The sequence below is a fragment of the Nocardia sp. JCM 34519.1 genome (assembly GCF_020361265.1).
GTDB lineage: Bacteria > Actinomycetota > Actinomycetes > Mycobacteriales > Mycobacteriaceae > Nocardia > Nocardia arthritidis_A.
This window is the reverse complement of the sequence record NZ_JAIRBR010000002.1, coordinates 115344-574673: the sequence shown is the minus strand read 5'-3', so window position 1 is coordinate 574673 and position 459330 is coordinate 115344. Positions and strand designations below refer to the sequence as shown.

The 459330-nt window shown below is 66.9% G+C and carries 424 protein-coding genes, 1 tRNA gene, 4 pseudogenes and 2 riboswitches (2 of these 431 running past the window's edge); of the genes and pseudogenes, 212 read left to right on the top strand and 217 right to left on the bottom strand.

Going from position 1 to position 459330, the window contains the following annotated elements; genetic code table 11:
- A protein-coding gene (locus tag LGY53_RS08925; RefSeq protein ID WP_225726144.1) for a PLP-dependent cysteine synthase family protein crosses the window boundary here: on the bottom strand, positions 1-184 show its start. 743 nt of this gene lie to the left of the window's left edge; 184 of the gene's 927 nt are visible here — the first part of the coding sequence; the start codon lies at positions 182-184; its stop codon lies off the left edge, out of view.
- 53 nt (positions 185-237) lie between these two features.
- Between LGY53_RS08925 and LGY53_RS08920 the strand changes: the two genes are divergently transcribed.
- Positions 238-885: a helix-turn-helix domain-containing protein gene (locus LGY53_RS08920; RefSeq protein WP_225726143.1), complete on the top strand. Its 648-nt coding sequence runs from the start codon at positions 238-240 to the stop codon at positions 883-885.
- A 6-nt stretch (positions 886-891) separates the two neighbouring features.
- Here the strand turns inward: LGY53_RS08920 and LGY53_RS08915 are convergent, their stop codons facing one another.
- The 7 genes from LGY53_RS08915 to LGY53_RS08885 form a co-directional block, all read right to left on the bottom strand.
- Positions 892-3123, bottom strand: a complete 2232-nt coding sequence (locus tag LGY53_RS08915) for an AAA family ATPase (RefSeq protein ID WP_225726142.1) — start codon at positions 3121-3123, stop codon at positions 892-894.
- Positions 3124-3175: 52 nt separating this feature from the next.
- Positions 3176-3613: a hypothetical protein gene (locus LGY53_RS08910; RefSeq protein ID WP_225726141.1), complete on the bottom strand. Its 438-nt coding sequence runs from the start codon at positions 3611-3613 to the stop codon at positions 3176-3178.
- Positions 3614-3784: 171 nt separating this feature from the next.
- Positions 3785-5128, bottom strand: coding sequence for a DUF5933 domain-containing protein (locus tag LGY53_RS08905; RefSeq protein WP_374111158.1), 1344 nt, complete (start codon positions 5126-5128; stop codon positions 3785-3787).
- An 83-nt stretch (positions 5129-5211) separates the two neighbouring features.
- A complete protein-coding gene (locus tag LGY53_RS08900) occupies positions 5212-6357 on the bottom strand; it encodes a glutamate--cysteine ligase (protein WP_225726140.1) in 1146 nt (381 codons plus the stop codon).
- Positions 6358-6366: 9 nt separating this feature from the next.
- On the bottom strand, positions 6367-7053 hold the full coding sequence (locus LGY53_RS08895; RefSeq protein WP_225726139.1) for a superoxide dismutase family protein: 687 nt from the start codon (positions 7051-7053) through the stop codon (positions 6367-6369).
- Between the two features lie 131 nt (positions 7054-7184).
- Positions 7185-7772: a LytR C-terminal domain-containing protein gene (locus LGY53_RS08890; RefSeq protein ID WP_225726138.1), complete on the bottom strand. Its 588-nt coding sequence runs from the start codon at positions 7770-7772 to the stop codon at positions 7185-7187.
- Positions 7773-7871: 99 nt separating this feature from the next.
- Positions 7872-8219: a DUF3263 domain-containing protein gene (locus LGY53_RS08885; RefSeq protein ID WP_167478353.1), complete on the bottom strand. Its 348-nt coding sequence runs from the start codon at positions 8217-8219 to the stop codon at positions 7872-7874.
- Positions 8220-8448: 229 nt separating this feature from the next.
- Here LGY53_RS08885 and LGY53_RS08880 point away from each other — a divergent pair, with 229 nt between their 5' ends.
- Genes LGY53_RS08880 through LGY53_RS08870 form a run of 3 tightly spaced genes read left to right on the top strand, consistent with a single transcriptional unit; the run spans position 8449 to position 10868 of the window.
- Positions 8449-9036, top strand: coding sequence for a peptide deformylase (locus LGY53_RS08880; protein WP_225726137.1), 588 nt, complete (start codon positions 8449-8451; stop codon positions 9034-9036).
- Positions 9026-10009 carry a GNAT family N-acetyltransferase gene (locus tag LGY53_RS08875; RefSeq protein WP_225726136.1) on the top strand — a complete coding sequence of 328 codons (984 nt, stop codon included), beginning with the start codon at positions 9026-9028 and terminating at the stop codon, positions 10007-10009. The genes LGY53_RS08880 and LGY53_RS08875 overlap by 11 nt, the downstream gene beginning before the upstream one ends.
- 34 nt (positions 10010-10043) lie before the next feature.
- Entirely contained in the window at positions 10044-10868 is an 825-nt protein-coding gene (locus LGY53_RS08870; RefSeq protein ID WP_225726135.1) for an exodeoxyribonuclease III, read from the top strand.
- A 79-nt stretch (positions 10869-10947) separates the two neighbouring features.
- Here the strand turns inward: LGY53_RS08870 and LGY53_RS08865 are convergent, their stop codons facing one another.
- Positions 10948-12870, bottom strand: coding sequence for an acyl-CoA dehydrogenase family protein (locus LGY53_RS08865; RefSeq protein WP_225726134.1), 1923 nt, complete (start codon positions 12868-12870; stop codon positions 10948-10950).
- Between the two features lie 121 nt (positions 12871-12991).
- Between LGY53_RS08865 and LGY53_RS08860 the strand changes: the two genes are divergently transcribed.
- From LGY53_RS08860 to fahA, 3 genes are all read left to right on the top strand, one after another.
- On the top strand, positions 12992-13654 hold the full coding sequence (locus LGY53_RS08860; protein WP_225726133.1) for a TetR/AcrR family transcriptional regulator: 663 nt from the start codon (positions 12992-12994) through the stop codon (positions 13652-13654).
- A gap of 224 nt (positions 13655-13878) precedes the next feature.
- Positions 13879-15078 carry a homogentisate 1,2-dioxygenase gene (locus LGY53_RS08855; protein WP_225726132.1) on the top strand — a complete coding sequence of 400 codons (1200 nt, stop codon included), beginning with the start codon at positions 13879-13881 and terminating at the stop codon, positions 15076-15078.
- An 8-nt stretch (positions 15079-15086) separates the two neighbouring features.
- Positions 15087-16253, top strand: coding sequence for a fumarylacetoacetase (gene fahA, locus LGY53_RS08850; RefSeq protein WP_225726131.1), 1167 nt, complete (start codon positions 15087-15089; stop codon positions 16251-16253).
- Positions 16254-16256: 3 nt separating this feature from the next.
- Here fahA and LGY53_RS08845 read toward each other — a convergent pair whose 3' ends face one another.
- Positions 16257-16922 carry a TetR/AcrR family transcriptional regulator gene (locus LGY53_RS08845; protein WP_225726130.1) on the bottom strand — a complete coding sequence of 222 codons (666 nt, stop codon included), beginning with the start codon at positions 16920-16922 and terminating at the stop codon, positions 16257-16259.
- 97 nt (positions 16923-17019) lie between these two features.
- On the opposite strand from LGY53_RS08845, the gene LGY53_RS08840 reads away from it, so the two are divergent.
- The gene (locus LGY53_RS08840) at positions 17020-18405 is read left to right on the top strand and encodes a lipase family protein (RefSeq protein WP_225726129.1); all 1386 of its coding nucleotides are present in this window, start codon (positions 17020-17022) and stop codon (positions 18403-18405) included.
- Positions 18406-18461: 56 nt separating this feature from the next.
- On the opposite strand, the gene LGY53_RS08835 is transcribed toward LGY53_RS08840, so the two are convergent.
- The 3 genes from LGY53_RS08835 to LGY53_RS08825 form a co-directional block, all read right to left on the bottom strand.
- Positions 18462-18848 (bottom strand): hypothetical protein, encoded by a 387-nt coding sequence (locus tag LGY53_RS08835; RefSeq protein WP_225726128.1) that lies wholly within the window; start codon positions 18846-18848, stop codon positions 18462-18464.
- 203 nt (positions 18849-19051) lie between these two features.
- Entirely contained in the window at positions 19052-19432 is a 381-nt protein-coding gene (locus tag LGY53_RS08830) for a hypothetical protein (protein ID WP_225726127.1), read from the bottom strand.
- Between the two features lie 175 nt (positions 19433-19607).
- Positions 19608-20180, bottom strand: coding sequence for a TetR/AcrR family transcriptional regulator (locus LGY53_RS08825; RefSeq protein ID WP_225726126.1), 573 nt, complete (start codon positions 20178-20180; stop codon positions 19608-19610).
- 138 nt (positions 20181-20318) lie between these two features.
- Between LGY53_RS08825 and LGY53_RS08820 the strand changes: the two genes are divergently transcribed.
- Positions 20319-21785 carry an MDR family MFS transporter gene (locus tag LGY53_RS08820; RefSeq protein ID WP_225726125.1) on the top strand — a complete coding sequence of 489 codons (1467 nt, stop codon included), beginning with the start codon at positions 20319-20321 and terminating at the stop codon, positions 21783-21785.
- Between the two features lie 55 nt (positions 21786-21840).
- Here LGY53_RS08820 and LGY53_RS08815 read toward each other — a convergent pair whose 3' ends face one another.
- Positions 21841-22302 (bottom strand): GNAT family N-acetyltransferase, encoded by a 462-nt coding sequence (locus LGY53_RS08815; RefSeq protein WP_225726124.1) that lies wholly within the window; start codon positions 22300-22302, stop codon positions 21841-21843.
- A 62-nt stretch (positions 22303-22364) separates the two neighbouring features.
- Entirely contained in the window at positions 22365-22826 is a 462-nt protein-coding gene (locus tag LGY53_RS08810; protein ID WP_225726123.1) for a MarR family winged helix-turn-helix transcriptional regulator, read from the bottom strand.
- Between the two features lie 58 nt (positions 22827-22884).
- Here LGY53_RS08810 and LGY53_RS08805 point away from each other — a divergent pair, with 58 nt between their 5' ends.
- The gene (locus LGY53_RS08805; protein ID WP_225726122.1) at positions 22885-23292 is read left to right on the top strand and encodes a VOC family protein; all 408 of its coding nucleotides are present in this window, start codon (positions 22885-22887) and stop codon (positions 23290-23292) included.
- Between the two features lie 49 nt (positions 23293-23341).
- Here LGY53_RS08805 and thiC read toward each other — a convergent pair whose 3' ends face one another.
- The 4 genes from thiC to LGY53_RS08785 all read right to left on the bottom strand — a co-directional run bounded on the left by thiC (position 23342) and on the right by LGY53_RS08785 (position 27042).
- Entirely contained in the window at positions 23342-24967 is a 1626-nt protein-coding gene (gene thiC, locus LGY53_RS08800) for a phosphomethylpyrimidine synthase ThiC (protein ID WP_167478370.1), read from the bottom strand.
- Positions 24959-25069: riboswitch (TPP riboswitch) on the bottom strand. (Overlaps the previous gene by 9 nt.)
- 113 nt (positions 25070-25182) lie before the next feature.
- Positions 25183-25659: a VOC family protein gene (locus tag LGY53_RS08795; RefSeq protein WP_225726121.1), complete on the bottom strand. Its 477-nt coding sequence runs from the start codon at positions 25657-25659 to the stop codon at positions 25183-25185.
- A 55-nt stretch (positions 25660-25714) separates the two neighbouring features.
- Positions 25715-26590: an NAD(P)H-binding protein gene (locus tag LGY53_RS08790; protein WP_225726120.1), complete on the bottom strand. Its 876-nt coding sequence runs from the start codon at positions 26588-26590 to the stop codon at positions 25715-25717.
- Complete coding sequence (locus LGY53_RS08785) at positions 26587-27042, bottom strand: nuclear transport factor 2 family protein (protein WP_225726119.1); 456 nt, start codon at positions 27040-27042, stop codon at positions 26587-26589. The genes LGY53_RS08790 and LGY53_RS08785 overlap by 4 nt, the downstream gene beginning before the upstream one ends.
- A gap of 102 nt (positions 27043-27144) precedes the next feature.
- Here LGY53_RS08785 and LGY53_RS08780 point away from each other — a divergent pair, with 102 nt between their 5' ends.
- The gene (locus LGY53_RS08780; RefSeq protein ID WP_225726118.1) at positions 27145-27972 is read left to right on the top strand and encodes a helix-turn-helix transcriptional regulator; all 828 of its coding nucleotides are present in this window, start codon (positions 27145-27147) and stop codon (positions 27970-27972) included.
- On the opposite strand, the gene LGY53_RS08775 is transcribed toward LGY53_RS08780, so the two are convergent.
- Together LGY53_RS08775 and LGY53_RS08770 are read right to left on the bottom strand one after the other, a co-directional pair.
- On the bottom strand, positions 27953-29443 hold the full coding sequence (locus LGY53_RS08775) for an MFS transporter (RefSeq protein ID WP_225726117.1): 1491 nt from the start codon (positions 29441-29443) through the stop codon (positions 27953-27955). The two genes, LGY53_RS08780 and LGY53_RS08775, sit on opposite strands and share 20 nt — an antisense overlap.
- Before the next feature lie 104 nt (positions 29444-29547).
- Complete coding sequence (locus tag LGY53_RS08770) at positions 29548-30111, bottom strand: TetR/AcrR family transcriptional regulator (protein ID WP_225726116.1); 564 nt, start codon at positions 30109-30111, stop codon at positions 29548-29550.
- Between the two features lie 39 nt (positions 30112-30150).
- On the opposite strand from LGY53_RS08770, the gene LGY53_RS08765 reads away from it, so the two are divergent.
- Positions 30151-31395 carry a KasA/KasB family beta-ketoacyl-ACP synthase gene (locus LGY53_RS08765; protein WP_225726115.1) on the top strand — a complete coding sequence of 415 codons (1245 nt, stop codon included), beginning with the start codon at positions 30151-30153 and terminating at the stop codon, positions 31393-31395.
- Between the two features lie 76 nt (positions 31396-31471).
- Positions 31472-32260 carry a thioesterase family protein gene (locus tag LGY53_RS08760; protein ID WP_225726114.1) on the top strand — a complete coding sequence of 263 codons (789 nt, stop codon included), beginning with the start codon at positions 31472-31474 and terminating at the stop codon, positions 32258-32260.
- A 2-nt stretch (positions 32261-32262) separates the two neighbouring features.
- Here the strand turns inward: LGY53_RS08760 and LGY53_RS08755 are convergent, their stop codons facing one another.
- Positions 32263-32907, bottom strand: a complete 645-nt coding sequence (locus tag LGY53_RS08755; protein ID WP_225726113.1) for a TetR/AcrR family transcriptional regulator — start codon at positions 32905-32907, stop codon at positions 32263-32265.
- Between the two features lie 86 nt (positions 32908-32993).
- Here LGY53_RS08755 and LGY53_RS08750 point away from each other — a divergent pair, with 86 nt between their 5' ends.
- A complete protein-coding gene (locus LGY53_RS08750; RefSeq protein WP_225726112.1) occupies positions 32994-34079 on the top strand; it encodes an epoxide hydrolase family protein in 1086 nt (361 codons plus the stop codon).
- A gap of 196 nt (positions 34080-34275) precedes the next feature.
- Here the strand turns inward: LGY53_RS08750 and LGY53_RS08745 are convergent, their stop codons facing one another.
- From LGY53_RS08745 to LGY53_RS08725, 5 genes are read right to left on the bottom strand one after another with little or no spacing between them, the layout of a single operon-like run.
- Positions 34276-35424 (bottom strand): GTP-binding protein, encoded by a 1149-nt coding sequence (locus LGY53_RS08745; protein ID WP_225726111.1) that lies wholly within the window; start codon positions 35422-35424, stop codon positions 34276-34278.
- A 42-nt stretch (positions 35425-35466) separates the two neighbouring features.
- Positions 35467-36294 (bottom strand): ABC transporter ATP-binding protein, encoded by an 828-nt coding sequence (locus LGY53_RS08740; RefSeq protein ID WP_225726110.1) that lies wholly within the window; start codon positions 36292-36294, stop codon positions 35467-35469.
- On the bottom strand, positions 36281-37315 hold the full coding sequence (locus tag LGY53_RS08735) for a glycine betaine ABC transporter substrate-binding protein (RefSeq protein ID WP_225726109.1): 1035 nt from the start codon (positions 37313-37315) through the stop codon (positions 36281-36283). Before LGY53_RS08735 ends, LGY53_RS08740 begins: the two co-directional genes overlap by 14 nt.
- On the bottom strand, positions 37312-38160 hold the full coding sequence (locus LGY53_RS08730) for an ABC transporter permease (protein ID WP_225726108.1): 849 nt from the start codon (positions 38158-38160) through the stop codon (positions 37312-37314). Before LGY53_RS08730 ends, LGY53_RS08735 begins: the two co-directional genes overlap by 4 nt.
- A 4-nt stretch (positions 38161-38164) precedes the next feature.
- Positions 38165-39304 (bottom strand): LLM class flavin-dependent oxidoreductase, encoded by a 1140-nt coding sequence (locus tag LGY53_RS08725; protein ID WP_225726107.1) that lies wholly within the window; start codon positions 39302-39304, stop codon positions 38165-38167.
- Here LGY53_RS08725 and LGY53_RS08720 point away from each other — a divergent pair.
- The gene (locus LGY53_RS08720) at positions 39273-40070 is read left to right on the top strand and encodes a DUF4352 domain-containing protein (RefSeq protein WP_225726106.1); all 798 of its coding nucleotides are present in this window, start codon (positions 39273-39275) and stop codon (positions 40068-40070) included. The two genes, LGY53_RS08725 and LGY53_RS08720, sit on opposite strands and share 32 nt — an antisense overlap.
- 69 nt (positions 40071-40139) lie before the next feature.
- On the top strand, positions 40140-40985 hold the full coding sequence (thiD, locus tag LGY53_RS08715; protein ID WP_225726105.1) for a bifunctional hydroxymethylpyrimidine kinase/phosphomethylpyrimidine kinase: 846 nt from the start codon (positions 40140-40142) through the stop codon (positions 40983-40985).
- Positions 40986-41106: 121 nt separating this feature from the next.
- Here the strand turns inward: thiD and LGY53_RS08710 are convergent, their stop codons facing one another.
- Entirely contained in the window at positions 41107-41832 is a 726-nt protein-coding gene (locus LGY53_RS08710; RefSeq protein WP_167479893.1) for a TetR/AcrR family transcriptional regulator, read from the bottom strand.
- Positions 41833-42033: 201 nt separating this feature from the next.
- Between LGY53_RS08710 and LGY53_RS08705 the strand changes: the two genes are divergently transcribed.
- Entirely contained in the window at positions 42034-43596 is a 1563-nt protein-coding gene (locus LGY53_RS08705) for an NAD(P)/FAD-dependent oxidoreductase (protein ID WP_225726104.1), read from the top strand.
- Positions 43597-43606: 10 nt separating this feature from the next.
- On the opposite strand, the gene LGY53_RS08700 is transcribed toward LGY53_RS08705, so the two are convergent.
- Complete coding sequence (locus tag LGY53_RS08700) at positions 43607-44629, bottom strand: Lrp/AsnC family transcriptional regulator (protein ID WP_225726103.1); 1023 nt, start codon at positions 44627-44629, stop codon at positions 43607-43609.
- A 105-nt stretch (positions 44630-44734) separates the two neighbouring features.
- Here LGY53_RS08700 and LGY53_RS08695 point away from each other — a divergent pair, with 105 nt between their 5' ends.
- The 3 genes from LGY53_RS08695 to LGY53_RS08685 all read left to right on the top strand — a co-directional run bounded on the left by LGY53_RS08695 (position 44735) and on the right by LGY53_RS08685 (position 49700).
- Positions 44735-46246, top strand: coding sequence for an MFS transporter (locus tag LGY53_RS08695; RefSeq protein WP_225726102.1), 1512 nt, complete (start codon positions 44735-44737; stop codon positions 46244-46246).
- A gap of 176 nt (positions 46247-46422) precedes the next feature.
- On the top strand, positions 46423-47685 hold the full coding sequence (locus LGY53_RS08690) for a bifunctional glycosyltransferase family 2/GtrA family protein (protein ID WP_225726101.1): 1263 nt from the start codon (positions 46423-46425) through the stop codon (positions 47683-47685).
- A complete protein-coding gene (locus LGY53_RS08685) occupies positions 47682-49700 on the top strand; it encodes a glycosyltransferase family 39 protein (RefSeq protein ID WP_225726100.1) in 2019 nt (672 codons plus the stop codon). Before LGY53_RS08690 ends, LGY53_RS08685 begins: the two co-directional genes overlap by 4 nt.
- A 48-nt stretch (positions 49701-49748) precedes the next feature.
- Here the strand turns inward: LGY53_RS08685 and LGY53_RS08680 are convergent, their stop codons facing one another.
- On the bottom strand, positions 49749-50528 hold the full coding sequence (locus LGY53_RS08680; protein ID WP_225726099.1) for an SDR family oxidoreductase: 780 nt from the start codon (positions 50526-50528) through the stop codon (positions 49749-49751).
- Between the two features lie 191 nt (positions 50529-50719).
- On the opposite strand from LGY53_RS08680, the gene LGY53_RS08675 reads away from it, so the two are divergent.
- Positions 50720-50911 carry a hypothetical protein gene (locus LGY53_RS08675; protein ID WP_225726098.1) on the top strand — a complete coding sequence of 64 codons (192 nt, stop codon included), beginning with the start codon at positions 50720-50722 and terminating at the stop codon, positions 50909-50911.
- Positions 50912-50980: 69 nt separating this feature from the next.
- Here LGY53_RS08675 and LGY53_RS08670 read toward each other — a convergent pair whose 3' ends face one another.
- Positions 50981-52291, bottom strand: a complete 1311-nt coding sequence (locus LGY53_RS08670; RefSeq protein WP_225726097.1) for a family 1 glycosylhydrolase — start codon at positions 52289-52291, stop codon at positions 50981-50983.
- Positions 52292-52430: 139 nt separating this feature from the next.
- Here LGY53_RS08670 and LGY53_RS08665 point away from each other — a divergent pair, with 139 nt between their 5' ends.
- Positions 52431-53492, top strand: a complete 1062-nt coding sequence (locus LGY53_RS08665) for a hypothetical protein (protein ID WP_225726096.1) — start codon at positions 52431-52433, stop codon at positions 53490-53492.
- A 55-nt stretch (positions 53493-53547) separates the two neighbouring features.
- Here the strand turns inward: LGY53_RS08665 and LGY53_RS08660 are convergent, their stop codons facing one another.
- Genes LGY53_RS08660 through LGY53_RS08630 form a run of 7 tightly spaced genes read right to left on the bottom strand, consistent with a single transcriptional unit; the run spans position 53548 to position 62678 of the window.
- Entirely contained in the window at positions 53548-54174 is a 627-nt protein-coding gene (locus LGY53_RS08660) for a TetR/AcrR family transcriptional regulator (protein WP_225726095.1), read from the bottom strand.
- 5 nt (positions 54175-54179) lie between these two features.
- Positions 54180-54980, bottom strand: a complete 801-nt coding sequence (locus LGY53_RS08655; RefSeq protein ID WP_225726094.1) for an enoyl-CoA hydratase family protein — start codon at positions 54978-54980, stop codon at positions 54180-54182.
- Between the two features lie 8 nt (positions 54981-54988).
- The gene (locus LGY53_RS08650) at positions 54989-56149 is read right to left on the bottom strand and encodes an acyl-CoA dehydrogenase family protein (RefSeq protein ID WP_225726093.1); all 1161 of its coding nucleotides are present in this window, start codon (positions 56147-56149) and stop codon (positions 54989-54991) included.
- A gap of 9 nt (positions 56150-56158) precedes the next feature.
- Complete coding sequence (locus LGY53_RS08645; RefSeq protein ID WP_225726092.1) at positions 56159-58213, bottom strand: biotin carboxylase N-terminal domain-containing protein; 2055 nt, start codon at positions 58211-58213, stop codon at positions 56159-56161.
- Positions 58214-58219: 6 nt separating this feature from the next.
- Positions 58220-59818 carry an acyl-CoA carboxylase subunit beta gene (locus LGY53_RS08640; RefSeq protein ID WP_225726091.1) on the bottom strand — a complete coding sequence of 533 codons (1599 nt, stop codon included), beginning with the start codon at positions 59816-59818 and terminating at the stop codon, positions 58220-58222.
- Entirely contained in the window at positions 59815-60966 is a 1152-nt protein-coding gene (locus tag LGY53_RS08635; protein WP_225726090.1) for an acyl-CoA dehydrogenase family protein, read from the bottom strand. Before LGY53_RS08635 ends, LGY53_RS08640 begins: the two co-directional genes overlap by 4 nt.
- Positions 60963-62678, bottom strand: coding sequence for an acyclic terpene utilization AtuA family protein (locus LGY53_RS08630; RefSeq protein WP_225726089.1), 1716 nt, complete (start codon positions 62676-62678; stop codon positions 60963-60965). The genes LGY53_RS08635 and LGY53_RS08630 overlap by 4 nt, the downstream gene beginning before the upstream one ends.
- Before the next feature lie 174 nt (positions 62679-62852).
- Here LGY53_RS08630 and LGY53_RS08625 point away from each other — a divergent pair, with 174 nt between their 5' ends.
- On the top strand, positions 62853-63002 hold the full coding sequence (locus LGY53_RS08625) for a hypothetical protein (RefSeq protein ID WP_167471252.1): 150 nt from the start codon (positions 62853-62855) through the stop codon (positions 63000-63002).
- A gap of 1 nt (position 63003) precedes the next feature.
- Here the strand turns inward: LGY53_RS08625 and LGY53_RS08620 are convergent, their stop codons facing one another.
- The 6 genes from LGY53_RS08620 to thiO form a co-directional block, all read right to left on the bottom strand.
- A complete protein-coding gene (locus tag LGY53_RS08620) occupies positions 63004-63768 on the bottom strand; it encodes an adenylate/guanylate cyclase domain-containing protein (protein ID WP_225726284.1) in 765 nt (254 codons plus the stop codon).
- A 519-nt stretch (positions 63769-64287) separates the two neighbouring features.
- Positions 64288-65088, bottom strand: a complete 801-nt coding sequence (locus LGY53_RS08615; RefSeq protein ID WP_225726088.1) for an ABC transporter permease — start codon at positions 65086-65088, stop codon at positions 64288-64290.
- Positions 65088-66032: an ABC transporter ATP-binding protein gene (locus LGY53_RS08610; protein WP_225726087.1), complete on the bottom strand. Its 945-nt coding sequence runs from the start codon at positions 66030-66032 to the stop codon at positions 65088-65090. Before LGY53_RS08610 ends, LGY53_RS08615 begins: the two co-directional genes overlap by 1 nt.
- Positions 66033-66150: 118 nt before the next feature.
- Positions 66151-66855 (bottom strand): thiazole synthase, encoded by a 705-nt coding sequence (locus LGY53_RS08605; RefSeq protein ID WP_374111157.1) that lies wholly within the window; start codon positions 66853-66855, stop codon positions 66151-66153.
- A gap of 46 nt (positions 66856-66901) precedes the next feature.
- Positions 66902-67120 (bottom strand): sulfur carrier protein ThiS, encoded by a 219-nt coding sequence (gene thiS, locus LGY53_RS08600; RefSeq protein ID WP_225726085.1) that lies wholly within the window; start codon positions 67118-67120, stop codon positions 66902-66904.
- Positions 67117-68190, bottom strand: a complete 1074-nt coding sequence (thiO, locus tag LGY53_RS08595) for a glycine oxidase ThiO (protein WP_225726084.1) — start codon at positions 68188-68190, stop codon at positions 67117-67119. Before thiO ends, thiS begins: the two co-directional genes overlap by 4 nt.
- Before the next feature lie 118 nt (positions 68191-68308).
- Between thiO and thiE the strand changes: the two genes are divergently transcribed.
- Entirely contained in the window at positions 68309-69007 is a 699-nt protein-coding gene (gene thiE / locus LGY53_RS08590) for a thiamine phosphate synthase (protein WP_225726083.1), read from the top strand.
- Here thiE and LGY53_RS08585 read toward each other — a convergent pair.
- Positions 69004-69621, bottom strand: a complete 618-nt coding sequence (locus tag LGY53_RS08585; RefSeq protein ID WP_374111150.1) for an NUDIX domain-containing protein — start codon at positions 69619-69621, stop codon at positions 69004-69006. The genes thiE and LGY53_RS08585 overlap by 4 nt on opposite strands.
- Positions 69622-69783: 162 nt before the next feature.
- Between LGY53_RS08585 and LGY53_RS08580 the strand changes: the two genes are divergently transcribed.
- From LGY53_RS08580 to LGY53_RS08570, 3 genes are read left to right on the top strand one after another with little or no spacing between them, the layout of a single operon-like run.
- The gene (locus tag LGY53_RS08580) at positions 69784-71139 is read left to right on the top strand and encodes a hypothetical protein (RefSeq protein WP_225726283.1); all 1356 of its coding nucleotides are present in this window, start codon (positions 69784-69786) and stop codon (positions 71137-71139) included.
- The gene (locus LGY53_RS08575; protein ID WP_225726082.1) at positions 71136-72098 is read left to right on the top strand and encodes a glutamate ABC transporter substrate-binding protein; all 963 of its coding nucleotides are present in this window, start codon (positions 71136-71138) and stop codon (positions 72096-72098) included. The genes LGY53_RS08580 and LGY53_RS08575 overlap by 4 nt, the downstream gene beginning before the upstream one ends.
- A 5-nt stretch (positions 72099-72103) precedes the next feature.
- The gene (locus tag LGY53_RS08570; protein ID WP_225726081.1) at positions 72104-74521 is read left to right on the top strand and encodes a serine/threonine-protein kinase; all 2418 of its coding nucleotides are present in this window, start codon (positions 72104-72106) and stop codon (positions 74519-74521) included.
- 224 nt (positions 74522-74745) lie between these two features.
- Here the strand turns inward: LGY53_RS08570 and LGY53_RS08565 are convergent, their stop codons facing one another.
- Entirely contained in the window at positions 74746-75951 is a 1206-nt protein-coding gene (locus LGY53_RS08565) for an acetate kinase (protein ID WP_225726080.1), read from the bottom strand.
- 123 nt (positions 75952-76074) lie between these two features.
- A complete protein-coding gene (gene pta / locus LGY53_RS08560; RefSeq protein ID WP_225726079.1) occupies positions 76075-78147 on the bottom strand; it encodes a phosphate acetyltransferase in 2073 nt (690 codons plus the stop codon).
- Between the two features lie 155 nt (positions 78148-78302).
- Between pta and LGY53_RS08555 the strand changes: the two genes are divergently transcribed.
- Positions 78303-78812, top strand: a complete 510-nt coding sequence (locus tag LGY53_RS08555; protein WP_225726078.1) for a nitroreductase/quinone reductase family protein — start codon at positions 78303-78305, stop codon at positions 78810-78812.
- Between the two features lie 7 nt (positions 78813-78819).
- On the opposite strand, the gene LGY53_RS08550 is transcribed toward LGY53_RS08555, so the two are convergent.
- Complete coding sequence (locus LGY53_RS08550) at positions 78820-79305, bottom strand: DUF3761 domain-containing protein (RefSeq protein ID WP_225726077.1); 486 nt, start codon at positions 79303-79305, stop codon at positions 78820-78822.
- A gap of 260 nt (positions 79306-79565) precedes the next feature.
- Positions 79566-80576 (bottom strand): glucose-6-phosphate dehydrogenase (coenzyme-F420), encoded by a 1011-nt coding sequence (fgd, locus tag LGY53_RS08545; protein ID WP_225726076.1) that lies wholly within the window; start codon positions 80574-80576, stop codon positions 79566-79568.
- Positions 80577-80794: 218 nt separating this feature from the next.
- On the opposite strand from fgd, the gene LGY53_RS08540 reads away from it, so the two are divergent.
- Positions 80795-81550 (top strand): HAD-IIA family hydrolase, encoded by a 756-nt coding sequence (locus LGY53_RS08540; RefSeq protein WP_225726282.1) that lies wholly within the window; start codon positions 80795-80797, stop codon positions 81548-81550.
- Between the two features lie 2 nt (positions 81551-81552).
- On the opposite strand, the gene LGY53_RS08535 is transcribed toward LGY53_RS08540, so the two are convergent.
- Both LGY53_RS08535 and LGY53_RS08530 read right to left on the bottom strand, forming a co-directional pair.
- Entirely contained in the window at positions 81553-81996 is a 444-nt protein-coding gene (locus LGY53_RS08535) for a MarR family winged helix-turn-helix transcriptional regulator (protein WP_225726075.1), read from the bottom strand.
- A 29-nt stretch (positions 81997-82025) separates the two neighbouring features.
- Entirely contained in the window at positions 82026-82664 is a 639-nt protein-coding gene (locus LGY53_RS08530) for a DJ-1/PfpI family protein (RefSeq protein WP_225726074.1), read from the bottom strand.
- Positions 82665-82724: 60 nt separating this feature from the next.
- Between LGY53_RS08530 and LGY53_RS08525 the strand changes: the two genes are divergently transcribed.
- Complete coding sequence (locus LGY53_RS08525; protein ID WP_225726073.1) at positions 82725-83168, top strand: RpiB/LacA/LacB family sugar-phosphate isomerase; 444 nt, start codon at positions 82725-82727, stop codon at positions 83166-83168.
- 73 nt (positions 83169-83241) lie between these two features.
- Here LGY53_RS08525 and LGY53_RS08520 read toward each other — a convergent pair whose 3' ends face one another.
- From LGY53_RS08520 to LGY53_RS08510, 3 genes are all read right to left on the bottom strand, one after another.
- Positions 83242-84456, bottom strand: a complete 1215-nt coding sequence (locus LGY53_RS08520) for an O-succinylhomoserine sulfhydrylase (RefSeq protein WP_225726072.1) — start codon at positions 84454-84456, stop codon at positions 83242-83244.
- A 106-nt stretch (positions 84457-84562) separates the two neighbouring features.
- Positions 84563-84979, bottom strand: a complete 417-nt coding sequence (locus tag LGY53_RS08515) for a rhodanese-like domain-containing protein (protein WP_225726071.1) — start codon at positions 84977-84979, stop codon at positions 84563-84565.
- A gap of 14 nt (positions 84980-84993) precedes the next feature.
- Positions 84994-85110, bottom strand: a riboswitch (SAM riboswitch).
- 34 nt (positions 85111-85144) lie between these two features.
- Complete coding sequence (locus LGY53_RS08510; RefSeq protein ID WP_225726070.1) at positions 85145-85591, bottom strand: hypothetical protein; 447 nt, start codon at positions 85589-85591, stop codon at positions 85145-85147.
- A 334-nt stretch (positions 85592-85925) separates the two neighbouring features.
- Here LGY53_RS08510 and LGY53_RS08505 point away from each other — a divergent pair, with 334 nt between their 5' ends.
- Positions 85926-87314, top strand: coding sequence for an FAD-dependent oxidoreductase (locus tag LGY53_RS08505; protein ID WP_225726069.1), 1389 nt, complete (start codon positions 85926-85928; stop codon positions 87312-87314).
- 59 nt (positions 87315-87373) lie between these two features.
- Positions 87374-88246: an amidohydrolase gene (locus tag LGY53_RS08500; RefSeq protein ID WP_225726068.1), complete on the top strand. Its 873-nt coding sequence runs from the start codon at positions 87374-87376 to the stop codon at positions 88244-88246.
- Between the two features lie 5 nt (positions 88247-88251).
- Here the strand turns inward: LGY53_RS08500 and LGY53_RS08495 are convergent, their stop codons facing one another.
- A complete protein-coding gene (locus LGY53_RS08495; protein ID WP_225726067.1) occupies positions 88252-88398 on the bottom strand; it encodes a hypothetical protein in 147 nt (48 codons plus the stop codon).
- Between the two features lie 217 nt (positions 88399-88615).
- Between LGY53_RS08495 and LGY53_RS08490 the strand changes: the two genes are divergently transcribed.
- Complete coding sequence (locus tag LGY53_RS08490; protein ID WP_225726066.1) at positions 88616-89710, top strand: CaiB/BaiF CoA-transferase family protein; 1095 nt, start codon at positions 88616-88618, stop codon at positions 89708-89710.
- Positions 89711-89768: 58 nt separating this feature from the next.
- Here LGY53_RS08490 and LGY53_RS08485 read toward each other — a convergent pair whose 3' ends face one another.
- The gene (locus LGY53_RS08485) at positions 89769-91274 is read right to left on the bottom strand and encodes a PLP-dependent aminotransferase family protein (protein WP_225726065.1); all 1506 of its coding nucleotides are present in this window, start codon (positions 91272-91274) and stop codon (positions 89769-89771) included.
- A 62-nt stretch (positions 91275-91336) separates the two neighbouring features.
- Between LGY53_RS08485 and LGY53_RS08480 the strand changes: the two genes are divergently transcribed.
- Positions 91337-91681, top strand: a complete 345-nt coding sequence (locus tag LGY53_RS08480; protein ID WP_225726064.1) for a hypothetical protein — start codon at positions 91337-91339, stop codon at positions 91679-91681.
- A 78-nt stretch (positions 91682-91759) separates the two neighbouring features.
- Positions 91760-92308 (top strand): methylated-DNA--[protein]-cysteine S-methyltransferase, encoded by a 549-nt coding sequence (locus LGY53_RS08475; RefSeq protein ID WP_225726063.1) that lies wholly within the window; start codon positions 91760-91762, stop codon positions 92306-92308.
- Here the strand turns inward: LGY53_RS08475 and LGY53_RS08470 are convergent.
- Positions 92258-93517, bottom strand: coding sequence for an MFS transporter (locus LGY53_RS08470; protein WP_225726062.1), 1260 nt, complete (start codon positions 93515-93517; stop codon positions 92258-92260). The two genes, LGY53_RS08475 and LGY53_RS08470, sit on opposite strands and share 51 nt — an antisense overlap.
- Before the next feature lie 113 nt (positions 93518-93630).
- Between LGY53_RS08470 and LGY53_RS08465 the strand changes: the two genes are divergently transcribed.
- On the top strand, positions 93631-95001 hold the full coding sequence (locus tag LGY53_RS08465; RefSeq protein WP_225726061.1) for a bifunctional transcriptional activator/DNA repair enzyme AdaA: 1371 nt from the start codon (positions 93631-93633) through the stop codon (positions 94999-95001).
- 49 nt (positions 95002-95050) lie between these two features.
- On the opposite strand, the gene LGY53_RS08460 is transcribed toward LGY53_RS08465, so the two are convergent.
- Positions 95051-95926: a hypothetical protein gene (locus tag LGY53_RS08460; RefSeq protein ID WP_225726060.1), complete on the bottom strand. Its 876-nt coding sequence runs from the start codon at positions 95924-95926 to the stop codon at positions 95051-95053.
- 446 nt (positions 95927-96372) lie between these two features.
- On the opposite strand from LGY53_RS08460, the gene LGY53_RS08455 reads away from it, so the two are divergent.
- Positions 96373-97884 (top strand): glycosyltransferase family 39 protein, encoded by a 1512-nt coding sequence (locus tag LGY53_RS08455; RefSeq protein ID WP_225726059.1) that lies wholly within the window; start codon positions 96373-96375, stop codon positions 97882-97884.
- 9 nt (positions 97885-97893) lie between these two features.
- On the opposite strand, the gene LGY53_RS08450 is transcribed toward LGY53_RS08455, so the two are convergent.
- The gene (locus tag LGY53_RS08450) at positions 97894-100497 is read right to left on the bottom strand and encodes a LuxR family transcriptional regulator (RefSeq protein ID WP_225726058.1); all 2604 of its coding nucleotides are present in this window, start codon (positions 100495-100497) and stop codon (positions 97894-97896) included.
- 397 nt (positions 100498-100894) lie between these two features.
- On the bottom strand, positions 100895-102184 hold the full coding sequence (locus tag LGY53_RS08445; RefSeq protein WP_167478437.1) for an adenylosuccinate synthase: 1290 nt from the start codon (positions 102182-102184) through the stop codon (positions 100895-100897).
- Between the two features lie 289 nt (positions 102185-102473).
- Here LGY53_RS08445 and LGY53_RS08440 point away from each other — a divergent pair, with 289 nt between their 5' ends.
- The 3 genes from LGY53_RS08440 to LGY53_RS08430 all read left to right on the top strand — a co-directional run bounded on the left by LGY53_RS08440 (position 102474) and on the right by LGY53_RS08430 (position 105058).
- Positions 102474-103133 carry a hypothetical protein gene (locus LGY53_RS08440; RefSeq protein ID WP_225726057.1) on the top strand — a complete coding sequence of 220 codons (660 nt, stop codon included), beginning with the start codon at positions 102474-102476 and terminating at the stop codon, positions 103131-103133.
- On the top strand, positions 103130-103915 hold the full coding sequence (locus tag LGY53_RS08435) for a site-2 protease family protein (RefSeq protein ID WP_225726056.1): 786 nt from the start codon (positions 103130-103132) through the stop codon (positions 103913-103915). The genes LGY53_RS08440 and LGY53_RS08435 overlap by 4 nt, the downstream gene beginning before the upstream one ends.
- A 291-nt stretch (positions 103916-104206) precedes the next feature.
- Positions 104207-105058 carry a glycosyltransferase family 2 protein gene (locus LGY53_RS08430; RefSeq protein WP_225726055.1) on the top strand — a complete coding sequence of 284 codons (852 nt, stop codon included), beginning with the start codon at positions 104207-104209 and terminating at the stop codon, positions 105056-105058.
- A gap of 272 nt (positions 105059-105330) precedes the next feature.
- Here LGY53_RS08430 and LGY53_RS08425 read toward each other — a convergent pair whose 3' ends face one another.
- Both LGY53_RS08425 and LGY53_RS08420 read right to left on the bottom strand, forming a co-directional pair.
- Entirely contained in the window at positions 105331-106476 is a 1146-nt protein-coding gene (locus tag LGY53_RS08425) for an aromatic acid exporter family protein (protein ID WP_374111156.1), read from the bottom strand.
- Positions 106477-106537: 61 nt separating this feature from the next.
- On the bottom strand, positions 106538-106981 hold the full coding sequence (locus tag LGY53_RS08420) for a DUF3151 domain-containing protein (protein WP_225726053.1): 444 nt from the start codon (positions 106979-106981) through the stop codon (positions 106538-106540).
- A 2823-nt stretch (positions 106982-109804) separates the two neighbouring features.
- On the opposite strand from LGY53_RS08420, the gene LGY53_RS08415 reads away from it, so the two are divergent.
- Both LGY53_RS08415 and LGY53_RS08410 read left to right on the top strand, forming a co-directional pair.
- Positions 109805-110980 carry a hypothetical protein gene (locus tag LGY53_RS08415; RefSeq protein WP_225726052.1) on the top strand — a complete coding sequence of 392 codons (1176 nt, stop codon included), beginning with the start codon at positions 109805-109807 and terminating at the stop codon, positions 110978-110980.
- Between the two features lie 105 nt (positions 110981-111085).
- On the top strand, positions 111086-112132 hold the full coding sequence (locus LGY53_RS08410) for a fused (3R)-hydroxyacyl-ACP dehydratase subunits HadA/HadB (RefSeq protein WP_225726051.1): 1047 nt from the start codon (positions 111086-111088) through the stop codon (positions 112130-112132).
- Between the two features lie 52 nt (positions 112133-112184).
- Here LGY53_RS08410 and LGY53_RS08405 read toward each other — a convergent pair whose 3' ends face one another.
- Entirely contained in the window at positions 112185-112631 is a 447-nt protein-coding gene (locus LGY53_RS08405) for a hypothetical protein (RefSeq protein WP_225726050.1), read from the bottom strand.
- Positions 112632-112802: 171 nt separating this feature from the next.
- On the opposite strand from LGY53_RS08405, the gene LGY53_RS08400 reads away from it, so the two are divergent.
- A complete protein-coding gene (locus LGY53_RS08400) occupies positions 112803-113093 on the top strand; it encodes a DUF4190 domain-containing protein (RefSeq protein WP_225726049.1) in 291 nt (96 codons plus the stop codon).
- Positions 113094-113113: 20 nt separating this feature from the next.
- On the opposite strand, the gene LGY53_RS08395 is transcribed toward LGY53_RS08400, so the two are convergent.
- On the bottom strand, positions 113114-113776 hold the full coding sequence (locus LGY53_RS08395) for a response regulator transcription factor (RefSeq protein WP_225726048.1): 663 nt from the start codon (positions 113774-113776) through the stop codon (positions 113114-113116).
- Entirely contained in the window at positions 113773-115143 is a 1371-nt protein-coding gene (locus tag LGY53_RS08390; RefSeq protein ID WP_225726047.1) for a sensor domain-containing protein, read from the bottom strand. The genes LGY53_RS08395 and LGY53_RS08390 overlap by 4 nt, the downstream gene beginning before the upstream one ends.
- A 95-nt stretch (positions 115144-115238) precedes the next feature.
- Here LGY53_RS08390 and LGY53_RS08385 point away from each other — a divergent pair, with 95 nt between their 5' ends.
- The 3 genes from LGY53_RS08385 to LGY53_RS08375 all read left to right on the top strand — a co-directional run bounded on the left by LGY53_RS08385 (position 115239) and on the right by LGY53_RS08375 (position 117834).
- Complete coding sequence (locus tag LGY53_RS08385) at positions 115239-115595, top strand: DUF4190 domain-containing protein (RefSeq protein ID WP_225726046.1); 357 nt, start codon at positions 115239-115241, stop codon at positions 115593-115595.
- A 42-nt stretch (positions 115596-115637) separates the two neighbouring features.
- Positions 115638-116357 (top strand): TrmH family RNA methyltransferase, encoded by a 720-nt coding sequence (locus LGY53_RS08380; RefSeq protein WP_225726045.1) that lies wholly within the window; start codon positions 115638-115640, stop codon positions 116355-116357.
- 388 nt (positions 116358-116745) lie between these two features.
- Positions 116746-117834, top strand: coding sequence for a glycoside hydrolase family 76 protein (locus LGY53_RS08375; RefSeq protein ID WP_225726281.1), 1089 nt, complete (start codon positions 116746-116748; stop codon positions 117832-117834).
- Between the two features lie 7 nt (positions 117835-117841).
- Here the strand turns inward: LGY53_RS08375 and LGY53_RS08370 are convergent, their stop codons facing one another.
- Both LGY53_RS08370 and LGY53_RS08365 read right to left on the bottom strand, forming a co-directional pair.
- Positions 117842-118546, bottom strand: a complete 705-nt coding sequence (locus tag LGY53_RS08370) for a DedA family protein (protein ID WP_225726280.1) — start codon at positions 118544-118546, stop codon at positions 117842-117844.
- A 19-nt stretch (positions 118547-118565) separates the two neighbouring features.
- Positions 118566-119258: a DedA family protein gene (locus LGY53_RS08365; protein ID WP_225726279.1), complete on the bottom strand. Its 693-nt coding sequence runs from the start codon at positions 119256-119258 to the stop codon at positions 118566-118568.
- Positions 119259-119455: 197 nt separating this feature from the next.
- Between LGY53_RS08365 and fbaA the strand changes: the two genes are divergently transcribed.
- Together fbaA and LGY53_RS08355 are read left to right on the top strand one after the other, a co-directional pair.
- Positions 119456-120490 carry a class II fructose-bisphosphate aldolase gene (gene fbaA / locus LGY53_RS08360; protein ID WP_167478448.1) on the top strand — a complete coding sequence of 345 codons (1035 nt, stop codon included), beginning with the start codon at positions 119456-119458 and terminating at the stop codon, positions 120488-120490.
- A gap of 30 nt (positions 120491-120520) precedes the next feature.
- A complete protein-coding gene (locus LGY53_RS08355) occupies positions 120521-121639 on the top strand; it encodes a BTAD domain-containing putative transcriptional regulator (protein WP_167478449.1) in 1119 nt (372 codons plus the stop codon).
- A gap of 57 nt (positions 121640-121696) precedes the next feature.
- Here the strand turns inward: LGY53_RS08355 and LGY53_RS44100 are convergent, their stop codons facing one another.
- A complete protein-coding gene (locus tag LGY53_RS44100) occupies positions 121697-122008 on the bottom strand; it encodes an excalibur calcium-binding domain-containing protein (RefSeq protein WP_225726044.1) in 312 nt (103 codons plus the stop codon).
- 176 nt (positions 122009-122184) lie between these two features.
- On the opposite strand from LGY53_RS44100, the gene LGY53_RS08345 reads away from it, so the two are divergent.
- Together LGY53_RS08345 and LGY53_RS08340 are read left to right on the top strand one after the other, a co-directional pair.
- A complete protein-coding gene (locus LGY53_RS08345; protein WP_225726043.1) occupies positions 122185-123621 on the top strand; it encodes a DUF4185 domain-containing protein in 1437 nt (478 codons plus the stop codon).
- Positions 123622-123703: 82 nt separating this feature from the next.
- Positions 123704-124663, top strand: a complete 960-nt coding sequence (locus tag LGY53_RS08340) for an alpha/beta fold hydrolase (protein ID WP_225726042.1) — start codon at positions 123704-123706, stop codon at positions 124661-124663.
- A gap of 95 nt (positions 124664-124758) precedes the next feature.
- On the opposite strand, the gene LGY53_RS08335 is transcribed toward LGY53_RS08340, so the two are convergent.
- From LGY53_RS08335 to clpB, 9 genes are all read right to left on the bottom strand, one after another.
- On the bottom strand, positions 124759-125181 hold the full coding sequence (locus LGY53_RS08335; RefSeq protein ID WP_225726041.1) for a type II toxin-antitoxin system VapC family toxin: 423 nt from the start codon (positions 125179-125181) through the stop codon (positions 124759-124761).
- Positions 125178-125471, bottom strand: a complete 294-nt coding sequence (locus LGY53_RS08330) for a type II toxin-antitoxin system Phd/YefM family antitoxin (RefSeq protein WP_225726040.1) — start codon at positions 125469-125471, stop codon at positions 125178-125180. Before LGY53_RS08330 ends, LGY53_RS08335 begins: the two co-directional genes overlap by 4 nt.
- A 78-nt stretch (positions 125472-125549) precedes the next feature.
- Positions 125550-126242 carry a lysoplasmalogenase gene (locus LGY53_RS08325; RefSeq protein WP_225726039.1) on the bottom strand — a complete coding sequence of 231 codons (693 nt, stop codon included), beginning with the start codon at positions 126240-126242 and terminating at the stop codon, positions 125550-125552.
- A 6-nt stretch (positions 126243-126248) separates the two neighbouring features.
- The gene (locus tag LGY53_RS08320) at positions 126249-127307 is read right to left on the bottom strand and encodes a beta-ketoacyl-ACP synthase 3 (RefSeq protein WP_225726038.1); all 1059 of its coding nucleotides are present in this window, start codon (positions 127305-127307) and stop codon (positions 126249-126251) included.
- Positions 127308-127382: 75 nt separating this feature from the next.
- Complete coding sequence (gene pyrE, locus LGY53_RS08315; RefSeq protein WP_225726037.1) at positions 127383-127964, bottom strand: orotate phosphoribosyltransferase; 582 nt, start codon at positions 127962-127964, stop codon at positions 127383-127385.
- A complete protein-coding gene (locus tag LGY53_RS08310) occupies positions 127961-128782 on the bottom strand; it encodes an SDR family oxidoreductase (RefSeq protein WP_225726036.1) in 822 nt (273 codons plus the stop codon). Before LGY53_RS08310 ends, pyrE begins: the two co-directional genes overlap by 4 nt.
- A gap of 82 nt (positions 128783-128864) precedes the next feature.
- Entirely contained in the window at positions 128865-129848 is a 984-nt protein-coding gene (locus tag LGY53_RS08305; RefSeq protein ID WP_374111148.1) for a hypothetical protein, read from the bottom strand.
- 100 nt (positions 129849-129948) lie between these two features.
- Positions 129949-130698, bottom strand: coding sequence for a DUF5666 domain-containing protein (locus LGY53_RS08300; protein WP_225726035.1), 750 nt, complete (start codon positions 130696-130698; stop codon positions 129949-129951).
- A gap of 79 nt (positions 130699-130777) precedes the next feature.
- Complete coding sequence (clpB, locus tag LGY53_RS08295) at positions 130778-133333, bottom strand: ATP-dependent chaperone ClpB (RefSeq protein WP_225726034.1); 2556 nt, start codon at positions 133331-133333, stop codon at positions 130778-130780.
- Positions 133334-133606: 273 nt separating this feature from the next.
- Here clpB and LGY53_RS08290 point away from each other — a divergent pair, with 273 nt between their 5' ends.
- From LGY53_RS08290 to LGY53_RS08280, 3 genes are all read left to right on the top strand, one after another.
- Complete coding sequence (locus tag LGY53_RS08290) at positions 133607-134542, top strand: NADP-dependent oxidoreductase (protein ID WP_225726033.1); 936 nt, start codon at positions 133607-133609, stop codon at positions 134540-134542.
- Positions 134543-134787: 245 nt separating this feature from the next.
- Complete coding sequence (locus LGY53_RS08285; protein WP_225726032.1) at positions 134788-135945, top strand: FAD-binding oxidoreductase; 1158 nt, start codon at positions 134788-134790, stop codon at positions 135943-135945.
- Between the two features lie 77 nt (positions 135946-136022).
- A complete protein-coding gene (locus LGY53_RS08280) occupies positions 136023-136805 on the top strand; it encodes an FAD-binding oxidoreductase (RefSeq protein ID WP_225726031.1) in 783 nt (260 codons plus the stop codon).
- A gap of 12 nt (positions 136806-136817) precedes the next feature.
- Here LGY53_RS08280 and LGY53_RS08275 read toward each other — a convergent pair whose 3' ends face one another.
- From LGY53_RS08275 to dnaK, 5 genes are all read right to left on the bottom strand, one after another.
- Entirely contained in the window at positions 136818-137987 is a 1170-nt protein-coding gene (locus LGY53_RS08275) for an FAD-binding oxidoreductase (RefSeq protein ID WP_225726030.1), read from the bottom strand.
- 643 nt (positions 137988-138630) lie between these two features.
- Entirely contained in the window at positions 138631-139032 is a 402-nt protein-coding gene (locus LGY53_RS08270) for a heat shock protein transcriptional repressor HspR (protein WP_167478466.1), read from the bottom strand.
- Entirely contained in the window at positions 139032-140189 is a 1158-nt protein-coding gene (dnaJ, locus tag LGY53_RS08265) for a molecular chaperone DnaJ (protein WP_167478467.1), read from the bottom strand. The genes LGY53_RS08270 and dnaJ overlap by 1 nt, the downstream gene beginning before the upstream one ends.
- A 24-nt stretch (positions 140190-140213) precedes the next feature.
- Entirely contained in the window at positions 140214-140831 is a 618-nt protein-coding gene (gene grpE / locus LGY53_RS08260) for a nucleotide exchange factor GrpE (RefSeq protein WP_225726029.1), read from the bottom strand.
- Complete coding sequence (dnaK, locus tag LGY53_RS08255) at positions 140828-142675, bottom strand: molecular chaperone DnaK (protein WP_225726028.1); 1848 nt, start codon at positions 142673-142675, stop codon at positions 140828-140830. The genes grpE and dnaK overlap by 4 nt, the downstream gene beginning before the upstream one ends.
- 346 nt (positions 142676-143021) lie before the next feature.
- Between dnaK and LGY53_RS08250 the strand changes: the two genes are divergently transcribed.
- The 4 genes from LGY53_RS08250 to LGY53_RS08235 all read left to right on the top strand — a co-directional run bounded on the left by LGY53_RS08250 (position 143022) and on the right by LGY53_RS08235 (position 147064).
- The gene (locus tag LGY53_RS08250; protein ID WP_225726027.1) at positions 143022-143600 is read left to right on the top strand and encodes a TetR/AcrR family transcriptional regulator; all 579 of its coding nucleotides are present in this window, start codon (positions 143022-143024) and stop codon (positions 143598-143600) included.
- 56 nt (positions 143601-143656) lie between these two features.
- Positions 143657-144466: an SDR family oxidoreductase gene (locus LGY53_RS08245; RefSeq protein ID WP_225726026.1), complete on the top strand. Its 810-nt coding sequence runs from the start codon at positions 143657-143659 to the stop codon at positions 144464-144466.
- Positions 144467-144549: 83 nt separating this feature from the next.
- Positions 144550-145860, top strand: a complete 1311-nt coding sequence (locus LGY53_RS08240; RefSeq protein WP_225726025.1) for a cytochrome P450 — start codon at positions 144550-144552, stop codon at positions 145858-145860.
- Positions 145861-145906: 46 nt separating this feature from the next.
- Positions 145907-147064, top strand: coding sequence for a zinc-binding dehydrogenase (locus tag LGY53_RS08235; RefSeq protein ID WP_225726024.1), 1158 nt, complete (start codon positions 145907-145909; stop codon positions 147062-147064).
- On the opposite strand, the gene LGY53_RS08230 is transcribed toward LGY53_RS08235, so the two are convergent.
- The 4 genes from LGY53_RS08230 to LGY53_RS08215 form a co-directional block, all read right to left on the bottom strand.
- Complete coding sequence (locus LGY53_RS08230; RefSeq protein WP_225726023.1) at positions 147061-147705, bottom strand: endonuclease; 645 nt, start codon at positions 147703-147705, stop codon at positions 147061-147063. The two genes, LGY53_RS08235 and LGY53_RS08230, sit on opposite strands and share 4 nt — an antisense overlap.
- An 86-nt stretch (positions 147706-147791) precedes the next feature.
- Complete coding sequence (locus LGY53_RS08225; RefSeq protein ID WP_225726022.1) at positions 147792-149333, bottom strand: dynamin family protein; 1542 nt, start codon at positions 149331-149333, stop codon at positions 147792-147794.
- Positions 149334-149386: 53 nt separating this feature from the next.
- Positions 149387-151411, bottom strand: coding sequence for a dynamin family protein (locus tag LGY53_RS08220; RefSeq protein ID WP_225726021.1), 2025 nt, complete (start codon positions 151409-151411; stop codon positions 149387-149389).
- Positions 151412-151480: 69 nt separating this feature from the next.
- The gene (locus tag LGY53_RS08215) at positions 151481-154156 is read right to left on the bottom strand and encodes an IniB N-terminal domain-containing protein (RefSeq protein ID WP_225726020.1); all 2676 of its coding nucleotides are present in this window, start codon (positions 154154-154156) and stop codon (positions 151481-151483) included.
- A gap of 291 nt (positions 154157-154447) precedes the next feature.
- Between LGY53_RS08215 and LGY53_RS08210 the strand changes: the two genes are divergently transcribed.
- The 10 genes from LGY53_RS08210 (at position 154448) to LGY53_RS08165 (ending at position 167392) form a co-directional block, all read left to right on the top strand.
- Positions 154448-156214 (top strand): Hsp70 family protein, encoded by a 1767-nt coding sequence (locus LGY53_RS08210; protein ID WP_225726019.1) that lies wholly within the window; start codon positions 154448-154450, stop codon positions 156212-156214.
- The gene (locus LGY53_RS08205) at positions 156207-158852 is read left to right on the top strand and encodes a LuxR C-terminal-related transcriptional regulator (protein ID WP_225726018.1); all 2646 of its coding nucleotides are present in this window, start codon (positions 156207-156209) and stop codon (positions 158850-158852) included. The genes LGY53_RS08210 and LGY53_RS08205 overlap by 8 nt, the downstream gene beginning before the upstream one ends.
- 39 nt (positions 158853-158891) lie before the next feature.
- A complete protein-coding gene (locus tag LGY53_RS08200) occupies positions 158892-160037 on the top strand; it encodes a hypothetical protein (RefSeq protein WP_225726017.1) in 1146 nt (381 codons plus the stop codon).
- A gap of 171 nt (positions 160038-160208) precedes the next feature.
- Complete coding sequence (locus LGY53_RS08195) at positions 160209-161567, top strand: S1 family peptidase (RefSeq protein ID WP_225726016.1); 1359 nt, start codon at positions 160209-160211, stop codon at positions 161565-161567.
- A gap of 186 nt (positions 161568-161753) precedes the next feature.
- Positions 161754-163010: a S1 family peptidase gene (locus LGY53_RS08190; RefSeq protein WP_225726015.1), complete on the top strand. Its 1257-nt coding sequence runs from the start codon at positions 161754-161756 to the stop codon at positions 163008-163010.
- A 98-nt stretch (positions 163011-163108) separates the two neighbouring features.
- Positions 163109-163963, top strand: coding sequence for an NRDE family protein (locus LGY53_RS08185; protein ID WP_225726014.1), 855 nt, complete (start codon positions 163109-163111; stop codon positions 163961-163963).
- Positions 163964-164160: 197 nt separating this feature from the next.
- A complete protein-coding gene (locus tag LGY53_RS08180) occupies positions 164161-165390 on the top strand; it encodes an acyl-CoA dehydrogenase family protein (RefSeq protein ID WP_225726013.1) in 1230 nt (409 codons plus the stop codon).
- Entirely contained in the window at positions 165390-166529 is a 1140-nt protein-coding gene (locus tag LGY53_RS08175; RefSeq protein ID WP_225726012.1) for an acyl-CoA dehydrogenase family protein, read from the top strand. Before LGY53_RS08180 ends, LGY53_RS08175 begins: the two co-directional genes overlap by 1 nt.
- Before the next feature lie 39 nt (positions 166530-166568).
- On the top strand, positions 166569-167036 hold the full coding sequence (locus tag LGY53_RS08170) for a hypothetical protein (protein WP_225726011.1): 468 nt from the start codon (positions 166569-166571) through the stop codon (positions 167034-167036).
- Positions 167033-167392, top strand: a complete 360-nt coding sequence (locus LGY53_RS08165) for a hypothetical protein (RefSeq protein WP_225726010.1) — start codon at positions 167033-167035, stop codon at positions 167390-167392. The genes LGY53_RS08170 and LGY53_RS08165 overlap by 4 nt, the downstream gene beginning before the upstream one ends.
- 129 nt (positions 167393-167521) lie before the next feature.
- Here LGY53_RS08165 and LGY53_RS08160 read toward each other — a convergent pair whose 3' ends face one another.
- A complete protein-coding gene (locus LGY53_RS08160) occupies positions 167522-170572 on the bottom strand; it encodes a heterodisulfide reductase-related iron-sulfur binding cluster (protein ID WP_225726009.1) in 3051 nt (1016 codons plus the stop codon).
- 499 nt (positions 170573-171071) lie between these two features.
- On the opposite strand from LGY53_RS08160, the gene LGY53_RS08155 reads away from it, so the two are divergent.
- The gene (locus LGY53_RS08155; protein WP_225726008.1) at positions 171072-171737 is read left to right on the top strand and encodes a hypothetical protein; all 666 of its coding nucleotides are present in this window, start codon (positions 171072-171074) and stop codon (positions 171735-171737) included.
- Between the two features lie 59 nt (positions 171738-171796).
- Here LGY53_RS08155 and LGY53_RS08150 read toward each other — a convergent pair whose 3' ends face one another.
- Positions 171797-172333 (bottom strand): YdcF family protein, encoded by a 537-nt coding sequence (locus LGY53_RS08150; protein ID WP_225726007.1) that lies wholly within the window; start codon positions 172331-172333, stop codon positions 171797-171799.
- A gap of 187 nt (positions 172334-172520) precedes the next feature.
- Here LGY53_RS08150 and LGY53_RS08145 point away from each other — a divergent pair, with 187 nt between their 5' ends.
- Both LGY53_RS08145 and LGY53_RS08140 read left to right on the top strand, forming a co-directional pair.
- On the top strand, positions 172521-173843 hold the full coding sequence (locus tag LGY53_RS08145; protein WP_225726006.1) for a UDP-glucose/GDP-mannose dehydrogenase family protein: 1323 nt from the start codon (positions 172521-172523) through the stop codon (positions 173841-173843).
- A 273-nt stretch (positions 173844-174116) separates the two neighbouring features.
- Complete coding sequence (locus LGY53_RS08140; RefSeq protein WP_225726005.1) at positions 174117-175412, top strand: Hsp70 family protein; 1296 nt, start codon at positions 174117-174119, stop codon at positions 175410-175412.
- Between the two features lie 41 nt (positions 175413-175453).
- On the opposite strand, the gene LGY53_RS08135 is transcribed toward LGY53_RS08140, so the two are convergent.
- The 3 genes from LGY53_RS08135 to LGY53_RS08125 all read right to left on the bottom strand — a co-directional run bounded on the left by LGY53_RS08135 (position 175454) and on the right by LGY53_RS08125 (position 179464).
- Complete coding sequence (locus LGY53_RS08135; protein WP_225726004.1) at positions 175454-176728, bottom strand: YibE/F family protein; 1275 nt, start codon at positions 176726-176728, stop codon at positions 175454-175456.
- Positions 176729-177113: 385 nt separating this feature from the next.
- Positions 177114-178370 (bottom strand): pyridoxal phosphate-dependent aminotransferase, encoded by a 1257-nt coding sequence (locus tag LGY53_RS08130; protein WP_174867670.1) that lies wholly within the window; start codon positions 178368-178370, stop codon positions 177114-177116.
- 83 nt (positions 178371-178453) lie between these two features.
- Complete coding sequence (locus LGY53_RS08125; RefSeq protein ID WP_225726003.1) at positions 178454-179464, bottom strand: XRE family transcriptional regulator; 1011 nt, start codon at positions 179462-179464, stop codon at positions 178454-178456.
- A gap of 863 nt (positions 179465-180327) precedes the next feature.
- On the opposite strand from LGY53_RS08125, the gene LGY53_RS08120 reads away from it, so the two are divergent.
- Positions 180328-180777, top strand: coding sequence for a hypothetical protein (locus tag LGY53_RS08120; protein WP_167478509.1), 450 nt, complete (start codon positions 180328-180330; stop codon positions 180775-180777).
- Positions 180778-181213: 436 nt separating this feature from the next.
- On the opposite strand, the gene dcd is transcribed toward LGY53_RS08120, so the two are convergent.
- Both dcd and LGY53_RS08110 read right to left on the bottom strand, forming a co-directional pair.
- Positions 181214-181813, bottom strand: a complete 600-nt coding sequence (dcd, locus tag LGY53_RS08115) for a dCTP deaminase (protein WP_225726002.1) — start codon at positions 181811-181813, stop codon at positions 181214-181216.
- Between the two features lie 111 nt (positions 181814-181924).
- Complete coding sequence (locus tag LGY53_RS08110) at positions 181925-183193, bottom strand: amidohydrolase family protein (protein ID WP_225726001.1); 1269 nt, start codon at positions 183191-183193, stop codon at positions 181925-181927.
- 61 nt (positions 183194-183254) lie between these two features.
- On the opposite strand from LGY53_RS08110, the gene LGY53_RS08105 reads away from it, so the two are divergent.
- The 6 genes from LGY53_RS08105 (at position 183255) to LGY53_RS08080 (ending at position 186828) form a co-directional block, all read left to right on the top strand.
- On the top strand, positions 183255-183797 hold the full coding sequence (locus LGY53_RS08105) for a MarR family winged helix-turn-helix transcriptional regulator (RefSeq protein ID WP_225726000.1): 543 nt from the start codon (positions 183255-183257) through the stop codon (positions 183795-183797).
- Positions 183798-184012: 215 nt separating this feature from the next.
- A complete protein-coding gene (locus LGY53_RS08100) occupies positions 184013-184336 on the top strand; it encodes a type VII secretion target (protein ID WP_225725999.1) in 324 nt (107 codons plus the stop codon).
- The gene (locus LGY53_RS08095; protein WP_225725998.1) at positions 184333-185064 is read left to right on the top strand and encodes a hypothetical protein; all 732 of its coding nucleotides are present in this window, start codon (positions 184333-184335) and stop codon (positions 185062-185064) included. Before LGY53_RS08100 ends, LGY53_RS08095 begins: the two co-directional genes overlap by 4 nt.
- Positions 185061-185534: a hypothetical protein gene (locus LGY53_RS08090; protein ID WP_225725997.1), complete on the top strand. Its 474-nt coding sequence runs from the start codon at positions 185061-185063 to the stop codon at positions 185532-185534. Before LGY53_RS08095 ends, LGY53_RS08090 begins: the two co-directional genes overlap by 4 nt.
- Positions 185531-186139 (top strand): hypothetical protein, encoded by a 609-nt coding sequence (locus LGY53_RS08085; protein WP_225725996.1) that lies wholly within the window; start codon positions 185531-185533, stop codon positions 186137-186139. The genes LGY53_RS08090 and LGY53_RS08085 overlap by 4 nt, the downstream gene beginning before the upstream one ends.
- Before the next feature lie 245 nt (positions 186140-186384).
- A complete protein-coding gene (locus LGY53_RS08080; protein ID WP_225725995.1) occupies positions 186385-186828 on the top strand; it encodes a nuclear transport factor 2 family protein in 444 nt (147 codons plus the stop codon).
- 50 nt (positions 186829-186878) lie between these two features.
- On the opposite strand, the gene LGY53_RS08075 is transcribed toward LGY53_RS08080, so the two are convergent.
- On the bottom strand, positions 186879-187526 hold the full coding sequence (locus tag LGY53_RS08075; protein WP_225725994.1) for a hypothetical protein: 648 nt from the start codon (positions 187524-187526) through the stop codon (positions 186879-186881).
- 336 nt (positions 187527-187862) lie between these two features.
- Between LGY53_RS08075 and LGY53_RS08070 the strand changes: the two genes are divergently transcribed.
- Entirely contained in the window at positions 187863-189365 is a 1503-nt protein-coding gene (locus LGY53_RS08070; protein WP_225726277.1) for an APC family permease, read from the top strand.
- Between the two features lie 64 nt (positions 189366-189429).
- Positions 189430-191130, top strand: coding sequence for a lipase family protein (locus tag LGY53_RS44095; RefSeq protein WP_225725993.1), 1701 nt, complete (start codon positions 189430-189432; stop codon positions 191128-191130).
- Positions 191131-191239: 109 nt separating this feature from the next.
- On the opposite strand, the gene LGY53_RS08060 is transcribed toward LGY53_RS44095, so the two are convergent.
- The gene (locus tag LGY53_RS08060; protein WP_225725992.1) at positions 191240-191680 is read right to left on the bottom strand and encodes a hypothetical protein; all 441 of its coding nucleotides are present in this window, start codon (positions 191678-191680) and stop codon (positions 191240-191242) included.
- Between the two features lie 109 nt (positions 191681-191789).
- Here LGY53_RS08060 and LGY53_RS43500 point away from each other — a divergent pair, with 109 nt between their 5' ends.
- Together LGY53_RS43500 and LGY53_RS08055 are read left to right on the top strand one after the other, a co-directional pair.
- Positions 191790-191924 (top strand): hypothetical protein, encoded by a 135-nt coding sequence (locus tag LGY53_RS43500; protein ID WP_255663677.1) that lies wholly within the window; start codon positions 191790-191792, stop codon positions 191922-191924.
- Positions 191925-192045: 121 nt separating this feature from the next.
- Positions 192046-192116, top strand: a tRNA-Gly gene (locus tag LGY53_RS08055).
- An 82-nt stretch (positions 192117-192198) separates the two neighbouring features.
- On the opposite strand, the gene LGY53_RS08050 is transcribed toward LGY53_RS08055, so the two are convergent.
- The gene (locus LGY53_RS08050) at positions 192199-193374 is read right to left on the bottom strand and encodes an FAD-dependent oxidoreductase (RefSeq protein ID WP_225725991.1); all 1176 of its coding nucleotides are present in this window, start codon (positions 193372-193374) and stop codon (positions 192199-192201) included.
- Positions 193371-194012 (bottom strand): TetR/AcrR family transcriptional regulator, encoded by a 642-nt coding sequence (locus LGY53_RS08045; protein WP_225725990.1) that lies wholly within the window; start codon positions 194010-194012, stop codon positions 193371-193373. Before LGY53_RS08045 ends, LGY53_RS08050 begins: the two co-directional genes overlap by 4 nt.
- A gap of 417 nt (positions 194013-194429) precedes the next feature.
- On the opposite strand from LGY53_RS08045, the gene LGY53_RS08040 reads away from it, so the two are divergent.
- Positions 194430-195284 carry an SGNH/GDSL hydrolase family protein gene (locus LGY53_RS08040; protein ID WP_225725989.1) on the top strand — a complete coding sequence of 285 codons (855 nt, stop codon included), beginning with the start codon at positions 194430-194432 and terminating at the stop codon, positions 195282-195284.
- A gap of 3 nt (positions 195285-195287) precedes the next feature.
- Here LGY53_RS08040 and LGY53_RS08035 read toward each other — a convergent pair whose 3' ends face one another.
- The gene (locus LGY53_RS08035; RefSeq protein WP_225725988.1) at positions 195288-196454 is read right to left on the bottom strand and encodes an ROK family transcriptional regulator; all 1167 of its coding nucleotides are present in this window, start codon (positions 196452-196454) and stop codon (positions 195288-195290) included.
- 127 nt (positions 196455-196581) lie between these two features.
- Here LGY53_RS08035 and LGY53_RS08030 point away from each other — a divergent pair, with 127 nt between their 5' ends.
- Genes LGY53_RS08030 through LGY53_RS08015 form a run of 4 tightly spaced genes read left to right on the top strand, consistent with a single transcriptional unit; the run spans position 196582 to position 199772 of the window.
- The gene (locus LGY53_RS08030) at positions 196582-197628 is read left to right on the top strand and encodes a sugar ABC transporter substrate-binding protein (RefSeq protein ID WP_225725987.1); all 1047 of its coding nucleotides are present in this window, start codon (positions 196582-196584) and stop codon (positions 197626-197628) included.
- Entirely contained in the window at positions 197625-198362 is a 738-nt protein-coding gene (locus LGY53_RS08025) for an ATP-binding cassette domain-containing protein (RefSeq protein WP_225725986.1), read from the top strand. Before LGY53_RS08030 ends, LGY53_RS08025 begins: the two co-directional genes overlap by 4 nt.
- A gap of 41 nt (positions 198363-198403) precedes the next feature.
- On the top strand, positions 198404-199573 hold the full coding sequence (locus tag LGY53_RS08020) for a sugar ABC transporter permease (protein WP_225725985.1): 1170 nt from the start codon (positions 198404-198406) through the stop codon (positions 199571-199573).
- 4 nt (positions 199574-199577) lie between these two features.
- Complete coding sequence (locus LGY53_RS08015; protein ID WP_225725984.1) at positions 199578-199772, top strand: hypothetical protein; 195 nt, start codon at positions 199578-199580, stop codon at positions 199770-199772.
- A 19-nt stretch (positions 199773-199791) separates the two neighbouring features.
- Here LGY53_RS08015 and LGY53_RS08010 read toward each other — a convergent pair whose 3' ends face one another.
- Complete coding sequence (locus tag LGY53_RS08010) at positions 199792-200142, bottom strand: hypothetical protein (protein ID WP_225725983.1); 351 nt, start codon at positions 200140-200142, stop codon at positions 199792-199794.
- 100 nt (positions 200143-200242) lie between these two features.
- Between LGY53_RS08010 and LGY53_RS08005 the strand changes: the two genes are divergently transcribed.
- A complete protein-coding gene (locus LGY53_RS08005; RefSeq protein WP_225725982.1) occupies positions 200243-201682 on the top strand; it encodes an alpha/beta hydrolase in 1440 nt (479 codons plus the stop codon).
- Positions 201683-201688: 6 nt separating this feature from the next.
- Here the strand turns inward: LGY53_RS08005 and LGY53_RS08000 are convergent, their stop codons facing one another.
- From LGY53_RS08000 to LGY53_RS07990, 3 genes are all read right to left on the bottom strand, one after another.
- Positions 201689-202378, bottom strand: a complete 690-nt coding sequence (locus LGY53_RS08000; RefSeq protein WP_225725981.1) for a DUF899 family protein — start codon at positions 202376-202378, stop codon at positions 201689-201691.
- A 108-nt stretch (positions 202379-202486) separates the two neighbouring features.
- The gene (locus LGY53_RS07995; RefSeq protein ID WP_225725980.1) at positions 202487-203974 is read right to left on the bottom strand and encodes an alpha/beta fold hydrolase; all 1488 of its coding nucleotides are present in this window, start codon (positions 203972-203974) and stop codon (positions 202487-202489) included.
- A gap of 228 nt (positions 203975-204202) precedes the next feature.
- Positions 204203-204379, bottom strand: a complete 177-nt coding sequence (locus LGY53_RS07990; RefSeq protein WP_225725979.1) for a hypothetical protein — start codon at positions 204377-204379, stop codon at positions 204203-204205.
- Between the two features lie 126 nt (positions 204380-204505).
- Between LGY53_RS07990 and LGY53_RS07985 the strand changes: the two genes are divergently transcribed.
- From LGY53_RS07985 to LGY53_RS07975, 3 genes are all read left to right on the top strand, one after another.
- Positions 204506-204835 carry a helix-turn-helix transcriptional regulator gene (locus LGY53_RS07985; RefSeq protein WP_225725978.1) on the top strand — a complete coding sequence of 110 codons (330 nt, stop codon included), beginning with the start codon at positions 204506-204508 and terminating at the stop codon, positions 204833-204835.
- Positions 204835-205488 carry a cation transporter gene (locus tag LGY53_RS07980; protein WP_225725977.1) on the top strand — a complete coding sequence of 218 codons (654 nt, stop codon included), beginning with the start codon at positions 204835-204837 and terminating at the stop codon, positions 205486-205488. The genes LGY53_RS07985 and LGY53_RS07980 overlap by 1 nt, the downstream gene beginning before the upstream one ends.
- 216 nt (positions 205489-205704) lie before the next feature.
- Entirely contained in the window at positions 205705-206496 is a 792-nt protein-coding gene (locus LGY53_RS07975; protein ID WP_225725976.1) for an SAM-dependent methyltransferase, read from the top strand.
- On the opposite strand, the gene LGY53_RS07970 is transcribed toward LGY53_RS07975, so the two are convergent.
- The 6 genes from LGY53_RS07970 to LGY53_RS07945 all read right to left on the bottom strand — a co-directional run bounded on the left by LGY53_RS07970 (position 206497) and on the right by LGY53_RS07945 (position 212955).
- The gene (locus LGY53_RS07970; protein WP_225725975.1) at positions 206497-207615 is read right to left on the bottom strand and encodes a class I SAM-dependent methyltransferase; all 1119 of its coding nucleotides are present in this window, start codon (positions 207613-207615) and stop codon (positions 206497-206499) included.
- 393 nt (positions 207616-208008) lie between these two features.
- Positions 208009-208527 (bottom strand): flavin reductase family protein, encoded by a 519-nt coding sequence (locus LGY53_RS07965; protein WP_225725974.1) that lies wholly within the window; start codon positions 208525-208527, stop codon positions 208009-208011.
- The gene (locus tag LGY53_RS07960; RefSeq protein WP_225725973.1) at positions 208520-209035 is read right to left on the bottom strand and encodes an NADPH-dependent FMN reductase; all 516 of its coding nucleotides are present in this window, start codon (positions 209033-209035) and stop codon (positions 208520-208522) included. Before LGY53_RS07960 ends, LGY53_RS07965 begins: the two co-directional genes overlap by 8 nt.
- Positions 209036-209056: 21 nt before the next feature.
- Positions 209057-210349 (bottom strand): acyl-CoA dehydrogenase family protein, encoded by a 1293-nt coding sequence (locus LGY53_RS07955; RefSeq protein WP_225725972.1) that lies wholly within the window; start codon positions 210347-210349, stop codon positions 209057-209059.
- Positions 210349-211464, bottom strand: a complete 1116-nt coding sequence (gene sfnG, locus LGY53_RS07950; protein ID WP_225725971.1) for a dimethylsulfone monooxygenase SfnG — start codon at positions 211462-211464, stop codon at positions 210349-210351. Before sfnG ends, LGY53_RS07955 begins: the two co-directional genes overlap by 1 nt.
- 108 nt (positions 211465-211572) lie before the next feature.
- Positions 211573-212955 (bottom strand): styrene monooxygenase/indole monooxygenase family protein, encoded by a 1383-nt coding sequence (locus tag LGY53_RS07945; RefSeq protein WP_225725970.1) that lies wholly within the window; start codon positions 212953-212955, stop codon positions 211573-211575.
- A 97-nt stretch (positions 212956-213052) separates the two neighbouring features.
- Between LGY53_RS07945 and LGY53_RS07940 the strand changes: the two genes are divergently transcribed.
- Complete coding sequence (locus LGY53_RS07940; protein ID WP_225725969.1) at positions 213053-213535, top strand: GAF domain-containing protein; 483 nt, start codon at positions 213053-213055, stop codon at positions 213533-213535.
- A gap of 34 nt (positions 213536-213569) precedes the next feature.
- On the opposite strand, the gene LGY53_RS07935 is transcribed toward LGY53_RS07940, so the two are convergent.
- Together LGY53_RS07935 and LGY53_RS07930 are read right to left on the bottom strand one after the other, a co-directional pair.
- Entirely contained in the window at positions 213570-215003 is a 1434-nt protein-coding gene (locus LGY53_RS07935; protein ID WP_225725968.1) for an LLM class flavin-dependent oxidoreductase, read from the bottom strand.
- Complete coding sequence (locus tag LGY53_RS07930; protein WP_225725967.1) at positions 215000-216271, bottom strand: acyl-CoA dehydrogenase family protein; 1272 nt, start codon at positions 216269-216271, stop codon at positions 215000-215002. The genes LGY53_RS07935 and LGY53_RS07930 overlap by 4 nt, the downstream gene beginning before the upstream one ends.
- A gap of 104 nt (positions 216272-216375) precedes the next feature.
- On the opposite strand from LGY53_RS07930, the gene LGY53_RS07925 reads away from it, so the two are divergent.
- On the top strand, positions 216376-216675 hold the full coding sequence (locus tag LGY53_RS07925; protein WP_167478602.1) for a DUF1905 domain-containing protein: 300 nt from the start codon (positions 216376-216378) through the stop codon (positions 216673-216675).
- A 10-nt stretch (positions 216676-216685) separates the two neighbouring features.
- Here the strand turns inward: LGY53_RS07925 and LGY53_RS07920 are convergent, their stop codons facing one another.
- The 3 genes from LGY53_RS07920 to LGY53_RS07910 form a co-directional block, all read right to left on the bottom strand.
- Complete coding sequence (locus LGY53_RS07920; protein ID WP_225725966.1) at positions 216686-217021, bottom strand: hypothetical protein; 336 nt, start codon at positions 217019-217021, stop codon at positions 216686-216688.
- Between the two features lie 92 nt (positions 217022-217113).
- Positions 217114-217410 carry a hypothetical protein gene (locus LGY53_RS07915; protein WP_225725965.1) on the bottom strand — a complete coding sequence of 99 codons (297 nt, stop codon included), beginning with the start codon at positions 217408-217410 and terminating at the stop codon, positions 217114-217116.
- Positions 217397-217621, bottom strand: a complete 225-nt coding sequence (locus LGY53_RS07910; RefSeq protein ID WP_167478605.1) for a hypothetical protein — start codon at positions 217619-217621, stop codon at positions 217397-217399. The genes LGY53_RS07915 and LGY53_RS07910 overlap by 14 nt, the downstream gene beginning before the upstream one ends.
- A 132-nt stretch (positions 217622-217753) precedes the next feature.
- On the opposite strand from LGY53_RS07910, the gene LGY53_RS07905 reads away from it, so the two are divergent.
- Positions 217754-218530 (top strand): alpha/beta fold hydrolase, encoded by a 777-nt coding sequence (locus tag LGY53_RS07905; RefSeq protein WP_225725964.1) that lies wholly within the window; start codon positions 217754-217756, stop codon positions 218528-218530.
- Here LGY53_RS07905 and LGY53_RS07900 read toward each other — a convergent pair.
- From LGY53_RS07900 to LGY53_RS07890, 3 genes are all read right to left on the bottom strand, one after another.
- Positions 218518-219165, bottom strand: coding sequence for a TetR/AcrR family transcriptional regulator (locus LGY53_RS07900; RefSeq protein WP_225725963.1), 648 nt, complete (start codon positions 219163-219165; stop codon positions 218518-218520). The two genes, LGY53_RS07905 and LGY53_RS07900, sit on opposite strands and share 13 nt — an antisense overlap.
- A 3-nt stretch (positions 219166-219168) precedes the next feature.
- Positions 219169-219936 carry a crotonase/enoyl-CoA hydratase family protein gene (locus tag LGY53_RS07895; protein ID WP_225725962.1) on the bottom strand — a complete coding sequence of 256 codons (768 nt, stop codon included), beginning with the start codon at positions 219934-219936 and terminating at the stop codon, positions 219169-219171.
- A 93-nt stretch (positions 219937-220029) separates the two neighbouring features.
- Entirely contained in the window at positions 220030-221541 is a 1512-nt protein-coding gene (locus tag LGY53_RS07890; protein WP_225725961.1) for an acetyl-CoA acetyltransferase, read from the bottom strand.
- A gap of 132 nt (positions 221542-221673) precedes the next feature.
- On the opposite strand from LGY53_RS07890, the gene LGY53_RS07885 reads away from it, so the two are divergent.
- The 3 genes from LGY53_RS07885 to LGY53_RS07875 all read left to right on the top strand — a co-directional run bounded on the left by LGY53_RS07885 (position 221674) and on the right by LGY53_RS07875 (position 224978).
- A complete protein-coding gene (locus tag LGY53_RS07885; protein ID WP_308102841.1) occupies positions 221674-222420 on the top strand; it encodes a crotonase/enoyl-CoA hydratase family protein in 747 nt (248 codons plus the stop codon).
- Between the two features lie 159 nt (positions 222421-222579).
- Entirely contained in the window at positions 222580-223689 is a 1110-nt protein-coding gene (locus tag LGY53_RS07880) for a DUF4185 domain-containing protein (protein WP_225725959.1), read from the top strand.
- A gap of 65 nt (positions 223690-223754) precedes the next feature.
- Positions 223755-224978: an erythromycin esterase family protein gene (locus LGY53_RS07875; RefSeq protein ID WP_225725958.1), complete on the top strand. Its 1224-nt coding sequence runs from the start codon at positions 223755-223757 to the stop codon at positions 224976-224978.
- A gap of 9 nt (positions 224979-224987) precedes the next feature.
- Here LGY53_RS07875 and LGY53_RS07870 read toward each other — a convergent pair whose 3' ends face one another.
- Positions 224988-225740, bottom strand: a complete 753-nt coding sequence (locus LGY53_RS07870) for a TetR/AcrR family transcriptional regulator (RefSeq protein WP_225725957.1) — start codon at positions 225738-225740, stop codon at positions 224988-224990.
- An 81-nt stretch (positions 225741-225821) separates the two neighbouring features.
- Between LGY53_RS07870 and LGY53_RS07865 the strand changes: the two genes are divergently transcribed.
- The 3 genes from LGY53_RS07865 to LGY53_RS07855 are packed head-to-tail and all read left to right on the top strand — an operon-like array spanning position 225822 to position 227538.
- The gene (locus tag LGY53_RS07865) at positions 225822-226250 is read left to right on the top strand and encodes a DUF4440 domain-containing protein (protein ID WP_225725956.1); all 429 of its coding nucleotides are present in this window, start codon (positions 225822-225824) and stop codon (positions 226248-226250) included.
- 1 nt (position 226251) lies between these two features.
- Complete coding sequence (locus LGY53_RS07860) at positions 226252-226824, top strand: NADPH-dependent FMN reductase (protein WP_225725955.1); 573 nt, start codon at positions 226252-226254, stop codon at positions 226822-226824.
- Positions 226825-226848: 24 nt separating this feature from the next.
- The gene (locus LGY53_RS07855) at positions 226849-227538 is read left to right on the top strand and encodes a bifunctional 2-polyprenyl-6-hydroxyphenol methylase/3-demethylubiquinol 3-O-methyltransferase UbiG (protein WP_225725954.1); all 690 of its coding nucleotides are present in this window, start codon (positions 226849-226851) and stop codon (positions 227536-227538) included.
- Positions 227539-227700: 162 nt separating this feature from the next.
- Here the strand turns inward: LGY53_RS07855 and LGY53_RS07850 are convergent, their stop codons facing one another.
- Complete coding sequence (locus LGY53_RS07850; protein WP_225725953.1) at positions 227701-229176, bottom strand: S9 family peptidase; 1476 nt, start codon at positions 229174-229176, stop codon at positions 227701-227703.
- A 92-nt stretch (positions 229177-229268) separates the two neighbouring features.
- Positions 229269-229865, bottom strand: a complete 597-nt coding sequence (locus LGY53_RS07845) for an alpha/beta family hydrolase (RefSeq protein ID WP_225725952.1) — start codon at positions 229863-229865, stop codon at positions 229269-229271.
- A gap of 364 nt (positions 229866-230229) precedes the next feature.
- On the opposite strand from LGY53_RS07845, the gene LGY53_RS07840 reads away from it, so the two are divergent.
- The gene (locus LGY53_RS07840) at positions 230230-232056 is read left to right on the top strand and encodes an acyl-CoA dehydrogenase (protein ID WP_225726276.1); all 1827 of its coding nucleotides are present in this window, start codon (positions 230230-230232) and stop codon (positions 232054-232056) included.
- A gap of 13 nt (positions 232057-232069) precedes the next feature.
- Here LGY53_RS07840 and LGY53_RS07835 read toward each other — a convergent pair whose 3' ends face one another.
- On the bottom strand, positions 232070-233230 hold the full coding sequence (locus LGY53_RS07835; protein WP_225725951.1) for a diguanylate cyclase: 1161 nt from the start codon (positions 233228-233230) through the stop codon (positions 232070-232072).
- A gap of 394 nt (positions 233231-233624) precedes the next feature.
- On the opposite strand from LGY53_RS07835, the gene LGY53_RS07830 reads away from it, so the two are divergent.
- On the top strand, positions 233625-234710 hold the full coding sequence (locus LGY53_RS07830) for a DUF4185 domain-containing protein (protein ID WP_225725950.1): 1086 nt from the start codon (positions 233625-233627) through the stop codon (positions 234708-234710).
- Positions 234711-234767: 57 nt separating this feature from the next.
- Here the strand turns inward: LGY53_RS07830 and LGY53_RS07825 are convergent, their stop codons facing one another.
- The 3 genes from LGY53_RS07825 to LGY53_RS07815 all read right to left on the bottom strand — a co-directional run bounded on the left by LGY53_RS07825 (position 234768) and on the right by LGY53_RS07815 (position 238033).
- Positions 234768-235010: a hypothetical protein gene (locus tag LGY53_RS07825; RefSeq protein ID WP_225725949.1), complete on the bottom strand. Its 243-nt coding sequence runs from the start codon at positions 235008-235010 to the stop codon at positions 234768-234770.
- A 542-nt stretch (positions 235011-235552) separates the two neighbouring features.
- Positions 235553-235768: a hypothetical protein gene (locus LGY53_RS07820; protein WP_225725948.1), complete on the bottom strand. Its 216-nt coding sequence runs from the start codon at positions 235766-235768 to the stop codon at positions 235553-235555.
- A gap of 222 nt (positions 235769-235990) precedes the next feature.
- Positions 235991-238033, bottom strand: coding sequence for a VanW family protein (locus LGY53_RS07815; RefSeq protein WP_225725947.1), 2043 nt, complete (start codon positions 238031-238033; stop codon positions 235991-235993).
- 391 nt (positions 238034-238424) lie between these two features.
- Here LGY53_RS07815 and gnd point away from each other — a divergent pair, with 391 nt between their 5' ends.
- The 3 genes from gnd to LGY53_RS07800 all read left to right on the top strand — a co-directional run bounded on the left by gnd (position 238425) and on the right by LGY53_RS07800 (position 241597).
- The gene (gene gnd, locus LGY53_RS07810; protein WP_167478662.1) at positions 238425-239456 is read left to right on the top strand and encodes a phosphogluconate dehydrogenase (NAD(+)-dependent, decarboxylating); all 1032 of its coding nucleotides are present in this window, start codon (positions 238425-238427) and stop codon (positions 239454-239456) included.
- Positions 239457-239629: 173 nt separating this feature from the next.
- Entirely contained in the window at positions 239630-241384 is a 1755-nt protein-coding gene (locus tag LGY53_RS07805) for an SDR family oxidoreductase (protein WP_225725946.1), read from the top strand.
- Between the two features lie 57 nt (positions 241385-241441).
- A complete protein-coding gene (locus LGY53_RS07800) occupies positions 241442-241597 on the top strand; it encodes a hypothetical protein (RefSeq protein ID WP_225725945.1) in 156 nt (51 codons plus the stop codon).
- A gap of 9 nt (positions 241598-241606) precedes the next feature.
- On the opposite strand, the gene LGY53_RS07795 is transcribed toward LGY53_RS07800, so the two are convergent.
- Entirely contained in the window at positions 241607-242941 is a 1335-nt protein-coding gene (locus tag LGY53_RS07795) for an acetyl-CoA C-acetyltransferase (RefSeq protein ID WP_225725944.1), read from the bottom strand.
- A gap of 254 nt (positions 242942-243195) precedes the next feature.
- On the opposite strand from LGY53_RS07795, the gene LGY53_RS07790 reads away from it, so the two are divergent.
- Together LGY53_RS07790 and LGY53_RS07785 are read left to right on the top strand one after the other, a co-directional pair.
- A complete protein-coding gene (locus LGY53_RS07790; RefSeq protein ID WP_225725943.1) occupies positions 243196-244554 on the top strand; it encodes a 3-oxoacyl-ACP reductase in 1359 nt (452 codons plus the stop codon).
- Positions 244554-245420 carry a MaoC/PaaZ C-terminal domain-containing protein gene (locus LGY53_RS07785; RefSeq protein WP_225726275.1) on the top strand — a complete coding sequence of 289 codons (867 nt, stop codon included), beginning with the start codon at positions 244554-244556 and terminating at the stop codon, positions 245418-245420. Before LGY53_RS07790 ends, LGY53_RS07785 begins: the two co-directional genes overlap by 1 nt.
- Before the next feature lie 108 nt (positions 245421-245528).
- On the opposite strand, the gene LGY53_RS07780 is transcribed toward LGY53_RS07785, so the two are convergent.
- From LGY53_RS07780 to LGY53_RS07770, 3 genes are all read right to left on the bottom strand, one after another.
- Positions 245529-246896, bottom strand: coding sequence for a DUF5685 family protein (locus LGY53_RS07780; RefSeq protein WP_225725942.1), 1368 nt, complete (start codon positions 246894-246896; stop codon positions 245529-245531).
- Positions 246897-247033: 137 nt separating this feature from the next.
- Positions 247034-247633 carry a TetR/AcrR family transcriptional regulator gene (locus LGY53_RS07775; protein WP_167478667.1) on the bottom strand — a complete coding sequence of 200 codons (600 nt, stop codon included), beginning with the start codon at positions 247631-247633 and terminating at the stop codon, positions 247034-247036.
- Between the two features lie 250 nt (positions 247634-247883).
- Positions 247884-249035, bottom strand: a complete 1152-nt coding sequence (locus tag LGY53_RS07770; protein WP_225725941.1) for a glycoside hydrolase family 3 N-terminal domain-containing protein — start codon at positions 249033-249035, stop codon at positions 247884-247886.
- A gap of 287 nt (positions 249036-249322) precedes the next feature.
- Between LGY53_RS07770 and LGY53_RS07765 the strand changes: the two genes are divergently transcribed.
- On the top strand, positions 249323-249811 hold the full coding sequence (locus LGY53_RS07765; RefSeq protein ID WP_225725940.1) for a universal stress protein: 489 nt from the start codon (positions 249323-249325) through the stop codon (positions 249809-249811).
- A gap of 99 nt (positions 249812-249910) precedes the next feature.
- Positions 249911-251080, top strand: a complete 1170-nt coding sequence (locus tag LGY53_RS07760) for an isochorismate synthase MenF (protein WP_225725939.1) — start codon at positions 249911-249913, stop codon at positions 251078-251080.
- Here LGY53_RS07760 and LGY53_RS07755 read toward each other — a convergent pair.
- Positions 251000-251224: a hypothetical protein gene (locus tag LGY53_RS07755; protein ID WP_167478671.1), complete on the bottom strand. Its 225-nt coding sequence runs from the start codon at positions 251222-251224 to the stop codon at positions 251000-251002. The two genes, LGY53_RS07760 and LGY53_RS07755, sit on opposite strands and share 81 nt — an antisense overlap.
- 158 nt (positions 251225-251382) lie before the next feature.
- On the opposite strand from LGY53_RS07755, the gene LGY53_RS07750 reads away from it, so the two are divergent.
- From LGY53_RS07750 to LGY53_RS07740, 3 genes and pseudogenes are all read left to right on the top strand, one after another.
- Positions 251383-251553, top strand: coding sequence for a DUF2613 domain-containing protein (locus LGY53_RS07750; RefSeq protein ID WP_167478672.1), 171 nt, complete (start codon positions 251383-251385; stop codon positions 251551-251553).
- Between the two features lie 4 nt (positions 251554-251557).
- Positions 251558-256285: pseudogene (locus LGY53_RS07745) on the top strand (alpha-(1->3)-arabinofuranosyltransferase family protein); the annotation flags it as partial.
- 696 nt (positions 256286-256981) lie between these two features.
- Positions 256982-257725 carry a hypothetical protein gene (locus LGY53_RS07740; RefSeq protein ID WP_225725938.1) on the top strand — a complete coding sequence of 248 codons (744 nt, stop codon included), beginning with the start codon at positions 256982-256984 and terminating at the stop codon, positions 257723-257725.
- Here the strand turns inward: LGY53_RS07740 and LGY53_RS07735 are convergent.
- Positions 257702-258925, bottom strand: coding sequence for an acyltransferase (locus LGY53_RS07735; RefSeq protein ID WP_225725937.1), 1224 nt, complete (start codon positions 258923-258925; stop codon positions 257702-257704). The two genes, LGY53_RS07740 and LGY53_RS07735, sit on opposite strands and share 24 nt — an antisense overlap.
- 248 nt (positions 258926-259173) lie before the next feature.
- Between LGY53_RS07735 and LGY53_RS07730 the strand changes: the two genes are divergently transcribed.
- Positions 259174-260319, top strand: a complete 1146-nt coding sequence (locus LGY53_RS07730; RefSeq protein WP_225725936.1) for a DUF3068 domain-containing protein — start codon at positions 259174-259176, stop codon at positions 260317-260319.
- Positions 260320-260411: 92 nt separating this feature from the next.
- On the opposite strand, the gene LGY53_RS07725 is transcribed toward LGY53_RS07730, so the two are convergent.
- The 4 genes from LGY53_RS07725 to LGY53_RS07710 all read right to left on the bottom strand — a co-directional run bounded on the left by LGY53_RS07725 (position 260412) and on the right by LGY53_RS07710 (position 264373).
- Positions 260412-261611, bottom strand: a complete 1200-nt coding sequence (locus tag LGY53_RS07725; RefSeq protein ID WP_225725935.1) for an ABC transporter permease — start codon at positions 261609-261611, stop codon at positions 260412-260414.
- On the bottom strand, positions 261608-262513 hold the full coding sequence (locus LGY53_RS07720; protein ID WP_374111155.1) for an ABC transporter ATP-binding protein: 906 nt from the start codon (positions 262511-262513) through the stop codon (positions 261608-261610). The genes LGY53_RS07725 and LGY53_RS07720 overlap by 4 nt, the downstream gene beginning before the upstream one ends.
- Positions 262514-262613: 100 nt before the next feature.
- Entirely contained in the window at positions 262614-264071 is a 1458-nt protein-coding gene (locus LGY53_RS07715) for a polysaccharide biosynthesis protein (protein WP_374111147.1), read from the bottom strand.
- A 47-nt stretch (positions 264072-264118) separates the two neighbouring features.
- On the bottom strand, positions 264119-264373 hold the full coding sequence (locus tag LGY53_RS07710; RefSeq protein WP_225725933.1) for a hypothetical protein: 255 nt from the start codon (positions 264371-264373) through the stop codon (positions 264119-264121).
- Positions 264374-264481: 108 nt separating this feature from the next.
- Here LGY53_RS07710 and LGY53_RS07705 point away from each other — a divergent pair, with 108 nt between their 5' ends.
- A complete protein-coding gene (locus LGY53_RS07705; RefSeq protein ID WP_374111146.1) occupies positions 264482-266497 on the top strand; it encodes a hypothetical protein in 2016 nt (671 codons plus the stop codon).
- Positions 266498-266876: 379 nt separating this feature from the next.
- Here the strand turns inward: LGY53_RS07705 and LGY53_RS07700 are convergent, their stop codons facing one another.
- A complete protein-coding gene (locus tag LGY53_RS07700) occupies positions 266877-268043 on the bottom strand; it encodes a glycosyltransferase family 4 protein (RefSeq protein ID WP_225725932.1) in 1167 nt (388 codons plus the stop codon).
- A gap of 178 nt (positions 268044-268221) precedes the next feature.
- Here LGY53_RS07700 and LGY53_RS07695 point away from each other — a divergent pair, with 178 nt between their 5' ends.
- Positions 268222-269007: a bifunctional 2-polyprenyl-6-hydroxyphenol methylase/3-demethylubiquinol 3-O-methyltransferase UbiG gene (locus LGY53_RS07695; RefSeq protein WP_225725931.1), complete on the top strand. Its 786-nt coding sequence runs from the start codon at positions 268222-268224 to the stop codon at positions 269005-269007.
- 1 nt (position 269008) lies between these two features.
- Here the strand turns inward: LGY53_RS07695 and LGY53_RS07690 are convergent, their stop codons facing one another.
- Complete coding sequence (locus LGY53_RS07690; RefSeq protein ID WP_225725930.1) at positions 269009-269311, bottom strand: hypothetical protein; 303 nt, start codon at positions 269309-269311, stop codon at positions 269009-269011.
- A 210-nt stretch (positions 269312-269521) separates the two neighbouring features.
- Between LGY53_RS07690 and LGY53_RS07685 the strand changes: the two genes are divergently transcribed.
- Positions 269522-270967 (top strand): aldehyde dehydrogenase, encoded by a 1446-nt coding sequence (locus LGY53_RS07685; RefSeq protein ID WP_225725929.1) that lies wholly within the window; start codon positions 269522-269524, stop codon positions 270965-270967.
- Here the strand turns inward: LGY53_RS07685 and LGY53_RS07680 are convergent.
- Positions 270964-271185 carry a hypothetical protein gene (locus tag LGY53_RS07680; RefSeq protein WP_225725928.1) on the bottom strand — a complete coding sequence of 74 codons (222 nt, stop codon included), beginning with the start codon at positions 271183-271185 and terminating at the stop codon, positions 270964-270966. The two genes, LGY53_RS07685 and LGY53_RS07680, sit on opposite strands and share 4 nt — an antisense overlap.
- A gap of 332 nt (positions 271186-271517) precedes the next feature.
- Positions 271518-272462, bottom strand: a complete 945-nt coding sequence (locus LGY53_RS07675; protein WP_225725927.1) for a GlxA family transcriptional regulator — start codon at positions 272460-272462, stop codon at positions 271518-271520.
- A 131-nt stretch (positions 272463-272593) separates the two neighbouring features.
- Here LGY53_RS07675 and LGY53_RS07670 point away from each other — a divergent pair, with 131 nt between their 5' ends.
- A complete protein-coding gene (locus tag LGY53_RS07670; protein WP_225726272.1) occupies positions 272594-273319 on the top strand; it encodes a phosphohydrolase in 726 nt (241 codons plus the stop codon).
- Between the two features lie 57 nt (positions 273320-273376).
- Here the strand turns inward: LGY53_RS07670 and LGY53_RS07665 are convergent, their stop codons facing one another.
- From LGY53_RS07665 to LGY53_RS07645, 5 genes are all read right to left on the bottom strand, one after another.
- Positions 273377-273907, bottom strand: a complete 531-nt coding sequence (locus LGY53_RS07665) for a DinB family protein (protein ID WP_225725926.1) — start codon at positions 273905-273907, stop codon at positions 273377-273379.
- 153 nt (positions 273908-274060) lie between these two features.
- On the bottom strand, positions 274061-275893 hold the full coding sequence (locus LGY53_RS07660) for a phosphoenolpyruvate carboxykinase (GTP) (RefSeq protein WP_167478682.1): 1833 nt from the start codon (positions 275891-275893) through the stop codon (positions 274061-274063).
- Between the two features lie 281 nt (positions 275894-276174).
- Positions 276175-277809: a hypothetical protein gene (locus LGY53_RS07655; RefSeq protein ID WP_225725925.1), complete on the bottom strand. Its 1635-nt coding sequence runs from the start codon at positions 277807-277809 to the stop codon at positions 276175-276177.
- A gap of 787 nt (positions 277810-278596) precedes the next feature.
- Positions 278597-279736 (bottom strand): hypothetical protein, encoded by a 1140-nt coding sequence (locus LGY53_RS07650; protein ID WP_225725924.1) that lies wholly within the window; start codon positions 279734-279736, stop codon positions 278597-278599.
- A gap of 51 nt (positions 279737-279787) precedes the next feature.
- A complete protein-coding gene (locus LGY53_RS07645) occupies positions 279788-280570 on the bottom strand; it encodes an SDR family oxidoreductase (RefSeq protein WP_225725923.1) in 783 nt (260 codons plus the stop codon).
- Positions 280571-280590: 20 nt separating this feature from the next.
- Here LGY53_RS07645 and LGY53_RS07640 point away from each other — a divergent pair, with 20 nt between their 5' ends.
- The 4 genes and pseudogenes from LGY53_RS07640 to LGY53_RS07625 form a co-directional block, all read left to right on the top strand.
- On the top strand, positions 280591-282090 hold the full coding sequence (locus tag LGY53_RS07640) for a lipase family protein (protein ID WP_225725922.1): 1500 nt from the start codon (positions 280591-280593) through the stop codon (positions 282088-282090).
- A 59-nt stretch (positions 282091-282149) separates the two neighbouring features.
- Positions 282150-282962, top strand: a complete 813-nt coding sequence (gene trmB, locus LGY53_RS07635; protein ID WP_225726271.1) for a tRNA (guanosine(46)-N7)-methyltransferase TrmB — start codon at positions 282150-282152, stop codon at positions 282960-282962.
- The gene (locus LGY53_RS07630) at positions 282959-283684 is read left to right on the top strand and encodes an NYN domain-containing protein (RefSeq protein WP_174867531.1); all 726 of its coding nucleotides are present in this window, start codon (positions 282959-282961) and stop codon (positions 283682-283684) included. Before trmB ends, LGY53_RS07630 begins: the two co-directional genes overlap by 4 nt.
- Positions 283685-286012: pseudogene (locus LGY53_RS07625) on the top strand (MMPL family transporter); the annotation flags it as partial.
- Between the two features lie 2478 nt (positions 286013-288490).
- On the opposite strand, the gene LGY53_RS07620 reads toward LGY53_RS07625, so the two are convergent.
- Positions 288491-288850, bottom strand: a complete 360-nt coding sequence (locus tag LGY53_RS07620; protein WP_225725921.1) for a hypothetical protein — start codon at positions 288848-288850, stop codon at positions 288491-288493.
- Positions 288851-289190: 340 nt separating this feature from the next.
- On the opposite strand from LGY53_RS07620, the gene LGY53_RS07615 reads away from it, so the two are divergent.
- The gene (locus LGY53_RS07615) at positions 289191-289829 is read left to right on the top strand and encodes a DUF4097 family beta strand repeat-containing protein (RefSeq protein ID WP_225725920.1); all 639 of its coding nucleotides are present in this window, start codon (positions 289191-289193) and stop codon (positions 289827-289829) included.
- A gap of 518 nt (positions 289830-290347) precedes the next feature.
- Here LGY53_RS07615 and LGY53_RS07610 read toward each other — a convergent pair.
- Together LGY53_RS07610 and LGY53_RS07605 are read right to left on the bottom strand one after the other, a co-directional pair.
- Positions 290348-292135, bottom strand: a complete 1788-nt coding sequence (locus LGY53_RS07610; RefSeq protein ID WP_305082703.1) for a DUF2339 domain-containing protein — start codon at positions 292133-292135, stop codon at positions 290348-290350.
- Between the two features lie 694 nt (positions 292136-292829).
- Positions 292830-293276, bottom strand: coding sequence for a hypothetical protein (locus LGY53_RS07605; RefSeq protein ID WP_225725919.1), 447 nt, complete (start codon positions 293274-293276; stop codon positions 292830-292832).
- Positions 293277-293460: 184 nt separating this feature from the next.
- Between LGY53_RS07605 and LGY53_RS07600 the strand changes: the two genes are divergently transcribed.
- Positions 293461-294654: a helix-turn-helix domain-containing protein gene (locus LGY53_RS07600; RefSeq protein WP_225725918.1), complete on the top strand. Its 1194-nt coding sequence runs from the start codon at positions 293461-293463 to the stop codon at positions 294652-294654.
- Between the two features lie 6 nt (positions 294655-294660).
- On the opposite strand, the gene LGY53_RS07595 is transcribed toward LGY53_RS07600, so the two are convergent.
- The 6 genes from LGY53_RS07595 to LGY53_RS07570 form a co-directional block, all read right to left on the bottom strand.
- Positions 294661-295323 carry a DUF1707 domain-containing protein gene (locus tag LGY53_RS07595; RefSeq protein ID WP_225725917.1) on the bottom strand — a complete coding sequence of 221 codons (663 nt, stop codon included), beginning with the start codon at positions 295321-295323 and terminating at the stop codon, positions 294661-294663.
- A gap of 85 nt (positions 295324-295408) precedes the next feature.
- Positions 295409-296041, bottom strand: coding sequence for a response regulator transcription factor (locus tag LGY53_RS07590; RefSeq protein ID WP_225726268.1), 633 nt, complete (start codon positions 296039-296041; stop codon positions 295409-295411).
- Between the two features lie 49 nt (positions 296042-296090).
- Positions 296091-297263, bottom strand: a complete 1173-nt coding sequence (macS, locus tag LGY53_RS07585) for a MacS family sensor histidine kinase (RefSeq protein WP_225725916.1) — start codon at positions 297261-297263, stop codon at positions 296091-296093.
- Positions 297241-298479, bottom strand: a complete 1239-nt coding sequence (locus LGY53_RS07580) for an AI-2E family transporter (RefSeq protein WP_225726267.1) — start codon at positions 298477-298479, stop codon at positions 297241-297243. The genes macS and LGY53_RS07580 overlap by 23 nt, the downstream gene beginning before the upstream one ends.
- Before the next feature lie 199 nt (positions 298480-298678).
- Positions 298679-299911, bottom strand: a complete 1233-nt coding sequence (locus LGY53_RS07575; protein WP_225726266.1) for a carboxylesterase/lipase family protein — start codon at positions 299909-299911, stop codon at positions 298679-298681.
- Between the two features lie 51 nt (positions 299912-299962).
- Entirely contained in the window at positions 299963-300415 is a 453-nt protein-coding gene (locus tag LGY53_RS07570; protein ID WP_225725915.1) for a hypothetical protein, read from the bottom strand.
- Positions 300416-300580: 165 nt separating this feature from the next.
- Here LGY53_RS07570 and LGY53_RS07565 point away from each other — a divergent pair, with 165 nt between their 5' ends.
- Together LGY53_RS07565 and LGY53_RS07560 are read left to right on the top strand one after the other, a co-directional pair.
- Positions 300581-301237: a TetR/AcrR family transcriptional regulator gene (locus tag LGY53_RS07565; RefSeq protein WP_225725914.1), complete on the top strand. Its 657-nt coding sequence runs from the start codon at positions 300581-300583 to the stop codon at positions 301235-301237.
- A gap of 115 nt (positions 301238-301352) precedes the next feature.
- Positions 301353-302351 carry a 4,5-dihydroxyphthalate decarboxylase gene (locus LGY53_RS07560; RefSeq protein ID WP_225725913.1) on the top strand — a complete coding sequence of 333 codons (999 nt, stop codon included), beginning with the start codon at positions 301353-301355 and terminating at the stop codon, positions 302349-302351.
- Positions 302352-302367: 16 nt separating this feature from the next.
- On the opposite strand, the gene LGY53_RS07555 is transcribed toward LGY53_RS07560, so the two are convergent.
- Positions 302368-303558, bottom strand: a complete 1191-nt coding sequence (locus LGY53_RS07555; protein WP_225725912.1) for an NAD(P)/FAD-dependent oxidoreductase — start codon at positions 303556-303558, stop codon at positions 302368-302370.
- A 183-nt stretch (positions 303559-303741) separates the two neighbouring features.
- On the bottom strand, positions 303742-304248 hold the full coding sequence (locus LGY53_RS07550) for a hypothetical protein (RefSeq protein ID WP_225725911.1): 507 nt from the start codon (positions 304246-304248) through the stop codon (positions 303742-303744).
- 126 nt (positions 304249-304374) lie between these two features.
- On the opposite strand from LGY53_RS07550, the gene LGY53_RS07545 reads away from it, so the two are divergent.
- Positions 304375-304923: a TetR/AcrR family transcriptional regulator gene (locus LGY53_RS07545; RefSeq protein ID WP_225725910.1), complete on the top strand. Its 549-nt coding sequence runs from the start codon at positions 304375-304377 to the stop codon at positions 304921-304923.
- Between the two features lie 72 nt (positions 304924-304995).
- On the opposite strand, the gene LGY53_RS07540 is transcribed toward LGY53_RS07545, so the two are convergent.
- Positions 304996-305499: a MarR family winged helix-turn-helix transcriptional regulator gene (locus LGY53_RS07540; RefSeq protein WP_225725909.1), complete on the bottom strand. Its 504-nt coding sequence runs from the start codon at positions 305497-305499 to the stop codon at positions 304996-304998.
- 58 nt (positions 305500-305557) lie between these two features.
- Between LGY53_RS07540 and LGY53_RS07535 the strand changes: the two genes are divergently transcribed.
- The 4 genes from LGY53_RS07535 (at position 305558) to LGY53_RS07520 (ending at position 309385) form a co-directional block, all read left to right on the top strand.
- Positions 305558-306133, top strand: coding sequence for a hypothetical protein (locus tag LGY53_RS07535; protein WP_225725908.1), 576 nt, complete (start codon positions 305558-305560; stop codon positions 306131-306133).
- 100 nt (positions 306134-306233) lie between these two features.
- Positions 306234-307829 carry an adenylate/guanylate cyclase domain-containing protein gene (locus LGY53_RS07530; RefSeq protein WP_374111145.1) on the top strand — a complete coding sequence of 532 codons (1596 nt, stop codon included), beginning with the start codon at positions 306234-306236 and terminating at the stop codon, positions 307827-307829.
- A gap of 57 nt (positions 307830-307886) precedes the next feature.
- Positions 307887-308975 (top strand): YbhN family protein, encoded by a 1089-nt coding sequence (locus tag LGY53_RS07525; protein ID WP_225725907.1) that lies wholly within the window; start codon positions 307887-307889, stop codon positions 308973-308975.
- A 62-nt stretch (positions 308976-309037) separates the two neighbouring features.
- Positions 309038-309385 (top strand): DUF3054 domain-containing protein, encoded by a 348-nt coding sequence (locus LGY53_RS07520; protein WP_167478702.1) that lies wholly within the window; start codon positions 309038-309040, stop codon positions 309383-309385.
- Positions 309386-309391: 6 nt separating this feature from the next.
- Here the strand turns inward: LGY53_RS07520 and LGY53_RS07515 are convergent, their stop codons facing one another.
- Positions 309392-310984: an NTF2-like N-terminal transpeptidase domain-containing protein gene (locus LGY53_RS07515; protein WP_225725906.1), complete on the bottom strand. Its 1593-nt coding sequence runs from the start codon at positions 310982-310984 to the stop codon at positions 309392-309394.
- 446 nt (positions 310985-311430) lie between these two features.
- Here LGY53_RS07515 and LGY53_RS07510 point away from each other — a divergent pair, with 446 nt between their 5' ends.
- Together LGY53_RS07510 and aroQ are read left to right on the top strand one after the other, a co-directional pair.
- Positions 311431-312024, top strand: a complete 594-nt coding sequence (locus tag LGY53_RS07510; protein WP_225725905.1) for a hypothetical protein — start codon at positions 311431-311433, stop codon at positions 312022-312024.
- A gap of 10 nt (positions 312025-312034) precedes the next feature.
- On the top strand, positions 312035-312466 hold the full coding sequence (gene aroQ / locus LGY53_RS07505; RefSeq protein WP_225725904.1) for a type II 3-dehydroquinate dehydratase: 432 nt from the start codon (positions 312035-312037) through the stop codon (positions 312464-312466).
- A 44-nt stretch (positions 312467-312510) separates the two neighbouring features.
- On the opposite strand, the gene LGY53_RS07500 is transcribed toward aroQ, so the two are convergent.
- The 6 genes from LGY53_RS07500 to LGY53_RS07475 form a co-directional block, all read right to left on the bottom strand.
- Positions 312511-313143, bottom strand: coding sequence for a maleylpyruvate isomerase N-terminal domain-containing protein (locus LGY53_RS07500; protein ID WP_225725903.1), 633 nt, complete (start codon positions 313141-313143; stop codon positions 312511-312513).
- A 110-nt stretch (positions 313144-313253) separates the two neighbouring features.
- Positions 313254-313703, bottom strand: coding sequence for a nitroreductase family deazaflavin-dependent oxidoreductase (locus tag LGY53_RS07495; protein WP_225725902.1), 450 nt, complete (start codon positions 313701-313703; stop codon positions 313254-313256).
- Between the two features lie 164 nt (positions 313704-313867).
- Positions 313868-314710, bottom strand: coding sequence for a hypothetical protein (locus tag LGY53_RS07490; protein WP_225725901.1), 843 nt, complete (start codon positions 314708-314710; stop codon positions 313868-313870).
- Between the two features lie 226 nt (positions 314711-314936).
- Positions 314937-315317: a DUF4440 domain-containing protein gene (locus tag LGY53_RS07485; RefSeq protein WP_225725900.1), complete on the bottom strand. Its 381-nt coding sequence runs from the start codon at positions 315315-315317 to the stop codon at positions 314937-314939.
- Between the two features lie 115 nt (positions 315318-315432).
- A complete protein-coding gene (locus LGY53_RS07480; RefSeq protein ID WP_225725899.1) occupies positions 315433-316041 on the bottom strand; it encodes a L,D-transpeptidase in 609 nt (202 codons plus the stop codon).
- Positions 316042-316191: 150 nt separating this feature from the next.
- Positions 316192-316965 carry an SRPBCC domain-containing protein gene (locus LGY53_RS07475; RefSeq protein WP_225725898.1) on the bottom strand — a complete coding sequence of 258 codons (774 nt, stop codon included), beginning with the start codon at positions 316963-316965 and terminating at the stop codon, positions 316192-316194.
- A 62-nt stretch (positions 316966-317027) separates the two neighbouring features.
- Between LGY53_RS07475 and LGY53_RS07470 the strand changes: the two genes are divergently transcribed.
- The 3 genes from LGY53_RS07470 to LGY53_RS07460 are packed head-to-tail and all read left to right on the top strand — an operon-like array spanning position 317028 to position 319034.
- Positions 317028-317954, top strand: a complete 927-nt coding sequence (locus LGY53_RS07470; protein WP_225725897.1) for an ABC transporter ATP-binding protein — start codon at positions 317028-317030, stop codon at positions 317952-317954.
- Positions 317951-318802 (top strand): ABC transporter permease, encoded by an 852-nt coding sequence (locus LGY53_RS07465; RefSeq protein WP_225725896.1) that lies wholly within the window; start codon positions 317951-317953, stop codon positions 318800-318802. Before LGY53_RS07470 ends, LGY53_RS07465 begins: the two co-directional genes overlap by 4 nt.
- Complete coding sequence (locus tag LGY53_RS07460) at positions 318792-319034, top strand: helix-turn-helix transcriptional regulator (RefSeq protein WP_225725895.1); 243 nt, start codon at positions 318792-318794, stop codon at positions 319032-319034. The genes LGY53_RS07465 and LGY53_RS07460 overlap by 11 nt, the downstream gene beginning before the upstream one ends.
- On the opposite strand, the gene LGY53_RS07455 is transcribed toward LGY53_RS07460, so the two are convergent.
- Positions 319022-319963, bottom strand: coding sequence for an NAD(P)-dependent oxidoreductase (locus LGY53_RS07455; protein ID WP_225725894.1), 942 nt, complete (start codon positions 319961-319963; stop codon positions 319022-319024). The genes LGY53_RS07460 and LGY53_RS07455 overlap by 13 nt on opposite strands.
- An 88-nt stretch (positions 319964-320051) precedes the next feature.
- Here LGY53_RS07455 and LGY53_RS07450 point away from each other — a divergent pair, with 88 nt between their 5' ends.
- Positions 320052-320405 (top strand): helix-turn-helix domain-containing protein, encoded by a 354-nt coding sequence (locus LGY53_RS07450; RefSeq protein ID WP_225725893.1) that lies wholly within the window; start codon positions 320052-320054, stop codon positions 320403-320405.
- Here the strand turns inward: LGY53_RS07450 and LGY53_RS07445 are convergent.
- Both LGY53_RS07445 and LGY53_RS07440 read right to left on the bottom strand, forming a co-directional pair.
- Complete coding sequence (locus LGY53_RS07445) at positions 320402-321532, bottom strand: glycerate kinase (protein ID WP_225725892.1); 1131 nt, start codon at positions 321530-321532, stop codon at positions 320402-320404. The two genes, LGY53_RS07450 and LGY53_RS07445, sit on opposite strands and share 4 nt — an antisense overlap.
- Before the next feature lie 26 nt (positions 321533-321558).
- The gene (locus LGY53_RS07440; RefSeq protein ID WP_225725891.1) at positions 321559-323136 is read right to left on the bottom strand and encodes an alpha/beta hydrolase; all 1578 of its coding nucleotides are present in this window, start codon (positions 323134-323136) and stop codon (positions 321559-321561) included.
- 159 nt (positions 323137-323295) lie between these two features.
- Between LGY53_RS07440 and LGY53_RS07435 the strand changes: the two genes are divergently transcribed.
- Entirely contained in the window at positions 323296-323607 is a 312-nt protein-coding gene (locus LGY53_RS07435) for a GNAT family N-acetyltransferase (protein ID WP_167478715.1), read from the top strand.
- Positions 323608-323609: 2 nt separating this feature from the next.
- Here LGY53_RS07435 and LGY53_RS07430 read toward each other — a convergent pair whose 3' ends face one another.
- The gene (locus tag LGY53_RS07430; RefSeq protein WP_225725890.1) at positions 323610-324371 is read right to left on the bottom strand and encodes a 1-acyl-sn-glycerol-3-phosphate acyltransferase; all 762 of its coding nucleotides are present in this window, start codon (positions 324369-324371) and stop codon (positions 323610-323612) included.
- Positions 324372-324608: 237 nt separating this feature from the next.
- On the opposite strand from LGY53_RS07430, the gene LGY53_RS07425 reads away from it, so the two are divergent.
- The 3 genes from LGY53_RS07425 to LGY53_RS07415 are packed head-to-tail and all read left to right on the top strand — an operon-like array spanning position 324609 to position 326535.
- A complete protein-coding gene (locus tag LGY53_RS07425; RefSeq protein ID WP_225725889.1) occupies positions 324609-325253 on the top strand; it encodes a YqgE/AlgH family protein in 645 nt (214 codons plus the stop codon).
- Between the two features lie 59 nt (positions 325254-325312).
- A complete protein-coding gene (locus LGY53_RS07420; protein ID WP_225725888.1) occupies positions 325313-325822 on the top strand; it encodes a sigma-70 family RNA polymerase sigma factor in 510 nt (169 codons plus the stop codon).
- Entirely contained in the window at positions 325819-326535 is a 717-nt protein-coding gene (locus LGY53_RS07415) for an anti-sigma factor (protein WP_225725887.1), read from the top strand. The genes LGY53_RS07420 and LGY53_RS07415 overlap by 4 nt, the downstream gene beginning before the upstream one ends.
- Before the next feature lie 60 nt (positions 326536-326595).
- Here LGY53_RS07415 and LGY53_RS07410 read toward each other — a convergent pair whose 3' ends face one another.
- From LGY53_RS07410 to LGY53_RS07400, 3 genes are all read right to left on the bottom strand, one after another.
- Positions 326596-327360 (bottom strand): ABC transporter permease, encoded by a 765-nt coding sequence (locus LGY53_RS07410; protein ID WP_225725886.1) that lies wholly within the window; start codon positions 327358-327360, stop codon positions 326596-326598.
- Positions 327357-328346, bottom strand: a complete 990-nt coding sequence (locus LGY53_RS07405; RefSeq protein ID WP_225725885.1) for an ATP-binding cassette domain-containing protein — start codon at positions 328344-328346, stop codon at positions 327357-327359. The genes LGY53_RS07410 and LGY53_RS07405 overlap by 4 nt, the downstream gene beginning before the upstream one ends.
- Before the next feature lie 115 nt (positions 328347-328461).
- A complete protein-coding gene (locus LGY53_RS07400) occupies positions 328462-329001 on the bottom strand; it encodes an EXLDI protein (RefSeq protein ID WP_225725884.1) in 540 nt (179 codons plus the stop codon).
- A gap of 215 nt (positions 329002-329216) precedes the next feature.
- On the opposite strand from LGY53_RS07400, the gene LGY53_RS07395 reads away from it, so the two are divergent.
- From LGY53_RS07395 to LGY53_RS07375, 5 genes are all read left to right on the top strand, one after another.
- The gene (locus LGY53_RS07395) at positions 329217-330905 is read left to right on the top strand and encodes a thiamine pyrophosphate-binding protein (RefSeq protein ID WP_225725883.1); all 1689 of its coding nucleotides are present in this window, start codon (positions 329217-329219) and stop codon (positions 330903-330905) included.
- Complete coding sequence (locus LGY53_RS07390) at positions 330902-331567, top strand: SRPBCC family protein (protein ID WP_167478724.1); 666 nt, start codon at positions 330902-330904, stop codon at positions 331565-331567. The genes LGY53_RS07395 and LGY53_RS07390 overlap by 4 nt, the downstream gene beginning before the upstream one ends.
- 24 nt (positions 331568-331591) lie before the next feature.
- The gene (locus tag LGY53_RS07385; RefSeq protein WP_225726264.1) at positions 331592-332602 is read left to right on the top strand and encodes a 3-oxoacyl-ACP synthase III family protein; all 1011 of its coding nucleotides are present in this window, start codon (positions 331592-331594) and stop codon (positions 332600-332602) included.
- Positions 332599-333636, top strand: coding sequence for an aminotransferase class I/II-fold pyridoxal phosphate-dependent enzyme (locus LGY53_RS07380; RefSeq protein WP_225725882.1), 1038 nt, complete (start codon positions 332599-332601; stop codon positions 333634-333636). Before LGY53_RS07385 ends, LGY53_RS07380 begins: the two co-directional genes overlap by 4 nt.
- A gap of 210 nt (positions 333637-333846) precedes the next feature.
- Entirely contained in the window at positions 333847-334635 is a 789-nt protein-coding gene (locus LGY53_RS07375; RefSeq protein ID WP_225725881.1) for a polysaccharide deacetylase family protein, read from the top strand.
- Positions 334636-334684: 49 nt separating this feature from the next.
- Here LGY53_RS07375 and leuS read toward each other — a convergent pair whose 3' ends face one another.
- A complete protein-coding gene (gene leuS / locus LGY53_RS07370) occupies positions 334685-337528 on the bottom strand; it encodes a leucine--tRNA ligase (RefSeq protein WP_225725880.1) in 2844 nt (947 codons plus the stop codon).
- A 362-nt stretch (positions 337529-337890) separates the two neighbouring features.
- Between leuS and LGY53_RS07365 the strand changes: the two genes are divergently transcribed.
- The gene (locus LGY53_RS07365; RefSeq protein WP_225725879.1) at positions 337891-338298 is read left to right on the top strand and encodes an SdpI family protein; all 408 of its coding nucleotides are present in this window, start codon (positions 337891-337893) and stop codon (positions 338296-338298) included.
- 143 nt (positions 338299-338441) lie between these two features.
- Positions 338442-339446, top strand: coding sequence for a bile acid:sodium symporter family protein (locus LGY53_RS07360; RefSeq protein WP_225725878.1), 1005 nt, complete (start codon positions 338442-338444; stop codon positions 339444-339446).
- A gap of 1 nt (position 339447) precedes the next feature.
- Here the strand turns inward: LGY53_RS07360 and LGY53_RS07355 are convergent, their stop codons facing one another.
- Positions 339448-340158: a hypothetical protein gene (locus tag LGY53_RS07355; RefSeq protein WP_225725877.1), complete on the bottom strand. Its 711-nt coding sequence runs from the start codon at positions 340156-340158 to the stop codon at positions 339448-339450.
- A 57-nt stretch (positions 340159-340215) separates the two neighbouring features.
- Positions 340216-340908, bottom strand: coding sequence for an SDR family oxidoreductase (locus tag LGY53_RS07350; RefSeq protein WP_225725876.1), 693 nt, complete (start codon positions 340906-340908; stop codon positions 340216-340218).
- A 168-nt stretch (positions 340909-341076) separates the two neighbouring features.
- Between LGY53_RS07350 and LGY53_RS07345 the strand changes: the two genes are divergently transcribed.
- Both LGY53_RS07345 and LGY53_RS07340 read left to right on the top strand, forming a co-directional pair.
- Positions 341077-342414 (top strand): amylo-alpha-1,6-glucosidase, encoded by a 1338-nt coding sequence (locus tag LGY53_RS07345; protein ID WP_225725875.1) that lies wholly within the window; start codon positions 341077-341079, stop codon positions 342412-342414.
- A 147-nt stretch (positions 342415-342561) separates the two neighbouring features.
- Positions 342562-343236 (top strand): glycoside hydrolase family 25 protein, encoded by a 675-nt coding sequence (locus LGY53_RS07340; RefSeq protein ID WP_167479941.1) that lies wholly within the window; start codon positions 342562-342564, stop codon positions 343234-343236.
- A gap of 53 nt (positions 343237-343289) precedes the next feature.
- Here the strand turns inward: LGY53_RS07340 and LGY53_RS07335 are convergent, their stop codons facing one another.
- Both LGY53_RS07335 and LGY53_RS07330 read right to left on the bottom strand, forming a co-directional pair.
- The gene (locus LGY53_RS07335) at positions 343290-344090 is read right to left on the bottom strand and encodes a hypothetical protein (RefSeq protein ID WP_225725874.1); all 801 of its coding nucleotides are present in this window, start codon (positions 344088-344090) and stop codon (positions 343290-343292) included.
- 80 nt (positions 344091-344170) lie between these two features.
- Complete coding sequence (locus tag LGY53_RS07330) at positions 344171-344722, bottom strand: lipoprotein LpqH (RefSeq protein WP_225725873.1); 552 nt, start codon at positions 344720-344722, stop codon at positions 344171-344173.
- A gap of 143 nt (positions 344723-344865) precedes the next feature.
- Here LGY53_RS07330 and LGY53_RS07325 point away from each other — a divergent pair.
- The 5 genes and pseudogenes from LGY53_RS07325 to LGY53_RS07310 all read left to right on the top strand — a co-directional run.
- Positions 344866-346026: pseudogene (locus LGY53_RS07325) on the top strand (hypothetical protein); the annotation flags it as partial.
- Positions 346027-346860: 834 nt separating this feature from the next.
- A pseudogene (locus tag LGY53_RS44090) lies at positions 346861-347124 on the top strand (hypothetical protein); the annotation flags it as partial.
- Positions 347124-348131 (top strand): hypothetical protein, encoded by a 1008-nt coding sequence (locus LGY53_RS07320; protein ID WP_225725872.1) that lies wholly within the window; start codon positions 347124-347126, stop codon positions 348129-348131. The pseudogene LGY53_RS44090 and the gene LGY53_RS07320, both read left to right, overlap by 1 nt.
- 1 nt (position 348132) lies before the next feature.
- Entirely contained in the window at positions 348133-349674 is a 1542-nt protein-coding gene (locus LGY53_RS07315) for a lipopolysaccharide assembly protein LapB (RefSeq protein ID WP_225725871.1), read from the top strand.
- Positions 349671-350957 (top strand): CHAT domain-containing protein, encoded by a 1287-nt coding sequence (locus LGY53_RS07310; RefSeq protein WP_225725870.1) that lies wholly within the window; start codon positions 349671-349673, stop codon positions 350955-350957. The genes LGY53_RS07315 and LGY53_RS07310 overlap by 4 nt, the downstream gene beginning before the upstream one ends.
- A 50-nt stretch (positions 350958-351007) precedes the next feature.
- Here the strand turns inward: LGY53_RS07310 and LGY53_RS07305 are convergent, their stop codons facing one another.
- The 5 genes from LGY53_RS07305 to LGY53_RS07285 form a co-directional block, all read right to left on the bottom strand.
- Positions 351008-351847 carry an alpha/beta fold hydrolase gene (locus tag LGY53_RS07305; RefSeq protein ID WP_225725869.1) on the bottom strand — a complete coding sequence of 280 codons (840 nt, stop codon included), beginning with the start codon at positions 351845-351847 and terminating at the stop codon, positions 351008-351010.
- A gap of 86 nt (positions 351848-351933) precedes the next feature.
- Entirely contained in the window at positions 351934-352230 is a 297-nt protein-coding gene (locus LGY53_RS07300; protein WP_225725868.1) for a hypothetical protein, read from the bottom strand.
- Between the two features lie 97 nt (positions 352231-352327).
- Positions 352328-353053, bottom strand: a complete 726-nt coding sequence (locus LGY53_RS07295; RefSeq protein WP_225725867.1) for an amino acid ABC transporter ATP-binding protein — start codon at positions 353051-353053, stop codon at positions 352328-352330.
- A 2-nt stretch (positions 353054-353055) separates the two neighbouring features.
- Positions 353056-354867: an ABC transporter substrate-binding protein/permease gene (locus LGY53_RS07290; protein ID WP_225725866.1), complete on the bottom strand. Its 1812-nt coding sequence runs from the start codon at positions 354865-354867 to the stop codon at positions 353056-353058.
- A gap of 139 nt (positions 354868-355006) precedes the next feature.
- Positions 355007-355801 carry an LLM class F420-dependent oxidoreductase gene (locus tag LGY53_RS07285; protein ID WP_225725865.1) on the bottom strand — a complete coding sequence of 265 codons (795 nt, stop codon included), beginning with the start codon at positions 355799-355801 and terminating at the stop codon, positions 355007-355009.
- A 201-nt stretch (positions 355802-356002) separates the two neighbouring features.
- On the opposite strand from LGY53_RS07285, the gene LGY53_RS07280 reads away from it, so the two are divergent.
- Both LGY53_RS07280 and LGY53_RS07275 read left to right on the top strand, forming a co-directional pair.
- Positions 356003-357085 carry an ABC transporter ATP-binding protein gene (locus LGY53_RS07280; protein WP_225725864.1) on the top strand — a complete coding sequence of 361 codons (1083 nt, stop codon included), beginning with the start codon at positions 356003-356005 and terminating at the stop codon, positions 357083-357085.
- 90 nt (positions 357086-357175) lie between these two features.
- Complete coding sequence (locus LGY53_RS07275) at positions 357176-357820, top strand: NADPH-dependent F420 reductase (RefSeq protein WP_225725863.1); 645 nt, start codon at positions 357176-357178, stop codon at positions 357818-357820.
- An 11-nt stretch (positions 357821-357831) separates the two neighbouring features.
- Here LGY53_RS07275 and LGY53_RS07270 read toward each other — a convergent pair whose 3' ends face one another.
- Positions 357832-358362: a winged helix-turn-helix transcriptional regulator gene (locus LGY53_RS07270; RefSeq protein ID WP_374111141.1), complete on the bottom strand. Its 531-nt coding sequence runs from the start codon at positions 358360-358362 to the stop codon at positions 357832-357834.
- Between the two features lie 99 nt (positions 358363-358461).
- Here LGY53_RS07270 and LGY53_RS07265 point away from each other — a divergent pair, with 99 nt between their 5' ends.
- The 4 genes from LGY53_RS07265 (at position 358462) to LGY53_RS07250 (ending at position 362250) form a co-directional block, all read left to right on the top strand.
- Entirely contained in the window at positions 358462-359631 is a 1170-nt protein-coding gene (locus LGY53_RS07265; protein WP_225725861.1) for a thiolase family protein, read from the top strand.
- Positions 359632-359780: 149 nt separating this feature from the next.
- On the top strand, positions 359781-360404 hold the full coding sequence (locus LGY53_RS07260) for a TetR/AcrR family transcriptional regulator (RefSeq protein ID WP_225725860.1): 624 nt from the start codon (positions 359781-359783) through the stop codon (positions 360402-360404).
- On the top strand, positions 360401-361204 hold the full coding sequence (locus LGY53_RS07255) for an SDR family oxidoreductase (RefSeq protein ID WP_225725859.1): 804 nt from the start codon (positions 360401-360403) through the stop codon (positions 361202-361204). The genes LGY53_RS07260 and LGY53_RS07255 overlap by 4 nt, the downstream gene beginning before the upstream one ends.
- Before the next feature lie 59 nt (positions 361205-361263).
- Positions 361264-362250, top strand: coding sequence for an o-succinylbenzoate synthase (locus LGY53_RS07250; RefSeq protein WP_225725858.1), 987 nt, complete (start codon positions 361264-361266; stop codon positions 362248-362250).
- 94 nt (positions 362251-362344) lie between these two features.
- Here LGY53_RS07250 and LGY53_RS07245 read toward each other — a convergent pair whose 3' ends face one another.
- Complete coding sequence (locus LGY53_RS07245; RefSeq protein WP_225725857.1) at positions 362345-362851, bottom strand: TIGR04338 family metallohydrolase; 507 nt, start codon at positions 362849-362851, stop codon at positions 362345-362347.
- Positions 362851-363696: a DUF2786 domain-containing protein gene (locus LGY53_RS07240; protein ID WP_225725856.1), complete on the bottom strand. Its 846-nt coding sequence runs from the start codon at positions 363694-363696 to the stop codon at positions 362851-362853. Before LGY53_RS07240 ends, LGY53_RS07245 begins: the two co-directional genes overlap by 1 nt.
- A gap of 124 nt (positions 363697-363820) precedes the next feature.
- On the opposite strand from LGY53_RS07240, the gene LGY53_RS07235 reads away from it, so the two are divergent.
- From LGY53_RS07235 to LGY53_RS07210, 6 genes are all read left to right on the top strand, one after another.
- Positions 363821-365113, top strand: a complete 1293-nt coding sequence (locus tag LGY53_RS07235) for an ABC transporter substrate-binding protein (RefSeq protein WP_225725855.1) — start codon at positions 363821-363823, stop codon at positions 365111-365113.
- 50 nt (positions 365114-365163) lie between these two features.
- Positions 365164-366147, top strand: a complete 984-nt coding sequence (locus LGY53_RS07230; protein ID WP_374111140.1) for a carbohydrate ABC transporter permease — start codon at positions 365164-365166, stop codon at positions 366145-366147.
- Between the two features lies 1 nt (position 366148).
- Complete coding sequence (locus tag LGY53_RS07225; protein WP_225725854.1) at positions 366149-367027, top strand: carbohydrate ABC transporter permease; 879 nt, start codon at positions 366149-366151, stop codon at positions 367025-367027.
- 308 nt (positions 367028-367335) lie between these two features.
- Complete coding sequence (locus LGY53_RS07220) at positions 367336-369651, top strand: transglycosylase domain-containing protein (protein ID WP_225725853.1); 2316 nt, start codon at positions 367336-367338, stop codon at positions 369649-369651.
- A 230-nt stretch (positions 369652-369881) separates the two neighbouring features.
- Positions 369882-370340, top strand: a complete 459-nt coding sequence (locus LGY53_RS07215) for a GyrI-like domain-containing protein (protein WP_167478749.1) — start codon at positions 369882-369884, stop codon at positions 370338-370340.
- A 9-nt stretch (positions 370341-370349) separates the two neighbouring features.
- Positions 370350-370778 carry a GyrI-like domain-containing protein gene (locus LGY53_RS07210; RefSeq protein ID WP_225725852.1) on the top strand — a complete coding sequence of 143 codons (429 nt, stop codon included), beginning with the start codon at positions 370350-370352 and terminating at the stop codon, positions 370776-370778.
- 52 nt (positions 370779-370830) lie between these two features.
- Here LGY53_RS07210 and LGY53_RS07205 read toward each other — a convergent pair whose 3' ends face one another.
- Positions 370831-371922 carry an inositol-3-phosphate synthase gene (locus LGY53_RS07205; RefSeq protein ID WP_225725851.1) on the bottom strand — a complete coding sequence of 364 codons (1092 nt, stop codon included), beginning with the start codon at positions 371920-371922 and terminating at the stop codon, positions 370831-370833.
- Entirely contained in the window at positions 371919-372473 is a 555-nt protein-coding gene (locus LGY53_RS07200) for a PadR family transcriptional regulator (protein ID WP_167478751.1), read from the bottom strand. Before LGY53_RS07200 ends, LGY53_RS07205 begins: the two co-directional genes overlap by 4 nt.
- 133 nt (positions 372474-372606) lie before the next feature.
- Here LGY53_RS07200 and LGY53_RS07195 point away from each other — a divergent pair, with 133 nt between their 5' ends.
- The 3 genes from LGY53_RS07195 to LGY53_RS07185 all read left to right on the top strand — a co-directional run bounded on the left by LGY53_RS07195 (position 372607) and on the right by LGY53_RS07185 (position 377627).
- A complete protein-coding gene (locus LGY53_RS07195; RefSeq protein WP_167478752.1) occupies positions 372607-373026 on the top strand; it encodes a DUF5318 domain-containing protein in 420 nt (139 codons plus the stop codon).
- A 210-nt stretch (positions 373027-373236) separates the two neighbouring features.
- Positions 373237-375882 (top strand): transglycosylase domain-containing protein, encoded by a 2646-nt coding sequence (locus LGY53_RS07190; protein WP_374111139.1) that lies wholly within the window; start codon positions 373237-373239, stop codon positions 375880-375882.
- Between the two features lie 41 nt (positions 375883-375923).
- Positions 375924-377627: a glycosyltransferase family 87 protein gene (locus LGY53_RS07185; RefSeq protein ID WP_225726261.1), complete on the top strand. Its 1704-nt coding sequence runs from the start codon at positions 375924-375926 to the stop codon at positions 377625-377627.
- A 12-nt stretch (positions 377628-377639) separates the two neighbouring features.
- Here the strand turns inward: LGY53_RS07185 and LGY53_RS07180 are convergent, their stop codons facing one another.
- The gene (locus LGY53_RS07180) at positions 377640-378044 is read right to left on the bottom strand and encodes a PIN domain-containing protein (RefSeq protein WP_225725850.1); all 405 of its coding nucleotides are present in this window, start codon (positions 378042-378044) and stop codon (positions 377640-377642) included.
- On the bottom strand, positions 378029-378283 hold the full coding sequence (locus LGY53_RS07175; protein ID WP_225725849.1) for a type II toxin-antitoxin system Phd/YefM family antitoxin: 255 nt from the start codon (positions 378281-378283) through the stop codon (positions 378029-378031). Before LGY53_RS07175 ends, LGY53_RS07180 begins: the two co-directional genes overlap by 16 nt.
- Positions 378284-378456: 173 nt before the next feature.
- Between LGY53_RS07175 and LGY53_RS07170 the strand changes: the two genes are divergently transcribed.
- The 5 genes from LGY53_RS07170 (at position 378457) to LGY53_RS07150 (ending at position 382763) form a co-directional block, all read left to right on the top strand.
- Entirely contained in the window at positions 378457-378813 is a 357-nt protein-coding gene (locus tag LGY53_RS07170) for a nuclear transport factor 2 family protein (RefSeq protein ID WP_225725848.1), read from the top strand.
- A 96-nt stretch (positions 378814-378909) separates the two neighbouring features.
- Positions 378910-379326: a hypothetical protein gene (locus LGY53_RS07165; RefSeq protein WP_225725847.1), complete on the top strand. Its 417-nt coding sequence runs from the start codon at positions 378910-378912 to the stop codon at positions 379324-379326.
- Between the two features lie 257 nt (positions 379327-379583).
- Positions 379584-380942: a TerD family protein gene (locus LGY53_RS07160; protein WP_225725846.1), complete on the top strand. Its 1359-nt coding sequence runs from the start codon at positions 379584-379586 to the stop codon at positions 380940-380942.
- 33 nt (positions 380943-380975) lie between these two features.
- Positions 380976-382544, top strand: coding sequence for a TerD family protein (locus LGY53_RS07155; RefSeq protein WP_225725845.1), 1569 nt, complete (start codon positions 380976-380978; stop codon positions 382542-382544).
- 54 nt (positions 382545-382598) lie between these two features.
- Positions 382599-382763 (top strand): hypothetical protein, encoded by a 165-nt coding sequence (locus tag LGY53_RS07150; RefSeq protein ID WP_225725844.1) that lies wholly within the window; start codon positions 382599-382601, stop codon positions 382761-382763.
- An 18-nt stretch (positions 382764-382781) separates the two neighbouring features.
- Here the strand turns inward: LGY53_RS07150 and LGY53_RS07145 are convergent, their stop codons facing one another.
- From LGY53_RS07145 to LGY53_RS07130, 4 genes are read right to left on the bottom strand one after another with little or no spacing between them, the layout of a single operon-like run.
- Positions 382782-383630: an HAD family hydrolase gene (locus LGY53_RS07145; RefSeq protein ID WP_225725843.1), complete on the bottom strand. Its 849-nt coding sequence runs from the start codon at positions 383628-383630 to the stop codon at positions 382782-382784.
- Positions 383627-386107, bottom strand: a complete 2481-nt coding sequence (locus LGY53_RS07140) for a phosphoribosyltransferase (protein ID WP_225725842.1) — start codon at positions 386105-386107, stop codon at positions 383627-383629. Before LGY53_RS07140 ends, LGY53_RS07145 begins: the two co-directional genes overlap by 4 nt.
- Complete coding sequence (locus tag LGY53_RS07135) at positions 386104-387315, bottom strand: HpcH/HpaI aldolase/citrate lyase family protein (RefSeq protein WP_374111138.1); 1212 nt, start codon at positions 387313-387315, stop codon at positions 386104-386106. The genes LGY53_RS07140 and LGY53_RS07135 overlap by 4 nt, the downstream gene beginning before the upstream one ends.
- A 10-nt stretch (positions 387316-387325) precedes the next feature.
- Entirely contained in the window at positions 387326-388450 is a 1125-nt protein-coding gene (locus tag LGY53_RS07130) for a hypothetical protein (protein ID WP_225725841.1), read from the bottom strand.
- A gap of 257 nt (positions 388451-388707) precedes the next feature.
- Here LGY53_RS07130 and LGY53_RS07125 point away from each other — a divergent pair, with 257 nt between their 5' ends.
- From LGY53_RS07125 to LGY53_RS07115, 3 genes are all read left to right on the top strand, one after another.
- On the top strand, positions 388708-389283 hold the full coding sequence (locus LGY53_RS07125; RefSeq protein ID WP_225725840.1) for a TerD family protein: 576 nt from the start codon (positions 388708-388710) through the stop codon (positions 389281-389283).
- A gap of 168 nt (positions 389284-389451) precedes the next feature.
- Positions 389452-390531 carry a DUF475 domain-containing protein gene (locus LGY53_RS07120; RefSeq protein ID WP_225725839.1) on the top strand — a complete coding sequence of 360 codons (1080 nt, stop codon included), beginning with the start codon at positions 389452-389454 and terminating at the stop codon, positions 390529-390531.
- 40 nt (positions 390532-390571) lie between these two features.
- The gene (locus LGY53_RS07115; RefSeq protein WP_225725838.1) at positions 390572-391195 is read left to right on the top strand and encodes a Tellurium resistance; all 624 of its coding nucleotides are present in this window, start codon (positions 390572-390574) and stop codon (positions 391193-391195) included.
- A gap of 25 nt (positions 391196-391220) precedes the next feature.
- On the opposite strand, the gene LGY53_RS07110 is transcribed toward LGY53_RS07115, so the two are convergent.
- Positions 391221-392135, bottom strand: coding sequence for a DMT family transporter (locus LGY53_RS07110; protein WP_225725837.1), 915 nt, complete (start codon positions 392133-392135; stop codon positions 391221-391223).
- Between the two features lie 75 nt (positions 392136-392210).
- On the opposite strand from LGY53_RS07110, the gene LGY53_RS07105 reads away from it, so the two are divergent.
- On the top strand, positions 392211-392753 hold the full coding sequence (locus tag LGY53_RS07105) for an ABATE domain-containing protein (RefSeq protein WP_225725836.1): 543 nt from the start codon (positions 392211-392213) through the stop codon (positions 392751-392753).
- Positions 392754-392759: 6 nt separating this feature from the next.
- Here the strand turns inward: LGY53_RS07105 and LGY53_RS07100 are convergent, their stop codons facing one another.
- The 4 genes from LGY53_RS07100 to LGY53_RS07080 all read right to left on the bottom strand — a co-directional run bounded on the left by LGY53_RS07100 (position 392760) and on the right by LGY53_RS07080 (position 396841).
- Complete coding sequence (locus LGY53_RS07100; protein ID WP_225725835.1) at positions 392760-393437, bottom strand: response regulator transcription factor; 678 nt, start codon at positions 393435-393437, stop codon at positions 392760-392762.
- Positions 393438-393689: 252 nt separating this feature from the next.
- Entirely contained in the window at positions 393690-394823 is a 1134-nt protein-coding gene (locus LGY53_RS43940) for a sensor histidine kinase (protein WP_305082704.1), read from the bottom strand.
- A gap of 33 nt (positions 394824-394856) precedes the next feature.
- Positions 394857-395360, bottom strand: coding sequence for a hypothetical protein (locus tag LGY53_RS07085; RefSeq protein ID WP_225725834.1), 504 nt, complete (start codon positions 395358-395360; stop codon positions 394857-394859).
- Between the two features lie 104 nt (positions 395361-395464).
- Positions 395465-396841 carry a hypothetical protein gene (locus tag LGY53_RS07080; protein ID WP_225726259.1) on the bottom strand — a complete coding sequence of 459 codons (1377 nt, stop codon included), beginning with the start codon at positions 396839-396841 and terminating at the stop codon, positions 395465-395467.
- A 214-nt stretch (positions 396842-397055) separates the two neighbouring features.
- On the opposite strand from LGY53_RS07080, the gene rpsF reads away from it, so the two are divergent.
- The 6 genes from rpsF to LGY53_RS07050 all read left to right on the top strand — a co-directional run bounded on the left by rpsF (position 397056) and on the right by LGY53_RS07050 (position 401903).
- Positions 397056-397343, top strand: coding sequence for a 30S ribosomal protein S6 (gene rpsF, locus LGY53_RS07075; protein ID WP_225725833.1), 288 nt, complete (start codon positions 397056-397058; stop codon positions 397341-397343).
- Between the two features lie 126 nt (positions 397344-397469).
- On the top strand, positions 397470-398006 hold the full coding sequence (locus LGY53_RS07070; RefSeq protein WP_167478765.1) for a single-stranded DNA-binding protein: 537 nt from the start codon (positions 397470-397472) through the stop codon (positions 398004-398006).
- A 60-nt stretch (positions 398007-398066) separates the two neighbouring features.
- On the top strand, positions 398067-398318 hold the full coding sequence (gene rpsR / locus LGY53_RS07065) for a 30S ribosomal protein S18 (protein WP_167478766.1): 252 nt from the start codon (positions 398067-398069) through the stop codon (positions 398316-398318).
- 16 nt (positions 398319-398334) lie between these two features.
- A complete protein-coding gene (rplI, locus tag LGY53_RS07060) occupies positions 398335-398790 on the top strand; it encodes a 50S ribosomal protein L9 (RefSeq protein WP_225725832.1) in 456 nt (151 codons plus the stop codon).
- Positions 398791-399410: 620 nt separating this feature from the next.
- Complete coding sequence (gene dnaB / locus LGY53_RS07055) at positions 399411-400793, top strand: replicative DNA helicase (RefSeq protein ID WP_225725831.1); 1383 nt, start codon at positions 399411-399413, stop codon at positions 400791-400793.
- A gap of 192 nt (positions 400794-400985) precedes the next feature.
- Positions 400986-401903 (top strand): cyclase family protein, encoded by a 918-nt coding sequence (locus LGY53_RS07050; RefSeq protein WP_225725830.1) that lies wholly within the window; start codon positions 400986-400988, stop codon positions 401901-401903.
- Positions 401904-401949: 46 nt separating this feature from the next.
- Here LGY53_RS07050 and LGY53_RS07045 read toward each other — a convergent pair whose 3' ends face one another.
- From LGY53_RS07045 to LGY53_RS07025, 5 genes are all read right to left on the bottom strand, one after another.
- Positions 401950-403167, bottom strand: coding sequence for a S9 family peptidase (locus LGY53_RS07045; protein ID WP_225725829.1), 1218 nt, complete (start codon positions 403165-403167; stop codon positions 401950-401952).
- Between the two features lie 166 nt (positions 403168-403333).
- Entirely contained in the window at positions 403334-404695 is a 1362-nt protein-coding gene (locus LGY53_RS07040; protein ID WP_225725828.1) for an aldehyde dehydrogenase, read from the bottom strand.
- A 5-nt stretch (positions 404696-404700) separates the two neighbouring features.
- Positions 404701-404952 (bottom strand): hypothetical protein, encoded by a 252-nt coding sequence (locus LGY53_RS07035; RefSeq protein ID WP_225725827.1) that lies wholly within the window; start codon positions 404950-404952, stop codon positions 404701-404703.
- A 62-nt stretch (positions 404953-405014) separates the two neighbouring features.
- Complete coding sequence (locus tag LGY53_RS07030) at positions 405015-406295, bottom strand: M20 family metallopeptidase (RefSeq protein WP_225725826.1); 1281 nt, start codon at positions 406293-406295, stop codon at positions 405015-405017.
- Positions 406292-407335 (bottom strand): phosphotriesterase, encoded by a 1044-nt coding sequence (locus tag LGY53_RS07025; RefSeq protein WP_225725825.1) that lies wholly within the window; start codon positions 407333-407335, stop codon positions 406292-406294. Before LGY53_RS07025 ends, LGY53_RS07030 begins: the two co-directional genes overlap by 4 nt.
- Before the next feature lie 102 nt (positions 407336-407437).
- On the opposite strand from LGY53_RS07025, the gene LGY53_RS07020 reads away from it, so the two are divergent.
- From LGY53_RS07020 to LGY53_RS07000, 5 genes are all read left to right on the top strand, one after another.
- A complete protein-coding gene (locus LGY53_RS07020) occupies positions 407438-408025 on the top strand; it encodes a TetR/AcrR family transcriptional regulator (protein ID WP_225725824.1) in 588 nt (195 codons plus the stop codon).
- 12 nt (positions 408026-408037) lie between these two features.
- A complete protein-coding gene (locus LGY53_RS07015) occupies positions 408038-409168 on the top strand; it encodes a helix-turn-helix domain-containing protein (RefSeq protein ID WP_225725823.1) in 1131 nt (376 codons plus the stop codon).
- A 153-nt stretch (positions 409169-409321) separates the two neighbouring features.
- On the top strand, positions 409322-409669 hold the full coding sequence (locus tag LGY53_RS07010; protein WP_225725822.1) for a hypothetical protein: 348 nt from the start codon (positions 409322-409324) through the stop codon (positions 409667-409669).
- Between the two features lie 54 nt (positions 409670-409723).
- Positions 409724-410839: a hypothetical protein gene (locus tag LGY53_RS07005; RefSeq protein ID WP_225725821.1), complete on the top strand. Its 1116-nt coding sequence runs from the start codon at positions 409724-409726 to the stop codon at positions 410837-410839.
- A gap of 119 nt (positions 410840-410958) precedes the next feature.
- Positions 410959-411282 carry a cupin domain-containing protein gene (locus LGY53_RS07000; protein WP_225725820.1) on the top strand — a complete coding sequence of 108 codons (324 nt, stop codon included), beginning with the start codon at positions 410959-410961 and terminating at the stop codon, positions 411280-411282.
- Positions 411283-411360: 78 nt separating this feature from the next.
- Here the strand turns inward: LGY53_RS07000 and LGY53_RS06995 are convergent, their stop codons facing one another.
- Both LGY53_RS06995 and LGY53_RS06990 read right to left on the bottom strand, forming a co-directional pair.
- Complete coding sequence (locus LGY53_RS06995; RefSeq protein WP_225725819.1) at positions 411361-412272, bottom strand: MBL fold metallo-hydrolase; 912 nt, start codon at positions 412270-412272, stop codon at positions 411361-411363.
- Between the two features lie 17 nt (positions 412273-412289).
- Positions 412290-412736, bottom strand: a complete 447-nt coding sequence (locus tag LGY53_RS06990) for a hypothetical protein (protein ID WP_225725818.1) — start codon at positions 412734-412736, stop codon at positions 412290-412292.
- Positions 412737-412799: 63 nt separating this feature from the next.
- On the opposite strand from LGY53_RS06990, the gene LGY53_RS06985 reads away from it, so the two are divergent.
- Positions 412800-413678, top strand: a complete 879-nt coding sequence (locus tag LGY53_RS06985; RefSeq protein WP_225725817.1) for a helix-turn-helix domain-containing protein — start codon at positions 412800-412802, stop codon at positions 413676-413678.
- 185 nt (positions 413679-413863) lie between these two features.
- The gene (locus LGY53_RS06980; RefSeq protein ID WP_225725816.1) at positions 413864-415666 is read left to right on the top strand and encodes a cutinase family protein; all 1803 of its coding nucleotides are present in this window, start codon (positions 413864-413866) and stop codon (positions 415664-415666) included.
- A gap of 33 nt (positions 415667-415699) precedes the next feature.
- Here LGY53_RS06980 and LGY53_RS06975 read toward each other — a convergent pair whose 3' ends face one another.
- The 3 genes from LGY53_RS06975 to LGY53_RS06965 form a co-directional block, all read right to left on the bottom strand.
- A complete protein-coding gene (locus LGY53_RS06975; RefSeq protein ID WP_225725815.1) occupies positions 415700-416383 on the bottom strand; it encodes a flavin reductase family protein in 684 nt (227 codons plus the stop codon).
- An 87-nt stretch (positions 416384-416470) separates the two neighbouring features.
- Positions 416471-416722, bottom strand: a complete 252-nt coding sequence (locus LGY53_RS06970; RefSeq protein WP_225725814.1) for a hypothetical protein — start codon at positions 416720-416722, stop codon at positions 416471-416473.
- A gap of 175 nt (positions 416723-416897) precedes the next feature.
- On the bottom strand, positions 416898-418436 hold the full coding sequence (locus tag LGY53_RS06965) for an MFS transporter (protein WP_225725813.1): 1539 nt from the start codon (positions 418434-418436) through the stop codon (positions 416898-416900).
- Between the two features lie 115 nt (positions 418437-418551).
- Here LGY53_RS06965 and LGY53_RS06960 point away from each other — a divergent pair, with 115 nt between their 5' ends.
- Positions 418552-419169 (top strand): TetR/AcrR family transcriptional regulator, encoded by a 618-nt coding sequence (locus tag LGY53_RS06960; RefSeq protein WP_225725812.1) that lies wholly within the window; start codon positions 418552-418554, stop codon positions 419167-419169.
- A 3-nt stretch (positions 419170-419172) separates the two neighbouring features.
- Here LGY53_RS06960 and LGY53_RS06955 read toward each other — a convergent pair whose 3' ends face one another.
- Entirely contained in the window at positions 419173-420420 is a 1248-nt protein-coding gene (locus LGY53_RS06955; protein WP_225725811.1) for a cytochrome P450, read from the bottom strand.
- Positions 420421-420518: 98 nt separating this feature from the next.
- Positions 420519-421739 (bottom strand): hypothetical protein, encoded by a 1221-nt coding sequence (locus LGY53_RS06950; protein WP_225725810.1) that lies wholly within the window; start codon positions 421737-421739, stop codon positions 420519-420521.
- A 301-nt stretch (positions 421740-422040) separates the two neighbouring features.
- Here LGY53_RS06950 and LGY53_RS06945 point away from each other — a divergent pair, with 301 nt between their 5' ends.
- The 3 genes from LGY53_RS06945 to LGY53_RS06935 all read left to right on the top strand — a co-directional run bounded on the left by LGY53_RS06945 (position 422041) and on the right by LGY53_RS06935 (position 425156).
- Entirely contained in the window at positions 422041-422949 is a 909-nt protein-coding gene (locus tag LGY53_RS06945; protein ID WP_225725809.1) for a DMT family transporter, read from the top strand.
- Between the two features lie 63 nt (positions 422950-423012).
- A complete protein-coding gene (locus tag LGY53_RS06940) occupies positions 423013-423666 on the top strand; it encodes a class I SAM-dependent methyltransferase (protein ID WP_225725808.1) in 654 nt (217 codons plus the stop codon).
- A gap of 137 nt (positions 423667-423803) precedes the next feature.
- Complete coding sequence (locus tag LGY53_RS06935) at positions 423804-425156, top strand: wax ester/triacylglycerol synthase family O-acyltransferase (protein WP_225725807.1); 1353 nt, start codon at positions 423804-423806, stop codon at positions 425154-425156.
- Positions 425157-425159: 3 nt separating this feature from the next.
- Here the strand turns inward: LGY53_RS06935 and LGY53_RS06930 are convergent, their stop codons facing one another.
- On the bottom strand, positions 425160-425795 hold the full coding sequence (locus tag LGY53_RS06930) for a class I SAM-dependent methyltransferase (protein ID WP_225725806.1): 636 nt from the start codon (positions 425793-425795) through the stop codon (positions 425160-425162).
- A gap of 256 nt (positions 425796-426051) precedes the next feature.
- Between LGY53_RS06930 and LGY53_RS06925 the strand changes: the two genes are divergently transcribed.
- Both LGY53_RS06925 and LGY53_RS06920 read left to right on the top strand, forming a co-directional pair.
- Entirely contained in the window at positions 426052-427170 is a 1119-nt protein-coding gene (locus LGY53_RS06925) for a nitronate monooxygenase family protein (RefSeq protein WP_225725805.1), read from the top strand.
- Between the two features lie 139 nt (positions 427171-427309).
- Complete coding sequence (locus tag LGY53_RS06920) at positions 427310-427483, top strand: hypothetical protein (protein ID WP_167478785.1); 174 nt, start codon at positions 427310-427312, stop codon at positions 427481-427483.
- A 140-nt stretch (positions 427484-427623) separates the two neighbouring features.
- Here the strand turns inward: LGY53_RS06920 and LGY53_RS06915 are convergent, their stop codons facing one another.
- Positions 427624-428403 carry a GntR family transcriptional regulator gene (locus LGY53_RS06915; protein ID WP_167478786.1) on the bottom strand — a complete coding sequence of 260 codons (780 nt, stop codon included), beginning with the start codon at positions 428401-428403 and terminating at the stop codon, positions 427624-427626.
- Positions 428404-428555: 152 nt separating this feature from the next.
- Between LGY53_RS06915 and LGY53_RS06910 the strand changes: the two genes are divergently transcribed.
- From LGY53_RS06910 to LGY53_RS06895, 4 genes are all read left to right on the top strand, one after another.
- The gene (locus LGY53_RS06910) at positions 428556-429986 is read left to right on the top strand and encodes an AarF/ABC1/UbiB kinase family protein (RefSeq protein WP_225725804.1); all 1431 of its coding nucleotides are present in this window, start codon (positions 428556-428558) and stop codon (positions 429984-429986) included.
- Between the two features lie 38 nt (positions 429987-430024).
- Positions 430025-430660, top strand: coding sequence for a class I SAM-dependent methyltransferase (locus LGY53_RS06905; protein ID WP_225725803.1), 636 nt, complete (start codon positions 430025-430027; stop codon positions 430658-430660).
- 86 nt (positions 430661-430746) lie between these two features.
- Positions 430747-431532: a 2OG-Fe(II) oxygenase gene (locus LGY53_RS06900; RefSeq protein WP_225725802.1), complete on the top strand. Its 786-nt coding sequence runs from the start codon at positions 430747-430749 to the stop codon at positions 431530-431532.
- Positions 431519-432241, top strand: coding sequence for an SDR family NAD(P)-dependent oxidoreductase (locus LGY53_RS06895; RefSeq protein WP_225725801.1), 723 nt, complete (start codon positions 431519-431521; stop codon positions 432239-432241). Before LGY53_RS06900 ends, LGY53_RS06895 begins: the two co-directional genes overlap by 14 nt.
- Here the strand turns inward: LGY53_RS06895 and LGY53_RS06890 are convergent, their stop codons facing one another.
- Positions 432242-433081, bottom strand: a complete 840-nt coding sequence (locus LGY53_RS06890; protein WP_225725800.1) for an SDR family NAD(P)-dependent oxidoreductase — start codon at positions 433079-433081, stop codon at positions 432242-432244.
- Positions 433082-433349: 268 nt separating this feature from the next.
- On the opposite strand from LGY53_RS06890, the gene LGY53_RS06885 reads away from it, so the two are divergent.
- On the top strand, positions 433350-435722 hold the full coding sequence (locus LGY53_RS06885) for a lysylphosphatidylglycerol synthase transmembrane domain-containing protein (RefSeq protein WP_225725799.1): 2373 nt from the start codon (positions 433350-433352) through the stop codon (positions 435720-435722).
- 206 nt (positions 435723-435928) lie between these two features.
- Positions 435929-436480: a TetR/AcrR family transcriptional regulator gene (locus tag LGY53_RS06880; protein ID WP_167478791.1), complete on the top strand. Its 552-nt coding sequence runs from the start codon at positions 435929-435931 to the stop codon at positions 436478-436480.
- Between the two features lie 22 nt (positions 436481-436502).
- Here LGY53_RS06880 and LGY53_RS06875 read toward each other — a convergent pair whose 3' ends face one another.
- On the bottom strand, positions 436503-436841 hold the full coding sequence (locus tag LGY53_RS06875) for a cupin domain-containing protein (protein WP_225725798.1): 339 nt from the start codon (positions 436839-436841) through the stop codon (positions 436503-436505).
- 63 nt (positions 436842-436904) lie between these two features.
- Here LGY53_RS06875 and LGY53_RS06870 point away from each other — a divergent pair, with 63 nt between their 5' ends.
- Positions 436905-438329, top strand: coding sequence for a PLP-dependent aminotransferase family protein (locus LGY53_RS06870; protein ID WP_225725797.1), 1425 nt, complete (start codon positions 436905-436907; stop codon positions 438327-438329).
- A gap of 10 nt (positions 438330-438339) precedes the next feature.
- On the opposite strand, the gene LGY53_RS06865 is transcribed toward LGY53_RS06870, so the two are convergent.
- Both LGY53_RS06865 and fadD5 read right to left on the bottom strand, forming a co-directional pair.
- Entirely contained in the window at positions 438340-438945 is a 606-nt protein-coding gene (locus LGY53_RS06865; RefSeq protein WP_225725796.1) for a cysteine hydrolase, read from the bottom strand.
- Between the two features lie 30 nt (positions 438946-438975).
- Entirely contained in the window at positions 438976-440547 is a 1572-nt protein-coding gene (fadD5, locus tag LGY53_RS06860; protein WP_225725795.1) for a fatty-acid--CoA ligase FadD5, read from the bottom strand.
- A gap of 331 nt (positions 440548-440878) precedes the next feature.
- Here fadD5 and LGY53_RS06855 point away from each other — a divergent pair, with 331 nt between their 5' ends.
- Entirely contained in the window at positions 440879-441856 is a 978-nt protein-coding gene (locus tag LGY53_RS06855) for a nitronate monooxygenase family protein (RefSeq protein WP_225725794.1), read from the top strand.
- A gap of 1 nt (position 441857) precedes the next feature.
- Here the strand turns inward: LGY53_RS06855 and LGY53_RS06850 are convergent, their stop codons facing one another.
- The gene (locus LGY53_RS06850) at positions 441858-442730 is read right to left on the bottom strand and encodes a DMT family transporter (RefSeq protein ID WP_225725793.1); all 873 of its coding nucleotides are present in this window, start codon (positions 442728-442730) and stop codon (positions 441858-441860) included.
- Positions 442731-442968: 238 nt separating this feature from the next.
- Complete coding sequence (locus LGY53_RS06845) at positions 442969-443940, bottom strand: MBL fold metallo-hydrolase (RefSeq protein WP_225725792.1); 972 nt, start codon at positions 443938-443940, stop codon at positions 442969-442971.
- A 295-nt stretch (positions 443941-444235) separates the two neighbouring features.
- Here LGY53_RS06845 and LGY53_RS06840 point away from each other — a divergent pair, with 295 nt between their 5' ends.
- The 3 genes from LGY53_RS06840 (at position 444236) to LGY53_RS06830 (ending at position 451828) form a co-directional block, all read left to right on the top strand.
- Positions 444236-449653: a type I polyketide synthase gene (locus LGY53_RS06840; protein ID WP_225725791.1), complete on the top strand. Its 5418-nt coding sequence runs from the start codon at positions 444236-444238 to the stop codon at positions 449651-449653.
- 640 nt (positions 449654-450293) lie between these two features.
- Positions 450294-450683 carry a hypothetical protein gene (locus LGY53_RS06835; RefSeq protein ID WP_225725790.1) on the top strand — a complete coding sequence of 130 codons (390 nt, stop codon included), beginning with the start codon at positions 450294-450296 and terminating at the stop codon, positions 450681-450683.
- The gene (locus LGY53_RS06830) at positions 450680-451828 is read left to right on the top strand and encodes a cation:proton antiporter (protein ID WP_225725789.1); all 1149 of its coding nucleotides are present in this window, start codon (positions 450680-450682) and stop codon (positions 451826-451828) included. The genes LGY53_RS06835 and LGY53_RS06830 overlap by 4 nt, the downstream gene beginning before the upstream one ends.
- Positions 451829-452000: 172 nt before the next feature.
- On the opposite strand, the gene LGY53_RS06825 is transcribed toward LGY53_RS06830, so the two are convergent.
- From LGY53_RS06825 to LGY53_RS06815, 3 genes are all read right to left on the bottom strand, one after another.
- The gene (locus LGY53_RS06825; protein ID WP_225725788.1) at positions 452001-452387 is read right to left on the bottom strand and encodes an RNA-binding S4 domain-containing protein; all 387 of its coding nucleotides are present in this window, start codon (positions 452385-452387) and stop codon (positions 452001-452003) included.
- 3 nt (positions 452388-452390) lie between these two features.
- Positions 452391-452963 (bottom strand): C40 family peptidase, encoded by a 573-nt coding sequence (locus LGY53_RS06820; RefSeq protein WP_225725787.1) that lies wholly within the window; start codon positions 452961-452963, stop codon positions 452391-452393.
- 448 nt (positions 452964-453411) lie between these two features.
- A complete protein-coding gene (locus LGY53_RS06815; RefSeq protein ID WP_225725786.1) occupies positions 453412-453687 on the bottom strand; it encodes a hypothetical protein in 276 nt (91 codons plus the stop codon).
- A gap of 171 nt (positions 453688-453858) precedes the next feature.
- On the opposite strand from LGY53_RS06815, the gene LGY53_RS06810 reads away from it, so the two are divergent.
- The 5 genes from LGY53_RS06810 to LGY53_RS06790 all read left to right on the top strand — a co-directional run.
- Positions 453859-455043 (top strand): AAA family ATPase, encoded by a 1185-nt coding sequence (locus LGY53_RS06810; RefSeq protein ID WP_225725785.1) that lies wholly within the window; start codon positions 453859-453861, stop codon positions 455041-455043.
- Between the two features lie 127 nt (positions 455044-455170).
- On the top strand, positions 455171-457120 hold the full coding sequence (locus tag LGY53_RS06805; protein ID WP_225725784.1) for an acyl-CoA dehydrogenase family protein: 1950 nt from the start codon (positions 455171-455173) through the stop codon (positions 457118-457120).
- Between the two features lie 379 nt (positions 457121-457499).
- Positions 457500-458459: an alpha/beta fold hydrolase gene (locus tag LGY53_RS06800; RefSeq protein WP_225725783.1), complete on the top strand. Its 960-nt coding sequence runs from the start codon at positions 457500-457502 to the stop codon at positions 458457-458459.
- Between the two features lie 249 nt (positions 458460-458708).
- Entirely contained in the window at positions 458709-458996 is a 288-nt protein-coding gene (locus tag LGY53_RS06795) for a hypothetical protein (protein ID WP_167478806.1), read from the top strand.
- 140 nt (positions 458997-459136) lie between these two features.
- Positions 459137-459330 carry the 5' portion of a hypothetical protein gene (locus tag LGY53_RS06790; protein WP_225725782.1) on the top strand. The gene runs 169 nt beyond the window's last position, so the window shows 194 of its 363 coding nt (coding positions 1-194); it begins with the start codon at positions 459137-459139; its stop codon lies off the right edge, out of view.

The window sequence follows — 459330 nt, the reverse complement described above, 5'->3', positions numbered from 1 at the left end:
CGCCGGGCCGCAGCCGTCCGTTCTCCTCGGCGCCGGCGATCATCGCCCGCGCCATCCGGTCCTTCATGCTGCCGGTCGGATTCTGTCCTTCGACCTTGACGAAGATCTCCGCGCATCCCGCGGGCACTACCCTGTTCAGCCGCACCAGCGGTGTGTTCCCAATTGCTGCCGTCACGTCGTTCATGGGTGTGATCATCGGCTGGACATGGGTCCGATCGGCAGTTCAATATTTGAACCATGGCGGGGTACGGGCAGTTCTGCGCGGTAGCGCGGGCTCTGGACGTGTTGGGTGAACGCTGGACGTTATTGGTCGTGCGGGAGTTGCTGCTGGGCGCGTCCACCTTCACCGAGATCCGCCGCGCTCTGCCGCGCATCCCGCGGGCGACGCTGTCCGCGCGGTTACGAACACTGCGCGCCGCAGGCATCGTGGACGACTCGTACCGGCTGAGCGACGCAGGCCGCGCGCTTGCCCCGGTGGTGCGGGAACTGGCCCGATGGGCGATGGACACGGAGAGCGCCGAGCTGACCGAGGACGACCTGGACACCGCGGCCCTGGCCTGGGACATACAGCGCCGGATCGACGTCGAATCCCTGCCCGAACAGACCGTCGTGGTCGCCCTCGACTTCACCGACCGCCACGAAAAGTACTGGCTGCACCTGTCGCGGACCGGCGTGAACCTGTGCGGACAGGACACCGGGGCGCCCGTCGACATCTGGCTGGCGGCGCCGATCATGGCGGTGACCAGATGGTGGCTGGGCGAGTGGTCCTGGGCACAGCTGCTGCGCCATCCGGATGTACACGTCCACGGCGACCTGGCCCTACAACGCCGGATGCATCGCTGGTTCACGCGTTACGTGTTCACCCAGGAAGCCCTGGGGACATAGCGGCGGCTACCCCCTGGTCTCCGCGTACCGACGCAGCGAATCCACTTGTTCCGCATCGAGCGACGGCCGCACCTTGGCCCGTGCGGCCGCGATATCGGCGGCGGTGACATCGGCCGCGTCCATGTCCCGGCGCATCGCGGCCAGTGCCGCCTCGCGCAGCAGTGCCGCGCAGTCCGCCGCCGAATAGCCGTCGAGGTCGCGCGCCAGTGCGCCCAGGTTCACATCCGCGGCCAGCGGCACCGATTTACCTGCGGTGCGCAGGATTTCGCGGCGGGCGGCGGCGTCGGGCGGCGGCACGAAGATGAGCCGTTCCAGTCGGCCCGGCCGCAGCAGCGCGGAATCGATCAGCTCGGGGCGGTTGGTCGCGCCGAGCACCACCACATCGCGCAGCGGTTCGACGCCGTCGAGTTCGGTGAGCAGCGCGGCCACCACGCGATCGGCGACGCCGGAATCGGCGCTCTGCCCGCGACGCGGCGCCAGCGCGTCGATTTCGTCCAGGAAGATCAGCGACGGCGCGGAATCCCTTGCGCGCTGGAATAATTCGCGTACCGCGCGCTCGGACGAGCCGACCCAACGGTCCAGCAGCTCGGGCCCTTTTACCGTGTGCACGCTGAGATGACCGGTCCCGGCGAGCGCACGCACCAGGAAGGTTTTGCCGCAGCCGGGCGGGCCGTAGAGCAGTACGCCGCGTGGCGGTTCGATACCGAGCCTGGCGAACGAATCCGGATGCCGCAGCGGCCACAGCACCGCTTCGGTCAGCGCCTGCTTGGTCTCGGCCATATCGCCGACATCGTCGAGGCCGAGGCTGCCGATCGCGAGTTCCTCCATGCCCGAACGGGATAGCGGCCGGATCACCTGCAGCGCGCCGAGCAGATCGGCCTGGGTTAGTCGCGGTTCCGAATGTTCCTTGCTGGCACGGGCGGCCGCGCGCAGCGCCGCCTCCCGGCACAGCGCGGCCAGATCGGAAACGACGAAACCCGGTGTCCGCGAGGCTATTTCATCCAGTTTCAGCTCGGCGGTCGGCACCTTGCGCAGCAGCGCCTCCAGCAGCGATCTGCGGATCGGCGCGGTGGGCAGCGAGAGGGCCAGCTCACGATCGCACAGATCCGGTGCGCGCAGCCGCGGATCCACCCCGGCCGGATTGGCCGTTGTCGCCAGAAAGGCGACAGCGGGTTCGGCGACCGCGGCCCGCAACTGATCGATGATCAGTGTCGCCACCGGTTCCGCCGCAACGGGCAGCAGCGCGTCGATATCGGTGACCAGCAGGATTCCGCCTTGGCCGGAACCGATTTCGGCGACCGCGGCCGCCACCCGGCGCAGCCTGGATCCGCTGTCGATCGCGCCGACGGTCGGCCCGTCGAGTTCGACGATGCGGCGGTTACCCGCTCGGCCCGTCGCTGTCCCCGGCCGCGCGGCGACCGCACGGGCCAGGGTGGCCTTGCCGACACCGGCGGGCCCGGTGATCAGCACACCCAAATGTGGTGTGGCCCCGAGTGTTTTGAGTAGTTCGGGTTCGTCGAGGGCCAGGCTCAGCCATTCGGTGAGCTTCGCGGCCTGCACCTGCACGCCCGCCAATTCCTCGACGGCTACGGGAGAAGTCCCCCCGACTGCCACACCGGAATCGTCTGCGCCGTACTGGATTTCGTCGACGACGCGATCGGCCGAATCGCGGGCGGCCACCGCACCCGCGCCCCAGCTCACCGCCGTATTCGGCTGGATGCTCACCGGCCCGCGCCCCGGATCGACCGCGGTGACCGTCAGCAGTTCGGTGGTCCACGCGACGCCGAAGGTGCGCGATAGCGCCTGGCTGGCCGCCGCCGAACTGATATCGGGCCCCAGATCGCGCGGCAGCAGCGACACCGCGTCACCGACCGTCACCACCTTGCCCAGCAACGCCTGCCGCAGCGTATCCGCGGGAATGGTGCGGGTGGCCTGCACCGAACCGCTCACCGAAACCTGTTTCGCGCCGTACACGCGCACCGGTTCGACGACGACGGTCGCGTTCTCGCGCAACCCGGTGTTGGACAACGCGATATCGTCGAGCAGCGCGACCTTGGCCGGTGTTCCCGCGGGCGCGATACCGACCACCGCCGCCGTGCGGCGCGATCCGATCAGCGCGATGCCGTCCCACTCCCGCAGTCCGAGCGCGGCCAGCGCCTCCGGATGCAGCCGCACCAGGCCGCGGCGGGCGTCGGCCGCGGAGGTGTTGAGGCGGACGGTCAGCTCTAGGTGTGCCACCGTGCCATTCTGCCGGTGATCGATGCGCCGCCGCCGCGGGTTGGTCGGATGGTTAGTTGGTCTTGGGGACGATCCGCGCCGCGACCGCGACCGGCGTATCGGCATAGCTCGGCGCCAGGCAGACCAGCTTCGCGGTGCCGAGCGCGACATTCGGGCTGCCCGCGAAGGGGGTGTCCGGATTCTCCGCGAGGATCTGCTCGATCAGCGCCTTCTCCGCCGCCTCATCCAATTTCTTGAATTCGGCGCAGGTGGTCTTCGACGCGGGCCCGGCGGCGGCGGTCGGCTTGGCCGTCGCGGTATCGGACGGGGTGGTGGTCGCGGCGGCCGCGGTGCTCGTCGGCTTGGGTACGCCGGTAGTCGACGTGGCGGTGGGTCCGTTCTTGCGCAGCCCGTTGGCGTCGACGGAATCGTTCTTCTTCGAATCACCACAGCCGACCAGCGACACGGCCAGCGCCCCGGCGGCCAAGGCGATGACGAAATTACGCTTCATGGAATGTATTCCCCGGTGGATCGAGACGCCGGAGCCTCCGGCGCGTTCGCAGCGTACCGGGTGCGAAGAGTCAGTGGTCATGTGAACCTCGGATCGGCTGCCGTGCTGCGCCCACACTCCCTTGTGCCGCTTACGATTCCCCAATCGATAACTGAACGCACACAGTACGACCTAACGGTCGGCGAGCGCGGGTTCCGTTGACGCGGGCAAGGTTTGGTGGGTGAACCAGGTGGCGTGGAAGGCGGCGGCGAGCCCGGCGAGCAGCGCGAGCACGATCGTCCCGGCGACCACCGGATATTCGGCCATCGGGACCGCCAGGTAGCGGTAACAGATCAACAGGGCGGCAAGGATTGTCGCGCCGAGACCGACTATGCGGACACGGAACCAGCCCCAACCGCGCTCCGGTTCGCGCAGCGCGGATTCGACGGTGAGGCACAGCACCGCACCGGCGACCAGATCGACACCGTAGTGGTAACCGAAGCCGAGGGTCGCGGTGAGCGTCGCGATGAGCCAGAACGTGCCGAGGGCACGCAGCCACAGCGGGGCCGGGCCGCCGTCGGTATCGCGGCGGGTGTGCAGGAACACCGACAGCGCCCAGGCGGTGTGCATGGATGGCATGCAGTTGCGCGGGGTGAAGCCGTCGAACGGCATATCGGCCGGGCTGCGGTCGATCGGCGGGACCACATCGGGCCAGTAATTGCCCAGCTGCAAGCCGTGACCGTCGGCGCCCGCGGCGAACATCGGGCCGACGACGGGGAAGACCAGGTACAGCACCGGCCCGACCAGCCCGAGCACCAGGAAGGTGCGCACCAGGTAGTGGCTCGGCCAGATACCGTCGCGCACCACCCGCCGCAGCTGCCAGATCGCGACGACGATGGCGGCCACCGGCAGCTCGATATACACCCAGTGCAGCACCGCGTGCACGGCCGGACCGAGCGCGTCGAGCACCCGGGCCACCACCCAGGACGGATCGCCGAGCGCGTGATCGGCCAGTATTGCGTATTCGTCGAAGACGGCGGGCCGGGTCACCACCGTGATGTGCAACCAGACATCGCCGACCTTGGTGGCCAGGACGAGCAGCGCACCCAGCGCCGCGGCGTGCAGCGCATTGCGCCGGTCGGCCCCGCGCCAGCGGAACCCGGCCACCAGCGCCAGCCCGGCGAGCACCCACACCGGGCCGTTCCCGATCGCGAAATGCCCACCGGCCAGCAGCCGGACGGTGGCCGCGATCACATCGATCGCGACGGCGACGCCGAGCGCGATCAGCCTGCGCCGCATGGAAATTCCGATCAGCGCCAGAATCAGTCCGGCCCACGGCACCGACATGGATTTCGGGGTGCCGAGGTAATCGTTCGAAAGACTGCCGAGCGGTCCCTCGAAATCGTGTCCGATCGAGGCGATCTGCAGCGCGATGAGCAATACCGGAACCGCCGCGATACCGGCGGCGAGCCAGATCCGCGAACGGGGTGCGCGCACTTCTCGGGTGACGTCACCTACCCCTGGTCCCGGATCAATCAGCACCCGACCATAGTAAACGCCGGATTAACGGCACCCCCCTGGCCCGCTGAACTCCGAACGCCGCGTTTACGCCCAGGTCATTACTGGTTCAATTCCTTGACCAGCGCATCCACCACGGCGACCAGATCGCCCTGCGCGGCCGCGGCGACCCGGCGTTGGCGCTGATAGGACGCACCGCGCTTGGGGATATCGGCGACGAGCGCCAGCTCGTTCGCGCATCCGAGACGATCCGCCGTCGGCTCCAGCCGGTTGAGCAGATCGGTCAGGTCGTCGGTGACGAGCCGCTCATTGCTGTCGTCGTCGGTGATGATTATCGCATCGAGACCGTAACGCGCTGCGCGCCACTTGTTTTCCTGCACATGCCAGGGCGGCAGCGTCGGCAGCCGCTCGCCGCTTTCCACCCGCCGCTCCAAATCGACCACCAGGCAATGGATCAGGGCGGCCATCGCGGCCAGCTCGGTCCTGGTGGGCACGCCGTCGCAGATGCGCACCTCGATGGTGCCCCACTTGGGCGCGGGCCGGATATCCCAGTGCATGCCGCCGAGCTGTTCGAACACACCGGTTTTCAGCTGGTCGTGCACGAAATGTTCGAACTGTGCCCAGTTTTCGAATTGGAAGGGCAGGCCCGCGGTGGGCAACTGTTGAAACATCAGCGTCCGGTTGCTCGCGTACCCGGTATCCGAACCCGCCCACATCGGTGAGGACGCGGACAGCGCGAGCAGATGCGGATGCGTGAGCAGCAGCGAGTTCAGGATCGGAAAGACCATGTCCCGGTGCGAGATCCCGATATGCACGTGCACGCCCCAGATCATCATCTGGCGGCCCCACCACTGGGTGCGCTCGATCAACTCGTCATAGTGCGCGGACCGGGTGAGCTGTTGCGCCGACCACTGCGCGAACGGGTGGGTGCCCGCACAGAACAGGTCGACGCCGAGCGGGTCGGCGGCCCGGCGCACCGCGTCCATGGTCCCGCTCAGATCGTCGACGCATTCGGCGACCGTATCGTGCACGCCGGTGACCAGCTCGACCGTGTTGCGCAGCAATTCCTTGGTCACCTGCGGAGTGCCGTCGTAGGCGCGGCGGTCACCGACCTGATCGAACACCGCCGCTGCGGTATTGGACAGATCGCGCGTCACCTTGTCGACGAGCGCGATCTCCCATTCCACACCTATCGTCGGCCGGGGCGAACCTTTGAAGGGAACTGACGCGATTGCTGCCCCGGCCATGGCGACCCTCTACTGGATGACGCCGCAGGCGACGCGGCCACCCGCGTCGCCCGTGGCTAGCGTTGACTCGTCCGGACCCGCGACGCCATCGGCGCGGACGTAGCGACTTGGAATGTTGCCGAAGTTATCCGCATCGGCGTGGATGATGATGGCCTTGCCCTTGATGTCGTCGAGGGTCACCCCGTCGGTGGTGGTGAGGAGCTTGCCCGCGCCGTCGGAGCGAACCTCGAGCGAGGTCAGGTCGCCGCTGGACGGATGCGCGTTCGCGCTGCCGACCTGCAGATGGCCGCCCGCGGAAAGGAAGTCGCCGGACGGGCCGCCGGTCGGCGCCACCGAATTCGGCTCACACTTACCCACCTGGTGGATGTGCAGGCCGTGGAAGCCGGGGCGCAGGCCGTGCGCGTCGACGGTGATCTGCAGGTGGTTCCCGTCCTTGGTGATGTTCGCGGTGGCGACCGCCTGGCCGGCCGCATCCTTCAGGTCCACCTTGTAGCCCGGGTTGGCGTTGGCCGTGCCGGTCTCGGTGCCGAACTGACTGTTCGGCGGGGCGGACGCACCGGTCCACACCGGCGGGGTCGTTCCCTTGACATCGCTGGATTCCTGGCTGTTCGAGCAGGCTGCGAGGCCGAAGACCGCGACCGCAAGCACCGGGGTCACAGTCCGCCAGGACGGGCGACGAGTTGTGGACGGGGCCATCGGGGGAACTCCTTTACGAGTACCGAGTTTACGAGTACAGCGGGGTGGACACGTTCGTTACCGGACAAGATGATGCCACGGTCGCCGTGTCGGACGACGACAAGGGCCGTGTCGCGTACTACAGACTGTAGTCAGTTACCCGTCACTATGACGACAACGCCACTCTGATCGGTGAAACCGCTGCCCTTCGGCTCGGCCGAGGCGCCGAGCTCCTTCGCGATGGCCAGCGCCGCTTCCTTCTCGCCGGGTGAGTTGCCGTAGTACACAGTGGTTTTGGGGATGTTCTCACCCGGGAAGTTGCCGGTGGATACGTTCGTCCAGCCGTCGGCGCCGAGCTCGCTCGCGGTCTTGGCGGCCAGTCCGGCGATCATGCTGTTGTTGAGCACCCGCACCGGCACCGAATGATTCACCGCCGCAGCGGTACTCGTGGTGGTCGGGGGCAACGACGGTGCGGCGGTAGTGGTTACCGGCGCGCTGGTAGGGGTCGCCGCGGCCGGTGTGGTCGGCGGCGCGGGCGCGGCGGGCGCACTCGTTTTGGTCGGCGCCTGCGGGGCGGCGGCCACCGCGGAACTGCTCGTTGAACTCGGTTCCGAGCCGTCGGAATCGGATTTCGACAACGACATCGCGCCGAGACCACCGAAAACGATGGCGAGCGCGATCAACACCATTGCCAGCGCACGCAACGGTGGCCCACCAGAAGTGGTGTTCGGGTAGCTCACGACTGCGCCTCGCTGGCGCTCGGCTCCGTCGTCGCTACAGGCGCTGTGCCTATGGTTCGCTCGCTGCGCTCCCTCACGGAATAAGACCCTAGCCGTTTATCAGACTTGAAAGCCGAGACGGCGCGCGGCTCTTGCCTTCTGCCTGCTCGCGCGCAGCCGCCGCAGCCGCTTCACCAGCATGGGATCGACGGCGAGCGCCTCCGGCCGGTCCACGACCCCGTTGAGTACCTGGTAGTACCTGGTGGGCGACATGCCGAAGAGTTCGCGAATCGCTTCCTCCTTGGCGCCCGCGTACTTCCACCATTTCCGTTCGAAGTCGAGGATTTCGCGCTCGCGCCTGCTCAGGCCGCCGTCGTCGCCGAAATTGTCCGGCTCCGATAGTTCGGCTCCCTGCGCCGGACCTTCCGCTGTGGCATCTTCGAGATTCCGAGCCGCTGCGCCGTCCATCTTGCTCCCTCGCCGAGTCACCACCGGAGGTATTCGATCGGCGGCGTTCGCCTGGCCCTGCGTGGTCACGCTCCGCTACCGCCTCCGGGCCAACACTCATGCCGCAGAAAATGCCTATACGTCGCGGATCATTCAACCACGGACGGGGCGGATTGCCGGGGCGCCCATACGGCGTGTTCGACTACCGACCGGTAGGGGTGTGTCGTGGTGCATCATCCATAATCGTCCTATGGCAATTCTTCCGATCGTGATCGTCGGCGACCCGGTGCTGCACACACCCACTGAGAAAGTCGACCATTCGCCGGAGGAATTGGCCGAGCTCATCGCCGATATGTACGAGACGATGGACGAGGCGCACGGCGTCGGCCTGGCGGCCAATCAGGTGGGGGTTTCGCTCCGGTTGTTCGTGTACGACTGCCCCGATCTGGCCGCGCCGGGGCAGCCGCGCCGCAGGGGCGCGATCATCAACCCGGTGCTGGAGACCTCCGCGATCCCGGAGACCATGCCGGACCCGGACGACGACGAGGAGGGCTGCCTCTCGGTGCCCGGGGAGCAGTTCCCCACCGGGCGGGCCAACTGGGCCAAGGTCACCGGCACCGACGAACACGGCAATCCGGTGACGGTCGAGGGCGAGGGCTTCTTCGCCAGGATGCTGCAGCACGAGGTCGGGCATCTGGACGGCTACCTGTACACCGATGTGCTGGTCGGGCGCAATGCCCGCGCGGCGAAGAAGGCGATCAAGCGAAACGGTTGGGGCACACCGGGACTCAGCTGGATTCCGGGTACCGTTCCCGATCCGTTCGGCCATGACGACTGAACCGGGCATCCCGCTGGGCCGCCGGGTTGTCCTGCGGTACCTGCTGCCCGCAGGCTATCCACAGTCGATGACCGATGTGATCGGCGAGCTGGTCTCGCTCGACCCGCCGACGGTGCGCGCGGCCGACGGATCCGTCGTATCGGTGGCGAACGATCATGTCGTGGCGTTGAAGGCATTGGGGCCGCGCCCGATTCGCATCGGCGAGATCCGGGCGCTGGAGTCCGCCGCGGCGTACGGCTGGCCGGGCGTCGAGCACGCCTGGATCGACGGATGGCTGGCCCGGGCCGGGCACGGATATACCTGGCGAGCTAATTCGGCTGTGCCACTGGGCAATTCGGATGGACCGGCGGCGCTTACCGCCGAGACCGTGCGGCGGATCGGTGAATGGTATGGCGCGCGCGGCCTACCGCCGCAGCTGGCGTTGCCGGACCGACTAGCCCAGACGCCACCCGGTTGGCGGACGGACCGCGAGAGCCACGTACTCGCCATCGATATCGAGAATTTCGTACTCCCCCAAGGGCCGTCGATGGTCCGGGTGGCGCCCGAACCCGACGAGGCCTGGCTGCGGCTGTACCGAAGCCAGGGCGATACTGCTGCGGCACAAGAGATTTCCACACCAATCGAGGTGATCACCGCGGTGCACGACGGCACCGCCGGCTACGCCTCGCTCGGCCTGCCGGAGCCCATCGCGGTGGGGCGCGGCGCGATCACCACCGCGTCGGACGGTCGCCGCTGGGTCGGGCTCAGCTGCGTCGCGGTGGCGGCCGACCATCGCAGGCGCGGGCTCGGCACCCTGATCTGTGCCGAATTGGTCAGATGGGGCAGCAAACACGGCGCGACGCACGCCTATCTTCAGGTGGAGGCGGAGAATACCGGCGCCATCGCGCTGTACCGGGATATGGGCTTCCTGGAACACCACACCTACCGGTACGCAACGCCGGATGGTGCGGCGGCGGCCGCCGAAATTCGGTAGAACAGACTTATACCCCTGTGAAGAAAGGTCTTTCGTGCGCCTCGCGACCTGGAATGTGAATTCGATCCGTTCCCGAATCGACCGGGTCGCCGCATTCCTGGATCGCCAGAACATCGATGTGCTCGCCATCCAGGAAACCAAATGCCGCGACGACCAGTTCCCGTACGAGCGGTTCGACGAACTCGGTTACGAGGTGGCCCATCTCGGCATCAACCAGTGGAACGGGGTGGCCATCGCATCCAGGATCGGCCTGGCCGATGTGGAGTTCGCCTTTCCGAACCAGCCCGGCTTCGACAAGGACGCGGGCGAATCCCTCATCAGCACACCGGTTGTCGAATCCCGCGCGATCGGCGCGACCTGCGGCGGCATCCGGGTGTGGAGCCTGTACGTACCCAACGGCCGCGCCATCGACGACCCGCACTACACCTACAAACTGGAATGGCTTGCCGCCCTGCGGGATAACGCCGCCGACTGGCTCGCCGCCGACCCGGCCGCGAAGATCGCGCTGGTCGGCGACTGGAATATCGCCCCGACCGACGACGATGTCTGGTCGGTCGAATTCTTCACCGGAAAAACGCACACCTCCGGACCGGAACGCGACGCCTTCAACGCCATCCTCGACACCGGCTTCGCCGACATCATGCGGCCATACGCACCAGGCCCCGGCGTCTACACCTACTGGGACTACACCCAGCTGCGCTTCCCCCGCAAAGAGGGCATGCGCATCGATTTCATCCTCGGCTCCCCCGCCCTCGCCGCCACGGCCACCGACGCGGGTGTCGACCGCGAGGAGCGAAAAGGTAAGAGCCCCAGCGACCACGCACCCGTCATCGCCGAGTTCACGGACTTGGTTAGCTGACCCAGTCCTTCAGGGGCTCGGTGTCGAGGGTGACGCCCACCGGGTCGGGGCGATGCGCTGAGCCTGGGCTTTGCGGTGGTCAGGGGTTCATTTCGTAGGCACCGGCGTGTGCGCGTGCTCGACCCAGGACGTTCGCGAAGCGGGCCGAGTCGGCGACGGGTCTGCGGATCAGGTCGAGGGCGCGGTGTTGTTGGGCCGGGGTGGCGGTGGGCTTACTGTGCAGGGTCAGTGCGTGTTTGGCGAATTCGCGGATGAATATGTCGAAGATTTGGTCGATTAGGGCCGGGTCGGTGTGTTCTATCTCGGCTTGTTCGAGGATTAGTTGGGCGTAGGGCAGCATGGTGAACAGTTCGCCGATGACGAAGAGGAAGTCGACGTCGCGCTGTTGTTCCCGCGTCGGTGCTGCGGCGGCGAGCAGGGTTTGGAAGGCGCGGGCCTGTTCCAGGAATACCGCGACATTCGGTATGTGCGCGAACTGTTCGAAGACCGGGCGCCAGTCGGCGAAACGGATCCGGCCGAGGCCACTGCTCGGACCCTGGTGGAACAGGAATTCGTCGTCGGCGGCGTCGCGGCGGGTCGGAATACGGTGGTATTCGGCCCTTTTCAGCTCGGTGGCGAGTTTGGGCACCGCCGCGCCCGCACGCGACGCAAGGCCGCGGCTCGTCCAGCTGAGCGCGCCCGCTGCCGCCCGCACCGCACCCTTGGGCGCGCTGCCCGCGCCGGGAAGGTAACGCAGCGCGGCCAATACGGCGTCGGCGGGATGAAACATGTAGTTGGCCATGAACTTCAGCGAGAGCGCCATATTCACATGCACCGTGCCCTCCAGGCGGGGCAGCCCGAACAGCCCGAGCATGGCCATCGGGAAGTACATATCGTTCTCGAAACCGCGGGCCGCGATCACATCGGCCAGATCCTCGATGATCCGCTGCCCCTGCCTGGTGACGGTCATCTTCTCGATCGCGTTGAACAGCAGGTAGCGCCGGTCTTCGGCATGGGCGGAACGCATGTAGTCGATGGCCCGCTCGCTGTATAACTTCATCGCGACGAGGCGGGCGTACGAATCCGTCAGCAGCGAACGCACCTGCGGGAATTCGGTTACCCGGTGCCCGAACAGGATTCGGTTCTCGGCATGCGTGATCGCCTCGTAGAAGGCGTGCTCACAGGCGCCGACCGCGCCGAATCCGAGGTTGAACTTGCCGACGTTCACCGTATTCATCGCGGCATGGAAGGCCGCCTCACCGCGATGCAGAATGTCGGCCTCGGCAACCGGGTAATTCTCCAGATCGAATGCGGCCACGTACATCTGGCTGTCCACCACATTGCGCAACAGCTTGTAGCCGGGATGTTTGCTGTCCGCGACGAAGAACAGGTATCCGGCGTAATCCTCCGGTGCCGGTTTGCCTTCCAGCGCCTTGGCGCTGTCGATGATCGGCTTGTCGGCGCGACGGCCGAATACCGAGACCAGACCCGCGAGGTTGCCGTTGCCGATGTAATGTTTGCCGCCGGTCGCGTGAAAACCGCCGTCCGCCAACGGTTCCAACACCATATCGGTGGAGTAGACGTCGGCGCCGTGCGCCTTTTCGGACAGGCCGAAGGCGAAGATCTCACCGGAGTCGAGCAGCGCGGCGGCCCGCTGTTTGGCCGCGGCGTTGTCGCTCTGCCAGATCGGCCCGAGCCCGAGGATGCTGACCTGCCATACATACCAGTAGGACATGCCGTAGAAGCCGAGGATCTTGCTCAGCATGGCGATGCGCGCGGTGTCCCAGCGCTTGTTCGGATCGCCGTTGGCCAGCGCGGCCGGGGTGAGGAAGGTGGCGAACACCCGCTCCCGCTTCACGAAGTCGAGGAATTCCGAATACCAGACGCGATCCCGGTCGTCCCGCTTGAGCCGCGCCTTGCCCCGGGCCTCGAACCAGTCGATCACGGCGCGCAATATCCGCCGGGTCTCCGCGTCGAATTCGGCGAAGTCGCAGGTCTTCGGGTTGAACAGGGTTGCGGTCATCTCGGCTCCTCGGGCGGTTTCATGCATGAATGTAGCATTATTGTTCGCGACTGTAGGAAGTTGATCTTCACCCCTCGAGACCAGCAAGAACCTCGATTGCGGCGCTGATATGTTGGACGTCATGGGTAGCGATTCGGCGGTGCGGCCACGACAAGGGGCGGCGCCGCCGAACACGCCCCGACCGCGGCAGCGGGCACAGCACCTCGGCCCGGAACGCAGGCGTCCGCAGGTGCTGGACACCGCGCTGGCCATCGCCGTCGAGGACGGCATCGCCACCGTCACGATGGCGGCCGTCGCCGAACGCATGGGTGTCACCCGGCCGGTGGTGTACGCGTGCTTCGCCGACCGCAGGGAGCTGATCGCGGCGCTGATCCAGCGCGAGGAGACCTACCTGCTCGACGGCGTGCGCGAGGTGCTGCCCGCGCGCACGGTGAACGCCGACGAATCGGTTTTCGTCGAGGGCTTCCGCGCGCTGCTGAAGAAGTGCGCCGCCCGCCCCGACGCGTGGCGGCTGCTGTACGGCAATCCCGATCCGGCCGTCGCCGATTCGTTCGGGCGCGGCCGCGCGCTGGCCCTCACCCGCTGCCGCGAGCTGCTGCGGCCGACGCTGCGCGCCTGGGGCACGGCCGATGCCGAATGCAAACTCCCTGCGCTGGTTGAACTTTGGGTGTCCGCGGGCGAGGGTGCGGTGCGCACGCTGCTCACCGGCGAGGGGGAATGGACACCGGAGGATCTCGGCGCATTCGTCGGCGCCGCGGTGTATCGGGCGATGCGGCACGCGTGAACCGCAGCTGAGCACGCTGCCACGGCCGAACCCCGCCGATCCGCCGCATGGGTAGCACGATGCACAGAAACTGGCCGACACAGTGCGCAAATCGACTGCCACACGGTAGGACGTACTAGTGGGCCCGGGATGCGCGGCAGGCCGAACTCGGCCCGACCAAGATCACCCGGGCCTACCATCGAGTCGGATCAGTATCCGACCATCGACCTGGCGGAGGTGCAGGGATGGCGTTTTATCGGCAGGTGGGTGCGGTGCCGCCCAAGCGGCATACGCAGCACCGCGACGAGAGCGGGCAGCTCTACTACGAGGAGCTGATGGGTGAGGAGGGTTTCTCCGGCGACTCCTCGCTGCTCTACCACCGCGGCTTGCCGCCGGCCATCGTCGACTCACAGGTCTGGGAACTGCCCGACCAGACGACGACACCGAATCATCCACTGCGCCACCGGCATCTGAAGTTGCACGAGCTGTTCCCCGGCGATACGCCGTCGCGCACCGACCCGGTCACCGGGCGGCGCCTGCTGCTCGGCAACGCGGATGTCCGTATCTCGTATGTGGCCGCCACCAATGCGTCCCCGCTGTACCGCAATGCCATCGGCGACGAGCTGGTGTATGTGGAATCCGGTGCGGCCGTGGTGGAAACGGTCTTCGGCGCGCTCGACGTCCGCCAGGGTGATCACGTGCTCATCCCGCGCGCCACCACTCATCGCTGGCTGCCCGGCGGACCGGAACCGTTGCGCGCCTACGCGATCGAGGCGTCCAGCCACATCACCCCGCCCAAGCGCTACCTGTCGAAATTCGGCCAGCTGCTGGAACATTCGCCGTACTGCGAACGAGACCTGCACGGCCCCACCGAATTGCTGAACGAAACCGGCACCGACGTAGAGGTGCTGGTCAAGCACCGGCCCGGCGGTAAGGTGGTCGGCACCAGGCTGACTTACGCGACGCATCCGTTCGACGTGGTGGGCTGGGATGGCTGCCTCTACCCGATCACCTTCAATATCGCCGATTTCGAACCCATCACCGGACGCATCCACCAGCCGCCGCCCGCGCATCAGGCCTTCGAGGGGATCAATTTCGTGGTCTGCAATTTCGTACCGCGCAAGGTGGACTACCACCCGCTGTCGATTCCGGTGCCGTACTACCACTCCAATGTCGACTCCGACGAGATCATGTTCTACTGCGGCGGAAATTACGAGGCGCGCAAGGGATCCGGGATCGCACAGGGGTCGGTGTCGGTGCATCCCGGCGGTTATGCGCACGGCCCGCAGCCGGGTGCGTACGAGCGCAGCATCGGGCTGGAATTCTTCGACGAGTTGGCGGTGATGGTGGATACCTTCCGCCCGCTCGAACTCGGCGAGGGCGCACTGGCCTGTGAGGATCCGGCATACGCCTGGACCTGGTCGGGACGGGGGCGGCAGGCGTGAGAATCCGCATGGAAATTCCCGAGGATTCGCTCTTCGGCGTAGACAACCTGCCGTACGGCGTATTCGCCCCGGCGGGCGACGCGCTCCGGGTCGGCGTGCGGGTCGCCGATAAAGTGATCGATCTGGCTGCGGCACTGGAGGATCCGGTCTTCGCCCAGCCGAACCTGAACGCATTGCTCGCCCAGGGTCCCCGGCGCTGGCGCGAGGTCAGGCATCGGGTGCGCGAGCTGGTCGACGGCGAAATCGATGCCACCGCAATCCATGAGCTCGCCGCGGTGCGGCTGGCGCTGCCGATTCAGGTCGGCGACTATGTCGACTTCTACGCGAGCATCGACCACGCGACCAACCTCGGCAGGCTCTTCCGCCCGGATGCCGAACCGCTGCTGCCCAATTGGCGGCATCTGCCGGTCGGCTACCACGGCCGGGCCGGCACCGTCGTGGTATCGGGCACCGATGTGGTCCGGCCCCGGGGCCAGCGCCGAACCGATTCGGGCGCACCGGATTTCGGCCCGTCTCGGCGGCTCGATATCGAGGCCGAGCTGGGTTTCGTGGTCGGCGTCGGCTCCGCGCTCGGCACCCCGATCGGCGTCGACGAATTCGCCGATCACGTCTTCGGTGTCGCGCTGGTCAACGACTGGTCCGCCCGCGACATCCAGGCCTGGGAGTATCAGCCGCTCGGCCCGTTCCTAGGCAAATCCTTCGCGACATCGCTCTCTGCGTGGGTGACCCCGCTGGCCGCGCTGGAGAAGGCGCGCATACCGATTCCGGAGCAGACACCGGAACCGCTGCCCTACCTGCGCGGTGACGAACCGCGCGGGCTCGACATCGATCTGACGGTGACGTGGAACGGCCAGGACGTCGCGCATCCGCCGTACCGGCGGATGTACTGGTCCCCCGCGCAGATGCTGGCCCACCTGACGGCGAACGGCGCGTCGACCCGAACCGGCGATCTGTTCGCGTCGGGCACCATCTCCGGGCCGGAACCAGATCAGCGTGGTTCGTTCATCGAATTGTCTTGGGGCGGAAGCCAACCGGTGGACGTCAACGGCGAGAAGCGCACCTTCCTCGCCGATGGCGACGAGGTGGTGATCACCGCGACCGCGCCGGGTCCGCACGGTAACCGGATCGGCCTCGGCGAGGTCGCCGGCCGGATCCGGCCCGCAAACGGCGGATAACCGCTACTCCGTCGCAGTGCGCCCGGTGTAGACCACGGTGACGAACCGGGTCAGATCCTCGGTCAACGTGTCGACCGCGTCGGGCGGGCCGCCGTCGTCGTGGTGATGCAACCAGTCCGCGATCAGCTCGAACATGCCGCCGATGGTGGCGAGGGCCAGGGCGATGCCGCGGCGGTCGCCGGTGCCCGCCCACTGCTTGTCGAGGAAGGCCGCCGCCCAGCGTCGATTGCTGCGTCGTTGCCGTTCCACCGCCGGTGAAATACCGCCCGCCTCGCCGAAGGTGACCTTGGCCAGCCGGGGATCGTCGGCGATCGCGTGCACGAAGGCGGCGATGATCGCCTCCACCCGCGGCTGCCACGCCAATTGCACTGTCTGCTCGGCGACTTCGGCGACGCGGCCCCGGATCTGGACGGTCAGCTGCTCCAGCAGCGCGATGTAACAGGCTTCCTTGCTGTCGAAATGGTCGTAGAACCCTTTGGTTCCGACATATGCGCGCTGGCAGATCTGTTCGATCGATGTCCCGGAAAAGCTCTGGGCGGCAAAGAGTTCGGTGGCCGCGTCGAGTAGCTGGCTGCGTCGTTGCGCACTGCGCTGCTCGGCGTCGAGTCCGCGGATCCGGCGCCGCGCCGGAGTCGGGGCAGGCCGCGCGGCGGATTTGCTGCGGGTCATGCCTTCGACCATAGCCCGGGTAATTGAAACAAGAAGTCTTGTTGCTAATACGAGGTCGTGTTGTAATCGCTGTCACCTGATGAAGGAGGGCAGACGAGTGTCCGTGATCAATGGAGATCGCATCCGGCGCGCCATCGCGCTGGCGGTGGCGGGGGTCGTCACCGTGGCGACCGCGTTGGTGATCGGCGGCTTCACCGCGGGGCAGGCGGCCGCGGTGCCGCCGCCGACACAGGACGCGTTCTATCAACCACCCGAGGGTTTCGAATCCCAGGAACTGGGCACGGTATTGCGGTCGCGCGAGGTGCATCTCGCGGCGCTCACCGTATTACCGCTGAACGTGCGGTCCTGGCAGCTGATGTATCGCACCACCGATCTGTTCGGCGCGCCGGACGTCGCGGTGACCACGGTCGTGCTGCCTGCGGGTGCCGACCCGGCCCGCTCCCGGCCGCTGGTCTCGCTGCAGTTCTACTACGACAGCGCGAGCAATGACTGCTCACCGTCGTTCGTGCTGCAGCAGGGCGCTGGGCTACCGGGTTTGGAGGGCATCCACTCGCAGAGCGAACTCATCGCGCTCGCCGCGCTGATCAGCCGCGGTTGGGCCGTCTCCATCCCGGATTACGAAGGGCTGCACGGACATTTGGCCGCGGCGAAGGAGCCCGGATATATGGTGCTCGACGGCATCCGCGCCGCCGAACGCTTCCAGCCGCTCGGTCTCGACGGCGCGAATACGCCGGTGGCAATGTGGGGCTACTCCGGCGGCGGCATGGGTTCGGGCTGGGCCGCCGAGCTGCAGCCGAGCTACGCGCCGGAATTGAATGTCAAGGGCGTCGCGCTCGGCGCGCCGACCTCCGACGTGGTTTCGCTACTGCACGTCAACGGATCGATGTTCTCCAGCCTGATCGGCATCGGCATCGCCTCGCTCTACAACGCCTATCCGAAATTCAAGGAGGCGACCGACCGGGTGATGACCCAGGAGGGCAAGGACCTGCTCGCCCGCACCGATGCGCAATGCCTGCCGCGCAACGCGCTCACCCAGATGTTCGTGGATTATCAACGGTTCCTGACCATTCCGATCTCCGACTATCTGGCGCTACCGGAGATCAAGGAGGTCTTCGACGCGACGGTGCTCGGCAGCGACCATCCGACCGCGCCGATCTTCCTCTACCAGGGCGTATTCGATGAGGCGGTCCCGGTGTGGACGAATGACAGGCTCACCCGGCGGTGGTGCGATCAGGGCGCGTCGGTGCTCTATAAACGCGACCACCTCAGCGAACATCTGACGCTGCCGTCGCTCGGCATGGCCGACACCTTCAACTGGCTGACCGCGCGCCTCGCGCCCGGCGCACCCGATCAGGTCGGCTGCCAAACCCAGGATGTGGTGTCCCAGCTGGCCGATTTCAACGCGCTGCTCACCCAGATCGAGATCAACCTGAACGCCACCTTCGGCGCGCTCGGCTTCCCGATCGGGCCGCGGGAGCGGTAATGCGGATGGCCCCCAATCGGATCGAAATCGGTTGGGGGCCATTATCTTTCACACGGTTACGCGGGGCAGGGCGTACCGTTCCCGCCGGGGCTCACCTCGATACCGATGGTCCGCTCGCCGCCGATCTGCGCGGCGTGCAGCATATGCATACCAGGGGTGTGCGGCGTCCACTTCGCGATGACGTCACCGTTGCCGCCCGCCTGGATCGCGCTCGGCGGATTGAATTCGCCGTCCTGGCTGTCGTAGAAACTGATCCAGCCGCCGGGCTCGGTCGTCGCCGACGCGGTGTAGGCACAGCCGGTGACGAAGACCAGCGGCTCCCCCGGCGTCACGGCGAAAGCGGTGATCGCGGCGGGCGCCGAGGGCGCGGTCAGCACCAGCGCGGCAGCCATCGCGCCCATCGTCGATATCGCGGCCGCGGCGGACTTATGTGATCGGAGCATGTGGAGTTCCTTTCGAGTCACGGCGATTTGCGGCCGCCCGCCGAGCCTATCGATCGAACCCGCTGTGCCGGGAGCGTGATTTGTAGGGTCTGCCATTTCCGGCGCGGATAGGTACTGTCCCGTACACGCTGCCGCGGTTAGGTTTTCGCGACGCCCGGTCAGCCGTACGCGAGTATCGGTTTGAAACAGACTGGTGGTCAGTGTTATTCGTGATCCGTCCGCAGAAAGATGATGCTGGCGCAGTGGCTCTCGAACTCACCAGGGCGCACCTCGAGTTCGATGGTCCGCTCACCGCCGACCTGCACGGCGTGCAGCGTGTGCGAACCAGACGTGCGCGGTGTCCAGGTGGCTACGACCACACCGTTACCGGCCTTGATCCCGCCTGGTGGATGGAACTCGCCGTCCTGGCTGTCGTAAAAACTGATGTCGGTGCCGGATTCGGCCTCCGCTCGCACGACGTAGGCACAGTCCGTCACGAAGGCCGACGGGTTATCCCCCGACTTCACGACGAGAGCGGTAGGTGCGGGCGTGGTCAGCACCGGCGCGACCGTCAGCACCACGGCGAGCATCATCGCGCCCGTCATCGATATCGCAGCCACGACGGACCTGCGCGATCGGAACATGAGGGTCCCCTTCGAGCCACAGCGAATTGCCGCTGCGGCCCGAGCCTAACTATCGGACCGTATTCTTGGGCTCACCATTCGTGGGGATACGGTTCCGATAGTCACCAGAGATCCAGACCGCTTGCGCCGCTATCGGTTACACGTTCGCCCAGCCGTGCTCGAGCAGCGCGAAGATATCCCGCATCGCCGCGGCCGGATCATCGGAATCCGCAACGATTCCCGCGCTCATCAGCGCGAAATGGGCCAGCGCAACGGTTTTCACATCACCGATCGGCAGGCCGGCCTCCTCGGCGATGACGGCGGCGACCGCGCTGGTGTGCCGCAGCATCATCTGCCGCCAATATTCCTGCAGCGCGGGCGTTTCAGCGATGAGCTGGAGAAACCCGCTGGCCTGTAGATCGTCTGTGGAGGCCATTCGAGTATCGAGCAGGTGATCGCGCAGCGCGTCGAGGATCGATTGTCCATCGGCCCGCTCGCGCACTGCGGCGACCAGACCCTCCTCCATGTCCTCGTCCATATCGAACAGCAGCGCTTCCTTGCTGGGGAAGTGCTTGAACAGCGTGCTCAGCGAGACATCGGCCGCCTCGGCGATCTCGCGCACGCCGACCTCGTCGAAGCCGCGCTCCAGGAACAGGCGCAGCGCGGCATCCGCCAGCGCTTGGCGGGTCTGGGCCTTCTTGCGCTCGCGGCGCCCGGTGGGAGCGGTCATGCGATCGATAATACGCCATTAGGCGATCAGCATCAAAAGTAGAGCAGTTGTACTTTTATAGTTGATCTGCTTTCCTGATGAGTGTGGCAGGCCACGAAAGGCGGGGCCGCCCATTCGATTCGGAGGAGGTGAGCGGCCATGACCGCAACCCAGACCGAGACCGCGTCGCCGCGGTCGATCCGGCTGGTCCTGGCCGGAGTCCTGCTGGCGATGCTGTTGGCCATGCTCGACAACGCGATCGTCGGCACGGCGATGCCGACGATCGTGCGCGAGCTCGGCGGCCTCGACAAGGTCGCTTGGGTGGTCACCGCGTACACCCTGCTCTCGGCGATCTCCACGCCGGTGTGGGGCAAACTCGGCGATCAATTCAGCCGGAAAACGATATTTCTCAGTTCGATCGGCATATTTCTGATCGGCTCGGCGCTGGCGGGTGCGGCCTGGTCGATGCCGACATTGATCGCGTTCCGCGCCATCCAAGGGCTTGGGGCGGGCGGCATCTCGGTCTGCGCGCTGGCCCTGATCGGCGCGCTGGTGCCGCCGCTGGAACGCGGCAAATATCAGGGCATGATGGCCTCCGCCATGGCGGTCGGCACCATCGGCGGGCCGCTGCTCGGCGGCGTCATCACCGATCAATTCGATTGGCGCTGGGCGTTCTACATCAATATCCCGCTCGGCCTGTTCGCCCTCGGCTGGCTGGCGTATCAGTTGCGAATTCCGGTGGTGCGCAAGCAGGTTCGTATCGACTACGCGGGCACCGCCCTGCTCTCCGTCTTCATCGCCGCGCTGGTGCTGATCGCGACATGGGGCGATATCGAATACCCGTGGCTCTCGGCGCAGATTCTCGGGCTCGCCGCGGTGGCGGCGGTCGCGCTCGCCGCATTCCTGCTCGTCGAGCGGCGGGCGGCCGACCCGGTGATCCCGCTCGGGCTGTTCCGCAGCCGCAATCTGGCGATCGCCTCGACCATCGCACTGGTCGGCGGGGTGCTGACCTTCGTCGGCGTGCTGTATCTGCCGCTGTTCCAGCAGACGGTGCAGGGTGTTTCGGCGTCGAGTTCGGGATTGCTGTTGCTGCCCATGATGCTTCCGCTGCCCATCGTCTCGCAGATCGTCGGCAAGCGGATGAGCGCCAGCGGCAAGTACAAGCGGTTCATCGTCCTCGGCGGCGCGCTGTGCACGGCGGGCACCGCGCTGTTGGCCTACGTCGATGCCGATACCGGCCGTCTGACAACGGGATTGGCCATGGTGGTGATCGGCACCGGCATGGGCTGCTCGCTCCAGCTCACCACTGCGGTCGCCCAGAACAGCGTCGATATCGCGCATATCGGCGCGACATCCGGACTGATGATGCTGTTCCGCACACTGGGCGGCTCACTCGCCGTCGCCGCGTTCGGCTCGATGTTCACTCGCGCGATGCGGGGACACAGTCCCGCTGAAGGGCACGGCTATCTGTCGGCCTTCGCCTCGGGCACCGGCACGGTATTCCTCGGCGCGACATTGATCTGCGTTGCCGGATTCGTGATTTCACTGCTGCTGAAGGAGGTTCCGTTGCGCGGCAAGGCATCCAGCGGTACCACTGCGGCGGCACAACCGGCGAAGGCGGCCTGAACGTTCGAATTACGTGGGGTGCGGTGTAAACCCTCCACCGCACCCCACCAATTCGTCAGGACCGCTCTATATTTCGTTCGAAGGTCATCATGTGACGCTCGGGACCGTTGTAATCCTGGATGGGACCGGCGACCGTGAAGCCCATCTTGCGATGGAAGTTGATCGATCCGGTATTCACCGGGGAGGTGATCGCCCGCACGATGGTCCGGCCGTCGGCGCGGGCCATATCGAAGAATCGCTCGTAGAGTTCCCGCGCCAGCCCGCCGCCGCGGTGATCGGGGTGGATGCCGATGAATTGGATGTAGGCCGTCGACTTCACGCTCGGTGAGAGAAAGCCGATCAGGAATCCGGCGAGGGCACCATCGGCCTCGGCGATCGTACTCGTGTCGGCGAAGTGATCGAGGAACAGCCGCGGGAGGGATACAGACAGCGGCCGGCCCCACCACTCGTCGACCACTCGGATGACGGTGTCGTAGTCGGCGGGTTCGGCCTTACGGAGAACTATCTCATCGCGCATGAACCAGATTCTGCCGTCGACCAGCTCGTCGCCGCCCGTACCTGGACTGGGGAGATATCTCGTCAGTCGGTCACGGTATCCGGATGGACGTGGTCGAATACCCGGCGGAGCATATCCGCCAGCAATGCGCGCTCGTCCGCATCGAGCGGGGCCAGGATCTCCGCGCCGACCTGCCGAGCCTGTGCATCCAGTGCCCGCAGCGCCGCGCGGCCGGATCTGGTGAGCCGCACGGTGATTCGCCGCCGGTCCGCGGCGTCGCGGGCCCGCTCGACCTGCCCGGCCGCCTCGAGTTCATCCACCGCCTTCGCCACATCGCTCGGATGAATTCCCAAGCGCTGCGCCAGATCTCGTTGCGCATGCGGGCCGAAGTCGGCCAACGCCGCCAGGATTGCCATATGCCACAGGCGCAATCCGCGCGCGGCGAGCCGATCGCCGAAGCCGGCCCGCGCGGCCTTTCCGACGCGCGAGAGCAGGTAGGTGTCGAGCGCGAGCAGGCTCGGCGGCAGCGCACGGCCATTGTCCATCGGCCCATTCTATGGTACTCACCTATCATAGGTTCGCACCTACTATTTGGAGAAGGTTATGGACGCGCTGTATCCGCGCTTACTCGTCGACGATTTCGCCGCCTGCTTCGACTTCTACGCGGCGGTGCTGCCGGAACTGGCCGGCGCGAAACTGATCAAGGGCACCGCCGCGGGCCCATACGCCAACTGGGACGTCGACGACCAGGCGATTCTCGTGCTCTACGACCGCGCGACCATGGCCGCGACGGCGGGCACGACGGAATTGCCGACCCGTCCGGCGCCGGCGCAGGACACCGCGATGCTGGTGCTGCGGGTGGCCGATGTCGACGCGGCATTCGCCCACTGCCTCGCGCACGGCGGCACCGAGGTGGTCGCACCGACCGACCGGCCACAGTGGGGCCCGAACCTGCGGGCCGCGCATCTGCGCGATCCGAACGGCACACTGCTGGAACTACAGTCCTACTGAGGTACTGAAACCGGTGGCGCACAAAGACTTTGCGCCACCGGTCCGGGCGTCAGGAAACCACCGGCAGGTAGACCTTGCCGCCTGCGTCCGCGAATTCCGCGGATTTCTCGGCCATTCCGGCCTCGATGGCGGCGGCATCGGTGAGCCCGTTGCGCTCGGCGTACTCGCGTACGTCGGCCGAGATCCGCATCGAACAGAACTTCGGCCCGCACATCGAGCAGAAATGCGCGGTCTTCGCCGGTTCGGCCGGCAGTGTCTCGTCGTGATATTCCCGGGCGGTGTCCGGATCCAGCGACAGCGCGAACTGGTCGCGCCAGCGGAATTCGAAACGCGCCTTGGACAATTCGTTGTCCCGGTCCTGCGCGTGCGGATGCCCCTTGGCCAGATCGGCGGCGTGTGCGGCGATCTTGTAGGTGATCACGCCGACCTTGACGTCGTCACGGTTGGGCAGGCCGAGATGCTCCTTGGGCGTCACATAGCAGAGCATGGCGGTGCCCGCCTGCGCGATGATCGACGCGCCGATCGCCGAGGTGATGTGATCGTAGGCCGGTGCGATATCGGTGGCGAGCGGGCCGAGGGTGTAGAACGGCGCCTCCTCGCACAGCTCCTCCTCCAGCCGCACGTTCTCCACGATCTTGTGCATCGGGATATGGCCCGGGCCCTCGATCATCACCTGCACGCCATGGGATTTCGCGATCTTCGTCAACTCACCGAGGGTACGCAGCTCGGCGAACTGCGCCTCGTCGTTGGCGTCGGCGATGGAACCGGGACGCAAGCCGTCACCGAGCGAGAAGGTGACGTCATACTTCGCCAGGATCTCGCAGAGCTCGGCAAAATTGGTGTACAGGAACGACTCTCGGTGATGCGCCAGGCACCACGCGGCCATGATGGAACCACCGCGCGAGACGATTCCGGTGACTCGCTTGGCGGTCAACGGGATATAGCGCAGCAGCACGCCCGCGTGCACCGTCATGTAGTCGACGCCCTGCTCGCACTGCTCGATCACGGTGTCGCGGTAGATCTCCCAGGTGAGTTTGGTCGGATCGCCGCCGACCTTCTCCAGCGCCTGATAGATCGGCACGGTGCCCACCGGGACCGGCGAGTTGCGCAGGATCCATTCGCGGGTCTCGTGGATGTTCTTACCGGTCGAGAGGTCCATGATGGTGTCGGCGCCCCAGCGGGTGGCCCACACCATCTTCTCGACCTCCTCGGCGATCGAGGAGGACACGGCCGAATTGCCGATGTTCGCATTGATTTTCACCAGGAACTTCTTGCCGATGATGGTCGGCTCCAGCTCCGGGTGACGGTGGTTCGCCGGGATCACCGCGCGGCCGGCGGCGACCTCCTCGCGCACCAGATCCGGCGAAACCCCTTCGCGCGCGGCGATGAAACGCATTTCGGGGGTGGTGATGCCCTGCCGCGCCCACGCGAGTTGGGTTCGCGGGCCGTCGATCTCGGGCTTCGTCCAGCCGTCGCGCAGCTTCGGCAGTCCGGCCTCGACGTCGATCACCGCGCTGTCGTCGGTGTACGGACCGGAGGTGTCGTAGACGTCGAAGTGCTCGCCGTTGGTCAGGTTGATCCGGCGCACCGGAATGCGCAGATCGTCGACCTCCAGGTAGTGCTTGACACTGCCCTCGATGGGTCCGGTGGTGACGGAATCGACAGGTGTGCCCATGATGATCCTCCCTACGCCGGCATTACCCGGTCAGGTTCATACGGTCGACGGCCCATCAGCCGTCCTCTCAGCCCGCTGGTGCGAGCCCCCGTTGGCTTGTTCAATTGACCCGGCCGACCTTACCCGCCCGCCCGGCGACGCCGCGCGGAGATCGGACGATTCTCCGATCCCGCGCGATCTGCACCGGTGTTCACCTCGGCGATTCCGACAGCGCGTCAGGCCCCCCGGAACGCCTCGCGCATCCCCTCGATCGAAATCTTCTGCATCCCGAACATCGCCTTCGTCGCCCGAGTAGCCGCCGCCTGGTCCGGGCTCATCAGGAGTTCGGTGCATTCGGTCGGCCAGATCTGCCAGGGCACCCCGTACTTGTCGAACAGCCAACCGCATTGGTCCTCGCGCCCGCCGTCGGCGGTCAGCGCCGCCCACAGTCGGTCGACCTCTTCCTGGTTCGCGCAGTTCACCAGCAGCGACATCGCATACGTGTACTGCATCGCGCTCCCACCGTTGATCGCGATGAAGCGCTGCCCGTTCAGCTCGAAATCCACCACCATCACGGTACCCGGCGCTCCCGGACCGGCCTCGGTATGCCGTTGCACCGCAAGCACTTTCGAGTCCTCGAACAGCGAGCAGTAAAACTCCACCGCCTCCTCGGCATTGTCGCCGAACCACAGGCTGGTAACGATCTTCTGCATTGGGTCCTCCCGGATTCGTAGTTCCGTCCGGTAAGACTCCGCCGCGCACCGGAACTCATCGGTCGCGCGGTCCCGGCAGTGCGATTCGGTCGCGGTGGATCGCGATGAATTCGCCGAAGGACCGTGGCATACGGCCGGTGACCTCGGCGACCGTCGTGGTCACCCGGTCCTCGGCGCCCTCGGCGATGAGCCGCTCGGCCCCGGCGAGCACCGTGGCCATCTCCGGCGGCACGCCATGAGCGGTGAGGTGCTCGGCCAGTTCGCCGGGAGTCGTGTCGATATGCCGGACCGGCCGCGACGGGGCGAGCGATCGGTTGAGCAGGCGGGCGATGTCGTCGTAGGACAGGGCCTGCGGTCCCGTGATCACGTACTCCCGGTTCGGCGCGGCATCGTCGAGCAGCGCGCGCACGCCGACGGCGGCGATATCGGCGGCGTCGACGAAGCCGATACCGCGACCCCCGGTGGCGCTGATCAGCTCTGACCGGGTACGCAGCCCGGCGGCCATCGGATGCGTCGGCACGATGAAGTTCTGCATGAACCACGACGGTCGCAGCACCGCCCATTCCGGCATCCGGGATATCGCGCGGCGCGCGTGGTCCAACCCCGGCGCACCGGGCGGGATGACGGCGGAGCTGAGGAACACCACGCGCCGCACGCCCGCCGCACGCGCGACGGTCAGAAAATGATCAATCGGTTCAGCCGGATCCGGCATGCCCACCGGGGCGACGAGGTAGACCCGTTCGACACCGCTCAGCGCCGGTCGGTAGGTCGCGGGATCGGCCCAGTCGAAATACACGTGCTCCCCGCCTGATTCGGCGCGTATCGGGCCGCGCGTAGCCGTGCGAACCGTGACGCCCGCGGCGCGCAGACCCGCAGTGACCGGGCGGCCGGTATTGCCGGTGGCGCCCGTGACGAGGACCGGTCCGGTCATGCCGCACCGCCCGTTTCATCGTTCGAGCGCAGCGCGTCCAGCAGTTCGGGCAGGGTTCCGGTGGCGATGGCACCCGCGACCGGACTCCAGTAATCGCGCCAGCCGATGATCGCGCCGTCGCGGGCCCGGATCACCGCGATGTAGGCGAGTTCGTACCGCTCGCCGGTGCGCACTGTCGTTCCGCTGGCGGTGAATTCCACGATAATCGTTGTCGGATCGGCGGTTTCGTGTACGACGACCGACGGGAACTCGTGGATATCCAGCCGTTCCGGATAGTCGGCCAGATAGTCGTGCAGCTGTGCGCGACCGCGCAACCGTCCGGGTGTGCCCGCGACCGCGAACGGCAATTCCAGCTCCGCGTCCACGGCGAAGAGTTCGACGAATCGTCGCATGTCCTTGGCCAGCAAAAGGTTCAGGCCTCTTTCGAATAACTCACGTGCGCCTTCGGTCATGAATCGAGACTGGCCGAGGCCGACGGTCGCGCGGAACTGCCGGTGTAGCCCCGGATCATTGATCCGTGGCTCGGTTCGGGTGGGTTCGGCAGACTCGACGGTATGGACAAGCACGCGCTCGCCGACTTCCTGCGCCGCCGACGTGCGGGGTTGCGTCCGGATGAGGTCGGGTTGCACCCGGATCCGAAGCGGCGCAGACGAACTCCGGGGCTGCGCCGCGAAGAGGTGGCCTGGTTGGCCGATATCTCGGCCAACTACTACGAGCGGCTGGAGCAGGCACGGGCGCCCCGGCCGTCGCCGCAGGTGCTCACCGCGCTCGCCAGGGTGCTGCGGCTCGGGCCCGATGAACAGCGCTACCTCACCCAGCTCGCCGGTCACGAACCGAGCCGTCCCGGCATACCCGACGACGAGGTACCGGCCGGGGTGCTGCTGATGCTGGAACGGCTCACCGAGGCGCCCGCGTACGTGCAGAACGTCCGCTATGACGTCCTCGCCTGGAATGCATTGGCCGCCGAATTATTCGACGCTTTCGACACAGAGCGCAACCTCTTGCGGATCGCATTCGGCTCCCGAAGGGAGCGGGTGTCGTGCGGCGGCCGGGACGGCGCGGCGCGATTCGTCCGGCAGGCGGTCACCGAATTGCGGGCCGCGGCGGTGCGGTATCCGAACGACCCGCGGATCCCGGAGCTGATCGAGTGGCTGTCCACCCGCGATATCGACTTCCGAAATGGTTGGGCCGCACATGAAGTGGCTCCCTCGGCGACGATCTGGAAACGGTTCGAACATCCGGAGGTCGGCACCATCGAACTCGACGCGCAGACGTTATCCGTGCCCGGCCACGACCATCGGATCGTCATCTATACGGCGGAACCGGGCAGCCCGGCCGCGGATGCACTGCGCGAGCTGCGCCTCAGTGCCCAGCGCCGGTGACGCGAAATCCCTTGGGCACCAGCCGAACCGCAATGACGGCGACCGCGGCGACAATTGCGGCGGAGACGTATGAGGTGGTGGTCAGTGCCGTGTCGAAGGCATGGGTCGCGGCATCGATGACGTGGGTGCCGGTGACATGGTCGAGGCGGGCCGCGACATCGATGGCGCCGCCGACCGAGCCGGTGGCCTCGTCGAAGTCCTTGCCGGACAGCGGTAGTCCGGTCATATTGGCTGTGAAGATGCGGCCGTGCAGACCGCCGAGCAGCGCAACGCCGAGGCCGATGCCGAGTTCGTAATTGGTTTCCGAGACGGCACCGGCCTGACCGGCACGTTCAGGCGGCACCGCGGCGACGAGTACCGCGGCCGCGGCGGTCACGGCGAGGCCGTCGCCCAGGCCGAAGGCCGCGAGGACAAGGGCCACAACGGGATACGTGGTCGGCTCCGGGCTCAGCGCCAGGATCAGGAAGCCGAGCGCGAGCGCGCCGAGCCCGATGGCGAGGACGGCGCGGACGCCGAGGCGATGCATGAGGGCGGGGGTGGCCAGGGATGCGAGCAGCAGGGTGACGGCCGAGGGCAGGGTGCGCAGACCGGCCTGAGATGGGGTGCAGCCGTTGATGTATTGCAGCCACAGCGAGATGAGGAAGAGCGCGGCGCCGATGGCGAGCATGGCGAGCAGGGTGGATACGGCGGCGGCGAGGAAGGGTCCGTTGCGGAACAGGCGCACGTCGAGCAGCGGATCGGCGGCGGTGAGCTGCCTGCGCGCGAACCAGGTGAGCAACGCCAGGGCGAGCCCGAGGACGAGCCAATCGACCGGCTCGGCAACACCTTTCGCAATATGTTTGAGTCCCCATGCGAGACCGACGATTCCGGCGATGGACAGCAGCGCACTGCACCAGTCGAGCGAACCCGATTGCGGCGCACGGTATTCCGGAAGCAGCCAGACGCCGAGACCGACGGTCAGCACGACGACCGGCACGTTGAGCCAGAAGGCCGATGCCCAGCCGAAGGTCTGCACCAGCACGCCGCCGACCACCGGCCCGATGGTTGCGCCCGCCCCGGCGACGGCGGCCCAAATGCCGATGGCGAGGGTCCGCTCCCGCGCACTGGTGAAGATATTGCGAATGAGCGAAAGCGTCGATGGCATGACCATGGCGCCGCCGATGGCGAGCAGCACCCGGCCCGTGATCAACTGGGCCGCGCTGTGCGATGTCGCGGCGACCACCGAGGCGATGCCGAATAGTACGAAACCACACAGGAATAGCAGCCTGCGGCCGATCCGGTCGCCGAGCGCGCCGGTGGTGATCAGCAGGCCGCCGAGCACCAGACCGTATATGTCGATGATCCATAGTTGTTCGAGCGCGCCGATCCGCAGATCGGTGATCAGCGAGGGCAGCGCGACATTGAGAATGGTGGCGTCCATGGCCACGAGCAACAGGCTGGCACACAGCACGGCCAACATCAGCCAACGCATCGAACCGAACGTTGGAGCGGGTTCACTGGTCGCTGACATGCTGCCCCTTCGCTCGGCCGAACCGGACGCAAGTCAGCATTGCCGGGAGTGGGGCGAACTTCAAGTTACCGTGCCGGTATGGTCCGATCGATGAGCAGGCGGCCCGCGCGACTGGTGCGTTCGATGTCGCCGGTGATGAACTGATCCTGTATCACCCCGCGCAGTCCCGAAATAAGAAGGGTGGCAACGGCTTCCGGATCGTCGACGACGCCGGTCCGGCGCAGCGCGTCGGCCAGCGCGCCCACCAGGGCCGCGACGGCGGCGTTGGCGTATTCGGCGTACGGGCTGTGCGGCGCGCAGGCCGCGCCGAGCACCTGCAGCATCACCCGCACGCTGACCGCGTCGGCGCCATCGAGATTCGCGCAGAAGAAGGTGGTCAGCCGGGCGCGCAGGGTGGCGGCATCGGTGACGTCGGCGAAGAGGGCGGCGACGTCGGGCCGCTGCGAGGTCAGCGCCTGTACCAGCAGTTCTTCCTTCGTATTGAAGTAGTAGATGAGCATGCGCGAGCTGGTGCCGAGTGCGGCGGCGAGCGGGCGCAGTGAGAGTCCGGCCAGCCCGTGATCGGCGATATAGCGCACCACCTCGGTGAGCAGTTGGGCGCGTTTTGCGTGGTCGAGTGGGCGGGCCATGGGTTGACTGTAGCGAGTGCTACAGGTATTCATGTCATCGTGACTGTAACAAGTGCTTCAGAAACTCTGGCCTCGGTCGTACTCACCGGCTACGCCGCCACCACCTCGCTGGCCGCGGATATGGATACGACCTGGTCCGAGCTGCTGCTGGGGCACACCGGAATCGGCAGGCTGGACGACGATTTCATCACCGAGTTCGATCTGCCGGTCCGAATCGGCGGCAAGCTGAAATCGCATCCCGGCGAACTACTCACCCGGATCGAGCAGCGCCGGATGTCCTATGTCGAACAGTTGGCGCTGGTGCTCGGCAGGCAGGTCTGGCAGCACGCGGGCACGCCCGAGGTGGAGGGCGAACGGCTCGCGGTGGCCATCGGCACCGGCCTCGGCGGCGCCGACGCGCTGATCGCCGCGGTGGACACGATGCGCACCAGCGGATACCGCAGGGTGTCGCCGCTCGCGGTGCCGATGGTCATGCCGAACGGTCCGGCCGCCACGGTCGGCATCGAAATCGGCGCCAAGGCAGGAGTTTTCGCGCCGGTGTCGGCCTGCTCGTCGGGTGCGGAGGCGATCGCGCAGGCCTGGCGGCTGATCGTATCGGGCGAGGCCGACGTGGTGGTCGCCGGCGGCGTCGAGGGCCATATCCACGAGGTGCCGATCGCGAGCTTCGCCATCATGCGGGCGATGAGCACGCGCAACGACGAACCGGAGCGGGCGTCGCGGCCGTTCGACCGGGACCGCGACGGTTTCGTCTTCGGCGAGGCGGGTGCGCTGCTCGTGCTCGAATCCGAGCGGCATGCGCGGGCCCGCGGCGCCCGCATCCACGGCAGGGTGCTCGGTGCGGGCATCACCTCCGACGCGTATCACATCGTGGCGTCCGAACCGGGCGGCGCGGGCGCGGCGCGTGCCATGCGCAAGGCGATCAGCACTGCGGGACTTCAGGTTTCGGATATCCAGCACGTCAACGCGCACGCCACCTCGACATCGATCGGCGATGCCTCCGAGGCCGAAGCCATCACCGCGGTCGCACCCACCGCCTCGATCTACGCGCCCAAATCCGCGCTCGGCCACTCCATCGGCGCGGTCGGCGCACTGGAATCGATCATCACAATGCTCACCCTGCGCGACCAAATCGTCCCGCCCACACTGAATCTCGACAACCAGGACCTGACCATCGATCTCGACATCGTGTCAGGCGAACCGCGCACCCAACGAATCGACTACGCCCTCAACAACTCCTTCGGCTTCGGCGGCCACAACGTAGCCCTCGCCTTCGGCCGGGCCTGATCTTCCCCACAGCGGTGCGCCGGTAGTGTCGTTTCCGAAGCGAACAATCAGCTCGGATCGTGGAACGGACAATGACGTGACCGACGCCTTCTACCTGCCGGACGCCGCCGACCCCAGCCGATTCCTCTCCACCGAGCTCACCAGGGGACCTTGGTCGGCGGATGCGCAGCATGCCGGGCCGCCTTCGGCGTTGCTCGCGTATGCGCTGGAGCGGTGTGAACCGCGGGCGGGGTTTCAGATCGGGCGGGTCACCATGGAGATTTTCCGGCCGATTCCGTTGGAGCCGCTGACGGTCGATGCCAAGGTGATGCGGCCGGGGCGCAGTGTCGAATTCCTGGAGGCGACCCTGTCTACCGAGCGTGGGCCGGTAATGCGGGGGTCCGCATGGCGTTTCAAGCTCGCCGATCCGGAACTTCCGGTGCCCGAACGGTTCCTGCCATCCGGGAATCGGCCGGGGCCGGAACGTGAGCCGTCGCCGTTCCCGACCGCCAATGCCGTCGGATTCCACAACGGAATCGAATATCGCTTTGTCACAGGGGCTTTCGACGAGCCCGGCCCCGCCGTGTGTTGGATCGGACTACGGAATCCGATCGTCGCGGGCGAGACCCCGAGCCCGCTGGAGCGCACATTGATCGCGGCCGACCACGGCAACGGCGCCAGCTCGATATTCGACTGGGACCGTTACCTTTTCATCAATACCGACCTCACGGTGACGCTGCATCGGATGCCGGTCGGCGAGTGGATCTGCCTGGACGCGGTGACCTATCCGCAGCCGCACGGCATCGCCTTGGCCGAGTCGGCGCTGTTCGACGAGAAGGGTCCGATCGGCCGGAGCACCCAGACCCTGTACCTCGCCGAGCGCTGAGATCAGCGGCGCTGCCAGCGCCAGGCGAATTCACCGGGTTGCGGTGGCGGACCAGGCAATTGGCCCTTCGTTTCCAGTCCCGCGAGCATGAGGTGGAGGATGCGGCGGCGCAGCTGCGCGGTGCGCGCCGGATCGGGCAGCGAGATGGCCGCGCATGCCTCCAGGATCAGGCCGAGGTCCGACGGGTTCACCTCATCGCGCAGCTTGCCGGTCGCTTTCGCGCGCCGGACCAGTTCCGCGTTCGCCTCGGCCGAATGCTTCACCTCGGGCAGGATCGATTCGTCGGGGGTGAAGGTGCCCGCCAGGTGCACGGTCAGCGAATGCACATCGGCGTCGACGACACGTTCCAAGAAGCCGACCAGCGCCGCCCAACCGTCCGAATCCGCGAGCGCCGCATCGGCTTCCGCGTTGTAACGGCGTAATCCCTGATAGCAGAGGGTGCGCAGCAGCACCTCTTTGCTCGAATAGCGGCGATAGAGGGCGCTGATGCCGACACCCGCGCGTTCGGCTACGGCGGCGATCGGGGCGTTGGCATCGGCGAGGAACACCGCGCGAGCGGCCTCGAGAATGAGCCCGTCGTTGCGGGCCGCCTGCGCCTTGCGCCCGGGTAGCGCCTTCTGAGCTGGGGTTTCTACTGACTTCGGCATGAATCGAGAATAGCACTTGAAACGGAATGATCCGTTCTGCTACTGTTCAAACAGAACGAAGCATTCCGTTTCACAAGGAGTCACCGATGAACGCCATCACCCCCTTCCGGATCGACATCGCCCAGGCCGACCTCGACGATCTGCAGAACCGGCTGGCCCGCACCCGGTGGGCCGATCAGATCCCCGGTTCGGGTGATACCTACGGCGTCAGCGTCGACCGGGTGCGCCACCTGGTGAACTACTGGCGCGACGGATTCGATTGGCGCGCCGTGGAGGCGAAGCTCAACACCTACCCGCAATTCACCACCGAGATCGACGGGCAGAACATCCACTTCCTGCACGTGAAGTCCCAGCAGGACAATGGCTTTCCGCTGATCCTGACGCACGGCTGGCCGGGTACGTTCGTCGAATTCCTCGGCGTCATCGAGCCGCTGACCGCGGCGGGCTTCGATCTGGTCATCCCCTCGGTGCCGGGTTACGGCTTCTCCGGCCCGACCACCGAACAGGGCTGGAACGATCAGCGCATCGCCAGGGCCTGGGCGGAGCTGATGCGCAGGCTCGGCTACACCCGGTACGGTGCGGTCGGCAACGACGGCGGTGCGCAGATCTCCCCCGAGCTGGGCCGGGTCGCACCGGAAAGCGCTGTCGGCGTGCAGGTTTCACAGGTGTACTCGTTCCCGTCCGGTGATCCGGCCGAATTCGCCGACCTCAGCGCCGAGGAGCAGCAGGCGCTGGCGACGCTGGACTGGTTCGTCAAGAACAAGATGGGTTTCAACATCCTGCAGTCACAGCAGCCGCAGACCTTGGCCCATGCGATCATGGATTCCCCTGCGGGACTTGTCGGTTGGAACAGCCAACTGCTCGGCCCCGATCTGGACGACGAATTCGTGCTCACCAATATCGCCATCCACTGGTTCACCGGCACCGCGGGCTCGGCGATCCGGCACTACTTCGAGAAGGACAAGGCGGACAAGCCCACCGAGCCGACCACAATTCCGCTCGCGCTGTCCGGATCGATCGGCGATTTCCACGGCATCCGCCGCTTCGCCGAACGCGACCACAAGAACATCGTCTCGTGGCGGACGCACGAGGTATACAGTCACTACCTGCACCACGCCGCGCCGCAGCTGATGGCGAGCGAGATCACCGAATTCTTCGACCGGTTCCGCTGATTCGCACCACCCGAGACGCGGCCTACGCCCCCTCATCGGCGCGCAGGCCGCGTCATCAGGTCACTGCGAAACCTACAGCCACTCGCAACGATTCGCTCGTCGGCCGCGAGCGTCACGGGAGCGGGGACCGGAATAAACAGCCGCACAAACGACATGGACGTGGCAGGAAATGTCACGTCCATGACCGCTGTCGTGCTCAGGCGTGTTCGTGCAACTCCCCCCAGGCCGGGAAAGGGTCGGCATAGGTGGCCCAGATATCCGGGCCCGCCGACCATTCCGCGTCCGTCAGCAGCGCGGCGTCCAGCAGCCCGCGCACCCGGTCGCCGTCCAGCTTCACCCCGATGAAGACGATCTCCTGTCCGGCCGGCACCTCCAGCGACGACCACCAGGCGGCCGGTTCGAAGGTCAGATTCGGCCCGGCCTGCGACCATATCGCGGCCAGCGCCGACCGGTTGGCCAACCAGCAGAAACCCTTGCTGCGCAACACTCCCCGCAACTGTCCGAGCGCCCGCTCCAACCGCTCGGGATGAAATGGCCGCTCCGCGGTGTAGGTAATGCTGCGAATACCGTATTCCTCGGTCTCCGGCGTGTGCCCACCGGCCAATTCCTCGGCCCAGCCCTCGGTTTCGGCGGCCGCGACGGGGTTGTAGCGGCCGGTGGCCAGCACCTCGTCGAGTGCGACGCCGCCCTTGACGGTACGCAGCACCCGGGCACGGGGATTCAGCCTGCGGATGGTGGCTTCGACTGTGCCCGCCGCCTTTTCGCTCACCAGGTCGGTCTTGTTGATCAGCAGCACGTCGGCGAATTCCACCTGATCCACCAGCAGGTCCGCGATGGTGCGGGAATCGCCTTCGCCCGCTTGCATATTCCGCTCGGCCAGGGCTTGGCCGCGGGTGAGCTCGCCGAGGAAGGTGGCGGCGTCGACCACCGTCACCATGGTGTCGAGACGGGCGATATCGCCGAGCTTGGTGCCATCCTCGAACTCCCAGTCGAAGGTGGCGGCCACCGGCATCGGTTCGGAGATGCCGGTGGATTCGATCACCAGCTGATCGAATCGGCCCGCCCGCGCCAGCTTGCCGACCGCCTCGATCAGATCCGCGCGCAGGGTGCAGCAGATGCAACCGTTGGTCAGCTCGACCAACTTCTCCTCGGTGCGGTCCAGGTAGCCCTGGCCCGCGACGAGCGCGGCATCGATATTGACCTCGCTCATGTCGTTGACGATGACCGCGACGCGGCGGCCGTCTCGGTTGGCCAGGATGTGGTTGAGCAGCGTGGTCTTACCGGCCCCGAGGAATCCGGACAGCACGGTGACGGGCAGCAGGTCGGAGCGCGATGAAATGGTCACCAGCTAATGATAACCATTTTCATTAATGCACCCGCAGTCGGGTCATGCGGCGGCGGCCTTCACCGCCTTGGCGATCTCTCGTCGCACGGCCAGGAATTCGGCCGATCCGCGCAGCTCATCCGGATCGATATCGGATCGGGGCAGCTCGACCGGCAGATCGAGCGCGACGCGACCAGGCCGCTTCGTCAGAACGACAACCCGCGAACCGAGGAAGGCCGCCTCGTCCGCACTGTGCGTGACGAATACGGCGGTGCGCCCCGATTCCGCGCCGACCCGACGCAGATCCTCCTGCAGCCGCTCCCTGGTGAGCGCGTCCAGCGCCGCGAACGGCTCGTCGAGCAGTAGCGCACGGGGACGGTGGGTGGGCGACGCATCGGCGGCCAGTGCGCGGGCGATGGCCACCCGCTGCTGTTGCCCACCGGAGATCTCCCAGACGCGACGGCCGCCCAACGCCTCCAGGCCCACCCTCCGCAATAGTTCGTCGCGCCGCTCGGCCCGCCGATCACGCGGCACCCCAGCGTATTTCAGCGCCAACTCGACATTGCCGCCGACGGTCCGCCACGGGAACAGCCGCGGCTGCTGGAACACCATGCCGCAGGTGTGGCCGGGCACCGGCGCGACGCCGGAGACGGTGATCCGGCCCTCGGTCGGCGCGTCGAATCCGGCGATCAATCGCAGCAGCGTGCTCTTGCCGCAGCCGGAAGCGCCTACCAGGACCAGGAATTCGCCCGGCGGCACCGTGAGATCGAGCGGGCCGAGCGCGATCGCCCCGCGACCGTACCGGTGCGCGACTCCTTCGATGGCAATGGCCGACTGATCCGAATCAGGTTCTGCCGCAGTGGAATCTCGTAATACATCAGTCGAGGGCACCGGGCAGCCCCTTGACGTAGATGGATTCGCGAATCTTCGCGATGCCGGGCGCGGCCGGGATCTGCCGTTGGCCCGCGAGGAATTCGGCGGCGCTGGCCAAGCTGGCCGCGATCGCACCGGGCGCGGCCTCGGTGCCCAGCCAGTCCGGCGAGGTGAGCTGATCCTTGGTGAGGAATACGCCCTGCTTCAGCTGCTGCGCGGCATCGTCTGGCGTGGTGCCGATTTCGGCGGCCACCGCCCGCGCGGCGGCGTCGGGCTGGTCCTGGATGGTCCGCAACGCGCGCAGCTCCACCCTGCGCCACACATCGACGACGTCCGGATGGGCATTCGCGAAATCCGTTGCGACAACGGCCAAATCCAGCGTCGGTTTGCCCGCAGTCGCGAGTTCCCGGCTGGTGATCAGCTGTTTGCCGCTCTTGCGCAGCTGATCCAGCGTCGGCAGCCAGGTGTACACGGCATCGATATCGCCGCGCTCCCATGCGGCCAGCGATGCCTGCGGCTGTAGATCGACCAGCTTGACATCGTTGGCGCTCAGGCCGTTTCGCTCCAGCGCCGCGAGCAGGCTGTAGTGGGCCGTAGACGCGAACGCGGTACCGATCCGCTTACCGCGCAGCTCGGCGATGGACTGGATGCCGGTGCCATCGCGCGCGACCAGCGCCTCGTTGTCGCCCGCCACATCGAGCACGAAGGCGACCCGATACGGAATATCGAGCGGGGCCGAAAGTCCGCGTGCCACCGGGCTGGAACCGATCGCGCCGAAGTCGAGTTGCTTGGCGACGAATGCGGTGTTGACGTCGGCGCCGGAGTCGAATTTCGTCCACTTGATGTTGTAACCGGGCAGCTCCTGTTCCAGCCACCGGTTGTGTTTCACGATCAGGTCGCCACTCGGAAACGTCTGGTAGGCAATGCGAATGGTGGGTTTGCTGCTGTCGGCGCCGGAGTGGTCGATGGCGCACCCCGCCGCGGCGACGATCGCCGCGCCCGCGACAACCGCTGCGGTAAAACGCGAAATGCGCTTCATATCTTTCCTCTCCAAGGCACGGCGCGGGCCTCGACCGCGCGCAGTAGTCCGTCGATGATCAGGCCGGATATGCCGATGGCCGCGATGCCGACCAGGACGACGGGGGTGTTGTTGTAGTTGCTGGCGTCCTTCACCACGCCGCCGATGCCGGGCATGCCGTTGAACAGTTCGGCGGCGACCACCGACGAGTACGCCATGCCGACCGCCAGCCGGATTCCGGTCAGCGTTTCGGGCAGGGCCGCCGGGATCACCACATCCCGGATCACCTGCGCGCGTGAGCCACCCAGCGCCCTGGCCGCCTCGACGAATCCGACGGGCGTCGCGGCCACCGCGGTGGTGGTCGCCATCGCGGCGGCGGGCAGCGCGGCCAGCGCCAGCAGCGTCACCTTCGGCGCCTCATCGATGCCGAGCCAGATCACCAGCAGGAAAAAGTAGGCAAGCGGCGGCAGCGTGCGCAGGAAGGTCAGCCACGGCTCGAGGATGCTGCGCAGCCAGCCGACGGTGCCCATGGCGACGCCGAGCGTCACCCCGGCGGCGATGCCGATCACCACGCCGCCGAACACCCGGCGCAGCGTCATATAGAGGTGCTCCCAGAGCAGATAACCCTGATAGCCCCGGACGCCGTCGTGTGTGGTCGATAGTTGAATCGCGGCCCGCCACACGGCAATCGGGCGCGGTACGAAGGTTTCGTTCCAGATACCCGCCGCGGCGACCAGCTGCCAGGCGACCAGGAATACCGCAACGGACAACAGCGGCAATAGCGTTCGCGCCAGGCGGCGGGCCGTTGCACCGGATTCCGCTGCCGCCGAGTCGGTTACGGAGACCTCTTCGATAGCTGAGCTCATCGATTCAGAGCGCCGCGACACCGAGCGGCGCGCGTTCGACCGGCGCGGCCGGATGCCGCCACACTCCGCGCGCGGCCAGCCGGGGCAGCACACCCTCGCCGAACCAGTACGCCTCCTCGAGGTGCGGGTAGCCGGAGAGGACGAACTCGTCGATGCCGAGCGCGTGATACTCCAGGACGCGCTCGGCCACCTCGTCGTGGCTGCCGACCAGCGCCGTGCCCGCGCCGCCGCGCACCAGGCCGATGCCGGCCCACAGGTTCGGGTAGATCTCCAGATCGTCGCTGTTTCCGTTGTGCAGGGCCAACATTCGGCGCTGTCCCTCGGATTCGCTCTTGGCCAGCGACGCCTGGATCTCGGCGACCGCGGCCGGATCGAAGCCCGCGAGCAGCTGGCGCGCCTCACCCCACGCGGCCGCCGAGGTATCCCTGGTGATCACGTGCAGCCGGATGCCGAAGCGCACGCTGCGGCCCTCGCGCGCGGCGAGCTCCCGGATCCAGGCGATCTTGGCGGCCACCTGCGCGGGCGGCTCACCCCAGGTGAGATACACGTCGGAGTATTTGGCCGCGACGGTGCCCGCGATCGGCGACGAACCGCCGAAGTAGATCTGCGGCACCGGATCCGGCACCTGGGCCAGCGCGGCCTGCTCGACCCGCAGATGTTTGCCGGTGAGGTCCACCGTGTCACCCGCCCACAGCCCCCGCACGATCTCCAGGAATTCGCCGGTGCGCTCGTAGCGGGCGTCCTTGTCCAGGAAGTCGCCGTATGCGCGCTGCTCACGGGATTCGCCGCCGGTGACCACATTGAGCAGCAGCCGTCCACCGGTCTGACGCTGGTAGGTGCTCGCCATCTGCGCGCCGAGGGTCGGCGAGATGAAACCGGGCCGAAATGCGACGAGGAACTTCAGCCGCTCGGTGCGCTGGCTGATCATCGCCGTGGTGAGCCATGCGTCCTCGCACCAGGCGCCGGTCGGGGTCAGCGCGGCCTCGAAGCCGACGGCCTCGGCGGCGGCCGCGATCTGGCCGAGGTAGTGCACGCTCGGCGGGCGATCTCCGGCGGAGCTGGTGGCGTTCGCACCGTGACCGCCGCCGACGACATTGCGGCTGTCGCCGTTGGTGGGCAGAAACCAGTGGAAGGTCAACGACATTGGTCCGATACAACCCGGTTCCGGCGACCCTGCCCAGAGATGCGATCGGCCGGATTCGAACCCTTTCAGCGGCGCTCGAACTATATTCCCAGCACTGGGCATTACGCGACACATTTACGTCATTTTCGGATCACGCGACAAAATTGCGTCAGTTCGGAGTAATTATCTTCCCGCGCCGGTTGTTTTGCGGGCAGCCGTCGCTACACTGGCTCCGGTGGTGCCTGATTCAGCACGGAAAAAACTGTCCGCCAATGGGATTGCGACAATAATCGGTGTCGTCATCCTCATCGTCGGCGGTTACTTCGCCGTGCACGCGCTGATCGCGTCGGCCGGGACCAGCGGCGGCCAGAACAACCCGATATCCAACGCGCCGACCGGGACGGCGCAGCCGATCGTCGGAAAACCGGTGCAGGACGGCGTATTCGAGTACATCGTCACCGGGACCGAGACGGGCGCGAAGACGCTCAGCGAGAACGGGATCAGCAAGCAGGCCAGGGGCGTATTCACCGTCATCGTGGTGCGGGTGAAGAACATCAGCAAAGACAAGCATTCGTTCTCGCCGTCGAACCAAGTGGTGTTCGACTCGCAAAACCGGCAGCACGAAGCCGATTTCACCACCTCCTTCTCGAACACCTACGTCGACATCGAGCCGGGCGCCGAAATCACCGCCCGACTGGTGTTCGACATGGCGCCGGATACCGTGGCCAAGCGAATCGAGTTACACGATTCGATGTTTTCGTTCGGAACGAAAGTCGATTTCAACTGATCCACCGTGGGCGGCGGTCCCGTCAGTCGGCGACGGCTGCGCCGGCAGCGCACATTAGGGTCAGATCCTGTGAAACTGCTCCCACTCCCAGCCGACGGCGAGACCCCGGTGCGCGTGCTCACCATCGCGGGCACCGACTCCGGCGGCGGCGCCGGGATACAGGCCGACAGTCGAACCATGGCGCTGTGCGGGGTGCACGCGTGCGTGGCGGTGGCCGCGGTGACCGTGCAGAACTCGCTGGGCGTCAGCGGATTCCACGAGATCCCGCCCCAGGTGGTCGCCGATCAGGTGCGCGTGGTGGCGGGGGATATCGGGATCGGCGCGGCCAAGACCGGCATGCTTGCCTCCACCGCGATCATCGAGGCGGTCGCCGAGGTGTGCCGGGAGGTCGGCATCGGGCGCGACGGCAGCGTACCGCTGGTGGTCGATCCGGTCGCGGCATCGATGCACGGCGATCCGCTGCTGCACGCCGAGGCGCTGGACGCGGTGCGGCAGACGCTGATTCCGCTGGCCACCGTGGTGACGCCGAATCTGGACGAGGTCAGGTTGATCACCGGCATCGATGTGGTCGACGACGCCAGCGGCCGCCGGGCCGCCGAGGCGCTGCACAGGCTCGGCGCGCAATGGGCCGTCGTGAAGGGCGGGCACCTGCGTTCGGCGCCGGTCAGCACCGATCTGCTGTTCGACGGCGATCGGTTCCTCGAATTCAGCGCGCCGCGCATCACCACCCGCAACGACCACGGCGGCGGTGACACCCTGGCCGCGGCCATCGCCTGCGCGCTGGCGCACGGCTATCCGGTGCCCGCCGCGGTCGAATTCGCCAAGGAGTGGACGCGGCGCAGCCTGATCGCGTCCTACGATCTCGGCGCCGGACACGGTCCGGTGTCGCCGCTGTGGCGGCTGCGCGAATCCTGAGGCGGGAGCGGTCCGGTCAGTCGTCCGCGGCCCGAAACCTGTCGGTGGGTGGGGTCATACTTGGGTCGACGCATCGGCCGCAACGGCGCGGCCGGCCGGAACAGCGCGGTTCCGGGTGGGCCTAGTCCATCGAAAAGGCAAGGTGCAGCGGCAAATCGGCATCGACGGTGATGCCGTTGAGCCGGGAGTTGGCGTGCACCAGCGCGGAGATTATCTCGGCGAGATAGGCGACGAAACGTTCGATCGGCATCACATGCGCCTGCGTCCGGTTGACGCCGAGCCACCAGTCGGTGGCCGAGGCGACCGCGCCGAAAATCGAGTAGTTGACGAGTTCGACGCTGTCCACATCGACCGATTCGTCGTCGAGCACCTGGACGACCAGTTCGGCGGCCCGGCGGGCCGATTGGCGCGCCGACTGTAGCGCGCGCTCGGAATCGCTTGCCTGCTGGGCGAAGTGGCTGTGCAGCATGAAGCGGAAGACGTTCGGATGCTCGCTCACGGCGAGCGCGTATTCGGTCGCGCCGCGGCGCACCAGATCGCGCGCCGAATCGTTGGTTAGGTCGATGCTGGCGATGATGCGCTCCCACAGCAGGTCGCGCACCCGGTCGACGATCGCGTTGTACAGGTCGGTCTTATCCTCGAAATGCCGGTACAGCTTGGGTTTCGCGGCGCCCGCCTCCTTGGCGATATCGCCCATGCTCACCTCGGGACCGAACTTGTCGAGCGCCCGGAAGGCGGCGTCGACGAATTCGTCGCGCACTTTGAGCCGGTGCTCGCGCCATCTCTCGGTCCGCGCGTCCACGCGCTTGCGCGGCCCCTCGTCCAGATTCCGGCCGCTGTGCTTCATAACCATGGCATGGTACTCGAGCGCGGGCGCCGCGGGCGGTGCATTAAATACCGAGACGGCCGGTTGACATTGTCTGGGACGGCGAACACACTGGTCAGTGCCGGTGGAACCAGAAGTATTGGATACCAATGGTTCCGGCGGGCCGGACTTCGACATATGGCCTTAGCCCGGCGAGGACATCGATGTCCATGAGGATGCGCTATGGCACCACGGAATTCACCGGCGATCCGGACAACGGTGCTGATCGTCGGCAGCGGCTTCTCCGGACTCGGCATGGGGATCGCGCTGGACCGGGCAGGCATTGCCGATTACCTGATCGTCGAGCAGGCCGGCGACCTCGGCGGCACCTGGCGCGACAACACCTATCCCGGCTGCGCGTGCGACGTTCCGACCCACCTGTATTCGTATTCCTTCGAGCCGCGCACGGACTGGCGGCGGCTGTTCTCCGACCAGGCCGAAATTCAGAACTACTTGAACGAGGTCGCGGACAAATACCGGCTACGCACCCACATCCGGTTCGGGCAGCGGATGGATCACGGCGCATGGGATGAAAAGCGGCAGTGCTGGCGGGTTTTCAGCGCCGACGGGCAGGAGTACGTCGCGCGCTATCTCGTCTCCGCCATCGGCGCGCTGCACGTACCGAGCATTCCGGAATTGCCAGGGCAGGCGGAGTTTCGCGGCCCGGCGTTCCACTCCGCGCGGTGGGATCACTCCGTCGACCTGACCGGTAAGCGCGTCGCGGTGATCGGGACCGGCGCCAGCGCAATCCAATTGGTGCCGGAGATCGTCGACGAGGTCGGCGGGCTCACCGTGTACCAGCGCACCGCGCCATGGGTGCTGCCGCGCGCGGATGTGGTCTTCTCCGACCGATTCCGGCGCGCGCTGCGCCGAATTCCCGGTCTGCGCTTCGGCTTACGCAACGGCATCTACTGGGGCGCGGAACTCGCCGCGTACGCGATGAATTGGCGGCCGGATCTGCTCAAAGGCATCGAGTGGGTCGGTAGACGACATATCGCACGCCAAATCGCCGACCCGGAACTGCGCCGCAAGGTCACCCCGGACTACCGGGCGGGCTGTAAGCGGCTGCTCGGCTCCGACACCTACTATCCGGCGCTGACACAACCGAAAACCGAACTGGTGACGGCGCGGATCGATCACCTCACCGCGGACGGCATCGTCACCGCCGACGGGGTGACCCGGCCCACCGACGTGATCATCTACGGCACCGGATTCCGCGTGCTCGAATCATTCACCAACCTGTCGGTCACCGGGCGCGACGGCGTCGACCTGGCCGAGCGCTGGCGGCGCGAGGGCGTGCAGGCGCACCGCGGCATCACGGTGGCCGATATGCCGAATATGTTCTTCCTGCTCGGCCCCAATACCGGACTCGGGCACAATTCGATCATCTTCATGATCGAGGCGCAGATCCACTACGCGGTGCGGGCGATTCGGCTGGTGCGCAGGCGCGGCGCGGCGGCATTGCTGCCACGGCGCGCGGCACAGGACCGGTTCAACGCCGGGCTGCAGCGCGGGCTCGCGCACTCGGTGTGGAATACCGGCGGCTGCAAGAGCTGGTACCTCGACGAACACGGCAACAACCGCACGCTGTGGTCCGGATTCACCTGGCAGTACTGGCTGCGGACCCGGCGGGTCCGGCCGTCGGAGTACGAGTTGCTGTGGCCCGAATACTCCGTTACGCCGGAATCGCTTCCGCCACAAGTGATTCCGGCGGATCCGCGCCCCGACGGCACCGTTCGCGCCTGACGTTCGAGAATCAGAGACGACGCGGACGCGACGGCGGCGGCGGACTGAGGCGGCCGTCGATGGTGCGCGAGCCCGCCTGCTTCAGCCGCTGCAGGACCGGCGTGAGCTCGAAGTCGTGTACGCCGTCGAGGGCGGCCAATTTCGTTGTGACGTAACGGTAGAAGTCGGCGGCCTGATCCGCGGCCAGCGCGGCGAAGATATTGAACGGGCCGGTGACCGCCGCGGTGTAGGTGCTTTCCGGATGTTCGGCGACGGCCTGGCCGACCTGCTCGAGGCGGGCGGGCGCGACGCGCAGCCAGAGGTATGCCGCGGTGCCGGAACCCATTGCGGCAGGCGCGATATCGAGGTCGAAGTAGAGGATGCCCGCGGCCTGCAGTGCCGCGATCCGGCGGCTCACCCGGCCGATAGTGAGGCCGGTGGCGTGCGCGAGGGTCGAATAGCCGGTGCGACCGTCGCGGGCGAGCGTTTCCAACAGGATTCGGTCCTCCTCGCGCAACCGCAGTTCGGGCTCCGCGTAGTCCGGATCGCCGGGCCGGGCCGCACCGGATGCGAATTGTCTTCCGCGCCAATCCTTCACATCGGCCTCGACGAATCGGTGCAGCACCATCGACGCGCCGATATCGTGCACCGGCGCACTGCGCCGCAACCGCTGGACCAGCAGGTCGTCCCGGGCCTGCTGGGTGCGCGGATGCAGCGAGAAATTCACCTCCGCGCCCGCCGCGGCAATGCTCACCCACGCCGAATCGTCGCGCCGGGCCAGCGCTTCGGCCACCTGTAGGGCGGCATCGGGGCGGCAGCGCACCCGGATGATCCAGTCGTTCTCGCCGAGCGCGAGCGGGTCGACCCCGCCGATCACCCGCACCAGGCCGTCGCGCCGCATGCGTCCGTAGCGGCGGGCCGCGGTCTGCTCGGAAATGCCCAGCTCGGTAGCGATCCGGCGGAACGGAACCCGCGGATCCAGCTGCAGCAGACGCACGATCTGCACATCCGTCGCGTCCAAAAAGGAATTCTCGTGCACCGCCAGGCCGCCCATATGGCGGAAATTTACGCCGATCCGGTGCGCGGGCGACGCCGAGCGCGCCCGATTCGGATACTCGACGCCGCTCGCTAATCCGAATTCCCGGAGAGGACAACGACTTTGCGTAAATGGCTGCCGCTGCTGACGGTCTGCCTCGGCACCTTCATGCTGCTCATCGACGTCACCATCGTGAACGTGGCGCTACCCGATATGCGCAACGATCTCGACGCCACGCTCAGCTCGCTGCAGTGGGTGGTGGACGGTTACGCGCTGGCCACCGCGGCGCTACTGCTCGGCGCGGGCTCGATCGCCGACCTCATCGGGCATCGGCGCACCTATCTCGCCGGGCTCGCGCTATTCGCGATCTCATCGCTGATCTGCGGGCTCGCACCGAATCCCACCGTGCTCATCGTCGCCCGCATCACGCAGGGCATGGGCGGCGCCGCCATGGCGTGCACCACGCTCGCCCTGCTGAACAGCGCTTATCCCGGGTCCGACCGAGCGACCGCATTCGGACTGTGGGGCGCGGTCGCGGGCAGTTCCACCGCCGTCGGACCGATTATCGGCGGCATTCTCACCGATCTGGCGTCATGGCGATGGATCTTCTTCGTCAACCTGCCGGTCAGCGTGGTCGTGGTGGTGCTGTGCCTGAAGGGCGGCGTCACCCAGCCGAGCCGGGATGCGGGCCGCGGCCGAATCGATCTGCCCGGCATGGTGAGCTTCGCGATCTTCGCCGCGGCGGCGACCTACGGGCTCATCCACGCGAACGAGTACGGCTGGTCGAATGCGGTGACCGCGTGTTCGCTCGCGATCGCGGCCGTCGCGCTTGCGGTTTTCGTCGCGGTCGAACGCCGGGTCGCGACGCCGCTGCTGGAGCTCGCGCTGCTGCGGGACCGCTCGTTCACCGGCGTGCTGCTCGCGGCCGGTGCGCTGTTCCTGGCCTCGTTCAGCGGGATCATGTACGCCCAGATCTGGTTGCAGTCGACGCTGGGCATGAGCCCGATCGGCGCGGGTCTGGTCGGGCTGCCGCTTTCGGTGGTGGCATTTCTGGTATCCGGTGGCGCGGGCCGTTATCTGCACGGCGAGCACAGCGGCCGGATCATCTGCGCGGGTCTGCTCATCGCCGGTGTCGGCGGCCTGCTCGGCGCGGCGCTGGTGCGCGGTGAATCCGGTTGGGCCGCATTGGTTCCCGGATCGGTGGTGGTCGGACTCGGGGTCGGCCTGGCGACGACGACGCTGAGTTCGGCCGCGGTGTCGGCGGTTCCGGCGCGGCAGGCCGGAATGGCGGCGGGCGCGCTGAATACCGCGCAGCAGCTCGCCATGGCGGCGGGCATCGCCATCCTCGGCAGCGCTTTCACCACCAGGGCATCGACTGTCCTTGCCGCGCGCGGGGTTCCGAATGCCGACTCGGTCGCGCACGCGGTCGGCGGCGGACAGTCCGGCGTGCTGCTCGCCCAGGCGCCCGACGCGTACCGGCCCGCACTCGATACCGCACTGCACACCGCCGCCGCGGCGGGTGTGCAGGCCACCCTGCTGGTCAGCGGGATTGTCGGGGTGGTCGGCGCCGGGCTGGCGGCGGCGCTGCTACGCGCCGGGAGGAAGGCGGCCGAGCCGGTGCCCGCGCCGCACTGAGCATCCTCCCAGCCAGCCGCCCGGACATCCGGGCGGCTGGCGAATTCCCGTGTAGAACCGGGAAATATCGAATCCCCAAAACGATGACTTCCCAGCTCAGGCCCGGCGCGCGGCCCCCAGCAATCTCACAGCTGGCGCCCAGCCCTGCGACAGCGTCGGTCGCGAGGGTTGATCCCATGACCGAAGCCGCGACCGCCACGCACCGGGCGGAATCAACCAAACCGGTGATCACGCCCGTGCTCGACGTCGTGATCCCCGTCTACAACGAAGAGGCCGACCTGGGAGTTTGCGTTCGTCGGCTGCATGAGTACCTGCGGGACGGCTTCCCATTCCCGGCCAGGATCACCATCGCCGACAACGCGAGCACCGACGCCACCCTCCAGGTGGCGAACCTGCTGGCCGACGAATTCGAGAACGTGCGGGTGGTGCACCTGGATGCCAAGGGGCGGGGCCGAGCGCTGCGCGCGGTGTGGGAACACTCCGACGCGCAGGTGGTCGCCTATATGGACGTCGATCTGTCAACGGATCTGAACGCGCTGCTGCCGCTGGTGGCTCCGCTCATCACCGGACACTCCGACCTGGCCACCGGCACCCGGCTCAGCTCCTCCTCCCGGGTGGTGCGCGGGCCGAAGCGCGAGTTCATTTCCCGCTGCTACAACCTGCTGCTGAAGGCCTCGCTGCAGGCGCGGTTCTCGGATGCGCAATGTGGTTTCAAGGCGATGCGCTCCGAGGTGGCCAGGCAGTTGCTGCCACTGGTGCGCGACGGCGAATGGTTCTTCGACACCGAACTGCTGGTCCTGGCCGAGCGGGCCGGGTTGCGCATCCACGAGGTGCCGGTGGACTGGATCGACGATCCGGACAGCCGGGTCGATATCGTCGACACCGCACGCAAGGATCTGCTCGGCATCGGCAGGCTGCTGCGCGCGCTCTACACCGGTGCGCTGCCGTTGGACGAGCTGCGCCGGGCGGTCGGGCGCGAGCCGCTGGTGCCCGGCGTGCCGCTCGGGATGGTGGGCCAGCTCGTGCGCTTCGCCATCGTCGGCGTGCTGAGCACCCTCGCGTATCTGCTGCTTTACCTTGTGCTGCAACCGTTTACCGGCGCGCAGGCGGCGAACTTCCTAGCGCTGCTCACCACCGCCATCGCCAATACCGCGGCCAATCGGGCATTCACCTTCGGGGTGCGTGGCTCGGCCAATGTGGTGTCGCATCAGTTCCAGGGTCTGCTCATCTTCGGCTTCGGGCTCGCGCTCACCAGCGGCTCACTGTTCGCCCTGCATCACTGGGCGCCCGCGGCCGAGGTGCATCTCGAGCTTTTCGTGCTGGTGCTGGCCAATCTGCTTGCCACACTGCTGCGATTCGTCGGCCTGCGCTGGGTCTTCCGTAACGCGGGCGCCCGCCGTACGCGGATCGTCGAGGTGAACCGCGAGGGCGGCCGATGACGGCCGCGCTGGCCGCGCCGCCCACCGTCTCCGGACCGGAACCCGCACCGCAACGCCGAATCACTTGGGAACTACCGGCTTTGGCCGCGCTGCTGCTCGGCACCGGCATCGCCTACCTGGTCAACCTGAGCGCAAACGGCTGGGCCAACTCGTTCTATTCCGCTGCGGTGCAGGCCGGTTCGGTGTCCTGGAAGGCGTTCTTCTTCGGATCCTCCGATGCGGGCAACTCGATCACCGTCGACAAGCCGCCGGCGTCGCTGTGGCTGATGGAGCTCTCGGTGCGGGCGTTCGGGCTGAACAGCTGGAGCATCCTGGTGCCGGAGGTGCTGCTCGGCGTCGCGACGGTCGCGCTGCTGTGGGCGACGGTGCGGCGGCCGTTCGGCCCAGCGGCCGGACTGCTGGCCGGACTGCTCCTCGCCGTGACTCCCGTTGCGGCGCTGATGTTCCGGTTCAACAACCCGGACGCGCTGCTGGTTTTCCTGATGGTCGCGGCGGCATGGGCGATGGGGCGCGCGGTCGAGGACGGACGCTGGCGCTGGCTGGTGCTCACCGGCGTCTTCGTCGGATTCGGTTTTCTGACAAAGCAATTGCAGGTGCTGCTGGTGGTGCCGGGGCTGGCGCTCACCTACCTGATCGCGGGGCCGCCGAAGCTCGGCAAGCGCGTGGCGCAGCTGTTCGCCGCGGGCGCGGCGCTGGTGGCCGCGGCCGGTTGGTGGCTGCTCGCCGTCGAACTGTGGCCAACCTCGTCCCGACCGTGGATCGGTGGCTCACAACATAATTCGATCCTGGAACTCACCCTCGGCTACAACGGGCTCGGCCGCCTGAACGGCAACGAGCGCGGCAGCGTCGTTCCGGGCGGCGGCGATATGCCGATGCGCGGCGGCGGTATGTGGGGCAGTCCCGGCATCGGCAGGCTGTTCGAACCGGCGCAGGGTGGGCAGATCGCCTGGTTCATCCCGGCCGCGCTGGTGGCGCTGGTGGCCGGAATGGTGTTGTGCGGCAGGGCATCCCGCACAGATCGGCGGCGTGCCGCGCTGATCCTCTGGGGCGGTTGGGGTTTGGTGACCGGCCTGACGTTCAGCTTCATGGCGGGCATCTTCCACCAGTACTACACCGTGGCACTCGCGCCCGCGGTCGCCGCGCTCACCGGCGCCGGTGCGGTGCTGCTCTGGCGGGGACGCGAGCGGCTGTGGGTCCGGCTGACGATCGCGCTCGCGGTGGCGCTGACCACGGCCACCGCCTGGATGCTGTTGAGCCGCAGCAGCGCCTTCGTGCCGTGGCTGCGGTGGGCCGTGCTGGTCGTCGGGGTGCTCGCCACGCTCGCCGTACTGCTGCCCGCGCCGCGCAAGGTGGCGATCGTCTCGGCGTTCGCGGTCGCCTTCGCCGGATTGGGCGGGCCGGTCGCATACGCCGTCGATACCATCGCCACCGCGCACGCGGGCGCCATTCCCAGCGCGGGACCGAATGTGCAGCGGTTCGGCCGGATGCCGTGGATGAACGGCGAAATGTTCGGCAGGCCCGGCGCTTTCGCCGGACCCGGCGGTATGCAGCACGGTCCCAATCCGCGTGGCGGACAGCCGATGCCCGGCGGTCCCGGCGCGATGATGCGCCCCGATGCGGGCGCCATGATGGGCAACCTGCTCGAGGCAGGCAAACCGAGCGATCAGGTGGTGCGGCTGTTGGAACAGAACGGCGGCGCGTACACCTGGGTCGCGGCGACCACCGGCTCGAACAGCGCGGCGGGCTTCCAGCTGGCGACTCGACTGCCGGTGATGCCGATCGGCGGCTTCAACGGCAGCGATCCCTCGCCGACGCTGGAGCAATTCGAACAGTATGTGGCGCAGGGAAAGATCCACTACTACATCGCCAGCGGCAATCGCGGCGGCCCGGAGGGATTCGATTTCGGCTTCGGCGGTTCGTCGACCAGTCGGGCGATCTCGCAGTGGGTAGAACAGCATTTCACCGCGGCGACGGTGGACGGCGTCACGCTTTACGATCTGACCGTCACCAAATAGTTATCCGGAAAGTCCGCACCGGCGCGGGAATTGCGCCGGTGCGGGCTTTCACTCGGCCGAATAGGTGGCCTTAAGCCATTCCGCGAAGGTCGGTCCGGCGAGCACCGCGTGCGGACCGGGCAGCAACCCGCCGTCCTCGTACACCGCGCGGTCCGGGTTGTTTTCGTCGCTCACTTCGCGCACCTCGGCGGGCGCGCCGAGCTCGGCCGCGAGCAGCGCCGCCGCTCCGGCCATGGTTTCCACCTGGGGACCGGCGATTTCGGGGAATACGCCGTCCGGCGTCGTCGGCGCCGGGCCCGTCGCGAGATCCACCAGCGCCTCGGCGACGGTGCGCGCCGCGACCAATTGGGTCCGCTGCTTGGGCAGGTACGCCACATCGCCCTGTGTGCCCCACCGGAGCATCAATTCGACCAATTCGTGGAATTGTGCCGCGCGCAGGATCCGAACCGGCAGCGGGCCTTCCAGCAGTGCCCGTTCGTGCGCCAGTTTGGCGGCGTTGTAACCGCCGACGGTGCCGTCGATTCCGATGATGGATACGGCGACGATCGACTCGACGCCCGCCCGCTGCCCCGCGGCGTGCAGATTACCCGCGGCGGCGGTGAAGAATTCGGTGGCGATGTCCTTGTCCGGGGACGGTGTGCTGGAGGCATCGATCACAACGCGCACCCCGGTAAGAGCCTCGTCCAGGCCCGCGCCGGACTCGATGTCGACCCCGTTGCTCCGGGAGAAGGGCACCACATCGAATCCGCGCTCGCGCAGCACGTCGACCACATGCCTGCCGAGCCGCCCGGTCGCGCCCGCCACCGCAATCTTGTTGTTATCGGCCATGATTCCCACTCCTCGCAGTTATCGCGTTGCGGCCGGTGTGCCGCGCTCATCAAGACGACGACGTGAGTACCGCGTGTGTGACATCCCATGAATATGCAGCTCAACCCGTATACGGCGGGATATCACGGAACGGAATCGACACGCGGGACCGGGATTTGACGTGTCACGCGAGCGGTGTCATGCTCGCGAGAATGAACGATCGCCTGAAGCTCGTCTTCCCGTGGATGGAGTCGTTGCCGGAGTCGGCGCGTGCGGAGTTCGTCGGCGACTTTCTCGAAACCTGGCGCGGCAGTCTGGATGTCAAGCGGATCGAACGTTTGAGTTCGACCGTGGCGACGTGGAAGACCGCCGCGGGCGCCCACACCGGCCGCCAAGCCTCCTGATTCGATACCGCTGCGCCGGACCGGCATTCGGGTCGCCGCCCGGTGAAGCGGGCTGCCTCCGATAGCCTTTCACGGCTGCGGCAGCGTCTCGGCGCAGATGTCGGCGGAATCCAGCCCGGCACAGTCGAGCGACGGGCGGACCGGGCGGTAATCGGCGGGCACGCCGCCGTCGTGAATCAGGCGAGCGTAGGCGGCGACGGCGTCGGTGGGATTTCTGGCCAGGGCCGGGTCGTTCAGCACATCCACCGTGTACAGCCCGAATCGCGGGGCGTAACTGCCCCATTCGTAGTTGTCGGTGAGGCTCCAGTAGTTGTAGCCGATGACGTGCATCCCCTCCGCGACCGCCCGCTGTAGCCAGTACACGGTGTCGCGCAGATGATCCGAGCGGGTGTAGCCGTCGGCGCGCGGCTTTCCGTTCTCGGTGGGCATCCCGTTCTCCACCACGTACAGCGGGCGGCCGGGAAACAGGTGCGCGTAATGCCGCAGCGCGTAGTAGATCCCCTGCGGCTGCAACGGCAGCTCCCACATCGGCACACCGGCGACACCGCCCTGTACCGCGTGATCGGATTCGGATTGCGGCGCGAAGTAGTAGTCGACGCCGATGAAGTCGAGCTTCGCCGAAATCCGGTCTACCAGCGGCTGATTCACCTGCGTCTCGGCCCCGGCCACGTAGCCGATATTGCTCGTCACCATGGCGGCGGGCTGGTTGCTGTGGATGGTGTCGTAGATTTCGTTGTGCGCCTGCGCGATTCGGTCGAGCATCGCGGGCGCCTCATTTCCGGAAATGCCGCCGATGCGCAGTTCGGTGCCGATGTAGGCGACGGGTTCATTGAAGGTGACCCACAGCGGATCGCGAGCGGCGTAGCGGTTCACCACCTTTCGCGCGTTCACCAACCAGTCCTCGACCATGCCCTGATTGCGCCAGCCGCCGCGGTCCCAGGCCCAGCCCGGATACACCCAGTGGTCGAGGGTGAGCATCGGCCGCATCCCGGCCGCGACGATGGCGGCGATCACCTCGTCGTAGAACCGGAAGGCCGCCTCGTCCCAGTCCACCGGATGTGGTTGTACGCGTGCCCATTCCACGCTGATCCGATACACCTGCACGCCGAGCCGGGCCGCCAGATCGATATCGGCCCGGTACCGCGTCATGAAGTCGACGGAGTCGCGGTAGTCGTCGGCAGCGCCGGAGGCGATGTAGCGGGTCCAGTTGCTGTCCGGCGCATGGCCTTCGGTCTGGAATCCGGATGCGGCGACGCCCCACAGGAAGTCCTTGCCGAGCGGTGCGGCCGGCGGAGTCGGCGGGACGGCGCGGGCGATACCCGGCATCGGCAATGCGGCAGCGGCGGCGAGCGCGAGCAGATCGCGTCGACGAATCCGCATCGAACTCCCGTCCTGAGCATTCGGCCGCACTGGTTGCGCCAGCATAGCTGCGAGATAGCTGAATCCCGGCGCGACATGCGGATTTGCCCCATGATCACGTGTCTGGACGACGGCCCGACCGGTCGATAGCGTGCCCTGAATGAGTTTGGGGCAAGACCGCTTTCTGGACGCCATCGCCGAATACGGGCGGGCGATGACGACATTCGGCCCATCCGAAAAGCAGCGGGCACACGAGGAATTGATCGACTCGTATCACGAGGCGAGCCCGGCGACCCGGGCCGAGGGCGGGCCGCGGCTCGCCGCCGTACTGGATACCGTCCCCGAAACCATGCGCGGACATATCGCGGTGCTGGTCGGTGCGTGCGTCGAAGAGGGCGCGGATCCGGTGGCCTGCGCACCGAGGGTGCTCGGCAACCTGGCCAAGGCACTCGACGGGGCACGCACATTCGCCGAGATGTGGCGGACCGCGGAATCCGATGAGGAAGTGTCCGAAGTGGAACTGCCGGATCCCAAGCGAGATCCGTTCGAAGATCCCGAGTCGGTCCTCGCCGAGCTGGGCATGACCGCCCCGTCGCTGTATTGGTGGACGCTCCCGCAGTGGCGGCGGGCCGCCCACACCATGCTCTCGCACGCCGCGGTGCGTAAACTCTGCGGACCATCGATCCGGGAATCGCTGCTGGACCGGAACAACGCGCTGGCCGAGGCCGGCGGCGAATGGGATAAGTGCACGGCCTACGCGCTACAGGTGTTGGACGATGAACCGCTCATAGTGCTGCACCGCGCGACCGGCACCGGATACCGCATGCGGATATCCGGTATGGGCGACAACTTCCAGCTGCACACCCTGGTGGCCGATGCGCTGATCAACGGCGGACACGTCACCGGCGAATACGCACCGTCCGCCGAGGCGGTCGCGGCGTGCCTGGATGCCGAGGGCATGGTGCCGACCATCGGGTCGTTCCTCATGTACTCCCCCGACGGCAACCGCGTCTGGAACGAGGGCACGCCCGCCGATATCCCGCTGACCGATGGCATGCGGGTGCTCGTACTCGATCCCGCGCCCTATCCGCATCACTGGCCCGCCGGGCGGTTCTTCCCCAACATGCTGGGTGAACTGACGCTGACCGAGGTGCTCGATGCCGCCGAAACCGCCCGGTGGTTCGCGCATGTGGGCCCGCCGACCGGTGTCGGCGCGTACTAGGCCCACCCGTCACCCGGCCACCACCCCTCATCGAATCGCTGCGCGATGCTGTGCTTCAGCCGTCCCGCCGATTCGAGGTGTTGAGCGCGGCGTGCAATGTCGCGGCCCACTGCTGGACGATGTCCTTGCGGCGGGTCGAGTCGTCGGTGAGCACATCGGCAAGACCCAGCCCGCGGGCCATATCGAGCGTCGCCTGCACCAGATGGTGGGTCACCGGATCCCGGTCGTCGACGCCGAGCGCCTCCACCGCTCGGCGGTGCGAGATGCGGCCGAACTTGGCCTCCAGCGGCACGATTCGCTCGCGCAGCACCGGATCGGCGGCGGCGTGCGTCCACACCTGCAGCGCCGCCTTGAACAGCGGGCTGGTGTACGACTCGACCAGCCCGGCCACCACCGCCTCCGTGCGCGCGACGCCGTCCGCGCTGGCATTGACCGCCGCGGCCTCCTCCTTCGCCTGGGCCGTCCTGGTGTCGAACATGTACTCCAGCGCGGCGGTGATCAGATCCTCCCTCGTCGGAAAGTGATGCTGCGCCGCACCGCGCGAAACCCCGGCCCGCTCGGCGACCACCGCGACCGTCGCCGCCGCCCAGCCCATTTCGGCCAGGCAGTCGATGGTCGCCTCCAGCAGACGCTGCCGGGTTGCCCGGCTGCGGTCCTGCTTGGGTTCGTGGGGTGTCGCCATGACGGTTATTCTGCCCGGCCCGGTTCGGCCGCCCAGCTCGGCGGACGGCGCTGCAGGAAGGCGAGCATGCCTTCCCGGGTTTCGGGCGTGCCGAAGAAACTGGCCGAGCGACGGGCCAACTCCTCGGCCGAGGTATCGAATTCGGCCAGTATGGCCGCGTTCACCAGCCGTTTCGCCTCGGCCAAGCCCTGCGGCGAACCCTTGCGCAGCTCACCGCACAGCCGGGCCACCTCGGCCGCCGGATCGTCGGCCGCGACGGTCACCATGCCGATCCGCTCGGCCTCCTCGGGACCGAACTTCTCGCCGGTCAGGTAGTAGCGGCTCGCGGCCCTGGCATCCAGCCTCGGCAGCAGCGTGAGGGAAATCATGAAGGGCGCCAAGCCGATTCGCACCTCGGTGAGCGCGAACGAGCTGCCGGGGCCCGCGACCACGATGTCGCAGGCGGCCACGATGCCCATGCCGCCTGCCCGCACATTGCCATCGATCCGCGCGAGCACCGGCTTGGGGATCTCGACCAGCCGCCGCAGCACCCCGATCATCACCCTGGTGCGCTCGTCGGCGGCGACGGCCGGGTCGGCATTGCTCGCCTCGCTCAGATCCGCGCCCGCGCAGAAGGTATTGCCGGTGTGCGCCAACACTATTCCGCGCACGGACGGGTCCGCGGCCGCCCGGTCCAGCCCGGCGATCAGTTCGGCGACGAGCTTCGACGACAACGCGTTGCGATTGTGCGGCGAATCGAAGGTCAGTGTGGCGAAACCTGATTCGACCGCATACCGGATATACGGCGCGGTGCCGTTCTGCGTCATGGCGGCTCCTAGTACGACTTGGGCAGACCGAGTGAATACTGCGCGACGAAGTTGAGCACCATCTCCCGGCTCACCGGCGCGATCCGGCCGATCCTGGCCGCGGCGAGCATGGCCGCCAGGCCGTATTCGCGGGTGAGGCCGGAACCGCCGTGCGTCTGGATGGCCTGATCGAGCGCCTTGATACTGGCCTCGGCCGCAGCGTATTTCGCCATATTCGCGGCCTCGGCGGCGCCCATCTCGTCACCGGCGTCGTAGAGCGTCGCGGCCTTCTGCATCATCAGCTTGGCCAGCTCCACCTCGATCTTCACCTGGGCCAGCGGATGCGAAATGCCTTGGTGCGCACCGATCGGCGTCTTCCACACCTGCCGCTCCCTGGCATATTCGACGGCCCGCTCGATGGCGTAGCGACCCATGCCCACCGCCATCGCCGCGCCCATGATGCGCTCCGGATTCAGACCGGCGAACAGCTGCATCAGCGCGGCATCCTCCTTGCCGACCAAGGCATCCGACGGCAGCCGCACATCGTCGAGGAACAGCGTGAACTGATGGTCCGGCTCGATGATGTCCATTTCCTGCGGCGTCTTGTGGAAGCCCGGAGCATCGGTCGGCACGATGAACAGCGCGGGCTTGAGCTTGCCGGTCTTGTGATCCTCGGTGCGCGAGACGATCAGCACCGCCTCGGCCTGATCGACGCCGGAGATGAAGATCTTGCGGCCGTTGAGGATCCAGTCGTCGCCATCGCGGCGCGCGGTGGTGGTGATCTGATGCGAATTGGAGCCCGCATCGGGTTCGGTGATGCCGAAAACCATCTTGCCGGAACCGTCGGCGAGCTTCGGCAGCCAACGCCGCTTCTGCTCGTCGGTACCGTATTTGGTGATGATGGTGCCGCAGATGGCCGGGGACACCACCATCAGCAGCAGACCCGCGCCGTGGGCCGAGAGCTCCTCCATCACCAGCGACAGCTCGTACATGCCTGCGCCGCCACCGCCGTATTCCTCCGGCAGGTTCACCCCGAGAAAGCCGAGTTTGCCCGCCTCGTCCCATAATTCGGTGAGCGGCTCGTTCTTGCGCGCCTTGGGCAGCACGTAGTCGCGGTAATTGAATTTGGCGGCGAGCGCGGCCACCGCGGCCCGCAGCGCCTTCTGCTCTTCGGTTTCGATGAAGCTCATCGGTATCTCCTAATTTGCGGCGGGTTCGACGGTTTCGGCGGGTTCGACCACCGCGAGTACGGTGCCGACGTCGACCTGCTGGCCGACGGTGACGTTCAATGCGGTCAGCACGCCCGCGGCGGGCGCGGCGATGGTGTGCTCCATCTTCATCGCCTCCAACCACAAAATCGGCTGTCCGGCCGCCACCGGCGCGCCGACCTGCGCGCCGAGCCGGATCACGCTGCCGGGCATCGGCGCGAGCAACGATCCGGTGGCCACCTGATCCGCCGGATCGCTGAAGCGCGGCAGCCTGCGCACGCTCACCGGGCCAAGCGGCGAGTCGACGCACACCAGATCGCCATAGCGGGCAACTTCGAATTGTCTACGGACCGGGCCTCTTTCCCCTGGAACCGCGAAAACCACGGTGTTCGGCGAAGATTCGACGAGTTCGAGCCCGTCGTGCCCATCCACCGCCACCGCGCCGCGGCCGAATCGGTAACCGACCTCGTGCACTCCGCTTGTCCGGCTCTCGTACCGCTTCACCTGCGACTGCGACGGGAGGTTGCGCCAGCCGCTCGGCAGACCAACACCGACGCGGGCGGCACCGCGATTCGCTGCGGCATCGGCGAGCGCGGCCGCGACAATGGACAGCGCCTCATCGCCTTCGGACACCAATGGTGCCGCGAGAGTGGACAATCCGTGCGTCTCGAAGAAGGCGGTATCGGTATCGCCCGCCAGGAAGGCCGGATGACGCAGCACCCGGACCAGCAGATCCCGGTTGGTCACCAGGCCGTGCAGCTTCGCCCGATGTAATGCGTTGGCGAGCAAACGCGCTGCCTCGGTGCGGGTTTCGGCGTAGGAGATGACCTTGGCCAGCATCGGGTCGTAGTGCACGCCGACCGCCGAACCGTCGACGACACCCGAATCCAGGCGCACGCCCGGCCGGTCAAGCAGATCGAATTCCGTTGTCACCGAGGGGATATCGATGCGATGAACGATGCCGCTCTGCGGCTGCCACTCGTGCGCGGGATCCTCGGCGTACAGCCGGACCTCGATCGAATGACCGCGCATGGCAGGCGGTTCGGCGGGTAGCGCGCCGCCGTCGGCGACCGTCAGCTGCAACCGCACCAGATCGAGCCCCGTAGTGCATTCGGTGACCGGATGTTCCACCTGCAGACGGGTATTCATCTCCAGGAAGAAGAAATCGCCCTGCTCGTCGGCCAGGAATTCGACCGTGCCCGCACCGGTGTAGCCGATCGCGCCCGCGGCCAGCCGCGCCGCGTCGAACAACCGCTCGCGCATCGACTCGATACGTTCGACCAGCGGCGAGGGCGCCTCCTCGACCACCTTCTGATGTCTGCGCTGAATCGAGCATTCGCGCTCGCCGACCGCCCAGATGGTGCCGTGCGCGTCGGCCATCACCTGGACCTCGATATGCCGCCCGGTCTCCAGATAGCGCTCGCAGAAGACCGTCGGATCGCCGAACGCGGATTCGGCCTCCCTACGCGCGGCGGCGATCTGGTCGTTCAACTCGGCGAGATCGCGCACCACCCGCATACCGCGCCCGCCGCCACCCGCCGATGCCTTGATCAACACCGGCAGCTGCGCCGCCGTCACCTCGGCCGGATCCAGTTCGGCCAGTACCGGAACACCGGCGGCGTCCATCAGCTTCTTCGAGGCGACCTTGGAACCCATCTGCTCGATCGCCGCCACCGGCGGCCCGATCCACACCAGCCCCGCCGCCTGCACCGACCGCGCGAAATCCGCGTTCTCGGAAAGGAATCCGTATCCGGGGTGGATGGCGTCGGCGCCCGCCGCGAGCGCGGCCTCGATCACCAGATCGCCGCGCAGATAGGTCTCGGCCGGGGTATTGCCCGGAAGTCGAACGGCCGCATCGGCTTCCGTGACATGCGGGGCCGCGGCATCCGCGTCGGAATACACCGCGACGGTGCTCAAGCCCATGCGGCGACAGGTGGCGAATACCCGTCGCGCGATCTCGCCGCGGTTGGCAACCAGAACACTCGTTATCAGCCCACCCGTCACCCGGCCGCCGCCCCCCACCGAATCGCTACGCGATGCTGTCATTTCGCCTCACATCCGGAATACGCCGAAGCCCTCGGCGCCCTTGATCGGGGCATTGTGGATGGCGGACAAGGCCATTCCCAACACCGTCCTGGTATCGCGCGGATCGATCACCCCGTCGTCGTACAGCCGCCCCGACATGAACATCGGCAGCGATTCGGCCTCGATCTGTGCCTCCACCATGGCGCGCATGCCCGCATCGGCCTCCTCGTCGAACGGCAGGCCCCGCGATTCGGCGGCGGCCCGGCTGACGATCGAGATGACACCGGCCAGCTGAGCGCCGCCCATGACGGCGGATTTCGCACTGGGCCAGGCGAAGACGAAGCGCGGATCGTAGGCCCGCCCGCACATGCCGTAGTGGCCCGCGCCGTACGAGGCGCCCATCAGCACCGAAATATGCGGCACCTTCGAATTCGATACTGCGTTGATCATCATCGCGCCGTGCTTGATGATGCCCTTCTGCTCGAACTCCTTGCCGACCATGTAGCCGGTTGTGTTGTGCAGGAACAGCAGTGGCGTATTCGACTGGTTCGCCAGCTGGATGAACTGGGTGGCCTTCTGCGACTCCTCGGAGAACAGCACGCCGCGCGCGTTGGCCAGAATGCCCACCGGATAGCCGTGCAGCTCGGCCCATCCGGTGACCAGGCTGCCGCCGTAGAGCGGTTTGAACTCGTCGAAATCCGAACCGTCGACGATTCTGGCGATCACCTCGCGCGGATCGAACGGGATCCGCAGATCCGACGGCACGATGCCGAGCAGCTCCTCCTGGTCGAAAAGCGGCTCGGCCACCGCACCGCGCGGCGCGCGCCCCTGCTTTTTCCAGTTGAGCCGCTTGATGATCGAGCGCCCGATGCGAATCGCGTCCTGCTCGTCGACGGCCAGGTAATCGGCCAGGCCCGACACTCTGGCATGCATATCCGCGCCGCCCAGCGATTCGTCGTCGGACTCCTCGCCGGTGGCCATCTTCACCAGCGGCGGACCGCCGAGGAATACCTTGGAACGTTCCTTGATCATCACCGTGTAGTCGGACATGCCCGGGATGTACGCCCCGCCCGCGGTCGAATTGCCGAACACCAGCGCGATGGTCGGGACGCCCTCGGCCGAAAGCCGGGTCAGGTCGCGGAACATCCGCCCGCCGGGTACGAAAACCTCCTTCTGCGTAGGCAAGTCGGCGCCGCCGGATTCGACGAGACCGATCACCGGCAGCCGGTTCTCCCTGGCGATATCGTTCATCCGCAGGTTTTTACGCAGCGTCCACGGGTTCGAGGTGCCGCCGCGCACCGTCGGATCCGGTGCGACGATCATGCATTCGACGCCCTCGACGATGCCGATGCCCGCGATAACGCTCGCGCCGACGTGGAATTCGCTGCCCCAGGCGGCAAGTGGGCACAGTTCCAGGAACGGCGAATCCTCATCGATGAGCAGTTCGATGCGCTCACGCGCGGTCAGCTTGCCGCGCTTGCGATGCCGAGCCAGCTTATCCGGGCCGCCGCCCGCGATATTCTTGGCGAATTCCGCCTCCACCTCAAGCAGCTTGGCCGACATCGCCTCCGCGGCCGCGGCGTAGTCCGCCGAGTTCGAGTCCAACGTGCTACGCAAGGCTGTCATGACTGGTACCCCAATCGTTTCGCGGCCAGGCCGGTGAGGATTTCGGTTGTGCCACCGCCGATTCCGAGGATTCGCATATCGCGGTACTGTCGCTCGATCTCGGCCTCGCGCATATAGCCGAGCCCGCCGAAGAGTTGGACAGCCTGATTGGCCACCCACTCACCGGCCTCGACGGCGGTGTTCTTGGCGAAGCACACCTCGGCGATCAGATCGGTTTCGCCCTCGGCGGCGCGCTGCACCACGCTCCGGGTGTATACGCGGGCGACATCGATGCGCCGGGCCATTTCGGTCACCGTGTTCTGCACGGCCTGTCTGGTGATCAGCTTGCGCCCGAAGGTTTCCCGGCTGCGCACCCACTCCAGCGTGAGGTCCAGGCAGCGTTGCGCGCTCGAATACGCCTGTATCGCGAGGCCGACCCGCTCGCTGACGAACGCGCCCGCGATCTGGAGGAACCCCGAATTCTCCGGCCCGACCAGGTTTTCCACCGGCACCCGCACGTCGACGTAGGACAGCTCGGCCGTATCGGAGGCGAGCCAGCCCATCTTCTCCAGCTTGCGGCTGACCGTGAAACCCGGTGTGTCCTTATCGATGATGAGCAGCGAGATGCCACCGGAGCTCGGCCCGCCGGTGCGCACGGCGGTGACGACGAAATCGGCGCGCACGCCGGAGGTGATGTAGGTCTTCGCGCCGTTGACTATGTAATGGTCACCGTCGCGGCGCGCGGTGGTGCGCAGATGCGAAACATCCGATCCGCCATCGGGTTCGGTGATGGCAAGCGATCCGATCCGCTCCCCGGCCAGCGTCGGGCGCACCCACCGCTCGATCTGCGCGGCATTGCCGGAGGCGATGATGTGCGGCACCGAGATGCCGCAGGTGAACAGCGAGGCGAACAGCCCGCCGGAGGCGCCGGCCTGATGGAATTCCTCGCAGACGATCATGGCGTCGACGCCGTCGCCCCCGGAACCGCCCGCCGATTCCGGGAATTGCGCGCCGAGCAGGCCGAGCGCGCCCGCCTTCTTGTGCAGCTCGCGCGGGATCTCTCCGGCCCGCTCCCATTCGTCGAGGTAGGTCAGCACCTCTCGGTCTACGAAACTCCTTACGGTGGACCGTAATTCGCGCCGTTCCGGCGTATCCCACAATTGCGTCATTTCAGCAGCTCCACCGGAATGTCGAGGTGACGGGACCGCAGCCATTCGCCGAGCCCCTTGGCCTGTGGATCGAATCGGGCCTGATACGCGACGCCCTGGCCGAGCAGGTCTTCGACGATGAAGTTCACGGCGCGCAGGTTGGGCAGTACGTGGCGGGTGACGGTGAGCGAAGCCGTCTCGGGCAGTAGCTCTTTCAGCCGGGCGACGGTGAGTGTGTGCACCAGCCAGCGCCACTGGTCGTCGTCGCGCACCCAGACGCCGATATTGGCGTTGCCGCCCTTGTCCCCGCTGCGGGCCAGGGCGACGGCACCCAGCGGTGCGCGCCGGGTTTCGCTCGGCGGCAACGGTTCCGGCAGCGGCGGCGGCGGAACCTCGGTCAGCTCTCGGGTTTGCGCGGCGGGCGCGATATCGATCCGGTCGCCGTTCGGCAGCACCGCGATATGCGGCACCTCGGCCGCGTCGACATAGCCCGGCGTGAACACCCCGTACGGAGATCCGTTGCCGGGCAGGGTGGTAAAGGTGCAGCCGGGGTAGCTGGCCAGGGCCAGTTCCACCGCGACGTTCGAGAACGCCCGGCCCACCCGGTTCGGATCCGGATCGCGCACCACGCAGCGCAGCAGCGCGCTGGCCTGTTCCTCGGTCTCGGCGTCCGGCCGGTCCAGCCGGGCCAGCGTCCAGGTCAGCTCGGCGGGCCGCACCGGCAGCCAGGATTCCAATTGCCGCTGTGCCAGTTCGGCTTTCGCCTCGATATCGAGTCCGGTGAGCACGAATTCCATCTCGTTGCGGAAGCCGCCGAGCGTATTCAGCGAGACCTTCAGCCGCGGCGGCGGCGCCTCGCCGATGACGCCGTCGATCAACACCCGGTCCGGGCCGTCCTGGCCGAGCCGGATGCTGTCCAGCCGCGCGGTGACGTCCGGCCCGGCGTAGCGCGCACCCTGGATCTCGTACATCAGTTGCGCCGCAACGGTATCCACCGTCACCGCACCGCCGGTGCCATCATGTTTGGTGATGACGCTGCTACCGTCCCTACGGATTTCGGCGATCGGGAAGCCGGGCCGCCCGAGATCGGCGATTTCGGTGAAGAAGGCGAAGTTACCGCCGGTGGCCTGGGTGCCGCATTCGATCACATGCCCGGCCACCACCGCACCGGCCAACTGATCGTAATCCGTTGCGCTCCAACCGAAGTGTGCGGCGGCCGGGCCGACGACCACTGAGGCGTCGGTGATCCGTCCGGTGACGACGATATCGGCGCCGGCGTCCAGGCAGGCCGCGATGCCGAACGCTCCGAGGTAGGCATTGGCGGTGAGCGGCGTGCCGAGGCCCAGTTCGCTTGCGCGCCCGGTCAAATCGTCGCCGGTGACGTATGCGATCTTGGCGTCCAGCCCGAGGTCGGCGGCGACCTTGCGCAGTTGTTCGGCCAGCCCCGCCGGATTCAGGCCGCCCGCGTTGGCGACGATCCGCACCTTGCGCTCCAGCGCCAGCCCGAGGCAGTCCTCGATCTGGCGGACGAAGGTCTTCGCGTAGCCGAGGCTCGGATCCTTCATCCGGTCGCGGCCGAGGATCAGCATGGTCAGCTCGGCGAGGTAGTCACCGGTGAGCACATCGAGCCGCCCACCCTCGAGCATCTCGCGCATCGCACCGAATCGGTCACCGTAGAAGCCGGAACAGTTGCCGATCCGGATCAGGTCCGGGTCGGCGGCCAGCGTACTCATCAGCGGGTATGCCTCCTGTACTGGACCGGGGCGAGCGCCGCCACCCCGATGTGGTCCACGTTCCGGAGACCAGCATCACATCGGTCCGAGAAAAAAGCAAGCACGCGTGCTTGTTATCTCAAAAGGCCGCCGGGCCGCGAAAAACCGAGATGAGACGGCATGCAGAATCGAGGGGTGACCGCAGCGGTAATCATCCTGTTCGCCCTGGCCGGATTCCTCATCGGCGGGGCGTACACGACGTGGAAAACCGCGCGTCCGCTGTCGATCGCACTCGGCGTATGCGCGGTTCTCGCCGCTGTCGGCGCCTTCCTCTGGCTGAAGTAGTTCAGTTCTCCGAGAGCCGGAAGATCCGCAGATCCTCCGGCACTCCGCTCAGCGGCGCGGCGAAGAAGCTGCGGCGATACGGTTTGGCCACCAGGCCCAGCTCCGCGAGCGTCTCCGGCTTCAGCGCCTGCAATGTCGATTCGGAGAGCATGGTGTTGCCGTTGCCCGCCGACTCCATCACCCGCGCGGCGATGGTGACGTCGACGCCGAGCCAATCGCCGCCGATCTCCCGGGGCGAGCCGGTGTGCAAACCGATCCGCATCTGCGGCTGATAACCGCGGTAGTCGACGCCGGACAAATTGCTCTTCGCCGCCATCGCGGCGCGCACCGCGCGATCGGCCGACGGGAAGACGGCCATCACGCCGTCGCCCATCCGCTTGACCACCTGACCGCCGCGCTCGGCGATCGGCGGTTCGACAGCCTTGGCCACCCGGCGCAGCAGATCGAGTGTCGCCTCGTCGCCCGCGGAGAGCGACCAGCTGGAGAAGGCCACCAGATCGGTGAACATGACAGTTATTTCTTGGCTACCCTTGCCTCGGCCCATCCGCTCCAGCATCGCCTGCCAGACCTGCAGTGCGCCGAAGCCGATCTCACGCGCCGCACTAGGGGTATCACCGACCAATTTGTCCGCGGCGCGCGCGACCGCGCGGGCGCCGCCGGGCCCGGTCACCGACAGCGGATCGCCGAACGACGGATCGCCGGGCAGTAGCTCACGTCCCTTGCGGAGCACACCGATCAGATCGGGGCGCTGCCCGGCGGCATTCATCAACGCGGAGAGCTGTCCCGGCCGCCTGCCGAACCCGGTCCGGCGACGCGGCTCCGGCGTATCGGCGGGCACCAGCGGGATGACCACCTCGGGCGGCACACCATTTTCGTCCTCCGGCGCGGGGCCGGAATCAGCGCCGCCGGAAGGGGTACGGGTCACGTCCCGAGCGTATCGCAGCCGATCTACGGTCGGCTCGTTACCAATGATCGCCACCTTGCACCTCTCATCGGGCGGAGCGAACACGTCCTTGGGTCCGCCGATGGATAACACGATGGTTGCTGGCAGCCAGGTTAGTGATGGCCATTACCGATTGGAAGCGATCCCGATCACACTCGGCCGGAGTTGTTCTGATGTTTACCTGCCGGGTACACCACCGGCCCGGTGCGAAGGGGATCACACCGGGCCGATAGTTCACACCGCCGCCGGGCAGTGGCTGGCGGTGGCCGGATACCGCACCTCCCGACAAGGTCGGTATCCACAACCCGAGTGGCGAGGGAGGGCTACTCGGGTCAGCTCACCTCATGCGTCGCGCTTGTTCAGTACGAACAGCGCGGCGCCGAAGACAATGGCGACGATGGCCGCGAAATAGATCAGGCTCGCCCACGGACCCCAGTGCCAGTAGCTGGAATCCGGCACCGTGCCGAGGAAGCGGCCCGCGTTCTCGAAGGGCAGGAACACCTGAATGTTCTTGCCGTACTTGCCGAACGCCCGGACGATCGGTTCGATCAGCACCGGCCACACGATCAGCAGCGAGAGCGCGCCCGCCGACTGCCGCAGCAGCGTGCCGACCGCCACCGCCAGGAAGACGGTGAGCGCGACGAAGATCGGGACCTTGTAGAAGATGTCCAACTCACCGTGCACCAGGCTCAGTTCCCGGCCGACCTCGGCCGTGGTCACCGCCTGCAGGATGAAGAAGCTCAGGAAGGTCAGCACCGCCGAGAGCAGCGCGCCGCCCACCGCGATCATGCTCGCCTTGGTCACCAGCACCGGGGTCCGCTTCGGCATCGCCAGGAAGGTGGCTTTGATTGTGCCGAAACGGTATTCGTTGGTGATCGCGAGCGCGGCCAGGATCATGATCAGGATGTAGCCGAAGCCGGGAATGCCGCCCGCGCCGGTGATGCCGATCACGGCAAGGCCGTTCACCGCACGCGGCGGTTCGGTGGCGATCGAGGGATCCTTCTCCCACGCGCTGCGCGAGACGTTCAGCAACAGACCGAACAGCGCCGAAATACCAAGCGCGAACACCACGGTCAGCGCCGTGCACCACCAGGGCGAGCGGGTGGAGGTGAGTTTGATGCGTTCCGCGGCCAATACGCCCATCAGAGGGCACCTCCCATCACCTGATCGAAACCCTCACCGTGGTACTGCACCGCACCACCGGTCATCCGCATGAACGCCTCCTCCAGCGAGGCACGCTGCGGCGCGAGCTCGTAGAGCGTGATGTCGTTGGCGCCGGCCAGTTTTCCGACCGCGTCGCTGGTGACCCCCGCGACGACCAGCGCGGGACCGTCCTGGCCGTCGCCGACCTCGCGAACCGTCATACCGTTGGAGGTGAGCAGGCTGCGCAGCTGATCCAGCTGCGGACTGCGCACGCGCACCGTCGATTCCGAGGCGCGCTCGACGAATTCCTGTGTGGTGGAATCGGAGATCAGCTGCCCGCGGCCGATGACGACGAGATGTTCGGCGGTCAAGGCCATTTCGGAGAGCAGATGGCTGGACACCAACACGGTGCGGCCCTCGGACGCCAGCCGCTGCATGAACCGGCGGATCCACAGGATGCCCTCCGGGTCCAGGCCGTTGACCGGCTCGTCGAACAGCAGCACCTGCGGATCGCCGAGTAGCGCGCCCGCCAAGCCGAGCCGCTGCGACATGCCGAGCGAGAAACCGCCGGCACCCTTGTTCGCCACCTCGGAAAGGCCGACCAGCCGCAGCACCTCTTCCACGCGCGTGGCGGGGATGTCGTTGGACGCGGCCAACCACTGCAGATGCGCCCGCGCCGACCGATTCGGATGCACCCACTTGGCGTCGAGCAGCGCGCCGACTGTGCGCAGCGGATGGTCCAACTCGGCGTACGGCTTGCCCTGGATGAGCGCGGTGCCCGCGGTGGGCTTGTCCAGGCCGAGGATCATCCGCATGGTGGTCGATTTACCAGCGCCGTTCGGCCCCAGGAAGCCAGTCACCTGTCCGGGGTGAACGGTGAAGGACAGATCCTGAACCGCGACGGTCTGGCCATAGTGTTTGGTCAGGCCTCTCAGCTCGATCATGCCGCCAAGCATTCCGCAAAAACGCCGCGCGCGCGTCACTAGAAGGTGTCGAGTTCGGTCATCCTCGAGGATGACCGGACCCCCGAGCTCTCCCCTGAGTCGGTGACCTGCGAACCCGTCAAAGCGACGGCGACGAGGCCTGAGCCCAGAAACGTTTCGGAATGCGTCCGGCGCGGCGGGCGAGTCGGCCCGCGCGCACGCCGTCGGCCATCGCGGCGGCCATCAGCGCCGGTTCCTTGGCCCGAGTCACGGCGGTCGCCAACAGCACCGCCGAGCAACCGAGTTCCATCGCGAGCGCGGCGTCGCTCGCGGTGCCGATACCGGCGTCGAGGATGACCGGGACGCCCGCCGCTGCGACGATCATCTCGATATTGTGCGGATTGCCGATGCCGAGGCCGGTGCCGATCGGCGCGCCGAGCGGCATCACCGCCGCGCAACCCGCGTCCTCCAGGCGGCGGGCCAGCACCGGATCGTCGGTGGTGTACGGCAGCACGATGAAGCCCGCGTCCACCAATTGTTCGGCGGCGCTGAGCAATTCGATCGGGTCCGGCAGCAGGGTTCGCTCGTCGGCGATCACCTCCAGCTTCACCCAGTTGGTGTCGAGCGCCTCGGCGGCCAGCCGCGCGGTGAGCACCGCCTCGGCCGCCGTGCGACAGCCGGCGGTATTCGGCAGCGGCGAAATGCCGAGGCGCTTCAGCAGTTCCAGCACGCCGGTGCCGCCGACGGCATCGACCCGGCGCATCGCGACCGTGGTCAGCTCGGTGCCCGAGGCCAGCAGGGCCTCCTCCAGCACGGCGAGATTGTCCGCGCCGCCGGTGCCCATGATCAGCCGCGAGCCGAATTCCCGGTCGGCGATGCGGAATACGTCCTCAGCCACCCTGCACCGCCGTCAAAACCTCGATCGCCCAACCGCGCCCGACCGGCTCGTCCCAACGCGACTTCGGGAACACCGCGCCGTCCACCGCGACGGCGACACCCTGTGTCGGCAGCTCGAGCCGCGTCAAAAGCTCACGCACCGTCAGCGATTCGGCGAACTCGTGCTCGCGCCCGTTGACGGTGACCCCGATCGGGATGGCCGTGGCACTCATCGAATACCTCCTGTGAATAACGAAAGACGTTGGGTATCGGCCGCTTCCGCCTCCGGCAGCGCCGATCCGGCGAGTACGGCCAGCACCGCGTCGGCGGTGAGCGGGACGGCGAGCATGCCGTTGCGTCCGTGTCCGGTGGCCGCGACGACCCGGTCGGACAGCCGGCCGATCAGCGGCAGATTGTCCTGGCTGCCCGGACGCGAACCCGCGCTCGCCTCGGCCAATTCGTACTCGCCGATGCCGGGCACGATGGCCTCGGCGTCGGCGATCAGGTCGCGCACGCCCGCGACGGTGACGGCGGTGTCGAAGCCCGCCTCGTACTGCGTCGCGCCGACGACGATTCCGTCCGCGCGCGGCACCAGATAGACCGGTCTGCCGTGCACCCTGGCCCGGATCACCCGCGCGGGCGGCGGCGGCGAACCCGGCCTGCGGCGCAGGCGCAGAATCTCCCCCTTCACCGGGCGGACCGGCAGTCCCGGCCACAGCCGGGCCGAGGCCGCACCCGCGGCGAGAATGACCTGATCGTGCGGCAGGTGGTCGAGCGATTCGACCGTTTCGGCCCGGAACTCGACACCGGCCTGTTCCGCCGCCTGCCGCAGCGCGGTGACCAGCTTCCGATTGTCGATGGCCGGTTCGGCGGGGGCGAGCAGTCCGGCGCGGACGGTGCGGGCCAGCGACGGCTCCAGCGCACGCACCCCGGCCCGGTCGAGCAGCCGCAGCTCGTGGCCGCGGGCGCCGACCCAGTCGGCGATCGTGTGCAGGTCGGCGGCGTCGGCGGCGTCCAGCGCGACCAACACCGTCGCATCGGCGACGAAAACGTCGACACCCGTTGCCCGCCGGATCTCTTCGGCGAATTCCGGCCAGCGCGCCAGCGAGGCGGCGCCGAATTCGAGCGCCCGGTCCTCACCGGGCCAGCCCTCCGAAAGCGGTGCGAGCATGCCGCCCGCCACCCAGGAGGCCCCCGAACCGACGGCCGGATCGAAGAGCGTGACCGACCAGCCCCGCGTCGCGGCCCGCCAGGCCACCGCCAGCCCGATCGCGCCGCCGCCGACGACGGCAACAGTCCGCATTCGTTCCTCACCTCTGTACTCGTGTGCGCCCAACCGGCGGGGCGAGCTCGCTCCGCGCGCGGCGATCTCGATCGCCGCCTGTTCGCATCCCCACGGTAGCGCGGCTACGGTCATGGACGTGCAACCGTCCCACCCCTACCGATCCGTATCCCCCAGGCAACGCCTGGCGGACGCGCGCCTCTATCTATGTACCGACGCCAGACGCGAAAAGGGCGACCTGGCGAAGTTCGCCGAGGCCGCGCTCGCCGGTGGGGTGGACATCATCCAGCTGCGGGACAAAGGATCGCCGGGCGAGGCGAAATTCGGCCCGCTCGAGGCGCGCGCCGAGTTGGGCGCGCTCGCCGAGCTGAAGGCGGCGGCCCGCAGGCACGGCGCGCTGCTCGCGGTGAACGATCGCGCCGATATCGCGCTCGCCGCGGGCGCGGACGTGCTGCATCTGGGACAGGGCGATCTGCCGCCGTGGTATGCCCGCCAAATCGTCGGCCCGGACGTGGTGATCGGCCGGTCGACCCACAATCGGGCGCAGGCCGGGCTCGCCGCCATCGAGGAACACATCGATTACTTCTGCACCGGACCCATCTGGGGCACCCCTACCAAACCCGGTCGCCAAGCCGCGGGCATCGACCTGGTCCGCTCCACCGCCGACGCGCACCCGACCCTCCCGTGGTTCGCCATCGGCGGCATCGATCTCGCGCGCGTGCCGGAGGTGCTCGCCGCGGGCGCCACCCGCATCGTCGTGGTCCGGGCCATCACCCAGGCCGACGATCCGCAGGCCGCGGCACAGGAACTCAAGGCCGCACTGCTCGCCAACGGTTAATCGAGCAGCTGATCGCCAGTCAGTTCCAGCTCCGGACCCGGCCCATCGGGATCGTCGTGCAGCCAGAAGAACCCCTCGTCCGCCAGATCGACGGTGCGCGGCAACGCCTTCGCGAGCGAATGCGGCTCCACGGGTTCGGTCAGGCGGATGCGGGCGGGCGTCGCGCGCAGCAGCGGCCAGGCCGCCGCGAAACCCGGATGCAGCGCGCGGGATTCGACCTCGTCCTCGGGAACCCAGGCCAGCGCGGCGGATTCGCGATTGCGCTTGGTCGGCAGCGTCAGCACCGCATCGGCGATGACGGTGGTATAGGTCCAGCCGCTGGGCGCCGACGCGGTGATCCGCTCGGCGCGCACGGTGACGTCGGCGGCGTGGATACCCGCCTCCTCCCAGGCCTCGCGCACGGCGGCATGCACCGCCGTCTCATGACTGTCCCTGGCTCCGCCCGGCAGCGCCCAGGTATTGCCCTGATGACTCCACGGGGCCCGATGTTGCAGCAGCACAGCGGAACCGCCACCGGCGACGGGCGCGCGCAACAGCAGCCCGGCGGCGCCGAAGCGGCCCCAGTGCCGCTGGCCGTTCACACCGGCGGACCACCCGTCGCCGTCACCACGCATCACACTCACCTCGTCCAGCCGCGGCGCCGAAACGGTTCGATCAGCGGGGCGTTTCACACCGCACGGCATCCGTAGGACCACAATAAACTGCGCAACTACGCATCTGGGACGGCCGGGTTGTTCGTGAAAGCCGCGGAACCGGCCCAGACTGGAGAGGTGGACATGGCGCTCGTCGAGCAGCAGCCTGTCACCCCGGAGCAGCCCGGGGTGTTCCGGGCTGCCGCGCTGCGCGGGCAACTGGACCCGGCCAATCTGAGCTCGTTCGCCCGTTCCTCACCCGGCCGGTTGATCGCGATGGGCCTGCTGCTGATCGGATTGTGCCTGGCCGCGGGCGCGGTGACGGCCTCGACGGTGAGCAGCAGACAGCAGACGCTCGACATACTGCTCGAGGACACCGAGCCGGACGCGCACGCCGCCCATCACCTATATACCTCGCTATCGATCGCGGATGCCGCCGCCAGCACCGCCTTCATCTCCGGCGGGCTGGAGCCGCAGGCGGTGCGCGACCGGTACACCCAGGCGATCGGCGAGGCCGCCGCCGACCTGGTCGCGCAGTCCGGGCATGCGCCGGGTTCGGTCACCGACGCGGCGAACGATCCGGACGCGCGGCTGCGCACCGGCATCGCCACCGGACTTCCGGTCTACACCGGTCTGGTGGAGACCGCCCGCGCCAACAATCGCAGCGGATACCCGGTCGGTGCGGCCTATCTGAGCGAGGCATCGAATCAGATGCAGACGAAGCTGCTGCCAATGGCCGAAGATCTGGCGAATCGGCGCTCGGCGGCGGTGGATACCGCGCAGCGCAACCACGTCCGCCCGCCGTGGCCCGCGATAATCCTGCTGCTGCTCGCATTGGTCGCCCTGGTGCTCGTGCAGCGGGAGCTGGCGCGCCGCTGGCGCCGGGTGTTCAATCCCGGGCTGCTGCTCGCCTCGGCCATGATGGTCTTCCTGCTGGCCTGGACGGTGATCGCCGGATCGATCTCGGCGACGGCGATGATCCGCGGCCGCGACGACGGCGCGGCTCCGTATTCGAGCCTGACCGAGAGCCGCATCCTCACCCAGCAGGCCCGCTCGGCCGAGACGCTGAAGCTGGTACGGCGCGACGCCACCGGCGACTACGACCGCACCTACGAGACGAGCATCAAACGGCTGTCCGAACTGCTGCGCGACTATCCGAGCGACGCGCCCGACGCCGACCTGATTTCGAGTGCCCGTGTCGCACTTGATCGTTGGCGGGTGGCGCATCAGCGGATGAACGACACCCTCGCGCGCGGCGACTATCTCGGCGCAGCGACGGTGGCCACCGGCCCCGGCGTCAACGATGCCACCGCACAGGTGGGCGCACTGGACGCCGCACTCGACAAGGGCCTGAGCATGACCCGAGATACGTTGCGCGGCAATATTTCCCAGGCGGCGCGGGTGCTCGACTTCCTGGCGCCCGGCGCGTTCGCGCTCGGCATCCTCGGCGCGTGCTATGTCGCGATCGGCCTCTGGCCCCGGCTGCGGGAGTATCGATGAGACGTACCCTTGCGGTGATGTCGCTGGCCGCAACGGTTTTCCTCGGCGGCTGTGCGAATTCGGAGAGTCCGGCCGCGCCGACCAGGACCGGGACCTACACCGAGATGCCGATGCCGGCGCAGGCCACCACGATAGTGTCGAGTTCCCCACTGCCACAGTCGAATCCGGATCAGTGCGGTAATCCGCTTGCGAGCCTGCGGCCGTCCACCGCGGGCGGGCCGACCGTCGACGCCATTCGCGCGCGGGGCAGGCTGATCGTCGGCCTGGACACCGGAAGCAATCTGTTCAGCTTCCGCGATCCGAAGTCCGGCACCATCATGGGTTTCGACGCGGATATCGCCAGGGAGATCGCCAAGGATCTGCTGGGCGATGCGAGCCTGATCGACTTCCGCACCATCGGCTCCAGCGATCGTGAGAAGGCGCTGAAGAGCCATACGGTCGATATCGTCGCCAAGACGATGAGCATCACCTGCGAGCGCCGCAAAGACGTCACCTTCTCCACCGTCTACCTGCAGGCCAGCCAGCGGGTGCTGGTGGTACAGGATTCGGGGATCAACGGGATAGCCGATCTGGCCGGTAAACGCGTCTGCGTGGTGCCCCGCACCACCTCGATGGACAACATCCGGCGCGGTCAGCCCGCCGCCAGCCTGCTCACCGTGCCGAGCTGGGCCGATTGTCTTGTCGCACTGCAGCAGCGGCAGGTGGACGCGGTGAGCACCGACGACGCCATATTGGCGGGCATGGCCGCCCAGGATCCGTACACCGCCGTGGTGGGCGGACCGATCAGCCCGGAGCCGTACGGAATCGGAATCCCCAAGGGCGACGACGATTTGGTGCGTTTCGTGAACGCGACGCTGGAGCGGATCCGGACCAGCGGCCGCTGGCAGGAACTGTACGACGAGTGGTTGGTCGGTGCGCTGCACGAGTCCAGTCCGCCGACACCGACCTATCAGGACTGACACAGATGACCACGCAGCACGAACCCGAGGCGGAGCCGCCGCGAGCCCATTGCGGGGCGGCCGACGAATCCGAACCGGCCTGCCCATCGGAAACTGATGCGCCGCAGCAGAATTCAGCGGACGGCAAGGCTACGAAGAAGCAACTCGCCCGCCCCGAGATCCCCACCGCACCGGAAACCCGCGCGATGGGCACGATGTCGGTCGAATCGGCCGTGATGCCGACCGAACTCAGCGTCGAGGCCGGACGGCGGGAGGTCAGTGCCGCCAATTCCGGTGCGACGGTGCGCACCTCGGGCCGCAGCCGGACGGGGCGCTCGCGGCCGTCGGTGCGCAGGCTCGGTGCCGGGCTGGTGCCGATCACCACGGTGCCGCCGGTGGATCCGCGCACCGCGGTACTGGACGATCCGGTGGTCGCCGAGGGCAAGCGTTTCTGCTGGCGCTGCGGCAATCCGGTGGGCCGCGCCACCGCCACCCGGCCGGCGACCACCACGGGCATCTGCCAAACCTGCGACGCCCCATACGATTTCCGCCCCTCGCTGAACGAGGGCGATATCGTCTCCGGACAGTACGAGATCCAGGGCTGTATCGCGCACGGCGGACTCGGCTGGATCTATCTCGCGGTGGACCGCAACGTGAACGACCGCTGGGTGGTGCTCAAGGGCCTGCTGCACGCGGGCGATGCGGAGGCGCAGGCGGTCGCGCTCGCCGAACGCCAATTCCTCGCCGAGGTGGCGCATTCCAGCATCGTGAAGATCCACAACTTCGTCGAGCACACCGATCCGGACGGCACCCCCGTCGGCTTCATCGTGATGGAGTACGTCGGCGGACGGTCGCTGCGCGACATACTCGACGCCTATCCGCGGCCGGAGCGGATGCCGGTCGCCGAGGCCATCGCCTACATCATGGAGATCCTGCCCGCGCTGGACTACCTGCATTCGATCGGGCTGACATACAACGACCTGAAGCCGGATAACATCATGGTGACCGAGGATCAGGTCAAGCTGATCGATCTCGGCGCGGTCGCCACCGTCGAGTCGTATGGAAATCTGTACGGCACCAGGGGTTTCCAGGCACCGGAGATCGCGAAGACCGGCCCGACGGTGGCCTCGGACATCTACACCGTCGGCCGCACGCTCGCCGTGCTCACCCTGAATATGCCGATGGAGCAGGGCCGCTACCTCGACGGCATCCCGGAGGATCAACCGACGCTGGAACGCTACGAGTTCTTCCATCGGCTGCTGCTGTGCGCCACCGATCCCGATCCGGCCCGCCGCTTTCCGTCCGCGCGCGCCATGTCCGCCCAGTTGGCCGGGGTGCTGCGCGAGGTGCTCGCGCTCGATACCGGCACCGAACATCCGCAGCTGTCAACGGTTTTCAGCCCGCCGCGGGGTAGCTTCGGCACCGAGGAGCTGATCAGCCAGACCGATGCGTACGCCGACGGGGTGGCCAGGAGCAAACTGCTCATGCCGACCGAAGTCGTTGCCGTGCTGCCCTTTCCGCTGCTCGACTCGTCCGATCCGTCGGCGCCGCTGTTGGCCGCGACCATGCATCCGGAGGCCGAGCAGGCCCTCGACGCCATTCGCGAGGCCAGGGAGCGCGCCGATGGCGACCCCGAAAATGCCCCGGAGACATTGGATCTGGAGCTGACGCTGGCCGAGGCGCGGGTACGTCTGGAGATGGGCGAATCGGCCGCGGTGCTGCATCTGCTGTCCCGGATGCCCGAGGACCACGATTGGCGCGTCGACTGGTACACCGGTCAGGCCCGGTTGCTGGAAATGGATTTCGAGAAGGCATTCGCCAGCTTCGATGCGGTGCTGCGGGTGCTGCCGGGCGAGATCGCCCCGAAGCTCGCCATCGCCGCCACCGCGGAACTCATTCTGCAGAACTGGGATTCGGCCGGGCCGGAGCAGTGGCGCGACTACGCGGAGAAGTTCTATGAGACCGTGTGGCGCACCGATCGCGGCGCGGTGAGCGCCGCCTTCGGGCAGGCGCGACAGCTGGCCGCGGCGGGACGAGTCGCCGAAGCGGTGAACGCGCTCGACGACGTGCCCGCCTCCTCGCGGCACTACACCACCGCGCGGATGACCGCGGTCCTGCTGCTGCTCACCGCAGCGCCGGTGGCCGAACTCGACGAATCAACCCTGCACATCGCGGCGTCCCGGGTGCTCGGCCTGCCCAATGGCGAGAGCCGCGCGGTGCAGATGCGGGTGCTCGTGCTCGGCGCGGCGCTGGCCTGGCTGCAGGCGGGTAACGAGCCGAAACGCCCCGACGCCACCTTCTTCGGCGCACCCTTCACCGAACGCGAACTCCGTGCGGGCACCGAGGCGGGCCTGCGCGCCCTGGCCCGCAGCGCACCCGGCCGCAAACACCGTTACGCCCTGGTCGATCTCGCCAACGCCATCCGCGCGAAGACCTGGATCTGAAACCGCGAGTGGCCCGGCCGGGAGGGAAGTGGCCGGCCGGGCCCGGATCGGTCGCCGATCCCGCGCGTGCCGACCGATGGGCAGACCGGGCGGCGCGGAAACGACGAGGGCAGTCGGGTTTCCGTGCGCGGAAGGAGTCCGACCCCGACTAGTGCGGCACACCGGGCGAACCAGATCCGTAACCCATACTTACCCACCGATCATGAGTATTTCGTGAACGCCGCTCACGCCATTTCGGCGACCACCTGGGCGGCGGCGCGGGCGATGGCCAGTTCCTCGTTCGTCGGGACCACCAGCACCGCGACCGGTGCGCCGTCAGGCGAAATGTATCGCGCCGCACGGTTTTTCGCCGTGTTTCGGGTCTGATCCACCTCGATGCCGAAGCGGCCGAGTCCGGCGAGTGCGTCGGCGCGCACCTGCGGGCTGTTCTCGCCGACGCCCGCGGTGAAGGTGATGGCGTCGACGCCGCCCAACTCGATCAGGTACGCGCCGAGATAGCGGCGCAGCCGATGGATGTAGACGTCGTAGGCAAGTCGGGCATGCTCATCGCCTGCCTCGATGAGCCGCTGCAATTCCCGGAAATCGTTGACACCCGACAGGCCCTTGATGCCCGAGTCGCGGTTCAGCAGTGCGTCCACTTCGTCGATGCTCAGGTGGGCCGAGCGCATCAGATGCGGCACGATTCCGGGGTCCAGATCGCCGGACCTGGTACCCATCACCAGACCCTCCAACGGCGTCAGGCCCATGGTGGTGTCGATCGGCCTGCCGCCGCGGACTGCCGACGCCGACGCACCGTTGCCCAGGTGGAAGACGATCTGGTTCAGCTCGGCCGGATCGCGCCCGAGCAGCGCCGCAGCCTGGCCGGATACGTACTCGTGCGAGGTTCCGTGAAAGCCGTATCGCCGAATGCCATGCGCCGCAGCGACTTTCGCGTCTATGGCGTAGGTCTTGGCGGCGGCGGGCAGTCCGTGGAAGAACGCGGTGTCGAACACCGCGACCTGCGGCACCCCCGGCAGCAGCTGCCGCGCGCTCTCGATACCCGCGACATTCGCCGGATTGTGCAGCGGCGCAAGGGCCGACAGCTCGGAGATGGCCGCGACGACGGCATCATCGATCAGGGTGGGCCGATAGAACACCTCACCGCCGTGCACCACCCGGTGCCCCACCGCGTGCACACCGGCCCGCCGCAGATCGTGTCCGGTCTCGGCGAACATATCGAATACCGAACGCAATCCGGCCGTATGGTCGGCGATCCGGCCGCTGTGCTCGATGGTCCGGCCGTCGGCATGATGTTCGATACCGCCGCTGTCCTCACCGATCCGCTCGACGATGCCGGATGCGGCGAGGACGCCCGACCCGGGATCGAGCAGTTGATATTTGATCGACGACGAGCCGGAATTGATCACCAGCACCAAGTTTTCGGCACCCATGAGGCCTCCTACCCTCGGCTCGGCCGCGGCATCGGCGCGGTCGGAGCATATTCTCCGCAACCGCGACCGCACCGCGGTTGTTCCGAAACCACCCGCATCGTCGCACGTGTCACAGCGTGCCGCTCAGTCCTGCTGCGCCTGGATCGCGGTGATGGCGATCGTATTGACGATGTCGGCCACCAGCGCGCCGCGCGACAGATCGTTGACCGGTTTGCGCAGACCCTGCAACACCGGCCCGATGGCGATCGCACCGGCGCTGCGCTGCACCGCCTTATAGGTGTTGTTGCCGGTGTTGAGATCCGGAAATACGAAAACCGTTGCCCGGCCTGCCACTTGGGAATCGGGCAGCTTGGTGTTGGCCACCGTCGCGTCGATGGCGGCGTCGTACTGGATCGGGCCCTCCACCAACAGTTCCGGCGCGCGCTCGCGCACCAGCTTGGTGGCGACCCTGACCTTGTCCACATCCGCGCCACTGCCGGATTCGCCCGTCGAGTACGACAGCATCGCCACCCGCGGCTCGATGCCGAACCGTGCGGCGGTGCCCGCCGACGAAATCGCGATATCGGCAAGCTGTTCCGAGGTGGGGTCGGGGACAACCGCGCAATCCCCGTACGCCAGAACACGATCCGCGAGACACATCAGGAAAACACTCGAGACGGTGGAAACCCCCGGCACCGTCTTGATGATCTCGAACGACGGCCGGATGGTGTGCGCGGTGGTGTGCGCCGCGCCGGAGACCATGCCGTCGGCGATGCCGCGGTGCACCATCATGGTGCCGAAATACGAGATGTCCGAGACGGTTTCGCGGGCGCGCTCCAGCGTCATCCCCTTGTGCGCGCGCAGCTTCGTGTATTCCGCCGCGAACTCCTCCAGATATCCGGAGTTGCGCGGATCCAGCACCTCGGCGGCCTGGATGTCGACGCCGAGTTCGGCGGCGCGGGCGCGCACCGTCGCCTCGTCGCCGAGGATCACCAGATCCGCGATCTTGCGCTGCAGCACCCGGCCCGCGGCGCGCAGGATCCGGTCGTCATCGCCCTCCGGCAGCACTATGCGCTTGCGATCCGCCCGCGCCCGCTCGATCAGCTGATATTCGAACATCTGCGGCGTGACCACATTGCTGAGCCGAACCTCGATGCGCCGCAACAATTCCGGGGCATCGACATGCTGTTCCATCAGGGCCAGCGCGGTATCCACCTTGCGCGGGCTGCCCGCCGACATCCGGCCCCTGGTGCCGTGCACCGCACTGGTGGTCTCATAGGTGCCCAGCGCGGTGGTCAGGATCGGCAGCTTCGCCCGCAGGCCCGCCATCAGCCGGGCCACCGCGGGATGGGGCAGCATGCCGCCGTTCATGATGATGCCGGACAGCGACGGAAACCCTTCCGCCTCATGGGCGTTCATCACGCTGAGCAGCACGTCGGAGCGGTCGCCCGGCGCGATCACCACGACGCCGTCCACCAGCCGCTCCAGAATATGCTCGGCGGTCATGCCGCCGACCATCACCTCCAGCGCCTCACGCTGCAGCAATTCCTGGTCGCCACTGTACATTTCGCCGTCGATGGCCTGGCACAGCTCGGCCATGGTCGGTGCGAACAGCAGCGGCACCTCCGGCAGGCTCCACGACGGAACGCCGAACGGTTTCAGCGCCGCCGTCACCTCGTCCAATTGCTCAGGGTCGCAGCGGTTGACCACGATGGCGGCCAGCTCCGCATGCTCGTGCGCCAATTCGGCCGTGCACAACTCGGCCAGCTGTTTGACCGCCTCCGGCGTGCGCCCGGAACCGCGCAGCACCAGCAGCGTAGGGGCGCCGAGATTGGCGGCGATGCGCCCGTTGAAGCGCAGCTCGCTCGGGCTGGCCACATCGGTGTAATCGCTGCCGACCACCACCACCGCGTCGCACACCTTGGCCACATCGTGGAAGCGCATGACGATCTCGCTGATCGCGGCGTCCGGATCGGCGTGCACATCCTCGTAGGTGACCCCGATGGCCTGCTGGTAATCGATATCGGCGGTGCTGTGCTCGAGCAGCAGCTCCAGGATGTAGTCGGGCTCGGTGGTGGAACGGGTGATCGGCCGGAAGACGCCGACCCGCGCCGTAGTCGCGCACAGCATCTGCAGCACCCCGAGCGCCACCGTCGACTTCCCGGTGTCACCCTCCGGCGAGGCGATGTACACGGTGGATGGAGCGTTCTCGGACATGTCCGAGAGCTTAGTGAACGAGCGGCTACCTGGACCGTAGAGCGAGACCGTCATCACCGATGGTCCCGCGAACGCACGACCGATGGCCTCGGGCCCGAGGTGCCGGACGACCCGACGCGCAGGCGGCGTCGCGGCCCGGCGGATATAGTCCGCACATGGCCGACCAGTTCCCCGACCGGCAGTGGGGCTCCCGCACGAATACCCTTTCCCGCCTTGCGAACAAGTTCGCGGCGACCAAGCCGGGCTCGTGGCTGATCCGCAAGATCACCCCGCTCGACCGGGCGGTGCTCGAACGCACCGACGCCAAATACACCGTGCTCGGCCCCATCGGCGCGCCGGTCATCCTGTTGACCACAACGGGTCGTAAATCCGGTGCGGCACGCACCCAACCGCTGCTCTACGCGCACGGCGGCGACGTGCTGTACGTCATCGGCAGCAATTTCGGCCAGGCCCACCACCCGGCCTGGACGGCAAACCTGCTGGCGAACCCGGCCGCGACGGTCGCCATCGCGGGCCAGCGCATCCCGGTCACCGCGACCCTGCTCGAAGACGACGCCGAAAAAGAACGCGTCTTCGCCCTCTTCACCGACATCACCGACGCCTACGCCGCCTACCGCAACCGCACCACCCGCGACCTACGCATCTTCGCCCTCCACCGAGCCTGACACGTCCTCACAACCACTGCGCAACCCCGCCGTGGCCCGAGCAGGTGCCACTGCGGTGTTGACTGAAGGAGTAGGTGCCATCGCGGCACTGCGCGGTAGCCCCGGAGGGTGCGGTGGGCGCCTGTACCGGATCGTGGACACAGTTGCCGCTGGAATTGGTGTACGAGCCGCGGCCACAGTCGGGGGCCGGGACGGGTGCCCGCACGGGGGTGGATGCCGACGCGGGTGCGGGGGCCGGTGCGGGTGCGGGGGCCGGTGCGGGTGCGGGGGCCGGTGCGGGTGCGACGAATGGTGCCGGGACGGCCGCGAGCGGAGTCGTCGTGATCGGAACCCGCTCCGGGGTTGTCGTCGGGGACGCCGCCGTCGCGACGGTCGTTGTGGTGGAAGAGATTTGCGGCGGTTGCGGGATAGCCGCAGGCCCACAGGCCGCGGTGAATAGTGCGAGCGCGCCGACACCGATGATGAAGCCGATACTGCTGATTCGATTGTGCACTTCTGCTCCGAATGATCGAGCCCCTAGCAGGGTCGCGAGGGCTCATGCCGCATACATCGGACACTCGAATTCGGTTATTACAGAAGAAAATAACACCATTTCAGATGGGGCGGCCCCCTCGAAATCGGACCGGACGGCCCGCGCACGATCGAGGTCGAGCTGCGCCGACGACGAATTCGCCAGCGACGCAGCCCTTCTCGACACACCAACGGTCATCGACTCCCGGAACACCCTTCAGCACGCCCCAGGACGGAAACGAACTACCCGAGGGCGCGCAGCCGGGGGGCCAGGTCGCGCTCGAACAGTTCGAGGAAGCGCTTCTGGTCGTGGCCGGGGGCGTGGAAGACCAGGTGGTTCAGGCCCGCATCGATGTAGGGCTTGATCTGTTCCACCGCTTGGTCCGGATCGCTGGCCACGATCCAGCGCTTGGCGATCTGCTCGATCGGCAGGGCGTCGGCGGCGGCCTCCATTTCGATCGGGTCGGTGATCGAATGCTTCTGCTCCGCGGTCAGCGACAGCGGCGCCCAGAAGCGCGTATTCTCCAGCGCCAGTTCGGGATCGGTGTCGTAAGAGAGTTTGATCTCGATCATCCGATCGATATCGTCCACCGTCCGGCCCGCCTTGGCCGCACCCTCGGCGACGGCGGGCATCAGCTTCTCGGTGTACAGGTCCATACCCTTGCCGGAGGTACAGATGAAGCCGTCGCCCGCGCGACCCGCGTACCTGGCGACCAGCGGCCCGCCCGCCGCGATGTAGACCGGGATACCGCCCTTGGGCACGTCGTAGATCGACGCGCCGACGGTCTTGTAGTACTGCCCGTCGAAATCGGTGCGCTCACCGGTCCACAGCGCGCGCATCAGGTCGACGGCCTCGCGCAGTCGCGCGAAACGCTCCTTGAATTCCGGCCATTCGCCGGTGTAGCCGGTGGCGATCTCGTTCAACGCCTCACCGCTGCCGACGCCGAGCATCACCCGCTGCGGGTACAGCAGGCCCATAGTGGCGAAGGCCTGGGCGATCACCGCCGGGTTGTAGCGGAATGTCGGGGTGAGCACCGAGGTGCCCAGCTGGATCCGCTTGGTTCGCTCGCCGACCGCGGCCATCCAGGCCAGCGAGAACGGCGCGTGCCCGCCCTTGTGCCGCCACGGCTGGAAGTGGTCGCTCACGGTGGCGCTTTCCAGGCCGTGCTCCTCGGCCAGCACCGCGATTTCCACCAGTTCGCGGGGGCCGAACTGTTCCGCCGATGCCTTGTAACCGAGCTTGAGTTCGCCCATATGCCTGCTCCTCGAGGTCTTTTCCGTCGCTCGTTCCGACAGTAGTCAACCGCGCGACCGCGCGGGAATATGCCCGGATTCGGCGGCAGTCGATCGCGGCTGCGCGGGAATATGCCCGGATTTCGCGGCGCGGTGCACACCGACCGGTTCACACGGCGATAGCGGATACTTGACACGTGACTGCAGCGGCCGAACCGATCTTGTCCTACCTCACCGATATGGACGGCGTCCTCGTGCACGAGGACCACCTGGTCCCCGGCGCCGACAAATTCCTCGCCGAACTCCGCGACAACGGAACCCCGTTCCTGGTGCTGACCAACAACTCCATCCGCACCCCGCGCGATCTGCAGGCCCGGCTGCGGCACACCGGACTCGACATCCCGGAGGAGGCCATCTGGACCTCCGCGCTGGCCACCGCGACCTTCCTCGACGAACAGCGGCCACACGGAACCGCTTATGTGGTAGGCGAATCCGGGCTGACCACCGCGCTGCACGATATCGGCTACGTGCTCACCGACAGCGATCCGGACTATGTGGTGCTCGGCGAGACCCGCACCTATTCATTCGAGGCGATCACCACCGCGATCCGGCTGGTCGAGCGGGGCGCGCGGTTCATCGCGACCAATCCGGACCCGACCGGCCCGTCCCGCGACGGTTCGCTGCCCGCGACCGGTTCGGTCGCCGCGCTGATCACCCGCGCCACCGGCCGTGACCCCTACTACGTCGGCAAACCGAATCCGCTGATGATGCGTTCGGCGCTGCGGCGCATCGGCGCGCACTCGCAGTCCTCCGTGATGATCGGCGATCGGATGGATACCGATGTGGTCGCCGGCCTGGAGGCGGGTATGCGCACCATTCTGGTGACGTCCGGCATCTCCACCCGCGGTTCGGTCGAGCAGTTCCCTTACCGCCCGACGATGGTTCTCGATTCGGTGGCCGATCTGGTCGGTCGCACGGCGAATCCGTTCGACTGAAGTCAGTCCGGTTCGCCGATCGCGTCCAGCGCGGCGGACAGTTTGGTGAGCACGTCGACGGTCAGCGCGAACTGCTCGGCGCCCAATTCGGTTGCGAGACGGTCCGCCAGGACCGCGTGCCGCGGCGTGATGCGGGCGATGGCGGCGCGACCCGCGTCGGTGATCGCGACCAGTTTGGCGCGGCGGTGCGCCGGGTTGTCGCGGTACTCGGCAAGCCCCTTGTCCACCAACAGATCCGCGATGCGCTGCACGCTCTGGCGGGTGATGCCCATCTCCCTGGCGATGCCCGCGACCGGCAGTGGAGTGTGCAGCACCGCGCCGAGCACCTGCCACCAGGCGGCCGTCAGCCCGGCCGGGCGGGCCAATGCCTCTGCGATGGCGAGGAATTGGCCGTTCAGCTTGAATGTGGTGATTGCCGCGGTACTGAACAGCCGTTGTTCGGTCACTCGATCGCCTCCGATTCGATTCCGGCGCATTAGGCGTGCGCGCGCTGCCTGGCCGCGTAATCCGCGAGCACCGCGTAGGCGGCGGCGTCTCCTTTCCCGTATACCCGATACCAGGCATCGAGGATGTGCGGCTCGTAGACATCGAGTCTGCCGAGCACCTCGCGCGCGAATTCGAAAGGTGCGGTGCCGCTTGCGGTTATCACATTGCGATCGGTGACCGCCGGTCGCCGGACGAAATGCGCTCCGCCCGAATATCCGCTGTAGGCAAGGTATTCCGCGGCATTACTGGTGTGCGCGATATCGTCGAGGATACCCGCCGCCGCCAAACCGAAAGTGGCGCCGCACATTCCGGCGACCGGAACGCCTGCGTCGAGAAATTCGCGCGCCTTGCGGGTGAACTGCGCCAGCGCACCCGACTCCCATATTTGCGCACCCGCCAGGATCAGCATCTCGCTGTCTTCCGGGCGCAGTTCGTCGAGCGCGAGATCCGGCACGATGCGGACCGCGCCCATCGTCGTCACCGGCTCCCGGGTGGGCCCGACGGTCTTGACCTGGAAGGCGCCGGGTTCCCGATGCCACTGATGGTTGCCGTTGATGTGCGCGACCGCCGCACCGACCTCCCAATCGGCGAGCGTGTCGTATACCGCCATGTGCACTGTTTTCGTCATGACAGCATACTGTCATATTTGACAGCATGCTGTCAATGGCCGAACCCGTAATCTGGACACATGCGAATAGCGGTGGCCGCCGACGAACGCGTCGGCGTCGCGACGGAACTGAGTGCCGAACTGGAGAAACGAGGTCACGAGACCACGCTGCACGGCGCGCTGAGCGCCACCGAGCGCGACGATTGGGCCTGGGCGAGCGAGGCCGCGGCCCGCGAGGTCGCCGAGGGCCGCGCCGATCAGGCCATCGTCTGCTGCTGGACCGGCACCGGCGCATCGATCGCCGCCAACAAGGTGTCCGGCATCCGGGCCGCCCTCTGCGCCGATGCCGCGACCGCGGCGGGCGCGCGCAAGTGGAACGACGCGAATGTCCTTGCGCTGAGCCTACGTTCGACGTCGAGCGCGGAGCTGCGGGAAATCCTGGACGCCTGGTTCGACGGCACACCCAGCCCCGACGCCACCGATAGGGCAAATATCGCACACCTCATGGATATCGAAAACTCCTGAGCCACAGGAGCTTTCGAAATGGAAACGGCAAAGGCGCGGGCTCCGAATGGAACCCGCGCCCCGGACTACCCGGCTAGCTCAGCGCGTGATCAAGATCGGCAAGTAGATCCTCGACATCTTCCAATCCGACGGAGAGGCGCACAACGCCGTCGCTGAGGCCGATGGTGGCCCGCCCCTCCGGACCCATCGCCCGATGGGTGGTGGTGGCCGGATGGGTGATCAACGTCTTCGAGTCACCGAGATTGTTGGAGATATCGACGATTCGCAGCCGGTTCAGCACCTCGAACGCGCGCTTCTTCGCCTCGCCGTCGCCGGCCGCGAGCTCGAAGGTGACGACGGTGCCGCCCCCGCTCATCTGGCTGGTGGCCAATTCGTATTGCGGATGCGATTCCAGGAACGGGTAGCGCACCCAGCTCACCGCGGGATGCCCCTCGAGGTAGCGCGCGATCCGCAGCGCCGAATCGGTGGAATGCCGCACCCGCAGCGGCATGGTCTCCAAACCCTTGAGCAACGTCCACGCGTTGAACGGGCTCAGCGACGGACCCGTATGCCGCATAAGGGTTTTCACCGGACCGTCGATGTAGTCCTGCGTGCCGAGGATGGCGCCGCCGAGCACCCGGCCCTGCCCGTCGATGTGTTTGGTGCCGGAGTAGACCACCGCGTCCGCACCGAGTTCGAAGCCGCGCTGCAGCAGCGGGGTGGCAAAGACGTTGTCCAGCACCACCTTCGCGCCCGCGGCATGGGCCAGCTCGACCACCCGCCGCACATCCACCAGCGTCTGCATCGGATTGGCGGGCGTCTCGAAGAACACCGCCTTGGTGGGCACCGAAAGCGCCTGCTCCCACTGGTCCAGGTCCTCACCGTCGACGAAGACGGTCTCGACGCCCCAGCGCGGCAGGATCTCGTTGCACACCACGAAGCAGGAACCGAAGAGGCTGCGCGCGGCCACAAGTCGGTCGCCGGCGCCCAAAAGCGCTCCGAGCGCGGTGAATACGGCCGACATGCCGCTGGCCGTCGCGAAAGCCGCCTCGGCGCCGTCGATCAGCCGGATCCGCTCCTCGAACATGGCCACCGTGGGGTTGCCGTAACGGGAGTAGACGAAATGTTCCCGCTCCCCAGTGAACGCGGCCTCCGCGGATTCCGCGCTGTCGTAGACGAATCCGGAGGACAGGTAGAGCGCCTCGGCGGTCTCCTCGAAGCCGGACCGCCGCACCCCGCCGCGCACCCCGAGCGTCGCGGGGCCGACACCTTCGGGCAGTGGTTTGTCGAATGCGCCGCCGGTGATCATGACCGTCGCCCTTCGTCAGCGGCCGGACAGCAGGCCTCCGATTGTCCAGCGGACTCGACGCTGCCGGCGATCACGACTGCCGCCGGTCGGCAGCCACCCCGGGCGATCACGACTGCCGCCACGGAAGTCCGGCCGCGCGCCAACCTTCGCTGCCGCGGTGGCCGTCGGCGTCCAGCCCGCCCTCGAAACCCTCCAGCACGTTGTACGAGGGTTCGATGCCGAGCGAGGTGGCGACCCGGGCGGCGTTCGCGGAACGCTGCCCGGAGCGACAGATGAATACGACGGGGGCGTCCGCGCCGCGGCCGGCCAGCGCCTTGTCGAGTTCCTCGGCGAATTCCGGATTCCGGGCGCCACGGCTGTCGACCCATTCGACGAGCACCGTCGGCCGGTCGATCGAACTGGTATCCGGTACCCCGACGAATTTCCACTCGGCCTCGGTGCGCACGTCGACCAGGACGGCCTCCGGATTTTCCCGCAATATTTCCCACGCCTGCCGCGGCGTGATGTCACCGGCGTAACTCATGTGGACCTCCTCGGAATCCGCACTTGCCGCGCCCGGGTTCGGCGCACGGCCAGGTCGTCACCCGGAGCACCCCACCGCGGAGGAGGGTTGCCGACCAGCAGAGCCGGGGCTTGACGCTGGTTCTCATGACCTTCAACTAAAGATGGCCAACGAATGGCCACCGTGTCAATCGCAAACCAGCCATCGATCCCCGGAGCGGGTCAGGTTCCAGGTCGTCGTCCGCTCGTTGCCGTCGATTTCGACTGTGACGTTCGCCTTGGCCCGGTCGCCGTCCGCGCTCGGATTCTCGATCTTGGTGATCTCCACCGTCTTTCCGCTCGGCCGATCCGCGAGCGGCGAACGCTTCGGATCGAAGCCCTGGCAGACGCTGCCGGGCGCGGCCGGGCTGTCGGTGTTGTTGACGCCGCTGACGAAATCGCGCACCGCACCCGCGATCCGGTCCGCGGTTGTGACATTTTTCTCAGCGGGCGAGAGCACCCCGCCGAGCACGATCGCGACGAGCACGACGGCGGCGAAGCAGGCGGCCGCGATGAACGGCCACAGGGACCGGCGGTCGGTCTGGTCGATCTCGATCACTTCGCCGTCGTCGGCCGCTGGCTGCTTGTCGGTCATGGTCCGATCATCCCTGGTGGGGTACCGAATTCCGGCGGCGACCCCGGCGCGCGGCGGCCGCGACGGCAACCCGCTGGACATCGGGCCGCGCCGAGCGGCGACCAGCCTCGTCCGCATGCCCGACCGCGATCGCGAACTCCGATGGCATCCGTCCGGCGCATCGACCGGCCGTCATCGGGTATACCCGGCACCGATAGACTCGCGAGACTGCGTCCTGCGGTCATAGCCGAACGACAGGACAGTCGCAGGGGAAGCGTCAAGTTAGCCTAAGCTAATTATTAGAGGGCTAGAACCGACGCCATCAGTAGTTTCGACCATAAGGGTGCGCGTAAAGATGACCGAACAGAGTGTAGGGCCACGCCCACTCCGCATTGCGATCGTTGGCGCCGGACCGGCCGGAATCTACGCCGCCGACGCCCTGATGAAATCCGATGCGGACGTGTCCATCGATCTGTTCGAGCGCATGCCCGCCCCGTTCGGCCTGATCCGCTACGGCGTCGCACCCGATCACCCGCGCATCAAGGGCATCATCACCGCGCTGCACAAGGTGCTGGACAAGCCGCAGGTCCGGCTGCTCGGCAATATCGACTACGGCGTCGACATCACCCTCGACGATCTGCGCGTCTACTACGACGCGGTGATCTTCTCCACCGGCGCCAACGCCGACCGCGCACTCGACATCCCCGGCATCGAACTCGACGGCAGCTTCGGCGCGGCCGACTTCGTCTCCTGGTACGACGGCCACCCGGATGTGCCGCGCACCTGGCCGCTGGACGCGGAGAAGGTCGCGGTGCTCGGCGTCGGCAATGTCGCGCTGGACGTGGCCAGGGTGCTCGCCAAAACCGGTGACGAACTGCTGCCCACCGAGATCCCGCCGAACGTGTACGCGGGCCTGCGGGCGAACAAGGCCGTCGAGGTGCACGTCTTCGGTCGCCGCGGTCCGGCGCAGGCCAAGTTCACCCCGCTCGAACTACGCGAGCTGGACCACTCGCCCACCATCGAGGTCATCGTCGATCCCGAGGACATCGATTACGACGAGGGTTCCGAGGCGGCGCGCCGTCACTCCAAGCAGGTCGACATGGTGGCGAACACCTTGGAGCAGTGGGCGATTCGCGACCAGGGCGACCGGCCGCACAAGCTTTTCCTGCACTTCTTCGAATCGCCCGCCGAGGTGCTGGGCGCGGACGGCAAGGTCGTCGGCCTGCGCACCGAGCGCACCCAGCTCGACGGCACCGGAAACGTCAAGGGCACCGGCGAATTCCGGGAGTGGGACGTGCAGGCCGTGTACCGCGCGGTCGGCTACCTGTCGCAGAACATCACCAACCTGCCGTTCGACGAGCAGGCGGGCACCGTGCCCAATGAGGCGGGCCGGGTGCTGCTCGACGAGAACGCCGACGGCGCGGCGCGATACCTGCCCGCCACCTACGTCACCGGCTGGATCAAGCGCGGTCCGGTCGGCCTGATCGGGCACACCAAGGGCGATGCCAACGAGACCGTCGCCTGCCTGCTCGACGACAGCCCGAACTTCACCCCGGCCGCGCAGCCCGAGCCGGCGGCGGTGGTGGAATTCCTGGAGGGCAAGGGGATTCCGTTCACCACCTGGGACGGCTGGTACCGCCTCGACGCGCACGAGCGCGCGCTCGGCGAGCCGGAGGGCCGTGAGCGGGTGAAGGTGGTCGAGCGCGAGGATATGCTGCGGGCCAGCGAACCCCACAAAGTTTAGGGCCGCGCTCAACACTGATCTTCGCAGCGGAAAATCCGGTACTGAGGCATTCTGTACAGGTGTTCGATGCCCATGTCCACATCATCGATCCGCGGTTCCCGCTGATCGAGAACGAGGGCTACCTGCCGAAGCCCTACACCATCGCCGACTATCGAAAGCGCATGTCGCGCTTCGATATCGCGGGTGGAGCCGTGGTCAGCGGATCCTTCCAGGGCACCGACCAGACCTTCATGAAGGCCGCGCTCGCGGAGCTGGGTGAAGGCTGGGTCGGGGTGATCGCGCTCGATCTCGACGCCACCGATTCCGAAATCGTCGAGCTGGACCGGATCGGCGTGCGCGCCTTGCGCTGCAACCTCAAGCGCGCCGCCGCCGACATCACCGAGATGACGCTGCAGGCGCTGCGGGCGCACGATCTGGTCGGCTGGCATGTCGAGGTGTACATCGACGGACAGATGCTGGCCTCGCTGCAGCCGGTGATCTCGAAGCTGCCGGTGTTCTGCGTCGACCATCTCGGCATGTCGGATGCCTGCCTCGACTACCTGCTCGATCTGGTCGATCAGGGCGCGCGGGTGAAGGCCTCCGGTTTCGGACGGGTGTCGATGAACGTCGCGGATACGCTGCGCCGGATCCATGCGGTGAATCCAGGGGCGCTGATGTTCGGCACCGATCTACCCGGCACCCGGGCGGGCCGTCCGTTCCGGGATGCCGATATCGACCTGATCTGCGATGTGGTGGGCACCGATATGCACGCGGTGCTGGAGGACAACGCGCGCGAGTTCTATCGGCTGCCCGCGCGGGATCGGCCGACACCCGCCGACCCGGAGCCGACGTTACCGCTGCCGGGCACCTACCAGCCGACGCTGCCGTTGCGCCGCGACGAACTGCCCAAACCCGAAGCGGCCGATACGATTCCGTTCCGGGCCATCGACTGATCCAGTCAGCGTCGGCCGTACCAGCTGCCGGGTCCGTGCGCCGCGGCGGCCGATCGGAACGCTCTGGTACAGATCCGGATATACGCCGACGCCGCGGCGAACAGGCCGAGGACGACCGCCGCGACGAAGGCGGGCACGAGCCTGGATCGCATGAAACCCTCCCTAGCTGGACCTGAGCAAAATCCTTGTGGGACAGCAGATCCGGAACTCCCTCTAGCGCGCATCAGCCTACCGTCACGCACCGGTTCGGGGCGGTCGACCGATCTCGCGACCCAGACAGGTTCCAAGAGGCGGCGACGGCGTTATTGTCATACTGTCAATACACCGCCGGGCGCGGTGCGCTGGATCGACGACGAACCGAGGTAGGGCGTGACAACTCCATCCACCAGACAGGGCCCGCTGGCGGGCATCAGGGTAGTCGAGCTAGCCGGAATCGGACCCGGACCGCATGCGGCGCTGCTGCTCGCCGACCTCGGCGCCGACGTGGTCCGGGTGCAGCGGCCGAATCTGCTGCCGGGCTTCATGGAACGTCCGCAGTGGCGGGGCCGCACCATCGTCGAGGCCAATCTGAAGGATCCGGCCGATATCGAGCGGGTGCTCGGGCTCATCGCGAAGGCCGACGTGCTGATCGAAGGCTTCCGGCCCGGCGTCACCGAACGGATGGGCCTGGGCCCCGACGAAGCGCTGGCCCGCAACCCGCGCCTGGTGTACGGGCGGATGACCGGCTGGGGTCAGTCCGGTCCGCTGGCCGACCGCGCGGGCCATGACATCAACTACATTTCGCTCACCGGCGTGCTGAATGCGATCGGGCACAAGGGCGAACGACCCGTACCGCCGCTGAATATGGTGGGCGACTTCGGTGGCGGCTCGATGTTCCTGGTGTTCGGCATCCTCGCCGCGCTGGTCGAACGGCAGACCTCCGGCAAGGGTCAGGTCATCGATGCCGCGATGATCGATGGGGCACTTGCCCTTTCGCACATGATCTGGGGTATGCGCGGAATGGGCCTGTGGTCCGACGAGCGCGGCGCCAACCTGCTCGACACCGGTATGGCCTTCTACGACACCTACGAAACCGCCGACGGCAAGTACATGGCGGTCGGCGCGATCGAACCGCAGTTCTATGCGGAACTGTTGCGCGGCTTGGAGATAGACCCCGAAGGCCTGCCGATGCAGATCGATCCGAACGGTCAGGAACAGCTGAAGAAACTGTTCACCGAGAAGTTCAAGACGAAGACCCGCGACGAGTGGACCGCGATCTTCGACGGCACCGACGCGTGCACCACCCCAGTGCTGACCTTCACCGAGGCGGAGCGGAACCCGCATATCGTCGCGCGCACCGGACTCATCGAAATTGACGGCGTGGTACAGCATGCCCCGGCGCCGCGATTCTCCCGCACCCCGGCAGGCACACCAACGCCGCCACCGAACGAGGCGACCCCGTTCGAATCGGTCTGGGCCGACTGACAATTCGTTGGAGGCGCGAACCCACCGCGCCTCCAACGATTTTCATGCCGATCGACGATCAGTAGCAGGTGAGCGGGTTCAGCGGATCGGCGGCGCGCGGCGTCAGCGCCTCGTATGCCGCGGCGATGGCCTTCACGGCCAGGCGCAGATCGTGCTCCTGGTGGGTGAAGGGCAGGCGAAGGAAGCGTTCGAAGGCGCCCTGAACGCCGAAACGCGGTCCGGCGGCGAGCAATACGCCGTGATTGGGGGCGGTCGCGGCGAGCGCCGTCGAGACCGGCGCCGGAAGCTGGGCCCATACGGACATGCCGCCCGCGGTGTCGGTGACCCGCCAATCCGGAAGTTGCTCGGCCAGTGCGGATAGCAATGCGGCGCGCTGCGAATGCAACTGGCCGCGGCGGCGGTCGAGGATGGTCTCGGCATGTTCGAGCAGATATCCGACGGCGAGCTGATCCATCACCGGGGTGCCGAGGTCGACGGTCGAACGGATGCCGAGCAGCTTGGTGATCAGCGCCTGATTGGTGCGAATCCAGCCGACGCGCAGACCGCCCCAGAACGATTTGGAGGCCGAGCCGATGGTGACGATCTCACTGCCCTTCGCGAACGCGGCCACCGGCAACGGCGGCTCGGCAGCGGTGAGCCGCAGGTCGACCATGGATTCGTCGATTACGACGGTCATCCTGGTCTCCCGGGCGATCGCCGCCAGCTCGGCGCGATCCTCGTTGTTCATCAACAGCCCCGTCGGGTTGTTGAAGTCGGGCACCAGATAGGCCAGCGTCGCCGCCGTTTGCCTTGCGGCACTGCGGATTCCGTCGAGATCCCAGCCCGATTCGGGCAGTTCGGGGCGCACCGGGACCGGAATCGGCCGCGCACCGACATCACGGATGGCCTCGATGGCATTCGGATACGTCGGGTGATCGATCAGCACCCTGGCCGCGGGCGAGGCCAGCACGTTCAGCAGTAGCCGCAGACCGTGCTGCGCGCCGAGGGTGACCAGAATCTGGTCGGGTTCGGTGGGCAGGCCGCGCTCGGTGTAGCGGCGGGCCAGCGCCTCACGCAGCGCGACGATACCCACCGGGTCCATGCCGTGCGTACACAGATATGCCGGAATCCCTTCCAGCGCAGCGGCATACGCGTCCTGCATCTCCAGCGGCGCGGCCATCGCGGCATAGGTCATATCGATCGTCGGCAGGGCCGAATGCGGCATCGTCGCCATGATGCCCCTGGTCGGCTTCATGCCGTCGTGCGCCACGGCGGGCGGCAGCGCGACGGTGCTGCGCGAACCCTGACGGCTGATCAGGTAACCGTTCTCCCGCAGCAGCGTGTAGGTGGAGGTGATGGTGGTGCGGCTGACGCCGAGCGTGGCGGCCAGATCCCGCTCGCTGGGCAGCGCGACGCCCAACGGTGCGCGACCGTCGTGGATCAGCAGCCGAATCCCCTCCGCCAACGCCAGATAGGCGGGACGGGCCGAACGACGCGTCACCTCACCCCGCTCGCCGTCCTCCGCGCTGCGCCAGTGGCCCAGATCCCTCGCCAAACTGGACGCGCCGATCACCCGTGTCGCCATAAAGTCCAGTATTGACCGAGTGGATATTTATTAGCAAGGCCAGTTCGCCGCAGGCTGGAGATATGGAAGCTCTTGCCGCACTGCTCCTCATCGCCCTGTTCATCTACCTGACCCGTCCGGTGCGCGGTACCGGGTATCGGCTCGAGCGGTATCGCCCGGATCCAGCGGGTCTGTCGTATTACGAAGAGCAGCGCAGATACTCGGAGCTCGTCGCGATCTACGGGCGTCACGATGCCCCGGATACCCAGACGCTGCTCGGGTCGGCGCGACCGGTGGCCGCCACATCCGTGGAAACCGGTGCGGGCAAGGTGAATCCAACCTGGCCGCGCAGGCCGACAAGCGATGCACCGGCGCGACGGACCCCACCGGCGGGTCACTGCAGGCCGAACCCGCTTGCCGCGGGATGATTCGGCCGCGAGTGGCCAGTTTTCCGGAACTGGACTGGTATTTCGGAATATGTCATGGTCGCGGTGCACACTGTGCACATGAGTGAGTCCCCCGCCGCTACTCTGTTCGACACCGAGATCGGCAGCTGCGCCATCGCCTGGAGCGCGACCGGGGTGATCCGGTTCCAGCTGCCCGAGGCGACCCCGGCGGCCACCCGGGCACGAATCCTGCGCCGCCGCAACGGAATCGACGTCACCGAGCAGAAGCCGAGCGGCCCGATCGCCGACGCCGTCGCCGCCATCCGCGCCCACCTGGCGGGCGAACTCACCGACCTGCGCTGGATTCCCTTGGACACCAGTGGAATTCCCGAATTCAATCGCGCCGTCTATACGGTGACCCGCGCCATCGACCCGGGCCACACCCTCAGCTACGGACAGGTCGCGGACCGCATCGGCGCCCCCGGCGCCGCCCAGGCCGTCGGACAAGCCCTCGGCCGCAACCCGATCCCCCTGATCATCCCCTGCCACCGCGTGCTCGCCGCCGACCACGCCCTACACGGCTTCTCCGCCCCCGGCGGCCTCGAAACCAAGATGCACCTACTGGCGATCGAACGCACATCCGGTTTCGGCGAGCCGACCCTCTTCTGACAATTCAGCGGCATGGTTCCGGCCCACCGGCGATCGCCTGCCACGGAGAGTCCACACGATAGTGAGGGCGGCGAGCGTCCCGATAACTGCGGCAAACGCGGCGACGGCGCGGAACAGCGAGGTGACGTCGGCGGCCACGCCAACGCCTAGGACGGGGAAGGCGACACCGCAGTAGAGGCAGACGTTGAACGCCGCCGACAGCTCGGCTCGACGGTCCGGCGGCGCAATGCGATTGAGTTCGGCTTGGGTGCTGAGAAAGGCGAGCCCGAGACCGATTCCGTCGAGTACCGCGCTGGTCGCCAGCCACCGCGCCGACTGGGTCGGGAAGGCGATGACAAGCGCTATCAGACCCGCGATGAGCAGGGCGAATCCGGTCGGTTCCGCGATTCGGTCCGGAATCGAGCGCAGCGTCGACTGCGTCGCGGCCGCGGTGGCGAGCATCAGGAAGGCGACCGCCCCGAGCACCGCGAGATTCCGGGTGCCGAGCAGCTCGACCGCATACGACGGGACGACCGATGTGTACAGCGCCCCGACCGACCAAGCGGTGAAGACACCGATTCCGATGCGGGCGAACCGGATTCGGATTTCAGGTGGTATCCGGGGTGACGCCTTCGGAGTGCCGGGGCCGCTCGGCAGCGGCCAGTCACCGGTGGTGCACACAGCGGCGGCGATGACGAGGAGCGCCACGGTCTCGATCGAATAGCTCAGCACCGACGGTGCCGGCGCGTACTGGGCGAGCAGCCCGCCCAGCAGCGGACCGACGGCTCCGCCACCCGCGACGGCCGAGGTCGCGACCGAGGCGGCCCGGCCGCCTCGCGTATCCAGTTCGACCAGCGCGGCGGTCGCGGCGCCGGTGGCGATGCCGACCGCCATGCCCTGCACGGCGCGACCGGCCAGCAGCCCCGCGGTCCCGGCGGCCATCGCCAGCATTATCGAACCCGCCGCCGCACCGAGCAGGCCCGCGACCACCAAACGCCGCCGACCGAAACGATCGGCAAGTCGGCCGCCGATCAGCAGGGTCGGGATCAAGGCCAGCGCATAGGTGGCGAAGATCGTGGTCAGCATGGTGTTCGACAGGCCGAATCGGCTCCGGTAAAGCACATACAGCGGGGTCGGGATCTCGGTTCCGGCGATCAGGGCCAGCAGTGCCGCGGCCGTCGACCAGAATGCGGCGGCGGTGCGGCGGAACGTGGTGCTCGTTGCGGACATGTGGTCGAGAGTGCTGATCACCCACCCGTCGGGTCTGGTCGTATTCGGACATGGGCGCAGGTTTGTCCGGATCTGTCCGAGGTCGCCGTCCCGTGCCGAACCATGATGGGGAGATGGGTGAGTTCACAGGGGTGGTGACTACCGGCATCTACTGCCGACCCGGCTGTGCCGGTCGGCCGAAGCCGGAGAACGTGCGAGTGTTCACCACGGCCGCGGCGGCCGAGGCGGCCGGGTTCAGGGCATGTCTGCGGTGCCGTCCATATCGCGGTGCGCCGCCAGTCGGCCCGCCGGGAGCCGAATTGGTTTGCCGCGCAGTGCGTTTGATTGTCGATGGCGCACTCGACGAGCACGGTGAAGCCGATCTCGCCGCGCGGCTCGGGGTCTCGGCGCGCCACCTCCGGCGCCTGTTCGCCGCGGCGCTGGGCCTGAATCCGGATCAGCTCGCTCGTTCGTCGCGGGCGCATTTCGCACGTCGACTGCTGGACGATACCGACATGTCGATCGTGGATGCGGCCTTCGCGGCGGGCTACGGGAGCGTCCGCCAGTTCAACCGCGCCTGCCGGGAGATCTTCCACGCCCCGCCGAGCGAGCTGCGCGCTCGACGGCGCACCTCCGACCGCCTGATCGCCGACGGTGGAGTGCTGCTGCGGCTGGGATACCTGCCCGCGCCGGAGCAACGAGCCGTGCTCGATTACCTCACCGCGCACGCGATTCCGGGCGTCGAACATGTCACCGACAACGTCTACCGACGCACCATCCGCTCCGGCCGGCGCCCCGGCGTGCTGGAGATCATCGCCGACCCCGGCGGCGACCTATTCCTACGCGCTCACGTGCCCGACCTGCGCGGGCTCATCCACCACGTCCAGCGCGCACGCCACATCTTCGAGCCCGATCACCGCCGGACAGCGGCATCGCGGCTCGCCGAATCTGCGGTGTTGTCAACACCCGGCACATGGGATGGGTACGAAACCGCCGTACACACACTCATCGCACGCGACACCAACGCGGCGAACATCCTCACCGGCCGCCTCGTCACCCGCTATGGCACCCGAGTCCCCGGTTTACACCCCATGGGCCTCAGCCACCTGTTCCCGCCCCCGCCCGCACTGGCCGAAGCCGACCTGTCCGCCCGCCATCGGCCTACCCCACGAAACAGCCCGCACGATAAAGGAATTCGCCCGCGCAGTGGCGTCCTGCGCCATCCTCCTCGACCGAAGCCAACCCGTCGCCACCCTCCTGGGCTCCCTCACCGCCCTACCCGGCATAGACCCGACAACCGCCCACCGAATAGCCCACCGCCTCGGCGAACCCACACCTTGTCTCGCTTGACCGAGCCCCAAAACCCCGACAGCACAGCCGCATTCCACGACTTACACCACCGATCAAATGCACGGGCGTCGTCCCACTACCCGAGCACCTACGCTCGAAGGCGGCGACCACTCATACCACCCAGACCGGAGCGAGCGTCACAGCTGATCCGGTAATCGGCTGCGGCCGTGGCCAATTCGAAGGACCAGCGGTCGCGGTACCGAGCTAGAGGGTGGCGCCGAGGGCAGCGCCGCCCGCACCGCCGAGCAGGCCGCCCGCGACGCCACCGGCCAGAGCGGCCGGGATGCCGAGGGTCGCGGCTCCCGCGATCGCGCCGACGCCCGCGCCGATCGCGGCGCCCGCACCGGTGCTCGCGGCGGCGACCGGCCAGGCGGCGACGAAGGCCGCGCCGACGGCGGGGAGGGCACCGGCGCCGCCGGAGGGGACACCGGCGACCGCGGCGGCGATACCGCCTGCGGCGGCGGTGCCCGCGACACCGACCGCGAAGCCGATTCCGGCGCCGACACCGGCACCGATCGCGGCGCCGCCGACACCGCCGAGCATCGCGGCGGGGATGCCTGCGACGGCCGCGCCGGCCAGCGCACCACCGACCGCGCCGGCGGCGGTGGCGGCGGCGATCTTGTCGGAGCGGGATGGGTTGATGCCGATGGACCGGCCGCCGGTGGCGATCGCCGCCTCCGCGGTGGCCGCGGTGCCGTTCACGCCGTCGAGCAGTTCGTTCGGCACCTCGTTCGGGACCGGGCTGGTGAAATCACCGATGCGCAGGGTGCGCGGCGGCGGCGCGATCGGGGCCACCGGCGCCACCGGCTCGGGTGCGTGCAATTGTTGCGGCTCGATCGGCGGCGCGGGCTGATTCTGCGGCATCGGCCGCGCGTTCTTCAGATTCTGCGCCGGATCCGTCTCGGACTTCGGCCGCTGCGGACCCGGGGCGGTGACACCGGGCTGGCTGAGCGAACGCTCCGGTCCCGGCGCGCTCGGTGCGGTGACACCGGGCTGGCTGGACGACTGTGGCTCGGCGACCGCCACCCCCGCGCACGCCACCGCGACCACCAGCGGCAACGCACCCACCACCGGACGCATCGCCCCCCGAACCGCCGAGCTGTTCACTTTTCGATGACGAGCCACGTCGAAACACCACCATCAGGATTGAGGAATCGGCACGTCCCCGCGCACCGTGCCACGCACGATAACCATTGCTGAGCGGATGCTGTCAAATTGAAAATCTCGAATACGCAGCTCGGAATTGGTCGCGAGCGCTGCCCATTTGTCCGAAATACTGGCGAATTGTCCACAGCTAGTTCGCGATTCCATCACCTCAGATCAATAGCCAGAAGGTGACTGAATCCACTCTTCAGATGATCCAGTCGCGACTGTCCACTCAACACACCGATCACCGCGAGTCGGGTCGTACTTTCGGCCGTACTCGGATCGCACTCGAGAGGTAGACGCACGCGACTCCCGGTCGATTCGGCACACCCCCGACCGGTCGCAGAATCATGCGACAAGGGTTCGAGGAGGCGTTGGGCATGACGGATATCACCGCGGGACTCCGGCAACCCGGCCGATCCAGGACAGCGGAAGAGTATCGGGATATCCCGGAAATAGCTTGGGGACCAATACTTTTGGTCGCAGGCGCGGTGGGCACGGCACTACTCGTCGCCAGCCGTGATTACGGCTATTTCTTCGACGAGGCATATTTCGTCGTCGCGGGCCGCGATCACCTGTCATGGGGGTACTTCGATCAACCGCCGCTGGTCCCCGCGCTGGCCGCGCTGATGGACCGGATCGCACCGGGTTCGCTGCTCGTGCTGCGGCTGCCCGCGACGATGGCGGCGGTCGGCGGCATGATCGGCACCGCGCTGATCGCCCGCGAATTCGGCGGTGGCCGAGGCGCACAGTCATTGGCGGCCTTCGCCTACGCCTGCTCGATCTGCGTCACACTGACCCATTGGCTCGCGACGTATTCCATGGATCCCGTGTGCTGGGTCCTGCTGATCTGGCTGATCGTGCGCTGGACCCGGCTGAATGCCGAAGGGTGCGCGGATGATCGGCTGCTCCTGTACACCGGATTGATCACCGCGGTCTCGCTGCAGATCAAATACCTCGTCCCGGCGCTGTGGGTGGCGCTGTTCATCACCGCGCTTGTCTTCGGACCACGACGCATGCTCGGCCGTCCGGCCCTGTGGCTCGGAGCCGCCGTCGCCGTTGCCGCCACGGTGCCGAATCTTATTTGGCAGCAACGCAACAACTGGCCGTACACGCATATGTCCGAGGTTGTCGCCGCCGAGTTTCCTGGTCTCGGCCGCTTCCTCTGGGACAGCGCCGCCGGCGCCGGATTGGCGGTCGGGCTGCCACTGGTCGCGGTCGGGCTGGCCGCGCTGTTACTGGTCCCGCGTTGGCGGCCGTATCGTTTCGTCGCGGCGGCGCTGATCCTCGTCTTTCTCGGCTATCTGGTCATGCACGGCCGGTCCTATTACGTATGTGGCCTGTACGCAGCGCCTTTGGCGGCAGGTGCGGTGATCGTGACCGGACTGTGCCGCCGCGTGTCGATCCGTGCGGTCGTCGCGACGGCCGTCGCCGCGGGAACCGTACTGTTCGTCGCGGCGATACCGATGTATCCGCGGTCGGTCGCCGAGCGACTTCCGGACACCGATGTGATCATGACGGCGCGAGGCTTCGTCCAGTCCGATACCGTGGTCGGCGATTTCTCGGATACCGTTGTGGCGGCCTATGATTCGCTTCCCGCAGAGGTGAAACCGCATATCGCGATAGTCGCCGAATCGTACCCGTTCGCCGCCATCGTCGACCTGTATCGCGGGAAGACCGGCCTCCCCCGCGCGTACAGTCCGCACCGCGGCTATTACTACTTCGGCACCCCGCCCGAAACTGCCACTGCCATACTGTATTTGGGCACACCGACGCCGACCCTGACGGCCGCGTTCACCAGCTCCGAAACCGTAACACCCGACCTCGCAACGCTTTTGGTCGGACGCAAAACGCCATGGACCACACTCTGGCCGCAGCTACGCGCTCAGTGAAAGGCGGGATCACTCCCCAGGCGACTCGCCCCGCATCAGCGCGGCCAGCGACTCCCGATCGGTCACATCCATTTTGATGCACGCCCGGTACAGGTGCCCCTCGACGGTGCGCACCGAAACGGTGAGCCGGTCGGCGATCTGCCGGTTGGACAGCCCGGCCGCGACGAGGTTCGCGATCTCGCGTTCCCGCGCGGTGAGCGGCAACGGTTGGGCGGCTTGCCGCAGGGCCGGGGTGCTGGCGCCACCGCAGGCGGCAGCCAAACGGTTTGCGGTGGCGGCGGATTCGAGTAAGCGGCGGCGGTCTCCGGCGCGCTCATGCGCGGAGGCGGCCTGAGCGGCGGCGTCGGCTGCCGAGAGCAGCGCGCCGATCCGCTCGAATTCGGCTGCGGCGGCATCCAATCCGGGACCGTCGTGGGCGGCGAGCGCCATCGCATGCCTGGACTGGAGCTGGACCAGCCGCCCATCCACCTTGGCCGCCAGGTCGGCGAGCCGCCCCGCGACGGAGGCGTCGCCGAAGCGAGCCGCGGCATGTAATGCGAAGGCCTCGATCGCATGCTGGTGGGCGCGCGCGGCGGCATCGGCGGCGCTCATGGCCAAGCGGATGGCAGGCGTGACCGTGCCTTCCGCGGCCGATAACCACGCCCTGGCGATATCGAGTTGCGGCTCGTACACCGCGCTGTGCCGCCCGCCCCTCGCGGTCGCCTCGGCGATGGTCTCGGCGGCCTCGGTGGCCCGTCCGAGCGCCGAATATGCCTCGGCCAGACGGATTCTCGCCGGGAACATCCATGCCGCGGCACCCTCGGCGGCCAGCGCCGCCAGCGCCTGCTCGAGATGTTCGATACCGTCCGGGAAGCGCCCCTGCGCCACATCCACGGTGCCCTGCAGAATCTTCGACATACCCCACGCCACGTACTGGCCCGGCGAGGAATACCCGAAATATGAAGTGGCACAGCGTCGCGCCGCCTCCAGATCACCGATGAAGGTGAGCGCGAGCACCTCGGCATGCGCGGACATGAACAGGTTCAGCGCATCGATCTCGTCCTCGACCTCATGGCCGCGCGCCGCGTACGCCCGGGCCGCCTCACCCTTGCCCATCAGCGCCAGCGCCAGCCCACCACCGAAGGCCGCCCACCAAACCGCCCACGCCGGTGCGTCTTTCATCGAAATGACCTGTTCGGCCAGCGCGAAACCGTCGTCCAACCGGTTCTCGTTCACCACGCACGCCGAGGCGAGCCCGTCGAAGGTTGCCGCGATCTTCGGATGCGTCGCCTTACTGCGCACCAGCGCGAGCACCCGATCGGCGCGATCCGCATCGCCCATGGCCCACAACAGATTGGCCACCCGGGTGCTGCCCCAGCGGGCCAACTGCACCTGATTCAGTTGGTCCGGATCGAAGCTGGCCAGCATGCGCTCGGCCTCGATCCGGTGTCCCTGCCACAGCAGCGCACGCGCCAGCAGATCGGCCGCCTCCAACCCGCCCTGCCGCTCCACCGCGGCCCGGGCGAACCGTTCGCCCAGCGGCAGATTCGCCAACCCGATGGCGTCGGCCGCGGCCGCGACGAACAGCTCGAGATCCGCCGATTTATCGCTGTCCAAAGCCAATTCGGCCAATCGGATGCGGTCGGCCGCCGAATTGATCGGCCGCTCCCGCAGCGACGAATACAGCCGTCCGCGCAGCCGCCGGGCCGAAGCGATACCGAGCCTGCGCCGGATCACCTCACCGAACAGCGGATGGTTGTATCGCACGGTCAGCTGGTGCGTATTCTCCACAACCCTTATGACACTGCGGTTTTCGGCCTGTTCCACCGCTTCCTCGCCGGCCAGTTCGGCCAGCACGTCCAGATCGATCGGCTCGCAGAACGTCAGCAGCTCCAGCACCCGCAACACCGGCTCCGGCAGCTGCTCAACCCGATCCTCCAGCAGCGCGGCCAGTTCCGAGGTCACGGCCGCGCGTCCGCGCAGCTGCCACACCCCGTTCACCTGGCGCAGCGTGCCCGCCTCCAGCGCGCCCTCCACCAAATGCCTTAGGAACAGCGCATTCCCGCCCGAGGACTCCCACATCAGGTTGGCGGTGAAACCCTCCAGCTGCCCGCCGAGCATCTCCTCCACCAGCTGCACGCTCTGCCGTTGGGTGAAGGGGCGCAGATCAATCCGCAGCAGATGTCCGTCTTTCCACAGCGAGGTCACCGCATCGGGCACCGGCACCCCGCTGCGCACCGTCGCGACGATGTGCGCTGCCTTATCGATCGCCAACTGCAGCAACAACGTTGCGGACAGTTGATCGAGCAGATGTGCGTCGTCGACGCCGATGATGGTGTGCCCGTCGGCCAGTAGCGCCTCCCGCGCCGCCGACATGAACGTCACCGGATCGTGCGCGGTATAGACGCCGACCATATGCGCGAACACCCCGAGCGGAATGCTGCGCGCCGACTCCGTCCCGGCCACCCAGCGGACATTGCCGCCGACCGCGGCCACAACCTGTCTGGCCAGCGTCGTCTTGCCGACTCCTGCGTCACCGGTGAGCACGACCCCCATGTGCTCCGGCCCGGTGAGCGCAGCGCGAATCGCATCGAATTCGCCCACGCGCTCGATCATCGGCCAGTTCCGAGCCATACCTCTACTGTAGTTGGCCGCCGATCATGATCGAAGCGAACACCCAACGGCCGCACCGGGTTCGCTAATTCGATCGCATGTGTCATAGCCGACCGATATGGTCGTGACTACCTCCCTTCCGAGCGGTGACAGCCGGTCCGACCGTCGCCGTCAGGGAAGGAGGTGAATGGGAGATGAGTAAACACCGGAAAGAGGAGCCGGCGAACCCGGCAGTTTGGATTGCAGCCACTGTCGTGGCCGCCGGACTCCTCTACATCCTGGTCCGACTGAAGCGGGCTAGGTAACCCATTCGGGCGGGGCACCGTGTAGCACTGAAGAGCGGTGCCCTGTCCTCTCCAACCATCACTTACGTGACGAACTCATTCTACGTGCTCGAACCCGATCAGGTCAGCTGATTTCAGCCGAGCACATCGTGCCGCACGATCGTCTCGTCGCGACCGGGCCCGACGCCGATGCAGGAGATCCGCGCACCGGACAGCTCCTCCAACCGCCGCACGTACGCCTGCGCGTTGGCGGGCAGATCCTCGAAGGTGCGCGCCCCGGAGATGTCCTCCCACCAGCCGGGCATCTCCTCGAAAATCGGCTTGGCATGGTGGAATTCGGTCTGCGTCGTCGGCATCTGCTCGACCCGCTTGCCGTCGATCTCGTACGCGACGCAGATCGGCACCGTCTCCAGGCTCGACAGCACGTCCAGCTTGGTGAGGAAGTAATCGGTGACGCCGTTGACCCTGGTCGCGTAGCGGGCGATGACCGCATCGAACCAGCCGCAGCGCCGGGCCCGTCCGGTGGTGACACCGACCTCACCGCCCGCCTTGGCCAGGTAGGTGCCGTGCTCGTCGAACAGTTCGGTCGGGAACGGTCCGGAGCCGACGCGGGTGGTGTAGCACTTGAGAATGCCGAGCACCGTGCTGATCTTGTTCGGCCCGATGCCCGCACCGACCGCGGCGCCGCCGGAGGTGGGGTTGGACGAGGTGACGTACGGGTAGGTGCCGTGGTCGACGTCGAGCAGGGTGCCCTGCGAGCCCTCCAGCAGCACGGTCTCGCCGCGCTCCAGCGCCTCGTTCAACTTCAGCCTGGTGTCGGCGATGCGATGTTTGAAGCTCTCGGCCTTGCCGAGCACCTCGTCGACCACCTGCTGCGGGTCGAGCGCCCGCCGGTTGTAGATCTTGACCAGCACCTGATTCTTGAATTCCAGTGCGGCCTCGACCTTTTGGGTGAGGATCTTCTCGTCGAGCACATCGGCGACGCGCACGCCGACCCGGGCGACCTTGTCCTGGTAGCAGGGACCGATACCGCGGCCGGTGGTGCCGATCTTCTTGTTGCCGAGGAAGCGTTCGGTGACCTTATCGATGGCGACGTGGTACGGCATGATCAGGTGCGCGTCGGCGGAGAGCAGCAGACCGGAGGTGTCGACGTCGCGCTCTTCCAATCCGGCGAGTTCGTCGAGCAGCACACCGGGATCGACGACGACGCCGTTGCCGATGACATTCGTCACGCCGGGGGTCAGGATGCCGGACGGGATGAGGTGCAGGGCGAATTTGGAACCGTTCGGCAGCACGACCGTGTGGCCCGCATTGTTGCCACCCTGGTATCGGACCACCCATTGCAACCTGCCGCCGAGCAGATCGGTTGCTTTGCCCTTGCCCTCGTCGCCCCACTGGGCGCCGATCAGCACGATAGCCGGCATGGAGATTCTCCTACGAGTCGACAGGCAACATCCCGGGAGCTGGCAGCCGACGGAGCCGGCGGGGTGTAAACACCGATGTTGCAGCTACCTGCCGTACTGAGGCGGTGGCCGGAAGCACAGTCTAGCCGACGGGTCGGCACCGTCATCGAAGCGACTCCGCCGCCGGGCGCCCGCTACGCTCGACAACCGTGTAACCACTGCCCCGCGCGGCTATGGTTGCACCCGAACAAGGCATTTACGTGGCGTGGACCGACGGGTGTCGGACGGACCGAGGAGGGTGTACGGCAGTTTGAGTACCCACGTTCTCCGCTGCGACGGCGCACCGGTTCCGATCGCGCTCGCGGCGCTGCCGACCACTCAGACCTCAGCCATTCCGGAGACCGGTCATATCGATGAGCTGCTGCCGGTGCTCGCGGCCGACAGCCTGCCCCGGCTGATCGTCCTCGGCGAGGATGCCGGACTGGCCGCAGTGCTCACACATCTGATGCGCACCGAACGATTGCATGTCGAAATCGGCTATGTGCCGATCGATAAGACCTACGGCTCGCGCGCCTACCAGACCGGCACCGGTAACGCGGCCGCCAAATTGGCGCTGGAGGGCCGGGCGACGGAGACGCCGCTGATCCGGGACGACACCGGTAAGGTACTGGTCGGCCGGGCCACCATCACCGGTGTCGACGGGGGAAAGTTGGAGGGGGAAGCGTATGTGGACGACACTCAACTGTTTTCGGGCCGGGTGACGGCGATGCATATCTCGCCGACGCTCGACCTACCCGGCGTGCGGGCGACAGTTCAGCGCGGCATGTGGAAACGCCGCTGGGTGGAGGGTCGCGCCGCGCAGCTGGGCACGCCGGGCGCGGTCGTCGTCCGCGACGGCATCCGCTCCGACCGCACCGTGCCGCGTTCCAGCTTCTACCGGCACAACGAACCCTGGTTGCTGGTCCGATGAATTACGCGCAGCGCCGCAATTCGGGGCTCAGCGCCGTGCGGCCGAGCCCGATCTTCCTGCTGGTGATCGTCGCCGCGGTGGTCGGCGGCGCGGTGGCATGGGATGCCGCCGAATGGGATTCGACGCAGGCCAGGATCGGCGTCTTCGTCATGGTGGTGTTCGGCTGGATCGTCTCGCTCTGCCTGCACGAGTTCGCGCACGCGTATTTCGCGTGGCGGGCCGGTGATCGCGAGGTCGAACTGCGCGGTTATCTGACGCTGAACCCGCTCAAGTACAGCCATCCGCTGCTATCGATCGTGCTGCCGATGGTGTTCATCGCGCTCGGCGGATTCGGTCTGCCGGGCGGTGCGGTCTATGTGCACTCGCATAATTTCAGCCCGCGCACGCAGCGATTGATCAGCGGTGCGGGCCCCGCGGTGAACGCGCTGTGCGCGATCGTGCTGTTGCTGGTCGTACGCTTCGCCGGCGAACAGTACGCGCATCACGCGTTCTGGTTCGGGCTGAGTTTCCTTGCCATGCTGCAGATCTCGGCGACCCTGCTGAACATCCTGCCGATCCCCGGTCTCGACGGTTACGGGATCCTGGAGCCATCGCTGAGCTATCAGACAAGGCGCTCGCTGGAGCAGTTCAAGGCATTCGGCATGCTGCTGCTGTTCATCCTGATATTCACGCCCGCGATCAATCACTACTTCTTTCAGTTCGTATACGGTCTTTTCGAACTTTCCGGCGTACCGCGGGAATGGTCGCAATGGGGTGGCTACCTCGTCCGGTTCTGGACCTGACGCACCCCTGCCGCCCACACATCGCCGCGTTCGATTAATCTAGCGAGGTTTGAATCGCCGTCCTGCCGGAAAAGTAATACCTACCAGGCGGTTTCGTACGTCGCCGTGCGCTGACCGTAGCAACCATCCGGTTGTTCATAATGTCCAGTGGACACATCGCATCGGCCCAAGGCACACTCGGCGCCGGTCACATCCAACGCCCATGGCATCGCGGCCCGGAACCTCGGTCGACGAATTGGGCGCCACGCATTTCGGAACACCCAAATCTGAAAATCGAAACGGAATCACCGCATGACGGAACCGCATCCCCCGACGATGCTCACGGTTGTCATCCCAGCCCTGAACGAAGCCGCGGTCATCGAGCGCTGCCTGCGCCTGCTCGTCGCGCAGGACGCCATCGATGAGGTCATCGTCGTCGACAACGGCAGCGACGACGGCACACCCGCCATCGTGCGCGAATTCGCGGCGGCCAACCCCAAGGTCGAGCTGGTCCACGAGCCGAATCGTGGCATCACCCCGGCCCGCAACGCCGGATTCGACAAGGCCCGCGGCGAATTCATCGCCCGCACCGACGCGGACACCCTGGTCGGCGCCGAGTGGGGCCGCACCATCCGCGACTATCTGCTCGCCCATCCGGAGACCGCGGCGGTCACCGGAATCTGCACCTACCACGACTCACCGGTCGGATTCTTCCTGAAGTTCGGCCTGTACCTGCAGGACCGTCGCGGCAAACTGGGCGGCCAGGTCGGCAATATGCACGGGCCGAATATGGCGCTACGACGCGCCGCCTGGCTGCAGGTGCGCGATGACACCCAGGTGCGGGCCGATGTCGCCGAGGACCTCGACCTGGCGCTATGCCTTTCGAAGCACGGCCTGCGCATCGATCAGCTGAAGGATATGCGCGCCGAGACCTCGTCGCGGCGGCGGCGCACCAGCCCGAGCAAGTGGTGGAAGTTCCAGCTGATGGGGCTGCGGACCATCGCCGATCACGGATTCCAGGTGCGTCCGTTCCATCGCGCGGTCATCGCCGGCGCCTGGGTGACACACACGGTCCAGTGGCCGATCTACCGGTTCTGGGATTTCGACCGGCGGCGCTTCTCGCTGCGGCCGGGTGCGGAGCGCATCTCCGCTGTCGGCGACTGATCCCGAACAGCCGGTCGCCCGGTCCGACCTCAGGACCGGGCGACCTTCGCTTCGCCGGACGGCATCTCGCCCCCACCCGCCCGGCCACCACACCACTATGGCCGGCGGGACGATCCGCTGTCCTGCGAAGTCCTGACCGCAATTACCCCTCGTCAACCGCGGTCACATGACGAAATTAGGCCGCGATCCGGCTCCGGACACGAGTAGCTGACTACCCAAATGGCATGGTTCGCCCCGAAGGCCGCCGAACCGTACTACTCAGTAGGTTGGGCTCAATCCTCCGGCGGCACAAAGGGATGCGGCACCGTCGGCGGCAGCAGCGCCATCGCCGAAATGCGCTTCACACCGCACACCTGCATCAGATCGACCACCGCCGAACGCACCTGCGCGAACACCACATGGGCCGAGAGCCCAGCTCCCGCAACGAGTTCCGGGCGCGCGAGTTTGGCGACCGAACGCAGCACCCTGGCCGCATCGGCCTGGTCGGGCTTTTCACCCGGATCCGCCAACATCATCCGGCGGATCACGGCCACCGCCTCGCCGAGCCGTTCCACCAGATCGATCAGGCGCGGATCCAGGATTTCGTCATCCTGCACCAGGGTCAGCGAACGACGCAGCAGCACACGGGTATTGCGGACGGCGTTGTCGAGCGGATCTGCCGTCGCCCTGATGCGCTCCAAGCGGGCACGCGAATTCCAATACAGCGGGGAGATCCGGCTGATCTCGCGGCCGCCGTCCAGGGCCGAACGCAGCGAATCGATCTTCGGCTGGGTGGCCCGCACCGTCGCGAGGGCGTCGCGCAACTTATCCGTCGACTGCGCGAGCAGACCCTCCGCGCATTCGGTGAGTGCCTTACCCATCACGTCCAGGATGTCGGCGGCCTGCTCGCGGGCCCTGCGCACCGGATGCAGCGGGATCGCGGCCACAACGACCACACCCACCAGGCCGCCGACCAGCGCGTCGACCATGCGTGACAGGCCGCCCCCGTTACTCGGCGGCATCAGCGTCGCGACAAGTACCGCCGAACCCGCCGCCTGCATGGTGATGATCGATCCGCCGTCGAGGAATACCGCAAGCGCCATGGCGACCGCGACCACCAGCGCGATCTGCCAAACGCCGGTACCGGCCCTGCTGATGAATACGTCGCCGATGCCGATGCCGACGGCCACCCCGCCCACCAGCTCCACCGACCGCTTCAGCCGGGCGCCGAACGAAATACCGATCGACACCACCGCGGCCGTCGGCGCGAAGAACGGCTGCGGATGTCCGACCACCACATGCGCGACGAACCAGGACAGCGCCGCGCCGACCGAGCACTGCACGATCGGCAACGCCGACAGCCGCAGCCGCGACCACGAACTCTGCAGCGTCTCGATGCTGTTCGCGCGGGCGACGCCGACGCGCGAATTCGGATCGATCAACTCGCCACCCGACGGACGAGCCGCGCGGAATAGCTGCGTACTACCGCGATCAATGGGGTCAGTCGAGCCCGAGCTCGGCCGCGGCGCGCGGGTCACAGTCCTCGAGCAAATCCAGGCAGCGCGCGTACTCGTCGGTCTCGCCGATCAGCTTCGCCGCCTTGGCCAGCGCACCCACGCTGCGCAGGAAACCGCGATTGGGCTCATGGCTCCACGGCACCGGCCCGAAACCCTTCCAGCCGTTGCGCCGCAATAGATCCAGGCCGCGGTGATAGCCGGTGCGGGCGAATGCGTAGGCCGCGACGACGTCGTGGTTCACCGCGGGCTCCTGCCCCTCGCCGCGCGTCAACGCCGCCTCCGCCAGCGCCGCCCACGCGACCGACGCCGCCGGATGCGCGGCCGCGACCCCGACCGGGTCGGCCTTCTCCAGCAGTGCGTCTTCCGCATCGGAGATTTCGGGTAGCAGTACCGGTTGCGGTCCGAGAAGATCACCGAACGAGGTCATGCGCTTCATTCTGCACGCCGACGCACCAGTCGGGAATCAGCGGCTCCCGGCCGCGGTGCTTTGTTATTGGACGTACCTCCGCATTCGGTCCGGCCGTGCGCGAGTTTGCGGACGACTTCGTCGACAGCGCCCACTAGGCTGACCGTCGAGTTCGCACGATCCGCCTTACGCGAGGGGTAGTAGGTGTCCGACCCGAAAGACGAGAAGAGCCCGGCGCGGGAATCCGCGCGTCCCGCCGACGACACACGTCCGGCAGCCCCCTCGAATGCCGAAACCGCTCGACCCTCGGTAAGCACGCCGTCGTCCGGTTCGGCCGCGCCGACAACACCCTTCGCGACGCCGGCGGGCGGATCGTCGCCCGGTCCGGTCCAGGGCGGTCGTCCAGGCGTCCAGCCGCCTACACCCGGCGGCCGCCCGAACCCGATGTCACGATCCGCGACTCCGAACACCCCCGGCGATGTGACCGTGCCCGCGAACCGTTCGACCGCACCGCAGTCGGCGGGCACCGGACCGGCCCCGGCGGGACGTCCGGGCAATGCGAACCAAACTCCTACTGCCACAGCACAATCCGGAACTCCGAAGCCGTCCGGCAGCGCGTCGACCCCGAACCCGCCATCCGGCCCGTCGTCGAGCGGGCCCGTCCCCGGTGGGGGTCAGCAGGGAGCGCGCCAAAACCCTTCGGGTGCAACGCAATCCCCCACCAAGGGAACCGCCGCGGAAACAGTGGTATTCAAACGAGACAGCGTCAACCAGCCCGCGAACCCCGGCCAGGGCGGCACCCGCCCGACCACCCCAGGCCCCGCCGACGCGAAAACCCCCGCACCCCAGCCGGAATCCGGCCGCAAACCAACGGACAGCGGCGTCACACAATCCAACACCCGTGGACCACAAGGCCCCTCCGCCAGCGGCCCCGCAAGCCAGCAGGGCCAGCAGGGCCAGCAGGGACGAGTTCAACACACGGTCGCCCCGAGCCCGATGCCACCGACCCCCTCCCGCGCGGCCGGTCCGAAGGCAACCGATGCGCCCCGCCCAGGCACCGAGGCCGTGCGAAATCCCGTACAGCCCAATGCAACTCCCGGCACCCCCGGAACCCACCCCAACACTGGAGCACCAACACCCGTCACCCCGCAAAACACCAATACCCCAGCCAACCAGGGTTCCGCGGGCAATCGTCAATCGAGCGCTCCCGGCACCCGTGCGCCAGGCAGCGCAGCATCGCCCGGCGCTACCCGGCCCGGCGCTGGAACCCCACCGACAGGAGCTCCGCGCGGCGGCACCGCAGCGGGTGCGCCTGGAAACCAGTCGAGTGCAGGCGGCGTCGGCACACCGAATCCGGCGCAGCAGGGCGTCCAGCCTGCCGGTGGTCCGGCGAGCACTGCCGGAAATCGCGGACCAGGTTCCTCGACACCGCCGAATCCGGTCCGCCCCGGCGCCGGGAGCGGAACATCGGGAACTACGCCCGGCTCCGGTTCCACTGCCGCAGGATCAGGCAACGCCGGAAAACAGCAGGGCGCAACCGATCCCCGTCGTCCCGGCGAGGGCACACCGGGTTCTTCACCACTCGGAGCATCAGCCGACCAGGTGCCTGCGGGGAGTCCTCGATCGAACGCGCCAGGCAGCGCAGCATCGCCGGGTGCTACCCGGCCCAGCGTTGGAACACCCCCGAGCGGAGCTCCGCGCGGCGGTACCGCGGCAAGTGCGACTGAAAGCCAGTCGAATGCAGGCGGTGCCAGCACACCGAATCCGGCGCAGCAGGGCGTCCAGCCTGCCGGTGGTCCGGCGAGCACTGCCGGAAATCGCGGGCCAGGTGGAGGCACATCGCCGAATCCCGCGCGGACCGGTGCGGGGACGTCTGGGGCCGCAACCGGTTCCGGCTCGAGTTCATCCGGTGGCCAGTCGAAGGTGTCCGACAGCCGCGGGCCGGGCGGGGGCACGCCGCAGGGTCCCGCGCGGGCCGGTGCGGGGACAGGGGCTTCCGGGGTGGCGCCCGGTTCTGGCGCGGGTACTTCAGGTGGGCAGCCGAATACGGGCGACAACCGTGGATCGGGCGGGGGCCAGGGGCGGTCCGGCGGGTCTGAAGCCGGAGCGGCTGGCGGCCAGTCGGGTGCAGCCGGTGCCGAACAGACGGGCGGAGCTGCACGCGGATCGGTGCCGCCATCGACCGGTGTCGGCGGAGCCGCGGCGGGCCGACCGGGCGCGGTCGAGCGCGGTGGGGCGAATGTGGGTGCGGGGAAACCTGATTCGGCGGCCGCAGCCGCTGGCCGTTCCGGTGCCGGAACTCAGCCCCCGGCCACCGGGCCTGCCGGAGCGGGTACCCGGCCCGACGCCGACGCGACCGTACCGGGCACTACCGTTCCATCGGGGACTGGAAACCAGCCCAACGCAGCCGGTCCTGCCGGACCGGGAACCAAGGCGACAGCGGCGGCCGCCGAGAGCAGTTCAGCGGCCGAAAGTCGTTCCAGGACAATGGCTCCCGCCGGACCGGATGCCGATTCGACTGTGCCGGGAGCGACCGGACGGCCGGGTGCGCAGACCCGTTCCGGGACAGCTGGGCCGGCGGCGGCCGCTGCGAGCGGTTCGGCGGCCGAAAGTCGTTCCGGGATAACGGCTCCCACTGGGCAAGACGCCGATTCGACTGTGCCGGGAGCAACCGGACGGCCGGGTGCGCAGACTCGATCTGAGTCGGCGGCGGCCGCTGCGAGCGGTTCAGCGGCTGGAAGTCAGCCCGGGATAACGGCTCCCACCGGGCAGGATGCCGATTCGACTGTGCCGGGAGCAACCGGGCGGTCGGGTGCGCAGACTCGATCTGGGCAAGCTGGGCCGGTGGACAAGGCGACCGCAGCGGGAGTTTCGGCTGTCGGTGACCAGTCGGGGACCGGTGCCGCCGCAGCGGATGCGCGGGATGCCGGTGCCGAAAAAGCCTCCGACACCAAGGCGTCCGTCGAGAAGGATGCTGAAGATGGTGGGGCGCAGCGGGATCCGGGGGACAGCGATGATAACGCCGGGGCCGGGAACGCCGATGCGGTGACCATGGTGATGCGGACGGTGCGGCCGGGGCAGCGGGACAAGTCCGAGGAGGCGCCGCAGGACGAGGTGCCGGGGTCCGAGGACAAGACGGTTGCGATGCGGATCGTGCCGAATCCGGCCGAGGCGAAGACCATGGCGCTGCCGATTCAGATACCGCCGGGCCAGCCGCCGAAACAGCGAACCAGCAAGGGCGACAAGGGATCCGGCAAGGGCACCGATCGGGTGGCAGCGGGCGCACCGCTGACCAAACCGCCGAGCACGCCACGTCCGGCGCCGGGGCCGAAGCAGCCCGGTCCGGGCCCGAAACAGCCTGGGCCGCAAGGCCCTTCGGCCGATGCCGATATCGAGGAGACCCGGCCGTCCGCGCCGAAGCCCGGGAAACCGCGCCCGGTGGTGGCGACCGCGCCGTCGCCGGCGGATATCCAGCAGACGACTCCGGGGCAGGTGCCCGGCCCCCGGCCGCCGCAGCCGCGCCCGGTGGCCGCGCCGCAGAAGATCTCCCCCGAATCGGCGGATCAGGCCGGGCCGCAGCGGTCGAAGCGACTGCTGTTCACGGTCGGCGGTGCGGCGATAGCGGTGGTCGCGTTGATCGCGGTGGTAGTGACTTTGGTCACCACCACGAAGGGCAATTCGGCGGACGGTCAGATCCGCGGGGTGATCACCGACTTCACCAAGGCGTTGAAGGCGGGCGATCTGGCCGCGCTGCGCAGCAGCACCTGTGGTCAGCTGCACGATTACTACCAGACCGTCGCACCGGACCAGTTCGCGAACCTGCACCAATTGTCCATGGACCGCAAGAACATTCCGATCGTCGACAATGTCGGCGCAATCAAGATCACCGATGACAAGGCGGTCGCCCAGGCCGTCGTGTACACCGATGCCGATCCGGGGAAACGTTCGCCGCGCACCTTCGATTTGCAAAAGACCAACGGCGGCTGGAAGGTTTGTGAACAGCCTGCGGGTACTCAGTAACCGAAGGCAGAACAGGCGCGATATCCGGTCGTGCAGATCACAGCTACCTGGTCAACAGACCGGTTCGTCAGTAGCATGACCCGGATCATGGGCAGGGAACAAACATTGGCAGAACCGGAAGCCGACACCGTCGTGCGGACGGCGACGCTGACAGGTCAGCGGTTCCGGGTTCGGGATCACTACGAGGTCGGCAGAGAAAAGATCCGCGAGTTCGCACGCTCGGTGCAGAACTATCACGGCGCACACCACAACGAGGCAGACGCGCACGCACTCGGTAACGAGGGCATCATCGCACCGCCGACCTTCGCGTCGGTGATCGGCTGGACCAGCACCAGGGCGCTACTGGATTCGGTGCTCACCCACTACGACCTCTCGCAGATTCTGCAGACGGATCAGAGTTTCGAAATGCTGCGTCCGATGGTCGCCGGTGACAAGATCACCAGCGATATCGTGATCGAGTCGGTCCGCGAATACGGTGACAACGAGTTCATCACCGTGAAATTCGTGATGACCAATCAGCGCGGCGAGGTGGCGCAGCTCGGCCATACGACGATCGTCGGCCGCCGCGGCACCGAGATCGATCCGAATCTGGCGAAGCTGGTGGGGGGCATCATGATGCACACCCCGTCACGCCAGGAATTGGGTCTGGACGATACCGATGTGCTGATCAGACTCGGCGCCGACAGCGCGCTGGAGGTGGCCGCCGAGCGCGAGGACACCCCCGTATACACCGTGCCAAAATTCGCCGATCTCGCTGCGGGGCAAGTGCTTCCGGCTTCCACCGCGCAGGTGACCCGGGGCGACCTCGCCAACTACGCCGGTGTTTCGGGCGATACCAACCCGATTCACTTCAGCGAGCAGGCCGCACAGCTCGCCGGACTGCCGACCGTGGTGGCGCACGGCATGCTGTCGATGGGCCTGGCCGGCGGCTACCTGACCTCGTGGCTCGGCGATCCGACCGCGATCGAAAAGTTCGGCGTGCGGCTGTCCAGCCTGGTCGCGGTGCCCGCGGACAAGGCGAGCACCATCGAGTTCAGCGGCAAGGTCAAGTCCCTGGATCCGGAACGCAAGACCGCGACGCTGTTGCTGAACGCGACCTCGGAGGGCCGCAAGATCTTCGGCCGCGCCATCGCCGAGGTTCGCCTTTCGTAACCGAATTATCCGGTGGCAGCGCGTATTTCGCGTTGCCACCGGAATCGGCTCGTCAAAGCACAAGAATGATTCGGTCGCGGTTATCCGGATCGACGCGGATGGAAATCGTCCCGCCGACGGCGAGCCGAGCCCTATCCGCTGGCATCACATCGAAAACAATGGTGCCACGGTAACTTTCGGAGCCGGGCACGGTGAGTTCGAGATCGAATTCGGTGAGCGTGCTGTGGTGGTCGGTGCGCTCCAGCGGATGCGCGCCCTCGATGGTGGCCCAGCCCTCCAGCCCATTGCGCCACAGCAGCCGGTCGGCCTTGGACGGCCGCGCGGCCAGCAGCATTCCGAGGCCGAGTGCGGTGCCGAACACCCCGACCAACGCCACAATTTGGAACGGCACCGTTTCGGTAGGGGTGAAATGGACCAGCCAGCCCAACCAGAGGCCTAGCACGACGAGGTATCCGGCGGTGACCCCGAGCACCGTGCGGAGCATCCGTGCGTGGTCCATGGTGACCTCCACCCCGACAACCAGATACCCAGAATAAACGGCCGGGCCGAAAAAATGGTCTCGACGCAATTTCGAGTTCATGACCGGCCGGTTATCCCGATTACCATTCGCTGATATACGGATTACCCGAACGGTGACGGACTATTCCCGTTGTCGCCCTATGGTTTTCGCGTGAGCAATTCTTATGGAACAAATCATCCCAGGACCACGACGGTGCTGGTGCTCGGCATTCTGAGCCTGGTGCTGTGCCAGCTCCTCGGGCCGGTCGCCTGGATAATGGGCAAGAACGCGCTGAAGGAGATCGACGCCTCCGGCGGCGGCATCGGCGGGCGCGGCAACGTCAAGGTCGGCTACATCTGCGGGATCATCGCCACCGTACTGCTCGTGATCGGCATCGTCGCGGGCATCATCGTCAACGTCGCGGGCGGCTCATCGGAGACCGCGGCCGCATTCGCCGCCTGATTCACCCCTTCAACCCCTATTCATCCCTTCAACCGCAGGACCGCGAGGACCCGGCGGTGATGGGTATCCGACGGCGGCAGGTCGAGTTTGGTGAAGATATTGCCGATATGCTTCTCCACCGCCCGCTCGGTGACGCTGAGCGCGCCCGCGATGGCATTGTTCGACAACCCCTGCGCCATCAGTTCCAGCACCTCGCGCTCGCGCGGGGTGAGGCGGGCCAGCGAATCCTGCTGGCGGGATGCGCCCATCAATTGACTCACCACCTCCGGGTCGAGTGCGGTGCCGCCGGTGGCGACCCGCTGCAGCGCGTCGACGAATTCGCGCACATCGGCGACCCGATCCTTCAGCAGATAGCCGACACCGGCCGCGCCACCGGCGAGAAGTTCGGTGGCGTAACGGGTTTCGATCCATTGGGAGAACACCAGCACGCCGGTCATCGGGTATTTGCGGCGCAGTTCGAGCGCGGCGAGCAGCCCCTCGTCGGTGAAGGTGGGCGGCATTCGCACGTCCACCACTGCCACATCCGGATTATGCTGCCCGACAACATCATTGAGTGTGCTGGCATCGCCGACCATGGCGACCACGTCATGTCCGCGCTCGGCGAGCAGCCCGGCCAGCCCGTCCCGCAGGATAGCGCTGTCCTCGGCGATCACCACCCGTAGGCCGGATTCGTTGGCGGTCAACGGGATACCTCCTTCGGCAGTAGTAGCGTCACCGCCGTCGGCCCGCCGGGCGGACTCTGCACGGTGAGCGTGCCGTCCACCGACCTGGCGCGCGCGGCCAGGCCGGACAGCCCGCTGCCCACCCCGATCACCCCGGACTCGGGCGGTAATACTCCGCCGATGCCGTTGTCCCGCACGGTAATCGCAATGGTCCTGGCATCCGTCGGCACCACCGAGACCCAGGCGCGGTCGGCGTTCGCGTGTTTGACGACGTTGGTGAGCAGTTCGGCCACCGAGAAATAGGCGATTGCCTCCACCGCCGGACTCGGCCGCTCCGGCAGCAGCACCCGCAGCTCCACCGGGATCGCGCAGCGCGAACTCAGCGTCTCCAGCGCCGGAGCCAGCCCCAATTCCAGTGCGGGCGGATGGATTCCGCGCACCAGCTCGCGCAGCTCGGTGAGCGCCTCCTTGGACGACGCGCGCGCGTCGGCGATCAGCTCGGTGGCATCGCCGCCCGCGGCGATCCGCTCCTCGGCGCGCCCGAGCGTCATGGCGATGGTCACCAGCCTGGCCTGCGCGCCGTCGTGCAGATCCCGTTCCACCCGGCGCAGCGTCGTCGCGGAATCCTCCACGGCGATCTGCCTGCTCACGGTGAGCTCGTGCATCCTGCGATCGCGGGCCGTCGAGCTCAGCAGCGCGGCGATGAGCAGCCGGTGCACGACGCAGATCGCGCGAATCAGCCACGGCAGCACGAACAGCGCGACCACGCCGACCAGCGAGAGCAGCAGCATTCGCGGCCAGGTGTCGAAGTAGAAGTTGCCGAATTGCAGCATCGAATGACGTTCGACGCCGTTGCTATCGATATTGGTCGGGTGGAATACCGCCCACACGACCGGCGAGAGCACCAGGAAAACCGCCATGGCGATCGCGGCGAGCACGAAATAGCCGACAACCAACCCGAGAATCACCTGCAGGAACAGGAAAAGCAGTGCGCGCCAACTGGTTCGATCGGTGAACGCGCTCTTCAGGAAGCCGAACAGGCCCGGTACCGGCGCGAACTTCGGCGGCGCCGGCAGCGGCGAATCGAGCAGATCCTTGGCCAGCGCCAAATAAATCCGGCCCCATACCCGCCCGCCGAGCAGCACCAGCGCGAGCACCGGAACACCGACGATGGTGAACGAGAAGAGAATGCCGCCGCCCACCGCCAGATATCCCCACGTCGCGGCCAATCCGCCGAGCAGGAAGGCCGTCAGCAGATAGGCGATTTCTTTCCAGGTTCGCAGCTGGATCGGCGCGCGTAGTACGGCGCGGGCCACCGCGCGGGCCCGCGCGCCGGGATCCCCGGACGGCGCGTCCGCGACGAGGGTTTCGACAGGCGTCTCGGTCATATCTCCATGGTTGTCGGTATCGGACGGGTATTCGATCGCGCTGCCCACCGAATTGGAGGTGTGGCCAGCTACACCATGCCACTACCATCCGGGGTGTGACCTATCCGCCGCAGCAGCCCTATGGGCCATACGGGCAGCAGCCGTACGGGTATCCCGCCTACTACCAGCGGCCACCGGATCACCCACAGACCACAACGATCATGATCCTCGGCATTCTCGGCGTCGTCATGTGTCAGGCGCTCTCCCCGATCGCCTGGGTGATGGGCAGGCGCGCGCTCGCCGAGATCGATGCGTCCGGCGGCGCGATCGGCGGACGGAGCAATGTGCAGATCGGTTATATCTGCGGCATTATCGGCACCATTCTGCTGATCCTGTTCGCCGTCTTGATGGTGGCCGCGTTCGCGCTGCCGTTCATCTTCTTCGGGCTGTTCGGCACGAGCACCGGCGCATAGCCGCCGGTTATCGCCGCGACCGCCCGAATTAGCATCGACGGAGTGAATTACCCATCGCCCGACGCCACCGCGGCACGCGCAGGTGTCCATCCGGCCCCCGACGAAACGGAACTCGCCGGCCCCACCGAGTGGGGCGAACATCCGCGCGGCGTCGGCCCATGGGTGCTCGAATACGGCACGCCCGCACCGGACGATCCGCGTTTCGATCCGGAATTGCTGGCGGGCGGTGACCGGCGCAATGTCGTCGACGCCTATCGGTATTGGCGACGGGAGGCGATTGTCGCCGATATCGATCGGCGCAGGCATCCGTTCCATGTGGCGATCGAGAATTTCGGGCACGACGCGAATATCGGCACCGTGGTGCGCACCGCGAATGCCTTTGCCGCGGCCGCGGTCCATATCGTCGGCAGGCGGCGGTGGAATCGGCGCGGCGCGATGGTCACCGATCGATATCAGCGCATCGAACATCATGCCGATATCAGCGAATTGCTGGCGTTTTCCGAACGGGCCGGGCTCACCGTCGTCGCGGTCGACAATGTGCCCGGTTCGGTGCCGCTGGAGACCGCGACGCTGCCGCGCGAGTGCCTGCTGCTGTTCGGGCAGGAGGGTCCCGGCGTCACCGCACACGCGAAAGACGGTGCGGCCATGACTGTTTCGATCGCGCAGTTCGGCTCCACTCGGAGTATCAATGCCGGTGTCGCCGCGGGTATCGCCATGCATACCTGGATCCGTCAACATGCCGACCTCACGACCGCTTGGTAATTCGACGAAAAACGACGCGACACGCCCGAATTCCCAGGTAGGAGTTCAGTATCTCCGTTATGTAACAAATCGGGCACGAAACGTCGCCGCAAACTGGCACCATTGACGCATGACCTCGCGGAGCGGCCAGCACCCACAGACCAGCCCCGGCGCCGCGCAGAGCAATACCAGTGCAGCGACGGAGCCCACCGCAACGCCGACCGAAACCGGTGCCGAACCACCTCCGGTCGGCTCCGCAACCCCGGACGCCACCGCGTCCGGAGCCGAAGCGGCTCGCACCGCGCAAGCCGGTACCGCGCAATCACTACCGAAAGGACAGCCGCGCCGAACCGGACGCGATGTCGACGCGGCGGACGCCACCCCGGCCGTCTGGTCCGAGCGCGCCGATATGGCCGAGTCGGCGATCGTCTCCCGCCATCTGCGTGCCGTATGGGCCTTTCCCGGAACGCATTTGGGTGTCGTCGGCTGGCCGGCCACCAGGCGGGAGCGCGGCTTCGCGTACTGGAACTATTGGTGGCAGGCCCATCTGATCGACTGCGCCGTCGACGCCGCCAACCGGACCCCGACGCCGGCACGGCGCAAACGCCTTGCGGCACTTACCCGTTCGCATCGGCTGCGGAATATCACCGGCTGGACGAACAAGTACTACGACGATATGGCCTGGCTGGCCATCGCATTGGAGCGCGCGGCCCGCACCCAGGGCGTCACCGAGGCGCGCGGCGCGCTTGTCGCGCTGGAGAAGCCGCTGTACGAGGGCTGGGCGCCGGAGAAGGGCGGTGGGCTGCCGTGGCGGCTCGGCTCGGATTTCTACAACGCCCCGGCCAACGGTCCCGCGGGGATCGCGCTGGCCCGGCTGGGTCATCACGCCAGGGCGCAGGAGATGGCCGACTGGCTGGACGCGACCCTGCGCGACCCGGAATCCGGCCTGATCCTGGACGGTATCCACCTGCCATCCGGTGAGATCGAGCGTCCGGTGTTCACCTACTGCCAGGGCGTGGTGCTCGGTCTGGAGACCGAGGTCGCGGTGCACACCGGCGAATCGCGCCACGTCGAGCGGGTGCATCGGCTGCTCGCCGCCGTCGAGGAGCACATGACCACCAAGGGCGTCATCCACGGGGGCGGCGGTGGTGACGGCGGCCTGTTCAACGGCATCCTGGCCCGCTATCTCGCGCTGGTCGCGCTGATGCTGCCCGGCGCGGAGCCCGAACAGGTCGACGACCGGCGCAGGGCCGCCGCGATCGTGCGCGACTCGGCGCGGGCCGCCTGGGCGAACCGCCTCCAGGTCGAGGGCGAACCGCTGTTCGGGCACGAATGGAACAAACCGGCCACGCTACCCGGCGGCACCGCGGGCGCGGCGCGGTTCACCGCGGGCGGCTCGGTCACCTCGTCGCGGATCCCGGAACGTGATCTCTCGGTACAGCTTTCGGGTTGGATGCTGATGGAGGCGGCCTATTTGGTGAGCGCGGCCGGGCTATGACCCGGGCCTATCCCTCGGCCTCGCAGGTGCGGGCCGACCCGCCGCGTTCGATGGTCGGCGTCGGCCCGAGGTCGAAGTCCTCGGCGGGCTTGCGCATCTCCTGCCGGTAGTGCCGAATGCCGAGCACGGTGCCGATGACCAGGCCGACCACCAGCGTGCCGATCACCGCGGGCATCAGCCACGGCACCCGCTCCAGGAAACCGCCCGCGTAGTAGCCGATGAGTAGTAGCACCGGCGCCCAGATGACCGCGCCGACGGTGCTGGCGATGGTGAACTTGCGATGGTCCATCCCCGCGGCGCCCGCCACCGTCGGGCACAGCGTGCGCACCCACGGAATCCAGCGCGCGACCAGCACCGCCAGGAAGCCGTGCTTGTGCAGCAACTCCGAGACCCGCTGCAGATTCCTGGTGTTGATGTAGCGGCCGTTCTTGCGCGCGACGATGTGATGACCGGTGCGCTGCCCGATGACGTAGCCGACCTGATTGCCCGCGATCGCGGCGACCATCGTGCCGAGCGAGAGCGCCCAGACGTGCCGCTCATCGGATGCGTTGGACGCCATCACGATTCCGGCGGTGATGAGCATCGAATCGCCGGGCAGGAACAGGCCGAGCACGATCGCGCATTCCAGGAAGACGAAGGTCAGCACCACCGTCCAGACGAGCGCGGGCCCGGCCGAGAGCAGTGGGTCGAAACTGCCCACGGCTAGGGGCAACTGCACCGCGGACACCTGCTCAGTGGATGGGCTCGTTCGTCGGAGCGGCCAGCTCTCCGTTCGCCGAACCGGACACGTCCCGGTTGAGCAGCCGCTTCGCGAAGGCGATGATGCCGGGCAGGATCGAGATCAGCACGATCAACAGGAAGATCGCCTCGACGTTCTTGCGGATGAATTCCACATTGCCCAGGAAGTAGCCGAGGACCGTGACACCGCCGCCCCACAACACCGCGCCGACGATGTCGAAGGCGACGAACTTGCGGTAATCCATCTTCGAAACGCCCGCGAGCACCGGCATGAAGGTGCGCACGATCGGCACGAAACGGGCCAGGATGATCGTCTTCGGCCCGTGCTTTTCGAAGAATGCGTGCGTCTCGGTGACGTAGTGCTTCTTGAAGAAGCGGGTGTCCTCCTTGCGGAAGATCGCCGGGCCGATGCCCCGGCCGATCCAATAGCCGGACTGGTCACCGAGGAAGGCGACGATCGCCACCGCGGGCAGCAATACCCACAGCTCGACCGGCGGATGCGGTTGCGCGCTCAGCAGGCCGCCGGTGAACAGCAGCGAATCGCCGGGCAGGAGCGGAAAAAGCAGACCGGTCTCGATGAAAACGATCAGCAGAATGGCGGGCAGCACCGCGTGCTTCAGCGAGGACTCGGTGAGCAGATACATCGGGTCCATGAAACGGGGCAGCAAGGCAAGGTTGCTCGTCACCGCATCGGTAGCAGCCAGCGCAATCACCCGGCCCACAGTACCGGGTGTCGCTGAAAATGCTGTATGGAATGGCTGCCGCGTACCTTCGGCGCCGCGCGCGTGTGCATTGTGTCTCCCGTCAAAGACGGCGAAACCACGCTGGCCTAGTCTGTGAACTGACAAAATTGTCTCTTGACGCACACACGGAGGTCTTCACAGTGCCCATCGCGACTCCGGAGGTCTACGCCGAGATGCTCGGTCGGGCCAAAGCGAACTCCTTTGCCTTCCCGGCGATCAACTGCACGTCGTCGGAGACGATCAACGCGGCCATCAAGGGCTTCGCGGATGCGGGCAGCGACGGCATCATCCAGTTCTCCACCGGCGGTGCGGAATTCGGTTCCGGCCTCGGCGTGAAGGATATGGTCGTCGGTGCGGTCGCCCTGGCCGAATTCGCGCATGTGATCGCCGCCAAGTACGACGTCACCATCGCGCTGCACACCGACCACTGCCCGAAGGACAAGCTGGATTCCTTCGTGCGCCCGCTGATCGCGATCTCCCAGGAGCGGGTGAACGCGGGGCAGAACCCGCTGTTCCAATCGCATATGTGGGACGGCTCGGCGATCCCGATCGCCGAGAACCTGGAGATCGCCAAGGAGCTGTTGAAGGCCACCTCCGCCGCCAACATCATCCTCGAGGTCGAGATCGGTGTCGTCGGCGGTGAAGAGGACGGCGTCGAGGCCGAGATCAACGAGAAGCTCTACACCTCGCCGCACGATTTCGAGCGGACCATCGATGCGCTCGGCTCCGGCGAGAACGGCAAGTACATCCTGGCCGCCACCTTCGGCAATGTGCACGGCGTGTACAAGCCGGGCAATGTGGTGCTCAAGCCGGAGGTGCTGGCCGAGGGTCAGCGCGTCGCGGCCGCGAAGCTCGGCCTGCCCGAGGGCTCCAAGCCGTTCGATTTCGTGTTCCACGGCGGTTCGGGCTCGCTGAAGTCGGAGATCGAGGACTCGCTGCGGTACGGCGTCGTGAAGATGAACGTCGACACCGACACCCAGTACGCGTTCACCCGTCCGGTGGCGGGCCACATGTTCGCCAACTACGACGGCGTGCTGAAGATCGACGGCGAGGTCGGCAACAAGAAGACCTACGATCCGCGCAGCTACCTGAAAAAGGCAGAGACTTCGATGGCGGCGCGGGTCGTCGAGGCGTGCAATGATCTGAAGTCCGCGGGACGCTCGATCAGCGCCTGACCTAACGACCCCACGGGGGGCTTGGAGCACATGAGTCTGGATGTGCGCGTGCTCGGGCCCGTTCGATTGCTCGTCGGCGGTGAGCCGGTGGCGGTCGGCGGGCCCAAGCCGCGGGCCTTGCTCGCCGCGCTGACGGTGAACCGGCGACGCGCGGTGAGTTCGGCCGCCTTGGCCGATATGGTGTGGAACGAGGATCCACCCGATTCCTATGCGGCGAGTCTGCAGGTATTCGTTTCGAATATCCGTAAGGCCCTGCGTAATTCGGGTGTCGATCCGGCGATGGTGCTGCGCACCGAATCGTCCGGTTACCGGCTGGAGATCAGCGAGAACGAATGCGATCTCGGGCGTTTCGAGGCGGCGCGGGATGCGGGTGCCAGGGCCGCCGAGGTCGGCGACCATCCCGGAGCCGGCCAGCTTTTCGGTGCGGCGCTGAAGGAGTGGAGCGGTCGCGCGCTGGCCGATCTGGCCGGTCTGCAGTTCGCCGACGGATTCGCCACCGCGATGGACGAGGAGCTGCTGCTCGTCACCTCCGCCCGGATCGATGCCGAAATCGCTTGCGGGCGTGCGTCATCGGTGATCGGCGAGCTGGTCGCGCTGACCACCGACCATCCGCTGCGCGAACCGCTGTGGGTGCAGCTGATCACCGCGCTGTATCTGTCGGGGCGTCAGGCCGATGCGCTGGATGCCTGCCGCCGAGTGCGCACCGTCCTCGCCGAAGAACTCGGCATCGACCCGAGCCCGGCGCTGATGGACCTGGAGCAGCGGGTGCTGCGCCAGGAACCGCTCAGCACCATGGAGATGAAGCGCGCCGAGCGAATGGCCGCGGCGATGACCGAGACGGTCACCGAACTGCCGCGCGCCGTGCGCAGCGGCCAACTGCGCATGCCGGACGGCCGGGCGGTGCGAATCGCCCAGGGCGGCATGCGAATCGGCCGGATGACCGATAACGATCTGGTCCTCGACGATCCGAAGGCCAGCCGCTACCACGCGCACATCATGCCGAGCCGGGCCGGGCTGCTGATCAAGGATTTGCATTCGGCCAACGGCGTTTTCGTCAACGACGCACCGATCGACAGCGGTGCGCTGCTCGCCGACGGGGATGCCATCCGGATCGGCGCGACCGTGCTTACCTTTCAGGCGATTTCGTAGCGGACGCGCCTAACGGGCGCTGCGGACGAAGCCCGACCTCGGCTGCGAGGCACTCGCCTAGTACTCGCAGTCGACTCCGTCGTGGTTCGAATCCAGGGCCGGGTTGTAACCGGGTTCGCCGACGGTGAGTGGGCCCGGATGCATGGCCCGCACCGTGCTGCAATCGAAGTAGATGGTCGGTTCTTGTTTGTCCTTCTTGTCCGCCTTCTCCTGCTCCTCGATCATTTCCCTGGAGCGATCCGGATCGTTGACGGAAATCGTCTTCGCCGATGGGATGGGGGGTGCCGCTGCGGCCTGCGGCGCGCATGCGATGCCGACGACCACCAGTCCGGCGCCGCACAGCGCGGGCAGAGCATAGAGAACCTTCACCCCTTCATCCTGCGCCCTACTGGACGGTATCGTGCGCGGCGACCGGCTGAAAGTCTGCTGTGAGTTGCCGGGGAAATCTGTTGTGCGGTTCGGAAAGTCGCACCATTTGTCGGATGTCCGGCGGGTAGGGTCACTCACTGGTGCGGGTACAGCCATCGGATTTCGAGGGGATGCCTATGGCCGGGCGGTTCGTTGCCGCGGTCGGTGCGGTGGTGTTCGCGGCAGGCGCGCTCGTCGGGCCCGCCGATGCCGCGCCTGCCGGCGTCGGTCCGTGCTCGAACGATCCCGCACCCACCCACGAGCCGCTGGTCCCCAAAACGCTCGAGGTGCCCATCCCGTATCCGGCGATCACCGTGGTGCCGCAGCGGCCCGCCGAACCGGCGCCGACCCGCACCGAAATGGAGTTGCCGCCGGATCCGTGCACCAACCCGTGCCCGGACCTCACCGACCGGCCCGCACCGCCGCCCGGCCTGGCCCAGCAGCTCGGTATCCCGGAAATCCTGTTGCGCCCCAAGCCTTTCTATTTCGCCATACCGGGACCGAGCCCGGAACCGGGACCGGCGCCGCCGCCACCCGCGCCGGTACAGCCGCCCACCGAACCCGCGGCGCAGACGCCCGCGCGGCCCGCGCCACGGATCGGCGAAGTCCGCGAGGTCGCCAAGCTCACCGGAGCCGATTCGGTGAACCGCACCGATAAGCGCTGGCAGGTGCAGGGCACCGACCTCGGCATCATGTGGGAGAGCGCACCCGGTGAGATCGCCGTCGCATTCGGCGACACCGTCGGCCGGGAATTCCATCCGCCCGGCGGTATGGGATCCGATTGGCGCAGCAACGTTCTCGGCTTCAGCACCGACCACAACCTCGCCGCGGGCATGATCATCGATCGCATGGTCACCGACGACCGGTGCCACGCCGCGGAGGTGCTGTCCAGTCGCAAACTCGACAATGTCGAGATAACCACCATTCCCACTTCGGGTTTCGCGATCGGCGCGCGACAGTACCTGAGCTACATGTCGATTCGCACCTGGAACAGCATTCCCGGCACCTTCTACACGAATTACGGCGGTATCTCCTACTCCGACGACCACGGCCAGACCTGGACCAAGGATCCGTACGCGCGCTGGGACGACATCTTCGGGCTCGCGAATTTCCAAGTGAGCGCGATGGTTCCGCACGGCGACTACGTCTACATGTTCGGCACGCCGAATACCAGGCTCGGGCAGGTCGGGCTGGCACGGGTACCGAAGGATCAGCTCCTCAACACTACCGCCTACCAGTATTGGCGGGACGGAGACTGGACCCCGGTCGGCGGATCCGCCTCGGCGACACCGATCGTCGATGGCACCGTCGGCGAACTCTCGGTGCGATTCGACGCCTCCCGAAACGTTTGGCAGATGAGCTATCTCGACACGCAGCGCACGGCAATCGTTGTGCGCGAAGCGGATTCACCGCAGGGTGAGTGGTCCGATCCCACACCGACGGTCCATGTGTCGGACTATCCGGAACTGTACGGAGGCTTCATTCACCCCTGGTCGTCCGGATCGGACCTGTACTTCAACATTTCGACGTGGAGCGATTACAACGTCTACTTGATGCACGCCACCATCGAGTGACGATCCGCGAGGTTCCCACTGACCGAGGATGTCAGTGGTTCGCCGATAGCCTGCCCGGACCCGTTCAGAGGAGAGGCAGCGGATGATCCACAGCGACGAAACCTTCGACGGCACTTGGCCGTTCCGCCCGAACTACACCGAGGCCGCCGGGTTTCGCCAACACTATGTCGACGAGGGTCCCCGGGATGCGCCCGAAACCCTTGTCCTACTGCACGGCGAGCCGACGTGGGGCTATCTGTGGCGGCACCTGATCGGCCCGCTCGCCGCCGACCGCCGGATGATCGTGCCCGACCACATGGGTTTCGGTAAGAGCGCAACCCCACCGGACCGCGAATACCTCGCCATCGAACATATCGACAACCTGGAAACCCTGCTGGTCGAGGTGCTGGACCTGCAGCGAATCACCTTGGTGCTGCACGATTGGGGCGGCCCGATCGGCGCCGGATTCGCGGCGCGCCACCCGGACCGGATCGCGCGCATCGTCGCGATCAATACGGTGCTACCCCTGGGCCAGCCCGGCTATCAGGAGCTGATGAACGCCAACCACGATGACAGCGCCTGGTTCCGCTGGGCGGGCGCGGCCCAGGCCGACGGCTCGCTGGAGCAGATTCTCGGCAACGCCGGCCACACCGTGACCCATCTGATGCTGGCCCTACAGACCATCACCCACCCGGAGATCGTCACACCGACCTGGATACGCGCGTACGCAAGCCATTTCACCGATCGCGCGGCCTGCCGCGGGGTAATCCGATTCCCACAGCAGTTGGTCACGCCAGGCGCGAAACCGCCTGTGCTACCACCGGATCCGGAGATCGCGACCATACTGCGGGCCAAACCGGCACTACTGCTGGAAGGTATGCGCGACAACGCCCTGCTACCACGTCACATCATCCCCGCGTTCCGCGCCGCGTTCCCCGACGCACCGATCGTCGAATTGCCCGAGGCAGGGCACTTCCCGCAGGAGGACGCACCACAGGCACTACTCGCCGCTATCGAACTGTTCCTGCAATCGACGGACGTGCGGACAGTAGCCCGCGCCTAACCTGTCCCCGAAGCCCGTCCGTCATGACGACGGGCGGGCTTCATTCGCCCGCGGATCGCCGACCAGGTATCAGGCGGCCGCAGCGGTGACCGAGATCAGGATCGGTTGTCGGGATGGGTAACCGGGTGGACCACGAGCAACCGCTCAAGGCCGAGAAAATCGTCCGGATTAACCGTGAACAGCGGAAGTTTGTTCGCGATCGCAGTGGATGCGATCAATAAGTCGACGTAATACCTGCGTGGTTTGCGACCGACAGCAACGGTAGCCGCATACACCCGGCCGAATGCTCGGGCAGCCGCAGCCGTGAACGGGATCGGCTCGAACTCCGCTTCCGTTCGGCCCAGCACCGCCATTCGCGCGGCAACCTCCTCGGGGTCATCAGTGGCCAGCGGACCAACAGACAACTCGGCCAGCGTGAGTGCGCTGATTGCTTGCTCGGCGGGAAGCTCATCCTGATCCAGCCCATCCATCAGGATGAGCACATTCGTGTCGAGCAAACCCTGTCGCGGCAGTGTCATGCGTCGCGGCCCGCTTCCCGCGCACGATCGAACGGGTCGTACTCCGATTCCTCGAACAAGGCACGGACATCGTCACGAAACCTGCGATTGTCCAGCACCGGCGCACCGGAAAACGCAGCGGCAATTCGCTCTTTCGGGACGAACGTCGGACGCGGGCCGATTGGTGTAACTGTGGCGATCCGGCGTCCGTTGCGAGTGACCGTGAAGGTCTCCCCCCGCTCGACGGCGTCCATGATCTCACTCGCGCGCAGCTTCAGGTCGCGCTGATTGATCTCATGAGGCGTGGACATGAACCAAGTGTAGCCCAATGTCCCACACCGTGGCCCCAATGATCGCGTGCACGAATTCACGCGTAGGCTTCAGCCCCTCTACAACGGTTTCACATGCGCTCGGGGATCGGCGAGTAAGTACTGCGCGGCGGTGTAGGTGGCGAGGATGACGCCCTCGGTCAGCCGTCGGGCACGCTCGCTGCGTGCGAACAGCTTGCGCAACACGATCAGGCCGTCGGAGGCGGTGAACAGCAGGGCGCCCAGGCCGAGCCGGCTGCGTGGGTCGGGGCCCGGGATATTCAGGCCCGCAATTGTTTTCGTTTCGGGGGCCAATTCTGGGTCGGAGGCGAGGACGGCGGCCGCACCCAGTGTCGCACCGTAAACAGTAAGCGGCACAGCGACATTCGGCGCTTTGGCGCGCATCAGAGCGGCGGCGCCGAGCCAGGCGCCCAGCCTCGGCAGTGCGATATCGGGACGTGGGCGGGCGCCGTGACGCAACCACAGCGTCGCGTATCCGGCCTGCATCACCGCGAAAGCCGAAGCGCCGCAGATCAATCGGCGTTCGTCGTCGGGTTCGATGAGCAGGGTGTCGCCGATCGTGGCGGCGGCGAGGGAGCCGAGCAGGACGGTGCGGTCGGCTCGGTCCATGCCGGAACCGTGGGTGGCCACGTCGGCGGCGAGCAACGGCATCAGCAGCGGTTTAGCCAACCACTGCAACCGATTTCGGCCGCACAAAGCACCGTAGACGGTCACCGCCGCAGCGGCCAGATACCCGGCGCGAAAAGGACGCATCGCAGATCAGAAACTCGGCTCGACCGGCTTCGGGGGCAGCGTGACCACCTGTCCCGCATAGCTGAGCCCGGCGCCGAAGCCGAGCAACAGCGCCAGCTGGCCGCCCTTCGCCTTGCCGGTGACCAGCATTTCCTCCATGGCCAGCGGGATCGATGCGGCCGAGGTGTTGCCGGTGTTCTCGATATCGTTGGCCATCGGGATCTCGTCGGCCAGGCCGAGGTTCTTCTTCATCAGCTCGTTGATCCTGGCATTGGCCTGGTGCGGCACGAAGACCTCGATATCCTCCTTGGCCACCCCCGACACCTCCAGCGCCGTGGACAGCGCACGCGGCAAAGTGACTGCGGCCCAACGGAATACCCGCGGCCCCTCCATCCGCAGCGACATCCGGCCGAGCGGTTCGACCGCCGGATCGGTGCCCTGCATAGCCTGCGCCTTCTGCATGTACTCCAGGAAGTCGACGTCCTGCGCGATGGCGGACGCGTTCTCGCCGTCGCTGCCCCAGACCGTCGGGGAGATGCCGTTCTCCTCGCTCGGCCCGACCACGACGGCGCCCGCGCCGTCGCCGAAGATCATCGCGGTGCCGCGGTCGGTCGGGTCGAGGCCGACCGTCATCGTCTCCGCCCCGATCAACAGCACGTATTCCGCCGAACCCGCACGGATCAGATCCGCGGCGACGCCGAGACCGTAGCCGAAACCGCCGCAGCCGGAGGTCAGGTCGAATGCCGGAATACCGTTCAGCCCCAGGTCGTAGGCGACCTGGGGTGCGCCGTGCGGGGTCAGGGTGAGCCAGCTGGAGGTCGCGAAGATCAGCGCGCCGATCTTCGACCGGTCAATCCCGCTGTTGACCAGCGCCCGCTCACCCGCGGCCGCCCCGATACTGCGCAGCGTCTCGTCACCGCTGATCCAGCGGCGATTGCGGATTCCGGTGCGTTCGAAAATCCATTCCGGGGTCGAGTCGAGCACCTCGCACACCTCGGCATTGCTGACCACCCGGCGCGGGCGGTAGGCGCCGATGCCGAGCATCGAAACGTGCTGCCGATTCTTGTTTAACGCAAGGCTCACCACGATGTGACACTCGACCCTTCACAGAATGAACGAACTGACCGGAGTCCAGGCTAACCCACCGGTAGCTTTCGCAGGTCAGCCGAGTGCCAGGTCCTTCAGTCCGAGGATCGAGCGATACTCCAATCCCTCGGCCGCGATGACCTGGTCGGCGCCGGTCTCCCGGTCGACAACAGTGGCGACCCCGACGACGGTCGCGCCCGCGTCGCGCAGCGCGCGCACGGCGGTGAGCGGCGAATTACCGGTGGTGGTCGTGTCCTCGACCACGAGCACCCGCTTGCCGACCACGTCCGGACCCTCGATCTGGCGCTGCATACCGTGTGTCTTGGCGGCCTTGCGCACCACGAACGCGTCGATCGGCCGGCCCGGGGCGTGCATCACGGCCAGCGCCACCGGATCGGCGCCCATGGTGAGCCCGCCGACGGCGTCGAAATCCCAGTCCGCGACGAGCTCGCGCAGTAGCTTGCCGATGAGCGGCGCTGCCCGGTGGTGCAGCGTGGCGCGGCGCAGGTCGACGTAGTAGTCGGCCTCCTTGCCGGAGGACAGCGTCACCCGGCCGTGCACGACGGCCAGCTCGCGCACCAGCGCGGCCAATCTGTCCCGGTCGGATTCGGCGGCCGCGTCCGCGCCGGTCGCCTGGTCTGTTGCCTGATCGATCATTTCTGCGTCCTTCCGCGTGCGTTGAACAGTCCGCGATTCATTCGGGCCGCCAGGGTGCGCGGGATCATTCCCGCGACCGTGGTGATCGCTTTGTACTGCACACCGGGCACGCTGATCACCCGGTCTTTTTCCAGATCGCTCAGCGAACCGGCCACGACCCGGTCCACGGTGAGCCACAGTTGTTTGGGCAGCGACGACGTGTCGATACCCGCTCGCTCATGGAATTCGGTGTGCACGAAGCCCGGGCACAGCGCCTGCACCCGGACCCCGGTGCCTGCGAGTCCGCCCGCCAACCCTTCGGTGAAGGATACGACGTAGGCCTTGGAAGCCGAATAGGTCGAGCCCCGTCCTGGAATCAACCCGGATACGCTGGCGACATTCACCACCGAACCCTTGGCCGCCGCGATCATTGCGGGTAGCGCGGCCCTGGTCAACCGCACGACGGCGGTGACGTTGACGTCGAGCTGCCGTTGCAGGTCCGCCGGGGGCAGCGTCCAGAACGCGCCGGCTTGTCCGAAGGCCGCGTTGTTGACCAGGAATTCGACACCCTTTTCGGCGCGCGCGATGACCCGGTCCCGATCGGCCTCGTCCGCCAGGTCCGCCGCGAGCACCTCGGAGCGGGTGCCGAAGCGGCGTTCCAGTTCGTCGGCCAGCGCGGCGAGACGGTCCTCGTCGCGCGCGACGAGGACCTCGTCGTAGCCGAGGGAGGCTAGTCGCAGCGCGAAGCCGTGTCCGATGCCGGAGGTGGGTCCGGTGATCAAGGCGACAGGGCGAACAGCACCGGGCAGGCGAGCCGGTGCGGGATTCTCGAAGGTCATGGCTGCTCGAATCGCGAGAGGAACGGTAGGGCTGAGCAAGCATGCGCGCAGAATCGGGGCGGGCCGGACCGGCGCGGCCCGGTCACTGCGGTACGGGTCCCTGATACGGGCGGAAGCCCGGATGGAACGGCCCGCCGGCCTGTTCCGGTGTCTCGGCGGACTCCTGGTGCGGCTCGGGGCGGTTCGGTTCCTCCGCCCACTCCTCGTCGTCGGGCCAGTCGTCGTTCTGCCATTCGGCGCGGGCCTTGGCGCGCGCGTCCGGCACCACCGCGAGCGACGGCCGCCGCGGCGGCGCCTCGCGCTCGTCCGGCTCCTCGAATGGTTCCCGTTGCGGGCGGCCGGATCTCGGGTAGTCGTCCCGCTCGTCGTCGAACTCGTCCGGTTCGGCTTCGCGCCCGCGCTGACGCGGATGCGGGCGCCCGGGATCGTGACCAGCGCCGTCCATTCCGCGCGGTTCACTCACCGGCGGCAGCACGTGCAGCAGACCCGAGAGCCGCAGCACCGCATCGATCGCGGTCTCCCACTCGCGCGCGATGGTGCCGACCGAGAGCATGCCCAGGGTCCAGTTGCCCTCGCTCCACAGCATCTGCACGGAGTCGGGCAGCGATTCGATGAAGGCGACCATCCGCTGATCGACGGCATGCCTGGCGATTTCCGGATTGGTGGCGAAGACGACACGGTCACCGATCGCGCCGAGCAGTTCGAGATCGGCGTCCTTGGGCGGCGATGCGGTCTTGAGCCGCATATCGATATCGATATCCGAGCCGATCTGGCGGCGCACCGCGACCAGCGTCGCGGAATCCTCCAGATCGAACAGCACGAACTTCTCGCCCTTGCGGATTCCGGAGACCACGTCGACCGCCGACAGGTAGCCGAGCTTGGCCAGCGCGCCGCGCCGCCAGGTGGACGGCAGCGCGGGTTCGAGCGAAACATAGGTGTAGCCCTGAGCTTTCGCCCACACCTGTCGCGCATGCCCGGTCCGCTGCCGCTGTTTCCGATCGAAATAGAGCAGCACGATCGCACCAACCAGTGCGATCGTCGCCAGCCCGAACCACATTGCCGTCATCGCCGTCTACCCTAATGGTTGCTGCCGGACGAAGTCCGCCATTGCCCCGCGCACGGCCGGGGCGAATGCGGGCGTACACCTGGATTGTCCGCCGTCCGGCTCATTTGGGCCCGCCGGGCAGTGAAGTGCTGATGATGACCTTCGCCTGAATCGATCCGTCGGCGGCCTTATCCCCTTGCACCACAACCACATCGCCGACCGGCAGATCGGCGGCCTTGGCCGCCGAAACCGAGATCACCTGGGTTTTGTCGTCGGTGTGCACGGTGACGGTCGAGCCGAGCAGCGAGTTGATGGTCAGGGTGCCGCCGCTGTTGGCGGTGATGGTGCCGAGGGTGGCGCCGAGGGTGTCGACATTGCCGAGGCCGGGGATGCTCGGGATGCCGCTGGTGCCCGGCTGGCCGGAACGGGTCGGTGTGGGCAGTTGGGCCGTCGTGGTGGATTGGGCCGAGGTATTCGACGAACCCTTGTCGCCGAGTAGCACGCCCGCGACCACGCCCGCCGCACCGACGAGCAGGATCACCCCGATGCCCAGCAGCACCCACAGCCCGGTATTGCGGCGCGGCGGCTCCGGCTGGGGCGGCGGGCCGCCCGGCGGAACCGGACCGTTCGGCCCCCACTGCTGCGTGCCGGACCACTGACTCTCCAGCGTCGGCATCTCGCGGGTGGCGTTCGGGGGCGGCGGCGACCACGAATCGAACTGCTCGGCCGCCGGATACGTCGACGGCGCGGACTGGCCGTACGCCTCGTTGTACTCGGTGGTGTGCAGTGACGGCTCGTACCCGGACTTGCCCAGGTATTCGGTCGGCGCTTCCTCCGGCCGCTGCCCCCAGGGATCGTTCGGGTTCGTCATGGGTTCCAGAGTAGAGAAAGTGCGTGCCCCTGGAGGAAGGCACGCACTTCTGATTCTCGAATGACCCGCCGACGGCTGGTTACCTGCCCACGACGAGCCCGTCACCATCCGGGCTGACGGTCACCTTCACGGTGTCGCCGTCCTGCACCTCGCCCGCGAGCAGCTCCTTGGCCAGCGTGTCGCCGATCGACTGCTGGATGAGCCTGCGCAGCGGACGCGCGCCGTACACCGGGTCGTAGCCGCGCACCGCGAGCCAGAACCGGGCCGAATCGCTGACGTCCAGTTCCAGCCTGCGCTGCGACAGCCGCTTCTGCAGCTGCTCGAGCTGGATGTCGACGATCTGCTCGAGCTGTTCCTCGTCGAGCGCGTGGAACATGACCACATCGTCGAGGCGGTTCAGGAACTCCGGTTTGAAGGCCGAACGCACCGCGTTCATGACGAAGTCCTTATCACCGCCCGCACCCAGGTTCGAGGTGAGGATGAGGATGGTGTTGCGGAAGTCCACCGTGCGGCCCTGGCCGTCGGTGAGCCGTCCCTCGTCGAGCACGGCGAGCAGGATGTCGAATACATCCGGATGCGCCTTCTCGATCTCGTCGAACAGCACCACCGTGTACGGCCGCCGCCGCACCGCCTCGGTCAGCTGACCGCCCTGGTCGTAGCCGACGTAGCCGGGCGGCGCGCCGACGAGGCGAGCCACCGAATGCTTCTCGCTGTACTCGCTCATATCGATCCGGACCATCGCGCGTTCGTCGTCGAACAGGAAGTCCGCCAACGCCTTTGCCAGCTCCGTCTTACCGACGCCGGTCGGGCCGACGAACATGAACGAGCCGGTGGGCCGGTTCGGGTCGGCGACCCCGGCGCGCGCCCTGCGCACCGCGTCCGACACCGCCTGCACGGCTTCCTGTTGTCCGACAACGCGTTTGCCGAGCTCCTCCTCCATCCGGAGCAGCTTCTGCGTCTCGCCCTCCATCAGGCGGCCGACCGGAATGCCGGTCCACGCCGAGACCACCTCGGCGATATCGTCCGGCCCGACCTCCTCTTTCAGCATCACCTCGCCGTCTCCGGCTGCGGCACTTGCCTTTTCGGCGGCGGCGAGCTCCTTCTCCAGCGCCGGGATCTTGCCGTAGCGCAGCTCGGCGGCCTTGCCGAGATCGCCATCGCGCTCGGCCCTTTCGGATTCGCCGCGCAGGGATTCCAACTGCTCCTTGAGAATCCGGACCTGGTCGATGGCCTTCTTCTCGTTCTGCCAGCGGGTCATCAGCTGGTTGAGCTTTTCCCGGTCGTCGGCGAGCTCCTGGCGCAGCTTTTCCAGGCGCGCCTTGGACGCCTCGTCGGTCTCCTTGCTCAGCGCGACCTCTTCGATCTCCAGCCTGCGCACCGCGCGCTCGACCTCGTCGATTTCCACCGGGCGCGAGTCGATTTCCATGCGCAGCCGGGAGGCCGACTCGTCCACCAGGTCGATCGCCTTGTCCGGCAGGAAGCGCGATGTGATGTACCTGTCGCTGAGCGTCGCGGCCGCGACCAGCGCGGAGTCGGTGATGCGCACACCGTGGTGCACCTCGTAGCGCTCCTTGATGCCGCGCAGGATGCCGACGGTGTCGGCCACCGACGGCTCGCCGACCAGCACCTGCTGGAAGCGGCGCTCCAGTGCGGCATCCTTTTCGATGTGCTGGCGATACTCCTCCAGCGTCGTCGCGCCGACCAGGCGCAGCTCGCCGCGGGCCAGCATGGGCTTGATCATATTGCCCGCGTCCATCGCCGATTCGCCGGTGGCGCCCGCGCCGACAATGGTGTGCAGCTCGTCGATGAACGTAATGATCTGTCCGGCACTGTTTTTGATGTCCTCGAGCACGGCCTTGAGCCGTTCCTCGAATTCACCGCGGTATTTCGCACCGGCCACCATCGCGCCGAGGTCGAGCGATACGACGGACTTGCCGCGCAACGATTCCGGAACGTCGCCGGCGACGATGCGCTGGGCCAGTCCCTCGACGATGGCGGTCTTGCCGACGCCCGGTTCGCCGATGAGCACCGGGTTGTTCTTGGTGCGCCGGCTCAGAACCTGGACCACGCGCCGGATTTCGGTGTCGCGCCCGATGACCGGGTCGAGTTTGCCCGCGCGCGCGGCCTCGGTGAGATCGGTGGAGTACTTCTCCAGCGCCTGGTAGCTGCCCTCCGGGTCGGGTGTGGTGACGCGGTGGTTGCCGCGCACGGTCGTGAACGCCTCACGCAGCGAATCCGCGGTGGCGCCATACTTTTTCAGCAGCATGGTGATATCCGAGTCACCCTCGGCGAGGCCGACCATGACGTGCTCGGTGGAGACGTATTCGTCACCCATTTCGGTGGCGAGCCGCTGGGCGGCGGTGATCGCGCCGAGCGCCTCGCGGCCGAGCTGCGGGGTGGTGGTGGCACCGGTGGCCCGCGGCAGCCGGTCCACGATGTCCTGTGCCTCGCGTCGCACCGTCGCTGGGTCGACGCCGACGGCTTTCAGCAGTGGGGCGGCGATGCCATCGGTTTGATCCAGCAACGCCACCAGCAAGTGCGCCGGACGGATCTCCGGATTCCCCGCGGCCGATGCCGCCTGCAGGGCGGCCGTCAGCGCCGCCTGGGTCTTGGTGGTGGGATTGAACGAGTCCACAAATCACCTTCCTACTAGTTGTTTCCCACGGCCCCCTAGGGCAGTTGGTCGACGGAATGACCAACCGACAGCCCTGCCGTTCATACCGTCCAACGTCGGAAAGGTTGAGTCTGTTCCGCTCAAGTTTGGAAAGTTACAGACCTATCGGGAAACGCTACGCCGCGACACCACCGAATGGGACGAATCATCACGTCTTACCCATACCCACGCATACGATGGCCCTGGCCGTTGGTTGATGCATCACTCGTCAGCCGGACTCTGAGGAGCTAATGGATGCGCGCGATCGTGGTACGGAAGTTCGGAGCGACACCGGAACTGGCCGATATGCCGCTGCCCGAACCCGGGCCCGGTCAGGTCCGGGTGCAGGTCGAGGCGGCCGGTGTCAACCCGTTCGACCAGCGCATGGCCACCGGCTACCTGGACGGCAAACTGCCGCACGACTTTCCGATGATCCTCGGGGTCGACGGCGCGGGCACCATCGCATCGGTCGGGCCCGGCGTCACCGAATTCGGCGTCGGCGACCGCGTTGTCGGCAAATTCCTCTATCCGCCGGTCGGCCACGGCAGCTTCGCCGAATACGCGGTCGCCCCGGAGCACGGCACCCTGGTGCCCATCCCCGACGGGGTCTCCACCGTCGCCGCCGCTGCCCTGCCGACCGCGGGTATGACCGCGCAGGACATCGTCGACGCGGCGAAGATCCAGCCGGGGCAGCTGGTGCTGATCATCGGCGCGACCGGCGGCGTCGGCTCATTCCTGGTGCAGCTGGCCAATATCGCAGGCGCACATGTGATCGCGACCGCGCGCGGCCCGGCGGCGGATCAGGTGACGCGGCTCGGCGCGGCCGAAACCGTCGACTACACGACCGGCCCGGTCACCGAGCAGATCCGCGCGCTGCACCCGGACGGCGTCGACGTGCTGCTCGATCTGGTGAGCCCGCCGGAGGCGCTGGCCGAGCTGACCACCCTGGTGCACGACGGCGGCGTCGTCTACTCCACCATCTGGTCCGCCGACGAGGATGCGTTGCGCGGCCGGGGTATTCGCGGCGGCAATATCGAATCCAAGGGCGGCGCGGCGGAATTGGCCCGGCTGCTGGTCCGGGTCGCGGACGGCGACGTGGTGGTGCCGGTCGACCGGACGGTGCCCATGGCGGAGGCGGCCTCGGCGATCGGCGCCACCGGCGCGCGCGGTAAAACCGTCCTGGCCATCTGACCAATGAGCGGGGAACCAATGCGCCACCCTCCGCGTTGGTTCGGTTCCAGCGTCGAAAAAGTCCGGCCGATTCGGTCACGTAACCATGCCGGAGCATGTAGTTTGCCCAGCGGTTACCCGCCGGTTCGGTGCTCCCACCGATAAGCACCCGGCCACGGCATTTTCAGGGATACTTGACCACGGAGGACCGCCGGTTACGGGAAGGTCGCCGGGCAGCTCATCAGAGGGAAAGGAAGCTCCACGTCGTGGATGCGCGTTCAGCAGCGCTGGTCCGCGCCAACTTCCGTTCGGTGACCGAATCACCGAACGGACCCGAGCGGTTGATCAGTGCGTTCTACGGTCATCTGTTCGCCGAGAATCCCAGCCTTCGCGAACTGTTCCCGCCCGCCATGGATATGCAGCCCAAACGGCTGGTCACGGCCATCCAGTACGTCATCGACCATCTCGAGGACTGGCAACGGGCCCAGAAATTTCTGGAGCAGTTGGCCCGCGACCATCGCAAATACGGTGTCGAGGCGGCTCATTACGATCTGGCGGGCCGCGCCCTGCTCGCGGCGTTCCGCGCGTACAACGGCAGCGCGTGGAACCGCGCGCTGGAGGAGGGTTGGCGCGACATCACCATCCTCATATCGGCGTCCATGGCCATCGGCGCCAATTCGGACAAATCGCAACCGTACTGGGAGGCCACGGTTGTCGGCCATCGGCGGGTGCTGGAGGATTTGGCCATCGTGCGGCTGCAATCCGACAGCCCGGTGCCGTATCAGGCCGGGCAGTATGTTCCGGTCGCGATACCGCAGCGGCCGAAGATGTGGCGCTACTTCTCGCCCGCGATTCCCTCGAATCCGTACGGGGAGATCGAATTCCACGTCCGCAAGGTGCGCGGCGGCTGGGTCAGCCCGGCCATCGTCAACGAGACCAGGGTCGGTGACCGGTGGCAGATCGCCGGCCCGCTCGGTGGCCTGCACGTCGACCGGGACAGCGGCCGCGACGTGCTGCTGATCGGTGCGGGCACCGGGATAGCGCCACTACGCGCGCAGCTGATCGAGATGGGCCAGCGCGGCATCAATCCGCGGGTGCACTTCTTCATCGGCGGCCGCTACCCGTGCGATCTGTACGACGTGGAGAACATGTGGCAGCTCTCGCAAAGCAATCCGTGGCTCACCGTCGTTCCGGTCTGCGAACAGAAGACCAACCCGTGGTGGTATCCGCATCCGCCCGCCGACGCACCGTACGGCATGCATCGACGGCTGATCGGTAATCTCGGCGCCGTGGTTGCGAGCTTCGGCGCATGGGCGGACCGGCAGATCCAGATCGCCGGTTCGGCCAGGATGATCGCCGACACCCGCCGCGCACTCATCGCGGTCGGCACCCCGGAGCAGAACATCAGCTGCGATCCGGTGTGAGGTAGCCGCATCCGACGATTCACGCGAGTACGAAGAGTTCTCGCGCCATTGGCGCGACAAGATTGGATACGGCAAATATGGATATCAACCCGGGCGCGCTCGGCAACGGGCTGCATCGGGAGCCCGAATGGACCGCCACCGTGGTCGGTCATCACCGGCTGCGCCACGATCTCGCGGTGATCCGGCTGATCGGTGAATTCGTTCCGTTCACCGCGGGGCAGTCGGTCGAGGTGCAGGTGCCGCAGCTGCCGGGCATGCGGCGGCGTTTCTCCCCCGCGCTGCCACCGTCGCTGGACGGCAAGCTGGAGTTCCACGTGCGCACAGTGCCGGGCGGCTGGTGCAGCGGTTCCATCGTCGCCGACACCAAACCGGGCGATGAGTGGCGAATCTCCGCTCCCCTGGGCACTTTCATGATCGATCCGGCGGGTCCGGACGTGGTGATGGTCGCGGGCGGCACCGGCCTGGCGCCGATGCGTTCGCAGATCCTGGAATTGGCCCGTAAGCCGGAGCCGCCGCGCACCTATCTCTTCGTCGGCGGCCGCTCACCGCGCGATCTGTACGCCGAGGACATGCTGGTGCTGCTGGCCGACGAATTACCTTGGCTCACCGTGATTCCGGTGGTGGACAGCCCGGAGGATCCCGGCTGGGCCGATGAATGGTACGAACAGGCGCGGGTGGACATCGGATTCCAGGAAGACGACCTACTGGTCGGCACGCTCGCCGATGTCGTTGCCTCCCATGGGGCATTCGACGATCACCAGGTGTTCGTCTGCGGTTCGCCCGCGATGACACGAGCCACCGTGGACCGCTTGGTCGCTGCCGGAACGCCTCCCGAACTCATTCAGTTCGAAGGGATTTGACTGCGGCTCCGCTCAAAACAGCGGATCGTGCCGGATGTTCTTGGTCTGCGTGCCAGCGGCCATCAGCCGGAACTTGGTGGTCTGCACCATGGATGGCGCGCCGACGATCTGCACATCCCGATCGGTCCACGGCCCGTGTGCGGCGACCACCTTGCCGATCTGACCGGTGACGCGCGGTTCCAGACCGGGCAGTTCGGGCTCCGGCTCACCGGAATCCAGGTACCACCAAGGGTTTTCGTCGCTCTCGGCGACCGGGGTGACGGTGAGCCACTTGTTGGCGACGGCGAGCTGGCTCAGCACCGGTAAGTCGTAGAGGTCGCACGGATGATGCCCGCCGACGAATAGATGGACGCGAGGGTTGGTGCGGCGCTGGGCCATTGCCATCAGCTGGGCCCGCAGCGGGGCGATGCCGGTGCCGCAGCCGACCATCAGCATCTTGCGTTTGGTGTTGCGCGGCACGCCGAGTCCGCCGAGCGGCGAGCCGAGCAGCCACTGATCGCCGACGGCGGTGTGGCCGACGATGGCCGGACTGACCCAACCGCCCAGCACGCTGCGAATATGGAATTCGATCTCTCCGTTGGCATTTGCGGGGACGGCGGGGGAAAGGTAGCGCCACATTCGCGGACGGGCCGGAACCTGCACGCTCATGTACTGCCCGGCGGCGTATTGCATCGGCTGATCGAGCTGCAGGCGCACGATGGTGAGATTGCGTAGCACGTCGCGACGTTCGACGACGGTGCCGGACCAGACCGGCGGTGTGGTCTCTTTTTCCGCCGCGCCGATCATGGTGTCGGCAATGAGCTTCAGACCCTCGTCCCAGCCGTTGTCCACCTCGTCGGTCCACATCTCACTGTCGGCAAACCCGCGCAGCGCGGCCTTCAGCGAGGCGCCGACGGCGACGTAATGTTCCGGCTGCACACCGTATTTGCGGTGGTCGCGCCCGAGCTGGGCAAGGAACGGCAACAGCTTGTCGGGTTCCTCGAGGCGGTCGAGCGCGTACATGATCGCCTTGACCAGGCGGTCGCGCTGGGCATCCATTGATGCGGGGAAGAATTCACGAACATGGGGGTAGTCGGTGAACAAGATCGCGTAAAACGATCTCGCCAACTTCTCCGGCCCCCCTTCCTCCGCAGCAACCGCCTTGAACGTGGTTCGAATCAAAGCGACAGTCCGCGAATCCATTTGTGTCACAACCCCATTTCGCACTCGAACGCACCCGTGCCGGCGAGTGAGGGTGCTGCGGGACACTCGACAGCAGCCGTTGCCGAGAAGTGTAGGTGAGGTTAGCCAGCAACGGAATCCTTCGTTTAAACAACACCGGTGTAATTCCGTTCAACCAAGGTTCCCGCGCGCAAATCCGGCTTGAAACAAACTGCAAGACCGCTATGCCACAAGGAAATCGGTCGAGTGCACACCGAATTTGCCTGCCCCGATTTGCAAGATTCATCCCGATTCGTGATCACGGAGCGATCGGGTGGCAACTTCAGCGGCGCAATGACTTTCATGGCCATATCGGATACCACGCCGCGCGCCGCCCCAACCGCGGCAGAATCCGAATAGCAAACGAGTCACACAATCGGCGATGGACGCGTGATCGAATTACAGCTTACTGTCAGCTAATTCGCTTCCGAAACGATTTAATCGGGCAATAGGGCAACAACGGACATCGATTTGCCAGCTTGCCACCGATGTTTGCTGATCGGTTCCGGAAGCGATTGCGGCGCATTGCCGAACGATCATGTGTCAGATGGGGAAACGACAAGCGGGCCGCGGAAATCCGGTCACCGAGTGGTGAAACCGGCTCCGCGGCCCGCTCGTTCGGTCGTTACGAACGCCGATTACGTGGCTGCCACACCACCAGCGCGGTACTGCGCTGCTGCGGAACGAGATCCGGACGGTAGCCCGCCCGCAGCCGTTCCAACTCCGCCCGCGTCTCGACGAGCTGCTGCTGCAGCGCCTCCACCTGATTGGTGAGCTCGATGATGCGCTTGATGCCCGCCAGGTTGACGCCCTCGTCCTGGGACAGCCGCTGCACCTCGCGCAGCAACTCGACGTCCCTGGCCGAATAACGCCGCCCGCCGCCCGAAGTACGTTGTGGCGTAACCAGACCGAGGCGGTCATAGGTGCGCAGTGTCTGCGCGTGCATGCCCGCCAGTTGGGCCGCGACCGAGATCATGAAGAACTCGGTCCGCGAACCGCCGCTCGCCTGCTTCGGATCAGTGGACATCACGCACCTGCCCATCCCGCACGTGGATCGAAACCGCTGGCCTTCTCCGCCTCCGCATAGCGCTTCAGCGCCTCGCTCGCATCGTTGTCCAGCTTCTGCGGCACCGCAACCTTCACGGTGACCAACAGGTCACCCGCGCCGCCGCCGCGCTTGGGCACACCGCGGCCGCGCACCCGAAGGATCCGGCCGTCGGCGGTGCCCGGCGGCACCTTGACCCCGACCCTACCCTCCAGGGTAGGTACGGAAACCGTTGTGCCGAGCACCAATTCGCTGTAGCTCACCGGCAGCACCAGGGTCAGGTCGTCGCCGTTGCGGCCGAAAACCTTGTCCTGGCTGACGTGCACGGTGACATACAGGTCGCCCGACGGCGCGCCCCGCAGCCCGGCCTCACCCTGCCCGGCCAGCCGAATCCGTTGCCCGTCACCGACACCCGGCGGAATCCGGACGGTGATGGTGCGGGTGCGGTTCTGGATACCGCTGCCGTGGCAGTCGACGCACGGGTCGTCGATGATCGAGCCGGTGCCCCGGCATTCGTCGCACGGCTCACTGAATCCGAACGCGCCCTGGTTGCGGCTGATCACGCCGGTTCCATTGCAGATGGGGCACACTCGGGGACTGGTCCCCGGTTTGGCCCCGCTGCCGTGACAGGTGGTGCACGGCGACGGACTCGTCATCCGCAGCGGAACGGTGACGCCCTGTGCGGCCTCGCGGAAACCGAGCGTCGTCTCGGTCTCCACATCGGCCCCGCGCCGCGGCCTGCTCGACGTCCGGGTGCCGCCGCGGTTGAAGAGTCCGCCTAGTAGATCGCCGAGGCCGCCGTCGCCCGCGCCCGCGTTGCCGAAGATGTCACCGATATTGAAATCGCTGGAGAATCCGCCGCCCGCGCCCGGCGTGAAACCGCCGCCGCGCGGATACCCGCCGGCGAAAAGCCTGCGGGTCTCGTCGTATTCCTTGCGCTTGGCCGGATCCGACAGCACGGCATGCGCCTCGCTGACGGTCTTGAAGCGCTCCTCGGCCTTGGTGTCACCCGGATTCGCGTCCGGGTGCAGATCGCGGGCCAGTTTGCGGTAGGCCTTTTTGATCTCGTCCTGGGAGGCGCTGGAGGAGACACCCAGCTCCTTGTAGAAGTCCTTTTCGATCCACTCCCGCTGACTCACCGAGTATCTCCTCCTCCCGCAGACTTATTGGTTTTGTACGTCGGCATCGTCGGATGCCTCTGTCTCTGTGGTGGCCGAAGCGAGATCGGCCACGCCATCGGTTACCCCGACGAGCGCGTGGCGAAGCACCCGATCGCCGAACCGATAGCCCTTGCGCATGACGACACCGATCACCGGATCGTGCCCGGAACCCTCGTGCTGCACGGCCTCGTGCAGCGTCGGATCGAAAGGCTCACCCTCGGAACCGAATTCCTCCAGACCCTGCTTCTGCAGAGCGGCGGCCAGCTTGTCGGCCACACCCTTCAGCGGGCCGGACTCCAGGTCGCCGTGTGCGCGCGCCCGGTCGAGATCGTCGAGCACACCGAGCAATTCGCCCACGACGGCGGCCTTGGCCGAATCGATCGCGGCCTTGCGGTCGCGCTCGACGCGCCGCCGGTAGTTGGCGTACTCGGCGGTCAGGCGCTGCAGATCCGCTGTGCGCTCGGCGAGTTCGCCGCTGATGGTGTCGGCGAGGACATCGCCCTCGGGCCCGTCGGCAGACCCATTGTCTGCCAACGGTTCCCGAACGTCACCGGTGTCCGGGTCAATCTTTCGATTGTCGACGATGGTGATCGGCTCCTGTTCGGAGTTGTCCTGTGTCACTTCTTCTCCGTGTCGACCGGCTCGTCAACAACCTCCGCATCGACGACCTGATCATCGGCCGCCGCGCTCGACGCGCCGTTACTCGACGCGGCCGATTCCTGCGCCGAGGCCTCGTAGATGGCCTGGCCCAGTGCCTGCGACTCGGTCGCCAACTTCTCCACCGCGGACTTCACCTTGGCGATATCGGTGCCCTTCAGCGCCTCGTTGGCCTCGGCGATGGCCGCCTCGACCTTGGACTTGACGTCCGCGGGCACCTTGTCCTCGTTCTCCTTGATGAACTTCTCGGTCTGGTGCACCAGCGACTCGGCCTGGTTGCGGGTCTCCGCCTCCTCGCGCCGCGCCTTGTCCTCGGCCGCGTGCTGCTCCGCGTCCTTGACCATCCGGTCGATCTCCTCCTTGGACAGGCCGGAGCCGTCCTGGATCTTGATCGTGTTCTCCTTGCCGGTGCCCTTGTCCTTCGCGGTCACGTGCACGATGCCGTTGGCGTCGATATCGAAGGTGACCTCGATCTGCGGCACGCCGCGCGGGGCCGGCGGGATGCCGGTCAGCTCGAAGGAGCCGAGCAGCTTGTTGTGCGAGGCGATTTCGCGCTCACCCTGGAACACCTGGATCTGCACCGACGGCTGGTTGTCATCGGCCGTGGTGAAGGTCTCCGAACGCTTGGTCGGAATGGTGGTGTTGCGCTCGATGAGCTTGGTCATCACGCCGCCCTTGGTCTCGATGCCCAGCGACAGCGGGGTCACATCGAGCAGCAGGACGTCCTTGACCTCACCCTTGAGCACACCGGCCTGCAGCGCGGCGCCGACGGCGACGACCTCGTCCGGGTTGACGCCCTTGTTGGGCTCCTTGCCGCCGGTCAGCTCGCGCACCAGATCGGTGACGGCGGGCATCCGGGTCGAACCACCAACCAGCACAACGTGATCGATATCGGACACCTTGATGCCCGCGTCCTTGATCACCGACTGGAACGGCGCACGGGTGCGATCCAGCAGATCGGAGGTGATCTTCTGGAACTCCGCGCGGGTGAGCTGCTCGTCGAGGAACAGCGGGTTCTTGTCCGCGTCGACGGTGATGTAGGGCAGGTTGATCGAGGTGCTCTGGCTGGAGCTCAGCTCGATCTTGGCCTTCTCGGCGGCCTCGCGCAGCCGCTGCATCGCCATCTTGTCCTTGGTCAGGTCGATGCCGCTGGTGCCCTTGAACTTGTCGACCAGCCACTGCACGACCCGCTCGTCCCAGTCGTCACCACCGAGGTGGTTGTCACCGGAGGTGGCGCGGACCTCGACGACGCCCTCGCCGATTTCCAGCAGCGAGACGTCGAAGGTGCCGCCACCGAGGTCGAAGACCAGGATGGTCTGCTCCTTGTCGCCCTTGTCCAGGCCGTAGGCGAGCGCCGCCGCGGTGGGCTCGTTGACGATGCGCAGCACGTTCAGGCCGGCGATCTGGCCCGCTTCCTTGGTGGCCTGCCGCTGAGCGTCCTCGAAGTACGCGGGCACGGTGATGACCGCGTCGGTGATCTCCTCACCGAGGTAGGCCTCCGCGTCGCGCTTCAGCTTCATCAGCACGCGCGCGGAAATCTCCTGCGGCGTGTACTTCTTGCCGTCGATGTCGACGTTCCAGTCCGTGCCGATGTGCCGCTTGACCGAGCGGATGGTGCGGTCGACATTCGTGACCGCCTGGTTCTTGGCCGGCTGTCCGACCAGAACCTCACCGTTCTTCGCGAAGGCGACGATCGACGGGGTGGTGCGCGATCCCTCCGAGTTGGCGACTACGACCGGCTCGCCGCCTTCGAGAACGGCGACGACCGAGTTCGTGGTCCCGAGGTCGATTCCGACCGCACGAGCCATGGTTCCTCCTAGTTGACGTAAAACAATCTGTGGTGGTGCCGGACGATCCGCGGTGTCCGCCGCGAAAGGCCCGCCAGCGACTTCGCAGTCGCGAGACCCAGCCCCGATACCCCAGGCCCCGATATCCCGGGACCGCCTCGGCACCCTCATGGAGCACGGCCTCAGCAACGCTGAGCGTGGTCGGCTCAATCCTGCCCCTCCCGAGGCTCGGGAGTCAACTGGAACTTGAGTCAGCCTCACTCAACCTTGGCGAAAGGCTCAACGGCCGGTATCCGCGAATAATTCCCGGACCGGCGACTTTTTCTAAATTTGACCTACAGGTACAAAACGCTGTTAGAGTCGGGGCATGGGCAGGCCCAAACAATTCGACCCCGACGCCGCCGTCGAGCGGGCCATGGAGGTCTTCTGGCGCAAGGGCTACGCCGCGACGACACCGCAGGATCTGGTCGATGCGCTCGGCATCGGCAAGGGCAGCCTCTATCACGCGTTCGGCAGCAAACACGCACTGTTCGAGCGGGCGCTGCGGCGGTACCGCGAGGCGCAGGCGACCACACTCACCGACCTGCTGGAACAACCGGGACCCGCCAGGGAAAAGCTGCGCACCGCACTGCGATTCATCGCCGAGGACACTCTCGCCGATCCGGATCGGCGAGGCTGCCTCGCGGTCAACACCGCTGCGGCGCTGGGCAATACGGACGATGCCGCGGCCGAGCAGGTACGCCGGATGTTCGATCGCACGGAGGCGGCCTTCCGGTCGGTCATCGCGGAGGGGCAGCGGGCGGGCGAGATCGATCGCACGCGCGACGCCGCGGATCTGGCCAGTTTGCTGCTCAATACCGTTGTGGGACTCCAGGTTCTGTCGAAAACCGCACAGGGGCCCGAGCGATTGAACCGGGTTGTCGACGGGGTGCTCGCCACGATCTGAACCCCCGACGCCGGTTACCGCAGCGTCGCAATTTGTTCGAGGAAAGAAGGAATTTCATGGACCTCAGGCTGAACGGCAAGACCGCGTTGGTCACCGGCGCGAGCAAGGGCGTCGGGCTGGCCACCGTGCGCAGGCTGACCGCCGAGGGCGTGCGCGTGGCAGGTGCCGCGCGCACCATCACCCCAGCACTGAAAGATACCGGCGCGGTGTCGATTTCGGTGGATCTGAGCACACAGGACGGTCCGGCCGCGATGGTCGAGCAGGCCGTCGCCGCACTCGGCGGCATCGATCTGCTGGTCAACAATGCGGGCGGCGGCGACAGTGCGGACGCGGGCATGGGCATGGGCGGCTTCGCCGAACTGGACGACGCGCACTGGCAGCGCACCTTCGACCTCAACCTGTACGCCGCGGTCCGCACCACCCGGGCCGCGCTGCCGAGCCTGCTGGAACGCACCGGAAAATCGGGCGGCTCGGCGGTGGTGAACGTATCTTCCATCGGCGCCTGGCTGCCCGCGGGGCCGCCGTTGGCGTACAACGTCGCCAAGGCCGCGCTCACCGCGTTCAGCCGGGGCATCGCCGAAGAGCTCGGCCCGCAAGGCATTCGGGTCACCACCGTGTCGCCCGGACCGATCCGCACCGATATCTGGGAGTCGGCCGACGGCTACGGCGGCCATCTCGCCGCAGCCGCGGCAATCGAGCACGAGCAGTTCCTCGAACAGGTTCCGGCGATCATGCGGATGATCACCGGGCGCATCGCCGAACCCGACGAGGTGGCCGCGCTCATCACCTTCCTACTGTCGGACGTCGCGGCCAGCATCGCCGGATCCGATCACCTGATCGACGGCGGAGTCGTCAAAACCGTCTGAAATCTCCGACCACGGTCCGATGCTCCCCGGTCTGTTCCGGACCTACCATCGGCGCAAAGTCGCCTATGACAGTGGGGGTTTCCATGAGCACCGGGGTTTCGACACGGACGCGCATCTGGCTGCGCTGGGTGGCCTACCACGCCGCCCCGCGCGCATTTCTCACGATGCGAGCGCGGCAGGGCGACCCACTCGCCCGAATCATGGTGGGCCGCAATCGCTGCGCCGAGCTGTATCCGATGATCGAACGGGTCCGGGCCGACGGCAGGCTGGTCCGGACCCGATACTTCACCGTGACGGCGGACCACGAGCTGTGTCGGACCATATTGCGGGACAACAGATTCGGCGTGCTCACCCCGGAAAATATGGATATGGGGCGGCCGATCCGCTGGATTCTGACGAAAACCGATCCGGGGCTGCCGAATCCGGTGGAGCCGCCAGCCATGGTCGCGGTCGATCCGCCCGAGCACACCGAATACCGGCGTCCGATCGCGAGCGCGTTCACCCCGCGCGCCATCGCGAAACTGAATGATCGCATCGTCGAGGTCACCGATCAGCTGCTCGACCAGCTGGCCGAGCTGCCCCGGCCGGATCTGATCGCCGATTTCGCCTGCCGGCTACCGGTCGCCATCATCGCCGAAATCCTCGGTGTGCCAGACGAAGATCACGATATGCTGCTGTCCTGGGGGCACAGCGGCGCACCGCTGCTAGACCTCGGACTCAGCTGGCGGACCTACCGCGAAGCGATCGCGATACTGGTCGACGGCGACAACTACTTCGACCGGCACATCGACCGGCTCAGCGCCGATCCGGACAGCAGCATCCTCAGCCACCTCGCCGAGAAGCGCGAGCTCGGCAGGCGGGAGCTGTCCGCCAACTCCTCGCTGCTGCTCGGCGCCGGCTTCGAGACCACGGTCAACCTCATCGGCAACGGCATCGTGCACCTGCTCGCACACCCGGAACAACTGGCGCTGCTGCGCGACGAACCGGACCGCTGGCCGAACGCCGTCGAGGAGATCCTGCGCTACGAGAGCCCGGTGCAGATGACCGTGCGCCGGGTCAACAGCGATCTAGAGCTTGCGGGACAACACCTTCCGGCGGGCACCACCCTCGTCCTGCTGCTCGGCGGGGCCAACCGCGACCCGGCGGCCTTCGACGACCCGAACCGCTTCGATATCACCAGGGCCAACGCGCGCGACCACCTCGCATTCGGCAGCGGTATCCACGCCTGCCTCGGCGCGGCCCTGGCCAGGACGGAGGGCGCGACGGCGCTGCGGGCGCTGTTCGAGCGGTATCCGGACCTGCGGCTGGACGGGGCTCCGGTACGGCGCGACCTGGTCACCCTGCACGGGTATCAGCGGTTGCCTGCGAAACTCGCGGTGCCCGTGGCACATTGAATGTCGAGGTCAGCGTAGGGAAACGTCAACTGTTCGAGGAGTCGCCATGCGGGCAGCCGTGGTCAGCAAAGCCGAATTCGAGGTCAGGGAGCTACCCGCGCAGACGCCCGGTCGCGGCCAGGTGCTGCTAGACGTGACCCGCTGCGGTATCTGCGGATCCGATCTGCACGCCCGCACACACGCCGACGAAATGGCCGATCTGGCCGCGGCCACCGGCTACGCGCACTTCATGCGCGCCGAGCAGAGCATCGTATTCGGGCACGAATTCAGCGGGACGATAGCGGAATACGGGCCGGGCTGCCGCAAGCGCTGGCCCACCGGGACCCCGGTGGTCGCGCTGCCGATCGTGCGACAGGGACGTGAACCGCACCTGGTGGGCCTGTCCGCCGCCGCGCCCGGCGCGTACGCGGAGCAGGTCGTCGCGCAGGAATCGATGACACTGCCCATCCCGAACGGACTCTCGGCCGAGCACGCCGCGCTCACCGAACCGATGGCGGTGGCCTGGCACGCGGTGCGCAAGAGCCGAATTCGCAAGGGGCAGACCGCCTTCGTCATCGGCTGCGGCCCGATCGGGCTCGCCGTCATCAGCATGCTGAAGGCCGCGGGCGTGCGCACCGTCGTCGCCAGCGACTACTCGCCGCGGCGGCGCGCGCTGGCCACGGCGTGCGGCACCGACACCGTTGTCGATCCAGGAACCGAATCCCCTTGGGCCGCAGGGCCGAAACGCGGCATCACCGGTGCCGCCGATGTGCTGAACCTCGGCTTCGACGCGATGGAGCGGCTGCGGCTGATCCCGAATATCCCGTGGTGGTACGTCTTCCGGCTCGCGCACACCTTCAACGCCGGTCCATCCGGTCCCGTGATCTTCGAATGCGTCGGCGTCCCAGGCATTATCGATCAGATCCTGGCCGCGGCACCGCCGAGGTCGCGCGTCGTTGTCGTCGGGGTATGCATGCAGACCGATCGCATCCAGCCCGCCGTCGCCATCAACAAGGAGATCGAGCTGCGCTTCGTACTCGGTTACGACCCAGGCGAATTCCGGGACACGCTGCATATGCTCGCCGATGGCAAGGTGGATCCGGCGCCGCTGATCACCGGCACCGTCGGCCTCGGCGGTGTCGACGCGGCCTTCACCGCGCTCGCCTCACCCGATGAACACGCCAAAATTCTGGTCGATCCCAGGAGCGACGTGACCGTCCCTTAGCGGGTCGTCGCCAGGATCTCGTCGGCGATATCCTCGTCGAGGCTGATCCGGACCAGAGCCGCGGCCAGCGCGGCGGTGCGGTCCTTCGGCGCCAGGTCGGCGAGGCGGTCCGGATCGGCGGGCAGCCGAATCCGGCTGGCGCCCTTGAGCGCTCGCTCGTCGAAATGCGGGCGCACCCAGGGCCAGATGTCCTGTACCTCGCGCAGGAAGATATCGCTGCCCACCGGGCCGATGCCCTGGAACTGCTGCAGCAATTGTGCGGCATGTTTGGGGTCGCGCCTCGACTCTCGGGCGAGTTCGCGCAGGTCACCATGGTAGTGGTCGAGAACGCGTGCCGCATTCGCGCCCAAGCGGGAGGCGGTGCTCTCGTCGTAGCGGCGGTAGTGTGCGCGGCCGAGGGCGTCGACCAGCTCCTGCCAGTCGGCGTCGGCCACCCGGCGCGGGGTGTTGTATCCGGTGTCGACCAGCTCCTTCGTCGCCGCCACTGCGATCCTGGCCGCGATCCGGGTGCTCAGCAGCTGGGAGAGCATCAGCAGTTGGAAAAGCGGCGCGGGTTTGTCGGCCAGCGCGATACCCGCTTCGGCGGCATAGCCGGTACCGATCCGCTGCATCAGTTCCTTGACGACATCCTGCTGCCCCATGGTGGCCTCCTCTGCGGATATCGGAGACGTACCCACCAATCGGAAACCCACACCAACCAGCCGGTCGAGCTGGGGACCTGTGTCGTTTATTGCGGAATGAGGCTCAGTGTTCCTTCGGCGCTGCGGGCGGCGGTGAGGCAGGCGGTGGTGGTGAACTGGTCGGCCAGGGGATGGCGGGCGCGGGCACGCCATTTGCGGACGGCGGCAACGGCTTCGGTGCGCTGACGGTCCGGGTGTGCGTCGATGGGCAGACCCAGGCGCAGGTGCGGGGCGATGCCGGAACCGCCGATCAAGCGGTGCAATTCGGCGAGATCTTCTGGGGGAAGGGATAATTCGTCGGTTCGCAGGCGGCCGAGCAGCCGCAGTTCGGCGAAGCCGTGCACATCCGCGAGCAAGGTGCGCACCTGGGGCAGCAGCTGATCCGCCGCGGTGCCCGGATAGGCGCTCAGCACCCGGGCCAGGGCGGTCAGCGCCGAATGTGCCTTCAATTGGTCCGCGCGCTGGGCGAATTGGATATCGAGCACGGAACGCAGCTCATCGACACCGCTGCGCTTGGTCAATTCCGCAGCCAGCGTTGCCGAATCGCGGACACCGAGCCGGATCAGCGTGATCGCCATCCGAATCCCGAACAGCCCGAACCGCTCGGCGAGCTGGGCCCGCATTTCGGGTCCGACCGGCAGCGGCAGGTCGGGGCGGGCGAAACGATCTGCCGACAACAGCGCCGCACCCAGATCGTCGACGTGCACACCGGCCAGCGCCTCGAAGGCGGCGAACTCCTGTTGCCGCAGCGTCGCCGCGGCGAAGGCGAGCAGTCCGGCCACCGGAATCACGGCCTGGCACAAGCCGGTTCGCTCCAGTTCACCCGCGAAACGCACGGCGACATCGCGGGCCGAATTCAACGCGTCGATCCGGCCGGCGCCGATCTCGTCGGCCCTGGACACCACGCCGACCACACCCAGCGGGCCCGGCAGGCTGGAAAGTCCCGGCCCCGCAGCGGTTCCCGCGCCGATCCGCTCCAGGAACCGGATATCGGCGGCGTCCAGCCTCCGCAGCAGATACACCACCGCATCGGCGCCGGGGACGGCCATGCCGCCGGGATCGGCGCCGGGCGTGAGCAGCCGCGCGGTGCGCTGCGACACCTCACGCGACAGCGACGAGGTGCCGGGGGTATCGATGATCGTGGTGTGCGCGAGCGCGGCGGCCGGCCATTCGACCTCCAGACGGTCGATCTCCCGCGGCCCCGGAACACCCCAATTCAACTGCCCGAGATCGAATGTCAGCCCATGTGCGCCTGCGCCGCGGCGGACGACGACATGCGCCCGCTGCCCGTCCGGCGCATGCGCGGTGACGCTCGGCGTGGAACCGTAGCGATACCAGGTGACCACCCTGGTGCATTCGGTCGCATCGGTGGGGGCGATGTCCTGTCCGACAAGCGAATTCAACAGCGTCGACTTACCCGCCTTGAGCGAGCCCGCCAGCGCGACCCGCAGCGGCTGCTCCAGCCTGCGGGCGCAGTCGGCGAGCAGCGCGCGCGGCTGCTGATGCCCGGTGTACGCCTGTCGTGCCGAGTCGACCAGCCGATGCGCCTCGGCCACGATCCCGGGCGCCCTGCGCGCATCGGCTTTCATGCGGATCCCACCAGTTCTATTCGGTACTCGCCGGGGCAGGACCATGCCCGGCTTCACCGCGACACCGTACCCGTGGACGCGGATCCGGGCGTGGGATCCGCGGCGGAGTCGGCACGCAAACCCGACTCACCTGTTGAATCCACAGGTTGTGTGGATATCCGCCGAGGCGGCACGGGCAGGCGAGTGCGGGCTCCCGCGTGTTCCACAGCGTGCGGAGCCGGCCCGACGGCAGCGGGTGGTGCGGCCGCCAACGGCTGCGCCTGCATCGCATCGGCGTATCTGCGGAGTTCGGCGACCACGCGAAGCTGCCGCTCGAGCACGGCGGCGCGCTCGGTGCGGCGCGCCGTTTCCATCGTGGCGGCCTCCTGCGCGGCACGCAGGGATTCGTCGATGGAGCGCAGGCTGCGGTCGGCGACACCGGTGAAGTGATCACGCAGCGCCCGATGGATGCGGTGCAGGCGATCCTTGGACTCCTTACCCGCATGGAAGGCCACATCGTCGAGGAAACGGCGGATGGCCTGTTTCGCCTCGTTCCGGCGGCGCGCCAGCCTGGCCTGCTGCTCATCGCGATAAGCCTTGCCGCCCACCAGGACTCCGGCGCCGATCGAGATCGGGTTGAGCATCGCCAGCCCGGCGAACGTACTGGCCAACCCCACCATCAGCACACCGCCATACGATCCGCGCATACCGACGAGCAGTTTGCTCACGATGCCGATATCGGGTTCCAGATCGGCCAAAGTGCCTGAGCCGGAACGGCTTTCGGTGGAAGACACATCGGGTCCGACATCGGGCAGATCCACCGCTCCGACCTCGGTGAAGTGCTCCGCGACCCGTTCGGCCAATTCCACGGCCCTGGTGTGTGCGATCAGCAGATTGTCACCTATGGCCAGATCGACTGTGCCGCTGAGCCATTCGGATATCCGATCCCACTGTTTACCGGGATCGTTCTCGTCGATCCATTCGTCCGCGGTAGCGGCGATGCCGCGCAGCCGCTCGCGCAGATCGTGGTCGACATCGCCCGCCAGATCCGTGACACCGTCGCCGAGCGTCTGCTGCCAGGCTGCGGTACGCCGGTGCAGTTGCTCGGCGGCGGTTTTCGCCGACTGCAATTCACGCACCGCGGCCGCGCCCTGACGTGGATCACGCAGCGCCACCAGTTCACTTCCCAGCGCGAGCGCCAAATGTTCCGCGGCGGAATGGATATCGCGCGCCACCGCATTCCGCGTCAGCAGCTGATCCCGCGCGACCACACGATCCCGCAGGAACTGGTAGAGCTCGCCGAACCCGGATTCGCGGCCGAGCTGTGGATCCTGCAGGCGCATCGCGTGCTCGCGCAGCAGCGCCGAGACCGGCAGCACCGGGACGTCGAGCCGCGCCCGCGCCAGATGTCGCAGATCCGCGGCATGCACCTGACGCCAGTGCGGATAGAGGTCGGTCTTGCCGAGCAGGAGCGCGGTCGACGGGCACAGCTCACGCACCTGCCGCAGAAAGGCCAGCTCCGGCTCGGTCAGCTCGGTAGACGCGTCGGAGACGACGAACACCGCGTCGGCCGCCGCGGCGAGTCCGAGTACCGTTGCCGCACCGGAACTTCCGTGCCCACCGACACCCGGAGTGTCGATCAGCACGATGCCGTCGGCCAGCAACGCATTCGGCAGTTGGATCTCCAGGCGCAGGATCCGCCTGCCCTGCGCCAGCGGCGATCGCGGCGAAATGCTCGCGATCTCATCGATCGGCACCGCGACCCGGATCTCACCCTTGGTCGCGGTGTCGGCGGCGAGCACCAGATCGGCGCGTGGTTCCTGGCCGTGTACAAGCAGCGCGGTGACCGTGGTGGTCACGTCGTCGCCGACCGGACAGATCGCGATATTCAACAGCGCGTTGATGAAGCGGCTCTTGCCCTGGTCGAGTTGTCCGGCGATGACGATGCGATGGCGCGGATCGCGGACCCGTTCCGCCGCCGCCTCCAGACGGCCGACCAGGTCGTTGCGCCCGGCGGCGCGGGCGGCGGCGATCGTCTCGCCGAGCACCGGCAGCAGGGGCGCTGCCGGTGGTCGAGCATCAGGTACAGGGGTACCCATCGGGGGAGTGACCTCTCTCAGTCCGGTTCGAATCCAGTGCGGTGCGAAACCTCAGGGCGATTCGAAGTCTCAGTGCAGGCCGAGACCGCCGTGCGTATCGGTGGCCGCGCCGAGGTCGGCATGCGTATCGGCATGTACACCGGTGCCGCCGTGCAGACCCGCGTCGAGTCCCGAACCGAATGCGCTCGAAACATCAAGGCCCGACCAGGTATTCGCGGTCGAGTCGATGGTGGAAGCCACGCCCGAATGCGTTCCCATGCCACCGCTCAGCCCCGCACCGGTATCAATCGCACCATGCGTATCCGCGCCGGCGGTCCCGCTCACCGCCGCCCCGCTGTGCAAACCACTGTCGATCCCTGTGGAAACCCCTGTGCTCAGACCACTTCCGAGCGCGGCACTCCCCAACCCGCCACCCAGATCGGAGACAGCATGCGCGCCACCATCCACAGCACCACCCACCCCTGTGGAAATGCCTGTCCCCAACCCACTTCCAACATGTGCACCGGTATCCACAGCCCCGCCAACACCGGCACCGGCCTTCACCGCACCGTCCAACCCACTCGAAATACCCGTCTCCAGCCCGGTCCCGACATGTGCATCGGTATCCACAGCGCCACCCACGCCACTGACCAGCCCGGCCCCGACGTGTGCACCACTGTCAGCCGCACCGGTAAGTCCAGCAGTCAAATCCGACGCGGCGTGCGCCCCGCCGGACAGCCCCGTCCCCAGACCACTTCCGATCTGTGCACCGGCGTCCACAGCGCCAGTCAGTCCGGTCCCCAAGCCCGTACCCACCTGTGCACCGGTATCAACCGCGCTGGTAAGGCCCGACGCGGCATGAACCCCACTGCCCAAACCGGTTTCGAGCCCGGTTCCCGCAACATCGAGCACACCTCCGAGCCCACTCGCGGCGTCCACCGCACCATGCACAGCACCGGTCAACCCGCTGGAAACACCTGCCCCCAAACCACTTCCAACCTGCGCCCCAGAACCGACATCCGCACCAACCCCACCGGAAAGCCCGGTCGCCAACCCCGTTCCAACCCCGAGCCCAGTCGAAAGCCCGGTCCCCACCTGCGCCCCGGTACCGGCAGCCGCCGTCAGTCCGCTCGAAACCGCCGAGCCAACATTCCCAACCGAATCAGCAGCGCCGTGCAGACCACCCGTAAGTGCGGACCCCACCTGTGCACCAACTCCCGCATCGATGCCTGTGGACAGACCAGCACCCACCTGCGCCGCGGTACCGACCGCACCCGTCAAACCGGTGGACAAGCTACTACCCACAGCCGCACCAGAATTCGCAACACCCTGCACACCGGCAGCCAGATCCGATCCGGCATTCACCGCCCCACCCAGACCAGTGGACAGCCCGGCCCCGACCTGCGTGACGGAATCCGCCGCACCCGTCAGCCCACTGGACACGCTATCGCCCACGGCCACACCGGAATTCACCCCACCCTGCACACCGGCAGACAGATCCGAGCCAACCTGCGCACCAACATCGGTAGCAGTGCCCAGCCCGGTCGACAGCCCAGTCTCCAGACCAGCCCCCGCCTGCGCTGCGGAATCGACCGCGCCGGTCAAACCGGTGGACAAGCTACTACCCACAGCCGCACCAGAATTCGCAACACCCTGCACACCGGCAGCCAGATCGGATCCGGCATTCACCGCCGCACCCAGACCAGTGGACAGGCCAGCGCCGACCTGTGTGACGGAATCCGCCGCGGCCGTCAGCTCGCTGGAGAGGCTGTTGCCTACGGCCGCACTGGAATTCACCGCGCCCTGCAGGTCGGTGGAAAGGCCGGAACCGATTTGGGTTGCGGCGTCGAGGCCGGTGGAGAGGCCGGTCTCCACATTGGTGGCCGCCTGGGTGCCGACGGCGCCGGTCAGGGCGGCTCCGGTGTTGGCGGCGGCTTGCAGGCCGGTGGAGAGGTCGGTGGCGGCGGTTGTCGCGGCGTCGAGGCCGGCGGTCAGTTGGGTGGCCGCGTTCAGGGCTGTGCCGAGGTTTGCGGTTATGCCGGTGAGGTCGGCGCCCGCATCGGTGACACCATGCAGGGCTGCGGCCACATCGCCGCCGAATCCGTTGGATACCAAAGCATTCAGACCGGTCGCCGCCGATGCGGCACTGTCGATGGCACCGGTGAGGCCCGCGCCGAGACCGGCGGCGGCCTGCAGTCCGGTGGCGAGATCGGCTCCCGCGTTGGCCGCGCCTTGGAGTCCGGCGGCGATGTCGGAGCTCACCTGTGCACCGGTGTCGGCGGCGCCGAGCAGGCTTGTGGACAGACCGAGACCGGTGGACAGGCCGGTTTCCAGACCGGTCAGCGCCTGCGCGCCCGCGCCGAGCGCGCCGTTGAGTCCCGCCGCCACGTCGGCTCCCGCGTTGGCGAGTGCGCCGACATCGGCTCCCGTCTGCAGGCCGGTGCCGAAACCACCATTCACATCGAGGCCGGTGCCGACATCGGCGGTCGCACCCGTTTGCACCGCGGCCCCCAGGTTCGCCGCGGCATTCGTCTCCGCCGCGGCGACCGACTGACCGCCCGCCGCGATGATGGCCGAGAGCTGAGAGCCGCCGGTGATCAGCGCCGACTCGGCGACCATCGGCGCGACCGCGGCGATGTCCTCCGGTGTCACCGCGCCGAGACCGGCGGCGGCCAGGGCTTCCGCCGGATTGGCGCAATACCCGACCGCGGCGTCAGGGTGACGCAGCAGGTTGAGGATGAACTCCAGAATCGCGTTGGGTGTCATCGAGAATCGTCTCCTCCAGATGGGCGGACCAACCCGATCCGCTGCCGTTCGAATGAATTCCACGCTAGGTAGCCACCGGGTTACCGCGAAACGGGGTGCGCCCCTACATCGCACGTGCGGGATGCGTTAGGGGCGCGGCATCCATTAGGGGAATCACCCCGAACTTTCCCTATGCGGTAACGGTGGCCGCCCAGCAAACGACAGATGTGTACGGGTCAACCGATCCGCCCAGTCATTCCGTACTACTCATAGCGATATCGGCCAACATAGTTTTCGATCGGGGATCTCGTAATGACAGAGCGTCTGGCGCTCGGCATCAATGTCGGAGCGTCGAATTCGGTCGCCGTGGCGGCTGTGGGGGACGGTAGCGATTCGGACAATGGTCCAACAGACGGGGGTTCGGTCAGCATTCATCCGAGCGTGTTGCGGCTCACCCCTGATGCGCCGCCCGCCTTCGGCACGAGGGCCAGGGTGCGCGGCAGACATTCCAACGACGTGGTCGTCGAGGGCTTCCTGAACCGGGTGGGCGATCCCGTCGACATGCTCACCGAGGATGGCGCCACCCATCCCGCCGCCGATCTGGTGGCCACCGCGCTCACCTGTTTGATTGACGAAATGTCCACGCGCGCAGGCCAATCGGCATCGGCCACGATCGCCTGCCACCCGGCGTGGTGGTCCCAGCACACCGTCGATATCCAGCGCGACGCACTGGACCGCGCCGGCCTCACCGACGTGACGCTCGTCCCGGAACCACTGGCGGCGCTGCGCTGGCTCACCGCGACGCACGGCCCGCTCGGCGACGGCGCGGTGGCGGTATACGACCTCGGCGCGTGCGGTCTGACCGTATCGGTTTTGCGCACCGGTGAGCAGTCGGGCCTACTCGGTACGCCACTGCGCAGTACCGATATCGCGGGTGCCGAATTCGATCTGTTGACCATGCGCCATGTGCTGGCCAATGCGCTGGGCGGAAATGATTTCGATCCATTCGACCCAGTTGTCGAACGGGAATTGGCGGCATTGCGCATACGCTGCCGAAATGCGAAGGAAGAGCTTTCCATTAATACCGCGACAGTGGTCGCGGTGCGACCGCGTCCGGGTGATCAACGCGATCAACAGATCCGACTGGTGCGTGACGAACTCGAGGAGTTGCTGAGAGGTCCGCTCTTGGCCTCGACCGACCTCATCCGGGACGCCGTGCACCGCGCGGGTCTCGAAGTGGGCGATATCGGCCGGGTGTTGTTGACCGGCGGCGGTGGCGCTATTCCGCTGGTGGCCGAGCTGATTTCGAGCGAGTTCGGCCTGCCGGTGGTCGCCGCGCCCGATCCGGCGCAGACCAGCGCCCGCGGCGCCGCACTGCTGGCGACGGATCTGCTTGCCGAAATCCAGAGCCCCGCACCGACCCCGGTGGCCGCGCGACCGGATATCGAGCCGACACCGAAAACCAGGGAGTTTCCGGCACTTTCGAGCGCCCCGAAATTGCCCGAGCCGCCGAAGCGCAGCGGCCTCACCAGCAAGCAGCGAGCCGCGATCATCGCGGGCACCATATTCGCCATCGGCGTGCTGACAACCGGCACCGTCGCGATCGGCACCGGCATCCAGTCCGGTCCGAATCACGCTCCCGCGGTGCAGGATACGACAACTACTCCCGCACCGGTTCAGGTCGCGGCCCCATCCGGCGCCCTCGACCCCACCACCGGACGTCCCGTCTCCCCCGCCGCCGACACCAGCGGCGGCAAAGCGAAACCCACCGGCACCCAACAAACTCCATCGAGCGACCCGGCGATCGTCGCGGTGAACAACCCGCCCGCCACCGGCCAACCGGATCCGGCAGCCCCGGCAGCCCCTGCGCCACAACCGAATCCACAACCGAATCCGCAGCCGAATCCACAACCGAACCCCCAGCCGCCGACGGCACCGCAGCAGCCACCACCGCAACTCCCGGCGCTACCGTCACCGCCGACGCTGCCGAACCTCGGTGACACCGTGGACAAGGTCGGCAACGCGGTACCGACGGCATTGCCCGTACCGCCGGTGATCCAGGGAGGCCACGGTGGCTGATACGGCATTCGACACCCTGCCCTCGGCCCGGGAGATCTTCCGCGAACTCGATTCCGCCGACCGCGAGCCGGTGGTCTATCTGATCCGGGGTCGTTCCTGCACTGGCAAATCCACCCTGCTCGCCGCGGTCCGGACGAGGTTGCGGGCTAGGGGCGTCTCGACCCACGAGGATCCGGCGGCCCTCTTTCCCGAGACCCACGAACCCGATTACGCCGCAACGACTCTCGTCGTCGAGGGGGCGCACCGGATCATCCCGGCCGCATTCGGCGGCCCGCCGCCGCGGATCGAGGCCGAACCCAACGGTCACCCGAGCCCGGCCGCGCTGGTGGTCGACAACGCGCAGACGCTGAACCGGCATCAGCTCGAACAGATCTGCGCCACAATCGAATCCGGCGATCACTCGGTGGTGATCGCCGCCCAGCCACGCCCGCACGACCCGAATCTGCGCGCCCTCACCGACCTGGTGTCTCGGCGCGGCCGCGTCGTGGATCTGCGCCCGCTCGGCGTCGCCGATATCGCGCCGTTCGCAAGGGAATTGGGGCTGACGGTGCCGCGCCCGGTGGCACAGCACATCCATCGGCAGACCGGCGGCATCCGCGGCGGTGTCGTCGCGGCGCTGGCCGCCGCCTGCTCGGCCCGGCTGGACGCGGGGATCCGCGCGGTGGACGATGCGGTGACCGCATGGACTCGCGCCCTGCTCGACGATATCGAGCCGGATCTGCTGGAAACCTTGGTGGTCGCCACCACCGGCGCCGGCCTGGACGCCAGCGAACTCACCGAGGTGCTGGATGTGGAACCCGCTGCGGCACAGGACCTTATCGACAGGGCGAGGGCGAGCGCCCTGGTAACCGACGCCGATCTGCTGCTCACCCCGGCGGTCGCGCCGCTGCGCACCCTGCTCGGCGATCGACGCTTCGTCGGAGTGCAGCGCAGGCTGCTGACCGCCCGCCTGGACGCGGGCCTGCTGCGCGACAACACCGCGCTGCTGCTCGCCGAGTCCGGGGTGCGGGATCGGCGGCTCGCCGAATTCCTCACCGCGACAGCGGAAAAGGCGGGCCACGAGGCCGTCCGCTACTACGCCGCCGCGGCGGCGACGGGCGCCGATCCCGATGACATCGCGCTGCGCTGGGCCGAGGCGGCCGCACGCGTCGGCGACGGCGACACCGCGATGCGGCTGGCCGAACCGATGCTGGCCAGGCAGGGCGTCGCCGGCCCGGATCTCGCTGCGGCGGTACGGATCTGCGCCGCCGTGCTGACCAGGCGCGGGTTGGTGAGCCGGGCCGCCCAGCTCTATACCTGGCTGGGTCCGCGGCGGGTCGGCGCCGATTGGGCGATCGGTGCGACGGTGCTCTATCTCGCGGGCGAGGTTTCCGGCGCGGCGGCCATGTCCGCATCGGCGGCGCAGTGGCCGCCGACCGAGGCCAACGCGCACGCCCGGCTGATCGCGACCTCGCTGGAGCAGACCATCGTCCGCAATCCGGGCGAAATCGGCACCGCCGCAGCCGTTTCCGCGCTGGTGCAGGCGTCGTACGCGGATGCGAGCGTCGACCGCTTCCTGCCGTGCACCGCGGCGTCCATCGCGGCGCTGCTGTGCCTGAGCACCGGCGAGCCCCGCCGCGGCGTCGACGCGCTGCGCCGCGCCGACAGCGGCGGCCTGCGCTGCCATCAGCTGCAGGTGCTGACCGCCTGGACCGCCATGCTCGGCGGCGACGAGCAGGCCGCAGCGGCCGCGGCCGCGACCATCGACCATGAAACGCTCGACATCCGCGACCGGCTGCTGGCCCATGCGGTCACCGTCGGGCTGGCCCGGCGCAGTGGCGATCATGCCGCGCTGGCCAAGGCCTGGCAGGCGGCCCGTCCGCTGTTCGACGACGTCGACGCCGATCTGCTCGCCCTGCTGCCGATCGGCGAGCTGTGGCTGGCCGGCATTCGCCTGCGTGACGAGCGCCGCATCGCACCGCTGGTCGATGCCGCGCTCGGGCTGCTTCGCCGCCTGGGCAATCCACCGGCCTGGGCCAACGCTTTTCACTGGTACGGCGTGCAGGCCGCGATCGCGCACGAGAGCCCGGACGAGTTGCTGCCGCATGCGCGCGCACTGAAGGCCGCGGCGGAATCCGGCGATCGGCATGCCGCGGTGCTGGCCGCCGCCGGCCGCACCTGGGTGCTGGTGCTGCGCGGTGAGGTGGCGGCGGGTCCCGTCGAAACGGCCGTCGCACAACTCGGCGAAATCGGCCTGACCTGGGATGCGGCCCGGCTGGCCAGCGAGGCCGCGCTGGCCGCCGCCGATTCCGCGACCGCGACCGCGCTGCTGAAGCTGGCCAGGACGGTGCGCGCCGAGGCACGACCACCTGAGCGTCCGGCTCGCCCGGCGCCCGCCGCCACATCGCCGGGAGCTCAGGCGAGCACACCCGATCCCGCCCCGTTGGACGGGTCGACCATGCTCAGCGAGCGCGAGCGCGAGGTCGCCGAACTGGTGCTGCTCGGCCTGACCTACCGGGAGATCGGCGCACGCCTGTACATTTCAGCGAAGACGGTCGAGCATCATGTGGCCCGCATTCGGCGTCGGATCGGTGCTCGTTCCCGATCGGAGTTATTGTCGATGCTCCGCGCCATGGGACACGGCTCGCTGCTGGTGTGACCATGTGGTGCCAGCAGGATCCGAAGCGAGGTATAGAGGATGGCCACAGGGGTGGGCCTGCGCATCGCTGAGGACGGGTGCACGGCGTCGATCGTGTCCGACGGCGACGAACCGCAGTACATCGTCCGCGACGCGGTGCTGTACATGTCCGACGACGGCGACGCGGTCCTCGGTGGTCCACCGCCATCGGGGCATTCGCATCCGATCGGCGGATTCGTCGCCGCGGTCGGCGATCCGACCGGAATCAGCGTCGACGACGGCGAGGCGTACCGCGCCGAAGATCTGATGGCGACGGCACTGTTCTGTCTCATCAACCTGACCGCGGAATATTTGACCGGATCCGCCGAGTTCTATGCCACCCACCCCGCATCCTGGCCGCCGGAATATGTGCAGGCGCTGCGGGAGGCCATGGATTATCTGGGCCTGCGCTCGGTGGTGCTGGTCAACGAGGGCGACCTACCCAGTAGCACCGATCCACTCGCCGCGCTCGGTGCCGGCGGCGCCGCCGATATCGGACAGTCCTTCGCCTACGACGCCGCGCGCGCCGCGCTGACCGCGGTGCTCGCGACCCCGGCGGGCGCGACCCCGCCGGATCCCACCACCGCCGAGAATTCCACCCTGGACACGATCGTCTTTCCGGCCATCTCGAATACCGATCGGCCGCAGGCCTATTCGGCGGCCATCCCGGTGGCCGAGCCGGTGGTGACCGAGGCCGTCCCGGCTCCGACCATCGCCGAGCCGGTCACACCGGCCAAGAACCGCAAACAGCTGCCGCTGCTCATCGGCGCCGCCGTGGTGATCGGTTTGGCGCTCGGCGGCGTCGGTGTCGCCATGCTGCTGCGCAACAGCGGCGATACCCCGGTGCCGCCGATCAAGGACGCGCGCTCCGAGGTGACGGTGACGGTGCCCGCACCGCCGCCGTTCATTCCGCCACCACCGACGACGACCCCGCCGACCACAACGCGTCCGCCGGTGACTCGCGAGGTGGTACCGGATCCGACCACGACGACACCACCACCTCCGCCGACCACTACTCCGCCGCCGACCACTACCGCGCCGCCGACCACCACCTACCCGTGGCCGACCCGTCCGCCGTGGCCGACCCGGACCCCGCGACCGACGCCGACACCGTTCGATCCGTTCCCCGACGGCCCCCCGCAGCTGGAGATCCCGGGCCTGGGCTGATTTGGTAGCGCCGGACCCGGGTTTGTGCCCTAAAGTGGTGCGCTGACCGGTGTTGTTATTGGCGTTAACGAACATCCGGTCGTCAGCTGGATCATTGGCTGTGTGCAACGGTTTCGGGCGGGGGCCGTGGCGTACGGATGAGCGGGCACACCGTGCCGACGAAGGGACTTCATGCGCAAGTTGGTGGCGCGTCGCGCCGCGGTCAAAGCAGCCACACTCGCCTCGACCGTTTTCCTGGCCCCCTTGTTCGGTATCGGACCCGCCCAGGCGGATCCCGTCGCACCCACTCAGCTGAACGAATCGAATCTGCCCCCTGAACTCGTGCAGGCCATCGCCCGCGATTTGAAGATGACCCCGGCGGAGTATCTCGACCGCGCCGCCAAGGCACAGCAGCTCAGCGACTACGCACGTGGATTCCGTTCGGAGCGGCCGGATTCCTTCGCGGGCGCCTGGCTCACCCCGGACGGTAAACCGGTGGTCGCCGTCACCACGGCGGACGCCGCCCGCATCGCCAGCGCCGACGGCTACCAGACCAAGATGGCCCCGATCTCCGCGGACAACCTGGAAAGCTCGCTGACACAACTGAATCAGTGGGTGTCCACACTGCCGCGCGAACTGTCCCAAGCCATCAACAATGTCGCGATCGATTTCCTCAACAGCCAATTGGTGTTGAGCCTCGCCAACACCCCGGCCGGGCATGTGCTCAACCTGCCGACGCTGATCGCCAACATCAAGGTCATCCTTTCGCCGAACGGCGGCGGTCCGGTCGAGCACCGGCCGATGGGCGGCGACACCTACATCAGCGCACCGACCTCGCTGCAGGATGCCGAGCTGAAGACCGTCGACGTGTGCTCATTCGGTTTCAACAGCGTCGACGCCGCCGGTAATGCGCTGAATATCAGTGCGGGACACTGCAATCCGAATATCGACAAGGCCAACGACCAGGCCTCGGTCTACCTGCCGAACGTCAAGGACGTCGCGGCCAGCCCGGAACTCGGCACCTTCGTCCGCGCCAAGCTGGGCGGCCAAGGCGCACTGGACTATTCGGTGATCAAGCTGAACGACCGCGCGGTGCGGGCGGGTATGGATCAGCCGTCGGTGCGCGGCGCGAACGGCACCACGCTGTCCATCACCGGCATCGCCGACCCGGTGACCGGCGCCCCGGTCTGCAAGTCGGGCCAATCCTCCACCTTCACTTGCGGTTTCGTCGTCGCCGATCGGGTGGAGACGCAGCTGTACACCGCGGAGGGCGTGAGCAAGATCGTGCGCGGCTTCGCCAGCTCGGCCTGCACCCTCGGCGGCGACAGCGGCGGCGCGATCGTGTCCGGCACGCTGGCCCTCGGCATCACCAGTGGCTCCAACGCGGCCGAGGCGCCGGATTGCAACGAGGCCAATATGGCGCTGGCGCAGTACGGCGGCACCGCGACGCTCGGCATCCCGATCCGCGCGATCCTCGCCGATATCGACGCCGGCTCCGGCGGCGGGCTCGGCAGCGGTATCGAGGTGCGCACCCGGCGCGACGTCGGCTGAATCGGGCCGTGACGGGCAATACGGACAATTCACTTGGACGCGGCGTCCGATAATCCGCGCACTCGGTGAAACCGCGCCCTGAGATGAGTAGGCATACCGGGCGGAAGCCCATATAGTCTGGTCATGCTCCTGCCACGTATAGGTCAGTTCCGATCCGCTGCGCGACAGACCAGGATCCGAAAATCAGTGATCGCCGCTTCGGCGGCGATCCTGCTGTTCGGACCCACCGCGGCAGTAGCGAACGCGCAGCCGGATCCGGCCCCCCAACTTCCGCCGGAACTCATCACCGCCATCACCCGCGACCTGAAGATCTCGCCGCAGGAATACCTGCATCGCGCGGATGTCGCCCAGCAGGTCGCGGCGTTCGGCACCACGGCGCAGCGGCAGTACCCGCAGGTGTTCGCCGGCTCCTGGCTCGACGACGCGGGCAAGGCGGTCGTCGCGCTGGCGCAGGGCCCGGGCAGCGACGAGGCCCGAAAGGCCGCGCAGTCGGCCGGATTCGAGGTGCGCAACGTCGCCAAGAGCGAGATGACGCTGCGCGGTGAGAAGAGCGCGTTCGAGCAGTGGCTGAGCGGACAGCCCGCCGAGGTCGCCTCGCAGGTGCGTGGCGCGGTCATCGACACCGTGAACAACACCGTCGCCGTGCGCGTCGACAAGTCCGGGCTGCCGATGCCGAGCTTCATCGACCCGGCCCGGGTCATAGTGATGCCGGCACCGCCGCAGGCGGGCGAGCCGATCGCGGCGGCCATCGCCAGCGCATCGAACCTCGGCCCCAAGGCCGCGGGCGACTCGTACGCCTCGCTGATGGGCCGCATGCAGCTGCGCTGCTCGCTCGGCTTCAACGGCACCCTCAACGGCAGCACGGTGAATATCAGTGCGGGGCACTGCAATCCCGATATTCCGTCGGCGGGCAGCGATAATGCGGCCGCGGTCGTCGCGCTGGTGACCGATAACAGCGGCCCGCGGGTCGGCCAGTTCCAGAAGTCGGTGCTCGGCCAGCAGGACTACTCGATCATCAAGATCAACGACGAGTTCCGGGACAGCTTCTCCAACAACCTGGTTCGCGTCCCGAACGCCGCACCCATCGCGCTCGGCGGCGTCGCCGTCCCGGTGGTCGGCGCTCCGGTCTGCAAGTCGGGCGCGCGCACCGGCTTCAGCTGCGGTGTCATCAACGCCGTCGACCAGACCGTCCAGATCGGCGATCGGCAGCAGACGCAAAGCTTCTCGGCCAATATCTGCGCCCTGCCCGGCGACAGCGGCGGCCCGGTGGTGACCGGTAACCTCGCCCTCGGCATCTCCAGCGCGTCGTCGGTGGCCGACTACCCGATCTGCGAGATCCCCAACCTCATCGGTGCGCTCACCGGCAACGTGCCGCAGCTGTTCGCGCAGCCGCTGAACGTCGTCCTCTCGGACAACCCTGGTCTGAAGGTCAACGGGAGCTGATCCGCCAGCCATCGAAAAGGCCGGTCGCCCTTGTGCGATCGGCCTTTTTGCTGTCACTTTCCTGTCAGCCGGCTGACGGGTGCGGCATCCTGGATTGCATGTGTTTGGTGTTGATCGGCTGGCGCGCGCATCCGGACTATCGCTTGATCGTGGCGGCCAACCGGGATGAGTTCTACACCCGGCCCACCGAATCCATGCGCTGGTGGCCGGAGGTTTCCGGATTGCTCGCCGGGCGCGATCTCGGCGCTGTCGGCCGGGCCGCGGGTGAGCCGCCGGGCACCTGGCTCGGCCTGCGCGGCGAGGTCAACAGATTCGCCACCGTCACCAATGTGCGCAACCCGAATGATGAACGCCCCGATGCCCGTTCACGCGGCGCACTGCTGATGGACTTCCTACGCGGCAGACCGGCGGGCGAATTCCCCGGCCCGGAAAAGTACGTGCTCGACATCGCCAGGGCCGCCGACGAATACAACGGTTACAACTTGGTGGTCTCGGATCTCGAGACGCTGTGGTGGTATTCGAACCGGGCGATGACGCCGCCCCGCGAGCTGCTACCCGGCTACCACGGATTGTCCAACGGCGCCTTCGTCGGCTCCCCGTCCGACCCGGAATCCACTGCGCCGCAGCCCATCTGGCCGAAGGTGCAGGCGGGTGTCGCCGGGCTGCGGTCGGTGATCGAGTCCGACCCCGGCAATATCGAACGCTATTTCGAGGTGCTCGCCGACCGCACCGAAGCACCCGATGATCTATTGCCGCACACCGGCATTCCGCTGCCGCGCGAACGCGCGCTCTCGGCCCGCTTCGTCGCGCACGACCTGCACGGCACGCGCGCGAGCACCGTTCTGCTGGTGCGCAACGACGGTTCGTATCTGATAGCCGAGCGATCCTTCGAGCGGTTCGGGCGCGAGATCGGTGCGGAATCCTTTTCCGGGCGGCTCGACCTGCCGAACTGATAGCGGTCGCGGCGACGGGTGGCCGGTTCCTCGATAGCGAAACCCGCACCGCTGCGCTGAACGTACGCGAATGTTGTCCAACAATTGCGGGCAGGTGACATCAGTTTGCTACGCTCGGCCGGACGGTGCGGAAGCGCGCCGTCTCGCACCGGCCGACGACCGGGCGATGCACGGATGCGGACCCTCCGGGAGGGCAGATGGAATACGACTGGTCAGCGGCCGATCTGGCCTTCCGGGATGAGGTGCGCGCCTTCCTCGACGCCGAGCTGACACCCGAACTGCGGCGGGCCGGGCGGTTGGCGACGAGCGTCTACCCGGATCACGCGGCCAGCATGGAATGGCAGCGGATTCTGCACGCGCGCGGCTGGGCGGCACCGGCATGGCCGGTCGAATACGGCGGCTGCGCATGGAGTCTGACCCAGCACTACATCTTCGGCAGGGAACTGGCGCTGGCCGGTGCGCCCGCGCTCTCGCCGATGGGTATCAGGATGGTGGCTCCGGCCATCATCGCCTTCGGCACACCCGAGCAGAAGGCGCACTTCCTGCCGCGCATCCTCACCGGGGAAGTCTTTTTCTGCCAAGGCTATTCGGAGCCGGAGGCCGGATCCGATCTCGCGGCGCTGAGCATGGCGGCGATCCAGGACGGCGACGACCTGATCTGCACCGGCAGCAAGATCTGGACAACCCATGCGACGGAAGCGAATTGGATCTTCTGCCTGGTGCGCACCGGACGCGACGGCAAGAAGCAGCAGGGCATCACCTTCCTGCTCATCGATATGACCACGCCCGGAATCGAAATCCGCCCGCTCGTCATGACCTCCGGCGAACAGGTGCAGAACCAGGTCTTCTTCGACAACGTCCGGGTGCCGAAAAGCAATGTGCTCGGCCGGATCGACGACGGCTGGACCGTGGCGAAATACCTGCTGGTGCATGAGCGCGGCGGGGCCGCCGCACCCTGGTTGCAGGTGATGGCCGCCGATGCGGCCGCCGCGGCGGCGGAACAGACCGGGCCCGACGGAAACCCGCTGATCGACGACCCGTCATTCGCCGCGCGACTGGCGGACACCAGGATTCGCACCGAGGTGCTCGAAGTTCTGGAGTACCGAACGATTTCCGCGATGGCCAGGGGTGAGAATCCCGGCCCCGCCTCGTCCATGCTCAAAATACTCGCCACCGAGTTGAGCCAGCGGCTCACCGAACTCGCACTCGATGCCGCCGGTCCGCGTGGACGGGTCTACCAGCCGCACGCCACCGCGCCCGGCGGGCCGATCGCCGAATACACCCCGCCCGCCGACGATTACGTCAGCGGCGCGCCGTGGCAGGCGGTCGCGCCGCTGCGCTACTTCAACGACCGGGCGGGCTCGATCTATGCGGGCAGCAACGAAATCCAGCGCAATATCCTCGCCAAGGCAGCATTGGGGCTCTGATGAACTTCACCCTTACCGACGAACAACGGATGCTCCGCGACGCGGTCGCCGGATTCCTCGGCGCCCGTTACGAATTGACGAAGAGCCGGGCGGCGGTGAAATCCGCGGCGGGTTGGGATCCGGCGATCTGGCGTGGATTCGCCGACGAGATCGGCATACTCGGCGCCACGCTGCCCGAGCGGGTCGGCGGCATGGGCGGCGGGCCGATCGAATTGCTGGTTATCGCCGAGGAACTCGGACGCGCGCTGGTCGTCGAGCCGTTCGTCGACACCGTTGTACTCGGCGCTGGGCTGCTCGACCGGTCCGGTGGCGCGGACGACGTACTGCGGCAGATTGTTTCGGGCTCGGCCCGGGTTGCGTTCGCGGCACTGGAGCCCGGCTCCGGCGATATTTTCCACGACGTGTCGACCATCGCGCGGCGCGACGGCGCCGAGTGGGTGCTCGACGGCACGAAGATCGTGGTGACCGGGGCGCCGATCGCCACCCATCTGGTCATCGCCGCACGCACCTCCGGTGCGCGTCGCGATCCGGCCGGAATCTCGTTGTTCCACATCGGATTCGACGCGGCAAATCCACCGGCGGGCGTCGAGGTGCACACCTATCGCACCATCGATGACCGCGTCGCGGCCGACGTGGTTTTCACCGACCTGCGCCTGCCCGCCGACGCGCTGCTCGGCGCCGAGGGCGATGCCTGGCGGGTCATCGAGCCGACCATCGACGACGCCATCGCCGCGATCACCGCCGAGGCCGTCGGCTGCATGCGAAAAGTGTTGGCCGACACCGTCGAATACACCAAGCAGCGGCATCAGTTCGGGCAGCCCATCGCCGGCTTCCAGGTGCTGCAGCACCGCATGGTCGACATGTACCTGGAACTCGAACAATCCGTCGCCGCCGCCTATTTGGCCGCGAACTCGCTGCGCACCGCCCAACCCGACCGCGCCCGCGCCATCGCCGCCGCCAAGGTCACCGTCGGCCGCGCCGCCCGCTTCATCGGCCAGAACGCCGTCCAACTGCACGGCGCCATGGGCATGACCGAAGAACTCGCCGTCGGCCACTACTTCAAACGCCTGACCGCCATAGAACGCGAATTCGGCCCCACCCCCCACCACCTGACCCGCTACGCGGCCCTGACCAGATAACGCTGGCGAGTTCAGAACTAGTTCTGACATACTGGCCGCATGGGCGCTACAGCTACGTGGTCGGAATTCCTGCGGGACCCGAACCGGGTGATCGAAACGATGGAGGCGGACGGTTCGGTCACCCTGGTTCGCCGGTCGGCGCCGCCTGTGCGCTTATCCGATGCGGATGCCGCCCTGGCCACAGAGGAGACGCTGGGCGCGCTCACCCTCCTGCTATCACTGGCACTCGACGATGACATGCTCACCAAGTTGGTCAGCAAGCTGACCTTCGCCTTTCCCTGGATCGAACTGCTCCCGGAAACACAGCGCCCCGAGTTCGTCGCGGATTTCCTGCATAACGCCAGAGCCGGTTTCGCCATCGGTCGCCTCGACGTGCTGACAGCAACCCTGGCCGCGTGGCGCGATACCGCGACCGCGTACGCCGACAGCAGGATTCGGGTCGATGGTTCCGATCTGCACTACCTGGAAAATGCGGTGCCGGTACCGGATCCGAAGGGCGATGAGTGACCAAGCGCCGAGAGGTAGCACGCCCGCTCAAACGGACCGAGTACGAGATCGTCTTCATTACGAACGAAGCGCAGAAGGGCTGGACCGACTGTCTCGCGGCGGCACGCAATACGATGGTCGAGGCATGGGAGGCTCTGACACGAGCTCCGGTGACCACATCGGCGCGTCTCTATCCCCTGAGAGGGGAACTCAGATACGGCACGTACCAAGGTCAGACCTACGAGCGTTACCAGTACAAGTTCACTGACGGCGGTCGGCTCTGGTACTTCGTCGAACACGCACAGAAGGGTGGTAAGACTGCCGGTCGCGTACTCCTGGAGCGCTGCCTTCCAGGGCACCCCAAGGAGACCGAGTAGCACTGACGAATCGTGGTCGGCGGCCAGCGGAAGTTCCGCCCCATGTGGCCGTCCCCACTGTTTCGTCAGCCCCGCAAACAAGCGAGCCCGGGTCCGTTGGACGGACCCGGGCTCGATTTTCGATTCGGTTCAGTTCTTGCGGCCGGGAGCCTTGGCGCCGGACTTGAAGCCGAGGCCGCCTGGCTTGGCGAGCGGCGGGGTGATGTCGGTGCCGTTGCCGTTACCGGGCTGGTCGGGTTCTGCGGATGAATCCGACTGAGCCGTAGGGGTTTCCGGAGCGGCAGGGGTTTCCGAAGCGGCGGGCGTTTCCGGAGCGGCCGGGGTGGCCGACGCACCGGGAGCCTTCGGCCCGGGGCGCCTGAAGCCGGACTTCATGGCCAAACCCTTCGGTGCCACCGTCGGCTTACTTTCGGTCGAAGCCGGTTCGGCGGCAGCGGATTCCGTGGCGGCGGGTTCGGCCGCCGATGTCGCGGAGGTCGGCTCAGCGGCCGGAGCGGCCTTCGCACCCGGAGCCTTCGCGGCACCCTTCATGGCCAGCCCACCGCCGGGCGCCTTCGCACCGCCCTTCATCCCAAGCCCCTTCACCGCGGGAGTCTCGGAAGGGGTTGATTCTGCGGCGGGCTCCTTCGCGCCCGGAGCCTTGGCCCCACCCTTGAGCCCGAGCCCACCGGGAGCCTTCGCCGGACCCTTCATTGCCAAACCCTTGACCGGAGCCTCCTCGGCCGGAGCCTCGGCGGGCTTCGCACCCGGAGCTTTCGCGGCGCCCTTCATTCCGAGACCACCGCCGGGCGCTTTGGCCGCGCCCTTCATCCCCAGGCCACCGCCCGGTGCCTTCGCGGCGCCCTTCATGCCCAGACCGCCACCGGTCGGCGCGGCCTTGGGCGCCGCGGGCGTCTCCGCGACGGGTTCCGGCTCGGGCGCCGAAACCGGTTCGGGCGCGGCCTTTTTGGGCTCCTGCACCACGGTGAGGTTTTCGGTGAGCTTGGCCGGTTCCACCCGCTCGATGGCATCGAGCATGAGCTGGGCGACGTCGACGACCTCGACGCCTTCGCCCTGACCCTTCTCCTGCCGCGCGGTGACACCGTCGGTGAGCATGACGCGGCAGAACGGGCAGCCGGTCGCGATCTTGGCGGGCGATGTGGACAGCGCCTCATCCACCCGGTCGATATTGATGCGCTTGCCGAGCTGCTCCTCCATCCACATGCGCGCACCACCGGCGCCACAGCACATGGATCGCTCACCGTGCCGGGGCATCTCCACCAGCGTGGAACCGGACGCGGCCATCAGTTCGCGCGGCGCGTTGTAGACCTTGTTGTGCCGCCCGAGGTAGCACGGGTCGTGGTAGGTGACGTTCTGGGACACCGAGGCCACCGGAACCAACTGCTTCTGGCGCACAAGGCGATTCAGCAGCTGGGTGTGGTGCACAACCTCATACGTTCCGCCCACCTGTGGATATTCGTTGTTCAGCGCGTTGAAGCAGTGCGCACAGGTGACCACGATCTTCTTGCGGTTCTGCTCCACACCCTCGAACACCGAATTCAACAGCTCGATGTTCTGCTGCGCCAGCTGCTGGAACAGGAATTCGTTGCCCGCGCGCCGCGCCGAGTCGCCGGTGCAGGTCTCCTCCGCACCGAGCACCATGAATTTCACACCGGCGGTTGCCAACAGCTCGGCGACGGCCTTGGTGGTCTTCTTCGCCCGGTCCTCGTACGCGCCCGCACATCCGACCCAGAACAGGTATTCGTATCCGTCGAAGCTGTCCGCATCCTGCCCGAAAACCGGGATCTGGAAGTCGAGTTCGTTGATCCAGTTGAGCCGGTCCTTGGCGTTCTGGCCCCACGGGTTGCCCTTGTTCTCCAGGTTCTTGAACAGACCCGCGAGCTCGGACGGGAACTCCGATTCGATCAGCACCTGGTACCGGCGCATATCGATGATGTGGTCGACGTGCTCGATATCCACCGGGCACTGCTCGACGCACGCACCACAGGTGGTGCAGCTCCACAGCACCTCGGGATCGATGATGCCGTTGGCCTCCACGCCGCCGACCAGCGGCCGTTCCGCTTCCGCCTTCGCGGCGTCGGAAATCTTGGCCAGCGCGGCCTCGTTCGGCTTGCCGTCGGCGTCGACCAAACCGATTTCGTCGCCGCCCATATCCTTGCGGCCACCGGCCAGCAGATACGGCGCCTTCGCATAGCCGTGGTCGCGCAGCGACATGATCAACAGCTTGGGCGACAACGGCTTCCCGGTGTTCCAGGCCGGGCACTGTGACTGGCAGCGACCGCATTCGGTGCAGGTGGTGAAGTCCAGCCAGCCCTTCCAGGAGAAGTCCTCGATGCGACCGGCGCCGAAGGTGTCGCTATCCGGGTCGGCGGTCTCCATATCGACCGGCTTGCCGTTGGACATCATCGGCTTCGCGGCGCCGAGCGCGACGCCGCCGTCGTCCTCCCGCTTGAAGTAGATGTTGAAGAAGGCCGAAAGCCGGTGCCATGCCACACCCCAGGTGACGTTGCGGCCGACGAAGTAGAGGAAGGCCATGCCGGAGACCAGCTTGATGAAGGCGAACACCGACACCATCGACTCGTTCGCGGGCAGCAGCTCGGAGATCGGCCCGCTGACGAAGTCGGTCCAGTGGTATTCGCCCTTCAGCGCGAGCACACCGGCCTTCACCCCGATCATGCCGATGCCCTCGAGCAGCACGATGGTCTCGATGACGTAGGCCGGCGCGAACTTGGATCCGGTGAAGCGGGACAGCCGCTCGGGCACCCGGGGATGGTTCAGCTGCCGGATGGCGATGAGCACCACGATGCCGACGACCGTTGCGATGCCGAGGATTTCGTCACCGAGGTGGAACCACCAGGTATCGCCGATGAACGGCCACGCGAAGGTCGGCTTGAAGGTCTGCCCGTACGCCTCGAACCAGAACTGCATGCCGGCCAGGAAGCCGATCATCACCAGCCAGTGCGCCCAGCCGACGGTGCGGAACTTGTTCATGCGGGTATGCGCGATGAACTCGATCAGCATCTGTTTGAAGCGCGGAAAGAACGGCCGCCAGCGATCCGGCGCGGGCTGTCCGACTCTGATGGCGCTGACGATTCTCCACACGCCGCTGATGAACGCGGCCCAAGCCACCAGGCTCAGCAGCGCCCCAATCGTGCCCAGCGTCACTGTCAGGGCATTCATGTCGCGACCTTTCTTTAGAGGCAACACGAGTCGTTGCGGGGCGACCTGGACGCCGCCCGATTGGCTCGTATCCTAACTGGCGGTAAGTTACCCGCCAGTAACTACCCCACTCCATCGTACGATCGGCAGTTCGTCGCAGCCCCCTCTTCCTGGGGCTTGACCCTTTTGGACGTTGTGATCAATATCACGCAAATCGCGCCAATCCATGCGCGCCACGGCTGTTCACCACCGTAAACGCCGCACGCCCCGATACCCTCGCTAAGGATCGCCTTAGTCAGCCGAATTGCATTGAATCTGTTACAGATCTCGCATCGGGGTCTCCATTCGATTACGCTCACCTCGTTTTCTGTTTGCTGTGTCGTATCCACCACTGCTCGGGGAGGTCCGGGGCCGAATCGCCCTGGGTTGCATGAGTTCTCGCGTGGCGGTGCGGCTCCCGCGGACAACCTGATGATGGATTGGAAACTGAATGAAACTCCGCAGCACCACCGCGGCTGCCGTGCTGGCCATCGGCGCGATGACCATCGGCCTGGGGTCCGCGTACGCTGAACCCGCTGCTCCCGCTGATCCCGGTGTCAACTACTCGGTCAAGCTGGTGGACAAGACCGTCGTCGCGTCGCTCAAGGGGGGCACCTTCGCGCTGACGGAACAGGACGGTCCGACTCCCGAGAGCCCGAAGACCCAGATCGCGAATGTCAAGGACGCCGCGACCGGCGCCACGCTGATCTCCTTCCCGCTCGACTACAAGGTCACCGGAACCAATGTGCCGGTGAAGGCGGTCACCAAGAACGACGGCGCGGTCCTGGAGGTCACTCCGGAGAAGCCGGCCGACCTGCAGGTGGCCAACCAGCCGCTGCAGATCAAGGAGATCGCGTCGCCGGTTGAAAACCAGCGTGCGCAGAACGAGTTCGCCAGCAAGTTCGGCATCGCCACCGCGGTCGGCGGATTCGTCGGCACCGCGGTCGGCGCGATCATCGGCTGCGTCGTGACCCTCCCGGTCGGCTGCATCCCGGGGCTGCTCACCGGCGCCGGCGTCGGCGGCATCCTCGGCACCATCGCCGCGGGCGGCCCGACCCTGATCGCCGCGGGCATCGAGCTGCTGAACACCCTGCAGGCGCCGGACGGCACCACCCAGTGGGCGGACAAGCCGGCGGGCCAGAACTGATCTCGGCTCTCTGAAGTGGCCCTCGGCATCGCTTGCCGGGGGCCATTTTTCGTATCCGCTCAGCAGTCCTCGAAGAAGGCCTTCACGAAACCGGCGGACTGGTAGGCGTAATCCCACGCCCAGCGGGCCACCGACAGGTGCGGAGCCGGATCCAGGAAGAGCAGCTCACCGCCCCAACACTTTTCGAGAATGTAGCGGGCACGGGAGATATGCGGGGTGAACGTCACCACCAGCACCCGATGCCAGTTGTTCGCGCGGGCCAGCGCGGCCAGCTCCCGACCCTCGCCGCGGGTCGTGCGCGGCGACGGATCGAAACAACTGACCTGGAAGCTGTAGCGGGAGTGGCAGATCCGGTTCATCACCGCGCTGTGCTCATACGGATCGGAGAACAGGACCCGCGGCGCGTAGCCGTCGTGCGCCAATCGCAGACCGAGTTGTTCACGACCGTCGTGCGCGCCGCCGAGCACCAGGATCGCGTCGGCCCGAGCGGGCCGGTCGACCCGCGGATCGACGTACACCGGCCACAGCGCCCCGACGGCCACCGACAGCACGGCGATCAGGCCCAGCAGAACCCAGGTGATCCGGTGTCGTCGCACCGGGCCGATGGTAGCTCGCCGCGCTAGCCGTCGGATCGCCATTTGCCCTGGCAGCGGGCCTGCGCGGGACCAAACCGAATGTTGGGCGAACACGATGTGACCCACGTCGCCATCTGTACACCCGATGTTGCCGTGACCCTTGCCTCGCTGACGTGGTGCGGCCATCGGCGACGCTTACCAATCGATCATGCGATGCACAGTCTTCGGAACCGGGTACCTGGGGGCCACGCACGCCGCGTGCATGGCAGAACTCGGACACGATGTGGTCGGCGTCGATGTCGACCCGGGCAAGGTGGCGAAGCTGTCCGACGGCGTCGTGCCCTTCTACGAACCGGGTTTGGAGGAGGTGCTGCGGCGCAACCTGGAGGCAGGGCGGCTGCGGTTCACCACCTCGTATCCGGAGGCCGCCGCACACGCCGACGTGCATTTCCTCGGCGTCGGCACCCCGCAGAAGAAGGGCGAATACGCCGCCGACCTGAAATATGTGCACGCCGTTGTGGATACGCTCGCGCCGCTGTTGGAGCGACCGTCGGTGATCATCGGCAAGTCCACCGTGCCGGTCGGCACGGCGGTCGCGCTCGGCGCGCGGGCTCGGGCGCTGGCCACCACCGATATCGAGGTGGCGTGGAATCCGGAATTCCTGCGCGAGGGTTTCGCGGTACAGGACACCCTCCGTCCGGACCGGCTGGTGCTCGGCGTCGACCGGTCCAGGGACAACTCCGATTGGGTGGCGGAACTGGTCCGCGAGATCTACGCCGACCTCGTCGCCGTCGACGTGCCCTTCCTGCTGACCGACCTGGCCACCGCGGAGCTGGTCAAGGTCTCGGCGAACGCCTTTCTGGCGACCAAGATTTCGTTCATCAACGCGGTCTCCGAGGTCTGCGAGGCGACCGGCGCCGACGTGACGGTGCTCGCCGACGCGCTCGGCTACGACGCGCGCATCGGCCGCCGCTTCCTCAACGCCGGGCTCGGCTTCGGCGGCGGCTGCCTACCCAAGGACATTCGCGCGTTCATGGCCCGCTCCGGTGAGCTCGGCGCGAATCACGCCGTCGCCTTCCTGCGCGAGGTGGACAACATCAATATGCGCCGCCGCACCAAGATGGTCGATATGGCGACGCGCGCGGTCGGCGGCTCGCTGCTCGGCGCCAATGTCGCGGTGCTCGGCGCCGCGTTCAAACCCGAATCCGACGATGTGCGCGACTCGCCCGCGCTGAACGTGGCCGGAATGATCCAGCTGCACGGCGCGGTGGTCACCGTGTACGACCCCAAGGCACTGGAGAATTCGCGCCGGGTGTTCCCGACGCTGAACTACGCCACCTCGGTGGTGGAGGCGTGCGATCGCGCCGACGTAGTTCTGGTGCTCACCGAGTGGCCGGAGTTCACCGCGCTGCGACCGCAGGACCTCGATCGAGTGGTGCGCCGGCGGTCGATAATCGACGGCCGGAACTGTCTCAACCGTGCCACCTGGCGAGATGCGGGATGGGTGTACGCGGGACTCGGCACCCCGTAGAGTGGCTCGGCAGTGTGGGATTGCGGCGTTCGCGGGTCCCTACGTGGTTACGCAGGCCGCCTCCTCCGGGCCTGACGCTCACGCCGCGAGCGGGGGTTTTACTGCCGGACGACCAGTCCTGCCTTACGTGTCGCCGGTCATCGACGGTAGGGTCCGTGAGGCGGGCCCGATCCACCGGTGAGCGGCGCAGGCTCGCATGTCGTAAGTGTGAAACGAGATGGGCAGCTGATGAGTTCGGTACTGGGAGTTTCGGTGGGGGCCGGCGCTGTCCGTATGGCGCGACCACACCTCGGGAACTCCGGCGGGCCCATCGGTGCACACGCCTTCGACCTGCAGCACATCGCGGTCAACGGACATCCGATGGCGGAGTTGACAGCCCAGGCCATCGGCGTCACCGTGGCGAGTTCGCCGGAACCTACCGCGACGGCCATCGCCTATCGCAGTGAGGAACACGCACACGGCATCCGGGCCGCGATGGCCCGCCAGCAGCTGACCAATTACGAGTTGGTCCCCGAGGTCGTCGCCGCACTCGAATTCGCCGAGACCACGGGCGATATCCGCGGCATCTCGTCGCTGGTGGTGTACGACCTAGGCAGTTCCGGACTTTCGGTGAGCGTGGTCGATACGCAGACCCGGGAGGTCCGCTACAGCGAACGCACCAGCGATATCAGCGGCGACTATCTGGATTCGCTTATCCGGGAACAGCAGATTGCGTCGGGACGGATCGCCCATCCGCAGGATCCGGCCGGTTTGGCCGCGCTGGACGCCCTGTGCTGTGAGGCCAAGGAGCAGCTGTCCATCAATACCGCGGTCGCGCTGCCGAGCGAACACGGTCTTGTCCTGCTGGCGCAGGAGAACTTCGAGGCGCTGATCATGCTGGCGATCGAATCGTCGGCACGGATGGCGCGCGATGTGATCGTGCGCTCCGACCGCCCGGTGCACGGTGTGCTGGCCATCGGCGGATGTGCGCGAATCCCGTTGATACCGCGGGTTTTGGAACGCTGGATGGGTGTTCCGGTGATCGTGCCGGAAAGTCCGGAAACGGTGATGGCGCGCGGCGCGGCGCTGCTGGCCAGGCAGCTGCGGCCGTCCCGTCAGGTCGCCGCGGCGCCCGTACCCGGTCCGGCGCCCGGCCCATCCGGCCCGCCCGGCCCGGATGAACTATCGCCCGCCTGGCTGTCGGCGCCGCCGAAGAAGCACGGCAAGCGGGGGGTCAGCGCCGCGGTGCTGACCGTGAGCGCGCTCGCGGTGGTCGCGGCGATCGGACTCGGACTCGGTTACGGCCCACAGGTTTTGACGAGGGACTCGCAGAGCACCGACAAATCCACGCCGTCCCCGACCACCACCGCGCCGCGCACCACCACCCTCGAACCGCAGATAGTGGTGTCGCCCGCGCCGACCACCGAGAGCGAAGTGCCCGCCGCACCACCGCCGCGCCGGGCCGCGACCACAACACCTCCACCGCCCGAACCCGGCCCGAATACCATTGTGGTGCCGGGACTTCCGCCGATCGTGGTACCGACCATTCCACCGGTCATCATTCCGGGTTTCCCGGGTCCGGGGCAGTGAACGGATAGCGCGAGTTCTGTTCTCGCGCAACATGTTCCGTACTACCGGTCGACCCTGGCATGCCGGGCGCGGCGGGGCGGGGCCGGTGGGCGGTGGGATCCGATGGGCCGGGCGAGCAATACCGCGATGGCGGTGGTCAGCGGCACCGAAAGGGCAAGGGCGATACCGCCGACCGCGGAGCGGGCGATTTCGATGCCGACCGCGTCACCGGTGAGGATGTTGGTGATGGACCGGCCCGCGACACTGAACAGCAGCAGCAGCGGCAGCGCACCGCCCGCGTACGCGAGGACCAGCGTGTAGACGGTGCTCGCGATGTGGTCGCGCCCGACGCGCATCGCCGCGGCGAAAACCTCACGGCGGGAAGCGGCTTCGTCGAGTGCGGCGAGTTCGAAGGCGGCCGAGGCCTGCGTGATGGTGACGTCGTTGAGCACGCCGAGCGAGCCGATGATGAATCCGGCGAGCAGTAGCCCGGTGATGCTGACGTGCTGCAGATACGTTGCGACGTTGGTGTTCTGCTCCTCGGACAGGCCGGTGAGATGGGTGGCCTTCAACGTCACCCAGGACAGCACGGCCGCCACGATCATCGACGTCAGCGTGCCGAGCAGTGCGGAGCTGGTGCGCAGGCTCACCCCGTGCGCCAGGTACAGCACGGCGTACAGGATGACAGCGCCCGCCACCAGCGCGACCGGTATCGCCGGCTTACCGTCGAGGAGGGCGGGCAGCAGGAAGACGACCAGCACGAGGAAGGCGAAGCCGAGCCCGAGCACCGCCCGCAGACCGCGCCAGCGCGCCACGATGGCGATGACCACGACGAAGGCGAGCACGATCAGGGTGATCGGCATCCCGCGGGAGTAGTCGTCGAACGAGTACAGCGGCGCCCCGCTCGGATCGGTCTGGCGGATGATCCGGATCTTGTCGCCCGCGTGCAGATCGGGTTGTCCTGGGCCGGGGGCGATTTCGAAGAGCGTGCGATTGCCCTGATGCGGGCCGGAGTCGATGGAGATGATGCTGCGCTGGCAGTTGTAGCCGTTGCTGCGCGGCGCGTCGGGTTTCTCGATGAACACCTTGCCGTTCGAATTGCTGCCGCACGGGCCGATGTCCTGTGATACGACGGTGCCGGATTCGGTCTGCACCGCGCCGCCGCCGGCGTTCTGCATGGGCAGCGGAATGTCGACGTGTTGGCGGCTGGGCCACAGCCAAATGGCACCGATGACGACGAGAATGCCGATGGCGGTGAGTAATCCGATCACGACGCGGGCCGCGTTGGCACCGATCTCGATCGGTCCTTCGTGGTGATGGTGATGATGGTGATCCACCGGGCTCCTACCTGTCCGTCGAATCCTGCCCGCGTGCGAGCTTAAAGGATCTGATTTTCAAGATCACCTCATGCACGCGGACAACACGACCGATAGCCCGTAGGCATTCGAGAACAGCGGAGAGAATTCCGGAGGGGGCGGCGGAGAGCAGGGGGATGTCTCCGCCGCCCGCGAGCCGGCGCCCAGGGGGGTAGGCGCTCGAACTCGAGGTCCGGTTGCTCAGGGGGGTAAGCAACCCGACCGGGCACTCGTAGTGCCAAGAGCTACTGTACACAAAAGACCGTCTTTTGCGCTAGATCAGTCTTCAAACGTCCTAATTTCCGAACCTCAAGTATGTTTCATGTCCGGAACCGGGGCGATTCAGTTGCTCGTGGCGCGCTGCGGGCTATTGCCGATAGCTGGAAAGGAAGTTGCCGAAACGTTCGATCGCCACCGCGAGATCCCGGGCCCACGGCAGCGTCACGATCCGCAGATGATCGTGATTCGGCCAGTTGAAGCCGGTGCCCTGCACCATCAGGATCTTCTCCGACAGCAGCAGATCCAGGATCAGCTTCGAATCATCGTGGATCTCATGGACGTTCGGGTCCAGGCGGGGGAAGGCATACAGTGCGCCACGTGGTTTCACGCAGGACACACCGGGAATCATGTTGAGTCGCTCCCACGCGACATCACGCTGCTCCAGCAGCCTGCCGCCGGGCAGGATCAGATCCTCGATGCTCTGATGCCCGCCGAGCGCGACCTGAATCGCATGCTGCGCAGGCACATTCGGGCACAGCCTGGTGGAGGCGAGCAGATCGATACCCTCCAGGAACCCCCCGGCGTGCTCCTTCGGACCGGTGATCGCGAGCCAGCCGGCACGGTAGCCCGCCACCCGGTAGGCCTTGGACAGACCGTTGAAGGTCAGGCACAGCAGATCCGGCGCCAGCGTGGCCAGCGAAATATGTTTGGCGTCGTCGTAGAGGATCTTGTCGTAGATTTCATCGGCGAGCAGCAACAATTGATGCTTGCGCGCTATATCGACCAGCTGCTGCAGAATCTCCGACGAATACACCGCGCCCGTCGGGTTGTTCGGATTGATCACCAATAGCGCTTTGGTCTTATCGGTGATCTTGGATTCGATATCGGCGATATCCGGCTGCCAACCGTTCGACTCATCGCACAGGTAATGCACCGGGGTGCCGCCCGCCAGACTCGTCATCGCGGTCCACAGCGGGTAGTCCGGCGCGGGGATCAGCACCTCGTCACCGTTGTTCAGCAGCGCCTGCATGGTGATGGTGATCAGCTCGGAGACGCCGTTGCCGAGGTAGACATTGTCGACATCGAGCTCCGGGAAACCGGGCACCAGCTCGTAGCGGGTGACGATGGCCCGGCGCGCGGAGAGAATGCCCTTCGATTCGGAGTAGCCCTGAGCGTAGGGCAGCGCGGCGATCATATCCCGCATGATCACGTCGGGCGCCTCGAATCCGAACGGGGCTGGATTGCCGATATTGAGCTTGAGGATGCGGTGGCCCTCGGCCTCCAGCCGTGCCGCCTGCGCGTGCACCGGTCCACGAATCTCGTAGAGCACGTCCTGGAGCTTCGTGGACTGCTCCAGTACGCGCGGCGGGCGATGCGGTAGATGACTTGGGCTCACCCGTCCAATGGTGCCATCCGCCGCAAGAGGTTAATCCACGTCACAACCCATCGGGCGGCTAGCGCGCGGCTACCCGCCCGATCCGGTCGCGACTACGCGCCGGAGCCGCCGGGCGGTATGTTCTTGGCCGCCGACGATCCGCAGAACTCCTCGATGCGCTCGTCGAGCCTGCGCGCCTCCACCGCGTCACGGAAGGCCGGGCCGGCGATCTTGCGGCGCACCCCGGTGAGCCGCTCCTCCAGCTGGGCGATGCGCTTGTCCTCGGCGAGGCCCAGCACGGGCTGCAGCACCTCGGCCGCGCCGTCCAAACTGCCATTGATCAGGTGGGCGGCCGCATTGTCCACCCGGGCAAGCGATTCCGCGCCGTACGAGCGTTGCTCCGTCGGCCCGCTGGAGTACAGCTCGATGGCCCGCCGGGTCGCGGCCAACGCCGGTTCCGCCTGGCCGAGATTGATATACGTTGCGCCAGCGTAATATTGGCTCTTCGCCTCATTGAATCCGAAGACGCCGCCGATCTCGTCGTGCAGGGTGTCGGTCTCGGCGATCTCCCGCGCCTCGTCGGCCGCCACGATGCAGCGGTGGGTATCGGCCGAATTGCCGAGGCGCGCCCAGATTCTCGCTTCGATATTGAGTAAACGCACCTTGGCCGTTGCCGATTCGGCGTATTCCTGCCCGCTCTGCGCCAGCACCACACCGCGGCGCGGGCGCTCGGACTTGTACTCGATCAGCGCATGCATACCTCTGGTCCAGGCGCGTAACCCGTTGTGCCCGCACAACTCCGCGTACGCCCAGGCCGCACGGACCTGCTCACCCGCGGCGTCGAAATAGCCCAAATCGGTACTGGCATTGGCCAACAGCCCGGACAGGCTGCCCGCCAGAAGATACAGGTGACTGGTATCGGATGGTCGCTGATGGCCCTCCAGCAACCGGTACACCCGGCGGCGCACGCGCAGCATCTCCACCATCATCGGTACCGGTGGAATGTGCACATAATCGTTCGCAATGCGTGTGACATCGGCATCGAGCTGTTCCAATGTGGTCGCACCCACATTTGAGCTCTCGGCCTGGCCGGCGTGCTCGCTGGCCTCATGGGCAGCCGCCATGATCAGATCCCTCTCCGAAATCGCTGCTAACGCATCACCTCTCATCGCACCGGCATCTATGAGAGCCAATAGGTCCGCGTCGCTCGAATAAAGAGCGCGCCCCGAACTGGTTGCGCGCGCGTCTAATCCGGGCCCGGCCGGACGATCGACTATGGGCTGATCGATCATCGCGGCAAACCGTGCCCGCACCACATCGTCGGACCTGGCCAGGGATGTATCCAAGGCGGCTTGATTGATCGGACGTGGGTGGACCCGCGCGCCACCGGCCTCCCACTTCGATACCAGACGCTCGTGCACACCGAGATGCGCAGCGAACTCTCTGATACTCATCCGCTTGGCATCGCGAAGGGCGCGGGCTTCACGTCCTGACCACTCCCGGACCACGATGTCATCCCTTCCGAACGAACTCTTTCTCCAGGGTACGAGCGCTTTGTGAGAGCGGCCACAGCCGAGATCTTCCCGGTATCAAAGGGTTTGCGTCCGACTATGTGGGGTGATGCTCGGGTTTCGGTCGCCGCGTCTCTCAGGAGCACGTACACCGGCACGGCGGCTGCGCACAAGCTGACGAGGGAAGGCGTTCGGGTCCGCCTACCTTCGCCCGAGTCCCGCTCACCCCCTTGCGAATTCGCTTCCGCGTGCGTGAGCGGCGGTAACCGGGCGGGCCCGAGCATCGGCGAATTCACCGAGGGCGCGCCCTCGTCCGGATGCGCCGCTGGGCCGTACCTGGCGGATTCGTTCCGGTCACGCCCGCCGCTGTCCGGCTTGCCCATCGGGCAGCGGAAAGGCAGCGGAAGGAGGGCATCGGGGCAATTCCGCAAAGCCCACCTCGGCGCGAACCTTGATAGGGAGGCAAGGAGTTCGCCGTGAACGTGGAGAAACTCAGAACGGTCGACGATTGGGTGGCATATTACCGACACGAATTCGGGCTACCGGTGACCGAACGTGGCGGGTTCGTGATGCTACCCATCACCGGCCGCATCTGCGTTGTCCACTTGCCCACCGCCCGGGCCGAAAAGGTCAGGGCCGCTTTGGAACAGCAGGGGACGAGGGGCCCCATGCTGGCGAGGCAGATCAGGTGGAGCTTCCTCGCCGAGCCGGACAGCAGGCCGGGAACTCAGGTATTGGAGGTGCTGAACCGTCTTGATATCGGCATACCTGCCATCGGCAGTGCCGTGATGTTGCCGACCGGACTCGGTCGCTGGACCCGGGAAGGGTGCTTCTGGGTCAGCCCGCCGAGCCGCGGCGACACGCTTCCACCGCTATCCGCCATCATCACGACGGCGCTCGCGGTGGGAGCGGGCGGCGGGGACTGAATCGCACGCGCCGCGATCGGTTCCCCGCAGCCGCCCGGCGCCGGGCCGAGCCGAACCCGCCCCTTTTTCCTGGCAGTCGACGGGGCGGACTCGGTGGGGTGCGGCGACCGGGCCCTGGCACTGGTCACGATGTCGCGCAGGTGTGTAACGGATTAGGTGGGATTGTGGCACCCGCCGATCCGGTGTGCGGCGGACGTTCGCGTCGCGAGCGCGGTGCGCGGATGTGTGGTGGCATCCGCCCCTTTCGAAAGATCCGCGAGCGCGACGCGACGGCCGTCGGCACGTTGCGGTATTCGCCGCTGTGTCGGGTCGGGATGTGTGGTGGCATCCGATCCGGCGCAGCGGCGAATGCGTTACCGCACAACGGGATCCGGACCGCACGGGAGGAAGCGTGTGCGCGGGGTTCCGGTGCCGGTCGGCGGGCCCGGCGTTCGGGTCAGCGGGTGGTGGCCGCGGCTACCGCCGCCGGCGAGATCGGGAAGTTCAGATAGGACCGCGACGGTGTCGGACCGCGCTGGCCCTGATACTTCGAACCCACCGCGGCGCTGCCGTATGGATTCTCGGCCGGGCTGGTCAGCCGGAGCAGGCACAGCTGGCCGATCTTCATACCCGGCCAGAGCGTGATCGGCAGGTTCGCGACATTGGACAGCTCCAGCGTGATGTGGCCGCTGAAGCCGGGGTCGATGAAACCGGCGGTCGAGTGGGTGAGCAGGCCGAGCCGCCCCAGACTCGACTTGCCCTCGAGCCGCCCTGCCAGATCGTCCGGCAGGGTGCACACCTCCAACGTGGAGCCGAGCACGAATTCGCCGGGATGCAGCACGAACGGCTCCCCGGGCGCCGGCTCGACCAGGCTGGTCAACTCGTCTTGGCGCTGAGCCGGATCGATATGGGTGTAGCGGGAGTTGTCGAAGACCCGGAACAGGCCGTCCAGGCGCACGTCGATACTCGACGGCTGAACGAGGTTCTCCAGCAACGGCTCGACCCCGAGACGCCCAGCGGCGATCTCCGCACGGATGTCACGATCGGAAAGCAGCACGCCGACGAGCGTAGCGTCCGCCCGATCATGGGGTTTCACGTGCACCTGCCGGGCGAGTCGCGCTGCACGCCCAGTGGGACCTCGGATCACCGCCGGGTCTTTCCGAAAGGCTCAACGAGCGGCCACCGACAACCGCTCGAGGGTGGCCGCGAGCTCAGCCACTGGAGCGGAATTCACCAGACGACCATGCCTTTTCACGAACTGTCCCGCCACCAGGACGGTCTCGATATTGCCGGGATGGGCGGCGGTTACCACGGCGGCGATCGGATCGTTGTGCACCGGAGCCAAATTCACCGCATCCGCGTCGATCAGTAGCAGATCTGCCTGTTTGCCGACGGTCAGCGAGCCGATACGATCTTGCAGGCCAAGGGCCTTCGCGCCACCGAGGGTTGCGGTGTAGAGCATGTCGGCGACGGTCGGGCGCGGCCCGGCACCGAGGTGGCCGCTCAGCAGCGCGGCACGCATGAGCGAGAACATATCGCCCGCGACGGCCGTCACCACATCGACGCCGAGGCCGGTGGTGACGCCCGCCGGACGCAGGCGGCCGAGCATCGGTGCGCCGTGGCCCATCTGGGCCTCGACGGCCGGTGCGATCGATACAGCGCCACCGGATTCGGCGATGAGCTCCAGTTCATCGTCGGGCAGGGAATTGCCGTGCACGTAGAGGGTGCCGCGGGTGAGCAGGCCCGCGTCGCGAAGGGCGGTGATAGGGCGGTGCGCGACGGGGCCCGCGCCGACATGGATGGTGATCAGCAGTGCCAATTCCTTTGCGAGCAGCCAATCCTGACGGACCGTCTCGATATCCGAATAGGACGGGCCGAGTGGCGCGTACGCCATGGTGACCAGTTGGTCGTCCGTCGTGAAGTATTCGGCGCGGACCCGACGGATATCGTCCGGATTGCGCGACTCGGCGTGGAACGGTGTGCCGTAACCGAATACGGCGCGCAGGCCGGACCGCCGCAGCGCGTCGACCGCCGCGTCGGCATGGTCGGGCGTGTAGAGAGCGTGCGCGTAGTCCTGCAGGGTGGTGATCCCGGAATCCAGCGCGTCCAGCGCGCCGGCCAGGGTGCCCGCATGGATGTCCTCCGGGGTATATCGCCGCCCGAGGGTGTGCACCCGGTCCAGGTAGCCATGCAGGTCGACATCGGTGGTGCTGGCGCGCAGCGCCGTCTGCCAGGTGTGGCGGTGGGTGTCCACGAAACCTGGGAGCAGGATGCGGCCGGTCGCGTCGACGATTTCGGCCTCGGCCGACAGGTCGCGGCCGACGGCGGTGATCACGCCGTTCTCGATGAGCACATCGGTCGCGGATATCACTCGCGGTTCGGGGTCGGTGTCGATGATGTGGCGGGCATTGCGGATGAGCAGGCGGTGCATTGGCATCCAATCCACTATTCAGAAAGCTTTTCTTAAAGCTATTTCGATAGCAACTAAGATGTCAAGGGTGACCAGGGAAGCCGACCGCGTCGACCACCTCATCGCCGCGTGGCGGGCCGAACTGCCGGACATCCTCGGCCCGAGCAGCGAGCTGACCAAACGCATCCTGCTGCTCGCGGGCGCGCTGAATGCCGCCACCCGATCCGCCCTCGCCGAATTCGGGCTCACCGAGGCCGAATACGACGTCATCGTGGCGCTCCGCCGCAGCGGCGCGCCCTACCAGCTCAAGGCCAACGAGCTCGCCAGTGCGCTGTTCCTGTCCACCGGCGGCACCTCCAATGTGGTGAACCGCCTCGAATCGGCGGGCCTCGTCCGGCGGGAAAACCACCCGACCGACGGCCGCAGCACCCTCGTCGTCCTCACCGCCGCGGGCCGCACCCTCGCCGAACGCGCCGTCCGCGCCAGCACCGCCGCCCACGAAGCGATCTTCGCCGAGGTCTCCCCCACGACCCTGCGGGCCGCGACATCGGCCCTGCGCGCCATCGGCGACCCCGCCCGTCGCCCCTTACCCCCGCCCGGTCGCATCAAGCGCGGCAGCGCCGCCACATAACCGGTACCGAGCCGCACGAGGTAATGGGCCTGCGCCCGTCATCCGGATGTCGTCTCGGGTGCAGCTATTCAGAACGCGCGTAATTCCAGAACAGTTGCGGCCCAACAGAATAGATCGACGCAGGTCGACCACGAATGCGTTTTCGCGGGCGAGGGGAACCCGAGGTAGACCCGATGCGTCATAGTTATTGGAAGATTGTCGACGATAGGACTCCGATGGCAGAAGATCTCACGGTAGACCCGGCCGCGCTCGACGATTTGTCGACAAAGCTGAAGCAGCTCGGTACCGACAACGCCCAGGCGGAGACGTATCTGAAAAAGCATGTCGAACTGTCGCGCGGTCAGGCGGGCCTGATCTTCGGCCGAGTCGCCGACACCATCCAGCAGTTACGGGAACAACTGGAGTCGAATTACCAGACGCTCGGACGGGTCACCACCCAGTCCGGCGACGAGGTCGCGAAGGCCGCGCAGATGTACCGCACCACGGACCACGACACCGCCGTCGCGCTGGACCGCAGCTACCCCGGAGGTAAGCGATGAGCGATAGACCGATAGATCAGCTGGCCGAACCGCAGAGCCAGGACCCGGTACCGGATCTGGTCGAACTGTTCCTCAACAACAATGTGTATTCGCCAACCTATTGGGTCGATCAGTTCATCGTTCAGGTCATCGGCAAGGACCCGCTCGGCTGGGCGACAACAGAATTCGCCGGCGACTGGGCGCGGATGCAAAAAGCTGGTGCGGCGATCAGGAACCTCTCCAAATACAGCGGCAGCTATGAAAGCTCGATTTACGCCGCGGTCAAGGATGTCGATTCGTCGTGGCGCGGAAATGCCGCCGATTCGGCCCGAGATTATTTCGGCGGACTCCGCGACGCGATCAGCAATCAGGTGGGGCCGCTGAAGAACATCGCGCAGGACATCGATACCTTCGCGCTGTCCTCATACTATGCGGCGCAAGGCATTTCGTTTCTGATCCAGTCGATCATCGACACCGCGATCATCGCGGTCGCCGAAGAGGCCGCCGCTGCCGCCGCCGCGAGTACCGGCGTCGGAGCGATCGCGTCGGTCGGTTTGGAGGCGGCGGTCGCCTACGACATGGTCAAGATGGTCGGCCTCTGGAATCAGGTCCTCACCAAATACGCGACCTTCGCCACCGCCGGTGAAACCGCCGTCGCGGCGATCCTGGACGGCGTGGCCACGGTGCGATCGAAGGATATACCGCAGTTGCCCGGCGTCGGCTACCACCACCCCGGAGTAACGGAATGAGTGCTCCCGAACCGGTTTTCGATGTCGCACACGGCGATATCGCCGTATCGCGACGCCTGTCCGCCGCGCTGCGCACGCTCGCCGCCAACACCGCGGATCCGGCGATGAAGGAGCAGATCCGTGCGGTGCTCGCCGGAAAGCTCTCGATGCGCGAGTTCGCCCGCACCGAAACGTTCAACCGGACTCTCGACCGAGTGATGCCCGCCGCGCTGCAACGGCTCGCGGCGATGCCGGACGAAGAACGGGATCGTCTTGCCGCACAGGGGCGGGCCGATCTCGAGCGCTACCGCGAACAGCCGACGGAACCCGATCCGCCGCGGCCGACGCCACCCGCGGGCCCCGACGCCGCAGCGGGACACGTGATCGCGGGCACCCGCAAACCCAACCGGGAGCGCATCGTCACCCCCGACGATCCGGACGACGATGACCGCTACTACCAAGAACGCCGAGAACGCGGATGGCTGGTGTGAAAGTAGACGTGCCGGTGCCGGTCCGCACCAGCACCCGCCCCATGAGCGGACTCGAATTCGGTTCGCGCACAGGACGATCGGCGACACCGGGCTATCTGGCACTGGAAATCAGCCGTCCGCTGCCGGACGTATGCGCTCGGCACGGCAGACCCGCGACCGAGCGACGCACCGGCGTCGTGCGCTTCCACGAGGGAGCGCACGGCCGCGTACAGAGCACGCTGAGCTCGAAATTCCTTTGGGGGCTTGGGCATTTCCGCGGTTTGCCCGATACCGACACCGAACTCTACGGCGAGTGGCCCCTCTGCCGACGCTGCATCCGCCAATCCCAACTGCTCCGCCAGGTCGGTTACGTCCTGGCCCTCGCGGGCATCGTCGCCCTGATCATCCTGTGGCTGATGGCCCAGGCCGGAACGATGCGGCAAGTACCGCTACCCGTAATTCTCGCGCTCGCTCCCGGCTGGTTTCCCCTCGGCCTCATCGTGGCCGCCGCGGCATACGGCCGAGCCACCAGGTATGTCCGCATCCGGCCGATCGTCGACAAAACGACCGTAACGATCCGCGCCCACCAGAACTTCGCCGCGGCGATCGGGGCCGAGGCGTCGTAATCGCACCCGACTCAGCTACGCCGGCGTCACCTGCATCGGCGGGCTGCCGAAGGGCGCCGGACTCAGCTGCACGGCCAAGGGCCACACCTTCAGCCTCGGCTCGAACGTCCAGATCAGCTGATCGGACAGTCGATTTCGTGCCGCACGCCCGATGATCGACCGGCGCGGCAGCCACTTGCCTTCCGCCGCAACGGCAATACCCCGGAGGTAATCGACACGGCGCAACGGTCTGGCAAGCTGCCGGTATGAGCGATCTCGGGACAACCACAACTCGCGGCGTCGTCGAGGAATTGTTACGACGGATCGGCGCGGGCGATCCGGACTCCATCGCGGCGATGTACGCCCCGATCAGCGACTGGAAGCTGAATTGGCCGGAGAAAGAGCACAACCGGCCCGCGACCCCGTGGATTCGGCATCGGTCCACCCGCGACGACGCGGCCGAGCACTATCGCGAGATCATGCAGCACCACGTGCCCGAGGAAGTCGGCACGGTAATCGAACGCATCCTGGTCGACGGCCCGGATGCGGTGGTGCTCGGCGAGATCCGCCAAACCGCCCGCACCACCGGCCACCCCTACCGCTCGCGCTTCGCCCTCCACCTCACCGTCGAAAACGGCTTGATCACCCGCCACCACGTCTACGAAGACAGCCTCGCCGTCGCCCAGGCCTTCGATATCTCCCTGCCATGACGACACCGAGACTGTGCGCGGTTGCGGGGCCATGCGGGCCGCAGCCCGGGTCAGGGTGAAGTGATCTTCGACGCCGGGGCGATCATGAATACGCCGTTCAATGAGAGCGCGTCGCCGTTGCTCAATAAATTCGACGGACAGTTCGGACCGACATTGGCGGCGGTCAGGTCACCGCTGCCACTCGGCCCGAAGGTGAAAGCGCCACTGGAATTGGAGAACTGACCACGCAGTGTCGCGGCGCCGCCCCCACGGCCGACGAAGTCGGCGGTACACCCGTCGCCGGCCTCCAGATGTCCGGTGATATTGGTGAGCGTAAGTGTCGTCAGGTCGGTGCCGTCGTAGGTCAGTGCGTTCCAGAAAGCGGGGGCGGTCGGCGATGCCGATAACGTGATGTTGTAAGAGGTGTTGTTATAGGCGACACAATTGATAAGAGTAAAGCCGGTGAAAGCGGCGATCTTATCGCCGGATTGGCCGGATCCGGATTTGGCGGTACCGCTACCGGTGAGCCCATCGCAGTCGACCTCGCGGCCCTTCGTGTCGTCGGAAAGCCAGATCGGTCCGGAGGAGTTGGCGGTGATGGAACCACCGGGGCTGACAGTCCAGGTGGCGTCGGCATGGGCTGTAGCGGTCGGCAAAAGTGCCGCCGCAACCACCACGGAGGCAATTCCGTATTTGCGATATTTACGAACGGTTATCACGCTTCTCGTCCCCTAGCCGAGTTATCGGAAAAAATCGAGCAGCATGATTCTAGACGCATTATCGACAGTTACCAGCGGGCAAGAATTTGCTATTTTCCATGGCTTGGTTCGTAGATTCTCTTTGCCGACGAGACGGCGATTCGAGTGCTCGCCGCGCCACGCGGGGTCATGGTACGGCCCGACCGGTGGGGTAACCCGAAGGATCGGAACGTTGTGGCGACCGTCATATAATTCGCGGCCGGTGGTAACGCGGTTTCATCTCCCGGCAACATTCCGGAACGCACAATCCCTCACAAGGTCGATACGGCCGAGGATGAGGAGTGGCGGATGGATCAGATGACGCGGCCGACGGAAGCGTCCGGAGACTCTGGGGCACATGGTGTTTCGCGGTTGAAGCCGAATGCGGTCGGCCTGCTCGGCGTGGTGTTCATGGCCGTGGCCACCGCGGCGCCGATCACCGCGATGACCGGCAACGTGCCGTTCATGGTCGATGCCGGTAGCGGAATCGGCACGCCCGCAGCATTTCTCATCGCGATGGTGGTGCTGGCCGTCTTCGCGGTCGGGTTCACCACGATGTCCAAGCACATCACCGCGACAGGCGCGTTCTACGGTTTCATCTCCTTCGGACTCGGGCGCAGCGCCGGTTTGGCGGCCGGACTGCTCGCGGCCTTCGCCTACATGGTGTTCGAACCATCGCTGGTGGGCATCTTCTCCAGCTTCGCCACCAATACGGTGACCGATCAGCTCGGTGTGCACGTGCCGTGGTGGGTATTCGCGGTAATCATGTTGGCGATCAACGCGCTCGGCACCTGGTTCGGCATCGACGTGGCGGAGAAGCTGCTGGTCGTCCTGCTCGGTACCGAGGTGACGGTGCTGGCGATCATGGCCGTCTCGGTGGCGCTGCATGGCGGTGGGCCCGACGGGTTCTCGCTGGCCCCGGTCAATCCGGTCAACGCCTTCCACGGCGCGTCCGCCGGGCTCGGGCTGTTCTTCGCGTTCTGGTCCTGGGTCGGCTTCGAATCAACGGCCATGTACGGCGAGGAATCCCGCGATCCGAAGCGAATCATCCCGCGCGCCACCATGATCGCGGTCCTCGGCGTCGGGGTGTTCTACGTCTTCGTCTCGTGGATGGCGATTTCCGGTAACGGACAGGGTGATTCGCTGTCGCTGGCCGCCTCCGCCAACCCGATGAACCTCTTCTTCAACCCCACCGAGCGCTATGTCGGCCACTGGGCCGTGATGATCATGCAGTGGTTGATGATCACCGGATCGTTGGCCTGCGGCATGGCATTTCACAATTGCGCGGCGCGCTACCTGTACGCGCTCGGCCGCGAGGGCGTGCTGCCGTCACTGCGGCGCACCATCGGGCGCACCCATCCCAGGCACGGCTCGCCGCATATCGCGGGCGTGGTCCAAACCGTCTGCGCCGCAGCACTTGTGCTGGCCTTCGGCCTCGCGGGCAAGGATCCCTACACCGGCATCTACACGCTGCTGGCGATCCTCGGCACCATGGCGATCCTGGTGGTGCAGGCGGTCTGCTCCTTCGCGGTACTGGCGTACTTCCGCAGCAACCACCCAGAGAGCCGGCACTGGTTCCGCACCCTGGTGGCGCCGCTCTTCGGCGGTATCGCCATGCTCGGCGTGGTCTGCCTGCTGATCTTCAACATGGACACCGCCGCGGGCGACGAGGCCGGCTCCCTGATCCTGAAGGCCAGCCCCTGGCTCGTCGCCGCGGTGGCGATCACCGGCTTCGCCTACGCGCAATATCTGAAACTGCGCGACCCGTCTCGCTACGCCCTACTCGGCCGCACCGTGCTGGAGGAAACACACGAACGCTGAGGTCTGATACGCCGCCGCGCTCTTCCACTGAATTCTCCGGTTCCGAAGGTATATTTCGGAACCGGTGCGGCACCGGCGTATTTGCTCGATTACCGGATTACCAGCGCTGCACGATCATCTGTTCGGGTACAACTCCTACAGAGCAGGCGGGCCGTTGAAACAGCTACGAAAAATCACGATCTCGATTGTGCTGGGTTATTCATTGACGCTGGGACAGGTCCCTGCCGTCGCGGACAGCCCTGCGTCCGGAAACCCCGAGCCGCCTACCTCCGCACCGGCCGCTCCACCCATTGCTGCCGACCCGGGGCCGACTCCTTTCCAGCGATGGATCGATGACCATATTCCCGCGCCATCGTCGGTCCTGCCCCAGACGGGTTCCGCCGCTACCCAACCCGGGGGGCAGCCGAATTCGGCTTCGCTGTGGAACGAGATCCAGTCCGCACCGGTCGGTGATCCCTTTTTCGACGTCGTGCCGACGAATCTCGCGCAGTACGCACCCGGCGATCTCATCGAATCACGAGACGTCACGTGGCCGGCGGTCCTGATGGCCCTGGGAACAGTGCTGGCACCCTTTCAGCGGGCGATCCAGATGAAATTCCGCAGCACGAATTCCTCCGGTGAGCCTTCCTTCGGGACCGCGACGCTACTGTTGCCGTTCACTCAATGGACGGGACCGGGAAATCGCCCGGTGCTGCTGAACGCACCGCCGATCAACGCACTCAATCACCGCTGCACTCCCGGCTACATCCTCTCCCATGGCTACGACCTCACCTCCGGCACCGGCAACGATTTCGTCCCATCGCCGACCATGTGGGCTGTGAGCCAGAACTACGCGGTTGTGATCCCGGATCATGAGGGGCCTTTGATGTCCTACGCCGAGCCGACCGTGGCCGGCCACATAATGCTCGACACCGTGCGCGCGGTTCGCCATCTGATGCCGGATCAGTTCGGCGAGAGCCGTTTCGCCATGACCGGCTATTCCGGCGGTGCCATCGCCAGCTACGGCGCCGCGATGCTGTCCGGCGAATACGCCCCGGAATTGACCCCTTACCTGGCCGGAGCCGCAATGGGCGGCCTGCCCACCGACTATGAATCCTTCGCCAAGACCTTCGACGGCACGTACGCATCCGGACTCATGCTCGTCGTCACCCTCGCGCTGGCCCGGGAACATCCCGAAATTCTCGATCGTATGAATCATCTGGCGCAGTGGGCGGCGATTTCGCCACTCAAAGAGGTATGCAGCTCCACCATGGCCGATATCGGCGTGTTCGTACCGTACGAGGCCTTGGCAAATGTCCAAGACCCGCTGCACACCGAATTCGCGAACATGCTGTTCCGGCGATTGAGCCTGAAAGACAAGAAGGCAGGCATCCCGATATACATCTACAACGGCGTGCACGACCCCTGGATGCCCGTCGAGAAGGCCAAGGCACTTTACGCCGAACAGTGCGCTCTCGGAGTCCCCGCCACGAAGAACATCGTCGGCGGCGAACACATCCTCGGCTACTTCAACGGCTTCTTCGGAGCCACACATTGGCTGGGCGAGCGATTGTCCGGTGTTCCCGCACCCCATGCCTGTGAATTGCCGCCACCCCCGGACAGCACACCGCAGAATCCAGCGACCGACAGCGTTCCCCAATCCGAGGCCCGCTCCGCCGCCTCGGATACGGAGCCGGACCGCAAGCAGCCCGAGGGCGGCGACACCGCTCGAACACCGGCCGCTGATTCTTGGTCGAGTCGCCCTCATATCCCACCCGGTTGGTGAGACGACCAGCCACTCGAGCGATCACAGCATCGACTTTACGAGTCTCCGTTCGCAGCACCGGCTTTCGCTCGACGCCGCACACTCCAGGCGCGGTGTGCCGAGCAAACCATCATGAGACTGTGAGTGTTGCGTGCGCGTAGACGTCGTTGGTGCCGGTGATGCGCCCGTACGCGGTGAAGTGGTCGGTGCCGGTGGCGGTGGGCGTCAGGGTCACGGTGATGCTGGCGGTGGCTCCGGCGCCCAACGCCGGATTGCCGCAATAGATGAGCTTCGTGAGATTGCGTGGGGTGCAGCCTTTTCCGCCGACCGAGATGATCCGCTGCGCGGGGTACTGCGGATTCTCGATGCCCAGCGCCGCCGAGGTCGGCGCGGACGTGTTGTTGGTGACCGTCGCCACGACCGTGACCCGATCACCGACCGCGGCCGTGGCCGGGGTGACGGTCAACCCCACCGTGACCGGGTCCGTATCGGCCGCTGCGAAGGGCGCCGCCCATACCGCCAAAACCGTTCCAGCACATAACGTGACCACCATCTTTCGCCTGATACCCATTGCCGTCTCCTGACTTTCACCGATGGGTGGTGCCGCAGGAGTACCCACATGCGTCGGCGGAATATCGAGGTCAGCGCGAAACCCCGGCGCGCTGACCTCTGGCGGTGTGATGACCAGGGCTCCCATAACGGCCACAAGAGACGGCCGATATTCGTTCGCGTTGGACGAGCACGACGCGAAGGTGGACTTCATTACCGACGTCGAGGACTACGTGGCCTCGTTCGCCGAGCTCGGCTACGTCTGACCCTGAACATGGAGCAGAAGCAGTACCAGGCCGCAGAAGGGGCCTGGTACCAGCCACGACACCCAAGACTTGCACCGCATAGGACCTGGTCTGATAAGGTGGCGGACGCACCTTGGTGCAGGCCGATGTAGTTCAATGGTAGAACTTCTGCTTCCCAAGCAGACAGCGCGGGTTCGATTCCCGTCATCGGCTCAACTGGTTGAATTTTATTGTGCGTCAAGCCTTTCGTCATGAATCCCCGGTCGGTTCGTCCGTGGTTCCGAGCAGCTGGGTCCTATCGCGCCGAGACTCCAACGCTTCGGGAATGTAGGGCGGCGGTGGCTAGTTCGGCGGCGCGCACGGCGCTGTTGATCGCGATTTCGCCGCGCATGCCGGGGGCGGCGACCATATCGCCGGCCAGGTAGATGTTGTTGCCGCGGTCGATGGCGGGGCGGTCGCGCCAGGTTTGTCCCGGCAGGTCCAGGGCGCCGGTGCGGCCCTTGGCGCTGGCGGTGCGCTGGAAGGTGGCGCGCTGCTGCCAGCCGGGGAGGACGGTGTCGGCGAAGGCGGTCAGGCGGGCGTGCGCGTCGCGGCGGGATTCGCCGGCGCGGATCGGCATCTGGAGTTGGAACAGCGACTCACCGGGCGGGGCGATGGAATCGTCCTGCATGGTGTAGCACTCGTGGAATCCGCCGCTGTCCAGGTCGAAGACCAGGTTGCGGTCCCCGCGGCTGGATGTGACGGCGATATCGAGCAGCGCGGCGAAACCGGACGTCCAGGTGAGCGAATCGTCGCGGAGCAGCGCGCGGGCCGCCGGGAGATCGGTGGCGACGATCACCGGGCCCTCGGTGGGCAATTCGCTTACCCGAGAACCGGTTTCGATGACGACGCCGAGTTCGGTCGCGCGGGCCACCATCCGGTTCACCACGGTCTGCCAGCCGCCGCGGACGAATCTGACGGCGGGCACGTGGGCCCCGAACACCCGCTGGAACAGTTCCCACACGAATGCCGCGGATAAAGAGCCGGTGTCGGCGGAATACGTTGTCACGCTGATCCCGTTGGCCATTTGCTCGGCCGCGATCTCGCCCCACCGGGCCCCGGCCCAGGTCCGGAAATCGATGTCGACCGGTGCGGTGAGCCCGCGGCGCACCGACGCACGCAACATCCCGACCGGCGGGGCTTTGCGGAGGCGACCGCCGACGCGGAACCCCATCCGAGTCGCGGCGGCGGGCGACGGCCAGCCCAATCCGGCGACGAAACCGCGCCGCTTCAGCCACGTGTAGTGCGGACCGTCCGCGTAGAAGACATGCGCGCCTTCGTGCGCGACATACGTCCCCGCGATGGCGCGACCGCGCCCGCCGAGCACGTGATGCGCCTCGTGCACGGTCACCGATGCACCCGCCTCCGCACTGGCGATCGCGGCGGTGAGCCCGGCGAGGCCGCCGCCGATGACGGTGATGTGGTTGCTCATTTCGTGTCCTCTCCACATTGAGTTGTCACTCGATCGAGCCGGGCCGCGGCCAGTTCGGCCACGGACCGCAAATAACGTTGCGCGTCAATGGATGTGGGATGTTCGCCGCCGAAAATGTCACGGATGATCCAGAAGTGGGCGACCGCGCCGACGATCACCGCCGCGGCGGCGGCCCAGTCCTCGTCGCGCCGGTCCGGTCCCGCGAGTTCGACGAGCACCCGCATCGTCACCCCGTTGATGACGTCGTATTCCTGACGCCGGAAGACCTCGAGCACTCCGGGCCCGATTGTGTTGTCGCGTGTCAGGATTCGGGTGACGTCGCGATCGTGCTCCAGTCGCTGCAGCCCGATTTCGCACAGCGCCGTCAGCTTGTCGAGTGCGGACTGCCCGCCGAGATGATCGACGATCGAGAAGTCCGGATCGAGGAACCGCGCCCACTCGCCGCGGTCCACCAACCGCGCGCTCACCGCTTCGACCAGCAGCTCATCCTTGGAGCGGAAGTGGCGATACAGTGCGCCCGACCCGGCCGAGAGCCCCGCGGCCTGTTCGATCTGCGCGATAGTCGTTCCCGCATAACCCTTTTCGCCGAACAGGCGCAGCGCGGCCGTGATGATCCGCTCGCGTGACGTCGGAACCACACATCCTCCTGCAAGTAACTACTTACTTACATCGAAGGCCGTGGCGCGCTGAAGCGCAATGCGCCGAGGGTGTGTTTCGGCCCACTCGCGGACCGCGAGCGGGCAGGACGGTGCTCGATAAGGCCCATCGCCCCAACGGTTTTGCGCTCGATCGCGGGTCGGCCGCGCGGTGTCGTCCGACGCGGAGATCCCCAGTAGTCCCCAGTATTCGGGCGACACATCGGGCGCGATGGGTCGGCACACTGAAAACACTGCTGCCGAGAATTGTCGAGTACCCGACCCTTTCGATGACGCGCAATTCCGGCTCGGAGTCCGATAAGTGAATTCATGGAAAGCAGGGCTGGAATAATGGCGGAGCAATGCGAGACCCAGCGTCGTGAAATCAGGCCGCGAAGTCTGATGTGCGGCGCGGTAGCGGTGGCTGCCGCATTTACCACCGCGATGGGGACCGGGGCGACGGCGCACGCGCAGCCGGATGCGCAGGTGCACTATGTCGCACTCGGCGATTCTTATTCGGCCGGGGTCGGTGGCGACGGCATCTTTACCTGGGCGGGGCCGTGTGGGCGCACCGACAAGGCTTATCCGCAGCTGATCGCGAATCAGTTACGCGAACAGGGACAGCTCGGCTCCTTCGACTTCCCGGCCTGCGGTGGCGCCACCATCACGAACGCCGATGCCACGCTGGCGGTCGATCCGACGCAGCTCGCGGCGTTGCAGCCGGATACGTCGTACGTCACCATCACGATCGGCGGAAACGACGCGGGTTTCGCCGACGTCCTGATCAGCTGCACCACCTCCGATGATCAGGGCTGCGCGGATCGGCTGGACCGGGCCAAAGATTACGCGCGCAAAGAACTCTCCAATTCGGGTAACGCGAAGCTGCGCAAACTGTACGACAAGATCAAGGAGAAGTCGCCGCGGGCCACCGAGATCGTATTCGGCTATCCGAAACTGTTCGATCCGACTTCGGATTGCGACAGCGATGCGCTACTGAGCCCGAAGAAACGGCAGATGTTGAACGATGCCGCCGAACTCCTCAATCAGTTGGTCGCGGAAGCCGCGCAGGGGCACGCCACGTTCGTTCCGGTCGATCAGCGCTTCGAGAATCACCGGATCTGTTCGGCCGATCCGTGGATCTGGGGATATCTGTCCGGTGAAGGATATTCGGCTCAGGATATCCAATACGCGGGATTCCACCCGAATGCCGCAGGCTATCGGCACGGATATTTCGAAGCACTGAACGACGTGGTCAGCGAGCTCGGGCTGCGCTGAGCATCACGACCGGCGTTCGAAGAGACGGTCGCGGGCCACATCCAATGCGCGGGAGACCGCGCCCGACAGCACCCCGTCGGAACCGAGTGCGCTCGCGACCACCCGTGGCCGCAGCGGGCCGAGTTCGGATATCCGCGCGGCGATGGCCTCGCGCAGCGAATCCAGATTGTGGCCGATACCGCCGCCGAGCACGACCAATTCGGGATCCAGGATGGCGGCGACGGCGGTGATCAACGCACCGATGCGGCGACCCTCGGATTCGACGACGGCGCGGGCGCGCGGATCACCCGCCGCCGCGGCGGCGAAGACGTCCTCCGCGGAACCGGCGGGCAACCCCGCCAGCACCGCAGTATGCGCGACTCCGCTTGCGGCGGCGGCGGTTTCGGTCATACCGCGCTCGCGGGCGTCCAGCGGGGACGCGTCGACATCGGCCGCGGGGAGGAAGGAGACCTCGCCCGCCGCACCGGTGCTGCCGACATACAGTTCACCGTTGATCACGATGCCCATGCCGACGCCGGTGCCGATGGAGATGAGCACGAAGTTGCGGATGCCGACTCCCGCACCGAAAGTCAGCTCGCCGAGCGCGGCGAGGTTGATGTCGTTCTCGATGGCCGATTCCACCTCCAGCGCACCCCGCAACTGCTCGACCAGCCCGGCGCGACCCCAGCCGGGTAAGTTCGGCGCGTAATCCAGCCTGCCGGTGCTCGGATTCAATACGCCCGGACTGCCGATCACCGCGTAATCGACCGTCGCCCAATCTATTTCACACTCATCGGCCACCCGGTGCGCAAGGGTGCGTACCCGCCGCACCAGATCGGCGGACGAGCGCGCGGTGTTGCGGACATCGCGGCGACCGATGAATTCGCCGCGCAGATCCGCGATGGCGAGCCGAATCCAGTTCCGGCCGATATCGACTCCGGCGACGACACCCGCGCGCACATTCACGTCGTAGATGGCCGTCGTCGGCCCCGGCCGCCCGCTGAGCGAACCGACCAAGCACACCAGCCCCGCCTCCTCCAGACCCGAAAGCGCCGCGGAGACGGTCGGTTTCGACAGACCACAGGCCTTGGCCAGCTCGCCGCGGGAAGCGGGCCCGTTGACGCGCAGGTGGTCGAGCAGCAGCCGCTCGTTCATCGTGCGCAGCAGTTGCGGCTTACCGGCCTGGCTCATCGATTTTCGCCTCCTCAACCCCTGGACACCTCGAAGTTAGTAAACTACCTTTCTTACCAACGCTCAACCGAGCATGGTAAATCTCTCTCGGCACGGTGATCTCATGCGTCGAATTACGCTCAGCCTCGTGGCAATTGCCGCTCTCGTCCTGGCCGCGGGTTGCGGTACCGGCGACGGCAAATCGAACGGGGACAACCCGACCATCGCGCTACTGCTCCCGGAATCGAAGACCACCCGCTACGAGGCCTTCGACCGGCCGCTGTTCGAGGCGAAGGTCAAGCAGCTCTGCGACAAGTGCAGGGTGCTCTACTTCAACGCCGACCAGGACGCGGCAAAACAGCAGGGCCAGTTCGAATCCGCGCTCACCCAGGGCGCGAACGTCATCGTGCTGGACGCGGTGGACGCCGATTCGGTTGCGCCGCAGGTGAACAAGGCCAAACAGAAAAAGATCCCGGTACTCGCCTACGACCGGTTGATCGCCAAAACCGGCTACGACTACTACGTTTCGTTCGACAATGTGAAGGTCGGCAGGGTGCAGGGCGAGGCGCTGCTCGCCGAACTCGCCAAACGCGGTACCACCGACAAGGGCCAGATCATCGTGCTGAACGGCGCGCCGACCGATCCGAGTGCGGGCGATTACAAAACCGGCGCGCATCAGGCGCTGGACGGCAAGGTGAAGATCGGGCGCGAATTCGATACGCCGGACTGGTCTCCCGACAAAGCACAGCAGGAGACCGAACAGGCGATCACCGCGCTCGGCAAGGATCAGATCGTCGGCGTGTACTCGGCCAACGACGGCATGGCGGGCGGGGCGGTCGCCGCGCTGAAGCGGGCCGGATTCGCCACGCTGCCCCCGCTCACCGGCCAGGACGGTGAATTGGCCGCCGTACAAAGGATTTTGACCGGCGAGCAGACCATGACCATCTACCTCAACTACCGCGCCCAGGCCGAGAAATCGGCGGAGCTCGCCGTGGCGCTCGCCAAGGGCGAGCATCCCGCGGCGCCCGCGAAAACGAATAACGGCGCGGCGGACATCCCCTCGTTCCTGTTGGAGGCGATCGCGGTGAACAAGGCCAACGTCAAGGACACCATCGTGAAGGACGGCCTCTACACCGTCGCCGACATCTGCACGCCGGACGTCGCCGCCGCATGCCACGCGGCGGGGCTCGAATGAGTACCGCCACAACGATTCTGTCCGCGCGCGGCATCACCAAGCGATATGGCGCGGTGCAGGCGCTCGCGGGCGCGGACCTCGATGTGCGGGCCGGCGAGGTGGTCGCCTTGGTCGGCGATAACGGCGCGGGTAAATCCACTCTGGTGAAGGCGATTTCGGGCGCCATCGCGGCCGATGACGGCGTGCTCGTGTTCGCGGGCGCCGAGGTGCGCATCACCAAGCCGCAGGACGCCCAAGCGCTCGGCATCACAACGGTTTTCCAGGACCTGGCGCTGTGCGACAACCTGGATGTGGTCGCGAATCTCCATCTCGGCACGGAGACAAGGCATTTCAGTGTGTTGAACGAGATCGCGATGGAGCGCGCCGCCCGCGATCTGCTGGCCTCACTGGAGGTGAAGATCAAGGATGTGCGCACCCCCGTCTCGGCGCTCTCGGGCGGCCAGCGGCAGTCGGTGGCCATCGCCCGTGCGCTGCTCGGCAATCCAAAGATGGTGATCCTCGACGAGCCGACCGCCGCCCTCGGTGTCGAACAGACCGCACAGGTGCTCGCGCTGATCCGGCGGCTGCGCGAACGCGGTCTCGCGGTGCTGCTGATCTCGCACAATCTGGTCGACGTCCGCTCGGTCAGCGATCGGGTCGTCGTGCTGCGGCTCGGCCGCAACGCGGGCGAATTCGAGACCGCGCAAGCCACCCAGGAGCAGATCGTCGCCGCCATCACCGGAGCCTCGTCATGACCGAAGTTGCTATGAAAAGACCAGTGTGGCAAGGCAATCCGATGCGCGGACTGACCGATTCGGCCGTGGACCGGCTGCGCCGCGGCGAGGTGGGCTCGCTGCCGGTCGCGGTGGGGCTGGTGATCATCGCGATTGTCTTCCACCGGCTCAACGCGCATTTCCTCTCCCCCGAGAACCTGACCAACTTGGCCCTGCAGATGGCCGCCACCGGCACCATCGCGCTCGGCATCGTGCTGGTGCTGCTGCTCGGCGAAATCGACCTGTCCGCGGGCTCGGTCAGCGGTTTGACGGCCGTGGTGATGACGCAGCTATATGTGCATCACGGCTGGCATCCGCTGCTCGCGGTGTTGGCCGCGCTCGCCGTCGGCGCCGCGATCGGATCATTGCACGGCCTGATGCGAACGGCGCTGAGCATGCCGTCGTTCGTGGTGACGCTGGCCGGATTGATCGCGTGGCAGGGGCTCATGCTGTACCTGCTCGGCAAGGAAGGCACCGTCAACCTGCCCTTCGACCACGGTATCGCGAAGATCAGCGATACCTGGCTGGCACCGTGGCAGGCGTGGCTGCTGGTGCTCCTGCTCGCGGGTGGGCATTTGACGGCGGGACTGGTCACCAGACGGCAGCGGCTGCGCGCCGAACTGAATGTGCCTGCGGCAGGCTGGATCGCGGTGCGTTCGGGCGGGCTGGCGGTGCTGCTGGTGGCCACCGTCCTGGTGCTCGATTCCGATCGCGGTGTGCCCTTGACGCTGGTCGTCTTCGGCGGTTTGGTGGTGGCCGTCGATCTTGTGTTGCGGCGCACCGTATTCGGGCGGCGCGCCTACGCCGTCGGCGGCAATGCCGAGGCGGCGCGCCGGGCCGGGATGAACGTCGACCGGGTGCGGATCGCGGCATTCATCGGATGTTCCGTGCTGGCCACGGTCGGCGGTCTGCTCGCGGCGTCGAGACTCGTTGCGGTGAACCAGAGTTCGGGCGGCAGCGATATCCTGCTCAACGCCATCGCGGCCGCGGTGATCGGCGGCACCAGCCTTTTCGGCGGACGCGGGCGCGCCTATGCCGCGCTGCTGGGCATCCTCGTCATCCAATCGATTACGAATGGCATGCTGCTGCTCAACGTTGATTCATCAATACGGTTCATGGTCACCGGCACGGTCCTCGCCGTATCGGTTGCCATCGACTCGGTGGCGCGGCGGGGAGCAGAAGGGACCCGGTGATGACATGGAGCCGCATCAATGCCATGTCCACCTCAGCGTCGAGGACGGTTTGACGTTCGACTACCGCGCGGAACCGCGGGCGGCCTACCTGTTCGCGCGGGATGTCGGCGCGCTGCTCGGAGCGGAGGTGACCATCGACGACCAGGTGCACGACGGGCTGCCACCGCTGCCGTGCGCCTGCCTTTGGTCGTCGCGATAGCGCGGAATTACTTTCCGCGTCAATCGGTTTGGGTCCAGGCGGCAACCGGCAGCACCAGGTAGACACCGAAATTATCGAGATCGACGACCTCGGCGATGCGGTCGTGCAGCAGGTCGGTGCGTTCCTGCCGGTTGACGGCGCGGCTCTCGAAATACTTCGAGCGCACCTCGATAACCGCGTCCAGCTCGCTGCGGTCGTACGGGCCGAGCGCGCGGAAACGCAGCTCGACATCGCCGGGCTGCAGATCGCCGTCGTACGGCTCCTCCGGACACTCCACCGCGGTCGAAACGATATGCGGCAGTACGTCGGCCAGCCTGCGCAGCGTGGCATCGGGGACGTGGGGCGCGTAGGTCACCTCGACTAGGGGCATCAACCCAGACTAGTGGCGATCCGCGTAGCACCGGGGGTTGAGAACCGGATGGCACGACAGAGTGATGCGGGCGGGTTGCCGACCCACCGAGGATCGGCGTATGCACCTCCGTCGCACTATGTTCCAAGGCTTGCTCGCCGCGCTGTGCGTCTGCACGGCGGCCTGCGCGCCGACGGCTCGGCCCGCGCCGCAACTGTCCTGGGCGCCGTGTCCCGAAAAGTCCGAATTCGATTGCGCGACAGTGCAGGTGCCCATTGATTGGACGAAACCCGCTGGCCCGAAGACCGATTTCGCGATCGTGCGGCAGCGGGCCAAGGATCCGGCACACCGGGTCGGCACGCTGGTTTCACTGCCGGGTGGGCCCGGTGGGTCGGGCGTCGACGAAATCCTGCAGGGCGGCAAGTTTTCCGCGACGCTCGCGGACCGATTCGACATCATCAGCCTCGATCCGCGCGGTGTGCGGCGCAGCCATCCGGTTCAGTGCGATGCCGCACTGGCCGGATACCTGCCGAACCTGATGCCGGACCTCGGCGGACAGATCGGCGAAATCCATTCCTACGCGGCGGCTCTCGCGCAGAGCTGCCGAGCATTCACCGGGCCGCTGATCGATCACGTCGACGCGGCGAGCGTCGCGCGCGATGTCGACGCGCTGCGCGGCGCGCTCGGCGACGACCGGCTCACCATCTACAGCCGCTCCTACGGAACCATGTTGGCGCAGGCATATCTCGAACTGTTCCCGCGCCGGGTCCGCGCCATGGTGCTGGACAGCGTCGACGACCACAGCCTCGGCGGGCGCGATTTCCTCGATACCGAGGCACGCGCCGGGCAGGACACATTCGACGAATTCGCGGCCTGGTGCGCCAGGGACGCCGCCTGCGTTCTGTACGGCACCGATGTGCACCGCACCTTCGACGACCTGTACGCCAGAGCGTCCGGCGGCACCCTCCGAGATCCGCACTCACCCGATAAGCCTTTGACGCCAATGGATTTGAGCACAGCGACGATCAAACGCCTCTACCACCCCGATTGGTCGGCGCTCGCCGATGACCTGCGCGCGCTCACCGATCAGCCACCCGCGCAGCCGATCGCGTTCGCCGCCATGCCGACGCCGTCGGGGCAACCGGCGCCGATGCCCGGTGTGATCGCCTGTGCGGATTGGCAATTCGATATTCCCGAGCAGGCGGCCTGGCAGCGCCTGTGGGCCGAACAGACCACCAACGCGCCGACATTGCGCGCCCACTTCGCCTGGAACGCGGGCAGTATGTGCTCCGGCTGGCCGACCGCCGCACCGAATCCGCCGCACCGCCCGCACGTCGTGGACGGCCCGCCGGTGCTGATTCTGAGCTCGCGTCACGATCCGGCCACGCCACGCGAATGGGCCACTCAGGTCACCGCGCAGACCCCCGGCGCCACGCTGCTGATGTATGAGGGCTGGGGGCACGGTGTCTACGACCGCACCCCGTGCACCACCTCGGCCACCGACGACTACCTGATCTCCGGAGCCCGCCCGTCGAACACGAATTGTCCTGCAAAGCAATAGAACTGGTTATGCGTCCTTATCGCCGTAGTGTGCCGCGACATCTTCGGATGAACTCCACCGGCTATAGGTGGGCGACTGCGGCCAACCTTCGGGCGAGTCCTGCCATTCCTCCTGCCGTCCGTACGGCAGCAGGTCGATCAGCGCGAAGGAGTGGCTGAGTTGTTCGGTGCCGCGACCGTTGGTGTGCCAGGTGCGGTAAACGGTGTCGCCGTCGCGCAGGAATACGTTGACGGCGAATCCGCCGCCGGGCGGCGCACCGACGTCGGCGCCGAACGGGCTGTTCGCCGTGGAGTACCAGGCCATCTTGTTCCCGACCCGCCGCTTGTACGCGAGCGCCTCATCGATCGGCCCCTGGGTGACGATCACGAATCGGGCATCGTAGTTGTCCAGGAATTCGAGCCGGGTGAACTGCGAGGTGAACCCGGTACAGCCGCCGCACTGCCACTTCTCACCCGGAAACCACATGTGGTGGTAGGTGATCAGCTGCGGCTTACCGTCGAAGACATCGGCCAGCCGGACCGGCCCCTCCTCGCCCTCCAGGATGTAGTCGGGCATTTCGACCATCGGCAGGCGGCGCCGCTGGGCGGCTATCGCATCGAGTTCCCGGGTCGCGGCCTTCTCCCGGACCCGCAGCGCGTCGAGTTCACGCTGCCACGTATCGGCGTCGACAACAGGTGGAAGTGCCTTGGTGCTCATGAGTTCCTCTCATTGATCACGTTCACAGGGATCTGTGGATATAGACGCCATCCGCTCGTCGAACTCATCGGTGACCGAACACGACCCAGCATCGTTCCGTTTCCGTGGTCAGTCGGCGACCGGGGTCACCGCGATGGGTGGGATCGCGCTCAGGCAGGCGGTCGAGCCTGAGGCGCCGGTCCGGACGAATTCCGCGACGATTCCGGTGACGCAGCCGCTCGGCTCGAGATCCGGGACATGTCCGGTGTTGGGCACCGAAACGAAGGTCGCGTTCGCGAATCGGGCCGCCGCGCGCTTGCCGTTGGCGTCGGGCGTGACGGCGTCGAGATCGCCGGACAACACCAGTACCGGCACGTTCGGCAGTGGTTCGCGCATCTGGTCGGGGCGCTGATGGTTCTTCAGGCCCGGCCAGCGAATGCAGGAATCGCCGCCGTCACGCAGCGCGGCGCCGAAGCCTTCGGCGCTGAACGCACCCGACCCCGCGGGCGCGTTCGCCAGCGCCTGCCGGTACTGCTGTTCCCGCTGCGGCAGGTTCGCGTCCGGCGACCACAGCGTCGGATAGTCGTTACAGGTCACCGCCACATAGGAACCGATGTTCTCGTATGCGGGCTCATCCGTTGTCGCCCGGACGAATTCCGCGAGACCCCGGTCGTCGCCGCGCACCGCGCCGTGCAGCGCGGCGGGCAACATGCCAAGCGGCACAAGCTGTTCCGGATGCGCGCCGACATTGCTGGTCCCGGCCTCGAAGACCAGATTGCCGAGCTTGCCCTCGTCGAGCAGGACCGGTCCGTGGTCGGTGGCCACCGTGATCGGCCGGGTACGCACCCGCTGTGCCACCGCCGCGAGATCGGCCACCGCGGCATTGCCGTCGCAAGCCCTACTGCGTTCGCAGATCCGTTGCAGCGCAAGCGATACCGCTTCGGCATTCGCGGTCCCCAGCTGATTCATATCCGGCGAGTACGCACCCGTCAGCACGATGGACTGAACGTGGTCGGGATGACGTTGGGCGTAGACCGGCATCAGGTAGGTGCCGTAGGAGATGCCGTACAGCACTAATTTCGGGATGCCCAGCCGTTCCCGCACGGCATCGAAATCGTCGGCCGCGGCCGCCGAGGTGTAGCCCGCGGCACGCGAACCCAGTTGCGCACCACAGTGTTCCACGGCCGTCAGCTGCTGCTCCCTGGTGCCGAGCTGAAACCGCCGCGCATCGATGCCGCAATCGAGCGGACTCGAAACCCCGGTCCCGCGCGGATCGATCAGCAGCAGGTCGTGATCGGCGAGCAGGTGCTCCGATACGGCGACCGCCTCGGCCGCGTGCGCGATCATCGGCACCCCGGGACCGCCCGGGTTCGGGACGACCGTGCCCGCGCTCGGCACATCCTTGCCGTGCCGCACCAGCGCATACCCGATGTCGACCGTGCCGAGATCGGGCTGATCCGCGACCAAGGGGCGCTGTACCTGCCCACACTCGACGGTGTAGCCGGGCACTGCCGGACACCAGGTCAGCGCATCCGGTTTACCGCGAGGATCGCCGCATCCGGCGATCGACCCGCCGACGACCACCGCGGCCAGCGCCGCGCTCACCACAGTGCGCATTTCAGATTCCTCCGCTCGTCAACCATCGGATTTGCTGAAGGCGATCCTGCGCACCGCGAGTCAAAGGCCGAGCAAGCGAACGGCAAAGCCAGGTAAGAATTTCGCGGCGATACTGCGCCGAGTTGCCACCGGTGGCGGATGGTCGACGGGAAATGTTCGGAGCGTCCGGCAGATGAGGGCCGTGACCGGCGTCGCGGCCACGGCTCTCCAGCATCGAAACACGTTGCGTCACTGAATAATTGCCATGTTTGCTCGCCGCTCCGGCACCAGATGACGACGGCGGCTGGGCACCATCAGCGTCGGATGCATGATGCTCCAAGCCGTTGCGGCGCAGATCAATTCCTTCACGCGGGCACCGAGGCGACCGGTGATCACGACGGACGTCGGCTCGTCCGTGGGCGTCACCCGCGGCACGATGCCATCGCGACGGCCGAGGCTGACAGCCTTGAATCGTGATGCGCGTCACCACCATTCGATGCTGAAGGAAGTTCATCCTTTTCTGAATACAGATAAATCTGTACTATCTGCCGAATGGAGACACTGCGGCATTCGGATGCGCTGGCCCGATTCGGGCATGCGCTGTCGGATCCGACCCGCACGCAGATCCTGTTGAGCCTGCGATCGGGGCCGGGCTATCCGTCGGAGTTGGCCGAGCGGATCGGCGTATCGCGCCAGATTCTGTCGAATCATCTTGCGTGCCTGCGCGGTTGCGGATTGGTGGTGGCCGTTCCCGAGGGGCGGCGCAGTCGATACGAGCTCGCGGACGCCCGCATCGGACGGGCACTGCACGATCTGCTCGGCCTGGTGCTCGCGGTCGACCCGGCATGCTGTCCGGCTGCCGACGCCGACGGGTGCTGCTGATGCTCGAGATGCGCAGGCGAGCGGTGCTGGAGCGTCGGATTCGCCTGTTCGTCGCCGCCACGATCTCCTACAACGCGCTGGAGGCGATCGTCGCGCTGGCCGCGGGTGCGCAGGCGGGGTCGACCGCGCTGATCGGGTTCGGCTTGGATTCGGTGATCGAGGTGTCCTCGGCCGCGGCCATCGCCTGGCAGTTCGCCGGACGCGATCCACAGGCGCGGGAGCGGGTCGCGCTCCTGATCATCGCCTGCTCGTTCTTCGCGCTCGCGGCGTACGTCACCGTGGATTCGATTCGCGCACTGTCCGGCGCCGACGCCGCGCGACACGCGCCGGTGGGAATCGGGTTGGCCGCGGTCAGCCTCGTCGTGATGCCCGCGCTGTCGTGCGGGCAGCGGCGGACCGGTCGCGAACTCGGTTCGGCCTCCGCCGTCGCCGATTCGAAACAGACACTGTTGTGCACGTATCTCTCGGCGGTGCTGCTGGCCGGGCTGGCCTTGAACGGTCTTTTCGGTTGGACGTGGGCCGATCCGGTCGCCGCGCTCGTCATCGCCGGGCTCGCGGTGAAATCCGGCCGCGACGCGTGGCACGGTGACATATGTTGTCCGGCACCGGTTTCCGCCGAGCGAACCGGACAAAACCGTACATGTTGTGAATAACCAACTGGTCAGGCATCGCACCGAATTATTTCCGAACCTGCGGACGCAAATGCGCCGGGCGACATCGAGCAATATTCCGGATATCACCCAATAGTGCTGCGCCACTTATATTTACGTCATACCGATGGCATTGAAAAGGTTTCGTTCCCGCATTGCGCGACGCGTATCGCGCCGGACCGGTGGCTTGTAGGATCGAAGTCATATCGAGGAGGTACGGTGTCGAATAGTCGAGGTGCGCCCACGGGCGTCGAGACACGAAAGCCCAATTCGGCACGGGTGTACAACTACCTCCTGGGTGGAAAAGACAACTACGAGGTAGACCAATTGGTCGCCCAGCGGATGTTGGACGTCGCCCCCGATACCGGCACAGTCGCGCGGTTGAGTCGCCGTTTCCTGGTCCAAGCCGTGCGCATTGCCGCCGAGGCGGGCATACGGCAATTCGTCGACCTCGGCGCGGGCATCCCGGTCTCGCCCAATGTGCACGAGATCGCCCAGAAGATCGACGAATCGGCTCGGGTGGCATCCGTCGACCACGACCCGGTCGTGTACATGCACAGCACCGCGCTGCTTTCGGGCGTGCCCGGCGTTATCCCGATGCTGGCCGATATCCGGCGCACCGACGAACTCATCGACCGACTCCGGACCGAGGCGCTGATCGATTTCGACCGGCCGGTGGCGATTCTGCTGGTCGGCGTGCTGCACTTCGTCGTCGACAAGGCGCAGCCGCCCGCGATCATCGCCCGGCTGCGCACCGAACTCGCACCCGGCAGCTACCTCGCCTTCACCCACGGCTCCGACGAATCCGACCGGAGTTTCATGCTGCAGTCGCTGTCGGATACTGCGGGCAGCACCGCCCAGAGCGTGTACCGCTCCAGGGACGAGGTGCACGGCTTCTTCGACGGCTTCGAATTCCTCGGCCCCGGTTTGGTACCCATCCAGAAATGGCTGGACGACGGTCCGCCCAGAACCGGTCTGGTGATATTGGGCGGCATCTGCCGTAAACCGTAGTCACCCGGGCCTCAGCCGCCACAGCGAGGTGATCTCGGCGATCCTGGCCCGGTGCAGCGGGTCGGCCGCGTTGCGCGGCCGCCGATGCCGCGGGCGGATTTCCAGCCGGTCGACCACCCGCAGACCGGCGGCGGCGATTCGGTCCGGCAGTTCGCCGGGCGCGCGCAGGCCGAGGTGCTCGGCGAGGTCGGAGAGGATGAGCCAGCCTTCCCCGCCCGCCGCGAGATGATCGGTCAAACCGGCGAGGAAACCGTCGAGCATTTCCCCGTTCTCGTCGTAGACGCCCCGCTCGAGTATCGAGGTCGGCCGCTCGGGCAGCCAGGGCGGATTGCACACCACGAGATGCGCACGTCCTTCGGGATACAGTGTGGGACCGGTGATTTCGACGCGGTCAGCCAAGCCGAGCCGGTCGATATTGTCGCGGGCGCAGGCCAAGGCGCGAGAGCTGTTGTCGGTAGCGATGATTCGATCGAAACCCCGCCGCGCCAGCACCGCCGCCAGCACACCTGTTCCGGTACCGAGATCGAATGCGGTGCGCGGCAATCCATCCGACGCTTCCGGCAGCGGCGCCCGCGCGACCAGTTCGACGTATTCGCCACGGACCGGCGAGAATACGCCGTAGTGCGGATGGATGCGCGCACCGAGCGCCGGCACCTCGACACCTCTCATCCGCCACTGATGCGCCCCGAGCACGCCCAAAAGCTCGGTGAGCGAGACGGTTCGGCGTCCCGATGGCGGGCCGTACGCCTCCCGGCATGCCTGCCGCACATCGGGGGCCCGGCGCAGTTCCAGCGCGTAATCCTCGTCGAGGAGTACGACCAGGCGTCCGAGGATTCGCGCGCGGTCGCCGCGTAGCCGGCGATGCTGTTGGAAGGCGCCGCCGGCCCGCTGTTTCGATCTGCGGTCGACGCGGCGGCGCAGCGCGCTCAGCAGTTGCCTGCCGTTGTGGAAATCGCCGCGCCACAGCAGGGTCGCGCCATCGGCGGCCAGTTCGTATGCGGTGTCCGCCTTGATGCGGTCATCCACCACGACAATCCGAATTGGTTGCGGCGCACCACTTTCGGAATGTCGACGGGCTGATCGATCGGTATGTTCTTCGGTCCATCGAATCGTGGACATCGGGAGTACTCCTCGTAGGCAAACGCACAGGGCACGAAGAGCACTTCGAAGCGGAATCGGCGACTATCGGGTCGAAGTCAGCGCGGGGACGGATTCCGCGTCGAAGCGCGTGCACCGTCATCGCCCAAAACCATGCCGTAACCCACGACCTCACCTCTCCCGAATAGCCTGCGAAAACAGTCTAGCTATTGTTCGTCGGCGGAAATCAGCCTGTCTGCTCATTTCCGCATCAGGGTTGGCTCATGGTCACTGGATCAGAAATACCCCGGCCGACGGATTGACGAACGCCCGCATGCCAATCCGCGGCAGGTTCAACCTCGGCAGCCGCGACCGAATAGACCCGCGCTGCGAAATCCCGGCGACCGGGCCGGATGTCGCGGTCGCGCCGGACCCTCAGCTGGCGACGCTACGGGTCTCCACGGCGTGCAGTCGGCGAAATCGACTGCCGTGGAATACCAGCGGATCCACATCGCCCCTGGTCGCGAGCCGATGGATCCGCAGGATCACCACGGTGTGGTCGCCCGCGGGCACCTGCGCCTCCGGCACACCCTCGATCCAGGCCGACGCACCCTCGATGAAGATCGCGTCGCCGGTGCCGTGATGGAGTTGCACCCCGGCGAAGCGGTCGCCGGTGCGGGTGCCGAGGGCGCGGGCCGCGTCCTGTTGATCGGTGCCGAGCAGGCTCAGCCCCAGATGCGTCGCGCCGGTGAGCTTCGGCCAGGTCGAGGAGTTGTTCTGCACGCAGAACGAGACCAGCGGCGGGTCGAGCGAAACCGGGACGAAGGTGCTCACCGCCAAACCGTGTGGCGTGCCGTCGATTTCGGCACAGACCGCGACGACGCCGCTCGGGAAGTTGGCGAAGGCCCTGCGCAGCCCGGCACCGTCGGCCGGAAATTCGAAGGACTCATGCATGATTCGTCACCTCGACACCCGCGACAAGCGCCGATACCACCGGCCGCCACCGGTCGGTATAGCGTTCGATCGCACCGTCTTCCTGGAATGTGCTGTCCGACAGGTAGAGCCCGGGCAGTGCACTGGTCGCGCCGAGTTCGGTGAGCACCGGTTTGAGCAGCAGATCGGGCGCGAGCGCATGTGCGGGACCGGCGCCGAGCATCACCGGGACGGCCACCACATCCGCCAATCCGGTTCCGCCGTCGAACTGTTCGAGAAACAGCTTCAGCAGCCCGGTGTAGGTGGCCTTGAAGGTCGGGCTCGCGAACACCACCAGCCGCGAATCGCGTACCGTGCGCACTGCTTCGGCGACGGCCGGATCGCCCCAGCCGAGCAACGCGGGCCCGAACGAGACCAGGTCGAACACGGTGGGTTCGATATCCGGCCGCAATCCCTTGGCCACCAACGTCGCCGCGGTCAGCGTGCGGGAGGCCGGTTTCGGATTGCCGACGACTACGGTCACTGCCACTTTCGTATCCTCTTCACTCGCTCAGATGACCCCGTGCCAGGGCGGCGCGGCATCGTGCAGCAGCGCCCGGCCCAGGTGCTGGTATTTCCAGCGCACCGGGTCGTGCAGGGTGTGTGTCCTGGCGTTACGCCAGAAGTGATGCAGGTTCAAATCGGCTGCGGCACTGCGTGTTCCACCTACTTCGAACAGGGCGGCGGACACCTCGTTGGCCGCGCGATCGGCGAGGACTTTGGCCGCGGCCACCGCCAGGGACGCTCGCGCGACCAGGTCGCCGCCATCCGGGCTCGCCGATACACCGTCGAACGTTGCGGCCGAAGGTCCCGCGGCGCCGAACAGTTCGCCGCCGGGCCGGGTCGACACACCGACGGTTGCGGCGTCGACCGCGGAGCCCGCCGCGACCAGTGTCGCCTCGGCCGCCGTGACGGCGACCGACAGTTCACCGAAGCGCTGGATCAGCAGTGGGTCATCGATCGCGCGAGCGACACCCGACTCGAACCACGGGCGAGTCGTGGTGCGAACGAACTCCGTTGCGGTGGTGAGCGCCCCGCGGGCGATGCCCGCGTCTATGGCGGCGTGCAACAGTTGCGCGAAAGAACCGTATCCGGTCGGTGCGCCGACCGCGCCCGCACGGGCGATCAATTGGTCGCGGTCGACCAATACGCCGTCGAGGTGGACCGTGCCGCTGCCGGTCGTGCGCTGGCCGATTCCGTTCCAGTCGTCGATGATTCGCACACCGGGCGTGTCGGCGGGCAGGTATGCGATGTACTCGCCCGCCGCGAGCCCGCTGGTGTCCCCGGGATCGTCGAGTCGGGTCAGCACCGCCAGTACATCGGCGAAAAGCGAACCGGTGCAATAGAATTTGGTGCCGTCGATCCGGAAACGCGCGCCGGCAGGTCGCAGGGTCGTCGAGATATCGGCGACCGTCGCACCGCCACGCTCCGATTGTGCGTTGGCTATCCGGCCGCCCCGCAGCACCTGGCCGAAATAGAGCCTGCGCTGCTCGTCGGATCCGGCCAGCCGCAGCAGATTCAGATAAACGAAGTGACTGTGCGGTATTTGGGCGATATTCGGATCGGCGGCGGCGAGGATCCGCACCACCTCTGCCACCACGCTCGGTGGCAGATCGGCACCGCCGTACGCGGCGGGCACGGTCGCGGCGAGCAGTCCGCTCGCCGCGAGCCGGTCCACCTCCGCGTACGGCAGTGCGCGATCCCGGTCCCGCACGGCCGCCCCCGACGCGAAGTCGGCCGCGAGTTCCCCGGCCACCGAAATGGCCTGCGCCGCAGACCTTATCCCGGCGGCGACCGCGGTCATCAGCCCACCGCCGCGACCGGTTGCTCCGCGGCCTCCAATTCTCGAACCAGCGGAAGAACTTTCGCGCCGAAGTACTCGATCTCCTCCTGGAAGTGCAGGAATCCGGCCAGGATGAGATCGACGCCGAGCCGCCGGTAGGCGACGATGCGTTCGGCCACCTGCTCCGGCGTGCCGATCAGCTTGGTGCGGAAGCCGTCGTTGTACTGCACCAGATCCTCGAAGGTGGAATCGGCCCACATACCTTTCCGGTCCGCGGTGGACGCGCCCGCCTGCTGGACCGCGTCCCGGAAGCCCTCCACCGCGGGCTTATTCGCCTTCTCGATGATCTCCCGGAGCGTATCGTGCGCTTCCTTCTCGGTATCGCGGGCGATGATGAACCCGTTGAGCCCGAACTTCACCGCGCGATCGTGTGCCCGCGCGATAGCGCGCAGCTCGTCCAATTGTTCGGTGACGCCGTCGAAATCCTTGCCGTTGGAGAAGTACCAGTCGGCGAAGCGGCCACCGTTACGTCGCGCCGCGGTGGAGTTACCCCCTTGGAACAGTTCGGGATTCGGACGTTCCGGGGTGTTGAGCGGCTTGGGCTTCAGTGTGAAATCCCGGATGCGGTAGAAATCGCCGCCGTAATCGACGGCGTCCTCGGTCCAGATCTTGCGGATCACCTCGAGGAATTCGGCGCTGCGGCGGTATCTTTCGTCGTGTTCCAGCCACGGTTCGCCCAGCGCCCGGAATTCGCCCGCGAACCAACCGGATACGACGTTGATGGCGAAACGGCCATTGGACAGATGGTCGGCGGTGGCGCCGAATTTGGCGAGCACCGCAGGATGCCACAGCCCGGGATGCACGGCCGCGATCACCTTCAACCGCTCGGTCGCACCGAGCAGCGCCAGGCTGAACGAGGTCGACTCGTGCTGGTATTCGGCACCGTAGGAGGCGGTGTAGCGGACCTGGGACAGCGCGTAGTCGAACCCGTTGTTCTCCGCGGTGCGTGCGAGTTTCCGGTTGTATTCGAAATCCCAGCCGGTGCGCTGTTCGATATCACTGGTGACCAGCCCCCCGCTGACATTGGGCACCCAGTAGGCGAACCGGATCTGCTCGGCGATCTGCTCCGTACTCATGAATGTTGCTCCGTAGGGTCGGGGGCCGACGCTGGTTCCACTCCAGCACCCCGGTTCGATCGGCACGAGGGTTTGAATCTGTGCGATCGGATCGGTCGGCCACGGGTTTCAGGCGTTGGCGAGTTGGTTCGAGAAGGTCGATCGCGCGAAGGCGCCGGCGGGCGTGAACCGCGCGAGCAGTTGCGCCGCATCGGTTCCGGTGACCCGGGTGATGAAATCGTGTGCGTCCCTGACGGATTCGACGCCGAGGAACGGCTGCGGGCGGTGCAGCAGGCCGACGAGCGCTGCGGCGAAGTCCGGGTCGACGGCGGCAGCGGCGAAGAGATCGTTACCGATATCGGCGAGTTCCGGATCACCCAGGAACAGCCGAGTCACCTTGTTCGCGGCATCGCCGCGGGCGGCGAGGAACGCCGTGTACTGCTTGGTCAACCAGTCCTCGTCGAACGGCCCATCGTGCACCGCGGCCGCGGCGACCAGGCGCTGCGCCTGGATCAGGCCGCTCTGCGCGCCCTGGCCCGCGATCGGGTCGTATGCGATGGCGGTGTCCCCCAGCGCGGCGACAGCGTGCCCACCCGCGGTGCGGCCGACGCCTGCGCGCACGACCGGACGCACCGCACCCTTCAGCCAGGAATGCGGATCGTCCGCGATCACCCGGGTCGCCAGCACCTCGGGCAGATCCCATTCGATGAAGTCGCGGTACAGGTCTCGCACGATCCGATGCGCCGAATCCGCCGAATCCGCTGCCGCGAACCGGCTTTCCCATTCACTGCCCGGTTTCGCCCAGCCGAGGAAGGCCCAGCTCGGCCCGGCATCCTTGTGCAGGTACGGCCCCCACCAGCCCTCGCCCTGCTCGGCCAGGATAGAAAAGCCGCTGTGCGCACCGCCCGCCGGACTGCGATGCGCGAAAACACTTGCGTCATGGCCGATTCCGGTGACCGTTAGGGTCAGCAGCGAGCGCTGCGGCGCGACATACGGCGTGCGCGCCGGATCGATGGGGAAAAGTTCGGACAGTCCGCCGCGACCGGTCGCCACCAGGGTGAGATCATTCTCGGCCGCGATCGGATCGAGCGCTTCCGGAGTCACCGCCGCGACCACGAAGCGCCCGCCCCGCTCCAGGAATGCGGTGAGCCGTTCATCGGCCTTCAATCGGGTGTCGACGGCGACGCCGACATAACCGTCGAAATTCCCGTCGAATTGGATCAATTCGGCGCCATCGGGTCCGGCGATGCGCACGCTCAGACCGGTATGGCGGGGCGCCCGTGCGGTATAGCTGTCCAATCCGAGCGCGGCCTCGGCCTGTTGGGCCTCGCCGAATTCGAGCGCGGTACCGGTCGCGGGCACGTCGTCGCGCAATGCGCGCTGATCGCGATCGCTGTACAACGTGACGTCGAAACCCGCGCCGAGTAAACCGAGCGCCGCGGTGACACCGGTTTGTCCGGCGCCGATTACCGCTGCCCTACGAGTGGAATGGGAGGAATTCTGCGATGTCATGAATGAATTCTCCGGACGGCGCCACGCGTTCCGCAGTGTTGCGATCACGGAGAATCGATGGGCAGACAGGGATTTCCGGTGGCGTACCATTCGGCCCATGTCGTTCACCGTCGCCGATCTGAGCGGATCACGGGCAGAGCAGTATCAGCAGCTCGCCGACCAGGCGCGGGCGCTGGTGGCGGGCGAGGCCGACCGCATCGCCAACGCCGCCAACCTCGCCGCGCTCGTCTATCACGCGCTGCCCGAACTGAATTGGGTCGGATTCTATTTCTATGACGGCCGCGAACTCGTCGTCGGACCGTTCCAGGGCAAACCGGCCTGCGTCCGCATTCCGCTCGGCAAGGGTGTATGCGGCACGGCGGCACAGTCGCGGGAAACTCAGCTGGTGCCCGATGTGTACGCCTTTCCCGGACATATCGCCTGCGATGCGGATTCGCGGTCGGAAATCGTTGTTCCGCTGATACACGATGGGGAATTGATCGGCGTATTCGATATCGACAGCCCGAAACCGGATCGCTTCGACGCCACCGATCGCGACGGCATCGAAACAATCGCCGGAATATTCGTCGACTCGCTCTGATCGAGAATGCGGGGCTCCCACCGGAGCCCCGCGCTCAGGAAATCTCGGCAGCGGCGGCGCCCGGCCGGGAAACCGAATCCGGCAGCACCGTCGACAGCGGACCGCCCAGGCGATACCGCGCGCCGCGATGCTCGCCCGGTAGCCGGTCGCCCGCGCCGAACAGCGCGTTGCGCAGCGTCCCCGGCACGTATTCCGTTGGGTACACACCTCTTTCGGTGAGTACGGGCACCACGTGCCGGACCACGTCCTCGAACGTCCCGGGTGTGATCGCATAGGCCAGGTTGAACCCGTCGAGATCGGTTTCGGCGACCCACTCCTGCAGCAGGTCCGCCACCGTCGCGCCGGATCCGACGAAAACCGGTCCCATACCGCCGATTCCGGCCCAGCGGCCGATATCCCGGACCGTCCACTCCCGGCCGTCGTCGTCGAATTCCTGGAAGGCCGCGACGGCCGACTGGATCGCGTTGCTCTGCACCTGTCCGATCGGATCGTCGAGGTCGTAGCGGGACAGGTCGATGCCCATCCAGCCGGACATGAACACCAGCCCGCCCTCCACGCTGGCGTAGGACAGGTACTCCTCGTGTTTGCGCCGCGCCGCCTCGTCGGTGGTATCGGTGATGATGGTGGCGAGCGCGTAGATACGCGCGGCGTCGCGGTCTCGGCCCGCCGCCACCAGTGCCGCTCTGATCCGCGAAACAGTCTGCGCCAGTATTCGTTTCGAAGGTCCCGCGACGAATATCGCCTCGGCGTTCTCGGCGGCGAACCGGACCCCGCGCGGCGACGCGCCCGCCTGATAGATCACCGGTGTCCGCTGCGGCGACGGTTCGGACAGGTGAATGCCGGGCACCGTGTAGTGCGCGCCGCGATGCCCGATGTGGTGCACCTTCGCCGGATCGACGTAAATGCCCTGTGCCGCATCGCGAATCACCGCGTCGTCGGCCCACGAGCCCTCCCACAGCTTGTACAGCACCTCGAGATATTCGTCGGCCTGGTTGTACCGCTCATCGTGGTCGAGTTGATCGTCCGCGCCGAAATTCCGTGCCGCCGAGGGCAGATAGCCGGTGACGACATTCCAGCCGATCCGACCGCCGGTGAGGTGGTCGAGGGTGGACAGCCTGCGGGCGAACGGATAGGGATGTTCGAATCCGGTGCCGGTGGTGATGCCGAAGCCGAGATGTTCGGTCGCCGCGGCCATCGCCGAAACCAGCAGCAGCGGATCGGCCACCGGAATCTGCGCGCCCTGCCGCAGGGCCGCGATATCGTTGCCGCCGTACACGTCGTAGGTACCGAGCACGTCGGCGATGAAGATGCCGTCGAATCGCCCGCGTTCCAGCAGCTTCGCCAGCTCGGTCCAGTAGCTCAGCTCCTTGTACCGATGCGATTGGTCGTCGGGATGGCGCCACAGCCCCGGCGATTGGTGCGCGACGCAGTTCATATCGAAGGCGTTGAAGCGAATTCGGCGGGTCATCGCGTGGCCTCCGCCCGGCGTTCGCCCGCACTCCAGGCGAACGGCAGCTCCGCGCCGTTGAGCAGATGATCGCCGATCGCCCGCGCCTTCTGAATGGCGGGATTGTGCACCGAGATGGTGCGGGCGTTGCGCCAGTGCCGATCCAGCCGCAGGCGCTCCGAAACCACCGATGCGCCACCGACTTCGAACAGCAGCGTGGTGGCGGGCAACACCTGATCGATCACCGCGAGTTGGGCCTGCGCTGCGGCGAGTTCGGCGGCGACCAAAGCCTTTTCGTCGCGCGCGCCATCGGCGAGCACCCCGTCGAGCACGTCGGCGACGGCCAGCACGGCCGCGCGGGCGGCGAATGCGGCGGCCGAGAGGCGGCCGATCACCTGCTGCACCAACGGGTCCTGGCGCGGCAGGTCGGCCGCGGCGTGGGTATAGCTGCGGGTGCGCGCCGCAACCCACTCCCGCGCATCGCGTTCGGCCCGCTGCGCGATGCCGGCCAGCACCGCCAACTGCACCAACTGCAGGTAGGAGGTGGCGTAGGTGGGTCCGGCCACGCCGTAACCCGGCCCGAGAATCCGCTCGTCCGGCACCGCGACATCGGTGAATTCCGTTGTGCCGCTTGCCGTCAGCCGCTGACCGAAACCATCCCAATCGTCGTGCTGCCGGACGCCGTCGGCCCGCGCGTCCACCAGCACGCCCACCCGCTCGCCGTCACGGTCGGCCGCGGCCAGGATGTAATCGGCGTACAGCGAGCCGGTGCTGTAGTACTTCACGCCGTTCAGCAGCCAATGATCGCCGTCCCTGGTCAATCGGGTGTGATACCGGTCGACCGCGCCGACGCCGGGTTCGGTGATCGCGTTTCCGACCAGCGTGCCCGCCGCGACCGCACGCAACCAGTGTTCCCGCGGCGGTCCCGGCTCGGCCAGCAGCTGATCCTCCACGAAGGAGAAGTGCACCCGCAGCGCCTGCGGCAGATTGGATTCGGCCGCGGCCAGCTCGATCAACTGCCGGAACAGCTGACGGACGGTCGCACCGTATCCGCCGTATTCGACCGGCACCCGCAACGCCCCGAATTTCGCCTCGCGCAGCCAGCCGACCTGTTCGTACGGCAGGGTTCGATCGATTTCGCGCTCGACCGCGCCCTCGGCGATGCGATCGAAGATCGGGCCGAAGATCGCATCGAGCTCGGTATCCGATTTGCCGCGCCCCGCTATCGCCTCCCGGCCCGTCGCTCGCGCGGCGGGATCGGTGCTGGATTTCGCCTCGATGGATGTCATCGCCCCACGATGACGCAGGTCGGCGGGCCGCTCACGGGTTGCGCGCAGCCCGATCGTAAATAGCGATCGGCAATGATGTCGGTGGTGACCGTTAGAGTCGTCCCGTGGCTGGATCACAGTATTCGTTCACCGCGCGGGTGTGGGAACACCCGAGCGGGTCGTGGCATTTCGTATCGCTACCCGAGGAGATCGCCGATGAGATCGAGGAGCGCTACGCACATCTGGCCGGCGGCTGGGGTTCGGTGCGCGTCGATGTCACGATCGGCGAAAGCCGTTGGTCTACTTCACTTTTCCCGGACAAGGGCCGGGCGACCTATATCCTGCCGGTGAAGAAATCGGTGCGCACCGCCGAGGATCTGATCGCCGGTTCGGAGGCGAAGATCGAACTGGCCGTTGCCATTTGAGCGAGCTCGCTCATCCGGCCTGGCTGCACTGCTTGAATATCTTGTCGTTCGCGGCACGCGCCTTGTCCGCATCCTCTTTGCTCATGCCGAGCGTATTCGGATCCGCGGCCTTCTTGTCGTATTCGTTGCCGATCATCGCGCGCAGCCCGTCCTGCGAAATACCCTCGTCCACATAAATTTTCGCGGCGCAATCGGTGAATCCCTGATCCCGCACGCCCTTGTCGCGCAGTGCCTTGGACAGATCGGCCGCGGTCACCTTGGGTGGGGTGGCGGCGGCTTTGTCGCTGCCACATGCGGTGAGCACGGGCAGGGCGACGAGCGCCGCGGTGAACAGGACGATCCGCACCTGACTCCCCTTTTTCTGATCGACGGGTCACCGCTGTCGAACGCGGTGGCGCACACGATCATGCCGCATGCCGCGGATCAGGCACCAGACGGTCAGAGATCCATCGCGGCACGCAGCGCGGTATCGAGCCGGTCCAGCGTTTCCGGGTCGACCGCATCGATCCGCTCGGCCAGCCAACCGCGATAGATACGGCCGATATTGCCCGCGTGCAGCCAGCCGTACCGGTCGACGGAGACCGCGAGAATGTCCTGCGGATCCGCATCGACCACCTCGGCCGCGATCAGCCACGGGCGGGGTGATACGTTGATGCCGTCGCTGCTGATGAGCACGATGGTGCGCCGGCGAGCCGAACCGTGCGGGTGATAGGTCCAGATTTCACCCCTGCGCACGCAGCTCCTCTTCGGCGGTGGTCAATTCCGCCTCATCCGCCGCGGCCAGCGCGGCCACCTCGGGCACCGGCCCGACCCCGGTGCGCACCGCCTCGCGGCGCGCCGCCTTCGATATCCACGCCGACGGCGACATACCCGCGCGGGCCGCGGCCTGTTCGGCGAATGACCACGCGGCCGCGTCCAGCGAAAGGGTGACCTTACGCGTTGCCATACCATTTATCGTACCGGTTCGGCGCGGCTTCGCCAGTGTGGGAAATACGACGTCATCGCGGGTATACAACATCTGATGTCAGCTGACTGCTGTTAAGGTCGGAGCCATTCGGCAACAGAGGTTGGGATCGCAATGACCATGTTGAACCACTACCGCGCGGGCGCGGGCGAACCGCTCGTGCTGGTGCACGGAATCGGCAGCCGGTGGCAGGTCTGGGAACCGCTCTTCGAGACGCTGGCCGAATCCTTCGACCTGATCGCGATCGACCTGCCCGGCTTCGGCGGTTCCACACCGCTCGCGCGCACCACCGTGCGGACGCTGACCGATGCGGTCGCGGATTTCCTTGTGGCACAGGGCATCGAGCGCCCGCACCTGGCTGGTAATTCGATGGGCGGGTTGATCGCGCTGAACCTCGGGGCGCGCGGCCTGGCCCGTTCGGTGACCGCGTTCTCCCCGATCGGCTGCTGGGACAAGGCCGGTCGGGTCTGGTGCCAGCAGTCGCTGGGTAAGTCGGTGCTGCTGGCGCGGCGGTTGCGTCCGGCGCTGCCCGCCATCCTCGGCAACCCCGCGGGACGAACGGCTTTCCTGGGCTTGGTTTTCGGGAAACCGTGGGCCGTGACACCGCAGATCGCCCTGGACACCGCGTACGGCGCGGCCGACGCACCCGGCTTCGCGGAGGCGCTCGCCTCGTTCGCGGACGCGGAACTCGAAAACGGCGGCCCCACAGGCATTCCCGTCACCATCGCGTGGGGGAACCGGGACATCCTGCTCACCTACGCCACCCAGAGCCGCCGCGCGAAGGTGCTGCTGCCCGGGGCCGGACACATCACCCTGCACGGCAGCGGTCACACGCCGTTCTATGACGATCCCGACGCCTGCGCGAAGGTGATTCTGGATCAGCTCGGCTGAGCGCCCGGATCGGTGAGCGTTGCCGCCGGTGCCGTGCCCAAGAGGATCCGCACCGCATTCGCCCAGCGCCGCCGCAGGATTCGAGTGCGGTCGAGGTTGCCGGTGAGCAGGCCGCGCATCGCCAGTCCGGTCATGATCTCGATGGTGAATTCGGTGATGGTCGGAATGCGCGGGTCGTCCGGGAATTCCGCGCGGAAGATATCGCGGATGCTCTCGTGCATCAGCACGAACAGCCGCTGTTCGAGCGGGAGGAAGGCCCGCAGCAGCTCCGGATCGCTCCGTGCGCCGACCCAGATCTCCAGCGCGGCAAGGAATGTCGGCCCGGTGAACAGCCGGGAGGTCAATTCCACCGCGCGGTCTATGCCGTCGGCATCCGGCCCTGCGGCGGCGAATTCCGCTGTCAGCTGGGCGGATCGGCGCGCGGCCAGATATTCGACGGTTCCGGTGAGCAGATCCGCCTTCGTCGGGAAGTGATGCTGCATGGTGCCGCGCGGCACACCGGCGCGCTGCTGCACCGCCAAAGTCGTTGTCCCCGCGTAGCCGACCTCGACCAGGCTGGTGACCGCCGCGTCCAGGAGCCGCGCGCGCATGCGGTCGCTGCGCTGCCGTTGCGTCTCCCGGACGCGTTCGGTCATCGGCTATTCACCCTGCCATTTGGGCTCACGCTTCTGCGCGAACGCGAGCGCACCCTCCGCGGCGTCCTTGGAAAATAGTGCGGGCAGCGCGATTTCGCCCTGTTTGGCGAAAGCCTCGGCCACCGACCAATCCGGGGATTCGTCGATGATCCGCTTGCTCGCGGCCACCGCGAGCGGTGCGGCGGCGGCGATCTGCGTCGCCAATTCCAGCGCACCCGCCAGCGCTGCACCGGGTTCGGTGAGCCGGTTGACCAACCCGAGCTGGTAGAGCCGTTCGGCCCCGATCCGTCCACCGGTCAATGCCAGTTCGGCCGCCGTACTGCGCGGCAACCGCTGGGTCAGCCGGAGCACGCCACCGCCGACGGCGACCAGCCCGCGCTTGACCTCGGGGATGCCGAACTGCGCGTTATTCGCCGCGACGATCAGGTCGCCGGCGAGCGCCATTTCGAAACCGCCCGCGAGGGCGAACCCCTCCACCGCCGAAATCATCGGTTTGGCGGGCGGTTTCGCGGTGATGCCGAGCGGTCCGCGCCTTTCCGTCAGCGCCATCTCACCTTTCGATGCGGCGACGAGATCCAATCCGGCGCTGAAGGTTCCACCCGCGCCGGTGAACACGAGCACGCGGGCGGCGGCATCGGCCTCGAATTCGTCGACGGCGCGTTCGATGGCCTGCGCGGTGGCCAGGTTCACCGCATTGCGCACCTCGGGGCGGTTGACGGTCAGCACGGTGATCGCGTCGCGGCGCTGCACCAGCACCAGATCTTCGGACATCGGAAATCCTCTCGACTATCCCTTGTCATTCCGGCGAGCGCCGGGATGACGGTAAGCGCACCTCCGCCTTCGCCGACAGCGTGCGGCGGCGGATCACAAGGTCAACCTGTCGGCCGCGGTCACCTCGGCGGCGGCGCCGATCGGGTCGCCGTCGACGAAGGCCGAGACCGTCTCGGCGTCGGACGCTCGAACCAGTATGCGGGCGCCCGCCGGGGTGAGCCCACTGACGACGACGGCCTCGGGCTCGTCGGCGTGTTCCGGCGCGGGCCCCTTGCGATAGGCGACGGTGTACGCCTCGACGGTCACCGGACCGGTATATCCGAATGCCGAATCACGGTGCGCGGCAGGCACGTCCGCTTCAATCGCATGGAATATCCGGGTCGGCGGCCGCGACGAGTACACGCCGACACCGTGTTTGGTGATGTACCAGCCGAGTGCCGTTGCCAAACCGTAGGATTCGGGTTCCTCGCGCAGCAATCCGGCCAGCGTCGCGATCGAGTGGGTGGTGTAGTTGTTGCCGGGCCCGCCCGCGAAGGTGAGCCCGCCGGTGACCGAGAGCGGCCGCGCCGGATCGTCGATCGGCAGCCCGAGCGCCTCGGCCGCCACCTGAACGGCGACCGGAAAACACGAATAGAGGTCGAGATGCGCGACGTCATCGATGCCGATACCCGCCGCCCCGAGCGCGGCCCGCCCGGCCGCCGCGATGGCGGGTGACGCGGCCATATCCGCGCGCTCCGAGACGAACCACTCGTCGGTGGCCGTCGCGCCGCCGTGCGGAAAGACCCACCGCTCGCGCGGCACGCCCGCCGCATCGGCCGCGGCCGCGCTGCACAGGATCAGCCCCGCGCCCAGATCCACCGATAGGTTCGCGACCAGCAGTTTCGGATACGGCGTCGACACCATCCGATTGGCCGCGCTCGGCGTCACCAGATCGGCGACCGAACGTTCGACGGGTTGCCAGGCGTACGGGTTCCGGGCCGCGACGGCCGAGAGCCGGGACCACAGCCCGCCTATCCTTTCCCGATGCGCCGTGATGCTCATGGCGAGCTTGCCGCGCAGCGCCGATTCCATGAGCGCGTAGAAGTACACCGGCCCCCACAGCCCGGCCGCGGTCTCCATCTCCGAATTCGGCGCCCGATCCGTGCCGACGACCTCGTCCGGTACGGCGCTCTCCGGCTGCTCGGGCCAACCCGTCGGCGTGCCTGCGCGGGTCGCGGTATTCCAGGACGCGACCGCCTCGGCACCCGCGAGCAGCGCGATCTCACAGCGGCCGTCGGCGATGGCCTGCGCGATGGTGTTCACCATCCGCTGCGGCGCGTCGCCGCCGAAGCGCACCGACTGCAGCGTCCGCTTGGGCGATGCGCCGAGTTCGGCGGCGACCAGGGCGGCGAGATCGGTGTACGGCCAGCTCACCGGGGCTATCCCGGCGACAACGTCGGCCGCGCGCAGCAGGCGGTCGCCGGTCGCGCTGTCCGCACCCGCCCGGCGCAGCGATTCGGCGGCGAGTTCGACGGGGCCGGGCAGTCCCGGCTCACCCGAGCGATGCACCACCTGGCCGACCCCGACCAGCACCGGCGTCCGGGGATCCATTCCCGCTGGCAGCATGGGCTTCTCCAATCCCTTTACCGTCAGAATTGACGGTAACTTGTCACCGATTAGAGCAGACCCCGGCGAACCGGGCAATAGCCATGGAACCGAGAACTGACTCACGGGTAATATCCGGAGATGGGCTCCAACATCGCACTGCGCGTCGACGGCAACCGCGCATACGTCACCCTCGACCGACCCGATAAACACAACGGTCTGACCATCGAGATGCTGCGCGGACTCGCCGAGACCGCGCGCGGCATCGGCGCCCGCAAGGACATCAGGGCGGTGATCATCAGCGGCAACGGCCCGAGCTTCAGCAGCGGACTCGATATCGCCAAGGCCAGCGGCGACCCGCTGTCCATCGTGCGCGGCTTCATTCCGCTGCCGTGGCGCGGCACCAATGTTTTCCAGGAGGCCTGCTGGGCCTGGCGCAGGCTCGACGTTCCGGTGATCGCCGCGGTGCACGGCCGCTGCTACGGCGGCGGACTTCAGATCGCGCTGGCCGCCGATATTCGATACGCCACTCCGGATTCGGAATTTTCGGTCATGGAGGCAAAACACGGCCTGGTGCCGGATATGACCGGCGCGGCGTCATTGTCCCGGCTCATCGGATTCGACAGGGCGCTGTTGCTCACCATGACCGCCGATACCTTCGACGCCGCATACGCCGCCGAAATCGGGCTCATCACCGAGGTGACGGCCGATCCGGTGGCCGCCGCGGAGAAACTCGCCGAACGGATCGCGACCCGCGCACCGGGGGCGGTCGCCGGCGCGAAACGGCTTTTCGACCGGTCCTGGCATGCCTCGCCGCGCCGCACTTTCGCGATCGAGCGCGCGACCCAATTGCCGTTGATCGTGCGCCGGGCGATCGCGGGCGGCAAATCCGCCCAATAGCAACGTATTTGTGAACTTTCGGAACACAAGGCCAGAAATCCCCCGGCCCTGCTGTTAGCATTTCCGTCGATTTGCCAGCCAGTTCGAAGGTCGTGCGGGACACACTGCGGATGGTCTGTGTAGCGCCCCTTCGTCGAGAAACGGGAGGGCCGAAAGACTTTGACCAAGACCGCATCCATCCTGCTGTCCGCGATCGCGGGCGCCTCGGCCGTGCTCCTGGCCGTCACCGCCCCAGCCACCGCGAACCCGAACGCCATCAACCCGATTCCGGTGCTCAACGGCACCACCGGGCTGCCGAATCTGGTCGGCCGGACCCGGGCGGTGTTCCAGGTGACCGGCATGGCCAGCCCCAACAACACCCAGTCGTACAACGTGCTCGGCACCGATCTGGGCATCATGTGGGATAACGGCGGCGGCGAAATGCTCACCGCATTCGGCGACAGCGCGGGCCTTGGTTTGCCGAATCTGCTCGCGGGCAGCACCTGGGCCTGGCGCAGCAATATTCTCGTGCGCAGCCACACCCACGATCCGGCCAACGGCATCTACTTCGACAGCGTGGTACGTGACGTATTCGGGCAGGCCCGCGATCTGATTCCGAGTCCGAAAATTCCGTTTCTGGAGATCAGTCGCATTCCGACAGCGGGCATTTCGGTCAATGGCGTGCAGTACATGAGCCTTATGTCGGTGCGGAGTTGGGATGAAGTCGGCCAGTGGACCACGAATTACTCGGGGCTCGCCGCATCGGCCGACAACGGGGAAACCTGGGCCGATCTCGCCTTCACCCGGCGGCCGAACGACGGGGGCAATGCCAACTTCCAGATGAACGCCTTCCTGAAGGACGGCGGGTTCGTCTACGAATACGGCACCAGATCCGGGCGCAACAATGCCGCATATGTCGCGCGGGTGCCGGAGAACGATATCCAGAACATCGGCGAATACGAATACTGGACCGGCGACAAGTGGTCGCGCAAGGGTGATGTGAATGCGGCGGCGCCCATCATGTTCGGCGTCGGCGAGCTGTCGGTGATGTACAACTCGTATCTGGGCCAATACATTTCGCTCACCACCGACCCGTGGAATTCGGTGGTCATGCGGCGCGCCCCCAGCCCGACCGGCCCGTGGACCGACCCCGAGGTGCTGATCGACACCAGGGAACTCCCCACCGCGTACGCACCCTCGATCTTCCCCTACCAAACCGGACGCGACCTGTACTTCCTCACGACGGTGCACAGCCAGTACAACGTGGTGCTGATGCGCACGCCGCTGTAGAGGCTTGACCTCAACATTGGTTCAGCCCGCAGGCTTGGGGTCGAGCGATCGACCGCGGAGGAACCATGACCCCGAGCCCTGTGCCCGCCCCCAACGAAACAACCAGCGCCGCAGCGCAATTGCGCACGTGGCTACGCACCAACACCTACCCCGTCGTATCGACGGCGCCCGGCCACTCCGGGCCGGACCTGCGTCGCCTAACCGACCGGCTCGGCGCCGCGACGGTGGCAGGTCTCGGCGAATCCACCAGATTCGCCGAACAGACCTTCGGGGTGCGTGACCGCATCTTCCGAGACCTGGTGCGGGAGCATGGATATCGGGCGCTGGCCATCCAGGACGACGCGCGGTCCGGCGCCCGTCTCGACCGGTACGTGCGGGATGGCGTCGGCGATCCCGAATCCGCGCTCGCCGACGCCTGGCAGCCGAACCGCACCGCGGAAATGATCGCGACACTCTCCTGGATCCGGGACTTCAACCAGGGACATCCGGACGATCCGGTGCACGTCTTCGGCGTCGAGCCAGCACATGCCAATAGCTCGGACTATGACGCGGTGTTCGACTACATCCGGCACGCGGCGCCAGAGCTGCTGGGAGACATGGCGATTCACCTCAACCCGATCAGAACCGCCCATCGCATACCCGAACATGTCCAGCGGCACCGAGGAATTCATCCGGGGCGGCCATTCGCCGAGGACGCCCGTGACGCACTCGCCCTACTGGACGGATTGCCGATGACACCGGAACACGATGTCGCGCTGCATCACATGCGGTTCATTGTCGCCTTCCACGAGCAGAGCGTGGCGGGCACCGGCAGCTTCGCCAGGGATGAACAGCCTTCCGCCGCAAGGGTTATCGAGTGGCAGCAGCGCACCGGTGCGAAAATCGGTTATTGGGATGGCATTGCGCATACCTCCGCGCTCGCACAGGGATCCATCGGCAGCTATCTGCGGGAACATTTCGGGGACCGGTACGCATCGGTCGCCATCGGCTTCCACCACGGCGATCTCGGACTGGCCGTCGCGCCGACACCGTCGGCCGATCTGGTGGACGCACTGCTCGGCGAGGTCGACCTGCCCGCCCACTATGTCGACTTGCACACTGCCGCAGCGCAATCCGTGCGTCATCTACTCGACGGGCCCGCCCAGCTGCGGGTGATCAGCGGGGTATACGACCCGGCCGAGGACGCCGCGGCACGGATGCGGGTCGACTCCCTGACCGGTGCGTTCGACATTCTGCTGCACATTCGCGCGGTGACGCCAGTGCACTGGCTGCCGCAAGCCACGGCGTAAGGAAATGCGCTACTTCGAACCGTCGTCGTATTGCCTGGGGAGGCTGGCGGCAATGCCGTTGAGTACGTGGGCGAGGCCGTAATGGAAGCGATCTTCCGGGGGCAGATGCGGGACCTGGGCCTCCATGATGGAACGGTTGAACATCGGATACCGGCCCTCGGCGAGGATCTTGGCGACATACGGTCCGACGTAACCGCTCATCCACTGTGCGATATCCATACCGGTCCGGCGCGCCTCGTCCAGCCAACCGATCTCCCGGTGGACCGCGCTGTGCACATAGTCGCCGAGCATCCCGGCGAGGCTGGCGATCTCATCGATATCGAGCCCGAAGCCGTCGAGCGCGGACCACAGGAATTCCTGTACGCGAAGCGAATTCGGGCCGAGCGTCGGTCGCCGGTTGGCCAGCGCGAGCTGCCACGGATGCCGCAATCCGACGGCCCGCGAGCGTTCGGCGACAAGGGTCAGGTCGGCCCGCCAGTCACCGCTGGGCGCGGGCGGCAGGTCGATCTCGCCGAGCACCGCGTCGATCATCAGGTCGAACAGGTCATCGCGACCGGTGACGTACCGGTACAGCGACATCGCGCCCGCACCGAGTTCGGCGGCGACGCGGCGCATCGTCACGGCATCGAGGCCATCCTGATCGGCGACGGCGATGGCCGCCGCGGTGATCCGGGCCCGGCTGTAGCCGGGTCTGCGCCCCGGGCCCGAGCGTTCGGGCTGTTCGGGGCGCATCCAGATCGTCTCCTGCGACTGGCCGAGCATGAATCTCCCTTCGTTTGCGTACATCGTACCTGAATTGCTATCGTCTATTTGAGTACGTTGTACCCGAAAAGGAGTTAGCCAATGACCAATCGACCGGTCTTCGACGATCCAACACGCCGCGAGCTGGCGAACGAGGTGGCGAACGGCTTCGCCGCCGCGCTGCAGGGCGCGGGCGGCGCCGATGATTACGATGCCGAATTCGCGGCGGATGTGTTGTGGGGCAGCCCATTCGGGGCCAGCGTCCGCGGCTGGGACGAACTCAACGCCATCCACCACCGGCTGACCGAGGCGAAGGTGGCACCACCATCGCGGTTCGAAGTCGTCGCGGCATTCTCCCCATCGCCCGGTGTGGTGGTCACCCAGATCCGCAGGCAGGCAATGGAATCCGCGGGCTTTTCGGAAATGGCGCTGTACGTGCTCGCCGAGCGCGGTGGTCGCTGGTGGTTGACCGCGGCGCAGAACACTCCCGTCGGAGTGTCCCCGCTGGACCGTTCCGAAACGGAGCGGTGATATGCGACTGGCCATCGTCATCGGCAGCGTCCGCGAAGGACGTTTCGGCCCGACCGTCGCGGCCTGGTTCGCGAATCAGGCGAAACGACACGGAGATTCGGAGCTCGACATCATCGATCTCGCCGAGGTGACACTCGGCTCCGCCGGGCCGTCGGCGTCGCCGCCCGCCGAAGTGGCGTCGGCGCTGGGCGAGTTGACCCCGCGCCTCGCCGCCGCGGATGCGTTCGTGGTGGTGACACCGGAGTACAACCACAGCTACCCCGCCGCGTTGAAGAACGCCATCGACTGGCACGGACCGCAATTCCACGCCAAGCCGGTCGCCTTCGTCTCCTATGGCGGACTCTCCGGCGGGCTGCGCGCGGTGGAACATCTGCGGCTGGTCTTCGCCGAGCTGCACGCCGTCACGATTCGCGACACGGTGAGCTTCCACGGCGCCTGGCAACAATTCGACGAGCGCGGCGGGCTCCGCGACCCCGCCGCGGCCGAGGCCGCCGCCGAAAAGCTGCTGGACCAGCTCGATTGGTGGGCGCTCGCGCTGCGCGACGCGAAGGCCGAGCGACCTTACGTGGCCTGAAGCACGGTCAATACACTCGAACGCATGGATGCGGCCGATTGGGATGCGCGATACACCCAGACCGAATTGGTCTGGGGCGCACCGCCGAACAGCACGGTGGTGGAGCAGGTGTACGGGCTGGACCGGCGTATCCCGCTGCAGCCGGATACGCCGGGCGGCGAACCGCCGGAGCTGCCGCGTGCGCTGGATCTCGCGTGCGGCGAGGGCCGCAACAGCCTCTGGCTGGCAACGCACGGCTGGCAGGTGCACGCCGTCGACTACTCGCAGGTCGGCGTCGACAAGGGCCGCACCATCGCGACCCGGCTGTCGCGTTCGGTGCGCAGCCGGGTGCAGTGGCAGTGCGCGGATGTCACCGATTTCGCCGCGGCCGGCATCACCGGACCATATGAGCTGGTGCTGATGGTCTTCCTCCACCTGCCGCCCGACCAGCGCCGCGGCGTCGTCCGCGCCGCGGCGAACGTCCTCTCCCCCGAGGGCACGCTGCTGGTCCTCGGCCACGATTCCATAAATCTCACCGAGGGTTTCGGCGGCCCGCAGGACCCGTCCGTCCTCTTCACCCCGGCCGATATCCAGGCCGACCTCGCCCCGCTGTCCGAGCGCATCCGGGTCCGCGTCGCCGACCGCGTCTACCGTGCCACCGAGGGCCGCGACGCCATCGACGCACTGGTGGTCGCCACCCGCCTCCCGGATCCGGAAAGCGCAACCGACGGATGACCGCACCCGAAATCTTCGGCCATGACGCCGAGGTGATTTATGGCGGCGACCGGAACCGCGGCGTCATCGCGATACCCGAGCGGTTTTACCCGGACCTCGATGACGCCGTCGGAGGTTGTCCGACCGGAGCGGTAAGGGTTTCGAACCGGCCGTTTGCCTGACTCAATACGGCAGGAGCACCCGCCAACTCAGTGCCCATGGAATGAAAATGGCCGCGGTGCAAAGAAGTACGGCAATCCGAATACGGAACGCACCGGCGACCACCGCGCGCGTGCGCCACCATACGAAACCGGTTGCGATCGCCGCGAGCAGGACCAGCGGTGCGAGGATATGCAGAAGCAGCCAGACCAGCGGTTGGCCCGCGAAGAAGGCCGACTCGGTTGGGCCGCCGAAAGAGAAGAGCCAGAGCATATATCCGACGGTGCCCACCACCGTGACTATCCCGAGCAGGGCGAGCGATCCTGACCATCGGCGAATCGACTTCGACTGTGTCGCATCGCTTTTCGATCCAATCCAAGCGGTAAGCGGATAGCCGAGGAACCCGATCAGCACCGGGACGAGCATGCCGATGCGCACGAACGCGCTTTCGTACCAGGACCCGTCGCTCACCGGACGGCTCAGTGCCTCCTGCCGCGGCATCGGACCGATCAGGCTCGATGACGGCGGATTGCCCGCAGCGACCTCGTGGATCCATGCGGTGATCACCTCGGCGTAGCCGGGCATGAGGTCGCCGAGCGTCCGGCCGCCGACGACCGCGCCGCCGACCCGATCGAAACCATCCGAGGTGCGATGACCGTTGTGTGCCGCCAAGGGTACGAAACGTAATGTGGCATGCGGGTTTTCGGAGAGCGCCTGCTGAAAGATCCGCGCGCTCTCCGCGGGTGGCGACTGGGTGTCGCGCTCGCCCCACAGCGCGAGCACCGGCTGGTGGACCTGCCGCAATACGGCCGCCGGATCGTGGTCGGCCTCGGGGAATACGCCGAGACTGTCGAGGAATTGCCCGCCCGGCCCGGCGACCGCGTCCAGTAGCGACCCCGAAACACCGTGGTGGCGTAGCAGATTGTCGGCGGCCCAGGTCGACTGGCGCAGCGGCGGCTGCCCCGATCCGCCGATCGTCACGACGAAGGCGACATCCGGCGATTTCGCCGCCGCGATCGGCGATACCCAAGCGCCCTCGCTCAATCCCCAGAGCCCGACCTTCGACGCGTCGACATCGGGGCGGGTCCGCAGTAGTTCGACTCCGGCGAGCGCGTCATCGGCGAGCTGCGCGTAGTCACGATGGGTGACCGAATATCCATCCGTCCGCTTGTCGAACGCCAGGGTCACTATCCCGGCTCGCGCGAAAGTCTCTGCCTCAGGAACATATTGGGCGCGCGGCCCCTTACCCGCTCCGTGCACCAGGACGACGCCGGGCAACCTGCCCACCGCACCGGACGGCAGGTAGACCGTGCCGTGCAGAGTGGTGCCGTGACTCTGGAATTCAACCTCCTCCGTTCGCGTATCCTGCTGCACCGGTTGGGCATTCGCCGAACCAGCGCCCAACGGACCGATAAGGACGACCATCGCACAGCCGATCACCAGCAGCAGCCGTCGAGCGACGCCGCTGAGTTCCGCCGCGCGGGAGTGGAGTACACGCATGCGCAGACCGTAGGAGCGGCCGATGCATTCGAGCATCGAACCCTGGTGTGAGACAACGAATCATCGCGTCATACCCGGGTCCGATACCCGGGTCACTCCAACCAGCGCCGCAACCACGGCGTAACCGTCGCGCCGATCTCCTCGAAACCGGAGCGAAACGAATGTGGTTGTCCCGGAATGACTTTCACTTCGGCCGCATCGTCGGCATCGGGTACGCCGAACGGATCGTTGGCGCCGTTGATCACCACCACCTCGATCTTCCCCGGCGCGAGCAGTTCTTCACGCCGCGTCTTCTCCGGCTTACCGGGTGGGTGCAGCGGAAACGACAGCGCGATGACCCCGCGCGCCGCCACGTCCACCGCGGTCCGGCAGGCGACCCGGGCGCCATTGCTGCGCCCGCCCTGGATCAGCGGCGCCCGCTTCACTCGATTGCGCAGGTCGGCGATGATCTCCAGCCATGCCTCGTCCTGTTTGACGGCCGATCCGGGCGCGCGCCGCCCGGCCACGCGGTAGGGCTGCACGACCCGCGCGACGGCGCCGCCGAGTTCCAGCGCCGAATCCCGCACCGCGAGTAGGTCTTTCGCATCGACGCCACCGCCGGAGCCGTGGGTGAGCACCAGTAGGAAGGCGGGTTTCCGCGGTTTGTCGAGCTCGATCTCCGCGGGTCCCGCGCTCGTCTCGATTCGCACACCTCACCGTAGCCCCCGGGCGCCCTGGTGATTCCCTGGCCACCCGTCGCAATCCTGCGAATCACGGGCCTAACCCGCCCGATTACGAGCTATCGACGAGCAGCTATCTCCCCAGGTAGTGGCGACCAGCGATTTGCTAGTCGGTCACCAACGCGCGTGACGTCCCGCGACACGACCGAACGGCGGTGTTCGTCGCATCACATTTGCCCGTTCCAACCTTGGCCAGCGCTATTACCCGCCGGTAATATGAAGATAAGTTACCCGCGAGTAGCATGCGCAACTCCGGCACGGCTATCCGATGGCAACAACGGGCGGGAACGGCAGACAACCGACCGCACCAACTCAACGGAGAGTGAGTACTGACATGGGGCACTACAAGTCCAACGTGCGCGACCTGGAGTTCAACCTCTTCGAGGTGCTGGGCCTTGGTTCGATCCTCGACAGCGGCGCCTACGGCGACCTGGACACGGACACCGTCAAGGAGATGCTCAACGAGGTGCGTCGCCTGGCCGAGGGTCCGCTCGGTGAATCGTTCGCCGACGCCGACCGCAACCCGCCGGTCTTCGACCCGAGCACCCACTCGGTCGCCCTCCCCGAATCGTTCAAGAAGAGCTACCGCACGCTGCAGGACGGCGGCTGGGACAAGCTGGGCATCGCCGAGGAACTGGGCGGCCTGAACATCCCGCGTGCCGCCTACTGGGCGATCGCCGAGCTGATCCTGGGCGCGCAGCCCGCCGCGTTCATGTACGCCGCGGGCGCGGGCTTCGCGAACATCTTCTACAACAACGGCACCGAAGAGCAGCAGGGTTGGGCGAAGATCGCCGCCGAGCAGGGTTGGGGCGCCACCATGGTGCTCACCGAGCCCGACGCCGGTTCCGATGTGGGCGCGGGCCGCACCAAGGCGATCAAGCAGGAGGACGGCTCCTGGCACATCGAGGGTGTGAAGCGGTTCATCACCTCGGCCGATTCCGATGACCTGTTCCCGAACATCATGCATCTGGTGCTGGCCCGCCCCGAGGGCGCGGGCCCGGGCACCAAGGGTCTGTCGTTGTTCTTCGTGCCGAAGTTCCACTTCGATCACCAGACCGGTGAATTGGGTGAGCGCAACGGCGTTTTCGTCACCAACGTCGAGCACAAGATGGGTTTGAAGGTCTCGGCCACCTGCGAGGTCACCTTCGGCGGGCACGGTATCCCGGCCAAGGGCTGGCTGGTCGGCGAGGTGCACAACGGCATCGCGCAGATGTTCGAGGTCATCGAGCACGCGCGAATGATGGTGGGCACCAAGGCGATTGCCACCCTGTCGACCGGTTACCTGAACGCGCTCGACTACGCCAAGCAGCGGGTGCAGGGCGCGGACCTGACCCAGATGACCGATAAGGCCGCCCCCCGCGTCACCATCACCCACCACCCGGATGTGCGTCGCTCGCTGACCATGCAGAAGGCATACGCCGAGGGCCTGCGCGCGGTGTACCTCTACACCGCCGCGCACCAGAACGCCGATGTGGCACAGCTGGTTTCGGGCGCCGACGCCGATCTGGCGGCGCGGGTCAACGATCTGCTGCTGCCGATCGTGAAGGGTGTCGGCTCCGAGCGGGCGTATCAGTACCTGACCGAATCCCTGCAAACCCTGGGTGGTTCGGGCTTCCTGCAGGACTACCCGATCGAGCAGTACATCCGCGACGCGAAGATCGACTCGCTCTACGAGGGCACCACCGCCATCCAGGCGCAGGACTTCTTCTTCCGCAAGATCGCCCGCGACCGCGGCGTCGCCCTGGCCCACGTGGCCGGGCAGGTGCAGAAGTTCATCGAATCCGAGGCGGGCAACGGCCGGCTCAAGGGTGAGCGCAAGCTGCTCGCCACCGCGCTGGAGGATGTGCAGGCCATGGCGGCCAGCCTGACCGGGCACCTGATGGGCGCCCAGCAGGACTCCAAGGAGCTGTACAAGGTCGGCCTGGGTTCGGTGCGGTTCCTGCTGGCCGTCGGTGATCTGCTCATCGGCTGGCAGCTGCTGCGCGGCGCCGAGGTCGCCATCAAGGCCCTCGACAACGGCGCCACCGAGGCGTTCTACCACGGCAAGGTCGCGGTCGCGCAGTTCTTCGCCCGCAACGTCCTGCCGGAGCTGACCGCCACCCGCGCCGTGCTGGCGAACCTCGACAACGACATCATGGAGCTGGACGAAGCCGCCTTCTAAGGCGCCGCATCGACTACGAAACGGGCCGCGATTCCTTCGGATGGGGATCGCGGCCCGTTTCGTCGATGCTCGAATCATCGAGTACGACAAGGTTTCCGCCGCAGCGCTTGGCCTGATACATGGCGGCGTCGGCGGCATGCAGCAGCTGATCGGCGGTGGCGCGCGGACACTGGTGCGGCGCACCGTCGGATACCGCGACACCGATGCTCGCGGTGACCGCGACCTCGGCGGGTGACTGCGCCACCGCCGAGCGCAATCGCTCGGCCTGCGCTGCCGCCGTGGCCGGCGTCATCCGCCCGACGATCACGAATTCCTCGCCGCCGACCCGGGCGACCACGGCGCGCGGATCGGCCGCCTCGCGCAGCCTGCGCGCCGTATCGACCAGCACCTGATCACCGATACGGTGGCCGAAGGTGTCGTTGACGGCCTTGAACCGGTCGAGATCCACGCTGATCACACAGATTTCGGTGGCGGGCCGCCGGTGCGCGTCGGACCTGCGGAGGTTGTCGTATTCACCGAGCATTCTGGTGAGCCGATGCTCCAGGCCGCGGCGGTTCAGCAGGGTGGTGAGCGGGTCGAGCAGTGATTCGGTCCGCAACAGCCAATTGACGTACTGCAAAGTGGGCAGTACGACAACGACGCCGCACACCATGGTCAGCACAATGGCGCAGGCGATCCGCAGGTCGATGCCCTCGAACACCATTCGCACGGCCAGCACGAGCACTGTCGACAATGACCACGCGGAATGTGCCGCAACCACTTTGGCGCTGTGGAAGAAGGTCAAATAGCCGCCGGCGGCGACCAGCAGAATGGCGAGTAGCGCACCGTAGATGCGGTTGGCGTCCTGCAGCACATTGGCGGCGACGGCCAGATCGGCGAGCCCGAACAGGATCAGCGACTCCGTCTCCTGCGGCCACGGTCGCGCCGCCCACCACACGGACCAGAAAACGGCGAACGCCAGGCAGATACCGGCCACCACATGCCCGACCCGGCCCTGTGGGCCGTACGGGGAGAACAGCGTGAGGAGCGTGATGATCGCCATCACGGCACCGCCCGCCGCGATATTCAGCCGCACCCAGCCGAGCGCCGAATGGGAGGCGAGCACCTGCACCTGCCAGGAGTAATCGGCCGGATCGCGCCACCACTGCCGCACTGACGTGCGAGCATCGCCCATCTGGAACCACCTAGCGTCTCGGAAAGGATCCGCCAAACCCTTCGGCAACGCCCAGCGCGAGACTGCGTCGTAGGAATCTCACCAGTTCATCGCGTAAGTCTAGGGGGCGGGCCGCGCACCGCCAAGATCAAACCATTCCGAGCGGAAGATTTTTTTCCTTTCCGGGCGATTGGACCGGAAATGTCTATTTGTCGCGATTGTGAGCGTGCATTCGATATCGGTGCACGGTAAACCCGTTCCCGCAGTGCGATTCCGGCGTTTTTCGGCGCGTCGTCGCGTGACACGCCTCGAGAATTCACGCATCGCTGCTCGCATAGTCCCAGACAGCAGACGAATTCACAGTCGCGGATGCACAATGGCCCGTGATCGCGCGCTGCTAGAAGGGATTATCCGGATGAACCGATCACTGTCCGCACTCACCAGAATCGGCGCCATCGCCGCGGTCCTGTCCCTCGGGGCAGCGGGGGCCGCGAACGCCGATCCCAACGACATCATCCCGATTCCCGCACTGAACGGAATTCGCGGACTACCGCAACTCGTCGGCCCCACCCAGGCGGTGTTCCAGGTGACCGGCATGGACAGCCCGAATCGAACACAGAACTTCAACGTCCTCGGTACCGACCTCGGCATCATGTGGGACGACGGAAACGGCCGGATGCTCACCGCTTTCGGCGACAACGCGGGCCTCGGCATCCCGAACCTGTTGGCGGGCAGCATCTGGGCCTGGTCGTCCAATGTGCTGTTCCGCAGCAGCAACCACGATCCGTCGAACGGCATCTACTTCGACAGCGTGGTGCCGAATCCGTTGCCGAGCCCGAAGATTCCCGGCATCGAGATCAGCCTCATCCCCACCGCGGGCATCTCCGTCGGCGGCGTGCAGTACATGAGCCTGATGTCGGTGCGCGCCTGGGGTCAGCCGGGCAAGTGGGAAACCAATTTCTCCACCCTCGCCGCGTCCGGCGACGACGGACAGACCTGGGCACCGCTCACCACAACCCGGCGCGGCAATGCCGATGGATTCGAAAACTTCCAGCAGAACGCGTTTTTGAAGGATGGCGGCTACGTCTACCGATACGGCACGCCCGCGGGCCGGGGAAATCCCGGATTCGTCTCGCGCGCAAAGGAATCCGATATCGCCAATATCGACGCGTATGAGTACTGGGACGGAAAGGATTGGCGGCCCGGCGATCCCAGAACCGCCGCACCGATAGTCGGCGGCGTCGGCGAGCTGTCGGTGATGTGGAACGACCACCTCGGTCAGTTCGTCATGCTCACCACCGACGCCGCGAATTCCGTTGTGCTGCGGACAGCTCCCCGACCGGAGGGGCCCTGGAGCGAGCCACGGGTATTGATCGACGCGCCGGCACTGCCGTCGGCATACGCGCCGATGATCTTTCCCTATCAGACCGGTGGCGACCTGTATTTCATGGTCACCCAGCACAAGCAGTACAACGTCATTTTGATGCGAACGGCGTTGTGATGCTGATTGATACATGGAGCGGCCCGGCAAAAGTTGCCGGGCCGCTTTCCCTTGCGCCTACTCGGCGGAGGGCTTGCCCGAGCCGGAGCTCAGCGCCTTCGCGAGCGCCTTGATGGCTTCGGCGAATCCCTGGCTGGAGCCGGTGCTCGCGGTCGGGTCGTGCTCACCCACGGCGATGATCGGCTCGGCGCTTGGGATCGCCGGCTCCAGCGGGATCGTCGACGCCGATGCCAGGCCGGAACCTGCCAGCAGAATTCCCGCCGCCGCGACGGCCACACCGAACATACGCACTTTGTTCATTTAGGTTCTCCCTGAAGCTCTTTGGTCGATAACGGTTCGATCATCGACGGAAGACTTTCTATCACAGGGTTTTACGAGGTTTCTTCCCAAAAGCGGGGATATTTCCGATTTGCATGTTGCGTGCGCTTCGCCGGATACCGTGGCGAACAACCTTGCATGCCAATGGAATCTGCGCCCCTGATTATTTGGGCTTTCCAAAAAGATCGATTACCGAACCCTCCACATCGGCGCACGTCGAAGGCCGCCGAATCGACGATCGAGCCCGGAAACCGCTGGGGCCCAGCAACTCTCACACAGAGGGAGCTAGCCCAGCCGACCGGTCAGCTGAGCAAACCAGAGGCTAATTTGTGACAAATCTCCCAGCAAATGGAAGTAACGAACCGACGGTAACAGCGATTGGGCCGGACTCGATCCGAGATGCGGTCGCGGGTTCCGTAATGGTTATCAGTATCAAGCATACGCGCGCACCAATCACATTGTGCAGCCACCCAATACGAAAAAGCGGCCCAGGCAGTGCCTGGGCCGCTTCGGCTGTTCGAGGGTCAGTTGCCGGTCTTCTTGCCCGACGAACCCGAGCTCAGCGCCTTCACAATGTCCGTGACAGCCTTGCTGGAACCCGCATCGGTACCGGCGTCACCACCAGCGACCTGGTCAACACTCGGCTCCAACGGAATCACCGCCGCCGACGCCAAGCCGGACCCGCCCAGCAGAATCCCGGCCGCCGCAACGGCAACCCCGACCATGCGCACCTTGCTCATACAACTCTCCCTCATAGGTGTCTCATACGGTGCGGCTCCGGAACCGACGAATCAGGTTCTATCACAGGGGTTTACCAAAACGGACATCAATGGTCGGCACGCTCTGCGGCGCGGATTGCCCAGGAATAACGAATCTTTCATCTTGTCGAGTGCGAAACGCATTGCCCAGAACTGGCTTCCAGACGACTTCGGCGGGTAGCGGAATTGATTATGGACAACTTTCTACTCGCACTTGACCACCGGGATCGGGTCGTACTTGACCGTCCTTGTGCGACGGGAGATTTCGCGTCCGCTGCGTCGGTCGGTGATCACTCGGGTGTCGGAAGTGGTGAAGCCGGGCTGGCCTTCGGTGGCGATGCAGTCGTGGCCCTTCGGCAGCTTGATCGTCTGCGGCTCGGTGGGTTTGGTGCGGTCACCGGTGATGGACTCGACGTTGACCGTCTTCACGCCCCAGATTCGCACGGTGATCTCCGAGTCGGTGCCCACCGTCTCTATGTAGATGCCGTTTTCGGTGTTGTTGCGGAATTTCAGATCGATCGCGCCGTCGAAGACGGTGGCCTCACGGGCGGCCGGATACCGGGAGATGTAGTAGCTGTGCTCGGTGTGCCCGGCATCCTCGAGACCGGCGAAATAGGCCGCGTTGTAGAGGGTGGTGGCGAATTGGCTTATGCCGCCGCCGACTGCGGTGCTCGGGCGGCCGTGATCGATGATGCCCGACTCCACGTAGCCCTCGGCCGTGCCGCGCGGGCCGGTGAAATCGTTGAGCGAGAAGGTATCTCCCGGTTTGACGATGGCGCCGTCGACCTTCTTGGCCACCGTGCGGATATTCACTCCGGATGGTCCGCTGAAACCGCCGGTGGTGAACTGGCCCATTACCTCGGTGATGTTGAGCGCCTGCGCCGCCTCGGTGGTGAGCTTGGGATCGACCTTCTCGTAGACGGCCTGTGCGGTGCGCTGCTGCGGCGCGGCGATCAGTGCGGGCAACTGCTCCAACGACTTCGGCCAATTGATCTTGTCGCCGACCACCGCGGGCACCACCGTCGCCGCCCCGCCCGCGAAGGCGAATTTCGCATCCTTGGGCTCGACCTCGGACCCCGCGAGCTGCGGTGCCAGCAAACCAATGGCGGCGTCTTGTTGGAAGGTCGGTGCGAGCCCACCGTTACCGTCCGGGGTGAATGCGAGTATCGAAGCGATCTGCGCGGGATCCAGACTAGCCGCACCGCCCTTGCCTGCGAAGGTGATCGGCGCGCTGACCGCCGGTTCGGCGATCTCGTGCAGCGCCCGGTCCACCGATTCGGGCCGCACCCGCATCGGTGCCGCCGTCTGCGGTAGATCGAGCGGCCGGGCGAGCATCCATTCGTCGACGATCAGTCGCCGGGCCGCGTCCACATCCAGCACCCGCCCTGGAACAGGTGGCACCGCAACGGGTTTGGTGTTCTCGAAGCGGACCGTTCCCTCGACCGTCGGGCGGTCGTGCACGCGCAGCGCACCGAGCTGGCGGTCGAACGCGGCGGCGTCGACGGCGCTCACCACCGGAACCGTGTGCGAATGGAACAGCGAGACCAGTCGGGTGATCGGGTTCAGCGGCTGCCCGCCGATCCCGGACCACGTTGCGGGCCAATCGATCTCGAGTCCGGCCGCCTTCGGCACCAGGGTGCTGCGCAGATCGCCGATGGTGATCGGCACCTCCTGCGCGGACCGTGATTCCAATGCGGCGCGCAGCCTGGCGTCGGCCGAGCCGGGGCTCATGCCGCCGATATCGACCCCGGCCACCACCGTGCCGCGCGGCACCGAACCCGAGGTGAGCAGGAGATCCGCGACGTAGGCCAGGCCGCCGACCACCACGAGCGCACCGACCGCGACGCCGAATCGTTTGGCCATGGGTGAGGTGAGCTTGGCCCTGACCGTCGCGGATCTCGACGGGCTTTCGGGTCTCGGGCCGCGGGCCGCTGTCCAGCGGTCCGTGGCGGGTGTGGTCCGGTCGGCGGGTTCGGCATCGAGCGTCTGCGATTCGGTCCGATCGCGGCCGCCGAACCGGCCGCGCTTCTCGGCCGCAGGCAATTCGGTCGTGACCCGCTGAACCGGCAGCGGAACGGTCGGCATCGAATCGATATCGAGCTGCGAGTCGATGATGGGCAGGCGTTCGGTCACCGGATCCGAATCGTCGGTCTCGGTGACCCGATTCGATTCGAGGAGCCGCCGCAACCCGACCTCACCCTGTGCGCGGCGCGGGCGGCGCCGCCCGGCAGTCGACTCGCTGGTCACGAACCGGCCTCCCCGCTTCGGTTGCTTCGGGCCGCGCACCGCGCGCGACCGCCGCCCACAATAGTTGGCGGCCCGGGCTCGCGTCGGGCAGCCATCGGGCTACAGCAAATCGTGCGCAAGGTATCCCGCTGGATAACGCACGGTAGATATAGAGAACTCCGCGCAGTTGCCGGGTCGGGGGTCTGGCAACTACGCGGAGCAATCCGTTTATCGGTGCGGCGTTCGCGGCGTTACACATGCCCGCCGACATCGATCCGAGCAGACGCGAGACAATCGAATGCGACTCTTCGGACTGCCGCGGCGTGCGCGTCAAGGCCCGGAGGCGGTAGCGCAGCGGGCCCATGTAGAGCCTCGGGAACGCCGCAAATCGAACACAGAGGGAGATGATGGCATGCAGCTGGGAATGATCGGCCTCGGCCGGATGGGCGCCAATATCGTGCGCCGCATCGTCAGAGACGGGCACACCGCCGTCGGATACTCACGGCACGAGGAGCAGATCAAGGAGTTCGTCGACGAACTCGGCGACAGCTTCCAGGGCGCAACGGACTACAAGACCTTCGTCGCACAGCTCGAGCAGCCACGCATCGTCTGGGTGATGATCCCGGCGGGCGCGACCGGCGCCGTCATCGATGAGGTGGCCGAGCTGCTGGATCCGGGCGACATCATCATCGACGGCGGCAACAGCCGCTACCACGAGGACATCAAGCGCGCCAAGGCGCTGCAGCCCAAGGGCATCCACTACCTGGATATCGGCACCTCGGGCGGCGTCTGGGGGCTGGAGCGCGGCTACTGCCTGATGATCGGCGGCGAGGCCGATACGGTTTCGCATATCGAACCGCTGCTGAAGTCGATCGCCCCCGGCGTCGACGCCGCGCCGCGCACGCCGGGCCGCACCGGCGAGCCGTCGGCGGCCGAGCAGGGCTACCTGCACTGCGGCCCGGCCGGCGCGGGCCACTTCGTCAAGATGGTGCACAACGGCATCGAATACGGCGCGATGGCCGCGTATGCCGAGGGCCTCAACATCCTGCACAAGGCGAATATCGGCCTGGACCAGAACGGCCTGCACTCGGCCGAGGAGACCCCGCTGGACAACCCGGAGTGGTATCAGTACGACATCAATGTGCCCGAGGTCACCGAGGTGTGGCGGCGCGGATCGGTGGTCGCCTCATGGTTGCTGGACCTTACCGCGAGTGCGCTGCACGCCGATCCGGAGCTGTCGACATTCGGCGGCCGGGTGTCCGATTCCGGTGAGGGCCGCTGGACCATCGACGCCGCGATCGACGAGGGCGTCCCGGCGCCGGTGCTGTCCGCCGCGCTCTTCGCCCGCTTCTCCTCGCGCGGCGAATCGCTCTACGCCGACAAGATGCTTTCGGCCATGCGCAAGGCCTTCGGCGGCCACAACGAGCTGCCCGGTAAGCAGTAATTTCGCGTCAGCGGCCCTCGCACTTCACGAAATATGAAGTGCGAGGGCCGTTTTCGTTGTGGGCCCGGTGTCGCCGAATATCACGTTCGGATCCGGACTTCCCGATTCGGATTGTCTGAGACAGAATGGACTCGGATATCCGCGTCGGGCGGATCCGAAATGTGGAGTGACGCATGGCCGACAAGCACATGGTCCGCAATGGCGAGGTCGAGATCGCGGTATTCGAGGAGGGTAATCCGGACGGTCCGACGGTGCTGCTCCTGCACGGCTGGCCGGATACCCACCACCTGTGGCGCAATGTGGTGCCCGAGCTGACCGACCGCTTCCGCGTGCTGAGCGTGGATAACCGCGGACACGGCGAATCATCGAATCCGACTGGTACAGCGGCGATCTCAGTGGACAATTTTGCAGCCGACTATATCGCGGTGATCGAGCGGCTCGGCAACGGCCGCCCCGTGCACGTGCTGGCGCACGACTGGGGCAGCGTCGCGATGTGGGAGGTGGTGTGCCGACCCGACGCCGACCGCCTTGTCGCGTCGTTCACCTCGGTGTCCGGACCGAGCCTGGCGCACGTCGCCTGTTGGGCGCGCGGTCGGCTCGCCCGGCCGACCCCGCGCAATCTCGCGTTGCCGCTGGCGCAACTCGGGTCGTTCGCCTATTCGATTCCGTTCTCGCTGCCGGTGTTGCCGAAGGCCGCCATCAAGCTGGTTATGAACGAAAACCGCTGGCGCAGCATGCTTTCCGCTGCCGAAGGGGTGCCGCCGGAACGGATCCACCTGGCCCCGAGCTTCAAGGAGGATATGGCGAGCGGGCTGCGGATCTATCGATCCACCTTGGCGGCGAACCCGCTGCGCGCCCGCGAAGCGTTCACCACCGTGCCGGTGCAGATCATCGTCGGCACCCGGGATCCCGCGGTGCGGCAATCGAGTTACGCCGACGAGACCCGCTGGGCGGACGAGGTATGGCTGCGCGTGGTGAAAGGCGGCCACTGGCTGCCCTTCTCACATCCGGGGCTGCTCGCCTCCGCCACAATCGAACTGATCGACGCGACAAGCGCCGCATCGCAGGCACGTACGCTACGCCGGGCCCGAATGGGCGTACGGCGCGGGCCATTTCAGGATCAGCTGGTGGTGATCACCGGCGGCGGTAGCGGAATCGGGCGCGCCACCGCGCTGGCCTTCGCGCGAGAGGGCGCGGAAATCGTGGTCTCGGATATCGACGCGATCGCGGCGGAGGCGACCGTCGCGCTGATCGCCCAGGCGGGCGGCGTGGGATACGCCTATGAACTCGACGTCGCCGACGATGCGGCGGTGCGCAAACACGCCGAGGACGTCATCGGTGCGCACGGCGTGCCCGATGTGCTGATCAACAATGCGGGCGTCGGGCAGGCAGGCCGATTCCTCGACACCGAACCGGAGGACTTCGACCGGGTGCTGAACGTCAACCTGCGGGGCGTGGTCAACGGCTGCCGCGCCTTCGCGGGCCCGATGGCCGAACGCGGACTCGGCGGGCACATCGTGAACCTGTCGAGTATGGCCGGATATACGCCGCAGCAGGGATTCAGCGCGTACGCGACGAGTAAGGCCGCGGTTCTGATGTTCTCCGATTGTCTGCGGGCCGAATTGGCCGGAAGCGGAATCGGAGTGAGCACCATCTGTCCCGGCATCGTGCACACCAATATCGTTCGCACCACCCGGATTTCGGGCATCTCCGCGGCGGAGGAGGCGCGCAAGCAACAGTTCTACGACCGGCTCTACCGATTGCGCGGATACGGTCCGGACAGGGTGGCGAGGCAGATCGTTCGGGCGGTGCGGAAGAACAAATCGGTGGTCCCGGTGACACCGGAGGCGCGGGCACAGTACGTCTTCGGGCGGCTCGCGCCCGGCGTCGTCCGCTTCGCCGCCGCGCACGGACGGCTCATCCGGTAAGCGATCCCGTTGCGGGAGAGGACATCCCAGCGTTGGGAAGGCCCTACTTTTGATGGCGTGAACGCGCCCCGTCTCGCGAGAACGTTGGTGGAAGTGATCCGCGGATTCGTGATCGGGCTGCGCTACGGTCATTCGGGCCTGACAGCGGGCACTTGGGCGGAACACGACGCGGCGGCATCCGATCGCCGATCGAATACCGCCGCCCGCCGATGACTTCCGGACTCAGCGCTCCAGGATCGCCACGACGCCCTGACCGCCCGCCGCGCAGATGGAGATCAGCGCGCGGCCGGATCCCTTCTCCGCCAACAGCTTCGCGGTCGAGGCGATGATGCGGCCGCCGGTCGCCGCGAACGGGTGACCCGCCGCGAGCGATGATCCGTTGACGTTGAGCTTGGCGCGATCGATCGAACCGAGCGCACCGTCGAGGCCGAGCCGCTCCTTGCAGTACTGGTCCGATTCCCACGCCTGCAGGGTGGCCAGCACGACCGAGGCGAACGCCTCATGGATCTCGTAGTAGTCGAAGTCCTGCAGCGTCAAGCCGTTTCGGGCGAGCAGCCGCGGCACCGCGTAGGTAGGCGCCATGAGCAGGCCGTCCGGGCCGTGTACGTAATCGACCGCGGCGACCTCGCTGTCGACCAGATTGGCCAGCACCGGCAGGTTGCGCGCGGCCGCCCATTCCTCGCTGGACAGCAGCACCGCGGAGGCGCCGTCGGTGAGCGGGGTGGAGTTGCCCGCGGTCATGGTGGCGTCACCGAGCTTCACGCCGAAGACCGGCTTGAGCGTGGAAAGCTTTTCGATGGTCGAATTCGGCCGCAGGTTGTCATCGCGGGTCAGACCGAGGAACGGGGTGACCAGGTCGTCGAAGAAGCCGCGGTCGTATGCGGCGGCCATCCTGGTGTGTGAGAGGTAGGCCAGCTCGTCCTGCGCCTCGCGGCTGATGCCGAATTCCTTCGCGGTGATCGCGGCGTGCTCACCCATGGACAGCCCGGTGCGCGGTTCGGCATTGCGCGGGATCTCGATGCCGACCATGCTCGGACGCAGCCGGCCGACCAGCTTCGCGTAATCCTTGTTGCTCTTCGCGCGATTCGCGTCGAGCATCCATTCGCGCATCGATTCGCTGACGCCGATCGGCGCGTCGGAGGTGGTGTCGGTGCCGCCGCCGACGCCCGCCTCGATGCGGCCGAGCGCGATCGCGTCGCCGACGGTGACGATGGACTGCAGGCCGGTGCCGCAGGCCAGCTGGAGGTCGTGCGCCGGGGTGTAGGGCGAGAGGGTGCTGCCGAGCACGCTCTCGCGGATCATGCCGTGCTCGCCGACCCGCTTGAGCACCGCGCCGCCGACGACCATGCCGAGCCGCTCGCCCTGCAGCCCGAACCGGCTGACCAGGCCGTTCAGCGCGGCGGTGAACATGTCCTGGTTGGACGCGTGCGCGTACTTACCGTCCGAGCGCGCGAACGGAATCCGGTTACCGCCGACGATCGCGACCGGACGGGCGGTTTTACCGGTCTTTGCGGCGGACTTCGCCGAACGGGCTTTGGTAGTCACTCGAGTCTCCATGGTCTCGTCGATGAGGTTGTCCGGCGGCTCCGATGCCTGTGCGGAAATTTCCGCACAGATCGGCGCCCCGTCGCATTGGTTTACTTTAAACTTACTCTGGAGTAAGTTTGTTGTCGACACCGTAGCCGCAAATGTGCGTAACAAGACTGCGCGACAAGAGCAAACGGGCGAGCCCACAAACAAAAGCGGTGCGCGGTAACTTGCGACCAAGGTCCCGTGCACGTCGTCGATCACACACAGAAAAGGTAGGAACAGTGGCAGCCAGCAAGAGTAAGGGTGCTCCCAACCTCTACGGATCGTTCGTACACTCCGCGCCCGGCGCGTTCCTGGCGAGCAAGCTGGGACTGCCGCAGCCGGAAACCCTGCGGCGCTACGTCAAGGGCGAACCGCCGCTGCCCGGCCCCGTACTGCTCGGCGGTAAGGGCCGCGCGGCCGAGGCGGTGCGAAACCTGTTGTCCGACTACACCTTCGCCGATTCGCTCAGCTCCGGCACCAAGTACGGCGCGCTGGTATTCGATGCCACCGGCCTCGGCACCATCGACGATCTGGCGCAGCTGTTCGAATTCTTCCAGCCCGCCATGCGCAGCATCGCCGCCTGCGGCCGCGTCGTCGTCATCGGCACCACGCCCGAGCTGGCCGCCAGCGTCGAGGAGCAGATCGCCCAGCGCGCACTGGAGGGCTTCACCCGCTCGGTCGGCAAGGAACTGCTGCGCGGCGCCACCGCACAGCTGGTGTACCTGCACCCCGCCGCGTCGAGCGCCGCGACCGGACTCGAATCGACCCTGCGCTTCCTGCTCTCGGCCAAGTCGGCGTTCGTCGACGGCCAGGTGATCCGGGTCGGCAAGGAAGACGCCATCGCGCCCGCCGACTGGGATAAGCCGCTGGACGGCAAGGTCGCCGTGGTCACCGGTGCGGCGCGCGGCATCGGCGCGACCATCGCCGAAGTATTCGCCCGCGACGGAGCCAAGGTGATCGTCGCCGACATCCCGGCCGCCGGCGAGGCGCTCTCGGCCACCGCGAACAAGGTCGGCGGCACCGCGCTGGCATTGGACGTCACCGCTCCCGACGCCGCGGAGAAGCTCGCCGAATTCGCCACCGAACGCTTCGGCGGCATCGACATCATCGTGCACAACGCGGGCATCACCAGGGACAAGCTGCTCGCCAATATGGACGAGGGCCGCTGGAACGCCGTGCTCGGCGTGAATCTCGCCGCGCCGCACCGCATCACCGAGGGTCTGGTGGCGCGCGGTGCGCTGAAGGAGGGCGGCCGGGTGATCGACGTGTCCTCCATCGCGGGCATCGCGGGCAACCGTGGCCAGACCAACTACGGCGCGTCCAAGGCCGGTGTCATCGGCATGGTGAACGCCGAGGCGCCGAAGCTGGCCGAAAAGGGCGTCACCATCAACGCCGTCGCCCCCGGCTTCATCGAAACCGCGATGACCGCGGCCATCCCGCTCGGCACCCGCGAGGCGGGCCGCCTGCTCAGCTCGCTGTACCAGGGCGGCCAGACCGTCGACGTGGCCGAGACCATCGCCTACTTCGCCAGCCCCGCCTCGAATGCGGTGAGCGGCAACGTGGTTCGCGTCTGCGGTCAGGCACTGATCGGAGCATGATGACCAAGACCATCACGCTCACCGAACCGCCGAAGAACAGCGGGCTATTCGTCAAGGCCGCACTCGGCGCGCTGCCGGTGCCGCTGCTCTCGGCGCGCAAATCCACCCTGCCCGACCGAGCCATCCGGCTCGACGGACTGAAGGTGGACCCGGACCACCTGGCCGCCTACTGCCACGCGACCGGACTGCGGTTCGGCGACGCGCTGCCACTGACCTTCCCGTTCATCCTCAGCTTCCCGCTGGCGATGCAGCTGGTCGTCGCGCGCGACTTCCCGTTCACCGCGGTCGGCGCGGTACACACGCAGAACCTGATCGAGCGCAGCCGGGAGATCTCGGTCAGCGAACCGCTGGACTTCCGCACGCACATCGAGAACCTCCGGGAGCATCCGAAGGGCCTGCTCGTCGACGCCATCACCTCGGTAAGCGTTGGGCGCGAACAGGTTTGGCGTCAGGTCACCACCTTCCTGCACCAGCAGCGCACCTCGCTGTCGGATCAGCCGAAGGAAGAGCCGAAGCCGGAGGAGACGCCGCCACCGCCGATGCGGACCATCCGGGTGGATCAGAAGACGATCACCCGGTACGCCGCGGCCTCCGGCGACCACAACCCGATCCACACCTCGGCCATCGGCGCCAAGGCATTCGGCTTCCCGAAGGCCATCGCGCACGGAATGTGGTCCGCGGCCAATATTCTCGCCAACATCGAGGGCCGGATTCCGGAAAAGGCAACGTACACGGTCAAATTCGGCAAGCCGATCCTGCTGCCCTCCACCGTGAACGTCTACGCGGACCAGGTCGAAGGCGGCTGGGATCTGGCCCTGCGCAACCCGAAGAAGGGCTACCCCCACCTCACCGCGACACTGCGCTGAGTTTTCGAATACGAAGGGCCGCAGCTTGATAAGGATGCGGCCCTTCGTCGTTGCGCCGTAGTGGAGCGACAACCAGCCGACCTGCCGATCCCTCCGAACCCGGCCGAGTCAACAGCTACAGTCGCACCCGCAGCAGTCGCAATCGCAGCAATCACAGGAGTCACAGCCGCAGCAGCAGTCGCAATCACAGCAGTCGTCGCACTCGCAGCGTTTCATCCAAGCCTTTTTGTGCTGGCCACTACATGGGCGACGGTGGTCGGCGCAGCATGCGTAACCGGTACAGTACTGGCCTAAGAGCAGGCCGATACCCTCCAATAGACCCGGCGACTGGATCGGTGCGGCCACCGGCAGTTCGGGCTCGATGGTGGGCCAAACCGGCTGCTGCCCAGTCGAATTCGGGCCGTCTCCCGGCTGATCTCGATGACGGGCGGTACCGCACGCGTGGGTGGAGATCGCGCCGATGCCGCGGCCCAGTCGGTGCACTACCGCGCGCAGCGGGTCCAGCAGCATCCAGCGAACCGTCGGAACATGCTGTAGTCCGGCAGCGGCGATGGAGCTGCGTAAACTCGAATTCGATTGGCGCAGAAGGTCATATGCGTCGGGCATGGCGGTGCCGGTCGCGGCCAGCGGGTTGAAGCGGCCGCGTGCGAGGTCGGCGTCATAGTCCTCGACCGCGTCGGCCAGGTGTGCGATGCGGCCGAAGTGGCGGCCCGCTTCGCGCAGCGCGTCCACGTTCTCCGGTCGCCGCGCCAGCACCGCGGTGTGCGCGAAGAACTCCGCCGCGCACAACTGGGTGGGTGCGGTGAGTTCGTCCAGCGTCGGGATCCCGGACCGGCCGTCGCCGAGGTCGGCGATCCGATCGCGGCGCGGCAGAAGGTCGGCTCGGGCGCGGGCCGAAGGCGCCTCGCCGTCGGACCAGGGCAGGCCGACCGCGCGGGCCTGCCGCTCGAGTACGCCGATCGCGCCCGATCCGGAAGCGCTTTGACCGCGCATCGCGCGCTGCTCCAGGTGGTATTGCGAATTTATCGCCGCGATAAGCGGTTTCACATCCAGGTCGATCAGTGCGGCCTGCGCCCGCGCACGCTCGGCCCAGCGGTTCGATATCCGGGTCATCGGCCGCCCGGTCAGCCGTGAGGTGTCGCCGTCATCGACGTGATCGCGAATCTTGGCCGCCCCCAACAGCAGTGACGCGGTGGCCGCGAGCATGACACCCGGCGAGCCCGAGGTGGCGACACTGGCGGTCTGCATACCGCGCAGCGCGCAGCGTCCCGCCTGCGTGCGCGACACCGGTTCCCGCAGCTGCGCCTCGGTGAGCACGCTCAACAGGATCGCATCGGTATTGGTTGCGGCCCTGAAGGATTGGCCGTGCCCATCGCGCAAGCCGAGGCACAGCCCGCACAGATGGGCGCGCCACTGCGCCGCGTCGATACCGTATTTCGCCGCGCCGTGCGTACACGGCCTGAGCAACCCGAACACCTTCGCCCCATCCCGTCCGGCGCTCACCACTCAGCGGCCGAAGCGGCCACCGGACCCAACACGCGCCGGAAAACTAGCACCGGGCCGTCACGAACTCTGGCAGGCCGCCGCCGCGACGGCAAGCCGAACGCGCACGTCTATTCCGCTTTCTTGCGCCCCGCAAGACCACGCCAGGCCAGGTCGTCCAGCAGATCCACCGCCTCGGCGACCTCGATGCGGCCGCTGGCTACCCGGTCGGCGATGGCTTCGCCCGCGCCGATCACGGCGACCGCGACGATATCGAAATTGGTGCCGGGCTCGGCGTGTTTGGCGCTGGACTCCAGCAGTTTCGCGGTGAGCTCGATGACTCGTTCGCGGGCGTTCTCGATTTCCGAGGCGAAGGCTTGCTGTCCGATCGCCTGCCGGTAGAGCACCTGCCAGGAGCGGCGGTTGCTGTCGACGAAGCCGAGAAATCCCTCGAGCGCGGTGCGCACCTGCTCGTGCGGGCTGAGCAGCGGATTCCCCGCGGGCGCCACCGATTCGATGAAACGCAGGCCCTCGCGCTGAATGCATGCGCGGAAAAGTTCGTCCTTGGAACCGTAGTAGAGGTAGAGCATCGGCTTGGATATTTTCGCCTCCGCGGCGATCGCATCCATCGACGTATCGTGGAACCCCTTGCGCGAGAACACCTCGACGGCGGCGTCGAGCATCTGTTGCTCACGAACCGCTCGAGGAAGTCGCTTCGTTCCGCCCGCCATCACTCTCCTACCGCATGGTGAAGCTCATATATTACTCCAAGGTAAGTTCCGGCACGCTCATTCCGCCTCCCCGCGTCTTCAGGCCAGACTTGTGTGCCGCGAGATTTACGTTGGCGGCCAGCGGTAGATCGCTGGTTGAGTTAGCCCGTCCCCGGTGAGTTACCCATGTTCTTGCGAAAGTCTGATGTTACGTCGAGTCAGATTCCGGTGAGCCGCATCGGCAGAAACAGTTGCTCAGCGGTGGCTCGGCTCAGCACTGCACGGGCGCACCCTTGAATTTCGCCATCCGCAGCACCGACGCATCAACCTGGGACATCGGAAGTTTTCCGGATTGCACCGCCTGTTCCAGCCGATCGAGCACCTTGGATACCGCATCGGTGGTGATCCACAGCGCGTTGTCGGCGCCTGCCTCCAGCGCCGCCTCCACCGCGTCCTCGATCGACATCCGATTGGTGATCGCGGCCATACCGCCGAGATCGTCGGTGAAGATCGGACCTTGGAACGGTGCGGCGCCATAACCCGTTCCGTCCCGCAGCAACCGCATGGCCTGCGGGCTGATGCTGGCCGGAACATCGGGCGTCGTCAGCCCGGGCACGTCGAGGTGGCCGACCATCACACCCGCCCCCGCCCCGACGAGCGAACGGAACGGCACGAGATCGACCTGTTGCAGCTGATCCAGCGGCGGGGTGCGGACCGCACCCTTGTGGGAATCACCCGAACCCGAGCCGTGACCTGGGAAATGCTTCATCACCGTGCCGACGCCGACCTCGCGCATGGCGCGGATGTAGGCGTCGGCGTACTTCGTCACGACCGCCGGATCGTCGGAGAAGGAGCGGTCGCCGATCACCGAATCGTCGGGCTGGCTGCTCACGTCGACATCCGGGGCGAAATTCACCGTGACGCCAAGGTCCTTCAGCGCGCGACCCCTGGTCAGCGTCGCCTGATAGAACTCGTCGGGGCTCATGGTCTGCGCGGTGACGCGCGCGGAAGGAGCGGCGCCGATCAGATCCTTCACCCGGGAGACGCGACCGCCCTCCTCGTCGATGGTCACGATGAGCGGCGCTTTCGCGGCGGCCTTCACATCGACGATCTGCTTGTCGGCCAGCAGCGCACGATCGGTCCACCCGCCGATGAAGATGCCGCCGACCTGCTCGGTGCGCACCACCCGCGTCGCGTCGGCGGCGTCGGTGACGCCGACGGTCAACAGCTGCGCCAGCTTCTGGCGAGTGGTGAACTGCGCCAAATAGTCTGCGCCACAAGCCTTTTGCGCAGTAGAGGTGGCGGGCGTCCCGGATTTCGATTCGGCGGTGCGGGTCGGTGAGGGGGCCGCGCCGGTGCCGCCGGAGCAGGAGGTCGCTACGGTGGCCAGCAGTGCGAGCAGGACGAGAGGCGTCTTCCGCATGGAACCACACCGTAATGCGCGGACCGCGTCGCGATGCGCGTGGGTGGGTTCGGTAAGCCAATTACATTGCCCACCAACGGTTTACCCGGCCACCCCGATCCATATTCGTTGGCGGGACACCTGTTTCGCCAACGCCGCGACACGCTCGGGCCCGATCGTGAAATATTAAGTTTCCGCTGGTCATCGGATCCCTTGTCCACGATTTTTCCCGCGCGGCAAGCGAGTACGCGGCACCCGTCCGGGGTACCCTGATTGGGTAGTCATGAGACTCCCACCTGGAGGTCATCGTGCCCTGCGATCTGATGCTCATCGCCTACGACGGATCCGAGAACGCCAAGCGGGCCATCGAATACGCCGGGCGTTTCCTCACCGCGAACAGAGCCGTCGTCCTCACCGCATGGGAGCCGATGGTGCGTCAGGCCGCCCGCCTGTCCGGCATCTCCGGGGTGATGCAGCCGGAATGGGTTCCCGATGAGGAGATCGAGGACATCGCCTACGTCGATGCCAAGGCCATCAACACCGAAGGTGTGCGGCTGGCCAAGCTGGCCGGTCTCAACGCCGAGGCCCGCACCGCCGAATGCACGACGACCATCTGGAACGCCATCGTCGAATGCGCCGACGACCTCGATGTCGACATCATCGTCGCGGGCACCCGCGGTGCCACCGGAATCCGTGCCCTGCTGCACAGCAGCGTCGCCGACGCGGTCCTCAAACACTGCCACCGCCCGGTACTGATGGTCCCGCCCGGCAAACAACCAGGAAAATCGGAACAATAGGGTTTCCACAGATCCGGGTTCTACACAGGTGAGCTAGCCGACGTGAGAGTTCCGTCGCTAGACCCCAATCCATCGGTTTGCCGGGGTTAGGGTCGGGACATGTACGGATTTCTGCTCGCCAGGCCCGATGGTGTGCTGCGGGCTTCCGGGACGCGGGGGACCTTCGACGAGGTAGCCGGTGCGGCACGCGCACTGCGCGACGGATCGGCCGAGCTGGTCGTCGGCGCGCTGCCATTCGATCCCAGGCTGCCCGCCGCGCTGAACATCCCGGCGCACGCCGAGCACACCGCGGGCCCGTGGCGGCCCGCCGCCCTGCCCGAACTGCCCGCGGTGCGGGTGGTCAGCGAGATGCCGAGCCCGGCCGAACACATCGCCCGCGTGACCAAACTGGTCGAACAACTCAACGACCCCGCGCTGCCGCTGCGCAAGGTGGTCGCGGCGCGATCGGTGCTGGCCGAGTCCGCCGGTCCGCTCGATCCGGAACTGACGGCCGCACACCTGTTGACAAGACATCCACATGCCAACGTCTTCGCGGTGGATCTGTCCCCATCCGGCCGCCTGGGGACACTGGTCGGCGCCACACCCGAGGTGCTGGTGGAGCGGCGCGGCGCCACCGTCATGCTGCGACCGCTCGCCGGAACCGCGCGGCGGTTGGCCGATCCGGGCGCCGATCTCGCACAGGCACGAGAACTGTTGGCCAGCACCAAGAATCGGGACGAGCACGCCTTCGTCATCGACTGGATCAGGGAACGGCTCGGCCCGGTATGCCGGGAACTGAACATTCCGGACGGGCCGGAACTGGTGAGCACCAACGAGGTCTGGCATCTGGCGACGCCGATCACCGGCTTGCTGCGCGACCCCGCGGTCAGCGCGCTGGACCTGGCCGTCCTACTGCATCCGACGCCCGCGGTCTGCGGCACACCGACCGAACTCGCACTCGACACAATCGCGGATATAGAGGAGGAGCGCGGCTTCTACGGCGGGGCCGTCGGCTGGTGCGACGCATACGGCGACGGCGCCTGGGTGGTGGCGATCCGCTGCGCCGAATTGTCCGCCGACGGCCGCTCGGTGCGCGCCTTCGGCGGCGGCGGCATCGTCGCGGCCTCGGATCCGCGGGCCGAACTCGACGAGACCACCGCAAAACTGCGCACCTTGCTGGGCGGACTGCATTGCGCGGTGCCGGAACATTCAGAGTCGGGGATCGAAGACGAGCCGAAAACCGCTCAGCCCGTTGTCGTCCCGGGTCACCCAGAACAGACGCCCCGGTAATTCGTTGACGGGCAGTTCCGCCTGCTGCGCGATATCCGACGCGGGTACCCACACCGGCGTCTCCCGGGTACTCCACGGCGTCTCCAACTGGGCCTGCTCGCCGAACACCAGGACAACCCGCACCTGAAAACGATCGACAGCCATGTCTGGAGCCCTTCCGCGAACCTCGCAGTTCGATGGTGCATCAGCGAACCGCCCGGTGGGCACTTCGCGATGAAACCGTGGGCTGAAGGTAGGCCGACCGTAATGCTCCTGCTAGGTTGGCCGGGAATGTGCCTGCCCTCGATGTATTGGAGTGCGCGATGAAGTTTGCCGTCCCCGGTGTTGCCAGCGCGGTCCTCGGCGGCGTGTTGGGCGTGGTCGCGGTGCTGCTGGTCACGATGGCGGTCGAACAGAACACGGTGCCCTCCGTCGACCGCAGCGGCGACAAGGACTCCTCGCTACTCAACAACGTCCAGTACGGCAGCCGCTGAACCGCTGAACTCCGCTCCATCCGACGCAACCGCGCCGCTGGGTCGGCGTTGGTTCGCCGGGACCGTCGCCGCGGCGTTTCTGCTGACCTTTCTGCAGGCCCCCGGCCGCACGGTCGCCGACACCAAATACGACCTCGCGCAAAACCCGCTCGGGTTTCTCGACCGCGCCGCTCACCTGTGGAGTAGCCAGGCCCCCATGGGGCAGGTGCAGAACCAGGCCTACGGCTACTTTTTTCCACACGGCGCCTTCTTCTCCGCCGGACACCTCATCGGCATACCCGCCTGGGTGACGCAGCGAATCTGGTGGGCACTGCTACTGCTCGCCGGTTTCTGGGGCATCATCCGGCTCTGCGAACTGCTCGGCATCGGCACCCGCGGATCGCGCGTCATCGCCGCCATCGCCTTCGCACTATCCCCCCGCGTACTCACCACGCTCGGGTCCATCTCATCGGAGACGCTACCGATGATGTTGGCGCCGTGGGTATTACTCGCGCCCGCCGCACTCGGAGTCGCGATGCGCGGGCGGCGCTCTGGAACGGCCGTGGATGACACCGGCTCGGCCGATTCCGCCGCCACACAGCGGGCCGCACACGCCACGTCGGCCGAATCGCAACTGCCGGTATCGGACTCGCATGTCGGCGGCGCGATGGACGACGAACCGGGGCGTGCGCGCGCCTCTGATATGTCGGCCGATCGGCCGCACACGGTCGGCTGGCGACGCTGGATACGCGGGTCGGATAGCGGCGCACAACCGTCCACAGACGCCGAATCGGCTCTGCCCACACCGGATTCGCACAACAGCAGCACGCCGGGACGCGATCGACTCACCGACACATCAGCCGATCTGCCACGCACGCTCGGCTGGCGACGCTGGATACACGGGTCGGACGGCAGCGCACAACCGTCCACAGACGCCGAATCGGCCCTGCCCACACCGGATTCGCACAACAGCAGCACGCCGGGGCGCGATCGACTCACCGACACATCAGCCGATCGACCGCGCACGCTCGGCTGGCGACGCTGGATTCGCGGAATCACACGCGGGTCGGATGGCGTCGCGCGGCGATCCGTGGCCGCCGAATCGGCCCTGTCCGTATCGGATTCGCGCGCCGACGCCGCGGACGATGTGCCGACCCGCCGACGGTGGGGGCGGTGGATCCGCGGGGCGGGGCGAAGTCGATTTACCAGCGTGCCAGCCGATCGGCACTGGCTGCGGGGTCTCGTGCGCGGAACGGGTGATGGCGCACGGCGGTTCGGGGGTGCGGAGTCGGCGGCGGGCAGTGCGCTGGCGCTGGCGTTGATGGGGTCGGTGAATGCCGTTGCGACGGTGGCGGCGTTTCTGCCCGCGGCGCTGTGGTGGGGATCGTTCCGGCCCGACCGGCGGTGGCTGCGGTTCACCGCGGCGTGGATTCCGCTGCTGGTGCTGGCCACTTTCTGGTGGGCGGTGCCGCTTCTGCTGCTCGGCAAGGTGAGTCCACCGTTCCTCGACTACATCGAATCCTCCGGTGTGACAACGCAATGGGCGTCGCTGGCGGAGGTGCTACGCGGCACCGACAGTTGGACGCCGTTCGTCTCGCCGGAGCGGATCGCGGGCGCTGTACTGGTGACCCAGCCCGCGGCGGTGCTCGCGACCGGGCTGCTGGCGGCCGCGGGCATGGCCGGACTCGCGATGCGCTCGATGCCGAATCGCGGCAGGCTGGCCCTGATCCTGTGTGTCGGATTGGTCGGCATCTGCGCGGGATACGCCGGACAGCTCGGCGGACTATTCGCCGAATCGGTGCGGATCTTCCTGGATTCCGGTGGTGCGCCGCTGCGCAACGTGCACAAGCTGGAGCCGCTGATCCGAATTCCGTTGGTGCTCGGCCTGGCTCACCTGCTGGCCCGGGTGCCGCTGCCCGCCTCGGTGCCGATGCCGGTGTGGCGCAGCGCCTTCGCCCATCCGGAGCGCAACCGCTCGGTCGCGGTGGCCGGACTGATCCTGACCGCCCTCGCCCTGTCCACCTCGCTGGCCTGGACCGGCAAGCTCGCACCGCGCGGCGCGTACGACCGAGTGCCCGCCTACTGGCAACAGACCGCGGATTGGTTGGCGCACAATGCCTCCGATACCCGCGCGCTGGTGGTGCCCGGCGCGCCGTTCGGCAGCCAGATCTGGGGGCTCACCCGCGACGAGCCGCTGCAGGCGCTGGCGAGTACGCCGTGGGCGATCCGGGATGCGGTACCGCTGAACCCGCCCGGCACCATTCGCGCCATGGATTCGGTGCAGCGCCTCATCGCCGATGGCCGCCCGTCCGCCGGGCTGGCCCGCACCCTGATCGATCAGGGCATCGGAATCGTGGTGCTGCGCAACGACCTCGACCCGGAAACCTCCCGCTCGACCAGGCCGATGCTGGCGCATCAGGCCATCGAAGGCTCGCCGGGGCTGACCAAGGTGGCCGAATTCGGTGCGCCGGTCGAATCCACCGCCATCGCAAGGGATCTCGTCGTCGACGGCGATCTCCGCCCGACCTATCCGGCGATCGAGATCTACCGGGTCGATACCCGCACGCCCGGCACGCCGATCCGAATACGCGGCGGCACAGGCGCACCCGGCTCATTTCCCGGCGCATACACCGTCCCGCTCACCGCCGCCGGAGTTGTTCAGGGCGGTCCCGAGGTGCTGGAGCGCCTCAACCGCGACGGCGCACCGGCGCCCGTGACCGGACCCGAAACGTCAAGCGTGACATCGGCATCGGACGACAACGCGCCGTGGGTGCTGGCCTCCGACGCCGAGCGGGCCGGGGTGCCGATGCGTTCGGTACTGGTGACCGATACGCCGATGAACCGGGAAGCCGACTTCGGCCAGGTGGACAACCACAATTCGGCGCTGCGCGCGCCGTCCGATCCGCGACGCACCCACAATCTGGTGCCCGATTACTCGGTGCCGGGAGCCGAACTGGTTCAGGGCGAATGGTCCGGCGCGACCATCACCGCATCGAGTTCGGCGGCGGATGCCACCCAGATCGGCGGCAGCGCGCCGGGTAGTTCCACCGCGGCCGTCGTCGACGGTGACCCGTCGACGGCCTGGATCAGCAACGGGGCCGAACGCGCACTGGGACAGTGGCTGCAGCTGGACCTGGACAAGCCGATCGGGTCCGGGCTGCTCACCCTCACCACCAGCGCGGCCGCCATCGGCGACCCGGTGCGCTGGGTCGAGGTGGCGACCGAGAACGGCACCGTCTCCGCGCAGATTCCGAAACCCGGTGAGCCGGTGAAGATTTCATTGGCTCCCGGCCGGACCCACTGGGTGCGGATCACCGCGGCGCACACCGAGGGCGGTACCCGCGGTGGACAATTCGGCATCAGCGAACTCGCGCTGGACGATTACACCAACCGCGCCGCGCCCGTCCACATCGATATCAGGCACCGCACCGTACTTCCGCCGACTCCGCCCGGCGTCCGGGTGGACGGCTGGGATCTCGGACAGGAATTTCCGGGCCGCAGCGCCTGTTTCGACGCACCGGACCGGGTGCGCTGCCACAAGGGTCTCGCGCTCGCACCCGAGGAGCCGAATACCTTCGAGCGGACGCTCTCGGTGCCCGAACCCATGACGGTCGCACCGGAGCTCACCGTGCGCACCCGGCAGGGTCCGGCGCTCGCGGCGCTGCTCACCGACCATGACCGCCCGGTCGCGCGCGGTCAGGCCGACGTCGGCGACCTGCGCGGGTCCGCCTTCGCCGCCACCGACGGCGATCCGCGCACCAGTTGGACCGCGCCGGAGGATTCGGTCCGCCGGATCACCGGCGGCAAGCCGACGCTCACCATCGAACTGCCCGCGCCCGCGCTGGTCACCGGGCTCGAGCTGACCCCGTCGAAGGGTGGTCTGCCCGCCGAACCCGCCGCGGTCGCGGTCAACCTCGGCGACGGTCCGCAGGTGCGCGAACTCGACGGCAAACGAGGCGAGACATCGCGAATCTCCTTGCACCCCAGGGTGACCGACCGGATAGAGGTGAGCCTGCTCGACTGGCATCCGGTACTCGACCGCACCGCGCTCGGCTTCGTCCTCACCCAACCCGCCGGGCTCGCCGAAGTGAGTGTCATCGGACCCGACTACCCGGCGCCCGCCTCCCCCGATCGCCTCATCACCATTCCGTGCGCCGCAGGCCCGGTGATCGCGCTCGGCGGCCGCACACTGCACACCACCGTCACCGCCACTGCCGCCCAACTGCGCTCCGGCGCACCGGTACCGGCTCGGGTTTGCACTGATTACGATGGGGCCCAAGCGGATTCGAATGCCATTTTCGATATCCCGCAGGGCCGCGCCGATGTCACCGTCGCACCGACCGAGATGTTCTCCGTGGACCGGCTGCGGTTGACCCGTTCCGCGGCGGACACCGGCACGGCAACCTCATCTACACCCGGCTCCGGAGGAAATCCCGGCACGGTCGCGGTCGGCGACTCGGCAGGAACCCCGGATTCCCATGCGGCAGTTGCCCCCTCCGGCCTTGCCGCACCCGCCGGAACTCGACTGCTGGTCCTACCGCTGAGCACGAACGTCGGCTGGCAGGCGCACACCGCGGACGGCCGGGCGCTGTCCCCGATCGTCGTCAACGGTTGGCAACAGGCGTGGTTGCTGCCAGCCGACGCCGTCGGCCCGATCACCGTCTCGTTCCCGATCGACCGGTGGTACCGCCTGAGCATCTTCGGCGGCCTCTTCCTGCTGATCCCGTTGATCGTCCTCGCGATTCCGCGCCGCCGCCCATTCCGCCTGAGCTGGAACCGATTCCGGTCCCGTGCCGCCGATCATCGACCCATCGAAACAGCGGAAGTCTCGCGCCGCCCTGCGCCCGGATCCACCAATGCACCGGGAAGCGGCACGGTGCAACAGGTTTCGTCATCGCCCGATGAACAGACCCACAGCGACATCGGATACGGCGTCATCACACCCGAACCCGGCGGAATTGTCGACGCCGGACCCAGTAAGCGGGACGCCGACGCGCCCGCGGACAGCAACGGCCGGTCCATGACATCTGGCCATAACGGTTCGGCTACGAATCAGGTTGCTACTCAGCTTAATTCAATGTCCCGCACCTGGGGGACCTGCATTTCCGGAGCCATCGCGCTTGTCGCGGCGGCGATGCTGATCTCCGGTCCGGTCGGTGCCGGACTGGCCGTCGCCGGTATCGCAGCGGCCCATTTCCTGCCGCGCTATGCGCCAAAAGCGTTGGTAATTCTCGCCGGAGTCGGCACCGCGATATCGGCCGCCGCACTGTCCACCGGCCCGTGGCGCTTCCCCAACGGATATATGGGCGGATCCCTCTGGGCCCAGTTCCCGGCCCTGGTCGCGGTGGTCGCGCTCGGCATAGCCGCCCTGCCGTCCCGGCGCGAGGCCGAATAACGCACGCCCCATGCGGTGTTGACCCACCACCATCCGAATCGACATGCTGGCCGAATGTTCAGCGAACAACGGCGCGACCGGGTACGTGACGAGTTGGTGGCGGCGGCGCGGGCGGATCGACGCATCACCGCGGCGGCGCTCACCGGATCCGGCGCGATCGACCGGACCGATCGCTGGTCGGATATCGATCTGGCGCTGCGGCTGGCCGACGACGTGGCCGAAGGTGAAGTGGTCGCGGACTGGACCGACCGGATGTACCGGGACCACGAGGCGCTCGACCACGTCGATATCTATTTGCGCCGCACCAGGTTTCGAGTATTTCTGTGCGCCGACACGCTGCAGGTCGATATCGCCTTCTGGTCCGCGACGGAGTTCGGGGCGATCGGCCCGAACTTCCGGCTGCTGTTCGGCAGCGCGAATACCCGGCCACAAGCCGCCGCACCGGATCCGAGTACCGCGATCGGCGTCGGTTGGCTCTATGCGCTGCATGCCAGATCCGCCATCGCCCGCGGGCGGGTTTGGCAGGCGCAGTACCTGATCGATGGTCTGCGTGAACAGGCGCTGAACCTTGCCTGCCTGCGCCACGGGTTGGTGGCGGCGCAAGGGCGCGGCTATGACGATCTGCCCGCCGAGGTTCATGTGCTTTTCACCGATACGCTGGTGTCCGGCGTCGACGTCGAGCATTTGCGGAACGCGTTGCGGGCCACGATCGAGGCGCTGTTGTACGAGACCGATGCGGTGGATCGCGAACGCGCCCAACGCCTCCGGCCGACGCTACGGGAATTGACGGTCGGCTGAGCCGTCGGCGGCTGCCGAGAGAACCGGCTCGTCCCTGGAAGCATCACTAACCGAAGGCTTTTCGGCAATCGGCTGCCGAGACTTGTCCCAGCGGCGGGCGAATCGGCGGGCCGGTTCTTCGATCAGGGCGTAGCTCGCGGCCGCGATGGGCAGCGTGATGGCGATGGTGAGCACGAGGACGTAGCGGAAGTTGCCATGGAACGGCAGGATGCCGAAGACCGGGAAGATAATGCCGAGTACGGCGAGATGCCAGATGAAGATGCCATAGGACCAGCGGCCGACGGTCGCGGCGACCCGGGATTCCAGCCAGCGGTGCGGGCGGTCGTTCAGGATCAGCGGCGCGAGCAGACAGAATCCGATGATCGCGCCGAAACCCATTTTCGCGGCGTACTGCCACGGCTGGGCGCGGGCCAGCCCCATCGGTCCGGCGAGGTCGGTCGCGGACAGCAGAAAAGCGGCTGCCGCGATACTCCACAGGAGTAATTGTTTCCCTAACACCCGCCGCCACTTCGATAGCAGATGTGCATTATCGGCCAACTCCGCCAACAGCATGCCCGCCGCGAACCACGGCAGATATCCGGGCAGCCAATTGTCGGAATGGATCGCATCGGGCGTCGGCACCGGGACGAAATTCCAGCCGAGGCATACCAGTCCCAACACCAACACCGCGGGTGCGCGCCACCGAACGGCCCTGCCGCGCAGCCGGACCAGCGCCCAGGCAAGTACCGGCAACGCCAGGTAGAACGCCACCTCGACCGAAAGACTCCACATCTGAGTCAACCCATCGGTCAAAGTCAGCGGCACGAAAACCTGGACCAACGCCAGATTCGCCAGCCACACCCGCAGTCCGGCGGTACCGGCCGCATTCGGCAGCAACACCAGAACCGCAACCACCACAACCCAATACGCAGGCAAAATGCGTGCCGCGCGATGCCGGAGGTAATAGCCGACCGACGGCGCCCGCCCGGTGCCGCGCGCGGCGGCGACATGCGGGTGCCACAGCAGGAATCCGGAAAGCCCGAAGAACACCGCGACCGCCATATCGAACCGGCCCCAGATCCGGCCGATGACAGGCATATTCGCCGCACCCGTCTGAAATGCGACATGGGTGAGCAGCACACCGAGCGCCGCCAGCCCGCGCATCCCCTCCAGCGCGGGCACGAAACCGCGCGACCCGGCGGTAGCCGGCCCGCCCGTCATCGAGCCACCACCCCCATGGGATCCCTACGTGATGCTCTATTCATTGGCTCCAGTCTGCTCGACGGCCCGGATTGTCGAGAAACCGGCTTTTCACATTCCGGGTTAGACTGCGGGCGTTTTCTGCGCCGAATCCGGCCTCGGCACCGCATGGTACGACAACGGACTGTTAGTGTCGGGGCTCACGAGTGCCGCGGTGTGCCCGCAGTACTTGCCGGATCGACGTGTGTTCGACGACGAGGAGAGTTTGCATGGCACTGAGTGCCGGTACCAGAAGGACGGTCGCCTGCCTGCTCGTGGGATTTGGCGCGTTGTTTCTCGCGGCGACGGTGATGATCCCGACCTACGCCCTCGGCGAACTGGCCAAAACGCCCCTCAACCTCGAAATCACCACCATCGCGACCAACCAGAGCGGCGAAGAGTCCATGGTGCTGGACTCGAAATCGCTGACGTCGCCGGATGGCTCGGCGAAGGTGGACACCAATGTCCCCCTCGTCTCGCAGCGCTTCCTCACCGTCGAAAAGCCCTCCGATGCGAACGAGATGACCGTGCAGGCGGGTCAGACGCTGCGCCGCATCGATAAGCAGGGCGACACCGGCCTGCTCACCGCCACCATCGACCGGGTGACCATCGACCGCAAGAGCGGTATGCCGGTGGACAAGGACCCGAACGGCGCGATCGCGGTGAGCGTCGACAAGAACCTGGACAGCGTGCTGGAGCCGGTGCAGCACACCGGTCTGCAGTACCGGTTCCCGATCGGCACCGAGAAGAAGACCTACCCGTACTTCGATCTCAACGCGCGAAAGACCTTCGATATCAAGTACATCGAAGAGACCGAGATCAACAACCTGAAGGTCTACCACTTCCAGCAGACCATCCCGGTGACCAACCTGAACGACGTCTACCCGACGCCCACCAGCAAGCTGACATTCCCGGCGAAGAAGTGGGGTGTCGAGGGGGACGGCGACATCACGATGTACCGCTTCTACACCAACACCCGTGACGTGTGGATCGAGCCGGAGACCGGCACCGTCATCAAGGGCGCCGAGCAGATCCACCTGTTCTACGCGCGCAGCGGTGACAAGCCGGAGGTCACGGCGCTGAAATCGCATCTGGTGTTCGACGAGAACACCATCGAATCGCAGATTTCGGTGGCCAAGGAGAATATGGACAAGCTGTCGCTGTACGGCCGGATCCTGCCGATCGTGCTCGGCGTGGTCGGCGCGATCCTGTTGATCGTCGGCATCATCTTCGGTATCCGCGGCGGTGCGGCGCCGGCCGCGGGCCCGGCCCCCCGGCAGCGGCGCACCGGCGGCCCGGCGCCGAAACCCGCGCCCGGTCCACAGGATTCCTACGATCCGCCGACCGAACAGATAAATATCAACAAGCGCCCATAACGAAATCGGCCCCCAGGTTGGGGGCCGATTTTCGTTTATCCACAATTATTTCCGGCTGTGCGCCACCGAATGCCGATGCCGCTGTGGATAATTCAGCGACGCAAGGCCTGCCGCCAGGTAATCCGCGCGCCGGTGTGCAAAATGCTGCGGGCATAGATCCGCGCCGCGAGCGCGGCGACCAATCCACAGGCCAGCACCATCAGCACCAGCGAACCAACGATTTCCACCGGCCGCGCCACCCCCGCGGCGATCCGGATCGGCACCATATAGGCCGAAAACGGCGGAATCCAGGTCAGCACCGCGCCGAGGGTGCTTTCCGGATTCGAGATCGTGGTGATGCCGATGATGTAGGAGGCCATGATGACCAGCAACAGCGGCGCCGTCGCACCCTGCACCTCCTCCTGGCGCGACACCAGCGAACCCGCCGCCGCGTACAGCATGGAGAACAGCAGATAGCCGAGTACGAACCAGGCCAGCGCCGCGACGAGGGCGCCGATCGCGGTGGCGGAGAACGTGATCAGCCCGGCGGAACTGCCGGCGACGGCGGCAACCGTGCCGATGAACACCACCTGCACCAGCGCCGCCGCACCGATGCCGAGCACCTTTCCCCACAGCAATTGCAGCGGACGCACAGTGGACAACAGCAATTCCACAACCCGGCTGGACTTTTCCTCCACAACGCCCATCGCGACGTACACACCGAAGCTGATCACCGACATCACCAGCAGGATCAGCACCACCCATGACATCCGGATCCGCTCGTCGCGATGCGGATCCGGCGGCTGCTGCGCCTGCACGGTGACCGTCGCCTTCGTCACCGCGCCGAGCACCGCGGCTTTGTCGATGCCGCCCGCGCTCAACGCCTGATCGAGCGCGGCCGCGCGCACCGCACTCGAAAGCACCGCCGCCAGCGTCGGATCCAGCGATTTCGACACCACAGCGGTATAGCCGCCCGCGGCGGAGCCGAGCAGCGCCACATCCGCCGAACCATCCGAAACCTGTTGGCGTGCTTGATCATCCGAGAGATCGGCGTGGACGTCGATGTCGAACCCCGCGGCCTTGCCGGTCACCGGCAGCTGTGCGGCCACCGCGGGCTGCGCACCGGCCAGCGCGATGGTTTCCGTCTTCGGGCCGTCTGTGTGCACGAACGAATAGATAACCGTCGCCGCGATGATGCCTGTCGCCGTGATCAGGATGCCGATCCGATACGCCTTGGTCCGCACCTGTGCGAGGAACTCCCGCCGCACCACCAGACCGACAGACCGCAGATACCGCTTATCGGGCAGGTTCACGACGCGACCACCTCTCGATACAGTTCGGTCAGTGACGGGCGGTACGAGGCGAAATGGTGCACCGGCCCGGCCGAAAGGGCTTGGCGCAGTACAACTTGGTCGTCGACACCGTCGTCGAGTTCGAGCACCGTGCGCGGGCCCGCACCATTGCGTTCCGCAGTGTGTGCCAGCACCCGGACACCCGGAATCCCTTCGGCCCATGGCGAATCCGATTCGACCGAGACCGCGAGCCTGCGTTCACCGCGCGACCGCAGCTCGTCGACGGCGCCGACGGCCCGCATCCTTCCCGAGACGATAATGCCGACCCGGTCGCACAGCCGCTCGACCAGCTCCAGCTGATGACTCGAAAACATCACGGGCACACCGGAATCGGCTTGCTCGCGCAGGACCTCGCTCATCACGTCGACCGCCACCGGATCCAGCCCGGAGAAGGGCTCGTCCAACACCAGCAGCGTGGGCCGGTGCACCAGCGCGGCCGTCAACTGCACCCGCTGCTGATTGCCGAGGCTCAATTCCTGCAGGTACTGCTTGCGTTTCTCGGCGATGCCGAGCCGCTCGGTCCAGCGTTGCATCTCCAGCGTCGCCTCGGCGCGGCTCAGGCCGTGCAGTTCGGCGAGATAGATCAGCTGTTCGCCCACCCGCATCTTCGGATAGAGCCCGCGTTCCTCCGGCATGTAGCCGAAACGCTGACGCATCGCGAAATCGACCGGCGCACCGTCGAATCGGACCGTGCCCGCATCGGCCGCCAGCACGCCGAGGATGATCCGCATCGTCGTCGACTTGCCGGCACCGTTACTGCCCACGAATCCGAAGATCTCGCCGGGCCCGACCGTGAAGCCCAATCCGTCCAGCGCGGTGACCGCGCCGAACCGCTTATCCAGTCCATCCACCTCGAGCACCACAACCACCTCCCCACTACTCGGCAACTCGGCCAATCTATCCGGAAATCCGAGGTCACCTGTGCAACCGCGAGTGGGAATTCGCGCTCCCCGATCGCCGGATCTACGGCCGGGACAGATCGCCCTCGGCGGCAACGGATTTCACCGCGCCCCGGTCGGCGGTGCGCGACACCGTCGCGGCAACGAGCACGGTGGTCACCGCGGCGACGCCGACGGCGGCGACAATGGCCCCGGACACCGAGTGGACCGCGGTGCGGATCACGATCACCTCGACCGCGAGTCCCAGCCAGGTGAGCATCGCGAGCGAGGTCCGGTCGCCCGCGATCGCGGAGAGCAGCGCGCCCTGCAGCACCGCGAGCAGCGCACCCTGCGATGCGAACAACCACAGCAGGCCCTCGATCGGCGCGTAATCTCGCCCGGCGAACAGGGGCGCGAGCGGTGCGGCGACGGCGGCGCCGAGCACCGCGACTATGCCGATGCCGGACAGCACCGCCAGCGCGTCACGGACGGCCCGCGCCGAATGCGCGGGCTGCGCCATCCGCGGATAGAGCACGACCCCGACCGCCTGCGGCAGCCAGAACGCGATCTTCGCCGCGATCGCGCCGAGCGCGTACCGGCTAGCGTCGGCCTCGTCCAGCACCATCCGCACGACGATCAAATCGGCGGACGACAGCGCCATCAACGCCGCCTGCACCTGCGCGGCCCGCAGTACGGGCAGCACGCCGATCCTTCGAATCACCTTCCGCGGCAAGGATTTCGGGTTGGCGTCACGGCCCTCGGCAGTGCCCGAGTCGTCGCGGTACCGGCCGTACACGGCTGGTCGCGAAGTCCGCCGTTCGGCTTCGTCGAAATCGGCGGCGCACCCGCCGGGCTCGCCGCGATCCGGAGCTACAGGCCCACCCGCTGTCGCCGGATCCGGTTCGGCTCCGCCGAACTCGGCGAAAGACATGTCGGATTCAGCGCGCCACCGGGTCGGCGCGCCATCGGTGACCACTCTGGCCAGCACCGCCGCCGCGGCGATGCCGACGGCCGCCGCGGTCAACGCCGCGGCCGCGCCGCCCCCGAGCGCGAGCACGACCACCGCAGGCGCGACCCGGGCGATCCCGGCCGCACCTAGCACCACGGCCAACGAACGAAATCTGTTGCTGCCCTGAAGAATTCCCTCTTCGCCGGATAGCAGGACCAACACCGGCGCCGCGACGAGGGCCGCCGCGCTCGCGCCGACACCGACATTCAGCAGGATGGTCACCGGCGCGACCAGCATCGCCGCCACCGCGGCGACGATCACCGCACACCGCCACTGCAACCCGCGCAACGCACCGACCCCGACGCCGCGCACCAACTCCCTGGCCACCACGTTCTGCAGAGCCAGCGCGGGCACCGCGCACAGCAACTGCACCGCGAGCAGACTCGCGAATCCGCTGTACCCGCCGACCCCCAGCCAGCGCCCGGCCAGCAGCTGCAGCAGATACCCCGCCGCATTGGCAACCATCGCCCCGCCGGTCACCAACGTCAGATCCGCGACAACGGGGCGACGACGGACAGCGGACACGCCAGCCATCGTCCCCCATCCGATCCGCATCACGACGACCGGTGGTCGAACACGCGCTACCCGGCCCGCACCCGTTCCCGCTCGCGGGAACCGACGACGGCGGTCGCGACCAGCGCAATGAGCCCGAGTACGGCGGCGGCCGCGAATACGCGAAGAGACCGAGCACGGCGAAGGTGGCGACCACGACCGGCCCGAAAACCACGCGCACGGATGGGGATGGTGCCAAGCATGACGATCGTGAACGCGTAAACCAGCGCGGCGACCGTACCGGGCCGGACCGTCCGATATACGGGCGGCGGGACCGTGGTCATCGGCCGAATTCTACGACCGGTCTCGACGCGGGAACTCGAGCGTGATGCGGGGTCTCGACCAGTGCCGGATCGCCGGTCGCCGCTGTCCGGAACGTAGGGTGCTCAGACGTGAGTGACGGCCTTGGATGGCGAGACCGGTTGACGCGGTGGCTGCCCGCCGGATACAGCGCCGCGCTGGCCCTGCTCATCCTCGGACCGCTGCTGCGGCCGGGCCATCTGCTGTTGCGCGATGCGGTGAGCACGCCGCGGTCGTATCCGACCGATTCCGCGCTCGGCCTCGGCGATGCGGCGCCGCGGGCGGTGCCACAGGATGCGGCGCTGGCCACGCTGTCGTCCATCGTCGACGGTGGGATCGTTGTCAAAGCGATCCTGATCGTCGCGTTGTGCGCGGCCGGATGCGGTGCGGCCACGCTCGCGCGCGAACTGCTGCGGCTTCCGGTCGCCGCGCAGTTGGTGGCCGCGACGGTCGCCATCTGGAATCCCTATGTGGCCGAGCGTCTGCTCCAAGGACATTGGAGCCTGCTCACCGGCTACGCCGCGCTCCCGTGGACCGCCTTGGCCGCGTACCGAATTCGGCGCGGGCCGCGCGATATCCGCGATTGGCTCGCGCTGGGCGGCTGTTTCGCGGCGGCCGGGCTGACCCCGACCGGGGCTCTATTGGCCGGGACCATCGCCGTGCTTGTCGTCGGCCTGCGGAATATCGTTACAGCGCTTGCACTGTCGGCCGTCGCTTCGGCACCGTGGCTGATGGCGACGGCGCTGTCCGGCGCCGGAACCGAGCCATCGGATCCGGCGGGCATCGCGGCCTTCGCCGCCCGCGCCGAACCCGGCCTCGGCACCATCGGCAGCGTCGCCGGACTGGGCGGAATATGGAACGCCGACGCCGTACCCGGTTCGCGCACCACCCTTTTCGCGCTGATCGGCACCGCCGCACTGCTCGCACTCGTCGCATCCGGCGTCCGCGCCGTCGCCACCGATATCGATGACGCGTCGACAACTCGGCTGCGTGTCCGCCGAATCCTATTGGCACTGGCGATAATCGCAGTACTGTTCCCGACCTTGGGCGCCACCCCCATCGGCCGAGAGCTCTTGGAATGGCTTGTCGCCAACGTGCCCGGCACCGGCCTACTGCGCGACACCCAAAAGTACGTCGCGCTGGCCATGCCCGCATACGCACTCTGCGCCGCCGCCGGATCCCACACACTCGCCCGGCGTTACTCGCGACGCAACCATCAGTTCGACGAAACACCAGACCTCGCAGATCGGCCTGAAGTCACCGCGAACTCACCGACCACCTCCACGAACCCGCCTGACGGTCCTGCGAATTCACCACTGACGCCGAATCCGCGTATCACCCACCCAAGTGCGCCCACCATCTCTGAGGATCCGTCCGCAGACCCACCCATCGCCGCTGGGGCCTTGCCGGTCTCCTCCGCGAGGCCGTCTGCCGCGAATTCGCCTGCCCTCCCGGCAAATTCGACGGCCACCCTTGCAAGATTCACAACCGCAGTGTTGTTCGTCGCCCTCTTGATTCTCCCCATGCCGGATCTCGCTTGGGGCGTGCGCGGCGCGATCGAACCGGTGCGCTATCCCGCCGACTGGGCTCAGGTCGCCGGAAAGCTGGACGGCCCGGGCGATATCGCGGTGCTTCCCGGCGGAATGTTTCGGAAATTCCCGTATACCGGCACTGCCCCGGTGCTGGATCCGGCGCCCCGGATGCTGCCTAAGGACGTGTTGCAGACCGGTGAGCTCCCGGTCCGCGATCACACCGTCGCTGGCGAGGGCGCTCGGGCTCGGGCCGTGGAGTCCCTGCTGCTGCACGGCGGTTCGGCTCAGGAGCTGGCCGCGCTCGGCGTCGGCTGGGTACTCGTGGAGCAGCACACCCCTGGCCCCCTCGGTGATTCGAAAAATACTGTCGCCCAATTGAATTCGGTGTACTCCGGCCATAATCTCACCCTGTACCAGGTCCCTGGTGTCATAGACCGTCAACACGCGTCGGCAGTCCAGCGCTCACTCGCCTACGCAGCACACATTCTTTGGGCCGCATTGCTCGCCGCCGGGCTTTTGTCGGCGATACCGCGCCGATCCACACGACGGGCAACTTCGGCATCCGAAGTGGGGTAGACCGCGACCACGTTGGACCGTCGGTGTACGACTCGCATACGGACGCTACAACCTTCGCGCGCCGTACAGCCCGTTCCTTCTACGTGCAGCCCATCGTCAACGGATCACGCTGACACACGATGGGCATCTCCAACCAACCTGCCGAGGTGGGTAAACGGACGATGCGCACGAGGCTCACCACTCCACCCACGGACGGCCCCGATCACCCGTCAACGGTGCGGCGCTCCCACCTACTCAGCGCGAAGCATCTTGGGGAACAAGATATGTCAGCCTACTGTCGGCAAATCGCGACGGGCAACTCCGACCGGCGACCGAGACGAGAGAACAGCTCAACTTCTCGATATGGTCGAATTATGTTGCGCCCGAACGGATTCGACAACTAAGGCGCAGGCGGAATCAGCCCCGACCGATACTCGCCCCGCGCCGCCGCGGCAAGCACCTCGTACACCCCGTTCCCCGTTTGCTCCCAAGAGAATTCGCGGGCACGGGCGCGGGCCTTCTCGCCCATGACTGTGCAGGTCGCGGGATCGTCGAGCAGTTCGCCGACCGCGTCGGTCAATTGTGCGATGTCGTCGACCAGGATTCCGGTGACGCCGTCGACGACGGAGTCGGTGAGCCCGCGGGAGGCGCGGTAGCCGATGGTCGGCACGCCGTGCTGGGCCGCCTCGATGACGGCGAGCCCCCAGCCCTCCTTGCGCGAGGGCAGCACGTGCACCCATGCGCGGGAAAGCAATTCGTGTTTGCGGCGCTCGTCGACGTGGCCGTGGAAGGTGACGGCGTCGGCGATGCCGAGTGCGGCGGCGTCGGCGGCGAGATTGTCGGCCCACCAACCGCCGCCGACAACGTCCAGGTGCAGATCGGGAATCCGGGTACGCAGCCGAGCCACCGCGGCCAGCGCGTCCTCGATCTGCTTGTGCGGCACCAGTCGGGAGAGCACGATGACGCGCGGTCGCGCGGAACGGGTTTCGGCGGCGCCGGTCGGCGCGTCGGCGGGTACCGGTTCGGCGCCGTTGCGCACCACCGCGATTCGCGCTCGGTCGACGCCGAGGGTGGCCAGTTCCTCGGCCGAGGGCAGCGAAACGGTGAGGTATTGATTGCGCCGGTGCACTCGCGGGGACAGCCGCGATTCGATCCACCAGCCGATCCGGCCGACCAGCCGACCGGCCACCGGCCATTGCTCCCGATGCCCGTGATGGACCAGGACCACCGAGGGCGCACCGGTCGCGGCCGTCGCGAAGAACGGGATCCCGTTCTGGGTGTCGATCACCGCGTCGGGTCGCAGGCCGCGCAGCGGGCCGATGCCGAGCCTGCCGAACAGGATGGCGGCGAGTGCGCGCGGGTAGACGGTGTAGCGCCCGCCGCCGCGGCTGATCTCGATGCCGTCGATCCGCTCGCGCCGCGGCGCGCCGGGATAGCGGGCGGTGCGCAGCGTGACCTTGACCCCGCGCGCGGACAGCCGGGCCCCTACCTGCTCGAGGTACCGCTCGCTGCCGCCGCCCTGCGGGTGCCCGGTGTCACGCCAGCAGAGCAGGAGGACTTCGCGCACGGTGGAGCTCTCTCGGTCGGAGACGGATGTAGCGCCTCACCATAACCCGACCGTCTACCGATCGGCCCGGCCCACACGGACAATCCCGGGGTCCGAACCGCGGAAACCCGACCGGACCACCGCGATAGTGTCCACCTGAGCCGGATGCACCGCGACACGCTGTGCGACACTCGGCGCCGTGCTTCGAGCGAAAACGTCGTCACCCGATCGCGCCGTCCCGAGCTTCGCGCGCCGGGCCACGCTGCGTCGCTCGTTGCGCCTGCTCGCCAGCTTCAAATTCGAGCAGACCGATCCGGCCCACTTCTACGGCGGCATCGCCACCGACAGTGCCGAACTGATCGCCGATTACTACGCCGATCTCACCGGCCGCACGCTCGCCGGCGCCACCGTGCTAGATGTCGGCGGCGGCCCCGGCTATTTCGCGGACGAATTCGGCGCGGCGGGCGCGCGGTATATCCCGGTGGAACCCGATCCGTCGGAACTGCATGCGGCGGGACTGTCTGTGTCGGGTGCGGTGCGCGGCTCGGGAATGGCACTGCCCTTCCGGGACAATGCTGTCGACATCTGTTTTTCCTCGAACGTCGCCGAACATGTGCCACAGCCGTGGCTGATGGCCGAGGAAATGGTGCGGGTGACCCGGCCCGGCGGGCTGATCGTGCTCTCGTACACGGTGTGGCTCGGGCCGTTCGGCGGGCACGAAACCGGTCCGTGGCATTACCTCGGCGGCGAGTACGCGGCACGGCGGTATCGGCGCAAATATGGCAGGGAACCGAAGAATCGCTTCGGCGAATCGCTGTTCGCGGTGCGCGCCTCGGACGGATTGCGCTGGGCGGCAACGACTTCCGCGGAGGTGCTGGCGGTATTTCCGCGCTACCACCCGCGCTGGGCCTGGTGGCTGGTCCGGGTGCCGCTGCTCCGCGAATTCCTGGTGAGCAATCTGGTGGTGGTGGCGACGAAGGTTTGAGCTACTGCTCGAGCCAGCCCCGCCGCCAGTGCCTGCGACCGCAAATCTCGCGCACCGGCTCGCCCCACGGCGATTCCTGGATGGCCAGCCCGACGGTTTCCAGCGTGGTGAGCCCGACCTGATCGGCCAGCATGCCAACTACGGCAACGGCTTCCGCGGCTTGCATGGCGGCCGTCGCCTGCTCGATCGTCAGGGTGCGGCCCGGCAGGAAGGAGACAACCCAACCGCCGCCGCCAACGCTCTTTGCCTGATGCTCGGTCTGATCGCTGGTCATCAGCGACCTGCCGACAACTTGCACCGCCATGACTCGGATCTCCCCAATTGCGGGTATCGGTTCGTGAATCGAGCGAGCTGATAAGTAGCTAAAGCATCCTCCACTCAGCAACAGAACGCAATAGTGCGTTCTACGAAAAGCGAACCGACAGGTTGGAATTCACGCAGCTCAGACGGGTGCACTGGAAGAAAACTGAAACATGTTACAGACAGCCGCGCCACGAAACTGTAACGTGTTCTCATGCATTACGACAGCTTGTTCATCGGCGGCCGATGGACGGCGCCGACCAGTTCCGAGCGACTCCAGGTCATCTCGCCCGCCACGGTCGAGCCGGTGGGCAGCGTCCCGGTCGTCGAACGCGCCGACGTCGACGCCGCGGTTGCCGCCGCCCGGCGGGCCTTCGATTCCGGGCCGTGGCCGTCGACTCCGCCGGAGGAACGCGCCGAAGTATTGTCGCGCGCCGCCCGGCTCATCGAACAGCGTTCCGCGGATTTGCTCGCCGCGCTCACCGCGGAAATGGGTGCGACGGCGACAATCGGCTTGACGCTCAACCAGATTCCGGCCGTCGCCGCGCTCGACACCTATGCCGGCTTGGCGAAGTCGTTCCCCTGGAAGGAAACTCGCACGGGCCTGTTCGGCACCTCGCGGGTATCGCGCGAACCGCTCGGCGTGGTCGCCGCCATCACCGCGTGGAACGTCCCGCTGTTCCTCGCCGCCAACAAACTCGCGCCCGCACTGCTCGCGGGCTGCACCGTTGTGCTCAAGCCCGCGCCGCTGACACCGTTGTCCGCCAACATCGTCGCCGATATCTTCACCGAGGCCGGACTGCCGGAGGGCGTGCTTTCGGTGCTGCCCGCCGAGGCGGAGGTGGCCGAATACCTGGTGAGCCATCCCGGCGTCGACAAACTCACCTTCACCGGCAGCACCGCCGTCGGCCGCAGAATCGGCGCGATAGCGACCGAGCAACTCAAGCGGGTTTCGCTGGAACTGGGCGGCAAATCGGCCGCAATCCTGTTGCCCGACATGGACCTTGCCGCGAGCATCCCCGTGCTCGCCTTCTCCGGTTTGATGAACAGCGGCCAGGGCTGCGTCGCACAGACTCGAATTCTGGCTCCGCGCAGCCGGTACGACGAAATCCTCGACGCACTGGTCGAATACGTGAAGACGATGCGGGTCGGCGATCCGAGCGATCCGAATGTGCAACTGGGACCGCTGATTTCGGAACGTCAGCGCGATCGCGTCGAAGGTTACATCGCGAAGGGCAAGGCGGAGGGCGCGCGGCTGGTGCTCGGCGGCGGGCGGCCCGCGGGCATCGACCGCGGCTGGTTCGTCGAGCCGACCATCTTCGCCGATGTGGACAACAGCTCCACCATCGCGCAGGAGGAGATCTTCGGACCCGTGCTCTCGGTGATCCCGTACGAGACCGAGGACGAGGCGGTGGCCATCGCCAACGATTCGGTCTACGGTCTCGCCGGTTCGGTGTGGACGCGGGATATCGAGCACGGCGCCGAGATCGCGGCCAGGGTGCGCACCGGCACCTACGCGATCAACTGGTACGCGTTCGACCCGTCGTCACCGTTCGGCGGATACAAGAGCTCCGGGCTCGGCCGGGAGAACGGCCCGGAGGGTCTCGACGCCTTCTGCGAGCAGAAATCCCTGCTCATGCCGATGGGGTGGACCGGCTAATTCTCCGACATCACCACGCGGAGGATCGATTCGCGTTCGCGCCCGGGACGCTCCGGCGCGTCGACCACCTCGACGCGCCAGCCGGGAGGCAGCACGGCCTGTAGGCGGCCCGCGGCGCGACGCAGTGGTGTGCTCGCGGTGGCCAGCTCGAGTCCGGCTACCAATGGCTCCGCCGGCACTCGGAACGGCATGGCGGCTCCAGTATCGAGATCGGTCATGCTTCAACCACCTCTCGCGCGTCGATCTCATCGTTTACCGCCGGCCGCACCGGCGGAGCCACGAGTCGATAGGGAAGTAGTTCAGTCGATCAGTTATTGCTTAGCAATCGGACTGGGCGGTCATGAGACTCAGCACACAGCACAGCATAGGGCACCGCTGGGCAAACCTCGCACACCGGGCATCTACCCCTTTCGATGGCCGTGCAAACCCATGCCCGCAACTACTCAGCAGCGCCTGCCGACGCCGTATCGATCGCGGTTCCTTCGACTTTGCCAGCTCCGCGGCGCTGCGGACTGGGGATGGCGAAATCTCGCGCAACTGGGGAATGACATCAGCGGCGGCGGGAGCGACGATAACCCGCCGGGGTGGCGCCGGTCGCGGCGCGCAGATGTGCCCGCAACGCCGTGACGCTGCCGAAACCCGCCTGTGCCGCAACGACTTCCACCGGCAGGTCGGTGGTTTCCAACAGTTCGCGGGCGCGCGCCGCGCGCTGCGCGTCGAGCCAGCGGCGCGGCGTCGTGCCGACCTCCGCCTTGAACTTCCTGATGAAGGTGCGCTCGCTCATCAGCGCATGCCGTGCGAGATCGGGCACCGCGAGTTCGGCGGCGGGGTCGGCGGCCGCCCAGGCCAGCGTCGGCGCCAGGCTGTCGTGAATATCGTTGCGCTGCCTGGGATTCGGTAGATACTGCGCCTGACCGCCCTCGCGGTGTGGCGGGCGGACATTCCACCTGGCCAGTTCGGCGGCGATCGCGGCGCCCAACTCTTTACGGACGATGTGCAAGCACAGATCCCAGCCCGCGGACAGGCCCGCCGAGGTGAGGACGTCACCGTCGTCGACGTAGAGCGCGCCGGGGTCGAGGCGAACCGCCGGATACCGGGCGGCGAAGTCGTCGCAGAAGGCCCAGTGGGTGGTGGCGGACCTGCCGTCCAGCAGCCCGGCCTCGGCGAGCACATAAGCGCCGATACAGATGCTCACCATGGTCGCGCCGCGCGCCGCGGCCGCCCGCAATGCTTCGAGCGCCGCGTCCGGCACCGGGCCGGGCGCCCGGCCCGGAACGATGACGATATCGGCGTCCGCCAATGCCGTCAGCCCGTGCTCGACGTGCAGCCCGAACCCGTCCGGCGACGCGACCGGCCCGGGTCGCACACCGCAGGTGTCGAACCGAAACCCAAGGGGCGCACCGTCTTTGCCCGGGCAGTAGCGGAATGCCTGCACGGCGCAGGTCAGGTCGTATGTGATGAGCCCGTCCAACGCCAGCGCGACAACCTTCCGCATGCCGCCATTCTGGCAGAAATCCGAGTATTAGTGACATTTCCGCCACTCGTCTCCGCGCATATCGACCGGTTCACTGAGGTCACGAACTTTTTGCGACAGAGGGAGACTCGGAAGTGACCGCGCCAGCAGGTATGGATTGGGACTGGGCCATCGACACGGGCGGCAACCTGTCGGGCAGCCAACGACGTCAGCAGCTCGGCTTATTCCTCACCGCGGCGCCACAGCTGATCGCGGGACGGGTGAAGCTGGCCATGGGCCGCCGCGGCAACGGTCGCTGCGATCTCGGTGACGTGCCCGATTCGAAACTGGCCAAGGCCGCGGAAATCGAAGCGCGCGAATGCCTTACCCCGCATGTGCTGGAGCATTCGTACCGCACCTATTTCTTCGGCCGCGCCCTCTACGAATTCGTCGGCGCGCCCTACGATGACGAACTCGCCTACGTCGCCAGCCTGTTACACGACCTGAAGCTCGAACACCCCACTCCCGGAAGGTGTTTCGCGGTCACCGGCGCGGAGCGCGCCGTCGATTTCGTCAAGGCGCACGGCGCGACCCCGGAGCAGGCCGCGACGATCGGCGCGGGCATCGCCGCCCACCTGACGGTCGGTGTCGCCCAACAGCTGGGCGACCTCGGGTTCGTCTCGGCGGGCGCGGGCACGGACGTATTCGGCACCGGCCTGGCCGAGATGGCACCCGACTGGGTGGCCGCACTTCTACGCCAGCATCCGCGTCACGATTTCAAGCGCCACATGCGCGCCTCGGTCGCGGCCGAATCCGCCGCGGTCCCCGGCGGACGCACGAAGTGGTTGAGCACGGTGGGATTCCAACAGCTGATCCAGCTGGCGCCGTTCGCGGAGTAGCCGAAGCCCTTGTCACACAACGGATGAGCGCCGAATCCGCAGCGCTCATCCACCGGCTCACCCGAGATCGTCCGACGCGGAAACGGATTCGATCGGATGCAGGATCTGTTCGCGCAGAATGTCCGCATGCCCGCAGTGCTGCGCCAGCTCGCGCAGCACATGCATATACACCCAGCGCAACGGCAACGGCCCGCGCCGGTTACCCGACACGATGTCGTCGATCCCCAGCTTCGCCGTCATCCGCCGCGACGCCGCGCAGGCCGCCCGATGGGCCGCACGCACGCTCTCGATCGTGTCCCGCTCGGTCAGCACGAACGTTTCGTCGGGGGTCTCGGGAATTCCGATCTCGGCCCGGGTCCGCCCGGTGATCGCCTCATCGAACCACACCTGCTCGGCGAAGGTCACATGCTTGACCAAGCCGAGCAGGGTCGTCTTCGAGGACACCAGCCGCCGTCGCGCCTGCTCCTCGGTCAATCCGTCCAGGCAGGCGTTCAGGTACGCCCGATGCTGGTCGATGAAGGTCTCGAACTGAACCTTTGGCGGACCGTCGATTACCGACTCCGCACGTATCGCTTCGGCTTCACCCATCCAGTGAGTATGGCCCAAACCGGAAACCGGCGAATCCGGACAACCGGAACAGCCATTCGGGCAACTGGCCAGCATTGCCGAATTATCCTTGTGCACAAACGAAACCGCCCGCTCCGTTCGAAAACGAAGCGGGCGGTTTACATTCCGTTAGGGTTAGCCCAAACGCTGCTTCAGAGCTTCGAATTCGTCCCTAATACCGGACGGCAGCTTGTCGCCGATGAACTCGAACCACTCCTCGATGAGCGGGATCTCCTTGCGCCATTCGTCGGCGTTGACGGCCAAAGCCTCGTCCACATCGGCGGTTTCGACCTTCAGGCCGTCCAGATCCAGATGCGTCGCGGTGGGCACATTGCCGATCGCGGTTTCGACGGCCTCGGCGCGGCCCTCGATGCGGTCCACGATCCACTCCAGCACGCGGGAGTTCTCACCGAAGCCCGGCCACAGGAACCGGCCGTCGGCGCCGCGCCGGAACCAGTTGACGTAGAAGATCTTCGGCAGCTTCGCCGCATCGGCGTTCTTGCCGATATTGATCCAATGGCCCAGGTAGTCGCCGACGTGGTAGCCCATGAACGGCAGCATGGCCATCGGGTCGCGGCGCACGGTGCCGACCTTGCCCTCCGCGGCGGCGGTCTGTTCGGAGGACAGCGTCGCGCCCATGAAAACGCCGTGCTGCCAGTCGAACGACTCGGTCACCAGCGGGACGGTGGTCTTGCGGCGGCCGCCGAACAGGATCGCCGAGATCGGCACGCCCTGCGGATCCTCCCACTCCGGCGCCAGGATCGGGCACTGCGCCATCGGCGTGCAGTAACGCGAATTCGGGTGCGCGGCAAGGGTTTCCGTCTCGCGGAAGTACCAGTCGTTACCCTTCCAGTCGATCAGGTGGTCGGGCTCGCCCTCCAGACCTTCCCACCACACGTCGTTGTTGTCGGTCAGCGCGACGTTGGTGTAGACGGTGTTGCCCGCGTCCATGGTGGCCATGGCATTCGGGTTGGAGGAGCGGTTCGTACCCGGCGCGACACCGAAGAAGCCGTATTCCGGGTTCACCGCGTAGAGGCGGCCGTCCTTGCCGAAGCGCATCCAGGCGATATCGTCGCCGAGAGTTTCGGCGCGCCAGCCGGGAACCGTCGGCTGGATCATCGCGAGGTTGGTCTTACCGCAGGCGCTCGGGAACGCGGCGGCGATGTAGTAGGCCTTGTTCTCGGGGGAGATCAGCTTGAGGATCAGCATGTGCTCGGCCAGCCAGCCCTCGTCGTGGGCCATGGCCGAGGCGATCCGCAGCGAGTAGCACTTCTTGCCTAGCAGCGCATTACCGCCGTAGCCGGAGCCGTAGCTCCAGATCTCCCGATCCTCCGGGAAATGCGTGATGTATTTGGTGTCGTTGCACGGCCACGGCACATCGGCCTGCCCGTCCGCCAGCGGGGCACCGACCGAATGCAACGCCTTCACGAACGGGCGATCGGTGCCGAGCTTTTCCATCGCGGCCGCGCCCATGCGGGTCATCACCCGCATGGAAACCACGACGTACTCGGAATCGGTGATCTCGACGCCCAGCTTCGGATCCTCGGCGCCGAGCGGGCCCATGCAGAACGGCACCACATACATGGTGCGGCCCTTCATCGAGCCCCGGTACAGCTCGGTCATGGTCGCGCGCATCTCGGCCGGATCGACCCAGTTGTTGGTCGGGCCCGCGTCGGCCTCGGTCTTGGAACAGATGTACGTGCGGGATTCCACCCGGGCCACGTCGGAGGGATCGGAGAGGGCGAGGAAGGAGTTCGGCTTCTTCTTCTCGTCGAGCTTCTTGAAGGTGCCCGCGGCGACCAGCTGCTCTGTCAGCCGGTCCCATTCCTCATCGGAACCGTCAGCCCAGACCACCCGATCCGGCTGCGTGAGTTCCGCTACTTCTTGCACCCAGGCGAGTAGTTCGCTGTGCTCGGTCGGCGCCTTGCCGTCGGATCCACGAAGACCAGGAATGGTCGCTGAGGTCATTGAAAACTCTCCTGAGATGGGCGGTTCACGATGCTGGCCCGGCATCGAGTGCCACCATTGGCGGTAAGGCACCCGCTACGGCCCGTCTATTGCGCGCCCAAACCGGCGGCGTGCAAGGACTGAAGCGGACGCCCAGGTTCCTGAATAGAGGTTAACGCGCTGTGACCTCTGGTACGGAATCGGGTTTCTCACAGTATCTATTTCCGCGCGAGTGTGCTGCCAACCACAAAGTTGTGGAATTCACCCGTCGCAGTCGGTGCGACGGAACCCGTCCCCCCCAGCTAATCCGACGGCGCGACCCAGCGATCAAGGCATTCGATATCGCGCTGGCAAGCGGCCAGTTGACCGGGTTGTTCGGCCGCCATCCGCCGTATTCTGGCCTCCAATTCGGCGATTCGGCGGTCGGTCTCCACCATGGCCGTGGCACTCGCGCGAACCACCCGGTCGGAGAACGCGGTCTCGGTCTCCACCAGCGCGGTAGTGACCCGCTGTTCCAGCTGGGCCTTCACATTCACCAGCGCCTCGGACACCCACTGCCGGACGTGGTTGCGATCGGCGACCTGACCGCGGGCGCGCACCACCCAGGCCGCCGCACCGGCGCCCAGCAACAGGGTGAACGGGACGCTGGCCACATCGAGCGCCGGGACCAGCGCCAACGGCGAAACCAGCAACCGGCCTAGACCGACACCGGCCGAGGCGCCGAGCGCGATCATGAGGTGATCTTCGACACCGCGGTGGCGCGGATCCGGATCGGGGCCGACCCGCGGCGCCGGATCACGACGCCGATAGGGGGCCGGTTCGGCCGGGGACAGTTCGTCGACGCGGTGCGCCAATTCGGCCAGGCGCTGGTCGATTTCGGCATCGAGCTGGCCGGTGAGCTCGGTGACGGCCTGCTGCAGCCGGTCGGGATAGTCGCCGAGCCGGTTGGGGCGCAGGCGATCGAGTTCACCGCGGGCCGCGGTGTGCAGCGCGCGCACCCGGCCGCCGACATCGGTCAGCAGATCGACGCGTGCCAAGTGGAGTTGACCGCGCAGGGTCGACAGCGAGGTCGCGCGGCCGCCGTCGCGGCCAGCCAGCAGGGTGGCCCGTTCCTCGCGCAGGCGGGCGATCTCGCCGCCGGAGCGCAGCTGTTCGATCTGATCCTCGATGCGCCTGCGGGTTTCGGCCAGCACCCGCGCGGTGATCGCCGCGGTACGGCCCGCGCCCGCGGCGTCCGCGCCCATTGCCGCCGCCGTGAGTTCGGCGTGCAGTGCGCCGAGGCCCGCGCGATCCATCAGGCCGGGATCGCCCGAGGCGCGGGCCGCGACGGCCAACCTGCCCGAGACCGGCAGGACGTCGATATCGCCGAGTCCGGCGCCCGCGAGCAGACCGAGATTCAGCTCGCGCACCGAACGCCAGTCCTGATGTGCGTGAATTCCGTTCATCGCGAGCAGGATTCGCGTACCGTCCTGGCGCAGTCGCTGGAGCATCCGCAGCGTGTCGCCGCCGAGCGTCGTCCCGGCGTCCAGCAGTACCAGCGCGACGGCGGCGGGTGCCTGCCCCGACGGCGATGTCGACTCCACCGCCGCATGCGCATCGGCCACCGGATCGCCGAGCGCGATCCGCGGCTCATATCTGGCCAGTTCCGTGCGCAACAGGGTGGTGTTCGCATCATCGGGGCCGATCAGCGTCACCGCCGATGCGTCGCCGGCGCGCCGCACCGCCTTCAGCAGCGCGACGCCCTGCGGATTCCACCGCGAGACAACGGCTTCGATCTCAGGCGACAATTCGCCGGGCTGTCCTGGCTTGGGCCCGGACGCCTGCGGTGCGCCACCCGAATCAGGTTGCGGCACGGCCGAATTCGACACCGGACGCGCGGCCTCCGGCCCCGGCTCGATCGGTTCGGTAATCGCCCTGATCAGCGGCGCTCCTATCATCGACCGATCCCCACCGCCCGCGATGGAACCAGACTGCGGCACCGGCCGACTCGGCGTCGAATGACCTGTCGCCTCATCGACCGGATATGCCGATGCGGGCGACAAATCCGATCCGGATGCGGAATCCGGTTGCCGTGCAGGGCTATTCGATCGCGAGGAATCCGCCCCGCGCTCAGCGGGCGGCCCGTCGGGACCCGACTGTGGCACAGAACCACCCGAGCCAGATGACGACGCAGCAGAACCGGCCGGGTGCCCGGTCGAACCCGACTGCGGCGCAGAACCACCCAGCGAGCCGGACGGGGATGCTTCAGCACCCGATGGCTGACCCGCCGAACTCGACTGCGGTATAGAACCACCCGGCGGGCCAGGATCCGTCGTGTTGTCGGACGACGACGTCGACGAGCGATCGCCTTGACCCGGCGGCGGCGCGGTTCCACTCGATGCCGCGAGGTGCGCCACGCCTTCGGCGGACGGCGTATTCGACTGCGGCACAGAACCACCCGGCAAGCCGGACGACGACGCATCAGCACCGGACGGCTGGCCCACCGAACCCGACTGCGGCACAGAGCCACCCGACGTTCCAGGATCCGCGTTCTCGGACGACGACGTCGACGGGCGATGGCCTTGATCCGGCGGCGGCGCGGTTTCACCCGATGCCGGGGGATGCGCCGAACCTTCCGAGGGCGGCGTATTCGACTGCGGCACAGGCTCACCCAGCGGGCTCCCCGCCCCGGATGAACGCTCCGGCGCTGGTGGGTCGGGTCGCTGGGCGCTCGCCGGGGTGATGTCAGAGTCCGGCACTGGTCAATCGATCCCATAGGCGGACGTAGCCGTTGTGCACGCGCAGCGCGGCGCGGCGGGCGGCGGGCGGCATATCGCCGGAGACGATGACCCGCCAGCGGGCGGCCCTGACCATCGCGTCGTCGGCGTCGTCGGGAGCGGGCCTCGGATAGCCCGCGGCCAGGTGGGCGACGGCCGGACAGGCCAGGCCCGCGCACAGGCCGAGCCAGCTGGCCTCGTCACCGGACAGATAGTCCTCCAGCAGGGCGCGGCCGCGGGTGCCGTCGACCGGTACCGCGCGGGCGGCCAGCCGGGTGAGCTCGTCGAGCAGGTCGCCGCCGCGCAGCGCCTGAACCTGTTCGTAGCGGCGGTGCAGCAGCCGGTGCAGCGCGTCGATACCGCTGGCGGCGTGCATGAGTTGCAGCAGCGCCTGCGGGGTGATCGCCGGATCGTGGCGCAGCGCGGTGAGCGCGCACGCCACGCCGTACAGATCCCAGCGACTCAGTAGTTCGACGCGTTCGGCGACATCGGGGCCCGCGGTGCGCGCGGTGAACAGATCGGGCGAAAGGGTAAGTGCGGGATCGGTATTCGCGGCATGCCTGCGCAGCGTGCGCAGATCGGCGTCGGTGATCGCGCCCGCGCGGGTGCGCACGGCCAGCGATGCGACCACCGGCAGGGCGGGCACGCCGAGTTCCCTGCCGATCTGATCGGCCGCGGCCACAGCGTCGGCCCAGCGCGAACCGATCGCATCGGCCTTGTTCACCGCGACGATCGCGCGGTCGGCGGGTAGTTCGCCGAGCACCCGGCGGTCCGCCGCGGTCGGGGTGCCCGCGAGCACGTAGACGATGATGTCGGCGTCGAGCACCGGATCCGGATTGCCCGGCGCGTCCACCGGTTCGGTCTCCACCGCCGACATGAGCGCCAGCGCCTGCAGCACGGTGGTCCGGCCGGAATGCGCCCGGCCGGTGACCTGGATGCGCGGCGGTTTGCGCCACTCGTTCACGGCCGCGCCGACGTAGTAGCCGAGCTGGGTATCCGCACCGCCCGCGACCAGCAGGTCGTTGAGCAGCTGTTCCAGTTGATCGTGTTCACGCCCAGGCACCCCGCGTTCGCGCATCGGCCCGTTCGGTCCCGTCTGTGTCGGCATCACTGCACCCCCTTTACGCTGCGCAATTCTTGCAGAAACCGCCGCGCGGGCTCAGCTGCCGCTGAAGTATTTGTTCACGGTGCGCACCGCCCAGTTGGGCGAGTACTTGGCCACGGTGGCCAATACCTTTGCCTGCGTGCCTATTTCATAGTGCACCCGGGGCAGTCTGCCGCGTTTACTCGTCGCCGACCAGATACCGTTCGCGACGTCGTCGGCGGTGAGCCGGATACCGAGCGATCTGGTGGTCCCGGTGTCGACCCCCTCGACCATGCCGGTGCCGACGAACAGCGGCCACACCGCGATCACCCGGATATCGTGGCGCTCCCATTCGAGATCGAGCGCCTCGGTGAGGCTCTTCACCGCCGATTTGGTCGCGCCGTAGCTCGCGAGCTCGGGTTGGCCGTACAGCGCCGAGGCCGAGCACAGGTTCACCACCTGCGCGCCCGGCGTATCCCGCAGATACGGGAAGGCGGTGTGCGTCCCGATGACGACACCGCCGAGGTTGATATCGATGATCGCCTGGTGGCTGGCCAGGTCCAGCTTTTCGAAGGGACCCGCGCGCAGGATGCCCGCGTTGTTGACGAGGATGTCCAGCCGTCCGGCGTCGGCATGGAAGTCCGCCAGCCGCTCGGCCCAGTGCGTGGCGTTCGTCACATCGAGCACGCCGGTGCGGATGCTGCCGCCGGATGCGGTGATCTCGGCGGCGAGCCGAGTCAGACCGACCTCATCTATGTCGTACGCGCCGACGCGGTACCCCTGCGCAGCGAAAAGCAGTGCCGTCGCCCTGCCGATCCCGGCCGCGGCGCCGGTGATGAACATAGACGGTCTGGTCATACCGGCAGTCTAGTGCCGGGGTGCCCAAGGGAGTCCGGGGTTTCCACGGCACCGTCCGCTGGCTTACGCTGCTCGGATGGTCGCTACCAGACCCGGTGCGCGACTTGGTTTTTCGATCGCGGCACGCCGGTGGGCAATGGGGAGTGGGGCCGGGATTCGACGAGGAGGTGGCGATGACGCTCGATGTCGTCGATGCGGAGCCCGAACCGATCGCGCAGCCCGCGACAGGTAAACCCCTACTGCCGAGCAAGGATCCGTTCCATCGGCCCCCGAAGGGTTTCGCCGCCAAGCCCGCGGGCACCATCCTGCGCGCCCGGCGAATCGAGCTGGCGCTTTTCGGCATTGTCCCGCAACAGGTCTCGGCCTGGCAGCTGCTCTACCGCAGCTGCGACCTGCACGGCACCCCGGAGGCGGCGATCACCACCGTGCTGCTGCCGCTGGACGCCGATCCGCGAGAAGACCGGCCGCTCTTGGCCTTCCAGACCGCGATGGACGCGGTCACCGAGCGCTGCGCACCGTCGTACGCGCTGCGGCTCGGCGCGTACGCACTCGGCTCGATCACCCAGCTCGAATGGCTGTTGGTGGCCAATGCGCTGCGCCGCGGCTGGGCGGTGAGCATCGCCGACCACGAGGGTCCGCACGGAAACTTCGGCGCGCCACGCGAACCCGGCTACCGCGCGCTCGACGGCATCAGGGCGGCACTGCGTTTCGAACCGCTCGGCCTGCATTCCGGCACCCGGGTCGCGGTGTGGGGCTATTCCGGTGGCGGCATGGCCAGTTCGTGGGCGGTGGAGATGGCCCCTACCTACGCACCGGAAATCGATATCGCCGGTGCGGTATTGGGCGCGCCGGTCGGCGATCCCGGACAGGTTTTCATGCGGCTCAACGGATCACATTTCGCGGGTCTGCCCGCGATCGTGATAGCCGCACTGCGCAGGCTCTATCCGGCACTCGGCGCGTTGATCGAAAACGAACTCACCGGCGAGGGGCTGCGCATGGTCGCCCGCGCCGAAAGCACCAACCCGGTCCTGGCCGTGCTCACCCTGACCGGCAAGAAGTTCGACGACTACCTTGGCCGCCCGCTCACCGAAGTGCTTGCCGCACCGGCTTTTCTGGCCATGTTCGACGAGCTGCGGCTCGGCAATTCGGTCCCGGACTGTCCGCTGCTGGTGGTGCAGCCGGTGCACGATCAGGTCATTCATGTGGACGGCATCGACGGCCAGGTCGACCGATATCGACGCGGCGGTGCGGTCGTCAGCTATGTGCGCGACCGGCTCAGCGAACACTTCTCACTGCTGCCGCTGGCCACCCCGATGAGCCTGGATTGGCTGACCGAGCGATTGGCCGGGCAACCGGTGAGCGACGAAGAGACGCGAACGGTGTGGTCGGTCGTCGCCTCACCCGCCGGGGTGCGCGGTCTGTGGGAGATGGCCACGACGGCGGTGCTGTGCGCGCTCGGCAGGCCGCTGCGCCAGGAGTCGGCCACGGTGGCGCGGATCCCCCGCGTCCGCGCGGCCTGAGCGGCGAGGAGACCGGCTCCGCACAGTCGATTGCGGCGCTGGTCGGCGAATGCTGGACAATGGACGCCGTGAACGACGCCGCCAACCACACTGCCGAGTCGGTTCCGGGCCAGCCGTCCACAGCCGCGGCCCCGACCGCCGCTGCCCGCCGCCAGGGTTCCGGATCCCGCCTGTATCCGAGGGTCACCAGCTTCCGCTCGCGCAGGGGCGCGCTGACCGCGACCCAGCAGCAATCGTGGGATCGGATGTGGCCGTCGATCGGTCGTGACGTGGCCGACGAGCCGCTCGACGCCGCGGCCTGGTTCGGCCGGGAGGCCCCGCTGGTCATCGAGATCGGTTGTGGCACCGGCACGGCGACGGCGGCCATGGCGCAGGCGGAACCGCATCTGAACCTGATCGGCATCGAGGTGTACCAGCCGGGTCTGGCGCAGTTGGTGCAGCGGGTCGAGCGGGAGCGGATCCCGAATATCCGACTACTGCGCGGCGACGCGGTCGACGTCCTGGAAAATATGATTGCTGAGCAATCGCTAACCGGCGTCCGAGTGTTCTTTCCCGACCCGTGGCCCAAGGCGCGGCACCACAAGCGCAGACTTCTGCAGCCGGCGACGGTGAAATTGATCGCGAATCGACTCCGCCCCGGCGGCGTGTTGCATGTAGCGACCGACCATGCCGATTACGCCGAGCAGATTCTCGAAGTCGGATCGGCGGAACCCCAGCTCATCGGCCTGAACGAGACCACGGGCGGGGTCAGCGCCGAGCATCGGGACACCGCCCCGATCGGCTTCGAAAGGCCCGTCACGAAATTCGAGGGCAAGGCACATCGCGCCGGAAGCGCTATCACCGAACTCATATGGGGGAAGATCGACATATGAGTGTCAGTGAGATGGCCCACGAGGTGGTCGATGTTGCCGGGGAGGTGCACGGAACCGTACCGGAAGGTATGAACCCCACACCCGACGTGCGGCGTGTTCTGCTGGTGTGGGACGCACCCAACCTGGACATGGGCCTCGGCGCCATCCTGGGCGGGCGGCCCACCGCCGCCTACCGGCCCCGCTTCGACGCGCTGGGCCGCTGGCTACTCGCCCGAACCGCCGAACTATCCGTCGGCAGCCCGACCCGCGTCGAACCAGAGGCCACCGTCTTCACCAATATCGCCCCCGGCACCGCCGACGTGGTGCGGCCATGGGTCGAGGCGCTGCGCAACGTCGGCTACGCGGTATTCGCCAAACCCAAGATCGACGAGGATTCCGACGTCGACGCGGACATGCTCGCACATATCGAACTACGCCGCCGCGGTGCCGGCTTGGCAGGCATCATGGTCGCCTCCGCCGACGGGCAGGCCTTCCGGGAACCGCTGGAGGCGATCGCCGCCGCCGGAATTCCGGTACAGGTGCTCGGCTTCCGCGAGCACGCGAGTTGGGCCGTCACATCCGATACCCTCGAATTCATCGACCTCGAGGACATCCCGGGCGTGTTCCGCGAACCGCTGCCCCGGGTCAGCCTCGACTCGCTGCCCGACGAAGGCGCCTGGCTGCAGCCGTTCCGGCCGCTGTCGGCGCTGCTCACTTCACGCCCCGCGCAAGGAGTCGCTTAAGTGTTCACACGCTGGGGCGATCTGGTCTACAAGCTGCGCTTCGCCGTTATCGGCGTCGTCGTTGCCGCCCTGCTGGCATTGGGCGGATACGGTCTCGGCCTGGAAGACCACCTCAGCTCCAGCGGTTGGGACGACCCCACCTCGGAGTCGTCGAAGGCGGCCCATATCGCCGACGCCGCGTTCGGCCGCGATCACAACAGCGATGTGATCCTGCTGTACACGGCGCCGGACGGAAAGACGATCGACGACCCCGAATGGAGTCGCAAGATCGTCGACAACCTGAACAGCCTGCCCAAGAACTATCCGGACCAGATCTCCAAGGTCAATGCCGCGTACTGGCGGACGGATACCGGCGCGTCGGTCCCGTCGACCTTCGGCACCAAGGATAAGAAGTACGCCTTCGCCTCCGTCGCCATCGTCGGCGACAACGACACCGATATGGTGCGCAACTTCCGGAAAGTGAAGGACGTCTTCTACATTCCGGGCGTCGACGTACAGGTCACCGGTCTGCAGGCAGTGGCGGGCACGCTCAACGACACCATCGCCAGCGATGCGCGGCGCATGGAGGTCATCGCCATCCCGGCCGTCGCGGTCCTGCTGTTCTTCATCTTCGGCGGCATCGTCGCGGCCGCCATGCCGCTGATCGTCGGCGGGCTCACCGTCATCGGCGCCAACGGCATCGTCATGTTCATCACCCGGTTCACCGAGGTGAACTCCTTTGTCGGCAACGTCGTTTCGATGATCGGCCTCGGTCTCGCGATCGACTACGGCCTGTTCATCGTCAGCCGATTCCGCGAGGAACTCGCCGAGGGGTACGACACCCGGGCCGCGGTGCGCCGATCGGTGATGACCGCGGGCCGCACCGTGGTGTTCTCCGCGACGATGATCATCGCCAGCCTCGGCGGCATGCTGCTGTTCCCGCAGGGCTTCCTGAAATCGATCGCCTACGGTTCCATCGCCACCGTCGCGCTCGCGGCGCTCACCGCGCTCACCATCCTGCCCGCCATGTTGAGCATCCTCGGCAAGCGCGTGGACATGCTGGGGCTCAAGCGGTTCCGCAAGACCAAGACCGCCGAAGAGGTCGAGAACGGCATCTGGGGCAAGTCCACCCGCTGGGTGATGCAGCATCCGCTGAAGATCGCCATTCCGCTCTGCATCGTGTTGCTGCTGTTGATCATCCCGGTCAAGAACCTGGCCTTCGGCGGCATCAACGAACGCTATCTGCCGCCCGACGATCCGGTCCGGGTCTCGCTGGCCAACTTCTACAAGGTCTTCCCACTGAAGAAGACCGACCCGATCCAGCTGATCATGGTGTCCGACAACAGCAATGACGTCGGAGCGGTATGGCGCGAAGCCCAGCAGGCCCCGGGGCTCATCAAGGCGCCGGGCTCCGCCGGGCCATTCGACACGCCATCGCCGTCGACCACCGACAAAACGGTGTACCGCACCAGCGCGACCCTGGTCGACTCCGATAACGCCGGACCCACCATCGACTTCCTGCGCTCGATGGACGTCCCCGACGATGTGCAGCTGTATGTCGGCGGGCAGCCAGCGATCCAGCAGGACAGCATCAACACGCTGCTGCACCGAATGCCGGGAATGATCGCGTTGGTCGTCTTGGTGACCACGCTGCTGATGTTCCTCACCTTCGGCTCGCTGGTGCTGCCGATCAAGGCCGCGCTGATGAGCGCGCTCGGCCTCGGCTCCACACTCGGCATCCTGACCTGGATCTTCGTCGACGGGCACGGCGCGGGCCTGCTCAACTTCACCCCGCAGCCGATCATGTCGCCGGTGCTGGTGCTGATCATGGCGGTGGTCTACGGACTTTCGGTCGACTACGAGGTGTTCCTGCTGTCCCGCATGGTCGAGGCGCGGACCCGCGGCGCGTCCACCACCGAGGCCGTCCGCGCCGGTACCGCGCACACCGGCAACATCATCACCGCGGCCGCGCTGATCCTGCTCGTCGTCACCGGCGCGTTCGCGTTCTCCAAGCTGGTGATGATGAAGTACCTCGCGTACGGCATGGTCGCCGCGCTCTTCATCGACGCGACGCTGCTGCGCATGCTGCTGGTGCCCGCGACGATGAAGCTGCTCGGCGACGACTGCTGGTGGGCGCCGAAGTGGATGAAGAAGATCCAGGAGAAGATCGGGCTCGGCGAGCCGATCCTCGACGACGAACTGCCCGGCAATGCCGAGCTGGTCGACCTGGTGAAGACCACACCCGTGACCGATCCGGTCACCACGGTGATGCCCGCGTTGAAGACCACGCGCAAAACACCGCACCGACCGCGCACCGTCGAGGAAATCGAGGCGGGCGCGCCGACGGTGCACTTCCCCAACCTGAAAAACGCGGTGACCAAACACGATCCGACGCGGCCGATGCCACCGCAGGCGTTGGGTGAGTCCGGATCCGCGGATTCGGGTGGCTCCGATGAATTCGGGTCGGCGGGATCCGGTGTGCGAGCCGGGGACTTCGAGTCGGATGAATCGGGTTTTCCGGCAACGGAGTTCCTGCGGTTGCCGTCGGAGTTCACGCAGGGCGGGGAGTCCGGGTTCGACCGGGGTGCTGAATCTGAGCCGTTGCCTTTCAACCGCGGCACTGAATCGGGGACAATGCGGGGAGTCTCGGGGCAGCCCGAGTTCAAGTACGGTTCCGAGTCAGGTTCGTCCGGATTCGATCGCGGTTCCGAGCCGGGGCCAGCCGCGTTCGGCCACACAGAATCGGGGGCGACCGAATTCAACGCGTGGGAGTCGCCGTCGGATCCTGATCCGGCCGGATCCGCGCCTAGGGTGCTGCCTGCCGGATCGAGCAGGCCCCCTGTTCCGCCGCGGACCGTCGCGCCCGCACCGATTCCACCTATGCCTCTTGGTGATTCGAGCGGGCCGCGGGTAATGCCGCCGAATTCCGCCGCCGGGGAACCCGTTTCCCGCCTCGATCAACCGCTGGCCTACAGTGCGGAGCCGCCCCGCCCCACCTCCGCACCGCAGCCGATCGACCCCGCCGCGCGGGTGCTGCCGCCGAATTCCGCTCCCCGCGAGGATATTTCGCGGGGCACCTACTCCTCGCCTGGTGCGGATCGGCGTGTCGCGCCGTCACCGCATCCGCCGGTGCCGCGCAATACATCCGCACCGCAGCCGATAGATCCCACCTCGCGCGTGCTGCCGCCCAATTCACCGGCCGCGGACCCGGGTACGCACCTCGGGCGACCGCAGGCCTACAGCGCGCAGAACCCCGACCGCCTTTCGACCCCGCAGCCGATCGATCCGAACGCACGGGTACTACCGCCGAACCCGTCCGCCGCGGAGCCGAATTCACGCCTCGGCCAGCCGCAGGCGTACAGCGAGCAGAACCAGGCCTACAGCGCACTGGCGCCCGATTCCGCACCGCAGCCGATCGACCCAAGCGCACGGGTACTGCCGCCGAATTCGTACGCCGCGGAGCCGAATTCACACCTCGGCCAACCACAGGCGTACAGCGCACAGAACCAGGCCTACAGCGAAGCGGATCCCGATGCGCTCGGCTCCGCACCGCAGCCAAGCAATCCAGCCGCGCGCGTACTGCCGCCGAATTCATCTGGGCGCACGCACTTCGGCCAGCAGGCGTACGGCGCGCAAAACCAGGCCTATAGCGCGCAGAACTCCGACCGGCCCAGCTCGGCGTCGCAGCCGATCGGTCCCAGCGAGCGGGTGTCGCCACCGAATTCCACGGCCCGCGACGATATTTCGCGCGGATTGCCGCCACAGGTCAGGCCCGGCGTCGATCCGGGCGGCCGGTCGAGCGCACCGTCGGATTTCGGCCGCAATGCCGCCGGTGATCCGGGCGCGCGGGTGCTGCCACCGAATTCTGGGGCGCCGGAATCGGATTCGCGGATGCGGCAGCCGGATCCGACCGCACGAGTATTGCCGCCGCGCACCGTGACGCCGCCAACGGATTCCACCGCACCGATGGGGCCACCCTCGCAGCCGACGCCGACCGTCGACGACACCCGGCAGACGCCGGAGTCCACCGAGCGCCCCTCGCATCGCGCACCCACCGACCCGGACAATGGCCCGGACACCAGCCGCAGCAGCATCGAGAACTGGATGGCCGAACTACGCTCGTCCCGACGCCGCATCGGCAACCGCGACGAGGGCCGCCACCACAGCGGCGACGGACGCACAGTCAGCGTCAACGAGCTGCTGCGCCGCCGCGAAAACGACGAGTAGGCCGGGCTACACCAGCAGCGACCCCGCACCGTCTGTCGATAGCCCTACACCTCGAAGCGGACCCCGGCTAAGCCCTGCCGTCAGCCGGGGCCAGCCCTCGCCCACAGCTCCTCCCCCGCCGCGAAAAACGACGACTATGCCGGGCCGTCTGCCGATCGCCACGCACTCCGAGCCGGATCCCAGTGAAGCCCTGCGGTCGACCGCAGAGCCAAACCTCGCACCACGGCTGCGATGGATGCGCCGTCAATGTCAACGAGCTACTACGCCAACGCGAAAACGACGCGGGAGCCAGGCTGCACCAGCGGCAGTCCCGCGCCATCGGCCGATCGCCATACACCTCGAACCGGATCCTGGTGAAGCCCTGCGGTCAACCGCAGAGCCACGCCTCACACCACGGCTGCGATGGATGCGCCGTCAATGTCAACGAGCTACTGCGCCACCGCGAACACGACACGGGGCCAGGCTGCACCAGCGGCAGTCCCGCGCCATCGGCCGATCGCCAGACCCTCGAACCGGATACCGGTGAAGCCCTGCCGTCAACCGCAGAGCCACGCCTCACACCACGGCTGCGATGGATGCGCCGTCAGCGCCAACAAGCTACTACGCCAACGCGAAAACGACGAGTAGGCCGCGCCGTCCGCCGATCGCCACGCACTCTGAGCGCACCAGCACGACATGGATGGCGGCGTCGTGCACCACTCCGGCGACAACGCCGCCGAAATCGCAGCTCGGGCCGTAGCGGGGCGAAATACATTCCGCCGTTGGCTCGTCGAATTCCTCGACCAGCGCGGCAACCGTGCCCGATATCGCGTCAGCACCGAATTCGCCAGCACCACAACCATTTTCGAATACCAGCACGGTGATGGAGATCAGCCGATCACCGACGAGTCGGAACGTGGCGAACGCATCTTCGATCTCGATATCGGTGCGCGCCCACCGGATCGCGCGATCGTCCCGCAACTCCCGCGGTTCTCCCAACCCATCCGGGCGCAGAAACGATCGGTATCGCCTCTCGCCCAGGTTCAGTCGCATTCGGCCGCGGCGGATACGGCGGCAACCGCACCCGCCGTATCCGTCCGAGAACCCTCCAGCACGCGGTGGCCGTAATCCGGATGCCCGACAGATGTTCCAGGGCAATGCCTTTCGTAGTTGCCTTTTGCCACTGCTGAGAGGGCTGAGTGCGTGTCAGTCGGCATGTCAGGTCGCTGTCGGCCCCCTGTCAGCGGGGGTGGCGAAAGTAGTCCACATGAACGGCACAGCGAGTGCGGTTCCCACCGATTCACACCAAGGGAGTTCAGCCATGTACAAGTTCCAGACCTCGGATCCGATCGCCGTCGCCGTCGATGTGCTGTCCGGCAACGTCACCGTGATCGCCTCCGACCGCACCGACACCGTTGTCGAGGTCCGTCCCGCCGACGAGTCCAAGAAGAGTGACGTGCGCGCCGCCGAACAGACCAAGGTCGATTTCGCCGCGGGCAAGCTGACCGTGCAGACGCCGAAGGATTGGCGGACCTACAGCCCCTTCGGCGGCAACCCGACCATCGAGGTGGTCATCGAGGTGCCGGCCGGCTCCGGCTTCCAGGGCAGCACCAGCATGGGTAGGCTGCTGGGCTCCGGCGAACTCGGCGAGTGCGAGCTGGAGGTGTCCGCGGGTGACATCATCGTCGAGCGTCCGCTCGGTTCGGTGACCGCGAAGACTTCGAAGGGCGATATCCGTATCGGCGAGGCATCGCGCGGCGTGCTCCGGCTGGAGACGTCGACGGGTGAGTTGGAGATCGGTATCAGCGCGGGTAGCGCGGCGCAGTTGGAGGTCAACGCGCACGGTAGCGTGCAGAACCTGATGCAGCCGGTCGATCCGTCGAAGGGAAACGGGGACACCGTGCAGGTGTATGCGCGAAACTCGTTCGGCAACGTCATCATTCGGCATGCCACCGTCTGATGACCGTTGTCGGGGCGAGTTCCTGCGCGGGGCACTCGCCCGGAGCGCGCATCCATTACTCGATGGCGCCGCATCGCGGACGAATCGGTACGTTGGGTACGCGGTTGCGCCACTGCGACGGCTGGATTGCCCCAGGTAGGCGCGGGGTGCGTTGGCATGCGGCAGTGCGGTTTCGCATCCGGAGGGAGGCCGATATTCGTACCGGCGCTGTAGCATCCGGCCTCAGCGGACAAAACCAGGAGATCTTCGCGGGTTTTCCGCCTATCCCTGCCGGTTTTGTCCGCCGAGGCCGACTGAATCGCACCCTGCCCCGCTTTACCTTTGCTCCAGTAGGCAACCCATTGGTGCATAGCAATTAGATTCTGACAATCGCCTGTGCCAGAAGCTAATTGGCGCGCTGGAGCGAAGTCGCGACGCGTCGGCGGCATTCGCGAAGGCCGAGTTGGTTACCGCACTTCTCGCATCGAGTATTCGGCTCGAAGACGGGGTGCGACAGTCTCGGCTACCTGCCCACAGCGTCAATTGCGGGCCGAATCGTTGTTCGCGTCGGCGAAGGCACGGGCGTAGCGGGTGCCCGCGAGGAGTAGGAGGACACCGACTACCAGGAAGGCGGCGGCGCGCAGTAGACCGTCGAGGGTGGCGAGGTCGAAGAGGAACAGCTTGGCCAGCGCGGCCGCGGTGACCAAAAGTCCGGAGACCAAAGCGGTTTTGGCGAGGGCGGCGGAGTGCGCGAGCATGCGCAGGCCGAAGAGGAGGGCCGCGGTGGCGGCGATCATCCACAGAATGGTGGCGGCGGTGTGGCCGATGCGGAAGCCGTCCCTGGTGGCGCTGGCGACGCCGAGGGAGACCGTCGCGGCGGTCACCGCGTACAGGCCGGTGAGGCTGGCGGTGATCCAGAGACCGGATTCGGTGCCAGGGTCCGCCACACCCGGCAGCCTGCGCAGGGACCACAGCGCGGTGGCGGCGACGGCCAAGGCGAGGACGGCGGCGAGCGTGGTGGAGATTCCGAGGTTCTCGGACGCGAGATGCTGGGACGCGAGGGTCGCGGGCGATGCCTGACCGACGAACAGCATCGCGCCGAGCGCCGCGAAGGCAATGCCGATGGCGGCAGGCACCTTCGCGTGCAGCTGTCCGGCGATGGCGAAATAGCCGAGGGCGACGAGGAATAGGGCGATCGGGAGGGTCTGCACCCTGGTGACGCCGAGGCAGGCCTCGAACAGGGCGAAGGAGCCCGCTATCGCGGCGACGACGGTTGTATGCGCCGGAATCCGCAGTGCCGCAGCCAGTTTCGGGACGAAGCCGGTTGCCGCGAGTGCAAGCAGCGCCACCGCGAAGCTTCCCGAGATGATGGCGGCGGTCGCCGGATCGAACAGCGCGGGTGCGGCCAGCAGCGGCAGCGTGGACAGCGCGAATGCCGCGGTGGCCGTGAAGTCCCGGGGCCGCGTGCGCACCGCGAGCAGCGTGCCGATCAACCCGATCGCCGCGACCGCGACGGCGGCGGCCAGCAACCAGTACAGGCGGTCACGCCCCGGTGTTTCGAATGCGGTTCCGGCCATGTAGAAGAGCACGCCCAACGCCACCGGCAGTGTGCGGGCGATGTGCAGCAGCGGCCAGTCACGGCGCAGCTGCACCGGCAGGAACGCCCCCTGCAGCACGATGAGGAAGGCGAGCAGTACCAACTCCCCGGTGAGCGCGGGCGAGAGCAGCGCCGCACCCGATACCACCAGAACCGCCAATGCCTGTGCGCCCCAACGTATCGCGAGCGCAACACCGCCCGCGGCAACCATCAGGGCCAACACGAGCCCCAGTTCGGCGGGAACCCAGTGGTAGATGGCGGTCACCGCAACCACTTCCAGGTATGCCCCCGCAATACCGGTGGCCGCCAGCGCGATTCCGCCGGTTCGTCCACCGGACCGCCCGAAGACCCGCATACCCACCGCGAGCAGCGCCACCGAAAAGACCGCTCCGGCAACCACTCTCAACACCGGCCCGAAGAATCCGGCCTGCGCCGCCAAAACCAGCAGCATCACTACACCGATCAACGTCACCGCAACACCGGCAACCGCGAGCAGCCGACTGATCACCCCGTCCCGCTGCCACCATGGCGTCCGCGGCTCCCGCCGCACCGGCGGCATCGGCCGCTGCACACCCCAAGGCCCGACCGGGGCACCGGCCATCTGCCCCCAACCCGAAACCGGCACGCCCGCAACGGAACCCGGCTGCGGAATCGAAGCACCGGCCGCCGCTCCCGCCGCCGTACCCGCACCCGGAACCCCGGCCCCACCAACCGAACCCGGAACCGGCATCGGGCCACCACCCGCTGCCCCCGCCGCCATATCGGCACCCGAAACTCCGATACCGCCAACCGAACCCGAAACCAGCATCGGGCCACTACCCATAACGCCCGAAACCCCTCCCGATGGCACCGGCACACCGGCCGCAGTCGGGACCGCAGGAACCTCCGCGGCCGGAGGCATCGCCCCGCTCGGACCGAGCGGAATCGGCCTCCCTCCAGCGCCCACCTCACCCGAAACATCTACAGGCGGGCGGCCTTCCGCATCAGGTGCACCTGCGGCTCCCGGCATTACCGACGTGTCCCGGATTGGAACCGGCGATGCCGCGCCGCCCGAAACCGCGCGCCCCGCTTGCGGATCGGGATCAAGACCTTCCGCCGAAATATCCGGCCGGGTATCCAACTGGTTCGTCGAGCTGGATGAAAAATCCGGTACCGCACGACTTTCCGTAGCAAGCTGGCATCGGAGCAATTCCAGGTCGCGGCCGAGTACACCCATCTGCGTGCCCAGCGCGGTGAATTCACCGGACAGCCGAGAAATGAGCGCCGGATCGATAGATGTGGTCATGTCTCGATACTCGGCCGGAGCCGGATCGAAAACATGAGTAGAAACCCCTGGGTGGGTGTCGGGTACTACTCGAATTCGCTTTGGTGCCTCGACCGGTCCCCACCCGGGAGTCGAGTGGGGGCCGGTCCCGGCAGGTGGTTCAGGAGGCGAGTTGCCGTTCGGTGGTCTGGTGGATGGCGGCGATGACGGCCGCGCGGGGCGGCAGCCGCAGTACGCCGGATTCGGGCTCGCCCGCCCAGTGCCAGCCGAGCGGCGAGTCGGTGGCCGGGAGCATGACGTTGCGGCCGCTCGGCACCACCGTCACATGGTGTTCGGCCAGGTCACGGCGGACCTCGACATCGACGGACAGCACCGGGTCCACCAGGAAGGTCCAGGTGCGCTCCCCCGGGTCGGCGACGACCGGCGTGGAGTAGCCCGGCTCCACCGCCGCGAGCACCCGCTGGCCCAGTTCGGCGGGCATCACCATGGCGCCGAGGATGGAGCCGGTGGTGATCATGGGTCGGCCGGCGATCACCTGGACCGGTAGCCCGTATCGGTGACGCAGTAGATGGGCGATGTCGTGTGGTGAGTGACAGCTTTCGAACACCGGCCTACTCCTCCCACACTCGACGCATGGTCATTGACGCGGCCCCTTTGCATTCTCAAAGTTGCAGAAAGACAACGGTATTCCATCGCGGGGTGAACAAGTCGTACGCAACGTCCCACTTTTACGAAATCAGGCCGCCTACTCTCGTACCCTGAAACCCAGATTTAACAAAGGAATTGGGTAGATGGACGATTCGTCGATCGGTGTGCGCATTCGGCAATTCCGCGGCAAAGCACTGACACAGCGTCAGCTCGCCGATCAGGCCGGGGTGAGCGTGGATCTGGTGCGCAAGCTGGAGCAGGGCGGACGGCAGACGGCGTCGATCGCCAGCCTCCAGAAGATCGCCCGCGCGCTCGATGTCGACATCGCCGACCTGATCGGCAGACGGCATGGGATACCTTCCAGCAATCCGGATGCCGGAATTGTCGCGATCCGCCGCGCCTTAACACCCGTCGACGATCTGCTCGGCGAGACACGGGAGGAAACGGCCGTCGGCCACGCCGAGGGTTCCCGCGCGGTCGAATACGCCTGGGGCGCGTACTGGGCCGGGCGCTACGAGCTGCTCACCACGATCCTGCCGCAGGGACTCACCCAATTGCGGGCCACCGTGCACGCCGCGCACAACGGCGCCGTCGCCGCCGCGAACGAGCTGCTGGCCCGGATGTACTGGGTAACCGGTTGCACCCTGGTGCATCTCGGGCAGACCGATCCGGCCTTCATGGCGATCCGGCACGCGCTCACCGCCGCGGCGAAGGGCGATGATCCGTTGCTGCTGGCCACGATTCGCGGCTCGGTGGCGTGGCAGCTCCTGGTGCAGGGCCGGTACGAGGAGTCGCACGGCGTCGCACTGACCGCCGCCGCGGCACTCGAACCCGACGGCGACGCGACTCCCGCACACCTGTCCGCCTACGGATCCCTTGTGCTGCAAGGCGCTACCGCCGCCGGACGAGCACAGCGTGTGCCCGAGGCGCTTTCGCTGATCGAGACGGCCTCGGCGATCGCACTGCGCATCGGTGTCGACCGCCGGGATTACGAAACCTATTTCGGCCCTTCCCAGGTCATCATGCAGACGGTGGATGTGAATGTCTGCGCGGAGCGCTATCCGGAGGCGCTGAGCGCGGCAAAGGCCATGCCGCCCACCGGTGGTGGGTTACCTCAGGCCGCGCGGGCCCGGCACCTGACCGATACCGCGGTCGCGCTGACCCGCACCGGCCAGTACGAGCGCGCGTTCTCCGCGCTGCTCGACGCCGAACGCGTCGGCGGTGCGGACTGGATCAAATACCAGACGCTGCCCCGCCACATCGTCGCCGAACTGATCGATCAGGATCGCCGGGCTCCGTTGCGCGCCTTCGCAACTCGACTCGGCATGAAGGTCTAGCAGGGCTCAACCGCCCATCAGCTTGCGCCACTGTGCAATGAACGGATGTTTGGCCGTGATCGAACCCAGCCGGATCCGGCCGTGCACCACCACATGCAGCGGACCCATCGGCGGCCCGGTGCGCACCTTGTTGTTGACGCTGGACCCGATCAGCTCGACGCCGTTCAGATCGACGGTGGCGGCGGCGGGCACGATCAACGTCAGCGAGCTGAGGAAATCGTCCACCCGCACCTCGACCACCTGGGTGGACATCACGGCCTCGGTGAAGTCGAGGGTGACACCGGCAAACCAGTTGTTCAAGTGCAGGATGGGCGGGACCTGCCACGGACCCCGGCGGGTGACGTTGGACAGCCGGCTGCGGATCACATCGCCGCCCGAAGCGGGCGCCGGGCGCTTCACGTAGCGGGGCGCGGCATTCACGAACGGTGTCTGCGGGGCGGCGGGCTGGCCGACCAACCGGACTCCCGGCAGGTCGATGAGCACGGCGTTGAGTTCGCCCCTTGTCTTGGCGGCCAACGCGGTATCCATCCGCTCGGTGAATTCGCCGAGCGAGAGCATGCCGAGTCCGACCGCGCGCTGCAGCAGCTGACCGACATGCTCCCGTTCGGCATCGGAAACGCGCAGTTCCCGGTCGCCGACGGGACCATTCGTTGTATCGGGGCCACCCATGGTGTCGAGATTACCGAGCGAACACCGCGTCCGGCATCGGGGCGATCCCGGATTCGCACCATCCCTCCCCGGTCGGATACCGCCGCTATTCCAGCCCCTGTTCGATCGCATAGCGGGTGAGTTCGACCCGGTTGGCCAGCTGCAGCTTTCGCAGCGTCGCCTGCACGTGGTTCTCCACGGTGCGATGGCTGAGTCCGAGCCGGGACGCGATCTGCTTGGCGGACAGGCCCTTCGCGACCATCCGGAGCACCTCGGTCTCCCGTTCGGTGAGCGCGGGGCGCTGCGGCTCGTCGGGCTGTGCGGGCGCGGAGGCCATCCTGCGGTATTCGCCGAGCACCAGACCCGCGAGCCCAGGGGTGAACACCGCCTGCCCGGCCGCGGTGGCCCGGACCGCATCGATCAGTTCCGCCGCCGACGCGCTCTTCACCAGATAGCCGGACGCCCCGGCCTTGATGGCATCGAGCACATCGCCCCGTTCGGCGGAGGCCGAGAGCACCAGCACCCGGCTGTCCGGCGATACCCGCAGCACCTCGGCGGTGGCCTGCGCGCCGTTGCCGTCGGGCAGCTGCATATCCATCAGCACCACCGCCGGGCGCACGGCCGCGGCCCGGCGGGTGGCCGCGCCGACGCCGTCGGCGGTGGCCGTCACCTGGAATCCGGCCTCGGCGAGATCACGGGAGACCCCGTCACGCCACATCGGGTGATCGTCCACCACCATTATCGAAATATCCTCGGCCGCAATATCTTCGGTCACCGCACGCCTCCTGTCATGCTCGCGGCACCCGGAATTCCCATTCCGTGCCGAATTCATCCGCCTCGCTGAGCAATTCCGCGGTCCCGCCGAGCGCGGCCAGCCGCCCGACGATCGATCGGGAGACGCCGAGCCGCCCCTCGGCCGCCGCCTCGGCCAGCCGCCCCGGTGCGATGCCGACCCCGTCGTCGCGCACGCTGACGATCAGCTCGTCACCGGTATCTTCCAGCAGCACATACGCTTTCGCGTCCGGACCGGCATGCAGTGCGACATTGGACAGCGCGTTCGCCACGGCCGCCGCCAATTCGCCCGCCACCCAGCGCCCGACCAGCACCGGATCCCCCGGGATCGAAACGAACACCGTCGGCGTCGCGTGCGCGGTGAGCAGCGGGCGCAGATCAACTTCGGCCCCACCGGAATCGGGGCGCGGACCCTGTTCGGAGATCAGGGTGCGCAGCGCCACCTCCTGCTCGCCCGCGCGCTGCGCCAATTCGGTGGTATCCCCGCCGATTTCGCTGCCGCGCCGTTTGATGTAGCTGAGCACCTGCAGCACGCCGTCGTGCACCTCACGCGAAAGTCGTTCCCGCTCTTCGGCGGCCGCGGTGATGCGCATGGCGCGTTGCAGCTGATCCTGCGCCCGGCGTGCCGTGTTGGCGGCCAGTCCGAGCGCCAAGCCGACCGAAACCAGTACGGGCACCGTGGCATCGGTCCAAACGTCCTGACCCCACTGATCGCGGACGGTGAGCGCCACCGACGCGATCAACAATCCGGAACACATGCCGCCGACCGGTCCGAGCAGGATGCCCGCCGAGATCACCGCATTCGCCGACCAGAGCGTGGTCGGCAGCGTCTGATGTCCGTGGAACCAACCGTAATCGGCGACCAACCGGGTGGACGCCATCAGCGCCGCGACGACGAGGTGGTCGCCGAGCACAACCCAAACCCGCAGCCGCCGAGCCAATTCGGGAAAATGCCACTGGGACAACAACAGTGCCGAAATCCCAGACCACATCGCCATCAACGCGATCAGCACCCAGCTCAACCGCTGGTTGTGATAGTGCGACACCGAGGCGATCTGCTGGCCGACCGCGTACAGCAGCGTCACCAGCCGCAGCGCCTGCGCGGCCCGCCACAGCGGCGCGGTCGCGATCTGATCGGGACCGAGTTCAGCCGTTCGGGTGCGCACCATCGGCTTCGCCTGCGGCAGAACCGGTTTCGCTCGGTTTCTCGGAATCGTTGGGCACCTTGGCTTTACCGCCCGGCGAGCCGTCCGACCACTGCGCCACATCGGTGTCCGCCTCGGCGTCGGCAAGGATGTCCGCGGGATCGAGACTTCGTGGCTCATCCGGTACGACCCTTCGGTCCCGCGTGATCAGTTCCTCGTATATTTCCTCGGGGCCGTCGGCCAGCAGCGAACGGATCGCCGTATTCAGCATCGCGACCATCGGCACCGCCATCAGCGCGCCGCCGATACCGCCGACCACCGCGCCCGACGCGATCGCCAGCACCACGGCCAACGGATGGATATTCACCGCCCGGCCCATCAACAACGGTTGCAGCACATGGCTTTCCAGCTGCATCACCGCGATGATCACGCCGAGCACGATCAGCGCGGTGACCCAGCCCTTGGTCACCAGCGCGATGAAAACAGCGATGGATCCGGCCAGGAACGCACCGATCACCGGGATGAACGCGCCGACGAACACCACCGAGGCCAGCGGCAAGGCCAGCGGCACATTGAGTATCGCCAGCCCGGCGCCGATGCCGATGGCATCCACCGCGGCCACCACCACGGTCATCCTGACGAAGCCGACCAGCGACCCGAAGCCGAGACGGCCCGCGAGACGCACCCGCTCGCGGTGCTGGGTCGGGATCAGCCGGGTGACGAACTCCCAGATCTGCTCGCCGCCGTACAGGAAGAAGATCAGGATGAAGAAGGTCAGGAACGCGCCGGTGAGAATGTGCCCGATCACCGTCGCGGTGGCCAGCGCACCGCTGGTCAGCGTGTCCTGATTGGACCGGATGGATTTGACGATGGTGTCGCCCGCGCTGCGGATCTGCTCATTGCTCAGGTGCAGCGGCCCGTTGATCAGCCAATCCTGCACCTCGTGGATCGAATGGGTGACCTCGTCGGACAGCTGCGGCACACCGGCGATGAACTGTTCGACGACGAAGGTCATGATCCCGGCGAGCACCCCGAGCGAGCCGACCAGTGCGACGAATACCCCGACCGCCCGCGGGATCCCGAACCGGTTCAGCAGATTCACCAGCGGCGCGAGCAGCGCGGCCGCCAGCAGCGCGATGGCCATCGGGATGACAACGGTGGAGAGCTTCTGGACGATCAGCCAGCCGGTGAAGGCGGTCCCGAAGATGATCAGCAGCCGCCAACACCATTCGGCCGTCATCCGGACGAGCGGATGCACCGCGTCGGCGGCGACCCATCCTTCGGCCGCCGACCGCCGCTCGAACGGTGCACGCTGGGGACTCGCCTTCGGGTCGGTCACGCCAGCGAGCCTAATATGCGCTGCCGGGCGAAGCCCGCGCCCAGCCCGCGCACGGCCGGAGCGGCCCGCCATCAGCCCCCGCATGGCCGGAGCGAAGGCGTCAGTACAGGTCGACTCCGTCCCACAGGGCCCGGTTCGGGTACGGGTCGTCGACGACCACGGGTTGGACGTCCAGTCGCATGGTGGTCCTGCGGGTGGGTTCGTACCGCGGCCAGTGCACTCGGCCGGTGTGAGCGAACTGCACCCAGGTGCTGTGGACGAGGTCCGCCAGCTGCTGTGGTGGGTTCGGGCCGGTGATCCATTGCATCCGTCTGTCGTCCAGTTGGTCGAAGACGAACGGGACCTCGAGGAAGTGACATGCTCCGAGTTGTCCGTCGAATTGCGGTGAGCGCCAAGTGAATTCGTACATATACGTGACCGCCGATGCACCGGCGCGCGCGTCGGCGAGCCGCAGGCCGGGGATGGTGTAGAACCAATCCGCCTGCAGAATCGCCAGCAGCGCACCGGGATTGGCGTCTGGATAGGCGGCGCGGTACGCGGGTAGCGCCCGGTCGACGGGTAGTCGGTACAGGCGCATCGCCGTGGTCAGTTCCGCCTCGGTGACCGAGTCGAGGCTGCGGAACGGTAGCAGCGACAGTCGTCCCTCCTCGGCGTTGTGGCCGAGCAGCACGTCCACATCGGCGCAGGCACCGGCGGTGATGGCATCGATGGGTTTGGCAGGCAGGGTATTGCCGTCGATCGTGGAGCGCCACATATTGACGCGACACCCCGGTTCACCACCCCAGCGCTGTGGATCCGGTTGCCGGGCAAGGTCACTCATCACCGCGGACTGGGCGGCGAGCACGCGCTCGACACCGGCCGCCGCGACGGCTTCCCGCGACGGCGCGACGCCGAGCTTGTCGACGAGCCGTCGCCCGATCTCACGGGCGGTGTCGGTGGAGTAGCAGATATTGCCCGCGCCGCTCTCCATGATCGCGCGCCGGAAGAGCCCATCGGCGCGCGGCATCGCCAGCAGCGTGCCGACGGCCATCGCGCCCGAGGACTGGCCGAAGAAGGTGACGTTTCCGGGGTCGCCGCCGAAGGCCGCGATATTGTCGCGAACCCATTCCAGAGCCGAAATCTGGTCGAGCAGACCGATATTCGCCACGCCGTCGTCGAGGAACAGGAATCCTTCGGCGCCGAGCCGGTAGTTGATCGCGACGAGGACCACGCCGTCGCGGGCGAAGGCGGTGCCGTCGTAGAGGCCGTTGCTGCCGGTGTCGAGACCGCCACCGTAGATCCACACCATTACCGGCAGGCGCGCCGAGCCGGGGTCGGGGGTCCAGATGTTCAGGTTGAGATAGTCCGCGCCGGGGATCGGTGCCGCGAAGAAATGTCCGGCGGTTCAAGATTTTCCGTCTCTACGCCACAGCAGCGCTACGGCCACCAGGCCCGCCATGCTGGGCGCCATCCCGGCCCAGCCCAACGCCGCGGGCAGTCCGGTGTCCCCGGAAGTGTCCTTGGTGAGCAGCAAAGTCAGACCGACGCTTGCGCCGAGCACGAACATCCCGGTCGCGGTGGGGCGGGCCCACCGCTTGCCCTTCTTGACCGCCCACATTGTCCCGAGCCAGGCGGCGACACCGAGCGCTCCGATGACGGACAACAGGACCAGGTAGGTGGTTACGGCCGAGTCGATCTCCATCCGGGTGTACCCGGGGTAACCCGACCGGATGTGACCGGCCAGCAGATTCGAGGTGGCACGGTCGATATACGGGACGACCGTGGCGACGAGGGTGAGCACGAGGCCCGCATACATCGCTCGGATCGCCTCTCGATGCTGAAATGTCTTGGCTATCACTGACTTTCCTTTCCGGTCACGCGCCGAGAGCGACGCGCAGGTACTCGAATGCCGACGGCTTCGCTCATCTCTGCTCCTCGGTGGAATACCTTCAAACCTACGTCGTAGGTTTACGAGCCGACGGTATATCCTACGGTGTAGGTTTGGCAAGGAAAGGGAGCGAACGTGGCCAGACGCACACAGGGCACCTCGGCAGGGCTCACCCACGAGCGCATCGCGGCCGCCGCCGTCGCACTCGTCGACCGCGACGGCCTGGAGCGCTTCGGGGTGCGGCGACTCGCCGACGAACTCGGGGTCGATCCGATGTCGATCTATAACCACATCAAGGGCAAGGCGGCACTACTGGACGCGGTCGGCGAGGCCGTACTCGCCGAGATGCCGACCGGCGCCGACGATGAGCCCACCACCTGGGAAGAGATCGCCCGCCGGACCGCACACAACTACCGGGAGATCGCCTACCGGCACCCCCACGTGGTCCCACTGCTGGCCACCCGCCCGCAAACCTCACCCGCCGCACTCACCGCGTTGGAACGACTCGTCACCGCGATGCGCGCGGCCGGTCTGCCCGACCACATCATCGCGGACACGCCGCTGGCCCTTTTCGGCTTCCTCAACGGCTATCTGCTGGCGGTCCTCAGCGGCGGATCCGACAGTCCCGCAACCGTGCCCGCATTCGACCCCGCGCGGTACCCGACGATGGCCACTCTCGCACCCCGGATGGCCGACTTCGGATCCATAACGGAATTCGACCGGTTACTCGAAACCGTGCTCGCCGGAATCCGTGGTCGAGTTGGTTGTTCGCCCGCACCGCGGCAACCGTAGCTGCCCTCGGCGACCTGGACGAAACTGCGGATCTGGATTACGGAGTAAGTCTCGGACAACCGGGCAGTCTAGGAGAGCTGCTGAAAGTGCCGAGCCGACAAGGAGATCCGCACTCATGACCGACCGCACTCTGACCATCGGATGCTTTCGATATGACACGACACGCGCACTTTTCGAAGAGAGCATCCGAATCGATGGCTTTGACGTCTCGATGGAGACCGCCGCGACCCTGCCGGAGATCTTCGAGCGGCTGATTCGCGCGAACGAATTCGACGTCGCCGAACTCGGGCTCACGTTCTACCTACGCCTGCTCGAACAAGGCCTGCCCTATGTGGCGTTGCCGATCTTCCCCAACCGGGTGTTCCGGCATTCGTGCATCTTCGTCAATACTCATTGCGGCATAACCCATCCCGCACATCTGACCGGACGCACAATCGGGGAATTCGGCGTCTATGGCCAGGATTCCGGCGTGTGGGCCAAGGGGATCCTCACCGACGAGTACGGATTCCGGCCCGAACAGAACCGGTGGGTGATCGGCGGTCTCGAATATCCCGCGCCCCCTTTCGATTTCATTCCACACCCAAGACCCGCCGATCTCGAACTGCGAGCGGCGCCCGAAGGAAAGTCGCTGGGCGCGATGCTGGACGCGGGCGAGATCGACGCCCTGTTCTCGGCGAACGTTCCGCAATGCGTGCTCGATGGATCCCCGAACGTCGCCCGGCTGTTCCCCGACTTCGAACCACTCGAGCGCGACTATCATCGGCGAACCGCGATCTTCCCGATCATGCACACCGTCGTCGTCCGCAGGGATCTGCTACAGGAGCGACCCGGCCTCGCGCACGACGTCTACCGGGCCTTCTCCCAGGCGAAAGACGCTGTCGCCGAACAATATCGCCGCAACCGCAGACTTTACGAGGTCCAGACCATGGTGCCGTGGATGAACGCACTGATCGACCGCGACATCGAACAGCTGGGCGAGGATTGGTGGCCCTACGGCATCGCAGCCAACCGCACCGCCCTCGATACCTATCTGCGTTACCACTTCGAACAAGGGTTGTCGCCTCACCAGTGGCGAATCGAAGACGTCTTCGCCGCGGAATTGCTCGACAGCTAGCGACTTACTCCCATCGCTACGCGACCGGTGCCGCCGCATTGTCGCGCTGGGCCTGTAGCAGCATCGGCCGGTGCTTACCGTCCTTGAACCAGCGGTGTGAGCCGGGCTTGTGCGCCTCGGTCGCAAGGTGCTTGATGCCTGCCTGGCAGGCGAATTCCTTGAGCTTGCGGCCGGCGAAGCCGCTGAAGTACAGCCGCATCGCCGTGTCGTTCTTGTGGCCGAGCTGGTAGATCCCGGCTTCGCGGCCGAAGCTGAGGCACATCGCGGGGAACGACAGATCGATCGGCGTGGGCTGTTCCCCCGCGATCCGGTGCAGCAGGGTGTCGGCGGCGTGCGCGCCCAGGCAGTACGCGGTGTAGGCGCTCATCCGGAACGGCAGATCCGACGGCGCCGACGAGTCGCCCGCCGCGACGATGCGCTCGTCATCGATGCTGGTCAGCGTCTCGTCGGTGAGCAGTCGCCCGGCGTCGTCGGTGCGCAATCCGCTGCGGGCGGCCAGGTCGGGCACCCCGAAACCGGCCGTCCAGATCGTGATCGCACTCGCCAGTGTCCGGCCGTCGCCGATTTCCACGGCGTCCCGTGTGATCGCGGTGACCGCCGCCCCGGGTCCTTCGATGACATTCACCCCCAGCTTGGCGAAGTACTTGCGGGCGGTGCGCCGGGCCTTCGGATGCAGGTACGGGCCGAGGACGCCGCCGCACACCAGGGTGACGTTGCGGCCCTGCTCGGCCAGCTCCGCCGCGGTCTCGATCCCGGTCGGTCCGCCCCCGACAACCGTCACCGCCGCCGCCACAGGCGTATCGAGGAGCGCCGACCGCAGCCGCTGTGCGGCCTCCAAAGTCGCTATCGGATAAGCGAACTCGACCGCGCCCGGCACCCGCGGCCCGGCATTGCCGCTGCCGACCGCGTAGATCAGGTAGTCGTAGCCGAGCGTGCCGCCCTCGGCCAGGGTCACGCTGCGCTCGGTCGCGTCGATCCGGGTCACGCTGTCGACGACCAGCCGGACACCGTCGGCCAGGATGTCGGCGTAGTCGACGACCGCGTCGTGGGTGCCGCCGACCAGCTGGTGCAGCCGCAGCCGCGGGACGAAGACCGACCGCGGATTGATCATGGTCACCCGCACACCGTCGCGCTGCGTCAGGCGATTTGCCGCCATCACTCCGGCGTATCCGCCGCCGATCACGATCACATCGATGCTCTGGTTCATGGCTTCTCCTTCGTTCTGATGGGCTCGAATACTTGACATCTGAGCGCCGAAATTCCTGACATCCCGTGATCCAGATCACTTGATCCGAGCCTTCGGTACGACTGTTCAGCCAGTGCGCTCACGAGCCGAGCCGCTGCGACGTCCTAATCGGAAGATGTTCGGTCACAACTCATCTCACGACTTTCATCCGAGCTTGCCGATTTGGGCTTCCAGTAGCGAACGGACGAATCCCAGATGTGCGGGCAGCACCCGTTCCCACACGGTTCGCGAGGTGGGGTCGTGGAATTGAACGAACGTCGCCAGCACAAGGCCGCTCCGGCGGCATTGAAACAGCAGCTGTCCTTCGAAGCCCAAGGCGGATTCGGCCTGCAGCAGTGCATAGTCGGGACGGTTGTGTGCGATTGACCAACCCGCTATGGCGTCGGTGCGGCTGGGGGTCAGACGGAGGGCAATAACATGCCATGCTCGTTCGAGTGCGGCCCGCACCTCGGCAGGCACGTCCTCCATGACCGCCCGGGCCCATTGCTCGGCATCGCGATCCGGGGCGTGGTCGATGCGCAATAAATGCGCATCGGCGTGCTGAATGTTGGTCAAAGTACTGACGGCGAGCATTTCGGCGTCGGTATCCACAACGTCGACTCGCGACGGCCCGGTGTCGGAATGGTTCTCACTAATCCTGTGACGCGTCATATGACTTCCTATCGATCGGTCCCGCAAGCGCACGGCAGCGGGCCGCCAATGATTGATACAGAACAGTAATGTATCTATCGCGAGTGGTGTAATCAAGAGCCCCTGCGACTGATTGGTTGACTACCGATGGCCCCACCGGTGCGAACTCCGCGGCAAGCCTGGATCGACGCCGCTCTGGCAATCTTGGCCGAGTCGGGACCGGACGCTGTCCGCGTGGAAACCCTTGCGGCCCAATTGAATGTGACCAGGGGCGGGTTCTATCGACAGTTCTCCAGCCGCCAGGAGTTACTCGACGCCGTCCTCGACTCCTGGGAACACCGCAGCATCGACGAGGTGCGTTCGCGCGTCGAACAGGAGGGCGGCGACGCCGCGAACAAGGTGCGCAGGGCCGGGCGGCTGACGTTCTCGAAGGAGCTGCTGCCGATCGATCTCGCCGTGCGCGAATGGGCGCGCCGCGATCCGGCCGTCGCCGCCCGACTCGAGCGCGTCGACAACCGCCGCATGAACTATCTGCGTGACCTTATCGGCACGATCAGCGACGACCCGCGCGATGTCGAGGCCCGCGCCATGCTGGCGTTCTCCCTGGTGATCGCCGATTACCTGATCGCGGCCGACCACCGCACCGGCACCCGCGCCGAAATCATCGAAAGCGCCGCCCAGCTGATCCTGGGGTAGACCGCCCGGCAAGCGGTCCGCGCCACAGGGATCGTGTCTTGTGATCGAGCTCGTCGAGCCGAGGGAGAGGCTTCAGTCGGTGCGCATTGTCGTGATGGACTGCCGGGCAGCGGTGGCATAAGACGATCCGGCGCCGCCGATGACCGCGAGCAAAGTGGATCGCAATCGCGCCACCTCGTCGCTGCCGATGATGGCGTCGAGATGCTCATCGAACCGCTGCACCACCGCGAGGCCCGCGTCGACGACCAACCAGCCGCGGGAGGTGAGTCGCACGAGCCGGGCGCGACCGTCGGCGGGGTCCGGGGCGCTCTCGACATAACCTCGGCTCTCGAGGTGACGGACCAGTTCTCCCATGGCCTGCTTGGTCATTCCCGCGCGTTCGGCCAGCACGCTGGACCGGGTGCCCTCCGGGTCGATGACCTGGAACACCGGCGCATGCGCAGCGCGCACATCGGCGAATCCGGCCGCAGCGAGGCCCGCGTCGAGTTCGGCCGCCAGGGTGCGGGCGGCCGCGGTCAGCAGATTCCCCAGCGGTGGCGGACGATCCGACAACGGATTAGTCAGGCGCTTGACCATTTTTCGAGCCCTCTCTACCCTTTTGGTCAACCACCTTACTATCTCCCTGGAGGGGATCATGATCGCCCGCACGATCGCAATCGCAACCACCGCAACGATGCTGGGGATCGAGGTGGCATGGCTGCTGTTCGCCCACGGGTCGATCGGGTGGATCACCGCGCTCGTCGTCGCCTCCGTAGGGGTAATGGTGGCAACGGGCGCGCGCTATCGGCCTTCGATGATCACGGCGCGAATCCTGGTGGGTCTACTGCTACTCGGTTCGGTGGCCGATCGGTTCGGGCTGTTGGGCGGACCGGGAAGCAGCGGAGTGTCCTGGGGCGAGTACAGCGCATTCACCGACTACACGCGAAAGCTGTTGCCCCTCCGGCTCGCACCACTCGCGCCGACCGCGGCGGCCACGGCCACGGCAGCCGAATTCACGCTGGGTCTGGCCCTACTGATCGGTTACGCGGTCCGGTACGCCGCCGCGGCAGCGGCCGCACTGCTCACGACATTCGGTCTGGCCATGGCGACGTCGGTCGGTATCAGCGACATGCTGTCCTACGCCGTTCCGGTTCTCGCCGCCGGAGCCGCGCTGATCGCCACGACAGCCATCGCACCCGACCGCCGCCGGTCGACGCTCCAACCATCATGACCATCGCAGGCCTGCTCCATACGACCCGCACATACCGACGGCACCTCGATCAGGCAATCGTCCGAACCCGGGCGCGGCCGCTCGCCGCGACCATGCTCACATGATCGGAACATGGCCGGGAACCGCTAGATTGGAATCCGTGTCGGCGCCCCTGGAAGCGGTCAAACAGACCATGCGAACGCGCTGGCCGCTGTACCTGACATCGATGCTGCTGGCCAATGCCTTCGGCGCGATTCTGGTGTGGGCGTTCATCCAGTACGGACTCCCCGTTCCCGAGGGCTCCACACACAGTGTCAGGAGCATCGGCCTGCTGATCCCGGCCCTGATCTTCGTGATCGGCGGCCTGCTCAGCATGGTCGCGTCCGCGTTGATGCTGCGCCCGGTGATGCGCTGGCAGTTGCGCGGCGGCCCGCCGAGCAGGCAGGAGCAGATGGCGGCGCTGCACGCACCGCTGCGCCAGGCCATCCTGCATTTGGGGCTGTGGATGGTCGGCGGCGCGGTCATGGCGGCGCTGATCATTTCGGTGGAACCGAAGCTGGCCGCGACCGTCATCGTCACCGAATGTATGGCGGCCACGATCGTCTTCGGCTTCACCTACATGCTCGGCGAGCGGATTCTGCGCCCGGTGGCGGCCGAGGCGCTGACCGAGGGCGCGTTCGATCACACCCTCACCCCGGGCGTCGGCACCCGGATGGCGATGACCTGGGGCATGGGCACTTTCGCGCCGACCTTCGCCATCGTGCTGCTGTGCATCACCCAGATCTCCTCCGATGTGAAATTCAGCGCCACCTCGCTGGCGATCTCGATCCTGCTGCTGTGCGGTGTGGTGATCTCGCAGGCGCTCGCGCTCTCGATGCTCACCGGCTCCAGCATTTCCGACCCGATCCGCCAGCTCAGCCAGGCCATCGACCGGGTGCAGGAGGGCGCCCGCGACGTGCAGGTCGAGGTGTTCGACGGCAGTGAGATCGGGCTGCTGCAGGTCGGTTTCAACCGGATGATGGAGGAGGCGGCCAAGCGACGCCGACTCCAGGAACTGTTCGGCCAGCATGTCGGCGAGGATGTGGCCAAGCGGGCGCTGGCGTACGGCACCGAGCTCGGCGGCGAAACCCGGTTCGTCGCAGTGCTGTTCGTGGATATGGTCGGTTCGACGGCCACCGCGGCGGAACGTCCGCCCACCGAGGTGGTGAGCCTGCTCAACGAATTCTTCCGGATCGTCGTCGATGTGATCGACCGGCACAACGGCTTCGTCAACAAATTCGTCGGCGATGCGGCGCTCGCCATTTTCGGCGCGCCGCTCGATCGCCCCGACGCGCCGACCGCTGCCCTGGCCGCCGCGAGGGAGCTGCGGGAAACGCTGCGCGAGGTGCCCGGTCTCGATATCGGCATCGGCGTTTCCGCGGGGCTGGCCGTCGCCGGAAATATCGGCGCGGCAAACCGTTTCGAGTACACGGTGATCGGTGACCCGGTGAACGAGGCGTCCCGGCTGACCGAGCTGGCCAAGGATCAGCCGGGCCGGGTGCTGGCCTCCGGCAGCGCACTGTATTTCGCCGGCGAGGACGAACAAGACCGGTGGGAAACCGGCGCCGAGGTGCAGCTGCGCGGCCGTCGCAGGAAGACCCGGCTGGCCTGGCCCAGACGAACCGCCGACCCGGTGGCCGACGATACGGACCTGGAATCGGTCAATTCGTTACGCTGACCTCGTGACGGCCAACGGGGAACTAGCCGGACCACCCGCACCCATCGGTAGCGCGGCATGACCACGCCGGGTCCGGGCAGCGCGGCGAATCCGATACCGCCCGCGGCCGAGGGCCGGGGCAGATTCTGGTGGGTCCGCTGGGTGCTCGGCAGCGCGCTGCTCGCCCTGCTGATCGGCGAGGGCTGGTATCTGTGGCCGCAACTGCACAACTCATGGGCGAAACTCACCGAGCTGCACTGGGATTGGGTTGTGGTCTGCATCTGGATGCAGGCGCTTTCGATGAGCGGTTTCGGCAGGATTCAGAAGCAGCTGCTGCGCGCGGGCGGGGTGCGGGTGACCCAGGGGAAATCGGTGGCCGTGGTGTACGGCGCTACCGCCATGTCGGTGACTTTGCCCGCCGGACAGGTGTTTTCGACCGCATTCACCTACCGGCAGACCCGGCGCTGGGGCGCGAGCCCGATCGTCGCGTCCTGGCAGCTGGTGTTTTCCGGGGTGGTCGCGGCGGCGGGGCTCGCACTGCTCGGCGTCGGCGGCGCGGTGCTGGTCGGCGATCACATCGGACCGTACAAACCGATTCTCTCGGTGGCCGGCGTGCTGGTGCTGGTGGCCGCGGGCAATTACGTTTCGAACAATCCGGGTGCGCTACAAGCCGTGCTGCGGCGCGGGCTCGCCGCGATCAACCGGCTGCGCAAGCGTCCCGCCGACGCGGGCATGGACAAAATCGTCGAGGTGCTGGCGCAATTGGAGTCGGTGGACCTCGGCAAGCGGGACGGCGCCTGGGTGGCGGCGTGGGCGCTGGTGCACCGGTTCGCGGATGTGGCCTGCCTCGGCGCCGCCTGTTACGCGGTCGGTGCGGAGCCTAAGCTGGCCGGGCTGCTCATCGCGTTCGCCGCGGGTAAGGCGGTGGGCACAATTCCGTTCGCGCCGGGCGGAATCGTCTATGTCGACGCCACTCTGTTCTACGGCCTCACCGTCGGCGCCGGACTGCCCGCGGCGCAGGCGTTCGCGGCGGCCTTCGTATATCGCCTGGTCAGCTTTATCCTGGTGGCCGTTGTCGGCTGGATCGTCTTCCTGTTCCTGTTCCGCAAACCGGATGCCACCGATGCCGAATTCGAGAAGGAATTCGAACAGCGCCGCGGCTTCTGAGCGGCGGAGGTCGGCTGTGTCGCGAAGCGGGGTCGCCGAGCGCGGCAACTACGCTGTCCGGCGTGAAGAAACTGGTGGCGTTGGCGGTCGATGCACTGCTTGTGATCTTGTTCTGCGCGATCGGCAGGCGCAGTCACGACGAGGCGGTCTTCACCGGCCTGCTGCGCACCCTATGGCCGTTCGCGACCGGTCTGGCGATCGGCTGGGTGGTCGTGCTGGTGAATCGGCTACCCCGAACCGCCCTGTGGCCCACCGGAATTCTGATCTGGCTGTGCACGCTGATCGGCGGCATGGTGTTGCGCGTGGTGAGCGGTCAGACCATCGCGTTCTCATTCGTGCTCGTCGCGGCGGCGGTGCTCGCGCTGTTCCTGCTCGGCTGGCGGGCGGCGGTCAAAGCCTTGAAGTTCTGACCGAATTCACTTGTCCCGATCCGGGGTGGCCAGCGATTGCAGCATGCGGGCGGCCATCCGGACCGTCGCGTTATCGCTGTCGATATCGTTGATGTGGATGGCGAAGGCCAGATCGCCCATGGTGGCGATCAGCCAGCCGTCGGGTCCCGAATTCGCGATATATCCGGAGACGTCGCGATAGGCGCGCAGGGCGGCGAATTCCGGCCGATCCGTCGACTCGCGCAGCATGGCGCGCAACCGATCCTGCACCGGCTGTGCCAGCGGGGTCAGCTTCGCATCGGTGGCGCCCGGCCGCCCGGCCTCGATCATCGGCGCGACGATCGCACCGCGCGCGACGGCCGCCGCCGCGATCGCCATCCCGTACGGGCTGGCCAGCACCGCGTCGTTACCGCCGCCCTGACGCACCTGTTCGGCACTGCGGCCCGCCGCGGCGATCCGACCGGTGACCTCATCGAGTCCGGGCACCTTGAAATCGACGCCGACCCCGAGCGCGGGCGCGGCCTCCGCGGCATCCTGAACCGAAATATCCTGCGGCGCTTTACCTTTGTCGACCGCGGCGATGTTGCGGAACAGTTCGAGCAGCCCGCCGACCGGATACAGACCGGTGAAGGCGACCGGCCCGTGCTCACTGGCCTGGCTGTTCTGCGCGACCGCGACCACCGCGCCGCTGGACGGCTGGATGGCGACGATCGATGCCGGGGTGCCGACGCTCACCACCGCGTCCTCGGCCGCGCGCTGCAATTTCTGATCCATGGTCGACGCGATATCCGGGCCCGGCGGCCCCTGCTGCCCGGCGAGCTGGGTGACGTAGCGGCCGTCCTGTTCGAAAACCTGTACGCCCCAACCGGAATGCTGGGTCTGGCTGTCGGCCTGCACCTTGCTCAGCGCGTCCAGCATCGGCGACCAGACCCGGCGGTCCACGGAGATCAGTCGTGGCTGCTTTTCCATCGCCACACCGGGTACGCGCGCCATATCCGATTCCAGAATCGCGAAATCGGCATCGCGCAGGTTCACCGCGACGATCGGCTTGCCCTGTGAGGTGGACAGCTGCTGCAGCAGCGCCGGACCGGTGATCAGCGGCGCGACCGGTTCGATCGCCTTGGCCAGCGCATTGGTGGACAGGACCGGATCGGTGATTTTGGCCGGATCGAGTTTGATGACGTTGATGGTCTGCTCGGTCATCAGCGGCTGGCCCGCGATGTCGTTGACCTTCGGGGCCGGGGTGGGGATGGTGCGCACCAGGCGCACGGTGCGGTTGTGGTCGAGTTGCGGCATCACGACGCTGGGATCCCAGGAGATGCGCCAGCCGATGGCCAGTTTGCGAATGGTGCCCTGCAGCGTGTAGTTCCAGTTCCGGTTCTCGCCGAAATTCCAGGCGACGTCCATGCTGAAGATGGCGGATTCCGCGTCGAGGCCGATGAATTGGGTCTTCTTGTAGTCGACCTTGCCCGGCTGCAGGCCCGCGAACATTTGCTTCAGAGTTGCCGAAGCCGCGCTGGGGTATGAGGTGAGCTGTGCGGCATCGACGGCGTTCTCGTCGTCGAGCAGGCTGGTGAAACGTTCGACGATGGCCTCCGGCTCATTCGTCTTCTGATGCAAACCACACGATCCCATCGCAATCGCGAGAGCCGCCACACCCGTAAGTGCCAATGCGCCCCGGACGCGAAAGCGGCGGGATCCCCACACATCCATGTCGCCCACTCTTCACTCTTGTCACTCCAGCAACAAGACCACCGTACCTGAATCGGACTGCCCACCGGCCGCCCGGCCGCCGAAGACGTTACCCATGCTCAGCATCTCAATTCTGCCCGAATTATCCCAGGAGTAGTGGCTGACCATAGCGTTGCCCGTACGTCACCGGGACAAACCAGCGCCGTTACCGTACCGGCCCCGACTTGAACTGTGGTGATAACGGTCCAGGTCGGCGTTTCCGCCCCGAACCTTCGGTGCCGGTCCCGTTCGCACAGAGCGGAACACGTGCGACCGCTTTCGACGTAATCTTGTAATCATTGCAAGCAACGCAGCACAGTAAGTAGGTGATCCCCATGAGGCACACACATCGCGGCCGGGGTTTCGGGCGGACCGGCGGCTGGCAACAGGCCGACCTGCCGGACGTCTCCGATGCGGCCGACTGGTTCGCCGGACGATTGCCCAGCGACTGGTTCACCGGGCCGCCGACCATCGAGATCGACCGCGACGAGATCGTCGTCATCGGTGAACTCGCCTTCGACCCCGCCGCCGACCAGCCGCAGGACGCGGACACCCCCGCCGCCGAAATCCCCGCCGCCACCAAGGAAGGCATTGTCGCGCGCTACCGGGAGAGCACCCGGCCCGCGCGCATGCAGATCGCATCCGAGGCCCAGCAGCGCTACGGCCGCAATGTGGCGTGGGGCGTTTCGGTGGACGGCAATCGAATCATGTTCACCCATCTGGCCGTTCCGGTGATGACCCGGCTGCGCCAGCCCGAGCGCAAGGTGCTCGACACCCTCGTCGACGCCGGCGTCGCGCGCTCCCGCTCCGATGCCCTGGCCTGGACCGTCAAGCTGGCGGGCCAGCATGCCGAGGCCTGGCTCGCGGAACTGCGCGAGGCCATGCGCAAGGTCGACGACCTGCGTTCGGAAGGTCCGCAGGGCTTATAGAGTTGCGGTCATGGTGGATCCGATCCTCGTGCTCAACGGCCCGAACCTGAATATGCTCGGCACCCGCCAGCCCGAGGTGTACGGGGCGGCGACGCTGGACGATGTCGTCGATCTGTGCAAGCGCACGGCGGCGCGGTTCGACCGCGAGATCACGGCGTTCCAGTCGAATTCCGAAGGGGCGCTGATCGACCGGATCCACCAGGCGCGCGGCGCCGAATCCGGCATCGTCATCAATCCCGGCGGATTGACCCACACCTCGGTGGCGCTGCGCGACGCACTCGTGATTCCGGAGGTGCCGATCGTCGAGGTGCACATCAGCAATGTGCACGCACGCGAGGAATTCCGGCACCATTCGTATATTTCGCCGATCGCGACCGCGGTGATCGCCGGGATGGGTGTGTACGGTTACGCGGCCGCTATCGAATTCCTCTGTCGCACATAGATTTCACCGAGCGGGCGGCGAATCATACTGTCCACTGGGCGGTTTCAGATACCCGCGATGGTCTCGGGCGCCCGTTCGGCCCGGCTGAGTGCGCGCAGTACGGCCGTTTGGCCGTGGCGGGCCACTGCCAGCCGGGCGAGCAGGTCGAGTACGGGTTCGAAGACCCGCGGCGGGAGCGTGGGTGTCGCGATGGCGGCGCTCACCGCGAGGTCGTCGGAGTGCACGACGATCTCGAGCAAACGGGTCAGCAGGAAATCGTCCAGTAGCAATTTGCCGGTGAAGAACGCGACGAGGCGGTCGGCGGGCTCGGCCGCCAGAGCCGAACGTTGTTGAGCCACAGACGATTCGACCTCGGCAACCAGCGCCTGCGCGCCCTGCGCCGCTGCGGCCTCACCACCGTGCCAGATGCGCACGCTGATCTCGTCGTCCACCTCGGCCTCGAATGCGGTGGCCCCAGCATAGAATTCGGCAACGGTCAGCGGCACGCCATCGGGTACCTCGGCAGCCAGCGCTCGCGATACGTGCAGGACCTGTGCGCCCAGGTGACCGGCGAGCCCGCGAACACTGAACTCCGGCAACGCACTCGGCCGATCCCACACCGCGGCCACCGCCGGATCGGCGAGCAGCCGTGCCGCCGACTCGGCCGCCGCCAGATACGCATCCCTGATCGCGCTCAAACCCTCGCCCTTCAACTATGCCCACGGAACCGTATCCCGATCCCGCCCCGTGGGCATCTCCACCGCTGGCTTCTGTGGGCACTTCGTACAGGTTGGGTGCGGCGCGGATTTCAGGCGATCCGGAAGACCGGGAAACCCGGTGCGATCGCGGCCAATTCGGCGTCGGTGGAGTCCTTGGTGACGCCTTCGAAGAATTTGCCGACCTCCCAGCCCCACTTCTGCAGGTAGAGGCGCAGCACCGGAACCTTGTCCGCGTCGGCGATCTCGGTGGCGGTGAATGCCTCCGCCTTACGGCCGAGTCGCAGTTCACCACCGCCCGCGGCCCGCAGGTTGCGCACCCACTGGGTGTGGCCGCGGGGCGCCACCAGGTAGCGGGTGCCGTCGGCGTCGATCAGCAGGTTCACCATCGTGGTCCGCCATTCGCCGCTCTTGCGGCCGCGCACCGCGAGCAGTCGCGAGCCCATGACGCTGATGCCGACCCGGGGCAGCCAGTTGGCGATCTTGTTCATGATCGGGTCGAAGCCGGTGGGGGCGAGGTAGCGGGTGGCTTGGGCGTTCATGGCCTTCTCCTTTGCGAGCACTGCTCTCTGTTGTGAACAAGTGTCACACCGAAGTGGGTAATAAGTCAAGAGCACTGCTCTCTTTACTTGTTTTCGCAGGTGAACAGGGCCCTGAACGCAAATCGACCCCGGCCGGATCCGGCCGGGGTCGATTCGGAGTGGGATCAGTTGTGCGGTGCGTCCGCCGCGGTGGGTGCGGTCGACTCCACCTGCGGCTGCGGCTTATCGGCCCACTTTGTGGTGCCCGGCTCGGCCTGCATCGTGTTGAGCAGGTCGATACCGGCGACGACCAGCGTCGGACCGCCCGCGACAATGGTGCCGATCAGACCGCCGATGCTCGCGCCGGTGACGATTCCGGGCAGACAGCCGACGCCGAACAGCGGCAGACCGAAGACGCAGCCGACGCCCGCGCCGATGGCGGTGCCGACGAAATGGCCGATCGTCGTCGCGAGACCGAACTTGCTGGAGAACTCGTTGCGCGCCCGCTCGTCCTCGACCGCCGAGGCGACCGGCTTGACCACGAACTGCCGGTCGGCGACCTGCACACCCGCCGGCTTGTCCGGGGTGAGCTCCAGCACGGTGTCGTCCTTCTCGGCGACCGCCTTGACCGGCACCGCGGCCCCGTCGATCTTGAACTCGAGGGGTAGCGAGAGCACCGTCGCGCCCTTGTCGTCCCTGATATCGACGATCTGGGCCTTCGGCGCATCGGGCGTATCGCCCGGCCGCTCGGCAAGCGCGAACGTTCCGCCCTTGAGCGTGGTGACGACGGTCTTGTCCACCAGTTTGACCGAGTATTTGAGTCCTGCAGCGGCGGGTGTGGAGTCGGCGACCTTGAACTCGAGCGGTAGCGAAGTCACCGTCGCACCCGTGGCATCCGTGACGCCGGCGATCCCGATCTGCGGCGGACTGGGCTGCAGGGTAAGCGATCCGGGTCCGGTGACCGAGTATCCGGGCACCGTATCGGCCGGTGCGGGGTCGGCGCCTGCGGTCCCGGCACCGACAACCAACCCGCCGATGGCGAATTACGCTGCGGCGGAGAGACTTCTGAGGTTCATACGGCTTCCAATCGATGGCTGACGCCACGAGCGTGCGAATAAGCGGTACAACGCACCTCGCGTACGGTGTCCACGGTCGCCAGCGAGGAGGCACCGTGAGCGTAGTCGACCGGAGGCCCCACCTCCACATACGGGGATAGCCCGAATTCCTTGGGCTATCCCCACTTTCACAGCAGCGTCACGCGGTCCCGAGGGGATTGAGTACGGCGAAACGCCATTCGCCGCCGTCGACTTGCCGGGCAATATTTGCCGTTGTGCCGCTGGGGAATACGCGCGTGCCGTCGGGCGCATCGATCTCGAGGGTCCAGTCGGTGACCAGTAGCGCCGAATCCGCGGCGACCAGCGCGTGCCTCGGGGTGTTGGCCAGCCGCGCGCCCACGGCGACCGTGCCGCTGATCTCGCGGTGCAGGTCGTCCCGACCGGTGATGACGGCGCCCGAGGTAGTGCGCATTACCGCGCCGGGCGCGAGAAGCGCCAGCACGCCTGCCACGTCGCCCGCGTTGAGGCGCTCCTCGAAGACGGCGGGTAGCTCAGCAGGATCGGTGATCCGGATGTCCATGACGGTATTCCCTTCCGCGTAGCGGTGATTGGACCTCAATGGTCCGCACCCGCCGATGCCGCGGCGAGGTGGAAATCTGCCCCGGCATGGTCGGAAACGGTCAATCCCGGTGGGGCTACTCCACGACCTCGACCACGTCACCGGGTTCGAGGTATTCGAAGAATGCGCGGGCGCCGTCCGGTGTCATTCGGACGCAGCCGTGTGACGGCTCCTCGATCGGCCCGATGTGGGTGGCGATATCCCCGTTGAAGAAGACCGCATAACGCATTTCCGCGTTGTGCAGCGTGCTCCAGTGGTAGATCTCCTTGAAATTGACGTGAAAGACACCGGGTGGCGTTTCATAACCGGGCCGTCCGAACGAGACCGGGGTGGGACCGTAGGTCACCTTCCCGTTGTCCATCAACCAGCCCTCGTTCGTAGACAGCCGGAAACAGGCTCGGGCATGCGCCGAGCACGGTGCCGTGACCGGTGCGGGCGGCAGCAGCGCGGGAAGTCCGGGCAGCGCGGGCACGCTCGGCAAATCCGGAATTTCCGGTCCGGCGGGCACCACGGGGCCCGCCGACCACAGCGGACCGGCGGGCCACAACGGACCCGCCGACCACAGTGGTTGGGCCTGCGCGGAGACCTCCGTCCCGAACCCGGCGGCCGTCACTCCGGCGACAACCGCGGCCCGAGCACCCCACCGGTTGATCGCACTCTCGCTCTTCTTCCGGTGTCTGCCCACCTATTTCGTCCTTTCCACGGCCCTATTGCCAAGCGCACCGGAACGCTAATATCCGAAACCGCGGAAAACCAGACAGATTAGATGCAATTCAATTGATTTCAGTTGCCGATAAACAAATTTCGCGCGACGGGCAGGCGCACCGGAGAACGGTCACCGTTGGGCGGCTTCGGGTTCCGGCAGGGTCTCGCCGGTCTCCAGCAGTGTCTTCAGATTCGCCAGGATGGCGGGCCAGCCCTCGCTGATACCCGCGAGCACACCGCTGCCCGGCTCGAAACCGTCATGTACCACAGTGAGTTTCACGATTTCGCCCTGCGGCTCCAGCTCGAAGGTCACCTTCGACCGCGGCTCCGCGGCCCATTTCGCCAGCTGCTCTTCGTTGAAATCGAAGGTCTCGGCGAAGGCCGAGTCGAAGGTGTGCCAGGTGTAGGACAGCCTGCGATACGGGTCGGCCTCCAGCACCACTTGCTCCGGATCCTTGCTGGACCAATCACCTTGGTGCCAAACCATTTCCGATCCGGGCCGCCAGTCGGTATCGGCGGCGACGCCCCAGTAGCGCTTGGTGAACGCGGGCTCGGTGAGCGCCTGCCAGAGCTTCTCGGGCGTGGTCTTGATGTATGTGGTGTATACGAATTCGGTCTCGGCCATGGGTTGCGCCTCCAGTGCTTTCTTCAGATCGGCGAGTGCGTGCACCCGCGCGCGGTCGTACTGCGTGATCCAGCGTTCGGCAATGGCGTTGATGGGTTCGGCATTGAGGTAGTGCAGTTTCTCCCGGCCGCTGCGCCGGGTGGCGATCAGGTTGGCCGCCTCCAGAATCGCGAGGTGCTTGCTCACCGACTGGCGCGCCATCGCCAGCCCGGCGCACAGCTCGCGCAGCGTCTGCCCGTTGCGGGCATTGAGGCTGTCGAGTAGCCGCAGAAACAGCATTGTGGCGTTGAAATGTAGTAGGTATGCTACGAACAATCCCGAACTTACAACGGAGGGAACGTATGACCGTGGGGGAGGACGTCGTACTCGACGTCTCGCAATTGCGCATGAGATACGGCACGAAAGACGTCCTGCACGGCGTCGACTTCCAGGCCCGGCACGGCGAGGTGGTGGCGCTGCTCGGGCCGAACGGGGCGGGCAAAACCACCACCATCGAAATACTCGAGGGGTTCCGCAGTCCATCCGCCGGACGGGTCGAGGTGCTCGGCGTCGACCCGATACACGGCGGCGAGGCGTGGCGCGCCCGGATCGGCGTCGTCCTGCAATCCTGGCGCGACCACGCCAAATGGACGGTGCGCCAACTACTTTCGCACCTCGGCAGCTACTACGCACCCTACGGCACCGAACGCATTCAAAGACCTTGGGACACCGACGAACTCATCGCCACCGTCGGGCTCACCGCACAGGCCGGGAACAGAATCAAGACGCTCTCCGGCGGCCAGCGGCGCAGGCTCGACGTGGCGATCGGCATCGTCGGCAGGCCCGAACTGCTGTTCCTCGACGAGCCGACAACGGGATTCGATCCCGAGGCGCGCCGGGAATTCCACGACCTGGTGCACCGCCTGGCCGACGATGACACCACCATTCTGCTCACCACCCACGATCTCGACGAGGCGGAAAAACTCGCGGACCGCATCCTGATCCTGGCGGGCGGCCGAATCATCGCCGACGGCTCGGCCGACGAACTGTCCCGCAGCATCGCGGTCGAGGCCGAGATCAGGTGGACCAGGGACGGCCAGCGGTACGTGCACACCACGAACGAGTCGACCAAATTCGTGTACGAGCTGTTCAAACAGTACGGCGAGGAGATCGGCGAACTAGAGGTGCGGCGAGCGTCGCTGGAGGAGACGTATATGACCCTGGTGCGGCAATTCGAATCCGGGCAACGGCAAACCGAGGTGCGCACGCTGGAGGAGGTGTCGCGATGAATCCGATGGTCACCGCGGTCCGCGCCGGATTCCGGCGCGGGCTGCTCGAACTGCGGCAGATGGCCACCAGCAGCGAGGACCTGTTCGGCTGGCTCTTCTGGCCGGTGGGCACGGTCGTCACGCTGATCTTGATGCGCGACAGCCACTTCGCGAACAGCGGGCTCGGACTCGGCTCGCTCGCGCTGCCGAGCATCCTCGGCATGCTGGTGTCCTTCAACGGAACGCTGGTCATGGCGCAGTTGCTCGTCGTCGAGCGGGAGGACGGAACCCTGTTGCGCGCCAAGGCAACTCCCAACGGAATGACCGGCTATCTGGTCGGCAAGATCATCACCGTCGCGGGTTGGATTCTGTTCCAGTTCACGGTCGTGCTCGGCGCCGGGCTGATCGTGGTCGGCGGAACGCGGTTGGGCACGGTCCAGGCCTGGGTGACGCTGCTCGGCGTCGTACTGCTCGGGCTGCTCGCGACCCTGCCGCTGGGCGCCATCCTCGGCTCGATGCTCGCCAGCCCGCGCAGCTTCGCCTTCGCCACCCTGCCGATTATGGCCGTGGTCGCGATCTCCGGCATCTTCTATCCGATCACCTCGATGCCCGGCTGGCTGCAGGTCGTCGGCCAGGTGTTCCCTATCTACTGGATGGGGCTCGGCATGCGTTCGGCCATGTTGCCCAGCGATGCCGTTGCGGTCGAAATCGGCCAATCCTGGCGGCATTTGGAGACGATCGGGGTGCTCGGCGGATGGGCGGTGCTCGCCCTGATCATCGCCCCGATCACTTTGCGACGGATGGCCCGCAGGGAGTCCGGGTCCGGCGTCGACGCCCGGCGTGATAAGGCTTTGCAACGTGCCTACTGAGGTCATCTACAACCGGATCGCGATGCTGCGCGCCGAGCGCGGCATCTCCCGGCGCGAGCTGGCCGAGGCGCTCGGCGTGCACTACCAGACCATCGGATATCTGGAGCGCGGCGAGTACAGCCCGAGCCTGCATCTGGCGCTGCGCATCGCCGCCTACTTCGAGGTGGCGGTGGAGGTCGTCTTCTCCACCGCCCCCTTCCCCAGGCTCGGCTCGGACGCTCACTCCGCCTGAGCGGTGCCGCCGATCAACCGGTAGACCGGAACCACCTCGCCCGCCGCCTCGCTCGCGGCGATGGCCCGACGCCAAAGTCCCTGTGCGGCATGGGAAAGCGTCGCATCGACGCCCACCTCCGCGCTGGCGTCGATGATGTGCTGAGCACCCGCGTCCATCATCTTCAGCGAGGCCAGGGCGCCCCAGCCGCCCGCCTTGGCGGCCGCCGCGAAATCGGCGATGAAATACGGGTACGCGTCGGCCGAGCGCAATGCATAGGGCAGGAACTGATCGATATCGTGACCGGAGCGTGCGATCACCGCGAGCGCCTGTTCGAAGGCGAGCATCCACGGATGGAAAATGATCAGCCCGGCCTGGTAGAAGACCTGGGCGAGCCCGTCGTCGACGCCGAGGTATTCCTGCGGGCTCAGCGGGCGCAGCAGGTCGGCGTGCGCGTCGAAGACCTCCTGCGGGCCGCTGTAGAAGATGTAGGACGCCGGGTGCGCGATATTGTCGCCCGCCGACATGACGCCGCCGGAAATGAACTGCGCCCCATGGGATCTCACCCATTCACCGCCCTTACGCGCCTGTTCCGGCGAATCGGAGGACAGATTCGCGATCACCTTGCCGGGCAGGTGGTCGACCGCCTGCCCCAGGACGTCGTACATGGCGGCGTAGTGGGTGAGGCTGAGCACCGTCACCTCGTTGGCGTCCAGCGCGTCGGCCACCGACGCGGCCCGCTTCGCACCGAGTGCGACCATCTCGTCCACCTTGCCCGCACTGCGATTCCACACGGTCACCTCGACGCCGGCCGCCAGAAAGGCCCGGACCATCGCCTGCCCCATCGGGCCGAGGCCGATGATGGAGACGGAACGGGTGCTGCTGTCGGACATGCTGTATCCCTTCGGATCTGAGTCGCTTGAATGTCGGCGCCGGAATGTATGGTTCATCGCCGCAGGCAGGCTCGGGAAGACCGCACGTTCGGGTTCGGTTGCTTACCTCGAGGTTCGAAATAAGGTCACAGAGAGTGCGTGGGATATGAGCAGTGATGCGGATCACGAGGAAGTCTGCGGGATGTCGCTGGCGATCGACGTCGTCGGCGGAAAGTGGAAGATGCACCTGATGTGGGTGCTCGGCTCCGGACCGGTGCGATTCGGACAGATCCGCAAGCTGCTGCAGGGCGTCAGCGAGAAGGTGCTCGCGGAGAATCTGCGTCAGCTGGAGGCCAGCGGCATCGTGCACCGCGAGATCTACCCGGAAATCCCGCCGCGCGTTGAGTATTCGCTCACCCCACTCGGCCGGGAGCTGGCCGAGGCGCTGCGTCCGCTGGAAGAGTGGGGCGACAAGAACCGCCGCCAGCTCACCGCGAACCTACTCGCCTCGGCGATTTAGTGCTCCCGGCCGGTTGCGAACCTCGCGGCTATCACCTCGCCGATCTGCTCCAACAGGTTCGGTGCGTTGGTCATCGAGCGGGCCGGGTCGGGTTCGAGGTCGGTGAGTGCGTAGCAGGCGGTGAAACCGGCGGCGTGGATCTCGGTGGCCGTGAGCATGTTGCGCCCGACGGCGGCGATGACAGGAATGCCTGCGGCGCAGGCTATTTCGCACACACCGATGGGAGCCTTCCCGTGCAGGCTCTGGATGTCCAGTGAACCTTCGCCGGTGACCACGAGGGTGGCTCCGGCGAGCAGCGAAGGGAAATCGAGAAGTTCGAATACGACCTCGATACCACTGCGGACCTGAGCGCCGAGTGTGGCCATCGCACCGAAACCGGTACCACCCGCCGCGCCGGAGCCTGGAACATCGGCGAACTCCGGACCCGCGAGTTCGGACCAATTCTTCAGTGCCGCTTCGAGATTCACCATATCCTCGGCGGTGGCGCCCTTCTGGGGCGCATACACCGCCACCGCGCCACTCGGCCCGAGCAACGGATTATCGACGTCGCACGCCAGCGTGAAATTCGCCGTCGCGACGCCGGGGTGCATCGTGCCGAGATCGAATTGCGCGGCCCGCGCCAAAGCCGCACCGCCGGAAGGTAATTCGTTTCCATCGATATCCAGCAGGCGCGCACCGAGCCCACGCACCATGCCCGCGCCGCCATCGGTGGACGCGCTGCCGCCGAGGCCGATGACGATATCGGTGGCACCGCGATCCAATGCATGTGCGATGACCACGCCCAGGCCCTCAGTGCCCGCTCCGAGCGGATCCGGTTGTCCGCCAGGCAGTTTCGCTAAACCGACGACCGCGGCCAACTCGACCACCGCGGTGGTCCCGCGCACCGCATACGAGGTCGGCGACGGCACACCGGTCGGCCCCGGCGCGATCAACTCGACCCGCGCCCAACCCGCGGCGACGAACGCGTCAACCGTGCCGTCGCCGCCGTCCGCCACCGGAGCCAGCCGCACCTCGGCCGTCGGCACGACCCGCCCGATGCCGACGGCGAGAGCCGCCGCCACCTGCGGAGCGGTCAGCGACCCCTTGAACTTGTCCGGCGCAAGCACCACCCGAGGAACGCTCGTCATCCCCACATTGTGTCGGGTGCCATACCTCAGCGCAGCGGCGCCTGTTCGGCCTGCGTAATGGTGACCTGCCCGGTCTTCAGGTAGTTCACCACCGCGTCGTCCACCGCCGGATTGCGCCGCCCGAAGGTGCCGTGGTCGCCGCCGTCGACCGTGATCAGCGAGCCCTGCAGTGCACGCGCCATCGCGGGGCCGCCGTCGTATGCGGTCAACGCGTCGTTACGGCTCTGCAGCAGTAGCGGTTTGGTGGCCAGTCCGGCACCGCTGATCGGCACCGGTTTGGCGATCGGACGCCAGGCGCCGCAGGACATGCCGGATCGCACCAGATCCGCCTTGGCGTCCATCGCGTTGCCGCCGGAGGCGATGATGCCCATCGCGGCGCCGAGCAGTTCGGGCCTGCCGTCCACGGCGTTCTCATTGCAGGTCACGGCGGCGAAGACGAAGCGGCCGGTGGGGTCGGTGCTGGTGGCGCCCTCGATGGCGAGCAGCTGGCGCACGTTCGCCGGATCAATGGCGGCATCGGCCATGGCGCGGGCGAAGGTGGGCCAGAAATCGCGCGTGTAGGTGGCGACGGCGGTCGCGCCGAGCAGCGGCACCTGCGCCGACGCACCGCCGGATACCAACGTGCGCACCAGGTTCTGCAGCTTGCCCGCCTGTTCCACACCGCCGTTGAATCCGTCGCGGGCGATCTCGGCCAGCGGCTCCGGCAGATCGTGCGGCAGGTCGGCGACGCCGGCGGGCGGCGGGGTCAGGTTCGCGTACCAGCCGCCGCCCTGCTCCTGCGCCAGCCGCGCCCAGGTCTGGTAGACCTGCAGCGCGGTATCGCCGAGGTGGTATTGGTCGCGGTGGTCGGCGATCCAGGTGAACAGGTCGTCGAGCCTGCGCTTGCCCGCCACCTGCTGCTGGGCGAATTCCTCGGTCCACACCCAATCTGGATTCACGTTGGAGTCCAACACCATTCGATCGACCCGGTTCGGGAACAGCGTGGCGTACACCGCGCCGAGGTAGGTGCCGTACGAGGTGCCGAGGTAGTCGATCCGGTCGATGCCGAGCGCGGCGCGCACCGCGTCCATATCGCGGGCGGTGTTCTCGGTGGTGATGGTGTCCAGGTAGCCGGGTTGGGCGGCGTCGCAGGCCTTCTTGATGGTGTCGCGGTTGCCGCCGGTGAGCGAGACCTGGTCGGCGGTCGAATCATCCGTCTCGCTCCCGCAGCGCAGCGGTGTGGCCCAGCGCAATCCGCGCGGCTGCACCGCGATGCGGTCGTAATGGGTGAGTTCGGCTGGCATTACGTCGACGCGGCGCGCCCAATAGTCCAGCGCGTCGGCGCCGGGGCCGCCCGGATTGGTGAAGATGACGCCGCGCCGCTCGCCGACCGCGGCGATCCGGCTGACGGTGAGGTCGATGCGTTTGCCGTCCGGCTCGGCCGGATTCATCGGCACGCTGATCACCGCGCATTCGACACCGTGATCGGCGGGCACCGAACCGGCCGGGCAGGCGCCGAATACGGGGCTGGGCGCGGCCGCGGACAACCCGGTGCTCACCGATCCGGCGAGCACCCCGGCCGCCAGCGCCGCGAGCAGCCTCGAAAGCGACGGTGTCCGCAGCATTTTCCGCACCTCCAGGCAAAGCTCATGGCGCGGTGACGCGATCCGCCCCTGGAGCATTCTGCGCAGGCCCGGCGCGTCAGACAAGTCGGGCGGTACGTTTTCGGGCGGGAGGTGTTGCGAACCATACAGATAACGGCCCACGGTAGTACCGTCGCAGCCATGCCGACCGAGGTCCGGAACAACACCGCACTGGAACGCTTCGAGATCTACGTCGACGGCGCGATCGCCGGCTATGCCGAATATCAGGACACCGCGGCCGAACGCGCGTTCGTGCACACCGAGATATATCCGCGACACGAGGGCCAGGGCTTGGGCAGGAAGCTGATCGAGGCCGCGTTGAACGCCACTCGCGCCGAGGGTTTGGGCGCGCTGCCGATGTGCCCGATGGTGCACCACTTCGTGGAGAACAGGCCCGAATACCTGTCGATGGTGCCGCATTGGGCCCGCGACCGGCTCGGGCTGCCGCAGTAGTTTCAGTAAGCGGCGCGCGCGCCGTCGAGGGCCTTTTGCAGATCGGTGCGCACGAGCCGAGCTATTTCGGCTGGCCGCGTTGGCAATTCGGTGATCGGCACGCCGAAGTAGAAGCTGGCCGATTTCGCCTCCTCCTTCGTCGGCAGAACTGTCGGGTCGGTGCGCGGCCCGTAGCTCAGCCCCATGCTGACCAGCACCGGCTCGGCCCCGAGCTTCATCGCACGGAATGCGATGTGCCCGATACCGCTGCCGACGGGCTGCACCTGGGTCGGGTCGACGTCGTTGCAGGTGCCCTCCGGGAAGACGGCGAGTCCGTCGCCGCGGGCGATGCGTTCGGCGCAGATATCCATCATCAGCTGCCCCGCCGCGTTCACCGCGCGCAGACCGTGGTCCTTACCCCGGAAGACGGGGATGCCGCCCATCATGTCGATCTTGCGCCGCTGTTCGGGCTCGAGGAACAGCTCGTCCTTGGCCAGCACCCGCACCCGGCCGATCACCCGCCGCAGCTCGCTGCGCCACGCCGCCGCCGCGACGGTGTACGGATCGTTCTCGGAGAGGTGATTTATCGCGATCAGCAACGGCCTGCGCTGCGCGTTCACCTTCCGTAGCATTTCACGGGCGCCGGCGGCGTATGCGATCCGCGGGAAGTAGCGCCGAGCGAGCAAGGCGTATGCGCCCCATGCCTTCAGGCGATTCTGGCGGTGGTCGCGATAGAAGTCGTAGACGACATCAGCATTGTCGAGGAGAACCTCGGGCCGTTCCATGCGCGCACTCTAACCCCGCGCCGCCGCGGATGGTGTTCCCGGTCACGACGCGTCCTCGCTAGCGCTCGGCCACGCCGCGACCGAAGGTGCTGTGTTCATTGGTTCCCTCGCTTCGCTCGGTCACGGTGGCCGGGAAATCCAACCAAGTACCCGTATTCGGACCGGCACGCAAATCTTGCAACGCCGAACTCGCCCGCAAAAAGGGCGCACGGGCGCAACAACTGCGATGATGTCGGAGTGGCACGCGCAGATGACCCGGATGATCGGAAGACTCGCGGCGGGCACGGCGACCGCAGGCGGCGCGATTTCCGGCACGGCGAGCAGGTGGTTCGGGCCGGCACCCTGCTGCTGGCGGCGACCGATCTGGTCGAACCGACCTTCCGGCGCACCGTCGTCTACATCATCGAGCACAACGAGGCCGGGAGTCTGGGCGTCGTCCTGAACCGCCCGAGCGATACCCCGGTGCACGATGTCCTACCCCGCTGGACCGAGCTGGCGGCCGCGCCGCGCACCCTGTTCATCGGCGGTCCGGTCAAACGCGATGCCGCGCTCTGCCTCGGCACCGTCCGGGTCGGCGCGTCGATAGACCGGGTGTCCGGGCTGCGCCGCATCGACGGCCGGGTGGTGCTGGTCGACCTGGACGCCGAACCGGACCGGATCGAGCCGCTCGTCGAGGGCATCCGGATCTTCGCGGGTTATGCGGGTTGGACCTTCGGCCAGCTGGAGGGTGAACTGGAGAACCGCGACTGGATCGTGTTGTCCGCCTTGCCTTCCGATCCGATCAGCGTGGACCGCCCCGACCTGTGGGCACATGTGCTGCGCCGCCAGCCGCTGCCGCTCTCGCTGCTCGCCACCCACCCCATCGAACTCGAGCGCAACTGACGTTCCCAGCTGTTGAACCTTCTCCTGTGCTGTTTCGTGGGATGAGCGGGAGGTGAGCGATGCCGGAGAGCCAAACAGAGCTCATGCGGGTGCTTTACGACGAGCATGCCTCGGCGTTATGGCGCTATACGCTCGGTTTGGTTCGCGATCCGGGACGAGCCGAGGACATCGTGCAGGAAACGCTGCTGCGCGCGTGGCAGCGCCCCACCGTGCTCGACCAGTCCACCTCGTCGGCGCGGGCGTGGCTGTTCACGGTGGCCAGGAATCTGGCCGTCGACGAGCACCGCAGCGCCCGCAACCGGCGCGAATTCGGCACGGACAACCCGCCGGAGCAGGCCGCGCCGGACCAGGCCGACCGGGCACTGGACGGCTGGCTGGTCGCGGACGCGCTCGGCAGGCTCAGCGCCGATCACCGCGAGGTGATCGTGCGGGCCTACTATCGAGGCCTTTCCACGCATCAGATCGCGGCGGAATTGGATATCCCGCCCGGGACGGTGAAATCCCGTATGCACTACGGCATGCGGGCATTACGGCTGGCACTACAGGAAATGGGGGTGACGAACCAATGACGGATATTGCCACCGGTCGCGATGCGGGCGACCGGTATCTCACCTGGGATGCCCCGTATGTGCTCGGCTCCCTCACCAGATCCGAGCGCAAGGAGTACGAGGAGCATCTGGCCGGCTGCCCGGACTGCCGGGCCGGGGTGGCCGAATTGGCGGCGCTGCCCGGCATGCTCTCGCTGGTCGAAACGGATACCGCGCTGGCCATGATCGAACCGGCCGAGCGGGCCGAGCCGCCGGTCCCCGAACTGCTGCCCCGGCTGACCGCGGCGGCGGAACGCAGTCGCAAGCGGGGTAGATGGGTGACCATCGGGTCCGCGATCGCGGCTGCCGCGGCGGCGGTGACCATCTCGGTTCCGGTGGCCACCACCCTCGCCGGATCGCACGGCTCCGGTTCCGAACAGGTTTTCGCCGAACGCTCCATGCAGCCGGTGGAACCCAATCCGGTAACGGCGAGCGTGAAAATCATTCCGTACGAAGGAAAGACGCGCGTCGTGATGACCTGCGAATACGGCCAGAGCGATCAGCAGTACAGCTGGAATCTGGCGCTGTTCGTCGTCACGTCGGACGGGCAGACCGAAACGTTGGGACAGTGGCCCGCGGGCCCCGGCACCGAGTTGACGATCGATCGAGTGGTCGACGCACAGCCGGATCACATCCGGACGGTGTACATAAAGCAGTTGGGCACAGATAAGACGCTGCTGTCCGCAACGATCTGAGCCTCCGCCGCGGCCTTGGTTTCAAGGGGTGGTCGCGGCGAAGGCTCAGTTCTTCGTATTTCAGCGAGTTTGCTTGCGGTAGACGGACTTCGACCACAGGTAGCCGACCGCGGTGATGCCGGTGCACCAGGCCAGCGCGAGGATGCCGTTATTACCGATTTCGGTGCCCATCAGCAGTCCGCGCATGGTTTCGGTGAGCGGGGTGAACGGCTGATATTCGGCGAACTGACGCAGTCCGGCGGGCATGGTGTCGGTGGCGACCAGCCCACTGCCGAAGAAGGGCAGCAGCATGATCGGCATCGGCGTATTGCTCGCGGTCTCCGGGGTCGGCGCCAGCAGGCCGAGCGCCACCGAAAACCAGATGATCGCGAGGAGGGTGAAGGCGATAAGACCAAGCGCGGCAACCCATTCGAGCGGATTCGCATGGGGCCGCCAACCGACGAGCAGCGCGACGCCGATCATGAAGACGACGCTGAGCATGCCCTGAATCAGCGCGCCGACCACATGTCCGGTCAGGAAGGATCCGGGCGAGATCGCCATGGTGCGAAAGCGATTCACGATTCCCGTCGTGGTGTCCATCGCGATGGACACCGCTACCGACGAGGCGATGGTGGCCGGAACCATCAGCAGCATGCCGGGCGCCAGATAGTCGATGTAATGTCCGCCGGACGATTTCTCCAGTGCGCCACCGAATACGAATCGGAAGATCAGCAGGAAGATCGACGGCATGACGATCATGTAGAAGACCATCGCGGGATACCGCTTGAGGTGCAACAGATTCCGGCGCACCATCGTGGTCGAGTCGACCAGGGCGTATGAGCTCATCGAACCGCTTCTTTCTCGGTGGTCGGGTGGCCGGTCAGGGTCAGGAAGACGTCGTCGAGGTTCGGCGTGTGCACCGCGAGACCCTCGACCTCGATCTGCTCGAAATCGAGCCGATCCAGCACGGCGCGAATGGATTTCACGCCGCCGTCGCTCGGTACCGCCAGCGTGAGATCGTCCTCGTCGAGATCGTGGTCCGCGTCGTTGCGCACGCTGGTTGAGGTACCGAGCGCGGCGGCCGCCTTCCGCAGCGCGTCACGGTCGGCGAACTGCAGGCGGATATGGCCGCCGGGCACCAGCCGCTTCAATTCCGCGGCAGTGCCTTCCGCGACGATGTGCCCGTTGTCGAGCACCGCGATGCGGTCGGACAGCTGGTCGGCTTCCTCCAGATATTGAGTAGTAAGGAACACCGTTACGCTGTAGTCGCGGACCAGGCCGCGAATGATCTCCCAGATCACCCGGCGGCTGCGCGGGTCGAGGCCGGTGGTCGGCTCGTCGAGGAAGATGATCCGCGGATCGCCGACCAGGGTCATGGCCAGATCGAGGCGGCGCTTCATACCGCCCGAATAGCTGGATGCCGGTTTATCGCCCGCCTCCACCAGGTCGAAGCGCTCGAGCAGTTCGGCGGCGAGGCGTTTGGTGTCGCGCCGGGGCAGATGGTGCAGATCGCCCATCAGCAGCAGGTTTTCCCGGCCGGTGATCAGCTCGTCGATCGCGGCGAATTGACCGGTGACCCCGATCAGCGAGCGCACCGCATCCGGTTCGTGTGCCACGTCGTAGCCGCCGACCCGGTTCTCGCCGCCGTCGGCGTGGATCAGCGTGCTCAGGATCTGCACGGTGGTGGTCTTGCCCGCGCCGTTCGGGCCGAGCAGCGAGAAGATCGTCCCCTCCGGGACGGTGAGGTCGATGCCGTCGAGCACCACGTGCTCGCCGAAGGATTTGCGCAGACCGCGTGCCGAGATGGCGGGTGCGCGGTGGCCGTTGCTCATGGCCGGACCTTCCTAGAATCCATAATCAAATGCGAATAAGGGCATGTTTCAACCGCACCGCCCCCTCAGGGGTGCGGTTGAACAGGGTATTCAGTTGTGCCGGTGCGGGTTTCGGCTAGATGTCGAGATCCTCGATCTGCGGATGCTCGGCCAGGTCGGCCACCCGCCGGTAGAGCTTTCCGGGCATCTTGTCCTTCAGCTCGGCGATCGAATCCGCGATATCCAGGGTGAAATCACCCCAGTCGTACGTTTCGCCGATGCCGACCATCCGGCCCCAGTCGCGCCAGGACCGCCAGTTGAACTGGTTCGCAGCGCCGGTCGCCGTCGCGGTCGCCATATCGGACCACTTGGAGTGTTGGCTGTGCAGGACGAATTTGCCCTTGCGGCTGCGATACACCTTGAGGTGCTCGACACGCTTGTCGTCGATATCATGCCACTCGCCGAGCAGCACGCCGGAGAACCGGACCTGACGAACGCCATCGCGCCCGACCCGGAGCACGACCTCGTCGAAGCCCTCCTGCCTGCCCTCCTCGAGTTCGATGAACCGGCGCAGCGCGGTGACCACCGCACCGGACAGGTTGCCGCCGACCAGCTCCTGCGCGCGCTGGAACAGCGGGAGATCGTCGTCGGCAACGTAGATCGTCTTGTTGGGCATGCACTCACTATACGTAGATGTATACGTACACGCAAGTGGTCGGCCCCAACGACCGATTTGCGACCTTGATCCCGGTTCCACCCCCCATAATCCATCGCGCGCTAACTATTTTCCGGAAATCGTGAACCGCCCGCCGAGCTGACCCGTATCCCACGTGTACGCGGTCGTGATCATCACCGCCCTGCGGTGACGATCAGCTAGTAGGAGCGGTGCCTATGCCGAACAGGGTCGTTGATTATCTGGTACGGGCGGTTTCGACCCTGGGCGTGCGGCACATCTTCGGCGTGGACGGCGCGAATATCGAAGACCTCTACGACGCCATCTTCGACGCCCCCGACGGCATCACCGGAATCGTCGCCAAGCACGAATTCTCGGCGGCCACCATGGCCGACGGCTACGCCAGAACCACCGGCGGGCTCGGCGTCGTCGCCGCGACCTCCGGCGGCGGAGCGATGAATCTCGTTGCCGGACTTGCCGAATCGTATGCGTCCCGAGTTCCGGTGCTGGCCCTCGTCGGTCAGCCACCCACGACGCTGGAGGGCAGGGGCGCATTCCAGGACACCAGCGGTAAAGCCGGAACCATCGACGCCGTACCGCTTTTCGGCGCGATCTCGCACTACTGCGCCCGCGTGACAGCCGCGGCCGAGCTGCCCGCCGCGGTGGACAGGGCGATCGATGCGGCCCGGCGCGGCGGGCCAGCCGTGCTGCTGCTGCCGAAGGATGTGCAGCAGTCCGGCATGGGCGATGCCGAGCCGCTTCGCATGTCGGCGCGTACCGGACGACAAGACGAGGGCGAATTCGTCCGCGTGCGCGCCGCGCTGGCCGCGGCAAGACGAACCGGAAAAGTGGTGGTGATCGCGGGCGACCAGGTGGCTCGCGACGATGCCAGAGCCGAATTGGCGTGGCTGGTAGAAACTTTGGATGCCGCGGTCGGGGTGGCGCCGGACGCCAAGGACACCTACGACAACGACGATCCGGCATTCTGCGGGGTCGCCGGGCTGATGGGACATCCGGAGCTCGGCGAGGCGATCCGCTCGGCGGCCCTGTGCCTACTGGTCGGCACCACGCTGCCGCTCACCGCGCGCACCGGACTCGATCAGCTGCTCGGTACCGTCGCGGTCGCGAGTATCGGCACCGCACCGCCTTTCGTGCCCGCGATCCACGCGACGAGCACCGATCTCGCGGCCACCCTCGGCGAGCTGGCCGCCGACTTCTCCGGGGGACAGCGGCGGGCGGCACCCCGCACGGCAGCGAATCGGCTCACCCCGCTCGCCGTTCCGCCCGCGCACGGACCCGGCCTGCGGTATCACGACCTGGTCGAGACCATCGCGGCCGAATTACCCTCGGGCACAGATGTATTCGCCGATGCCGGAAATACCGGTGCGGCGGTGGTGCACCACCTGCGGATCCGCGGGGACGCACGGTTCGTCGTCGCGCTCGGCATGGGCGGCATGGGTTACGCATTCGGCGCGGGCATCGGTTCCGCATTCGCCCGCCGCCGCGGCCCGGACGGGACCAGGCGCACGGTCGTCATCGCCGGTGACGGCGCATTCTTCATGCACGGCATGGAGGTGCACACCGCGGTCGAACACGCGCTGCCCGTCACATTCATCGTCCTCAACAACAACGCACACGCCATGTGCGTCACCAGGGAGCGGCTGTACTACCGGGATCGGTACAGCTTCAACAGGTTCCGGCCCGCACATCTCGGCGCGGGCGTCGCGGCCATGTTCCCGGATCTGCCCGCGTACACCGTCGGTACCACCGGCGAATTGGCCACCGCACTGCGGCGGTGCGCGAAAAGCGAAGGGCCGTCGTTCGTTTCGATCGACTGCGACCCCGATGAAATACCACCTTTCGTGCCGTTTCTGACGGCGTTGGATGCATCCGGGAGGGCATCGTGACGACAAGCAGTTTCCCCTTGCCAGCGCTGAGCGACATTCCGGAGGACGTCGTGCCGGGCGTATTGCGGATCGAGAACTCCGACCGCGAGGCGACCACTCCGATCATCATGGACATGCTGCGGTCGGTGTATCCGCACGACCAGGTCTTCGGCGAATTCTGCCCGGTACAGGGCTATATCGCGGCGCCGCCGCGCGAGGTGTGGGCGTACCTGGCCGACACCAGGTCGCTGGAGGAGTGGACGTACAGCCTGCGCGGCTTCGTGGAAACCGACGAGCCCGGGCTCTGGCTGGCCTACGACCGGCTCGGCGACAGCACCCGGATCTACACCCGCACCGTCGCCGACGCCGCGGCGATGACCGTCGACTATCACTGCGCCTGGGATCAGGGGCAGCACCTGTGGATGGTTTACCTGATGCGGGTGATCGACGCGCAGGTGGTGCTGAACAAGCCGGGATCGGTTGTGCTGTGGGTCAATTGCCATCATCCGTTCTACGACGAGAATCCGTATCCGGAGACCGCGCCCGCGAAAAGGCCGGTGTGGGTCGGCGATTTCTGGGAGATGTTCTCGGCCGGACATCAGCTGGAGCTGGACAACCTCCGGGCGATCTGCGAATACCGTGCGGCGCACGGGCTTCCGATCAAACCCGAATGGATGCGGTGAGGCGACGCCATGACCGATCCGACCATGCCGACCGTCAGCCTGATCGATGTCGCGAGCTATCTGCCCGGCGATCCGGTGCCCACCGAATACTTCACCCAGTTCGCCCGCTCGGACCGGATGGCCAAGAACGTCATGTTCCGCGCGCCCAAGGGCCGCCATCATGTCGCGCGCGACGAAACCGCGGTCGATATGGTCGAGCGCGCGGTCGCACCGCTGGTGCAACGCCATGGCAGCCAACTACTTTCGCGGATCGACGTGCTGATCACGCACACCCAGCTGCCGGACAATCCGGTGCTCGGCTGCGGGCCGGAGGTGGCGCGCAGGCTCGGCATGCGGCCCGGCCACGTCTTCGATATCCACAACGGCGGCTGCGCGGCCTTCGTGCACATGATGGGTTTGGCCAGGATGATCCTGCAAACCACCGACGCGCGCACCGCGCTCATCGCGGCGACGCAGAACTGCGCGGGTCCGGTATTCACCCAGACCGCGATCCGCAAGCTGGCCCAGGCTCCGGTGCCCGGCGACGGCTGCGGCGTCGGGCTGCTGGTCAAGGACGACAGCGCGCCGATTCTCGACATCGAATGCCGCACCTATCCCGAATTCGCCGGGGATATGGACTTTTCCACCAACGGCGAGCGCAAGTACTGGGAGCCGGGTGCGGGGCAGGGCTGTGTCAGCTTCACCGAATCCAAGGTCACCAAGGTGTTCGCGCGCGGCAATCGGCTGGTGCCGGAGGTGGCGCTCGCGGTCTGCGAGCGCATCGGCGTGAAGGGCCGCGATATCGACACCTTCGTCACCAATCAGCCGAACCGGCTGTTCCTGCGTAACTGGCACGATGCGCTGGAACTACCGGCCGAGCGGCATCCGGATACCTTCGATCGGTGCGGAAACCTTTTCGCCGCAGGCATTCCCGTCACCCTCGACATCACGAACCGGGCGGGCGGGCTGCGCAACGGTTCGGTGGTGCTGATGGCCGCCTTCGCGCATGCGGGCGATTTCGCCGGGGCGGCGGCGGTGCGGTGGGGCGCGGCATGAGTATCCGGCTGGCCGACGACACGCGCCCGGCACCGCGATATCGCGCGAGCGCGACGACCAGATTCGATCTGAGCCTGAGCGAAAACCCCTTTCCGCCACTGCCTTCGGTGCTCGAGGCGGTGCACGGCGTGCTGGCGCAGGCGAACCGGTATCCGGAATTCCTGCCGCGCAGGCTGCCTCGGCTCATCGCCGGGCATCTCGGCGTGCACGAGGATCAGGTGGTGGTCGGGGCCGGCGCGACCGGGGTCGCCATGCAGATCATGCAGTCGCTCACCACACCGGGCTCGGGCATCGTGTTCGGCTCGCCCACCTTCGACGGCTACCCGATCATGGCCGGGATGGCCGGGTTGGACGCGGTGCCGGTCCGGCTGGATTCCGCTGGCGGCCAAGATATTCGGGCGATGGTGCGGGCCATCGACAAGCGGACCGGGCTGGTCGTGCTGTGCCGTCCGCACAATCCGACCGGGACCGTACTTTCGGTCGACGAACTCAAAGCGTTCCTGTGCGCGGTACCGTCGCGCATTCCGGTGATCCTGGATGAGGCGTACGCGGAATTCCTGGCGCCCGCCGATCGCGCCGACAGCATCGCACTGCTCGAACGTCATCCCAATCTGCTTGTGCTGCGGACCTTTTCGAAGGCATACGGGCTGGCCGGGCTGCGCATCGGCTACTGCTTCGGCAGGCGGGAGGTGGCCGCGCGGGTGCGTAAAATGCAGCTGCCGTTCGGCGTCGGCGCCGCCGCGGTGGTCGCGGTCGCCGAATCGTATGCCGCGGAACCGGAATTGCGCGCGCGCATCATGCGCATCACCACCGAGCGGGAGGCGCTGCGGAATTCGCTGCGGCGCTGCGGAATCGCGGTCCCGCGCAGTCACGCCAACTTCCTGTACCTCCCCGGTCCGGGCGTGGCGACGGCGCTGCGGCGGGCGGGAATCGGCGCGAAGGCCTATCCGGACGGCAGCGCGCGGGTGGCGGTCGGCGATCCGGAGGCCGACCGGGCGGTGCTGGCCGCACTCGAATTCCTGCGGCCTGGCTGATGCTTCCGCGCCCGAACCAGACCTCGGTGACCCGGCTGTACAACCGATACGGCACCATAGCCAGCGAGCGGAATCTCGCGCTGGACGACGTGCTACTGCCGCCGGGCCGATCCGGCCGTTCGCGCGATCGACAGCGGCGATTTCACTCCGATACAGGTAGCTTCGATAGCGTGCAACCGTTTGTATGCAGCTAGAACGAGGATTTCGCCGGTGGAACGACGCCAATTGCTGACATTGCTCGCCGCAGGTACCGCGCTGGCGGTGACCGGTTGCACGTCCGCTACGGGTGAACCGATCAACAGCGGTTCGGCCGGTAATCCGCTGGCCCCGCCCGCGCCGCCGCCGCTGCCGCCACCACCCGGCGGCCCGAAGACGCCGATCCCCGCGGGCACCATCACCGCGCTGCCCGGCGCGGGCAACAGCATCGCGCTGACGGTGGACGACGGCGCGAGCCCCGAGGTGGTCGGCGCGTATATCCAGTTCGCCAAGGACACCGGTGCGCGCTTCACCTTCTTCGTCACCGCCTACTACGACTCGTGGAATATCCACCGGAACGCATTACGTCCGCTGGTCGACTCCGGCCAGATCCAGCTCGGCAACCACACCTGGGACCACCCGGACCTGACCAAACTGTCGGCATCGGCCGTCTCGTCCCAGCTGGACCGGACCAAGAAGTATCTCCGCGACAATTTCGGCACCGACGCCACACCGTACTTCCGCCCGCCGTACGGCAGGCACAACGCCACCGTCGACAAGGTGGCCGCCGACCTCGGCTACACCGTGCCGACCATGTGGTACGGCTCACTGTCCGACTCCGGCGTGATCACCGAGCAGTACCTGATCGAATGCGCTCGCAAATACTTCAACCCACAGACCATCGTCATCGGCCACGCCAACCACCCGGCCGTGACCCACTGCTACGGCCAGCTCGTCGACATCATCAAGGAGCGCAGGCTCTCCATGGTCACGCTCAACGACGTGCTGCTCCCACCCCGCTGAACGATCAACGGCCCCTGCGCTTTACGCGCGGGGCCGTCGACAGCGCCGATCAGGCAACGATATTGACCAACCGGCCCGGCACCACGATCAGCTTGCGCGGGGACGCACCGCCGAGCAGTTCGGCGATCCGCTCGTCGGCCAGCGCCGCCGCCTCGATCGCGGCCTTGTCGGCGTCGGCGGGCACCTGAATGCGGCTGCGCACCTTGCCGTTCACCTGGATCGGGTACTCCACCGACGCGTCGACCAGCAGCGCCGGATCGGCCACCGGGAAGGGGCCGTGCGCCAGGGATTCGTTGTGGCCCAAGCGTTCCCAGAGTTCCTCCGCGATATGCGGTGCCAGCGGGGCGAGCATCAGCACCACCGGTTCGACCACCGAGCGGGGCGCGCCGTCCGGGTAGGTCTTGGTGAGATGGTTCGTGAGCTCGATCAGCTTGGCGCCCGCCGTGTTGTCGCGCAGCGCGGCGTAATCCTCGTCCACCCCGGCGATGGTCTTGTGCAGCAGACGCAGCGTCTCGTCCGACGGTTGCCCGTCGGTGACGCGCAGCGCGCCGGACTCCTCGTCCACCACCAGTCGCCACACCCGCTGCAGGAACCGGTGCGCGCCGACGACATCCTTGGTCGCCCACGGGCGCGAGGTGTCCAGTGGGCCCATCGCCATCTCGTAGAAGCGGAAGGTGTCCGCGCCGTAGAGATCACACATCTCGTCCGGGGAGATGGCGTTCTTCAGCGACTTGCCGATCTTGCCGTACTCCTGGAACACCTCGATCTCGGTGCCCGCTGTATCGGTCCAGAAGAACTTGCCATCGCGCTCGACCACCTCGGCAGCGGGCACGTACGCGCCGCGCTCGTCGGTGTAGGCGAACGCCTGGATGTATCCCTGGTTGAACAGCCGCCGGTACGGCTCGCTGCCCGAGACGTCACCCAGGTCGTAGAGCACCTTCTGCCAGAAGCGCGCGTAGAGCAGGTGCAGCACCGCGTGCTCGACACCGCCGACGTACAGGTCGACGCCGCCGGGATCGTTCGCGCCGTGCTCACCGGTGCGCGGGCCGAGCCAGTACTGCTCGTTCTCCTTGGCGCAGAAGGCCTCCGAATTGGTCGGGTCGGCGTAGCGCAGCTGATACCAGGAGCTGCCGGCCCAGTTCGGCATGACGTTGGTGTCGCGGCGGTACTTCTTCGGGCCGTCGCCGAGGTCGAGTTCCACATTCACCCAGTCGGTGGCCTTGGCCAGCGGCGGGGACGGCTCGGAGGCGGCGTCGTCCGGGTCGAAGGTGACCGGTGCGAAGTCGTCGATCTCCGGAAGCCGAACGGGCAGCATGGATTCGGGCAGCGCGTGCGGTGCGCCGCCCTCGTCGTAGACGATCGGGAACGGTTCGCCCCAGTACCGCTGGCGGGCGAAAAGCCAGTCGCGCAGCTTGTATTGGACGGTGCCGCGGCCGTGCCCGTCGGCCTCCAGCTTCGCGATGATGGCCGCCTTCGCCGCCTCGACCGAAAGGCCGTTCAGGAAGCCGGAATTCACGATCTCGCCATCGCCGCCGTATGCCGCCTCGGTCACGTCGCCGCCCGCGACGACCTCTTGGATCGGCAATCCGAAGGCGTTGGCGAACTCCCAGTCGCGCGGATCGTGGCCGGGCACCGCCATGATGGCGCCGGTGCCGTAGCCGCTTAGTACGTAATCGGCGATGAAGACGGGCACCGCGGCGCCGTCGGCCGGATTGGTGGCGTAGGCGCCGAGGAAGACGCCCGTCTTCTCCTTGTTCTCCTGGCGCTCCAGATCGGATTTCGCCGCGATCGACTTGCGGTATGCCGCAACGGCTTCCACCGGGTTCGCGCAGTTGTTGATCCAGCGCGGGTCGACGCCGTCCGGCCACTGCGCGGCGGCCAGCCGGTCTACCAGTTCATGTTCCGGCGCGAGCACGACATAGGTGGCGCCGAACAGCGTGTCGGGCCGGGTGGTGAACACCTCGATCGGGCCCGCGGGCGAATCGAATTTCACCTGAGCGCCGCGCGAACGGCCGATCCAGTTGCGCTGCATGGCCTTGACGTTCTCCGGCCAGTCCAGCCGCTCCAGATCGTCGACCAACCGGTCGGAGTACGCGGTGATGCGCATCATCCACTGCCACAGGCGCTTACGGAACACCGGGAAGTTACCGCGCTCGCTGCGGCCGTCGGCGGTGACCTCCTCGTTGGACAGCACCGTGCCGAGCCCCGGACACCAGTTGACCATCGAATCCGTCTGGTACACCAGGCGATACGAGTCGAGTACGGCGGCCCGCTCGGCGGCGGTCAGCGCGCTCCAGGACCGGCCGTCCGGTGTCGGCCTTGCGCCGGAGGCGAATTCGGCGGCCAGCTCACCGATCGGGCGGGCGCGCGCCAAATCCTCGTCATACCAGGCGTTGTAGATGCGTAGGAAGATCCACTGGGTCCAGCGGTAGTACTCGGGGTCGGTGGTCGCGAACGAGCGGCGCCGGTCGTGGCCGAGGCCTAGGCGATCCAATTGCCGCTGCATCGTCGCGATATTCGACTCGGTGGTGACCCGTGGGTGCGCACCGGTCTGCACCGCGTACTGCTCGGCGGGTAGGCCGAACGCGTCGTAGCCGAGCGCGTGCAACACATTGCGTCCGCGCATCCGGTGGAACCGCGCGTAGACGTCCGTCGCGATGTAGCCGAGCGGATGCCCGACGTGCAGTCCCGCACCGGAGGGGTAGGGGAACATGTCCTGAACGAATAGCTTGTCGGCAGGTGTCGGACCGGCCAGCGGACCGACCGGGTTGGGCGCATGGAAGGTTCCCCGCTCGTTCCACGTCCGCTGCCACCGCCGCTCGATGCGGCCGGCAAGCTCCGCGTTGTACCGATGCTGGGGTACATCGCTTTCGGTTGCACGGGTGTCCTGCACGGTCCTGCCTTCTTGTTATCGCGATCCCCGACAAACTACGTCTATCAGGGTAGAACGTGGCATCGGCGGGTCCGGCGCATGGGCCGTGCTGAATTTGCCGCAGCGGCGTTCCGGTTTGCCGCGCCGACCCGATCCGTTGTGTGTGATGCCTTGCGTTACACCAACTTTCGCGTCTTCACACCGATCGACCGCTCGGTGTGAAAAGGTGCGTTTGCTGTATGCCCGGCCACACGTTCGGCAATGTGGAATGCGCTCTTCCGGGCCGTGCGGCACCGGCTGCTGAATAATTGCTCGATCTTGATCCCAGCCCGGTGCACGGTGCGGGCGGACGTCGATACCGAGCGGTGCGCTAGCCTGCATGGGTGTTCGTCGTCGCTCTCGTCCTGTTCGTGCTGGCCGCCGTGGCCATCGCAACCGGCGTACTCGGGCTGACGGGTCGGCTCCCGCGCAACCGCTTCGTCGGTGTGCACACCGAGACCGCCCTCGCCAGCGACGAGGCCTTCCGGATCGCGAACCGCGTCGCCGCCCCCACCTCCGTCGCGGCGGGCGTGCTGCTCTTCGCGGGCGGCCTCGTCACCTTCGCCGCCACCGGCCCCGTCGCCATCGTGGTGCCCATCGCGGTGGCCGTCATCGCGATATTCACCCTCGGCGGCGGCGCGAACGCGGCCACCAATGCCATCGCCCATCTCGCGCCGGTCCCGGCGACGGAGGGCTGCGGTCAGGCGTGCGGTGCGTGCTCGCTGCGCGACGCCTGCTCCACCGCGAACTGAACTACTCCCCGGGCGATTCGACCGGCCGGGACAGCGGGCTGCTCCATCAAACCATCGGAGCAGGCAAGTTCAATCGTCCTATGATTCTGCGAGATGCGTCACCATTTCGAGGCCGCGGCTCGGGCCGGAGTTAGCGTGTCGCCGTGCGGTTTCTGAGCAGGTTCTATATAGACGGGTTCATCCTCGCGATCCTCGCCACCGTCGGCGTAGCGAGCGTGTTCCCGGCGCGCGGCGCGTTCGCCGACGTCGTCACCTGGGCCACCAAGATCGCCATCGCCATCCTCTTCCTGCTCTACGGCACCCGCCTGGCCCCGCGCGAGGCGCTGGCCGGGCTCACCCACTGGCGGTTGCACACCGTGGTGCTCGGCTGCACGTTCATCGTCTTCCCGCTGCTCGGGCTGGCCGCAGCGGTGCTGAAACCACATGTGCTCACCGACGACCTGTACACCGGCCTGCTGTTCCTGTGCCTGGTGCCGTCCACCGTGCAGTCCTCCATCGCGTTCACCTCGATCGCGAAAGGCAATGTGCCCGGCGCGATCGTCAGCGCGACCACCTCGAACCTGTTGGGCGTCTTCCTGACTCCGCTGCTGGTGATCGCGCTGATGAACACCACGGGCGAGGCCAAGGTCAATTTCTCCTCGATCCTCGACATCGTGCTGCAGCTGCTGGTGCCGTTCCTGATCGGCCAGCTGATCCGGCCGAAGGTCATCGGCTGGCTCAAGCGGTACGCGGAACCCACCAAGCTGGTGGATCGCGGCTCGATCCTGCTCGTGGTCTACAGCGCCTTCAGCGCGGGCATGGTGGAGGGCATCTGGCACATGATGTCGCCGTGGCGCATCCTCGCGTTGGCCGCCGTCTGCGCCGGACTACTAGCGCTGGTGATGAGCGTCACCATGGTGCTCGGTCGGCTGCTCGGATTCGAGCGGGCCGACCGGATCGTCATCGTGTTCTGCGGCTCCAAGAAGAGCCTCGCCTCCGGATTGCCCATGGCCACCGTGCTTTTCACGGGTCAGCCGATCGGCCTGATCGTCCTGCCGCTGATGATGTTCCACCAGATCCAGCTGATGACCTGCGCGGTGCTCGCCCAGCGTTGGTCGCGCACCGACGAATCCGGCGCGGCGGCTCAGGCGCTGCCCGAGGCGGCGTAATTCAACCCCGGACGATCGATGGACGGTCGAATGCCGAGTTGTCGATGACGAGATCGGCCCGGTGTGCGGGATCGACCTCGTCCAGGTACCGCTGTTCGGCGACGGCGTAGCGGTCCCGGTGCACATCGGCGGCATCGGCGCCGTCCCGTTCGATGCCGCGCCGGAACGCGGTCTCGGCGGCCACCGACAACCAGATTCGGTAGTTCCAGTAGCGGTTGAGCTCCGGACGGAACGCGAAGACCCCGTCGACGATCAGCACCGCGTCGTCGGCCGCCTGAGTGCGGATCGCGGAGTGATCAATTTGTGTGAGCGGATCGATGCCGCACAGTGCGCAATCACCCGAGCCACCCGGACCGAGCGGTTCGAGCAGCAGCCGCACCACCTCGTCGTAGTCGAAGGCGTTGCGGTAGTAGCCCTCTCCCGATTCGCGGTCGTAGCGGTGTCGGTCGCGCCACGGCCGCTTGAAATCGTCCAGGCTGGCCCGCAGCACCTCACGCCCGGTTTCGGCGATCCGCTCGGCCAATTCGTGACCGAAGCTGGTCTTACCCGCACCGGTCGGCCCGTCGACGGCCACCAGCGGACGGGTGACGGGCAGCGCGAACACCCGCTCGGCGACCTGCGCCACCATGGCGCTGCGCTCGGGCGATGCCGGACCGGGCAGCGGCTGCTGCCAGGTGGAGACCGAATGACGCACCGCCGGATGTGATCGCATGGCCCGACCGTATCCGGCCGCTCCCCGCTGGGACAGACGCCAATACAACGGGGCGAATCAGTATGGACGCAGGACGATTTCGGTCGGATGGGCATCGCGCGGAGTGTCGATGGCATTGCGTACCGTCCATGCGACGGTCTCGGCGCGCAGGAATTCGTCCGGACGGTATTCGCGCCCCTCGCCCGCGATGATCTCGCGCTGCATATCGGTGTCGATGCGGCCCGGGTGAATCGAGGTGACGCGCAGCGACGGCTCCTCCAGCCGCAGCGCGTCGCCGAAGGCGCGCAGCCCGAATTTACTCGCGGCATAGGACGCCCAGCCCGGATTCGCCCGCAGGCCCGCACCCGAATTGATCAGCACCACATGGCCGTTCGCGCTGCGCAGGGCCGGAAGCAGCAACCTGGTGAGCTCCGCGACCGCGATCAGGTTGGCCTCCAAGGTCTTTCGCCACTGCTCCACCGAGGATTCGGCGATGGTGCCGATATCGGCGATGCCGGCGTTGTGCACCAGCACATCCAGGCGCGGAATCGCCGCGGCCGCGGCGGCTACCACCGGATAGTCGGTGAGGTCGACGGGCCAGCCGGTGGCACTTGGCAATTCGTCCAGGATCTTGCGCAGCGAATCGGCGGACCGCGCGCCGAGCAACAATTCGTGCGTCGGCGCGAGCGCGCGGGCGATGGCCGCGCCGAGGCCCCGGCTGGCGCCGGTGATCAGTGCGACGGGTGGGGTGCTGGTCACGGGCTCGGTCATAGGGCAACCGTAGCGAGTCTCGAAAAGGACACGTCAAGATCGGTAGCATCCGGGGCACGCGCCGCGATGCTTGCATACATGACGGGGTATGCCGCGCTCAGCTCGACCGAATCACGATCAGGTACCGCAGGGCGGGCGTATCTACCGGTGACATCGCAGAATAGTTGGATGGCACATCCGGGTTTCACCCCCACCCAGCTCGCGGCCCGCGCCGCGTACCTGCTGCGTGGCAACGACCTGGGGACCATGACCAGCGCGGCGCCGCGGCTGTATCCGCACATGTGGAGCTGGGACGCCGCCTTCGTCGCGGTGGGGCTGGCCCCGCTGAGCGTGGAACGCGCGGTGATCGAGCTCGATACGCTGCTCTCGGCGCAGTGGAAGAACGGGATGATCCCGCACATCGTCTTCGCCAACGGCGTCGACGGTTACTTTCCCGGCCCGGCCCGCTGGGAGTGCCGCAAGCTGGCCGCCAACGCACCCGACGGACCGGACACCTCGGGCATCACCCAACCGCCGGTGCACGCCATCGCGGTGCAGCGCATCCTGGACCATTCACGCAGGCACGGCCGCAGCACCAGGGCGGTGGCCGAGGAATTCCTGAACCGCCGCTGGCCCGATCTGGTGCGCTGGCACCGCTGGCTGGCGCACGCGCGCGACCCGAAGGAGAGCGGCCGGATCACGCTGTACCACGGCTGGGAATCCGGTATGGACAATTCGCCGCGCTGGGATCGCGCCTACGCCAACGTGATTCCCGGCGAGCTGCCGCCGTATCAGCGCGCGGATATCGCGGTGGTGCCCGATCCGACGCAGCGGCCGAGCGACCGCGAATACGAACGGTATCTGTGGCTGGTCGAGCAGATGCGCCGGGCGGGTTACGACGATTACCAGCTCGCATCGACCATGAGCTTCGCCGTCGAGGATGTCTTCGTCACCGCGATATTCGCGCTCTCCTGTGAGGTGCTCGCGCAGATCGGCGAGGAGTATCACCAGCCGAATGCCGAGGTCCGCGAGCTGTTCGGCTGGGCGGACCGGTTCCGCGACGGTGTCATCGCGACCACCGACGCGCGCACCGGCGCCGCCCGTGATTTCGATGTGCGGCTGCAGCGCTGGATCACCACCGAAACCCTGGCCATGTTCGCGCCGCTGCTGTGCGGCGGCCTGCCGAGGGAAACCGAGCGCAGCCTGCTGCGGGTGTTCGAGGGTCCGCGTTTCTGCGGACATCCGGATCTGCGCTACGCGCTGCCGCCCTCGACCTCGCCGGTATCCAAGGATTTCCGGCCGCGCGAATATTGGCGCGGGCCGGTCTGGCCGGTGATGAGCTGGCTGTTTTCCTGGGTGTTCGCCCGGCGCGGGTGGGCCGAACGCGCCTATATGCTGCGCGCCGAGGGACTGCGCCAGGCCAGCGACGGCAGCTTCGCGGAATACTACGAACCGTTCACCGGTGAACCGCTCGGCAGCATGCAGCAGTCGTGGACCGCGGCGTCGGTACTGGACTGGTTGGGTTGATTCAGCCGCGTTGACAGGTTCGAGCTACTAATTCGCAAACGCACCATCCGAAACTCTGGTCACATCTAGAGCAAATGGCTATCGTCTGACGCCATGGATACCACGAGTTGGAGAGCGAACATCCGGCGCTGCGCGACAACGTTGTCCATGATCGCCATTACCGGCATCCTCACCGCAAATGCCATGGCCGCCGCGGCGCCGAGCGGCCCGGACGTCTCGTCATGGCAGCACATCGACGGCCGGGCGATCGACTGGTTCTCCGTCAAACGCGCCGGGCACGATTTCGCCATGGTGAAGGCGACCGAGGGCCTCAACTACGTCAACCCCTATTTCGTCCAGGACAGTCTGCTCATGCGCACGGCCGGGGTGGCCCGCGGGACATACCATTTCGCGCGGCCCAATATGGCGCCGGAGGCACAGGCCGCGCTCTACTCGACCGTGGTACTCGGCCAGAACGGCCCGCTCGACCTGCCGCCCGTGCTCGATCTGGAGAGCTCCGGCGGCCTCGCACCCGCCGCGCTGATCAACTGGACGCACCGGTATCTCAACACCGTCCAGGCGCTCACCGGCCGGACACCGATCATCTACACCTATCCCCGGTTCTGGCAGACCGCGATGGCCGACAGCAATGAATTCACCGGATACCCGCTGTGGATCGCGGATTACCGCGGCAACTCCGCACCCGAGGTGCCCGGCGGCTGGCCTACCTGGACGTTCTGGCAGACCACCGACAGCGGCAACATTCCCGGCATCAACGGCGGCACCGATGTCAACGTATACAGCGGCGCCCAAGGCGATTTCGCCCGCTTCGCGCATATGTGAACACGCGACGAATCCGCTACGTTCCCCTCGGACGTAGCGGATTCGTTTGCGGCTCAGGCATTTACCGGCAGCGCCAGCACGACGTCCTGTTCGTTGTCAGGCAGGTAGCGCACCTGCACGATCCGGCCCACCTGCACCAGCCCGATCGCCTTGGGGGAGAGGAACTTCTCCGCCCGGGTGCGGAAAGTCGTTCCGTCCGGGCGGGTTACCACCAGGTCGAGGACGACGAGGGTGTGGCCGTCCCGGATCTCGCCGGATACGTCCAGCGCGCGAACCACCGCCTGCGCCGCGGTTCCGCGGGCCGCGATATCGAGCTTGGCCCTGGTGGTTATGCCCTTGCGGATCATCGCCTCGTCCAGCACCCGCTGCGCGGCCGCGCGGTCACCCGAGCTGTCCACCTCCACCCGTTCCGGCCGGCCGGGCAGATAGCGCACCGGCAGCACCACACCGGGTTTCAGCAGCGCCAGTTCGGTAAGGGGCACAATCATTTTCGCGTGCGATTCGAAGGCCTCGCCGTGCGCGCCCTCGACGCTGAATTCGATGCGGACCTGCGGCTGATCGTTGACGGTGAGCCCGGTCTGGCGGAACGAGGTGATGGTGCCGAGCCCGATCGGGGCATTGCGGAATTCGCTGCTGTTGCGTCCGGTGAGCGCCTGCAGGATGCCATCGCCGCTGAACGCGAAAACGATTGGCACCACGGTGATCGCGATGATCGGCAGTGCGAGTTGCGGGCCGACCCAGCCCGCGGCCGGGGCGAACGGATCGGTACTGGTGTAGGTGAATCCGTGCCAGAGGTAGTAGCCGATCGCCAGTACGAAAAAGCCCGCGGCGATCCAGCGGATCTTGGATTTCATGATGTTCCTCGTCGGTTCGAGCCTTCCGGTGCACGCCTCCGTTCGACGTTCACCGGAATTCGGTTGTCTCGGTGGTGAATTCAGCTGCCGACCACGGTCGTGCAGGCAAAGGTGATGTCGAATTTCTGGGATTTGACCCCGGCCAGCGGATTCGCCGGATCGGGTGTGCCGATGCCCTCGCCACTGACCTTGTAGGTGTTGCCGTCCTTGGTGACCTTGGCCGAGCCGCCGGGCGCGCCGTTGCCGAAGCCGATCGCGTACGGCAGGCCGTTCGCGCCGCCCTTACTGCCCGCGATGGCCACCGCCTGCACCGTGTCGGAACCCGTAATCGTCGCGCTCACAGCCAAGTTGCCGTAGGTGGCGTTGCTGGTGTCGGCGAGTGCGAGCGCCAGGGTGCCGCCCTGTTTGGCGCAGGTGGTGTCGAACTTCGCGTCCAGGGTCTTGCCGTCGACGGCGGCGGAGGATTTGCCCGCGGGTGCGGCCGGAACCGGTGCGGGGGCGCTGGAAGTACTCGGCTTGCTGCTCGGCTTGACGCTCGGCTTGGCGGAGTTGTCGCCGCAGCCGGTGACGAACAGGGCAACTATGGCCGTTGCCGCGACGGCGGATGCGGTCAGCCGCAGTGGGGTGTGCATGATATTCCTCGTTCTTCGGTGGCTCGCCGATCGAGCCGTTGCCGAAAACGTATGGGCGGCTGCCGACCTACCGATCCCAGGTTTTCGGTGGGTCCAGGCCCAGAAAACTCCGTTAACCTGGACGAATGCGAAGACCCCGCGCCATGGTGCTGGACGAGGTGTGGCGCGGGCTCGACGATGTCGCCGCGCTCAGCGGACCACACGGCGGACCGCTGCGGCGCACCGTGAAGTTGATCCTCGATCCGCTGGTGATCCGCCCGGTGCAGTTCCCGGACTGCGCCGGGCCCGTGCTCAATGCCGACGGTGCGGTGCTGCTCGCGGCGCGCATCAATGCGGCCGCCGATGTCCTGCGAGCAACCGCCGCCTGGTTCACGCTGCTCAAGCAGGTGCGGCGGGCGCTGCGGATCACCGAGGGCAATCCGCAGGACCTGTACTTTCAGCGGTGTTTCGAACTCGCAACGGTGCGCGGCGCACCGAATCCCTTGCAGGACCGGACGATTGCTGAATCGATACTTCGAGAGATCCATGAATACGCGGCCGGACGAACCGCCCAGGCGCTGAAAGAGTATGTGAGCGACGGAAAACGGGCACACGAACTCATCGGCCTGATCGAAATCGCCTGGCGGCGCAGACCCGGCCTCCCAACGGCCGATTCCGATCAGACCAGCACCGTTGCCGCACTGCTCGACGCATGCGGCACCGAACGCCGCGACCTCCCGGCCACGGCCACTCTGCTCGACCGGCTGATCACCGGCCACGCCGGGACTCACCTCGGAATTCGCCTGTGGCACAACAGGTCAGCACCGCACGAGGCCGCACACTGGCTCGGCCTGACCGTGCATCGCACACCACGACGACCCGAACTCGGCACCACCGCATCGAAGGCGGACCTCGGCATCGCGTTCGACCGCACGATCTACGAACGCGTCTTCACGGTACTTCAGGCGTCGAGCGAGCGCGCCGAACTACCGCCCATTCCGGAACTGGTCGGCACCGAGATCGCCCGCAGCTGCGCGCCGTGGGCACTACTCGACGAATCACTCAGGGCGACAGCGACAATCGGCGTCGCGCTCGCGATCGGTTTGACGCCGCTCGGTAATGCGGCGCAGCGGAAAACCGCCGAATCAGCAACATCAACAGGAAACCCCGCGCACCAACCCGACGATCAACCAACAGAAACCGCGGCGCACCGAGTTATCAACAGTCGCTGGCAGCGGGAAGCCTATGTCCTGCAAGCCCGCAGGCTCGCCGTCCACGTGCAGACAGCCCCGGCCACCTCGCGTCCATCGGTCGCCGACACCACCACCAACCGGTCTGCCGCGCTCAGCGGGCGCACCGACACGGCGTCAACCATCGGTACGCGGCCCCATCCCGACGAGCAAGGACAAACCGCTGGTGAGCAGATCAAAACTGGCACACCACAATCCGGTACTGCCACAGTGTCGGGCGAGCTGGCGAGGACAAGCACCGATGATGCGGCGGATACCGCCGCAGCCATCCATAGCTCCACTCATACCGGCGCGGCGGAACAGACAGTGCGGACCAGGGGCAGCGCAACTCGAGTCGATGCGACCGCCACGCCACTGCTCGGCGGGGCTTCGGTCCGACCCGCCTCGGCCCCAGGCACACACGTCGATGCGACCCAGGAGACCAAACCAGCGCGCCCCGAGATGCGGCCAGCAGATACGGCCGCCGCACCGCGACTCGGCAACACTTCGACCGGAACAGCCACGACCCCAGACGCACAGGGCGATGCGACCCGAACGGCCGATCCGACGCGAGCGGAGATGCGATCGGTCGATACGGCCGCCGCGCCGCAACTCGGCCGCACTTCGGCCGGAACCGCCACGGCCCCAGACGCGCAGGTCGATGTGACCCGGGTGACCAATCCAGCGCGAGCCGAGATGCGGTCAGTCGATGCAGCCACCGCGCCGACAACCACCACGCCGCCGCTCGGCAGGGATTCGGTCGAAACCACGTCAGCCGCAGACGCACGCGGTGACGCGATGCGGGTGGTCGATCCGGCGCGGCCAGAGATGCGGTCGGTCGATGCCGGGGAACATCTCGTCAATCTGGCCACCGGAATCGGTGAAACACCCGCTTGCATAATCGATCTCAATGGTTCGCCGCGGACAATCGCCGGAACACCCGCCAGCGGGCCGCTCGCGGTGATCGCCGCCGAATTGCGGACACCGTGGCGGCTTTACCTGAGGCGGCTGTGGGTTCGGTTGCACGGGCGAGATGTGCGGGAGTATCCGGTCACCGAGCCGCGGGAGCTGTGGGATCTGTTGGATGGGGTCGCGCGGTCGGTTATCTTGGATCACCGGATGCGGGTCAAACGGGCGCTGAGCGTCTACGCTACTGTGCCGCAACCTGATTCGCCCGAATCGAGGGCGAGCTGATGGGCGCTGTACATATCTCGCGGCGGGGTGGGCTCTTGGTGGTGGCGCCGGACGGTGCGCCGATCGTGCTCGATGCCGAACCCGGGCTCGATACCTCGGTGCTCGAGGTGCCGGGCGGGCATCTGACGTGGAGTCTGCTCGGCGGAGAACGAATTCCGGCCGCCGTACTGGACGATCCCGATACGGCGCAGGATTGGCTCTGGGCGGTGTACGGGGAGCGGATCGCCATGGCACTGGCCGATTTCGGCGGCGGCGCGATCGAAGTCGATACAGACCCGGTTTTGCCCGAGCTGGTCGCCAACGCCTGGCGGCTCGGGTACGCGCATTGGGCGGCGCGCTGGTGGCCCGCGTCGACCGTCGACTCGATCGCACCGCTGGACGCGCGGCTGCTCGCCGAGGAGATCGCCGGGCTGACGGCCGAGTGCGAGTTGCTGACAGACGGGGCGGACGCGGTAGTCGATGATCCGGATCGCACAACCATCGGTCGCGCAGAGGATTACGCACTCGCGGCCGGTCCGGGTGCGGCCGGGGCCTCGTTGGTGCTAGCGCGGGGGACCGGGGGATGGGAGTGGCTGCGCTGCCCGCCCGGCCTGCTCGACGCGTCCGAGCGGGCCGTAACCTGGGAGGTGATGCGCGAGGCCGGGCGCAATATCGTTCAGGTATCGGTGGTCGCGGCACCGCGGATACCGGTCGAGGTGCCAGCGCATCTGCATCCGCGCGCGGCCATCGCCGCATCCGGTGGCACGGTCGATGTTCAGCTGACGCGGTCGGGCGAGCTGTGGAGCAGTATTTCCGCCGCCCCGCCCGAGGCGGAAACCGGTGTGGCCGTTCATATCTACGTGCCGGGTCTACCGGAACGGGCCGATCCGGGCGGCGCGGCGGCCCGGCAGCGCGTTCGAGATTTCGCGGCGCTGCGATTGCGGCGGGCGCTCGCGGGCGGCGATACTGCCGCCGACGGACCGCTGCTTGCCGAAATCGCGGCGGCGAACTCGGATTCGGACTTCTGATATGACAGCGGAAATACCCGGTGACGGTCGCGAGCTACTGATTGCGGGTGCCGAGGCCTACGGACGGGGCGAAATCGCCGAGGCGCTGCGCATTTTCGAAGACGCCTGTGCGCGGACCGAAGGTGGTGTGCGCATCGGCGCGATGGTGAATGCCGCGAGCATGTACGACCAGCTCGGCAGGCATTCCGAGGCAATCGCCAAATACCGTGCGGTACTTGCCGAAATCGCCGAGGACGCAGTGCGGCCGCGTGCGAGCGCACTGATCAATATGTCACAGGCGCTGCAACATATCGGCGATCTCGACGGCGCACAAACGGCATTGGAGCAGGCGCGCACCCTGCTGCGCGGCCACGACGAGCTCGGTGAGCTACGAACCGCCTATCTGCTCTCGCTGACCGCGGTGGCGATGCATCGCCAGCGGTGGGTATACGCGCTCGAGCTCGCCACCGAATCACTCGACGCCGCAGTGCGGTTCGCGCCGCATCTGGCGGGTCATCCGCTGATGAATATGGCGAGCATCCATTTCGAGACCGGCCGCCATGAACTGGCCGACGATTTCGCGGCACAGGCATTGGCGGCCTTCGAATCGGCGGGCGACAACAATGCGGCCGCGGAGACCCGGCAGAACCTTGCCATCATGCGGATCCGCCGCGACCGATTCGCCGACGCTGAACCGTATCTGCGTGCCAGCCAGGAGTATTTCGAGCGGGCCGGTCTCGGTCACCGCGCCGGTATCGGCTACAAAATGCTCGGATTCCTGGCCGAGAGACGCGAGGATTTCACCGAGGCCCGGGCGTTCTACGATCGTGCCCTGCACTACTTTCTGGAGACCGGTGCGTCGATAGATGCGGCGGATGTGCGAATTCGCCTCGCCACCCTCATTTTCACCACCGGACACCAGGACTCGGGGAGTGCCACACAACACCTGAACGCCGCCGAGCAACTACTCGCCGAGGCCCGCACCACCTACGCCGAGTCCGGACTCGGATTGCACTGTGCCCAACTGGATTTCTGGCATGCCGCCCTGCTGGAAGCATTGGTGGACAATGCGGCCCACGTCGATCCGAGGCTACTCACCGTCGCAGTCGATATCGCCGTACCGGCCGCCCTGGCCATCGACGCGGTCCGCTACACCCTGCCGAATGGCCGCCAACGCGACCAGTGGCACCGCCGAATCGCCGACCCGGCAATGCGTTTGGCCTTCAGATTCGCCTATCTGTCGGGCAACACCGAGCTGCTCGCCGACCTGATAGCCACCAAATGCGCCGGTACCACCCTGCGCATCGACCGGTCCGAAACCGCTGCCCGCCTACGCATCCCATTCGAAATCATGGCACCGGACGCCACCCCGCCGCCCCCACTGCGCACCGCGCTCCAACTCGGCTCCGCCCTAGCCGATATCGCGGCCGATGCCGGACTACCGGTCACCGCACCACCGCGCCTGACCGTATCCGGCGGCCGCATCGCGCTAGCCGACTACATCGCCGCGGCCGAACAGCGCTATCAGCGAAACATCCGCGCCGACAAGGTGATTCCGGCATGACCGCCCGGTCTGGCGGTTTCCGCATGAAGAGCCAACCAACAGTCCTCGTGCGCATGGCCGACGCCGGGGACCTCTACCTGTCCTGGCAGTGGGAAGGTGAATCCGGCGCTCCGGAAGTCGCGTGTCTGCCTGAGGATCAGGTGGTCGCAGCGCTGCGCCGACTCGCCGATGCGTTGCCGGATCCGGCCGAGCCGGGTGGCCTCGAACGCGCCTTGTCGAGCGGTGCGTTCGCCTCGATCGACGCCGAATACGACCTCGCACAGACACTTTCGCGAGCGCTATTGCCAGCGCGGCTGGCCGGGCAAATGCACGACCTGTTCCGGCAGGGGATCCGCCCGCACCTTCGGGTGCAGCCATCGCCGCGGGTGGCGCAGGTGCCGTGGGAGCTGATCGCGCCGCATCCGGAGCTGCGTCTGATCGATATCGCCGATATCAGCTTGCTCGCACCGGCGGCGATCGTCGCCGACCCGGCTCGAAAAGCGCCCGGTTGGGCGCAGACCCGTGAACTTCCGGTGGTCGCCGTGTTGGATCCGCGCATACCCGGCTTTCGCGCCGATTCACCGCTGGGTTCGGTGCTCGGCCGACCGGACAATACTGGACCACTGGCCCAGCGGATTTCGGCGTATATGGCAGCGAGTCGGCTGGTGCCGAACGTGTCGGAGCCAGCGGCCGCGTTTCGACGCACCGATTTAGATCGGACCTGGCTGAGCGCCGCGCTGCGCCGGGGTGTCTCCCGTCTGCTGTACGTCGGTCATGTGACCGCAGCACCACCGGAGTCCGGACAGAGCGAGAATGCCGAACTCCACCTGTGCTGTTCGACCGAATCCCCAGGCTTCGCGCAACCGACTCGCACTCATCGCCCGCTCTCGGCGAAGGACCTCCTGCTCGGAACGCACACGCTTGCCGCGGAACCTGTTGCGGGGCACGAACTCTGGCCGATGCCGAGTCGCGTCGCCCTGATCGCCTGCGAGAGCGGCGGAGATCTCCGTTTCACCGAGGCCATCGGTCTGGTCGCCGCGCTACTCTCCGCCGGAGCCCAACTGGTCACCGCGACTCGCTGGCCGCTGCCCACCGACCACGCCCTGCACCGCATCGCCGGTCTCGCCCCGGATCAGCACCCGCTGCAAAGAGCCATCTGCGCAATAGATTCCGCGCACGAACAACCCGACCCGATCGCAACGCTGGCCGACTGGCACCGCGAACAACTCGCACGCTGGCGCAAGGATGCGACGATGGACCACTCACCCCTGCTGTGGTCCGCGTTCGCCACCATCGCCACCTGACAATCCGCGCTCACGTCGGCAAAACCCCACTCACGCAACCGCGGTCGCGCTCACACCCGATGCGCCAGTAGATGTTCCATAATCAACCGGGTCAGCGCCTCGGGCGCCTCCTCCGGTATCCAGTGCGAGACATCCTCCAGCATCTCGAATCGGTACGGCCCGCGGACATATCCTTCCGCGGCCAGCGCGGCGGTCGACCCGACGGCGGAATCCTCGGTGCCCCAGACATATAGCGTCGGCACCTCGACCTTCCCGACCGGACCGCTCAAATGCATTGCGCGGTACCAGTTCAGCGCGGCGGTGAGCGCCTCGTGCTGCGCCAACCGGCCGACGTGCTCGTCGATCCGCTCCTGCGGAACCTTCCATTCGAAGGCCTTGCGCAGTGCGGCGCAGTCGTCGGCGAGCAGTGTCCGCTCGGCAATCCGCGGCTGCCTCAGCAGCTGCATATACGCGGACCTTTTGGCCTGATCCTCGTCCTCCGCGATGGCCTTCAGGAAGGCGGCGGGGTGCGGCACCGAAACCGCGGTGAGGCTGCGGACCCGCTCCGGCTGTTCGGCCGCGAACGCCCACGCGACGTAGGCGCCCCAATCGTGGCCGACCAAATCGAAACGCCGCCAATCGAGTTCGTCGGCGATCGCCGCGACATCACCCACCAGCTCTTCGAGCCGGTACTCGGCGATCCGTTCGGGCCGGACGCCCGGGGAGTAACCGCGCTGGTTGGGCGCCACCGCATGGCATCCGCCGCCGCCGAGCGCGGTCAACTGGAATTCCCATGCGGCGGCCGACTCCGGAAAGCCGTGCAGCAGCAGGACTTCCCGGCCGCCCGGTGCGCCCGATGACAGCGCGTCGAAAGTTCCGGCGGCCGTGGGAATGGTGATCGCTTCCAGCACGGCCCCGACTCTAACCCCTCACGCTTGTCTCGCAGATCGGCTGGGGCTCAGCCCACCCGTTGCCCGACCACCCCTCATCGAGTCGCTCAGTGCTCGTCGTAGTGGCCTTCGTGCGCCGCGTGCCGATGTCCATCGTGCAGGTAATCGACGTGATCGCCATGCCGGACCGCGGTATGACCGCACCCCGCGCCGTGCACATGGTCGTGCGCCGCGTGCTCGACGTGGCCGGTCGGCTCGCATTCGTCGTAGTGGCCGTCGTGTTCGCGGTGCAAGTGGCCGTCGTGCGCGTAGTCGATGTGGTCACCGTGCTGGACGGCGAGATGACCGCAGCCTTCGCCGTGCCGATGATCGTGTTCGGTGTGCTCTGCGTGTGCCGTAGTCATCCGGATGCCTCTTTCCGTGTGCGGACATGGGAGTCACGAACCCCGAATACCCTAACGGATGCGCATCCATGCATGTAGCTATTCGATAGCCGGTATGTCACAGCACCTGAGAGAGGAACCGCTGCAGGCGCGGCGTCTCGGCGGCGTCGAATATCGCGTCCGGCGTCCCCGTCTCGACGACCTGCCCGGCGTCCATGAACACCACCGTGTCGGAAACCGATCTGGCGAAACCCATTTCGTGCGTCACCACGATCATCGACATACCGCCCGCGGCCAGCTCGCCCATCAGCGCGAGCACACCCTTGACCAGCTCCGGATCCAGCGCCGAGGTGGCCTCGTCGAAGAACATGATCTCCGGGCGCATGGCCAGCGCCCGCGCGATGGCCACCCGCTGCTGCTGCCCGCCGGACAGATTCGACGGCCGGGTATCGGCCTTATCCCGCAGCCCGACCACCTCCAGCTGCTCCAGCGCGAGCGCCCTGGCCTCCTCCTTGGACAGGCCGCGCAGCTTGCGCGGACCGAGCGCGACATTGTCGGCCACCGTACGGTGCGGGAACAGGTTGAAGTGCTGGAACACCATTCCGATGCGCTGGCGCAGCCGATCCGGATTCTCGGTGAGCACCGACTTGCCGTCCAGCAGCACATCGCCCGCATCGGGTTCGTGCAACCGGTTCAACACCCGCAGCAGCGTCGACTTCCCGGAACCGGACGGGCCGATCACCGTCGTCGTCTTGCCCGCGTCGACATGGATATCGATACCGCGCAGCACCTGACTGCCGCCGAGCCGAAGATGCAGTCCGGTACCGGTGAGTGACGAGCTCATGGTCAGCGCCCTTCCGTGATCACGGCCTGCTCGACCGGATCGATCGGCCGATCGGGACCGGTCCGCATCCGCCGGTCGATGTAATTGACGAGGTGGGTGAGCGGAATGGTGAGCAGCAGGTACACCAACCCGGCCGCGACCAGCGGGGACAGATTGCCGGTCTGCGCGTTGAGATCCCGGCCCACCGCGAACAATTCGCGCTGGGAGGCGAGCAATCCGAGGAAGTAGATCAGTGAGGAATCCTTGATCAGCGCGATGAACTGGTTCATCAGCGCGGGCAGCACCCGGCGCACACCCTGCGGAATCACCACCAAAGTCATTGCCTGCCGGTAGCCGAAGCCGATGGCGCGGGCCGCCTCCAACTGTCCCGGCTCGACCGACTGGATACCGGAGCGGAAGATCTCCCCGATGTACGCGGAGGCGAGCAACGCCAGCGCTATCGCGCCGAGCCAGTACGGATTGTTTCCGGTGATATCGCGGACCACCGGGCCGACACCGAGTCCGATCACCAGGATGATCACCACCGCGGGCAGCCCGCGGAAGATGTCGGTGTACACCCTGGCGGGCCAGCGCAGCCAGCGAGTACGGGAGATACCCGCCACCGCGAGCAGCATGCCGAGTACGGTGCCCAGCGCGCCCGAAACAAGCGCCAGCACAAGGGTATTCGGCAAGCCGGTCTTGAAGAGATCGGGAAATGCCTTGCGGTACAACGACCAGTCGAGGAAGGTGTCCTTCAACTGCCGCAGTGTGGATTTCGGCGCCTGCTGCGCCGTATCGTCCGGCTTGTGCTGTGCCGCGATGGCCGCGAAGTCGGGGAGCTGGGGCATCGGCGCCGCCTTCGAACCGGGTTTCCAGCCGGGCGGCAGCTGCCGCGGCACCCAGTCGGCGTACAGCCGGGCATAGGTGCCGTCGGCGATCACCGCGTCCAGCCCGCTGTTCAGCGCGTCGATCAGCGGCTGGTTGTTCTTGCGCACCGCGTAGCCGACGAAATTGTCCAGGCTGAAGGTGTTCTGCGCCACCGAGGTTCCGTCACCCGGTTTGACCAGGCCCTGGGCCTGCACCGACGGCGCGACCCAGGCGTCGACCTGGCCGGACTTCAGGTTCGCGTACGCGGTGTTGTAGTCCGGGAACTTCACCGGATCCAGGTGCAGCTGATTGACCACATAGTCGTCCTGCACCGTGCCCTGTACGACGGCGATCCTGGTGCCGCGATTCAGATCCGAAAAGCCTTTGATGGCACTGCCATTCGGCAACACCAGGGAGAAGTAGCCGAAATCGTAGCCGTTGGTGAAGCCGACCAGCCTGCGGCGCTCGTCGGTGGTGGTGATGTTCGACGAGCCGACATCGAAACGCCCGCCGGCCACCTGGGATAGCAGCGGCGCGAATTCGGTACCCGAAAACTCCACTTGCAGACCGAGTTTCGCGCCGATCGCGCGCAACAGCTCGTTATCGAAACCGGTGTAGACGCCCGCCGAGTTCACGCAGATGCTCGGCGGCGCGTCGGAGATGGTGCCGACGCTGAGCTTGCCCGGCGTGCTCAGGCCGAGCTTCGAGGTGTCGACGGCGCTCAGCGGTAGCACACCGTCGGTGGTGTAGCGGTCGACGCCCGCGCCGGTCCCGGTGGCCAGATTCGTCGGTGCGGCGGAGGCGGCGGCGATGCCGGGCGGCGCGCACTGGGAGGGACCACCGCCGCCGGAGCCGCAGGCCGTCGCGGCGATACCGACGGCGAGCAGCAGCACGGCGAATATCGAACGAGACCGTGCCCGCGAACGAGAACCGGCGGAGTAAATGCGCACAGCGGGCAGACCAGCCATGATAGGTAACCCTAGCCGCCGCCCACCTGCTAATTCGCGGCAACCCCCGGTCGCCTGACCAGTCGCCCGTGACGGCGGAATCGAGATCGTCGTGATCCGAATTCCGCCGACACGGGAAAGCCGCTATCGGGCAACCGGATCAGGCCAGTCCGTTGACCGGCTCCGGGTTCACCTCGTCGCGCCAGCGAATCGCCTCCCGCACCTCGGCCAGGTCGTAATCGGGTCCGCTGACCCCGACGGTGAACAGCGACACCCCGGCCTCGTGCAGCTTCAGCGCCCGATCCGCACCCGGCCACTGCACCGACCGCTCGATCTTGGACTGATCGGCCCCGACCTGCGCGCAGTGCTCGGCCAGGATCCGATTCTTGCGCTCGAGCACCTGCAGATCGGCGAAGGCGTGCCAGATCTGGGCGTATTCCGCGACCAAACGCAGCGTCTTCTTCTCCCCGCCGCCGCCGATCAGAATCGGGATCTCCCTGGTCGGCTGCGGGTTCAGCTTTCCGAGCCGGGCCGTGAGCCGGGCCAGGTACTCCTTCAGCAGGTCCAGCCTGCTGCCCGCGGTCCCGAAGTCGTAGCCGTATTCGAGATAGTCCCGCTCGAACCACCCGGCACCGATACCGAGGATGAGCCTGCCGTCACTGATGTGGTCGACGGTGCGCGCCATATCGGCCAGCAGGTCCGGATTGCGATAGCCGCCGCCGGTGACCAGCGCGCCGATCTCCACCCGCTCGGTTTGCTCGGCGAATGCGGCGAGCATGGTCCAGCACTCGAAGTGCGCCCCGTCCGGATCGCCGGTCAGCGGGAAGAAGTGGTCCCAGTTGAAAATCACGTCGACGCCCGCGTCCTCGGCCCGCAGGACCGCGTCGCGGATGAGTCCGTACTTCGGTGCGTGCTGCGGCTGCAGCTGAACTCCGATACGAACCGGACGACTCATGAGGGCTCCTCGGCTTCGGGATCTATTTCCGGAAACGACATTAGGCCCGCCCCTCGCCGACCACCACCCCCATCGAATCACCGCGTGATGCCGAGGCGTTCGATCGGCCTGCGGGATCGGCGTCCGGCCCAGTAAGATCGCCGGAACCCTGTACTCGGATCGTCCGGCACGTTCCTGCCGGTGAATGGGATGTGATTTGTCATGGCCACAGTGACCTTCGACCGTGCGACGCGGCTCTACCCCGGCGCCACCAAACCCGCCGTCGACGCGCTGAACCTCGAGATCTCCGACGGTGAATTCCTGGTTCTGGTCGGCCCGTCCGGCTGCGGAAAGTCCACCTCGCTGCGCATGCTCGCCGGCCTGGAGGATGTCAACGACGGCCGAATCCTCATCGGCGCCAAGGACGTAACGCACGCCGAGCCCAAAGAACGCGATATCGCGATGGTGTTCCAGAACTACGCGCTCTACCCGCATATGACCGTCGCGGAGAATATGGGCTTCGCACTGAAGCTGGCCAAAGTCGCCAAGGCCGAGAAGGAAAAGCGGGTGCAGGAGGCGGCCAAACTGCTCGACCTCGAGCCGTATCTGGACCGCAAACCCAAGGCGCTGTCCGGCGGTCAGCGCCAGCGCGTCGCGATGGGCCGGGCGATCGTGCGCCAGCCGCACGTATTCCTCATGGACGAGCCGCTGTCGAACCTCGACGCGAAACTGCGCGTGCAGACCCGCACCCAGATCGCGCAGCTGCAGCGCAGGCTCGGCACCACCACCGTGTACGTCACCCACGATCAGGTCGAGGCGATGACCATGGGCGACCGGGTGGCGGTGCTGAAAGATGGTCTGCTGCAACAGTGTGCGACGCCGCGCGACCTGTACCGGGATCCGGCCAACGCCTTCGTCGCCGGGTTCATGGGTTCGCCCGCGATGAATATGTTCACGCTGCCGATCACCGACGGCTCGGTGCAACTCGGCGGGTACGCGCTGCCGGTGCCGCGCCACGTTGCCGACGCCGTGCAGGGCTCGGTGCAGGTCGGTGTGCGCCCAGAGCATCTGGAAATCGGCTCGGACGGCATCGAAATGGAGGTGGACGTGGTGGAGGAACTCGGCTCCGACGCCTACATCTACGGCCGGACCATTGCCAACGGCTCGTCCAACGGCGCCGGGGAAACCGTTGTGGCACGGGCTGATTGGCGTAACCCGCCGGCCAAGGGCACCCGGGTGCGGCTGTCGACCGATCCGGAGCACACCTACTTCTTCGACGCCGCCGACGGGCGCAGGCTGCACTGAATACGCCCACGGTGAAATGACCGCGCGGCCGGTGCCGCGTCCGTAAGCTTCGAATCTCGGTTACGCCTTTGCAGGGCAGGAGAGTTGACGATGAAGATTGCGGTACTCGGCACCGGTGAGGTCGGTAGGCGGTTGGCGGGCAAGCTCGTCCAGCTCGGACATACCGTGACGCTCGGCTCACGCACCGCCGACAATGCGGCGGCGACCGAGTGGGCCCGCGAAACCGGCGGTGGGCACGGCACTTTTGCCGATGCCGCGGCCGATGCCGAGCTGATCGTCAACGCGACCGCCGGCACGGCGTCGGTGGCCGCGCTCACCGCGGCGGGCGCGGCCACCCTGAGCGGCAAGGTGATCATCGACGTCTCGAACGGGCTCGAATTCACCAGCGGCGGACCGAAACTGGTGATTCCCGAGGCCGGGAGCGTCGCGGAGGAACTGCAGCGGGCCTTTCCGGAGGCCCGCGTGGTGAAGACGCTCAACACCATGAACAACAAGACCATGGTGGACCCGTCCCGGGTTCCCGGCCCGCACAACGTCTTCCTGAGCGGTGACGATGCGGCCGCCAAGGCCGATGTCGCCGGGTTGTTGCGGTCGTTCGGGTGGGGTTCGGAGCAGATCATCGATCTCGGCGATCTGAGCACCGCGCGCAGCACCGAACCGCTGGTCATGTTGTGGATCAACCTGTCTCGCACGTTCGGCACCGAGAACATCAACCTCGCGGTGCGGCACGACTGAGTCGAAACCCGTCATCCTTTGCGCCCCGGGGCTTTCCGCCGCGTCCGTTCCCGCATGTAGTCCTCGTTCAACCGCACACCCAGCTCCTCCAACGAAATCTCCCGTCCGCTCGCGCTGCGCACCTCGACCCGCACCGGCGCACCGGTCGACTCCTCCACCAGGAGTAGCGGCGCCGGGCCTGGCTGCAGGTATTTGTCGCCCCACTGCATCAGGGCCAGCACCACCGGTAGTAGATCGCGGCCCATTTCGGTGAGGACGTACTCATGGCGGGTGCGCTTGCCCTCCTCCTGGTACGGCTGTTTGGCGAGCAAACCGGATTCGGTCAGCTTGCGCAGCTGACTGGCAGCGGCCGCGTCGGTGATGCCGACCCGTGCGGCGAAACCGTCGAAACGTGTTGTCCCGTAATAGGCTTCGCGCAGGATCAGCAGCGCCGAGCGGGTGCCGACCAGGTCGAGCGCCTTGGCGATCGAGCATTCCACCGGTTTCCACGAACTCAGATCCGCGAGCGAGCCCTCCATCACTGCTGCCATGACGCACATCATAGCCCAGCTGACTTGCCTCAACTATTGCCAGGCGTACTCTGACTATGTGTTGATAGAGCCAGGCGAGGCGGCCCGGCTCTCGATCCGGAAGGAAACGCCATGAGAGACGCGGTGATCGTCGAGGCGGTGCGCACCCCCATCGGCAAGGGCAAGCCCAATGGCGCGCTGCACGATGTCAACGCGGTGGATCTGCTCGCGCACAGCCTGCGCGCGTTGATCGACCGCAGCGGTATCGATCCGGCGCTGGTCGACGACGTCATCGGCGGCATCGTCACCCAGGTCGGCGAGCAGGGCATGAATATGACCCGCCGGGCGGTGCTGGCCGCGGGCTTTCCGGAATCGGTGCCCGCGACGACAGTCGACCGCCAGTGCGGCAGCAGTCAGCAGGCCATCCACTTCGCCGCACAGGGCGTTATCGCCGGGGCCTACGACATCGTCATCGCGGCGGGCGTGGAATCGATGGGCCGAGTTCCGATGGGCGCCAACCTGATCGGCTCCGATGATCCGAACGGAGCCGGATTCGCCGCGCGCTATCCGCAGGGCTGGGTCGGGCAGGGCATCAGCGCCGAACTGATCGCGGCAAAATGGGGATTGACCCGGACCCAACTCGACGAGTTCGCCCTGTGGAGCCACGAAAAGGCCGCGCTGGCAACGAAAAACGGATTGTTCACCCGCGAGCTCGCGCCGATCAACGGGCTGCAGACCGATGAGGGGATCCGAGTCGGCAGCACACTGGAAACCCTCGCCGGGCTGAAGCCCGCATACTACGACCCCGCGATGGCCGAACGCTTCCCACAGATCGACTGGCGGATCACCGCGGCATCGGCCAGCCCGATCAACGACGGCAGCGCGGCGGTTCTGATCATGACCAGCGAACGCGCCGCGGAGCTCGGACTGAAGCCGCTGGCCCGGGTGCACAGTTTCGCGGTGGCCGCCGACGATCCGCTGCTGATGCTCACCGCACCAATTCCGGCCACGCGAAAGGTGTTGCGGCGGGCCGGACTTCAGCTGTCCGATATCGATCTGGTGGAGATCAACGAGGCCTTCTCCCCGGTGGTGCTGGCCTGGGCGCACGAAACCGGCGCCGATATGCGCAAGGTGAACGTCAACGGCGGCGCCATCGCCATCGGCCACCCGCTCGGCGCGTCGGGCGCACGGCTGGCCACCACTCTGGTGCACGCGATGCGCGATCGCGGCGCTCGCTACGGCCTGCAAACCATGTGCGAGGCAGGCGGTTTGGCGAACGCCACCATCTACGAACGCATTTGAGCCGCCGAGGCGCGGCGTACGGTCCATGGGCCGGACGCCGCGCCTTCGCATGTCCACGCCGAACCCAGTACGGTTCAGCACATTCCAGGCTATCAACAGTACATCTAAATTAATTAGCCATTTGTAAAATACCGCGTTACGCTGCGGATGTGCCCGCCCATCGAACCCCCGAACCCGCCGACCGTGTGCGCGATGCCGAACGCACCAAGCGCTGCCTGCTGGAGGCGGCCCTCGACGAGTTCGCCGCGCACGGTTACGCCGGAGCGCGGGTGAGCGAAATCGCCGCACGGGCGGGTGTGAACAAGCAGCTGATCACCTACTACTTCGGCGGCAAGGCCGGGCTGTACACGGCGCTACAGCAGCACTGGCAGGAGCAGGAACGCGATATCGACGATCCCGGGCTGCCGCTCGCCGATGTCGTACTGCGCTACCTCAGCCATGTGCTGCACGACCCGCGCGGCCTGCGCCTGCTCATGTGGCGCGGGCTGTCCGACGCCGAAACCCCGCCCGGTATCACCCCGATCACCGAAACCGACCTGGCCGAGGCCCGAACCCGCCAGCGGCGCGGTGAAATCGCCGCCGACCTCGACCCGGCCGCCTACCAACTCGCCATCCTCGGCATGGTCGCCGCACCGGCGCTGTTACCGGCCCAGGTGCGCACGCTCTTCGGAATCGACCCGCAGACACCGGAATTCGAACGGCACTACGGCGAACAGCTGCGCCGCATCATCTCTCATCTCGCCGAATCCAACGAACAAGGAGCACGAACATGACCTACCTGGTCACCGGCGCCGGTGGCGGCGTCGGCCGCACCGTCATCCAAACGCTGCGCTCGGCCGGAAAACCCGTGCGGGCCAGCAGCTCGCACCCGGACCGAGTTGAACTGCCGGACGGTGTCGAGCTGATCGGTCTCGACTTCACCGACCCGGACGCGGTCGCGGCCGCGCTCGACGGCGTGGACAAAGTCTTCCTGTACGCGCTGCACGAGGGCATCGAGAACTTCATCGCCGGGGCGCGGTCCGCAGGCATCGAACATATCGTGCTGCTGTCGTCGATCGCCGCGGCGAACGACCAAAACCCCATCGGCGCAAGACATCTCGTGGTCGAGCGGCCGCTGCTCGAATCGGGGCTGCCGGTGACCATCCTGCGGCCGGGCGCCTTCGCCGCCAATGCCCGGCAGTGGTTCCCTTCGATCAAGGCCGAACGCGTTGTGCGCCTTCCCTTCCCGGATCTGCAGCTCACCCCCATCCACGAGGCCGATATGGCCGATGCCGCGATCGCCGCGCTGGACGACCCGGCGCACGCGGGCAAGATCTATCCGCTCACCGGGCCCGAATCGCTGACGCACCGCCAGCAGGTCGACGCCATCGCCGCCGCGCTGGGCGAACCGGTCGAGCTGGTCGAACTGAGCTACGAGCAGGCCAAGGAGTTCTACTGGCAACCGGTGCTCGACCTGTGGGCGAAGGCGGGAACCGGACCGAGCCCGGTCGGCCCCACCGCCGAATCGGTGACCGGCAAACCGGCACGCACCTTCGCCCAGTGGGCAATCGACCACGTAGCCGAATTCCGCTGACCTGACGCTGGGCATCCGCTCCGGCCATGCGCACGGCTGCGCCCGTTAAGCTGGCGGCGATGATCGAGCCGACCGCCAGCCTCGTATACGCCGTCCCGCTGCGGACCCGCTTCCGCGGCATCACCGTGCGGGAGGGGATGCTGATCGAGGGTCCGCTCGGCTGGGGTGAATTCTGCCCGTTCCCGGAGTACGACGATCGGGAGGCGGCGGGCTGGCTGGCCACCGCGCTCGAACAGATCGCCGTCGGGTGGCCGGAGCCGGTGCGCGACCGGATTCCGGTCAATTGCACGGTGCCCGCGGTGGATCCGGAGCGCGCGCACGCCATCGTCACCGGTTCGGGCTGCCGCACCGCCAAGGTGAAGATCGCCGACCACCCGGATTCGCTGTCCGAGGATCTGGCCCGGGTCGAGGCGGTCAGGGATGCGCTGGGACCAGCCGGTGCGGTCCGGGTGGATGCCAACGCGGTGTGGGATGTCGAAACCGCGGTCGCCAATATCCGGGAAATCGACCGGGCCGCAGGCGGTTTGGAATACGTCGAGCAACCATGCCGCACCATCGATGAACTCGCGGAGGTGCGTCGCCGGGTGGATGTCCGCATCGCCGCCGACGAATCCATCCGTCGCGCGGAGGATCCGCTGCGGGTCGCGGTGGCGGGCGCCGCCGATATCGCGGTTATCAAATGCACGCCGCTGGGCGGGGTTCGGCGCGCCCTCCGGGTGGCGGCAGCGGCCGGACTGCCCTGCGTCGTCTCCTCGGCGTTGGAGACCAGCGTCGGGCTGGCCGCGCAACTGGCGCTGGCCGCGGCGCTGCCCGAACTCGAATTCGCCTGCGGCCTGGGCACTTTATCCCTGTTCACCGGTGATCTGGTGACCGACTCCCTGCGCCAGGTCGATGGCTACCTCACCGTGCCACGCACCGCCCCGACCCCCGACCCTGGCCTGATCGAGAAGTACCGTCATCCCGATCCCGAGCGAGTCGACTGGTGGCACCGGCGACTGAACCGGGTGCTCCCGCTCGCCCAAGAAATCCTGCTTCCGGCAAAGTAGCCGAACAGTCGCGTGACGCAATGCCATTCCGCTTCCCGACAGAGCGGCAATGGACTCGACAGACCGGTCCGGCCGAAACCGAATGGCACGCGGATCAACCGATCTCCACCCCGCACCCGAGCATCGTGGTGCGCAGCAGCAGCGCGGCCTCCGGCCCGATCACGCCATCGACCAATTCGAGATACCGCGAACAGAATTCGGGCCCGTGCGGGGCGACCCCGGCGGGATCCGGCTCCAGGTGATGGGTCAGCTCGTGCAGCACGACGAGTTCCCGTAGCGCCCAGGCGGTTCCGCCGGAGTGCAACGGGACGGCGAGCACCCCATCGGCCGTCTCGTAGTGCGCCGCCGTCGCACCGGCGCGAGCGCGCACCCGAACCGTTACCGCGGCCCGCTCCCATTGCGCCCGAACCCAATTCAAGGCCAACACCTTGTCGGCGTAGCTCTGCACCGACGCGACCGACGCGAACCGGCGCTCGATCGGCAAGGTCAGCTGCGAACCGTACAGCTCGACGGTGCGGTTGCCGTATTCGTCGGCCCGATCGAAAACCCCACGTACCAACTGTTCGGCGTCATACACCTTGGCGCGCTGCGCATCCCGCACTACCCGTCGCTCCCCGACGTCAATTGTCCCCTGGCGGAACCGAGTTCGGGCGCATTTCCCAATCGCGCCGCCTTGCCCGCCCGGTCACCGGCTCGCCGCGCCGCCGCCGAATGCCCCGCCGACGCGGCCGGTCCGCGCCAGGTGCCCCGCGCCTCCGAGGTGCTCCGATAGAAGTCGGTGAGCTCGATCTCCTTGTTGCGCAAGGCGAGTGCGGTGCCGGTCGATCCGGCGGCCTCGGGCACCGCCTCCGCCTCGACCTCGGCCTTCACCTCGGCCAACCGCTTGCCGATGCGCGCGGCGAAGGCCATCTGGAAGTTGAGCCGTGCCGTCACCGCCGCCACCGGCGCCTGCACCCGCCGCTCAACCGTTCTGCCCCAACGCCTTTCGACAACGATCTTCTCGACGGTCGCGGACCGGTACTGCCCGGATTTGATGTAATGATCCGAGGCTCTGACCATCTGCACGAGCAGGCTGGTGTAAAGCGCCTCGCACGTATCGATATCGGAATCGAATCCGTACGCGTAGACCTGGGTCGAGGTGCGGGCAACATCACAGCGCACGTCGTTCGCGTGCGCGATGGCCACGAAAAGCTGGACGTAGGTTCGCAATCCCTTCTTGCCCGGCTCACCGATCGGGATCACCCGCTGCACCGGCGTCGGCCGCCGCTCCCGGCCCGCGACGTGCGCACGCGCCACCGCCAGGTCGATCGACGACCGGGTGGCGAGCCGTTGCGCCGCCGCGAGAAACGCCTCGGCCTCGTGCTCGTTATCGGTCGATTCGGCCTGGCGCAAGAGCCCGCCGATGCGGGTGAGCATCCGGTCGGGAACCGCGTTGGGCGAAGTCATCGACAGCCAGATTAGCCAGACTTTCCAGTGCAATTCCGACAAGGCAGATGAACACCATGTATCTTGCCTTGTGCACCGGCATTGGGTGTGCTGCTGCTCACGTCTCGATACTGGAGAGTTCGCGATGGCCTTGAAGAAGTCCCTACGTTGGTCGCACGTACCGCGAGTCGCGGGTGTGGTGGCCGCGGCGGCGTTGTTGACGCCGATGTTCACCGCCTGCTCCAGCAACAGCGGCGGAAACCCGCAGAGCCAGAACCTGAACGACCGCGGCCCGATCACCTATGTGGAGGGCAAGGACACCACCGAAACCGGTGCTGTCAAACAGCTCATCGAGCGCTGGAACGCCGCGCATCCGAGCGAGCAGGTGACGTTCAAGGAGCAGTCGAACGACGCCTCGCAGCAGTACGACGACCTGGTCGAGCACATGCGCTCCAAGCAGTCCAGCTACGACGTCGTCGCGCTCGACGTGCCGTGGACCGCGGAGTTCGCGGCCAAGGGCTGGATCCAGCCGCTGAAGGACAATTTCTCGATCGACACCTCGGCGCTGCTGCAGCCGCCGGTCACCAGTGCCACCTACAACGGCACGCTGTACGCCGCGCCGCGGAACACCAACGGCGGCCTGCTGTACTACCGCAAGGACCTGGTGCCGACCCCGCCGAAGACCTGGAAGGAAATGCTCGGCGACTGCCAGATCGCACAGCAGCACAATATCGGCTGCTACGCAGGGCAATTCGCGTCCTACGAGGGTCTGACGGTGAATGTCGCCGAGGTGATCAACGCATTCGGCGGCAGCTTCGTCGGTCCCGACGGCCGCAAGCCGACGGTGAACAGCCAGCAGTCCAAGAACGGGCTGAAGACGCTGGTCGACGCGTACAAGAACGGCGACATCCCCAAGGAAGCCATCACCTACAAGGAGCCGGAGAGCCAGGACGCCTTCGAACAGGGCAAGCTGCTGTTCCTGCGCACCTGGCCGAGCTTCTACGGCCCGGCCGGTAGCGATGCCTCCGCGGTGAAGGACAAGTTCGGCGTCGCGCCGCTGCCCGGCGAGAACGGCGTCGGCGCCTCGACGCTCGGCGGCTACAACGCGGCCATCAGCGTGTACTCCAAGCACAAGGCGACGGCGCTGGACTTCCTGCGCTTCCTGATCAGTGAGGACGCCCAGCACATCGTCGCGACCGGCGCACTGCCCTCGGTGCGCGCATCGCAGTACGACGACCCGGCCCTCATCGCCAAGATGCCGTACCTGCCTGCGCTCAAGGAGTCGATCGCCAGCGCCGTTCCGCGCCCGGTCACCCCGTTCTACTCGGCCGTTTCGAAGGCCATCCAGGACAATGCCTATGCGGCACTGCAGGGCACCAAATCGGTCGACGACGCCATCACCGGAATGGAAAAGGGCATTTCGGCGGCGGGATCGTAAGCTGACGGAATGATCAGCGGACCCGACCAACCCGTAGGAGAGAGATAACGGTGTCGGATCCTTCGGGAACGGCGTCACGCGCGTCGGCATTTGTTTTGGAACTGCGGCGCTCGGGCCGGGCATGGCTTTTCGTGACGCCGGTGCTCATCGCGCTGGCCGTCGTGGTCGGCTACCCGGTCGCCCGGGCGATCTGGATGTCCTTCCAGAAGGACTCCGGACTCGATCAGGCGACCGGGATGTTCGTCGAGGGCGGCAGCGCCGGCTTCTCGAACTACACCCACTGGCTGCTGCAGCAATGCCAGGTCGCGGGTGAGACGACGTCCTGCCCGACCGGCAATCTCGGTTCGGCGTTCTGGTCCTCGATCGGCGTCACCCTGCTGTTCGCGGTGGTCACGGTGACGCTGGAGGCCACCATCGGCCTCGGCATGGCGATGATCATGGGTAAGACCTTCCGCGGCCGGGCGCTGCTGCGCGCCGCGGTGCTCATCCCATGGGCCATCCCGACCGCGGTGACCGCGCGGTTGTGGGAGTTCATGTTCCAGTACAACGGCGTGGTGAACCGGGTGCTCGGTACGCACATCCTGTGGACGACAGACCCGTTCTTCTCGCGGGTCGCGGTGATCGTCGCCGACGTGTGGAAGACCACCCCGTTCATGGCGCTGCTGATTCTGGCGGGCCTGCAGGTGATTCCGGGCGACGTGTACGAGGCGGCCAGGGTGGACGGCGCCTCGGCCTGGCAGCGGTTCACCCAGATCACCCTGCCGCTGTTGAAACCCGCGCTGCTGGTCGCGGTGCTGTTCCGCACGATGGACGCGCTGCGGCTGTACGACCTGCCCGCGATCATGACGCTGGGCAATCCGAGCACCCGCACCGTTTCGATCCTGGTCGTCGATCAGGTGCGGCAGGGCCCGAACAGCGCGGCGGCACTGTCCACCCTCACCTTCCTGATGATCTTCGCGGTGGCCTTCGTGCTGGTGAAGGTCTTGGGCGCGAACGCCGTCCGGACCCAGGAAGCGCAGCGGGAGGCGCACTGATATGACCACGACCACCGCCGAACCCACTGTCGCGCAGTCGATTCCGTGGACCAAGCGACTCGGTTCGCTGCGCGTCTACGTCGGCGCGCTGATCATCCTGGTGTGGGGGCTCGGGCCGTTCTACTGGATGGCCGTCACCGCGTTCCGCGACGAGGCGTACACCTTCGACAACACGCCGTGGCCGACCCACCTCACCTGGGCCAACTTCAGCAATGCCTTCGACACCAGCCGCGGCAACAACTTCGGCAAGGCGCTGATCAACAGCCTGATCATCGGATCGATCACCACCGCCATCGCGCTGCTGGTCGGTGTCATGGCGGCATATGCGTTGGCGCGCATCGGATTCCGCGGCAAGTACCTGGTGTCCGGGCTGATCCTGAGCGCATCGATGTTCCCGGTGGTCGTGCTGGTGACCCCGCTGTTCCAGCTGTTCACCGACCTCGGCTGGATCGGCCAGTACCAGGCGATGATCATTCCGAACATCTCGTTCGTACTGCCGATGACCGTCTACGTACTGTCCTCGTTCTTCTCCGAACTGCCGTGGGAGCTCGAGGAGGCGGCGCGCATCGATGGTGCGAGCAAGCTGCAGGCCTTCCGGCTGGTGATGCTGCCGCTGGCCGCGCCCGCCATATTCACAACGGCCATCCTGGCTTTCATCGCCGCGGTGAACGAGTACCTGCTCTCGCGGCTGCTGTCCAACGACCGGACCGAACCGGTGACCGTCGCGATCGCCCGGTTCTCCGGCAACGATCCGCACGCCATCCCATATGCGGCGATCATGGCGGCGGGCACCATGGTCACGGTGCCGCTGGTGATCATGGTGCTGCTGTTCCAGCGCCGCATCATCTCCGGTTTGACCGCCGGTGGCGTGAAGAGCTGACCAGCCCCTACCGAACGCCGGAATCCGCTGTGCGCAGCGGATTCCGGCGTTCGTCGTTCGTGCGGACCGGCACGGAAGCGACATTTCCGGCGAGTATGTGAAAACACGGTGACCGCCGCGCAGCGGTGTTAACATCGCCGGTCGGCTCCGAGCGGTAAAGTCGAGCGCATCGTGCCCTGAATTGGCGTAAATGTTTCCGTCCAGGTGAGTTTTACCGACGCTCCGGAGGGAGATCAGGTCGTGAACGAGCTTGCGAGCGAACCATCGACGCGGCGTGTCGCGCGCCCGAACGCCGGCGAGGTGGGGTCGTGAGTTCGTTCCGCAAGCGGCGCGACCGCGGACAGCACGGTGCCAGGGGCACACCGGACAATACGTTCGTCACCAGTTGGAACGCGCGGTCCACCTCGCGCGCGAGTCGGCGGCGGAATACCGGTTCGGCCAAGGCTTCTCGCTACCCCACGGAATCGCGACCGGCCTGGCCCGGTCCGCAGCAGGCCCGCTGGAGCGGCACCCGGCCCGGCGCATCGCCGCGTCCCGGGACGGCCCGGCCGCGGCGCAGTCGCGGCGAACGCATCCGCCGCCTGACGCTCGCCCTATTCATCATCTTCGTGGCATTGCCCGCACTGCTTTTCGTGCTGGTCTACTGGAGCGCCGAGATACCCGATCCGGCCTCGGTGCAGACCAATCAGATCGCCACCATCCTGGCCGCCGACGGCACCACGGTGATCGCGAAAGTCGTTCCGCCGGAAGGTAACCGCACCCCGGTCCCGTTGAGCGACGTCCCGCAGCCGGTCCGCGACGCGGTCATCGCCGCGGAGGACCGCAATTTCTATGGCAATCCGGGCTATTCGACCACCGGCTTCCTGCGCGCGGCCCGGGACAACCTGCTCGGCCGCGAGGACGCGGGCGGCGGTTCCACCATCACCCAGCAGTACGTCAAGAACGCCTTCCTCGGCTCCGAGCGCACGCTGACGCGCAAGATGCGTGAGCTGATCATCGCCGCCAAGATGGCGCGGCAGTGGAGTAAGGACGACATACTCGCCGCCTACCTCAACACCATCTATTACGGTCGCGGCGCGTACGGCATCGCCGCCGCCGCGAAATCCTATTTCGGCAAACCGGTCCCGCAACTCACCGTCGGCGAGGGCGCGATGCTGGCCGCGCTCATCCGCACCCCGTCGATCCTGGATCCGGAGACCCACCTGTCCGATCTGCAGGCACGCTGGCGGTATGTGCTCGATGCCATGGTCGAGATGGGCAAACTTTCGCCGGCGGATCGCGATGCCACCACCTTCCCGCAGGTCGTCCCGATCACCGAGGTGGCCGACGACAATATCGCGCACGGCCCGGAGGGGTTGATCCGCACCAAGGTGGTTCGCGAACTGCGCGCCTCCGGCATCAGCGAGCGCGAACTCGACACCGGCGCACTGCAGATCACCACCACCATCGACGCCAAGGCACAGCAGGCCGCGCTCGGCGCGGTGCACGACCGGCTCGACGGGCAGCCGCCCGAGTTGCGCGCCGCGGTGGTGTCGATCGACCCGCGCTCCGGCGCGGTGCGCGCCTACTTCGGCGGCTACGACGGAACGGGTTACGACTACGCGCAGGCCCCGCTGCAGACCGGGTCGGCGTTCAAGGTGTTCGCGGTAATCGCGGCGCTACAGCAGAACATTCCGCTGTCCAGGGTGATCGACAGTTCGCCGGTTACCGATCGCGGCACCAAGATCACCAATGTGGACGGCGAATCCTGCGGCCGGTGCACCATGGCCGAGGCGCTGAAGCGCTCGCTGAACACCAGCTTCTACCGGCTCACCATGTCGATGTTCGACGGTCCGAAGGCGATCGCCGACGCCGCGCATCAGGCGGGTATCCCGAAGCAGATCCCCGGCGTCGCCGGGGAGACGCTCACCGAGAACGGCGAACATCCGCTCAATGGAATCGTGTTGGGCCAGTACCTCGTTCGGCCGATCGATATGGCGTCGGCCTACGCGACCATCGCCGCCTCCGGCGTCTACCACGAGCCGTACTTCGTGCAGCGGGTGGTCACCGGTGACGGCCGGGTGCTGCTCGATCGCGGCGAGGGCCAGATCGGCGAGCAACTGCCGCAGGGCCAGCAGCGCATCCCGAAACCGGTCGCGGAGAACACCATTCAGGCGATGACGCCGATCGCGGCCTATTCGAACGGACATCAGCTGGCGGGCGGGCGACCATCGGCCGCCAAGACCGGCACCACCCAGCTCGGCGACTCGGACCGCAACAAGGACGCCTGGATGGTCGGCTTCACGCCATCGCTGTCCACCGCGGTCTGGATCGGCACCGAACACTCGCAACCGATCCGCACCGCCCGCGGCGGCGATATCTACGGATCCGGCATGCCGAGCGATATTTGGAAGCAGACGATGGACGGCGCGCTCGACGGCACCCCCATCGAACAGTTCCCGGCGCCCGCACCGGTCGCCGGTCAGGCCGGGTTGCCGAAACAACCATCCGGCAGCGGCCCATACGACATCCTCAACCCGCCGCCACCGCAGCAGCGAGAGCCGGTCGTCATAATTCCACCTACGACGGCACCCCCGAAACAGGTGGAAATCTTCCCCGGGCTGAGCATTCCGGTGCCGGGCTGACCGTGATTCCGACCACCTCGACCACAGGGAACGGATGACATGGCAGCATCGTTTGCCAGAGTGCGCAAATCAGACCGGGCCGACGCCGCCGCGGCGACATCGATGCGGAAGGATAGACGCACGAGCGACGACAGCGGCGCGAACGACAGGCCAGGAGGCGGTACCTGCGTAGCCAGGAAAGGCCAGGGAGCGCCGCCGATGCAGACAGACGAGACATAGGGGCTACGCCGGTGGATTTCAATGTCGTTGACCAACCCGAGACGCTGGTTGCCGGGACCGTGCTCCGCAGCCCGGCGCTTGCGGTCGAGGGACCGCGGCGCGCGAAGGTGGAGGAGGCGTGGAAGCGCAATCTCGCGCGCAGCCTGCCCGGCCCGCCGACCACCGCATATGTCGATCACGCGCCGGAAATCAACTCGTATCTGACCCATATCGTCGGCTACCGCTGCCGCAGCCTCGACGACCTGCTGCCGGGTGATGTGCTGGCCAGGGTGCCCGCGGGCCGGTTCGCCCGGTTCATCGCCAGCGGCGAGAATCTGGGCGACACCATCGTCAGCGTGTGGCGGGCGGTGTGGGACGCCGAGGCGGCGGGCCGCTTCGTGCGCGCGTACACCGGCGACTGGGAGCACTATCCCGAGGCGAAGACCGTCGAGGTCTTCGTGGCGTTGGCGGACGATCAGGTCGACGGGTAGGAACGGACTGTGGTGGACTTCGAAATCGTCACATTGGACGAAAGCCTGATCGCCGGACTCACCGTCCCGCTCGCGGGCCGTGAGGTGACCGCACGCGACCTGGACCTGGTGAACTTCACCTGGGATCGCTACCTGGCGCGGGAGAAGACCGTGCCGAGGGTGGCCGCCTACATCGGCCAGAACGATCATGCGGTCGCGGTACTCGGCTACGAGGTGAAGGGGCTGGACGACCTCGACCCCGGCGATGTGCTGACCCGCATCCCCACCGGCCGCTACGCCAAATTCGTCGTCTCCGACAAGCCGTACGATCTGCTGCGCACCGCATGGGCGCAGGTCGCCAAGGCGGAGAGCGCGGGCACCATCACCCGGTCGCACACCGCGGAGATCGAGCGCTACACCGGACCGACCTCGGTCGAGGTGTACGTCTCACTGGACTGAATACGGATCGGCCCCGGAAAACCAAGGTTTTCCGGGGCCTGTTCCGCAGAACCTACTCGGCTCCCACGATGAACGCCTCGAGCTGAGCCCGGGCGATATCGTCGGCGAGCTGCTGCGGCGGGGACTTCATCAGGTAGGCCGAGGCCGGGAGGACGGGGCCGCCGATGCCGCGGTCCTTGGCGATCTTGGCCGCGCGCACCGCGTCGATGATGATGCCCGCCGAATTCGGCGAATCCCACACCTCGAGCTTGTACTCCAGGTTGAGCGGCACGTCACCGAAGGCGCGGCCCTCCAACCGGACATAGGCCCACTTGCGGTCGTCGAGCCAGCCGACGTGATCGGACGGGCCGATGTGCACGTCGTTGGCGCCGAGCTCCTTCTTCAGGTTGCTGGTGACCGCCTGGGTCTTGGAGATCTTCTTGGACTCCAGCCGCTCGCGCTCGAGCATGTTCTTGAAGTCCATATTGCCGCCGACGTTCAGCTGCATGGTGCGGTCGAGCTGCACGCCGCGATCCTCGAACAGCTTGGCCATGACGCGGTGGGTGATGGTGGCGCCGACCTGGCTCTTGATGTCGTCACCGACGATGGGAACGCCTGCCGCGCGGAACTTTTCGGCCCACACCGGATCGGAGGCGATGAACACCGGCAGCGCGTTGACGAAGGCGACGCCCGCGTCGATGGCGCACTGGGCGTAGAACTTGTCGGCCTCCTCGGAACCCACCGGCAGGTAGGACACCAGCACGTCGACCTTCGCGTCCTTCAGGACCTGCACCACGTCGACCGGCTCGGCCTCGGACAGCTCGATGGTTTCGGCGTAGTACTTGCCGATGCCGTCGAGGGTCGGGCCGCGCTGCACGACGACGTCGGCGGGCGGCACATCGGAGATCTTGATGGTGTTGTTCTCGCTGGCGAAGATGGCCTCGGCGAGGTCGAAGCCGACCTTCTTGGCGTCGACGTCGAATGCGGCGACGAATTTCACGTCGCGCACATGGTAGGGGCCGAACTTCACGTGCATCAGGCCGGGCACGGTGGTCTTCTCGTCGGCGTCGCGGTAGTACTGCACACCCTGAACCAGGGACGAGGCGCAGTTGCCGACACCGACGATGGCCACCCGCACTTCGGTGGTGTTCTCGAGATCACTCATGGCCGATATTTCCCTCTTTCTGTGGTGCCGCCTTCGTCGATTGCTTGCTCTGCCGCAATCAACTCGTTGAGCCAGCGCACTTCGCGCTCGCTTGATTCCAGTCCGAGCTGATGGAGCTGGCGGGTGTAGCGATCCAGCGAGCCGCTGGCTCGTTTGATGGCCTCCCGCAACCCTTCTCGGCGCTCCTCGACCTGCCGCCGCCTGCCCTCGAGAATCCGCATCCGCGCCTCGGCGGGGGTGCGGCTGAAGAAGGCCAGGTGAACGCCGAAGCCGTCATCGGTGTAGTTCTGCGGGCCGGTGTCGGCGAGCAGCTCCTTGAATCGCTCCTGTCCGGCCGGTGTCAGTTGGTAGACCCGCCTGGCCCGGCGGGTGATACCGGGGGTGTTCTCCTCGTCGATCAACCCGTCGGCCTGCATGCGGCGCAGCGTCGGGTAGAGCGAGCCGTAGGAGAAGGCCCGAAACGGTCCGAGCAGGCCGGTGAGCCGCTTGCGCAGCTCATAACCGTGCATGGGCGCTTCGAGGAGCAGCCCGAGGATTGCCAGCTCGAGCACCGGGCGTCACCCCCTGACTATTGAACGGACCTAACGGTGGATGCGATCACCCACTATATCGGAGCGATACATCCGAGAACAGCCCGACAAAGACCCGACGCGGTAGACAGCAGGCCCCGCTACTCTGGTTCTCGTGCGAATTCAGCGGCAAGTGGTGGACTACGCGCTCCGGCGCAGATCACTGCTGGCTGACGTCTACGCGGGCCGTGTCGATGTCGCCGAGGTGTGTGATGCCAACCCGTACCTGTTGCGGGCGGCGAAGTTCCACGGCCGGGGGAGCGAGGTCACCTGCCCCATCTGCCGGAAGGAACAGCTCACGCTCGTAAGCTGGGTCTACGGCGACGACCTCGGGCCGGTGGCCGGATCCGCTCGCACACCCGAGGAGCTGATGCGCCTCGCCGAGACTCGGGAAGAGTTCTCGGTCCATGTCGTCGAGGTATGCCGGACCTGCAGCTGGAATCATCTGGTGCAGTCCTATGTATTGGGATCCGCACCGGCGCCGACGCGCAGGCGCGGCGGATCCCGCACGAACCGGCGCACCGCCGCCGAATGATGCGCCTGGTCATCCCACGGATGACATGCGGAGCCGTCATGTGTCCGCAGCGGCTCCGGCCGCACCGCACGCAGACCGTTACGAGTTATGGAGACCTTGTCAGTGAATTCGCCCTACGAGACTTCCCCCTACGGCGATGAACCGCACGGCGGCCGTCCTCCGCGAAGCTCACAGCCAGGTCCCAATCCGCGGCCGGGTCCACCGCCCGGCATGCGCCCCGGCCCGCCGCCCGGCGGTTCGCGCCCTTTCGCCGGTGATCCGCGCGGACCACAGCCGCCGCGCAGGCCGGGCCCGCCCCTGCAGGGACGGCCGCCGCAGGGCCCCGGTCCACAGGGTCCGCGTCCGCAGTCGCAGAGCGGTCCACAGGGCCGCCCGCCGCAGGGACGTCCGCAGCCCGGCCCGCAGGGCACCCAGAAGATCGAACGCGGTTCGCTGAGCGAGGCCGTCAATCGGCGGTCCGGTCCGGCCACCGGCCCGCGCCCCGCGGCGGCGCGCCCCGGCACCGGAGAACGGCCCGCGGTGCGCCGCACCGAAAACGGCATGAACACCGGTGAGCGCAGGGCACAGAGCGGCCCGCCATCGGGTCCGCCGCCCCGGCGCGGGAACGGCGGGAGCGGCGGGAGCGGCGGCTCGGGCGGTCCGGGCAAGCGCGGTCCCGGACAGCAGAAGAAGAAGTCGGCGTGGCGCTGGGTCCGCCGGGTCTGCTATGTCGGCCTGGCATTCGTCCTGGTGGGTGTTGTCGCGGGCGTTGTCGCATATACAACTGTCGATATACCCCAGCCGGGTGACCTCAAAAACGATCAGGTGGCATCCATCTTCGCCTCCGACGGCACCACGGTCATCAGTAAAGTCGTTCCGCCGCAGGGGAATCGGAGCGAGGTCTCGATCGACCAGATCCCGCCGCACGTGCGCAACGCGGTGATCGCCGCCGAGGACCGGGACTTCTACACCAATCCGGGCTTCTCCGTCAGCGGCTTCATCCGCGCCGCCAGGGATAACGTGCTCGGCCGGGAAAGCGCGGGCGGTGGTTCCACCATCACCCAGCAGTACGTGAAGAACGCGGTGGTCGGTGACGAGCACTCGTACACCCGGAAACTGCGCGAGCTGATCATCTCCGCGAAGATGGCGAACAAGTGGAGTAAGGATCAGATCCTCGCGGCCTACCTCAACACCATCTTCTTCGGTCGCGGCGCCTACGGTATCGATGCCGCGTCCAAGGCCTACTTCAACAAGCCGGTGAACGAGCTGACGCTGCCCGAGGGCGCGGTGCTCGCCGCGCTCATCCGCCAGCCTTCCGTACTCGATCCGGAGAAGAATCCCGATCTGGCCAAGGAACGCTGGAACTACGTGCTCGACGGCATGGTGCAGAACGGCACGCTCTCGGCGGCCGATCGGCAGAAGCAGCAGTTCCCCCAGGTGGTGCCCATCGCGCAGACCAGGGACAAGGCGCTGGACACCGGCCCCGAGGGTCTGATCAAAAACCAAGTGCTGAAGGAACTCTCGGCCGCGGGCATCAGCGAACAGCAGCTCAACAAAGAGGGTTTGCAGATCACCACGACGATCGATCCGAAGGCGCAGCAGGCGGCCGTCGACGCCGTGCACAAGTACATGGAGGGCGAGAAGGACAACCTGCGCGCCGCCGCGGTGTCGGTGGATCCGCATACCGGCGCGGTGCGCGCCTACTTCGGCGGCGACGACGGCCAGGGCTGGGATTTCGCGAATGCCGGTCTGCAGCCGGGCTCCTCGTTCAAGGTGTTCGGCCTGGCCGAGAATCTGGCCGAGGGCAAACCGCTTTCGCAGATGTACGACAGCTCACCGCTGACCGTGAACGGCATCAAGATCACCAACGTCGAGGGTGAGCAGTGCGGTACCTGCACCATCGCCGAGGCGCTGAAGCGATCGCTGAACACCAGCTTCTACCGGATGGAGCTGGAGATGCAGAACGGTCCGGAGAAGATCGCGGCCATGGCGCACAAGTTGGGCATCCCGGAAACCATTCCGGGCCTGCCCACCCCGGGGAACAAGTCGCTCGTCGAAGCGGATGGCAGCCCGCCGAACAACGGCATCGTGCTCGGCCAGTACCAGGCCCGCCCGCTCGATATGGCCTCCGCCTACGCGACTTTGGCGGCCCGCGGCGTCTATCACGCTCCGCACTTCGTGCAGAAGGTGGTCAACGCCGACGGACAGGTCCTGCTCGACCGCGGTGAGGTCGCGGGTGAGAAGCGCATCGACCAGGTGGTCGCCGACAACGTCACCGACGCGATGAAGCCGATCGCCCAGTGGTCGCGCAACCACCAGCTGGCGGGCGGCCGCGAATCCGCGACCAAGACCGGTACCGCCCAGCTCAACGACACCGATGAGAACAAGGACGCCTGGATGGTCGGCTACACCCCGTCGCTGTCCACCGCGGTGTGGGTCGGCACCACCGACAACACCAAGCTGCGCAGCGTAACCGGCGCCATGATCTACGGTTCGGGCATTCCGTCGGATATCTGGAAGGCCACCATGGACGGCGCCCTCAAGGGCACGCCGAACGAGACCTTCCCGAAGCCGGGAGCGATCCAGGGCCAGGCGGGTGTGCCCGCGTTCACCGCGCCCTACACCCCGCCGTCCACCACCGAGCAGCCGATCCTGCCGCCGGTGATCAACCTGCCCCCGACCATCGATACGCCGTTCGGCCCGGTGCAAAACCCGTTCGCGCCACCGCAACAGCGGCAGAACCCGCAGCCGGAACCGCAACGCTCCCAATCGCACGAGCCCGATCCGGGCCCGCTGCCGGGCCAGCCGATCGCGCCACCGGACGGTGGGCAACCGACTGCGACGGGCGCACCGAAGCCATCCACCAGTAACCGGTAGCCTCGGATGACGTGACCGATCAGCAACTGGCGGATCAGCGGATGGATGGGGGCGTGCCGCGGGACGTCGTGTTGTCGGCGGATGGGCGGCGGTACGCCTCGCCGGGACCGTTGGCGGCGGATCTGCGGTCGGCCGATGCGCGAGATCGGCCGAGCCGCAACGATTCCGTGACGGCGCAGCTGAGCAACGTCATCGGCGGGCCGGTCGGCGAGCACGCGCTGATCGGGCGGGCCAGGTTCTGGACACCGATGCGGGTGCTGTTCCTGTTCACGGTGGTGTTCCTGGCCTTCGGCTGGTTCGGTAAGGCCGGCTGCATCCAGCAGACCAGCACGGGGAACGGCACTTTGACGCTCGACTGGAACAACGGGCGTCAATACACCGCCATGTGCTATTCGGACACCGTGCCGCTCTACGGTGCCGAGCGGTTGAACGAGGGCGCGTTCCCGTACAAGAAGAGCTGGGTCGAGAAGGACACGGACGGCACCGTCGAGACCAGGTACATGGAGTACCCGGTGCTTTCCGGTCTGTACCAATACTTTTCGATGCGGGTGGCCAAGGCGTGGGACGCGTCGCCGCTGCCGGGCGCGCTGCAGGTGGTCATCTATTTCAACGTGGTGGCCTTCGGGTTGGCGCTGGCCTGGCTGGTGACGGTCTGGGCGTCGGCGCTGCTGTCCGGGCGGCGGGTGTGGGATGCCGCGCTGGTCGCCTGCTCACCGCTGGTGATCGTGCACATCTTCACCAATTTCGACGCGCTGGCAACGGCTTTCGCCGCGACCGGCCTGCTCGCCTGGGCGCGCAGGCGGCCGCTGCTGGCCGGGGTGCTGCTCGGACTCGGCGGCGCGGCGAAGCTGTATCCGCTGCTGCTGCTCGGTCCGATCGTGGTGCTGTGCCTGCGCGCCGATCCGATGGAAGACACCTGGAACGCGAAACTCGCGCTGCGGCTTCGTGATATCGACAGCCTGGCCGCACTGCGGCAGTGGCTGCGTGAAACCCCTTACCGCACCGCGCTGCTCACTGCCCGCCCGCTGGGCGCCGCGCTGCTCACTGTCGGCGCGGCCGTGGCCACCTGGGTCGCGGTGAACCTGCCCATCGCCGTGCTCTACCGTCCCGGCTGGCAGGAGTTCTTCCGGCTCAACACCACCCGGCACGCCGATCCGGATTCGGTGTACAACGTCATCACCTCGTTCACCGGCTGGTCCGGCTTCGACGGCAACCTCACCCATGCCGAGCCGCCGACCATCCTGAACGTGGTGTCGCTGCTGGTCTTCCTCACCGCCTGCGCACTGATCGCCTATATCGGGCTCACCGCGCCGCGCCGTCCACGGCTGGCCCAGCTGGGCTTCCTGGTGGTCGCCGCCTTCCTGCTGACCAACAAGGTGTGGAGCCCGCAGTATTCGCTGTGGTTGGTGCCGCTGGCCGTACTCGCGCTGCCACACCGGCGAATCCTGTTGGCGTGGATGACGATCGACGCCCTGGTGTGGGTGCCGCGAATGTTCTACTACCTCGGCATCGACAAGAAGGGCCTGCCCGAGCAGTGGTTCACCGGCACCGTCGTCCTGCGCGACCTGGCGGTAATCGGCCTGTGCGCCCTGGTGGTCCGCCAGATCTACCGACCCGAGGAGGATCTGGTGCGCCGCGACTTCGTCGACGACCCGGTCGGCGGCATCGTCGACCGCGCCCCCGACCCCCAGCGCCCCTGGCTCCCGGAGCCCCTCCGCCCCAGGGAAACCTTCGCTCGCGCCTGAACCCGGCCGTCGCTACTGAGCGACCAGGCAGTTGACGCCAGGCAATGTTCCCAGGTCGGCCTTCTTGTCGGTGGTCACCACTGTGCGAGTCGTCGCCGCTGCCGTCGCACCGATTATGAGATCGTGTGCGCCCCTTGGTTTTCCAGCATTGCGAACATGGGCCATCATTCGCGCATGCTCCTTGGCGACATCGAGCGAATAGTCTTCGATCGGCGTTGCCGCCAAAAAGGCGTCCACAAAGGACTTCCGGGCACCCTGGTGTTTCACGTCCGCGAGTTCGACACCCAAATACAGCTCAGCCGCGGTAATCATCGCAATTGCCACATCGTCGTCCTGCAGCAGAACCCGTGACAGATCGAGCTTCTTCCGTTCCGCGGCGATGATCACGCAGGTGTCCAGAATCAGGCGTCGTCCCATTCCGCACTCACCTCATCGATCAACATTCCGCGGGCATCTTCGACATCCTCGCCAAACCCTTCGAGGGGTTCGTGCGTCTCGAACAGGGCAATCAAATCCGCACCGTTGGCTCGTGTCGCTGGAGCCAACAGCGCAATACGCCGACCTCCGCGAGTGATCGAGATCGTTTCACCGTGTTCGGCCTGGTCAAGCACCGCAGACAGGTTGCGGGCAACCTCGGTTGCGGTCATCACTTTCATAAAATCAGATTATCAGATTTCAATGCTCCGGCGACTGTCATCAACATACGTATAGCGCGGCGGAAAGTACTTATAGGCGACTGATTCGGGGCACCCCGGCGCGGAAATAACGTAGTTCCTGTCACCGAGACAGGGACACAAACCGCAGCTCAGAGGCCCGAAAGGATCTGAAAATGAACGAGATCGTCGCCCAGTACCTGGAAGCATGGAACACCACCGACGCCGCCGCCCGCCAGGCCGCCGTCGCCCGGGTGTTCACCGAGGACGCCAGCTACGTCGACCCGCTGATGGCCGTCAACGGGCATGCCGAGATCGACGCGGGCATCGCCGCCGCGCAGGCCCAGTTCCCCGGCCTGGTGTTCCGGCAGGCCGGTGCGGTCGACGGCCACCACGACCAGGTGCGCTTCACCTGGGAGCTGGGCCCGGCCGACGGCCCGGCCATCGTGGTCGGCTTCGATGTCGCCGTGCTCGAAAATGGCCGCATCGCAAAGGTTTACGGGTTCCTGGACAAGGTTCCCGCCGCCGCCTGACCGGCCCGGCGCAGCTCTGCGCCCTGGGCCGGGTTGTCCGGCAACGCAATCCGGCCCGCGGGCGCCCGATCCACTTCATCTTTCGAGGAATACGTCATGACCGCCACCACCGGCTACCTGTCCACCCTGCTCGCCCCCGGTCAGCAACTGCTCCGCCTTTCGCTGCGCCTCGACGCCGTCGTCACCACCGTCAACGGCCTCGCCTACCTGGCGCTGGCGAAGCCGCTGGAATCGTTGCTCGGCCTCGACGCCGGGATCGGCATCCCCGTCGGCATCTTCCTGACCATCTACGGCATCGCCGTCGCACTGACCAGCGCGCCTGCCACCATCAACCGCACCGCGGCCCGCGTGGTCGCCTCGGGTAACGCGGCATGGGTGGTGCTCTCCCTGGTGGCGCTCGGCGAGGGCGCGCTCGACGTCAACCTCGTCGGCGGCGTGTGGACCGTATTGCAGGCGATCACCGTCGGCGCGTTCGCCACACTGCAATTCCTCGGCGTGCGCCGCGCCCGGTGATCGGCCATCCACAAACGGAATACGCGCGAATGCGGCAACGGACCACGCTCCGGTGCCGCGTTCGCGCGTATTCCGGATCGCCGGCCGACCGCCATCCCGAATACCTGGAAACCGGGATGTTTGCCGAGGGCGCGGAACGGGAATCCAGCGAATTCTTCGGATACCGAACTGCGTAGCGCCGTCCCGACGAACCCTGTCGGTGACCTTTACGCGACGTAGAGTGGCAGTCGAACGCACCGACAAGCGAAGGGTCGAACTTGTCCGCAACACTCGTCAAGGGCCAGAACGGTCCGCTGACCGTATCCGACGTGGTGATCTCCGTTCAGTTGGCCGCGCCGGCCGATCTGTCCGCGCTGCTGGTCACCGAGCGGGGCAAGGTCCGATCCGATGCCGACTTCGTCTTCTACAACCAACCCACCGGCCCCGGTGTGAACCTGCTGCCCGCCGTCGCCGGGCAACCGACCTCGCTCGCGATATCGCTGAACTCGGTGCCGCCGGATATCGATCAGATCCGCGCCGTTGTCACCCTCGACGACAGCACCAGCAATTTCGGTCGTTTCCCCGCACCGGTCGCGCATGTGGCGAATTCGGTGGGCGAGGTGCTGTACGAATACCGGATCGAGGGTTTGACGAGCGAATCGATCGTCATCGCGCTGGAAGTGTATCGGCGGCAAGGCGGTTGGAAGGTGCGCGCGGTCGGGCAAGGCTACGCGGGCGGGTTCGCCGCGCTGGTCACCGATCACGGCGTGAAGGTCGACGAGGCGCCATCGCAGTCGGGATATCCCGCACAACCCGCACCGAGTTATCCGGCCCAGCAGGACTATCCGACCCAGCAGGCGCCCACCTATCCGCCGCCCGCGCCCGCTTATCCGCCGCAGGTGCCGCAATATGCCCCTGCCACCGGTTATCCGCCGCCCGCGCCCGGCTATCCGCCGCAGGCGCCTGGGTATCCGCCACAAGGGCAAGGCTATCCGCCGCAGGGACAGGGCTATCCGTCACAGGGGCAGCAGCGCCCCGGCGATCTCATCGGATCCCATCCGGTCAGCCTGACGAAGGGCCAGCAGGTCACCCTCCGCAAGGAGGGTGGCGCCGCGCTGAGCTTCGTCAAGATGGGCCTCGGCTGGGATCCCGTGCGCACCAAGATGTTCAGCAATCGCACCGTCGATATCGATCTCGACGCGTCGGTGGTGATGTTCGCCGATATGAACCTGGTCGATGTCTGCTACTACGGCCAGCTGACCTCCAAGGACGGCTCGATCCGGCATCAGGGCGACAACCTGACCGGTGAGGGCGAGGGCGACGACGAGACGATCCTCGTCGATCTCACCCGCGTTTCGGCACACGTCAACACGCTGCTGTTCATCGTCACCTCCTACAAGGGGCACACCTTCGAACAGGTGCAGAACGCCTACTGCCGCATGGTCGACGGCGTCACCAACGCCGAGTTGGCCAGGTATTCGCTGGCGGGCGGTATGCCGTTCACCGCCATCGCGATGTCGAAGGTCTACCGGGTCGGCAACGACTGGAAGCTGCAGGCGCTCGGCGAGGGTTTCCACGCCAAACATCCGGGCGAGGCGGTGCCCCAGCTCGGGCGGTTCCTCGGCTCCGGCCGCTGAGCACACCGGGTACGAAAACGGGGGATCAGCAAGATGATTCAGCTCGCGGCGGGCCAGAACACCCGGCTCACCGCCGATACGCTCCGATTCAGCGCGAAAGCCGATGTGTCGCTGGATGTTTCGGCGCTGGTGGTGGCGCCGAACTTCCAGGTGTTCGACTCCGACGATTTCATCTTCTACAACCAGCCGGAGGCGGCGGGAGTGCGTCTCACCGATGACGGCATAGTCGTCCGGTTGAGCGAGATCCGGACGGATGCCCAGGCGGTGTTGCTGGTGGTGAGCGTCGATCCGGACGCACCCCAGCGCGAATACGGGCTCGGCACCATCACCGCGACCCTGGCCGAAAAGGATTCGGTGCTCGCGGAATTCGTCACCACACCCGCCTTCGGGGAAACGGCGCTGATCTGCCTGGAGGTATACCGCCGCGGGGACGAATGGAAGCTGCGCGCCGTCGGGCAGGGGTATTCCGGCGGGTTGGCGGTGCTGCTCACCGCGCACGGCGTGGAGGTCGAGGACGCGTCGGGTCAGCCGACCGGTGGTGAATACATCGGCGTGACAACGCATTCCGAGTCACAGGTGCTGACGGCGCCGAATTCGTCGTTCGAGGTCGACCACGGCCTGGAGCGGCTGTGGATGATCTTCGAGGACGCGGCCCGCTCCGCCGCCGCCCTGGTCTCGGCCCGCGACTTCGCCGAACGCAGGCTCGACGACGAATTGTCCGCGGCGGTGGCCGATCCCGCCGTCAGGAACTCCCCGGCCGTGGCGACCGCCAGGCAGGCGGCGCAACAGCGCTGCGACGAGCTCATCGTCCTCGCCGAACGCAACCATCTCACCGACAGCCACCAGCTGATGCGCGAGCTCGCCGCCGCCGATCGAATCCTGCCGCCCGCCTTGGCATCCTGGGACGCACCGACCTGGGACGGACCGCACGCCGCGGCCGACGGCATCCGGCTCGGCGAGCTCTACGCACCGGACCGGGGACAGCTGCGGGTGCCCTACTGCGTGCCGGTACCACTCACCCGTCCGCTGTGGATCGACAGCGAATCCTCCGCCGCGGTCGCGCCCGTGGTCGGCGCGCTGCTGGCCCGATTGCTCGCCGCGACGCCGGATCGGCGCACGCTGCTCGACATCGTCGACCTGAGCCGCGCCTTCACCGGTCTCACCGAATTACTCGCCCCGGCGCTGAACGGCCCGCCGATAACCGAATTCGGCGATATCTCGCCCCGGTTGCAGGCGCTGGCCGACGCCGCCGAACTCGCCGAATTGGCCTACACCAGCGGCGGCTTCACCCCGCCGATGGATCATCGGGTGCTGCTGCTCGCCGATTTCCCGCACGGTTACGTGTCATCGGATATCCGCCGATTCGCCGGACTGATGGTCCGCGGCGAGCTGATCGGGTTGTCCACCATCATCATCGGCCCCGACGAATCCGATTCCGACGACGCGACATTGGCCGGGCTCGCCCGATCCTGCCGGCACCTGCCGACCACCGGTGCCACCCCGCTTTTCGATCCGTGGACCGGCAGCCCGTGGCTGCTCGACCTGGATATTCTGCCCCGCGAACCGGGTCGTCAAGCGAAGCTGTTGCGCCACAATCACTGACCGCGCCGGAAAAATCAGTGGAACCGGCCGGTACGGTCGCCGTAGCCTGCGGCTATGAGTATCGAAACAAATGCGGGAGCCGGGGTGAGCCGCGACCTCGCCGCCGAGCGATGTCCGAAATGCGGTGTGAAAATGCGGTTCGGTGACGAACCATGCCCGCGCTGTGCGGGTCGGGGCGATCTGCTCATCGAGCGCCCCGCCATCTGGTTCGTGCGCTGAACGAACCGAAAGTTGTTGTCAGTCAGTGAGTTCAGGGGAGGCAGCGATGAACCAGTCGACGATTTCCGCACCGGCGAGGATGCCGGTGGCCCTGGTGACGGTCAGGTTGGGATGAGTCCAGTTGAGCTGTTCGAGCTCGCCGTGGCGCGGGCGGATGGCAGCGTCGGCCGTGCGCAGCATGGCGGCATCGAGCGCGCCGTCGCCGGCGGCGAAAGTTCTTGCGTCATTATCTAATTCGCCGTTCTCCCGAAGGCGGCGGCGCACCTCGGCCACCGCGCGGCTCTTGCACACGGCATCGGGCATCGTATAGATCTTGCGCCCCTGCTGGGACGCGGACCAACCACGCGCCCGGCACCACGAATCCCATTCCGCGAGAAAACCTTCCGGAACCGCCCTGGGTTTGACCGCCAGATAGCAGAAGAGCTGGTCGGCGACCCGGAATTTATCCACCCACGAATCATCGATGCGGTCCGCGAGCGCCGCGGTGACCTCGGTGAGCGTCGCGCCGCCCGCCCGCACCAGCGCATCGATACCGCCCCGCCAGCGCCGATCCGGCACACCGTCCACCAGGATATTGCCGCCGTTGCTGGTGATCGCGTACCGCCAAGGCGCACCCGGCAATTGGATTCGATCGAACTGCTTGATGGTGCGGGTGGTCGCGGGTACGACGGCCGCCGATACGGTCAACGCCTGCATCCGCAGCGCGGCCGCGGTGGTCATGAACGACAGCGGCGAGCCGTCCAGCTGTTCCACGCAGACGGTCGGCACGTCGGTCGCGGTGTCGAAGGCATTGCGCGAGTAGATCATCGTCCGGTCCAGGTCGGTGGCCACCAGCGCATGTCTTCGGCGCCTGCGGAATTGGATCATCCGCGCACATCCCTGATCAGCCCCATACAGGAATAGGCCAGCTCCGGCACCACCTCGACCGGCACGCCGCGGGCCGCGGCGAGCAGGCGGATATGCGCATGCTCCGGTGCGTCCGCCGACCGGACCAGCACCCGCCACGGCACCCGGCGCAGCAGCACCCGAGTGGTCTCGCCGACGCCCGGCTTCACGAAATTCACTCCGGCGATGCCGTATTCGGCGCGCACCCGCTCCACCGAGGCCCAGCCGGACCAGGTCGGGGTGCGATCGGTGGCGCGCACCGCGGCGACGGCCGCGGCCACCCGCGGCCGCACGGTGTCGAAGGCGGCCGTCACCGTGTCGAGCAGGTGGGCGGACACATCGGCGGCGGCCAGTTCCCGGTAGAACTTCGCGCCGTGGAAATCTCGCGGCCCGATGAGCTCGGTGTTCAACACGGTCCGCGAAACAAGGCCGGAGACGGTCGAATTCAGGCAGGCCGAGGCGATCAGGAAATCGTCGCGGGTGCCGAAGGTGCGCACACAGTGGCCCGGGTCGGCGAGCACCGCGAGTTCGGCGACGAATCGCGCGCCGCCCGCGGCGTGATAGGCGTCGAGCGCGGCGGTGAGCTCGCGGGCGATCGCACCCTTGCCGGTCCAGCCGTCGACGAATACCACCGATGCCGGATCATGGTTCCCGGCAAGATAATCCAGTGCCACCGCATCGATGCCGCGATCACGCACGATCGAGACGGCGTAGTGCGGTACGGTCACGCCGCGTCCGAAGGCCAGCCAGCGCCGCATCAGAATGCCGACCGGCGTACCGGCCCTGGCCAGCGACGCCAGCACGATATCCGAACCGCGTTCGGCGACAACGAGTTCCGCCACGATCGCGACCGCGAGCGCCAACCGCTCCGCACTCGCCGCGAGCACCTTCTCGAACAACTCGCGATAGTCGGCATCCGGCTGATATTCGATCGGCAGCGACTCCGCGTAATGCGCGGTACCCGCCTGGATGCGTTTCTCCCGCTCGGCGATATCGGCCTCGAGGTCGGCCTGCGACAGATCGGTCAGCAGCCAGGAGACCTCGTCCGCCGCATACGATCCGAAGTCCGGGCCGTGCAGCGGACGGGGCAGCTGTCGGATGGCGCGCAGTTCCCGCGGATCGGCGACGGGCAGCACCGCCAGCAGAACATCGGATCCGGCGGCGGTCAGTACATCGATCAATCCGCCATCGGCCGTCAGCGCCTCGGTGTCGGCGGGCGCGTCGATCACGACGAGTATGAGCGGATCCTGTTGTAGCGCCGATATATTCGTTGCGGGTGCACTCGAGCCAGACGCATGGGCATCGGGCGAACGCGTGCCGACCGCAGCCGGTTCGAGCGAACTCGGGTTGGCCGCATCCAGTTCGTCCGGCCACTGCGCGTTGTACAGATAGCGCGGCTGATCCTCACCCGGTTCGGGAGCCGTGAAACGAAAGCCGCGGCGCAGCGGATAGCCGGGCTCGTCCAGAACGTAAGCCGGTGAGCGAGTTGTCGTTTGGAAGCGCGTCGGCGTACCGGACTCGGCCAGTCCGGCGGCCAGCCGCAGCGGAAGATACATCAGTTCTTCATGTCCGAGCACGATCACGGGCCTGCCGGGTTCGACGCGCGCTCGCAGCACGTCGGTCGCCGCGGCCACGGCCGAATCGAAGGCCGCGCCATCGGAATCCAGGAACCCGTGCCTACCGCCCTCCGGAACCGATGCGGGCCAAGGCAATTCAACCCGGTCGACGGAGCCGCGCGACGGCGCGACCGGATTCAGCGACGGCTCGGGCAGCCGCGCGACCGCGGTGATCAGATCGTCCGGCACCACCGTGCGCCCCGACGCCAGGCATACCGTATCGATGCGCGCCCCGAGTTCGATCGCCGCGGATTCGAATGCGGCTCGATGCGCGTCCGTCCGCATATCGACGAGCGATGCGAGCACGTAATGCGACCGCGGCGCGAACTCGTGCAACGCCCGTATCGCGTCGATGGCCGTCGCACCCGTCGAGATCTCGTCGTCCACCAATACCAGCGGCAGGTCGTTGACGAAGATGTCCGCGGGCGCCGGCTGTAGTAGATGGGAGGTGGCATGCGAATGTCCCTCCTCGAATCCGGTCAGCGTCTCGGCCGTCGGGACCGCGCGCCTGGTCGAATGCAGATAGCAGCGCGCCCCGATCCCGGCCGCCACACAGTGGCCGAGACCCGTTGCGGTTTCGGCGAATCCGAGCACCACGGCGTCTCGGTCGCCCAGTGCCGCGCGGACCAGATCGCCCAGCCGATGCCCGGCGTCGAGTACGCGGCGCGGGTCGGTGGGCAGGTGTTTGCCGAGCACCGTCGAGACCAGCAGATGAGCCCGCCGCGGATTGCGCCGCAGACCCGGCTGGATCAGCTCGTCGACCGTTTGCCCGGCACGCTCCGGCCCACGCCGTAGTTCGAGTCCCAGAATCCTTGTGGCCCATGGGATTTCGGAAGCCGTCATACGGTCACCATGGCGGTCAGCAGGTCGACGAACGACACACCCTTGTTCGCGACCCCGAAAACCCGCGCCCGCAACAGCGTCTGCCGCGCCCAATTCCGGTGCGGCTTCATCTCGTTCATCTTGTTCCGGTATGCCGAGGCGGCCACCCCGCCGACCTCCTCGCACATGATGTGCGAGGCGTCGGAGTATTCCTCGTGCGTCACCACCGAAAGCGCGTGCACCGCGGCGACGTGTGCGGGATGGATCACCGTCTTGCCCTGAATCCCGTTGGCGCGGTCCAGCGTTATCTCGCGCAGCAGCCCATCCAGGTCGCGGCTCACCAGGTACTGGCGGAACGGCACCGCATCGGATTCGGCGAACGGCGCGGTGCGCAGCAGCGGGCGGAACATCCGTTCGTGGTCGGCGAAGTACTCCCACACCGGCCCGGTGATCACGAAACCCGTTCCGTCCGCGCGCCCGAGGTAGTTCACGATATCGGCGATCACGTCCGCGACCACCCGCACGTCATAGATGGTGAGGTCGCGATCGCGACGAATTCCGAAGGTGGAGCACATATCGGTGGCGCCGACGCGCACCGCGAGCACCCTTTCCCGATGTTCGTCGAGTAGCCGGGCGATCCGGCCGAGTTCGCGATCCCTGGTCTGGCGATGTACCAGCTCCGCCGATTCGAGCACCGGCATGCCGAATACCGGGCGCTCCAGGATTTCGCGCGCTTTATCCAGCGCGGCAAGGTATTCCGGGCCCGAGGCGGCCGTGAATTTCGGAAAGACGAAGCCGGTGAGCACCCGCGCGCCCGCGCCGAGCTGTCCGGCGATCTCGACCACCGATGCCGCGTCGCGCACCCGGACGAACAGCAGCGGATTCGGATCGACGCCGCCGGCAAGCACATTCAGCGTTTCCACGGCCAGATGCTCGGCCAGCTCCAACTCGTCGTCGGCGACGGCGTCCTCCAGATCGATCACCATCGAGCACACGCCCCGCGCGGCCCGCCGCTGAATGGTCCGCACCAGATCGGGCCGGGTGGCCGGGGCATAGAGTGTCGCGCCGAGCGCGACGGCCAGCAGTTCTCGATCGGCGCTGCCGCCGAATGGTTCCGGCTGCCGATAGAACAGCTCACGCAGTCGCGGACCCTCGACCTGTTGAAAATGCCGCAGCGGAAACCGTTTCCGCAGGGATACCGTCGGCCGGACGGCGAAACCCGCGGTCACCGGTTGACTCTCATACTTCTCGTGGTCCTGCTTGCTTTCTGATTCGGTCGACAACGCCCGCGACGAATTCGGCGACGGCGTCGAGTTCGGTCACATACGCCCAGTAGTCGGGGTGGCGCCCGGTCAGCGACTCGGTGATCCGGTCGATCCTGGCGGACTGTGCGTCGAGTACCGAACCCCATTCGGCGGTGAGCCCGCGACCCACCGCGAGCATCTGCGCGTCGCGCAGCCGGAATCGTGTGGCCTTGGCTTTCTCCTGTGGATTTTCGCGAACCTCCCGCAACAGGGTGAGCCGCTTGGTGACGGCGTCGACCAATCGGTCGGCTTCGGCGAGGTGATCGCGAGCGGCAGTGGTCAGATCAAGGGCGAGCTCCGGGTTGTCGTCGGTCAGTGCCGCGCGAGCCCGGCCGAGCGCGGAGTCCGCGGCGTCGATGGCCCGCTGGCTTTCACGCCCATTGTTAGCCAGATCCGCGGAACTCGCAGCATTGAATTCGCGCAGCAGACCCGAATACGCCGGATCGAGCCGCTCGGCCCTGGTGCGAACGGCGGCGAGCCGGGTGGTCGCCGAGGCGATCGCGGTGGTTGCCGCGCCGCGCCGAGATGGGGCCTGCGCCAACGCATCCGACAGCTCCTTCGCCGCCGCCGCCAACCGGTTCGCGGCCTCGCGCCGCGCGTTGACATCACCCTGCGCACCCGCGGCCTCCAATGTGAGCAGAGCCTCATCCACAGCCGCGGCGTGTTCGCGCACAGAGGGATATTCCGCGTACTCGGATTCGGCCGCCTGCCGCCGCGCCCGCGCCGCGTCGGCGGTCACCTGCTGCACCAGCTGCGGTACCGCGCCGAGCACGGAGACGGCGTGTTCCAGTGCGCCCTGGTTGCCGCGATAGAACTCGTCCACCCCTCTTGCCGCATCGGCGAGCTGCCGCAGCACCGCGTCCACCTTGGCCTGGCCCTGGTTCACCGGGATCTCATCGCGCTCGGCGGCGTCCAGTTCCTCGGTCAGCGCGAGATACGCACCCGCCGCGGCATAGCACCTGGCCCGCACCGCATCCCAGCGCGCGCCGAGCCGCCGCTCCGGAAAGACCTGATCGGCCGCGACCGTCGCCGCCTCGGCCACACTCTGCCGCTTGTCCATATCCAGGAAAGCTGCCGTCAGCGGCGGCCGGACCTGTTGAAACCACTCGGTGTTCCCGGAGGATCGGAACCACCCACGCCTACGGCCTGCCACGAAACCGATCGTAGGAGATCCGAGGCGGCCAGGACCGTTACGCGGTCAGCCGGATGTCCGGTGGGAGCCAATCGCCGCGGAAGCTATTACTGTCGTAAGGCGTACCCGGCGTTTCGGACATTGCTGGGGAACCGAGCAGGCAGAACGATTGGAAGGATCCCCGCATGGGCGTCAGTTTGTCGAAGGGCGGCAATGTCTCGCTGACCAAGGCAGCGCCGAATCTGACCGCGGTTTCGGTCGGTCTGGGGTGGGATGTCCGCACCACGACCGGCACCGATTTCGACCTGGACGCGAGCGCCATCGCAACCGGCGCGGACAAGAAGGTGCTCTCGGACAAGCACTTCGTGTTCTTCAACAACCTCCGCTCCCCGGAGGGCACCATCGAGCACACCGGCGACAACCTGACCGGCGAGGGCGAGGGTGACGACGAGACCATCAACATCGACCTGGCCAACACCCCGCCGAATATCGAGTCGATCGTCTTCCCGGTGTCGATCTACGACGCCGACGCCCGCGGACAGTCCTTCGGCCAGGTGCGCAACGCCTACATCCGCGTTGTCGATCGCAGCAGCGGCGCGGAGCTGGCCCGCTACGACCTGACCGAGGACGCCTCCACCGAGACCGCGATGGTCTTCGGCGAGCTGTACCGCAACGGCGCCGAGTGGAAGTTCCGGGCCATCGGTCAGGGCTACGCCTCCGGCCTGGCCGGCATCGCGCGCGACTACGGCGTCAACGTCTAACGCGCGCAACGGCATTGGTCTAGGGGCCCCGACAGTGGGCCCCTAGACGCGCGTTCGGGCTGGTCAATGCGCTAGCGCGCAGTGTTGGACATCCGGCGGTTCAGCGGTCACGCTGATTTCGACTCCCCGCCTTCCGATTCCGCTGAACCGATAATGAAAGGTCCCCGCGTGGTACTGCGTATTTTCGGCCTCTCCGCCGTCGTGACGGTGATCTCGCTGATCGCGGCACTCATCTACGGCGGGCCTACCGCCCTCGCGCTCTGTGCCATCCTCGGCGTGCTCGAGGTGTCACTATCCTTCGACAACGCCGTCATCAACGCCACCGTGCTGGAGCGGATGAGCGAGTTCTGGCAGAAGATCTTCCTCACCGTCGGCGTCGTGATCGCCGTATTCGGCATGCGGCTGCTGTTCCCGCTGGCCATCGTGTGGATCACCGCCAAACTCAACCCGATTCGCGCATTCGACCTGGCGCTGAACCCGCCCACCGATGGCAGCAAGACCTACGAGCAGCTGCTCACCGACGCGCATCCGCAGATCGCCGCGTTCGGCGGCATGTTCCTGGCGATGCTGTTCCTGAACTTCATCTTCGAGGAACGGGAGATCACCTGGCTCAGCTGGCTGGAGAGGCCGCTGGCCCGGGCGGGCAAGCTGGATATGCTCGCGGTGGCGGTGGCGGGTACCGGGCTGCTGCTCACCGCGGAATTCGTTGCCTCCGACGCGAATCGGTCGACGGTGCTGATCGCGGGGCTGCTCGGCATGGTCTCCTACATCGTGATCGACGGACTCGGCTCGTTCTTCCACACCGACGAGGAGGGCGAGGGCGGACCGACGAAGCTGGTGAAGGCCAGCGGCAAGGCCGCGTTCTTCCTCTTCCTGTACCTGGAGGTGCTCGACGCCTCGTTCTCCTTCGACGGCGTGATCGGCGCGTTCGCCATCACCTCCGACCCGATCATCATCGCGCTCGGCCTCGGCCTCATCGGCGCCATGTTCGTGCGGTCGATCACGGTGTTCCTGGTGCGCAAGGGCACGCTGTCGGAGTACGTCTACCTGGAGCACGGCGCGCACTGGGCCATCGGCGCGCTGGCGTTCATCCTGTTCCTCTCGATCGGCGTGCACATCAACGAGATCGTCACCGGTCTGGTCGGTGTCGGATTCATCGGCGCCGCGTTCATCACGAGCATCATTCGCAACCGCCGCGCGGATGCCCGCGACGTCGATGCCGAACGGGAACCGACGCCGGTAGGCTGATTTCGCGGCCGAGCATTCGAAATTGACGAGGGGGATCGCGATGACGACCAACAATCCGGGTGGGGTGAACCTATCCAAGGTGACGCTCACCAAGGCGACGCCGAGCATCAGCCTCACCAAACCCGGTGACCAGCACGGAATCATGCGGGTGAACCTGAATTGGACGACGGGCGCGCGACGCGGGCTGTTCAAGCGGTCGAACCCCATCGATCTCGATCTCGGCTGCCTGTATGAATTGTCCAGTGGCAAAAAGGGTGTCGTGCAGGCGCTGGGCAACAGCTTCGGCACCCTGGATGGCGAGCCCTATATCCGGCTCGACGGCGACGACCGCAGCGGCAGCGCGGCCGGCGGCGAGAACATGCACATCAATCTCGAGCGGCCCGAGCTGTTCCGGCGGATCCTGATCTTCGCGTTCATCTACGAGGGCGTGCCGAACTGGGCCGCCGCCGACGGCGTCGTGACCCTGTTCCCGACCTCGGGTCCGCAGATCGAGGTCCGGCTCGACTCCCCGGTGGACGGCGCTCGCTCGTGTGCCATTGCCCTGCTACAGAATCAGGGCAATGGCATCACGGTGCACCGCGAGGTGAATTACATCAACGGTGCGCAGCGGGAGATCGATAAGGCATACAACTGGGGGATGGATTGGAAGAGCGGCCGTAAGTAGGCCGTTCGTTCCTGCTGGTTGCGTTTCAGCGAACCGCAAGCACTGCGGCGGGGCCAGGTTGCCGCACCGGCTCGACGCTCGGCTCGGTGCTCGGCTTGCGCGAGGCGAACACCATGCCCGCCAGACCGATCGCGAGCCCGGCAATTGTCAAGGGACGCAGCGGTTGGCCGACGATCAGCCAGGCCGCGACGGCCGTGGTCGCGGGCGTGACGAATAGCAACCGGCTCACCCGGGTGGCGTCCATGCGCCGCAGCATCCAGAAGTAGAGCAGGAATGCGGCGATCGAATTGAGCAGCACCATCCAGGCGATCGCGCCGGTGAACCGGACCACGTCATAGACGTGCAATTGTCCGGTGGCCCAAGCGATTATCCCGGCGACGGGGGCGCTGACGAGCAAGTGCACCGAGGTCGCCGCCTTCGGATCCACCCCGGATACGTAGCGCTTCTGATAGATGGTGCCCAGGCTCAGGCCGAGCAATCCGGTCACGCAAAGCAGCAGTCCCGCAAGGGAAAACGAGGTCTTGTCCAGTACCGCGAGCGCGACGCCGACGCCACCGATCGCGAATCCGAACCACTGCCGCGGCGTGATGGATTCGCCGAGGAATCCGGCGAACAATGCGATCACCACCGGGCTCAGTCCCTGGATCAGCGCGATGACCGCACCGGGCACGTGCTGGCCCATCGCCGAGTAGAAGCCGCCGAACTGCGCGATCTGCAGCAGTAATCCGGCAACGATCACATGCCCGAGTTCTCGTCCGCGCGGCCATTTCACCCGTACAAGCATCGAATAGGCGGCCAGTAGTACGCCCGCGATACCGAAGCGGGCGAACAGCACCGTCATCGAGGGCGCCGCGCCGACACCGATGATCCCGGCGATGAAAGCACTGCTCCACATGAGCACGAACAACGGTTGGACACCCGCCGCGAAATAGGTCTTCACGATCTTCCCTCCAAGTAACCCCTCAAGGTGGTTACACCTTCACACGATCCGCGCTAACCTGTCAAGGTGGTTACTATGGAGCTCATGCACACCTTCGTCAGTGGGAACCTCGCCCTCGACTTCGCGGGGACGGTTCGGGGCCGCACCACCTACAACGAGGACACGCTCACCGATCCGGCCGCATTCGGCCGGTGGACGGTCGCGGCGTCGGTGCTGGACCAGGCGCCGGACTGCGACGCGCCAACGCTGGACCGGGCGATCCGGGTACGCGAGGCGAGCTATCGGCTCGCGCTCGCCGCCATCCGTGGCACCGCGGCCGACGACGCCGACCGCGCCGTGCTCAACGCGGCCGCAGGCGAATTGCCTACGCTCACTTTGCAATCCGACGGCACACTGACCAGATCCGGCGATGCGAACGCGGCCATCTCCGCCATCGCGCGGGCCGCGCTCGAACTGCTCGGCACCGATCAGCGCCACCGGATCAAGGAATGCGGCCGGGCCGAATGCACTCGGCTGTATGTCGATACCTCGCGCGGCGGTTCCCGGCGCTGGTGCGATATGACCGGCTGCGGTAATCGCGCCAAGAGCGCCGCCTTCCGCGCCCGGCACGCGGACTGAGGCGGTTCACGTCCCGGACGGTCCGAGACCCATTCGGTGCGCCTGCGCGATCGCCTGGGCGCGATCGCGCACCCGCAGCTTCGCGAACAGCGAGTTGACATGACTCTTGACCGTGCTCACCCCGATGAACAACTCCTTGGCGATCTCGGAGTTGTTACGCCCCTTCGCCATAAGCCGCAGCACATCGAGTTCCCTTGCGCTGAGACCCAATTCGGTTGGCGTCGGGACCTGTGGCGCCGTCGTGAGCGCGGCGACCAGGCGCTGCCCGACCTCGGCGGAGAAGGTGGTCTGCCCGCCCGCAACGGCCCTTATCGCCGTGGCGATTTCGTGTCGGCCCGCATCCTTGGTGAGATATCCGCGCGCACCCGCCCGCAACGCACCGGCGATGGATTCGTCATCGGCATAGGTGGTCAGCACCAGCACGGCAGTGCCGGGACACGCCGCGGCGATCGCGGCCGTCGCGGCGACGCCGTCCAGCACCGGCATCCGCAGATCCATCAACGCCACATCGGGCGCCAGCCGCGTCACCAACTCGACCGCCTCGGCACCATCGCGCGCCTCGCCGACCACCTCGATATCCGGCAGCAGCGACAGCACCGTGGTCAACCCCTCCCGCACGATGGTCTGATCATCGGCGACCACCACCGAAATCACCTGTGCGTCACCATCTTTCGCGTCAGGCACCGATTATCTCCCGCATCGCATCGTTCGCCACCTGTCCGCTACGACGAGACCGGCCGAAGCACAGCATCGTTCGCGCGTAAGCCTCCGTCTTCCACGCACGAATCCCGTCCATCACGAGCGAACCTCGGTCCGCAGCGACATGACACCGGAGCACAGCGCATCCGACGGCCTTGCGCAAGACTCCGTTCACATCGACGAGATCGGCTGGGCCATCGAGTATTCCGCGTCCAATCACCGAGTCGGCATGCCGACTCATCGGCGCGGCACCGTAATTCGGACGGTCCACAGCTCACCGACCTTTCCCGCCTCGGCGGTGCCACCGAGCGCGCCGACCCGTTCACGCATGCCGAGTAGCCCCGCACCCATACCCGAGGCCGCCAGCAGTCCGGCTCGGGCGCCGAGCGGGTTCTCGGCCGTCAGCTCCACCGATTCCGGTCCGGCAACCAGGTGCAATGTAACCGCGGCGCCCGGTGCGTGCTTCCTGGCATTGGTCAGCGCCTCCTGCGCGCCGCGCAACAGCGCCAGGCTCACCTGCTCGCCCAATTGCTCGACAGGGCCATCGATATGCAAGTCCACCCGGCCGCCCACCGCCCGGTGCTCCTCCGCCACCCGGCCCAATTCGGTTGGCAGATCAATGCTTTCGGCGCGCAACGCGCCGACGACCCGGCGCGCGTCGGCCAGTCCGGACGCGGCGAGCCCGCGCGAGGTGCGCACCAACGCCCCGGCCCGATCCACCTCGCCCGCTTCGAGCAGCGCATCGGCCGCATCCAGTTGCAGCACCAGTCCGCCGAGCGTATGGGCCAGCACGTCGTGCACCTCGCGCGCGATGCGGCCGCGCTCGGCCAGCGCGGCCGCCCGATCCCGCTCGGCGCGGATCTCCCTGCTCTGCTCGACCAGCAGCCGGTTCTGTTCCGCGGTCACCCGGAACTGCCTGCGACCGGAACCGAGCAGCGAGACCAGCGCGACACCACCGAGCAGACCCACGATCACGCCGAGCGGCGCATGACGCAGCAGCGCCGAACAGCTCATCGTCACCGCGGCGAGCACCGTGACCGCGATACCGAACGGCAACGAATGTTGTTGCAGGGCAATGGCTACGAAGACGGCAACCCATACGAGGATCGCCGAGCCGCCGAACCACGCGACCGTCAGCCCGCCACACACCGTCATCACCAGCAGCGCGGCATGGTCGATCAGCAACCGATCCGCGGGCAGCAGCGCCCAGATCAGATAGGCCAGCGCGCCGATCCCGGCCAGTACCAGCACCGCAACGCCGAGCCGGTCCAGGTCGTAACCGCGCAGCCAGGCGAAAACGGCGACGAGCCCGGCCAGGCGTACGAGCCTGACCAGGATCGTCGGCTGCGGGACGTTCGCGCGGTCGAACATCCGGTCAGTATCCATTGCCGCGGCGGGACCGATTCACGCCGCGGGCGTCCGAACCGGCACCGACCCTGCCAGCCGCTCGACCCGCCGCGAGATGATCAGTATCCGGCCGAGCCGATTGATCCCGAGCATCGCGACCAGCGCACCCGCCGATGCCACCGCCGTCGCGCCGTAACCGACTGCGACAACATCTATTACGATGCGCACCACGATCAGCACCAGCCACAGCGAGGAGGCGAGCGGTCCGGTCCGAACCAGCAACCCGCCCTGCCGATCCCGTGCGAACTGCGACATCGCGCCCATCACCGCGCCGACCGCGAGCGAGAGCGCACCCTCGAACACCAGCAGTGCGATATCGACCGTCCCGAGCGCGGCGACCTCGACGGAATTCACAAAGATGACGACACCGACGATCCCGAAGATCAGCGGCGTCCGCCACATGCGCGCCGGATCGTAGAGCCGCCACTGATTCTGGCGATAGATGATCCAACCGACGATGACGACGGCGATTGCGGCGGAGAGCAGGGTCTGCTGATTCATGCCTCTCACCCTGCGCTTTTCGCCGGTGCGGCAGCACCACCCGAGGGTGGAACGCGGGTGGAATCCGCCGGTCTCAGGGTATGGCTGCCGGTGGCGTCGATTCGCTAGACGGGTACGAGTTCACCCGGGTCGTAGCGCGGCACCGGGGGCGTCGGCGCTCGATAGCCGCGCGGCGTGGCCCGCAGAAACAGGAAGAAGAAGATTGCCAGCAGCACCGCACGTCCCCAGACGCCGAACAGCACGACGTTCTCCATCTGGTTCATCCCGGACGCGCCGGTGGCGATCACGTAGAAGTACCGGAACACACCGATCCCGATCGCCGCGTCGGCGAGCAGGTAGCCGCCGATCAATGTCCACGGCACATCGAGCAGCACGAAGAAGGGTAGTAGCCATAGCGTGTACTGCGGCGAATGCACCTTGTGGAATAGCAGGAAGCCGCACAGCATCGCACCGCTCACGCCCAGCCACGGGAATACGCCGGCGGCGCCGTAACGTTTCCAGCCCAGCCACATTGCCAGCGCGAACGACGAAAGCACCAGCGCCGGTGAGACAACCGAAACCGTATGCTGGAAAAACGCCTCGCTCGCACCGTCATCCGGGGCGAACAAACGCCGAAGACCCCAGTACCAAATGGAATTGGTGGTGATATCGGCCTGACGGAGCTGCTGAAAGGTGATCGATGCGCGCCAGCCGTCGTATCCGGCCACCGCGAACGGCAGATTCACCGCGACCACCGTCGCGACGGCCGATGCGGCCGTCAACAGGGCGCCGCGCACATCGCGACCGGCGCGTTCCACTCCGCCGGTGAGCACGTACACGGCCAGCGGCAGCACGAATATCCCCGGATACAGCTTCAGGCAGAATCCGATCCCGAGCAGTACCGCCGCCGCGATCCCTCTGGCGCGCAACGAATATCGGGTCGGCACGGTGACCACGTACACCGCCGCCACCGTCGTGGCGACCACCGGGAGCTCCCAATTATGGAAGGCGTAGAGCACCAGCGGCGGCCCGGCCGCCCACAGCAGCGCCGCGCGGCCGCCGAGCCGGGCCAGCAGCAACGCCGTCAGCAGCGCGAACGGAGCGAGCAGGAGCGCACTGTGCGCGAGGAATTCGGCGTCGTTGTGCGCGCCCTGCCCGCCCAGCCACATCAGCACGCCGCTGAGCACCGGATATTCGACCGCGCCGCCGACCAGCTGACCGTCCGGGGTGATGTCGCCGTTCACGTAGGGAAAGACGTGCTGGTCGATATCCCGTCCGAGCCACAGGAATTGGATATCCGAATAGCAGACGTCGGAATCCTTGATGAGGTCGAAGGCAATGCTGCGGCCGCTCGATTCGAACGGCGCGCCCGCACACCGCGCCTTGTTCGCGTACGCGAGCAGCAGCGTGAGTCCGCACAGCAGCATCACGACCGCGGTCAGCGCGGTTTGCCGGGTCACCCGCCCGGCGAACAGGTCGCGGGCGACGAGTCCGGTCGGCATGGGCACCACCCTAGGTGCCAATCCGCCGAATTGCCGGTAGTCCCCCGCGAATACCGGCGCCGTGCCTTGTTCCGCCCGCGCACCGGTCGGCTCGCCGGACCTGATTTCGCTGCTCACCGGGCCTTCATGTAGCCTTGTCGGGTTGCTGACGCAACGACCCTCCTGCCACGGACCGTCCGTGGCCGTTTCCCAGTCCACAGGAGGTGATTGGTCCGTGCGTCATTACGAAGTGATGGTCATCCTCGATCCGAGCCTGGACGAGCGCACTGTTGGTCCGTCGCTGGACAACATGCTCAGTGTCGTTCGCACCGATGGCGGCAAGATCGACAAGGTCGACATCTGGGGCCGTCGCCGGCTCGCCTACGAAATCCGCAAGCAGGCCGAGGGCATCTACGCCGTGGTCGAGCTCACCGCCGAGCCCGCCACCGTGAGCGAGCTCGACCGCCAGCTCGGACTCAACGAGTCGGTGCTGCGCACCAAGGTTCTGCGCCACGACAAGTGACCGCGTCCGCACGATCGTCCCGGTGAAAGCCGGGATGACGACTCCTCGATTGCGTCGGTGTCTATCTCTAGGCTCTAGCGCGACAGCGAGTTGCATGCGGACCGCACACCGAGCAGGAGGAACCACATGGCAGGCGACACGGTCATCACCGTCATCGGAAATCTGACGGCAGACCCCGAGCTTCGATTCACGCCCGCGGGGCAAGCGGTGGCGAATTTCACCGTCGCGTCCACTCCCCGTGTGTTCGATCGCAATTCGAACGAATGGAAAGACGGCGAGGCTCTGTTCCTGCGCTGCAATATCTGGCGCGAAGCCGCGGAGAATGTCGCCGAGAGCCTGACTCGCGGCTCCCGAGTGATTGTCAGTGGACGACTCAAGCAGCGCTCCTACGAAACCCGCGAGGGTGAGAAGCGCACGGTCGTCGAGCTGGAGGTCGACGAGGTCGGCCCCTCGCTGCGCTATGCCACCGCGAAGGTCAACAAGTCCAACCGCGGTGGCGGTGGTGGCGGCGGCTTCGGTGGCGGCGGTGGTTTCTCCGGCGGTGGTAACACCGGTGGTGGTGGCGGTGGTCGTTCCGGCGGTGCCGAGGACGACCCATGGGGCAGCGCGCCCGCGGCAGGCTCCTTCGGGGGCGGCCGCATGGATGACGAACCGCCGTTCTGACAAACGGCACTGATCGGCCCGATTTATTTTGGGCCACAATAATTTACGGAGTAGAAGACCATGCCTAAAGCGCCCGCGCGCGAAAAGGTGCTGAAGAAGAAGGCCTGCGCTTTCTGCAAGGAAGCCAAGTCCGGCGTCGTTTCGATCGATTACAAGGACACGACGCTGCTGCGCAAGTACGTCAGCGACCGCGGCAAGATCCGTGCCCGCCGCGTCACCGGCAATTGCGTGCAGCACCAGCGTGATATCGCCGTCGCCGTCAAGAATTCGCGTGAGGTCGCACTGCTGCCTTACGTGTCGACGGCTCGCTGAGAAAGGGAGGCACACAATGAAGTTGATTCTGACCGCTGATGTGGACAACCTCGGTGCCCCCGGTGACACCGTCGAGGTCAAGGACGGCTACGGCCGCAACTACCTGCTGCCGCGCGGCCTGGCCATCGTGGCCAGCCGGGGCGCCCAGAAGCAGGTCGAGGGCATCCGCCGGGCCCAGGAGGCCCGCCGGGTGCGCGACCTGGATCACGCCAACGAGCTGAAGCAGGCCATCGAGGCCCTGACGTCGGTGTCTCTCTCGGTGAAGACCGCGGGCACCGGCAAGCTGTTCGGCTCGGTGACCCAGGCGGATGTCGCCGCGGCCATCAAGGCGGCGGGCGGGCCCGTCGTCGACAAGCGCAGCATCGAGCTGCCGAAGGCGCACATCAAGACGACCGGTAAGCACGGCGTCGTGGTGCACCTGCACCCGGATGTGGTTGCCAAGTTCGACCTTCAGGTCGCGGCGGCCAGCTAATACAGCATCGGTCGAAGCCACTCTTGTGATCACCACAAGGGTGGCTTTCGGCTGCGCTTCTTCGGGTGCTGGTTGCGGTTAGCTCTGGATTTGCTTGCGTGTCGCGGCCGGTGTGTCGTGAACGGTTGGGTGATTGATCGAAATGGTTCGACCTCCGGTTATTCGACCTGTGGATTACCAGAAAAACCGACCGGACGTAATGTGACTCAGCTCATATCCGGTCCATGTGCTGTTAACCCAACACGCCCGGCCGTTCAACTTGGCCGACACGCCGCAAGTTCATTCATCCACACGTGGATAGATCGGGAAATCCGGGCCTATCTGCGTATTCAGGCGATATGACCTGGGTTTTCCCCAAGTTGTACACAGGGGGTGCACACCGTTAGGTGAACAGTCCCCAACTTATCCACAGCTGTGTGCACAGTGTGGTTTGGCGACTGCCCGCCGGGTCGCCTAGGTTCGTCGCATTGCCGTGAACGAACCGCCCGGAACGGCGCGAGTCGTCCCATGCCTCGGCGATAGCTGGCCACCGGGTATCGGACATGTCGGACCCCGGGGGTAGAACGTGTCATCGATAGGTTGGGAACCCGGTCGTGGGGTAGAGAGGACGGTCGAGTCAGGTGACAGCCACCGATGACCGTGGGCACACGGACTTCCCGCCCGAACCGCCCGGCGAGGACTTCGGGCGGCAGCCACCGCACGATATGGCGGCCGAACAGTCGGTGCTCGGCGGCATGCTGTTGAGCAAGGACGCCATCGCCGATGTGGTCGAGGTTATCCGGCCCGGCGATTTCTACCGTCCCGCGCACCAGTCCATCTACGACACCATCCTCGATCTCTACGGCCGCGGCGAACCGGCCGACCCGGTCACCGTCGCCGCGGGTCTGGACCGGCGCGGTGAACTCAAGCGCATCGGCGGCCCGCCCTATCTGGTGACGCTCACCCAAACCGTGCCGACCGCCGCCAACGCCGGCTACTACGCCGAAATCGTTGCGGAGAAAGCCATTCTGCGGCGTCTGGTGGAGGCCGGCACCCGCATCGTCCAGTACGGCTACGCGGGCGCCGACGGCCAGGACATCGCCGAGGTTGTCGACCGCGCCCAGGCCGAGGTCTACGAGGTCACCGAGCGCCGCAGCAGCGAGGACTTCCTCCCGCTGGAGGAACTCCTGCAACCGACGATGGACGAGATCGACTCCATCGCCAGCCGCGGCGGCATCTCCCTCGGCGTCCCAACCGGTTTCACCGAACTCGACGAGGTCACCAACGGCCTGCACCCCGGCCAGATGATCATCGTCGCGGCCCGACCCGGCGTCGGAAAATCCACGCTCGGTATGGATTTCATGCGGAGTTGCTCGATCAAGCATGGGTTGGCGAGCGTTATTTTCTCGTTGGAGATGAGTCGCACCGAAATTGTTATGCGGCTGCTTTCGGCCGAGGCGAAAATCAAGCTGGGGGATATGCGTTCGGGGCGGATGAGCGACGACGACTGGACTCGGTTGGCGCGGCGGATGAGCGAAATCAGCGAGGCGCCACTGTTCGTCGACGATTCGCCGAACCTGACGATGATGGAGATCCGGGCCAAGGCGCGGCGGTTGAAGCAGCGTCATGATCTGAAACTCGTTGTGGTGGACTACCTTCAGCTGATGACCTCCGGTAAGAAGGTCGAATCCCGCCAGCAGGAAGTCTCGGATTTCTCCCGAAACCTGAAGCTGCTGGCCAAGGAGCTCGAGGTCCCGGTAGTCGCGATCAGTCAGCTGAACCGTGGTCCCGAACAGCGAACCGATAAACGCCCCATGGTCTCCGACCTGCGCGAATCCGGATCGCTGGAACAGGATGCGGATATGGTCATCCTGCTGCATCGCCCCGATGCGTTCGAAAGAGACGACCCGCGCGGCGGCGAGGCCGATCTGATTCTCGGCAAACACCGTAACGGCCCTACGGCCACCATTACCGTTGCGCACCAGCTGCATCTGAGCCGTTTCGTGGATATGGCCCGCGGCTGATCCGGACTGCAAGGGCTCGGCTGGTGAACCCCTGCCGAAGCTCTTGCCGCCCAGCTAAACTCGTATCCCCAAGATCGTGTTGCGAGGACAGTGTGAACCTGGGGGATCCCCTGCCAGCGGTGCCTCGAGCTGCGTGACGGAGGAGTTGGTGCTGGGATGACGGCAGGGCTACCGATACCCACACAGGACGACGTGCACGGGTACTTCAATACGCTGTCGAACTGGGGGCGGTGGGGCGAGGACGATGAGCTCGGCACTCTGAACCACATCACCGACGACGTCCGGTTGGCGGCGGCGCGGGCGGTGCGCCACGGCAGGAGCGTGTCGTGCGCGTGGGAGGTTGCGGTGCCGGAGGAGATGGAGCGGTCGACGACGACGTGCCCCTGCGCCGCCGATATGCCGGGAGCCGAGAACATGCCGCTGGGATTCCGCACCGACCGGCACTGGGGCTATTCGAACGAGCGGCTCGGAATTCTGTTCCACGGCAACACCATCACCCATATCGACTCGCCGTGCCATATCTTCTGGGACGGCAAGATGTACAACGGGCGGCCGCACTCGCTGGTCGACGCCGCAACGGGATCGGCCTGGGCTGCCGTCACGGCGGCGGCGAACGGGATCATCACCCGTGGCGTCCTGCTGGACATTGCGAAGGTCCGCGAGGTGCCGTGGTTGGAACCGGGGCAGGGGGTGTATCCCGCCGATCTCGAGGAGGCCGAGCGTCGCCAGGGGGTGCGGGTGCGATCCGGCGATGCGGTACTGCTGCGGACCGGCTATGGCCGCGTCCGGCACGAGTCCGGTGCGACCAGCGGTTTCAGGCAGGCCGGCTGGCACGCGTCCTGCCTGCCGTGGCTGCAGGAACGGGAGGTCGCGCTGATCGGCGCCGATACTCCTCAGGACGTGCTGCCGTCGGGGTACGAAGACGTGTTGATGCCGGTTCACACCGTGGGCCTCGTCGCGATGGGTCTGTGGCTGCTCGACAATTGCGACCTCGAGATGTGCGCAACCACGGCTGCCGAGCTCGGCCAGTGGGACTTCCACCTCGCGATCGCGCCGGTCCGCTTCGCCGGGACGTCCGGCAGCCCGGTCAACCCGATCGCCACATTCTGATCGCGGGACTCGCGCCAAGCAGTGTCGGCACGGGTATGTGCCTGGATCAGGTCGCGGGAACCTCCTGGAGAAACTGGTCGAGGATCCTGGGCAGCGCGAGACGGATGGTGGTTTCGTGGTCGGTGTCGCCGAGGTTGGTGAGGGTGACCTTGTCGCTGTGGAAGGCCCGCAGGCAGGCTTCGGCGTTGGCGTAGGGGACGTCACGGTCGCCGGTGGAGTGGTAGAGGTGGACCGGAACCTGCGGGGTCCAGTCGCAGGTGCCGTCGCTGTCGGTCATCGCCTTCAGGACGGAGCCTGCGGGATGTAGGAGTCGGTCGATGAACTGCGGCGTGAGCAGTTCTTGCAGCGTGCCGGGTAGTGAGTTGCCGATCTCCCGCTCGTCGTGTTGCCCGTCGAACAGGCTCTCGACCGTGGTGGCATAGGGCCGCTGGAACGCTTCGGAAGGTTCGTCGTAGAAGTGGTAGATCCGGTTCATCGCGGTGATCCAGTAGCTGAAGTAGAAGACCGCGACCCGGGAGTCGATTCGACCACTCGGACCCGCGGGCACGTCGACGTGCTGTAGGTCGTAGGGTCCGCTGACCGGCGCCAGCGCGGCAAGGCCGAAACCGGGTGCCTGGCCGCCGACCAGTGCCTTGGCCAAACACGTTGCGGCCGTGCCGCCTTGGGAAGCACCGGTGACCAGTACGTCGGGATCGAGTTCGCGCTGCTGCTGTTCGGTCAGTGTGCGGGCGGCGCGCAGCAGGTCGATCGATGCGCTGGTCTCCGTGGGGACGTGGACGTACGGGTGGGGGCCGGGGCCTTCACCGAGTCCCAGGTAGTCCGGCGCGACCACCGCGTAGCCGGCGGCGGCGAACATGATCGCGCAGGCACGGTCGGGCCCGTTCAGGGCGCTGACCGACGGCGCGTCCTTGCGCGCCGACATCGTGCCGTGCTCGTAGCTGACCACACGCAGCCGGTGAGAATTGGTGCGCGGCAACACAACCAGACCGGTGGCAGTGGTCGGTGAACCATCCGGGTTGACAGTTTTGTACACAACTCGATAGGCATCGACCCCGTTGCGCACCGGCGTATCGGGCTTCGTCCGGACCGCCTCGGCCAGATATGCCGCGGTCTGCTCCGTCGACAGTTGGGTGAGCGGAATCGTGGACACCATCGCGCCGCGGCCGCCGGGTGCCGTGCTGTCGTGCGTCGAGCAGGCGACCGGTCCGCCGAGCAACACGATCGCACCGACCACGGCGAACCCGAAACCACTGGATCTCAACATGAATTCGTAGTCCTTTCGATCGGACTGCTCCGCCGGTTCCGATGTCGTTGTCGGACATGGATTTCGCCGATGTCGGTCGAACAACTACAACATCGGCCGTCGCACCGGTCCAGGCCGATCCGGGACAGTAATGACGGTGTCGGTTGTCCGAAATCGACATCCTGAGTCAGTTGGTCGCGATGAAGACGTTCTTGGTCTCGGTGAACGCCAGCGCCGCGTCGGGACCCAGTTCACGGCCGAGGCCGGATTGCTTGAATCCACCGAACGGGGCCGAATACCGCGTCTGGTGCAGCGAATTCACCGACACGTTGCCCGCCTCGACCGCGCGCGCAACCCGCAGTGCCCGGCCGATGTCGTTGGTCCAGACGATCCCCGCCAGCCCGTATTCCGTGTCGTTGGCGATGCGAATGGCCTCGGCCTCGTCATCGAACGGCAGTACCGCGGCCACGGGGCCGAAGATCTCCTCGGTGAATACCGGGTCGGTAGGGCCTGCGGGCAGGACAACCGTTGGCGGGTACCAGAATCCAGGTCCGTCGGGTCGTTCGCCGGTGAACGCCACCGTGGTCGAAGGCCCGACGAACCCCGCGACCCGATCGCGGTGCGCGGCCGAGATCAGCGGGCCCATCGCGGTGGCTTCGTCCGACGGATCACCGACCCGGAAATCCTGTACCGACGGTTCGAGCAATTCCAAGAAGCGATCGAAGACACTGCGCTGCACCAGAATTCGGGACCGCGCACAACAGTCCTGGCCCGAGTTCATGAAGACGCCGTAGGGCGTGGTAGCGGCAGCGAGCTCCAGATTCGCGTCGGCGAAGACGATATTGGCGTTCTTGCCGCCCAATTCGAGAGTCACCCGCTTGACCTGTTCGGCGCAGCCCGCCATGATCCGCTTGCCGACCCCGGTGGAGCCGGTGAACACGACCTTGCGGACCGCGGGATGGGTGACGAAGCGCTGTCCCACTACCGGGCCGTCGCCGGGCAGGACCTGGAAAACACCTTCGGGCAGACCCGCTTGCCGGGCCAGTTCGCCCAGGCGAATAGCGGTAAGTGGGGTCAGCTCGGACGGTTTCAGCACCACCGTATTGCCCGCGGCGAGTGCTGGCGCGAAGCCCCACGCCGCGATGGGCATCGGAAAGTTCCACGGCACGATGATGCCGACCACGCCTAATGCTTCGTGGAAGGTGATGTCGATACCGCCGTCGACCGGAATCTGTTGGCCCAGTAGGCGTTCGGGCATTCCGGCGGTGAATCGCAGTACGTCGGCGACATTGCCCGCCTCCAAGCGCGCGACGCCGATGGGGTGGCCCGCGTTGGCGACCTCCAGCTCGGCCAGATGTTGCAGGTCGTCTTCGACCGCCTGGGCGAAGCGCCGCAGCAGTCGGGCCCGATCGCCCGGTGCGACCGCACGCCAACCTGCCCACGCGTGGTGGGCGCGCTCGATAGCGGCGTCGGTGGCGGCCGGATCGGTCCATTCGATCGTCGTGATCACCTGTTCGGTCGCCGGGTTGATCACCGGAGTTATTGTCATGTCCCTCAGTACCTTTCGGTATTCGATCGTCGGTTGCTTCGGCGGGCCGTCGGCAGGTTCCAGCGGTAGCGCAGCGACAACAGCCGGATGCCGATTCCGGCGCTCCGTGGGAGCGCGGTGCCGGGAGCGATGGCCAGACCGCGCAAGGTTTGGTTGGCGGCGGCGAGCGCCGCCGCGATGGCCAGGGCGGTGAATCCGACCGGCTCGAAACGCTTTTCGGCGGCGACCTGACCGCCGAGCACACCCGCGGTGAACACACCGGCCGAATCGACTGTCGCAGTTAGTGTTCCGGTCGAGAGAAAGTCCATGGCCGGCCTGGTCAGGAGGCGGTGATCCTGCCGGCCAGGTGGTCCACGGCGATGTGGGTGTGTAAGCGTATGCCCGTGGCCAGAACCGAATCGTCGGCGTAGAAGGCGGGATTGTGATTCACGGCCAGGCCGCGCCCGCCGGGCAGGGGCTGGGGCCAGCCGTCGACCAGGTGGGTGTCCTGCGCGCCGAGGATCACGTAGATGCCACCGTAGGTGTCGACGAAGTAGGACACGTCGTCGTAACCGAGTGAAGGGGTGACCTCGACGAGTTTGTCGGCGCCGGCGACCCGCCCGAGGGTGGGCAATGCGGCATCGACCCACCGGGGTCGGTTGTTCACCGCCGGAACCGGTTGCAGGAAACTGATTTCCGCGGTGCAACCGTATGCGCGGGCAATGTGGTCCGCGGTGCGAGTGACGAGTTGCCGGGCCTGGTCCATGGTCGGCTGGGCTGCGCTGCGGATAGTGCCCCACAGGGTGACCGTCTCGCCGATGATGTTGAACCGGCCCACATCTTCGATGTGGCCGATGGAGATGGTGACCGGAGCGAACGCGTCCAGCTGCCGATAGAGCTGACCCATCGCCGAGACGATGTCCGCGGCCGCGGGCATCGGATCGATGCCCTGCCAGGGTGTGGAACCGTGCACCTGCTTACCGGACACCACGATCTTCACCAGGCACGAGGCACCGAACTGGTTGCCCGCTCGATATCCGACACAGCCAAGGGGAAAGGGGGACACATGGTGGCCGTACACCATCGTCGGAGCGGGGTCCGCGAGTGCGTTTTCGGCCAACATCTGCGCCGCGCCGCCGACCTCGTCTGTCGGTGGGCCCTCCTCGGCCGGTTGGAATATGAACAACACCGTGCCCGAAAGCCGTTCCCGCACTTGGGATAGGACGCTCGCGGCACCCATCAGCATCGCGGTATGGCAGTCGTGCCCGCAGGCGTGCGCCACCGGGAACGGCCCGCCCGGGTAGTCGGCGTCCACCACCGTCGAGGCGAAGGGAACGTCGGAGTTCTCCTTGACCGGCAGTGCATCGATGTCGGCGCGCAGCGCCATGACTCGGTCGCCCGGCCGACCGCCCCGAAGCACGCCCACCACGCCGTGCCCGGCAATCCCGGTCCGAACCTCGTCCAGCCCAAGGGTTTTCAGGTGGCCGGTGATGAACGCGGCGGTATTGCGTTCGCGGTTCGGTAGTTCCGGGTTCTGGTGCAGATGATGCCGCCAGGCGATGACCTGCGGCTCGATCTGTTCGATGAGCCGATCCAGGTCCGCGTATAAATCGTCGGTCATGATCTCGCCGCTCTCGCGAGACTGTCGTTCACACCGCCGCGGTCTTGCCGACCCATCGATGGGCTGAAGTATCGGCGGGGGTTGGTGACGAGCATCTGTTCGATGTCGGCGTCGCCGACACCGGCCGCGCGCAGTGCGGGCAGTACGTCATCGTGGATGTGTTCGTAGTGCCAATTCGGCGCCAGTTGTGCACGGGCGGCGTGGAAGTCGTCGCCGAACCAGTCGATCCAGCACATGGCGTCGTGACTCAGGACCATGCGGTCGGCGTAGCCGCGGCGGCACAGTTCGGCGACCGTGCCGACCCGCTCGGGCGTCGTGCGGTTCAGATCCACGCCGAAACGATCCATGCCGAGGATCGCACCGGTGTCGGCGAGCCAGGTGAGATAGTCGAGGTCGCCGGTATCGCCGCTATGGCCCATCACGACCTTGGTCAGGTCGACGCCCTCGGCGCGGAACAGCTCCAGTACCCAGCGACCGGTCTGCCGAATTGCGTTGGTGTGCACGGTGATCGGTGCGCCGGTCGCCCGGTGTGCGTAGGCGATGGCGCGGCAGATCCGCTCGACGTCCGGTGTGGGGTCGGGATGTTCGACCGCGCATTTGAGGAATGCGGCCCGCACGCCGGTATCGGCGATGCCGTCGCGGATGTCGCGGACGAACTCCAGGGCCAGCGGGTCGGGGCTCTCGTCGACCAGCAGGCCGGGGCCGCGCATCAGGAATGGCGTCGGCGCCGCGGTGTAGTGGTAGTAGCCGGTGGCGACGATGATGTTCAGCTCGGGAACCTGCTCGTTGATCCGCTGGATCCGGGGGATGTAGCGTCCGATACCCCAGACGGTGGGGTCTACGAAGGTGCGCACTCCCTTGCCGACCAGCGAGCGCAGCCGCGCGATCGCGTCGGCGACCTGCTGCTCCTCATCCCACCAGCGGCCGTCGCCGTAGTTCTGTAGATGTTCGGTGTTCAGGGTGAAGACGTGCTCGTGCATCAAGGTCTGGCCGAGGTCGTCGACGTCCACAGCCCCGCGCACGGTCTGCACGGTGGGCATGCTTGCTCCTCTCGCTCGAGGTAATTGATAAACGACACATGTCAATTAACGACATCTGTAGAATAGTCAACACGTGTCGTTGAATGTAAAGGGTGGAGATCGATGTCACTGGACCGGCGCATCCTGCGCACCCGTCGGCGGCTGGCGGAGGCGCTTCTGGACCTGACTCAGGAGAAGGATTTCGATGCCATCTCGATCACCGACATCACTGAACGTGCCGATGTCAGCCGGGTGACCTTCTACGACCACTATCGAGACCGCGACGATCTGCTGATCGCCGCGCTCGGCGAGAGTTTGGACGAGATAACCGGGGCCGCCCGGTCCGCAGTCGAGGTTGTCTGCGCCACCGACGAACCGCCCGAATCGCTGCGAATGCTGTTCCGGCACATTCACTCTCGGGTCGGGTTGTATCGGCGGATGCTGGGTCCGCAGGGCAGCGCGCGCTTCGCCGATGTCCTGCGCAGCCGGCTCACCGACACCCTTCGTGACACCGTCGTCCAGCCCGGCGCTCTCACCGGGGTGCCGCAGGCGGTGTTCACCGACTACGTCGCAGGCGCTCTCATCGGCGTCATTTACGGCTACGTCCACGCCGAACCGACACCCGACTCCGATGACATCGCCCGCGCCGTGTGGACGATCCATCAGATGTCCTGGCCCGGCGATCGGATCGAGCCGTCGTCCGGGCAATGACGGGGAGTGACCATGGGCGAGTCGGATATCGACCGGGCCCGAATCCGGCTGATCGAACGCGCCCGTGAGCCGGCCGTGGCCCAGACCATCGTCCAGGCCGTGGTTCAGGCCTCTCGTGCCGCGTCGACGGCCGTTGCCGCGCTGCCGGAGGAGGAGACTCGTCGGCATGTCCAGGCACTGTTGGACGGTGTCGTCACCGCCGACAGCACACCAGGTCCGCAGGTCTTGGCCGCGGCCGAACGCCTGGGTTCGGAACGTGCCCGGCAGGGCGTGCCGGTGGAGGCTCTGCTCGACGGGGTTCAGGCCAGCCGCTCCTGCCTGATCGAGATGCTCATCGACCAGGGACAGCAGCTGTCGGTGCCGTTGCCGGCGGTGCTCGACACAGTCGTACATCTGGACCGGATCGCCACCGCTGTGTTGCGCCACATTGTGCACGCTCACCACGAGACCGAACTGGGTATAGCGCGCACGCGAACCGAGCGCGAAACTCGAACGCTGCGAAAGCTTTTGCACGGCGAGCAGATCGCCTCACCCGCGCCGCTCGACGCATCGGCCACCTACCATTGCGTGGTCAGCGACGTCAGCGATCCGGCTCTTGCCCGGCGTCTGGGGACCCGGCTGACCGCAACCGGTTCGGGACTGTGCGGGCTGGTCGATGGGCGGCTGGCGGCATTGGTCGCCCGGCTGACCCAGCTGGGCGATAGTCCTCCACTCCTCGTCGCCGCCCCCGCGGTCCGGCCCGCCCAGGTGGCCCCGCTGTACCGACTCGCCCGCCGCGCATTGGCGGCGGGCCGTGCGGCTGGGCTGACCGGACCCCGCCTGCTCACCGACCTGGCGCTGCTCACCGCGACCCACGGTGAACCGGAACTGGGCGAAATCCTTGCCGCACAACTACTCGGCGGTCTCGACCCGGGCGACGCCTTCCACCGCGATCTTGCCGAGACCGCACGGGCCTATCTCGATCACCGCGGTCGTATCGAACCCACCGCCACCGCCCTGCACATACACAGCAACACGGTCAAATACCGGCTCCGGCGGTTCACCGAACTCACCGGCCACATTCTGACCGACGCCGACCACAGCACCGTCGCCGATACGACCCGGCAATGGTGGGCGCTACAACACTGGCTCACCCATTCCTGACGCGGGCGAGCTCGAACCCGGCGAACGCCGTAGGCGGACTCGCGCGGCAGATCCGCGACGGTAACTCCCGGCCTGAAGGTCGTTCCACAACTGCTGTTGGTAGTCCTTGATCCACGGGGCGATCGTTTCCGGGACCAGCGTGCGGAACGGCGCATGCCGTTCCCGACGACGCTGCTGTCCGAGTACGGTGATCGACCGCAAACGGTGGCCATCTATTCCGGCACCATCGCCGCGGTGGCAGCGGACCACGCGGCCATGGTGTGGTACCAACGGCGGCACCCGGAACTGTCGAATTCACCGATGACCGCGGACGAATACCGGTTCACCGTGCTGGATCTGGGCACCACCACCCTGGTCATGCTGGTGTCGGTGCTCATCGCCCTCGGCCTCGGCTGGGTGATTACCGCGAAGTGGATCTGGCTGGCGCTGGTGCCCATCAAACAGTTCCTGACCGTCCTGCGGAAACGGCAACAGGCCGCTCGATCGCGACCTGATTTGTAAGCTTCCAGCTACTGAACAGAAATGCCTCAACCTTGCCCGGCACAAAGAGAGGTAGTGGAATTGTTCAGAAACAAAACGGACAGCTGGATCGTCACCGTCGCGGCTTCCGCCGTGATGAGTGCGTATGTGGTCGCGGTCGTTCCGCAAGCATCAGCCGAATTCCCTGGTACGCCGATCATTCTCGGAAAGGCGTCGGTCTTCGATATGACGTCGATGGAGACGGGGCCGTCTTTCCAGGATTACGGCTGGCTGAGCATCATGGACCCGAACAGTAACGCCAAGCTACAGAGCACCTTCAGCAATCAAAACGGCTACGCAGGCCTTCCCATGACCGGGATGAGTTTGCAGTCGATGGATCCCAACGGGATATACACCCATCATTGGGACGGTCCGGCCGCTCCCATGAGTCACAATCTTCCCCCCGCGATGCCCGAATATCACGCAGGCAATGTGTTCCATTTCGGCTGGGACGAGCCGAAACAGGCATGGCACTGGGAACTGCACAATATGGACGTAGATGCCGATGTCTGGTTCACCGACACCCATCCGGGCGGCAAATACACCGTGTCCTGGGACGGTGAGACGGTGCACTGGGCATCGGGCATTGCCGTCGCGAAAGTCAACGGCACCATCAAATATCCCGGCTGGGACCATCCCATCGAAGTCCACGACTGGGTGGGTGAGCAGGAACGTATGTGGGGCCCCGATTTCCGGCTCGGGCCCGGCCACAACGGATACGACTACCTGCAGGGCGGCAACCCGGACGGTTCGGCGGACAACGGGTTCGTCTACGAACAGCTGGACGGGTCGGTAGTCGGGATGCTCGCACATACCGCCGCGGATGGAGAGGTGACGATCTGTGCCCTCGACTCGGTGGACTATGACGAGTGGACCGAATTCACCGGCGCGCCAGGACAGACTGCGCCCTACCCGTATCCACGCGTGGTAGGTGTCGGCTGCGGCGGCATGCATCGCACCTTCACCGTCGACCAGCCGGTGCTGTTCCAGGTCGTGCCCGCTGCCGCCACCACGACCATGTCGTTCGGGCATACGGACTTGCCCGGATCGATCTCGACGATTCAGCACTTCCGAGACGACTACACCGGTTGGCCAGGCGCGACGCTCAACCTCTTCCAAGGATTGCAGTGGCCACCGAGCCTGATTCGTTGACAGCGCGACGATGGAGTCGGATTGCCGAGGCCGTCGTGGGGTTCGTTGTGTCGGCGGCTCTCACCGTGACATCTGCCCCGGTTCAGGCAACCCCCGCAGCAGGTGTCACAGGAAACACCTTGGCGCGCACCATGATCGGTGACCGAGATTACGTCCTGCGGGAGATCACCCTCGCGCCGGGCGGTTCGACCGGCTGGCACTTCCACGACGCCACGATCTACGGCGTGGTACGCGAGGGTGTGCTGACCCACTACGCCTCCAGCTGCGCCGTGGACGGAATCTATTCGTCCGGTTCGGTCGTCGTCGAGCCCGGTGGGCCCGGCTATGTCCACCTCGGCCGCAACTTGGGCAGTGAGCCGCTGGTGCTCGAGGTGCTCTATCCTCTGCCGGTCGGCAGTCCGCTGGCCGAGGATGCGCCGAATCCGGGCTGCGCCTTCGAATGAGGGTCCGCCGGCTCCCAGGTGACGGAGGGTGGCCGTCGTCGGGCAGGGTGCGGCGGCCGGCACATCGAGATGGGTCCTTCAGCCCCAGCGCATTTCGCCCTTGACTACTTTGGCGCTGAGTTCGAGGTTGGTTGTGCCGGGGAGGTCGGGGTAGCGCTGCCGCATGGCTGCGATGAGCTCGGCGCTGGTGGTGGTGTGTGCGTCGGCGTCGTTGAATGCGGTGAGGTAGTCGCGGGTGAAACGCAGTGCGGCGATGCCGTTGTCGGTGCCGGTGGCCGCGTGCCCGGCGACCACGATCTTCGGGTTGCGGGCAATCATGGTGTCCAGGTTGGTGATCCATTGCCGGCGCTGTGCCGGGCTGGGCAGATCTGCGATGAAGACGTGCTCGCCGGAGAAGACGAGATTGCCGCCGAAGATGGCGTCGAGGTCGGGGGACCACAGGTAGTAGCGGTCTCCGAGGTTGTCCGCGCGCACGATGTCGATCGTGTGGCCGCCCACGGTCAGGGTGGTCGCTGTGGTGGGTTCGGGTATCACCGTGTCGGCGACCGTGCGTGGTCCATTGTCGCCAAGTTGCGGGGACCAGGTCGTGATTTTGCTCGCGACGTTGCCGTGGATGGCGTCGACGACGTCTTGTGGTGCGGTGACTTTGGCACCCGGGAATTTCGTGGTGATCGGGCGCAGGCCGAAGTAGTAGTCCGGGTCGCTGGAGGAGACGAATACCGCGGTGAGTGGTTGGCCGATGGACGCGATCCGGTCGGCGACGGCGGTGCCGTCCGACAGAGTGAAACCGCCATCGACGAGTACCGATTCAGCACCGGCGGTCAGGATCACCGGCGCGCGAGAGAATCCGGCCTCATCGGCGCGCAGGGCGGTCCACTGCAATGCGGTGCCGGTCTTGGTGCTGTTGGTCGAGCCGCAGGCGGCCGCACTGATGGCCATCGCGACGATGCCGGAACCGGCCAGCAGTTTCCGGATGGTGGTGGACTTCATGGCGCGGACTCCTCTGCCTAGTTGGCGGTGTCGATGGTGGCGGTGTGCAGCTCGAGGGCGTGTGTGCCGTCGGGTTTGGTATAGGACCAGGTCAGGTCGATTTTGTGGTCGATGTAGTTCTCGACATGGCTGACGGTGAAGCCGGTCTTGGGTTCGAACCAGGTGATGAGGTAGATCTGATCACCGACCTTGGCGATGACCGGGTCGACGGTCTCCTCGCCCTGGCCGCCGGTCAGATATTTGTAGGTCAGGTGTTTGCCGTCGGGGGTGAAGCGGAGATCGAAGTCCACCCCGTTGTCGATCTTGGCGATGAAGTGTCCGCCGTAGGGCGTGGTCTCGGGTCCGGCGGTCGCTCGGGAGCATCCGGCGACCATCAGTGCGGCCAGGGCGGCGAGAGTGGCGATCCGCTTCGTGTACGGAGTCCCCCTCGGTGCGTTGGCGTGGGGTGAATCAAGTCTGATCATGCATATACGGTATGGATGCGATCTGGTCTTTTCGTGGTTTCCGCCGGACGTACCATGGTGAAAATGGGACAAGGCTCCGACGAGGTGATCCGGCCGGTCAGGTACCTGCCGCCGCCAGGGGTCACCGGCGAGATCGAGATCGTCTCGCTGGCACGCATGCGTGAGCGGGGTGGACCGCGGGAGTTCCGTGCCCCGCAGCGCCTCGATTTCGATGTGCTGATCCGTATCGAGTCGGGCCGGGCGGTGCACACCGTGGACTTCACCGGCTACTCCCTCGCGCCCGGGGATCTGATCTGGATTCGTGCGGGCCAGGTTCAGCAGTGGGGAGCGATCGAAGACATCGACGGTCCGGTCGTGCTGTTCACCCCGGCGGCGGTCGACTCCGGCACGCGGAATCGGATCGGATCCCTCGATATCGCCATTCCCAACCACTGGCCCGCGGCCACCATCGCCAACGGCACCGCGGCGCTGGCCCTGGATGCCCTGCTCGGCACCGAGGCAACACCGGAATCGCTGGCCGACAACGATATTCGCGACGCCGCGCGTGCCCGCCTGCTCGCCGCGACGCTGCTACTGCTCATGGCCACCGCACCGGATACGGGCGACTGCCGACATACGCCGCTACCGCAGCCGTTCGTCTGGTTCCGTGACGAAGTGGAAGCCCATTTCCGCGTCCGGCACAAGGTCGTCGAATACGCTGCGCGGCTGGGCTATTCGACCCGCACCCTGAATCGGTTGGCCCGCGAGAACACCGGATTGACCGCCAAACAACTCATCGACGAACGCATCGTGCTCGAGGCCAAACGCCTACTCGCCCACGGCGACGACCCGGTAGCGCGGATCGCCGCCCACCTCGGATTCGACGACCCCGCCAACTTCTCCAAGTACTTCCAACAGCGCACCGGCACCACCCCCGCAGCCTTCCGCAGCCACGCCGGCTGATCCGAAGTTCGTGGTGTGGGCTGAGGCGGAGATTCGGGCATATCGGCGGTAGAAACTGCCAGCCGGGGGGTGGGTGAGCGGGACAACGTAACGCTCTGGTGCCGATTCCCGACGTTCTCGATGACATACGGGCCTTCGGGGGGCCTGTCCGTCCGCTTGTCGGTGATGGAATTGGGGAATTGGACATGGCATTTCGCGCGTTCATCGCGCAGCACCGGATAGCTACCGCGGCTGTTGCGATGTCGACACTCGGTGTCGCGGCGGTCGGCGCCGTCATCTGGACGCCGACCTCGACCCCGACGAAACTCGACCCGCGACTCACGTCGTCGGTGACCGAATGCCACGACATGGTGACCATCTCGGTGGCCGGTCGTAACGACACTCCGGTCGCCGGAACGACGAAAATGCTGGTGGACGCCAACGGTAACGAGCTGCCCGCCGCACTGTCCGGCGACCACCGCAGCAACTGGGTGGATCCGGTGGTCAACGCACCGGCGGGCTCCGTCCCACCCGGTTCGTACGCCGCCATCTACATCGCCTACCCGGCGAACCTCAACAGCTATGAGGACGCAGTCAACACCGGCGTCTCGAATGCCGAACAGGTGATGCGGGATATCTCCGCGGCCTGCCCCGATACCAAGTTCTCCATCGTCGGCTACAGCGAGGGCGCGGATGTGGTGCGCCGGGTCGCGATGCAGGTCGGTCACCAAAATGCCGACCAGAACGGCAAATACGGGATCGTCGATCCGAAACATGTGCTCGGCGTTGTCATCCTGGCCGATGCCGGGCGCTCGGCGAACGAGGGACCCTTCCCTGGCGCGAAGGATCCGAACCATCCCGACGGATACGACCAGCAGTACGGCGGCAAATCGGCGTCGGGCCAGGGCGCGCTGCCCGGCACCTCCGGCGATTTCGGCGCGCTGAACGGCAGGATCGCCTCCTTCTGCTCCGACGGCGACCTGACTTGCGCCGCGCCACAGAATATTTCGCTGCTGCAGCTGGCGGTGAACGTCGGCAGGCAGCTGAATGTCGATGCACTGCAGCGCGACGGGCTGACGCCGGCGACCGGACAGGACGTCGCGGTGACCCTCGGGCGCATCGCGATGGCGGCCTTCTCGGATATCGCCTCGCAGCCGAACTGGATGCAGAGCAACGAGACCTTCCTCCAAGTGCTGCTTCGGGTTTCGGATCCGGCGTACAAGCCGGGCCAGCACCCGCCGCCCGCCCAGGCGGATACGATCGCGAGCAGTGGGATGTCGCCGCTGGCCTACCTGCCGCAGAAGGTGTTCAACGAGATCGTCGGCCTGATCGTGACGAACCAGAACACCATCCCGGTGATCATGAGCGACCCGTACCAGCTGACGCTCGGACCGAACGGCACCGGCCACCACTTCGACTACTGGCGCGACTCCGACCCGGCCAACGGCAAACCGCTGACCTCCGCGGAGTACGCGGCCGCCTGGCTCACTCACCTGGCACAGCAGGCGCAGGCGGGTCAGGCGATCGATACGAATGCCGCGCCGACACCGGCCGATGTCGCCACCGTTTACAAGACGGCCGCGGAATACAAGGAACCGCCGAGCACCAAGTGGGCGGCCAGCACGCCGACCAGCACGGCGACGCCGACCAAGACCACGGTCAGCGGCCAGCCGACGACATCGGCAACGCCCACGACACCATCGGCGGCACCGGTCGCCTCGGGTGCACCGACCACGCCGACGACATCGGCCGCACCGACTACCTCGGCAGCGCCGACCACAACCGTGGCGCCGACGCCGACCACCTCGGCCGCGCCGACTACCTCGGTCGCACCCGCCAAACCCGCGACGCCGACCACCACATCGGCGGCGCCGGTCGCCTCCGGCGCACCGATCGCCTCCGGGGCACGCACCCCGGCGGCGGCACCGGCTCCGACGACCACCTCGAAGCCTGAATCTCCAACAACGACAACAACATCCGCGCCACCAACGACGACAACGAGCCGCTGACGAAAAGGGTCTTCCAACCGGAAGACCCTTTTCTCATGCGATCCGCGCCCGGTCGATATCCGGTGTGCGATAGTGATTTTCGGGAATGCTGGCGAGGCGGGAAGTATGCGCCCGCGGCCCGAGCCCGTACAGCTGCTGGAAGCTCATGATGAGCGGCCGCCACGCGTCGGGGTCGATGCGGTCGGCGGTCCCGGCCATCCGGATGTCGTCGTGCACGTGAACGCGCAGCACCCTGGCCTCGATGATGGCCACGTTGCCGTGCTGCTCCGGATCGTCGGCGGCGAGCGGATGGAGCGCGGTGACACTGGCCTCCAGCGCGACCGGACATTCCGCGACCCGCGGCGGCGCAACGGTTTCCGATGCGACGGGGGTCAGACCGGATATCCCGAATTTGTCCGGCTCGTATCGGTAGCCCCGCTTGGCCCTCGACTCCGGGACCGGGTCGCAGCCGGTGGTCAGCGCGAGCCGGTCGACGTGCGCCGCGAGCGCGTCGGAGGGCAGGTTCAGCACGCATTCGCCGGTGCGGCGCAGGTTCTGCACCGTCTTCGAGCGCATGCCCATTCCGAGGACCGCGCGCCAGCCGGGCCAGAACGCCGACGACATCGGCGCGAGGTTCGGGCTGCCGTCCTCGTTGCACGTCGCGATCAAAACCACCGGCGTGCCGAAGTACAGGATGTTGGGCTCGATCTCGGTGTGGGTCATCGTGGTCGTAGTCACCACACCAGCCTGATATGCCCCATCGACACAGGCTGGCGGATATCAGACATCGCGTCCGGATCGAAAAACGCCCGTATACAGGCTATTTCAGTTGCGGCGACGAAGATCGGCGCCCCACCAGGTCAGCAGGCCCGCGAGCGAAACATGAAGGGCGAAGGCCAGATAGGCGAGGGTGGGACCGAAATCGTCGGCCCAGCGCGACAGGTTGGGCGCGGCGACACCGGCGACGATCAACATCGCGAGGCCGAGGACGATCGCCGGGACGGCGAGCGGACGGATCTCGGCGACACCGGTCGCTTTCGTTCGGGATGTGGGCCGATCGGACGTCATGATCGTCACCGAGCCACCCCTTGTTCAGACCTGGCGCTCGGGCACAGCAAATTCACAAGCCGCGATGGCGGTTGACGAAACTCCACGGAAATCGCTCCAACTCCCCGACTGGCAAACGTTCAGCAAATTTCGATAACCGAGTCTGCCCCATCCCGGCGCGAGTGGAAGTGAAAAGTGAGCGGTGTCACATTTTCCGAGGCAGCAGCGCACCCACCACGACGGTGCCGACGGCGAGCACGATCGTCGCGATCAGGCTGGTATGCGATACCGCGTGCGCGAACGCGGCATCCGCGGCGGCGGTCAGGTTCTGGGCCGACTGCGACAGCCCGGCCGCACCGAGCCGCTCGGCGACCACCTGCGCGCCCGCGACCGAATCCTGCACCGCCGCAACGGCCTGCGGCGGCAGCTTGCCGGATACCGCCGGTTCGATCTGCGACCGGTACGAGCTGGACAGCAGCGAGCCCAGAATGGCGATGCCGAGTGTGCCGCCGAGTTCGATGCCCGTGTCGTTCACCGCCCCGCCGACCCCGAGCAGCCGCTCCGGAAACGCGCTCATGATGGTGTCGGTGCACGGCGAGACGCTGAGTCCGACGGCGAGCCCGAGCAGGATCAGCGGCGTGACGAAGCTGCCGTAGCCGGACTGGCCGTCGACGGCGATCATGCTGGCCAGCGCGGCGACGCCGAGCAGCATGCCGCCGACCACAACGGTGCGCAGGCCGAGCCGCGGCGCGAGCACGCCGGTGAGTGCCGCGCCCGCGAAAACCGCACCCGCCAAAGGCAATAGACGCAGGCCGGTGGCCAGCGGGTCGAGGCCGAGAACGAACTGCAAATGCTGTGCCACGTAATAGATCGCGCCGAAGGCGGACAGAAAGAACAGCAGCACGGCGAGATTCGCGCCCGCGAAGGGGCGGTCGCGGAATCGGCGGATATCGAGCATCGGATTCGGGTGGCGCAGTTCCCATCCGACGAATCCGGCCAGCGCGAGCGCGGCGACGAGACACGCGCCGAGCACCGGAAGATGCCAACCGTTGCGTGGTCCCTCGATGATCGCGTAGACCAGCGCGGCCAACCCGAGCACCGACAGCGCGCCGCCCGCGAGGTCGAGTCGGTGCTCGATATCGGCCTTGGACGGCGGAACCAATACGAGTGCCGCGCCGATCGCGACCAGCGCGATGGGCACGTTGATCAGGAAGGTCGACGCCCAGCCGTGCCCGGTGAGCAGTGCGCCCGCCAATAGCGGACCGGCGGCGATGGCCAGGCCGGAGGTCGCGGTCCAGACCGTAATGGCAAGGGCCCGTTCCCGTTTCGGGAAGGTGGCGACGAGCAGGGACAGCGTGGCGGGCATGATCATCGCGGCCGCGGTGCCCATGATGGCCCGCGCCGCGATCACCGGGCCGACGGTGTGCGCGGTGGCGCCGAGCACGGCACCGCCCGCGAAGAGCGCGAGCCCGAGCAGCAGCATGGCCCTGCGGCTGTATTTATCGCCGACCGCGCCCATCACCAGCATCAGCGCGGCGTACGGAATGGTGTACGCGTCGATGACCCATTGTAGATTCTGGCTGGTCAGCGCGAGGTCACGGTACATATCCGGCGCGGCGACGATCAGCGAGGTGTTCGCCATGACGACGATCAGCAGGCTCAGGCACAGCACGCCGAGCGCGGCCCACCTGCGGCGATATGCCCGATCCAGTTCGGTGACCGGGGTGGTGACGATCAGCGCCATGCGAACACCTCCGAACGTAATTGCACACCGACGTGCAAATTGCACAGTAGTGTGAAACTACTGCTTTTGCACAAAGGTGTGCAACGGTGGAACCCTCGAACGTGAAGGGACTTACATGACCGCGAACCCGCCCGCCCCGCCGAGAGGAGCGCGCGCCGAGGCGAACCGCACGCGCATCCTTACCGTCGCGGCCGCCGAGCTGGCTCGCGATCCGGCGGCCAGCATGGAGGAGATCGCCGCTGCCGCGGGCGTGGTGCGCCGGACCATCTACGGGCATTTCCCCAACCGCGAGGCGCTGATAGACGGGGTGCTGGATCACGCGGCCGACGAGATCAACAACGCATTCGACCAGACCTACCGCGCCGAACCCCCGGCGGTCACCTCCGCCCGGTTCACCATCGCGCTGCTGAACGCGGGCGACAAATACCGGCTACTGCTGCGGCTGACCGAGACGAACCTGCGCCCGCGGATCCTGGATCGGCTGGCGCCCATGCGCGCGTACGGCGTGCGGCTGCTCAAGGCGGGACAGCAGGAGGGTGCGTTCAGCGATCATCTGCCGCCCGAAACCCTGGCCCGGGTGCTGGAGGCGATTCTGCTGAGCCTGGTCGACGCCCGCAACGACGAGTCGTGGATCGATCCGCACCCCGCCAAGGCGGGGGCGCGGGCCTGCCTGATCGCCGCGGGCGTCGCGCCGAGCGACGCCGCCGCCATCATCGACGCGATCGACGACTGAAGATCATTGCGGAACCGGCAGCGGCGGCGACGCCGGAAATTCGACCGGTAGTGAAACCAGTGCCCGGTGGAACGGCCCTGGGCGCCAAGACAATTCGCTTGGGGCAACGGCGAGCCGAAGTTCGGGAACGGCATCGAGGAGTTGATCGATGGCGTCCTGCGCGACGAGGTATGCCATCGAACTGGCGGGACATACATGCGGCCCGGCACCCCAGGCGAGATGGGCCCGATTGCCCGCGTGGGCGCCCGCGATGATCGCCGGATCGGTATTGCAGGCGGCCATGCTGATGACCACCGGTTGATGCGCGGGCAGCCAGGTGTCGTCGATCAGGACGGGCTGGCGCGGAAAGCTGATGCAGAAGTTCGCCATCGGCGGATCGTTGAACAGGACCTCGTCGAGGGCGTCCCGGGTGGCCAGACTGCCGCCGAGCACGCTGCCGCCGAAACGTTCGTCGGTGAGGATCAGCAGCAGGGTATTCACGATCAGGTTCTGCTGCGGTTCGATACCCGCGCCGTACAGGGTGGCCAGCTGGTGCACCATTTCGGTGTCGTCGAGTCCGGCCGAATGACGCAGCATCCTGGTGGCCATATCGTCGCCGGGCTCGGCCCGCTTGCGCAGGGTGAGCTCGAGCAGTGCGTCGGCGAGCATCTTGTTGCCGCGCGCGGCGTCGACGCCCTCGAAGATCGCCGCCATCCCGGTCGCGACCCGCTGCGCGAGTTCGGGCGGCGAACCGAGCAGCGCGTTCAACACCTCGAAGGCGATCGGAAATGCGTACTCGCGCACCAGATCCGCGGTTCCGGTCGCGCAGAAGCCGTTGATCAACGGGATGGCGATCCGCTCGACGGTCTCGTGCAGGCGGTACAGATCCACCTCACCGAGGCCCGCGACATTCACCTGACGGTAGCGCGCGTGTTCGGCGCCCGCGCTGCGCAACGCGTTCGGACGCGATTGCATCATCGGCAGCACCGGGCAGTCGGCTGGAATGTTCTGCTGCCAGATTCGCGGATCGGCCGGAAAGTGGTCCGGGTCGTTGAAGATTCGTACCGCGACGTAATAGCCGAGCACCAGCGTCGCTGGCACGCCGGGTGCGAGATCGACCGGCGCCATCGAGCCGTAGCGTTCCCGCATCGCGCGGTAGGCGGCGTGCGGGTCGGCCGCGAATTCCGGTGTGTACAGCGGAATTCGCGGTCCGTCGCGGTCGGCGGGCGAGGCGTAGTTCGTACCCTGCGCGGCGGGCGGCGGCATCGTCATCTGCGAAACTCCCGGCGGTCGAACGACTTTGCCGAGTGAGCGTAGACACTTCTACGGATGCGCGTGCCGGAATGCGCCTCCCACTGCCGGAGGGTGCGCTAGCGCCCGATCACCTTGCGCAGGTGGGTGGTCAGGATTTCGACCCGCCTGCGCTGCAGGTCGTTGAATTCCGCCGGGTGATGGATTTCGATGCTCAGCCGGTCGGCGAAGGTGCTGATGATGCAGGTGCCCGCGCCGGGTTGCTGCGGGCGGCGGCCGGTGCGGTCGGGTTTGGCGATGATGGTGGAGCGGAAGTCATCGATGCGTAGCCCGGCCGGGGCGGCAAGCGCCGGTATGGCACCCCAATTCGTCGCGACGACAATGCCCGGCGCGGGCGGTGGCGCCGCCGACATGTCCGCGACATGCAGCGGGGTCTGCTGGACGATTCCGGCGGCGAGCGCATTGCGCAGGGACTCGCCGATACCGCGGGCGATCGCGATCGGATCGCCGCCGGCCTCCGGTGTTGGCAGGTAGGTGGCGAGGCCGAGCACATTGGTGCCCTCGGCGGGGCCGATCGGCGGGGTGAGCCTGGTGCGCAGGTCGACGGAGTAGAGGTAGAACAGCTGCGATATCGGGAGATCGCGAATCTCGGCCTCGGTCAACAGGATTGCCGCGGAGACCAGCCCGTGCAGGGTGACCTCCGCCCGGTGCCCGACCTCGACGAGCGCGGCGGTTTCCGCGACGGTCAGCAGGCAGCGACTGGTGACGGGTAACTCATACGGATCGTCGTTGTCCGTGAATTCCGGTGCAGCAACCTGCTTTTCGGTCGCACCGGGTGGCGTGATCTTGCTGATCCCACGCGCCGCGAGTAGCTCCTCGACGGGCTCGGGATACGGGTGCACGGACGCCAACACCGGCCGTCCCTCGACGAGCGAACCGTAGGCGGCCCACAGCGCGCGCACGATCTCCATGGCGTGGAAGGTGTCGGCGACGCTGTGATGCAGCATCACCGTGACACTCGCCGAATCACCCTGCCGCACAACACATAACGCGCTGACCGCGATGCGTTGATCGAATCTCGCTCCGGTGAGCGGCGATTCGGGATCGCCCTCGACGACGAATACCTCCGGCGGCCCGTCGGCGACCACGAACGAGTACCCGCCGTCGCCCAGTTCGATCCGGGTGCCGAGGATCGGGTAGGCCCGCACCACCGCCGCGAACGCCGATGTCAGCATCGCCGGGTCCAGCGGGCCCGAGACCCGGGCCGAATATCCGATGAAAACCCCACCCCTGGCGAACAGACCTTCGCTCGGGGCGAGCCCGCGCACAACTTCAGCCACGGTCGATCGGCTCCCTTCCCTATCGCGGGTCAGGCTAACTCAATTCCCCAGTCTCCGTTGGGTTCCCGCGAACGGCGGCGGCTACGGCGACGCGCCGCGGAACCGGGACCTGCCATGATGCGCTCCGGCGATGGCAGAAATCGCGGCAGACCGGGTGGGGCGCCGACGAATAGCACGGCCTACCGAAATGTTGTCGGTTCATGGGATCACCACGTATTACGCTCCCCATGATCGAAAGCGAGTAAGCCATGCATCACCGGATATTCCTGTACGTCACCGCGTTGGTCGCGGGGGTTGCCCGATGACCAAGCGCGGATGGATGTTGTTTCTGGCGATGGGCGTCATCTGGGGCGTGCCGTACGCGATGATCCGGATCGCGGTGCGCGAGATCGACCCGCTGGTGGTCGCATTCGGCCGGACAGTACTCGGATCGATCCTGCTGTTGCCGATAGCCATGTACAAGAAGCAGCTCACACCGGTTTTCCGGCGGTGGCGCCCGCTGCTGCTCTACACCGTCGTCGAGATCACCGGGCCCTGGCTGCTGATCGGCTTCGCGGAGAAGACGCTGAACAGTTCGACGGTCGGGTTGCTACTCGCCGCGGTGCCGCTGATCGCGGTGATCTTCGTGACCATGCTCGGTCATGATCGCTTCGACGGGCGACGGGTGCTCGGGCTGGTCGTCGGGTTCGCGGGTGTCGCGCTGCTGGTCGGGCTGGATATCGATCTGACGAATCCGACGGCCGTCGGCGCGATCGGATTGGCCGCGGTCGGTTACGCGATCGGCCCGATCATCATCAATCGCCAGCTGGCCGATCTGCCGTCGCTCGGCGTGGTGACCGGCTCGCTGGTACTCGCCTCGGTGGTGTACGCGCCGTTCGCGGCCTTCCGTTGGCCGCCGCATGTCTCGGCGGGCTCGATCTGGTCCGTGCTCGGTCTGGCGGTGATCTGCACGGCCGCCGCATTCGTGGTGTTCTTCGCGCTGATCGCCGAGGTCGGTCCGGCCAGGGCCACGGTGATCACCTACATCAATCCCGTTGTGGCACTGCTGCTCGGCGTCGTCGCGCTGAACGAACCGGTGACCGCTGGCATCCTCGTCGGCTTCCCGCTGGTCATTCTCGGCTCGATCGTCGGAACCAAACGCAGTGGGCGCGAGGAGATCGAAGCCCTCCCGCCCACGCCGGAGGCTGCGGCGCAGGCGCCCGATCACTGAGCGGTTGTGGGACACACCACTCGATCTGCCGACGCGCCGACGGGGCCCGGCATCATGGGTCGGATGAGCACGGCGCAGGAACCCTCCACCGAATTCGACGATGTGCGGGTCACCCGCGCCGCCTATGACGAATGGGCCGACATCTATGTCGAGCACGTGGCAAACGTCATGGCGCGCAAGCCATTCGATCGCGCGATGCTCGACGTCTTCGCCGAGGTGACCCCGGCCGGTCCGGTCGTCGAGATCGGCTGTGGTCCCGGCCGGATCGCCGCGTACCTGGCGGACCGGGGCCTCGACGTATCCGGTATCGACCTGTCGCCGCGCATGATCGAACTGGCCCAAGCGGCATATCCGGCACTGCGCTTCGAAGTCGGATCGATGGAACAGCTGACCTTCGCCGATGCGAGCCTTACCGGACTGGTCGCCTGGTATTCGGTCATTCACCTTCCACCCCAACGAGTTCCGGCGGTGCTGACGGAATTCCACCGGGTACTCCAGGTGGGCGGGCAGCTCTTGATCGCCGGATTCGCGGACGAAATACCGGATGCCGCCGAACCATTCGATCATCGGGTGGCTACCGCATATCGGTGGTCGCCGGAGCGACTAGCGGAGGAGCTGGCGAACGCCGGGTTCACCGTCGGCGCCCGGCTCGTCCGCACCGCCGACCCGGACGAGCGGTTTCTGCATATGTACCTGATGGCGTCGAAGGATCGTTAATTCGACCACCACAGGTGCGTCGAGCCCGGTAAATTTGGGACCATCGCGCACAATTTCTTTCGCGGCGCGGGCCCGTCCGACAACGTGGTCGATTCATTCCGAGATACCACCACCGTCGCGTCAGGGGGCGACCAATCATGGAGCTCGTATCACCGATCGATGCCGTATTCCTCCTCGGAGAGTCGCGTGAGCATCCGATGCACGTCGGCTCGGTGCAGCTGTTCGAGGCGCCGGACGACGCCGGACCGGATTTCGCCCGGCAAACCCACGAAACATTGCTTGCCCAAAGGGAATTCGATCCGACATTCCGTCGCAAACCGGCAAAGCTCTTGGGCGCACCACAATTGGCGTGGACGCAGGAGCACGACGTCGACATCGATTACCACGTCCGCCGCTCGGCGCTGCCCGCGCCGGGCAGCATGACCCAACTGCTGGATCTGGCGTCCAGCCTGCACGGTTCGCTGCTGGACCGGCACCGCCCGCTATGGGAGATCCATCTGATCGAGGGCCTGGCCGACGGCCGCTTCGCGCTGTATTCGAAGATGCACCACGCGTTGATCGACGGCGTCTCCGCGCAGCGCGTGCTACAGCGCACGCTCACCAGCGAGCCGAGCTCGACCGAAACCAAGGTGCCGTGGCATCTGCCGCGCCGCGAGCCGCGAACCGAAAGGTCGGCATCGGCGCTGGGCGGTGTCGCGCGAAACCTGATGTCGGCGGCGGCATCCGCGCCGACCGCGCTGCGGGTGGCCAGGGCCGCACTGTTGCGCCAGCAATTGACGCTACCGTTCGAGGCCCCGCGCACCATGTTCAACGTGCCGATCGGCGGCGCACGCCGCTGCGTTGTGCGGTCCTGGTCGCTGGAGCGGGTGAAGCAGGTGAAGAAGGCGACCGGTTCGACCGTCAACGATGTGGTGCTCACCATGGCGGCGGGCGCGCTGCGCGCCTACCTGCTGGAGCGAAACGCGTTGCCGGACAAGCCGTTGATCGCCATGGTGCCGATCTCACTGCGCAGTGACGAGGACGGGCAGGACAGCGGCGTCAAGGTCGGCGCGATCCTGTGCAATCTGGCCACCGACGTGGCGGATCCGCTCACCCGGCTGGCCGTCATCCGCGAATCGATGTTGCGCAGCAAGGAGGTCTACCGCGAGCTGTCGCCGCGCCAGACGATGGCGCTCTCGGCGCTGATGCTGAGCCCGGTGGTGTTGAGCCTTGTACCCGGCCTGGTCTCGCTGACCAGCCCGCCGTTCAATATCGTCATCTCGAATGTGCCGGGACCGCGAGAACCCATGTACTGGAACGGCGCTCGGCTCGACGCCACCTATCCGCTGTCCATCCCGTTCGACGGGCAGGCCGTCAACATCACCCTCACCACCAATGCGGGCAATTTGGACTTCGGCGTCGTCGGTTGCCGCCGCAGCGTCCCGGAGCTGCCCCGCCTGCTCGACCATCTGGAATCCGCGCTCACCGCACTGGAGGACGCCGCACGCTGAGCGTCAGCGCATCTGGGTGATCCGCCAGAGTTTGCGCGGCAACTCGCCTTCCTCGAAGGGCGCCACCTCCACCAGCCGCCAGCCCGCGGCGACGGCATCCACCAGCGCACGGGAAAAGAAGTGCACGGCGAAGCCGCCGTGCTCGTAGATGTCGTCGCCGTGGGCCAGGCCCGCGCCGTAATGCGCGTCGCCGGTATGGCGGACGGTGTAGACCATGGCGCCGCCGGGACGCAGCACGCGGCGGATCTCCGCGGCCAGCGCGAGGATCTGCGCCGTGGACAGGTTCATGCACAGCAGCATGTGCGCGAAGACCGCGTCGACGCTGTGGTCCGGTAACGGAATCGGTTGGCGCACATCGTATTCGAGGGTGTGGATCAGATCGTTCAGCCCGGCGGCGGCCGCGGTCTCGGTGAGCTGGGTCAGACCGGTGCCGCTGAAGTCGGCGGCGGTGACCCGGAACCCGTTGCGGGCGAAGTGGATCGCGTCCCTGCCGTGCCCGCAGCCGAGCTCCAGCACCTCGGTCGCGCCCGCCGCACGGAAAGTCGCGGCGGCGTGCACGGCCGCCGCCGACGGCCGCTCGCCGTACATGCCGGGATGGGCCAGGTAGGTCCGCTCCCAATGCTCGTGCTGATCGACCATGCCGCGCCGCCTTCCCGCCGGAGGTCCCCGCCGCTACAGCTTGCCCGAGTCCGGAGCGGGCCGACACTGCCGAGCCAAACTAGAACGTGTTACTGTCGAAATGTGGTGGATACACCTGCCGGATTCGCCACGGCCGCACCATGGCGATAACCGCGGCCGACGGCGAATCCGGCCCCGCCTTCGAGCAGTATTTTTGACACCAGTTCTAGAACAGCGCGGTCGGCAGCCGCACCAGCGAGTAGGGAGATCCGCACCTATGCGTACCGAAATCTGCGACCGGCTGGGAATCGAATTTCCCATCTTCGCCTTCACCCACTGCCGCGATGTCGCGGCCGCGGTCAGCAATGCCGGCGGGCTCGGCGTGCTCGGCGCGGTCGGCTTCACCGCCGAGGAGTTGGAGGTGGAGCTGGCGTGGCTGGACGAGCACGTGCACGGCGTATACGGCGTCGATCTGGTGATCCCGTCCAAGTACGAGGGCAAGGGCATCGAGGGACTCACCCCCGATGAGCTGGAAACCAAACTGGCGGAACTGGTTCCGCAGGGCCACCGCGATTTCGCGGAGAAGATCCTGGCCGACCACGGGGTGCCGCCGCTGCCGGCGGGCGAGCACCACAATCAGCTGCTCGGCTGGACCGCGACAACGGCGGCGCCGCAGGTCGAGGTGATCCTGCGGCATCCGAAGGCCAAGCTGGTGGCCAATGCGCTCGGCACCCCGCCGCCGGATATCGTTGCGCAGGTACAGGATTCGGGCAGGCTGATCGGCGCGCTGTGCGGTTCGGTGAAACATGCGCTCAACCACAAGGCCGCCGGGCTGGATTTCGTCGTCTGCCAGGGCACCGAGGGCGGCGGCCACTGCGGTGAGATCTCCTCGCTGGTGTTGTGGCCGCAGGTGATCGATGCGGTCGGCGAGCTGCCGGTGCTGGCGGCCGGCGGCATCGGCAACGGCCGCCAGGTCGCGGCCGCGCTGGCGATGGGCGCGCAGGGCGCGTGGACCGGTTCGCTGTGGCTGACCGTGGAGGAGGCCAACGTGCCGCCCGCGCAGATGCGGACCTATATCGACGCCAGCAGCCACGACACCGTGCGCTCCCGCTCGTGGACCGGCAAACCGTGCCGGATGCTGCGCAACGACTGGACCGACGCCTGGGAGCAGGCCGACACCCCGGACCCGCTGCCCATGCCGCTGCAGATGATGGTGGCGCTGGACGGCGTCAAGCGCGGGCACCGCTATCCCGATGCCGCACGGGACGTCAACTTCAACCCGGTCGGTCAGGTGGTCGGCATGATGAACCGGGTGGAGCGCTCGGCCGATGTGGTGCAGCGGTTGATCGGAGAGTACGTGGAAGCCTGCGACCGGCTGAACAAACTGAACGGTTAGCCACAGATGGGTCGAAACCCCTTACCGCCCAGCCGGATACCGGCTACCGAACAGTTGGACTCACTATTTTCCCGTCCGATTGCTAGGCTCCCTCTTCGCGTATTGCGGACCCGGATGCGAATCCGGTTGGGAGGTAGGGATGTATCCGTGCACGAACCCGCTGTGCGACAGCGGCGAGCACGAGTCGGCGACCTGTCCGGACCTGGTTCCCCGCGAGGAGCCGCGCGTCCGGAATCTGATCATCGTCGCGACCATGGCACTGTTGATCATTGCCGCGCTGGTGATCGCGGCGGCAGCGGCGGTGCATCGGTAAGTGCACCACCCTTCCCGTCTGAGACAAACGGTTTGCCCAGTACTGGACGGCGATTCGGACCCGGATCGGTCTCGACCCGAAAACGGCTCGGCCCCAGGTTGACCAACCGGTTACCTTGCGGCGGAGGAACTTACGAACAATCAGGCGGTCGCGGCGTGCCCATCGGCGGCATCGCCATCGGCTCCGGCGCCGAGCAGTTCGACGAACCGCGCCACCACCTTCTCGTGGTACATCCCGAACAGGTCCTCGAACAGCGCGAGCTGCGCATCCGACGGCCCGCTGCCCGAATCCCACACGGCCGCCAGGGCGCGCCACACCAGCACGTGCAGATCGGCGGCCCCGGCGAAGTATGCCTGCACCGCCTCCGGCACCTCGAGCACCATCTCGCCGACCGAGTTCAGAATGGCCCGCTGCATGCTCAGGCCGAGGTGGCCGAGCAGCCGGCGCACCAGGCCGACCTCGATCGCGAGAATCCGGCGTAGATCCGGATTATCCAGCCGGGCAAGCGATTCCAGCTCGTCGATATCGGCCTTGAGTATTGCGGGATCGATGAGCTCGTCGAGTCCGGTGTATGCGAGCAGCGCGTCCATCACGATGCCGCGCTCCACCTCGACGATGTCGCGAAACATCTCGATCGCGACATCCGGCATCGGAATCGAAAAGCGGAACAGGTGCCGGTACACATCGATACCGCCTGCCTCGCGAACGTCGCGAATGGTGAAACCCTTACCGCGCCGGGCCTCGACGAATCCGTACGATTCCAACCTGCCGAGGGTCAGCTGGGCGGTCGCGCGGTTCATATCGAATTCCTCGGCGACCTGACGGACCGACGGCATGAGATCGCCCGGCTGATATTCCCCCGCGGCAACCCGGCGTGCCAGCTCGTCGGCAACGTCGGCGACTACCGTTTGGGATCCCATCAGTTGTCACCTTTCGACTACTTGCGATTACGTCCCAGACAGTCTAAGCCCTGCCGTGCCCGACCGCACGTGTGTAACACTGGTCAGCGCACAGTGTGAGGTGAGTCATGGCTAAGCGATGGGGCAGCGGTCAACAGAATGACGAATCGCCAATGGGGCGTGCTCGGCTGTTCGCGGTGGGCGCGAACGGGAAGCTTCCGGTCAGCGGCGCTGTGCGAAATACCAAATTGGCCGCGCTGCCGGTGGCATTCGCCGGGCGCCAGGCCGCCGGTATCGGCAAACGGGTACTCGGGCGGTCGGCCGACGAGATCAACCGGGAAATCCAATTACGCACGGCCCAGCACATTTTCGAGGTACTCGGCGAGCTGAAGGGCTGTGCCGCCAAATTGGGCCAGCTGCTGGCCATCTACGAGCTGGCGCTGCCGCCGGATATCGCCGAACCGTACAAGATCGCGCTGAGCCAGCTGCAGGATTCCGCGCCCGCCATGCTGCCGCGCACCGTGCACGCCGCGATGGCGGCCTCCATGGGCGACAATTGGCGTTGGCATTTCCGGGAATTCGACGATCGGCGCGCCGCGGCGGCCTCGATCGGCCAAGTGCACCGGGCGATCTGGCGCGACGGCACGCCCGTCGCGGTGAAGGTGATGTATCCGGGTTCGCGGCAGTCGGTGGCGGCGGATCTGGAGCAGCTGCGCCGAATCTCCATGCTGGCCACCGTATTTCTGCCGGGCGCCGACGTGAAGGCGGTGACCGAGGAGATCTGCCGGTGCGTCGAGGCCGAACTCGACTACGCCGCGGAGGCGGAGTACCAGCGCGCGTTCGCGGCCGCGTACGCCGACGATCCGGACTTCTACGTACCGCGGGTGATCGATCAGCGCGGCGATGTGCTGATCACCGAATGGCTGGACGGCACCCCGGTGCCGCGGGTCGTCGCCGCGGGCACCCGGGCCGAGCGGGACCGGGTCGGCATGCTGATGCTGCGCTTCGTGCTCTCGGGTTGGGCCGACCACGGATTGCTCTACAGCGATCCGCATCCCGGCAATTTCCGGATACTGCCGGACGGCAGGCTCGGCGTCGTCGACTTCGGCGCCTGCTGCGCCTGGCCGCCCGACGGCTTCACCGAACTCGCGGTCGACTACTGCAACGCCATGTTCAACGGCGGCCCGCTCGATCTGGCGGCGGCCACGCGACGCCACGGATTCGTCTCGGCGGGAAGGGCTTTCGACACCGAGGAGCTGTTCGCCTCGGTGATCCCGTGCACCGAGCCGTTCCGGTTCGACACCTTCCGGCTGACCATGCGTTGGTTACGCAAGCAGGTATTGCGCACGACCAATCCCCGATTGTCCAATGTCACAAGACAATTGACGATGCCGAGCTATTTCACCCCGTTCGCGCGGTCGTGCCTGACCCTGATCGGCACGATGTGCCAGCTGGAGACCGAGGGCGCGTTCCGCTCGGAGATCCTGCACTGGCTGCCGATGCTCGACGAGGTGGCGCAGGAAGCGGATATGCCGGTGGATCTGGCGACGGTGCGACAGCGGCGAGCCAGCGCGCGGCGGCCGGATATCTCCGGCGTCGGCTAACCCTGGATAACTGTCCCAGACATTGTTATCGTCGTGCTATGACCGCTCCGACCCGGCCGCTCAATCGGCTGGTGACCCACTTCTTCGACCGGGCCGCCCGCGCCTACGACCAGGCGGCACTGCAGCGGATCGCGTACCGCCCGCCGCAAGACGAAATGCTGCGCGAACTGCGCGCGGCGGGTTCCCGGCGGATTGCCGATATCGGTTGCGGTACCGGCATTTTCACCACTCGGCTGCTGCGCGAGCTGGAACCGGAAGCGATATACGGCATCGACCTGTCGGAGGGCATGCTCGAACAGGCCCGCGCCAGATCCGAGGCGGTGACCTGGCTGCACAGCCGCGCGGAGAGCCTCCCGTTCGTCGACGGTGAACTCGATGCGGTGGTCACCACCTCGGCATTCCACTTCTTCGATCAGCCCGCGGCGGTCGCGGAATTCCGCCGGGTGCTGATGCCGGACGGGCTGGCGGCCGTCGCCACCATGCACCCCAAGACCCGGCTGGGCCAGCTGCTGATGGACGGCCCGCTCGGCGTCGCCCACTGGCCGACACCGGCGGAGGTACGAAAATTGTTCGGCGACTTGAATTTCGAGGTCGTCGCCCAGCGCAGGGTACACCGGCCGATCCCGGAATGGCTGGTGCCGGACGTCATCACGGTTGGGCGCAAACGCTATTGACCGGATAGCCGCCCGATCGAGCCGACCACACGTCAGGCGCACCTGCGCATTAGGATCGCGGGGAGCTCTTTCGGGAGGGAGACACGGTGACGGTGGAATCGGTGCTACCCGCACCCCCGGTACCGCAGTGGTTTGCGGATCTGTTCGCGCATCGGCGCTGGGTGCGGCGGAACAAGCCGTTCCCGCACGTATATGCGAGGGACGTCTTCGTACCGGAGTTCTATCAGCGGCTGGCCGATGAATTCTTCCGGGTGCAACGCGAACGGCCGGACGATTTCGGCAAGGTCGGCGAGAACTACAGCGCGACCGGGATATCGCTTGGCGCGCTGCGCAACGGCCCGCTCGCGCTGTTCATCTCGCGGGAGTGGCACGACCTGATCGCCAAGGTGGCGGGGGTTTCGGTCACCGGTGATATGGACGGTTCGCTGCACCATCATCCGCCGGGCAGCCCGTACGGCTGGCCGCACAACGACCTGAACCCGGCCTGGTTCCCCGGCGACCCGCCGGGGCCGAACGAGGTCAAACTGGCCGACAGCTCGGTGGCGATCAAGAACGGCACGCGGGCGCCGGGCGTCGCCGCCAGGGAGACGGTGCGCGCGGTCGCGGTGCTGTTCTATCTGGCCAATCCGGACTGGCAGCCGGGCGACGGCGGGGAGACCGCGCTGTACGAACATATCGGCGACGGCACGACGACACCGACTTTGGTTCCGCCGCTGGACAATTCGCTGGTGATGTTCGAATGCACGCCGCGGTCTTGGCATACCTACGCGGGCAACAACCGCCATCAGCGCAACAGCGTGGTGATGTGGCTGCACCGGCCGAAGGACGATGTGGTGCAGCGTTGGGGAGAGGATCGCATTGAGTACTGGTGAACGCCGCGTCTGCCTGCTGACCGGCGCGGGCGGCCTACTCGGCGACGCGTTCTGTCGCGCCTACTACCAGCAGTACGACATCGTGGCGGTCTGCCGGGGCCGCACCCCGGCCGCGCCGTCGCAGGACGAGTGGTACGTCGATCCGCTGGACCCGGAAACGCCGGTGCCGGAGAACGATTCGCGCATCCACGTGCTGCGGGCCGAACTGCTGGAGCCGGGCGAGGTGGAGCGGGTCGTCGATCTGACGCTGGCCAAATTCGGCCGGGTGGACCTGCTGGTCAACAATGCCGCCTATGTATCGCTGCAACCGCGCGGCGTGGTGGACGGCGATATCGCGCTCGACGAGTTCTACACCCACATGGCGGTGAATGTCGGTGTGCCGCTGCGCTTCGCGACGCGGCTGGCACAGCGGTCCTGGATGCGCGACAACGGCGAGAACCGGGCGAACAACCGGAATGTCGTGAATATCTCCAGCATTTCGGGGTCGAACGTCTATCGCGGGCAGACCGTGTACGGCACGTCCAAGGCCGCGCTGAACCAGCTCACCCGCGCGCTCGCCGCCGAATTTGCCGAATTCGGGGTGCGGGTGAACGCACTGGCGCCCAATAGTTTTCCCGCCCTCGTGCCCACCGAGCGCGTGGCGCAGGCGATCACAGAACTCGACGAGGGCACGATGACGGGTGAGGTGTACAGCGTCGGAGCCCAGTAGCTATTCGGCGAGTCCGGTGGCGCGCGCGGAGAACTCCCAAAGTTGTTCGGCCAGTTCCGGATCCGCCGCCTGCCTGGTACGCGGCTCCTCCAGCTCGAACCGGTTGTAGTACTTGCCGTTGATGTCATCGGACGTGGTGGCCAGATGTACCAGCGGGTCCGCGCCCTTGTCCGGCTGGATGAAGAACGGCCGGGACAGCGGCGAACGGATGAGCCTGCCGAGACCGAGCGGGGCATGGTCGTAGACGTGGGTGGCGACCGCGCCGGGATGGAATGCGGCGGTGACCAATCCGCTGCCGGCGGTCCGCCGGGCCAGTTCCCTGGTGAACAGGATGTTCGCCAATTTGGTTGTGGCATAGGCGCCGAACTGGCTGAAGGCGCCGGTCGGTTCGTTCACCGTGGTCAGGTCGAGCCGCGCGAAGCGGTAGGTCAGGCTCGCGGTATTGATCACCCTGGCCTTCGCCTGGCGCAACTCGTCGAGCAGCAGGTTGGTGAGCAGGAACGGCGCCAGATGATTGATCTGGAAGGTCAGCTCGTTACCGTCCTCGGTGACCGCGCGCCGGGGTAGCGCACCGCCCGCGTTATTGGCCAGTATGTCGATGCGCGGGTAGCGGTCTCGCAGTTGGTCGGCGAGTTTGCGCACCTCGCCGAGTTTGGCGAAATCGGCGAGGAACGCCTGGCCGTCCACCTGACGTGCCACCTCGGCCGTGCGCTCCGGCGAACGCCCGACCACCGCGACGGTCGCGCCGCGGGCCGCCAACTTCTTCGCGGCCTGCGCGCCGATGCCCAGGCTCGCGCCCGTTATCACCACCGTCTTCCCGGCCAGATCGGTTTCCGCCATCGCTACCTCCCACACACGATCGTCAATTGCCTCCGATAGTTGTCGCGACCGCCGGTAACGGCAAGAGTTTCGGCGCGGTGTGCGGCGATCTCGTCGGCGCTCCGATCGCTGACCTGCCGACCGGTCGAGTCCCGCGTGTTGGTGTGTATGGTGCGGCTGGCCCTCCTACATACTCACAGGAGCATTCGGCCGCACGTCCTGGCCGAGGCTGGTGTGAGGTGGCGAGGGCCGACGCAGCTTCAAACTCGATCGAAAGTGCCGAAACGACATGCGAGTCGACGGGCGGGACATCCCGGTCACGGGCAGCCTGCTACAGCCGCTGACCCGGCGGACAAGTGACATCATCCGGGTCGTGCTCGCCGCGCTGTGGCTCGCGGTGGTCGTCGCAGGTTCGCTGATCACCCGCCCGGAATGGCTCGCGCTGGAACGGTCCGTCTCCAATATCGTCGGCTTCCTCAATCCGGATCAGTCCAACCTCATCTACCTGGTCTACGGCATGGCGATCCTGGCGCTGCCGTTCGCGATCCTGCTGGAGCTGATCATCGGCAGGCAGTGGAAGCTGCTCGCCGGATACGCCGCGGCGGGCGCGATGGCCGGGCTGCTGCTCTCCATCACCGGCACCGGGCTGTCCGCGCCGAAATGGCATCTGCAGGTGCCGGATCGGCTGGACACCTTCCTGTCCCAGTTCCTCGACGATCCGCGCTGGATCGCCATGATCGCGGCGATGCTCACCGTGTCGAGCCCGTGGCTGCCGACCCGGCCGCGCCGCTGGCTGTGGTTCCTGCTGCTCGCCTTCGCACCCATCCACCTGGTGGTCAGCCTCGTCGTGCCCGCCAGGGCGATGTTCGGGCTCGCGATCGGCTGGCTGGTCGGCGCGGTGATCGTGCTGCTGGTCGGCACGCCGGCGCTGGAGGTACCGCTGGAGGCCGCCGTCCGGGTACTGGCCCGGCGCGGCCATACCGTCACCGCGATCCGGGTTATCCGGCCCGGCGGCCCCGGGCCGCTCGTGCTCAACGCGACCGTCGACGGGCCGGAGCGCATGCTGGTGGTCGATATGTACGGCCGCAATCAGCGCAGTCACGGCGCGCTGCGAATATTGTGGCGCTGGTTGACCTTTCGCAGCGGCGAGGTGGCCGCGCTGCACGCGTCGATGCACCGCGCGGTGGAACATCGCGCGCTGATGGCGCTGGCCATCGACGATATCGGGCTGGCGGCGCATACACCGGTCGCGGTGGCCGCACTGGAACGCGGCTGGATGGTATACGCGCACACCGTGCCCAAAGGCACCCCGATCAACGAATTGCCAAGCGACATATTGCCTTCGGTGTGGAAATCGCTTGCGACGCTGCACGCCGAACAGATCGCGCACGGCGATCTGAACCCGCACGAGATCCGGATCGCCAACGGCACCACCCTGTTCGGCGGATTCAATGCCGCCGAATACGGCGCGTCCGATGCCCAGATCCACGCCGACGCCGCCCAGTTGATGGTCGCGACAACGGCGCTGTTCGGCGCGGAGACCGCGGTGCACGCCGCGATGGATTCCCTTGGGCAGCAGGCGGTGCTGGCCGCCTCGGGACGGCTCATCAAGTCCGCCATGCCATCCGGGCTGCGCAAGGCGATACCCGATTGGTCCGCCGCGGTTTCGGCGGCCCGCGACGAGGTCGGCAAACAGACCGGCCGCGATCGCATCGAGGCCGACCGGGTCACCCGGTTCAGCCGCAATCAGCTCATCCAGCTGGTGCTGCTGATCGGATTGGTCTATGTCGCATACCCGTTCATCAGCCAGGTGCCCACCTTCTTCACCCAGCTACTCACCGCGAACTGGTGGTGGGCGCTGTTCGGGCTCGCCGCGTCGGCGCTCACCTATCTCGGCACCGCGGCGGCGCTGTGGGCCTGCGCCTCCGGGCTGGTGAAATTCACCAACCTGGTGATCATGCAGGTGGCCAACACCTACGCGGCCACCACGACGCCTGCCGGTATCGGCGGTCTGGCGTTGAGCGTGCGGTTCCTGCAGAAGGGCGGGCTCGGCGCGGTCCGGGCGACGGCGGCGGTCGCCCTCCAGCAGGCGGTGCAGGTGATCACCCACATCGGCCTGCTGCTCGTATTCAGCGTGCTCGCCGGCACCTCGGCCGATCTTTCGCATATCGTGCCCGACCCGACGGTGCTGTATCTGCTCGGCGGTGTCGGGGTCGGCATCGTCGGCGCGTTCATGTTCGTACCGAAACTGCGTGGCTGGCTGAATGATTCGTTCCGGCCACAGCTGCGTCAGGTGCTCAGCGAACTCGGCGAGCTGGCCAGGGATCCGAAACGTTCCTCGGTGATCATTCTCGGCTGTGCGGCGCTGACGCTCGGCCAGGCGCTCGCGCTGTGGGGCAGCGTCCAGGCGTTCGGCGGCGGCACCACCTTCATCACGGTCACCATCGTCACGATGATCGGCGGCACGCTGGCGTCCGCGGCGCCGACGCCGGGCGGTGTCGGCGCCGTCGAGGCCGCGCTGATCGGTGGTCTGGCGGCCTTCGGCCTCCCCGCGGAGATCGCGGTGCCATCGGTACTGCTCTACCGCGTGCTCACCTGCTGGCTGCCGGTATTCGGCGGTTGGTGGATCATGCGCTGGCTCACCGCGCGCGACATGATCTGACGGTGGATAGTAACGTCCGTTAGCTCAAGGGACGGTTAAGAACGACACCGACTTCCGACTCGAGCAAATGCACTCGAGCAGAATGTTGTTCATTTCCGGTCAGCTGTTCATGATCGGAGGGACGCGTCGAGTGCGCCATTGGGCATGCGGCGCAATCTGTTCCGCTCGGGACGGATCGGCGAAGTTGTTCGAAAGTGGGGAGGACCATGGACCGCCGTGTCCACCGGACCAGAAGCGTGCTGCATCGCGCCCTGATAGAGCTGATGCTGGAACGCGGCTACGACCGAATCACCGTGCGCGACATACTCGCTCGCGCCGATGTCGGACGATCGACGTTCTACGCGCACTTCCGGGACAAGGATGATCTGCTGCTGGTGAGCAGCACCGAATATCTGCGCGCCGCGGTGGCGGCGGCCAGGTCGGAGCGGGCGAGCGCGGAACCGCTCGCGCCGATCGCGACGCTGTTCCGGCTGGCCGCCGAACATCCCGAGGTATATCGAGCGCTGTTGGGCCGCAAGAGCAGTGGCGTACTGCTGCGCGCGACCCAGCGCATGGTCGCGGAAATCCTCACCGAACAGCTCACCGGCCGGCTCGGCCTGGATGAGGCCGAATTGGCAAGCACCATCACGTTTTTGGCATGGGGTGTGGTCGGTCTGCTCGGCGCGATCGCCGAAGCCGATCCGCCGATCACCGCGGACCAGGCATATGAGCGCTTCGTCCAGTTGGTGGGGCCGGGGCTCATCGCCGAGGTCGCCTGAGCCGAAAGACGCCGCGCGGGAATCAGTTTCCGTACTGCAGGGTGTCGGGCCGCTCGATCAGCAGGACGTGCGCCGGGTCATCGGCCACCGGGCGGTGCCGAACGCCCTTGGGCACCACGAAGATTTCGCCGGCCCGCAGGATTACCGGCTCGCGCCCCTCGAGTTCGATCCGGAACGAACCATCCCAGCACAGGAACAGCTCGTCCTCGTCGTGATGGTGCCACGGGAACTCGCCGTGCAGTTGGGCGACGCGGACCACCGATTCGTTGACCACCGCCAGCTCCCGCTGCTGAAAGGGCCCCGGCAGGCCCGCGATGACCTCGGGGATCGAAACCGGTTCGGTGCTTCGTGCTGTCGTCATAGCGCCATCGTCCGGCGGCCCGGCGTGCCGATCCAGCGCCAATTCGGCAGAATTGGTTTGCTCATGGATCCAATCAAGGTGACCGAACGACTCGGCCGCTGGTCGGCAGGCCGCGGACCGCTCTATGTGCTGCTCGCCGCGCGGCTGCGCCAGCTCATCGACGACGGCGAACTGCCGCCGGGTACCCGGCTGCCGCCGGATCGGGTGTTCGCGAGCGCGCTCGCGGTGGGGCGCAGCACCGTGGTGGCCGCGTACGACCTGCTACACGGCGAGGGCCGGATCGTCCGGCGGCAGGGCAGCGGCACCCGGGTCGCGGGACCGGCCACCGCGAGCGGTCCCGACACCACCGCCGAACCGATGTTCCTCGATCTGCTGGAGCCGCGGGCCGGTGTCGTCTCGCTGGCCTGTGCGGCGCCCGATACGCCGCCGCCGGAACTGATCGAGGCGTACGCCACGATCCTGCCCGTGCTCGGCCGGACCACCGATGACATGGGTTATCACCCGGCCGGTCATCCGGCGCTGCGCCGTGCCATCGCCGGCCGTTTCGCCGAGCGCGGCGTGCCGACCGAACCGGCCCAAATCCTGGTGACAACCGGTGGGCAGCAGGCGCTTTCGCTGCTGGCCCGGGCGTTTTCCCGGCCAGGGGACCGGGTGCTGGTCGAGGCGCCGACCCATCCCGGTGCGCTGGAGGTGTTCCGGGAGGCGGCGACCGTGCTGCGCGGCCTGCCGCCCGGGCTGGCCGGGTTCGCGACGGCGGTGCGCGAGCTCCGTCCGGCGCTGGCGTACGTCATCCCGACCTTCCACAATCCGACCGGCGCGGTGCTGACCGCGCTGGAACGCGCCCGGCTCGCGGAAACGGCTGTCGCGCACGCTATTCCGCTCATCGACGACGAGGTGCTCGCCGAACTCGGCTTCCCCGGCGTCGAGACGCCGTTGCCGCTGGCCGCGCATATGGACAACGGCATAACCACGGGTTCGCTGAGTAAAACCATCTGGGGCGGCCTTCGCATCGGCTGGATCAGGGCGGATGCCGCCGTTGTCGGCCGGATGGCCCGGCTGCGCGCGGTGCACGACCTCGGCGGCAACCTGCCCGCCCAGCTGGCCGCGGCCGAATTGCTGCCGCTGATGGGAAAGGTGTTGCGGCGCACTGCTGTCGAGCGCCAGCAGCGGCACGACCATTTGCGCGCGGAACTGGGCAGGCTGCTGCCCGAATGGCCGGTGCCGCCGGTCACCGGCGGGCAGACGCTGTGGGTGCGCCTGCCGCGCGGCGACGGCACCTCGTTCACCCAAATCGCGCTGCGCCACGGCGTTTCGGTGCTACCGGGCAGCGGGCTGGATCCCGGTGACGAATACACCGATCACATCCGCCTGCATTTCATGCACCCGCCGGAGATGCTGAGCCGGGCGGCCGAGCGGCTCGCCGACGCGTGGCGCGACTACCGGCCACCGGCGCACGCACCGAAAGTGCCGTCGCCGCTGGCCATCTGAGCGCGTGTGATCAGCGTGCGTCGAGCAGTTCGAGCGCCTCCGCGGCGGTGCGGCAGCCGTTCGTGACCAGCTCCAGGCTGGCCAGCGACGCGGTGTGCATCTCCTCGGTCATCGCGGCGGCACAGTCCGACACCGGATATACGGTGAACCCGAGATCCGTTGCGTGCCTCGCGGTTTGCTCGACGGTGACATTGGTGGCGACACCGGTGACGAACAGGGTGTCGATACCGCGCTCGGTGAGCCAGGCCGCGGCTCGGTTACCGGCCAGCCCGGAGAGCTTCTGATTGTCGAACACCTCGGTCGCCTGGTCGCTCATCTCCGGAATCAACTGACTGCCAGGAGAATCCGGGCGCAGCTCGGTCTGCGCCGCACCCACCGACCGCATGAATCCGGTATTGCGCACCAGTTCGCCCTCGCCGACCGGAATGGTGAACCTGGTGAACAGCACCGGTACCGAACGATCCAGAGCGGCCCGATGGAACGCGACCGCACGCGGGACCACCCCGCTCTTCGCCACCGGCGCACCGAAGATCGGCCCGAAGAAGCCCTCCGGCTTGATCACATTCACCTGCCAGTGCAACGCGAGCACCGCCGCGCGAATTCGTGGGACTGCCATGCGCCCGAAGATAGCAGCCGCGCATCGCTGTCAAGCCGAGCCCACTTCCCGCAGTTGGGATTTCACCACCTTGCCGCTCGCGTTGCGCGGCAGCTCCGGCACCAGCACCAAGGCCTTCGGATGTTTGTAGCGGGCCAGATTCTCGTTGAGGAACGGCTCCAGTTCGGCGAGTGTCAGCTCATCGCTCGAATCGTTAAGTGCGACAACGGCGACCGGCACCTCACCCCACTTCTCGTGCGCCCGCCCGATCACCGCCGCCTCCCGGATCTTCGGATGCGCGAACAGCGCGTTCTCCACCTCGGCGCAGTAGATGTTCTCGCCGCCGGAGATGATCATGTCCTTCTTGCGGTCCACCACCCAGATGAAGCCCTCCGGGTCCTGGCGCACCAGATCGCCGGAGTGGAACCAGCCGCCGGCGAACGCCTCGGCCGTCGCCTCCGGCTTGTTCCAGTAGCCCTGCATGAGAGTCGGTCCGCGGTAGACGATCTCGCCGACCTCGCCGGGCGCGACATCGTTCATCTCGTCGTCGACGATGCGGGCCTGGATGGTCGGGATCGGTTTGCCGACCGAGCCCAGTTTGCGCAGCGCGTCCCGGCCCTCCAGCACGCAGGTGATCGGCGACATCTCGGTCTGGCCGAATACCGCGACGCTCACCGCGTCCGGGAAGCAGTCCGCCATCGCGCGCAGCACCGTCTCCGATGCGGGCGCCGCACCCCAACCGAGCACGCGCAGTGCGAGTTTGCGCTGTTTGACGGTCGGGTGGTCACAGATGAGCTGCCATTGCGCCGGAACGCAGAATGCGGAGGTCGCCCCCTCCACCTCCACCGCGTCGAGATATTCGCCCGCGTCGAAGGCGCCGAGCGGATGCAGAACGGTCTTGGCGCCCAACAGGAAAGCCGGGGCCAGGCTGCCGAGTCCGGCGATGTGGAACAGCGGCGACGAGCAGAAGCCGATGGTCTCCTGATCCATCTGCATCGCCCGGATACAGGTCAGCGCTTGGGAATTCAGATTGGCGTAGGAGAGCACGGCGCCCTTCGGGCTGCCGGTGGTGCCCGATGTGTACATGACCAGCGCCGGTGTGTCTTCCGGAATATCAAGGGGCACATGGGGTTCCCCCGGCTCGGCCAGCGCGTCCTCGAAGCCGACCACACCGTCGCCCGTTCGGCCGCCGATGACGAAACAGGTTTTCAGCTCGGCGAACTGGGCCGTCATCGCCGTCGCCAGCGGTTGCAGCAGCGTATCGGTGACGATCGCCTTGGCGCCGCTGTCGCCGACGATGTAGGCGACCTCGGGCGGGGTGAGCCGGAAATTCACCGGGACCGCGATCGCGCCGAGCGCGTTGATACCGAAGACGGCCTCCAGATATTCCGGATAGTTCAGCGCGAGGATCAGCACCCGATCGCCGAAGCCGACACCGCGGCGGGCGAGCGCGTCGGCGAACCGCAGTGACCGCTCGTGCAGCTGCCGCCAGGTGGTGTCGACGCCGCGAAACCGCACCGCCACCGCGTCGGGGCGCATGACCGCGTGGGTGGCGATCTGGTTGTTCCAGTGGTTGCGCCGCGACCGGATCGGCTCGTCGAACGCCTGGGTGGGAGTGGTCATCCACTGACTCCTCTCGGGCCGTCGGCCGGGCGGGTGCTGCTGCGCCGACGGGCTGAACTGCGAGCAGATTAGCAAGTAACTTATTTACACATCAAGGGAAACGAGCGTTAATCGTTCGGCGCTGTCCACCGCTGTGAAGCAACCACTTCTAGCTGCCATTTTACCACCGGGCACACGGCACCAGCGGCATCGTATCGCCGACTTAGATGCGAATGACGACTCACTTATGAGTTGACAGCAAGCAGTATCGCACCGCACGATCGGGGAAGGTCCGGGCGCGTCGCCCGGTATGCGGGGATCGGCGGACGCCGCGAAACGACAGGAGAGCGCCATGCTGCGGACCAGGTTCACCGAGACCTTCGGGGTGGAACACCCGATCGTCCAAGGCGGCATGATGTGGGTCGGGCGAGCCGAACTGGTCGCGGCCGTCGCCAATGCGGGCGGCCTCGGCTTCATCACCGCGCTCACCCAGCCGACCCCCGACGACCTGCGCCGGGAGATCGCGCGCACCCGGGAGCTCACCGACAAGCCGTTCGGTGTGAACGTCACCATCCTGCCGTCGATCAACCCGCCGCCGTACCAGGAGTACGTGCGGGCGATCATCGAGAGCGGCGTGCCGATCGTCGAGACCGCGGGCAGCAATCCGGAACCGTTCCTGCCGTACTACCGCGATGCCGGAATCAAGGTGCTGCACAAGTGCACCAGCGTCCGGCACGCGCTGAAGGCGCAGCGGATCGGCGTCGATGGCGTGAGCATCGATGGCTTCGAATGCGCGGGCCACCCCGGCGAGGACGATATTCCCGGTCTGGTGCTGATCCCCGCCGCCGCAAGGGTTTTGGATATTCCGATGATCGCCTCCGGCGGTATCGCCGACGCCAGGGGACTGGTCGCCGCGCTGGCGCTCGGCGCCGACGGCGTCAATATGGGCACCCGCTTCCTGTGCACCCAGGAGTCGTCGATCGCGCAGCGGGTGAAGGAGCAGATCGTCGCCAACTCCGAGCGCGATACCCAGCTGATCTTCCGCACCATGCACAACACGGCCCGCGTCGCCGATAACGCGATAAGCCGCAAGGTTGTCGAAATCGAAAAGGCCGGAGGCACTTTCGACGATGTCCGGGACCTCGTCTCCGGCGCCCGCGGCCGCCGTGTCTTCGAGGACGGCGATCTCGACGCGGGCATCTGGTCGGCGGGCCTGTGCCAGGGACTGATTCACGACATCCCGACCTGCGCCGAACTCATCACCCGCATGGTCGGCGAGGCGGAGGAGCTCATCACCGCCCGGCTCGCCGAAAAGGTGGTTCTCGCCTGACTCAGGCCAGATATATGACGGCGATGCCCGCGGTGACGGCGCAGGTCGCCAGGATCCGCGCCATGCCGAAACCCTCCTTGAACAGGACCGCACCCAACACCGCGCCGACGATGATGCTGGATTCGCGCATGGCGGCGATATCCGCGAGGGCGCCGCGGGTCTGCGCCCAGAGGATCAGCCCGTAGGCGAGCACGCTGAGTACGCCGCCGGTCAGGCCGATTCGCCAGACCGGGCGCAGCGCGGTCACCAGGGCACGGCCGCGCACGGCGAATGCGGCGATCGGCAGGACGGCCTGGCCCAGCAGCGTCAACCAGGCGATGTAACCAAGTGTGCTGTGCGCCAAGCGAACTCCGATACCGTCCACCGTCGTGTACGCGGCGATCACCAGTCCCGTCGCGAAGGCGGCGCCGATGGCCGCGGGCCTGCTCGGATGTGTGCGATGACCCCAGAACACCAGGCAGGCAAGGCCGATCGAGATCAGCAGGACCCCGGCGAGCTGCCCGGCGCTGGGAATCTCACCCAGCGCAAGTGCGGCGAGCAGGGTGACCACCAGCGGCGAGGTGCCACGGGCCAGCGGGTAGGTCTGACTCAGATCGCCGAACCGGTAGGACAGCATCAGCAGGCAGTTATACGCGATATGCAATGCCGCCGAGGCCGCCAGATACGGCCAGCTGCGTGGATCCGGTCCAATCGCGAGACATACCAACGGAATTGCGCAGAGCGTGCAACCCAGCGTAACCAGCGTCAGCGACGCCGTCTTATCCGGAATCCAGTGCGCGATGGCATTCCAGCTCGCATGCAGTAGCGCCGCGACCAGGGCGGCGAGTAGGACCTCGGCCGGAATTCCGGACGTTGACAGGTTCGCTGCGTTCATGGCGGACTCTCTCGCTCGGCCCGTTTCCGGGCACGTTGATGGAGTCCTCCAGGCTTTTATCCCGTCAGATGTCGGCCGCCACGGCCTCGGCGTAGCTCGGTCCAGTCCGCGCGGACCTGATTATGTTGCGGCTGAGTGCGATTGGTGCTCGCACCGACGGCCCGCACGCGGAACCCTATACGCGATCAATGTTTTCGACCCTAGCCGTAATCGGCCGGTAGCACGAGTGGGTTTTCGGTCACTTCTCGGCGGCGCGGGCGGTGACCGCCGCGTGGTCGTGACCCGCGATCAGCTCGATACCGTCGGGAAGGGCGTGCAGGCGGTGAATGGTCTCGAAGGTGGCGTCCCGGTCGGCATCGAACAGGTTGCCCGGCATCGGCGCCTTCTCCCGAATCAGCTCCACCTGCAGCTTGTTCCACACCGCGTCGCCGGCGAGCAGCACCCGGCTGCCGTCGTCGACGGCGAGCAGCACCCCGATGCTGCCGGGGGTGTGGCCCGCGAGATCGACGAGCACGACCGAACCGTCGCCGAACAGATCCATGCTGCGCGCAAAGGTCAACACCGGCGGCCCGTCGAGTTCGAAGGTGTCGAAGGTGCGGGCGCGCAGCGGGCCCCGGGCGACGCCGATCGGCGCGTGCGGACCGCCCATCGCCCATGCGTATTCGACCGCGGGCAGCCGGATCGAGACCGACGACGGCAGCTCCAGCAAACCGGAGACATGATCCCAGTGCAGGTGGGTCGGTATTACGAAATCGATGGAATCGGCCGGGATATCGCGCGCGGCCAGCGCATCGGACAGACCGAGCACCGGCTGATTCGGCGCGACGAGCAACGGAATCGGGAACGGCAGCTCCGGCAGCACCCGCCGGTGCACACCCGAACACAGCGCCGGATCCACCAGGAAACGCGCCCGCGGATGCTCGATCAGGAAGGCGGACATGGTCATCCGGATTTCCCGCAGGCTGCGCGCGCCCTCCGCGACGATCGTGGTGGGCGCGGACATGGTGGCCTGCGCCAGCACCGTCAACCGGACAGTGTTGGCGGCGGTGGGTGCGGGCCGCGTGACCAACCGGGCGAGCAGTTCGGTATCGGCGGGGCGGGGGCGGACCAGGCGGGCCGGTGTCGCCGCGACGGCGGCGCAGCAGCGCAAGACCGTTGACAAGGTCGGAGTGCGCTGTGCGCGGGCGTTTCCGGTGGCTGAGTCGGGCACGCAGTCACCGTAGGCGATCGGCGACGGGCAGCGGAAGGGCAGGGCGGACCCGCGAAAGACCGGGTTGTCCGGCCCCCGATCTCCGGCATAATCGCGGGAGTACCGTGCACGGCGGCAACAACTGCCCGGAAGCGGGTAGGGAGGGTGGCGCGATGCGGACCGGACTTCCGGGCGGACAAGGTTTTTCTCGTTACGGCACCGCGAGCCGTGGCAGCGCGCTGCCCATCGGTCGCGTGGTGTTCACCGTCCTATACAACCCCCCGGACAACGCCGATCCGGCCGACCGCCGATCGCGATGAACGCGCCCAGCGCGTCCGGCCCCCCGGTATCGATCATCGGAATCGGTTGCCGGCTGCCGGGAGCGAGCGGAGTCGACGAGTTCTGGCGACTGCTGCGCACGGGCCAGGACGCCATCACCGACCCACCCCCCGGCCGGCTCGGGGCAGGGCCCGGCGGATACCTGCGCGATATCGAATGGTTCGACAGCGACTGGTTCGCCATCTCGGCGCGCGCGGCCGCGACGATGGATCCGCAGCAGCGGCTCGCGCTGGCGGTCTCGGTCGAGGCGCTCGACGATTCGGGAATCGGCTATCGGACAAGGGGTTCCGGTGCGGCAGTGGTGTTCGGGGCCGGTGGTTACGAGCACGGTAGCGCGCTACTCGGCGGCGGCGGGTACGACGCGCCGTACGCGATCACCGGATCGGCGCTGAGCATCATCGCGAACCGGGTCTCTTATGTATTGGACCTGCACGGTCCGAGTTTCGTTGTGGACAGCGCCTGTTCGTCCGCACTGGCGGCGATCGACCTTGCGGTGCGGCTGCTCGACGATCCGGCCGTGCCGTTCGCGATCGTCGGCGGCGTCAACCTCGCGCTGCTGCCGCATACCGCGAATTACCTTGCGGAGAGCGGTTTCCTGGCGCCGGACGGGCGGGTCAAACCCTTCGACGCGGACGCCGACGGGTACGCCAGGGCCGAGGGCTGCGCGGTGGTCGTGCTGCGCCGCACCGCCGACGCGCTGCGTGACGGTGACCGGATCTATGCCGAAATCGCCGGTACCGCGGTGGGTTCCGACGGCAGAACCGAGGTGTTGACCGCGCCGAACGGGTCGGCGCAGCGGCAGGTCATCCGAACCGCCTGGGACCGAGCCGGACTCGATCCAGGCGCCGCGGGCTATATCGAATGTCACGGCACCGGCACCCAATTGGGTGACACGGTCGAGGTGGCCGCGCTCGCCGCGGCGCTCGGCCCGCACACCGCACCGGTATGGATCGGCTCGGTGAAATCGAATCTCGGCCATCTCGAGGCGGCCGCGGGCATCACCGGCCTGATCAAGGCCGCCCTCTCGATCCGGCACGGGACCATCGTGCCAACGATCAACCTGCACAGCGAGAATCCGGCGCTCCGACTCGCCGAACACGGGCTTCGCGTCCCAACCGAACCCGTCGACTGGCGCGGGACCCCGCTGCCGGAACGGTTCGCCGGTGTCAGCTCATTCGGCCTCGGCGGCACCAATGCCCATGCGGTGCTGCGCGGCATCGCCGCCCCGCCGTACACCCGCGGCGACGAACCGCCGTACCTGATCCCGGTCACCGGCCGCGATATCGCCGCACTGCGTGCCCAGGCCGACCACCTCGCCGACTATTTCTCGCTCGGCGGCAACGCATCTCAGTCCGAGTCCGATATCGGGACACACGACGTCGCCTCGGGGTCCCGCGTCCGCGAGCGCCCGGACGAGCCGGGGTCTGCGCGCCTCGATTCCGCCCACCGCGCGGCACGAAATCGGAATGCGAACACGGCCGCACCAGTTTCCGACCGGGACAGCGGCGGATCGGCATACGCCACCGCATCCCTCGGCTCACGACAAAGCGCGCCTGCTATCGATGATCGAACGGCACGCCGCAATGCGGCAGGTTCGCCTGTCGTATCGAATCTGTCTGCGGCAGTTGTGAATTCGAATCCCGATGACGCGTGTCCAACGGCGGCCGACCCTGTCGAATCGTTCGGCGCGCGGCAGCAGATGCCTACCGACGAAGTGCGAGCGGCGAGCCGAAGCGCAGCCCCGCCCAGCCGCCCATCGAATACGGCTGCGGCGATTGAGGGCCGGGGTTTCGATGACGTGGACCTGACCGCGACCCATTCCGCCGAGGTGGGCACGTCGCCGGGTGCGGCCGACGATCGAGCTACGGGAACCGGCTGGGCCGAGGGTGAATCACTGCGCAATACCGGCCAATTGCGCGCTGCCGTCGCGGCGGTTGCGCGGCTGATTCCGGAGACGGCGCGGGCGGCGGTGATCGCCAGGGATAGGGCGGATGCGGTTGAGCGACTGCGGGTGTTGGCACAGGGTGGTTCCGATGCCGGGGTGGTCGGCCCTGCGACGGTTACCCGGACGGGCGGGGTGGTGTTCCTGTTCTCCGGGCAGGGCGGGCAGCACGCGAAGATGGGGCGGGCGCTGGCGGCCCGGTATCCGGTATTCGCGCGGGCGCTGACCGAGGCGGTGGATGCCGTCGCCGCGGCGGGCGGGCCGCGAATCTGGACGCCGCGCAACGGATTCACCCTCGGGCGAGCGGCGCTCGGCGAAACCGGAAGCGCGGCGACCGAACTCGTGCAGCCGGCGATATTCGCCTTTCAGGTCGCGATGGCGGCGTTACTCGCGGCATGGGGTGTCCGGCCGGGTGCGGTGATCGGGCACAGCCTCGGCGAGGTGGCGGCGGCCGTGGTCGGCGGCGCGTTGACGCTGCCGGATGCGGCGCGGGTCGTGGTGTGGCGCAGCCGGATACTGTCCCAGTTGGATGGTCGCGGCGCGATGGCGCTGCTGGACGCGCCCCCGGACGAGGTCGCCACGCTGGTGGAGCCGATGCGAACGGAGATCGGGATCGCCGCGGTGAACGGCCCGCGCTCGGTGGTGGTCTCCGGCACCCCGCGCTATATCGACACGCTCGTGCGCCGGGCCGAGCGGCGCAATATCTTCGCGCAGCGCATCGCCGTCGCTTTCGCGGCACATAGCCCGCAGGTCGCGCCGCTGGTCCCGGAATTGCTGGGCGCACTGGCCGGATTGGCGCCGCGCACCCCGCACACCACCATCTATTCCACCGCCCGCGACGGCAGTTCGGTCACCACCATGGACGCCGCGTACTGGGCCGAAAGCGCCACCGGCACGGTCGAACTCGCCGCGGCCCTGGAATGTGTTGCCGCGGATGGTTTCTCGACAGTCGTGGAGATCTCGCCGCATCCGGTGCTCACCGGGGCGGTACGCGAATACCCGGAACTGCGCGACGCGGCATACGCGGCCTGCGGCCGCGAGGACGAGGCCGCCGCATATCTCACCTGCCTGGCCCGGCTGCATACCGATGGGCGGCCGGTGGAATGGGCGGCGCAGGGACCGTTCACCGGCGCACCGCCACTACGCAATTGGACCGAACGCAAATTCCCGCTGCTCACCGGCTCGGCCCAGGAGCCGACCGAAACCCGCACGCCCACCGAGGATCTCGCCGACCACATGGTGCTCGGCATGCCGACCGTACCGGCCGCGTACTGGTTGCACCGGCTGCTCGAGCTGACCCGCACCCAGGGTTGGCAGGAGGCGCCCGGGTGGGTGAGCCCAACGGCGGTAACCGATTTCGTGGTCCATGAGCGAATAGATCTGGCCGAACTGCCCGCTGTCACCTACCGCCGCAACGGCGATGGAAGTATGCGGGCGGAGGCCACCGGCGGCGGGGCGCTGGCATCGTCCCGGCCCGCCGGTGGGCCAACGCCCGCCGATATCGTCGCATGGATGCGGTCGGTCGATGGTAATCGGGCCCGGCATCACCGCATGCGGCCGATTTCACCAGGCCTTTTCTATGACACGCTGCGCATGCGCGGCCTGGCGTACGGGCCGCGCTTGCGCCCGCTGCGCGCCATCGCGGCCGAACGCGACGGTGCCAGCGGAACAGCCAGCGCCCTGGGCATTTTCGAGGCGGCACCGCTGCATCGCACGGCGACATTGGACGGCTGCCTGCAGCTGCTCGCCGCCGCGGCGTCCGATGAACTGCCCGCCGAGGCGGTGCCGCTGCCCATCGCGATCGAATCCGGTTGGGTCTCCGGTGAATCCGACCGGGTGCTGCTTGATGCGCACGCCTTTGTCCGGGAACGCACACCCGATGGGGTGATCGGCGATGTCATCGGCACCGATCAGCACGGTGCGCCCGCGGTCGCGCTCACCGGTGTGCATCTGCGGTTCGCCAGGACCGATCGGGCGGTCGACCCGTATCTGACACCGGCTCTGGTCTCGGAAGTGCCACTGTACCAAGATGTTTGGGTTCCGCTGCGCGCGTCCGGCACCGGGCCCGCCGCGGTGCCGGAGCGGGCCGTCGTCATCGGCGAATCGCATGCCGCCATCCGGCTGGCCCGGGAACTCGAGCGCCGAGTGCCGACCGAGCGGGTGGCGCGCGATCCGGATGCCGCGAGCGCGGCCGTCGCCTCGGTACTGTCCGGGCGCGGCATTTCCTCCGGGATCGCGGTGGTCATCGTGTGGCCGCAGCGGTCCGACGACGCGCGCGACGACGATACGAACCGCCGCACCGTCACCGCGCTCACCCGGGTGCTGGAGCTGCTGCAATATCTGCAATCCACCGATGCCCCAGCATCTTTGACGGTCGTGCTGCCGATGGAGGCGCTGGCGCAGCGCACGCGGGCGATGCCGGTGCCCGGTGCGCTCGCCGGGCTGGTGCGCGCGCTGCAACTGGAATCGGATCGCCCGATTCAACTGGTGTGGACCGACGGTCATCACGACAGCCTGCGATCGATCGCCGACAGTGTCTCGGCGGCACGACATTTCGACGAGTTGCGGCTGGCCGAGGGCACCGCGCACATTCGCCGCTTCACCAGGGCGCGGCCGCAGTCCATCGGGCCCGTCGCGATCGATCCGCACGGAACCTACGTGGTCATCGGCGGATTGGGTGCGCTCGGCGCGCTCACCGTGCGCTGGCTGCTCGACGCGGGCGCACGCGACGTCGTCGTGCTGACCCGCACACCGCGCCCGCTGCCCGAACCGCTCGAGGATTTGGAGGACCGGCTCGTCGTCGTTCGGTGCGATGCCGCCGATCGCGACGATCTGTGCAACGCGCTCAACGATATTCGCGAATGCGGCTCCACCGTCCGCGGCGTCGTCCACGCGGTCGGCGCGCCGGCGAGCGCGCCCTTCGAGGCCATCACCGCCGACCAACTGACCCGGGTGTGCGCGCCCACGCTCACGGCCGCACGCAATTTGATCGAGCTCACCGCACGCGATCCCATCGATTTCGCGCTGCTGCACTCCTCGGCGGCCGGCGCCATCGGCGCTCCCGGACAGGCTGCCTACGCGGCCGCGAGCGCCGCACTGGACGCGCTCACCCTCGCATACCCGAACCGTCCGGTGCGCAGCATCGGTTGGGGCACATGGGAATCCCCGCACCCGACCGGTGACGCCCCCCACCCCCAACGAGCGGCCACCCGCCCCTTCGACCCCCAACGCGGCACCGAACTGCTCACCCAACTGCTCCGCTATCCGGGCCCATACCTGCTTGCCCTGGACTACCAACCAACCACCGACACAACCCCGCTCACCCGCCGGCTGTCGAAACTTCTTGATGGTGAGCCGGATTCGGACCTCGCCGACGACACAGACGGCGCACCGGCGCGCAGTAAACCGGCGCTGCTATCGATCGAATCCGGCGGCGCGAATGCCGCGGGATAGGCGTACCTCCGGCCGTGCTCAGGCTACGGACGACGTCGCCGATAGCGCCATCAGGCGAGGGCTGCACAACAGCTGTCAGCGGCCACGAGATTTCCCGTGGACAGCGAGTTGCGGTGCCCACAGAGGCTATTCGGCCCCCGGTGCGGCCCCTTCTTCGGCTCCGGTATTCCGGGCCATGTCGAGTAGGATCGCCTGCTCGGCTTCGCCCCACCCGGTCAGCAACCGTCCGACGAACTCCAGGAATACCGGCCGATGATGCCGGTGGTAACCGATCCGCGAGCTGAGCGAAGGCAGCTGCCGAACATTCGCTCAATCCCATGGCTATCGTCAGTATCTCGGTGTCGACCGACAGCGCCTGTCTGAACTCGGCCGGATACCGGATCAGCGCCCAGGCCGGATACTCCCGGGTCTGCAAAGCCTCCTCCGGTACCGGGTCGATCAGGTTGTCGAACCGGTCTTTGCACAAAATCGTGGTGCCACGTCTGGCCACCTTGTATTCGGTCCCGGACGGAAACCACACCTCGGCCAGATAGCCTTCCGGAGGACCGTCATATCGCACCGGACCAGTGTCACAAACCTACGCCCCGAAACGCGTGCGGATCTACTCGTGAACTGGGGTGGTGAGCGCCATTATTGTTCGATGGCCAGTGCGAATATTCCCGTGAAATGGAAGGACGAGCCGGAGGAGCACGATTATCCTGCGGCCGCCGACTATTTGGCGTTGCTCGCGGATCCGGACACCGTTGGGGCGGTGATCGAGGACCTGCGCAAGGCGCCCATCGTGCACAAGAAGGCCAAGGACATACTGCGGGCCGCGGATCTGGAACTGCTCTCGCCCGAGAATCCGTATGTCCGCAATGACCTGATAAAGATCAATGCCGGTAAATCGCTGTCACCGATCCTGTTGGTGCGCGGCGATTTTCGCAAGGGTGTGCCGATGGTGATCGCCGACGGCTACCACCGGGTGTGCGCCATCCACTGGGCCGATGAGAACATCGCCATCCCCGCGAAGATCGCGGCCCGCCCGTGACATTCTCCACCCTCGCGCTCGTGGTGGCGCTCGGTCTGTTCGGGCCGATTCTGGCGCTGCGCAAGGCGTGGCACATCCCGGTGATCCTCGGCGAGCTGGTGGTCGGAATCATCTTCGGCACCACCGGATTCGGGGTGCTGCACTACGCCGATCCGATTTTCACCTTCCTGGCCGATATGGGCTTCGCCGTCGTCATGTTCGTCGCCGGAACCCATGTGCCGGTGCGGGATCCGGCGGTGCGCTCGGCGCTCGACTCCGGTGCGCTGCGCGCGGTGCTGGTCGGCTTGCTGGCCACTGCGGCCGGATTCGGGGTAGCCGAATGGTTCGGCACCGGGCACGGCGCGATCTACGCGGTGCTGATGGCGTCGTCCTCGGCGGCACTGGTCCTGCCGATCATCGATTCCGTTGGGCTGCAAGGTAAACCGGTGCTGGCCTTGACGGCGCAGGTGGCCATCGCGGATACCGCGTGCGTGGTGGCGCTGCCGCTGGTGATCGATCCCGGCAATGCCGGGCGCGCCGCGCTGGGGGCGCTCGCGGTGGCGGGCTGTGCGGTGGTGCTGTACTTCCTGCTGCGCTGGCTGGAGGGTTCGGGTACTCGGCGCCGGATCCACAAGGTCTCCGAGGACCGGGCCTTCGCGCTCGAATTGCGCGGCAGTCTCGCCATCCTGTTCACGCTGTGCGCCGTGGCCACCCAGACCCATGTGTCGATCATGTTGGCGGGCTTCACCGCCGGGCTCGCGGTGGCGGCGGTCGGCGAACCGCGCCGGGTGGCCAAACAGCTGTTCGCCATCAACGACGGCTTCCTGGGTCCGCTCTTCTTCGTCTGGCTCGGCGCCCGCCTGAACCTGCGCGACTTCGGCACTCACCCGCGCCTCATCCTGCTCGGGCTCGCCCTCGGCATCGGCGCCGTACTCGTGCACCTGGTCCCGCGCCTGCTCGGCCAGCCCGTCGGCTTCGGCGCACTGGCCGCCGCCCAAATCGGCGTCCCGGTCGCCGCCGTCACGGTCGGCACCCAACTACACGTGCTGGTCCCCGGTGAAGCCGCCGCCCTCATGCTCGGCGCCCTCTGCACCATTGCGACCGCCGCCACGGCTGCCAGTTGGCTCGCCGCGAAGCGAACACCAACCCCCACCGCCAGCCCCTAGGTCAGCCGCTGTCCTCGCCACCCGAATGCCCTGTTCCCGCATAGCTTTCAGATTCCCGCACACGCAACAGCTTGCGCGAGAGGCTAATTGCCGATGCACAAACGCGATACCTACGGACCCAGAGCCAATTAAGAGGCCACAGCGGGCCTTTCACGGTTGCGCCGGGCCAGTTCTACTCCGCCCCGCGCCCCAACAACCGATCCGTCTCGCGCCGTTCGCGTTTGGTCGGCCGCCCAGATCCCCGATCCCGGCGCGGCATCGCCGCGAGGATCTCCTTCGGCGGCGGAGCGGGGCTGCGGTCGATCAAACATTGCGCGGCGATGGGAGCGCCGACCCGCTTGGTGATAACCCGCGAAACGATAACGATCCGCTCGATACCTCCGGCCCGGATCCGAACCTCGTCACCGGGTTTGACCGGCTGCGCGGGCTTCGCTGTCGAACCGTTGACGCGCACGTGTCCGCCTCGACAGGCCTCCGCCGCAGCGGATCTGGTCTTGAACAACCGAACCGCCCAGATCCAGGAGTCCACGCGGGCCTGGCTGAGTTCGGAAGCGGTCACCCGCTATACGATACGACGCGCGGTGACGACCTGGTTGGGGTGCAGCGAGGTGTAGGTTACGGGCTCACCGGACTGAACGGCGTTGAGCAGCTTGCCATCACCGGCGTAGATGCCGACGTGTCCGCCGCCGTTGGTGACGACGATATCGCCGGGCTGCAGGTCCTCGAAGGCGATCGGCCTGCCGACATGCGACTGTTCGAAGCTGGTGCGGGGTAGTTCGACGCCCGCCTGGCGGTACGCCCACTGGACGAGGCCGGAGCAGTCGAAGTTGTAGGGGCCCGCGGCACCCCAGGAGTACATGGCGCCGACCTTGGTCTTGGCGGCGTCCAGCGCGACATGGCCGGGAGAGTTGTCCCACGGGTTCGGAATGGCATCGAAACCCTGGGCGCCCGGGATCTGCATCTGCTGCGGAAGGGCGGGCGGCGGCGAGTTGAGCGTGTCGTTGAGCTGCTTGACCTGCTGCTCGAATTCCGGTGGCACCGGAACGTCGAAGCTGCCCATGCCGGGCACGTTGATGGTCGCGGCCAAGGCCGGAATCGCGGGGAAGGCTCCCGTCGTCACGGCCGCTGCACCCATAACAAGGGCGCCCTTCACGGAATTCGGAACCCGAGATTCCCGTTGCAAGCTGTGCTTACCCACCGAGCTGCATCTCCGATCTTGCTGCTCACCCGCCGACCGGAGCGTTCGGTGACCTGAAAAAGGCCGCACGAAACACACCTTGGACAAACCGAGGTTCCCGGTACGACAGCCGGAATGTGTTGTCCGAGCTGCCGTTTAAGCGGTGACCCAGTGGCGTCGTCTCACTTATGAGGCGGCTGCCCTCCACTAAGTCACGAGAAGATTACGATGCCGCAGCGATGTTGTCCAGCGCACAGCGTCGGGCATTAAGCGGGGCTTCAACAGGCGGGGCAAACCTGCAGTACATGGGCTGTGGGCCCGCGACACGCCGGTGGGTAACGACGCGGTCTCGTTACCGTTATCCAACCGAGAACGGCGGCCGTTACACCGATTTGGGCGATTTGGTCTATTCCGCACCGTTACCCCGCCGGTTGCGGTCGGCGAGCGCCTTCTCCAATTCGGCGATGCGCCGCCGTGCGTCGGCCAGCCCGACCTCGAGCTGGCCGAGCGCCATCACCAGCGGGCCGACCGCGAGATCGGCGACCAACTGTGGATCGTCGAAGCCCTGCTCGATGGCGACCAGGATGTTGGACCGGATCCGACCCGCGACCGTCGCTCCGGCCGGAACGTTCCAGGATTCCACCACTTCGGCGGAGGTGCTTGGGGTGAAGTCGTCGGACATGCCGCTCCGTTCCTGAACCGGACACAACGCGAAACCGCAACCAGCGTAGAGAGTTATACGCCGACGGCAATAGTGTGAATACAACATTCCGCGACAGGAACCTAAGGTCATCTAGAACACGCCGTAGATCGCCCCATAAATGGCTCGACCGACGCGCTACGGTGTTAGGGCATGGACCCCGTGCGGAATCCGTATGCTCCCGGAGCCGGACAGCGCCCGCCCGAACTCGCCGGGCGCGACAAGCAACTCAACGCCTTCGATGTCGTCCTGGAGCGCATCGCCCGCGGCCGCCCGGAACGCAGCGTCATGCTCACCGGTTTGCGCGGTGTCGGAAAAACGGTGCTGCTCAACCAACTTCGCTCCGCGGCCATTTCGCGCGGCTGGGGCACCGGCAAGATCGAGGCCAGGCCGGATCAGGAGTTGCGCCGCCCGCTGTCCTCGGCGCTGCATATGGCCGCACGGGCCATCGCGACCGCGCACCGCAATTCCGAGCGGGTCGACGATTTCCTCGGCATACTCAAGGCTTTCGCGTTGCGCGCCACCGCGGACAAGGGCATGCGCGAACGCTGGCAACCGGGTATCGACGTCCCCGCGGTCACCGGTCGCGCCGATTCGGGGGATATCGAGATCGACCTGATCGAGCTGCTGAAGGAGGCCGCGGGTCTGGCCAGCGATATCGGGGTCGGCATCGCCATCTTCATCGACGAGATGCAGGATCTGGGTCCGGCGGATATCTCCGCGATCTGCGGCGCCTGTCACGAATTGAGCCAGGACGCAGCGCCTTTGATCGTGGTCGGCGCCGGCCTGCCGCATCTGCCCGCGGTGCTCTCGGCCTCCAAGAGTTATTCGGAACGCCTGTTCAGCTACCACCGCATCGATCGGCTGGACCGCGAATCCGCGGATCAGGCGCTGATCGCCCCGGCACAGCGCGAGGAGGTGAAATTCACCGACGCGGCGCTGGACGCGCTGTACCGCAAGGCCGATGGCTACCCGTACTTCGTGCAGGCCTACGGCAAGGCGGCCTGGGACCAGGCGCCTGAAAGCCCGATCACCGCACAGGATGTCGAGGTGGCCGCGCCCGCGGCGGAGGAGGAACTGGCGGTCGGTTTCTTCGGCTCCCGCTATGAGCGGGCTACGCCCGCCGAGCGAGAATATATGCGCGCCATGGCCGATTTGTCCGGTGATGACGGCCCGGTGGCCACCTCGGCGGTGGCCAGCGAACTCGGCCGCAAGCCCGCATCGCTGTCGCCTGCCAGGGACGGCCTGATCAAGAAGGGTCTGATCTATTCGGCCGAGCGCGGCACCATCGGTTTCACGGTTCCACACTTCGGACGATATCTGCGCAGCGTTTCGTAGCCGCGAATTCGCCGGTCTATCAAGATCATTAGAGATTGATAGAAATCCGTCGACCTGCGGGCCTACCGACGGGTAACAAAACTTCCTACACTCGAATGTGATTCTGATCACCTCCGAGGAGGACATCATGGCGACCAGCGCGAAAGTCGACGCCACCGAAGAACAGGCCCGGGCACTAGTCGAGGAATCTCGCGAAACCAGCTGGGCCAAACCATCTTTCGCCAAGGAGATGTTCCTCGGACGGTTCCGGCTCGACCTGATCCATCCGTATCCGCAACCCGATGCGGAGGACGCCGCGCGCACCGAGGCCTACCTGGCCAAACTGCGTCCGTTCTGCGAAACCATCGACGCCAGTGTGATCGAGGCGGAGGGGCGCATACCGGCGGAGTACGTCAAGGGGCTGGCCGAACTCGGCTGCTTCGGCCTGAAGATTCCGAAAGAATATGGGGGACAGGGACTTTCCCAGGTCGGCTACAACCGCTCGCTGATGCTGGTCGGCTCGGCGCATCCGAGCCTCGGCGTACTGCTTTCCGCGCACCAGTCCATCGGCGTCCCGGAACCGCTGAAGCTGGCGGGCACCCCGGAGCAGAAGGCCGAATTCCTGCCCCGGTGCGCGGCGGGCGCGGTGAGCGCCTTCCTGCTCACCGAACCCGACGTCGGCTCCGATCCGGCCCGAATGGCAAGCACCGCAACGCCTACCGAGGACGGCGAGGCATATCTGCTCAACGGTGTGAAGCTGTGGACCACCAATGGCGTTGTCGCGGAACTGCTCGTCGTGATGGCCAGGGTGCCGAAGAGCGAGGGCCATCGCGGCGGCATCTCCGCCTTCGTCGTCGAGGCGGATACGCCGGGAATCACGGTGGAGCGCCGGAATTCGTTCATGGGGCTGCGCGGTATCGAGAACGGCGTCACCAGGATGTACGACGTGCGCGTCCCGAAGGGCAACCTGATCGGTCGCGAGGGCGACGGCCTCAAGATCGCGCTCACCACCCTGAACGCGGGCAGGCTCGCCATTCCGGCGCTGTGCACCGCCGCCGCCAAGTGGTCGCTGAAGATCGCCAGGGAGTGGAGTTCGCAACGCGTGCAATGGGGTCGGCCGGTCGGCGAGCACGGCGCGGTCGGCGAGAAGATCTCCTTCATCGCCGCGACCACCTACGCACTCGAAGCGGCCCTTGATCTTTCGGCGACCATGTGCGATGAGGCGCGCAACGACATCCGCATCGAGGCGGCGCTGGCGAAACTGTGGGCCTCCGAGATGAGCAGCCGGATCGCCGATGAGCTGGTGCAGATCCGCGGCGGCCGCGGCTATGAGACCGCAGCCTCGCTGCGGGCCCGCGGCGAACGTGCGGTCGCCGCGGAACAATTGGTGCGCGATCTGCGGATCAATCGCATCTTCGAGGGTTCCAGCGAGATCATGCGACTGCTGATCGCCCGCGAAATGGCCGATGCGCACATGTCGGCGGCGGGCGCGCTGGTCGACCGTAATGCCGAGTTCAAGGACAAGGCCAAGGCGGCGGTCGGTGCGGGTGGCTTCTATGCGAAATGGTTCCCGCAGTTGACCGTCGGCGCGGGCACGGTGCCCGGCCCGTATTCCGAATTCGGCTCGCTGGCAAGGCATTTGCGCTTCGTCGAGCGCAGCTCGCGCAAGCAGGCTCGAGCGCTGGTGTACGGAATGGCGCGCTGGCAGGCCGGATTGGAGTACCGGCAGGGCTTCCTCGGCCGCATCGTCGATATCGGCGCCGAACTCTTCGCGATGGCGGCGTCCTGCGTGCGCGCGCAGGCGTTGCGCGCCGCGGGTGCCGCCGAGGCCGCGGCCGCCGAGGAACTCGCCGACGCCTTCTGCAGGCAGTCCCGGATCCGGGTGCGCGCGCTGTTCGACGCGCTGTGGGAGAACACCGACGATGACGATCGCGCGCTCACCCGCAATGTCCTCGACGGCCGGTACCAGTGGTTGGAGGGCGGTGTGCTGGATCCGAGCGAGGGCACCGGACCGTGGATCGCCGAATGGCAGATGGGTCCGTCGACCGAGGAGAACCTGCTGCGGCCGTTCCTGCCGTCCACCCGGGTGCGCGGCTGAGGCTGGTCATGACCGGCGCCGCCGACGTCGTGCCGGGCCGGGGACGTCGGCGGTAGCGGTCTGTCACCAAATATCGGATGAGCTAGGAAATTCGCTATATATACGGAGATTTCAGTCGCATCGCTCGATAACGAAATCTAGACGTATCTAGGAGATCTGCTCGATTGCCCGATACTTCGGCATCGAGGCGGCCTTCGATTGCCTTCTAGAAGAATCTAGTTTATTGCCTAGATTTTAGTAGATTCTCCTGACAACCCGCGCAGGTCGATTCGCCGCGTCGGTTGGACAACTTGTCCATAACGGCAGGTGTGGGCGGTTAACGCACCGGAAATCATCTTCGACAACCGGGCAAGAGCGCTCCGTCAGCCAGGAGAACGTCATGTCCTCGCCCATCGCCCGCCGCGCCGCCGATTTCGACGGCCACCGCAGCACGGTGTCGGCCGATGACGGTGTCCCGATCTCGGTACGCACCTTCGGCGCCACCGACGCATCCCGCACCGTCGTCTTCGTACACGGCCACTGCCTGCGCACCGAATCCTGGACCTTCCTGCGCGATCAACTGCTTCGCCAGTGGGGCGACGACACCAGGATGGTCTTCTACGACCACCGCGGACACGGCGAATCCGGTGTCGCGCACCCGTCCACCTACACCATCGACCAACTGGCGGGCGACCTGGACACCGTGCTGCGCGCGATCGCGCCCACCGGACCGATCATCCTGGTCGGCCATTCCATGGGCGCGATGGTCGTACTCGCCTACGCCCGGCTGTTCCCGGCGGCGGTCGGCACCCGCATCGCGGGCGTCGCGCTGATCGCCGGCGCCGCGAACGGGCTCACCGAGGTCGGCCTCGGCCGCTTCCTGAACCGCTACGCGGTGCATTCGCTGCAGCTCGCGGTGACCAGGGCGCCGCGCGTGATGCAGGCGTCGAAACGGTTGTCCCGCAAGATCTTCGAGCCGATCATGCGGGAGGCCACCTTCGGCACCCGCAAGGTGAGCCCGCGGATGATCGCGGTGGCGACGGCCATGCTGAACGAGACGCCGCTGCTCACCATGTCCAGCTTCCTCGCATCGCTGCGCGCCTTCGACGAGACCGCGACGCTGCACCGGCTCGGCGCCATCCCGGCGCTGGTGCTGGCCGGATCCGCCGACATCGTCGTGCCGTTCGCGCATTCGGTGGTGCTGGCCTCGCAGCTGACGGGTGCGGAACTGGTGCGGATCGAGGGCGCCGGACACAGCGTGATCCTGGAGCGCGCCGAGGAGGTGGCGCTGTCCATCGTCGCGCTCGTAGACCGGGCGTTGGCGACGCTGGCCGGTCCGGAGTACGCGGCCGCCGGTTGAGCGCTCGGCGGTTGCCGGGTGACCGGGTGGTCATTCCTACCAAAAGGAAGGTTCAGGCTGCGGCAACATTCAGGCGAACCGCCAGAATCGCGGTCCCGACGAGCCATTTCGGTATTTGTTCTGTACTGTGTTGTAGATCACGATGTGCGGTGCGTCACTCGACTTGGCAGCGCCCGGGTCCTGGCAGACCATGGAACCAGCGCTACCACCGAAGTTCGCGTGCCCCACCGAGGAACACTGGAGGTATCGATGACACGCAGCGAACTCGCCGAACTCCGCTACGCGGTCGGCCAGCTCCGGCAATCCATCGGCGCACTGCGCACCCATTACGGCGACGCCAACACCGTGCGCCGACTGGAGAACGATCTCGAACGGCTCGTCATCGACGCCGACGAGTTCGAGCAGTCGCCGCCGCCGGTGGTCACCCGGCGCGCACAGGACACCATCTACGTGCCCGACAGCAAATCCGATGAGACGGATTGGCTCGGGGCGCAGGACGAGGGATTGGGCTTCCACTCGCGGCCGCGCACCAAGTAGGGACGCGTCCCGGCCGCGCCGACTCCGGCGCGGCCGAATAATCTTCCCAATTCTGGTGACAGTAGTTCTTGGGGCAATCGAATCGGGTGCGGTACACATAGCCTTTTCAGCGTTTATGTACTGCAACCGAAGGGGTTTCGATGAGAAGGGCGATCGCCGCCACCGGACGAATCGCGGCCGCCGGGCTCTCCGGTCTGGCCTTCGTAGCAGTTATCGGCTCCGGCGCCGCTCAGGCCGCACCACAGGACTGCGCCGTCCAGCGTGACATTTTCAGCGCGTCCGCGATCTGCCAGCCCGACGGGGGCTCGAACTACGTGCTGCACGTCGACTGCGT

Excerpts from the sequence above, each read along its gene's own strand:
- LGY53_RS08920 (WP_225726143.1), top strand. The coding sequence starts at position 238 with ATGGCGGGGTACGGGCAGTTCTGCGCGGTAGCGCGGGCTCTGGACGTG.
- LGY53_RS08910 (WP_225726141.1), bottom strand. The coding sequence starts at position 3,613 with ATGAAGCGTAATTTCGTCATCGCCTTGGCCGCCGGGGCGCTGGCCGTG.
- LGY53_RS08900 (WP_225726140.1), bottom strand. The coding sequence starts at position 6,357 with ATGGCCGGGGCAGCAATCGCGTCAGTTCCCTTCAAAGGTTCGCCCCGG.
- LGY53_RS08895 (WP_225726139.1), bottom strand. The coding sequence starts at position 7,053 with ATGGCCCCGTCCACAACTCGTCGCCCGTCCTGGCGGACTGTGACCCCG.
- LGY53_RS08885 (WP_167478353.1), bottom strand. The coding sequence starts at position 8,219 with ATGGACGGCGCAGCGGCTCGGAATCTCGAAGATGCCACAGCGGAAGGT.
- LGY53_RS08880 (WP_225726137.1), top strand. The coding sequence starts at position 8,449 with ATGGCAATTCTTCCGATCGTGATCGTCGGCGACCCGGTGCTGCACACA.
- LGY53_RS08875 (WP_225726136.1), top strand. The coding sequence starts at position 9,026 with ATGACGACTGAACCGGGCATCCCGCTGGGCCGCCGGGTTGTCCTGCGG.
- LGY53_RS08865 (WP_225726134.1), bottom strand. The coding sequence starts at position 12,870 with ATGACCGCAACCCTGTTCAACCCGAAGACCTGCGACTTCGCCGAATTC.
- LGY53_RS08860 (WP_225726133.1), top strand. The coding sequence starts at position 12,992 with ATGGGTAGCGATTCGGCGGTGCGGCCACGACAAGGGGCGGCGCCGCCG.
- LGY53_RS08855 (WP_225726132.1), top strand. The coding sequence starts at position 13,879 with ATGGCGTTTTATCGGCAGGTGGGTGCGGTGCCGCCCAAGCGGCATACG.
- fahA (WP_225726131.1), top strand. The coding sequence starts at position 15,087 with ATGGAAATTCCCGAGGATTCGCTCTTCGGCGTAGACAACCTGCCGTAC.
- LGY53_RS08845 (WP_225726130.1), bottom strand. The coding sequence starts at position 16,922 with ATGACCCGCAGCAAATCCGCCGCGCGGCCTGCCCCGACTCCGGCGCGG.
- LGY53_RS08835 (WP_225726128.1), bottom strand. The coding sequence starts at position 18,848 with ATGCTCCGATCACATAAGTCCGCCGCGGCCGCGATATCGACGATGGGC.
- LGY53_RS08830 (WP_225726127.1), bottom strand. The coding sequence starts at position 19,432 with ATGACGGGCGCGATGATGCTCGCCGTGGTGCTGACGGTCGCGCCGGTG.
- LGY53_RS08825 (WP_225726126.1), bottom strand. The coding sequence starts at position 20,180 with ATGACCGCTCCCACCGGGCGCCGCGAGCGCAAGAAGGCCCAGACCCGC.
- LGY53_RS08820 (WP_225726125.1), top strand. The coding sequence starts at position 20,319 with ATGACCGCAACCCAGACCGAGACCGCGTCGCCGCGGTCGATCCGGCTG.
- LGY53_RS08815 (WP_225726124.1), bottom strand. The coding sequence starts at position 22,302 with ATGCGCGATGAGATAGTTCTCCGTAAGGCCGAACCCGCCGACTACGAC.
- LGY53_RS08810 (WP_225726123.1), bottom strand. The coding sequence starts at position 22,826 with ATGGACAATGGCCGTGCGCTGCCGCCGAGCCTGCTCGCGCTCGACACC.
- LGY53_RS08805 (WP_225726122.1), top strand. The coding sequence starts at position 22,885 with ATGGACGCGCTGTATCCGCGCTTACTCGTCGACGATTTCGCCGCCTGC.
- thiC (WP_167478370.1), bottom strand. The coding sequence starts at position 24,967 with ATGGGCACACCTGTCGATTCCGTCACCACCGGACCCATCGAGGGCAGT.
- LGY53_RS08795 (WP_225726121.1), bottom strand. The coding sequence starts at position 25,659 with ATGCAGAAGATCGTTACCAGCCTGTGGTTCGGCGACAATGCCGAGGAG.
- LGY53_RS08790 (WP_225726120.1), bottom strand. The coding sequence starts at position 26,590 with ATGACCGGACCGGTCCTCGTCACGGGCGCCACCGGCAATACCGGCCGC.
- LGY53_RS08785 (WP_225726119.1), bottom strand. The coding sequence starts at position 27,042 with ATGACCGAAGGCGCACGTGAGTTATTCGAAAGAGGCCTGAACCTTTTG.
- LGY53_RS08780 (WP_225726118.1), top strand. The coding sequence starts at position 27,145 with ATGGACAAGCACGCGCTCGCCGACTTCCTGCGCCGCCGACGTGCGGGG.
- LGY53_RS08775 (WP_225726117.1), bottom strand. The coding sequence starts at position 29,443 with ATGCGTTGGCTGATGTTGGCCGTGCTGTGTGCCAGCCTGTTGCTCGTG.
- LGY53_RS08770 (WP_225726116.1), bottom strand. The coding sequence starts at position 30,111 with ATGGCCCGCCCACTCGACCACGCAAAACGCGCCCAACTGCTCACCGAG.
- LGY53_RS08755 (WP_225726113.1), bottom strand. The coding sequence starts at position 32,907 with ATGCCGAAGTCAGTAGAAACCCCAGCTCAGAAGGCGCTACCCGGGCGC.
- LGY53_RS08750 (WP_225726112.1), top strand. The coding sequence starts at position 32,994 with ATGAACGCCATCACCCCCTTCCGGATCGACATCGCCCAGGCCGACCTC.
- LGY53_RS08735 (WP_225726109.1), bottom strand. The coding sequence starts at position 37,315 with ATGAAGCGCATTTCGCGTTTTACCGCAGCGGTTGTCGCGGGCGCGGCG.
- LGY53_RS08730 (WP_225726108.1), bottom strand. The coding sequence starts at position 38,160 with ATGAGCTCAGCTATCGAAGAGGTCTCCGTAACCGACTCGGCGGCAGCG.
- LGY53_RS08725 (WP_225726107.1), bottom strand. The coding sequence starts at position 39,304 with ATGTCGTTGACCTTCCACTGGTTTCTGCCCACCAACGGCGACAGCCGC.
- LGY53_RS08710 (WP_167479893.1), bottom strand. The coding sequence starts at position 41,832 with ATGAAGCACAGCGGCCGGAATCTGGACGAGGGGCCGCGCAAGCGCGTG.
- LGY53_RS08705 (WP_225726104.1), top strand. The coding sequence starts at position 42,034 with ATGGCACCACGGAATTCACCGGCGATCCGGACAACGGTGCTGATCGTC.
- LGY53_RS08700 (WP_225726103.1), bottom strand. The coding sequence starts at position 44,629 with ATGGGCGGCCTGGCGGTGCACGAGAATTCCTTTTTGGACGCGACGGAT.
- LGY53_RS08690 (WP_225726101.1), top strand. The coding sequence starts at position 46,423 with ATGACCGAAGCCGCGACCGCCACGCACCGGGCGGAATCAACCAAACCG.
- LGY53_RS08685 (WP_225726100.1), top strand. The coding sequence starts at position 47,682 with ATGACGGCCGCGCTGGCCGCGCCGCCCACCGTCTCCGGACCGGAACCC.
- LGY53_RS08680 (WP_225726099.1), bottom strand. The coding sequence starts at position 50,528 with ATGGCCGATAACAACAAGATTGCGGTGGCGGGCGCGACCGGGCGGCTC.
- LGY53_RS08675 (WP_225726098.1), top strand. The coding sequence starts at position 50,720 with ATGAACGATCGCCTGAAGCTCGTCTTCCCGTGGATGGAGTCGTTGCCG.
- LGY53_RS08670 (WP_225726097.1), bottom strand. The coding sequence starts at position 52,291 with ATGCGGATTCGTCGACGCGATCTGCTCGCGCTCGCCGCCGCTGCCGCA.
- LGY53_RS08665 (WP_225726096.1), top strand. The coding sequence starts at position 52,431 with ATGAGTTTGGGGCAAGACCGCTTTCTGGACGCCATCGCCGAATACGGG.
- LGY53_RS08660 (WP_225726095.1), bottom strand. The coding sequence starts at position 54,174 with ATGGCGACACCCCACGAACCCAAGCAGGACCGCAGCCGGGCAACCCGG.
- LGY53_RS08655 (WP_225726094.1), bottom strand. The coding sequence starts at position 54,980 with ATGACGCAGAACGGCACCGCGCCGTATATCCGGTATGCGGTCGAATCA.
- LGY53_RS08650 (WP_225726093.1), bottom strand. The coding sequence starts at position 56,149 with ATGAGCTTCATCGAAACCGAAGAGCAGAAGGCGCTGCGGGCCGCGGTG.
- LGY53_RS08645 (WP_225726092.1), bottom strand. The coding sequence starts at position 58,213 with ATGACAGCATCGCGTAGCGATTCGGTGGGGGGCGGCGGCCGGGTGACG.
- LGY53_RS08640 (WP_225726091.1), bottom strand. The coding sequence starts at position 59,818 with ATGACAGCCTTGCGTAGCACGTTGGACTCGAACTCGGCGGACTACGCC.
- LGY53_RS08635 (WP_225726090.1), bottom strand. The coding sequence starts at position 60,966 with ATGACGCAATTGTGGGATACGCCGGAACGGCGCGAATTACGGTCCACC.
- LGY53_RS08630 (WP_225726089.1), bottom strand. The coding sequence starts at position 62,678 with ATGAGTACGCTGGCCGCCGACCCGGACCTGATCCGGATCGGCAACTGT.
- LGY53_RS08620 (WP_225726284.1), bottom strand. The coding sequence starts at position 63,768 with ATGAATGCCGCCGGGCAGCGCCCCGATCTGATCGGTGTGCTCCGCAAG.
- LGY53_RS08615 (WP_225726088.1), bottom strand. The coding sequence starts at position 65,088 with ATGGGCGTATTGGCCGCGGAACGCATCAAACTCACCTCCACCCGCTCG.
- LGY53_RS08610 (WP_225726087.1), bottom strand. The coding sequence starts at position 66,032 with ATGATCGAGCTGAGAGGCCTGACCAAACACTATGGCCAGACCGTCGCG.
- LGY53_RS08605 (WP_374111157.1), bottom strand. The coding sequence starts at position 66,855 with ATGGGCACCGGCGGCGCGGACAATCTCGCCGTGCTGGAGGAGGCCCTG.
- thiS (WP_225726085.1), bottom strand. The coding sequence starts at position 67,120 with ATGAGTGCCACGGCCATCCCGATCGGGGTCACCGTCAACGGGCGCGAG.
- thiO (WP_225726084.1), bottom strand. The coding sequence starts at position 68,190 with ATGCGGACTGTTGCCGTCGTCGGCGGCGGCGCGATCGGGCTGGCGGTG.
- LGY53_RS08585 (WP_374111150.1), bottom strand. The coding sequence starts at position 69,621 with ATGCGTGGTGACGGCGACGGGTGGTCCGCCGGTGTGAACGGCCAGCGG.
- LGY53_RS08580 (WP_225726283.1), top strand. The coding sequence starts at position 69,784 with ATGGCGCTCGTCGAGCAGCAGCCTGTCACCCCGGAGCAGCCCGGGGTG.
- LGY53_RS08575 (WP_225726082.1), top strand. The coding sequence starts at position 71,136 with ATGAGACGTACCCTTGCGGTGATGTCGCTGGCCGCAACGGTTTTCCTC.
- LGY53_RS08570 (WP_225726081.1), top strand. The coding sequence starts at position 72,104 with ATGACCACGCAGCACGAACCCGAGGCGGAGCCGCCGCGAGCCCATTGC.
- LGY53_RS08565 (WP_225726080.1), bottom strand. The coding sequence starts at position 75,951 with ATGGGTGCCGAAAACTTGGTGCTGGTGATCAATTCCGGCTCGTCGTCG.
- pta (WP_225726079.1), bottom strand. The coding sequence starts at position 78,147 with ATGTCCGAGAACGCTCCATCCACCGTGTACATCGCCTCGCCGGAGGGT.
- LGY53_RS08555 (WP_225726078.1), top strand. The coding sequence starts at position 78,303 with ATGGCCGACCAGTTCCCCGACCGGCAGTGGGGCTCCCGCACGAATACC.
- fgd (WP_225726076.1), bottom strand. The coding sequence starts at position 80,576 with ATGGGCGAACTCAAGCTCGGTTACAAGGCATCGGCGGAACAGTTCGGC.
- LGY53_RS08540 (WP_225726282.1), top strand. The coding sequence starts at position 80,795 with ATGGACGGCGTCCTCGTGCACGAGGACCACCTGGTCCCCGGCGCCGAC.
- LGY53_RS08530 (WP_225726074.1), bottom strand. The coding sequence starts at position 82,664 with ATGACGAAAACAGTGCACATGGCGGTATACGACACGCTCGCCGATTGG.
- LGY53_RS08525 (WP_225726073.1), top strand. The coding sequence starts at position 82,725 with ATGCGAATAGCGGTGGCCGCCGACGAACGCGTCGGCGTCGCGACGGAA.
- LGY53_RS08520 (WP_225726072.1), bottom strand. The coding sequence starts at position 84,456 with ATGATCACCGGCGGCGCATTCGACAAACCACTGCCCGAAGGTGTCGGC.
- LGY53_RS08515 (WP_225726071.1), bottom strand. The coding sequence starts at position 84,979 with ATGAGTTACGCCGGTGACATCACGCCGCGGCAGGCGTGGGAAATATTG.
- LGY53_RS08510 (WP_225726070.1), bottom strand. The coding sequence starts at position 85,591 with ATGACCGACAAGCAGCCAGCGGCCGACGACGGCGAAGTGATCGAGATC.
- LGY53_RS08505 (WP_225726069.1), top strand. The coding sequence starts at position 85,926 with ATGACCGAACAGAGTGTAGGGCCACGCCCACTCCGCATTGCGATCGTT.
- LGY53_RS08495 (WP_225726067.1), bottom strand. The coding sequence starts at position 88,398 with ATGCGATCCAGGCTCGTGCCCGCCTTCGTCGCGGCGGTCGTCCTCGGC.
- LGY53_RS08485 (WP_225726065.1), bottom strand. The coding sequence starts at position 91,274 with ATGGCGACACGGGTGATCGGCGCGTCCAGTTTGGCGAGGGATCTGGGC.
- LGY53_RS08480 (WP_225726064.1), top strand. The coding sequence starts at position 91,337 with ATGGAAGCTCTTGCCGCACTGCTCCTCATCGCCCTGTTCATCTACCTG.
- LGY53_RS08475 (WP_225726063.1), top strand. The coding sequence starts at position 91,760 with ATGAGTGAGTCCCCCGCCGCTACTCTGTTCGACACCGAGATCGGCAGC.
- LGY53_RS08470 (WP_225726062.1), bottom strand. The coding sequence starts at position 93,517 with ATGTCCGCAACGAGCACCACGTTCCGCCGCACCGCCGCCGCATTCTGG.
- LGY53_RS08465 (WP_225726061.1), top strand. The coding sequence starts at position 93,631 with ATGGGTGAGTTCACAGGGGTGGTGACTACCGGCATCTACTGCCGACCC.
- LGY53_RS08460 (WP_225726060.1), bottom strand. The coding sequence starts at position 95,926 with ATGCGTCCGGTGGTGGGTGCGTTGCCGCTGGTGGTCGCGGTGGCGTGC.
- LGY53_RS08455 (WP_225726059.1), top strand. The coding sequence starts at position 96,373 with ATGACGGATATCACCGCGGGACTCCGGCAACCCGGCCGATCCAGGACA.
- LGY53_RS08450 (WP_225726058.1), bottom strand. The coding sequence starts at position 100,497 with ATGGCTCGGAACTGGCCGATGATCGAGCGCGTGGGCGAATTCGATGCG.
- LGY53_RS08445 (WP_167478437.1), bottom strand. The coding sequence starts at position 102,184 with ATGCCGGCTATCGTGCTGATCGGCGCCCAGTGGGGCGACGAGGGCAAG.
- LGY53_RS08435 (WP_225726056.1), top strand. The coding sequence starts at position 103,130 with ATGAATTACGCGCAGCGCCGCAATTCGGGGCTCAGCGCCGTGCGGCCG.
- LGY53_RS08430 (WP_225726055.1), top strand. The coding sequence starts at position 104,207 with ATGACGGAACCGCATCCCCCGACGATGCTCACGGTTGTCATCCCAGCC.
- LGY53_RS08420 (WP_225726053.1), bottom strand. The coding sequence starts at position 106,981 with ATGACCTCGTTCGGTGATCTTCTCGGACCGCAACCGGTACTGCTACCC.
- LGY53_RS08405 (WP_225726050.1), bottom strand. The coding sequence starts at position 112,631 with ATGGACCACGCACGGATGCTCCGCACGGTGCTCGGGGTCACCGCCGGA.
- LGY53_RS08390 (WP_225726047.1), bottom strand. The coding sequence starts at position 115,143 with ATGACCGAGACGCCTGTCGAAACCCTCGTCGCGGACGCGCCGTCCGGG.
- LGY53_RS08375 (WP_225726281.1), top strand. The coding sequence starts at position 116,746 with ATGGCCGAGTCGGCGATCGTCTCCCGCCATCTGCGTGCCGTATGGGCC.
- LGY53_RS08355 (WP_167478449.1), top strand. The coding sequence starts at position 120,521 with ATGAGTCTGGATGTGCGCGTGCTCGGGCCCGTTCGATTGCTCGTCGGC.
- LGY53_RS08345 (WP_225726043.1), top strand. The coding sequence starts at position 122,185 with ATGGCCGGGCGGTTCGTTGCCGCGGTCGGTGCGGTGGTGTTCGCGGCA.
- LGY53_RS08340 (WP_225726042.1), top strand. The coding sequence starts at position 123,704 with ATGATCCACAGCGACGAAACCTTCGACGGCACTTGGCCGTTCCGCCCG.
- LGY53_RS08335 (WP_225726041.1), bottom strand. The coding sequence starts at position 125,181 with ATGACACTGCCGCGACAGGGTTTGCTCGACACGAATGTGCTCATCCTG.
- LGY53_RS08330 (WP_225726040.1), bottom strand. The coding sequence starts at position 125,471 with ATGTCCACGCCTCATGAGATCAATCAGCGCGACCTGAAGCTGCGCGCG.
- LGY53_RS08325 (WP_225726039.1), bottom strand. The coding sequence starts at position 126,242 with ATGCGTCCTTTTCGCGCCGGGTATCTGGCCGCTGCGGCGGTGACCGTC.
- pyrE (WP_225726037.1), bottom strand. The coding sequence starts at position 127,964 with ATGATCGATCAGGCAACAGACCAGGCGACCGGCGCGGACGCGGCCGCC.
- LGY53_RS08310 (WP_225726036.1), bottom strand. The coding sequence starts at position 128,782 with ATGACCTTCGAGAATCCCGCACCGGCTCGCCTGCCCGGTGCTGTTCGC.
- LGY53_RS08305 (WP_374111148.1), bottom strand. The coding sequence starts at position 129,848 with ATGACGGCAATGTGGTTCGGGCTGGCGACGATCGCACTGGTTGGTGCG.
- LGY53_RS08300 (WP_225726035.1), bottom strand. The coding sequence starts at position 130,698 with ATGACGAACCCGAACGATCCCTGGGGGCAGCGGCCGGAGGAAGCGCCG.
- LGY53_RS08290 (WP_225726033.1), top strand. The coding sequence starts at position 133,607 with ATGCGCGCGATCGTGGTACGGAAGTTCGGAGCGACACCGGAACTGGCC.
- LGY53_RS08280 (WP_225726031.1), top strand. The coding sequence starts at position 136,023 with ATGGATATCAACCCGGGCGCGCTCGGCAACGGGCTGCATCGGGAGCCC.
- LGY53_RS08275 (WP_225726030.1), bottom strand. The coding sequence starts at position 137,987 with ATGGATTCGCGGACTGTCGCTTTGATTCGAACCACGTTCAAGGCGGTT.
- LGY53_RS08270 (WP_167478466.1), bottom strand. The coding sequence starts at position 139,032 with ATGTCCACTGATCCGAAGCAGGCGAGCGGCGGTTCGCGGACCGAGTTC.
- dnaK (WP_225726028.1), bottom strand. The coding sequence starts at position 142,675 with ATGGCTCGTGCGGTCGGAATCGACCTCGGGACCACGAACTCGGTCGTC.
- LGY53_RS08250 (WP_225726027.1), top strand. The coding sequence starts at position 143,022 with ATGGGCAGGCCCAAACAATTCGACCCCGACGCCGCCGTCGAGCGGGCC.
- LGY53_RS08245 (WP_225726026.1), top strand. The coding sequence starts at position 143,657 with ATGGACCTCAGGCTGAACGGCAAGACCGCGTTGGTCACCGGCGCGAGC.
- LGY53_RS08240 (WP_225726025.1), top strand. The coding sequence starts at position 144,550 with ATGAGCACCGGGGTTTCGACACGGACGCGCATCTGGCTGCGCTGGGTG.
- LGY53_RS08235 (WP_225726024.1), top strand. The coding sequence starts at position 145,907 with ATGCGGGCAGCCGTGGTCAGCAAAGCCGAATTCGAGGTCAGGGAGCTA.
- LGY53_RS08230 (WP_225726023.1), bottom strand. The coding sequence starts at position 147,705 with ATGGGGCAGCAGGATGTCGTCAAGGAACTGATGCAGCGGATCGGTACC.
- LGY53_RS08225 (WP_225726022.1), bottom strand. The coding sequence starts at position 149,333 with ATGAAAGCCGATGCGCGCAGGGCGCCCGGGATCGTGGCCGAGGCGCAT.
- LGY53_RS08220 (WP_225726021.1), bottom strand. The coding sequence starts at position 151,411 with ATGGGTACCCCTGTACCTGATGCTCGACCACCGGCAGCGCCCCTGCTG.
- LGY53_RS08215 (WP_225726020.1), bottom strand. The coding sequence starts at position 154,156 with ATGACACCCAACGCGATTCTGGAGTTCATCCTCAACCTGCTGCGTCAC.
- LGY53_RS08210 (WP_225726019.1), top strand. The coding sequence starts at position 154,448 with ATGACAGAGCGTCTGGCGCTCGGCATCAATGTCGGAGCGTCGAATTCG.
- LGY53_RS08200 (WP_225726017.1), top strand. The coding sequence starts at position 158,892 with ATGGCCACAGGGGTGGGCCTGCGCATCGCTGAGGACGGGTGCACGGCG.
- LGY53_RS08195 (WP_225726016.1), top strand. The coding sequence starts at position 160,209 with ATGCGCAAGTTGGTGGCGCGTCGCGCCGCGGTCAAAGCAGCCACACTC.
- LGY53_RS08185 (WP_225726014.1), top strand. The coding sequence starts at position 163,109 with ATGTGTTTGGTGTTGATCGGCTGGCGCGCGCATCCGGACTATCGCTTG.
- LGY53_RS08180 (WP_225726013.1), top strand. The coding sequence starts at position 164,161 with ATGGAATACGACTGGTCAGCGGCCGATCTGGCCTTCCGGGATGAGGTG.
- LGY53_RS08175 (WP_225726012.1), top strand. The coding sequence starts at position 165,390 with ATGAACTTCACCCTTACCGACGAACAACGGATGCTCCGCGACGCGGTC.
- LGY53_RS08170 (WP_225726011.1), top strand. The coding sequence starts at position 166,569 with ATGGGCGCTACAGCTACGTGGTCGGAATTCCTGCGGGACCCGAACCGG.
- LGY53_RS08160 (WP_225726009.1), bottom strand. The coding sequence starts at position 170,572 with ATGAATGCCCTGACAGTGACGCTGGGCACGATTGGGGCGCTGCTGAGC.
- LGY53_RS08145 (WP_225726006.1), top strand. The coding sequence starts at position 172,521 with ATGCGATGCACAGTCTTCGGAACCGGGTACCTGGGGGCCACGCACGCC.
- LGY53_RS08140 (WP_225726005.1), top strand. The coding sequence starts at position 174,117 with ATGGCGCGACCACACCTCGGGAACTCCGGCGGGCCCATCGGTGCACAC.
- LGY53_RS08125 (WP_225726003.1), bottom strand. The coding sequence starts at position 179,464 with ATGGCGGCTGCCCATGAGGCCAGCGAGCACGCCGGCCAGGCCGAGAGC.
- LGY53_RS08110 (WP_225726001.1), bottom strand. The coding sequence starts at position 183,193 with ATGCCAATGCACCGCCTGCTCATCCGCAATGCCCGCCACATCATCGAC.
- LGY53_RS08100 (WP_225725999.1), top strand. The coding sequence starts at position 184,013 with ATGGCAGAAGATCTCACGGTAGACCCGGCCGCGCTCGACGATTTGTCG.
- LGY53_RS08095 (WP_225725998.1), top strand. The coding sequence starts at position 184,333 with ATGAGCGATAGACCGATAGATCAGCTGGCCGAACCGCAGAGCCAGGAC.
- LGY53_RS08090 (WP_225725997.1), top strand. The coding sequence starts at position 185,061 with ATGAGTGCTCCCGAACCGGTTTTCGATGTCGCACACGGCGATATCGCC.
- LGY53_RS08080 (WP_225725995.1), top strand. The coding sequence starts at position 186,385 with ATGAGCGATCTCGGGACAACCACAACTCGCGGCGTCGTCGAGGAATTG.
- LGY53_RS08070 (WP_225726277.1), top strand. The coding sequence starts at position 187,863 with ATGACGCGGCCGACGGAAGCGTCCGGAGACTCTGGGGCACATGGTGTT.
- LGY53_RS08060 (WP_225725992.1), bottom strand. The coding sequence starts at position 191,680 with ATGGGTATCAGGCGAAAGATGGTGGTCACGTTATGTGCTGGAACGGTT.
- LGY53_RS43500 (WP_255663677.1), top strand. The coding sequence starts at position 191,790 with ATGACCAGGGCTCCCATAACGGCCACAAGAGACGGCCGATATTCGTTC.
- LGY53_RS08050 (WP_225725991.1), bottom strand. The coding sequence starts at position 193,374 with ATGAGCAACCACATCACCGTCATCGGCGGCGGCCTCGCCGGGCTCACC.
- LGY53_RS08035 (WP_225725988.1), bottom strand. The coding sequence starts at position 196,454 with ATGAGCCAGGCCGGTAAGCCGCAACTGCTGCGCACGATGAACGAGCGG.
- LGY53_RS08025 (WP_225725986.1), top strand. The coding sequence starts at position 197,625 with ATGAGTACCGCCACAACGATTCTGTCCGCGCGCGGCATCACCAAGCGA.
- LGY53_RS08020 (WP_225725985.1), top strand. The coding sequence starts at position 198,404 with ATGCGCGGACTGACCGATTCGGCCGTGGACCGGCTGCGCCGCGGCGAG.
- LGY53_RS08015 (WP_225725984.1), top strand. The coding sequence starts at position 199,578 with ATGGAGCCGCATCAATGCCATGTCCACCTCAGCGTCGAGGACGGTTTG.
- LGY53_RS08010 (WP_225725983.1), bottom strand. The coding sequence starts at position 200,142 with ATGCCCCTAGTCGAGGTGACCTACGCGCCCCACGTCCCCGATGCCACG.
- LGY53_RS08005 (WP_225725982.1), top strand. The coding sequence starts at position 200,243 with ATGCACCTCCGTCGCACTATGTTCCAAGGCTTGCTCGCCGCGCTGTGC.
- LGY53_RS08000 (WP_225725981.1), bottom strand. The coding sequence starts at position 202,378 with ATGAGCACCAAGGCACTTCCACCTGTTGTCGACGCCGATACGTGGCAG.
- LGY53_RS07995 (WP_225725980.1), bottom strand. The coding sequence starts at position 203,974 with ATGCGCACTGTGGTGAGCGCGGCGCTGGCCGCGGTGGTCGTCGGCGGG.
- LGY53_RS07985 (WP_225725978.1), top strand. The coding sequence starts at position 204,506 with ATGGAGACACTGCGGCATTCGGATGCGCTGGCCCGATTCGGGCATGCG.
- LGY53_RS07980 (WP_225725977.1), top strand. The coding sequence starts at position 204,835 with ATGCTCGAGATGCGCAGGCGAGCGGTGCTGGAGCGTCGGATTCGCCTG.
- LGY53_RS07970 (WP_225725975.1), bottom strand. The coding sequence starts at position 207,615 with ATGTCCACGATTCGATGGACCGAAGAACATACCGATCGATCAGCCCGT.
- LGY53_RS07965 (WP_225725974.1), bottom strand. The coding sequence starts at position 208,527 with ATGCATGAGTCCTTCGAATTTCCGGCCGACGGTGCCGGGCTGCGCAGG.
- LGY53_RS07955 (WP_225725972.1), bottom strand. The coding sequence starts at position 210,349 with ATGACCGCGGTCGCCGCCGGGATAAGGTCTGCGGCGCAGGCCATTTCG.
- sfnG (WP_225725971.1), bottom strand. The coding sequence starts at position 211,464 with ATGAGTACGGAGCAGATCGCCGAGCAGATCCGGTTCGCCTACTGGGTG.
- LGY53_RS07945 (WP_225725970.1), bottom strand. The coding sequence starts at position 212,955 with ATGACATCGCAGAATTCCTCCCATTCCACTCGTAGGGCAGCGGTAATC.
- LGY53_RS07940 (WP_225725969.1), top strand. The coding sequence starts at position 213,053 with ATGTCGTTCACCGTCGCCGATCTGAGCGGATCACGGGCAGAGCAGTAT.
- LGY53_RS07935 (WP_225725968.1), bottom strand. The coding sequence starts at position 215,003 with ATGACCCGCCGAATTCGCTTCAACGCCTTCGATATGAACTGCGTCGCG.
- LGY53_RS07930 (WP_225725967.1), bottom strand. The coding sequence starts at position 216,271 with ATGACATCCATCGAGGCGAAATCCAGCACCGATCCCGCCGCGCGAGCG.
- LGY53_RS07910 (WP_167478605.1), bottom strand. The coding sequence starts at position 217,621 with ATGGCAACGCGTAAGGTCACCCTTTCGCTGGACGCGGCCGCGTGGTCA.
- LGY53_RS07905 (WP_225725964.1), top strand. The coding sequence starts at position 217,754 with ATGACCATGTTGAACCACTACCGCGCGGGCGCGGGCGAACCGCTCGTG.
- LGY53_RS07900 (WP_225725963.1), bottom strand. The coding sequence starts at position 219,165 with ATGACCGAACGCGTCCGGGAGACGCAACGGCAGCGCAGCGACCGCATG.
- LGY53_RS07895 (WP_225725962.1), bottom strand. The coding sequence starts at position 219,936 with ATGTCCGAAGATCTGGTGCTGGTGCAGCGCCGCGACGCGATCACCGTG.
- LGY53_RS07890 (WP_225725961.1), bottom strand. The coding sequence starts at position 221,541 with ATGCTGCCAGCGGGAATGGATCCCCGGACGCCGGTGCTGGTCGGGGTC.
- LGY53_RS07875 (WP_225725958.1), top strand. The coding sequence starts at position 223,755 with ATGACCCCGAGCCCTGTGCCCGCCCCCAACGAAACAACCAGCGCCGCA.
- LGY53_RS07870 (WP_225725957.1), bottom strand. The coding sequence starts at position 225,740 with ATGCTCGGCCAGTCGCAGGAGACGATCTGGATGCGCCCCGAACAGCCC.
- LGY53_RS07865 (WP_225725956.1), top strand. The coding sequence starts at position 225,822 with ATGACCAATCGACCGGTCTTCGACGATCCAACACGCCGCGAGCTGGCG.
- LGY53_RS07860 (WP_225725955.1), top strand. The coding sequence starts at position 226,252 with ATGCGACTGGCCATCGTCATCGGCAGCGTCCGCGAAGGACGTTTCGGC.
- LGY53_RS07855 (WP_225725954.1), top strand. The coding sequence starts at position 226,849 with ATGGATGCGGCCGATTGGGATGCGCGATACACCCAGACCGAATTGGTC.
- LGY53_RS07850 (WP_225725953.1), bottom strand. The coding sequence starts at position 229,176 with ATGCGTGTACTCCACTCCCGCGCGGCGGAACTCAGCGGCGTCGCTCGA.
- LGY53_RS07840 (WP_225726276.1), top strand. The coding sequence starts at position 230,230 with ATGGGGCACTACAAGTCCAACGTGCGCGACCTGGAGTTCAACCTCTTC.
- LGY53_RS07835 (WP_225725951.1), bottom strand. The coding sequence starts at position 233,230 with ATGGGCGATGCTCGCACGTCAGTGCGGCAGTGGTGGCGCGATCCGGCC.
- LGY53_RS07830 (WP_225725950.1), top strand. The coding sequence starts at position 233,625 with ATGAACCGATCACTGTCCGCACTCACCAGAATCGGCGCCATCGCCGCG.
- LGY53_RS07825 (WP_225725949.1), bottom strand. The coding sequence starts at position 235,010 with ATGAACAAAGTGCGTATGTTCGGTGTGGCCGTCGCGGCGGCGGGAATT.
- LGY53_RS07820 (WP_225725948.1), bottom strand. The coding sequence starts at position 235,768 with ATGAGCAAGGTGCGCATGGTCGGGGTTGCCGTTGCGGCGGCCGGGATT.
- gnd (WP_167478662.1), top strand. The coding sequence starts at position 238,425 with ATGCAGCTGGGAATGATCGGCCTCGGCCGGATGGGCGCCAATATCGTG.
- LGY53_RS07805 (WP_225725946.1), top strand. The coding sequence starts at position 239,630 with ATGGCCGACAAGCACATGGTCCGCAATGGCGAGGTCGAGATCGCGGTA.
- LGY53_RS07795 (WP_225725944.1), bottom strand. The coding sequence starts at position 242,941 with ATGGAGACTCGAGTGACTACCAAAGCCCGTTCGGCGAAGTCCGCCGCA.
- LGY53_RS07785 (WP_225726275.1), top strand. The coding sequence starts at position 244,554 with ATGACCAAGACCATCACGCTCACCGAACCGCCGAAGAACAGCGGGCTA.
- LGY53_RS07775 (WP_167478667.1), bottom strand. The coding sequence starts at position 247,633 with ATGGCGGGCGGAACGAAGCGACTTCCTCGAGCGGTTCGTGAGCAACAG.
- LGY53_RS07770 (WP_225725941.1), bottom strand. The coding sequence starts at position 249,035 with ATGCGGAAGACGCCTCTCGTCCTGCTCGCACTGCTGGCCACCGTAGCG.
- LGY53_RS07760 (WP_225725939.1), top strand. The coding sequence starts at position 249,911 with ATGTACGGATTTCTGCTCGCCAGGCCCGATGGTGTGCTGCGGGCTTCC.
- LGY53_RS07755 (WP_167478671.1), bottom strand. The coding sequence starts at position 251,224 with ATGGCTGTCGATCGTTTTCAGGTGCGGGTTGTCCTGGTGTTCGGCGAG.
- LGY53_RS07750 (WP_167478672.1), top strand. The coding sequence starts at position 251,383 with ATGAAGTTTGCCGTCCCCGGTGTTGCCAGCGCGGTCCTCGGCGGCGTG.
- LGY53_RS07740 (WP_225725938.1), top strand. The coding sequence starts at position 256,982 with ATGTTCAGCGAACAACGGCGCGACCGGGTACGTGACGAGTTGGTGGCG.
- LGY53_RS07735 (WP_225725937.1), bottom strand. The coding sequence starts at position 258,925 with ATGACGGGCGGGCCGGCTACCGCCGGGTCGCGCGGTTTCGTGCCCGCG.
- LGY53_RS07730 (WP_225725936.1), top strand. The coding sequence starts at position 259,174 with ATGGCACTGAGTGCCGGTACCAGAAGGACGGTCGCCTGCCTGCTCGTG.
- LGY53_RS07715 (WP_374111147.1), bottom strand. The coding sequence starts at position 264,071 with ATGGCTGGCGTGTCCGCTGTCCGTCGTCGCCCCGTTGTCGCGGATCTG.
- LGY53_RS07710 (WP_225725933.1), bottom strand. The coding sequence starts at position 264,373 with ATGACCACGGTCCCGCCGCCCGTATATCGGACGGTCCGGCCCGGTACG.
- LGY53_RS07690 (WP_225725930.1), bottom strand. The coding sequence starts at position 269,311 with ATGGCGGTGCAAGTTGTCGGCAGGTCGCTGATGACCAGCGATCAGACC.
- LGY53_RS07685 (WP_225725929.1), top strand. The coding sequence starts at position 269,522 with ATGCATTACGACAGCTTGTTCATCGGCGGCCGATGGACGGCGCCGACC.
- LGY53_RS07680 (WP_225725928.1), bottom strand. The coding sequence starts at position 271,185 with ATGACCGATCTCGATACTGGAGCCGCCATGCCGTTCCGAGTGCCGGCG.
- LGY53_RS07675 (WP_225725927.1), bottom strand. The coding sequence starts at position 272,462 with ATGCGGAAGGTTGTCGCGCTGGCGTTGGACGGGCTCATCACATACGAC.
- LGY53_RS07670 (WP_225726272.1), top strand. The coding sequence starts at position 272,594 with ATGGATTGGGACTGGGCCATCGACACGGGCGGCAACCTGTCGGGCAGC.
- LGY53_RS07665 (WP_225725926.1), bottom strand. The coding sequence starts at position 273,907 with ATGGGTGAAGCCGAAGCGATACGTGCGGAGTCGGTAATCGACGGTCCG.
- LGY53_RS07660 (WP_167478682.1), bottom strand. The coding sequence starts at position 275,893 with ATGACCTCAGCGACCATTCCTGGTCTTCGTGGATCCGACGGCAAGGCG.
- LGY53_RS07655 (WP_225725925.1), bottom strand. The coding sequence starts at position 277,809 with ATGATAGGAGCGCCGCTGATCAGGGCGATTACCGAACCGATCGAGCCG.
- LGY53_RS07650 (WP_225725924.1), bottom strand. The coding sequence starts at position 279,736 with ATGCCGACACAGACGGGACCGAACGGGCCGATGCGCGAACGCGGGGTG.
- LGY53_RS07645 (WP_225725923.1), bottom strand. The coding sequence starts at position 280,570 with ATGACCAGACCGTCTATGTTCATCACCGGCGCCGCGGCCGGGATCGGC.
- trmB (WP_225726271.1), top strand. The coding sequence starts at position 282,150 with ATGGACGCCGTGAACGACGCCGCCAACCACACTGCCGAGTCGGTTCCG.
- LGY53_RS07630 (WP_174867531.1), top strand. The coding sequence starts at position 282,959 with ATGAGTGTCAGTGAGATGGCCCACGAGGTGGTCGATGTTGCCGGGGAG.
- LGY53_RS07615 (WP_225725920.1), top strand. The coding sequence starts at position 289,191 with ATGTACAAGTTCCAGACCTCGGATCCGATCGCCGTCGCCGTCGATGTG.
- LGY53_RS07610 (WP_305082703.1), bottom strand. The coding sequence starts at position 292,135 with ATGCCGGTTCCGGGTTCGGTTGGTGGGGCCGGGGTTCCGGGTGCGGGT.
- LGY53_RS07600 (WP_225725918.1), top strand. The coding sequence starts at position 293,461 with ATGGACGATTCGTCGATCGGTGTGCGCATTCGGCAATTCCGCGGCAAA.
- LGY53_RS07595 (WP_225725917.1), bottom strand. The coding sequence starts at position 295,323 with ATGGGTGGCCCCGATACAACGAATGGTCCCGTCGGCGACCGGGAACTG.
- LGY53_RS07590 (WP_225726268.1), bottom strand. The coding sequence starts at position 296,041 with ATGGTGGTGGACGATCACCCGATGTGGCGTGACGGGGTCTCCCGTGAT.
- macS (WP_225725916.1), bottom strand. The coding sequence starts at position 297,263 with ATGGTGCGCACCCGAACGGCTGAACTCGGTCCCGATCAGATCGCGACC.
- LGY53_RS07580 (WP_225726267.1), bottom strand. The coding sequence starts at position 298,479 with ATGACGGCCGAATGGTGTTGGCGGCTGCTGATCATCTTCGGGACCGCC.
- LGY53_RS07560 (WP_225725913.1), top strand. The coding sequence starts at position 301,353 with ATGACCGACCGCACTCTGACCATCGGATGCTTTCGATATGACACGACA.
- LGY53_RS07555 (WP_225725912.1), bottom strand. The coding sequence starts at position 303,558 with ATGAACCAGAGCATCGATGTGATCGTGATCGGCGGCGGATACGCCGGA.
- LGY53_RS07550 (WP_225725911.1), bottom strand. The coding sequence starts at position 304,248 with ATGACGCGTCACAGGATTAGTGAGAACCATTCCGACACCGGGCCGTCG.
- LGY53_RS07545 (WP_225725910.1), top strand. The coding sequence starts at position 304,375 with ATGGCCCCACCGGTGCGAACTCCGCGGCAAGCCTGGATCGACGCCGCT.
- LGY53_RS07540 (WP_225725909.1), bottom strand. The coding sequence starts at position 305,499 with ATGGTCAAGCGCCTGACTAATCCGTTGTCGGATCGTCCGCCACCGCTG.
- LGY53_RS07535 (WP_225725908.1), top strand. The coding sequence starts at position 305,558 with ATGATCGCCCGCACGATCGCAATCGCAACCACCGCAACGATGCTGGGG.
- LGY53_RS07530 (WP_374111145.1), top strand. The coding sequence starts at position 306,234 with ATGATCGGAACATGGCCGGGAACCGCTAGATTGGAATCCGTGTCGGCG.
- LGY53_RS07525 (WP_225725907.1), top strand. The coding sequence starts at position 307,887 with ATGACCACGCCGGGTCCGGGCAGCGCGGCGAATCCGATACCGCCCGCG.
- LGY53_RS07510 (WP_225725905.1), top strand. The coding sequence starts at position 311,431 with ATGAGGCACACACATCGCGGCCGGGGTTTCGGGCGGACCGGCGGCTGG.
- aroQ (WP_225725904.1), top strand. The coding sequence starts at position 312,035 with ATGGTGGATCCGATCCTCGTGCTCAACGGCCCGAACCTGAATATGCTC.
- LGY53_RS07495 (WP_225725902.1), bottom strand. The coding sequence starts at position 313,703 with ATGAACGCCCAAGCCACCCGCTACCTCGCCCCCACCGGCTTCGACCCG.
- LGY53_RS07485 (WP_225725900.1), bottom strand. The coding sequence starts at position 315,317 with ATGGACATCCGGATCACCGATCCTGCTGAGCTACCCGCCGTCTTCGAG.
- LGY53_RS07475 (WP_225725898.1), bottom strand. The coding sequence starts at position 316,965 with ATGCTGTTTCTGCGGCTACTCGACAGCCTCAATGCCCGCAACGGGCAG.
- LGY53_RS07470 (WP_225725897.1), top strand. The coding sequence starts at position 317,028 with ATGACCGTGGGGGAGGACGTCGTACTCGACGTCTCGCAATTGCGCATG.
- LGY53_RS07465 (WP_225725896.1), top strand. The coding sequence starts at position 317,951 with ATGAATCCGATGGTCACCGCGGTCCGCGCCGGATTCCGGCGCGGGCTG.
- LGY53_RS07455 (WP_225725894.1), bottom strand. The coding sequence starts at position 319,963 with ATGAACCATACATTCCGGCGCCGACATTCAAGCGACTCAGATCCGAAG.
- LGY53_RS07450 (WP_225725893.1), top strand. The coding sequence starts at position 320,052 with ATGAGCAGTGATGCGGATCACGAGGAAGTCTGCGGGATGTCGCTGGCG.
- LGY53_RS07445 (WP_225725892.1), bottom strand. The coding sequence starts at position 321,532 with ATGACGAGCGTTCCTCGGGTGGTGCTTGCGCCGGACAAGTTCAAGGGG.
- LGY53_RS07440 (WP_225725891.1), bottom strand. The coding sequence starts at position 323,136 with ATGCTGCGGACACCGTCGCTTTCGAGGCTGCTCGCGGCGCTGGCGGCC.
- LGY53_RS07435 (WP_167478715.1), top strand. The coding sequence starts at position 323,296 with ATGCCGACCGAGGTCCGGAACAACACCGCACTGGAACGCTTCGAGATC.
- LGY53_RS07430 (WP_225725890.1), bottom strand. The coding sequence starts at position 324,371 with ATGGAACGGCCCGAGGTTCTCCTCGACAATGCTGATGTCGTCTACGAC.
- LGY53_RS07420 (WP_225725888.1), top strand. The coding sequence starts at position 325,313 with ATGCCGGAGAGCCAAACAGAGCTCATGCGGGTGCTTTACGACGAGCAT.
- LGY53_RS07415 (WP_225725887.1), top strand. The coding sequence starts at position 325,819 with ATGACGGATATTGCCACCGGTCGCGATGCGGGCGACCGGTATCTCACC.
- LGY53_RS07410 (WP_225725886.1), bottom strand. The coding sequence starts at position 327,360 with ATGAGCTCATACGCCCTGGTCGACTCGACCACGATGGTGCGCCGGAAT.
- LGY53_RS07405 (WP_225725885.1), bottom strand. The coding sequence starts at position 328,346 with ATGAGCAACGGCCACCGCGCACCCGCCATCTCGGCACGCGGTCTGCGC.
- LGY53_RS07400 (WP_225725884.1), bottom strand. The coding sequence starts at position 329,001 with ATGCCCAACAAGACGATCTACGTTGCCGACGACGATCTCCCGCTGTTC.
- LGY53_RS07395 (WP_225725883.1), top strand. The coding sequence starts at position 329,217 with ATGCCGAACAGGGTCGTTGATTATCTGGTACGGGCGGTTTCGACCCTG.
- LGY53_RS07385 (WP_225726264.1), top strand. The coding sequence starts at position 331,592 with ATGCCGACCGTCAGCCTGATCGATGTCGCGAGCTATCTGCCCGGCGAT.
- LGY53_RS07380 (WP_225725882.1), top strand. The coding sequence starts at position 332,599 with ATGAGTATCCGGCTGGCCGACGACACGCGCCCGGCACCGCGATATCGC.
- LGY53_RS07355 (WP_225725877.1), bottom strand. The coding sequence starts at position 340,158 with ATGCGATCACATCCGGCGGTGCGTCATTCGGTCTCCACCTGGCAGCAG.
- LGY53_RS07350 (WP_225725876.1), bottom strand. The coding sequence starts at position 340,908 with ATGACCGAGCCCGTGACCAGCACCCCACCCGTCGCACTGATCACCGGC.
- LGY53_RS07345 (WP_225725875.1), top strand. The coding sequence starts at position 341,077 with ATGGCACATCCGGGTTTCACCCCCACCCAGCTCGCGGCCCGCGCCGCG.
- LGY53_RS07340 (WP_167479941.1), top strand. The coding sequence starts at position 342,562 with ATGATCGCCATTACCGGCATCCTCACCGCAAATGCCATGGCCGCCGCG.
- LGY53_RS07335 (WP_225725874.1), bottom strand. The coding sequence starts at position 344,090 with ATGAAATCCAAGATCCGCTGGATCGCCGCGGGCTTTTTCGTACTGGCG.
- LGY53_RS07330 (WP_225725873.1), bottom strand. The coding sequence starts at position 344,722 with ATGCACACCCCACTGCGGCTGACCGCATCCGCCGTCGCGGCAACGGCC.
- LGY53_RS07320 (WP_225725872.1), top strand. The coding sequence starts at position 347,124 with ATGGGCGCTGTACATATCTCGCGGCGGGGTGGGCTCTTGGTGGTGGCG.
- LGY53_RS07315 (WP_225725871.1), top strand. The coding sequence starts at position 348,133 with ATGACAGCGGAAATACCCGGTGACGGTCGCGAGCTACTGATTGCGGGT.
- LGY53_RS07310 (WP_225725870.1), top strand. The coding sequence starts at position 349,671 with ATGACCGCCCGGTCTGGCGGTTTCCGCATGAAGAGCCAACCAACAGTC.
- LGY53_RS07300 (WP_225725868.1), bottom strand. The coding sequence starts at position 352,230 with ATGACTACGGCACACGCAGAGCACACCGAACACGATCATCGGCACGGC.
- LGY53_RS07295 (WP_225725867.1), bottom strand. The coding sequence starts at position 353,053 with ATGAGCTCGTCACTCACCGGTACCGGACTGCATCTTCGGCTCGGCGGC.
- LGY53_RS07290 (WP_225725866.1), bottom strand. The coding sequence starts at position 354,867 with ATGGCTGGTCTGCCCGCTGTGCGCATTTACTCCGCCGGTTCTCGTTCG.
- LGY53_RS07285 (WP_225725865.1), bottom strand. The coding sequence starts at position 355,801 with ATGAGTCGTCCGGTTCGTATCGGAGTTCAGCTGCAGCCGCAGCACGCA.
- LGY53_RS07280 (WP_225725864.1), top strand. The coding sequence starts at position 356,003 with ATGGCCACAGTGACCTTCGACCGTGCGACGCGGCTCTACCCCGGCGCC.
- LGY53_RS07275 (WP_225725863.1), top strand. The coding sequence starts at position 357,176 with ATGAAGATTGCGGTACTCGGCACCGGTGAGGTCGGTAGGCGGTTGGCG.
- LGY53_RS07270 (WP_374111141.1), bottom strand. The coding sequence starts at position 358,362 with ATGATGTGCGTCATGGCAGCAGTGATGGAGGGCTCGCTCGCGGATCTG.
- LGY53_RS07265 (WP_225725861.1), top strand. The coding sequence starts at position 358,462 with ATGAGAGACGCGGTGATCGTCGAGGCGGTGCGCACCCCCATCGGCAAG.
- LGY53_RS07255 (WP_225725859.1), top strand. The coding sequence starts at position 360,401 with ATGACCTACCTGGTCACCGGCGCCGGTGGCGGCGTCGGCCGCACCGTC.
- LGY53_RS07250 (WP_225725858.1), top strand. The coding sequence starts at position 361,264 with ATGATCGAGCCGACCGCCAGCCTCGTATACGCCGTCCCGCTGCGGACC.
- LGY53_RS07240 (WP_225725856.1), bottom strand. The coding sequence starts at position 363,696 with ATGACTTCGCCCAACGCGGTTCCCGACCGGATGCTCACCCGCATCGGC.
- LGY53_RS07235 (WP_225725855.1), top strand. The coding sequence starts at position 363,821 with ATGGCCTTGAAGAAGTCCCTACGTTGGTCGCACGTACCGCGAGTCGCG.
- LGY53_RS07225 (WP_225725854.1), top strand. The coding sequence starts at position 366,149 with ATGACCACGACCACCGCCGAACCCACTGTCGCGCAGTCGATTCCGTGG.
- LGY53_RS07205 (WP_225725851.1), bottom strand. The coding sequence starts at position 371,922 with ATGAGTGATCTCGAGAACACCACCGAAGTGCGGGTGGCCATCGTCGGT.
- LGY53_RS07190 (WP_374111139.1), top strand. The coding sequence starts at position 373,237 with ATGCGCCCCGGCCCGCCGCCCGGCGGTTCGCGCCCTTTCGCCGGTGAT.
- LGY53_RS07185 (WP_225726261.1), top strand. The coding sequence starts at position 375,924 with ATGGATGGGGGCGTGCCGCGGGACGTCGTGTTGTCGGCGGATGGGCGG.
- LGY53_RS07180 (WP_225725850.1), bottom strand. The coding sequence starts at position 378,044 with ATGGGACGACGCCTGATTCTGGACACCTGCGTGATCATCGCCGCGGAA.
- LGY53_RS07175 (WP_225725849.1), bottom strand. The coding sequence starts at position 378,283 with ATGAAAGTGATGACCGCAACCGAGGTTGCCCGCAACCTGTCTGCGGTG.
- LGY53_RS07170 (WP_225725848.1), top strand. The coding sequence starts at position 378,457 with ATGAACGAGATCGTCGCCCAGTACCTGGAAGCATGGAACACCACCGAC.
- LGY53_RS07165 (WP_225725847.1), top strand. The coding sequence starts at position 378,910 with ATGACCGCCACCACCGGCTACCTGTCCACCCTGCTCGCCCCCGGTCAG.
- LGY53_RS07155 (WP_225725845.1), top strand. The coding sequence starts at position 380,976 with ATGATTCAGCTCGCGGCGGGCCAGAACACCCGGCTCACCGCCGATACG.
- LGY53_RS07150 (WP_225725844.1), top strand. The coding sequence starts at position 382,599 with ATGAGTATCGAAACAAATGCGGGAGCCGGGGTGAGCCGCGACCTCGCC.
- LGY53_RS07145 (WP_225725843.1), bottom strand. The coding sequence starts at position 383,630 with ATGATCCAATTCCGCAGGCGCCGAAGACATGCGCTGGTGGCCACCGAC.
- LGY53_RS07140 (WP_225725842.1), bottom strand. The coding sequence starts at position 386,107 with ATGACGGCTTCCGAAATCCCATGGGCCACAAGGATTCTGGGACTCGAA.
- LGY53_RS07130 (WP_225725841.1), bottom strand. The coding sequence starts at position 388,450 with ATGGACAAGCGGCAGAGTGTGGCCGAGGCGGCGACGGTCGCGGCCGAT.
- LGY53_RS07125 (WP_225725840.1), top strand. The coding sequence starts at position 388,708 with ATGGGCGTCAGTTTGTCGAAGGGCGGCAATGTCTCGCTGACCAAGGCA.
- LGY53_RS07115 (WP_225725838.1), top strand. The coding sequence starts at position 390,572 with ATGACGACCAACAATCCGGGTGGGGTGAACCTATCCAAGGTGACGCTC.
- LGY53_RS07105 (WP_225725836.1), top strand. The coding sequence starts at position 392,211 with ATGGAGCTCATGCACACCTTCGTCAGTGGGAACCTCGCCCTCGACTTC.
- LGY53_RS43940 (WP_305082704.1), bottom strand. The coding sequence starts at position 394,823 with ATGTTCGACCGCGCGAACGTCCCGCAGCCGACGATCCTGGTCAGGCTC.
- LGY53_RS07085 (WP_225725834.1), bottom strand. The coding sequence starts at position 395,360 with ATGAATCAGCAGACCCTGCTCTCCGCCGCAATCGCCGTCGTCATCGTC.
- LGY53_RS07080 (WP_225726259.1), bottom strand. The coding sequence starts at position 396,841 with ATGCCGACCGGACTCGTCGCCCGCGACCTGTTCGCCGGGCGGGTGACC.
- LGY53_RS07070 (WP_167478765.1), top strand. The coding sequence starts at position 397,470 with ATGGCAGGCGACACGGTCATCACCGTCATCGGAAATCTGACGGCAGAC.
- rpsR (WP_167478766.1), top strand. The coding sequence starts at position 398,067 with ATGCCTAAAGCGCCCGCGCGCGAAAAGGTGCTGAAGAAGAAGGCCTGC.
- rplI (WP_225725832.1), top strand. The coding sequence starts at position 398,335 with ATGAAGTTGATTCTGACCGCTGATGTGGACAACCTCGGTGCCCCCGGT.
- LGY53_RS07045 (WP_225725829.1), bottom strand. The coding sequence starts at position 403,167 with ATGTTGAGATCCAGTGGTTTCGGGTTCGCCGTGGTCGGTGCGATCGTG.
- LGY53_RS07040 (WP_225725828.1), bottom strand. The coding sequence starts at position 404,695 with ATGACAATAACTCCGGTGATCAACCCGGCGACCGAACAGGTGATCACG.
- LGY53_RS07030 (WP_225725826.1), bottom strand. The coding sequence starts at position 406,295 with ATGACCGACGATTTATACGCGGACCTGGATCGGCTCATCGAACAGATC.
- LGY53_RS07025 (WP_225725825.1), bottom strand. The coding sequence starts at position 407,335 with ATGCCCACCGTGCAGACCGTGCGCGGGGCTGTGGACGTCGACGACCTC.
- LGY53_RS07020 (WP_225725824.1), top strand. The coding sequence starts at position 407,438 with ATGTCACTGGACCGGCGCATCCTGCGCACCCGTCGGCGGCTGGCGGAG.
- LGY53_RS07015 (WP_225725823.1), top strand. The coding sequence starts at position 408,038 with ATGGGCGAGTCGGATATCGACCGGGCCCGAATCCGGCTGATCGAACGC.
- LGY53_RS07010 (WP_225725822.1), top strand. The coding sequence starts at position 409,322 with ATGCCGTTCCCGACGACGCTGCTGTCCGAGTACGGTGATCGACCGCAA.
- LGY53_RS06995 (WP_225725819.1), bottom strand. The coding sequence starts at position 412,272 with ATGAAGTCCACCACCATCCGGAAACTGCTGGCCGGTTCCGGCATCGTC.
- LGY53_RS06990 (WP_225725818.1), bottom strand. The coding sequence starts at position 412,736 with ATGATCAGACTTGATTCACCCCACGCCAACGCACCGAGGGGGACTCCG.
- LGY53_RS06985 (WP_225725817.1), top strand. The coding sequence starts at position 412,800 with ATGGGACAAGGCTCCGACGAGGTGATCCGGCCGGTCAGGTACCTGCCG.
- LGY53_RS06980 (WP_225725816.1), top strand. The coding sequence starts at position 413,864 with ATGGCATTTCGCGCGTTCATCGCGCAGCACCGGATAGCTACCGCGGCT.
- LGY53_RS06965 (WP_225725813.1), bottom strand. The coding sequence starts at position 418,436 with ATGGCGCTGATCGTCACCACCCCGGTCACCGAACTGGATCGGGCATAT.
- LGY53_RS06960 (WP_225725812.1), top strand. The coding sequence starts at position 418,552 with ATGACCGCGAACCCGCCCGCCCCGCCGAGAGGAGCGCGCGCCGAGGCG.
- LGY53_RS06955 (WP_225725811.1), bottom strand. The coding sequence starts at position 420,420 with ATGACGATGCCGCCGCCCGCCGCGCAGGGTACGAACTACGCCTCGCCC.
- LGY53_RS06945 (WP_225725809.1), top strand. The coding sequence starts at position 422,041 with ATGACCAAGCGCGGATGGATGTTGTTTCTGGCGATGGGCGTCATCTGG.
- LGY53_RS06940 (WP_225725808.1), top strand. The coding sequence starts at position 423,013 with ATGAGCACGGCGCAGGAACCCTCCACCGAATTCGACGATGTGCGGGTC.
- LGY53_RS06935 (WP_225725807.1), top strand. The coding sequence starts at position 423,804 with ATGGAGCTCGTATCACCGATCGATGCCGTATTCCTCCTCGGAGAGTCG.
- LGY53_RS06930 (WP_225725806.1), bottom strand. The coding sequence starts at position 425,795 with ATGGTCGATCAGCACGAGCATTGGGAGCGGACCTACCTGGCCCATCCC.
- LGY53_RS06925 (WP_225725805.1), top strand. The coding sequence starts at position 426,052 with ATGCGTACCGAAATCTGCGACCGGCTGGGAATCGAATTTCCCATCTTC.
- LGY53_RS06920 (WP_167478785.1), top strand. The coding sequence starts at position 427,310 with ATGTATCCGTGCACGAACCCGCTGTGCGACAGCGGCGAGCACGAGTCG.
- LGY53_RS06915 (WP_167478786.1), bottom strand. The coding sequence starts at position 428,403 with ATGGGATCCCAAACGGTAGTCGCCGACGTTGCCGACGAGCTGGCACGC.
- LGY53_RS06910 (WP_225725804.1), top strand. The coding sequence starts at position 428,556 with ATGGGGCGTGCTCGGCTGTTCGCGGTGGGCGCGAACGGGAAGCTTCCG.
- LGY53_RS06905 (WP_225725803.1), top strand. The coding sequence starts at position 430,025 with ATGACCGCTCCGACCCGGCCGCTCAATCGGCTGGTGACCCACTTCTTC.
- LGY53_RS06890 (WP_225725800.1), bottom strand. The coding sequence starts at position 433,081 with ATGGCGGAAACCGATCTGGCCGGGAAGACGGTGGTGATAACGGGCGCG.
- LGY53_RS06885 (WP_225725799.1), top strand. The coding sequence starts at position 433,350 with ATGCGAGTCGACGGGCGGGACATCCCGGTCACGGGCAGCCTGCTACAG.
- LGY53_RS06880 (WP_167478791.1), top strand. The coding sequence starts at position 435,929 with ATGGACCGCCGTGTCCACCGGACCAGAAGCGTGCTGCATCGCGCCCTG.
- LGY53_RS06875 (WP_225725798.1), bottom strand. The coding sequence starts at position 436,841 with ATGACGACAGCACGAAGCACCGAACCGGTTTCGATCCCCGAGGTCATC.
- LGY53_RS06870 (WP_225725797.1), top strand. The coding sequence starts at position 436,905 with ATGGATCCAATCAAGGTGACCGAACGACTCGGCCGCTGGTCGGCAGGC.
- LGY53_RS06865 (WP_225725796.1), bottom strand. The coding sequence starts at position 438,945 with ATGGCAGTCCCACGAATTCGCGCGGCGGTGCTCGCGTTGCACTGGCAG.
- fadD5 (WP_225725795.1), bottom strand. The coding sequence starts at position 440,547 with ATGACCACTCCCACCCAGGCGTTCGACGAGCCGATCCGGTCGCGGCGC.
- LGY53_RS06855 (WP_225725794.1), top strand. The coding sequence starts at position 440,879 with ATGCTGCGGACCAGGTTCACCGAGACCTTCGGGGTGGAACACCCGATC.
- LGY53_RS06850 (WP_225725793.1), bottom strand. The coding sequence starts at position 442,730 with ATGAACGCAGCGAACCTGTCAACGTCCGGAATTCCGGCCGAGGTCCTA.
- LGY53_RS06840 (WP_225725791.1), top strand. The coding sequence starts at position 444,236 with ATGAACGCGCCCAGCGCGTCCGGCCCCCCGGTATCGATCATCGGAATC.
- LGY53_RS06835 (WP_225725790.1), top strand. The coding sequence starts at position 450,294 with ATGGCCAGTGCGAATATTCCCGTGAAATGGAAGGACGAGCCGGAGGAG.
- LGY53_RS06820 (WP_225725787.1), bottom strand. The coding sequence starts at position 452,963 with ATGGGTGCAGCGGCCGTGACGACGGGAGCCTTCCCCGCGATTCCGGCC.
- LGY53_RS06815 (WP_225725786.1), bottom strand. The coding sequence starts at position 453,687 with ATGTCCGACGACTTCACCCCAAGCACCTCCGCCGAAGTGGTGGAATCC.
- LGY53_RS06810 (WP_225725785.1), top strand. The coding sequence starts at position 453,859 with ATGGACCCCGTGCGGAATCCGTATGCTCCCGGAGCCGGACAGCGCCCG.
- LGY53_RS06805 (WP_225725784.1), top strand. The coding sequence starts at position 455,171 with ATGGCGACCAGCGCGAAAGTCGACGCCACCGAAGAACAGGCCCGGGCA.
- LGY53_RS06800 (WP_225725783.1), top strand. The coding sequence starts at position 457,500 with ATGTCCTCGCCCATCGCCCGCCGCGCCGCCGATTTCGACGGCCACCGC.
- LGY53_RS06795 (WP_167478806.1), top strand. The coding sequence starts at position 458,709 with ATGACACGCAGCGAACTCGCCGAACTCCGCTACGCGGTCGGCCAGCTC.